Consider the following 461,373-nt stretch of genomic DNA (forward strand, 5'->3'; position numbering starts at 1 on the left):
TGCCGTAGCTCCCTGGTCGTTCGAACGCCGCGATCCCGGTCCGCACGACGTGGAGTTCGATATCCTCTATTGCGGCGTGTGCCATTCCGACCTTCACCAGATCCGCGACGAATGGGGCAATTCCATTTACCCCATGGTGCCCGGGCATGAGATCGTGGGCCGCGTGACCCGTGTGGGCGACAAAGTAACGAAATTCAAACCGGGAGACCTGGCCGCGGTGGGTTGCCTGGTCGACAGCTGCCGCAAATGTTCGAACTGCAACGACGGGAACGAACAATATTGCGAAAATGGCTCTTCCGGTACTTATAATTCCCACGAGCAGGACCATAAAACGCCGACCTACGGCGGATATTCCAGCATGATCGTGACAGACGAGGCTTTTGTGCTGAAAGTGTCCGACAAACTGCCACTGGCCAACGTTGCGCCGCTCCTCTGCGCTGGCATTACCACCTATTCGCCGCTGCGCCACTGGAAAGTGGGGAAAGGGCATAAAGTGGCGGTGATGGGGCTCGGCGGATTGGGCCACATGGCCGTGAAATTCGCCGCGGCATTCGGTGCGGAAGTGACGATGCTCAGCACCAGCCCGAAAAAGGAAGCCGACGCCAAGGCGCTCGGAGCGCATAAATTCGTGCTCACGACCGACAAAGCACAGCTCAAATCCGTCCGGAATTACTTCGATTTCATCCTGGATACCGTTTCCGCACCGCACGATTACAATATGGCGCAAAGCCTTCTGCGCACGAACGGGGTGCAGATCTGCGTGGGCGTACCGCCGACGCCGATGGAGATAGCCGGTTTCAGCCTGATCGGGAACCGCCGCAGCATCGCGGGGTCCATGATCGGGGGGATCGCGGAAACGCAGGAAATGCTGGATTTCTGCGCGGAACATAATATTGTGTCAGACGTGGAAGTCATCAACATGAATTATGTCAACGAAGCGTACGAGCGCATGTTGAAAGGCGATGTGCGGTACCGTTTCGTGATCGATATGGCGACATTGTAAAAATGGTAATAGTCAGCCCGGTGGCGCTTTCAGCGGACCGGGCTGTTTTTTGTCAGGTCTTCCCATGATCCCGGAACGGTATCGGGCGATGGGGATCATTGCGCCGGGGGCCTTCCTCCGGTAATTTTGTTCAAAACCGCAACCCATTCATGGAATTACGATACATAGACGCCGCCACCGCCGTGGCCAATATTCAATCCGGACAACGCGTATTCGTGCATGGCAGCGCCGCCACGCCGGAGCTGCTCGTACAGGCGCTGCAAAACCGCGCAGAAGCACTGAAAGATGTGGAACTGGTGAGCATCACCACGCTCGGCAACGTCAATTTCGACCAGCCGGCATGCAGAAAGGCTTTCTTCTTCAATTCCCTTTTCGTTTCGGCGGCAACGCGCGCCGTGTCTAACAGCGAGTCGGGCGATTACGTGCCGATCTTCCTCAGCGAAATCCCCCAACTTTTCTACCGCAACATTCTCCCGCTGGATGCGGCCTTCATACAGGTTTCTCCGCCGGATGCGCACGGGTACGTGAGCCTCGGCACTTCGGTAGACATCGCCCGCGCGGCGGTGGATACGGCGAAATACGTAGTGGCACAGGTAAACCCGAATATGCCGCGCACGCATGGCGACGGGTTCATCCATATCAGCCGGATCCACGCGCTGGTGTGGCACGAAGCCCCGCTGCCGGTGGTCGACTATTCTTCCGGGGCAACGCCCGCCGTGGAAGCGATCGGAAAACATGTGGCGGCGCTCATAGAAGACGGCGCCACCCTGCAACTGGGCATTGGCACCATTCCAGATATGGTGCTGCGCAACCTGGTGGGCCACAAAGACCTCGGCCTGCACACGGAAATGATGTCTGACGGCGTGATCCCGCTGATCGAAAGCGGTGTCATCAATAACGCGCGGAAAAAGATCAATACCGGGAAAACCGTGACGGCTTTCATGACGGGTACGGAAAGGCTGTACAAATTCGTGCACGACAATCCCTCCATCCGCGTCATGGACATCAGTTATGTGAACGATACCTCCATCATCCGCCGGAACCCCAAGGTGGCGGCGGTGAACAGCGCCATCGAAATCGATATTACGGGGCAGGTGTGCGCGGATTCCATCGGCACTTACCAGTATTCCGGGATTGGCGGGCAGATGGATTTCATCCGCGGCGCATCGCTGTCGGAAGGCGGCAAGCCCATCATCGCGCTGCCGTCTGTCACCAATAAGGGGATTTCCCGCATTACGCCGTTCCTCAAGGAAGGAGCGGGCGTGGTTACGACCCGCGGGCACATCCATTGGGTGGTGACGGAATACGGATCGGTGGACCTTTTCGGGAAGAACCTGAAACAACGCGCCAGGGCGCTCATCGGCCTCGCACACCCGGATCACCGGGAGGCGCTGGACCGTGCGTATTTCGACCGGTTCCTGAAGGGGAAGGGTTGATTATTTGAATTTTCCGATACAAATGATAAAAGGTGAAAACGGGCCACTATATCCGGTTTCACCTTTTTTTATTTACGAGGAATGGAATATTAATCCAGCGGATGTAATTGCACGGCGCTGAGCCAGCCTGCCATGAACTGGAAGATTTCCGGGCGCTGGGGCTCGTTGTGCATTTCGTGGTAGAGGCCGTCCCATTCTTTGTAGGTGATGAGTTTTTTCGGGGCCATTTCCGCGAACCGACGCGAGCCGTCTACGCTCGTGAAGCTATCGGCATTGCCGTGCATGAGCAGTGAAGGAATTTGAAGGCGATCGGCGTGACGGAGGCACCATAATCCATTGCTCACCAATATATGCATGAGGCGCAAACTGGCGAACGGGTGGCGCAGCGGATCGGATTCGAACTTCGCCACTTCGTTCGCATCGTGCGAAATCTTTTGGATATCGAGCGGGGTTTTGACGCGTAAATGGGGCAGGAGGGATGCGCCTGTTTTCAAAATACCCCGCAGGAATGCGTTGGGCTTTTGCGGGAGGAGGAGCGCGGGAGCGGAGATGACGGCGGCTTGCACGTCGGGTTGGCGGTGGAGAAGCAGGCCCGTCAGCAGCCCGCCGCCCATGGAATGCCCGTAAAGCACCATGGGCGCGGGGTGCGCGTCCCACGTAAATTGCAGGAACGCTTCGAGGTAATCGAAAATTTCCTCCAGCTTCAGCGTATCGCCGCGCTTGCCGTCGCTTTTGCCGTGGCCGTAATGATCGATCCCCGTTACCAGGTACCCTTCCTTATTGAAAAATTCCGCCAGCGGCGCGTAGCGCTCCACGTGCTCGCCGATGCCGTGGATCACGACCATCACGCGGTCGTAATGTTCCGGCTGCCACGTAATGCCGTGGAACCGCCGGCCGTTGAATTCCCAGTTGAAATCATGTTGCATACACTCTATTAACGGGCAACAGTCAAATTTGTTGGACGCCCCGATGATACGAATCATTTGTTTTATTCCCACCAACACCGTAGGTTTGCATCGCATTTGGTTGCAGACCCCTCACCAGGGGCGCGCATTAAAAGGGAATCCGGTGCAAAACCGGAGCTATCCCCGTAGCTGTAATCCTGCATTCGTATTTACCGGCATCACTGCATGCCACTTTCCAAAAGAAGGGAAGGCAAGCCGGTAAAGCAGGAGAGCCAGAAGACCTGCCTCATGTATTTACCATTCAACGCTTTCGGGTGAAAAGCCAGGGATGTAAAGCCTTTTACCAGGTATTTATATTCTCATTCGTATAACCCTCCATGCGCGTTGGGATCGTCCCGCGTCATGCACTTGCAAATATGTTTGCGGGTATGATGCGTGCTTCCCGGATGGTTGTTTCAAAACAAATAAACCAACATATGAAACAACATGTACGCATTCTGCTCGGCCTCGCCTTCATGGCTACCGTAGCTGCCTGTAACAAATCGGACGATGTAAGGCCCTCCGGCCCCAAAGTCCACATCGCCAAACCGGAACAAACCATCGCCGTTGGCCAGGAGCTCGAGCTTAAGCCCGAGTTCACGCAGGACGCGGGGATTTCCTTCCGCTGGACACTCAACGGCGAGCCCGTAGGCGATAAGGCCACCTACACCTTCAAACCCCGCGCGCATGGCGACTATAAAATCACCTTCGCCGCTTCCACGCCCAACGGTAAAGACTCCGCGGTCTACAACATCACCGTGCTCGGGCAATACGCCAACGGCGTGCTCGTCCTCAACGAAGGCTGGTTCGGCACCCAATCCGGCAGCGTATGGTTCTACAAATACGGCGCGGATACGCTCGTGCCCTGGGTTTATCATGCCGTGAACCCCGGCAAAAACCTCGGTGGCGTAATGAACACCCTGCAATACGGCGCCATCCATAACGGCAAATTGTACATGGTCGTGAAAGCCGGCGGCCCGCTGGTGGTGACAGACGCTTCCACGCTCGTGGAAACCGGCCGCGTGGAAAACGCCGTTTCCGGCAAAGCGATGTCTTTCGTTGGGCTCGACGCTACGCGTGGCCTCATCGGGGCAGACGACGGTATTTATCCCATCAACCTCACGTCCCTCGCCATCGGCAGCAAAATTGCCGGTGTATCGGGCGCCATCGGCAACATGGTGAAATCCGGGAACTACGTGTTCGCACATAGCAATAACGACGGCATGATCGTGCTCAACGCCACCACGTATGCCGTGGCCGGCAAGCCTTTCAAGGCTACGGTCGGTTTTGTGACGGGCAAGAACGGGCGGATTTACGGCGCGAAGGATTCGCTCCTCATGTCCGTTCACCCCACCACCTTCGTGAAAGATTCCGTGAAAATGCCGTTCGCTTCGGTGAACCCCTTCGGCGCGTGGAGAAGCGTTCAGATGGCGTCTTCCACCGTCAACGACCACATTTTCATCATCCAGCCCGCCGCCAACTGGCAATACGGCACCAAATTATACCGGTATGTGGTGGGCAACGCCGCATCGCTGGCCGCGCCTTTCATCACCCTGCCCGCCGGTCAATACTTTTACGGCTCCGGCGTGAATTACGACCATCATACCGATGAGCTCGTGATCACGACGATCAATGGCCCGTATACCGGAAGCGAGAACCGCGTGCTGTTCTACAACGCACAAACCGGCGCTTTGAAGAAAACGATCCGATACGACGGATGGTACTTCCCTGCCATGACCGTTATTCAACCATAGCCATGAAATCCTACTGGAAAATCCGCTGTTCCGGAGCCTGCCTGCTGCTTGCAGGCAGTGCTTCCGCGCAGCAGGCCATGGATTCCGCGAAGGTCCGTGAGTTAAAGGAAGTCCACATCACCGCACCGCGGCCCGTCCGCGAGATTTCACCGGGGCAGACGCTGCAGGGCGCGGCTTTGCAAAAACTCGGCGCGCAATCGGTCGCCGATGCCATCCGGTTTTTCTCGGGTTTGCAGATCAAAGATTACGGAGGTGTGGGCGGCTTGAAAACGGTGGACGTCCGCGGGATGGGCACCAACCACACCGCAGTGTTTTACGACGGCATCCAGCTGGGGAATGCGCAGAACGGCCAGATCGACCTGGGCAAATTCTCCATGGAGAACATGCAGGCCGTATCGCTCTATAACGGACAAAAAAGCAATACGTTCCAACCCGCGAAAGACTACAGCGCCTCCGCCGCCATATATCTCACCCCGCTCCGTCCGGAATTCAAGCCGGGTGAGCGTTTCCACCTGAAAGGAACGGTGAAGGGGGGATCGTTCAGTCTGTTTAATCCATCCTTGCTGTATCATCGGAAACTGTCGGGCCGCGTAACGCTTTCGCTGAGCTCGGAATGGGTGCATGCCGGCGGTCAATACAAGTTCCGTTACCGGAAAGAGAACGGTTACGATACCACGGCCATGCGCAGGAACGGCGAAGTAGACGCCCTTCGCCTGGAAGCCTCGCTGCACGGCCGGATCCCTTCCGGCGAATGGCACTCGCGGCTCTATTATTACGGCTCCGAACGCGGATTGCCGGGGTTCGTGGTGAACGGGGTGTTCGGGCATATCGACCGGCAGTGGGACCGCAACTTTTTCTGGCAGGGACAATTGCGCAAAGACCTTTCCCGGAAATACAGCCTGCTGCTCAATGCCAAATACGCAAAGGATTTCACGCGGTACCTGGCGCCGGATACGCAACTGTTGCGCATCGACAACCGATACCGCCAACAGGAAGCCTACATTTCCCTCGCGCAACAGTTTACCATCAAAAACTGGTGGACGGCCGGCCTGTCGACCGACTACCAGTTCAATCTCCTGAACGCATCGCTGAAAAACTTCTCCTATCCGCGGCGGCATACGGTGCTGGGGGCGCTCAGCACGTCCGTCACCTTACCGCGGTTCAGCGCGCAGGCGGCGATGCTGGCAACGATCATGAACGAAAGCGTGAAGAAGAATGCCGCATCCGGGCCGAAAAGGGAATTCACGCCCTCGGTCGTGATGGCGTGGCAGCCGTTCGGGAAGGAGGATTTCAGGGTGAGGGGTTCTACAAGCATATTTTCCGCATGCCGACGTTCAATGATCTCTACTATACCGACATCGGCAATTCGCGCCTCGATCCGGAGTACACGCATCAGTACGACGCGGGCTTTACCTGGAACAAGGCGCGCCCCGGTAAAATACTGGAAGCGGTTTTCCTCGAAGCCGATGCCTATTATACCGAAGTAACGGGCAAGATCGTGGCGGTGCCCACGGTGAGCCAGTTCCGCTGGACGATGATGAACCTCGGCTTCGTGAAGATCCATGGCCTCGACCTTCGCGCCGGCGCCACGCTGCTGGCCTGGGAGCGACTCCGGATGGGGGCGCGGGCGACGTACACCTTCCAGCAGGCGCGGGATTTCACCGATCTGGCAGACAGCTTCTACGGCCACCAGATCGTGTACATCCCCCGGCACGCAGGCTCGCTCATCGCCAGCGCGGATTATGGGGATTGGGGCCTCAACTACAGCCTCCTGTATACCGGCGAACGCTATAACGGCAAAGCCAATATCCCCCGCAATTACATGCAGCCCTGGTACACCAGCGATCTTTCGCTGCGCAGGGCATTGCGGATAGAAAAAATGGAAATGGCCCTCACCGCACAGGTCAACAATCTTTTCAACCAGTTCTACGACGTAGTGCTCAATTACCCGATGCCCGGCAGGAATTACAAAGTAACCCTGTCTGTGCAACTGTAATCAAACGATACGACCATGCAAAGCATACAACTCAGCATCCTGGCGGCTTTCGTGCTACTGACCGCCGCCTGCCGGAAGGGCGACCAGATCGTGCCACCGGTAGTGACGCCGGTAGATACGGTGGCGATAAACGGCTACCTCGGTTTCTACCTGCTCAACGAAGGCAACATGGGCAGCAACAAATCGACGCTCGATTATTATGACTACACCACCGGGAAATACAACGAAAACATCTACGCCACCGTAAATCCGAATGTGGTGAAGGAATTGGGGGACGTGGGGAACGATATCCGCATCTACGGCGGAAAACTCTACGCCGTCATCAATGTTTCCAACAAGGTGGAAGTGATGGACGCCCTCACCAGCAAGCGCATCGGCCAGATCAACATTCCCAACTGCAGGTATCTCGCCTTCGCCAACGGAAAAGCTTACGTGAGCTCGTATGCCGGGCCGGTGGAAATAGACCCCAACGCGCCGATCGGTTTCGTGGCGGAAGTTGACACCACCACGCTGCAAATCACCCGGAAAGTGATCGTGGGCTATCAGCCGGAAGAAATGGCCGTTGCGGGAAACAAACTCTACGTCGCCAACAGCGGCGGATACCGCGTTCCGGACTACGACCGCACCGTTTCGGTGATCGACCTGTCCACCTTCAAAGAAATTAAAAAGATAGACGTGGCCATCAACCTGCACCATGTAAAACCCGACCGCCATGGCGACCTCTACGTAACCTCGCGCGGGGATTACTACAGCGTGCAACCTTCGCTGCACATCATCGACACAAAAACCGACCTGGTGAAAAAAAGCTTCCACCTCGCCTCCAGCAACCTCTGGGTCCACAACGACACCGCTTTCATCTACGGCACCGCATTCAGTTACGATACGCACACCTGGAAGATCAGCTACAATATGCTCGATGTGAAAACGGAAACCCTGCTGCCCGGGAGCTTCATTAACGACGGAACGGACAAAAACATCAAAATGCCCTACGGCGTGGCCGTCCACCCCGTTACCGGCGACATCTTCGTGACCGACGCGCGCGATTATGTGTCGCCCGGAACGCTGTATTGCTTCGATAAAAAAGGGAAGAAAAAATGGTCGGTAACCACGGGCGATATTCCCGCCCATTTCGCGTTCCTGCCCGTTCCCTGATCCATCCACTACAAAAACGACCAGTTAATATGAAAAGAAATCTACAATGGCCGGTGATGACGCTCCTGTTGGGAGCCGCCGCCTGTTCCGGGAACAACGACAATGCAGACACCCGGCCGCTGCCCCTCATCGACATGAAAGCCCCGGCCGGCGGCTATTCCGTGCATACCGCGCAATGGGTCCGCATTTCCCCGGAAGTGAAAAACGCCGAAGGCGCATCTTACGTCTGGACGCTCGATAAAGACACCGTTTCCCGCGAGCGCGACCTCGTTCACGTATTCGCCGCGGCGGGCGAAAGCACTTTCAAGCTGAACGTCAAAACCGCAGCGGGAGAAGCCAATCAGCACGTGACCGTGACCGTTAACGCCCAGGTATACACGAATGGCGTGTCCAAAGTTTTCGACTTCCAGCCGGCGCCGGCCCAGTTCACCAACAAACTGCCCCTTTGGGAAGCCGGCGATTCCGAAGCCAGCATGATCGCCAAAGCGGAAACCGCCATCAAAAGCAATGGCCTCGTTTGCCTCGGCGGGTTTGGCGGGTTCATCGTCATGGGCTTCGACCACACCATCGTGAACGTGCCCGGAGAATATAACTTCCAGGTGCTGGGCAATGCCTTCAACAACTGGGCGGAACCCGGCATCATCCAGGTGGCGGCCGACGCGAACGGGAACGGTCTGCCCGACGATACCTGGTACGAAATCGCCGGTTCGGAATATAACTCCCCGAAAACCGTGCATAAATATGAGATCACGTACCATCGTCCGGCGGCAGACCATGTAGCCACGCCGAACCCTCAGTATTCATACATTACGGATATGAATTATATCAAATGGACGGACAACAAAGGCGGTTCCGGTTACATGGAGAAAAATTCCTTCCATTCGCAAAACTATTATCCCAACTGGAAAGGCGACAAGATCACGTTCAGCGGCACCATGCTCGATCCCGACCGGATCAAAGACCAATCGGGCGCCGGTTCCTTCTTCGTTTGCCCGGCGTATGAGTTCGGGTATGCAGACAATTGGGCCAATATGGATGCCAGATCGGGCATCAAGCTCGACTGGGCGGTGGATGCGGACGGCAAGCCCGTGAAGCTGAAAGGCATCGATTTCATACGGGTGCACACGGGTATGCGGGCGCAGGGCGGCTGGCTTGGGGAAGTGTCTACCGAGGTGAGCGGTGTGAAGGATTTAAATCTGAAGTAATATTTAACAAATTGTCCCGGCGCTTCATGCCGGGACAATCCTCCGATTTTGCGTATTTTTGTAGCCATCATGGTAATCGATCAGGCTACATATAACCAGAAGAAGATCCGCCGGCAGGTACTCATTTTTATCGCCAAACTGCTGGTATACGCCGCGGTAGTATGGTTTAACCTCACGCAGCGCGACCTTTTCAAAAAATACGAGGTGATCGGCAGCATTTCGAATGCTATTTCGTTGTTCCTCGGTGCGAACCTGCTTATTTCCATCGGCTGGCTGGTGATGATCAGCTGGTATATCCGGAAAAACCACCTCAAGCGGCTCACGCGCGACAATTTCGTGCTGGGCATCAACCGTATCAGTTCCGTCCTCAATACCATCATGGCGCTCGTGTCCGTGATGCTCCTTTTCGGCGTGAACCCCTTAGACATGTTCGTGAGCGTGAGCATCGCTGCGGCGGCGTTCGCGCTGCTGTCGAAAGATTATGTGACCAACATGATCAACGGCCTCATCATCATGTTTTCCGACCAGCTGTCTTTGGGCGACCAGATCAGGGTAGGAGAGTTTAAGGGGAAGGTGCTCGACATTACGCTGATCAATGTGGTGTTGCAGAACGACGACGACGATCTGGTGCTCATCCCCAATTCCGTGATATTTTCCACGATGGTGCTCAACCAGAGCAAGCAGAACATCAAGAAACTGACCATCGAATTCGAGCTGGACATTAAATATCAATCGTCGCCCGACGAGCTGGAACAAACGCTGAAAGGCGTGCTGCGCCCGTTTGCCAGCAATATTACCGAGAACAGTTTTTCCTTGAAGATCCTCGAGATCAAAAAAGACCTCGTGCATTACAAGGTGCAGTTCCTCATTCCGCGGCCGGATAAGGAAACGGAACGCAGGATGCGGCGGTTGCTCATCAATACCATCCTTTCTTTTTCGGGAAGGGAGGTGAATACGGTGGAGAATGATGCGTGATATCGATAATGGACAGGCTAGAGGATAACCTGGAAATAATTATTAATTATCCCTGTAAAATGGACAAATTAATTCAAAAATTGATTGCCGCTGAAGATAGCGCGGTTCCAACAGAACCGTTCCAATTTAAGTTTGTCAATTTTGCATTGGATGATAAGAATGTAGATGCTTACAAGGAATTTCTGACGAGATTGGGAAACGGCGGTTTTTATTTTAACCGGTCATTGCAGTTGTATGGATTCTCGGGGCAGGAAGCCTTTAAAAATGCGAATGAAATAAATATTCAAATTCAAACGCATTTTGGCAAATTGGCGGAAAAACTGTTTGCGTTCGGTCAGGATATTTTTGGATATCAATTTGCATTTATTGAAGGTAGCAGCGACATAGTTTATTTCAATTCAGAAACAGGTGAAAAAGAAATAATGGCGAATAGTTTCAGCGAATGGTTACAGGTTTTGGAAGATAAATTGGACTATTATACAGGCGAACCATTCATGATTGACTGGATAAAGGAAAAGGGAAAGTTGGATATAGATGCCCGATTAATTCCAATAAAACCATTTGTAATCGGCGGTGATTATGAAGTTGATAATTTACACGTCCTTCATTTCCCCAAATACCTGGAGTATTATGCCGATATGGCTCGTCAAATATCGGTTTTGCCAGATGGAGCAGCTGTCAGGCTGACGATCAGGAATATTTAAGGGTAACAAAAGAGTTAATCCGTAAACACCGGGATTTCAAACCTTTCCTTATCTTGGGCCATTAAAATTCGAACTACATGATGGAAGAACTGACCGCAGGCATCGGCTCCCGTGTACAGCATGCCCGATTCGGCCCCGGTGTGATCATCGGCGTGAAATATGCCCAGTACGTGGTAACATTTATCAATGAAGGCGTGGTGGAAGTAGACAAAACGGACCCCAAGTTCGAAGTGCTCTATTCCGAAAACCGTTCCGCCGAGATAGAGACCGCATCCGAACTGGAAACCTCCCTGCTCAAAATCCTCCGCCTCTGGAACGGTTTCAGCGAAGTAGTGCCCCTCGGCGACCGCTGGACCGGCGGCACGATGACCCTCACGCCCAAAGACACGAACCAGAAAGGGAAAGACGTGCCCATCGAGGTGTTCTTCCACAAGATCGTCATGGTCCGCGACCGGCTCCGCGTGCTGGAACAGCAGATCAACGCACACAAACTTCTTAGTGACGAAGACAAGGTCAACCTCCAGCAATACATCACCCGCATTTACGGGTCGCTGACGACTTTCAACGTGCTTTTCCGGGATAAGGAACATTGGTTCACCGGGGAGAAAGGAGGGAAGGAAGACTAATCGCCACTTTCCAGATAATGAAAAGCCTGCTGTCGGGAAGACTGCAGGCTTTTTTTATATAATGTTTTCAAGGGTCAGGGCCGGCTTCTAATAACAATACCGGCAGCATGGAATGCGTTTTCCAACTACCTGGTCGTATTGCAGGGCCGATACCCGCCATCAAAGCCCGCCTTTCCTATACCGGATGGTTTCCAGCCCCAAAAACCTATTTGTGTATATTCTACTGGAAAGCACAACGAATTTCACCGCTCCGGAAATCAATCCTTTACGCATGCAATCTAACGGTAAAGGATATACTCCATCCAAACAATTGCGTAAATTATACGAAAATATAAATTCACCCACGAAGGGCGAAAAACGTCAGAAAGTATACCCGATCCCGAACACCATACTCACATCGGAAGTACCGTTGGCGGCCACAGACGGTCGGCTGTCGTAGGAATTGAACACGGTAAAATTGATGTTGAAATCGGAGATGATCTCCCAGGCCAGGCGGGTTTCTCCTTCCAGCCGCGTGCGGCCATGCTGGTTGATGCCGAAAAAGAGCGATTGGGTCGTGGAAAGACTGACGTAAGACGGGTTTGTATACCGGAACGCATTGATAGACATGGAAACGGGGATTTCCTTCAGGTTGTAGCTTCGCCGGCCATCGATATACCGTTCCTGGTTGAAGACGATCCCCGTCACCACGCGCGCATGGACCCAGGGGCTGACGAGCAGTTTCGCGCCCATACCCACACTTTGGGAGAACCGGCGGATGAGGCCCAGTTGCAGGTTACGTTCATATGCGATGGAGACGGCCGGGAAAAAGAACGGCGTGAGGTCGTACAGTACCTGGACATTCACGTCTTCCCGCTCCCGGCTCACCGAATCTCCCCGGTTGAAACTGGTGATATTGGACAGGCTGGGCCTGATCTCATAGCGCCTTTGCGACAGCCGCAGCGCCGCATCGGTGTTGAGGCGGCCCGTCCCGGAGTTTTTGGTGAAAGAATACCCCGCCGAAAAACTGCCCTGCACCTGCCGGAAAATGCCGCTGCGGAAGTAATTGAGGGTGTATACATCGATAAGCCGGATATCGCGCCCCATCATCTGGATATGGCCGCTGGTATCGGAGGGGAGCACTTTGCCGAAGTACATGTCGCCGCCGAGGGTTTCCATTTTGAAATCGCGGACCTTGGCGGAAAGGGTTTTCACATTATGCCGCCGGATGTTCAGTACGGCCGACCCGTTTGCCTTAAACTGGACGATCCCCACCGAAATGCTCCGCAGTTCCCCGATAATGCGGGTACCATTGACCATCCAGAGCGTATCGATCCTTTGGGAAAAAGCCGGGAGATGCAGCAGCAGGAGAAGGGTGATAACGATATGTTTGAGGGTATGGATGCGGAACGGTTTTCCATATTACAAGCCGGACATGGAAAATGTTCAGGCACAGGGAGTTGGGGGAAAAGAAAAGCCCCGGCAGCGCCGGGGCCATATTTCAGCAGGTAATTTCTTCGTATTCAGTTATCGGAATTTCAGTAATAGGCGGGCTCTTCACCCCGCAATGTGCATTCGATCTGGTGTTTTACAGGTGCGCTAAAACCTTCCAGTTCAATGTTAGGCCGCTCGTCCAGGCAAATCCGGATTTTCCCGTTTTCATTCACCATCACTTCGTGGATAGGCTCCAGCAAAGCGAAAAGCATACGGCGCCCGCTTTCAGCGATTTGGTCCATGATGGAATCCTCCAGGTTGACGAACTCACGGTTCTTGTAAGAATAAGATACTGTAACCATTTTCTAAGTTTTTCAATAGGATCACTAATGACCCTAAAAATACGACAAATAATAAATTGTCAAAATTTATTATGAATAATTTCTATAAAAGTCAACCGCGTACAAGGCACTTAACTTTCCGGTAACCTTCATAACTGATCACAAAGCAAGCGCCATGCCGGAATTGCCGTTTAACATAAATGCCCGTGGGAGTTCTCCCGGGAACCCTTATTTTTATGCATTATCATTTACCTCAAACCTGCATATGCATCCCATTCGTTACTTTTTATTGATTTTCGCCCTGGCCGTTTCCCTTGGCTCCATGGCGCAGGAAGTTAAATGGAACAAGGCCGGCAACGCCTTCTTCCTGGAAAACGACGGCAATATCGTTTCCATCGAGCTGCCCGGCCGCCAATCCACCACGCTCGTTCCGGCATCTGCCCTTACGCCCGCCGGCGCATCCGCCCCCCTCAGCGTGAAAAGCTTCCGGTTTTCGGACGATGAAAAACAACTCCTGATCTACACCAACGCCAAACGCGTCTGGCGCTACGATACCCGCGGCGACTACTGGCACCTGGACGTGGCCACCCGCAAACTCCGCCAGCTCGGCAAAGGCCTCCCGGCATCGTCCCTCATGTTCGCCAAGTTCTCGCCCGACGGCAAGCGCGTGGCCTACGTGAGCCGGCATAACCTCTACACCGAAGACCTCACCACCGGCAAGATCGACCAGCTCACCAAAGATGGCGACCGCCGCCTCATCAACGGCACCTTCGACTGGGTGTACGAAGAAGAATTCGGTTGCCGCGACGGCTTCCGCTGGGGGCCGGACAGTAAAAGCATCGCTTACTGGCAGATAGACGCCCGCCAGATCCGCGATTTCCTCATGATCAACAACACCGACTCCATTTATTCTTTCACCATCCCTGTAGAATATCCCAAGGTAGGAGAGAGCCCCTCGCCCTGTAAAGTAGGCGTGGTAAGCCTGTCCACCAAAAAGACGGTCTGGATGAATGTTCCCGGCGATCCCCGCCAGCATTACATTCCGCGGATGGAATGGGTACCCGGCAAACAGCAGCTCATCATCCAGCAGCTGAACCGCAAACAGAACCAGTCTAAAGTCATGCTCCTGCAACCCGCCACCGGCGCCGCTTCCACCATTCTCACCGAAACGGACGACGCCTGGATCGATGTTAAATCGTATTGGGACGACGGCAATATCATGGGATGGGACTGGCTGGAACAGAACAAGGCCTTCGTTTGGGTAAGCGAAAAAGACGGATGGCGCCACCTGTACAGGGTTTCGGCAGACGGCTCGAAAGAAACCCTCATCACGCAAGGGAATTACGATGTGATCAACATCTCCCGGATCGATGAAACCAACGGCAAAGTGTACTTCCTCGCTTCCCCCGAAAACGCGACACAGCAATACCTCTATTCCGCCCCCCTCGCCGGCGGAACACCCACGCGCATAACGCCCGCCGGCCAGCCGGGAACGCACGATTACAACATCGCGCCGGCCGGTCAGTTCGCCCTGCACAGCTACAACAGCCACCTGTTGACGCCCGACCAGGAAATCGTTTCCCTGCCCGACCATAAAAGCCTCAATGGCAAAGACTTTACCGCCCGCGCCAAAACCGCCGCCTCCACCGGGAGCCCGCTCCGCTTCTTCCAGGTGACCACAGCCGATGGCGTTACGATGGACGGCTGGATGAGCCTGCCCGCGAAGTTCGACTCCACCAAAAAATATCCCGTGGTATTCTATGTTTACGGCGAGCCCGCGTCCTGCACCGTGAAAGACAGCTACGGCAACGGCCAGAACCCCGTTTACGACGGCAGCATGCCCGACGACGGGTACATCTACATTTCGCTGGACAACCGCGGCACGCCCGCACCCAAAGGCCGCACCTGGCGCAAGAGCATTTACCGCAAAGTGGGCATCCTCAACGCCCGCGACCAGGCCATGGCCGCCACCGAAATCCTGAAATGGCCGTATGTAGACAAAGACCGCATCGCAGTCTGGGGCTGGAGCGGCGGCGGCTCTATGACGCTGAACCTCCTCTGCCAGTATCCCGAAATTTACAAAACCGGGATCGCCGTGGCAGCGGTGGCCAACCAGCTGACCTACGACAATATCTACCAGGAACGCTACATGGGCCTGCCGCAGGAAGACCGCGCGGCCTTCATCGCCGGTTCTCCCATCACCTACGTGAAAAACCTCCGCGGCAAACTGCTGTACATCCACGGAACGGGAGACGACAACGTGCATTACCAGAACGCCGAAATGCTCATCAACGAGCTCATCAAATACAAGAAAACCTTCCGCCTCATGAGCTATCCCAACCGCTCGCACGGCATTTATGAAGGGGAAGGAACGTCTGAGCACCTTTCCGCTACGTATACCGAATTTTTGCGGGAGAATTGTCCTCCGGGGGCACGCTAACCGCATGCTGACGAAAATCACCTTCCGCCAAACGGGAGGTGATTTTTCTTTTTCGGAGATATCCGCTTACTTTGCGGGCTAATTACAAACCGGAACATGAAAAGAAACGCCATCATAGGACTTATTGCTGTCATCGTCGTGATCGTCTGCGCATTTTTACCCTGGATCACCGTACAGGCCGATGAAGGCCTGCGCACTTACACCGGGCTGAGCAGTGAAGGCTCCAGCTTTGGGGAACCGGGCAAACTGAGCATCTTCGTGGCGGTGCTGACGGGCGTGTTCTTCCTCATCCCGAAAGACTGGGCGGCGCGGGCGAACCTTTTCCCCAGCGCGTTCCTCGCGGCGTGGGCATTCCGTAACATGCTGCTGTATTCCCGCTGCGAAATGGGCATCTGCCCCGATCAGCGGTATGGATTGTGGCTGTCGCTGCTGGCAGCGCTGACCAGTTTTGTGTGCGTGCTGATGCACCGCAAGAAATTCGTGCAATAACCGAAAGGCATAACAATACAACAGCCGGCGCGGGATCCCTGCGCCGGCTGTTGCTTTTATAACCGTTTGATTAAATGACGGAACTGATGATGTAGGATGTCAGCACCACAACGCCTCCTGTTAACAGGTACCGGATCGTGAGCGCGAACAGCTTCTGACCCGTGATGCGGGATTTCGTCCAGCCGAAAACCAGCAAACCTATCATACTGAATATCAGGCTTGTACGCCCTGCTACCGAAAAATCTTCCTGCATCAGGAACGGCACGAATGCCACGAAGCCGCCCAGGAGGAAAAACGCTCCGGTCAGCAGCGTGCTGCGAACGGCATGTGCCAGCCCGAACTCGCGCAGCGGAACTTGCTCCGTCTGGAGCGTGGCTTCCCATTGCGCCTGGTCTTTTTCCATTTCCCCCGCGATTTGTGCGATGGTAGGCTGGGAGATGTCCAGGTTGCGGAGCTTGCTTTCTTCCTCCGGCGTCATCACGCCTTCCTCCGCTTCTCCGCGATTGGCGCGGAACACCGCGATCATCATGAGCAGGGTGGCTACGCCGAGGATGATGAGATGCAGGGTATAGAACGCCTGCACCGTGAGGTTCTTGGCATATAGCACCTGCGTGGTGAAAAGTAACAGCAGCACGCCGTCGGGGAACCCGATCATGAGATCGGTCCGCCAGCCGGAACTGCGTATGGCTTTTTGCGGTTTCGTCATGCGAGCGTTTCGAGGCTTTTCGAAATAATGCCGACGCATTCGTTGATTTGATCGGCGTTGATGGTAAGCGGCGGCGCGAAACGGATTTTGTCGCCGTGCGTAGGCTTGGCGAGCAACCCGTTTTCCTTGAGCGCGAGGCAAAGGTCCCAAGCCGCGTCGGGGTTTTGGTGCGCGATTTCAATGGCGTTCAGCAAACCTTTCCCCCGGATCACCCGGATAAAAGGAGAGTGGAGGCTGGCGAGGCCCTGGCGGAGCATTTCGCCCATCTGCGCGGCGTTATCGGCCATCCGCTCGTTGCGAAGCACTTCCAGCGCGGCGATGGCCACTTTACAGGCCAGCGGGTTGCCGCCGTAGGTGGAGCCGTGCTCGCCGGGTTTGATGGTAAGCATAATGGCATCGTCTGCCAGCACGGCCGAAACGGGCAACATCCCTCCGGAAAGGGCTTTACCTAGGATCAGCACATCGGGGCGGACGTTCTCATGGTCGCACGCGAGCATTTTGCCCGTACGCGCCAGCCCGGTCTGGATTTCATCGGCCAGGAACAGGACGTTGGCGTCTGTGCAATATTGACGGACGGAAGACAAATATCCATCATCCGGCACTTTCACGCCGGCTTCACCCTGGATCGGCTCTACGAGGAAGCCGGCCACGTTCGGGTCTTGCAGGGCGCGGGCCAGTGCGGGAAGATCGTTGAACGGGATCACTTCGTAGCCAGGCATATACGGGCCGAAGTCGCGCCGGGCAACGGGGTCCGTGCTGAAGGAAACGACGTTCAGGGTGCGGCCGTGGAAGTTTTCGGAGCAGACGATGATCTTCGCCTTGTTTTCCGGGATCCCTTTCACCACATACCCCCAGCGGCGGCAGAGCTTCAGGGCGGTTTCCACGGCTTCCACGCCGGTGTTGACGGGCAGCACGCGGTCGTACCCGAAATACCGGGTCACATAACTGGCATATTCGCCCAAAAGGTCGGAATAGAAAGCGCGGGAAGTGAGCGTCAGCCGGGAAGCCTGTTCCACGAGGGCGGCCACGATTGTTGGATGGCAATGGCCCTGGTTGACGGCGGAGTACCCGGATAAAAAATCGTAATATCTTTTCCCGTCCACATCCCAGACATGCACGCCTTCACCGCGGGTGAGGACCACCGGGAGCGGGTGGTAGTTATGCGCGCCGTACCGGTCTTCGAGGTCCAGGAAATGCTGTGTCTTCTCACTGATCGTATAATTGGGTACCATACTCAAAATTACTTATTCTTCAGCTGATTCACCAGATCAATATAATCCTGCATGGCGATGTCTTTCGATTTGCCTTTCAGGCTGTTCCACGCGTCATATTTGGCTTTTCCCACGAAGTCGAACATATTGGCGGGGGGCTCCACGTTGATATCGCCCTCGGTGGCCTGCTTGTACAGCGAATACAGCTGCAGCAGCACGTCGTTATCGGGCTTGGCATCGAGCGTTTTACTGGCCGCCACGGCGGCTTCGAAAGATTGTTGCAGTGACATGATGAATATTTTAGCTTTAAAAGTAAAGAAATACGGGCAAAAGGCGGTTTGCCCCTTTAAAGAAGATTAAAATTTAATACCTTTGCGCAAATAATTAATTACGGATTGTCGACCGCGGGAAACGAGTAAGTTACGCGAAGCGTGCGGTAGGATGGTTCGTAATTTTGTCTTTTATATGAAGAATATCCGGAATTTCTGCATTATCGCACACATCGACCATGGCAAGAGTACCCTGGCCGACCGTTTACTGGAATTTACAAAGACCATTTCCGACCGGGACATGCAAGCCCAGGTGTTGGACGATATGGACCTGGAGCGGGAGAAAGGCATCACCATCAAGAGCCACGCCATCCAGATGACCTATAACGCCAAAAACGGCGAAAAATACGTTTTCAACCTGATCGATACGCCCGGCCACGTGGACTTTTCCTACGAAGTGTCCCGCGCGCTGGCCGCCTGCGAAGGCGCCCTGCTGCTCGTAGACGCCGCCCAGGGCATCCAGGCGCAAACGATCTCCAACCTGTACCTGGCGATGGAAAACGATCTCGAGATCATTCCCGTCATCAATAAAATCGACATGGCAGGCGCCATGATCGAAGAAGTGAAAGACCAGATCATCGACCTGATCGGTGTGAAAGATGAAGACATCCTGCTGGCTTCCGGTAAATCGGGCATCGGTATCGAGGAAATCCTCGAAGCCATCGTCACCCGCATCCCGGCGCCGAGCGGCAATATCGAAGAACCGCTCCAGGCGCTCATCTTCGACTCCGTATTCAACTCCTTCCGCGGTATCATCGCTTACTTCCGTATCTACAACGGCTCCCTCAAGAAAGGCGATATCATCCGTTTCGTGAACACCGGGGAAGAATACGAAGCCGCCGAAGTGGGCATCCTCAAACTGGGCCTCGAACCGAAGAACGAGGTGTTTGCCGGGGACGTGGGATATATCATCACCGGTATCAAAAACGCGAAAGAAGTGAAGGTGGGAGACACCATCACCCTCGCCAACCGCCCCTGTTCCGAAGCCATCAAAGGTTTCGAAGAGGTGAAACCCATGGTATTCGCGGGTATTTTCCCCGTGGTAACCGAGGATTTCGAAGAGCTGCGCGATTGTATGGACAAGCTCCAGCTCAACGACGCATCGCTCACCTATGAGCTGGAAACCTCCCAGGCACTGGGCTTCGGCTTCCGTTGCGGCTTCCTCGGGATGCTGCACATGGAAATCATCCAGGAAAGGCTGGAACGCGAGTTCAACCAGACCGTGATCACCACCGTTCCCAACGTAGGCTTCATCGCTTACGACAATAAAGGCGTGAAAGTGATCGTGAACAACCCCTCCGAAATGCTGGAGCCCACGAAAATGGACCGCATCGAAGAGCCCTGGATCCGCGCACAGATCATCACCAAACCCGATTACATCGGCAATATCATGACGCTTTGCCTCGGCAAACGCGGCATCCTGCTCAACCAGAGCTATCTCACCACCACCCGCGTGGAACTCATGTTCGAACTGCCGCTCACCGAGATCGTGTTCGATTTCTACGATAAACTGAAATCCCAGACCCGCGGTTACGCATCGTTCGACTATACCCCGATCGGCTTCCGCGAAAGCGATATCGTGAAGATGGACATCCTGCTCAACGCCGAGAAAGTGGACGCCCTCAGCGCCCTGATCCACCGCAGCCGCGCGCAGGACTTCGGCCGCAAACTCTGCGAAAAACTGAAAGAGCTCCTCCCGCGCCAGCAATTCCTCATCGCCATCCAGGCTGCCATCGGCGCCAAGATCGTAGCGAGGGAGAATATCAGCGCCATGCGGAAAGACGTGACCGCCAAGTGTTATGGCGGCGACATCTCCCGTAAACGTAAACTGCTGGAAAAACAGAAAGAGGGTAAGAAACGGATGCGCCAGATCGGTAACGTGGAAGTACCGCAGGAAGCGTTCCTGGCCGTGCTCAAACTGGATGACTAATCCCCCTGAAAATATCATTTGTTCATGGAGTGGCGGGAAAGACAGCTGTTTTGCGCTGATGACCGCCGTGAAATCGGGCCATAAACCCGTAGCACTCCTGAACGTACTGAACGAGAACGGGCAGATTTCCCGCTCCCACGGCCTGCCGCCGCAGATTTTGCAACAGCAGGCCGCGGCGCTGGGGCTGCCCGTTTTGCTGCAACCTAGCACCTGGCAAGCCTACGAATCGCATTTCGTGGCATCGCTACGCCAGCTCAAATCCGCCCACAACGCCACCGCCGCTGTTTTCGGCGATATCGATCTACAGCCGCACCGCGATTGGGAAGAGAAAGTCTGCGCCGCCGCGGGCCTCAAAACCCTGCTGCCGCTCTGGCAACAGGAACGCAAAATGCTCGTGTACCGGATGCTGGAACAGGGGCTCAAATGCCGGATCGTGTCGTGCAACGATACACTGGGCCCGGATTTCCTGGGCCGCGAAATGGACGATGTCCTCATCGCCGACCTGGAAGCGGCCGGGGTAGACGTTTGCGGCGAGAACGGCGAGTTTCATACACTGGTGACGGATTGCCCGCTGTTTTCGGTGCCCGTGCAACTGCCGCCGTCCGGGAAAGTGCAGCATGAAAACTATCACTTCCTGCAATGGAAACTGTAGCAGGCATCAAGGCATAAAAAAAGCGGTCCCGGTAAAACCAGGACCGCTTTTTTTATTTACAGCGATAACTTTTATGCGATGGCAGCTTCCTTCTTTTCGCCCCGGATGAACACGGGCTTCAGTACGGCATAAGCGCTGAAGAGGATCGCGGTGTAAAACACGTTGCCCATGATGGTGTTCAGGAAAAAGCTGCCGAACACGTCCTGTTTGTAGAACGGAATGGCAGACCAATAGCAGGTGATGAGGCCCGACAGCGTGTGCGGGTACAGGTCCCTGAAAATAAAGGTACCCATGTTGGACATCAGGTAAAATACCAACCCTGAAGCAACTGCACCGAGGAATACACGGCCCGTGGTCACTTTGCGGATACGGGTACCGATGAAGGTAACCAACATATGCCCGGCGTACACGAACAGCATTTCGCCGCCGTAGATGCCCTGGATATCAGTGAAGAAGTAGAAGAACAGGTCTGTAAGCAGTAAAGAGATCAGCGGTACGGCATAGGCATATTTCTTGTCTTTCAGGATCACACCTGCAAACAGTGCACCGGCGCCCATCGCAGTGAAATTGTAAATTTCGAAATAGTTGGTCGCCAGCCGGCAGAGAACGGTAACGAATATCAGCGACGCTACGAGGATCGCGTTGGATAAACTTTCTTTCTTCATAAATAAAGCGCGTTTGCTTGTTACAAATATAACCAATTATGGAATTGCCGCCTTGAAAATCACCAGGTCCGATTCGCAAACCACTTTGTACGCGGTACCATAGGGAGCGAAGAGCGTTTTGCCTTTGGACAGCGCCAGCTGGTTGCCTCCCGGTCCTTCCGCGCTGCCGGTGCCTTCCAGCACGATCCAGGTTTCAGGGGCAACGGAGGTGTGCGCGTACGTTTCCCCGGCTTTCAGCGCGATGCGGCTCAGCACGAAATCCGGCGCGGGAGTGGGGTAGATGCGTTCCTGTCCACCGTGAATGGCTTCCCCTTTCAGGATATTCGGGTGCACAGCTTCGAAGCGGGTGTGTTTCAGGAGCTCGGGCACGTCGATATATTTAGGCGTGAGGCCGCCGCGGAGCACGTTGTCTGAATTGGCCATCAGTTCGGCGTTCTGGCCTTCGAGGTAGGCGTGGGGGATGCCGGCGTCCTGGAACACGGCGTCTCCCGGTGCTGCGTATACGATGTTGAAGAAATAGATGGAGAAGATACCACGGTCGAGGCGCTCCATTCCCTGCGGGTCGTTATCGATGGCGCGGCCTGTCCAGAAAGCGGGGTCTTCCTTTTTCAGCGACCCGGCGCGATAGGCGGGGAGCACTTTTTCCGCGAGGGGGCGCAACATAGCGTTCACCTCTTCCTGCGGCATTTCCATCACTGTTTTATAGAGACCGAAATATCCGTCTTTTTCGAAAACGGGGCCCAGCGCCGAGAATACCGGAACGCTGGCGAGCACTTTACGGAGCTGGTCTTCCGGCAGGAAGCCGTGGAGGAGCCAGAATTCGCTGAGCGCTACCATGATCTCGGGTTTATGGTTGGCGTCTTTATAATTGCGGTTGGGTGCGTTGAGGGCGATGCCGGCTTCATTTTCCCGCGCGAAACCTTTTTCCGCTTCCGATTTGGTGGGGTGCACCTGGATGGAGAGCATATCTTTCACGTCGAGGATTTTGAAGAGATAGGGCAGTTCGCCGAACCTGCCTGCGGCGGCGGAGCCGAGGGCGCCGGCGGGGTCTTCGGCGATCCAGGCGTTGAGGGGTTGCGGTTGTTCGCTTTGCAGCAGGGAAGGGGCGCTTTGGTGCGCGCCCATCCAGTATTCCGCGCTGGGCTGGTCGGTAACCGGCTGGCCGAGGAGCTCGGGAATATACCGGAAGCCGCCCCAGGCGTAATGTTGCACTTTTCCTGTCAGGTAGAATAAATTCGGGTCTCGCATACTTTTCCTTTATTAAACCGTAAAAATAGACAAAAACGCATGGCTTGCGACGCATCACTGGGAAATTTGGGAGAACGGCTGGCCGCGGAGCACCTGTCAGCCGCCGGCTACCACATCCTTCACCGCAACTGGAAAGCAGGGCGGAAGGAGATAGACATCATTGCGGAGAAAAGCGGGACGGTGGTTTTCGTGGAAGTGAAAACCCGCAGTTCGCGTTTTTTCGGGATGCCGGAAGAAGCGGTGGGGTGGAAGAAAGAGGAGCACCTGCGCAAGGTGGCCGAACATTGGCTGGAGCAAAACGGCGGAGGTGTCAAACACATCCGGTTCGACATCCTTTCCATCTTTGCCGTTCCGGGTGAAAAGCCTGAAATCCTGCACCTGCAGGACGTTTTCTGACCCGTTAACTCGGAGTTAACAAAATTGAAATATGAAAGAAATTAAATAGTTGTATATTTGGGCATCCAATCTAACCAGCTCCTGTAAAAGAACCTGATCAGCCTAAACGGTTCTATATGTCTTACTGGAGTTTTTTATTTTTCATCCATACGCACCTGACCGAACCGGTGCTGTTGCCTGTGAACAACAACAGCGTCCGAATACAGGTCCATTCGCTGGAAACACATGCGGGAATGATTCCCTGTACGATCTATAACGGGCAAAATCTGCCTGTGCGGATCATACCGTTGGAAGGAGGCCACCGAAAGGGTGTGTACACCATCCGGCTATCCACGTTGCCCGAAGGCGAATATTCGCTCCAGGTCAGCGGTTACAAAGCAAAATTCCGGCACTGCCGGCCATGATATTATCATTACTATCATCATCCCCCCAAACATAGATCCTCCCGGTAAAACGGGAGGACTTTGTATTTTAAGGGGTTTGTGAAAGAGGACTGGATGATGATAAGATCGGGACGGGCGGCAGGTTTCCGGCGAAACAAGATCATTTGGGAATGAGATGTCGACCAGCCATTGCCGAAATTATCACAACAACGGTATGCATAAAAAAATCCTCCCGCATGGGGAGGATTCCGAATTACTTCCTGATAACAATTACAGTCCGTCGACAAGCACTTCGTAGAGTTTCACTTTCAGTTCTTCCAGCTGCACGTTCTGTACCAGTTGCCCATCCTGCGCATAGGAAATCGTTCCGCGCTCTTCCGACACAATGATCGCCAGGTTATCGCTATGTTCCGTAATGCCTACGGCGCTGCGGTGGCGCATCCCGATCCGCGTGGGCAGGTTCGGGTTTTCCGACATGGGCAGGATCACTTTGGCGGCGAGTATCTTGTTGCCGACAATGATCAGCGCGCCATCGTGCAGCGGACTATTCTTCTCGAAAATGCTTTCGATCAGTTTGGCGCTCACGTTCCCGTCTATCGCGATGCTCGACGCCGTGTCGAACTTCACGCGGTAGGTGGTGGAAATAACGATCAGGGCGCCGGTCTGGCTCGCGGCCATATGCCCCGCGGCCACGATGATCTCGTTGATGATGTTCTCCTCTTCCTTATAACTCTTGAACCGGTCTGGCAGGAACAGCTTGGTGAAGAAGGAATCCTTGCTCAGCGGCGTTTTCTTTCCCAGCACCAGCAAAAACTTCCGGATTTCCGGCTGGAAGATGATGATAATGGCGATCAGCCCGATGTTGATGAAATTCTCTAAAATGTTGGTGAGGATCGGCATCTGCAGCGAGCGCACCAAAAAATAGGCGGCATACACCATCAGCAGGCCGATGAAAATATTGAAAGCGAGACTGCCTTTCAGCAGGCGGTACAGCTGGATAACGAGAAAAATCACAATCAGCAGGTCCACAACATTCAGCCAACGAAACTCAAATCCGTAAAATTCGTATACATCCTTCATAGCTGTAAAAATAGAAATATTTGGCCCACTATGCGCTTTCCATGAAAGAAACGATGCGCACCGCTTCCACGGCGGCTTTCACGTCGTGCACCCGCAAAATATGCGCGCCCCGCTCCAGCGCGGCGGTATGCAAAACGGTGGTGCCGTTGAGGGCTTCGGCAGGGGTGGAGCCTAACAATTTGTAAACCATCGATTTCCGGGAAACGCCCACAAGCAGCGGCGCGTTCGCGAGGTGCAGCATCTCCAGGCCCCGCAATAACTGGTAGTTGTGGGACAGCGTTTTGCCGAACCCGAAACCCGGGTCCAGGATCACATCGTGAATGCCGGCGGCCCTGCAGGCTTCGGTTTTCTGGATGCAATAGTCCAGCACTTCCTGCACTACATCCTGGTAATGAGGGTTTTGCTGCATCGTGGCCGGCGTGCCCTGCATATGCATGGCGATGTAAGGTGCCTGGAGCGCGGCCACGGTCGGGATCATTTCGGGGTCCATATCGCCGGCGCTGATATCGTTCACGATCGCCGCCCCGGCCAGGATGCATTTTTCGGCCACGGAGGCGTGGTAGGTATCCACGGAGATCACGGCTTCGGGAAACTTATATAATATGGCGTGGATGGCAGGCACCAGTCGCGCGGCTTCTTCCGCGGCCCCAACTTCGGGCGCGCCGGGCCGGGTGCTCTGGGCGCCGATGTCGAGCAGGGCGGCGCCATCGGCCAGGAGGGCTTCGGCGCGCACCACGGCGTCGTGCAGCTCACGGCTGCGGCTGTCCGAATAAAAGGAATCGTCGGTCACGTTGATGATCCCCATCACGAGGGGCTCGGCCAGGCTCAGCAACTTTCCGCGGCAGCGGATGGTGAAATCTTTCCGTAATGATGTATTTTTGAAACGCAAGAGGCAGTGATTATGAAAGTGATGGATGGCCAAAATTACCGAAATCCTTCATTCCCCACCGCCTTTCACGGCAATTAAAATCAGCAATTGAATGACATACCAGCAGGTGATCGACAGCAGTAAGGACATTTTCATCAAGAAGACGAAAGATTACGGCACTTCCTGGCGCGTGCTGCGCCCCATTTCCATCGTAGACCAGATCTTCATCAAAGCCCAGCGCATCCGCACCATCCAGGAAACGGGCGTGCAGAAGGTTGCCGATGATATTTCGGGGGAATTCCGCGCCATTATCAATTATGGCGTCATCGCGCTCATTCAGCTACAACTGCCTTCGGACGATATTTATACCGACCTTCCCTCCGAACAGGTGTCGGAATTATATGACGAGCAAGCCGCCTTCATCCGCACCGTCATGGAAGCCAAGAACCACGACTATGGCGAAGCCTGGCGCTCGATGAGCCAGGAATCGTTCGTAGACCTCATTCTCACCAAGCTCCTCCGCATCAAACAGATACTGCGCAACGATGGCAAGACCCTCATTTCCGAAGGGATCGACGCCAATTACGTAGACATCGTCAACTATGCCGTTTTCGCCCTCATCCTGCTTGAAGAAAAGCATTAACATTCCTATCTTTAACCACTATGAAACCAATCATCACCATTTTTCGCATCATCGTAGGGGTGCTGTTCATCTTTTCCGGCCTGATCAAAGCCAACGACCCGCTTGGCCTCAGCTACAAGATGGACGAGTTTTTTGAAGTGCTGCACCTGCACTTCATGATCCCTTTTTCCCTGGCCTTGTCCCTGATCATGAACGCGTTCGAGATCATCGCCGGTTTTGCCGTGCTCATCGGCTACCGCATGCGCTTTTTCTCCTTCCTGTTACTTTTACTCATCATCTTCTTCACTTTCCTCACCGGGTTCGCCCTGTTCAGCGGCCTCATCCGCGAATGCGGCTGCTTCGGCGACTGTATCAAGCTCACGGCCGACCAGTCGTTCTGGAAAGATATCATCCTCCTGGTGATGATCCTCGTGATCTTCATCTTCAACAAGCGCATCCAGCCGCTGTTTTCATCGAAAACCAACAACGCCGTGATGATCTTCGCCGTGCTGTTCCCCGTTGCGGTGCAATGGTACGCGCTGGCGCACCTGCCCATCGTGGATTGCCTGCCGTACAAAGTCGGCAACAACATCCTCGACAAGATGAAACCACCTCCGGGATCCACGCCCGACGTGTATGAAACCGTGATGATCTATGAAAAAGACGGCAAACAGCAGGAATACACGACGGAAAACTACCCCTGGCAAGATACCACCTGGAAGTTCGTGGACCGGAAAGACAAGCTGATCAAGAAAGGCAACGCCGAACCGCCGATCAAGGATTTCATCCTGAACGATTTCAACGGTAATAATATGAACAGGGCCGTGCTCACCGAGCCCCTGCCCGTATACCTCTTCCTCGTGCTCGACGTCAGCAAGGCCGGTAAAGGCTGGGAGGAAAGGATGAAAAAATACCAGCAGATGGCGACGGAAGGAAAAATCGTGCTGATGGGCGTAACCAGCTCCAGCCAGGAAGCCGTGGAACAGTTCAAGGCCAACCGCGGCATCACTTTCGAGTTCCTGCAGATGGACGGTACCGCCATCAAGACGGCCGGCCGTAGCAATCCCTGCCTGCTGGTGCTCGAAAAAGGCACGATCAAGGCCAAATATCACCATAACGATATCCCGTAAGCAATATGCTGCGATTCCTTTTCCGCAAAACCGGCTACGGCCTGCTCGTGCTCTTCGGGGTCGTGAGCATCGTCTTTTTGCTGTTCAACGTGCTCCCGGCCGACCCGGCCCGGATGACGCTCGGTCAGCGGACAGACGTGGCCAGCCTGGAAAACGTGCGGAAGGAATTGCATTTGGACAAGCCGGTGGGCGTACAGTTCCTGTATTATTTACATGACCTGTCGCCCATCGGCGTTTTGCCTGCCGCCGAATTGAAGGAAATGCCCGCTTTGCGGATATTTTCCGTGGGCGATGGTGCTTTCGTCATTAAAACACCCAATCTCCGCCGCAGTTACCAAAGCAAGAAACCCGTCTGGGAGATCCTCACGGAAGCCCTGCCGGGCACGCTGGTGCTGGCGCTGGCCGCCATGCTCTTCGCAACCGTGGTGGGCATCGGGCTGGGGGTGCTGTCTGCCGTAAAGCAAAACACCTGGATGGATACGGGCGCCGTGTTCGCCAGTGTAACGGGCATTTCGGCGCCGTCATTTTTCGCCGGGATCGTGCTGGCTTACCTTTTCGGGTTTGTATTGGCCGACTGGACGGGGCTCCACATGACGGGGAGCCTGTACGACATCGATCCTTTCCGGGGCAGGGTGCTGAACCTCCGGAACCTGGTGCTGCCCGCGCTGACGCTGGGCATCCGGCCGCTGGCCATCATCGTGCAGCTCACCCGCGGCGCCATGCTCGATGTGCTGAACCAGGATTATATCCGGACCGCCTATGCAAAAGGGCTCCGCCGCCGGACGGTCCTTTTCCGGCACGCCCTCCGCAACGCCCTCAACCCCGTGATCACCGCCATCACCGGCTGGTTCGCCGAGCTCCTGGCCGGGGCGTTTTTCGTGGAATACATCTTCGGATGGAAAGGGATCGGCAAAGTAACGGTAGACGCGCTGGAGAAATTCGATTTCCCCGTGGTAATGGGCGCCGTGCTGTTCACCGCCGGCATTTTCGTGATCATCAACCTGCTGGCAGACCTGCTCTACAGCGTCATCGATCCCCGCATTCGTCTAACCACCTGATAATCAGCATCGGAAAAAATTTTCCTCTTATTTTGTAACAAACATAATTGGCAGTCGTCTTCTTTTTGTAACAACGAAGGAACCGCCTCCTTCTGCCATTCTAAAATAAACGCATGACATCCAGCGCATTCCAGTCCCTCATTATACCGTACAGGCAAAAGCTCTATTGCTTTGCGTTCCGCCTGCTCGGCAATGAGGAGGATGCGAAGGATGTGGTACAGGACTGCTTTATCCGGGTGTGGAACAGTCGCGACAAAATGCCCGAGCTCCAAAGCCTCGAAGCCTGGTGCATGCGCATAACGCGCAACCTGGCGCTCGACCGGCTGAAGAGCCGCAAGTATCGCGTCACCGACGACCTGAACAGAGCCGGCGAAGTGCCTTCCGTGCATCAAACGCCGCTTCAGCACGCCGAAAAAAGTGATGTGATGCGGAGGGTGCACGGGGCCATCGCCAGGTTACCGGAGAAATACCGGACCGTTTTGCAGCTCCGGGATATGGACGGGCTGAGTTACCAGGAAATCGCCGACACGCTCGAAATCGGGCTGCCGGAAGTAAAAATCAACCTGCATCGCGCCCGGAAACAGGTGCGGGAGCAGTTACAAAACCTGCAAGTGTATGGAATACAATGACATCAGGGCCCTGCTGAACAAGTATTGGGCCTGCGAGAGCACGGAAGCGGAAGAAGCGGAGCTGCGCGTTTTTTACGCCGGCCATGAAGGGACGTTGCCCGCAGACCTCCAGGAAGCGGCCCCGCTGTTCCGATATTACCACGATTGCAGCGACATACCGGAAATGCCCGAACTGTTCACAGACCGCCCCGCACCGTGGGACGAGCCGCAGCGAACCGGCATCATCCGTTCGATCACGCAGGGATGGATGAAATACGCCGCAGCCGTGCTCGTAGCCGCAGGCATGCTGTATTCGGCAGACAGTTTCCGCGACAAACGGACGTCGGAAGACCTCGCTTTCCGCGATACCTTCTCCGATCCCAAACTGGCTTACCAGCAAACGCAGCGTGCCCTTCAGCTGCTGTCCAAAAACCTGAACAGGGGCAAATCGCAAATGGAAAAGATCGCCCTTTTCAATGAGGCCAAAGACCTCGTGACGGGCAAAAACTAAGGCCATTCAAAAACCAATATAACCTTGATTGATTCTTTAATTCAACGCACATGAAACGTCTCATTCCACTGGTCGCCTTACTATGCCTCTTGTGCAGCAGCCAGCTGGCCGTGGCGCAAACCACCATCGACAAGTTCTTCCAGAAGTATCAGAACGACAATTCCTTCACCGTCATCAACATCACACCGAAAATGTTTTCCATGTTTTCGAAAGTGAGCTCCGATGACCCCGACGCCAAGAAGGTAATGACGCTGGCCAGCAAACTCAAAGGCCTGCGCATCCTGATCAAGGAAGACACCAAAGATGGCCAGCGCCTCTACCGCGAAGCCGCACAGTTCCTTACCAACGGCATGGAAGAATTGATGAGCCTGCGCGACAAGGACACCGACCTCAAATTCATGGTCCGCGAAAACGCCAAAGGCAACGTAGCGGAACTGGTGATGCTGGTCGGCAGTACCAACGAATTCCTTGCGCTGCTGCTCATGGGAGACTTCTCTATCGAAGAGCTCTCCGACATCGCCGGAAGCATGAACATCGACGGTTTCGAGAACCTCGGCAAGCTCGATTCCAAAGGCCCCAAAGGGCCGAAAGGCAAAAAATGACCGAACCGGACAAGCCGCCGTCCTCCATCCGCGGCCGCTTTTCCATCATCCATCCTTTACCTGAAAAAAATTCCTCCATGATCCGCACCCTGATTATCGCCATTACCTGCACCCTGCTCGCCACCACCGCCAGCGCACAGCGTAAAACGCTCCGCCACTTTATGGTAGAGCATTACGATGTGGCTTCCACCCATAAAATTGGATTGGGCTTCCTCACATTCCGCGTGGTGAGCTGGTTCATCCCAGACCGGGCTTTCGACGGCAAGATGAAAGACATCAAATGGGCGTTGAAAAAAGTAAGAAGGGCCAGGTTCTACGCGCTGGAAATGGACTACGGCGTGTTCTCCACCGAAACGGTGATGGGCCTGCGGCATGAGCTGGAACAGCAGAATAAATTCGAATTGCTGGCGGAAGTCCGTCACCAGAACGCCAACATCCATCTGCTCAGCAACGGCAAAAAAGAAGACAGGATCGATAATTTAGTGGTATTGGTGCAGGAAGACGGAGAAATGATGATGCTGCACCTGCGCACCCGGCTAACGATGGACGATATTACCCGCATCGTCAACGCCGTATCCGACGAAGTAAAGCTCGCCGGCCGTTAACGGATGATCACTTCCGTTACTACCTTTTCCCCCAGCATTTCATTCACCAGCCCGGCGATCCGGTCTTTGGAATAATTCAGCTCCTGCTTGAGGGGCGCAACACTCGTCACGATCACCAGCTTGCCATCGTACAGGTGCACGCTTTCGGTATATCTCGCGATCGTTTTACCGACCACCTGCTCCCAGTTTTCCTGGATACGCACTTCCATGAGGCGCGGTTTGAGCTTGCTTTTGTTGAGATACTCCCGCAGGGCGTCGCCCATGCTGACAAGATTGTTTCGCATAGCGCAAATGTAGGGATTAATTTTCAGGGATCAGTCCATGTTCGCGCAGCACTTTCTGTTCATCGCCCGTTACATATGCAAATATTTTGAGCGCTCCGGACGCCGATGTGAGCAGGTACCACACATCGAATTCGATCTCAATCGTTTGGCCATCTTTACCGTAAGCCGAATCCCAATGCACTTTTACCAGGAAATGCTGCGCATTGATGCGGGTCACATCCAGCCCGGCAACGCGCATCCTTTTGGTACCGATCTTCCGGTAGAACGCGTTGCCTTCCGGAACGGCTTTCAGGAAAGATTCATCGTTCTTTCCACCTATCACCCCACGGGCAGACGATTCCACGAAATAATCGGCGAACGCCTCCGCCATGGCTTTGGGGTCTTCGTTACGGCCCTGCACGCCGTCGTTAAAGCGCTGTTCGTATGCCTGGAAGAATTCCTTGATCTGGTCCATATGCAAGCGTTTTCCGAAGGGTCGCAATATTCGGGCCATGGGCCGGTTATCGAGCTGAAAAAACGGTAACGGCGGATAGGAAACCTTGGGGAGTTTGCGTAAATTCCTGTCATGAAGCATCTATTTGTTCCCCTCTTACTGCTGATCGGCCTTTCCGCTGTGGCACAGCAATCACCCGCCAAATTCTCGCTGGACGTGCGCTACCTGCTTTCGCTCCCGGATGGGTACGACGCGGATTCCACCCGTAAATGGCCATTGCTGATCTTTCTGCATGGGTCCGGCGAAAGCGGGATCGATCTCGATAAAGTGAAAGTGCACGGGCCGCCGAAGCTCGTGGAAGCGGGGAAGAAATTCCCGCTCATCATCGTTTCTCCCCAATCCGATTTCGGTGGTTGGGACGCAGGCATCCTTCAACGGCTGATCCTCGACCTCAAAACCCATTACCGGGTAGATGCAGACCGGGTGTACATGACAGGCCTCAGCATGGGCGGTTACGGCACCTGGGAATATGCGTCACGCTTCGCGGGCGACCTGGCGGCCATTGTGCCCATCTGCGGCGGCGGCCGGCCGGAAGACGCCTGGAAGATGCGGTACCTGCCCACCTGGTGCTTCCATGGCGGCAAAGACAATGTGGTGCTCCCCAGCCAAAGCGCTGATATGATCAATGCGTTGAAGCCTTTCCAGCCCGGCGTGAAATTCACGGTGTACCCGGATGCGGGGCACGACAGCTGGACGGAAGCCTACAACAGCGACAGCCTCTGGACGTGGTTGCTGGCACAGCGCCGCCACGAATTCAAACCCGCTACCGTGGCGCCCGCTACGCTGGCGAAATATGCGGGCGTGTATGTCCGCAGCGGGCGCGATACCGTGGTGATCACACCAGCGGAAAACGCCCTGCAATTACAGGCCGGTCGGGGCAAGGAATTATTGAAACCTGCGTCGGAAACGGTTTTCTACTGGATGGACAAAGCGCCGGTGGATATTATTTTCAATAAAGAAGGATTCCTCTTCCGTGGCTGGCAACTGGAACAGTACAAAAAAGTGAAGTAGCGTTATTCCAGTTTACCGATGTAAAGGCGCGTGGTGTACATGAATTTCACCATGCCGCCGTGCGCATATTGTGCAAACAGTTCTTCCAGCTCGCTCATCATGGGTGCGTACAGCGCATGCCCGGGCTGTGGCGCGTAGGAGGCAGACAGCAACCTGCCCTTGAGGCCCTGCAGATCGAGCTGTTGCGCGTTGCGGAAAACGTGGGCGCGGTAAACAGCGGGGGAGAAGAAGGCCGACAGCTGGGCGGGGCCTACGTTCCGGTGGTTGGTTTCACGGTAATCGACGGCGTATTTCTGGAGGAGGGCTTCGTAGGCTTTCCCCAGTTCGTCTTGCAGATCGCGCTCGTTCCACATGAGCACCGTACAGGCGCCGGGCTTGCCGATCCGCAGGAATTCGCTGCGCGCCGCGCTGCCGTGGAACCAGTGAAATGCCTGGGCGGCCACGATCAGGTCGGCGGAGCCGTCGGGCAGGGTGGTTTTCTCCGCCGTTCCCGCCACCGCGCGAAACCCTGGAAATCCCCCGAGCAGCCGCTCCGAAGCATCCCGCATGTCGGTATTGGGCTCTACGGCAAATACCGTATTCCCGTTTTCGAGGAACGGCATGCAGGAAATACCCGTTCCTGAGCCGATATCGGCTACCACGGCGTCTTTCGTAAGACATGCTTCCTGCTCCAGGCAGGTGATGATGGCATGCGGATAATGTGGCCGGTACTTGATGTAATGTTCAGCCCTTCCGCTGAACCGTTCGGTGTTTTTCATATGCAATGGTTGTTCCATGGGTTACATGTCTGATGTCAAAGGTCATTATTATCATGCCAAAATTTCCCCGCATGAATCTACAGTAACAAATAAATGTTCCGGTTGTTTGCTGTAATATTATAATATCATCTGTTTTTTTATACTTCCGCCATGAAAAAAATTTGCACCTGCTTCGGTATCCTGTTGATTTTCACCCGCGTCAGCGCGCAGTCCGACGCCGTGATATCCGACCTCATCCTTAAAAAAGACAGTCTGTTCTGGAAAGCGTATAATAGTTGTGATCTCGCGGCCATGAAAACTTTCTTCAGTTCCGACCTCGAATTTTACCACGACAAAGGCGGCCTCACGTTTGGGGTGGATAAGATGGTGAAGAGCTTTGGGGAAGGGCCCTGCAGTCCCAATGGCGATTACCGCCTCCTGCGCGAAGCCGTGCCGGGGTCCGTAAAAGTGTACGCGTTGCGACAGGCGGATACGGTATATGGCGCCATCATCCACGGCAGCCATTACTTCAGCATCGTGAAAAACGGGCAAACGCGCCGCGACGGACTGGCGCAATTCACGCATGTCTGGATGAAAAAAGGGGGATGGAAAATGACGCGCGTCCTTAGTTTCGACCATGGACCGGCGCCTTTCGACAATGGCAGGAAGGTTGTGGAATTGACGGCCAAACAGTTGGAAAGCTGCACGGGCACATACAAGGGCCCACAAACGACGTTGGTTTTCACAGCGGGGAACAACATGCTGATCATGCAAACACCGAAAAACACCATTAATCTATTCCCGCAATCCGCCGACGTATTTTTCATGAAAGAGGCAGACCTCACATTCACGTTCACCCGCGACGCAGACGGCCGTCCGGTTAAGCTCGAAGTCCATGAACGGGGCGGGCTCGCGGAAACGCTCACACCGCAGCGTTAAGCCAGGCGTTCGCCATCGGCCGCCGCCGTTACCAGCAGTGCGGCGATGAGGATGAAACTGTACTCGCATCCGCCCGAGCCGTGTTCCCCAACGAACCAGCCCAGTTCCGCATGGATGATGACGATCCCGATGAGCAACATCAGCACGAATCCCGCGCTGAGCCAGCGCACGAATTTGCCTGCGGCAAGCAATATCCCGCCGGCGATCTCGAACACCGTGATCATCCATACCAGCGCCTCGCCAGCCGGGAACCCTTTCGATTCGAGGAATCCGCCGAACCGGGGGACCGTCTCGCCCGTCACCCGCACAACGGCATGCGCGATGAAGATAACAGCTATGAATATACGTAGAATAAGCAGCGTGTGCCGCAGCGACAGATAAGGGAAACGCATTGTTCGTTCAGATTTGCTTATAGTAAATGATCGTACCGGTGAGGCCGCCATGCGGTTTCAGCGCGAAGCCGGGAATAACGCCCGTGCGGATATATCCCTGCTTTTCGTAGAACCCGGCCGCACCTTCGTCTTCCGCGGTATCCAGGGTAACGAGGCTGCGCCCGTGAAGGCGCGCGAGGTTTTCCGCTTCGACCAGCAGCGCGCTGGCAACACCTTTCCCGCGATGGGCCACGGCCGTCATCATTTTAGCGATTTCGGCGCGGTGGGGCTGATTGGGCGGCAGATCGAGCAGCAGTGTTACGGTGCCCACCAAAGCCCCATCCGTAAAAGCCCCGAGGATAATTCGCCCGCCTTGTTCCGCCGCCGCCAGTGAGCCTTGCCAGAAAGCGCATGCCTCTTGCCCGGAAAGGGGATGCATGAAGCTTACGGAGCCGCCGTGCGCCACGGTTTCGATCAACAGGCGGGCGAGGGCGGCAAGCGTGGCAGCGTCGTGCGCCAGGGGGCGGATAAGCATAGGACCGTTATTCATATGATACAGGATGTTTTATCCTGAAATTACGGTTTTCCTGGCCCCGCGTCAACGGTAAAATGAACAGCCGGCCAACAGGCGACCGGCTGCAAGGCGGAACGTGCGTTCCGGATTAAAAAACAATCTGCGTACCGGCGGAAAGCGCGGTACCCGTGGATGTTCCCGTTTTAACGAGATTTCCGTTCACGAACATTTCGACTTTGAGGCTGGAATTGGCGTTGGGGCCAACGGCGCCGATTACGCAGGTACCGCCCAATGCGCTGGCGGGAACGTCGAGCACGGGGCTTTCCCAGGTATTCTTGTTGATGCTCGAGGCCGTGGTAATCGACTGATCGTACCCGTAAACGGCGTTCATGATCACAACCCCGGTGCTGCCTGAGGCTTTGTACTGCACTTTCTTCGCAGAACGGCCCGGTCCCGGATCGTCGTCTTTCCCGCCGCAGGCGGCCATACCGATGGAAAGGGCTAACAATGGCAACAGGAACATTTTCAATGATTTCATATAGTGATTGTTTAGATAACAAAATGCTGCACGCCACAAAAGTAAACCCGTCCGTTACCGTGTTCAATACCCTATTCCCGGGGAAATTTCCTACTGGTTTTCCGGTAGATGCGGGTAATTATCATCGCCGGACGCGAATAATCGATATTTTTGGGGACGGGGAGCATCCGCCCCGGTAAACCATGTCCGGAAACACCATTCAAATTGCCATTGTAGACGACCATCCGCTCATCCTGGAAGGATTGCAGAAATTACTGGATAACACCCCCGGCATGGAAATCGCCGGATGTTTCAGCAGCGCCGCCGAATGCCTGGATTTCCTCCGCACGTCTTATGCCGACATCCTTTTGCTCGACATCGGCCTGCCAGACGCCAGCGGGCTCGACCTTTGCCGCGATGTCAAAACCCTTTCGCCATCCACGCGCGTGCTGGCGCTCAGCAACCATTCCGAGCGCAGCATGATCCTGCAGATGCTCCAGCAGGGCGCTTCGGGTTACCTGCTCAAAAACGTGGCGGCCGACGAGCTGGTGCGCTGCATCCACGAAGCCCACGAAGGATTGCTCACGTTCAGTAAAGCGATCCGCGAAATCATGGCGAAGCCCTCCGCATCGGCGCTCCGGGAAACGCCGCAGCTCACCCGCCGCGAAAAAGAAATCCTCCTCCTCATCGCCGACGGCAAAACCACGGCCGACATCGCATCGTTCCTCCACCTCAGTCCGCTCACCATTGAAACGCACCGCAAAAACCTCCTGCAGAAATTCGGTACGCCCAATGTGGCGGCCATGATCAAGCTCGCCGTGCAACTGGGGCTCATGTAAAAACAAAATGGAACGCCCGAAGGCGTTCCATTCTCAGGTTTGCATATATCAATTTACCAATCTATTCGCCTAAAACTTCTTTCAACTTAGCATCGAGCTCGTCTTCGCTTTCCTTACCGCCACCCACTTGCTTGAAGATGATCTTGCCGGTGGGGTCGAGGAGGAACTTGGTGGGGAAGCCGCTGATACCGTACTTCTGCACCAGATCGAGCTGCTCTTTACCGTAGTTGTTCATGACATGCAGCCAGTTGATGCCGTCTTGCTTCACCGCGCCTTTCCAGGATTTCTCAGAAGATGCCAGGTCGCTGGATTTTTCGTCCGCGATCCCTACGATCTCGAAGCCTTTGCTCTTGTAATGGTCGTACACCTTCTTCAGATGCGGGTGCCCTGCGCGGCAGGGGCCGCACCAACTTCCCCAGAAATCCACCAGCACGTATTTCCCTTTTAAAGACGACAACGTGAAGCTGCCACCCTGGATATCCTGCTTGGTAAAATCGGTAGCGATGCTCCCCAGCGCCGTGGCCTGCACGCTTGCGATCTTGTTGGCGACCCATTTACCGTAGAAGGTCTGCTTCCAGGTGGGGGCCAGCTTTGCGAAAGCATGTGCGTAGGTGTCTGGCGTATAGTCGTCGAACATCTGAGTGAGGAAATACACGCTCAGGAATGATCCCGGATTTTTAGCGATGAACGCTTTGCGGAGCTCCTTTTTCTTTTCGTCGAGTGCGCTTCCTTCTTTGCGCGTGGCAGCCGAACGGGTTGTGTCCCCATTCTTGTGTGCAGCGGCGCCTTCTTTGGCCAGCTCCCATTTTTTGGCGATGAGTGGCAATTCCTGGCTATGGATTTTCGCGAACTCTGTGTTCAGCTTTCCGCCCTTCGGCAGCGCCTTGAACGATTCCGCGGATTTGCCCCGCAGCACGATGCGCCCTTCTTCCAGTACCAGCTCCGCCAGCGGGCCTGGCATGAACATTCCGCCTTTAACCACTTCGAACCGGGTAGCGGGGTTATTGTTGAAAAGCACGGCTACAACAGGCTCCGCCACTTCACCGCTGAATCGGTATGCACCGTCGGGCTGCAGCTGCGCCGTGTCCGATTTGCGGGCGCCGTGCTGTACATAGCTCAGCGTCAGCTTATAGCCTTCCTGTCCTTCCATATACACGTCCAGCGTATATTTCTGCTGTGCGGAAGCGGTGAAAGCCGCGGCCAGTGCGATGGCCGATAAGATTGTTTTTTGCATGACCATTGTTTATTACATGGAAGTCATTCCCATTGCTTTTATTACTTTTTTCTCTGCTTCAGGCTTACCGGCCAGACCTTTCTCGATGACGTTTTTGATCTCTTTTTCCGCGTCCGGGCCATAGCCGGTGAACTTGGTCACGATCTTGCCGTCACGGTCGATGAGGTAGAGCGTGGGGATACCGGAGAACTGGTACATTTCCATGGTTTTGTCCTTGTTATCGCTCAGCAGCTGTTCCCAGGGCATCGCTTCGTCTGCCATGGCTTTTCTCCAGGCGTTTTTATCGGTGTCGATGGAAATGCTCACGACTTCGAAGCCGCGGTCTTTGTAAGCCGAATACAGCTCCTTCACTTTCGGGATGGCCTGGCGGCAGGGGCCGCACCAGCTGGCCCAGAAATCTACCAGGAGGTATTTGCCCTTGTATTTCTCGAGGCCTTGCAGCTTGCCGAGATGGTCGGGGTAGGAGATGGAAGGCGCGGGTTGGCCCGGTTGCAGCTTCATCATCTGCGCACGGTTCTTAATGATCGTGGTTTTGAGGTTTTGGGCCTCGGTCAGCCAGGGGTACAGCTTCAGCAGGTGGTCCAGCTGGCGGAGGGTAGATGCGTACTGCGTGGTATCGTGCGGGCTGCCGGCGGAGCGGAGCGCGTAGATCAGCACCGGGCGGTTCTTGTAAACTTTCATGAGCACATCCTCGCGCATTTGGTTGTCTTCGCGGAGCGGATTGTAACGTTTGCGACCGTCCCAGTAATTGGCCCAGGCGGAGTCGCCGGTTTTGTCCTTATGCATTTTCGCATAGTATTCCTGGTTGTATTCGTCTACCGAGCGCAGGTACCCGTTGGTCTGGTTCAGCTCCATCTGGTTGATGAAGTTGTTGTCGGACGAGCCTTCCACGAAGTTGAAATGCGGGATTTTCATCTTGATTTTCGCGGTATCATATCCCCGCGAGGCCACGGTAACGTCTGCATCGCTCCAGAAGGTGATATGGTCCCAATACATGACGTTGAGCTTGTAGATGCCCGGATGGTCTTGTTTGATGCGGAAGGAGTAGGTGAGGTCTTTCCCCATTTCAACGGAGTCTACCACTACCGGTTTGCCCGTGCCGTTATCACGGCTGAGCCATACTTTGCGCGGCTGCCCTTCGGGCACGTCGAACTTCACGGAGCCTTTCACCGTAATTTGCTTTGGCAGGTTGGCCTTTTGGGCCATGAGCGCGGCCGGAGCCATCAACAGCGCTAATAAAGCAGGTTTCACAATTGCTTTCTTCATTCCTGTAGTTTTAATTATGCTTAATAGTCTTTATTCTGTTTGATAGTGGGATTGAGCATCAGCAGGCGCTCGGGTAGCGGGAAAAGCGCGTGGCCGGCGGGCTGCTGCAGGCTGGAAAGCCAGGGGAGCGCTTTCCCGAACCGACGCATATCGCTCCAGCGCAGGCGTTCCCCTGTAAATTCCCTTCTCCGCTCGTTCTCGATCATGTCGAGGAAAGCTTGCGCATTGGCGAAATCGCCGTTGGTACGCAGGCTGGCTTTACGCTTTTCGCGGAGGGTATTGAAATGAGCAACATCCACTGTTCCCTGCCGGGCTTTGCCTTCTGCCGCAATGAGATACGCTTCCGCGATGCGGCACACGGGGTAAGACGGTGTGGCTTCCATAGGGAATTTGTTGAGGTAATTCACCACCAGGTCGAAAGTGAGCCCCTTGCGCTTGAAGTACCATTTCTGGCGAACGTCCGTCGCTTCATATGAATCTACCAGCGATTCGTTGATCCAGGTGTTGCCGCTGCCCGCCAGGGTTTCTCCGCCCCAGGGAGCCGTTCCGCCCGCGCCGAACACCGCCGGCAGGCCGTAGTTCTTCACGTTGTTGGAAGAAGTTTCGCCGATAGCGTACACCATTTCCTTCGAAGAAGTATTATAAAGGAACATGGAAGAATCCACCTTGTCGCCCAGGGAGAATTTCCCGGAGTTGATCACCGCTTCCGCATTATCTACCGCGTCCTTAAATTTCCCGCTGTTGAGGCAATGGCGCGCCAGCAGCAGCTGTGCGGCCTGTTTGCTCGCTTTGGTCACCGGAGCGGTAAAATCCGGCAGCAGGTCAACCGCCTGGCGGAGGTCTGCTTCGATAAACGCTTTCACTTTATCGTCGGATTCGCGGGCCGGGAACGTCAGCGGATCTTCGCCGCCTTTCATCAGCGCCACTTCCCCGAACTGCTCGTTGAGCAGCGAATAAGCGTAAGCCCGCAGCAGGTAAGCTTCACCAGCGATGGGGCGCAGGGCCGTTTCGCCGGAGTGCGACAGCCAATAGTTGATCGCTGCGTTCGCGTTGGCTACGCACTGGTAAGGATAGCGGTAGGCGAACTGCAGGGAGTTTTCGGCCACGGGAATGTTGCAGGCCTCATAGCCGGCATAGCCGAGGGTCTGCACATCGTCGCCCATCACTTCCGTGAGGGGATAATACCCGTAAAATGCGTTGTTGGTCAAACCCAGCTTGGCGCCGTTCACAACCGTACCCAGGTTGGTGCTGTTGATCATGGAAGGCGAAGCCAGGTTGTCTGGCCGTACATCGAGCTTGTTGCTGCAGGCAGACAACCCGATGATGGCCGATATGGAGAGGAAAAGCGATTGTTTCATGCTGGTAATTTTTAGAATGAGAGATCGATGCCCAGTACCATGGCCCTGGCGTTGGGAAGGTTGGAAGACACGATCCCCGAGTTATTGGCCGCTTCCGGATCGAAGCCGATGTATTTGGTGATGGTGAACAGGTTCTGCGCCGAAGTGTACACCTTGGCCCGCGTGATGTTTGCGCGCTGCAGGAGCGTTTTCGGGATTTCGTACCCCACCGTCAGGTTGCGCAGGCGCAGGTACGACGCGTTGTAGATGAACTGGGTAGACGGCATCGAGTTCCAGTTGGTCACATTGCCCTGGCCATGCTGGCCGGCAACGGCGCGCGGCACGTCGGTCACGTCTCCCGGTTTGCGCCAGCGGCGGTTCACGATATCGAATTTGTTGGGCATCACGCCAAACCAGTCGAGGTCGTAGTTGCGGAGGCTTTGCTCGTAAAAGTCATAGATTTTCGTGCCCACCACGTAGTTGAACAACGCTTCCACAGACACGCCTTTATAACCCACAGACAGCGTGGTGCCGCCGGTGAATTTCGGAATGGCGATGGGCACGGTGATGTAATCCTTGTTGTTGATCAGGCCGTCTTTGTTCAGATCGTCGTACATCATGTCTCCCGTTTCAGGATTCACGCCCAGCGAGCGGTACACCTGTACGGAGCCTACGGATTGGCCTACTTTCACGGTGGATTGCGGACCACCGAAAATGAACGTGCCGAAATTCATCACAGAGTCGGCGAGCGAAAGCACTTCGTTCCTGTTCAGGTTCAGGTTGGTTTCCACCCTCCAGCTCAGGGCCGTTCCGGCGGCGCTGTTAACGCCCAGCAGCAGGTCGAAGCCTTTGTTGCGGATGCTGCCTACGTTGTAGGGGATAGACATGGCGCCAAATTCCCAGGGAATGTTGCGGTTGCTCAGGAGCCCGTCGGTAGTTTTGTTGTAGTAATCTACCGTGAGGTTTACGCGGTTATTGAAGAAGGCCGCGTCGATACCGGCGTCGAACTGTTTGGTTTGTTCCCAGCGAACGTGGGGGTTGCCGACGATATCGCGGATCTTGAGGGCCGCGTCGCCCAGGTAGGATGTCCCTGTCATGAGGTCTTCGGCGCCGTTGGGCGTAAGCGGGCGGATGTTCCCGCTGAGGCCATAGCTGGAGCGAAGCTTCAGGTGGTTCACCAGCTTCTGGCGGACCATGAAGTTTTCCTTTGCCACGTCCCATCCTGCAGAAACAGAAGGGAACCAACTGTAGCGGTTGTCTTTGGCGAGCTTGGAAGAGCCGTCTGTCCGGAGGCTCGCACCCAGCAGGTAGCGGTCTTTATAATCCACGCCCATTCTCACGAAATAGGCTTCCGACGTTTCCTTGAAAGTGCCGTTCAGCGCGGAGATCGCACCTACGGAGCCATAGGAAGCGCCAGCGCTGCCGCCGGTGATCCCGCTAACTCGCGGAAAGCCGTTGAGCTCGTAACCGAAGGAGGTGGTTTCCATGCTGTAGAAGGTATAACCTGCCGTGGCGTTGAGGCCCAGGTCGTTCCAGCGGTTATTGTACGTGAAGTAGTTGTCGAGGTTGTAGTTGAAGTTGTCTGAACCCGTTACTTTCAGGTATCCTTTGTTGAAGTAACCCAGGTAGCCGAGGGGCGACTGGAAATCGTTGCTGTTCAGGTTGAATTTATTGGCGGCCAGCTGGGAGCGGAACTGCAGGTTTTTGTGCAGCTTCACTTCAGCGGAAAGGTTGCCGAACCAGGTTTGCTGCTTGCGCTTGTTGTTGTTCTCCATCATTTCGCCGAGCGGGTGGTTCTGCTGGCCGATATAGTAGCCGAGGCTGCCATCGGCCCTGCGAACGGGCTCTTCCGGCGTGTCGGGGCGGGCGTTGAACGCGCTCACGAGGGGGTAGGAGAAGTTTTTGCCGACGCCTTGCGAGAGGTTGATGTTCCCACCGAGCTTCAGCCAGTTGCCAACCATCTGCGTCACGTCGATCTTGCCGGTATATCTTTCAAATTTACCGGTGCCCATGGAAGCGGTCTCGGAATAGCGGGCGAGCGACATATAATAACTGTTCTTCTCTCCGCCGCCGTTCATGCTGGCCTGGATGTTGGAAACCGGTGCGGTTTTGTTTTTGATGCGGTCTATCCAGTCGGTGCTGCGGTCGGCCATGTTCAGGCCGGCCACCTGGCTGCCGAGGCGCGTTTTTTCAGACTGCAGCTGCGAGATCTGGGCAGGCGTAAGGCTGCCGGGATTGGCCAGGATCCTGTCAATATCGCTGATCCGGTTGTTGCGGGAATCGTTGAAGACGGATGTATACTCTTCGGAATTGAGCATCCTGCGGGTGGAAGGCACGTTGTTGAAGCCGGTGTAGGCATTCACGGAAAACGATGGCCTGGCACCGATGCGGCCTTTCTTGGTGGTGATGATGATTACGCCGGTGGAGCCGCGGGCACCGTAAATGGCGGCGGAGGCCGCGTCTTTCAATACATCAATGGTTTCGATGTCTTGCGGATTGAGGCTGTTCAGGGCAAATGTGCCATTGTCTATCACCAGCCCGTCGATCACGATGAGCGGAGATGCGCCTTCGGCCCTGGCGGTTTGTACACCGCGGATCTGGATGTTGGGCGTATTGCCGGGCGAGCCGGAAGTGGAGGCCACGAAAACGCCGGGGATGCGGCCCTGCAGGGCTTTACCCACGTCAGACACGATGTTGTTCTGCGGCTGCAGGTCTTTGGCGCCGATGGAGGAAATGCTCGTGGTCACGTTGCGGCGCTGCTGCGTGCCGTAACCCACTACCACGGTAGATTTAAGCTCCATCGCCGATGTAACCAGCATAATGGGCCGAACGATGGCCGTAGCAGGCATCAAAATCGTTTCGAAGCCGATGGAGGAGATCTGGAGCTTCGCATTGGCGGGCACCCGCAATTCGAATTCCCCTTTTTCATTGGCGGTTACCCCGCCGGAACCGTTCACCACCTTGATCGTAGCACCGGGAATCGGCGCCCTGGTGAGCGAATCGCGCACCGTTCCCCTGATAACCTGCTGGGCGAAAGCCCCTGCGCTCAACATACAGGCAAGAGATAGCAAATAGACATGTTTCATAAACACTACTGTTTGGAAAATGAATGGTTGGAGATTTGGTTGATTCTTTCGTTGGTTGGTCTTTGATCGATTGAAATGAGCCTCATGACCCCACCAAAATAATTCCGGTGTTCCATTCGGAAGGTCAAAACTGTACGTACCGGCTTCCCGCAGGTACAATCCGGCAAATCGCGGGGATGAAAAAAATCGTCTATAAAGCCCTGATATCGCGTATCTTAGCATCTCATGCCTACGCAAAAAACATATAGGTACTGGATTCATCTCGCCGTGTGGATGGCGCTGGTGCTGCTGTATATATTCCCGATGCTCAAAGGTAACATTTCCAGTCCGCTGGGTTTCCGGTACACCATCACCCGATTCATCGTCTACGGCTTCATCAACTTCCACCTGTTTTATCTCCTGGCATTCGTGGTATACCCGCTGCACGCCAGGTTAGGAAACGCACGGGCGTTTCTGCTCGCCTTCGGCACAGTGCTCGCATTCTGCATCCTCAAATACGGCGTGGGCAATATCTGGCCAGACCAGATCCTGCAGCTGGGGATCGCCATGATCGGCTTTAAGAAAACTTACCATACATTCTGGAGCTATTTCCGGGTGACCCTGCAAACGGGGATCATGGTAGGCCTCGCCGCATACGCCTATTACGTGTTCCTCATGTGGCGCACGGGCGACCGCCAGAGCCGACGGCTGGAGCTGGAAGCCGCTGCCGCGGGGAAACAGTTCGCGCAAATGCAGGTTTCGACCGGGCTGCTTCTCCGCAAGCTGAAAGCCATCAAATCGCTGCTGGAAAACGAGGAAAAAAGGGAAGGAGAAGGCGCCGAAGCCATCCTTCAACTGTCGGAACTGCTGCGGTATATGCTGTACGACAAAGGCGTGAAGCTCGACAAAGCCCCCCTCGACCGGGAGCTGTATTATTTCAATATCTACCTCAAACTGCATAACCGGCTCTTCCCCGGCCAGCAGGTAAGCCTGCATATGACCGGCCCCACCACCGGCCGGTACGTAACGCCGCTGCTGCTGCAAACCGCCGCGGAAAAACTGCTCGCCCGTTCCCAAACCGGCCTGCCCGTGGTGTTAAAGCTCGAAATTGGGGCAGACGAGCTGGCGCTCAGCTCCTCCGCCGGAACATCCCTTTTGCAACGATTGGCACAATGGCTGCCGGGCACCGCCGATATGCGCCGTTTTAAAACCCCGCTGTATGCCGGACCGGCCTGATCATTTCCATCGCCTCCGGGAATTCGCCGCCCTGCTCGTGTTGTGGATGCTCGTGATGTACGGGCTCAGCATCCTGGGGATGCCGCGCGCTTTCACCCCACAGTCTTTCCAGTCTTTGCACGTCACCCGCGGCTTGTACGGCCTGCTCAACTTCGCGCTGTTCTACGCCGCCATCCGCCTCGTTTTCCCGCAATTCCTGGAACACCGGAAATGGGGCCGCCTCGCGGCAGGGCTGTTGATGATGGTCGTTGTGGCCACCACCGTGAAATTCGCCATCGCCGACAACTTCTTCCGGGCCGAAATCCTCGAGATCGGCTATCGCAACGGCGTTAAGTTGTACAAGGACTACTGGTATTATTTCCGCACCGAGTTCTGGACGAACGCAGTCGTGCTTTGCACGGCGCTGGCGTATGTCCTGTTTTTCGCCTGGCTGGCGGAAGACAAACGGCGGAAGCAACTGGCGCTGCAAAAACAGGACGCCGAATTCGCCATCCTCAAAATGCAACTGAACGCGCATTTCCTCATGAACAGCCTCAACAGTATTTATAGCCTGGCGCTGGTACGCTCGCCGCAAGTGGTAGACGCGGCGCATACGCTTTCCCAGATACTGGAGTATATGACGGAACAGCCGCCGGTGGCGGGATATCGCACCCGGCTGTCTGACGAACTACGGTACCTGGAAGATTTCATCGCGATGCAGCGTTTGCGCACGGGGTGCCAGGACTGTGTCCGGATGCGGGTTTCCGGCGACCCGTCGGCATTCGGGATCGCGCCGCTGCTGCTGGTCCCGTTCGTGGAGAACGCTTTCAAGCACGGCGTGGCCAACCGGCCGGAGCAGCCGGTGGAGATCAGCGTGGATTGCTCGGGCGAGGGGTTCGGGTTTACCGTCCACAATTTCAAGACCCGCAAGCGCAAAGACCAGGCCGGGGGCATCGGGCTCGTTAACGTCCGGAAGCGCCTGGAACTCGTCTACCCCGGTCAATACGAACTTACCATCCGCGAAACGGAACACGAATATTCCAGTCACCTGCAAATTCATTGGGAAAATGGCCATTCAATGCATAGTGGTGGACGATGAGCCGCTGGCCGTCCAGGTCATCACCGAATTCATCCGTAAAATGCCGGAGCTCTCGCTGGCCGGCACTTTCAACAATCCGCTGGAAGCCCTGGCCTTCCTCCGCAACGAGCCATCCGTCAAACTCGTTTTCCTCGACATCCAGATGCCGGAACTTTCCGGTATCGAATTCATGCAGCTGCGGCAGACGGACGTGGCTGTGATCGTTGTTTCCGCGTACGACGAATATGCGCTCGACGGGTTCCAGTACGATGCGGCCGATTACCTGCTCAAGCCCGTTCCGTTCGACCGGTTCGTGAAAGCCGTCCAGAAAGTCACGGGAAAACAGGCGCAGCAGCCGGTGGTAGCGGCGCAACCGGATTTTATTTTCATCCGGACAGACAAGCGGATCATCCGCCTCAATTTCAGCGAAATCCTTTTCGTGGAAGCCCTCCGCAACTATGTGGCCATCCAAACGGCCACGCAAAAAATCCTCACCCTCCAAAACCTCCGGAGTTTCGAAGAAGCGCTGCCGCCACGGCAGTTCATCCGGGTGCATAAATCGTTCATCGTAGCCATGAACAAGATCGACAGCGTCGAGAAACAGCGGATTTTCATGGGCCAGCACATGGTCCCCGTTGGCGATACTTATGTAAAACAGTTTTACGAAGCCATGGGCATGAGTTGACGGGGAACATTTCCGGGGATTGGCTGTTAATAGAAGACGATGTCGACTTACCCGCTATCCTCACCCACAGGCCGGAACGTAATGGCCGCCACCATCCTGGCGTCTTCCATGGCATTTATCGACGGTACCGCGCTGAACGTGGTGCTGCCATCCCTGCAAAACCAGCTACAGGCCACAGCGGCCGGACTTTTCTGGGTACTGAACGCGTACCTGCTCATGCTCGCGGCGCTCATACTTGTTGGCGGCGCGCTGGGCGACCGGTTGGGGCGCAAGCGCGTGTTCATGACGGGTATCCTCATTTTCATTGCGGGGTCTGCGGCGTGCGGCCTGGCGGGAACGGTGGAGCAGCTGGTGCTTTTCCGGGTGTTGCAGGGCGGGGGCGGGGCGCTCATGATCCCGGGGAGCTTGTCGCTGTTGTCTTCTTCGGTGGATGAAAATGAAAAGGGAAAGGCGATCGGCACCTGGTCTGCGTTCACCACGCTGGTGACTATGGGTGGGCCGGTGCTGGGAGGGGCTTTGGCGGATGCGGGGCTATGGCGGTACATCTTTTTCATCAACGTGCCGCTGGGGCTGGTGTCGCTGCTCATTTTGCGCCGCCACGTTCCCGAACAGCGCGATGCTTCGGCTACCGGCGGTATCGATTACCTGGGTGGGGCGCTTACTGCGCTGGGGCTTGCTTCCCTTACTTTCGGATTTTTACGGATGCCCGAATACGGTTTCAGCCATTGGCAATCCTGGGGCGCTATTGCGGCGGGAGTTTTGCTGCTGGCGGCTTTCATCGTGGTGGAAATAAAATCCCCGTATCCCATGTTACCGTTGCAGCTGTTCAGGAACCGCACTTTTTCCGGCGCCAATCTTCTGACGTTTTTCCTCTATGCAGCCCTGGGAACGGGTATGTTGTTCCTTTCCCTCAACATGGTGCAGGTGCAGGGGTATAGCCAGTTGCAATCGGGGCTTACTTTCCTGCCATTTACCGTGCTTATGATTTTGCTGGCGCGGCCGGCGGGCAGTTGGGCAGACAAAACGGGGCCGCGGCCATTTCTCGTTGGCGGGCCGCTGCTGGCTGGAACGGGTTTGTTCCTCATGTCGCTGGTCGGGAAAACGGCTGGCCCTTCTGCTTACTGGACCACTTTCTTCCCGGGAATCCTCGTGCTGGGGCTGGGCATGTCTTTCACCGTGGCGCCGTTAACGGCCACTGTAATGGGTTCCCTCCAACCACAGTTATCCGGAACGGCGTCGGGCGTCAACAATGCGGTGACGCGCATCGCGAGCGTGTTCGCCACAGCCATTTTTGGCGCGCTGGCCGTGTTGCTGTTCGCGAAGGATGTACGATCAGGGCTGGATGCCATTGTTATGAACGAATCGCTCAAAACGGCGGTGGTGGCGGAAACCACGAATCTAGGAAATGCGCATCCGCCCGGCGGCGTACCCGCGGAATTGACCGCATCCGTGAAGGCGTTGTATAAAGAAGGATTTACCGCCGCATATCAGAAAATACTGCTGATTTCCGCCATCATGGGCTGGCTGTCGGGCATTATTGCCTGGTGGATGATCCCGAAGAAAAAGTCAACTCCGCGCTGACTGACGGGTATCTCTTTTCAGTGCGGGCTCGGTGGGGCCGTCGTACGAAGTGAGGTTCGTGAGATCGCGGACTTTCCGCACCAGCGCCAACATCATCACCGGATTACGCAAGTCAGACTCCAGTTTCTTCTTTCCCAGCAACGCCAGTTCCGCCACGTCCCTCACGCCGGCGGCTTCCTTCCGCAGCTTGCGGATGGCGAGCAAGCCCATGGCGTGGACCGCGTGCACGGTCAGCGCATATTCCTGTTTCCGGGCGGGCGGATAGGGCAGCCGCGCGAGGGCCTGGTTGAAGCGCGCACCTTCCGCCTGGAACCTCCTTTCCAGCCGGCCGTATCGCCGGTAGAGAATGGGAATGGTAAAAATACCGGAGCGGATATCCGTCCAAATATCGGATACATCATGCGTCAGCTGCATCAGGCCCGCCATGGGAAAGGTCATCGCCGTTTCCTCGGGAGTCGGGTACTTGTCGAACACTGTATACAACAACAGCACTGCATGAAAACGTTTGTGATAGGTGACGCGGAAAAGTTCCGTCTCGGAAATGGAGGGGTCTATCTGCCGGCACGACGCTTCCTGCCAATGTACTACTTCGCAGCAATGGGCTGTCACGCGGCGGGGCTCGGCGGCAATGGTCAACAGCCGGAGGTAAGCTTCGCGGAGCAATGATTCCACGGCATCCTGTGGCTCGAATCCGGCAGGGGAGCGTGTCAACTGAAAAATCCTTGAAGGATCGGCGGAAGGGCTGTCCAGCAAATCCTGCAACAACGTACTGATGACTACCAACAACTGCAAACGGATTTGTTCCGTTTCGCTGAGGCGCCGGCCCTGCATGCGCGCCAGGGCACCACACAGGATATGTTCCGCGATTTCCTGGTAAGCTGCCATTCGCTGAAAAGCGGCAGGGGTAAGTAAGGAGGATGCGCCCGGGAAAAGGCTTTCCAGCAGGCGGTTCAAACGATTTTTCATGCTGCTGCGTTGCCGCCGTATTCGGCAGTACAACCGGGAAAGGAACAGGGAAGTTTCCGTCAAATGGACGTAGGGATAGCACATAACGGTCAGGGATATAGGGTTTCCGTCCTCCAATATAACCTTTTCCTTTCATGCAACGGAGAAAATGTCTGCCGGAGGTGCTTCGTCATGCAAGCCCTTTCCATAAAAAAAGCCCCCGGAATACCGGGGGCGCCTTCATGCAGGGGATATGCGGTTAATACTACTTCCAGGATTTGTTGTAGGCCAGCGCCACGATGTCGTACACCTTGCGCCAGTCGGCCCCCAGGGAGTTGATGCCCATGGCCAGTTCCACTTTCGCAGGCAGGCGGATGATGAGCGTCTGGCTGCCCACGTCGCCCCAGTTCAGTCCTTCCTCTTTATTACGGTCTACGTACAAAGCGCCGTCATGGCCGTAAGCGATGCCTCCCGTTACGGGGAAGCGTGCAACCCAACCCAGGCGGTTATCATCCATCAGCTGGCGTTCTTCCGGGGAAAGGATGTTATTGGTATGCGTGAGGTACACGATGATGCGCGACATTTCCATGGTGGTGAGCACCCATCCGCCGCCGCCGCATTTCTCCGTCCAGTTCCCGAAATCGCTGCCGATGAGCCGGTAAGGCGCTTCAGACATCATCTGGGTCATTTTACCTTCCACCGGCGCGCAGCCGCGCGTGGGGATCCCGGCTTTCGAAAGTACATGCACATTCACGAGGCGGATGTATTCCTGGCTCATCCATTGCTGGAAATCACCGGGCGAGAGCGCCAGTTCCTGCTGGCGGAATTTCACGGAATCGTTCAGTTTGGGAAGCATAGCGCGAAACAGCGCGAAATTGATGTTCGAATATTCGAAGGTTTTGGGCGCGGTAACGGGAGAGCCCACCGTTGTCATCAGGGGCGACCAATCGGTCTGGCTGCCGCGGATGCCCGAAGTATGCGTCATCAGTTGCTTGAACGTGAGGTCGCGGATATCGGGATGAATGGGCCAGGACGCAGGCAACCATTTGCCGATCTTCGTTTCGATGGTCACATCTTTTTGCAGCATGTATTGCACTGCCGTGGCCGCGGTCAGCGTTTTGGTGACGCTGGCGATGTTGATGAAGGATTGGAGGCTGGATTTGGTGCCGCCAATGTCCTGAATACCATACACCGCCGTGTCGGCCACCTGCCCGTTTTGGGTGATGACGAACTGGTACCCGCGCGCACTGGCAAGGGCTTCCTGCAGGTTTTTCTTGAAAAGCGATGTGCTGAATTTTTTGTCGTTCGACTGGATGGGCGGTTCCTTTTTACAGGCGTTCAGCCCGGCGAGGGTTACAACTGCAATGGCGCAGCATGCGAAGGGTTTAACTACGTGTTTCATTTTTTGAGGTTTTAACAGTGATGGCACCAAAGGTAATGTGGCCCACCTGCGGCCGCGATGGCCGTTTCATGAATGGTAGCTGCGGGTTAACGGAAACGGGAAGCGGTTTCATGGGGATAGGGTTTCCCATTCTCAAACCGCCTTTTCCTACGGATCGCGGTACCACATCCTGAAAATGGATAAAATGAACAGCCGTACAACCTTCGTAAAGGCTGCACGGCGCTCATGCGGCAGGGTTGTGCATCATCATCTTACAATTGCCTGCCTTCTCTCCGCATGCTCCCAATCATTCTGTCATTCTGTATACGAACAAGGCCGCTTCATGCGCCGTGTCCTGTTCTTCATAGGTATAGAATAATCGCTCCCCATCTATGATTTTTATTTCCCAGCGATAATTTATGGGCTTCAGATCGTCGTTGGCGGCGGCACGTTTGGTAACGCCATTGCCGGTAGAACATTTATCTTTCACGGTTTTGTACTCGCCTTTCACGGGGTAGAATGTGAACAGGTCGCCTTCGAACACCACCGAGCCCTCGAGCCGTGTGAAGTGCTCGGTAACACAGGAACTGGAGGTGCGCAGGCCCAGGTACTGGAAAAATACCATGCGGCCTTTGCCGTCTTTTTCCTGGAACTGGTATTCGCGGCCGGCTTCGTAGTCGTTGCCGAGATGATGGCCGTCGCGGTCGAAATAAGAGATGGCCGACAGGGTGCCGCTGAACCAAAGTACCCCGCTCAGTTGCGTGGGCACCCGGCTGGAGGGGACGCCGGCGTACGGGTCCTGCTCTTTTGCGTCGTCTTTTTTACATTGCTGGAATCCCAGGCAAGTGAGGATTCCCAGGAATAACAGGAAATTTTTCATTGTATCGGGGTTTATTTGTTTTCGATTGGATGGAAGTGGAAACCGGTTACTGGAGGCTTGTGCCGACCAGGGCCGCCAATCCGGCGACGTCCGTTTTCCGGATGAAAAAATCCGCCACTTCCGGCGTAGCCCTGAACTTGATCTCGACATTGTGCAGCGTAAACGCCCCTCCGCCCGTCAATATCCCGTTGGCCGATACGGTGCCCGACTGCCCGTCGAGCATATCCGTCGCGGTTTTGGCAAATTTGCCGATGAGGAGCATGGTCGCCGCATCGCAGGAAGCGCCCGCCGGCACGCGAACAGCGGCCGTGGTAGCGGGGTACGTGGGAAAGGAGGGCTTCCCGGCACAAAATCCCAGCGCACTGTAATTCGAATTCACGATCATCACGATACGGCATTGCGCTTCTGCGGAAATCCGTTCCATTTGCCTGACCAGCTCGTCGGCCCGTTCGGGCGCTGTAACCACGAGCTGCGCTACGGAATCCAGTCGGACTTTTACGATTTCGGGGTTGAGGACGAAAGTGATTTCGTAGACATAGGAATATGGGCCTTTATCCTTCGCCCAGGTTTTATCCGGCTGAAACCCGGAATCGTCGGCCGTTTCCGCGGAAATCTCCCAACCATTGCCCGGTGTATGGGAGATGGCGCTCCTCACCACTGCGTCCGCTTTCTTCCAGAAACGGTCTTCGCCGACGGTCCGCGGGCGCAGCTCCTGCGCAAAACCTGTGAGGGATGCCAGGCTGATGAGGCTGGCGATAATAAAAGTAATTTTTGGCATGGGGTTCTTGGTTTCGTGATGTGCCGCTCCGTTGCTTTGTCGGGAAAACGGCACCATAAATTCGAATGCAAAGGAACCACGAAACCCGCCGCCGGGCTACCGTGCGGCAACGTAAATATTATTCTACGTAAAACACTTACTTTTAATGGGCCGAATCCTGTTATTTTTGCCGCGAAATCAGCCCCGATGCACATCCCTGGTCTCAAAACATCCGCTATCCATAAATAAATTTGCATGTCCAATAGCATTAACATCGCCATTGCAGACGACCATCTCATCGTCGTGAACGGATTACGCGCCATGCTGGCCACGCGCCCCGATTTTCAGATACTGTTCCAGGCGCAGGACGGCGATTCGCTGTGGGAGCAGCTGCAGACCCGACAGCCGGACGTGCTGCTGCTGGACATCCAGATGCCCGGCCTTTCCGGCCCCGAGCTTTGCCGCAAAATCCATAAGCAATTCCCCGACATCCGGATAGTGGTGCTCACCAGCCATGATACGCCCGCTTATGTCAAACAAATGATCCGCAGCGGCGCGGCGGGCTACCTGGTCAAGAATTCGGGGATGGACGCGCTTTTTACCGCGATCGGCAAGGTGATGGAAGGAGAGAAGTACATCGACGATTACATCCGCAACGGCCTTGTCCAGGAAGCCCTGGCCGAGCATCCCGTTAGCCGGTACGAAATCCCCCTCACCCGGCGCGAAAAAGACATCCTCCAGCTCATCGCCGAAGAACTGTCCAATCCCGAGATCGCCGCGCGTCTTTGCATCAGCCTCCGTACCGTGGAAACCCATCGCCAGAACATCATCCACAAACTGCGGGTCAAAAACACCGTCGGCCTCGTGAAAGAAGCCATCCGCCGCGGGCTCATCTGATCCAGCATTCTCATTACACGACATAAAAAATCCGCCCGGCACTCCCGGGCGGATTTTTCCATGCTCCAACCGCATGCCCCGATTATGGCAAGGTAGCCAGGTTGACGGTGGGCGCCACACCGAGCGCTGGCCGCGTAAACGTAGATCCATATGCGGTAGACGTAACGAAATAACCACCGTTCCGCAGGTAGAAACTGCCACTGTCGAGCCCGCCGGCGTAATCGCGGCGCTGATCGTTGGTGCCGGTCGCATCCGTCGTGAACCGGCCCTGCGTCAGCTCAACCCAGGTGCCTGCGGTATTGCGGACCCATTGGTTGTTGTACCGTACTTTCCGGCCGAGGTAGCCACGGGTATCGATGAAATTTTCAAGGAAGGAATGCGCCCCGGTATAATACGTCACGGTATTGGGGCGCTTCCAGGTGGCGATGAAGCGCCACGACGATGTTTCGGGCGTGTAAATCCACGACGAGAACAGCGAAGCGCCCGTTCCGTCGGGCTTGATCTGCGTCAGGAACCGGTAAGTGGTACCTGCAGCCCAGTTGAAGACCAGGTAGCTTTGTCCGCCGGTGCCTTCGCCCCCGAACGTATTATCGACCACGTTGGGGCCTTTGCGGACGAGGGTGGTTTTGCCGGAGCTGGGGTCCCAGACGGAGAAGAGAACGCGGCGCTCGGTGGCGCTGTTGACCTGTATCCCGAAATAGCCTTGCGAGAAACCGTTGCTCATGAAATAGGAGCCTATTGGGTCTTCGCCGGATGGGATGGTCATTTCGTTATAGAACCACTCGGCCGTGTTCCCCGCGGGAATGGTATAGCCCATATGCACGGAGGGGCCGCGACGGCTCCAGTAATAATTGGCGGGATCGTTGGCGTACACGACGTCGCTGGCCGTGGATGCGCCGCTGATGATGATGTCAGACACATCGCCGAAGTAGCTGCCGGTTTTGGAAATCCCTTTCAGATCTACCCGTACATATCCAGCTGCCGCGATGGTCACGGAGCCGATGGAATGCGTGGCGTAGGAGGAACCGGTCAGGGTTTTCGTGAAATTGGTACCGTTGACGGTCACCTGGATGGTACTGGTGCCCGAGGGTACCTTGGCGCGGATAGACACGTTCAGCGTGCCGGTTTGCGCGAGCCGGAACCAGGCGCTGGCGATGCTGCTGGCGCTGGTCCAGTTGCCGAGGCCGTTGCTGGTGATCACTTCCGCGCCGCCGGCAGCGAGGGTGGTGACGTAGCCGTTGCCGGCGAGTGGAACGGAATAGGAAGAAGCGGGCGGGAGGGCGGACAGTGTCTGATCGGGTCTGGGGGCGGCGTCGGACGTTCCGACTTTTTCCTTGCCGCAGGAGCAGAGCATTGCGCTCATCGCAAAGGCGCAACCGCTCAACAGGAGCTTGATTTTCATGATTTTGGCATTTTTTTGGGTTTCGGATAAAGATGCGTGAAAACAAAAGAGTAGCCGGGTTACCGGTTGGAGCATCAACACGGTAACAGGACAACGCCGGTGGCAAAAAGGGGCTATGGGATGGGGAAACCGCAATAAAAAAAGCGGCAACAGGAACTTCCCGTTGCCGCTTCATGCGTCAGGTTAGATGTTTATGCGACCACCGGCACCCTGCGGCTCACCGGCCGGAAGTACCACGAAATCACGGTGAGGATCAATGCGAAGAGGGAAGGCGCTATCTGCGCGAATCCATCCCCGGAAATCACATGCGAAATCACTGCGCCAGACATGGCGAAGAAAAAGCCCGCGTACGCCCATTCCTTCACCACAGGGAAGCCGGGCACGAGCAGCGCCACTACGCCGAGGATTTTCCAGACGCCGAGGAGCGACACGAAGTATGCGGGATATCCCAGGTGCATGATGCCCTGCACGGAGTCCTTATATTGGATCAATTGCATGATGCCACCGGAAAGCATGCCCAAAGCCAGCCAGATGGTGGCGATCCAGTAAATGATTTTGCTGCTTTTTTTCATAATAAGTGTGTGTGTGAGTGTGTGTGTGTGTGTAAGGAAAAGTTGGATCAATCGTCGAGGCCTTTGCCGTCCATGATTTGCGGGATATATTTTTCCACGCGGGCGGCGCGGGTTTTCGCCTGTTTGGCGGACGAGAAGTAGAGGAGGTATGCGCGCTGCCGGCCGGGCGTAAGCGATTCGAAGGCTTTGCGGAGCGCGGCGCTTTTGTCCAGCTTCACCTGGAATTCTTCCGCCACCGCGAACTCCGCGACTTTTTTATACTGCGGCTCCAATCCCTGCGCTTCCACCTGGATGGCGTCGTGGATATAGTTGCGGATGACCGCTTTCAGTTTCTGGATGTCTTTGGCACTGGTGAACCGGAGTTGCCGGCCTACCTGCACGTTTTCCGTCTGCTGCACGAGCAGGCCGTTCGGATCGGGGAGGAGGGAGCCCTTGAAGAACAACAAGGCGCAATAATCCTTGAAACCATGCATCAGCACTACGTTTACGTTCTGATACGTGTAACAGGGATTGCCCCATTTCAATGTTTCGGTCAGCTGGCAATCGAGTAAAATGTCGCGCAGCGATTCGAAGGCTTCCTGCCATTTATCTTCACGGCCGATGAAGGCGTCTACTTTCGGATTGGTGACGATGTGTGCCATGATGGATTATTTAAGTTTGTTAACGACTTCCTGCAGTTTGTTGTGCGCCATATTGATACCCTGGGCGAAGGGGAGTTTCAGCATCTGGTCGCGGTCGGCCACGGATTTATAAACGATTTTCATGACCAGTCTGCTGGTGCTGGGGGAAAGCGATTCGAATTCGAAGAACTCCAGCTGCACGGGGAACGGGGTGTTCTCCATCTCGAACGTACGGGTGATGCGCTGTTCCGGAACAAAGTCATGGATAACGCCATTGGCCCTGAATACCACGTTACCTTTGGGATCGCTGGTTTCATATTGCCAGCCGCCGTGGGCGTGGTTTTCCAGCTTGAGGACCTTTGTGCCCATCCATTGCTCCACGATCTCGGGATCTTCATACGCTTTAAAGAGCAGTTCCAGCGGCAAATCGAATTCCCGGGTGATCACCAGTTCCTGTTTGCCTTCTTCGGCGGTGAGTTTGGTTTTTCGTTCCATAAGATACTATTTTTTAGGTTTATAGTTTTTCATGATCGCTTCAAGCTTGTTGAACCTGTCTTCCCATAACTGCCGGAATGGTTCGATGAAATCCGCGATCTCTTTCATTTTTTTTGGATTGAGGTGATATATGACTTCCCGCCCGCTCTGCTCCGGCTCCAGCAATTCGCATTCGGTGAGGATGGCCAGGTGCTTGGAAACCGTGGGCCGCGCCGTGTCGAAATTGGCGGCGATAGCACCGGCGGTCATTGACTGGGAGGCTACCAGCATCAGAATGGCCCGCCTTGTCGGGTCCGCGATTGCCTGAAAAACATCTCTTCTCAGATTCATAATGTAGCTATTTGACTACAAATATAAGCGTAGCTATATAACTACACAAATTTATTTTGCCATTTGGCTACATATTTTTTTGAAGAGGTGTGAAACGGCTGAAAATGAAGCATGTATATCGACTGATGAAAAAGTTAAAATTGCTATCCATCGCTGTTTTCTTTCACCGATTTCGATTAATGTTATCAGATATATCTTAAATTACGATGATGGCTCACCTCAAACCCGCTGCCAGTCAATCAAATAGAGTGAATCTATTGAATGATCGAATCAATCAATTTTCTTTATATCCATAAACGGCTATTTTTACCGCCGAACATCAACGTACCGGAAATTGTTCCTTTTAATACGCAAAAACCTTTTTACACATGGGGAAAGAATCCAACGACATCAGCAAATGCCCGTTCCACAACGGCAGCATGAAACACAACGTAGGCGGCGGAGGCACCAAGAACCGCGACTGGTGGCCCAACCAGCTGAAGCTGAACATCCTCAGGCAGCATTCTTCGCTGTCTAACCCGATGGACAAAAACTTCAACTATGCCGAAGCTTTCAAATCCCTCGATCTGGAAGCGGTTAAGAAGGATCTCCATGCCCTGATGACCGACTCGCAAGACTGGTGGCCCGCCGACTTCGGGCATTACGGCGGCCTTTTCATCCGCATGGCCTGGCATAGCGCGGGCACCTACCGCGTGGGCGACGGCCGCGGCGGCGCCGGGTCCGGACAACAGCGATTCGCGCCACTCAATTCCTGGCCAGACAATGTAAGCCTCGATAAAGCCCGCAGGCTCCTGTGGCCCATCAAACAGAAATACGGGAACAAGATTTCCTGGGCCGACCTGCTCATCCTCACCGGCAACATCGCCCTCGAATCCATGGGCTTCAAAACCTTCGGCTTCGCCGGCGGCCGCGAAGACCGCTGGGAAGCGGACGAAGACGTGTACTGGGGCTCCGAGACCACCTGGCTCGGCGGCGATATCAGGTATGCGGACGGGTCGCCCGGCGTAGAGGAAAACCATGGCGTATTATCGTCTGACGACGACAAAGGACAAATGCACCATTCCCGCAACCTGGAAAAACCCCTCGCTGCGGTGCAAATGGGCCTTATATACGTAAACCCCGAAGGACCGGACGGCAATCCCGATCCCATTGCCGCGGCAAAAGACATCCGCGACACCTTCGGCAGAATGGCGATGAACGACGAAGAAACCGTAGCCCTCATCGCCGGTGGCCACAGCTTCGGCAAAACCCACGGCGCAGCGCCTGCCACGCACGTTGGCGCGGAACCCGAAGCGGCAGACCTCGCGCTGCAGGGCCTCGGCTGGCACAACTCCTTCGGCTCCGGTAAAGGTGCAGATGCCATCACCAGCGGCCTCGAAGTAACCTGGACCACCACGCCCACGAAATGGAGCAACAACTTCTTCGAAAACCTCTTCGCATTCGAATGGGAACTCACCAAGAGCCCGGCCGGCGCGCACCAGTGGGTCGCTAAAAACGCGGGAGACATTATCCCAGATGCGTTCGACAGCGGTAAGAAACATAAACCCACCATGCTCACGACCGACCTGTCGCTCCGCTTCGATCCCATTTACGAGAAAATCTCCCGTAAATTCCTCGAAAACCCCGACGCGTTCGCCGACGCATTCGCCCGTGCATGGTTCAAGCTCACGCACCGCGACATGGGCCCGCGCTCCCGTTACCTCGGGGCAGACGTTCCGGCGGAAGTGCTCCTCTGGCAGGATCCCATCCCGGCGGTCGACCATCCGCTGATAGACGATAAAGACATCGCCGACCTCAAAGCGCAGGTGCTCGCCAGCGGCCTCAGTGTATCCGAGCTCGTTACTACGGCATGGGCTTCGGCTTCCACTTTCCGCGGCTCGGACAAACGCGGCGGTGCCAACGGCGCCCGCATCCGCCTCGCGCCCATGAAATTCTGGAACGTCAACAATCCGCCGCAACTGCAAAAAGTGCTGGGCAAACTGGAAGCCATCCAGCAAGCTTTCAACGGCGCGCAGAAAAACGGCAAGAAAGTATCCATCGCCGACCTGATCGTGCTCGCCGGTGCTGCTGGTGTGGAGAAAGCCGCCAAAGACGCGGGGAACGCCGTGAAAGTGCCGTTCACGCCCGGCAGGATGGACGCTTCGCAGGAACAGACAGACGTTGAATCCGTAGGTTTCCTGGAGCCCATCGCCGATGGCTTCCGGAACTACCGCAAGCCGCAATTCCCGGTTTCCACGGAAGAGCTGCTGATCGACAAAGCGCAACTCCTCACGCTCACCGCGCCGGAGCTCACCGTGCTCGTTGGCGGGCTGCGCGTGCTCGGTACCAACTTCGACGGATCGAACTACGGCATGTTTACCAGCAAGCCCGGCCAGCTCACGAACGATTTCTTCGTGAACCTGCTCGATATGAACACGGCCTGGAAAGCGACGTCGGACGCCCGGGAGATTTACGAAGGTACAGACCGCGCTACCGGCAAACCGAAATGGAGCGCCACCCGCGCCGATCTCGTTTTCGGCTCCAATGCGGAACTGCGCGCCATCGCAGAACTCTACGGCAGTTCGGACGGACAGCAGAAATTCGTGAACGATTTCGTGGCGGCCTGGAACAAAGTAATGAACCTCGACCGCTTCGATCTCAAATAAGGCAAACAAATCCGATATATGAAAAGCAGTCTCCGAACGGAGGCTGCTTTTTTTATTGCCCCATTGATATATTTTTAACCAAAACCCTCACAATCTTGTCCCATGTTTCCGAATTAGCTGTGGGAAAGCTATTTTATGCGGACATGGAAACCAAAAATCTGCTACAATCGCGGCAGCACTACGATGTGCTGGACGGATTGCGTGGCCTTGCCGCCATTTCGATCGTCATATTTCACCTGTACGAATTCATTACGCCCGACTATACGAAAAGCCCCATCGGGCACGGGTACCTGGCGGTGGATTTCTTCTTTTGCCTGTCGGGTTTCGTGATCGGGTATGCGTACGACGGCCGTGCGCCGCAACTGGGCCTTAAAACCTTCTTCCGCAACCGACTCATCCGCCTGCACCCGATGGTGATCTGGGGCAGTGTGATCGGGCTGATCGGTTACATCTGGGACCCGTTCACCGGTGCCGCCAATATGGCCGAAGCCGGACTGGGCGCGGTGTTGCTGGCGTTTCTCTGTTCGTTGCTGATGCTGCCATACCCCTGGCTGCCCGGCAGGGCGGAGGGACTCTTCCCCTACAACACCCCGGCATGGTCGCTGCTGATGGAATATCTCATCAATATCTTCTACGGACTAGTGTTGCTTCGCCTGCCGAAACGCTGGCTCCTGGTACTGCTCGGTATTTCCGCGGTGTGGATATGTGCCGTGGCGGCCCATCGCGGATGGATCATCACCGGCTGGGACGCGCCTACGTTCCCGGATGGTTTTGCGCGGGTATTTTTCTCCTTCCTGGCGGGATTGACCGTTTACCGTTTCAACTGGACCATCCGCAACAAATGGAACTTCGCGGTGCTGGGGCTTTTGCTGATCGGCGTGTTTATATACCCGCATTTCAACAACGACTGGATCCTGGAAATGGCGCTGGTGATGATCGTTTTCCCTTTGTTGCTGTCGCTCGGAGCCGGAGCAAGCGTGAGTGGCTGGCTGCGTGGATTTTGCCAGTTCACGGGCCGATTGTCTTATCCATTGTACATGACGCATATCTGGATGGTGTGGGGTTTCGGGAACTGGATGGCGAAGGCGAAGCCCGGGCAGCAGGAGATTTATGTAGTGGCGGCTTGTGTGTTTGTGGCCAGTCTGTTGATGGGGTACCTGGCGCTGCGGTTGTATGATGAGCCGTTGCGCAACTGGTTGATGCGGTTGAACAGGAAGCAATTCGAAGAAAACCGGAGTGCTGCTGCGGAAAAGAACGGGGTGGCTGCGGCGCGATAGATAAAATCTGATTATGCCAAATAGTTCATCCTGGAAACCGGGAGTTGTTCCGATGTCTTGTTGAAAGCAGTGCATTTAGGAAGGGAAACGGATGCTACCGGCGCGATTCCCGCTGCGCTTGCGGACATATCATTTGGCGCCGGCAATATGCTGGTACCATGGTTGCAGCAACTGGTGAAACGGAAAGAAATTCATCCTCCAGGATACCGGATTTATTGTTTTCCCGCATGAACAGGCAAAGCCTGCAAACGGGCAACACGCGTCCACCCCGCGTTCATCATCCCCAAACCCGCGCTCATCAATACTGACACGCCCAATAGCGATTCGAATATCCCTGGCAGCGGGAAGTACAGCAATCCGCCGATGCTTTGCGCGGCCAGGAGCAATTCGTTCAGCACCACGCCGGCGGTGAACGCTACCGCGCCCGCCTGCACGTACCTGGAAACCGGCAGCAAGCCCTCCGCCACCACAAGCCCCATCAAAAACAAACTGATCCCTACCAGCAAAACCAGGTGCAGATAAGTGATAACGATCGTCCGGGAGCCGAAAGCGATCGCACTGAGGGAGGGATCGGCGGAAGCGAGCTGCAATATGATTTTGACCGTGAACGCCAATCCCGCTACCGACAACATCATGGCAGAAAGTTTCGATAACTGAGGAAGGAGCTGGCGCATCGACCTGAAAATCCCCCGCAGCAGCAAACTCCATCCCAGCGCCTGCGCCACGGCGCTCATACCGGCAATCGCAATAGCGGCGGCAGGTAGCTTCAGCCAAAGCACCGATAATCCATAAGCTGGCAAACAACTCCACAAAAACAGCCCGAACACCATCTTTTCCCCCGGCAGCGCGATGTTTCGTGCATGGAGATAGCGAATGAACAGGCCCATACAGGCGAAGAAGAACCAGCCGTTGTATTGGAAATGGAGATACCAGTAAATGGAAGCCAGGTAAGCTTCCTGGTTGGCCGTATGCGTGGCCATGAGCAAACTCAGGCAGGAAGTGCCGATGGCCGATAGCATATTCCATACCAGCGCAGCTTTCAGCCAACGGGCGCCCGCAAGCCCTGGAACCGCCTTCAATGCACGGAAATACGATATGGCAAACACGAACGATAATACCACAGCCGCCGTAGAGAACAGTATCGACGCAAAGGCGTATCCCTGCAGCGTAAACGTTACCAGCATCCCGTATGCGCACACCAGCCAGGCGATCAGCAGGCGGTGGAAGTGACGGGCGTATTTCCCCGGGACCGACGCCGGGAGCGCCCGCACCATCAACACCATCAGCAACAGGCTCACCCAGCCGCCGAACGCGAAATGGGAGTGCGCATGCAGGAGGAATTTCTGGTTCAATCCCGGTAACGAAAACACGATCTTGTACCGCATCAGCAATCCGAACAACGAAACCACCAACAGGTTGAAGAGACTGATGCGGACCCAGTTCCCCGCACGCCGCTCACGCATGATACTTTCCATAATTAACCGCCCGGTTTATAAGTCTGAAGGGCCCTCAAATTTACTTATAAAAAGAGTCGATTGTCCTTAATTAACGTAAAATATCCCGGGGCATAACCACCGTCATTCCTCCCGAAAACCACCAGCAGCAAGCCTGATCGGGGAGATGACAAAAATCATGAAAGAAATAAGAGGATATATTTGTCCTTTATTATCCGGCCAATTATTTTTGTGTCATTAATCTGCAAGATGCTATCAAGGGCATGCGAATACGGAACCGAAGAAACCGAAGGATATTGCCCTGCCGCAGCTCGAAACGGGCGCCGCGTTCTGGCACCTTTGCGATCTCATCTGGTTATTGCTGTTCCCTGTTTTATATCTCATCTTTTAAATTTTCCCGCATGATCCGCATTCATATGATCTGGATTGTTTTACTGCTGACGGCAGGACTGATGACTTTCGCCGTCGGCTACGCGAAGGAATGGCCCGGGCTTTCATCGGCCATCATGGGCTTCTCGGTGGCCAAGTTCCTGTTGGTCGCATTTTACTTTATGGACATGAAATCCGCCAACCTCGGCTGGAAAGCGTTGCTGATCGCCTTCGCCGGACTGATGGGCGCCGTGGTGGTGTTGATGCGGTAATGGCGGCGGGCCCATCGGTTCAGGAACTTCATTAAATAACAACTGAAATCCGCCGCAGGCGGCACGCACATGAAAAATGAAACGCTCATCATACGATCTTTCCTCGAACGGCGCCAGGTAGCCACCATCGCTGCCGTGCAGGCAGGACGGCCGTTTTGCTTCAATTGCTTTTACGGCTTCGATCCTGAGAACTGGTTGCTCATGTTTAAGTCATCGCCCGGTAGCCGGCAGGTTAGCCTGTTTGAAAACGGCATCACTGTGGCGGGTACGATTCTAGGAGAAAAAACGTCCCTGCATTTCAATGCGGGGGCTCAATTCGAAGGCGAGGTGGTGGAAGACGAGGCCACGCAGGCGAAAGCTGCGGCGATGTACTACAAACAATTCCCCATTTCCATGCTGATCGACGGAAAGGTGCTGGTGATAAAGCTTTCGATGGTCAGGATGACGCAGACCCAGGCGGGTTTCCGGAATAAACACCATTGGCTGCGCGATGGGGAAGCATTTTAGATGGACGAAAGATTTTCGGGAGGATGGGGCATCATCGTGGAAAGAACGGTGAATTGTCCGCGGATGAGCGCCTCGTCCGCATCGATAGTAGCGGCGATGGGGATACGGAGGGTTTCGCAGGCCAGGGAATACAATGTTTCGTGTGCAGGGCCCGAAACGAGGTAAACGGCCACCCCGGCCGGAAGTGCCACCAGTTCCGCCCCGATCATCAAACCACTGAGATAATACCAGTTCTCCACCGGGTCCATGTGCTGCAACAACTGGTTCGTGCGCACCATGAACAACTCGTGCAGCAGATTCCCCGCAAACCCGGCCCTGACACCGGCTTCGAACCTTGTACGGCATGCTTCGGGCCCTACATCTCCATGCGCATTGACGGAGGCCGAAAGGATGCTTTCCGTACTCAAAAGGCCGAAAATTTCCCCGGTCATAAAAGTCCTGAAACCCGTTACGCGGTGGTTGTTGACCACGATGTGCTTGGGATGCGTCCCGGGCATGAGGAGATATACGTCTTCCGGAATGGCCGGCAGAAATGCCGCGCACCCAATAGCTTTGGTTTCTTCGCCGCGCATCACGTCGTTATTTCCCGATACGCCGGAAATGAGCAGGAAACGCCCTGCACCATAAGTTTCCAATCCGGAGCCATCGAGCGGCATGGGCAGCGCACCGTACGGCAATTCCGTCATCCCGATGCTGGAAGTCGCCATCCCTGCAACCATCACGATCTTTCCCTCCAGGCCGATGCCCGACTTTTCCGCCAGGTTGGTTAAGTGTCCGCGGAGGATCCCGGCATAGAAGCTTTCCCGCTGTCCGCCGACGCTTTGCCATTGCTGGTAAGTTTTGGCGATGCCGGCATCCGAAGTTTCCTCCGCCACCACGCGCAATCCGTCGAAGCTGACCAGCCGCAGCCGCAGGGTGCTCGTCCCCCAATCGCAACTAATGAAATATCTATCGTTCATGTTCCGTTATTATCCGTTCAACATTTCCAACCAAAAACAAATACGAGCCCGCGCCCACCAGTCCCAGCACCGCCACAAAAACCAGCGCAGGCGCAAAATTACCGCCGCTCGCCAGCAGCCCGATCACGATCGGCACCACGATCCCCGCCAATTGCCCGATGAAATTGAAAACGCCGCCCGTTAGGTTGATCAGGTGCTTCGGCGCCAGCGTCGACACGAAAATCCAGGTGATGGACGCAAACCCCACGCCGAAAAACGACAGCGACATGAAAAAGATGATCAGTCCGGGCGTATCAACATAATTGGCGCCCAGGATCGTAGCGGAAACGAGCAACCCGATGATGATGGGCCGTTTGCGCGCCTTGGCCGGAGAAACGCCTTTTTTCACGAGCCAGTCTGACAGGAACCCCGAGCACAGAATCCCCACGAAAGCCGCCAGGTAAGGCACTGCCGCCCAATATCCCGATTTGATGAAATCCATGCCGCGGTAATCCACCAGGTATTTCGGGAACCAGGTCAGGAAAAACCACAACGTCGAATTCACGGCGAACTGGCCGATGTAAATGCCCCAGAGCTTGCGGTACGACAGCACCGCTTTCAAATCCGCCCAACGGAAAGATTTCTTTTCGCCGGCCTGCTGCTGATCGAGCAATCCGCCGCCGCGCTCGATATGCGCGAGCTCCGCTGCGTTCACGCTTTTATGGTCGGCAGGATCGCGGTAGCAAACCCACCAGACCAGCCCCCAAACGATCCCGATCAAGCCCGTCACCACAAACAATCCCCGCCACCCGAATTCCAGCTGGATCGTGGAAAGCACCGGCATGAGGAAAGCCAGCCCTAAAAACTGCCCGGAAGTATACACGGCGATCGCCGAAGCGCGCTCCTGGTCCGGGAACCAGTTGCTCACCACGCGGTTGTTGATGGGAAACGCCGGCGCTTCGAACACGCCCGTGGCCATCCGCAAACCGAACAAAGTCACGAACCCGCGCGCAAAACCCTGCATGACCGTCGCCAAAGACCATGCGATCAAGCTGAAGGCATACAGCGCGCGCGGCGCGAAACGGTTCACGAGAATGCCGCCGGGCACCTGGAAGGCGAGGTACGTCCAGCTGAAGGCCGAGAAGATCAGCCCCAATTGTACCGGCGTAAATTTGAATTCCTTATCGATTTCAGAAGCCGCTACGGCCAGGTTGCTCCGGTCCATGTAGTTGATCACCACATTGACGAACACGAGCAGCAGCACGCGATAGCGGACTTTGGTGGGTGTAACGCCGGAATTGATCGTTTTCATAAAGCGGATGCGCATCGATGTTTACCATTCGGCCACACTGCCATCGGTATGCCGCCATACCGGGTTGCGCCAGTTGTGGCCTTCTTCGGCCATCTTCCTGACGTGAGATTCGTTGATTTCGATGCCCAGACCGGGTTTCGACGGAATATCGACGTACCCGTCGCGGTACTGGAACACGGTTTTATCGGTGAGATAATCGAGCAGATCGCTGCCCTGGTTGTAGTGGATACCAAGACTTTGCTCCTGGATGAACGCGTTGTGGCAGGTAGCGTCTACCTGCAGGCAGGCCGCCAGCGCGATAGGGCCCAGCGGACAATGCGGCGCCGCCGCCACATCGAACGCTTCTGCCATGGAGATGATCTTTTTGCATTCGGTGATGCCGCCGGCATGGGAAACGTCGGGCTGGATGATGTCTGCGTAACCATCCATCAGCAAGGATTTGAACTGCCATTTGGAGAACATCCGCTCGCCGGTGGCGATGGGGATGGCCACGTGCCGGGCTATTTCGCGGAGGTCTTCGTTGTTTTCGGGCAGCACGGGCTCTTCGATGAACATGGGCCGGAAGGGCTCCAGTTCTTTAGCGAGGATTTTTGCCATGGGCTTATGTACCCGCCCATGGAAATCGATCCCGATACCGAGGCCGGGGCCGCCCGCCTCCCGCACTGCGGCGATGCGCCGGATGGCGGCGTCGATCTTGTCGTAGCTGTCGATGTACTGCAGCTCTTCGGTGGCGTTCATTTTCACGGCCAGGAATCCCTGCTCCGCCATTTTGCGGGCGGCTTCGCCGACTTCGTTGGGCCGGTCGCCGCCGATCCAGGAATAGACCTTCATACGGTCGCGCGCTTTGCCGCCGAGGAGCTGGTGAACGGGGGCGTTGTAGTATTTCCCTTTGATGTCCCACAGGGCCTGGTCGATACCGGCGATGGCGCTCATGAGGATAGGCCCGCCGCGATAGAATCCCGCGCGGTACATCACGTTCCAGTGGTCTTCGATGTGCAGGGGATCTTTGCCGGTGAGGTATTCCATCAACTCGTCTACCGCGGTTTTTACGGTAGCGGCTTTCCCTTCGATGACGGGCTCTCCCCATCCCGTGATGCCTTCATCCGTTTCGATTTTAAGGAACAGCCAGCGCGGCGGTACCTGGAAGAGTTCGTAGCTTTTGATTTTCATAACATGCGATATGGTGGATCAGGATTGTAATGCGTGGACGAACTGCCTTGACTTTTCCGTCAGTTGCTGCAGATATTCCGGTGTAATGGCCGCTTTGGCGTTGACGAGCGCGCTGCCGATGCCGAAACCGGCGGCGCCCGCCTTCCGGAATTCCCCGATATTGTCGGGCGTGATGCCGCCCGTTGGCAGGAGGTGCATTTTGGGCAGCGGCGCGGAAATATCCCTGATGTAAGCGGGAGATGTGGCCGGGAATACCTTGATCATATCCGCACCCTGCTTCCAGGCCGCGTAAACCTCCGTAGCCGTGTACGCCCCGGGAATGCTCACGATCCCCAGTTCGCGGGCGGTTTCGATCACCGATGGTTCGAGGATGGGAGAGAGGATGAACTTTGCACCAGCGGCGGCGGCTTCGCGGGCCGTGGGTGCTTCCAGGACGGTGCCGGCGCCGATGATCATTTTATCGCCCATTTTTGCGGACACTTCGCGGATAACGTGTAGCGGATCTTCGGAGTTCATCGTCACTTCCAGCAGGCGGATCCCGCCGGCATACATGGCTTCCGCAAGCGGGAGCACGTTTTCCGGCTTCACGCCGCGCACAATGGCGATGATCCTGTGCTCGAGGATGTGGGATAGTACTGACATGGAATTTTCGGGCTTGTGTTGCAGTAAGTAAGATAAAAACAAATAAGTGTATTTTCAACGTTTTTCATCTCCCTACCCGCAACGGCCCTTTTCCCCAAATAAAAAATCCGCGCCGGCTGCTAAGCTGGCGCGGATTTGAAATCTCCCGGTCATTAATGACCGCCCAATAAAAACACGCTATCCCCGTAGAACCCGGATGTATTGAGAAAGCCCGTCACAGCTTTCATATCGGCATAATTCAGGGAGATGATCTCGCGGAGGGCCTTTTTCTTGTCTTTCGCCTGTTCATAATAGGCCTTGCTGATCGCGTATCCCATGAAATAGCCCAGGTCGCCCACGGCTACCTTATTGCCATTGTACAGCCAGTTCGAATAATCTTCGGAATACATTTCTTTCTGGAACTGCGCTTTCAGTTCGGGCAAATGTTTGTTGCCATACAGGATATAGGAATGGGTGAGGGGCTCACCGATCACCAGTTCCGTCACGAAATCGCAGGCGCCTTCGTAAATGCATTGCCCGAGGAGGGACTTCCCTTCGGTGGATTGCTGCGTATGCACGTATTCATGGACGGAAACGGGGATGATGTTGTTCGTTTCCTTCGACTGGAAGAAATTGGCCAGCCGTTTATCCGGGAACTCCGACACATCGGTGTATTTGTTGCCCATGGTGATTTCCGTGCCGATGAGCGCCGTGGAATCGATGGCCACGCCGGCGGCGCGGATGGCCGTGATGGAGAAATACATGTTGGCCGGCCGCAGTTCCGGGTACAGTTCCCGGAATTTTTCGATGTATTGCTGGATGACGGGCACCTGGGGCTGCACCTGCATCGTGTTCGGACGGATAGACGCCCAGAATTTCGGGTATTTGCGGATGGTTTCCACGAGCTTGCGCGCGTCGAAGTTCCGGAGCTGCATGAAACGCTTCAGCCCGGCGGTCCCCTTGTCGATATACAAAACCTGCATGATCCCGACCTGGCGCTCAGCGTCCTGCGTAGCCTGCACGCTGTCGAAAGCCGTCCAGAAATGTGCGATATCGGAAGTAAATACGTTGTCTGATCGCTGTGCGGAAACTTTACCGGCTCCCGTCCCTAAAATCACGGAAAAGGCCAGCAGGAAAGGGTTACGAAAAATGAATCTACTCAATTGGCATGGATTTATTTGGATCGGATGTTGGGCAGGGGCGCGGCGTCCCGCTTTTCCCGGTGGCTAATTTACCGTATTATTGGCATCTGACAACACCCGATCATGACCACTTCCGATCCCATTCTGTCATTTCTTTCCGCATACAACGGTCCCGTCCGCGAAAACGCGCTGCGGCTGCGGGAAATCATCCTTTCCATGCTGCCCGGCGTCACCGAACAGGCCCCATAAAAAACCGGCCCCGCAAAAATTGCAGAGCCGGCCTGGTCAATAAAACGATGGATATCAGTTTTTCGGTGTAAATATTTTCACGACGCCGTCGTCTTCGCTGCTCACGATGAGGAGGCTCTTTTTCGTAGGACTATCCTTCGCCGGTACAAACAACACACCTTCGGGCGCATCGCCCACTTTCAGGATGTTGAGGAATTGCGGACTGATGGGGTTGGTCACGTCGTACACAGCCACCGCGTCTACACGCTCCATGCCTACGAACGCAACGGTTTTCTTGCCCATCACGCCCAGCGCGATGCCTTCCGGTTCGATGCTTTTATCGTCGCTGCGGCCATCTTCATAAATGCCGGCTTCTTTGGCTTTCACGTCCAGTTCGTTTTTGCTGTCGAACAGTTGTGCGCCGGTGTTGCCGTTCCAAACGGAAAAGGAACGGGCGCCGAAGGAATAAAGCGCCTCGTACAGTCCGTCGCCGTTAGCATCGCCGAGGGTTTTGGTAACGTTGAGGCGGCCCAGCACGGCATCCGCTTTCAGCGCGGCAGCATCGGGGAATACGGCAGGGTCGAGGGAAATGGATTTGATGCGCTTGTTTTCGGCATACGCGTCCCACTCGCGGACGTCTCCTTCGTTGGCGGTGAACAGGTGCGGCACGCCGCCATTCACGAGCACGGCGATGGCATCGGGCTGGTACATGCCTTTCACGGGCCATTTTTTGAAGGTAACGCCACCGTCGCTGTCAGACAGGTCCACGGCATTGGCGTCTGTATTGTAATCCTTGAATCCCAGCGGAAAAATGTCGGTAATGGTTTTCGCCGCGAGATCGATTTTCGCGATGGCGTTGTTTTCCTGCAGCGTTACCCAGGCGGTTTTGGAATCCGGGGCAACGGTGATGTATTCCGGCTCGATGCCTGCGGTGAAAGTACTGCCGGCAGGCCCGAAGTTGCGGAATCCCTTAGCGGCAAGCGTCGCTTCCTGCGCGGCAAAACCGCTGAAATCGAGGTGCGTGGCGGTATAGTTGTTTTCTATGTTGATGATGGTCACGGTACCTGCGGGATCGGCGGAGTAATCGGTAGCGGGCTCGCCTTCGTTGGCAGTCAGGATGAGCTTACCGTCGGGCGAAAACGTCACCATATCGGGCAGTGCACCGGTAGGGATGGTTTTGATGAGGGAAAGGTCGGAAGTGCTGAACACGTCTACCCGGCCGGCCAACGTTTTGTTCGTAGCCTCGATGGCGGCAGCCAATTTACCGTTGCTTACGGCCAGACTGTTCACGTTTCCGCCGTTGGTGAGGATATCCTTTTTCAGGTCGGTGATTTTGGAGGGATCGGTGAGGTCGAGCACCTTGATCATGTTGGTGCCGTCGTTCTTCACCACGAAGAGGCGTTTGGTGGCGGGATCGTAGGCGCTGATTTCGGCGGCGCCGGCTTCGCCGATGTCGATAGACCCGATTTCCGCGAATGAGGATGGATCTTCGGTAATTTCGGTCCCGGGGTCATTCTTCACATCGTCTTTCGAACAGGCGGCCAATGCCGTCATAGCCGCGATGGGCAAAATGTACTTGATTTTCGTGCGCATGTATCAGATAGGTTTTATACCGCGCAAGAGTAGGGAAGATGTATGACCGCGATGTAAACCGCAGGTTATGATATTGTTACCAAAGGCAGTCTGGTTTAGATCTGCTTTTCGGTCCACGCTTTGGTGGCGGCGGTCAGCAGTGAAATGACGTCGGTTTTGCCGGCTTTGAACGAATGGTCTGCCCCTTCGAATTTCTCGAGCGTGGCCGTGGGGAGCGATTTGCAGACGGAAGCGATCATGTCCCAGGTAGCCAGCGTGTCTTTCGAACCTTGCAGGAACAGCATGGGAATGTGGATGTGGTGGAGATGTTCGGCACGGTCGATGGAGGGTTTACCGGCGGGGTGGAGCGGAAATCCGAAGAAAACGATCCCTTTCACCAGTGCATCCGGGTGGGTGGAAATGTATTGGGACGTCATTCTGCCGCCGAAAGATTTGCCGCTGGCGAACAGGGGGATCCCCGGCGCGAGGGTGCCCGCTTTTTCGATGGCCGCCGCAATGGCTGCCTGCGCCACCGCCGGCGAATCGGGCCGTTTCTTCTGCTGCTCCGTAAATGGGAAATTGAACCGCAGCGTAGCGATGCCGGCTTTGGACAACGATTCCGCGAGAGCTTCCATGAACGGATGGTCCATGCCAGCACCCGCGCCATGCGCCAGCGTCATCACGCACACCGGGTTCGCGGGAGAAACATATTTTGCCGAAACCTTGCCGATCTCCGGCGAAACCTTTATCTGTAAGGATTTTGTGCTCATAACCGTAAAATTACATCATCTCATCAAAACGAAATACCCCGTCAAACCTGCAATTCAATGTTGACAGCCGTTCCCGCACCGGGCGACGAGTCAATGTCCAGCCGGCCCTTCATGTACTGTACCCTCGACCGGATGTTCGACAACCCGATCCCTCCGGCAGCGGCATTCATATCGAACCCGCGGCCATTATCTTCCGCCGTGATATAGAACATATGTTCTTCGTGGATGCATTGCAGCAGGATTTTACTCGCTCTTCCATGGCGTATCGCGTTCGACAACACCTCCTGCACGATGCGGTAAATATTGGCCTGCGCGGTGTGCGGCAAATCGCCGCCGGGGCCCGACCATTGGAATTCAATTTCCAGTTCTTCGTTCGCCAGCCCGTCGCACAGGTCGGTGATCGCCGAGCGGAGGCCCACTTTCAGGAGGCTTTCCGGCATCATATTATGCGCGATGCGCCGCAATTCGGACATGGAATCTTCGAGGAGGTACATTACTTCGTCCAGCTGCCCGTTAACCTGCTTCTTCTGTTGCCCTGCCAGCTTGATGCGGATCCCCGCCAGGGAGCCGCCCAGACCGTCGTGCAGATCGCGCGCCAGGCGGCGGCGCTCCTTTTCTTCCCCTTCCAGTAAGGCATTCGCCACTTTCAATTCCTGCCGCTGTTCGATTTCCTTCACCTGCTGGCGCGCCTGCTTCTTGCTGGTCCGGTAAAACACGATCAGCGACAGCGTAGCCACCAGCAACAGCAATCCCGCTACGCCCAGCAGCCCGTTCCAGAGGCGCTGGTTCTTTTGGGTCATAAGCGCGTCCTGTTTTTCGGCCTGCAACTGGATGATGCGTTTCTCCTTTTCGGCGGTATTGTATTTGGTTTCTATCCGGGCGATGTCGGTCTTCATTTTTTCGGGGTAGGTGCTGTCGCGCTCGTCGCTATAGCGTTGCAGCCATTCATGCGCTTTGGGGATATTGCCCATTTTCTCGTACGTTTTCGCCATACTTTGGAAATACAGCATCCGGTTGCCATCGAGGTTCACGGGTATTTCGTCGATCGCTTTTTGCAGGGTTTCCAATGCCTCGCCATAATGCCCCATGTCGTGCTGGATCTTATACTGCATGAACCGCAGTTCGGCAGACTTGTAGGTTTTATCCATTTTTTCGGCCAGCAGGATGCCGCGCCGCGCGTGGAACAGCCCTTGTTCCCAGGCTTTTGCGGCATGGCAATATTTGATAGCGGCGATGTGGTAATCGATATTGAACTCGGATGCAGGATAGGGCCGTAACAGTTCCCCGGCGCGGTCGATCATGATTTTGGCCTGCGCGAGGCTGTCCATATAGCAATAGTTATTGGCGGCGTAGAGCGTTGTCGTGAGCCGGTCGTGCATATTGGGTGAGCTTCTGGCGTAACATTCGAAACTTTTGTCGAAGTAAACAGCCGCCTTCCCATATTCCTGGATATTCATGAAGATCATCCCCACATCCGTATAATAACTCCCGACCCGTGCTGTCTCGCCCGCTTTCTCCGCCAGGGGGATGGATTTGGTGATGATGAGATGCACCATTTCGGATTCATTGTCTTTCCGTTGATAGATGGCCCCCATGTTCCGCCAGGCCCGGGCCTGGTAAACGTAACTTTCTTTCGTGAGGAACTGGCTGAACCGGTTGGCGGATTCCTCATACAACGCCAAAGCCCGGTCGTAGTCCAGGTCGAAGTAAAACCCCGCTTCGAAAAATGTGCCCATGGCCTGGAGGTATCCGTTTTGCCCGGCGAGGCGTTTCCCCAGCTCCAGGTGCTGGCGGGAGCGGGCGGTGTCCGAATACGACCAGAAGTCGGACAACTGGAAGCTGGCACAGGCGCGGATACTGTCGTTCGCACCGTTTTTCTCCAGCTGGAGCAGACTGTCCACATATCGTGTTTCGTTGACCACCGGCTGCGCTGAAGCGACGAAGGCGACAAGGGTTAAAAGAAAAGTGAAAAAGCTTGTTTTCATATAGTCGGGCTGCTGCAAAATGATGGCCCCGGGCATATGGTCCCAGATGCTGCATGGTTTTAATGATCGGAGGTTAAAAATACCGATGTTTGGGTAGAAAACAATCGCCGGGAAATTTGGGTTGGGGCTGGATAAGAAAAGCCGCAGGGCCGGCGGGCCCGTGCGGCTTTCTGGAGTTATTCGTTGCAGGTATCAGTATTGAACGACGATTTTCCCGATGGTGCGCCCGCTTTCGAGCTGCTGGTGCGCTTTTTTGAAGTTGGCGGCGGTGAGGCCCGGGAGGGTTTCGGTGAGCGTAGGCAGGAGGGTGCCTTCGTCCAGCAGCGCCGCCACTTTGGTGAGGATCTCGTGCTGCGCCTGCATATCGGGCGTTTCGAAACTGGCACGGGTGAACATCAATTCCCAATGGAAGCTCACGGATTTGCCTTTCAGCTTGCGGATATCGACCCCTTCGGCCGGGTCGCTGATGGAGCCGATGCGGCCCTGCGGCACGATGAGCTCCGCCATGGGCTCCCAGTAACGGATAAGGTCTACCAGGTCCACGATGAAGTCGATGTTTTGAAAACCCGCTGCCCGCACGGCTTCCACGAGGTTTGCATGGTCAACCACCACATCGGCGCCCATTTTCCGGCACCATTCCGCCGATTCCGGCCGTGAGGCGGTAGCGATCACCGTAAGCCCGGCGATCTTCTTCGCCAGCTGGATGGCGATGGAGCCCACGCCGCCGGCGCCCCCGATAATGAGGATGGTTTTGCCTTTATCCCGCTCACCGATCCCCATGCGGTCGAACAGCAATTCCCAGGCCGTGAGGGCGGTAAGTGGGATGGCGGCGGCCTCGGCTGGACTCAGCCGTTGCGGCGCTTTCCCCACGATCCTTTCGTCTACGAGTTGGTATTCGGCGTTGCTGCCGGGCTTGCGGATGTCTCCGGCGTAATACACGGCGTCTCCCGGCTGGAAGAGCGATGCCGTATCACCCACGGCCTCCACTACACCGTACGCGTCCCAACCGATGATCTTCGGCGCGGGAAGGGGCTGATCTTTGGCGGAATTTCGGCGAACTTTATAATCGACCGGGTTCACCGAGGCCGCGGCAATCTTCACGAGGAGTTGCCGGCCGGAGGGTACCGGTTTATCGGTATCGAATTCGATGAAACTGTCTGTTTCGGTAATGGGCAGCGATTGCCTGAATCCTATGGCTTTCATGTGCTTTTTGTATTTTAAGCAAATTTATACCAGTCAACGGGATGTTTACCAGTATATTTCTACCTAAATATTGTATAATTTCGCGCTATGCGCACGCAACAATTATATGAGCCATACGCATTCCAGGTGGAGACGCTGGATGAAATGCCGGAATTGATGCCCAACAAGCACTTTTTCGAACTGGTATATATCCTGTCTGGAACGGGCCGGCATTGCATCAACCAGCATACGTTCGATTATGGCGCCAATCATATGTTCCTCATCACCCCGCAGGATTGCAGCCGGATAGACATCGCGTCCACCACCACCTTTTTCATCCTCCGGTTCAGCAATATCTATCTCAAAACGAACGCCCTCACCCTGGAAAACATCCGGCGGCTGGAGTTCATCCTGCAGAATGCCAACCACAAACCCGGTTGCATCCTGAAAAACCTGGCCGATAAACAGCTCATCCGCCCTATGATCGAAGGCATCATCCGGGAGTCCGTAAACCAGGACCTGTACGACCGCGAGATCATCCACCAGCTCGTCAACAGCATCATCTTACTGGTGGCCAGGAACATCGCCAAATACCTCCCCGAAAAAGTGGACGCCAATTCGGAAGAAAAAATTCAGGACATCATCGGCTACATCCAGCAACATATCTACGAACCGGAAGCCCTGCGCACCGCGGCTATCGCACAGCATTTCGGGATGTCGGAAAATTACCTGGGGAAGTATTTCAAGAAGCACTGCAACGAAACGCTGCAATCCTACACCGCCAATTACAAACTTACGCTCATCGAGCACCGCCTCCGCCACAGCGACCGGCGGATCAACGAGATCGTGCATGAACTGGGGTTTAACGATGAAAGCCACCTCAATAAATTCTTCAAACAGAAAAAAGGCGTCAGTCCCCGGCAATACCGGCTGGAGCTGCAAAACGCCGCCGGCCATCCTTCTTAACAGGAATAAAACATTCCACGGCTAAACTTTCCCGAAAAAGTTCCGCATCTTGGGAAAAGAAACAATGCTTCGCGCTATCATGAAAACGATCCTCTTTTCCCTGGTGGCCCTTTTCGCCGCCCATACCTCCAACGCACAGACCTCCCGTGCAGACAGTATCCTGGCCGATTTCAGGAAAAATCCGGACCACGTACTGGTAGCCGCCCACCGTGCCGCGCATACGCACTTTCCCGAAAATTCCATCCCGGCGATCCGGGAAGCCATCCGCCTCGGGGTCGATATCGCCGAACTGGATGTGCAACGTACGAAAGACGGCGTTTTCGTGTTGATGCACGACCGCACCATTACGCGCACCACCGGCCAGCCGGGCTCCGTGGCCGACTATACGCTGGCCGAACTGCAAAAATTCCCGCTGCTCCATAACGGTCAACCGACGAAAGAACGCATCCCCACTTTCCGCGACGCGTTGCTGGCCGCGAAAGGCAACATATTGATCGATGTGGATTTTAAGGTAGACGGGATAGAAGCTGCGAAAGACTGCTTCGCCCTCATCCACAAAACCGGCATGGCGCCGCATGTACTTTTCTTCCTCTACGACCATCCCGATGCGGCCATCCTGGGTGCGCACGACGCCTTCATGCCCATCATGCCGCGTACCCGCGATGTGGCCAGCACGCATGAAACACTGGGCTATGGCAAGTTTCCGGCGCTTCATCTCGACGAGACGTTCTATTCCGACCGCCTGGCAGACAGCGTCCGCGCTACCGGCGCGCGGGTATGGATGAACGCGCTCGGCGAGTTCGATAAAAAGGAACAGGCACAGCGGGGCGCGGGGTTCGACAGCTTTTTCCAATCCTTTCCCCGCACCGGCATCGTGCAAACCGATTTGCCCGGCGAGCTGGTCGAGTATCTCCGGAAGAAGGGGAAACACCGTTTATAATATCTCGATAAACCCGTCTGTTCCGTTCACGCGGATCCGCTGCCCGTCCGCAATCAGGCGGGTAGCGTTGTCTACGCCCACCACGGCCGGTAATCCATATTCCCGGGCGATGACGGCGCCATGGGTCATGAGGCCGCCTACTTCGGTGACGAGGCCGCTGATGGCGACGAACAGGGGCGTCCAGCTGGGATCGGTGAACGTGGTAACGAGGATGTCGCCCGGTTCGAGGACGGCGGCTTCCATATCGAGGATCACGCGGGCGCGGCCTTCGATGGTACCGGAAGACACCGGCAATCCGGCGATGGCGCCTGCCGGGAGGTTTTCGCGACGGTAATTTCCCGTGAGCACTTCGCCTTCGGAAGTGATGACGCGCGGCGGCATGAGTTTTTCGTACCCGATGAAATCTTCCTTTCTTTTTTGAAGGAGATTTTTATCGATTTGACGGGTGCCAACCAATTCCCGGATTTCCTCCAGCGAACAATAGAAAATATCTTCCCTGTCCGCTAAAACCTTCGACTGCACCAGCTTTTCAGCTTCTTTCAGCAAAGCTTTCTTATACAGGGCATAATGGCTCACGATCGTGTATTTCGGGTATTCCCGGAAGCCGATGAGGTTACGCATGAGGCGGATCATACGATGCGTTTCGGCGGCTTTCCTGTCGCCGTCGGGCAAAGCGCGCAGTTTTTGGAGGAGGCGTTGCTCCATGTTTTCCGCTTCGCGGCGGCCCTGTTCGAACTTTTGCCGGGCGGCGCCGTGTGAAAAGGCGCGCACGTTGCCGAGCAGGATGGGGACCAGCGCCGCGGGGTGCTCGTGCCATCGGGGCCTGGTGATATCGATTTCGCCGGGGCATCGCATGCCGTAGGTTGCCAGGAAAGCCAGCAGGGCTTCGTGTACATGGTTGCCGCCTTTGAGCTGTAAAAGGGTGTCGGGAAATCCGTCCAGCTGGCCGCTTTCGAGGTAGTTGACGATTGCCGGATATGGGCGGATGGTGTCGGCCACGTCCATCAGCGCAAGGCCCATTTCGGAAGTGATGTTGTTGGGAACGGATTGGGTGAGCGTATCGGCCACGTTCGTTTCCCCGAGCCATTCTTTTATTTGGTCGTTGATCCAGTGCGTGGCGTTCATACCGGTCATCACCACGCCGAAAAAATCAGGGGAGGAGCGGCGCTCTTTCGCCCGGCGACTGTCGTCCACGATAAAATCGATCAGCTCCACGCCGGATTTCGTGGAGATGGTTTCCGCCAGTTCGGCGATGGCCTTGTTCCCGCTTTCCATGAGCGTCTGCACAATGGCGGGATCGTAGGTGTTGAGGGTTTCATAATCGGGCGGCTGGATGCCGGGGCCGGGAGCGGGGAGGGATTCGTTTTCGGGATCGGGGATGAAATTGCCGCGGTCGATGAGGGATTGAAGGGCGTCGCGCATGAGGGGGTCTGATTTCCCGAAAAGGTTGAGCATGAACGCGCGCCGGGGCGAAGTCAGCTCCGGCATCACATCCACGAAAATCCTGCCGCCGGCCGTGGCCATGGGCCTACCGGCGGTTAACATGAAGAACGATATGCCGAGGGGCTTCATCGCATCCGTCATCATTTGCTGGTGGCCGGTGGATAAATACACGCGATGGGAATCGTCGTTTTCTTCGGGGACCGGGTACAGCGTGGTGATGGGCCGGCTTTGTACGATGTAGTATTTCCCGCCAGCATAGCACCATTCGATGTCCTGCGGCGCTTTAAAATGCGCTTCGATCTGTTTACCGGTGCGCGCCAGTGCCAGGATTTGATCGTCCGTCAAAGCCTGTTCCCGCTGGTGTTCCGGGGAAATGGGCCGTTCTGCAGTGCCGCCGTTTTCCGAAGCGAATATGCCCAGTTGCTTGCTTGAAATACGCTTTTCCAATATCTGCCCGTCCCTGACCTTGTAAACGTCCGGGTTCACTTTCCCACCAACGAGTGCTTCGCCCAGGCCGAACCCCGCGTCGATAGACACCACTTTGCGGTTACCGGAAACCGGGTCGGCGGTGAACATGATCCCCGAAACTTCCGGGAAGATCATTTCCTGTACAACCACCGCCAGCAACACTTTCCGGTGATCAAAGCCTTGCTGCATCCGGTAAACGACGGCCCTTTCCGTAAACAACGATGCCCAGCATTTGCGGATGTTCGCCAAAATATCTTCGATGCCGGAGATGTTGAGGAACGAGTCTTGCTGCCCCGCGAAAGACGCCGTGGGAAGGTCTTCCGCCGTTGCGCTCGACCGTATCGCGAAAGCTGTTCCTGCGTTAAAGTCAGCCAGTTTTTTTGTTATTGCAGCGATGAGTTTTTCAGGTAGCGGCGCGTTTTCAATGGACGAACGTATCGCGGCGCTGATGCGGGCGATGGATGGGCGGTCGCCGGGTTGCACGCGTTCGAGTTCCGTAATGTCTTTTTTGATGTGCGCATTTCCGTCGATGAGGGATCGAAAGGCTTCCGTTGTGACACAAAAGCCCCGTGGTACGGTGATCCCTTCCATTTTCCCCAGTTCCCCGAGGTTCGCGCCTTTGCCGCCGGCCAGGGAGATCATCGATGCGTTGGTTTCCTGCAAATCGAGAAGGTTACTTTCCATTTGATCGTTGGGTTTTGGTAGGTGGATGATGGAGCGATTGCGTGGTGGTTTTCCGCAAAACGAGAAAGTTATTTTCCATCTGCTTTTTGTTTTTTGGCAGGTGGATGATGGAGCGATTGCGTAGTGGATTCCATGAGCGCGATCGCTTTTTCGAAGTAGGTGGCGATGACTTGCTGTTCTGCTTCCGAAAACGAAGCCAGCAGCGCGGTGGATTCCTGGCGAAACTCCCGGTACAGGGGTTCCAGGAGCTGCTGTATTTTTTGGGTGACGGGCTCGATGATCACTTTGCGGCGGTCGTTTTCCGCGAAGCGCCGTTTCACCAGTTTTCTTTTCTCGAACCGGTCGATCAGTCCTGTTACAGCGCCCGTGGTGAGCCCGGTCAAGGCAGACAGTTCGCCAGCCGTCATTTGTCCTTTCTGGATGAGGAAGCCCAGGTATTTATGGTCCGTCCCCGACAGACCGGCTTTACGGGCCACGGCTTCGTGCATTTGGATCGACGAAAAAGCAAAATGCTGGCTGAGTTTCCGGAGGATGGTGATATCGCCTGTTTCCATACTTTATCTTATTGAATTAATATCTTAGTTACTAAGATAATATTTTTGGATGTTAAAAGTCGGAGTGGAGGGATAAAATTTTGACCAAACCAACGGTTATCCGCTGCTTTCATTTGACATACAATCGTTTATAGCCCCAATCCTCGTTGTATGCAGACAGTAATCCTTCAGCCAGAAAATCCCAGAAGCCATTGCTGTGTTAAAACCCAAATCCCACAAACAACTTTGACATGCAATCGTTTATAACCCAATCCCCCGTTGCCTGCAACTAGTAATCCTCCAGCCCCAGAAATCCCCCCTGAAGACACTGCTGGGTTAAAACCCAATTCACACTAACAACTTTGAAATGCTAATTTTTTTAGTACTTTTGCTAAAGACTTACGCAAGCGATCATTGGTGCATGGAACCGGCAAAACAAGATATCATCCAGGATTTGCGGAGGGAAATCCTCCGGCTCCAGGGCTTAAAGGCAGCCACCACCGAAATCCCGGAAGATTTCGGCCTCAGCGCCATCAGCCATGTTTTCCCGCAGGGCGTTTTCCCGACCGGTGTGATCCATGAACTGACAACCGCCGAATCGCCCATGTCCGCCACCAGCGGCTTCGCCTGTTATTTACTGAGCCGCCTCATGCGCAGGGGCACCGTTTCCGCCTGGATCTCCACACACCGCACCTTATTCCCGCCCGCACTTGCCGGTTACGGCATCGAGCCAGACCGCATCCTTTTTATCGACGCCGCCAGCGGCCGCGATGCACTCTGGGCCATGGAAGAAGCCCTCCGCTGCGATCAACTGGCCGCCGTGGTCGGTGAAGTCCGCGACCTCGATTTCACCGCCTCCCGCCGCTTACAACTCGCGGTAGAGAAAAGCAAAGTCACCGGCCTGGTATTACGCCCTTCCGGCAGCAGGCTCGTTCAAAACGCCTGTGTTTCGCGCTGGCACATCTCCTCTCTGCCCAGCACACCTTCCTCCGGCCTCCCCGGCGTAGGCCACGCCCGCTGGAAAGTAGAGCTCCTCAAAATGAGAGGCGGCAAAACCGGGATGTGGGAAATGGAATGGACACCCGAAACCCTGCACATCCTTTCTCCGGCCAAAACACCGGTTACCGCAGACGAATGGAGGAAAATCGGGTAGCATGGAACAGCGGTACGTTTCAATATGGTTCCGTCACCTCCTGACGGACTGGATGGCCATCCGCACCCCGGCGCTCACCGGAACGGCCTTCGTATTCACTACCAAAGACAGGGGCAGGAACATGGTTTCCCACGCCAGTGCCACCGCACAATCCGCCGGCATCGCACCCGGCATGCTGCTCACGGATGCGCGGGCACGTGTAAACGCGCTACAGGATTTCGAATTGCCCGAAAACCAGGAAACGCACATCCTCCAAAAAATCGCCAACTGGTGCCTGCGCTTCACGCCCGCCGTGGCCCTGGACGCGCCCGACGGACTGCTATTGAACGTGACCGGCTGCGCGCATCTATGGGGTGGGGAAGCGGCTTACCTGTCTGATTTGATGGAAAAGCTCACCGCATTCGGGTACATCCTGAACGCAGGCATGGCACCTTCGCCTGGCAGCGCCTGGGCCATCGCGCGCTTCGGCTCCGCCAGTCAGATCATTCCCAATGGCGATCAGCTCAAAGCCTTGCTTGGCTTACCTCCCGCGGCATTGCGCCTGGAGCAGCACACCGTAAACCGCCTCTATCAGCTGGGCCTGGAACGGATCGAAGATTTCATCAAAATGCCGCGCCCCATGCTCCGCCGCCGGTTCGGCCCGCTATTGCTCACCCGGATCGACCAGGCGCTGGGCTACGAAGCCGAGCCCCTGACTTACATCCAGCCACCCGTTCCCTACAACGAGCGCCTCCCGTGCCTGGAGCCCATCATGACCGCCACCGGCGTCACCATTGCACTCGAGCGCCTGTTGGAACACCTCTGCGCACGCCTCCAGGCAGAAGGCCAGGGCCTCCGGAAAGCCACGTTGCTGGCCTATCGCATCGACGGTAAAACCATTTCCATCCAAATCACCAGCAACCATGCCTCCAGCCATGCCGCGCATCTGCTGCACCTGTTTTCCATCCGCATCCCGCAGCTGGAGCCAGGCCCCGGCATCGAAACCTTCGTTTTGCAGGCGGAGCGCGTGCAGCCCGTAGCATCCACGCAGGAAGGGATTTGGCGCAGCAACGGCGGCTTGCAGGATGTGGCGATCGCTGAAATGCTGGACAGGGTTACCGCCAAACTCGGCCCGAACGTCATCGGCCGGTACATGCCCCAGGCACAGCACTGGCCGGAACAATCGTACCGGGTTACCGACAGTCTTACCGACAACCCCTCCATCGCCTGGCCGGAAAAACTGCGCCCGGTCTCCCTGCTCGCAAAACCCCAGCCCATTACCGTCACGGCCCCGATCCCGGATTATCCGCCCATGCTCTTCATCATGAACGGAAAAATCCACACCATCAAAAAAGCCGACGGGCCGGAACGCATCGAACGGGCGTGGTGGACAGACGCCGGCGAACACCGCGATTATTACATCGTGGAAGACCACGAAGGCCGCCGCTTCTGGATTTTCCGGCTGGGCCATTACGATCCGGAAAAACCCGCCGGATGGTTCGTCCATGGTTATTTCCCCTGAACAAAAACTTTAACGGTATGGCATATACGGAATTACAGGTCACCAGCAACTTCTCCTTCCTGCAAGGGGCCAGTCACCCCGATGAACTGGTGGAGGAATCGGCGATCCTGAAATATAGCGCGCTCGCCATTACCGACCACAATACCATGGCCGGCATCGTGCGGGCACATACGGCCGCGAAGGCTTTCGGCATCCGGCTCATCGTGGGCTGCAGGCTCAACCTGACCGACGGGCCAGGCTTGCTGGCATTCCCGACAGACGCGGCAGCTTACGGCAATATCTCGACGCTGCTGTCTACCGGGAACATGCGCGCAGAAAAGGGGAGATGCGATATTGCGCGGTCGGACCTGGCGAAATATGCGAAGGGAAGCCGTTTCATCGTTATTCCCCCAGCTACCCTCAACCGCTCCTTCACCTTCGATCCCGTTTTCGAGCGGCAAATGGGCGATTACCACGATCTCCTCGGCGATCAGCTCTACATCGCCGCCAGCCATGGTTATATGGGAGACGACCGCAAGCGGATCTTCCGCATCCAGCAATTGGCGGGACGCTTCAAAGCGCCCATGGTGGCTACGAACGACGTCCATTACCATACTGCCGAAAGGCGCCAGTTGCAGGACGTGCTGACCTGCATCCGTAACAAATGTACCATCGCCACGGCGGGTTACCTGCTGCATCCCAACGCGGAGCGGCATTTGAAGACTTCCCGGGAAATGGAGCGCCTGTTCCGCCAATACCCCGACGCCATCGGGCGGACGCAGGAGATTGCCGAAGCGGCACGTTTTTCCCTCGACCAGCTCACCTACGTCTATCCCCGGGAAATCACGCGGGAAGGGCGTTCCCCGCAAGCGGAACTGGAAGTGCTGGCCTGGGAAGGCGCCCATGAACGGTATGGACGGATCATCCCCCAACAAATCCAGACCGACATCCGGAAGGAGCTGGATTTTATCGAAAGAATGGAATACGCGCCGTTTTTCCTCACCGTGTACGATGTGGTCCGATATTGCAAAGCAAATGGAATTCTTTGCCAGGGGCGCGGATCTGCAGCCAACTCCACCGTTTGTTTCGTAACGGGCATTACGTCTGTAGACCCCACCAAATTCTCCCTGCTGTTCGAACGTTTCGCATCCGCCGCCCGCCGCGAACCGCCCGATATCGATCTCGACATCGAACATGAGCGGCGCGAAGAAGTGATCCAGTACCTCTACAACAAATACGGCCGGCATCGGGCCGCCATCATCGCTACCGTTACCCAGCAACGCACCAAAGGCGCCATTCTCGATGTGGGCAAGGCGATGGGGCTTTCCACGGAAACGACCAGCAAGCTGGGCGGCCTCGTCCATGAAGAAGATGACGAACATGCCGGCGAAGCGGCGATGAAGGAACTGGGCCTCAACGCCAAAGACCCGCATTTGCAGAAAGTGCTCGCTATTACCCGGCAGTACGTGGGATTTCCGCGGCAATTGGGCCAGCATGTCGGCGGGTTCGTGATCACGGACGGCAGGCTGTCTGACCTCTGTCCCGTTTTCCCGGCGCGCATGGAAAACCGCAGCAACATCGAATGGAACAAAGACGATATCGATGAACTGGGCTTCGTGAAAGTGGACGTGCTGGCGCTGGGGATGCTGACCTGCATCCGTAAATCGTTCCAGCTGCTGAAAGCGCATTACGGCCGCGACCTTACGCTGGCCACCGTTCCGCAAGACGATCCGGCGGTGTATAAAATGATCAGTGCGGCGGATACGATCGGGGTTTTCCAGATCGAAAGCCGCGCGCAGATGTCGATGCTTCCGCGGCTGGCGCCAAAAACGTTTTACGATCTCGTGGTGGAAGTGGCGATCGTAAGGCCCGGGCCCATCCAGGGCAACATGGTGCATCCTTACCTGCGGCGGCGCATGGGCCTGGAACCGGTCAGATATCCGTCGCCGGAGCTGGAGCAGATTCTCGGGCGCACCCTCGGCATCCCGCTCTTCCAGGAACAGGCCATGAAAATCGCGATCGTGGCGGCGGGGTTCACGGCCGAGGAAGCAGACCTGTTGCGCCGCAGTATGGCCAGCTTCAAGGTGAACGGGACGTTATTCAAGTTTGAAAAGAAACTGGTGGAAGGGATGACTGCCCGCGGGTACGACCGCGAATTTGCGCAGAATATCTTCGAGCAGCTGAAGGGATTCGGGAGTTATGGTTTCCCGGAAAGCCACGCCGCTTCTTTCGCTTTGCTGGTCTACATTTCGGCCTGGATCAAATGCCATTATCCGGATGTGTTCGCCTGTGCTTTGCTGAACGCCCAGCCCATGGGCTTCTACGCGCCCGCCCAGATCGTTGCCGACGCGAAACGGCATGGGGTGGAGGTGTTGCCTGTAGACGTGAATATCTCCGAATGGGACAATACCCTCGCGCCCTCCAACGGAAAATACCACGCCATGCGCCTGGGCCTCCGGCAGGTGAAAGGCGTACAGCAGGCGGAGATGGATGTTATGATAGCGCACCGCAAAACCGGCTACCAGCGCGTTTCCCAGCTGCGGGACGCAGGCGTAAGCCAGGCCATGATCGAGAAGCTCGCAGAAGCCGACGCGTTCCGGTCTATCGGCATCGACCGGCGGCGCGCGCTGTGGGAGGCCGCGGCGTTGACAGACAGGCCCACAGGCATGTTCTCCGGTCAGGCCGTAGAAACGAAACCGGAATCGCAATTATCGCTGCCATTGATGACCGAAGCCCAGCACGTGGTGCAGGATTACGCTACCACCTCCCTTTCCCTCAAAGCCCATCCCCTGAACTTTTTACGCCCCCGGCTGGAGATGCTGGGGGCCGTCACTTCTGCCGCGCTAGAAGCCCTGGGCCAGGGCGCCTTCGTTAAGCTGGCGGGCCTGGTGCTGGTGCGGCAGCGGCCGCCCACCGCCAAAAACGTCACGTTTATTACGCTGGAAGACGAATCGGGAAGCTGCAACCTCATCGTGTATGAAGCCGTTTTCGAGAAGTTCAAACATGCGATTTTGCAGGCGGATTTGTTACTGATCGAAGGGAAAGTGCAGCGGGAACAAAAAGTGATGCACATCGTGGTGAGCGCGGCGCACGACATCAGTAAAATGCTGGCCGGCCTTTCGAAATCCGGGAAAAGGATGTACGATGGCGGCGGGGAAGAACGGCCGAAAGGGAAGGTGTTCCCCGGGTCGAGGGATTTCAAGTAAAGCTGTCGTTTTTAACCCTGTTAATTGTCGCATCTGCACAGTAACCAACAGGAGATAGTTCACGAGTTTTGTTGCATCATTTAAACGAAACTATATGAACAAGCACATCCTGGCCCGCATCGTCCTCATCCTCACGGTAGCGGCCGCCTCCTGCCAACAGGCCACGAAAGAAAACCCGGCCGGTACATCCAAAGACACTACCACCCAACAACAACCGCTTCAGCCCGCCGACAGCGGATTTGCGGACGTCAACGGCATCAAAATGTATTATGAGGTGTACGGAGAAGGGAAGCCCATCGTGCTGCTGCACGGCTCTTTCATGAATATTCCCCTGAACTGGGCGCATATCATCCCATTGTTGAAAGACCGCAAGGTGATCGTCGCCGAAATGCAGGGCCATGGCCGCACCAAAGATACCGACCGCGCATTCAGCTATGAAAACATGGCAGACGATGTTTCGGGCCTCCTTAAACATTTGAAGATCGATAGTGCCGATGTGCTGGGATACAGCATGGGCGGAGGGGTCGCGTTCCAGATGGCGATCCGCCACCCCGAACAGGTGCGCCGGCTCATCGTGGTTTCCGGATCGTATGCGCACGACGGCTGGTGGCCCGATGTGGAAGCCAGTTTCGGAACGATGACGGCGGATATGTTCAAGGGAAGCCCCATCGAGCAGCAATACCTCGCTTACGGCAATGATTCCACCAAATTCCCGGCTTACATCAAAAAAGTGCTGAGCGCCGACCTGAACAATTACGACTGGTCGAAGGAAGCGAAAAGCATCAAAGCACCGCTGTTCTTCGTGATCGGCGATGCTGACGGGATCCGTTACGAGCATGCGATCGAGCTGTTCAAAGCGAAAGGCGGCGGAAAGATGGGCGACATGCACGGCCTGCCCCAATCGCGCCTCGCCATCCTGCCCGGCACCACGCATATCGGGATGATGCAGCGCACCGGATGGCTGATCCCCATGGTGACGGATTTCCTGGATTCCGACCTGGATCCCACGCCGCCGACGTTCTAAATAATTGTGGAAAAAATATTGACCGTGATGGGCCGGAATCCAGCTGAAAACCCCAGTGTTTTCGGCACTTTTGGCCCATGACGGTCATTCGTTTTTCAGCTACTTTCGGACATGAGATCAAAACCGTGGAACTCAAGGAAGTTTCCGGGACGGGCGGGCTTTGGTTCCTGCTGATCGACAACTTTTACGTCGCTTCCTTCAGGAAAAACGCGGCCACCTGGGAATGCGGTTTCCAGGACCCTCCGGGCTGGGTGACCTCTGCCGACATGCAGGTCTTATGCGACATGATCGCTTCAAACCCTTCCTGCTAGCGCGATTTCGCTTCCATCTTCTCTATTTTCGTCATTAATTCCTTCAGCAGCGCGAGTTGCGCTTCCTGCGATTTGTAGAGTTCCTGCACCTGTTCTTCCAGGAGGATGTCGATTTTCTGGTGAAGGCTGCGGATCTCCAGTTCGGCTTTCAGGTTCACGAGATAATCGTTCTCGTTCCGCATGCGGTCTTTTTCCTCCTGCCGGTTCTGGCTCATCATGATGATGGGCGCCTGCAGCGCCGCGATGCACGACAGCACGAGGTTCATGAGGATGAAAGGGTAGGGATCGAACCGGTCCGACAGCGGGCTTAGCACGTTAAAAAGTACCCAAAGCACCAAAATCACCGCAAAAGAGCAGATGAACGCCCAGCTGCCGCCGAAGCGGGCCACTTTATCGGAGATCCGTTGGCCGCGGGAGAGGATTTCCTTCGGCGGATGCAGCAGGTTATTGACGATCAGTTCTTCTTCCTCCATCGTTTTCTGGACGATATCGTGAAGCTTCTTAACCTGTTCGTTGCTCTGGCCGATCATGCCGGTGATTTCTTTTTCAACCTGTTCCATAGTTCGGGGGTTAGTGAGGTGTTTCTCAAATGTAGGAAATCTGCCGTATCGCCGCAGCCGATTTGGCCGCCTGCCCGAAATTTCGTAATATTTGTGCGTTGCAGCCCCGATAACAAGCCCCATTTTCCAAACAGGCAGGATCAAGCCCCGCATTTCTTTCCATCCATCGTTCCTGACATGAAAAACAACCCCGCCACCGCTACACCGCAGGTACAACCGAAAACGCCCGCACCGTTCTTTCCGGCTGCAGGTGCATCCTTTTTCGCGCCCGCCGCACCCGTTGCGCCGCAAGCCCAGTTGCTGCAGCGCGTTCCTGAAGATACGGGCGCCATGCACGAAGGCATCGCGGAAGAATACCGCCGCTCGCACGGGCTAACGGACGAAGACGGGCTATCCACCGCCGAGATCGTTTATCACCTGAGCGACCCCGTGTACGTGCTGAACCACGACGCCTGGACTTCCCGCAATTATTCCGCTACCGTACAGGCCTGGCAAGACAGCCGGCCGATCTGGCCCGTATTGAACAGCCCCTCCACGAAGATCAATTTCCTCCGGTTCATCCTTCATTTCGACCAAACGAACTGCCGGCCGTACCGCACTGGCAGCGGCAGTTCGGGCGGGAGCTGCGAAGCTACGGCCACCGCGCTGCAGACTTTCGAGAACGTCTGCCAGGGCTTTGCTACGCAGATGTATGCCCGGTACACATCGGCTGCCCGGATGGACGAAGCCACGACGGCGCGGATGTCGTCGCTCGCGCAGATAGACGTGGGCTCCGTGCCACAGAAGTTCCACATCCCCATTTTCATCGCCACCGTTCCGGGACATGCCTTCAACGCCGTACAGATCGCCGATAACCCCGCTGACATTCATTCCTACGTGTTTTTCGAACCGCAGAACGACCAGATCATGACGGCCGACGACCCGCAACTCCGCTCCAGCATCTACGCCACGGCGGGCACGTTTACCCTGAGCCGGCTGACCGGTTTCAACGAACGGGGGCAATACGAGCAGGAATCCACGCACACTTTCATCATGGACGCCACCAATACATTTACGGGGCTCCTGTTGCGGGCAGACCAGCGCATGCATGTGAACCGCTTGCTGCGGGATATTTTCATGGTGGAAGACCACCATGCCTGGACCTTCCTGCAAAACGAACGGCCCGGCACTACGATCGATACCGTGGTGCAGGAAACGATCCGCGGTATGCCGGACGATACGCTGGCGATGATATTCCCCTTCCTCAACGGCCGGCAATTCCGCAGGAGCAGCAGCGGTGCGATGGAAACGATCGACAGAACGGTGTACCTGGGTTTGATGAACAGGCCTGGGCTGGAGGGGTTGATACATTGAATCAGAAGGGAGGATTGTTATCTTAGCGGCATGAAAGCGTACATCCAGACAGCCGCACAACATCAATGCTCCAACGCCAACTCATATGCCGCCTATGATGGTTTTCAGCAGTTGGGATGGGAAACCGTATTTTTCAGGGATGCGGCGACGATTGCCGATAACGAGCCAGAAAATGTAGTGGTAGGCAATATTAGCGATGTGCATGCATCATTGCGGAAGTTCAATATCGAAGTGCCAGCTCCACTTGACTATCCCGATTCCCTGCAAGCGTTCCTCGGACGGAAGATCTGGGTTTCCACCATGCATGCGGTGGCGAAGGAGACATCTTTCAACGTATTCATCAAACCATTGCACCGGTCGAAGTCCTTTACGGGAAAGTTGATTTCCTGCGAAAGGGATTTGATCGGCTGTTACGATTACCAGTCAGACATGGACATTCTCTGCGCCGAGCCCGTTCATTTCCTGGCGGAATGGCGCTGCTTCGTCCGGTATAGTACGATACTCGATGTCCGCCGTTACCGCGGCGACTGGCGCCTACATTTCGATCCGGCCGTCATTGAAAACGCCTTGCATAGTTACCATAACGCACCAAAAGCATTTGCGCTCGATTTCGGCGTAACCGACAAGGGCGAAACGCTGTTGGTGGAAGCCAACGACGGTTATTCGCTGGGCGCATACGGATTGCCGGCGCTGGATTATGCAAAATTGTTGTCGGCCCGGTGGGCGGAGCTAACGGGTACCAGGGATTATGCGGATTTTTAAGCCCCCGCTGTTCCATTCTCACGCCGATTTTCATTCCGGAACCCTTTTTGCTGCAATTCCCTACAAACCAGCCCGTCATGAAGGAAAAGCAGACAGGAAAATTCCATTCCGGCACCAGCGGCCTCGTGCTGCCCGTCCCCAATAAACAGGCATTCCCGCCCGAATTCCGTGATAAAACAAGACTGGCATATTACGGATCCCTCTTCAACAGTATCGAGATCAACCGTTCTTTTTACACCGTTCCCATGGCGGGCACCGTGAAACGTTGGGTGGAAGAAGTTCCCCGGCATTTCACATTTACCTTCAAACTGTGGCGCGGCATCACCCATGTGAAAGACCTGGCCTACCGCGATGAAGACGTGCATCGTTTTATGCAGGCCATAGCGGGAGCGGGGGAGAAGAAGGGCTGTTTGCTGATACAGTTGCCGCCGTCGATCGGGGTGGATCATTTGCAGAAAATTGAACGGTTGATCCATTTGGTGCAGACGGAAGGTTCTGGTTGGAAGATCGCGCTGGAACTGCGGCACGCGTCCTGGTATAACGCAGAAACATTTGCCATGGCGGATAACATGGGATGCAGCATCGTGTTGCACGATATGCCCCGGTCGGCCAACGAGCGACTGAATCCCGCGGCGCCATTCGTTTATCTGCGCTTTCATGGCCCTGCGGGTGATTACAAAGGCGGGTACGGCCCCGCCCACCTGCGGTTCCGTTGCCGTCAGATCCGTGCCTGGCGGCGGGAAGGGAAGGAAGTATTCGTTTATTTCAACAATACCATCGGCGATGCGATCCAGGATTTGCTCGCGCTGAACCGGATGGTGGAACGGTGAATCGTCCGGTGCATTACAACAATTCGGGCAATTTCTTCCTAACGTTCGTTCATCGCACGACAGGCATCCGAACAACGCCTACAAATGCGTGCACATTCCCGGCAGTGCTCGTTGTCATGCTTTTCGCATTCGTCCGCGCAGGTTTCGCACATATCCGCGCAAATGGTACAGATCATGGTGGCCTGGCTGCTGCCGAGGCTCATCAATTGTGCGGCAGCGTAGCAGATGGCCGCGCATTCCATATCGAGCTGGATGCACCGCGCCATGTGCGCAACATCGGGCGACTGCGTAGCTGCGCTTGCGCAATGATTGCAAACGGCCGCGCATTGCAGGCAGAGATCGATGCATTCCTTGTTTTCGTGGTAACCGGACATATGCTTGCGTTTTGGTGGATTGAATAGTCACCGCGAAAACAGTACCAGCAACAGCCACACGTATGCAACTAATTGCAAACCTGCATATTAAGATTATCAATCAAACAGCAGGGAAGGAGCATGTGAGGATTTTTCGCGACACTCCGGGCATGGCCGTATTATTTATGCTTTGCCTTTGCGGCAGTTAGCTTTTTTTAAAAACCTCTCCGGCGGATACGTGCATGGCATTTATCCCAACCAACAACGCTCATCGGTAAAATCTTACCGCCAATCGAAATCAATTGTAATAAAAAACAAGTTTTATTAGCTTTAAACGAAACTTCATCCAATTATTTACCAATTTAATCTAATGAACGCAAGACGACAGATGTACCGTTTTATTTGCTTCGGCGCCCTCACAGCGGTGGCCACAGCAGGTTACAGCCAGCAGCAATGGGATAAGGGACAAACATTCATCGAAGCACCAGACCCCGTCAAGGGCAACGAAGCAGCCTGGCATTCCGTAAAATCCGGTCTGCACAGCTCTTTCGCTTCGCTCGATAAGCGATACCCCAAATCTGAGGTACCCGCGGTCAAAACCTCCAGCGCCATCAAGCTCAAAGGCTGGAAAGGCGAGCGCATTTCTGCACAGATCGTACTGTGGACGGGCGATTCCATCTCCAACGTCAAAGTACAGGTAGGTGATTTCATCGCCAAAAACGGCCAGCAACTCGGCCCCATCGGCTACGCACGGTTCGAAAGGTACGTGATGACCGACGAATACGGTCCCGGTTGCGGCTACCGCAAGAATGGCGACTTCCCCGCATCGCTTTCACCCGATATGCTGGACGATCTGTCGGCCTTCAGCCTCGAGAAAAACAAAACCCGCCCGGTTTGGATCACGATAGACGTACCGGCGAACGCAGTCAAAGGCACCTATTCCGCGAAAGTGTCCATCACTTCCGACAAAGGCAAAAAACAGGAACTGAGCATCGCCCTCGATGTGATCGACCTCGTGCTGCCGCCGTCTTCCGACTGGAAGTTCCATCTCGACCAATGGCAGCACCCCTCCGCCGTGGCCCGCATCAATAATCTGCCCATGTGGAGCGACGCGCACTTCGAAGCCATGAAACCGCAGATGAAAATGCTCGCCGACGCCGGACAGAAAGTGATCACCGCCACGCTGAACAAAGACCCCTGGCACGTACAAACCCTCGATCCATATGCCGACATGATCATCTGGACGAAAGAAGCGAACGGCGCCTGGTCGTACGACTACCGCGTATTCGACCGGTGGATCTCCTTCATGATGGACCTCGGCGTCCGCCAGATGATCGACTGCTACTCCATCGTTCCCTGGAACAACGAAATCCATTATAAAGACGCCAAAACCGGCAAGTTCATCGACGTAGTAGCCAAGCCCGGCACCGAAACTTTCCGGGTGATGTGGGAACCGTTCCTGAAAGATTTCGCCAAACACCTGAAAGAAAAAGGATGGCTGGACATCACGAACATCGCACTGGACGAACGGAACAAAGACGAAATGGGCGCCGCGTTCGACCTCATCGCCAAAGTGGCGCCGGAACTGGGCGTTGCGTATGCCGACAACCAGCAAACCTACAAACGCTACACCAACAGCGATAACGTGAGCACAGCCGTGCAGCACCCCATCGATCCGAAAGACCTCGCGGAGCGCCGCGCCAAAGGCCTGAACACGACATTCTACGTTTACTGCGGCAACCGCTTCCCCAACCAGTTCACCTTTTCCGCGCCCGCGGAATCCGCTTACATGGGCTGGTATGCCGAAGCAGCAGGGTACGACGGCGTATTGCGCTGGGCATTCAATTCCTGGGTAGAAAATCCGCTGGTGGAATCCCGGTTCCGCACCTGGCCCGCAGGCGACACGTACATCGTATATCCCCAGGCCCGCAGCTCCATCCGCTATGAGCGCATGATCGAAGGCATCCAGGATTATGAGAAAATCCAGATCGTGAAGAAAAAGCTCGAAGAAAAGAACGACACCGCACGCCTGAAAGCCCTTCAGACCGCGATCGCCAAACTGAGCGACATTAAAAACACCCGCTGGAACGAAGACCTGAACGCAGCGAAAGCCTTGCTCGACGAAGCATCCGCTTCCCTGACAAAGTAATCCGCAACCAGTTGAAATAACAACAAAGGGAGCCAACGCGGCTCCCTTTGTTGTTTCAGGATCATCATCCTCCGGTCGTAAAACCATACTTCCGGTAAATCCCCCGGGCGGTTTCGCTGGTCAGGAACCGCATGAAATCCCCTGCCGCCTGTTGATGGGGCGCGTTTTTCAACTGGCCGGCCATATAAGTGGCCCTGATATTTTCCTGGTCGGGCACCGTCACCATGTCTACCGGGTGGCCGATCATGCGCTGATAGTGCGCTTCGGAGTACCAGACCGGGCCCGCATCGCTGGTGCCATACAGCATGCGCATGGGCGTCTGGCGGTGGTGGATCTGCGTCAGGTAAGTGGAACTGTCTGTCACTTTATCTTTCATGATCTTGTCCTTCAACGTGGTACCGCCCGCTTTCACGTACGCTTCCTCGATCCGCCGGCCGATCCCTTCCCAGGCAGGGTTGGGCATGCTCACGCGGACGTCTTTCCGGGCGAGGTCTTTCCATCCATGGATGCCCTTGGGGTTGCCTTTGGCCACCATGATGGCGAGTTTGTTGTAAGCGTAGGTAACGGTATCCGAGAATTTATCCGCCATCTGATCGATGCGGGTTTTGCCGGCAGTGTAAACGTCGGGTTGCAGGGTGATGCGCATATTCCCGATCGTGATCGATCCGCCTTCGATCTGTCTGGCGAGGATCCCGGGCGGGAGGGTTTCCGCGAAAATCCGCTGGTATTGCGGATGCGCTTTCTTGAAAGCCGCCAGCAGATCGTCTATCACCATAAACTGGTTCCCCGCGAAGAAGATGACGAGCTGGGGATCGTTGATATCTCCGAACAGATCGGGCACATTATCGACGCCCGGCACGGTGAACATGACTTTACTTTCCGGGGTGTGTTCCAGGGCGGATCGAACCGGTATTCCTGGGCAAAGGCGTGGCCTGCGGCGGCCGTCAGCAGTGCGGCCGCCGTTATTTTCCGTATGTATTTTCGCATGATTTTTTCTTTTATGGTTTGATGACAGACCAGCCTTCCGCCTGGCGGATGATCAGTTCGCCGTTGCCGCTGGGAACGAGGGCGATGAAATCGAATAACAGGTTACGGTCTATTTTACGTTCGCGGAGGGTATTGCTGCACTGGGCAACGATGACGCCTTTCTCCGCCAATGCCTTGATGGGCTCCTGGTATTTGCCCGACAGCAGGTAGGCGTCCGTACCGCCGCTGAAGGCCACCAGCTCCACTTCCAGCTTGCCGGCGAGGCGAGGGTCGGTGAGGGCGTTGTTGATGTTGCGGATCGTTTTCTCGATGATCTTCGGGTCGTTACTGTCGAGCTGATAAATGACACGGTACTTCTTGCCGTTCGCTTTGGCGCCCGTGTACGCCGCGTTCTTCTGCAAAACGGGTGAATTTTCCTGCTGCGCCATCGCTGTTCCCATACACAGGCCGAAACCCAGGAAAAGCATTGCCAATTGTTTCATAATTCTCATTTTGATGTGTGATGATTTGCTTTCCAAACTTCCCGCGCAATCTCGATCGGGCCGAACGGACCGTACTTATGCTGCTCCTCCGTAAAGGAATCTATATACGGGCCAAACGGGTAATCTACGGGCTTTTTTTCAATGTCGTGCCAATCTGCCCGCTGATCTTTGTGCGGACGGGGCTGGCTGTTGATGAACGCGGCCACGTCCCACGCTTCTTCGACGGTCAATAATGGCTGGTGGTAATCCACGCCGTGGGGCATGTTGTTCCGCACGAAACCCGCCATATTGCTCAGCCTGTGAAGACCGGCGCCGTCGTTGAAGCTATGCGGCCCCCAAACGGGCGGATAGGTGTAGCCGGATGCGTCGGCGTTGAATTGGCCTTCTCCATTGGCACCATGGCAGCGTTGACAGTTGGCGCTGTAAACGAGTTGTCCGGCTGTGGGGGAGGCGGGGCGTTTCAGATAGGGGAGTTTCGCCAGGCGGGTGCCGCCGCGCACGGTGCCTTTCGGGAGGTCTTCGCCCAGCCAGCGGATGTAGGCGTTGATGGCCTGCATTTCGCGGGTGGAGCTATCCATCGCGGAACCGTTGAGACTGCGCTCCATGCAATCGTTGATACGGTCGTAGATAGACTGTACGCCGTTGTTGCGCGCCCGGAACTGGGGGTAAGTGGCGGCCACTTTCCCGAAGTTGTTGCCGAAGGGAATGGTGCCGCCTGCGAGGTGGCAATGCTGGCAATTCATGCCGTTGGTGATACGGCGTACCGTGCCGTTGGGACCCAGGTACTTCGATGTGTTTTCGATGAGCTGCGCGCCGTACCAGATCAGTTCTCCGGGCTCCGTGCCCCGGGGGATCTGGTATTTATTCCATCCCCGCCAAACGGTGTCTGCAGGCAGGGAGGCTTTGTAGGCGGCGATTTCACGGTCGATCGCTAATTGTTTACTGTGGCTTTTTGCGTATTCACTGCCGGCAACGATCGTGGCGATCAGCATGATCGAGCCCGGCAGCCAGGAATGCTTCATCATCATGGTTGCGTTTTTGTTGCATACAATTGCAGGTGGGTTACTGAAAGAATGGTCAACAAACGGCGCCGTGTCGAATGGTCAGTTTCCTTTTATCCTGATTTCCGTATTGCAAATATGTATTGCAATTGCATAGAAAGGAAATGACTAATTGCAATCCCCCATAACCAGAAGTTATTGATTCCCAGAAAATACCGCACGGGCAACGGTTACACGAAAATGCCGATCATCAAAATAAATGACGTAAGCACCGGGAAAGGCCGATGCTGCGATCCGATCTATAAAAAAGGTGGCCACAGCGCCACCTTTTTTTATTGTGCAGTTAGTGTTGGATATGTTACGGACGGGCCTTTTCTGTCACCAGGGCTACAAGTTCCTTCTCAAGGTCTTTGCGGTTGGCAAGACTGTTCGTGAGTATGATAAAGCCGGATTTCAGGGTAGGGAAGCAGTCCAGCGAACTGCGGGAGCCGCCTGTTCCCCCGGTATGTTCCAGCATGGGGTGGCCATCCGGCGAAGTGGGCAGGAACCAGTTCAAACCCAGGCTTTCCTTTTCTGAGGTATAGGTGGGTTGATGGGACAGGGCGATGGCGGGAGAAGCTGCCGAATTGTTGGCCCGCAGGTACGCCATCAGATCGCGGGTGGTGGAACGGAGCGACCCCATGGCCGGAAGGTACGCCATATCCCACAGGGGCACCGTTTCCCGGCGATCGTTGTGCGGCCATGCGATGGCGCTGGCGGGAACGCCCGACACATCGATGCGGGTGCTTTTCATGCCCAGCGGCTGCAGGATGTTTTTCGATACCAGCGCAAACCAGGACTGGCCGTAGGCGTCTTCCAGCATCGTTCCCAGTAAAGCTGCGCCCATGTTGGAATAGGAGGATATTTTCCCGGGGAAGGTATCCATCTTCATGGCGTGAAGGCCTTCGTACAGCATGGCGCGGGTATAGTCGTGCAGGGGATTGAGGGAATCGTAAGCGGGCCGGTCCCACAGGTTGCGGAAAATCCGCGTTACGCGGGCGGTATGATTGCTGAGATCCCTCACCCGGATGGGGACGCCCTCGAAGGTCAGGTTAGGCCATTGGCCGGGGAGGTATTTGCGGATATCGTCGTCCAGTGCCAATTTTTTGTCCAGCACGGCTTGCGCCAGTAAAATGCCGGTGAAGGTCTTGGTGATGGAACCGATTTCGTAGATCGTATTGTCTGTAGGGAGCTGGTGGTTACCCACTTTGGTTTCGCCGTAATTGTAGAAATAGGGTTTGTCGTTGATGAGGATGCCCAGGGAAAGCCCTACCACCCGCTCATCCTTCAAATATCGCTGTACGCGCTGGTCTACCGCGGAATCCAACCCCGAGCGCATCGGGTTGTCCGACGCAAAACGGGGCGTTTGGGCAAGGGCGGGTTGCGTCAACAATAATATCATCACCGTCACAAACATGGGCCGTAAACAGGAGAAATACATAGGAAATTTTGGGATTAAGATGCAACGCGGCCCCATTTGCACACGCACTCCCGGCAAATTATGTCCCATCAAGATAAATATCCTGAAAAAAGAAGGTTGGCGGTCTTTCCTTCGTCTCATGTTCGTTTCTCGTTCGTTCCTCCTATAGTCAAAACAGGAAAAATCTCCTTTCCTGCACACTTTTTGTCCTTTCCTGCAAGTCATTTCACAAACAAGCTTGCGAACTTTGGAGGTACAAATGAATCCGTAAAGCTGCCGTACTCCGGCGGCTATTTTTAACCCTAAATCCATATTCTATGGCAAAAACCACAGACAATGTACTCCTCCATGGCGTATCCGGCACCTTCGGCGGACAAATCGTTTTCCGGCAAAGAATGGGACAATCCATCATGTGCAAGCCTCCCAAAAAATCGGACATTCCGCCGACGCCTTTGCAATCGGCTGTGAGGGAACGTTTTCAGATGGGCGTTCAATATGCGCGTTCGGCTAAAAAAGACCCGGAAATATATGCCGCTTACCGGGCAGCGGCGAAGAACGGGCAATCCGCCTACAACGTGGCGCTGGCCGATTGCTTCAATGCGCCCGAGATCCGCGAGATCGATACGAAGGCGTATGCGGGCAAGGCGGGCGATAAAATCCGCATCCGCGCAACCGACGACTTCCTCGTGAAAAGCGTGCAGGTGTATGTGTTGTCGCCCGACGGAACGGTATTGGAGGAAGGCGCGGCCGCTGCGAACGGGAACGGGCTGGATTGGTACTTCTCCGCGAAGAAGGCAAACCCCCAGCTGAACGGTTCCAGTATCCGCGCGGAGGCGGCCGACCTGGCGGGCAATGTGACCCTGCAGGAGATTACTTTGTAAGCGGCGATTTCAGGCATGAAGCCCTTCCGGACCGGGAGGGCTTCATCCATTCCGGTACGAAGCGGGGGAGCGGCCGGTTTGGGCGTGGAAGGCGCGGATGAACGCAGACACGTTCTCATAGCCTACTTCCCCCGCGATTACGCGGACGCTGGCGTTGGTTTCCAGTAGCAGCTGCCGGGCCTTGTTGATGCGGAGTTGCGCGAGATAATCTTTCAACGTGATGCCGAAAGCATGGCGGAAGCCTTCCGAGAGTTTCCTTGGATGAATACAAACGGCGCGGGCGATCTCATCCCGGGTGTAGTGGCGGGCGATATCTCCGGCAATGAGGCGAAGGGCCTCATGCAGGGCTTCGAGATCCGCTTCGGTGAAGTGGTAGCGCGAGCGGAAATCCATATGGTGGCCGCTCCAGACGGCAACGTATTCCAGCAGGAGGTCGTTGAGGCGGGCGCGGAGGAAGGTAGGCTGCTGGTCGGCCGGGAGCGTGCAGTGGCAGATATCGTCGAGGGTGCGGCGGATGGTTGGCGTGATCCGGGCGGAGTATTGCTGAAGGCCTGCATCGCTGCTGTGCCGGGCGTTGTGGTACACTTCGCGGATGGGCTGGTGGCGGGAGCTCAGCTCTTCGAGCATGCCGGGGTGAAGGTTGAATTGCAAGACGTCGGCTTCGCCGGAAGGCAGCTCAACGGGATGGCTGCCTTCGGGCACATAATAGAGATAATGGCAATCTTCATGTAGCCAGGTGTGGCCGAACCCCTTGAGCTGGCTGGGGACATTGCCTTTTAGCATGTAGGTGAGGGTGATGATGGGCTTGTCGGTAGTGGCGTTGATGCGCAGGGGCATGTTGTGGCGGAAGGTGTGGCGAAACGCTGCGAAGTCTTTTCCGCTAACGGACTGGGTACAAATTTCTCCGAAGGCGCCGCTGATTCGGGTGAGTTGGGCGTTGCGGAGGAATGGAGGCAATTGAAAGCTGGGTTGATCGTTACTGATAGCAGGTGCGAATGCGGGAGGAATAATGAAATGCATGGGTTATGCAGGTTTTGGTGAATGAATATGGGGTATCCGGTTGAATGTGCTTTCGGGGTGTATGCCGTTCTGGTTGGGTTATTTAACGCGGCGAATATACGAACAATTATTTTATAATTAGGAACACTAACTAGTTTGCGATTCTCCGAATTTCGGAGATATTCTCGGTAAAATAATTCGCTCTAAAAATGATTTGTATTTTCCTTTTCAATAGTTTCGCTTTATCAAATCATAGCGAATTTATTCATAGCTGATTTTTTAATTTTCTCTAATCGAAACCTAGGAAATTTCAACATGGAGGAAATGAGAAAAAGGCTTGTACCTTTACGGTGCGGGCCCTTCTCGTTCCCATGTGGGCTTCCTAGGGCCTCGGTTAGGCGAGTTGGGTTCCGCACCATTTAATTGGAGCGCCCAACTTCATACAAAACCATATCGTTCACGCCAAAACGTTACAAGTATGAAGCCACAAGCCTCCCGGGAAGTACCCGCCAGTGAATCCGCCATTCAGGATTTCCTGGAAAGTTATCCTTCGCCGCAACAGGCACGCAAAGTTCTTTGGGAATTATTGATCGCCGCCATGGGTAGCCAACATGCCGACATGTGGACGCAGGAAGTCCGGGCCAACATGGTATTTTTCACAGAGCAATGCGGCGAGTTGATCGAAGCCATGCATGCCCGGTTCCGCCCTCAACTGAATTCGTAATTGCAGCGTGTTTGTTACGCCCCCGCCGTGTTGATGCATGGCCGTTCTTCTTCCCCTTATTTATCATCTACAACCAACCATATATGGAAGCACCATTCATACGGCTGCCTTATTTCTACGTGTGCCCTGCATTCGTGCAGGAGCTGAGCCAACATCCTTTAAAGACCCGCCAGGCACTGGCAGCAAATCGGCTCACGGCCGGCCAGTTCCAGGAGTTCATCAAAATGGCGGAGGTCAGCTGGCTGGAGCTTTGCTACGTCCTGAAGCTGGACGTTACCTCCATTCCGGAAACGATGCGCCGCTTCTTCCTCAAAGATGATATGCGCAACACCTTCCTGGAAGTGCTCACCATTTATGGAAAGGGGTACAGGGCTACGGGCAACATTTCCCTGTTCAACCGCTGGATGCGGACGGAACGGGTGTACCTCGGCTTCCTGTCGCCCATTTCCATGCTGGGGAGCCCCGCCGGCCGGGAGCTGGTACATTATTGGATCAAGCGTTCCATCTGGACCGGGAGGCAAAATAAAGATGGAACCACCATCGCGGAGTTCCTGGATGAAGGGAAATCAGCAGCCGCTATTTCGACGGACTTGCCGGCCCGTGTTGGCCCCACTTGTAAGCCAGCAGCCGCAGTGCGTTGAACACCACTACCAGCGTAGACCCTTCGTGCGCGATCACTGCCGGGCCGATAGATGCGATGTCCAGGATCGTGAGCGGGATCAGCACCGCCACCACGCCCAGGCTGATCACCAAATTCTGCCGGATGATCTTGCGGGCCTGGCGGCTCAGGCCGATCGCGAAGGGCAGGAGCGAGAGCTTATCGCCCATAAGCGCGATGTCTGCCGTTTCCAGCGCCACATCGCTGCCCGCGGCGCCCATGGCGATGCCGACGGTGCTTTTCGCCATGGCGGGCGCATCGTTCACGCCATCGCCGACCATGGCTATCTTGCTTTCGTCTTTCGTCAGTTGCTGGATCACTTCCACTTTCTGCTCGGGCAACAGGTTGGCATATACGTCCATCACGCCTACAGCTTCCGCTACCGCTTTGGCGACTTCCCCGTTATCGCCCGTGAGCATGGCCATCCGGCGGATACCTGCGGCCTTGAGCTCCTGCAGCGCCTGCCGGGCTTCCGGGCGCGGGGTGTCCATCACCGCGATCATGCCGATGTATTCCCGGTTGCGACGCACCAGCATCGTTGTATTGCCTTCCTTTTCGGAAGCGGACACTTTCTCCGCGACGGATGCGTCGGGCGGGGCATCATCGAGCGACTGGAACAGCGCCATGTTGCCCATATAGATCGCATCATTGCCCAGGGCGGCTTTGATCCCTTTTCCCAGTACGGCTTCCAGGTCGTGCGCGGGTGGGATCGCTTCGTCCTTCAGCCGTTCCCGTCCATCCCGCGAGATCGCCTTTGCGATAGGGTGATCGCTGAGGGATTCTACGGCCACCACGATCTTCAGCAGTTCCGTTTCGGACATGCCCGTTAGTGGAACGATCTTCGTCAGTTTGGGTTTGCCTTCCGTGAGCGTACCGGTTTTATCGAAAGCCAGCACTTCCAGTGCGCCGAGGTCTTCCAGCGGCCCGCCGCCCTTAATGAGCACGCCGGCTTTCGCCGCGCGCGCCACGCCGCTGAGCACGGCACTGGGTGTGGAAATGGCCAGGGCACAGGGGCTTGCGGCCACGAGCACCGACATGGCGCGATAGAAGCTTTTGCTGAAGGGCTCGTCGACCACCAGGTACGCGAAGCAAAGCGCCGTGACGAGGATGAGGACCGCCGGCACGAAGAATTTCTCGAATTTATCGGTGAACAGCTGCGTGGGGGATTTTTGCGATTGCGTTTCATTGACGAGCCTGATCAGCCGCGATAACGTAGAATCCGCCGCCAGCTTGGTCACCTTCACTTCCAGCAGTTCGTTGCCGTTGATGGTGCCCGCAAATACTTTGTATTCCGCGTCCAGCGAAGTTGCCTTTTCAACGGGCATCTCCGGGTCGGGCGCGGCTTTCTTATCTACCGGCATGCTTTCGCCGGTGATGGGCGCCTGGTTCACGCTGCTGCTGCCTTTTACGATGAACCCGTCTGCGGAGATCTTCGTATTCGGGCGCACCACGATCACGTCTCCCAGGTTCAATGCACTGATCGGCACTTCCTTCGTATCCCCGTTTTGCTTTAGCAGCGCCGTTTTGGGCGCCAGGTCAGACAAAGCGGCGATGGATTTGCGGGCGCGCTCCATGGCGAAATGTTCCAGCGCATGCCCGAGGCTGAACAGAAACAGCAATAATGCGCCTTCGGCCCAGCTGCCCAGGAATCCCGCGCCGGCGGCGGCTACCAGCATGAGGAAATCGATCTCGAACTTCCCTTTGGCGATGGTCTGTACGGCTTCTTTCGCGGTAAAGAAACCGCCGAAGAAATACGCGCCGATATACAATATCAGCGGCACGATCTGCGGCACCGCTGTAAACCTGGACAGTAGGAACCCTATCCCCAGCAACGCCCCGCACAGCAGGGAGAATACCAGTTCGGTGTTCTTCCCGAAAACGCCGCCATGCGAGTGCCCTTCGTGCGATTCTTCGTTAGCCGCTACGGCAGCCGGTTTCGATTCATTCATGGGATATGCGGTTAAAGTCAAGTAATCCGGGAATCCACGCGCTAGTGCGCGTGGGCCTCTCCCTGGTTCGTCATTTTCGCCAGTACGAAAAACGCGCCTTTCACGACGATTTTTGCATTGGCGGGAATTTCCTTCAGCAGGGTTATTTCCGTATAACCGATGTCTGTAGTGCCTTTCACGACGGGTATCTTCTCGAACGTAAGGCCATCGCCGGTGGCGGCGGGCTTTTCTTCTTTATGGTCGTGCGCTTCGCCTTCGTCGTGCGAATGCCCATGGTCTTTTTCGTCGTGATGTTCGTCTTCCGTATGTGCGTCCGTCACGATGAAAACGAAATCCTGGCCCTGATGGTTCACGATCGCGTCTGTAGGCACTGCCGGCACACTGGCTTTTTCGAGGCTGATGATGGCGGTAATGCTCATCCCATCTATCAATCCGGTTTTATCGCCTTTCACTTTCGCGTGAACGGACACCGCTTTCGCTTCGCCTTCGAACGTGGAGCCGAGGGAGAAGATTTCCGCGTCATATTCCTTCCCGGGGTTGTTCGTCAGTGTGAAATGGATCACCTGGCCGTTGCGGAGCTTCGACAGGTCTTTTTCATATACGAACAGATCGAGGTGCAATTGGCTATTGTCAACGATATCGGCGATGGGCGACGTCAGGTCTACATAACTGCCCATCTGCACGCCCACGCTGCTCACCACGCCACTGATGGGGCTGCGCACCGCCAGTTCCGACACCAGTTTCCCGTTGGAGATCGCCGAAGGTTCGATGCCCATCATGCGGAGCTGCTGGCCCAGGTTCGATTGCTGGGTTTGCAGGGTTTTGAGCTCCGCTTCCGCCGCCTGGAGGTTCTTCAGCGCACCGGCGTTGCCGGCCGTCAGTTCACGCTGCCGGTTCAATTCCTGTTCCGCCAGTTTGATCCGTGTTTGCACCGTCAGGTATTCGCTTTGGGATTGGGCGAAGGCAGGGTTGCCGATGGTGGCGATCACCTGTCCTTTTTTCACCGTATTTCCCGGCTGCACGAGCAGCGAACGGATGACGCCGCTGTACAGGGAATTGACGATGGCCTTGTTCTGGTTCGGGACGCGCAGCATGCCGTTCGTTTTCAGGGAAGCCGTGAGCTGTTTGGTTTCCAGCGACCCGGTGGTCAGCCCGATGGATTTGACCTGTTCTGCCGTAAACGAAACGGTATTGGGATTTTCGTGTGCGTGTTCTTCGTGTTCGCCCGACTGCGCTTCCTTTTCCGCTTCCTTTTGACCGGAAGGCGAACAGGCGGCGAGCCACAGGGCGCCGGCGCAAAGCATGGAGATAATGATATTGCTGCTCATTGTTTGCAAGCTTGAATATTTACAAATTATTGAAGTAGTTGTACTGGATAACGGCCTGGTTGTAGCTGTTGAGCACGTCCAGGTAGTTTTGGCGGATGGTGATGGCCTGGGTCATGAACTGCGACAGTTCTGCGAAGCTGATCTCACCCGAACGGTAGGCGAGGGTAGCGGCGCTGATGATCTGATCTGCCTGCTTCAGCCCGGAGGCTTCGTAAAACGCCAGCATGCGCCCGTTTTTCTCGACCTCTTTCATCATTTGCGCCTGCTGTGTCGTAAACACCTGCCGGTCGTATTCCAGCTGTTTCTGCTGAACGTCGGCCTCCGCCCGGGCTGCGCGCACTTTATTGCGATACGCGCCCATGCCGAACAAGGGCACGGAAGCCGTCACGGAAAAACCGCTGAACGGATCGTTCACGCCATACAACCGTTGACTGAAGAACCTCCCTGAAAACTCGGGCCGGTTCTCGTTTTTCGCCACCGCCACACCGGCCGATGCGATGTTCACGTTCTGCTGTTGCAGCGCCAGCGTGGGATGCAGGCTGTCGGAACCCGGCACCGCGAAAGTAAATGCCAGTTTCTCCAGCGGCTGCGCTACAGGAAGGATGGCCTCGCCGGTATTCAGTAGCTGCCGGAGCGATTGCTGCTGTATCGTGATATCGTCTTTCACCTGCGCCAGTTGCGCCTGCAGCTCGCGCAGCTTCGCCTGCGCGGAGATACTATCCAGCCCCGGGTTCTCACCGGCTTTTACGCGGAGCACGGCGGCGTCGGACATGGATTTGTAGATACTGTCGAGCTGGTGGAAGAGGTTTTCCTTGTCGTTGAGGTACCAGAGCTGATAATATACCTGCCGGATGTCGCGCTTCACGGAAATGCCAAGCAATGCGCCGTTGGCCTGGAAGTACCGCGCCTGTTCTGAATACAGTTGCTTCTGGGCCTTGTAAAGCCCCGGCCAGGCGATGGCCTGGGTGATGCCGACTTTCAGGATACCGGTATGGTCTGTGGGCCGGAGGTCTTCATTCTCCGCGAAAACGCCCGTTTTGGGCAGCATCCCGGCGGATTTGATTTGCACGTTGGCCTTGTTGAGCTGTGCGGCGTTGATGCCGAATTGCTGGTTCTGTTGCGCCATTCCCATCACTTCACCGATCCCCATCCGTTTGCCGGGATCCTGTGCAGCCGCGCCCCGCGGGTACATCAATAACCCAAGCACCACAATGGCTGCCACAGCGGGAGGGAACTTCCGCTTCCAGCCGTCGGAGAAGAGGATGTACAGCAAAGGTAACACCACCAGCGTAAGGAAAGTGGCGGTAACGAGGCCGCCGATCACCACCGTCGCCAAAGGCCGCTGCACTTCCGCGCCCGCGCCCCTCGACAATGCCATGGGCAAAAACCCGAACGAGGCTACCATAGCGGTCATGAGCACCGGCCGCAACCGGATCTTCGTGCCCTCGATCACCCGTTTCACCACATCGGTAATACCGTCTTTTTCCAGTTGGTTGAACGTACTGATCAGCACGATCCCGTTCAGCACCGCCACGCCGAACAATGCAATGAACCCTACACCGGCGGATATACTGAACGGCATCCCGCGCAGCAGCAACGCAAACACGCCGCCGATGGCGCTCATGGGGATGGCCGTGAAAATCAGCACCGATTCCTTTACGGACCGGAACGTAAAATATAATAACATAAATATCAATGCCAATGCGATCGGAACGGCGATCATCAACCGGCCGGAAGCTTCCTGCAGGTTTTCGAACGTGCCGCCGTAAGTATAGTAATAGCCCTCGGGCAGGATGTTCGCAGCAGCCAGCTTTTGCTGGATTTCCTTTACAACGCTCTGCACATCGCGGTCGCGCACGTTAAAGCCCACTACGATCCGCCGGCGGCCTTCTTCGCGGCTGATCTGCGCAGGGCCTTCCCGGAACGAGATGTCTGCCAGCTGCGAAAGCGGCACCTGGTTGTTGTTGGGCAGGGCCACGAAAAGATCGCGCACATCATCGATGGAGGAGCGGCTGGCACTGTCGAGCCGCACTACGAGGTCAAACTTCCGTTCGTTCTCGAAAACCACGCCGGCAGATTCACCGGCAAATGCGGTGCGCACGGTCTGGTTGATATCGGCGATGTTCATCCCGTAAGCCGCGATTTTGGCGCGATCATACAGAACGGTAATCTGCGGCAATCCGGTAGTTTTTTCGACCTGGGGCTCTGTGGCACCGCGGACCGACTGCACCACCGCCGCCACTCGGGGAGCCAGGGCTGCGAGGGTATCGATGTTCTCGCCGAAGATTTTTACCGCTACATCTTGCCGGACGCCCGTCATCAGTTCGTTGAACCGCATCTGGATGGGCTGGTTGTATTCGAAGAACACACCCGGGATTACTTCCAGCTTTTCGAGCATCGCTTCCGCGAGGCCTTCGTAGGTTTTGGCGGTCGTCCATTCGGATTTGGGTTTGAGGAGGATCATCACGTCCGTAGCTTCGGGCGGCATGGGATCGGTAGGCACTTCAGCGCTGCCGGTTTTACCCACTACCATTTTCACTTCGGGGAACTGGCGGACGATGCGGCTCGCCTGCATGGAGGTTTCAATGCTTTGCGACAGCGATGTTCCCTGCGGCAGGATGCAATGGAAAGCGAAATCGCCTTCTTCCAGCTGCGGGATGAACTCGCCGCCCATCCGGTTGAAAAGCATGACCGTCAAGATAAATACCGCTACGGTTACTGCTACCACGGCCACTTTGAAGCGGATCGCCCAATCGAGGACGGGCTTGTACAACCGGTGGAAGAAGTCCATCATCCGGTCGGAGAAATTCTTCTTGTGGGATAATTGTTTGGGAAGAATGAGGGCGCTCATCATGGGGATGTAAGTCAGGGAAAGGATGAGCGCGCCGAGGATGGCGAAGGCCACGGTTTGCGCCATGGGCTTGAACATCTTGCCTTCGATGCCCACCAGCGTGAGGATCGGAATGTACACGATCATGATGATAATTTCCCCGAAAGCCGCGCTGTTCCTGATTTTGGAGGCAGACACGAATACTTCCTCGTCCATTTCCGCCTGGGTGAGGCGGTGCGTGGTTTTGCGAAGGCCGAGGTGATGGAGGGTCGCTTCCACGATGATCACCGCTCCGTCTACGATCAACCCGAAATCGATCGCGCCGAGGCTCATGAGGTTGGCGCTCACCCCGAAAAGCCGCATCATGCCCAGGGCAAACAACATCGCCAGCGGAATGGCCGACGCTACGATAAGGCCCGCCCTGAAATTCCCCAGGAACAGCACCAGCACGAATATCACGATCAGCGCCCCTTCGATGAGGTTGGTTTTCACCGTACTGATGGCGCGGTCTACCAGGTCTGTCCGGTCGAGGAAAGCTTCCACCACCACATCGTCAGGCAATGATTTCTGAATAGTGACGAGTTTCTCCTTCACCCGGTTCACCACTTCGGCACTGTTGGCGCCTTTCAGCATCATCACGATGCCGCCGACCACTTCCTTCTCGCCGTTGTACGTAACGGAGCCGTACCGGATGGCGCTGCCAAGCTTCACTTCCGCCACGTCGCGCACCAGCACGGGAATACCGTTGACGGTTTTCACGACGATGTTGCGGATGTCTTCCATATTGCCCACCAGCCCGATGCCGCGGATGAAATAGGCGCTGGGTTTCTTATCGATATAGGCGCCGCCGGTATTTTCGTTGTTTTTGGCCAGTGCATTGAATATCTCGGCGATGGTGACGTTCATGCCCTTCAGCTTCGCCGGGTTCACGGACACTTCGTACTGTTTGAGCATCCCGCCGAAACTGTTCACATCCGCAACGCCCTTGATGCCGTAGAGCTGGCGCGCCACGATCCAGTCTTGCATCGTGCGCAGGTCCATGGCCGAATATTTGTTTTCCGACCCTTTTTTGGGGTGCAGGATATACTGATACACTTCTCCCAGGCCCGTGCTCACCGGCGCCAGTTCCGGGGAACCGATGCCTTTGGGGATATTTTCTTCCGCCTCTTTCAATCTTTCGCCGATCAGCTGCCGCGCAAAATAAACATCGACTTCATCGTCGAAAACGACCGTCACCACGGAAAGCCCGAACCGCGAAATGGAGCGCATCTCCACCAGATCGGGGAGGTTGGCCAGGCTTTGTTCGATGGGGTAGGTCACCAGTTGTTCGGTTTCCTGGGCGGCGAGGGTAGGTGTTTGGGTGATGATCTGCACCTGGTTGTTGGTGATGTCTGGCACGGCATCTACCGGCAGGTGCATCGCGCTCCAGGTGCCCCAGGCCACCAGCGCCAGCGTGAACAGGCCAATGATCAGCTTGTTCTTTATACTGAAATGGATAATTCTGTTGAGCATAGTCAATAAATCGATGAATAAAACGGGGTATGCAGCGGCATCCGATCAAAGATCGAAGCACATCCCTGCGCAAACGGGCACCAGCGTCACGGACAGCTATCGCCAAAACAAAGTTTTCGCTTCGAAAGTTGACGGATACACGATCACACATTGCCGGTGCCGGCAAATACAAACTTGTTGGTTAGGTAAATTAAGCCTGGGGAGGTTGCCATACGGCCGGGGAAACATCGGTAATGATGCCGGCGGGCATTTCGGAGTAGTTAAAAGCAGAATGGCCGGATTGCACGGGGATGAGATACCCGACCGGCAGAATTACGGACGCCGCACAGCAACCGCAGGCGCAGAGCGGCGAGCAGAAGTCCACATGCTCGTGGTGCTCCGTTCCCGCATCCGCCAGCTGGTAACCGCTGGACGCAGTCACCTGGCCAACCAGCTCGTCGCTGCAGGTAGTGGTGCTGAATGCCAGGATCACAATGCTCAATATGAGGGCGATAATTCTCACTGGAACAAAAGTAACGCAATTTGCCAACAGGTATTATTTTATTATAATAACCATGTTGCAATTTTACCGCTCATCGCTGCGGCGTGGACGCCGTTGCTCCGGTTTGCCGTTTGACGAGAACGCGTTTGATGAGCTGCGCCTTATCGTCGGTCAACGGAATGGGCAAATCGGGGATCAGCTGGTTGTTTTCCGTATCTCCACTGGGCCGCAGCCACCTTTTCACACCGAAAAGCAGCCGCACTTTGGTGTTTGGCAATGCTGTATTGTACATTTCCCCGAATTTGTTGGGATGCCCGAGCGTAGGCGTTTCCCCTACGATCGTGGCCAGTTGGTTGTCTTTGATGATCGTCGCGAACATCATGGCGCTGCTGAAAGTACCGTTGCCCACCACGATGAACACCTTGCCGGCAAAGCGTCCCGGCCTTTCATCGGGCCGGACGGTATCTCCGGCGATATGGATCAGGTCGCCTTCGTTGGCGGCTTTATAATAGTCGGGCGCATCCATGCCCCAGGATTTCAGGAGCCTGATATACGATTCGCTCCGCCTGAAATCGACGCTGTACCCGCGGTACGGTTTTCCGTTGAACCCATCGATGAGCATGCTGCCAACGACCGACTGGCCACCGCTGTTTTTGCTCACATCGATGAAAAGGTATTTCGGCGCATCGGCTTTCACCTGTTCATAAATCGTGTCGATCCGGCGCTGGACGGCGTCGAGGTCCTGGTGCGGGACGTTGAAGGAACAGGCATTGATGTACCCGGCGTCGCCGATATTTTCATAATACACATAATCCTGGCACTGCACGTTCCATCCGGATTGCCGGTCGAGCTCGGCTTTCCAGGTATTTGCGGAAACGCCGGCCAGGCGGACCGTTTTCCCGTTGCGGGTCGTTATTTTAAAATGCGAGCGGGCGTCGGGGACGGTCCAGGTATAGAGGTAGCCGAATTGTTTGAGGGCCTTTTCCAACCGCTGTTCGGGATACCCGGACGAATAGCCGGCCGACCGTTTCACCAGTTTATCGATATCTTCGAGATCGATTTGGGTGATGACGTCTCCCGGTTGAAGGGGGCTTCCTTCATTGAGTATCTTATCGATCCGGTAATTTTTCCCGTCGAAGGCCAGGGTGATGGGTAGAAACGCGCCGCCGCTTCTGTAGGGCGTTTCCAGCAGGCTGTCGGGCAAAGATACCTGGGCGTGCTCGTCGCACAGCCGGGCGAAAAGCGGTTTTATCTTCTTCATGAAAGCCGTGGCGGTGAGGGAGTCCTTCAATCCGGAATGTATTTCCGAAAACAGCCGGTCGTATTCCTTTTGGTCGATTTCCGTGTACGGATAAGCGTGCACGTTGTAAATCTGCTGTTTCACAAGTGCCAGGTCTTCTTGCAGCTGCCGGGGCGAAAGTTTTACATCTTGCTGCGCAAATGCGTGAGCCGCTGCGAGCAGTAAAGAGAACAGGGAATATCCTAATTTTTTCATGGTCTGGAACGGCGAATAGCTAAAAATAATTTTTTTGGATAGGGGCCGGATCAAAAATATCCGTTATCATACAAGACAATTTTGAAAATATCCGGCGGTGGCGAAGCTATAAACGCAACAAATGTTGCAATTATTACACGTCGAAATCCGTGATTTGTACAATTTTAACACAATATTATCATGTATATCACACTAAAGTATTACTTATTTCAGTTTAAGGAAGGTAATTTCACAATTTAATCGCAACCTACAACTTGTGCCATTTTGAGTATTGTTCTCTACTACCTTTTACTGCCGGTGGTTTACTTCATCAGTATCCTTCCGTTTCCGCTCCTTTACGGGTTGTCAGACGTATTTTTCTGTCTGCTGTACTACGTAGTGGGATATCGTAAGAAAGTTGTGCTGCAAAACCTGGCGAATTCCTTTCCGGACAAGTCGCCGGAAGAGCGCGCCCGGATCTGTCGTGATTTTTATCGTTATTTCTGCGACCTGTTCCTGGAGACCTTTAAAACCCTGACTATCAGCAAAGCCGCCATGTTGCGGCATTGTTCGCTCACGCCTGAAACGGTAGCGCTGTTCAAGCGGCTGCATGCCGAAGGCAAAAGCGTGGTGCTGGTGATGGGGCATAAGGGCAACTGGGAATGGGCGGGCAATTCGTTCAGCATTTTGTGCCCGCAGCAATTGTACGTAGTGTACCATCCGCTGGCCAGCAAACATTATGATGGCTTGATGTACAGGATGCGCACGCGCTTCGGCACCAAGCTCATCGCCATGCAGGACACGTTCCGCGAAATGGTAAAGCTCCGGGGAGAAATCAACGCCACGGCGCTGATCGCCGACCAAAGCCCCCGGCCAGACACTGCCCAGTGGGTGAATTTCCTGCACCAGGACACGCCGGTGTTCACGGGCACGGAAAGGATCGCGTCGAAAATGAATTACCAGGTGGTATATGTTTCCGTTACCCGCACTAAGCGCGGTTACTATTCCGTATCCGCGGAAGTTTTGGTGGAATCTCCCGCACAGGAGGCTCCCGGGAACATCACCACGCTTCATACCGCACGGTTGGAAGCCGACATCATCGACCAGCCCGCCACCTGGCTCTGGTCGCACCGCCGCTGGAAACACAAGAGAAAACAGGAACCCGCCACAGTTTAAAATATCGTGATGTTAGAAGGAAAACAACTCATTTTGGCCACCAAGCCTTTTGCCCAGGAAAAACGTGCCCTCAGCTGGTGGTACACTTTGTCTACGCTATGCCTGCTCATTGCCTCGCTCACCGCTACCGTGGTGGTGCCGTGGCTGGGGCTGCGGATCGCGTTCAGTGTACTGTCTGGCCTGCTGATCGTCCGCATGTTCGTTATTTATCACGATTACCAGCACCATTCCATCTTAAAGAACAGCCCGGCGGCCAACGCCATCATGACCATTTTCGGTATTTATATTCTTGCCCCATCCAGCATCTGGAAGCGGTCGCACGATTACCATCACCAGCATAATTCAAAACTGTACAGCGCCAGCATCGGTTCTTACCCCATCGCTACGATAGACGGGTTCCTGGCCATGAGCCGTGGCGAGCGCCGGATGTACCTGTTTACGCGCCATCCGCTCACCATCCTGTTCGGCTACCTGTTCATGTTCATCATCGGGATGTGCGTGAATTCGTTCTTCGCCAGCCCCCGCCGCCATTACGATGCCCTCATCGCGCTGGTGGCACATGTGGCGCTGACGGTCGCCGTAATTCTCACGGCTGGCTGGCTGACATGGCTGCTCCTCGTACTGGCACCCGTTTTCATCGCCTGCGCGATCGGGACTTACCTTTTCTATGCGCAACATAATTTCCCCGGCGTGGTCTTCAATACGAAAGAAGAATGGTGCTACGACGATGCGGCGCTGCTGTCGTCCAGCCACATGGTGATGAGCCCTGTCATGGCCTGGTTTACCGGCAATATCGGTCTTCATCACATCCATCACCTCAACGCCCGGATACCTTTTTACCGTTTGCCGGAGGCTTATGCGAAGATCCCCGAGCTGCAGGGAGCTACCACTACCACTTTATGGCCGAAAGATATCCGTGCCTGTTTCCGGCTGAAGGTCTGGGACCCGAAAACCCGGATGATGACGGGCGTGAAGGCGCTTCGCAAAGACGAGGCGTATGCCGCAAAATTCCGTCCTTCCGCTGTGTAGGCTGCATTGCAATTTAAAAAGCCACGCCGGTCTCCAGGGCCCGCGTGGCTTTTTTAGTTAATTGCAGTAATATTGGGAACAGAAGGCCGCACCATGTATATCACCCGATTACCCGATCATTCAGACCCTCAGTTCGACGAAGCCGCGCATTTCGCCCGGTTCCGGAAACAAAACATGGTGTTCAGCGCCGAAAGCCACGATGCGCATTGCGATGAGCACATCGGCTGCCTTTCCGTGAAAACGCTCCTGCGTGGCGCCGAAACGTATGGGATCGATGGGCGGAAGGTGACCGTCCGCCCGGGGCAATTCCTCATCCTGAATAACGATCAACCGTATTCCTGCCGCATCTCCGGGCCGGGAGCCGCGCATGCATTGTCGGTTTTCTTTAAAAGCGATTTCGCGGCGGCGGTGCTGACAGCCGCCATGCACACGGACGCGTACCTGCTCGACGAGCCGTTTTTCCCCGATGGCGCGCTGCCTTCGTTCTTCCAACACCTGCACGATACGACGCCGTTGATGCAACATCGCCTGCAACAGCTTGTCCAGTCGCTGGAAACGCAGGGGTATGTGGCCGCAATGGTCGACGAACAGCTCGTTTTCCTCCTGCACGACCTTGCCGGCGTGCAACAGGCAGACCGCAGGCTGGCGCGCGATGTGCAGGCGCTGAAGCCAGCTACGCGGCATGAGCTGTTCCGGCGGCTGTGCGTGGCCAAAGACGTGCTGCATACTGCGTACCATGAACCGCTCGACCTGGAGCGCCTGTGCAGGGAGGCTTGTCTTTCCGTTCCGCAGCTCGTGCGGCAGTTCAAATCCGTGTTCCGGTGCTCGCCGTACCAGTACCTCGTGCGCGTGCGGTTGGAGCAGGCGGCGCAACTGTTGCGGCAGGGAAGCCAGCCGGCGCAGGACATCGCCTGGCAATGCGGGTTCGAGAACGCGGGCGCGTTTGGCCGGGCGTTCAAATCCATGTACGGCGTACCACCGATGGCTTACCGGCAGCTACATTGAAAAATTGAGCATTTCTGCATATCGCCCTTCGCCGGCTTTGGGTAGATTTGGGTGTTAAACGTGCTTCATGTTATATAAGTTCTTCATCGCCCTTTCCCTTGTTTTTTCGCTGCAACACGCTGCCGCGCAGGATATCCCGCTGTACGAGGGCGCCATTCCCAATTCGAGGCCGGCACCGGAAGGTTATGCTGAAAAGGACAGCCTGGGACGGATTTTCAGGGTCACGAAGCCGGTATTAATTCCTTTCTTTCCGCCGGAAGGGAAGGCCAATGGTACGGCGGTGCTCATTTTCCCGGGGGGCGGGTACTTTTTGCTGTCGATGCCCGCTTGCGAAGAAATAGCGCGGGCGCTGGCGGATTCTGGCATTACGGCGTTCATCGTCAAATACCGGTTGCCGAGTGATGTGATCATGAAGGATAAATCGACAGGGCCTTTGCAGGACGCGCTGTCTGCCATCCGGCTCGTGCGCCGGCGGGCGGCGGAGTGGGGGATTGATACGCACAAGGTAGGATTGATGGGCCTTTCCGCCGGAGGGCACCTGGCATCCATGGTGGCCACCCAGCAGGAGCGGACAGCCATTCCCAATCCCGAAAACACCGATCTCCGCCCGGATTTCCTGGCGCTGCTGTACCCCGTCATCATCTACGATCCTGCTGTTCCCCGTACCCGGGAAAACCTCATCGGTAAAAATCCTTCCACCGAAACCCTCCGCCAATACAGCACCGATCAATCCGTGTCCTCCAAAACGCCACCCGCATTCCTCGTTCATGCGGCAGACGACAGTGTGATCCCGCTCAAGAACACGCTTGCGTTCTTCAACGCTTTGATACAACACAACGTCAAAACGGAACTGCACGTCCTCCAAACCGGCGACCATGGCTTTGCCCTGACCGATCTCCCCAGCGGCGGCCAGTGGTTCCAAATGTTCCAAAGCTGGCTCCGGGAGAATGGCTGGCTGACCACGACCGGGAACAGCCGTCCCTTACCGTAAGTGCACCTTTCGGTCAATGCCGCAGGTTAAAGACGCGGATGCACAGGGGAATGAGCCCGATGGAAACCGCGATGAAAATAGCCACCCGCACGTAGTTGAGCGTTTGCCAGAGAGATACTTTGTCCGCCAGGTCTGCCGCCCCGGCCTTCGTTTCCGCGATCTGCTGAAAATGAATGATGCTTGGCGCAAAGAATACCAGCGTCCAGGCGCGCACTGCGATATGCACCGCAAACGAAACCAGCAGCCAGTTCCGCGCAAAATCGATCTTCCAGCAGAAAATTAAGGCGAGGATGAATGTGATTTCGTGAATGGAATGGAACACGATCCAGAAAAACTTCAAACTGGCGCCGGACCCCAGCAGCAGGTTGAAATGCTGCGGCGGGGCGTCTGCCCACTTCGGAACGAACACCAGCGTTTCGAATACCTGCGCCCCGTTCATAAGAAAGTATACCAATGTTGTGATGAAAAGCCATAGTTCGGCCCGGGAGATGCTATCCATATAATTATGTCGTTTTCGTTATTGATTTAAATTATTTACTTCTATTTCGATGTAAAATTAGAGGTATTCTGGAATATGACAAGCTTTTTCCCTGTTTTTCCCATATTTTTACATCGAAACCGACATAATCGATGAGTGAACTTGTGAAATTAATCAGCGCCTGGGAGGCATATGCCCGGAAAAGCCCCAACGCTTCCGCCACGGAATTCTGCATGCATTTCCTCGCGCAGGAAAGCAACAACCAACTTTTCAGCGGCCTCACGCCGCCCGATCTCGACACCGTTTTCGCGAAACTGATCGGCCGGCTGGCGGGGATGCAAACCGTTTATTCCAAAATGGCCCTGCAGGAAATCCCGGGGTTCGAGCTGGAATGGTTTTACTTCCTCAGTTCTATTTATCATTTGAAAGAAGTCAAAAAGACGCAGATCATCCAATACAACTTCACGGAACAAACCACCGGCATCGACATCCTGAATAAATTGAAAACCCAGGGATTCATCACGGAACGGCCCGATCCCGAAGATAAGCGGGCCAAACTCGTCAGTCTTACGAAAACAGGGGAACAGGTGCTTTTCAGGATTTACCAGCTGCTGCACAAACCCACGCTGCTCATGTACCACGACATCGACCCTACCGACAAACAAGTGGTGATCAACATCCTGAAAAACACGGAACAAAAGCACCAGGAACTATTGTCGGGCGCGCGGAACAAATCGCTGGACGAGCTGCTGACAGCCGAATTGGGCGAAGAGAAGCTTGCGGCGTTGGCGCAGGCGCAGCAGCAAAGGATTTCGCAGTTTTCCGATGCGAAACGCCCTAACAAACATCAATAATCACCTATCTTCAGCAAAATTTTTACCATTCAGATGGCCATCAACATCCTTGCGATATCCGGCAGTACCCGGCTTCAATCCACCAATCATACGCTCATCAACATCATCGCGGCGATGTACGCCGGGAAAGCGGAGATCACGCAATTCGACGGGCTTTCCCAATTGCCGCATTTCAACCCCGACGACGACAACGATACGCCGCCACCCACCGTAACCGCCTTCCGCGACCGCCTGCGCTCGGCCGACGGCATTCTCATCTGCACGCCGGAATACGCCATGGGCGTGCCCGGCAGTCTCAAAAACGCGCTCGACTGGATAGTTTCTTCCATGGAAATGTCCCAAAAACCCGTTGCCCTTATCACGGCATCGTCTATGGGCGAACTGGCACATCAATCGCTCACGGGCACGTTGCGGGTGATCGAAGCCGATTTGCCAGATACCTCGCGCCTGCTGATCCCTTTCGTGAAAGCGATAGTCCGTGATGGCGCTATCGTAGACGCACCTACGCTGGAGAGCGTGATAAGTGTCATGGAGTCCCTGCTGCAGGGGATCGCAGCATCGCGCAGCAAGCCGTAAAAGCATCCATTACCATTTCAGGCCTATTATGCTGATAATTTTACCGGCCGAAAACATCGAATATCCTCAGAAAATACGTCCCGGCATTGGTGACCGCAACGATAGATTGGGCCGCTGAATCCAACGGATGCAGGAAACGCTTTCGGCGTGCCTCCCTCCGGCGTGCATGCAACCTCATAATCCCGCCAGGATGGCATATATCCCGTCCACCGCACTTTCCAGCTCCTCTTCGTTCATCGACGCGAAACCGAAGCGGAACGCGTTCTCCCGGGCATACACCCCCTTGATATGCAGCAGCGGCGAACCTTCCAGGGCAGTTACCGGGAACGCCGGGCGCAGTCGCACCCAGATCGCCATGCCGCCCGACGGCAACGTGTAATCCAGGAACCGACCCAGTTTTTGATCCAGTAATCCATCCAGGAAATCCCTGCGCTGGTGATAGATCTTCCGCGCCCGTTTCAGGTGCCGGCTTAGTTCCCCATCCATCATCAAGCCCGCCAGCGCATTCTGCATGTAACTGTCGTTCCCCACGTCGATGATCATGCGCAGCGCCGCACACTGCTCTACGAGGTTCTTTGGCGCGATCATGAAACCGATCCGGATAGACGGTCCCAGGATTTTGGAAAACGACCCGATGTAGATCACGTTGCCCTGGTGCCCGGCGCTCGCCAGCGGCAGATATGGCGCGGAAGTATAGTGGTACTCGAAATCGTAATCGTCTTCGATGATGGTAAAGTTGTATTGGCGGGACAGCTCCAGCAGCTTCATCCGTCTTTCCACGCTCAGCGTCACCGTTGTCGGGTAATGGTGGTGGGGGATGACGTACACCGCCGCAATTTTTTTCTTTTGACAGATGCGCCCGATCGCTTCCGTGTCGATGCCGTTTTCATCGACGTCCACTTCCAGGATATTGGCGCCGGTGACACCGAAAGCCATATTGGCGACGGGGTATCCCGGCTTTCCGACGATTACGTTGGAACCTGCGCCCAGCAACAATTGCGCGGATAGGTAAATGCTCATCTGCGCGCCGTGCGTGACGAGGATATTGTCTATCGAAATATGCAGCCCGCGGCTTTCCGAAAGATATTTGACCATTTCTTCGCGCAGCAGGTGCGTGCCCTGCGCGGAACTGACGTTCGCGCTTTTGACCGCATACCGCCGCGTGGTATAGGCACGGTAGGTTTTGAGGAGGGGATCGATGGGAGAGAGCCGGATGTCGGGATGCCCGTCGTCTATCACCAGTTCCGGCACCGCGGCCCCCGTTTCCCCGTTCGTGGGCCCGGGTATCGTTCTGAACGGCAATTCGAAAGGGCGCTGGTACCCTTCGCGGGCTTCGTCCGGTTTCCAGTTGGCGGGCTCCAGCTCGGGGATATGCTCCGAAACGGTGATCCGCTTCCGCGGCACCACCGTGATCCATTCCTGGGCAGACAGCTCTTCGTACGCCGCTACCACCGTTTTCCGGTGAACGCCGAGGTCTTTGGCCAGTTCGCGGCTTCCCGGCAAGGGCGCATTGGCTTTCAACGTGCCGTTCCGCACCGCCATGATAATGGACACGGCGATCTGCCGGTAAACCGGCGTATTGCTTTCCTTGTTGATAGATATGAGATGGGCTATCGGGATCATCTGGACTACTTGATACTTTAAATCTGGCCCCCAAATATAGTCCAATAACCCCATAGCTTTGCCTTCGTAATCAAAACTTTATACCCAATGGAATACAGCATCAGGAAAGCCAGCCTGGAAGAACTGGACGACGCCGCGGCATTATTCGACAGCTACCGTGTTTTTTACCGGCAGGCGCCGGACCTCGAAAAAGGGAAGGCATTTCTAAAAGAACGCCTCCTCAACAATGAATCCGATATTTTTCTCGCTTATGCGGATGGGAAGGCCGTGGGGTTCGTACAGCTCTACAAACTCTTCCACTACACCAAACTGCAAAAGCAATGGCTGCTGAGCGACCTGTTCGTTCACCCGGATTACCGCGGCAAAGGCCTTTCCGTTGCCCTGATCGACCGCAGCAAGCAATGGAGCCGGGAAACGGGCGCCTGCGGCCTCATGCTGGAAACGGAAAAAACCAACGATATCGGGAACAACCTGTATCCCCGCTGCGGTTTCGAGTACGACGGCCAGCATAATTATTATCATTGGTGGGGCTGATAACGGATTCCCCAGGCCGGATAGCCGAGTGGCGAGGCGGGGGATGGCACATCCCTTCACAATGGTTCGATTCCATTTCCGGCCTCCAAAAATCATGACGACCATGCCCGTAAAGCGCGACAAAACGATCATCATCCACAGCAAGGTTTCCTATGGGTACGTGGGCAGCAGTACCACCGCCCTGGTATTGCAAACCGGCCGGCAAGACGTGATAACGGTGCCCACGGTATTATATTCCAACCGGCTGGGCCTGGCCTCCGTGGGCGGAGACGTGCTGCCCACGGCGCTGTTCGCTTCCATCCTGGACGGCATTCTGCAACTGGACATCCTGGCCGAAGTGTCGTCCATCATCACCGGCTTCATCGGTTCGGCGGAACAAGTGGTCATTACGGCCGGATTCGTGGAAAAAGTGAAAGCGCGGCACCCGGACATCAGCTATCTCTGCGACCCCGTGATGGGCGATGCCGACGAATTCTACGTGGCGCCCGGCGTGGCCAAGGCCATGATCGACCGGCTCATTCCGCTGGCAGACGTGCTCACACCGAATTCCTTCGAATTGCAACAGATGCTGGGCCGCCGTTTCGCTTCGCTGGAAGAAATGACCACCGCGATCCGGGAAAACGGCCGGTTTTCGGAACAGCAACTGGTGGTGACGAGCTGCCAATTCGCGGATACGCCGCCGGGATGGATCGATATCGTTTCCCTGGACAAAGACCAGCTTCACCTGGAACGGACGCCCCGCGTGGCGGTGGACCCGCCCGGCACCGGCGAGCTCTTCGCGGCGCATATGCACCTGCAAATGCTCAACGGCGCGGCGTTCCCCCTGGCCATCCGGCGGGCGGCGCGGGTGATGCAGGCCGTGCTGGCGGGGATAAAGGCAGATAACCGCCGGGAAATGGCGCTGCAAGACATCCTGCATTCCATGGAGATCGCAGGGAGGGAAGCTGCAGGTCGATAAATTTTACGAATTTTGCGAACTATGAACGTACTGGACCTGATCATCAACGACCCGGAAAAAGTGCTGCTGGACAGTATTTTCCTGGACGACCACAGCAAAAACATGTGCGCACAGCTCATCAAGGAGCGGTTGTATTTCGAAGAACTGCGGCAATACGGTTTGCCAGTCAATAATAAAGTGCTGCTGCACGGAGCGTCCGGCTGCGGGAAAACGATGACGGCGAAGGCGTTAGCCCATGCGCTGAACAAACCCATCCTCATCCTGAACCTCAGCAACATCGTCAGCGCCAAAATCGGCGAAACGCCGCAGCAGCTGAAAATGGTGTTCGACAAAGCCGCGCGGGACGGGGCCGTTTTGTTCCTGGACGAGTTCGACCAGATCGGGAAGTCGCGGACAGACGATAAAGACGTGGGGGAGATGCGGCGGCTGGTGAACACGCTGCTGCAACTGATTGACTATTTTCCCGAAAAAGCCCTGCTCATCTGCGCCACGAACCATCCGGAGGTGATCGATACCGCCTTGCTGCGGAGGTTCCAGCTGCGGATAGATTTCCAGATGCCGGCCGCCGCCGTGCTCGATACCTATTACGATCAGCTGCTGGCGCCATTCCCCGAAGAAATGCGCGGAATCGCCCGCCGGTACGATGTTTCTTTCGCCGAAGCGAGGGATTATTGCTTCACCCTCGTCAAATCCTTACTGATCGCCAAGCTGGAAAGGGAGCGCGAAACGGCTACCATGCCCCCGCTGTGCCCGTCCTGACGCGACATTCGTTTCCCATATCCATGGCCGTTTTCCCACCCAAACTGCTTTACTTCGCCGATTGTCGATTAATAATCGTATCTTTGCAACGATTTACTACAGGCTCCTGCCTCTGCTTCTTCTGAATTAGTCTGGATTATTCTTTTCTTCCTCAGTCTTCGCTTTTCCAGCTGCCACCGACCCTGATAGTATCCAGAGGCCCAGTACTGAAATCAAACGGCACACCTGTACGCACAGCAAGCCGTAACGCTACATATCGCATAACGCAATAATGCACCATAATTAAAACCACACAACATGGGTGAATCTTTTTCAAAAAAGGAAAAGAAAAACAAAAAAGCAAAAGCCAAAATTGAAAAGGCACAAAAAATGCTCGATCGAAAGTCGAACAACGACAAAGGCAAGCCGCTTGAAGAGATGCTCGCTTTCGTCGATGAAAACGGGAACCTGAGTTCCGTTCCTCCAAGACAGGGCAATGAAGACGTGACGATGCAGGAATTGACCGCCGTCGCGAAAAGCAGGCACCGGCCTGTGGTAGAAGCCACCCGGACGGGATTCGTTTCCTACTTCAACCAGGCAAAGGGTTTCGGGTTCATTACCGACGACAATGCCCGGGAAAACGTCTTCTTTCACGCCAACCAGTTAACTGAGCTCCTGAAAGAAAAGGACAGGGTTTCCTTCACGCGGGAGAAAACGCCGAGAGGCTTCAGCGCCGTGGATCTGAAAAGGATCGGATGATTTGCGACGAAAAAAGAATTCAGATATAAGAAGCACCTGCAACCCGCAGGTGTTTTTTTATGCCCGGCGCCGGCTGGAAATCCGGAGAATTCCCTTTATCTTGACATCACCTTCCCGAATTCCATCACCTGTACCGCAAGCATTGACTATGAAAGGATTGCTTTTTTTCACCGGATGTATACTGCTCCTTGGCAATAGCTTCGCGCAGCAACCGGTGCTCCCCGCACAAAAACATGGGTTCATCGTCATCGCCCACCGCGGAAACCATGAAATCGTCCCTGAAAACACAACGGCATCCGTGGAAGCGGCGTACCAGTGCGGCGCCGACTATGCCGAGCTCGACCTTCGCACGACCCAAGACGGGCATCTCGTGCTCATGCACGACGCCACCGTAGACCGCACCACCAACGGAAAGGGCGCCGTAGCAGATTATACGTTTGCCGCGCTCCGCCAACTGAACATCAAAAGTACCGACGGCAAAATTTACCGCGTGCCCACGTTCGCCGAAGCCCTGAAAGCCGCCAGGGGCAAGGTGCATATTTATCTCGACTTCAAGGAAGCCGACGTAGCACAGGCCTGGCAGCAAATACGGGATGCAGGGATGGAAAAACAGGTGATCGTGTACATCAACAAAAAGGAGCAATATCAACCCTGGCGCGACATTGCGCCGCAAATGCCCCTGATGTCCAGCCTGCCGGACGATGCCCAAACACCGGCACAAATGGAACAGTTCCTGGATGCACATTCGTTTGCGGTGCTGGACAATATTACCGACAGCACGCTCATGACCGTAGCGCGCCGCCGCCGGATATCCGTTTGGCTGGACGCGCAATCGCCCAACGAAGGCCCCGATGCCTGGAATGCGGTGTTAAATAGGAAAGTACAAGGCATGCAGAGCGACCATCCGGGCGCGCTTGTCCGCTATCTCCGCGAGCACAGGCTGCGCGATGGCCTAAAAAAATAAGGCACCTCCCGGCGCCTTATTCCCTTTATACGTTGAAGCTTTTATGTTTGTAGAAGTACGTCTTCACCGTTTTGGCGTACAGTTCGTAATCGAGCGCCTCGAGGTAGAGATCCATTTCCGAGCCGATCATTCCCTTCACATCCAGTTCGCTTTCGATCAGTACTACTTTCGGGTGGTATTTTTCCCAGTTGTTGGATTTCAGTACCTGGAAATCGAGCCCTTCGGCGTCGATCGTGAGGAAATCGATGGAGGTGCCTTTGGGAAGGTGCTGGTCGAGGATGCCGGCCAGCGTTCTCGTCTGCACTTTTACGACCCTTTCGATGTTGTAGATTTCCTTCTGGCTACGTTCTTCCGCCATTTCCTTCGAAAAGGTATTGAGCGCATGCTCATTGAAAACGTAAAAATCGAGCGCTTCTTCCTTGTCCGAAACAGGCACTTCCAGGTTAATGTCTTCCGGTCGGATTTCCCGGAAAAGCGCCATGCTGCCGGGCATGGCGTCGATATTGATGCCGCGCCATCCGAGGCGGTAAAAACGGAAAGTGTTCGAGAAACGCTTGGGATGGAGGGCGCCTACGTCCACGAAAAATCCTTTCTTCTGAAATTCGAATATCCTGCCCAGTACGAGATCTTCCCCTTCCTGGGAATAGGATACGTTTTGAAAAATATCGACGGTGGTTTCGGGTTGGACGAGCTTTTGCAACAACCGTTTAAGTCCCATAGCTTGTTAGGTTTTATAAGTTTCCGTTGTTAATTGATTTGACCGGTATGGTTTTCTGCGATATACGTCCGGGGATGGCATTCCCTTCGGATGGCGTATATCGGACTGCAAGGATACAATTTTCCGGTCTACTTATCACTCGAACAGATGCACTGGATAAATTCCCCACTTAGCAAAACCATAACGAACCGGTGCCAACCAATGTTACAGGCAGGAAACAGTTGGCGGTGGGCAGATACTCCGTTTTTATTTTCCGGGCCTATTCATGCGACGCCACGAGCGATCGTTCCAGGTACAGCTCCACCGTATCTATCCCGTTCTGATATTTCCAGATCATCGTGTTATTATTGACATGGTTGACATGGATGAGCAGGTTGCGGGCAGGATCGAACATCCGCACCGTTATGGAACTGTCGCCCGGATTCACCGCATATTCGCCCATTTGCGATCTTTTCACATCGGCGAAATAGGGGTTCGGGGAACAGGTGATCCGCTTGTAGTGTTCGATATAGATATTCTGCCAGGCGGAATTATCGGATTGCCAGTCGTTACCGGATGCCTCCACATTATTCCTGAGGGTTTTCGTCACCCTCCACTTTCCGGCGATGGGCTGTTTGGTGATGACGTACCCGCTGACGTATACGGAAAACCCAAGGCTGCAGCCGATCACCAGTACCCTGACCAGCTGTTTCAGCGGCTGTGCCACCATAATCGGCCGGAGCAGGATTTTCGTGAAAAGGGGTTGGATGATGTCCCAATGCAGGAAAAACAGGTACGCCAACCCCACCGTAAAATAAATCGCGTTGAGGGTAGCCGGGACCGGGATCCCGTAAAACAGGTCGATCAGTACGATATTGATCATCACCGGCAACAGGATGAGCACGCCGGGCAGGGTCGTTCTCCTGAAAAGCAGCATGATGGAACCGGCGATCTGAATCACCGCGATGATGCTGCTGAATACATAGGAATGCCCGAAATAATTCCAGGTGAGGTTGTAACCGGACAATCCGCCCACGATACTATCGCTCCGGAAGAACGATTCCCCGAATTGCAGGCCGAACAATTTCCCGAAGCCATACCCGCTGATCTCCAGCGCCAGCCAATACCTGACAATAGCTACCAGAACGGCCTGCACCTTTTCCGTATCGATCGTCCCCGCTTTCTCCCGGGCCCGCCAGTAGAAAGGGAACCCGCACGCGAATACGATCCCCAGCACGATCAGCGGAGGGTACATGTATTTGTAGATGGTATTGATGATCCCCCAATTGGTGACAGTCGTCAACCGGAAAAAGAATACGGAAGAAAAGCTATTAACACAGGCGAGGGCCACCAAAATCGACAGGATCGACTTGTGCCACCAGGGATTTTTTGCAGTTTGAGGCATAATCGTGAAATTCCCTGTTAATTTAGCAATTTAGCGGGTATGGAAGATAAAGTTGCCCACAAACTTTTACTGAAACAATTCTGCGAACAGGTCATTCTGCAACGCATCGCCATTTCGCGCCAGGCGATGGACGAAGCCCAGGCCGCGGCCAACCAGGAAGGCAAAAGCTCGGCGGGCGATAAATACGAAACCTCCCGGGCCATGGGCCACCTCGAAAAGGATATGTACGCCCGGCAACTGGTGGCGCATCAGCAGGAACTGGCTGCGCTTCGTGCGGTTAACGTGCAATCGATCTGCCTCGTTCCCGCGGCCGGCGCCTTCGTACGGTCGGCCAACGCCGGTTTCTTTATAGGCGCGGGTTTGGGCAAACAAATCGTCGACGGGGAAACGGTAATTTTCCTTTCGCCTGCGTCACCACTGGCACAGCAGCTCATGCGCAGGAAAGTGGGAGACACCTTCGATTTCAAGGGGAAAGAAACAATACTGGAGATTTATTGAAAAGGAAAACCAGGTCATGACGCCTGGTTTTCCCGCATTTTTTATTGCGTAACTACTTCCGTAGCCGTTTTGATGTTCGCGTAGAAAAATTCCAGCGCGCCCAGCAGCGATTGCTGTACCCATGCCGCGGGCACCTTCTTCCCCTGGACTTCCACATCCAGCGTAGCGCAGGCGTCAGACACCACCGTACATTCGAAACCAAAATCCTTCGCGGCTTTCACGGTTGCGTCGATGCAAACGTGGGTCATCATCCCGGCGAAGGTCAAACGGTCAATGCCATTGGCTTTCAGATGCTCCAACAAATCGGTTTCCCGGAAACTGTTGGGAAAATGTTTGGTGATGATCTTTTCTCCGTTTTCGGGCATCACTGCCGCATGGATCGCTATCCCATCCGTACCGGGCAGGAAAAAAGTGGCGCCTTCGTTGGTGGAAATATGCTGTACGTGGACCACTGGCCGGCCGGCTTTCCTGAAATGCGCCAGTACCTGTTTCGCCTTTTCCGCGGCTTCTTCCGCGCCCACTAAAGTGTGCCGCCCGCCGGGGAAATAATCCTGCTGGATATCAATGATGATCAGTGCTTCTTTCATGTGTTCGTTGTTTGCAGGGCGCTGTGCGAAAGCGCCCGAAGTGATGGAAATGAATGCCACCCATAAAGCGGTCAGTTTCATATCGGATAATGTTTTACTGTTTTGGAAATCATGAAGGCCTTCACTGCACACAAAAGTAGCAGCCACGGAATGCCCGGCACTTGACCTAGGTCAAGTGCCCCGGTAAATTTCCCGGGTTACCGCAGTTTGATGTCCAGTTTTTTTAACATGCGGCTGAAGAAAGACGGCGTAACGCCGATGTAGGAAGCGATTTCCTGGTCGGACAGGAGCGGGAGCAGATAAGGGTATTGCTGGCGGAACTTTCCCAGGCGCTCGGGCGCTGAAAGGCTCATGGCGTCTATGTTCCGTTGAAGGCTCGCGGCGAAGGCGCGCTCCGTGAGGATGCGGAAACAGCGTTCGAACCTGGGGATTTTCCGGAGGAGGATTTCCTGGTTGCGGCGCGACAGCGCCAGGGTGTCCGTCCGCTCAACGGCTTCGATGAAAAGATGGGCCGGCGTTCCGGAAATGAAACTCCCGATATCCGCGATCCACCAATCCGGCGAAGCGATCGTGAGGATATGTTCCTTTCCGTCGGTATCGAGCAGGTAGCTTTTCATGCAGCCGGCGGCGATGAAAGTAAAATCGGTGCAAACTTCCCCTTCGCGCAGCAGGTATTCTTTCCGGGCGTAACGGCCGGGTTTCAGCAGGCTGGTGAAATAATCGCCTTCTTCCTGTGTGAGGGGGATGTGCCTGCGGATGTTGTTAAGTATCAGCTCGAGGGGGCCGTTCATCTTCTTGCGCGTTTCTCGCCCTGTGAAGGTAAGGAGAAGGCGGGAAACAAATAATTTGGATTAAATTGCGATTATGTGCGAACACGAACAAAAGCATTGTCCCAGGTGTAACGCCCACTTTGAATGCAAGGTGGGATCGATCCTGCTGTGCCAATGCACGACCGTGACGCTTTCACAGGACGAGCGCGATTTTATTGCCACGCAATACGCCGATTGCCTCTGCGCCGCCTGTCTCAAAGACATGAAATCCAGCTACCATCAGCAACAGATGCAACACAAACTGCATAACATCTCGCCGTTGCTGTTCCCGAAAAAATAAAAAGCGAAGTTAATACAGCAGGTAAGGTTCGATCCTCGCTGTCCAATCCCCCGGACCGGTATATTCTACGATTTCCCCGATACTGCCATCCGCCACGAGCGATTCCGCATTTTTTAAACCTGTCAGCAGATCGAGATGCCGCGCGCCGCCGGGGTTTACGAAAGTAGGGTAGGGCGCCCATGCAAAATCACCGGGATGGATTTGATGAATGAGCCGGATCAGCAGCCAACCCAGCTTCACCGGCCGGAAAACCGCCCGGTCGCTTACGTGCAACATGACACCGCTGCATTTTTGCCCTTGATATTTCCCTGCCACCGGAACGAAATGTACCGGTCTGGCGTACACGCCGTCTGGACGAAGATCATTGACCAGCGCGGCTACGCGCGGCCCGTCCATCCACGGCGCGCCAGCAACGCGGAAAGGCGTGGCCGTGCCTCTTCCTTCGCTGATATTGGTGGCTTCCAGCAAGCCCAGGCCCGGGTACAGCAATGCAGACGCGAAGCAGGGAATGGCCGGCGATGTGGGAACGAATGATGGGCTCCAATCCGGGAAGAACATCGTCCGTTGCCAGTTTTTGCATGGTATTACGTCCAGTTGTAAGGTATTTTTCAGGATGTATGTTGATTGGAAGTAACCGGCCAGTTCGCCGAATGTGCAGCTATGGCGAACGGGAATGTTCCATCGCCCGATGAAGCTGCTGCAGTGGCGCTCGTCCAGCCCCGGGCCCTCGGCAAGGGCCATGACGCCCGACAGCGGATTGGGCCGGTCCGCGATCACCAGGTGCTTGCCCCGGGCCGCGCAGGCTTCCATGACGTGGGTCAGCGTCCAGAGGTAGGTATAGAAGCGGCAACCGATGTCGGGAATATCGAATAAAACCACGTCGATATCGGCGAGGTCGTGGGGATCGGGCGCCAGCTTGCCGCCGTAGAGGCTGGTCACGGGCAGGCCTGTCAGTCGGTCGGTCCCGTCCGGCATTTCCTTGCCATCTTCGCCGGTGGTTTCCAGTCCGTGTTCGGGGGAAAACAGCCGGGTGATGTGAAATCCTTCTGCCAGCAGTGCCTCCCGGGAAGGACGAAAGTCTGCCGTACATGCGGCGTGATTCGTTACCAACCCGATCCTGCGGGATTTCCAGGCAGGCGGATTCGCTAATAAGGCGTCTATTCCGGTCATGAAGCTACAAATTAAGGAATCCTTCGTTGGATTTACGTCGCAACCGGCGGGACAGCCTATTTGGATTATCAACCGGTAAATGATATTTTACCTTTTTCGACTAAACGGACATACCATGTTATCAAAAATCAGGATTTCGCTGATCATCTTACTGAGCATATGCAGCTCAATTCAGGCGCAGGACGCAAAAAAGATCCGGCTCTTTATTATCGGCAACAGTTTTTCACAGAATGCCTCCGCGTTTGTGCCGCAACTGGCGAAGGAAGGCGGGATCGACCTGGAAGTGGGGCGCGCGGAGCTCGGTGGCTGCTCGCTGGAAAAGCACTGGAAACTGTCGGAAGCAGGGGAGAAGGCATATAAGGGAAAATCGCTGCGCGAATTGCTGTCTGACGGCCGCTGGGACATCGTTACCATTCAGCAGTATTCCCTGCTTTCCGGAGACCCCGGCACTTACGAACCCTATGCCGGCAAGCTCGTGGAAATGATCCGAACGTTGCAGCCCGGCGCGAAACTATACATCCACCAGGTGTGGGCATACCGGAACGATGCGAAATCTTTCGGAAGGATTAACGGCGAACAACGCGCTGCGAACACAGAAGAAATGCACCGCCACGTAAGGGCGGCCTACCACAAGGTGGCTGCAGACCTGGGCCTCACGATCATCCCGACGGGCGATGCTTTCCGGAAAATGGAAGTGAGCCGGAAGTGGCACTATACCAAAGATACCACGTTCAATTTCGAGGCGCCGCAAGCGGGACAATTGCCCGATCAGACGAACTCCCTGCATATCGGCTACATCTGGCGCAACGGCAAGCTGGATTTTGATGCCAACCACGCCAATCCCGCGGGCTGTTACCTGGGCTCGCTGGTGTGGTACAAAACATTGTTTGGCGGGAAGGTAAAGAAGGTGAAGTTTAAGCCGGAAAGCGTTTCTGCGCCGATGGCGAAGAAATTCAGGCAGGTGGTGGCGGGCTTGTAGTCGCCTAAAACCACGATCCCTGCCGGCATGCCTGGCAGGGATCGTTGGAAAGATATTGCGATCTGTTATTGTACGTTCTTGAACATTACCGGTGAGTTGCCGTAAAGCGGGGTTCTCCCGTCCCACTTTTCGATGAATTGCTGCTGGATGAGCAAGGGGGTCAGCGACTGCTGGCGCAATTGGTTGGCGCGCGATTCCGCTTCTGCCTGAACGATGAGTTTCCGGGCGTTGGCTTCTGCTACGCGCAATTCGTTTTCTACCTGCATCGCCTGCTGAACGGCGCGGTTCTTGGCGTCGATGGCTTGGGTGATGCTTTCGGGGTATACGATCCCGGAAGTCAGCTGTTCCAGCTGGAAGCCTTCCTTGGTCAATTCGGCGGAAAGCTGGGCCTGCACTGCGCTTTCGAAGCCTTTCCTGTTGGAGATCATGCTGTCGGTCGTGAATTCGTTGAATTGGATGCGGAATGCATCGCGGACGTAGTTGTACAGCGTGGTGGTGGTGATTTCCTTGATGCCCTTGCGGTATTTCTGAAAAATTTCCGGAGAATGGCCGGCAATCACTTTATAGGTAATGGTGGGGTCTACGGTAAAAACGGACCCATCTTTGGCGTTGACGGTAAATGGTTCATAATCCGCGGTTTGCACAAATACCGGAAACTCGTGAACATCTTCCGTAAAAGGGTTATACCAAACGCGCCCCGTTACCAGGGAAACGTCCTGTACACCTTTATCGCTGCCGTAGAGGCGAACTAATACGCCTTCATGGCCCGCATCGATCCGGGTGCAGGAAGAATAGCAGAAAATAATGATGGCGAGGAGCGCGATGGATGTCCAAATAATGGTCTTTTTCATGCCGAATGTTGATTTACTGTTCGATATAGGATTGAAAATCAGGCAAGATAGCGTATTGGCGGGAAGTCAGCGAGAAATTTTCGCGAGCACCTGGTTCCTTCGCTCCGGCAACGTACCGTTTACTTCGATCACTTCAATATTCAAATCCCCGATCCAATCGTACAACAAATCATTCACCCGGCTTCTGAGTTTCGGCTGATCTGTTTCATGAGCGGAAATCAGATCGGGCGTTTCAATGGGAACAAATACGAGCAGGTCAATTTCCGCAAGAATTGCCTGGGCGGTCGCAAAAAGTGATCGAATATTTCTGCCGGGCTCGATAACATGAAGATAGGCCAGGATATCGATGACACACCTGTCGAATATCACATTCCCTTCGCTATTGGAAACCAGGTCGACGGAACAGTTGAACTGTTCTACAAAATCATCGGCTGTGGGGATTTCTGAAAATTCATATCCCGAAGCTTCCAATTGATAGTAGGGCTCCATTTCGAGGGTGTACCCGGGAAGATGTTCCAGGAGCGCTTCTGCTAATGTCGTTTTCCCGACTTTGTGGGCACCGATTATCGCAATTTTCATATCTGGTCCAATGGATGGATGGGATTTGTGATCCTGATTTTTGATTTACATGGGTTAAACATCGGATGTATCTATTTGAATTCATTGATATTTCTTACCCTTACATTTGGCATAGTGTTGAAAATGTCTTGCATATACTTCCTATGATTGGCCCCGGCAAGCACGACCACTCTTTTCGCTCCTGCCTTTCTCGCTCTATTTACAACGTTTTCACACATTCCCTTATTTCTCATTATCCACCAATGTATTTTCGAAAGCATTTCTTCATTAGGGAAGTTCTCCATATCGTACAGTTCAGCCAAATAGAAATCCCCTGAAGCAGAGATGGCGGAAGCGTCGTCCGTATTTAACCATTCCGTTACGTTTTTCGAGGTCTTCTCGATATTCGCATATTTATCATACCCGGCATTGATTTTATCCAAACCAGATTGCAATTCTGCTCGCAAAGCCGTATTGGTATCCTTCTTAAATACATTGAATTTTGTATCGAATGCTACCCAGGATGCTCCCCAATTCAAATCGTAATCCTGGCAATCCATGGAAAGCAATTCCTGCATTCCCATTTCCCGCATCATGGGAAATGCGATAAGTGCATATTCGGAGGTTTTCAGTCTTTTCATACTTCGTCCTGTTGTATCCAATTGAGGGCTAAGCAATTTATTGACATAGTTTTCAAGTTCCGCATCAGGGGTTTGCTGAAGGTAAATGAAAACCTGCCAGAATTGATAGTGACCGTTTGCAACATCCTGGTCAAGATAATAAGCATGGGCTAAATCAGTTTTTAACCGATAGTCCTGGGGTTTTGACAGGGATAGTTTTCTTAAACTGTCAATTGTCCCGGGAAGTAACGCTGCCGCTATGTTTCGATTGTTCCTCAGCATATTCAGCCGATTGATATTGTCCTGTTTACACCAATAATCCATCACAAGCCGTTCATCTTCCTTACTCAGGAATTCACCAAAAAAAGCATCAGGCTGGAATTTTCTGATTTTATTATGAATGCCGGAAAAATCCTGTGCAGGGTACTTGCTATAATTATGGGAAACACCGATCAGCATAACATCCACTTGCTGTGCATAGGTATTGATCGAAATGAAGAAAATAATAAAAATGAAATGCTTCATATTGCTGCCTTTTATTTGATGGCGGAACGACGGTTGTATCAACTTTCATAGCGCCCCAATGTTGATTGATCGCTTTGGCTTCACAGGAATTGCCATTCACGTATAAATATACGTTATGAATTCGCTAACCATATCGCTTACTTTTAATTTAAGTTTCTTCGATACGTTTTGATATGCATAAAAACAGGGGCCTGCGTAAACATCAGGAAACCGTTATTTCCGCTGATTCGATTTGTTCCAGTCTTTCCATTCCTTCCGCGCCTTCTTCAGCGCCTCCACGAATGCCGGGTCCTTGCTCCATGCGCTCAGGAGGTTCCAGCTGATAACGCGCGAAGCCTCATTATCGCTGGGGTAATGGATACCCATTAGCTCCCGCGACCAGCGGACTTCCTCCGCCATCTTCAGAAAATCGGCGCGCCGCTCCGGGATGATCTCCGCAAACAGGAAAGCTTCCGAAAACGCCCAGAGCGAATGCCCGCTGGCGAACGAGGGCGAGGAAATCCGGGCCAGCGGTTGTAGTGCCGGTTCCAGATGATAGGGTCGCGCCCGCTTGAAGTGCCATTTCAGCCGGAATTCCGTTACCCGGATATCCTGGATGCAATTGAGCAGCAGCTCCGTCGTGGCCGGGAAGTTCTTGTCGTTGTACCATTCCCCGACAGGTGAAGCGATGTAAAAGAGCTGTTTCCGGTTCTCCAGGTAATCCGGGTCTTCCGGGTTCAGGATGTTCGGCCAGGAGCCGATGTTGGCGATGTACTGCGCCCGTGCTACTTCCTGCGGCGTCCGGTTCTGCTGCAGGCGGAGCAGGTAGTCCAATTCGGCCCTGGTCTGATCGGAGCTGTTGGCCGGCGGGGTCACGAGGCCCGGTAGCATAGCTTCCAGCTTACCGCTAAGATACACCGTCCGCCACAATGTATTGCCCTGCGCGCCTTTTCCGTATTCGGCCCAGGGATACCGGACCGTATCCATCCAGGCGCGGGAGTTGTCGGGCAACGGGCTCAGTTCCGACAGGGTTTTGTAATGCTGGCTCAGGGGCTCCAGCGGGTGCAGTGCATTACCTGCAAAGCGGAATGCTGCCAGAATTAGGAATGCGATGGTCAGGGGCAGCAGGAGAAGCGTCTTTCTTTTGGATAGTTTGTAATGCATGTTGAATGGTTGTCAGTCAAAAAATGATTTTCCGCTATGACGGGCCATTCAAAAAAAAGACGCAAACTAATTTCAGGCACAATCTTCGCCGCAGCAGGAAACGATGTTCCCATACTTGTCGAACTCAAAATCGCAGCAATTCAGGATGGCGGCGCGCAGCATCTCCTTTGCCCGCTGTACCCGCGACTTCAGCCCGGAATACGACATACCCAGCTCCGCTGCCAGTTGCTTTTGCGACATACCCTCGATTTCTGTTTTCAACAGTGCGTCACGGTAAATCGGCGGAAGGGTCTGGATCATCTGGCCTACAAAGGAATCGGACAACCGCGCCACGAGGTTTTCCGGTTCGTTGGCCGGCGCGGGCAGGTGTTCGGCATCGGTGGCGCCTGTTAAGACTTTCCCGTTCTTCCGGAAATAATCCGCCACGGCGTTGTCCGCCATCTTCATCACATAAGGGATCATATTTTCCGCCTTTTCGACTTGCGGCAGGCGTTGCAGCAACTTCAGGTATACATCCTGGAGAATGTCTTCGCAGCAATCGGCATGGTTGACCCGGGAGCAGATGCGCTGCTCCAGCTTGTCTTCCAGCTGCGCGAGGATGGGCAAAATGGTTTGCATATCGTTGGATTAAAGAAAAGGGGCCTAAAAGCCCCTTCTCAACATATCTGCATATTCGTTCGGAAGAATACTGGTCTCTACGGCCCTGGCTGCCTTTTCCACGTCGTACCCGAAGCGGATAAACTCCACCTGGAGGGAATTGCGGTCGTGGATGGACAGGGTTTCGTCGATGTGCAGCATCACGTAGCCGCCGCGCGGATCACCGTCTTTCGGTTTGCCGACGGAGCCGATGTTGATGGCGTGGCGGCACTTGGGCGCTTCGCCGGGCTCCGTGCAGATGATCCGGTGGTAAGGCTTATGCGTGTGGCCGAAACAAAGGATATCGGCGTTGGCGTCGGTAAGGATGCGCAGCATGCTCTTTTCGTCCCGGTCTTCGAACAGGTATTCGTTGATCTTACGGGGACTGCCGTGCACCAGCATGAGGGTCAGCGTATCGTCGTTCAGCTGGAACTCGACACGGATGTGGGCGGGCAGGGTGCGGAGGTATTTGCGCTCGTCGTCGCCGACAAGGGAGTTGGTGTAGGAAATGGAAATCTGGCCCATGTCCTTATCCTCCGTGGTTTTGTAGGCGCAGCCACATTCGTTGCTCATCCGACCGATGCCCTGGTCATAGTTGCCGGCGATGGTCGGGATGCCGCGCTTGCGTATCGCCTGGATCACCTCGTTGGGCCAGATATTGTAGCCCACCAGGTCGCCGAGGCAGTAAACGGCATCGGGTTTGCGCTTGTCCAGGTCGGCGAAGAAGGCTTCCAGCGCCGGGAGGTTCGCGTGAATGTCTGAAAACAGTGCGATTTTCATCGGTTGCGGTTTAGGCAGTTACGGTTTTGACGTGCGTATTGACGAATTGTTCGAAATAGTTGCGAATGATCTGCCGTACCTCGCGGAACTGCTCCGTAACTTCTTCTTCCGTGCCCGTGGCTTTCGCCGGGTCGGGGAAATTCTCGTGGAATTGCTCCGCGCGCGATGGGAACACGGGACAGCGTTCCTTCGCATGGTCGCAAACGGTGATCACGTAGTCGAAGTCAATGTCGGTGTATTCGGAGATATTGTTGGACGTGTGGCCGGAGATATCGATGCCGTCTTCCGCCATGGTGGCGATGGCGCGGGGATTGACGCCGTGCGTTTCTACGCCCGCGCTATATACTTCCGCCGCGTCGCCTGCGAAGTGGCGGAGATAGCCTTCCGCTATCTGGCTGCGGCAGCTGTTGCCGGTGCAAAGGACCAGGATCTTCTTCATTTGGAATAGTAGGTTTTGAGTTTATACTTGCAATGCTTTTTCTTCCGGATTGCCATACCACCGCTTCCGCAGCCAGAACGCCACGTTCACCAGGGCGATCAGGGCGGGTACTTCCACCAACGGGCCGATCACGCCGGCAAATGCCTGTCCGCTGTTGATGCCGAACACACCGATGGCTACGGCGATCGCCAGCTCGAAGTTGTTACCCGCCGCCGTAAAGGCGATGGAGGCGTTTTTCGAGTAGTCGGCGCCGAGGGATTTACCTATGAACATGCTCACGAGGAACATGATAGCGAAGTAAATGGCGAGCGGGATGGCGATGCGTACCACGTCCATCGGGATTTGTACGATCAGTTCACCTTTCAGGCTGAACATCACCACGATGGTGAACAGCAGCGCGATGAGGGTGATCGGGGAAATCACGGGAACGAATTGCTCCTGGAACCATTTTTCCCCTTTCCAGCGGATCAGCGCGAAGCGGCTAATGATGCCGGCGGCAAAAGGAATACCCAAGTAGATGGCCACGCTTTCCGCGATCTGCCCGATCGTGATATTCACTTCCAGTCCTTTCATCCCGAACACGGGCGGCAGCACGGTGATGAAGAACCATGCGTATACGCTGTACAACAGCACCTGGAATACGCTGTTCAGGGCCACGAGCCCGGCGGCATATTCGCGGTTGCCTTCCGCCAGTTCGTTCCACACGATCACCATGGCGATGCAGCGGGCCAGCCCAATCAGGATCAGCCCGATCATGTATTCCGGATAGCCGTGCAGGAAGAGTACCGCCAGGCCGAACATCAGCACGGGGCCGATCACCCAGTTAAGTAGCAGGGATGCGCCGAGGATCTTCGTATTGCGAAACACTTCGCCCATTTTACCGTAGTTCACCTTTGCCAGCGGCGGGTACATCATGAGGATGAGGCCGATCGCCAGCGGGATGTTGGTGGTACCGGTCGAGAAGGAATTGATGAAGTCGGCGCTGGACGGGATGAAATACCCGATGCCGACGCCTGCCGCCATAGCGAGGAAAATCCAAAGGGTGAGGTAACGGTCGAGAAACCCCAGGCGTTTGCGGCCAGCAGCCGGTGTGCAATCATTTGCAGACATATGGATCTAATACTTGTCGTTGATGAATGGGTGAATTAGCAACATCCGGAACCAGGTGTGCAGCAGCTCTCCACCGGTTTTTCCGCGTAAACGGTAATGCTGAATATGCCTGCCTGTTGTGACTTGAAACCGGCCAGTTCTTCCGGAGTGAGGTATTTTTCGAGAATATCGTCAGGGATGATGATGGCTTTTTCCTTCTGGATGGTGATGTGCTGGAAGCCGTTCTGCGCGATCAGCTCGAGGTATACTTCTTTCGGGCTGGCGCCGGATACGCAGCCTGCGTACATTTCAGCAGCTTCTTTCAGGGAAGCGGGAAGGTTGCCGGTGAGCACCACATCGGAGATGCTGAAGTGGCCGCCGGGCTTCAGGACGCGGAAGATTTCAGAGAAGACGCCGTTTTTGTTGGGCACCAGGTTCAGGACGCAGTTGCTCACGATGACGTCGGCCACGTTATCGCTCACGGGCATCTGTTCGATGTCGCCCTGGCGGAACTCGACGTTGTGGAAGCCGCGGACTTCCGCATTGTGGCGGGCCTTGGCGATCATGGCGTCGGTGAAGTCGATCCCGATCACTTTGCCGGATTCGCCGGTTTCTGCGCGGGCGATGAAAGCGTCGTTCCCGGCGCCGGAGCCCAGGTCGATCACCACGTTGCCGGGTTGGATCTTTGCGAATTGCGTGGGGAGGCCACAACCGAGGCCGAGGTCGGCGTCTGCGTTATAGCCTTCGAGCTGGGTGTAGTCTTCGCTCATGATGTTATATACTTCATCGGAGCAGCAGGAGGCGCCGCAGCAGGAGGAGGCGTTGGTATCTTTATCCTGCAGGGCAATGTTGCCGTATTTCTCGCGGACGAGGTCTTTCAGTTCTTGATCTGTAGGCATTGTAATAAGTTGTTCGTATAATTGCAATATTGCGATGCATTAGGGCAAAAAAATATTAGCAGCAACTGCCCTCGGAAATGCTGCTATCGAAGAATTTGTCGAAAAGGTTACGGTATTGCATCCAGGTTTTCGGGTTGATGCAGTAGCAGATGGAGGTACCTTCCACGGTGCCCTGGATCAGCCCTACGGCTTTCAGCTCTTTGAGGTGCTGGGAGATCGTTGCCTGTGCGAGGCCGAGCTCTTCTACCAGATCGCCGCCGATGCAGGCGTTGATCTTCACGAGATGCTGCAAAATGGCGATGCGGGCGGGGTGCGCCAGTGCTTTTGCCATGTTGGCGATGTCGTTTTGCTGTTTGGTGAATAGATCGGTCTTGGTAGCTCCCATAATATTGCAATATTACGATGGATTGATAATACAACCCAAATTTATTTTCGTGTATCGAATGAATTCCAGCCTAAGCAACGCTCGTTTTTATGAAGACAGCCTCGATGTTTTTTTTACTTTTCTTATTATCGACCCCGATATTTCAAAAGACAAAAATCAATTGCTGCATGAAAAAATGCCGGATAAAATCGAATTAAAACTTTTGCAGCTCGGGATGCAGTATCATACACCTTGCTTTTTTCTGCAACTGAAATTTGCTGTCCGGAATGGTTCAGGAAGAACCGTTTCAGTCCCTACGAGTCGATGCAGACAAACCTTTCGAAGTAAAGGAGCGACACCAGATCTGGATATTCTCGTGTCACCTTTTTTGCGACCATTTAGAGTGGTTTGACAAGGATCAACAACACCCTTAAAAAAGCGAAAAGCCGCGCCGATCATGCGATCTGCGCGGCTTTAGTTTTGTAGACTTTCGTCTCTGTGATCCCTATGGTACAAAACTCGAAACTTTTCATCTATGATTTGCATAAATTATCTGAAAAGTGACAAATATTCACATTTTTAGCATAATCAAGCCTCAGGGGCAGTCCGTAAAATAGGCATCGTCAGCATGGAGCGCATCCCCCTTGATTTCCATCCTCAAAAACCGGACTTTTGAACAAAGTATATTTGGACTTTTGAACAAAGTCGCCCATTCCACGGCAAAGTAATTTTGTTTCATCATCAACGATTAAAAAATCACTATCATGAAACAAAACAATTACCAGGGCGCATTGCACCCCCTTTACATTCAGGTTTCCATGACGCATCCACAACGGCAGATGTTATTGAGGGCATTGACCTTACCGGGAAAATTGCCATCGTAACCGGCGGCAATACTGGCATCGGGCCGGCCGCTGCACCTGCTCATCAACAACGCCGGCATTATGTGATCGGCCACAAATTCAATTGCTAATCTTAAATTCCTGAAAAATGAAATCATTAACATCAAAAATAGCCGTTGTTACCGGCGGCAACAGCGGAATCGGATACGCCACGGCGAAAAAACTTTCCGAAAACGGCGCTAAAGTCATTATTACCGGCCGGAGAAAAGAAGCGGTGGAGAATGCCGCAATGGACCTGGGGGTGGATTGGGCGCTTGCAGATCAGGCCAGCCTTTCAGACATAGACCGCCTCGTGGCTGAGGTTTCAGAGAATTTCGGCAAGGTCGATATCCTGCTCATTAATGCCGGTATCACCAAGTTTTCACTGATAGAACATACGTCGGAAGGGCTTTTCGATGAAATGATGGACGTGAATTTCAAAGGCGCCTATTTCACGTTAAGCAAATTCATTCCCATCCTGAATGATCACGCCTCCGTCGTGTTCTTATCGTCTACTTCAGCCACTATTTCCCCTAAAAGCGCGTCGGTATACGCAGCCAGCAAAGCAGCCATCAATGCCCTAGTGAAAATTGCGGCGCTGGAGTTAGCGCCCCGGAAGATCCGCGTCAACGCCGTGAGCCCGGGGCCTGTGGCCACAGAGATAATGCACAAAATCGGACTGGATTGCCAGCTGGAAGAACAACTGATCGGCTCCATCCCATTATCCCGCCTCGGGAAGCCCGACGAGGTGGCGGATATGGTCTCCTTTCTCTCGGGCAACAACGCAGCCTTTATTACAGGTTCCAATTTCCTGGTAGACGGTGGCCAATCGGTCTGACGAAAAATCAGCCGATTCTTGTTATTTTTAGTGTAGCAGATCTGCAAAACCAATAATGACAAGTTCTTCTAATCTGATATCATGTTCGGGCACCACATGCTGGTTTGGTTCATTTCGGGCGAAACCAAGATCGTTCAGGCAGATGCCACCTACTTTTCCGGAAGGGAGACATTTTCCTCATACCCCGTAATCAACTGACAACGATAATTAATTATCCTAAAGACCTGCAGCCGCATAAAACGGTGGTCATGCATTTAACGGTGGAAAGATTGCGGCGCTTTTATGCATCGCATCCCTACCAACCACAAGACATGCGATCACAGCACTTACCGGAGGATATCGCGTCTTTGAAAATCACAGAAGCTATTAGCATTCTACGGACGATCGATAGTAGCGTAGACAAAGTGCTGGCTAATTTCGAAGAACCTGGAAAGATCGACCTCGCTGATTTCATGGAGAAGAATTTCATGTTCAACATGCCGCTGGAGAAATTCGGTTACCTGAAAAATTCATAGATAAAATATCGAATAGAAAAAGGCTTCAAAACGAAGACGTTCTGAAGCCTTTTTTATTCCTGTGATCCCGCTGGGACTCGAACCCAGGGCCCATACATTAAAAGTGTATTGCTCTACCAACTGAGCTACGGAATCATCCCGTTTCGTTTGGGATTGCAAAGATAGGAATTTATTTATTCGCTCCAAACTTTCACATGAAAAAATTTTCACAACTCGCTCATCCTCACTTGCGGCGCACGTTAAAGCTCGTAATTTCCTGAATTAGCTGAGCCCGCCCTTTCTCCGGACGGTCAAGGAATACATGATGCGTGCCCTCAGGCAACGTCACGAACTGCTTGCGTGGACTGTTCACCAACCGGAGCTGCAACGCCAGCAAGTCCTGCTGCCGGCTCCAGTTGTCATACTTCCCGCGGATGTAGAGCACCGGGATGTGAATGTCTTTCGCATGCCACTGGCCACGGCCCTGCGCGGTATAAAACGCCTCGGCCCGGTATCCCCCCGGAACCGCCAGGATGCTGTCTTCATAAAAACCAACGGCCGTCTTACCGTAAAGCTCCGCCAGCGCAGGATCGCGCCACAGCGCTTTGTTGCTGTCGGGAATGCTGCGGTCCCAGCTGTCGAGCAGTTGAGCACGGGTAGCGCGGCGCAAAACCGGCGTAGACGCATAATTGAATTGCGAAGTATCGAGCGGGGAACGGAAGTAGTCGGTAAAATCCCAGGGCGCCTTTTCGTTGTACAAACTGTTCAGCATGATCAGCGAAGACACGCGGTTGGGATAGATGCAGGAATAATATCCCATCCACTGCCCACCGGTAGCCCAGCCGAAAAGCGTCACCTGCTTCACGCCGAGGCGCTCGCGGATGAAATCCACCACTGCATTGATGTCATGGGAAACTTCGGCAGATGATCCGGTGATCGTCCAGCGGCGAAGCGTATCGTAATCGGGGCGGGTAGAAGACTCCCAGCCACGGGCGTCCATTATGAATACATGCTGTCCTTCCCTGGCAAGGTCTTCCGCGAGGGAACCGCCGGCAATGGGCAAGTCGAACGAAGCCACCGCACCGGAACCTCCGCCGTGCAACATCAGGATCGGCGGCTTGCGGCTGCGCTTCTTCACGGTGATCTCCCTGACGAAGATCTTCACGCCGGGGTCGCTGTCTATCATAAAATCCTCACGATGCACCGTCTGGCCAAAAGCCAGCGAGGGTAACAGCAAGGTTATTACGAGCAAGGTTCTCCACATAAGTTTTTCTGAGGTTCCGCTGCAAAAATACTATAAATTGCGCGTATGACGGACACGTATATCCGCCGCGCCATGGAAGCCGATCTTCCGGCGCTGGCCGCACTCGAGCACCAAACCTTCGCCGACGCGTTCCGCGAACATTATCCACCTGTCGATTTCGAAACATTCCTGCGCGATCATAAAAGCCCTGCCGCAGTGGAGAAAGCGTTCCGGCAGGAGGGGACCGAGTATTACGTCACCACCGACGATCATCAACTCACCGGCTTCATCCAGCTGAACTTCAATAAACAGCCCGACAACGGCACCCTCTTGCCCGAGCCGGCCTGCGAGATCGAGAAAATCTATGTGGCCCGGGCCGGTCAGAACCGCGGCCTCGGTCAACAGCTCCTCCGCTTCGCGGAAAAAACAGCGCGGGAGCGGAACGTGCGCACACTGTGGCTCGGCGTCTGGGAACACAATCCCCGCGCCAGGGCGCTCTACGAACGCGAAGGGTTCTCCGCCTTCGGGGAACACGCCTTCGTGGTAGGCTCCCGCCGCGACCGCGATCTCCTCCTCGGCAAAGTGCTCCCGTCCATCGGTTAAAATTCTACCACCATCCGGTAAAAATATCCAACCCGAATCCCGCAATTTATCCGAACTTGCCATTGTGCAATCGTTTGCATTAAAACTGAATTCCATGAGAAAAACTGTCCTCCTGATGGCCGCACTGCTCGGCGCACAGGGTCTTTCAGCGCAACAAACCGATAAAAACGCCCGGATGCAATGGTGGCGAGAAGCCCGCTTCGGTATGTTCATCCACTGGGGCGTGTACGCCGTGCCCGCCGGCACCTACAACGGATTCCCCATGAACCGCGGCGGCGGAGAATGGATCATGAACCGCAGCAAAATCCCCGTGGCAGAATACCAGGCCTACGCAAAACAATTCAATCCCACGAAATACGACGCCGAACAATGGGTAAAAATGGCGAAAGACGCCGGGATGAAGTATATCGTTATCACCGCCAAGCACCACGACGGGTTCGCGCTCTTCGATTCCAAAGCCAGCGAATGGGACATCGCCGATGCCACGCCTTATAAAAAAGACCTCCTCAAACCCCTCGCCGAAGCCTGCCGCAAACATGGCATCAAGCTGGGGTTCTACTACAGCCAGGCGCAGGACTGGAATAATCCCGGCGGCTCGGTGGCAAGAAAGGAAATGCGGGAAGGATGGCCGAACCCGGACTCCAGCCGCATCGACGCCTATACGAAAGCACACACCGGCCACTGGGACCCCGCACAGGAAACGAAAACCTTCCAGCAATATATCGACGCTGTGGCCGTGCCCCAGGTAAAGGAGCTCCTCGCCAATTACGGCGATGTGGCCGTGCTCTGGTGGGATACGCCTACGAATATGACCGACGAAGCCGCGCAAAAACTCCAGGCCGCCCTTGCCGCCCAGCCCAATATCATCACCAACGACCGCCTCAAACGGCCCAACTTCCCCGGCGATTACAAAACGCCGGAGCAGAAAATCCCCAACCTCAGCGAGCTCGACGGTACCGACTGGGAAACCTGCATGACGATGAATGGCACCTGGGGCTATAAAAGCTACGATCACAAATGGAAATCCGTGGAAACGATGGTCCGCAACCTGGTAGACATCGCCTCAAAAGGCGGGAACTACCTGCTGAACATCGGCCCTATGGCCGACGGCAGCTTCCCCGAGCCCAGCATCGCAAGCCTGAAAGGAATAGGGGAGTGGATGAAAGTCAACGGCGAAGCGATCTACGGCACTCAAGGCAACCCGCTGCCCACCCAGAAATGGGGACGGATCACCCGGAAACGTAACGGTAACGGCACCACGCTCTACCTTTCCGTGTTCGATTGGCCGGCCGATGGGCAACTGCTGGTAGAAGGCCTCACTGCGAAGATCTCCAAAGGCAGCATCCTGGGCGCCAAAGGCAAGGTAACGGCCGCGTCCAATGGTGCCGGCACCACGGTTTCCATACCGGCGAAAGGCACCAACGCCATCGCAACCGTCGTAAAACTGGATGTGGAAGGAATTTTATAGCAGATATTGTTTTATCCGGAAAATTGATTTTACTTTGTATTGCAAAGTGAAAAGAATGGGAGGCAACTCCCTTCTTTTTGATCTAATCACTTTGAATTACAAAGTACTTTTCAAATGGAAAATAGCCTATCCCTTCAACAACGACTTACAGATCACCGTTATCTCGGTTTCTTTTCCCTGCTGGTATTCAGCTTGTTCTCGTTTTTTATCGGGAATACTTTCGACCTGGATGGGGATGAAACCTGGTTTTCCTTATTCCTCATCCACGCCGGCCTTGCCATCCTTTGTTTGATCGGGTATATCACCCTGAAAAAAGACTACCCATTTAAAAAAGATGTAGGCACCATTATCTTACTGCTGGCCCTTATCAGTTGCTACGCCCTCAACCGGGAAATGGACATTTTCATGGAATCCGTACCCTGGATGGCCGTTTTGCTGCTGATTTCCGGTGCCGCGTTGCTACTGTTGCGTTATGCAGACCTGATGCCGCGTTGGGCGCGTGTTTTACTAGGTTTCACAACCGGCATTTCATCCGTTTTATTCGCGTACCTCGCCATTTACCTGATTCCGCTATACGGCATCGCCATAGCAGGGATACTCATGCTGGGCATAGGCCTTCATGCGTTCGTGCCCGCATTCCTCCTGTATCATACCATCTCCGCCATAAGAAGCCTGAAGCTTGGAAAGCCCGCTCTCGCGGGAGCGGTGCTTTCCCTTATTATTATCGTTGTTTTCTGCGTGAAATATGCCGCTGTCGTGAACGACATTAATCGTGTATATAACCGGAAAACGGTGGAAGGGAAAGACGATCTTCCCGCATGGGTGGAAACCTCCCGCCAGGTAGTGCCGGGCTTCGTCGCTGATAGGGTATTGAAAACAGGGCTTATCTACAGCTCCCCGGAACTCAGGAACGATGTTTTCGGTTACGGGATGTTCATGCGTGATAGAATGGGTAGTTGTCACGACCCATTGGTAACTACGGCCCAGTTGTTCGCACAAGAACTCGCGCCCGATAAAACCGACCGGTACAAAATCCTCGAAGCCCTCTACGATGGCCGGCACGATCAGCAAGACCGGCTTTGGTCGGGCGATGACCTGTCTACCCGCTACATCCATACCCAAATCCAGCTCTGGCCCGAACAACACCTGGCCTACACAGAAAAATCATTGACCGTTTTCAATCAAAGCAACTGGCGGACGGAAGAAGGCATCTACTCCTTCGAGCTGCCGGAAGGCGGCGTCGTCACCTCGCTTTCGCTATGGATCAACGGAAAAGAGGAAAAAGCCGTGCTCACCACCAAAGAAAAAGCCGACTCCGCCTACAAAACCATCGTGGGAAGGGAAGCCCGTGACCCGTCGCTCGTCCGCTGGCAAGAGGGGAACATCGTTTCGGTACGTGTTTTTCCCGTTAACCCGCAAGATAAACGCGTCTTCAAAATAGGCGTCACCGCTCCGCTGAAATCGGAGAACGGGAAAATGGTGTACGAAAACATCGCCTTCAAAGGCCCGGATTTCCGCAGCGCCACCGAATTCATTTCCATCGGCAACCTCGGCCAGAAACTCCTTGCCCGCAAGCCCGCCGGATTCGACCGCACGGAAGGCCGACTGGAAAGGGAAGGGGCCTACCGGCCCAACTGGCGGCTCGAAATGGAAGACACGCCCCTGCGGCCCAGCACCTTCACGTTCAACGGTAACGCATACACGATCATGCCGTACGAGACACAGCGTTCCACCGTAGCCACTTCTGCCATTTACCTCGATATCAACCATGCCTGGACTTACGGAGACGTCCGCCGCATCATCGACATGTCTGCCAACCTGCCGGTACGCGTGTTTTCCAACGGCCAATTTACCGACCTTCCGAAAAATAACTTCCAGGCATACATCGCGCCTCTCCAACGCCACCGTTTCAGCCTCTTCCCGTTCCACCGGCTGCCAGACCCGGCCGGCGCACTGGTGGTCATCAAAAGCGCGGAAACCTCGCCCATGCTCTCCGACCTGGAAGGCAGCGCATTCCGGCAGAAACTCTCCGAAAAGCTCGCCGATCCGCAGTTTCCCAAAATCCGGCTATACGACTTCGGCGGCCGCTTTTCCCCGTACCTGGCCAGCCTCCGCGCTTCCCGCGCTTTCCGGTACGAAAAAGGCACGCAGGAACAATTGCGGGAACTGCTGAACAAGGGGATTTTCGCGGACGACCCCGAAACGCCCGACAGGGTGGTGATCCACGAAGCCAAAGCCGCTATCGTGCGGCAGGCCGACAGCGCCGCCGCCGGTACGGGCCCCGATCATCTCATGCGGCTTTTCGCCTACAACCACATCCTCCAGCAAACGGGCAAAGGCCTCATCACGGGCAGCGAAGGGCAGGAAAATCTCATAGCGGAAGCCAAAGAAGCTTACGTGGTATCGCCCATCAGCAGCCTCGTGGTGCTGGAAACGAAGCAGGACTACGAGCGTTTCGATATCAAAGATTCCGGGAACAGCCTGCGCAACGCGGCGCTGAACGATTCCGGCAGCGTGCCCGAACCGCATGAATGGGCGCTCATCATCATCGCAATTTTATCCGTTTACCTATACCTCAACCGCCGCAGATGGACCGTCTTCAACGCTTAATACCCGCTTTGATCTGGACGGCCCTTTACGCCGGCATCGCGCTGTTTGCCCTGGATGATTATATGGAGTGGGGCTCCAACGGGTTTATCCTCGGCGCGGCGACGGTGCCGGTCGTACTGCGGGCGGATGCGGCCGATAAATGCAGCCTGCGCTATTTCTACGCCGCCCTGGCCTGCTGTGTGCTGGCCTGGATGGTGCCTGCCAAAACGCTGTTGTTCGCCACCATCGTACTGGCGATGTGCTTTTTGGCCGACAGCTTTTTCGGCAGGATCAACGCGCTGCCCATGCTCGCGCTCATGCTCATGGCGCCGGTATTCCAGTACCTGACCAACATTTTTACCTTTCCTATCCGCCTCCACCTCACTCGCCTTGCCGGCGGCATTTTGCGGCTGGCAGGGCGGGAAGTGGCTACAGAAGGCAACGTGCTCGTTCTGAGCGGCACGGAATTTTCTGTAGACCCCGCGTGCATGGGCCTCAGGATGATGGTAACGGCGCTCCTCTGCGGGATCGCGGCGGTGGGCATCGCACAGCGGAAACTGGGAAAGAGATTATCGTGGTGGATGTTGGGCGCCTGGCTCGGGTTCATCCTGTTGCTGAACATCGGCAGCAACCTCTTCCGGATCGTACTGCTCGTACAGTTCAGCATCCCGCCGGAAAACTACCTGCACGATGTAGTAGGGCTCCTCTGCCTGGGGATGTACGTCCTCATTCCCGTGTTCTTCCTGGCGCCAAGACTGGTGGCCCGTTTCGGCAAAACGCCCTTGGAACGGATGCCCGAAAAAACGCAGCATCCGCGGTACGTTGTGCTGCAGGCCCACCTTTCCCTCGCCGCATGCATCTTTCTGCTGGCTTATAAAATTTCATTGCCGAAGGAAGCGATAGCCGCGCAAACGCCCGCTGTTGCCGGGTTTACCGTGAGCGCACTGCAAAACGGCGTCACGAAAATGGAGCGCAACGGCGTGCTGGTGTACATCAAGAAAATCAAGGATTGTTATTATACAGACCATCATCCCACCATTTGCTGGCAGGGGAGTGGGTTCGCTTTCCGGAAAGTGAAGGAGGAACAGATCGCCGGGATGACGCTTTTCACCGGCACGCTCGAAAAAGGGAAAGAGCGGCTCTACACCGCCTGGTGGTATGATAACGGTTCGCTGCAAACCGTTTCGCAATTCGAATGGAGATGGAACGCCCTCAGCACCAGGAGCTCCTTTTCACTCGTCAACGTAACGGCATCCAGCCGCGAAACCCTCGCCGCCGAAATCTTACGCATGCGCAAAGATGGCACCGTCCGCCACGCGATGGGAATGCCCTGATGCCTCAGGGTACGCGGGCTGCGGGGTCTTGCTTGAATATCTCGCTGAGCAACCGGTACAGTTCCGGATGATGCGCCTGCATGCTGTCCGGCTTCTCGAAGAAATATTCGGACACCACCGCCAAAAACTCGCTCTGGTTCATGGCCGCGTACGGATTGATGTCGCTATGCCCTGACTCGATCCTGCGGATCTCTTCATGCATCACCTGCAACCACGGAAGGCTCGTCACATTCCGCAACAACGATTCCGGCAGGCCGTCTACATAACCATCGGTCTTGTCGACCAAATGCACGAACTCATGAATAGCGGTATTGCTTTGCCCGCCGTGCTCGGAAAAGCCCGTCCGCAGCGCGCTGCGCGACAGCAGCATTTGTCCGTTCAAATGCCCGCTGCCCACCATGCCGAGGATATTGCGGCGGTCGCCCTCGAACTGGAAATGCTCGTCGAACGTATCGGGATAGAGAATAATATTGGTAAGATTACGGTATTTCCACCCGGGAAAGCTGAAGATGGGAATAACGGCGCTCGCGGCGATGAGGACCTTGTCCAGATCTTCCACCGGCGTACCCACGCCTTCGATCGTTACATGCCCGAGAAAGGATTCCACTTCGGAAACGAACCGCTGCTGTTCGGGTTCAGTGAGCTGGCGATAATAGCGGACATGCTCCTGGAGCATGCCGGCGGTATCTGTGGGAACGGCGCTTTTCGCGGATTTTTTCGGGCGGTAAAACCACCAGAAAAGGAAAAGGATCACCGCCACGGGGATCAAAACGGGTAACATCTTCCCAATTTCGTAATTAAAAGCCATTTGGAACAATTTTCGAAGGTAATTTGTTTTTAATTACGAACAATCAACTGACCCATACATGCCCCGCTGGTTAAGAATCATGCTTATCTCCGCCGGTAGCCTCCTGGTGCTGGTTATCGTGCTCTGGCTCGTGCTTGCGCTCGTCATCCGCAGCAGGAAGGCCAGCATCCTCGCCGATATCAGTCAACAGCTCAGCGAACGCCTCAACGGAGACCTCACCATCAAAGACATGGAGCCCTCGCTCGTGCGCAGCTTCCCGCAGATTTCCGTGACGCTCAAAGACGTGACGCTCAAAGACAGTCTTTTCGACCGCCACGGCCACGCCCTGCTGCAACTGAAGGAAGTGTACGTGAAGGTCAACACTTTCGCGCTCATCCGCAAACGGGTATCCATCCGCGAAGTCAGCCTCGAGAACGGCGACATATACCTGTACACCGACAGTCTCGGCTACTCGAACGGCTACCTGCTGAAGGGCCGGGAAAAGAAAGACACGTCCGCCGCCCGGAAACCCACGCCCGTCATCGCCGAGTTTTCGCTGGAAAATGTCCGCTTCACGCTGGAAAACCAGCAGAAATGGAAATACTTCAAATTTGACGTAAAGCGCCTCGAAGGCCGGATGCACGAAACCGATTCCGGCTGGCAAGCCCGCATCGATCCGCAAATCCTCATCCAGGACATGCAATTCAACACCACCAAAGGCAGCTACGCGAAGAACAAAACGCTGACCGGGCCGCTGGACCTCACTTTCATCTCCTACAATAAAATGCTCCGCATCGCGCAGCAAACGATCCGGTTCGATCAGCAGCCCGTGCTGCTGGAAGGCGCGTTCATCTTTTCGGAAGCGCCGCCCGCTTTCCGGCTCAACATCAAGGCGGCCGGCATTCCGTTCAAATTCGCGTCCACGCTCGTGACGCCGAACATCACCGCCAAACTTTCACCCATCGATTTCGAAAAGCCGCTGGACGTGGAAGCCGAAATCCGCGGCCACATGAAATTCCGCGACACGCCTTATGTGCGCGTGGCCTGGGTGGTGCGCGACAACCGGTTGACCGGCGCCAATCTCGCCCTCGACAAGGTCAATTTCGATGGTGCGTTCCTCAACGAACTGGTGCCCGGCCAGGGCCACAACGACGCCAATTCCCGGTTGAGCGTATACCGTTTTTCGGCGGATTATGAAAGCATTCCCGTAACGGCCGACACGATACGCGTCATCAATCTCCAGAAGCCCTTGCTCACGGGGCGTTTCCGGTCGAATTTCCCGCTCACCCGCCTCACAAACGCGCTCGATCCGCACCTGTTCGAGTTTACCGCCGGGAATGCCGCGCTGGATCTCCAATACGCCGGTTCCTGGGATGCGAAAGATACAGTGGCCGGCGCCCTGGAAGGTACCGTTTCCATCAGCGACGGCGCTTTTACCTATGTTCCGCGGAACCTGACCGTGCGCGATTGCCACGCCACGCTGGCGTTCACGCAGGGGCATCTGTACCTCCGCGGCATCCGGGCGCAGTCGGGCGCCAGCAGGGTAGAGATGGACGGAAGTATCCTCAATATCCTCAACCTGTATTTTTCCGCGCCGGAAAAGATCGTGCTGAACTGGAACGTCCGCAGTCCGCTCATCAACCTCAACGAATTCCAATCCTTTTTCGGCCGACGCGGCAAACATAAATCACACGCGCAGACGCGCCAGCAGAAGCATATGCGGGCACGGTTCGTGCGGCAGCTCGACACGATGCTCGAGGCCTCCAGCGTGCATATGCAGGTGACCGTAGACAAGGTGCGCTACCGGAAATTCAATGCCAGCAACGTGCGGGCGGATGTGCAGATGGGGCAGGACGGCGTGCGTTTCAATAAAGTGGGCCTCAACGCCATGGGCGGGCAAATGCAGCTGAGCGGCGCTATCCTCCAGCAGCCGAAGGGCGACCGCTTCAACCTCGACGCCGATATCCGGCAGGTGCAGGTAGACCAGCTGTTTTATGCGTTCGAGAATTTCGGGCAAGACGGGATCACGGCGCAGAACCTCCGCGGCGTGTTTTCCGCGAAAGCGAAGCTGACGGGCGGGATGAAGGAAGACATCAGCATCCAGCCGCATTCCATGAACGGCTCCGTGTCTTTCAACCTCAACCGCGGTGCCCTGCTGGATTTCAAGCCGCTGGTAAACGTCGGGAAATTCATCTTCCGCAAGCGCGATATGAGCAACATTACGTTCGACAACATCCGCAATACCCTCGACATCCGCGGCAACAAGATCTACATCCATCCCATGCTCATCGCCTCCAGCGTGCTGAACATCGAAGTGGAAGGGACGTACGGCATTCCGAAGGGTACGGACATCAAGCTGAAAGTCCCGCTCCGCAATCCGAAGAAAGACGAACTGGTGACAGACGCCGATGAACTGCGGAAACGCCGCAAAAGCGGCATCGTGGTGAACCTGCATGCGGTAGACGGAGACGATGGAAAGGTAAAGCTGAAACTTGGGAAGGGAGACTGACCCCGGAATGAGGAAATTCGGCCCCGCCGGCTTCCGGCCGCTCAGAGAAAGACATACGGAACTGTTTTTGCAGGATATTGACTTTGTGCAAACTGATAAAAACAAGCATCATGGAAAAGCAATCGCTGCAAAACAAGAAAGTGGCCGTACTCGTGGCTAACGGGTTTGAGGAATCCGAATTCACCGAGCCCGTGAAAGCCTTGAAAAACGCCGGCGCCGCGGTGACGGTAGTGTCGCTGAAACCCGGGAAAGTGAAAGCCTGGGCCGAAAAAGACTGGGGCGGTGAATATGAAGTGAACGATACGGTAGACAAGGTTTCTTCAGAATCATTCGACGCGCTCGTTTTGCCCGGTGGCGTCATGAACCCCGACCTGCTGCGCGTGAACGACGATGCGGTACGTTTCGTGAAAGGGTTCGTGGAAGAAGCCAAGCCCATCGCCGCCATCTGCCACGGGCCATGGACGCTCATCGAGGCGGGAGCGGTGAATGGCCGGAAAATGACTTCCTATCCTTCCATCAAAACCGATCTCATCAATGCAGGAGCGGATTGGCAGGACAAGGAAGTGGTGACCGACAACGGGATCGTGACCAGCCGCAGCCCGAAAGACCTGCCGGCATTCTGCGCCAAAATGGTGGAAGAGATCGCCGAAGGGCAGCACCTCACGCGGAACCGGGGTGTACATCAGCTGGGTTAACATGCCCGGATCACCAGCCGCGCGAACACTGCCGTTATCTCAGGTGTTATAACGACAGTACTTTTCTTCACAAACAAGCTTATGCATCAAAATAACAACCGCCCGCGCGCGGGCATGCTGTACGAAAAATCGACCGTCATCAATGTTTCCAAAACAGGCCGGATCCTTTCATCGGCCGCCGGCGCCTCGTTGATTTACCTGGCGCTTTCCGGCATGAAGCAATCGCCCGTCAAAAACATCGGGAAACTGCTGGTGGGCGGGTACCTCCTGTACCGGGGGCTTTCCGGCAATTGCCCCATCACCGCGGCAATAGACGATGAGCAGCGGCCCAGACACGCCCGCGCCGTCAATATCCGCACGTCTATGATCGTGGAACGCCCGCGGGGCGAAGTGTACGCGTATTGGCGCCAACTCAGCAACCTGCCGCTTTTCATGGCGCATCTCGACGACGTGGAGGTGCTCGATAACAGGCATTCCCACTGGACGATCAAGCTGGCCGGCAACATGAAGCTGGAGTGGGACGCCGAGATCACTGAAGACAAGCCCGGCGAAGAACTGGCCTGGCGCTCGCTGGAAGGCGCGGAAATCGCCAACGCCGGCAAAGTGCGCTTCCGGGATACGGAAAACGGCGGCACGGAAATCCTCGTCACATTCACCTACCGCCCACCCGCCGGATTCGTGGGAGCCGGGCTGGCAAGGCTGATGAACCCTGCATTCGCGCAACTGGTGCGTCATGATATCATCCGTTTCAAACAGCACCTCGAAGGGGTGCCCACGCCCGACAATTCGGGCCGCGGATAGCTCACAAGCAAATCTCCGGATCACTAACCCAAACGAAAATGGCTGTTCCCAACCTGGAAACAGCCATTTTCATGTAATCCCGAACATCCTGTATGCTATGGCCTAAAAGTCCGGAAAGTATCGGGCCGCGGGTTGTTGGACGTATCCTCGCGCTCTTTCCGGTCCTTTCTCTTTTTCTTTTCCTTTTTTGGTGTGGTATCGCCCGGTTCCATGGGAACGGTGTCTGTCCAATGAACATAAGGCGTGGATCCGGTAGCGCTGGAAAGTCGGCCGGAGGCGCTCCATGCTTGGGTCATCGCTACCACCACGAAGGCGATGATGAGGCTCAGGGGAGTGATCGTCGATTTCATGTGCGTGAAGTTTACTGGTTATCAATAATATATGGTTAGTAGATTTTGTATTCGCGGATAAAGCTTTCCCATTCCTCATCTTCCAGCAATTCATCGTCAGCGCGGGGCCGGCTGCGATCGCTATCGTCTTTTTCAATGAAAGCTTCGGCCTGGGGGTCTTCCGGCCATCTTTCCTCTTCGCCGCCGGGGCGGAAGTCTGTATTGAGCGGATTGTTCCTTGCAGGCGCCTGTCCGTCCTGCCATTTATTTTTCTTTTGCATGGTATAACGGTTTTGGTGATGAACGATATCGGGTAAAAACCGTCAAATACCGATCCATGCGCATCGGCCGTCAACAGCAGGAAAAGATAGGGAAGGAGTGGTACAGAGTGGGTAATTGGTGCAACTGGCGGGGAATCAGGGTAATAGTTGTTTTTGCCGAAGGGCGTCCAACAGCTTTGATATCAGCTGGTGGCGGGATTTGTTGAACGAAACATCTGTCTGGTTGCTGATCCACAACGAAACCATGAGTTTAAGGCTGTTCCCTTCGATGTTCTCGAACCAGACTTCCGGCGGTTTGCGGACGCCGCCGGTCTTGAGCTGATTTACCACGCCCATGGCCGTTTTCACGATATCGTCGAGCGCCGGCGCGGGATCTTTGGCGAAGGGGATGAGCAGGTGCAGTTCTATTTTCCGTTCGGTGGTGAGGGAATGGTTGATGATGGGTTTCTGGAAGATGTCTTTGTTGGGGATGATGAGGTGCTGCCCGTCAGACGTGCGCATGGTCGTGGAGCGGAACTGGATGTTTTCCACCGTGCCCGTGAACCCGTTTGTTTCGATGACGTGCCCGGTATCGAAGGGTTTACGGAAGGTGATGTAAATGCCGGAAATAAAGTTGGACGTGAGGTCCTGGAACGCGAACCCCAACGCCAGGCCGATGATGCCCGCTCCCGCCAGCAGGGAGGATACGGCTTTGTCCAGCTTCAGTACTTCCAGCGCCGTGAACAGCCCGATAGCGAAAATGATGAAATAAGTAACCCCGGCGAAAAGGTTGCTGAGCGCCTGTTTGTGAGACAGCCGGCAGGAGAGCTTGTATACCAGGTTCCTGGCCAGTTTCGCCAGCAGGTAGAAAACGAGGAAAATAACGACGGCCAGCGCCAGGTTGGGGAGCATGTTGATGGCGGCCTGGCCCCATCGCTGGAGTTTTTCGAGGATAAGTTGTGTCCATTCCATGTGGATGGAATTACAAATACTGCACCATTGCGAAAAACCCGGCATTTAAAAGGCCCGCCCCCTTGCCGGGAACGGGCCTGCCCTTGATTCCCGGCGTCACCGACCGGGAAAATTCGTCTGGTTATGGAAACTGGATATCAGTCCGTTAGAAACGACCGGCCACACCGAGCTTGATCCAGGTTACGTCGTATCCCAGTTCGGAATACACGCCGAAACTGGGTGTGAAGAAGTAACGGGCGCCGGCGATGAAGCCTACGTGGAAATCGGTGTCTTTGGATTTGAAGTTCGCGTCGCCGTAATCCCCGGTACCGCCGCTCACCTTGCTGGACCAGAAGCGCGCGCCGAGCTGGAGGGCGCCGTACAGGTCGAGCTTTTCGATCTTGATCAGTTCGGAATTGAGGTGGTACGCACCGCGCAGGGCGATCACGGAGTTGGAATATTTCCATTTGCGGGAAGCTTCCACGTCTTCGTAATCAAAAAAATGATCGGTGTACTTCACGCTGCGGTAAGAAGCGGTGATCCCTGCGCCGAAGTAACCCGGGCCTACCTTGTAAGGCAAAATTCTTTCGTAGGTGAAATTCAACGTGGGCATGCCTTTGGCGCCCGAGGCGTAATCGAGGGTGTTACCGAATCCGATGCCGGCCTGGATAATGTTCTTCTTGTCTTGTGCACTGGCACCTCCGATGATGCCGCAGAGCAAAAGGGCGGTAAAAATTCTCTTCATGTTTGAAATAAATGGTTTAATGAATTGACGTTTTTGGGATTACGGCTGCAAAAATATCATAGTGCGGGGCGTGATGTCTCGGTAGACGTACCTATTTTTGAAATTGAGTACTTCCCGCAGTTTTCCCCGGGCCGCTACGCAGATACACTGCGCACGATGCAGTATATTTGCCGTATGTACGCGATCGTAGACATTGAAACCACCGGCGGGCACGCCAGCGCAGGGAAGATCACCGAGGTAGCCATTTTTTTGCATGACGGCATGCAGATCACCGGCCGTTACGAGACCCTGGTGAACCCGGGCATCCCCATCCCCCGGTACATCCAGGCGCTGACCGGTATTACGGACGAGATGGTGGAAAGCGCCCCGCTTTTCGAAGATATCGCCGAGCATATTTTCAACCTCCTCCAGGGCCAGATTTTCATCGCGCACAACGTCAACTTCGACTATTCGTTCCTCCGCCACGAGCTTGGCCATTGCGGCTACAAGCTCCAGGCGAAAAAGCTCTGCACCGTGCGGCTCAGCCGCAAAGTATTCCCCGGTTTTCCGTCGTACAGCCTGGGGAACCTGTGCCGCCAGCTGAATATCGGTATCGTGAACCGCCACCGCGCTTCGGGAGACGCCAGCGCCACCGTCCGACTCTTCGAACTGCTGCTCGCGGCAGACAAGCTGGGGGCCATCGCGCAGGCGCTCAATGCCCGTTCGAAAGACAAATGGCTGCCGCTGCACCTTTCACAGGATTATGTAGACGATCTGCCTGGCACGCCCGGGGTGTATTATTTCCATAATGAAAAGGGAAAGGTAGTCTATGTGGGAAAGGCGAGGAACATCCGCAAAAGGGTCACCAGCCATTTCACGGGGAACAGCGCCGGCCGGCAACGCCAGGAATTCCTTCGCAACATTCACAGCATCACTTTCGAAAAAACCGGAACGGAATTGATGGCCTTCATCCTGGAATCCATCGAGATCCGCCGGTTGTGGCCGCAATACAACAATGCACAGAAGCGCGTCGAATCGAAATTCGGATTTTATACTTTCGAAGACCAGCAAGGCTACCTGCGCCTGGCCATCGAAAAAAGAAGGAAATACACGACGCCCGTTTTTGCCTTCAACCTCCTGGCCGAAGGCCACAGCCTGCTCCGGCAGCTCATCCGGGAATTCAAGCTGTGCCCGAAGCTTTGCTTCCTGCAAACCAGTCCCGATCCCTGTACCGGCATGGCCGACAAAACCTGCAAAGGCGCCTGCGAGAAAAAGGAGAAACCGGACAAATACAATAAACGCGTGCTGGAAGCCATCGGCCACCTGCAATCCCAACAGCCGTCGTTCCTCATTCTCGACGCCGGCCGCCAGGCCACCGAGCAAAGCTGTATCCTCATGGAAAAAGGGAAATTCTACGGGATGGGGTACGTTCCCCGCGACGTAGCCGTTTCCGATACCGCCATGCTGAAAGACTGGCTGACGCAATACCCTGAAAACGAATTCATTCTCAATCTGTTACGAACTTACGCGAATAATAACGCGGGACGGTTGGTGCAGGTACCTGCATAACCTGAAATTATAAACACCAATGGCCACCGGAAATGCATTCAACGCTCCGGTGGCCATCGTTTTTTATTGCAATTCTCTTTTTATCAGTTTGCGGCCAACTCCCGCCATCCCGCAGCTTTCTTCTCCGCGATGGCCTTATCCATTTCCTTCTCCGCGTCCGCTTCGTTGATGCAGGTTTTCACTTCGATCTGCCCCTTCGTCCCGGATTTACCGTGGCGGATAAAGAGCTTCGGGCCGGTAGCCGTAATTTCCCAGAACTTCTCCTGTTTGCCTTCGCCTGTCAGCAGGCGGACCGTCCCCTCGGGCAACGCATCTTCCTTCACCACCGCATTCCCGTTGGCCTGCGCTTGCTTGCCCAGCCGCTTCATAATATCCTCCACCACTTTTTCCGGCTCGGACAGCCAGTCTTTCGCGTACACCGTTATCGTCCGCCAGCCGAAAGTCTCCATCACGGCGGGCCGCTGGTAATATTGTTCGAGCACATTGTCGTGCTGGTACCATGCTTCGTCGTCTACCTGGATCCCCAGCGCATATTGCGCATCGTCGGGTTTGGATTTCACCGCCAGCGAGCACCGGAACCCGCTCTGGCCCACCTGTTCGGCAACGGTCAGGCCTTCTTTTTCCAGGGCTTCGCGGATTTCCTGGAGCACAACGGTATCGCCGCTGCGGAAACGGCCCTGCGGACGGGCGGTCGTGAGCCCGTCGAGCACCAGTCTGGCCTGTTTCATATTGCCCGTGCTCACCTGCTCGGCATATTGGAGGAAGCGCGACAGGAAGTTGGCGCCGGGGTTGTAGAGATTGGTGATCTGGCCATGGCGGATAGAGCTTACGATGGCCATGTGCCGCCTCGCGCGGCTAAAGATCACGTTCAGCCGTTTTTCACCGCCTTTCTTATTGATCGGCCCGAAATGCATCGACATTTTGCCGCGGGGATCGGGGGCGTAGCATACGCTCATGATGATGATGTCTCGCTCATCGCCCTGCACGTTTTCGAGGTTTTTCACGAAAAGCCCCGTGAACTGGCCGTTTTCGGTGCGGGCCATGGCCTCGTCGAGCAGATCATCGAACGCAGGGTCCTGTTCCGCCAAAGCATCGAGCGCGGCGTTGATGGCGCTTTGCTGTTCCTGGCTGAAGGCCACGATCCCGATGCTGTCTTTGGTCCGCTTGCCCAGCAATTCCCGCACCAGGTGGGCGATGTAGCCGGCTTCGGCCATATTGCCGCGTTTGGCGTAGACACCTTGTGGAATATGATGGTAGCTGATGCTGCGGTCGAAAATGGCTTTGATATTGAACATGGCGTCCGACGGCTGTGCCACGCTGATCGGCTGGCGTTGTGCGGCGTGCTCGCTGCGATCGGGGATCGTGAGGAGCGCGGCATCGTAAAACGCGTGGTTGCTGTAGCTGATCAGTGTTTCGAAATGACTACGGTAGTGCCAGCCGAGAAGATAGCTGTTCATTTTGCGGGCGCCCTGGGTGAGGAGGCTGTCTGCATCCGCGCTGAGGATATCGTCGTCTACAGGGTCGGCGCCGAGATCGTCGGGGTCGCCGGTGCGGGCGGAGAAGAAATCGGTCGGCGGCATTTGTTTTTCGTCGCCCACGATGATGGTCTGCGGCGCGCGATAGAGCGCCGGTACGCCTTCTTCCAGTGTGATCTGCGAGGCTTCGTCGAAAATAACGGCGTCGAAGAAAGGCTGATCGAGGGGGAAGGCGTCGCTTACGCTGAGGGGGCTCATGAGCCACACGGGCTTGAGATCGAGCAGCACGCGGCCGCTGGCGCGGGAACAAAGTTCGCGGATGCTTTTGAAGCGCATGCTTTTCGAAAATTCGTTCTCGAGGATGCGGCGCCCATCCATATAGGCTTCATCGGCTTTCTGGCTGCGCTGCACGTTTTCGAGGAACTGCCGGCGGATGTTGGCGCGGATGTACGCCGCGTTGAGTTGCAGCAGTTCGCCGTAGCAATGCTTTACCGTGCCCACGGCCTGTTCCACGTTGTGCGCGCCTGCCTGCGCGAAAGCTTTGTTGGAGCGGTACAGCTGGCGGAGCGATTTCCCGGCCATGCCGGCTTCCAGCTCCCCGGGCGACCAGGGCAGTTTACGCAGGGCCGATTTAAAATCGCCCGGCAATGCGGTATAGTTACCCAGCACGGGAAGCAATTCTTCGAGAGCGGGGGCGTTGAGACGGATGGATTCCAGCAGGTCGGTCAGTTCGCCGAAAGGCTGGGGGGCCGGGTCGGCGAGGGTTTGGGCGAGGAGGGTTTCCAGTTTGAGGAGGGGTTCCTGCAATGCCGCGAGGTTACGCACGGTTTCGGCGGCTTGCGGGTGATGGAGGAGATATTGGAGCGAGGGCTCGTGCAGTTTCCCACGCAGCCTTTCCACCGCCAGCCATGTCATTTCCAGCTGGGAAATGCGGTAATCCGATTCGAGGGATTGCCGGGCGCGGGAGGCCGTTGCCGCCGCTTCGTATTCGTGTTGCAGTTGTTCGAGTATGAAAACGGCGGACGGAGGCACCGCCCGGGCAGCAAAATCATATTGCGCACGCAGCGTCCTGTTCAGCCGGCGCCATCTTCCGGACAAAAACCGCCAGAAAGAATCCTCGTGCCGGCGCGCCACTTCCAGCCCCGCAACCGTATCTTCCACCGACAATTTCTGCCGCCAGCCCGTATTCTGCGCCGCGGCTTCCTCCGCCGATCTTTGCAATCCCTTCACTTCCGCGAACCGCATTTCGAACGCCTGCGCATCGGGGTTCGACGGGTCCACCAACCGCAAAAGCCCTGCACTTGCCAGGGGCAACAGCAACGTGGCCTGGAGCACCAGCGCCTTCAGCTCGCTCAACCGGGAAGCATGCTCCCTGGCCGATTGCAGCGTTTCCAACAGCGCCAGCGCATCTGTCGTCAATTGTTTCAGCAAGCCGATGGGCTGCGGCGACGCAAACACCGATTCGTTCACCCGGCTCAGCGGGTGACTGGCGAACACCGGCTCGGCGCCCGTTTCTTCCAGCGCCTGCCCCAACTGTTCCACCACATTCCCGAACTGCAACCACTGCAGATACCCGGGCACGATTTCTTCTGTTTCCGCGTCGGTGGCGGGGATCAGCGGTTTGAGCGACAACAGCCGCTCGATGAGCGTCCGCACCGGAACGCCCGCGGATTCGGTTTCATCGGCATGCGTATCGTGGAACTCCTGCAACAATTGCAACTGCCGGCGCAGGTTGTGCAGCAGCGCGTCGCGGCGGAGGGTGATCGTGTGAAGGTCTGTGTCCGGTTTGAGGGCGGCTTCGTAACTCTGCTTAAGGTCTTTGATGAAGGCGCGCTTGTCGCCCTGACTGTCATGTATATACGAACACAAATCCGAAAGCCCCTGTTGTTGCAGGCGATGGAAAACCACGTCGAGCGCGGCGCGTTTTTCGCAAACGAACAGCACTTTCTTCCCGCGCGCCACGAAATCTGCGATGAGATTCGTGATCGTCTGGCTCTTGCCCGTTCCCGGAGGGCCTTGAATGATATAGCTTTCGCCTTTCCGCGCCTGCAGGATGGCCCGCGTTTGGGTAGGATCGGCCTGTATGACGTGGAACCATTCTTCGGGCAGGGCAGGCAGTTCCGTTTCTTCCGCCAGCGGCCGCGGATGGTCGCTGAAGAGATGGTCGAACACGCCATGCCGGTGCCGCTGCTCGATGGCGGCGTTGTAATCGCGCACCAGGCTCATTTTCTTGTAGTTGAAATTCCCCAGCACCACCTGGCAGGCGTCGAACTCCCAGCGATAAGGGTTCGCTTCGGCTTCCGCCCATTCGAACAATTCCTTTTCGGTGACTTCGTCCGGTTCTGCCGGCGCGTCTTTCGGCTTCGGCACTTCCGCGCCGCTGGTCTTTTTCCGGTATTGCTCGGCGGTTTCGCGCGCTTCCTTGTAAATGAGGCGGATGCGGGGTTTGCGGAGATATTGCAGCACGATGCCGCGGTTGGCGCCCTCCACCTGCCGGCGGATGTGCTCGCAGAACACTTCGGGCGACATATCCTCCAAATCCACACTGTCCGGCAATTCGATGCCGAACAGCTCCTGCAGACGGTTCGCCAGCACGGGGTTCACTTCGGCGTTGTTATCGGTCACGGTCAGCACGTATTGATCGCCGCCGGTCTGTTTTTTCTTTTTCAGTTCCACGGGCAGCAACAGCAGGGGACTGTGGATGCTTTCCTGCGGGTCTTCGGCCAGGTTGTGCCATTTCAGGAAAGCCACTACCAGCTTGAGTTGCGAGAAACCGAATTCCTGCACGTCGCGCTGCGCCTCCAGCCTGATCTTGTTCAGCACGGCGGGCAGATAGGGATGGTCTTCGAAACGGAGGTATTTATTGAGGGACAGGTCGCCCATGGCCACCACTTTCGATTCGATATCCGCGTTCCAGGTAAACAGCAGTTCCGGCCGGATGCTCTGGTGGTGCAGTACCATGGGCACGCTGCCGAAAGTGAGGTTGGCGAAACGGGAATTGGCCTTGTAGAACAGCAGGCGGTTGCGGCGACTGATATCGAACAGCCGGTTGCGGAGTTTATGGAGGATGAATTGCTGCTTCTCGCTGCGGTCGTGCGTAACCCAGCCGGCTACCTGCGCGAGGTCGGTCTGTTTTTCGGGATCGAAGTCGCGGTAGTTTTCGAGCCGGTGGATGGCTTCGCGCAGATCGGGCGTTCTATTGCCGCGCTCCAGTTCCGTCATTTCGGTGATGAGGGTGCCGAGGGCGGGATGGAGGTTTTTATGGAGGAGGGGGCGCTCGCGCTGCGCCACGAGGGTTTGCAAAGTTTCCGGATCGTGCAGGTCGAGCCCCAGTGCGAGGCTGGCCAGCACGAGGCCGAGCACGAAAATATCGGTCTGTTCGTCGTGATGCCCCAGCAACAATTCGTAGCTGTCGAATCCCGGGATGTAAGCGGCATGGCGGAGCGGTTTATCCGTATCCGTATGTACGCGTAGCGATTGTGCCGCCTGGCCTTCGGGTAGCCGCACTTTATCGATCACTTCGAAGTTGGGGTTATGCCCGTTGAAGAGGGCGTCTACCTTATCGGCGGCATCCTGTGGCGGGAGGGCGCCTTCCGGGTTGAGCCGGAGGGTGCGGGCCGTAGCCTGGATGGCGGATTCGGGGCCGAAGGGAGCCACGAGGCCTTCGTCGTGCAATGCCTGTACGTCGCGGAAAAGCGGGAGTACGGCCGCGATAACGTCGTCTGTGGTGTATGGTCCGTGCTGGAAGGCAGTTTGCAGGAACTGCCGGAATGAGATCATCGTCAAGGTAAAAAATTAAACGCCGGGGCCGGGGGTTCGGTTTCCGGCCGCCCAAAATTACCAATTTCCTCCGCCGCCTCAAACCGAAATCGCCTTCATTTTCCGCTTCGATGTCGAATATTTCGTTCTCGTTGCATCCCGTTGGGCCACGGGCGCCATGCCCGGTAATTTGCATTGAAAAGCAACGGAAATGAAAACCATTCGTCTTTTGGCCCTGGCGGGGCTTTTAGCTCACTATAACGCATCCGCGCAGCAGATTATTGGCCGCGTCACGGATAAAACCGGCCGCGGACTGGAAGGCGCCAGCGTCGTGCTCGCCGGAACGGCGGACGGCGCCACGGCCGACAGCCTCGGCCGGTTCCGGTTCGCCACTTCAGCGCCCGCGCCTTACCGGTTGACGGCCAGCTACATCGGCTACAAACCCGCCACCGTGGAAGCCACCCCGGGAGTAGATATCCGCATCACCCTGGCCATCGACCCCGCGTCCCTGCAACCCGTCGTGATTTCCGCCGGCTCCTTTTCCGCCGGCGATAAAAACAAAGGGGCCGTCATGACCGCCATGGATGTGGTTTCCGTGGCCGGCAACGGCGGCGATGTGGCCAATGCCGCGCGCACCCTGCCCGGCGCGCAGCAGATCGGGGAAAGGGAAGGGCTCTTCGTGCGGGGAGGCGCCGGTAACGAAACGCGCCAGTTCGTAGACGGAACGCTCGTGCCCTCGCCGTATTTCGCGGCGATGCCGGGGCTGCCGCAGTTCAACCGCATTTCGTCGCCTTTCCTGTTCGACGGTATCATTTTCAGCACGGGCGGTTATTCCGCCGCTTATGGCCAGGGGCTCAGCGGCGCGCTCATCCTCGAAACGCAGGATCTGCCGGACAAATCGTCGGCCGTGATCGGGATATCGCCCATGGTGGCGGTGGCCGGGGTGCAAAAACTGGCGAAAAACGGGAAAAGCAGCCTGGGGCTCAGCACCAGGTTCATGTCCTGGCAATACTACGCCAAAGCCGTTCCCCAAAATCCGGAATATGCCAAAGGTCCGGCGTACTCCGTCACGGAAGCGAATTTCCGCGCCAGAACGGGGAAGACGGGCATGCTGAAAATCTACGCCAACTTCGGTTTCCATCAATCGGAACTGTACCGGGATGATGTAGACAGCGCCGCGCTGCTAAACCGTTTCGCGTCCACCGACCGGAACATCTACCTCAACGTGAGCCACCGGAGCCGCCCGGGAGAACACTGGCGCCTGGACCTGGGGGGATCGCTGAATTACAACAGCGCGGATATCAGCCGGGGCGTAACGGGGCAGGATAAAACCCAGGTTCATCCGGAAGGTGCGGCATTCGAAGGCAAAACCGCCGATTACCGCAGCCGGGAACGATCGCTGCAGGGAAAGGCCGTGATCACCCGTTACCTCGGCGGCGGACATTTATTGCTGGCAGGTTCGGAAGTGCAGATCGGGGAGATGGATGAAATATATGCTGCATTCGCGGAAGGAGAGTGGCGGCTGCATCATGCCGTGGCCCTGCGGACCGGTGCGCGATGGGAATACAGCCGGCTTTCCGGCCGGGGAGACCTCGCACCCCGCCTGAGCCTCGCGGTGCGGACGGGCGCCCATTCCCAGCTGAACGCGGCCTGGGGCATGTACTTCCAGCAGGCGGAAAGGCGCTGGCGGATGGAAGCGCCCATCCTCCCGCAAGCCAAAGCCACCCATTACATCCTCAATTACACGCGGAAGGAAAATGGAAGGCTCTTCCGGGCGGAAGCATTCTACAAAAAATACGACCGCCTCCTCAAAACAACGCCTGATATAAATATGAACGGTTCCGGCTACGCGAACGGACTGGAAATGTTCTGGCGGGATAAAAAATCCGTCCGCAATTTCGATTACTGGGTCAGCTACAGCTACCTCCACACCCGCCGCGATCATCTCAATTTCCCCATGCCGCTGCAACCCGATTTCGCTGCGCCGCATACTTTGTCGGTAGTCACCAAACGGACTTTCGAAAAACTCAGCACCAACGTGAACCTGTCGTGGTCCCTGGCGGCGGGGAGGCCTTACTACGACTTCGCGCCGGGAGGCGCCATCCGCCAGCAAGGCACCACCAGGGGATACAACGTCGTCAACTTCGGATTGGCGCATATGCTGTCCCTCTTCCCGAAATGGAAGCAGAAAGACTTCACCGTAATTGCATGTGGCGTTAACAACCTGCTGGGGACCAGGCAGGTATTTGGGTACACGTTCAGTTACGACGGCACCAACAGATCGCCGATAACCTTACCGGCTACACGAAATTACTTCATCGGGATCTTCATGAGCCTGGGCATCGACCGGACGGAAGATTACCTCAACGAAAATTTGTAACAAAATCCATAACATGAAAAAGATCACCACCATCGTCATTGCCCTGTTTGTAGTGTTTGCTGCCAGTGCGCAGAGCCCGCAGCTGGAGGGCGCCGTGTCCAAATTGAATTCCGCCCGCACCGCGGCAGATTTCCAGGACCTGGCCAACACTTTCCAACGGCTGGCTTCGGCCGACGCCAAATCCTGGCTGCCGCCGTATTACGCAGCCGTCGCCAACATGAAACTGGCTTTCCTGCAGAAAGAAAAAGCCATGGCACTGAGCGCCCTTGCGGAAGAGCAGATCGCCAAAGCGGAGGCGCTCGTTCCGGCAGGCAACGCCAAAGAAATGTCCGAAATCTACACCGTGAAAAGCTTCATCGAACGCAGCAAGGTGGAAGCCGATCCCATGACGAACGGCCGCAAATTCGGGCCCATCGCTGGAAAATACCTCGCGCAGGCGCGGAAGCTGGACCCGCAGAACCCGCGGGCCCTGTATCTCGACGGCCACATCAAATTCCACACACCCGCGCTTTGGGGCGGCGACAAGGATAAAGCGAAAGCCCTTTTCACCGAAGCCCTCCGCCATTTCAACGAACCGCCGGCATCGGCCACCGCGCCGCAGTGGGGAAAAACCGAATGCCAGCAAATGTTACAGTAGCCCACCGGGAGGAAGGCCCCGCCTTCCTCCCTTAAAACCGACATCATGAAAGCATCTACCGAACGCAAAATCATCCGATGGGTACATATCCTGTTCAGCATTCCCATCATCGGGTTCATCTACGGCCCGGTCGCGGAACTGCCGTATGCCGCCAACGCGGTCAGGTTCCTTTTCTTCCCCGTGATCGTTCTTTCCGGATTATGGCTATGGAAAGGCCAATGGATTAAAAAACACTTGTTAAATTAGCCGAAAGATGAAAGCATTCCTCCGAAAATACGCCGTCCGAATCGCGGTTACCTTCATGTTCATCGTCATCGCCTGGACGATCCGCCAAGGCATCGTGCCCGACATGACCATCGGCAGGCACCTGCTGACGAGTATCCCGGTGATCATCGTCACACAGTTCATCTGGACGGTACTTTCTGGCGTCCATAAGCTGCTTGATAAGGTTTTTCCTTTCACGAAAAGCGACGCCGGGCGGATTTTCCTTCAAATCGTGCTGGGAACGATATTGATTTACGTGATCCGGAGCATCGTGTTCTCGGTCATCCATTCCTGCTTCAAGATTGAGATAGACCAGCTCACATCCGCCATGATCGCCACCGTCAATAACTTCGTATCCATTACGATCAACCTCGCCCTGATCGGTCAATATTATACGAACCGCTGGCGCGAAGGGATCGTGAAGGAGGAAAGGCTCGTCAGGGAAAAGATGCAATGGCAGTTCCTTCACCTCAAAAACCAGGTAGACCCGCATTTCCTGTTCAACGCATTCACTTCGCTGGATAGCCTCGTCCATTCCAACCCCGACCTGGCGTCGCAGTTCATCCGCCATCTTTCCAAAGTGTACCGCTACGCATTGCAGAACCGCGACAAGGACATGGTAAGCCTGCAGACGGAAATGGAGATGCTCCATCACTACATCGCTTTACAGAAAATTCGATTCGGCACCGCGCTGGTGGTTGATATTGAGCTGGATGCGTCGCTGATGGACAGGCGCATCGCGGCGGTGACGCTGCAGATGCTCATGGACAACGCCATCAAGCACAACGAAATACATGCCGACCACCCACTACGCATACGCATATACGAACATGAAGATTACATCATCGTTTCGAATAACAAACAGGTCCGCAAGCAGTTGGCGGCTTCAGATAAACAAGGCCTTGAACAACTGAAACAGTTATATTCGTTCCTGTCTGCCAGGCCGGTGCGGGTGGAAGATGGGGTTGCGGAATTCACGGTGGCATTGCCGCTATCTTAAAATTGGAACATGCGAATTTTGATACTGGAAGACGAGCCCCTCGTGGCCGCGCATCTCATCAAACAGGTACGGGACCTGGAACCGGAATGGCAGATCATCGGCCCGGTGGCCAGCCTGCGCGAAGCGGAGCTCCTCCTGCAGGCAGGCCCCGATCTCGTATTGGCAGACATCCAGCTGTCTGACGGCATCAGCCTCGACCTGTTCCATCACCTCCAACCGGCCGTTCCCGTCATTTTCACGACGGCTTACGATCAATACGCCATCCGCGCGTTCAAGATCAACAGTATCGATTATCTCCTCAAACCCATTGACCCCGAAGAGCTTGCGGCCGCCTTCCGGAAATATGCTTTATTGCGCGATAAATATGCCAGTCCCCAGTTCATGGGCGAACTGATGCAGTTCGTCCGCCACCAGCAGCAGAAGCAGCTTTTCAAGGAATCGTTCACCGTTCATTCCGGCAAAAGCGTTTATGTGTTCCCGTTAGCCGAGATCGCGGGGTTCTCCAAAAACGAAGTGATCTATCTCCATCATGCCGACGGCCGCAACTGGATCACCGATTACCGCTCGCTCGACGAGATCGAGGAGTTGCTCGATCCGCAGCAGTGCTATCGCGCCAGCCGCCAGTTCATCGTCAACCGCGCATGGCTCGCTGGTTACAAGACCGATGACACGAGCCGGCTCACATTACACTTCAAGGCCGGGAAATGGCCGCCGGTAACGGTGAGCAAAGATAAAGCCGCCGCGTTCCGTACCTGGTTCGGGTGACGGAAACCGGAAAAGCGCGATGCTTCCTTCCAATAAAAATTCAATGGGAAAACTGTAATTCGCTGAGCCCGCGGTAAAGCCCTTCCGACTTCCGCATGAGCTCTTCATGCGTCCCGGATTCCACCACGCCGCCTTTGTCGAGCACGAGGATCATATCGGCGCGGCGGACGGTGCTGAGGCGATGGGCGATCACGATAGAGGTGCGGCCTTCCATGAGTTTGTCCAGCGCTTCCTGCACGAGTTTCTCCGACTCGGAATCGAGGGCGGAGGTGGCTTCGTCGAGGATGAGGATGCGCGGATTGCGGAGTACGGCCCGTGCAATGGCGATGCGTTGCCGCTGCCCGCCCGACAGCTGGATGCCCCGTTCGCCCACGATGGTATCGAGGCCTTCGGGGAACTGGCGGATGAATTCCCAGGCGTTGGCCTGTCGCGCCGCTTCCACGATCGCTTCTTCGGAGGCGGTGGTATCACCGTAAGCGATGTTTTCGCGGATGGTGCCGCCGAACAGGAACACGTCTTGCGGCACCACGGCCATCTGGGAGCGGAGGAGCGAAAGGTCGTATTCGCGGGTGTCCTGGCCGTCGATATAGATGTGCCCGACCGCGGGGTCGTAAAACCGCAGCAGGAGGTTGACGATGGTGGATTTGCCGGCGCCGCTGGGCCCCACGAGGGCCACCTGCCAGCCGGGCTCGGCGTGAAAGCTCACGTCGCGCAGCACGGGAAGGTCTTTGCGGGAAGGATATTGGAAACCTACATGCTGGAACCGGATTTCGCCGTTGAAATGCGGGCGGCGGGCAGCAGGAGGGAGGAGCTGGATTTTCTCTTCGGGCTCGTCGAGGATTTCGAGGAGGTGCTCCGACGCACCGAGGGCACGTTGGATGCGGGTAAAGATCTCGGCCAAACCGGAAATCGATCCACCGATAAAACCGGAATACAGCACGAAGGAGAACAGGTCGCCCACGGCAAAACCATCGCCGATCATCAGCACGCCTTTCCAGATCACGGCTACCATGGCGCCGAAGAGCCCGAAAATGAGGAACGACACGAACATCCCCTGGTACGTGCCGGACTTGATGCCGGTTTTCACCACTTCATCCGTTTTCGCTTTATACCGGCCGGTCTCGAAAAATTCGTTCGCAAAGGCTTTCACGTTAAAAATCCCCTGCAAGGTTTCTTCCACGATGGTATTGGATTCCGCGATCTGGGCCTGCACCTGTTTGCTGAACCGGCGGATGAACTTCCCGAATACCACGGCCAGAATACAAATGGCGGGAACGATGGCCAGCATGAAAAGGGTCAGTTGCCAGCTCGTGTATGCCAGCAGCGCGATGCCGCCGATGATGACGATCACCTGCCGGAGGAATTCCGCCAAGGTGGTGGTAAATAAATCCTGCAACTGCGAAATATCGGAGGAGATACGGCTGTTCAGTTCGCCCACGCGCCTTTCCGAAAAGAATTTCATGGGCAGGCGGATGAGGTGGGAATAGGTGGCCTGGCGGAGCGCCGCCACGGTTTTTTCGGTAACTGAAACGAAGATGCGGATACGGAAAAAGGAAAAGATGGATTGAAGCGCCAGCACGGCCACGAGCATCAGCCCGATGCGGTTGATATGCAAATGGAGCTCCCCGGCCTGGCCCACGTTGATCAGATCGCCCAGGAGCTTCGGGAAAGCCAGGCTGGTAGCGCTGGACAGCATGAGCATGACCAGCCCTCCCGCGAATTGCCAGCGGTAGGGTTTGGCGTATTGATATAGCCGGGATGCCCGGCGAATACCTTCAAATGAAAATTTTGCGCGCTTTTGCTGTTCCTCCATACAATGAAATTAACGATTCCTGATGGAGAAGACGGGCGGGACAGGGAAATATTGTAGGGACGGAAGAATTTATTCCTTTGTGATATTTATTGATTATCAGGCAGTTCTTACTCTCATCGACCGCATTTTTCCTTCCAGCACCGCCGCCGCGATGGCCAATCCGGCCAGCAGGAGGTCTGCCGCCAGGGTGTTCCAGCCGTCGCGCAGGCTGCGGGGGAGGATGAACGTGAAGCACATCATGGCGAAGGAACCATACAGCCCGGCCTGTTTCGTCCGGGCGAGGGCGAGCAGCAGCACGAGCGCAGCCTGGGTGAAGGGGACCGTCAGCACCAGTTCGTCGGCGAACATCCGCCAGGCGTCGTACCGGCTTAGCCGCATATGGAAAAGCCCCGGCGCCAGGAACCCGGTTACAGCCGAATAGGCCAGCCGAACGGCGAGCAGGCCGGTGGCGATGTCTATGTAAAGTTGGCGAAGCACCAGGCTCCGCAATCGGTTGGCAGCCGGGAAATGGATACCGGCTTCGGAATATTTGCGCATACAGTTAGCGAATATCGCTGGGTGGAATTTTATTCATCAAAAGCTGACAAGCATGTCTAATATAATGAAATCTGCCGTCAAGATACGACAGTGTCTGCATTCAACCATCATTACTCGAATTCCCGGAAGCCCTTATGCTGGGCGAGCGCCAGCATTTCGCGGTCGCCGCTGCTGTCGCCATAGGCATAAACGGCCTGGTACGGCGTGAGTTTCACGGCTTCGCGGATGCGGCAAACCTTTTCGTCGCCATTGCAGTTTTTCCCGACGAGCGCGCCCGTCAACCGCCCATTTACAACTTCCAGCCGCGATCCCAGCACGGGCACCCCGGCTTTCTCAGCCCAGGGCTGCACCCAGTTTTCCGCGGAAGCCGTCACGATAAAAACGGTATGGCCTTCTGAAATATGCCAGGCAATGGCGTTCACCGCCCGCGGGCGCAGCAACGCCGGCAACCGCTCCTTGCAAAAAGCGCTGCACTTTTCCTGGAATTCGGCCAGGGGCGTGCCTTTGAAATAAAACTTCAGCACAATTTCCTTCATCCGCTGGTTACCGATCACTTTCAATTTGAAGAGTACCAGCAGGGGCGACAGCAGGGCCATGCCGGCATACAGCGCCAGCGCTCCCTTCTGGAAACGGATAATTTCGAAAAGGGTGTCTTTCCGTGTAATGGTACCATCGAAATCGAAAAATGCGATCGCCTGCTTCACAGTTTCTTCTTTTTGAAAATGGGCTCGGGAACGTTTTTGATGATCATCATGATATATCGCCAGAACCACTTCGTGTACAATACGTTTTTCTTCCTTTCCGCTGCTTTGAAAATATCTTTCGCCACTTCGTCGGGCTGCGCCGTGAGCAAGGCCGGGAGCGCCAGGTGCTCCGTCATCTGCGTAGCCACGAACCCCGGTTCCACGGTCATCACATGCACACCGGAATGCCAGAGGCGGTTGCGCAGGCCGGAAAGATACGTCGTAAAGCCTGCTTTGGCACTGCCGTAGAGATAATTGCTCATCCGCCCGCGGTCTCCCGCAACGGAACTGATCCCTATGATCGTGCCTTTCCCTCTTGCGGCCATGTCTTCGGCCACCACATTGAGGATAGAAACGGCGCCGGTAAAGTTGGTATGGAGGATGCGGGAAGCTTCCTGCCAGTTTTCCTGGCCTTTTTCCTGCGACCCGAGGTAGCCGAACACGCAAAGCACCACATCCGGCGGCGCGGGGAGGGTGCGGTAAAAACCGGCGTGGGAGGCGAAGTCGAGCGCGTCGAAAGCATGCACGGTGGCGGCGATGCGGTGGCGGATGCGCAAATCCTGCTCCAGGGGGCGCAACTGTTCGGGGTTCCGGCCGGCCAACTGGAGGGTAAAACCTGCGGCGGCGTAGCGGCGGGCGAGGGCAACTGCTATATCTGACCCGGCGCCCAGGATTAATACGGTAGGCATATTGTTCGGTCGGGTTTTATCCACCCGTTTGTTTATGCGAATTGAAAATTGAGTCGGTCGGATTGGGCAGACCGGAATTTACCGGCGGGGTTCCAGGTTTTGACGATTTCCCGGAACCGCTCCGCATTGGGGTAGCTGTCCCAGAACACGCGCTCCTGCATCCTGGCGTCTTTCGTCAGGTACAGCCGGCCGCCGTACTGCAGCACCAGCGCATCCAGCTCGTCGAGGAACGGGAAAAGGCCATTGCGCACGGGGAAATCGAGCGCCAGCGTATAGCCTTCCATGGGGAAGGAGATCAGATCGTCCTGCTTCCCGAAAGTTTTCAGTACGGCCAGGAAAGAGCCCCAGCCTTTTTCGCTGATCTTTTGCAGAATGGCCACCAGCCCGTCTTTCTTATCCATCGGCAACACGAACTGGTATTGCACGAACCCGTCTTTCCCGTAACCGCGGTTCCAGTGCAGGATCGCGTCCAGCGGGTAGAAGAAAGGCTCGTACGGCACGGTGTTTTCGATGACGCGTCTGGTATTTTTCGCGTAGTAAAGCGCGTTGAAAAGTTTGACGGTGAAGTTGTTCAGCACGAAGCCCGGCAGGTTGAAAGGCACGGTGAGCTTCATTTTGCGGGGCAGCTCCAAAGGTGCTTTCGCCGCTTTGGCAGCTACCTGGTCTTTGGTGGCATGCTCGCCAACGATGAGGATGCTCCGGCCGAAGGAATCGCCCTTTTGCAGGCAATCGATCCAGGCCATGGAGTAAGTATAATGTTTATGTTCTTCGAAAAGCTGCAACACTTCGTCGAGGTTCTTCGCCTTGATCTGCTTCTGACGGATATACGCCGTTTCGATCTTCTTCAGTGTGAACCTTACTGTTGTTATGATGCCGGTAAGCCCCATCCCGCCGCAGGTGGCCCAGAAAAGATCGGGCTCCGTTTCGGGCGAACATTCCGTCAAACCCTTACCCGTCAACACTTTCATGGAAACGATATGGTTGCTGAAGGAACCTTCGGAATGGTGGTTCTTGCCATGCACGTCAGACGCCACGGCGCCGCCGATGGTAATGAATTTGGTCCCCGGCGTAACGGGCAGGAACCAGCCGCGGGGAACGATGATGTCGAGGATCTGGTCGAGCGTAAGGCCCGACTGGCATTCGAACACGCCGTTTTCTTCGTCGAACGCCAGCACTTTGTCGTACCGCAGGGTGGAAACGCTATGCTCACCGAGCGACGCATCGCCGTAGCAGCGCCCGTTTCCTCTGGCGATCACGCGGTCGTGGGTGTTTACATACTGCAACAGCTGTTCCTCCATGGAGAAGGAGACCTCTTCACAGTTCAATACGGGATAATTGCCCCAATTCGAGATGTTTTTTCGCATTATTCAAAAAAACTTTTATTCGTCGGTAAATAAATGATCACATAAAAGCTTAGAATCCACAGGAGAATGGTTAATTGAATAAAGCGGTCTTTGTATAGGATTTTGGTGGGAGAACCGGTGTCGTTGTCGACGTAGGTTATTTGCAAATATCGTAATAATCCGGCAATAACAAAAATACTGGTATAGTAGAGGCGGTAGGTTTTGAAGTGGGCCATGGTTTCGGGGCTCATCGTATACATGAGATAAGCCACGATGATCACGGCGGAAACGACCGCCAGCGAGGCGTTGAGGAAATCGAGGTTATAGCCTTTGGACGCTTTGCGGAGGTCTTTGCCCGACTGGAGCTTGTGCAGCACATCGTCTCTCCGTTTGGCGAACGCCATGAACACGGCGAGGAGGAACACCATGATATTCAACCATTCCGAAATGGCTACGTCTGCCGCCACACCGCCTGCTTTCACGCGCAGCACGAACCCGGAAGCGAGGATGAGGATGTCGAGGATGGACACGTTTTTCAACCCGAAGGAATACCCCAGGTTGAGCACGAAATAAATCCCCAGTACGAACATGAACTTGTAACTGATAAGCGCCGCCAGCCCGAAGCCCGCGAGCACCACGAACACGAACATCGCCAGCCCGGCCGTGGGGGAGACGGCGCCGGAAGCGAGCGGACGGCTTTTTTCACCGGGTGCGCCCTGTCTGCCTCGATATCCATATAATCGTTGATCACATAAATACTGCTGGCCACGAGCGAAAAACTGGCGAACGCCAAAGCCAGCATCTCCAGTTTATCCATCGAAAATATTTCGCCTGCAAAGAAGGAGGGAATAAAAAGGAAAAGGTTCTTGGCCCAGTGTTTCGGGCGGAGTAGTTTTAAGTATTGCACGGGATTACACAATTAAACAAGCCGCAAAATACAATGTTTATCAGGAATTGTCGCTAGATTTGCTACCTTAAATTTACATTACGTAGTTTTACTTTTACCCAGAAACACTCCCCCAACATGTCGAATCCCTTCCTGACACCGCGCCGGGCCATGATACTGGAATGCCTGTTAATCGTTGGACTGGCCTGCGTTCCGCTTTTCGCGACATTTCCTTACCGGGTCAATATTTTCCTGTCCTGGGAAGGTGCGTACCGCATGTCGGAAGGCCAAATGCCTTACCGTGATTTCGGGATGCCGTTGGGGTATGGGTACTGGATCGTTCCGGCGCTGTTTTTCAAACTGTTCGGGCCGCAGCTGATCTCGCTGGTAAAGGCGCAGGTATTCCTCAATATCGTGGGCGGACTGAGTTTCCGGTACATTTTGCAGCAGATGCGTGTGTCCCCGGGCGTGAGGCTGCTGTCGGTCATCGTGTTCGTCCTGTCTTATTCTTTCGTTAATTTCTGGCCCTGGTACAATAATACCGTGATCATTTACCAGCTCGTGGGACTGGCGTTCTTGTTCCGCGGCCTGGGAAGCGGGCGCTGGAAATGGCCGGCGATCTTCCTGGCGGGGGCTTTCACGTTCCTGAGCTTCTTCACCAAGCAAGACGGTGGCGGGCTGGCACTCTTGCTGGCCCTGGCGCTCCTGGGCTACCATAGCCTCAATGCCCGACGCTGGCAGGAGCTGGCCGCGTTCCTGGGGAGCTACGTCCTGGTAGCCTGCATTTTCATCATTCCCGCCGCGCAATACGGGTTCGGGTACTGGTTCAACCACGGGCAGCCGCCGCATTCGTCGCGGTTGGCGCTGATGGATTTCATTGATGTTTTTCTCATGGAATCGCAATGGATCAAATTCTATTTCGCCCTGATCGTGATCCTCATGTTCCCGGCGATAAAGAACATCCGCTCGCTCTGGCAAAACCGCGAGCTCATGCTGTTCCTCCTGCTGACGGTGGGCATCCTCGTGGAAGCCACACTCTTCCAGGTAACCAGCTATACCCCGCCCGACAATAACATCTTCTTCCACGGATTCGCTATCGCGTTCATCTTCAGCCGCATATACGACATTTCGGCCATCCGCTTCGAAAACCTGAAGCCTTTCCTGCTCACCGCCATGGCCATTCTGCTCTGGTGGTCGGCGTCCTATTATAAATACATCCAGCGCATCCTCAGCCAGTTGAGCCACACCGAAGAAGTGGCCGCCGTTCCCGGCGGAGAGAACGTCGTGAACCGCCATAACTTCATGGTGAACCTCGATACCACGGATGTACCCACCGGCAAATGGACCTTCTCGTCGCTCCCCGAATTCCGGAAAATCTACATGCCGCCGTCTACCGTAGCGGGTATCGACCGCGTGATGGCGCTGCCGGAAGTAAAAAAAGGGAAAGACGCCAAAGTGCTGAACCTCACCGAGCTCACCCCGCTCGACCACGCCATCGGCTATACGCAGGAAACCGGCCCGGAAGTGCCGCTGTGGCACCACCTGGGCGTGGCTATGTTCAACAAACAACTGGCCGCTTATACGGAAAGGGTGCGCAACAAACATTACGACCTCATTTTGTACGAATACGCGCCCACGCTCAACAACTTCTTCCCCTGGGCACTGCGCAACGAGCTGCAGCAGCATTACCGCAAGATCGACTCGTTCCACGCGCCGCGCCGGCCAACGAACGCCTACATCGAAGTATTTGTAAGGTGATGGAGGAAGCGTAGCTTTGCGTGCCGGCGCTTGCCTGCCTGAAAACCATGCAACAACGTTCCAATCGTTCCAAACTCATATTGGCGCTAAGCCTCGTCTATGTTTTATGGGGCTCCACGTACCTCGGCGTGAAAATCGCCACGGAAGTGCTGCCGCCATTCCTGCTGTCCGTTCTCCGGTTCATCCTCGCCGGCGGGCTCATGATGGGGATCGGTTTTACCGTGGAAAAGCAACGGTCCACCCGCCTTCAATGGAAAAACGCGGCGATCATCGGGGTGCTGCTCATCGGGATCGGGAATAGTTCCGTCGCGTTTGCCCTGGCCTATATGCCTTCGAGCCTCGTGGCGCTGTTCATCGCGGCGCTGCCGGCGTGGTTCATCGGGCTCGACTGGTTGTTTTTCAGCAAGAAACGGCCGTCCAACCTCACTTTATGGGGGCTTGTCCTCGGTTTTGCCGGGCTTTTCTTCATTTTCGACCCTTTTTACCTCCTCCATCCCGATAACGTGGTGAGGAATTACCCGCTTTGGCCCATCGCCGTGCTCACGGCGGGCTCCATCGCCTGGGCGTACGGATCGCTGCTAAGCCCCCGGCTGGATACGCCGCCGCAGTTGACATCGTCTGCCATCCAGATGCTGTCTGGCGTGTTAGTGACGGCTCTGATGAGCGTGGTGCTGGAGCAGGGGCAATGGCATTCGGTGGGGGAGATGACTTCGCGGACCTGGTTGGCCATCGGTTACCTGGTGGTTTTTGGCTCGCTGGTGGGCTATACGGCTTTCAGCTGGCTGGTGAACAACGCGCCACCGCAGGTTTCGGCGACCTATGCCTATGTAAACCCTGTGGTAGCGGTGATCCTGGGCTGGGTGTTCCTGAAAGAAACCCTCGCCCCGCATGCCATGTTCGGCTCGGCGGTCGTAATTGCAGGAGTGGTGCTGATGACGTTGCGGAAGAAATAACCTATTTAGCCAGTTCCACTTCGAACCGGATCACCTCCATATTGGCCAGCAGTGCGTCGTTGACGGCTTTGAGGCGGGCCGAGCTGCCCCTCAATTCATATTTACCTTCATATATAATGCGGCCCGAGCCTTGTTCGATAGACTTGGTGGTGGAGATGCTTTGCGCTTTCAGGTGGTGGGCCCGGAAGATGTTTTCGAGGGTTTCGGGGCTGAGGGAGCTTTCGGCATATTGAATGGCGTAGTATTTACGGTCGTGCCGCTGCTGGATGATGCGCTCGAATATGCTGAATACCCACAGCGTGAACAACGTAAAAAACACCGCGAAAGCCGCCAGGTCGTATTTCCCGACCCCGATGGCCATGCCGATGGCGGCGGAAATCCAGATCACCGCGGCGGTGGTGATGCCGTCGATCGTAAATCCACCCCTGAAAATAACGCCCGCCCCGATGAAGCCTACGCCCGTCAGGATGTTACTGGCGATACGGTCGCCCGACTGCAGGCCCCCGAAATGGATGCTCAATATGCTGAAAAGGGCGGAGCTCATGCAGATAAGGGTGATGGTGCGCACCCCGGCGGCCTTGCGCTTCACTTCCCTTTCCAGGCCCAGCAGGAAGCCGGCCAGCATGGCTACGGCCAGTTTGATGATCATGGCGTATTCGATGTGAAATGCTGTCATCGGGTTCAGCAGTTTTTGGGTACGGGGAGATGGTTTACGGCCACGAGACGGTCGAGCCGGAGCTCCCTGCCCGCATCCGTCAGCAAAAACTCTGCCTTGTTGCGGACGTAGAGGTCGCGGATGACGGCAGTTTCCGCCTGTGGGCGGCCGGATTCATCCAGGAATTCCAGCAGCACGGGTTCCCTGAGCGTGGCCCAGGCTTCCAGGCGGTCGTAATAGTTACAATCGATCGGCTGATAGGAGGGGTTTTGGCTATCCATAAAAAAGCTTTGTTTTTTTGATCCCGGCTGGCCTATTTTTGCAGCACAATTACAAACAGGTAATCTATTAAAATAAACCGGAATGTTAGAATCTGCATTTAAATTTCCGAACCAGACGGCCTTTTACAAAGGTAAGGTACGGGACGTGTATACCATCGGCGATAAATGGATGGTAATGTTTGTGAGCGACCGTATCTCGGCATTCGACGTGGTGCTGCCCCGTCCGATCCCCTACAAAGGGCAGGTGCTGAACCAGATCGCGGCTATTATGCTCGACGCAACGAAAGACATCGTTCCCAACTGGGTGAAATCCGTACCCCTGCCCAACGCTACCGTTGGCCTGAAGTGCGAGACCTTCCCCGTGGAAATGGTAGTTCGCGGCAACCTCACCGGCCACGCATGGCGCACCTACAAAAGCGGTAAACGCGAACTTTGCGGCGTAACCTTGCCCGAAGGCCTGAAGGAGAACGATTTCTTCGCTTCCCCCATCATTACGCCCACCACCAAAGCCCACGAAGGCCACGATGAAGACATTTCCCGCGAGGAAATCATCGCCCAGGGCCTGGTGAGCAAGGAAGATTACGAGAAACTGGAGCAATACACCCTTGCCCTGTTCCAACGCGGACGCGAGCTGGCGGCCAAACGCGGCCTCATCCTCGTGGATACCAAGTATGAATTCGGCAAGATCGGCGATACCATCTACCTGATCGACGAAATCCACACTCCCGATTCTTCCCGCTTCTTCTACGCCGAAGGCTACGAAGACAAGCAGGCGAAAGGCGAGCAGCAAAAGCAGCTCAGCAAGGAATTCGTGCGCGAATGGCTCATGGAAAACGGCTTCCAGGGCAAAGAAGGCCAGCAGGTCCCGGAAATGACCGATGCGTTCGTTAACAGCGTAACCGAGCGTTACATCGAGCTGTTCGAGAACATCACCGGCCAGCAATTCAAGAAAGAAGACTTCAGCAAGGAAGACCAGGAAAAGGTCATCCTCGAAACCCTCTCCAAACTGGGTTAATAAAAAAGGGAGCAGCCGAAACGCTGCTCCCTTTTGCTTTTTATGCGATCTGCATCATGGGTACGCCCTTCCGGAAAGGCTGTCGCTTCCAATACGTCAGCGAGCGCCAGGCCCATTCGAACGGCCCGAAGTGGAAATGCCGCAGCCAAATATTGCTGTAGATGAGCTGCACCCCCCAAATGGCGAACACCACGTAATAAATCTCGTGCCGCGCCAGCGCACCGTACCATCCCAGCCCGAAACCGTAGAAAAACAGCCCGCACAGGATACTTTGCATGAGGTAATTGGTGAAAGCCATTTGTCCGACGGCCGCCAGCCACGCCAGCAACCGTTTCGCGATGCCTGCCTTATACACCAGCATGATGAGCCCGATATGCCCCAGGAGCACCAACACCCGCCGGATTTCGTACCAACTGATGAACACCCGGTCTGCCAGCAGGGTTTCGTCCAGTTGAACATCCATCCAGACGCGAATTTCCCAGTAATTCAGGGTAAGCCCCAGGCCGTAGCCCGCCAGCATCAGCCCCGCGTAAAATCGCCGGGAACGCAGGCCCGTGAGTACACCGGCCTTGAAAAGCGCCATGCCCAGGAAGAAACAGACCATAAGGTCCCAGTAAAAGAGGCCGTACGGCGACAAGTTCTGGTTCTTTTCATTGCTGGGTAGAAGGTATCCCATCACCTGGAAGTAGCCGCCGCGCATGGTTTCCACCTGTTCCGCATCCGCTTTCAGCCGGGCGGCCTGCGCCATTTCCTTCAGATGTTCTTCCCAGGCCTCCTTTTGCTTCGTTTGTTCAGCCGTGAGTTTTGCGCCCTGACCGGCCAGCAGCACAGCCTGTTCGCCTTTCACGCGAAGCTCCTTTTTCCCGTGCATGTCAAGCGTGCCCAAAAGGGTGCCCATCACGAGCGCCACGGCGGCAATGATGAGCAACGGGCGGGTCCCCAGGCGCCGGAAAGGGTAGAGGACCATACCGCCAAGGGCATACACGAAAAGTACGTCGCCCGTCCACAGCAGCAGGTTGGCGTCGATCAAACCGAAAGCCAGTAGCCACAGGAGCCGGCGGTAGTAAATGTCGGCCGCAGGCGTGAGGGGATCCGTCCGCTTTTCCAGCCGTTCCAGCAACAGCACACATCCCGCGCCGAAAAGAAGCGAGAATATGCCCCGCATGGTGCCTTCGAAGAACAGGTTGATCGTCCACCAGGTGTAATAATCCGGGCCGGAAAGCTCGTTGTAAAGGAAAATATCGTTCTCCCGGTTGTCGGGCAGGGCGAACATGAGGATGTTCATGAGCAGGATGCCCAGCAGCGCGATGCCGCGCAGGCTGTCGATAATCTGTAATCGTTCGGTAGCGCGTAAGGGAGCCGCGCCGGGGGTAGTCAGCATAAGTCAGGTTTACGCTAAAAATAAGGCGGGACGGCCTTCTGCCGAAATGAAAATGACGAGTGCGACTGGTCAATTTCAACAGGCAGGGAAAATCCGCCGCAATCGCTACATTTGTATAGCTTTATGAAACACCTCGCAGCCTTAAACAAGTTTTTCGTCCGATATAAATGGCGTTTCCTCCTCGGGATGCTTTTCACTTCGGTTTCCATCGTATTCAGCGTTTTCCAACCCATCCTGGTCCGCCAGATCTTCGATCTGCTGGAACAGAACCTGAAAAGTTACCGCATGCTGAGCGATACGAGCCTCAAAGGCGCTTTCCGCGCCGTTTTCAGCCAGACGCTCGCGTTCTATGGCCTGTCGATCCTCGGGCTGGCACTGCTCAGCGGATTTTTCATGTACCTGCAGCGGCAAACGCTCATCGTCATGAGCCGGCATATCGAATATGATCTGAAGAACGATATCTACCAGCAATACCAGCGGATGGACCTGCATTTCTTCAAGCTCAACCGTACGGGCGACCTCATGAGCCGGATCACCGAAGACGTGAGCCGGGTGCGCATGTACGTGGGGCCGGCGTTGATGTATGCCACGCGCACGCTCATCATGATGGTGATGATCATCTGGCTCATGTGGGCCGTGAACCCCATGCTCACGCTCTATACGCTCAGCCCGCTGCCGATCCTGGCGGTGACGATCTACTTCGTGAACCGCATCATCCACAAGAAAAGCGAGCGCATCCAGGCGCAGTTGTCGAACATTACGTCGGTAGCCCAGGAGAACTATTCCGGCATCCGCGTGATCAAGTCGTACGTGCAGGAGGGCCCCTCGGCCAGGCATTTCGAAGAAGCCAGCGAAGCGTACAAGCAAAGCAGTATCAGCCTCGCCAAGACGGACGCGCTGTATCAGCCGGCCATGGCGCTCATGATCGGCCTGAGCGTGATCCTGACCATTTTTATCGGCGGTATGCAGGTGATCAAAGGGAACATCACGGTGGGGAACCTTGCCGAGTTCGTGCTGTACGTGAACATGCTCACTTTCCCGTTTTTCAGCATCGGCTGGGTGGCGTCCATGATCCAGCGGGCGGCGGCATCGCAGCAGCGGATCAACGAATTCCTGTTGCTGGAGCCGCAGATTAAGGATGCACCAGATGCGAAAGAAGCGCCCCTGAGCGGGGAAATCCGGTTTACCGACGTGAATTTCACCTATCCGCATACGGGGATCCAGGCGCTGAAAAATTTCAACCTGCATATCAAGCCCGGAGAAAAGATCGCGGTGATCGGGCGGACGGGCTCCGGCAAAACGACCATGGCGCAACTGCTGTTGAGGATGTACGATCCGCAGCAGGGCGCGATTTCGGTGGATGGGAACAACATCCGATCGCTCAGGCTGCACAACCTCCGCAACCAGGTGGCCTATGTTCCGCAAGACGTGTTCCTGTTTTCCGATACCATCGCCAATAACATCCGATTCGGCGAACCTTCGGCCAACGATGCGGCGGTGCAACAGGCCGCACGCCAGGCCAGCGTGGAAAAGGATATCCTCGGCTTCCCCGACGGGTTCCAGACCGTGGTAGGCGAACGTGGCGTAACGTTGAGCGGCGGGCAGAAACAGCGCGTTTCCATCGCCAGGGCGCTCATCCGCCAGCCGAACATTCTGCTGTTCGACGATTGCCTGTCGGCCGTAGACGCGCGCACGGAGAAGGAGATCATCGGGAACCTGTATGCGTACCTGAAAGACAGAACGGCCATCATCATCACCCACCGGATCTTCTCGCTTTTCACGTTCGATAAGATCATCGTACTGGATGAAGGGAGGATCGCGGAGGCGGGAACGCATGAAGAATTGCTGGCTAAAAACGGGTATTATGCGGAGTTGTACGCACGGCAGCAAACAGGGGAGGAGGAGCGTGTAAACGAGTAGTTTTCACATAGTTGTAAACAGCCGTAATCCCCTCCTGCGCGGAATATAAGATGATTTTTGAAAATCATTTAAAAATATTTTGATATTTGTAAAACAATAGTATATTTGTTGATTATTGATCACTCAAACAGGATTTGATTCGTTAACACTTAAATCTATCAACTGTGGCGTACGAAAACAACAATCAACAGGAAAGAAACAACGACAGCATCTTTTCCAAGCGATTGAAAGCGGGCAAAAGGAGAACTTATTTCTTTGATGTAAAAACGACTCGTGGCAACGATTACTTTCTCACTATCACGGAAAGTAAAAAACGTTTCAACGACAACGGTTACGACAGGCACAAGGTATTCCTGTACAAAGAAGACTTCAACAAGTTCCTCAATGCCCTGACGGAAACCATCAACTACGTAAAAACCGAGTTGATGCCCGATTTCGACTTTGATGCTTATAACCACGACTACTCGGATTCCCGCGAAGACGAGCAGGACAGCGATGCGATCGAAGCAGTTGCTGCCGTTCGTTCCGAAGTAGCTGCTGCTGCTGCTGAAGAAGCTCCCGCTCCGTCCGCCGAAGACGTGGACAAATGGTAGTTTCTGCTTTATTCTCTCCCTGTCAACGATAAGAATTTTAAAGCCTCCGCGATGCGGAGGCTTTTTTTATCGCTTTAACGCATTGTCGTATAGCCATGTACGTTACCTCCATGGCATAAAAAAACCGCCGGACAAATACCCGGCGGTCTATATTCCTTTTGCAACAACTTATTGACGCATGGCCTTGAATGCATTGATGAGCCCGTTCGTGGACGCATCGTGCGAGGCAACGTCCTCATTACCGCCCAATTCCGGCAAAATGCGGTTGGCCAGTTGCTTGCCCAGCTCAACGCCCCACTGGTCAAACGAATAAATGTTCCAGATCACGCCCTGCACGAAGATTTTGTGCTCGTACAGCGCCGTGAGCATCCCCAACGTGCGCGGTGTGATCTTTTTAATGAGGAACGAGTTGGTAGGCCGGTTACCCGTGAATACCTTGAAAGGCACCAGGTGCTCCGGCGTCCCTTCCGCACGCACTTCCTCCTCCGTTTTCCCGTTCATCAACGCTTCTGTTTGCGCAAAGAAGTTGGAGAGGAGTTTATTGTGATGATCGCCCACGGGGTTGTGGCTGATGGCCGGTGCGATGAAATCGCAGGGGATCAGCTTCGTGCCCTGGTGGATGAGCTGGTAGAACGCGTGCTGGCCGTTGGTGCCGGGCTCCCCCAAACGATGGGGCCGGTCTGCCATTCTACCGACTGCCCGTTGCGGGCCACGTATTTGCCGTTGCTTTCCATATTCCCCTGCTGGAAATACGCCGCAAAGCGGTGCATGTACTGATCGTAGGGAAGGATGGCTTCGGATGCGGTATCGAAGAAATTGCCGTACCACAGGCCGATGAGCGCCATGATGAGGGGAATGTTCTCTTCCGCCGGGGCCTGCTGGAAATGGAGGTCTGCCGCATGGGCGCCGCCGAGCAGCTCGCGGAAATTAGCGTAACCCACCGTCAGCGCGATAGACAGGCCGATGGCGGACCACAGGGAATAACGGCCGCCCACCCAATCCCAGAACGCGAACATGTTTTTGGGATCGATGCCGAAAGCGGTCACGGCTTTTTCGTTGGTCGACAGCGCGGCGAAGTGCAGCGCAATGCCTTTCTCGGATCCACCGTTGGCCAGGAACCATTCGCGCGCGGTATGTGCGTTCGTCATGGTTTCCTGCGTGGTGAAGGTTTTGGAAGCGATCAGGAACAACGTTTCGTCTGCCTTCACTTTCTTCAGCGCTTCTACGATATGCGTTCCGTCTACGTTCGACACGAAATACGGCTGGATACCTTCTACCCAATAGGGTTTCAGGGCCTCGGTGACCATAACGGGGCCGAGGTCGGAGCCGCCGATGCCGATGTTGACGATGTACTTGATCTTTTTACCGGAGAAGCCCTTCCATTCACCGGAATGGATGCGGCGGCAGCAGTCTTCCATCTGCGCCAGCACGGCGTTCACTTCGGGCATAACGTCTTTCCCGTCCAGCAGCACGGGCGTGCCGGAAAGGTTGCGCAATGCGGTGTGGAGCACGGCGCGGTTTTCGGTGGCGTTGATCTTTTCGCCGGCGAACATGGCTTTGCGGGCTTCTTCCACTTTGCATTCGGCGGCCAGCTCCTGCAGCAGCTGCATGGTGCCTTCGGTTATGATGTTTTTGGAATAGTCGAACAGGATGTCTTCCAGCTGCAGCGAAAACTTCCGGAAACGGTCGGGGTCTTCGGCGAAGAGATCGCGCATCTGGGAAATGCCCATCATTCCTGCATGGGCGAGTAGATCTTGCCAGGCTTCGGTGGCATCGGGCTGTACGGATGGGAACATGATTCGGTCTTTTAAGTTTTGATCGCGTCAAAAATACACATCGGGATCGATAGTTGGGTGCGTTTTTATCAGATGAGCGGTCGTTTTCGCAACAGTTGCATGAGGACAGACAGCGCGAGAACGGCCATGATGATCGTTCCGGCGGCTACGATGGGAGGGGAGTCCGGGCTGGCGACGGCGTCCCGTTTGAGGATGATGCCGTAAAAAGCCCACACGCCGGTGAGCCCGTACCACACGTTGTTGAACCGGAAGATCATGAAGAGCCCGGCGAGCGTCCCGAGGATCATGCAGCCGATAGACCAGTACACACCGCCCACGCCATAGCCGTTCCACCCCATGCCTACGCCCAGGGCGGTGACATTGGCCAGCAGGGCGATGGTGACCCATCCGAAATACACGCCGAACGGGAAAAAGACGAAGGCTTTCTCGGCCAGGGGCGCGGCGGGGTCGGCGATCCGGAAGCGGGCGTGGATGCGGACGAGCGTGAAGAGGAGGAAGATCATGAGGAGAACGGACAGCCAGATCAGTTCATAATGCCATGCGAACAGCCAGCAGGCGTTGGCGAGGCAGCTGAGGAGGAACCATGGCCCCATGCGCGCCATCATCCGCGCCAGTTCCGCCTCCCGGCCGGGCGCGAAAGCCAGCCAGAGCTGGTAACCCGCAAAGGCGAGGAGGCCGAGGTAAATCACGCTCCATATGCTGAATGTGACGCCGGCCGGCGTAAAAAGATTGGGGTACAATCCGGAAATCTCCCCGGTAGTGCGGCCGTTCAGCGTGGCCGTATTGGCCATGACGTTGACGCCGATCACCACCAGTAAAGCCACCAGGTTGAAAAAAGCCTGCTGCCGGAAATGAGGTATGCTCATACGGGTCTCCATACGGGTTTTCTTTAGATGACATTCTCGCGCAAAAATCTTTCCAATCTGAATTTACATATTAAAAATGAATTGATTAGCAGTCGAATTCCGTTTTCGTATTTCGTTAATAATAATTTATCTTTGCGGACTTATGACAACAGAACAACTTAAGGCTATGAGGGATCGTTTGTACGTCCTGGGAGGTTTTCTTTAACGTCCAGGACCGTATAGACAAAATCGAAAATGATAAGCAAATGACCCTCGCTCCCGGCTTTTGGGACGATAACGAAAGGGCGACCGCCATTCTCAAGGAAATCAAGGTAAACAAATTTTGGGTTGACCTTCACGATAGTGTGCGCACTTCTATCGAAGACAGTGCCGTACTGCTCGACTTCCAGAAGGAAGGAGAGGCTACCGAAGAAGAAGTGAACGCTGCGTATAACAGTGCCCTCCAGGCGCTGGACGAGCTGGAGTTCAAATCGACCCTTAACCAGCCGGAAGACGAGATGCCGGCCGTGCTCACGATCAACTCGGGAGCGGGCGGCACCGAAAGCCAGGACTGGGCCGAGATGCTCCTGCGCATGTACCGCATGTACGGCGAAAAACAGGGGTGGAAGGTCAGCGAGATCGACGTGCAATACGGAGACGGCGCGGGTATCAAATCCGCCACGCTCGAATTCGACGGAGATTTCGCCTACGGCCTGCTGAAGGCCGAAAGCGGCGTGCACCGCCTGGTGCGCATTTCCCCGTTCGATTCCAACGCCCGCCGGCACACTTCCTTCGCTTCGGTGTTCGTATACCCGCTGGTAGACGATACCATTGAAGTGACGGTGAACCCGGCAGACCTGGAATGGGAATTCTACCGTTCCGGGGGTAAGGGCGGCCAGAACGTGAACAAGGTGGAAACCGCGGTACGTTTGAAACACATCCCTTCCGGCATCATCATCGAGTGCCAGCAGGCGCGTACGCAGGGCGAGAACCGTGAAAAGGCGCTCACCATGCTGAAATCCCGGCTGTACGAAGAGGAGATCCGCAAGCGCGAGGAGCTGAAAAACGCCACCAACGCCAATAAACGCAAGATCGAATGGGGATCCCAGATCCGGTCTTATGTTTTCCATCCTTACAAAATGATCAAAGACCACCGCACCGATTTCGAAGTCGGCAACGTGGGCCCGGTGATGGACGGCGAGCTGGACGGTTTCATCAAGGCTTACCTCATGATGCAGAAAGAAGACGAAAAAGGCTGACGCTTAGCCTGAAGTGAACAATATTGATAACCGAAACAACAATCTAAGCCATGCATAATGCTTATTTTGACTTTGCAGCACCAACCAACGAGCCGGTTCTCACTTACGGTCCCGGCACCCCCGAGAAAGCAGCACTGAAAAAACAGCTGGCCGCCTTCAAGGCCGTGGAAATGGACATCCCGATGTACATCGGCGGCAAGGAAGTACGCACCGGCAAAACGGTGGACATCCGCCCTCCGCATGAGATCAAGCATAAGCTGGGCCACTTCCATGCGGGAGACGCCAGCCATGTGAAAGAAGCCATCGCCGCCGCACTGGCAGCACGCCAGCGTTGGGCCGATACGCCCTGGGAGCAGCGCGCCGCCATCTTCCTGAAAGCCGCCGAGCTCCTCGCCACCAAGTACCGCGCGCACACCAACGCCGCTACCATGCTGGGCCAGAGCAAGAACGCCTACCAGGCGGAAATCGATTCGGCCTGCGAACTGATCGACTTCCTCCGCTTCAACGTACACTATCTCACCGAGATCTACCGCCAGCAGCCCGTTAGCTCGCCCGGCGTTCATAACAGAATGGAATACCGTCCGCTCGAAGGTTTCGTGCTGGCCGTTACGCCGTTCAACTTCTCCGCCATCGGCGGCAACCTGCCCACCTCCGCCGCCATGTGTGGCAACGTAGTGGTATGGAAGCCCGCCAATACCGCGGTGTACCACGCCAGCTTCTTCATGAAAGTGCTCATGGAAGCCGGTTTGCCCGACGGCGTGATCAACCTGGTATATGCAGACGGGCCCACCATCGGCGATATCTGCTTCGCGCATCCCGACTTCGCCGGCATCCACTTCACCGGTTCTACCGGCGTGTTCCAGACCATGTGGAAAACCATCGGCAACAACATTTCCAAATACAAGACCTATCCCCGCATCGTGGGCGAAACGGGCGGTAAGGATTTCGTGCTCGTGCACAAATCCGCCGACGTAGACGCCGTTGTGACCGGGCTTGCCCGCGGCGCCTTCGAGTTCCAGGGCCAGAAATGTTCCGCCGCTTCCCGCGCTTATCTCCCCAGCAACCTCGCCGAAGAGATCAAGACGAAACTGGCAGCCGAGCTGAAAACCATGAAAATGGGCACCACGGAAGATTTCACCAATTTCATCAACGCCGTGATCGACGAACGTTCGTTCGACAAGATCGCTACCTATATCGATAACGCGAAGAAAGACCCCAAGGCGAAGATCATCGCCGGCGGTAATTACAGCAAAACGGAAGGCTACTTCATCGAGCCCACCGTCATCGAAGCTTCCGATCCGAAATACGTGACCATGTGCGAAGAGATCTTCGGCCCCGTGCTGTCTATCTATACGTACGATGCGGATAAATTCGAAGAAGCCATCGAACTGGTAGACGGTACCAGCGAATACGCCCTCACCGGCGCTATCTTCGCGCAGGACCGCTACGCGCTCGAGCTCGCTACCAAAAAACTGGTAAACGCAGCAGGCAACTTCTACCTGAACGACAAACCGACTGGCGCAGTGGTAGGCCAGCAGCCCTTCGGCGGCGCCCGTGCATCGGGTACCAACGACAAGGCCGGCTCGCAGCTGAACCTCTACCGTTGGCTCAGCGCGCGTACCGTGAAAGAAACCCTCGTTTCCCCCACGGATTACCGCTACCCGTTCGTGAAAGAAGCGTAATGCCGAAAGCATGCAACTCATAGCGAAGCCGCTCCCGATGGGGGCGGCTTTTTTTATTAAATGGTATTGGATCATCCATTTGGAAACCGTTCCCGATGGGGCCGCCATTATTGAATTTAAACGCGCGACGGATCATCCATTGAAAACGGATTTCCTTCGAAAACGAAAGTTGGCCGCATAAAAAAGCGCCCTGATGCAGGGCGCCTCTTTCCAAATATCGTGCGGTAAGGTTACAGCTTCTTGATGGCCGCCAGGGCCTCGTCCACGTGCTGGGTAGCCTGCGTCATGGAGTTGAACTGGTGCACCACGGTGCCCTTACGGTCAAGCACATACGTAACCCGGCCGGGGAGCATCATGGTTTTGGGGACCCCGAACAGCTTGCGGACCTCGTTCTTCTCGTCGGCCAGCAGGGTGAAGGGGAGGTTATGTTTTTCGGCGAATTTTTTATGGGAAGCCACATCGTCCGAACTGATGCCTACCACCTGCGCGCCGGCGTCGGTGAATGCGGCGAAGCTGTCGCGGAAGGAGCAGGCTTCCTTGGTACAGCCCGGCGTATCGTCTTTCGGGTAGAAATATACGACCACGGGCCCCTTTGCCAGGGCTTCAGAAAGGCGGAAAGTGTGGTTGTCCTGGTCCTGCAGCGAAAAATCGGGAACGGTAGCGCCCGTTTTGAGCTGGGCGGAGGCGTCGGAGAACAGGCCGAACAGCGATAAGGTAATGAGCATGGTTTTCAAGATTTTCATGACCGGTTGCTTTTGTCTGTCCAAAGTTACGGTAACCGGCTCCTTCCGCAATCATTTTTTATTCCGGTCCTTCATCCGTATTTTTGACTTTTAAACTTGACCTGATTTGAAATCAATCCTGACAGACCGGCAACTGGCGATCACGATCGAAAGGCTGAGCCACCAGCTGGTGGAGAACCACCTGGATTTCAGGGATACCGTGCTGATCGGCCTCCAGCCCCGGGGTATTTATTTGTCGGACCGGATCCACCGCCACCTCCAGGCGCTCGTTCCCTCCGCCAATATTCCCTATGGCAAGCTCGACATCACTTTTTACCGCGACGATTTCAAGAGCGGTAAAACCCTGCATGTTCCCAATGAGACCGACATCGAATTTTCCATCGACGATAAAAAGGTGATCCTGGTAGACGACGTGCTGTATACCGGCCGTACCATCCGTTCCGCCATGGACGCGATGCTGGACTTCGGCCGGCCGGCGAAAGTGGAGCTGTGCGTGCTGATCGACCGCCGCTTCAGCCGTGAACTGCCCATCCAGCCCGATTATACGGGCCGTACGATAGATGCGATCATCACGGAACGCGTAAAAGTTTTGTGGAATGAGCGCGACGGGAAAGACGAAGTTGTGCTGACAGCATAAAAACCATATATTTGCACCTTAGAATGTCACTGTCTGTAAAACATCTGCTGGGTATACGTGACCTGACGCGTCAGGATATAGAACTCGTCTTTCAAACGGCTGATCAATTCAAGGAAGTATTGCAGCGCCCGATCAAGAAAGTGCCCACCTTACGGGATACCACCATCGTCAATGTATTTTTCGAGAATTCCACACGCACGCGGCTCTCTTTCGAGCTGGCGGAAAAGCGCCTTGGCGCCGATGTGATGAACTTCTCCGCTTCCGGATCGTCCGTATCCAAAGGCGAAACCCTCATCGATACCGTCAACAACATCCTGTCCATGAAAGTGGATATGGTGGTGATGCGGCACTCGGCCACGGGAGCGCCCCACTTCCTCGCCAAACACATCAACGTACCCATCGTCAACGCCGGAGACGGCATCAACGAGCACCCCACACAGGCCCTGCTCGACGCGTTTTCCATCCGCGAGAAACTGGGCTCGGTGGAAGGGAAGAAGATCGCCATTTGCGGCGATATCATGCATTCCCGCGTAGCCCTGTCCAATATCTACTGCCTGAAGAAACTGGGCGCGGAAGTGACCGTTGTGGGCCCGCCGACGCTCATTCCCAAACATATCGGCAACGCCCTCGGCGTGAACGTGTCTTACGACATCAGGGAAACCCTGCAATGGGCAGACGTGGCCAACGTGCTCCGCATCCAGCTGGAGCGCCAGAACATGCCGCTGTTCTCGACCCTGCGGGAATATTCCCTCGCATACGGCGTGAACCGCAAACTGCTCGACAGCCTCGGCAAAGAGATCGTCATCATGCACCCCGGGCCCATCAACCGCGGCGTGGAGCTCAGTTCCGACGTGGCGGATTCCGGCCAGAGCATCATCCTCGACCAGGTCGAAAACGGCGTGGCCACCCGCATGGCGGTACTGTACCTCCTGGCCAGAAAAGAGAATTGATACCTTTCAAAATATTCCAAGTAACTCCCGGTGCAGCCGGGAGTTTTTTTATGCCCAAAACTGTAAATTAGCACATGCGTACGATCTTCCTGCTCCTCATCTCCAACGTCTTCATGACCTTTGCCTGGTATGGTCACCTCAAGAACACGAACGTGCCGCTGTGGAAAGTGGTACTGGTGAGCTGGGGGATCGCTTTTTTCGAGTACTGCTTCATGGTACCGGCCAACCGGCTCGGGTATCTCGACGGGTTTAACGGGTTCCAGCTGAAGATGGTCCAGGAAGTGATCACGCTGACGGTTTTCTGCGTGTTCGCGGTGATCTGGCTGAAGGAGCCCCTGCGCTGGAATTACCTCATTTCCTTCTCGCTGCTCCTGGGCGCCGTCTACTTCATGTTCAAAAAATAAGTAAATCCCGCTCCAATGATACGTTCCCTACTGGCCATGCTGCTGCTGCCCGCGCTGGCCGGCTTCGGCCAAAAATCCGACAACCCGATGCAATCGGCCCTCGACAAATACGTAGATTCCGTCGTGCGCGCCGCTTATGCCCGCGAAGAATGCGTGGGCCTGGTGATCGGGGTGATCGACGGAAACAAAACATATACCTGGTCCTACGGCGAAACCGCACTGGGAAACGGACAGCTGCCGGATAAAAATACCATCTTCCAGATCGGCTCCCTCACCAAAACGTTCACCGGCATCATGCTGGCGGCGCAAATCGGGCGCGGACAGGTAAAGGCCGACGGACTGATCTCACAATACGTTCCCGATTCGGTAAAACTGAAGTGGTTCGACGATAAGCCCGTGACCATGCTCATGCTCACCAACCATACTTCCGCGATCCCGCGGTGGGAGCCGGTGATGAAATATCCGGGGTTCAACAACGCGCAGCCTTACGCGCATTTCCAAACCGCGCAGTTATATCATTTCCTGAACCATTACGAGCCCACAGAGGCACCCGGCAGGCGGTATGATTATTCCAACATCGCAGTGGGATTATTGGGCGAACTGCTGGCGCGGAACGCCGGTACCACCTACGCCAAATTGCTGGAAAAGGAGATCATCCGTCCGTTGAAAATGCACGACACCCGCATCACTGATTCGCCCGAACTGCCTGCGCGGATGGCGCAGGGGTACAACAGGGGGCGGAAGCCGGAACAGCCCTGGATCTTGTCTGCCCTTTCCGGCGCGGGCGGCATCCAGTCTACCATGACCGATATGCTGAAATACGCCCGGGCCAACATGGAACCAGGGAAAGGGGCTTTCGGCGCCGCGGTCCGGCTGAGCCATCAGCAAACCTTTGCCGACAGTAACGCCATCATGGCGATGGGTTGGCACATCAGTCGCGTGAAGGGGCATACCATCGTCCAGCACGGCGGGCAGACCGGCGGGTACAATTCCTATATCGGCGTGGAACCGGCGGAGAAAAAAGCGGTGATCATCCTGTCGAACGAAGCGGCCGCCAACCAGGTGGGATGGCACTTGCAGATGTACCTCACAAGATAACTTCAACTTGCTGGATTAATCCACCAGCGGCAACGCGTTGCAACATTTAATCCCTATTTTTGACGACTGACAAAACCGGTAACTATTTCATGTTGAACATCCGAACCCTTACGGGCCTGGCTACGGCCTTGCTGCTGGCCGTTTCCGGCACAAAGGCGCAAACCGCCCCGGTGATGCACGCAGCCGATATCCAGCTGCAGTTGCAGAAACTGAATACATTGGGCAGCGTACTGTACGTTGCCGCCCATCCCGACGACGAAAATACCCGCCTGCTGGGCTTCCTGGCCCGCGAAGGCAAATACCGCACCGGCTATCTTTCGCTTACACGCGGCGATGGCGGGCAGAACCTTATCGGCAACGAACAGGCCGAGCTGCTGGGGCTCATCCGCACCCAGGAGCTGCTCGCCGCCCGCAGGATCGACGGGGCCGAGCAGTTTTTCACCCGCGCCAACGACTTCGGTTTTTCCAAGAACCCGGAAGAAACCTTCACGATCTGGGACCGCAAGAAGGTGCTGGGCGACGTGGTTTGGGTGATCCGCAAGTTCCGGCCCGATGTGATCATCTGCCGTTTCCCGGCAGATAGCAGGGCAGGGCACGGCCACCATACCGCCTCCGCCATGCTGGCCGCCGAAGCGTTCAAAGCGGCGGCAGATCCCAACCAATATCCCGAACAACTGAAATCCGTGGAGGTGTGGCAGGCGAAGCGACTGCTGTGGAACACGTTCAATTTCGGCAGCAACAATACGATTTCCGAAGACCAGTTCAAGATGCAGGTAGGCGCCTACAACGCGCTCCTGGGCAAGGGTTACGGTGAAATCGCGGCAGAAAGCCGCAGCCAGCACAAAAGCCAGGGCTTCGGCGTGCCTTCGGGCCGCGGCAACGCTACCGAATACTTTATGACCATCCAGGGAGACGCGCCTTCCAAAGACCTCATGGACGGTATTAATACCTCCTGGGCCCGGGTGCCCGGTGCTGACGCCGTGGCGCAGCAAATACAGGCGGTAACGAAAGATTACCGGGCCGAAACGCCCTCCGCCAGCGTGCCCGCGCTGCTGGCCGTGCGCAAAAGCCTCCTGGCGTTGCCCGACGGTTACTGGAAAACACAGAAACTGAAGGAAACGGAACAGCTCATCATCGCCTGCTCCGGGCTTTGGGCCGAAGCCTTCTCCGCATCCGCGGAAGTGGTGCCCGGCGGCCCCATGAAAAGCCAGTTGCAGATCATCAACCGCAGCAACGTGCCCGTCCGCCTCGAAAAAGTGACTTACAACGGAACGGAAAATACTTCGCTCGCCCGCGACCTCGCGTTCAACGAGCTCAATACCATCCCCGCCGATTTCCCCCTGCCGGCGGAAACACCTTTCTCACAGCCTTACTGGCTGCAAGACCCGCATCCGCTGGGCGCTTACGTCATCCGCGACAATAACATGGTCGGCTACCCGGAAAACAAACCTTCCCTCACCGCCACGTTCTTCCTCCGCTTCGGCGACCAGGCCATCACCCTCCAGCGGCCATTCATTTACAAATTCACCGACCCGGTAAAAGGCGAAGTGTATAACCCGCTGGTGATCGCACCGCCGGTGATATCTTACCTCCAGAACCAGGTCTACATTTATACCCAGGCCGCGCCGCAGGCCGTTCCCGTGAAAATCCGCGCCATCCAGCCGGGCGTTTCCGGGAAAGTGAAGCTGCGCCTGCCCCAGGGCTTCTCCGCCGATCAGGCCGCCATTCCCTTCAGCCTCAAGGAAAAGGGAGATGAGGCGGAGGTGGTTTTCCAGGTGAAACCGCAACAGGTCAACGGCCGTCAGCTCACCGACACCATGAGCGTTTCGGTGGAAGTTAACGGGAAGGAATACACGAACAGCATGACCGTCATTGCCTACGACCACATTCCTGCCATCACGCTGTTCCCGCCCACGGAGGCGCGGCTCGTGACGCTCAACCTGAAATACAACGGGCGCAATATCGGGTACATCCCCGGGGCGGGCGATAAAGTCGCGGAAAGCCTCCGCCAGGTGGGCTATACGGTAACTTTGCTCGGCGAAAAAGAGATCATGCAGGGCGATCTTTCCGGCTACGACGCCATCATCACCGGCGTGCGCGCCTACAACACGCAGGAGCGCCTCCGCTACTGGCAGCCGCGCCTCCTCGAATACGTGAAAAACGGCGGTACGCTGCTCGTCCAGTACAATACCAATGGCGCCCTCGTCACCAACCAGCTCGGGCCTTATCCGTTCACGCTCTCGCGCGACCGGGTGACCGACGAGCACGCGGCCGTGACCTTCCTCGCGCCGCAAGACCGGTCTATGACCTATCCCAATGCCCTCACCACGGCCGATTTCAACGGATGGGTGCAGGAGCGGGGGCTGTATTTCCCGGCAAATGCAGACGCGCAATACGTACAACCCTTCAGCATGAAAGACCCCGGCGAGAAAGACCTCTCCGGATCCACGCTGGTGGCCCGCTACGGGAAAGGGAAGTATGTCTACACCGGGCTGTCGTTCTTCCGCCAGCTGCCCGCCGGCGTGCCGGGGGCTTACAGATTATTCGTGAACCTGATCGCTAAATAAAGATAGATATGAGTAGTAGAAAAGACCGCGTTACGATTTCCGCAGGGCTCTGCATCGCCATCGGGCTGGCCATCGGGTTCCTCATCAAGAAGGTCCACATCGGCCTGCTGATCGGCCTCGCCCTGGGATTGCTCGGCGGCGGATTACTGTCCAAACGCAATTGATTATGGAAGATCATCAATACGAGAAACCGCCGCTGTTCAGCCGCTGGAGCACCTGGTACGCCCTGGTGATCGGATGGCTCGTGGCACTGGTCGTGTTCTTTTATTTCTTTACCAAACACTATTCATGAGTTATGCCGACTGGGCTGTGCTCGGTTTTACCCTGATCGCCATCATTTTATACGGCGTCTGGAAAAGCCGCGGCCAGCAAAACCTCGACAGTTACTTCCTGGGGAACCGTTCCGTGCCCTGGTACATCGTGCTCCTGTCTATCATGGGCACCCAGGCCAGCGCCATCACTTTCCTGAGCGCACCCGGCCAGGCGTACACCGACGGGATGCGGTTCGTGCAATATTACTTCGGGCTGCCGCTCGCCATGGTAGTCATTTCCGCGGTATTCGTCCCGATTTACCACAAACTGAAGGTCTACACCGCTTACGAATACCTCGAAAACCGGTTCGATCTCAAAACGCGCACCCTCACTTCGTTCCTGTTTTTGTTGCAAAGGGCGCTGTCGACCGGGATCAGTATCTATGCCCCCTCCATCATCCTGTCGTCTTTACTGGGATGGAACATTTACTATACGAACCTCTTCATGGGCGGGCTCCTCATCATTTACACGATGTACGGCGGCACAAAAGCCGTGTCTTACACGCAATCGCTGCAGCTGGGGGTTATTTTCGTGGGGATGTTCCTGGCGGGATACATGGTGGTGAAGATGTTGCCGGCCGATATCGGTTTCTCCGACGCCTTGCATGTGTCGGGCAAAATGGGGAAACTGAACGTGATCGTAACGGATTTCAGCCTGAAAGACCGGTACAATATCTGGAGCGGGGTGATCGGTGGATTTTTCCTCGCGCTGTCGTATTTCGGGACAGACCAGAGCCAGGTGGGCCGTTACCTTACCGCCCGCGACCTGACCGAAAGCCGGATGAGCCTGCTGATGAATGGACTGGTAAAAGTGCCGATGCAATTCCTTATCATGCTGATCGGTGCGCTGGTATTCGTGTTTTACCTGTATTTCAAGGCGCCGATCAATTTCAACGAAGGCCTTGTTCAGCAGGTGCACCAGTCGGAATACGCTCCGCAGATGCAGGCGCTGGAACAGCGGTACGATTCGCTGGACGGCGTGCGGCAAACGCAGGTGAAAACCCTCGTTACCGCGCTCGACGCTAAAAACGAAAGCGCCATCCGTACCGCGCAGGCCGATCTGAAAGCCTCCGAGACCGCGTCCAACTCCATCCGCGACGAAGCCAAAACCCTCATCCGCGAAGCCCTTCCGGCCGCGGATACCAGCGATACGAACTACATTTTCCTGCATTTCGTGGTGCACAATCTGCCCAAAGGGCTCGTGGGGCTGCTGATCGCCATCATCTTCCTCGCATCGTGGGGCAGCATCGCGGCGGCGCTCAATTCCCTCGCGTCTACCACCATGGTGGATTTCTACAAACGGATGTACAAACCCGAAGCCAGCGACCACGAATACCTGCGCGCCTCCAAATTCTGGACGCTCATCTGGGGCGTGTTTTCCATCGGCGTGGCGCTGTTCGCCACCAACCTGGGCAGCCTCATCGAAGCCGTAAACATTCTCGGGTCGCTGTTTTACGGGACGATCCTCGGGATTTTCGTGGTGGCCTTCGCCATGAAGCGCATCCGGGGGAATGCTGTTTTCTGGGGCGCGCTGCTGGCAGAAATCGCCGTGATCGCCGTGTACCTCGCCGATATCGTTTCCTTCCTCTGGCTGAACGTGATCGGCTGCGCGCTCGTCATGCTTTTTTCAGCCATCCTCCAACCCATCCTTCCATCCCCCAAAATCAAACAACCGGCGTAACACCGGGTACGGGATAAAAAAAGAGGATGGCCCTGAGCGGACCATCCTCTTTTTTTACAATAACTTTTCCGGTTACAGGGTAGCGATCAGCTTTTCGTTGAGGGCTACGTAATCGGCGTTGTTGGCAGCTTTCGCCAGTTCGGTGGATTTGGCGGCAGTGGCTTTGGCGCCGGATTTGTCGCCGGCTTTTGCCTGCATGCGGGCTTTCTGGTAGAACATCCAGAAGGCTTTGGCGTTGGCGGGCTCAGCCAGTGCCTGGTCCATCCACTTGATAGCCTGGCTCACGTCGCGGCCGGATTCGAAGTAGTACATGGCAGCCTGGAAATAAGGCTTCTTGTCACTTTTCATGCCTTCTTCGATAGACGCCATGATCTTGGAGTCGATGTCGGCCGTAACCTGGATGGGCACCATGGTACGGTCCCACAGGATCATCATGGTCATGGAGCTGGGCGCCACGTCGCCGAAGGTGATCATGAACGATTCGATGGGGAAGGGCATTTCGGTAACGTCTGCCGTGAAGCGCGCTACGTCGTCTGCGGGGTTGTACCCGTCGATCCCCCAGTTTTTGAGGCCTTTGTTGACGATGATTTCCCAACTGTTGCGGTTGGGAATGGCATAGAGCACGTATTCACCTGCGGGCACCGGTTTGCCGTTGAGCTTCACGTCTTCGCCGAATTTAACGCGGGTGGCTGCGTTGGCCCCCATGCGCCAGATCTTGCCGTAGGGCACCAGGTCGCCCATGATGGTACGGCCTTTCATGGCCGGGCGGGAGTAGGAAACTTCCACGGAAGACAGGGCGAAGTCCTGTTTGATGGTCTGGGCAGGGCTCGGAGCGGGCAGTTTCACCTGCGCCTGGGCGGTAACGGTCATCACACCGATCGCGGCGGCGGTGAGGAACGCGGATAGTTGTTTCATATTGATTTTGTTGTTGTTATGGATAATTGCGTATTTCTGCCATTATTCGATCAGCCCGTTCCGGAAGGCGTATAACACGAGGCCGACGGTATTTTTCACCCCGAGTTTTTCGAGGAGCTTCTGCCGGAGGCCTTCGACGGTGCGCGGACTGAGAAAAATCTGTTCGGAAATCTCCTGGGTCGTCTGTTCACTGCATATCAGTTTCAGCACTTCCAGCTCCCGGTCGGTCAGCTGCACTTCGTTCTTGAACGTGGGCTTGAACTGTTGCTTGTTTTTGTGGAGGACCTTCTTCAGGAGGGCCAGGTTCACATTTTCGTTAAAATAAAACCCTTTTTCGTAAGTGGTGCAGATCGCTTCGTAAATTTCTTCCGGTTCACTGTTTTTGAGCAAATAGGCATTGGCGCCATTCTCTACGAGATGGACAATAAAGTTGTCGTCTTCATACATCGTGAGGATGATGATCTTGACCTGCGGATATTTCTCCCTGACCTTGATGGTGGCCTGGATGCCGTCCATTTTGGGCATTTTCAGGTCCATAAGGATCACATCCGGCAGTTGGTCCTGCATGATCTGCAGTAAATGTTCACCGTCTTCCGCTTCAAAAACGACGTTGATGTTTTCGTACGGGGTGAGGGTCTGGATGACTCCGCTCCGGAAAATCTTGTGGTCGTCTGCGATTGCGACCTTAATAGGCAGCAGCATACTGAAAGTTTAAAGATATAGCTATGCTATGGGCTGATAATTCTCCACCCTGATCTCGGCGCTTGTGCCTTTGGGTGAATTTTTTACAAATGTGATGTTTCCTCCGATAATATTCAAACGGCTTTCGATATTTTTTAGTCCGAGGTGCCCGGTTTTCTGGCGCGAGGCGGCCAGATTCTCGATGAGTTGCTCGTTTCCGTCGTCTTCCACGCGGATGGTGAGCGTTTGCGGGGTGCTTTGATAGGTGATGAGGACCTGCTGGGCTTCGGCGTGTTTGAGGATATTGTTCATCAGTTCCTGGACAACGCGGTACACGTTGAGGGCTTTTTCGCGGTCTACGGGGAAAGTGCTCCCGTCTGTCCGGAACTGGATGGCGATCTGCCGGTTTTTGTTCATGAGGCTGGCGAAGGAGTCGAGCGCATGGCTGAGCCCCAGGTTTTCCAGCGTGGTAGGGTGGAGGCTTTGGGAGATGAAGCGGAGTTGCTGGATGATAGTGTCTGTGAATTCCTTCGTTTCCTTGATCCTTTCCTTTTCCCCGTTTCCGGCGAGCTGCTGGAGGGAATTGAGGCTGAGCTTGAGCACGGAGAGCTGGGCGCCCACTTCGTCGTGCAGGTCTTCGGCGATCCTTTTCCGTTCGATCTCCTGGCCCTGGAGCACCGCCACGAGGCGCTCTTTCTGCAGCTGGAGGTCTTTATCCTTGAGGATGAGTTTATATTGTACCACCTGCTTTTGTTGCAACACCACCATGATGACCACGAAAATACCGAGGCTCATCATAACGATCGTACCCGCCAGAATTAATTGCAGCGTGTTCATGATCTCGCTCGTTTGATTTTTAAGAGCCCAATATAAAAAACTATTACCTGAATTATGCCGGCGATCCATCCGAGGCCCTGGGTGATGCGGAAAAGATTGATGATTTCCGGGCCGGGCTCGTCGTTGAGCAGGAAGTTGAAAGACAGGTAAAGGATGAAGTTACAGCACTGGTAAACGAAAATGCCGGAGTTGAACCAGAATTCGGGTATGGAAGTGATGTAAATGGAACGTTCGATGAGGGTGTTGTCGCGGACGAGCTGCATGAAGAACAGGATGCCGTAGACGATGAGCACGAAGGTGCGGACGGACACGAAGATGGAGCTGAAGCCGCTGGGGCCGCTGATCCAGAAGAAATCGACCAGGAAAAGGACGGTGATAACGGGTATGAGGCCGCGAATGATTTTTTTGGTATGGGGCTTTTTGAGGACTTTAATATAGAACCAGGAAAGGATGTAAAATCCGATCAGGAACATGACGGCATGCCATGCCAGGTTATGTCTGAAAATACGGGCCAGCATTTCGGCGCCAACGCTCAGTACGGCAGAATAGATGGCGTACACGTACATAATACGTTGGTCCTTATCGAACAGCCTGTAGTTTAAAGTGAAGGGGATCAGAAGCAGGACTTCGATCCCCATCATGAAATAAAAAATGTAATGATGCAGCGGCACGTAATAGACTTTATCCTTTGGGTTACTCGATGTCAGAATTCAGGGGGTTCGCTACTTTGGGGCAGTCGAAGGGGCAGAATCCGTCGGTGATCAGGGTACCGGTGTTGGCGGAAGCTTTCTTTTCCACGCTCCGGGTCTGGGCCGGCAGGATGTCTTCGCCATCGGCATCCGTGGCTGTGAGCACAAAATGTTTGTCCACCTTACCGTCGCCGTCCACATCAAGCCCGTAATAAATACGAAGGCCGATCGCGCCTTCCTGTGAAAGTAGTTCGTTCAGTTTATCGATCCCGAAGAACTGTGACATCACGGGGTCCTTGTGCTTTTTGCGCTCCAGCTGATCTACGCGGTAGTTTTTCGTGAGTTTGGCGGCGTTCGCCAGGGGGATGAATATCCCCGTGTCTTTCTTAAACTTTGACATGGTGTGTTACATTTAGGAGTTAGTAATAATGAAAAAAAGTCGCCGGTAAAATTATCACAAAATCCCAATCATCAAACTGTTCCTGTAAATGCCCGCTATGGCTGCCGGGAGCGTTGAAAATCAGGCATAATTGCCGCCACTGCGGATTTGGCGGGATGGGGGAGGGTGCGGGCAGGGGGGATTTTACGTAATCCACGCGAAAAAATGCGTAGAAGTACGCATTCGGTATTTCCCGTGGTAGTTCGCTTGATTAAAGCCCGAAAACGCTCAACCTTTGTAAGGTGGAAAATGACCATGTAGACAGCGCAATCAAAGGCCTTTCTACCATAGTTTGTTTCGTTAGTATGCAGAGGGCCCCCGGTGCCCCAAAACCGAATGTAACACAGCGTACCCCAAAATGTAAAGCCCAAAAGTGAATCGCCATGAGTTACCTATTGATCGGCAACATCTCTGCGTTGATCTGTGAGGAGTGCATGGAACCCCTGGCCGACGCGCGCATCAGGATTTACCTGCCCGAAGGCCCGCACGACCCCGAAGTTCTGGCCCGCGGTATCTTCAAAGATCTGCGACAGATCCCCGGCACCCAGGTGAGGGCCAAGGCAGAACGCCTCCTCGCCGAAGCCGACCTCGACAGCAAAGGGAACTTCTGCCTGTCCTGGGACGAGAGCCACCTGTTCACCGAACCGCTGGAGCTCGACATAACCCTCAACAGCGTGCCCGGCGCACGCAACGCACGAGAAGGAAGTGCACAGTACCATCTGAGCACATTCGTACCCCATTGGAAAAGAGACCGCGACAAGTTCCTCGCCGCATTCGCGTACGTGGTACCTGCCGCAAAATGGTCTAACATCCGCCGAGACTTCGGCGCATGGGCCGTAGCCGGGACCGTCCGCCATGCAGACACCGGTGAAGCCCTGCGGACCGTAAGGGTCGAAGCCTATAACGCCCTCAACGATAAACTGCTGGGCCGTGGCTACACCAACGAGCAGGGAAGGTATCAACTCTACTTCTCCCGCGAAATGCTCTCCGGAAGCCGCATGATGCAGATTATCCGCGAAGGCAGATATGGGATCTCCGACTCGCCCGACGTCTACTTCAAAGTCTTCGACCGCGGCCAGACCGTGCTCGAGGAAGACGGTGCAAAAGCCCGGCAACCCGGCCGGCGGCGGATCGCCCACTGCTCACGGCAGAACCTGAACGCCAGGCCTGCAACCCAACCCCGAAAAACCGGCTCCTTCTCCGGATGGATCAATGGATTCATCTCCGGGAAAGTCCGCAGTCAGAATAAGGACAAATATGTCATGTACTAATCTGCCAATGTTGGAAAGCCCCAAATACGACAACAGCTACCTGAATTCAGCCAAGCCTCTAAGGGTAGCTGTTTTTTCCCTTTCTGACATCATAGACAAGTCCCTATAGCTCCAAACCCGGTCTGGTCCCAGGACCGCCGGGCGTTGACCTAACGCCTCGCTTCGATTTTTACCACAAACAAGTTTGAGAAACATTACCGGTTGAATGCCGGATGGAACTGCACGAGCATATCGCGGAGGTATTCGCGGTTGAGATGGGTATAGATTTCGGTAGTGGTAATGCTTTCGTGGCCCAGCATTTCCTGGACAGACACCAGGTCGGCCCCGGCTTCCACGAGGTGCGTGGCGAAAGAATGCCGGAAAGTATGGGGCGAAATATTCTTCTTGATGTTCGCCAAAGCGGCCAGCTCCTTGATGATAAGGAACACCATCACCCGCGTAAGGCCCTTGCCCCGGCGGTTCAGGAACAAGATGTCTTCATGCCCCCGCGCAATGTCGATCCGGCTCCGGAAATCCTTCCTATATATATTAATATGCTCGACCGTGGAATCGCCGATGGGGATCAACCGCTCCTTGTCGCCCTTTCCCGTCACCCGGATAAACCCTTCCTGGAAATACAACTGGGAAAGCCGGAGCCCCACCGCCTCGCTCACCCGCAAGCCACAGGCATACATCGTTTCCAGCAGGGCGATGTTGCGTTGCACGAGATGCTCGTCGTTCGGGATTTTCTGCCCGGTTTCAGGGTCTAATTTGTATTGGCCCGACTTCGGGTCTTTTTTGAACCCCACATGCTCCGGCACCTGGGCGATCATGGCGTCGATCTCCTGCACACTGAGGAAATCGGGCAGCTTGCGGGGCGTTTTGGGCGCCTCCAGCAACTGCGACGGGTCGTGCGGGACCATATCCTCCAGCAACAGGTACCGGAAAAACGTACGGATACCCGAGATCATCCGCGCCTGGCTGGTTGCCGTCATCCCCAGCTCCGCCACCCAGCGGACGCATCCCTCCAGTTCTTCCAGCGAAATGGCCTCCGGCCCCACAGGCTTGCCCGCCTGCAGGAGGTACCGCGTCAGGATTTTCACGTCCCGTTCATATGCCTCGATCGTATGCGCCGATAAAGAACGCTCCATCCGCAGATGAACTTTGAACCCGTTGATCGATGCTTCCCACATAAACGTAAAAATACCGCAATGCCCCGAAACTATTTATTTACATTAATATTTTTAATCATTTAAGCATTAGTATTGGACAAATCGACTTTAAACCCTTACTTGTTTGAAAAAATTCAACAAATTCGTTTGAATGTTTAGAAATAAACAAAGAAAAAATACATTCTTTTACTACTTTTATACCCGCTGAATTTTAGCATTAATGTTAAATTGATTGTCTGAATACCACAGTTATGTCTGATTCATCGCTCAAAAGGATACACAAGCTGTTAGTGGCCAACCGCGGCGAGATCGCCGTTCGGATTTTAAGGGCAGCATCGGAATTACGGATCAGAACCGTAGCGATCTTTACTTATGAAGACCGTTATTCCCTCCACCGTTACAAGGCTGACGAAGCCTACCAGATCGGGAAGGACGATGATCCGCTGAAGCCTTACCTCGACGTGGAAGCGATCATCCACATGGCGAAGAGCCAGGGGGTAGACGCCATCCATCCCGGATACGGCTTCCTGAGTGAAAACGTGACCTTCGCCCGCCGATGCCGCGAGGAAGGGATCATTTTCGTAGGGCCCGATCCGGAAGTCATGGCCCAGTTGGGCGACAAGGTAGCCGCCAAAACTTTGGCGCGCCGTGTGAACGTGCCCCTGATCGAAGACAGCCAGGTGAAGCTGGAAAACGTGGAAACCGTCAGGAAGGAAGCCCTTCGCATAGGCCTCCCCGTTATCCTCAAGGCTGCGGCCGGCGGCGGCGGGCGCGGTATGCGCGTGGTGCGCGACGAAAGCCAGCTGGAACGCTCTTTCCTCGAAGCCCGCAGCGAAGCCGGCAAAGCTTTCGGGGACGACACCATCTTCATCGAAAAGTTCATCGAAGAGCCCAAGCACATCGAAGTACAGCTGATGGGCGACAATTACGGCAACATCGTGCATCTCTATGAACGCGATTGCTCCGTGCAGCGCCGTTTCCAGAAAGTGGTGGAAATCGCTCCCTCGCCGAACCTCCCCGTGGAAACCCGCGAAGAAGTATATAAATATGCCCTCGCGCTCGCCCGCGAAGTGAAATACAATAACGTAGGCACCGTAGAATTCCTCGTAGACCGGCAGAACAAGGTCTACTTCATCGAAGTGAACCCCCGCATCCAGGTGGAGCACACGGTGACGGAAGAAGTGACCGGGATCGACATCGTGCGCTCCCAGATCCTCATCGCCAAAGGCCACCAACTGTCTGACCCCGAGATCTTCCTCAAAAGCCAGGACGACGTGCGCCTCAACGGTTTCGCCATCCAGTGCCGCGTAACCACGGAAGATCCGGAAAACAATTTCACCCCCGATTACGGCACCGTGATCGCCTATCGCAACGCCGGCGGCTTCGGTATCCGGCTCGACGAGGGCAGTGCCTATTCCGGTGTGAAGATTTCTCCCTTCTTCGATTCCATGCTGGTGAAAGTGACGGCATCGGGCCGCACGCTTTCCGGCGCCGCCGGCAGGCTGCACCGCACGCTGAAGGAGTTCCGCATCCGCGGCGTGAAAACCAATATCCGCTTCCTCGAAAACGTAATCACCCACGATATTTTCCGTAAAGGAAACTGTACGGTTGGCTTTATCGACCAGCACCCCGAGCTTTTCAAACTGTCGCCCATCCGCGACCGTGCCACGAAAACGCTCATGTACCTGGCAGACGTGACGGTAAACGGGCATGTAGACGTCAAAGGCAAGCATGATGGCCGCAAGTTCCGGGTACCGCACGTGCCTTCCTTCGACCCGCTGGCGCCGGTGCCCGAAGGCACGCGCAACAAGTTGCTCACCATGGGCCGCGAGGAATTCACCAAATGGCTCCGCAACGAAAAGCCCGTCTATTTCACTGACACCACCTACCGCGATGCGCACCAGAGCCTGCTGGCCACCCGCGTGCGCACCAACGATATCCTCGCCGTGGCGGAAGGGTATGCCCGCAACAACCCGCAGCTCTTCTCCATGGAGGTCTGGGGCGGCGCTACCTTCGATGTGGCCATGCGGTTCCTGCACGAATGCCCCTGGCGGAGGCTGCAGCTCATGCGCCAGGCCATGCCCAACGTGCTGCTCCAGATGCTGTTCCGCGGCTCCAACGCAGTAGGGTACTCCGCTTACCCGGAAAACCTCATCGCCAAATTCATCGAAAAAGCAGCGGAAAACGGGATCGACATCTTCCGCATCTTCGATTCCCTCAACGATATCGAGGCCATGACACCCTCCATCGGGTTCGTGCGCAACAATACGACCTCCCTGGCACAGGCCGCCATCAGCTACACCGGCGATATCCTGCACAAGGACAATAAAAAATATACGCTCGATTATTACGTTTCCCTCGCCAAACGCCTGGAAGACGCCGGCGCGCACATGCTCTGCATCAAGGACATGGCCGGTCTCCTCAAGCCGCAGGCCGCCACCGTGCTCGTTGGCGCCCTGAAAGACGCGGTGAAGCTCCCGATCGTACTCCATACCCACGACACCGCCTCCGTTCAGGCCGCCACCTACCTGAAAGCCATCGAAGCCGGCGTAAATGCCGTGGATTGCGCCATCGCCTCCCTGAGCGGGCTCACTTCACAGCCCAACCTCAACGCCATGGCCGCCATTCTCGAAGGCCACGAGAGAAGCCAGTTCATGAACCTGCCGTCCCTCAACGAATACAGCAACTACTGGGAAGACGTCCGCGAATACTATTATCCCTTCGAATCGGATATGAAAGCCGGTACCGCGCAGGTTTACCAAAACGAAATCCCCGGCGGCCAATACTCCAACCTCCGCCAACAGGCCGAATCCCTCGGGCTGGGCGATAAACTGGAGATCATCAAGCACAATTACGCCGTGGTGAACGACCTGTTCGGCGACATCGTGAAAGTGACCCCCAGCTCCAAAGTAGTGGGCGATATGGCACTGTTCATGACCGCCAACGGACTTACCGCCGCCGATGTGCTCGACGAATCCCGCAACCTGGCGTTCCCCGCCAGCGTACAGGGCTTCTTCAAAGGCGAGATCGGACAGCCTTACCAGGGCTTCCCCGAGAAAATGCAAAAGATCGTGCTGAAAGGGCAGGAGCCCCTGAAAGGCAAACCCAACGCACATCTTGCACCCGTCGATTTCGATAAGGACTTTGCCGCTTTCCAGCTGAAATACCCCCTGGCCGAATTCCTCGACTACCTCAGCTACCACATGTTCCCGAAAGTGTTCGAAGAATACTATCAGCATGCGCAGGTTTATGGTAACGTGGAAGCCATCCCCACACCCGCTTTCTTCTACGGGCTGAAACTGGGTGAGGAAATCCTCATCACGCTGGGCAAGGGCAAGACCATCATCGTAAAACTGCTCTACGTACTGCCGGCCGACGAAAGCGGCATGCGTACCGTAGTGTTCGAACTGAACGGTTACGCCCGCCGCGTGCAGGTGCGCGACCGCTCCGTGAAGAGCGAAGTGCCGGCCAATAAAAAGGTCAGCAATCCCGACCAGGAAGTGGGCGCACCGCTGCAGGGCAAACTGTCGAAAATACTGGTGAAAACCGGAGACACTATCGGCGCCAACACCCCGCTGTTCATCATCGAAGCCATGAAAATGGAAACAACGGTGACGGCCACACGCGAATCGAAAGTGAAATCCATCCTTCTCCGCGAAGGCACCATGGTTCAGCAAGACGACCTGGTGGTGGAACTCGAATAATTTTGATTTTTAAGATTGGTTATAGGCCTCCCGGGAACGGGGGGCCTTTTTTGTCAGTTTCCTTTCACCTGTCCCGATCGACGCTTACCCGCCATCATCCCGCATTTGAAACGGAACGGCATGGCAGCGCCGGGGCTTATGGCTACTTTTGGGGCGATTTTGATAATGCAAGAGAAAACTTCAACCGACCCCCCAATGCATCTCCCCATGAAAAGGACCATCTGCTTCTTATCCGCATGCACCTTATATTTCGCCATCTCGTGCAGCAAACCCGCGAAAACGGATGGCCCCGGCGAGCCCGGCGGCCCGGGAAACCCCGGCAATCCCAATCCCCCCGCCCAGGAACAACCCGCCGGCGAAGGGGTAAAAGCCGACGCAGGCACGCCAGACGGCACCCCGAAAGCGGAAAAAATCATCGGTGCCGCAGGCGGTAACCTGACCAGCAACGACGGGAAAGTGAAAGTCACCATCCCCGCAGGTGCCCTCAGCGCCAACCAAACCATCGGCATCCAGCGCATCAGCAACACCAATCCGTTGGGAACGGAACACGCTTACCGCATTACGCCGCACGGCCAGCGGTTCACCAAACCCGTGGAGCTGGCTTTCCAGTACGATAACGCCCTGCTCGACGGTACCCCGCCGCACGGCATGGGCATCGCTTACCAGGACGATAAAGGCATGTGGGTAGCCTTGCCGGCGGAAGTCAACACCACCGCCAAAACCATTACCGTAGCCACCACGCATTTTTCTGACTGGGACGTGTTCAGGGGCATGTCTATCGCCGCCACCATGAAAAAAGTGCCCGCCTCGCTCACCACCCTGATTATGGTTTTTGATGACAACAACCTGCTGGCGCCGCTCGTGCCGAAAAACGGCAGGTACATTCCCAAAGACAAAAATCTGGCGGATGACGAATACCTCGTCGGCTGGACCAAAAACGGTGCCGGCACACTCAACGGCGCAGGTTCCCAGGCATATTACACCGCACCGAACGAAGCACTGGGGCCTCCCCAGAACCCGGCCACCATTACCGCGGAATACCGCCCGCCATCTGGAGGCGTTTATATGCTGGCCATCGAGATCACGACGGAGAAAGGATTCCTCGACATCCGGATCAACGACGGCGCGTGGATCAAACTGGAACCGGTGAACGCCACGCTGATCGACGGGCTGTGGTCTGTCAGTACCCACCAGGTCCCGAACAGCCAGAAAGGAATCACCTTTTTCTGGCGCGGCGGAAAAGGCTCACACAACTTTGACCTGACTTCCAACATCGTATTGGCCCACGACGGTGTCACCGGTTACGCATCCAGCTACACACCGCCGAACGGCAATGAGGTAATACCCAGTCCGGGTGCTATAACCATTACGGACCTCGGGGAGAAAGACTTCTTCGTAGATGGAACGTTCGTTGCCTACAAGGCGGGCGTGCAGAGCGACAACAGCAAAACCGTAAAGCTGGAAGGCCGGTTTCGGGTGGTCAAAAGATGGTAATAACAGATTGACAACTGTAGATCAGGAAAAAGGCCCTGCCATTCAGGCAAGGCCCTTTCTCATATACGGACTGCTGCTAAAAGGGGAATATAGTGATCCTGTCCAATACGGGTCGGTCAACAGGAAAGGAGAGTAAAAGCCCTGCGAAAATACATCCGCCGGCCATCCCGGCCTACCGTATTAATACGCGATTTCAATAAAAAAGGCGGTACCGTGGTACCGCCTTTCGTTCGTTATTCCGGAGACCGGATTAGAACTTCTCCAGGCCGGAGAAGAAGAAATTGCCTTCGATAGCCGCGTTTTCGTCGGAATCGGAGCCGTGAACGGCGTTACGGCCGATAGACTCAGCGTAGATTTTGCGGATGGTGCCTTCCTCAGCCTGGGCCGGGTTGGTAGCACCGATCAGTTTGCGGAAATCTTCCACTGCGTTCTCTTTTTCGAGGATCGCTGCCACGATGTGGCCGCTGCTCATGAACTCAACCAGCTCGCCGTAGAAGGGGCGCTCTTTGTGCACAGCGTAGAATTCGCCGGCTTTCTCAGCGGAAAGACGGGTCAGTTTCATTGCGGTAATGCGGAAGCCTGCAGCGCAGATCTTGTCCAGAATGCCGCCGATGTGCCCGTTGGCCACAGCGTCGGGCTTGATCATGGTGAAAGTTTTGTTGCTCATATTGGTATTTGGTCGTTATACGTGAGAAAATGCCTTTTTGCGCCGCAAAAGTAATCACATTTTGTTTACCCGTAAAAAATTTTGAAATTCTGGCGCAATTGGTGAACTTCGCACTTCATTTGCTTAAACGAAAACGACCCGCTTTACGGCGGTAGCAACCTTTAAAAATCACACTGTTTACGGAATGAAGCCGATCGAGGATATCAAGCCACTGCTGGAAAGCCCCAAGAAGGTGGTCATCACCATGCATCAAAAACCGGATGCCGACGCTATGGGCTCTTCCCTGGCCATGTATCACTACCTGCGGCGTAAGGGTCACGACGTGACGGTAATTTCTCCCACCAACTTTCCCGACTTCCTGAAATGGATGCCCGGATGCGACCAGGTGCTGGATTTCGAGTCGCAGAACGATAAGGCCCTCAAAGCCATCGACGGCACCGAGATCCTTTTCTGCCTGGATTTCAACGCCATGAGCCGCACCCGCAACATGGAACCGGTTCTGGAAAAGCTGCAAAGCGTGAAAGTCCTCATAGACCATCACCTGGAGCCCCAGCCCGTATTCGACTTCGGTGTGAGCGACACTACCGCCGCCTCCACCGCCCAGCTCGTGTACGAGATCATCTACCGTTTGGGAGATGAACATTATATCGATAACGACATCGCCCAGTGCATCTACGCCGGCACCATGACCGATACGGGATCTTTCCGCTTCGCGTCTACCAGCGCCCGGGTACACCGCATGGTGGCCGATTTGCTGGAACGGGGGCTCGAACATGAGTACATCCACCAGGCCATTTATGATAATTTCCTCGAAAACCGCCTCCGGTTCATCGGCCATAGCCTCCTGAACCGTATGGAAGTCTTCTACGAAACAAATACCGCCATCATGGCGATCCCCTACAGCGACCTGAAACGGTTCGATCTGCAGACGGGAGACACGGAAGGACTGGTAAATTTCCTTTTATCCATCCAAGGCATTAAATTAGCGGCGCTGATCATCGACCGGAATTCCGAAGTGAAGCTGTCTTTCCGTTCCAAAGGCAACTTTGACGTAAACACCTTCGCCCGGAAATACTTCGAAGGCGGCGGCCATTTCAACGCCGCCGGCGGCAGAAGTGCCGATTCGCTCGATCGCACCGTTCAACGCTTCATCCGTGCCATGCACGAAAACGAAGATATTTTGCAATAATATAGTCCGGACGGCACCCGGTAAGGGTTTCGGCCACAACACACGTTTTATAAACTCAATCGTAAAGATGAAAACAAACAATCTGTTACTTGTTGCGCTGGGAGGTCTTGCTCTGGCCAGCTGCGGTAAAAGCGGCCCGAGAAAAACCCCGGGTGGCATCGAGTTCATCGTTCCTAAAGAAGGTAAGGGTGACAAACTGAAAGAAGGCGATACCATCGTAGTTCACTTCTCTTCTTACCTGAACGACTCCCTCATGATGTCGTCCCGCGAGCAGGCACCCACCGGTATGCCGCTGGTACTGCAGAAAACCCAGAACAAGTATGACCTCATGGACGGCTTCGCGATGCTGACCGAAGGCGACAGCGCCGTGTTCCTGCTGCCTGTGGATTCCATGCCGCAAATGCCTCCCATGGCTAAAAAAGGCGACGTAATGAAAGTTGCGTTCGTGGTGGAAACCAAGTACTCTTCTGCCAAACAAAACCAGAAAGACGAAAAGGAAATCGCTGAATACATCAAGAAGAACAACCTGAACACCCGCAAGTCTCCCAAAGGCGTTTACATCGCCGAGACGGTTGTTGGTACTGGCGTACAAGCCAAAGCCGGCGACGAAGTGAGCGTGAACTACACCGGTAAACTGCTTGACGGTACCAAGTTCGATTCCAATACCGACAGCACCCTGCGCCCCGGCATGCCGCTGGAGCCCCTGAAATTCAACGTAGGCGAAGGCCGCGTGATTCCGGGATGGGACGATGCGCTGGCCCAGCTGAAAGTGGGTTCCAAAGCCACCATCGTAATCCCGTCTTCCCTGGCTTACGGCCTGAACGGCTCCGGCCCCTTCATCAAGCCGAACAGCATCCTGGTGTTCGACGTGGAACTGCTCGACGTGAAACCCGCCGCTGCAGCACCCGTTGCTCCCGTAGCTCCGGCTCCCTCCAAATAAGCAACAGCAATAGATTGCAGATATCGAAAGCCCGGCCATCGCGCCGGGCTTTCTTATTATTATCAAACAAAAGGCCTTGTCCATTTGCTGAACAAGGCCTATACATAAGCGTTACTATTCAAAGAAATTTCCCACGAACCCTCACATCCGGGACCATACAAACATCCATCTTCCCGAACCAGCGGTATCGGTTCCGCGCGATCCAGTCGTACACCGCATCCCTCAGGAACCGCGGTACGATGTTGAACGCCCACAGCAGGTTCCAGGGAAACCCCAGCCCGCGGGCCACCCGCAAAGCCGCCGAGCTCTTCACCCAGGATTTCCCGTCGCGTATCAGGACGAAAGAATCCGTTTCCCCGGCGTCGATCCCATGCGTCTGCAAAAGCGACCGACCTGCATCCGACTGCAAAGGCGCAAACCGGAACCGGTCGGCCCGGTCGTGGCGGATCACGAAATTCACGCTGCCATTACAAAAACGGCAGACGCCGTCGAACAATATGACGGCCTTGTCGTGCATTAGTGGATCCCGGTATAGTTATGCGGCGTGATCGCTTTCAGCTCCTTTTTCAGGGCGGCAGTGATCTTCAGTCCGTCGATAAATTTGTGCATCGTTTTCTGCGTGATCTGTTCCCCGCCGCGCGTGAGCTCTTTCAGCGCTTCGTAAGGCTGGGGGTAGTTTTCGCGGCGCAGCACGGTCTGAATGGCTTCGGCCACCACCGCCCAGTTGTGCTCCAGGTCGTCGTGCAGCTTGGCCGCGTTGAGGATGAGCTTGTTCAGCCCTTTGTCGAGGCTCTTCAGCGCCAGGAGGCTATGCGCGAAGGGAACGCCGATGTTGCGGAGAACGGTGGAATCCGTCAGGTCGCGCTGCAGGCGCGAAATGGGCAGCTTGGCCGCCAGGTGCTCGAACAGCGCGTTGGCGATGCCCAGGTTGCCTTCGGCGTTCTCGAAATCGATGGGGTTCACTTTATGCGGCATGGCAGAGGAGCCGACTTCGTTCTTCTTGATCTTCTGCTTGAAGTAATCCATCGAAATGTACGTCCATACATCGCGGGAGAAGTCTACCAGGATGTTGTTCACGCGTTTCAGCGTATCGAACTGGGCCGCGATATTGTCGTAATGCTCGATCTGCGTTGTATACTGCATACGCTGCAGGCCGAGGATGTTGTTCACGAATTTATTCCCGAATTTCTCCCAGTTTACCGCCGGAAACGCTACGTGGTGGGCGTTGAAGTTGCCGGTAGCACCACCGAATTTAGCGGCGAAGGGGATTTCTCCGAGCAGTTTCACCTGGCCTTCCAGGCGCTCCACGAACACCTGGATCTCTTTACCGAGAATGGTGGGGGAAGCGGGCTGGCCGTGGGTGCGGGCGAGCATGGGAACGGCTTTCCAGTCTTTGGCCAGCTTTTTCAGGTGGATGATGAGGTTGGAGATGGAAGGGAGGTATACATGCTCGATGGCCTCTTTCCAGAGCAGGGGCGTGGCCGTGTTGTTCACATCCTGGGAAGTGAGTCCGAAATGCACCCATTCCAGCTTGTCTTCCAACCCGAGGCGCTTCAATTCGTTCTTCAGGAAGTATTCTACCGCCTTTACGTCGTGGTTCGTCACTTTTTCGGTGTCTTTCACCAGCTGGGCCTGTTCCACGGTGAAATCGCGGTAAACGGCGCGCAGGGCGGGAAGCTTGGCTTTGGGAAGGGTGAACAGCTTCTGTTCGGACAGGGCGATGAAGTATTCCACCTCCACCTGTACACGGTACCGGATCAACGCAAATTCGGAAAAATAAGGGGCCAGTTCTTCGAGCTGACCTCTGTAACGCCCGTCTACCGGGGAAATAGCAGTTAAAGCTTGTAATTGCATCATGTTAATATTATCCTGTCAATAAAGCCCCCGGTTATCCCAAAGCAGGTAATTACGGGAATTACTTTAATTTAGCAGGCTCAAAATTACAGAAATTGGAACGGAAAGTAAAAGTAGCAGCAGTGAGTTATCTGAATACGAAGCCTTTATTATACGGATTCAGGGAACACCCGGTACTGCGGAACATGGAACTGACGGTGGATTACCCGGCAAAAATAGCCGGTGAACTGGTGGATGGAACGGTGGACGTAGGGCTCGTTCCGGTAGCGATCATCCCGAAAATGAAGGAATCGCACATTATTTCCGATTTCTGCATCGGCGCGGAAGGCCCGGTAGCGTCTGTCTGCCTCTTCAGCGAAGTGCCCCTGCAGGATATCAAAAGAATTTACCTCGATTACCAGAGCCGCACCTCCGTGGCGCTCCTGAAAGTGCTCGTGCGCGAATACTGGCGCCTGAACGTGGAATTCGTGGAAACCACGGGCGATTACCAGCACCTCATCACCGGAACGGACGCCGCCCTCGTCATCGGCGACCGCGCCCTGTCCCAGCGGCTGATCTCCTCGTTCATCTACGACCTGGCCGAGCACTGGATCCGCTTCACCAGCCTGCCTTTCGTGTTCGCAGCCTGGATCAGCAACAAACCGCTGGATATCAAGTTCATCCAGCAGTTCAACGACGCCAACGCCATCGGCCTCAACAATATCCCCGCCGTGGTGGGTGAAAACACGTATGGCGCTTACGATCTGACCGTCTATTACACCAAAAACATCAGCTACCGACTCACGCCCAGCAAACGCCAGGGTTTATCGCGTTTTTTGAGCTATCTGCAATAATCCCGCAGGATTTGCTTAAATTAGAATAGAAGCAAATCTGTTCGGTATGAAGATCGCCATCCTCGGGTCCGGCGACGTAGGCCTGACGCTGGCCGCCGCTTTCTCAGAGCGCGGCCACGCCGTGATGATCGGGACCCGGCACACGCAAAAGGAAGGTTTGCAGGATTGGCTCAAAGCCCATCCCGCCGCCCAATCAGGCACATACTCGGAAACCGCCGCCTTCGGGGACGTTATCGTGCTTTGCACGGGGTGGACAGGCACCAAATCTGCCATCGAAATGGCCGGTATCTGGAATTTCAAGAAAAAGATCGTGATCGACGTGACCAACCCGCTGGACGGGAAAGGCCCCGACGCGGCCGGGCGCCTGCACCTGGCCACCGGCCACGCTAAATCGGGCGGGGAGCAGGTGCAGTCCTGGCTGCAGGACGCGCACGTCGTCAAAGCCCTCAATACCATCGGCAACACCCGGATGGTGGCGCCCTCGTACGCAGACGGTACCCCGGCCATGTTCATCGCCGGTAACGACGATCTGGCCAAGCTCGCCGTTACCGACATTCTTGGCCAGCTGGGATGGAAAGACGTTGTGGACGTGGGAGAAATCCCCATGAGCCGGCACCTCGAATCCATGTGTGTGGTCTGGTGCGCATACGGCTTCCGGAAAGGTAGCTGGGACCATGCCTTCGCCCTCCTCCGGAAATAACCTTACTTCAGCTCCGCTTTCGTATGCTTCCGGAACGCCCGGATGGCCAGCATGGCGCCCAACAGCGTGAGAATGGCCGCCATGAGGAAGGGGGCAGACGGGAGATGGACCAGCGCGCCTTCCTGCGTGCTGAAGTGGAAAAGGCCCGTCATCAGCAACGGCCCCACGATGTTCGTCAAACTGATCAGACTGGTAAACGTGCCCTGCAGCTCGCCCTGCTCGTTGGCAGGCACCTGGTTGGAGACCACGCCCTGCAGGCTGGGCCCGAAAATCCCGCCCAGGCCGTACAGGCCCAGAATGGGGAACATCATCCACCCCTCCGTTGCCAGCGCGAACAGCAGGAAAGAAACCCCGTAAATCAGGAGCCCGATATACACCGCCCGGTGGTAGCCAAGCTTCGGCAGCACAATGCGGATCAGCCCACCCTGCACGATGATGAGCATCAATCCCGCGAAAGAAAGCGAATACCCCACCATCGTTTCCGTCCATTTAAACACGAACATGGTATAATACGTCCAGTTGCTCTGGATGGCGTGAATAGCCGTGTAAATCAGCGCCACGGAGCCCAGCAGCGGATAAATGTACCGGTACCGCTTCATCTGCCGCAGCCCGCCCCAGGGGTTGGCGCGCGACCAGTCGAACGGCCGCCGGTTCTCCGGTTTCAGCGATTCGGGGAGAATGAAATAGCCGTAGAGCGCATTGAGGAGCGAAAGCCCCGCCGTTAAGAAAAACGGCGCCCGCAGCCCCCAGGCATGGCTCACCAGCCCGCCGATCACCGGCCCGAGCATGAACCCGATACCGACGGCCATGCCCAGCAAACCAAAGTTCTGCGCGCGCTTTTCCGGCGTGCTGACGTCGGCGATGTAGGCGGATGCGGCCGTCATGCTGGCGCCGGTGATCCCGATGAAAATCCGGCCTACGAACAGCCAGAAGATCGTGGGCGCATAGGCGAGGAACAGGTAATCGATGCCCATGCCGGCCATAGACAGCAGCAGTACCGGCCGGCGGCCGTATTTATCGGACAGGCCGCCGAGGATGGGGGCGAAGAAGAATTGCATGAAGGCGTAGGCGAAAGTGAGCCATCCGCCGTACCAGGCAGCATCGCTTTCGTTGCCGCCGATCAGTTGTTCGATCAGTTTGGGTACCACGGGCATGATGATCCCGAAGCCGATAAAGTCGATAAGTAACGTAATGAAAATGAAGGTCAATGGCCCCGAGAATCGCCGCATTTTGTGGTAAAATTTGCGCAAAACTACAGGAATCGGGCTACGAATGCGCTTTTAAATGACATATGGTATTCGTGGAATGATGTTTGCCCGATATCGGGTATAACAACATTGTTCCACTTTAAAATCCAATATTATGATACGCTGGGCAGTTATTTTCCTCATCATCGCCATTGTGGCGGCCATATTCGGGTTCGGCGGCATCGCGGCGGGCGCCGTGGGCATCGCCAAGATCCTTTTCTTTATATTCCTGGTATTGTTCCTGATATCCCTCATCACCGGGCTTATCCGCCGGTAGGGTCAGTTTTCCTGCATGGAGATCAGCTGGATGGCATCGGGACAGGCGGCGAAGGCGTCTCTGAGGCGCTCGCCGTGGGTATCGGTGATGAAAACCTGCCCGTAATCGGGCCGGAGCACCAGTTGAATGAGCCGGGAAACCCGCTCCTGGTCCAGCTTTTCGAACACATCGTCGAGCAGCAGGATGGGAGGGAAGCACTTGTGCGCACGGATCGCCTCGTATTGTGCCAGCTTGAGCGCGAACAGAAAGCTCTTGCGCTGGCCCTGCGAGGCGCTCGTTTTCATGGGATGCTCGTCGAGCAGGAACAGCAGATCGTCGCGATGGATGCCCTGGGTCGTCCGCTGCACCTGCTTGTCCCGCAACCTGGACTGCGCCAGGAGCGTGGCCAGCGGCTGTTCCAGCAACTGGCTCTGGTAGCGGAAGGCCACGGTTTCGTGGCTGCCGGCGAGGTAATCGTACCGTTCCTGGACCTGGTCGATGAACGCGGGAAGGAATGCCTTCCTGGCTTCGAACACGGGCGTGGCGTGCTGTACGAGCTGTTCGTCGAAGATATCGAGCAGGGGATCGGGGCTCTGGACCATGGAGGCCATGGATTTGAGCAGGGAATTCCGTTGCTGGAGGATTTTATGGTAGGCGAGGAGATGATCGAGGTAACCGGGCACGAGCTGGGAAAGCAACCCGTCGAGCCACTTGCGGCGGTCTTCGCTGCCGCCGAGGATGATCTCCGCATCGTCCGGCGCGATCATGACGGCCGGGAAGTGGCCGATATGGCGGGAGAAGCGGTCGTACGGCTCATCGTTGAGCGCGATGTCCTTTTTCCCGTCTTTGACGGTGCAGACGATCTTTTCGGGTTGGTCGTGGCGGATGAGGGACGCTTCCAGCCGGAAACCGTTCATGGTGTACTGGACGTTCTGGCTTTCGATGGAGCTGAAATAGCTTTTGGTGAAGCACAGATAATATATGGCGTCGAGCAGGTTGGTTTTGCCCGAACCGTTCCTGCCGGTGATGCCGACGATGCGGGAACTGAACCGGAAGGTGCGGTGCGAATAATTCTTGAATTGCGTGAGCGCTATGGAGGATATCGTCAACAAGCTATGCGAATGGTTTGAACTGTCGGAATGCCGTCTGCCGCAAGGCGTTAAGACATCCTTCTGCAAAATTGCTTGAATTTGCAGATTTTCCTGTTATATTTGCGAACAAATTTAGAAATAGTGCAAACTTTAACAGACGTGAAAACGAAATTCACCAAAGAGACATATCTGTACTGGTACGAATTGATGCTGTTACTGCGTCGCTTCGAGGAGAAGTCAGGGCAATTATACGGAATGCAGAAGATACGCGGTTTCTGTCACCTGTACATTGGTCAGGAGGCGATTGCGGCAGGCGCTATGACGGCCACGAAACCCGGCGATAAATTCATTACGGCATATCGCGACCACGCTTTGGCGATCGCGAAGGGTATTTCGGCGAAGGCCTGCATGGCCGAGCTGTACGGTAAAGCAACCGGTTGCTCGAAAGGCAAAGGCGGATCGATGCACTTTTTCTCCAAGGAACACGGATTTTTCGGCGGTCACGGTATCGTGGGCGCACAAATCGGCACCGGCGCAGGCCTGGCATTCGCCGAGCAATACCTGGGCACCGATAACGTAGTGCTCGCATTCTTCGGTGACGGCGCCGCCCGCCAGGGTATGCTGCACGAAACCTTTAACATGGCGATGCTGTGGAAACTTCCCGTAATTTTCATTTGCGAGAACAACCACTACGCCATGGGCACTTCCGTTGAACGTACCTCTAACGTACTCGATATCTACAAACTGGCAGACGCTTACGAAATGCCTGCCGATTCCATCGACGGCATGAGCTGCGAAGCCGTTCACGAAGGCATCGCCCGCGCGGTGGCCCGCGGCCGTGAAGGCGGTGGACCGACCCTGCTGGAAATCAAAACCTACCGCTACCGCGGCCACTCCATGTCCGACCCGGCTAAATACCGCACAAAGGAAGAAGTGGAAGAATACAAACAGCGCGACCCCCTCACCATCGTGGAAGAAACGCTGCTGAAAAACAAATGGGCTACCGAAGCCGACATCGAAGCCATCGCAGAAAGAGTTAAACAGGAAGTGGAAGAATCCGTTCAATTCGCGGAAGAAAGCCCCTGGCCGTCTGACGACGAGCTGCTGAAAGATGTTTACATCCAGGAAGACTATCCGTTCATCGTCGACTAAATCCATCCCTGTCTACCTATTATAGTTCATTATGCAAACAACCATGGCAGAAAATAAAAACACCAAACAGCCCGAAAAGGCGGTGAAAAACCAGGACTTCGACCTGCAGGCATCTGCAGACAGGGCTTCTGATTTCTACAGCAAGAACAAGAACGTCATCAACATCGCACTGCTGGCATTCGTGCTGGGCTTCGGCGGATACTTTGCCTACAAGCGTTTCGTGAAAGCCCCGGCAGAAGAGAAAGCACAGGTAGCCATCTTCCAGGCGCAGAACTTCTTCGCGGCCGACTCACTGAGCAAAGCGCTCAACGGTGACGGTAACAACTACGGTTTCCTCCAGGTGATCGATAAATACGGCAGCACCAAAGCCGGCAACCTCGCCCGTTACTATGCAGGCGTTTGCCACGTTCGCCTCGGTGAATTCCAGAAAGGGATCGACCAGCTGAAACAATTCTCCAGCACCGACATCGTGATCTCTTCCATCGCAAACGGCCTCATTGGGGACGCTTACATGGAACTGAACAACGCTGCAGACGCCGTTAGCTTCTACAAAAAAGCAGGCGCATCCGATAACGAGATCACTTCGCCCATGTACCTCATGCGCGCAGGCCTGGCCCTCGAAAAAGCCAACAAGCCCGATGAAGCGATCGCCGTTTACCAACAAATCAAACAAAAATACCCCCGCACCAACGAAGGCCGTGAAATGGAGAAATACCTGGCAAGATTGGGCGTGGTGAAATAATCCGGGAAATGTCCGTACACAATCAGACTTTACTCAACAACACTGGCATTCTTCAACTGGAGGGTGCCAGTGTTGTTATTGTATCTACAGAATGGAACGATTTCGTCACCAACGAACTGGTGGCGGGTGCAGAACGTACGCTCACCGAGCAGAAAGTAAACTTCAGCACCTACATCGTGCCGGGTTCCTTTGAGCTGCCGTTCGCCTGCAAACAAATCTGGGAACAAACCCGCGGCACCGGCGCCCAACCGTCTGCCATCATCGCCTTCGGATGCGTCATCCGCGGAGAAACCCCGCACTTCGATTACGTGTGCAAGGCCGTGACCGACGGAATCCTCGAACTGAACCTCGAGCTTCCCATCCCCGTGATCTTCGGCGTGCTCACCGTTAACACCGTAGAACAAGCCACAGACCGCCTCGGCGGCGCTCACGGCCATAAAGGGGAAGAAGGCGCGCTCACCGCCCTCAAGATGATCGGATTTCAACGTCAACTGGCAAAAAGTGCCCGATAATAGCGAAGTTAACAGCAGCTTGAATTGTTTGCAGCCCTTAACTTTGTCTGCTCATTACCCAAACTGATAACACCAGCATGAACGTACATCTTTTCATACCGTGCTTCGTAGACCAGCTCTTTCCTGAAACCGCCTTCAACATGGTGAAAGTCCTGGAAAAACTCGGCTGCACCGTGCATTACAATACCGATCAAACCTGCTGCGGCCAACCCGCCTTCAACGCAGGGTACCAGGATGAATGCCGGAGCGTGGCCACCAAGTTCCTCAAAGACTTTCACGTGTACGACTATATCGTGGCGCCCAGCGGGTCCTGCACCGGTTTCGTACGGAATTATTACGGCAAACTGTTCGATAATTCCGCCGCACATAACGACGTAAAACTCCTCCGCAAAAACCTCTACGAATTCACCGAATTCCTCGTAGACGTGCTCGGCGTAACCGACATCGGCGCCACCCTCGAAGGCGTCGGCACCTATCACGATGCCTGCGGCGCCCTGCGCGAATGCGGCATCAAGGAAGGCCCGCGCAAACTTCTGGCCAACGTGAAAGGTCTCGAACTGCGCGAGATGAACGAACCGGAAACCTGCTGCGGGTTCGGCGGCACCTTTGCCGTGAAATTCAAACCCATATCCCTGGGAATGGGCGAACAGAAAGTGCATAACTCCACAGACACCGGTGCGGATTACCTCATCTCCACCGACCTTAGCTGCCTCATGCACCTCGACGGATACATCCGTAAACACGGACAAAACATTAAAATCATGCACATCGCGGACGTACTGGCCAGTGGCTGGTAACCCGCGCCCATAAAGCGATTCGGAATGCAATATTGGTTAGTGAAATCGGAACCGTTCAAATATTCCTGGGACCAATTCGTGAAAGACAAGCAGACGTTCTGGGACGGCGTGCGCAACTACGCCGCGCGCAACAACCTCCGCTCCATGAAAAAAGGCGACCAGGTGTTGTGGTACCACAGCAACGAAGGGCTCGAGATCGTCGGCATCGCCAAAGTGGTGAAAGAATCCTACCAGGACCCCACCACGCCCGATCCCGCCTGGCTCGCGGTAGACCTCGCACCGGTGAAGAAGCTCAAAAAGCCCGTCACCCTCGCGCAGATTAAGGCTGAAAAAAGCCTCGCGAACATGGACCTCATACGGCTCGGCCGCCTATCGGTCGGAACGGTGAAACCCGAAGAATTCGAAAAAATCATGGAAATGGCAGGCATGTAAGCCTGTCATTTCTTATTAAACCCAAAAGATATGAAACCCAAACTGGTCGTGCTTTCCGGCGCAGGCATCAGCGCCGAGAGCGGTCTCCGCACCTTCCGCGATTCCGACGGCCTGTGGGAAGGGCACGACGTCTACGAAGTGGCCTCGCCCACCGGCTGGCAGAACAATCCCTCCCTCGTCCAGGAGTTTTACAACCTGCGCCGAAAAGACGTGCTGGCCGCCATGCCCAACGCCGCGCACAGCGGACTGGCACAGCTGGAGCAGTGGTACGATGTAAGGGTGATCACCCAGAACATCGACGACCTGCACGAGCGCGGCGGCTCCACCCGCGTGCTGCACCTGCACGGCGAAATCCTCAAAATGCGCAGCGTGCATGATGAAACCACGCTGTACGAGATCCGGGAAGACATTCAAATGGGGCAGCTGGCGCCCGACGGCGGACAGTTCCGGCCGCACGTAGTGTGGTTCGGGGAAGATGTAAGCATGATACAACCGGCGGTGCTGGAGATCGTGCAGGCAGATGTGTTCGTGCTGATCGGCACCTCGCTGAACGTGTACCCCGCGGCGGGGCTGGTGAATTATCTGCGGGCGGATGTGCCGCGGTACATCATCGACAAAAAAATCCCGCCGGTGAGCGATTCCCATAGCTGGACGCTGATCGAAAAACCGGCGACAGAAGGAGTGGAGGAGCTGCTGGCTTTGCTGCAACCCTAAAAAAATAGCCGTCCCGGTACTACCGGGACGGCCCATACTTTCACTTGTTCAACTTCCTCTTCTAGGAGTAGTCATAGGAAAAATGACTTGGGTCCCGGGATGAAAGCGGCTGAATCTTCGGCCAATGTGCAATGTGTTTTTCCTCAATCGAAAGTTTCTTCGAACCTGATATCGAATTCCTCCAGTTCACGGAGGACGGGATTGTAGATGTCTGGCATAACGGGAATCTGCAGGCCTGTGAGGCTTACCTGGCCGGAGAGGACCAGTTTGGCCAGGATGCCGAGGGGCAGCCCTACCGTTTTTGCCATGGCGGTGCGCAGGTTATCTTCTCCCTGCACGATCATGTAACTTGATAATTTAGTGCTCATGTTGCGCCGCTCGAACTCGATCTCGTGCAACATAACGATCATGTCTTTATCGGATGGCTCCATTCTCAGGCGGGCTTCGAGTACATGCTGCAAAACGCCCGCGTTGGTCTGTTCCCCTAAGTTAATCAAATCTCCGTTCAAAATGCCCAAAAATTTCAGCTGGCGGATCAGTTTGCTTTTGCTGCTGACGCCGAGGAACTGGGCCACGTTCTCTTCCGGGCTGAGCTGATCGTCTGCCGTCACGTTCTGCATGGCCCATGCGGAATAGGCCAGCTTGTCGGTCGGGCGTTTCTTCTTATCGTCGGTAAGTCCCAGCCGGACCACCGCGTTCCAGCCTTCGCAGAAATCGGGGTAGCGGAGGGTGGCGCGCATGAAGGTGGGCACGTTGGAGAGGTTGTAGATATCGGTGTAGTTGAGGGAATCGCGGTTGGGATACCAGGCGAGCTTGCCGAGGCCGGGCACCTGGATGGTCTTGGACTGGTCGAACAGGTGCTCGTATTCCACTTCCTTCACCTTGCCCTTTTCGCGGTAAATAGCGCCGGAAGCGCCCGCCAGCACGATGTTCCGTGCGTTCCACGAGATCTTGTACTGCCAGGGGTTGTCGTTGCTTTCGGGGGAGATGAGCCCGCCGCAGTAGGAGCGGAAGCAGGAGATCTGGCCGCCTTTCTTTTCGATCGACTGGATGAGTTTCATGGCAGACATATGATCGATCCCGGGGTCGAGGCCCATTTCATACATGAATAGCAGGCCGGCCTGTTCGATTTCCTTTTCCAGTTTGCGGATTTCCGGGTCGATGTACGACGCGGTGAGGAGGTTCTTTCCGAATTGCAGGCAGTCGCGCGCCACCGTGATGTGCAGGGCGGGCGGGAGCAGGGAAATGACGAGGTCGGTTTCCCGGACGAGGGGTTGGCGGACCGATGCGTCTTTCACATCGATCGCCGCTGCTGTGGCGTAATACGACTTTCCGATCTTGGATTTGATCAGCATGAGGTCGTTGTCCACAACGGTGATATGCCATTTTTGCCGGGGCGCATTGGCCAGCAGGTAATCGATCAGTACGGTCGCTGACTTGCCGGCGCCAAACAATAGAACATGCTTCATAAGAGACTCAGGTGGTTAAAACTACCAAACGAAAACAATAATTTCCGGCGAATGTTCAGATAACCGCTGTTTTCCAGAACATTCGAACAATTGCTTACGCTCGATTATAAGGGCTGATTTTCATAGGGTTATAAACAAATTGCTTGCCAATTTGTGATCGGCTGGTATATATCAATTTTAAGATATATAGAACATTTACCGGAGATGACGCGAAAGTAGGAATATTCCCCCATTTTTATTCACAAATAGCCCCCAAAGCGCCGGAATCCGGCCTGAAATCATTATATTTGCTCTTTATTTAAGGATACGGAAAAACCTGTAAACCAATAACATAATGATAGATAACACGGACAATCAAAACAATCAAAAGGAAGGTAGAATTGTTCCGATCAACATTGAGGAGCAGATGAAGACGGCGTACATCGATTATTCGATGTCCGTGATCGTAGGCCGCGCGTTGCCGGACGTAAGAGATGGTTTCAAGCCTGTTCACCGCCGCGTACTGTTCGGCATGCACGAGCTGGGGAACACGCACAACAAGCCTTACAAGAAATCTGCCCGTGTTGTTGGGGACGTAATGGGTAAATATCACCCGCATGGTGACGCTTCCGTGTACGATACCATGGTACGTATGGCCCAGCCCTGGTCGCTCCGCTACATGTTGATCGACGGGCAGGGTAACTTCGGATCGATCGACGGCGACATGCCTGCGGCCATGCGTTATACCGAGGTGCGCCTGCAGAAGATCGCTGAAGCGATGCTGGAAGACCTCGAAAAAGACACCGTGGATTTCACGTTCAACTTCGATGACACCCTCGAAGAGCCCCTGGTACTGCCTACCCGCATCCCGAACCTGCTCGCCAACGGCGCCAGCGGTATCGCGGTAGGGATGGCCACCAACATCATGCCCCACAACCTGTCCGAACTCGTGGACGGGCTCACGGCCATGATCGAAAACCGTGACATCACTACGGAAGAACTCATCAAGCATATCAAAGCCCCCGACTTCCCGACAGGCGGCATCATATACGGTTTCGAAGGCGTTAAACAGGGCTTCGAGACCGGCCGCGGAAGGGTAGTAGTGCGCGGTAAGATCATGTCCGAAACGGCTAAAACCGGTAAGGAAAAACTCGTGATCTACGAACTGCCTTACCAGGTGAACAAAGCCGTGCTGCACCAGAAAATCGCACAGCTGGTCAACGATAAAGTGATCGAAGGCATCTCCGATGTGCGCGACGAAAGCGACCGCGAAGGCATGCGCCTGGTGATCGACCTCAAGCGCGAAGCGATCCCCAACGTCATCATCAACCAGCTGTACAAATACTCCGAGCTCCAGACTTCTTACGGTATCAACAACGTGGTACTCGTAAAAGGCCGGCCCCGGATCATGAACCTGCGCGACCTCCTGACGGAATTCATCGAGTTCCGCCACGAAGTAGTGACCCGCCGTACGCAGTTCGAACTGCGCGAAGCGGAAAAGAAAGCCCACATCCTCGCGGGTTATCTCATCGCCCTCGACCATCTCGACGAAGTGATCGCCCTCATCCGCAACTCGGCCACCCCCGACGTAGCGCGTGAAGGCCTCATGTCCAGCTTCGGGCTGAGCGAGATCCAGGCGAAAGCCATCCTGGAATTGCGCCTGCAAAGGTTGACAGGCATGGAACGCGACAAAATCCGTGAAGAATACGAAGAGATCATGCAACTCATCGGCAGACTGAAGGAAATCCTCGGGGACGAAGGCCTCCGGATGCAAATCATCAAGACGGAACTGGAAGAAGTGAAAAAGAAATTCGGCGACGAAAGAAAGACCGAAATCCAGTACCTCGCAGCCGAAATGCGCATCGAAGATATCATTGCCGAAGAAGACGTGGTGATCACCATTTCCCACCTGGGTTATATCAAACGTACCTCCGCGTACGACTACCGCCAGCAGAAACGCGGTGGCCGCGGCGCCATGGGCGGCAAAACGCGCGACGAAGACTATATCGAGCACCTGTTCGTAGCGTCTACCCACCACACCATGCTGTTCTTCACCGAAAAAGGCCGCTGCTACTGGCTCAAGGTGTACGAAATCCCCGAAGGTGAGAAATCCGGCAAGGGCCGCGCCATCCAGAACCTCATCACCCTGCCTTCTGACGATAAGATCCGCGCGATCATCGACATTAAGGATTTGGGCGACAAAGATTTCATCAACAGCCACTATATTGTGCTCTGCACCCGCAACGGTATCATCAAGAAAACCTTGCTGGAAGAGTTCAGCCGCCCGCGCACTAATGGCGTGAACGCGATCACGGTGAACGACGGCGACCAGCTGCTGGAAGCTAAGCTGACCAACGGCAACAGCGAGATCATGATGGCTGTGAAGAGCGGCCGCGCCATCCGCTTCCCTGAAAATACCGTGCGCGACACAGGTCGCGGCGCCATCGGGGTAAGGGGCATCGAGGTCGATAACGAGAAAGACGAAGTGGTTGGTATGATTTGTGTTGATAAGGAAGATAAGACGAAAACCGTGCTCGTGGTATCCGAGAAAGGATTCGGCAAACGGACCGATATCGAAGAGTACCGCATCACCAATCGCGGGGGTAAAGGGGTAAAAACTATCAGCATTACCGAAAAGACCGGCTCTCTCATTTCCATCGTGGACGTTACCGAAACGAACGACCTGATGATCACCTGCAAATCCGGCATCACCATCCGTATGGCGGTGGGAGACGTCCGCGAAGCAGGGCGCGCTACACAGGGCGTAAGGCTCATCCGTATGGACGAATCCGACGAAATCGCGGCCGTAGCACGGCTCGACGAGCAGGAGGAAGACGAGATCGTTGAAATCGCCGAAGGCGTGGAAGGCGGTGAAGAAGGCGCAGAAGGTGCTGCAGAAGGTGCCGGATCAGCCGGTGAGGCTGCTGAAGGCGGCGAAGAGGCCGCTGGTGAAGCTGCTCCCGAATCCACTGAAGAGTAAACCATTAACAATTAACGATAATTATTTAAAAACCTGAGCCACATGAAAAAACTATTTGTAACGCTTCTCTTTTGCGGCGCCGGATTTGCAGCCATGGCGCAGAAAGCAAAAGTGAACAGTGCAGATGAATACCTGAAAAGCGACAAAATCGACCAGGCGAAAGCTGATATCGAAGCGGCGCTCGCTCATGAAAAGACCAAGGACGATGCCCGTACCTGGTACGTAAAAGGCAAAATCTACGAAGCCCTTGCTACCAAGAACAAAAGCGCGGCCGACGCGGAAGTTGCTTTCGAAGCTTTCAAAAAAGCCCTCGAAATCAACCCCAAACTCCCGGAAGCCCTCCTGGAAATGAATAACCGCATGTTCAACGTGTACGCCACCATCGGCAACGCCGGCTATGGCAACCTGAACGATCAGAAGTGGGACTCCTCCTTCATCTACTTCAAAAAAGCGGTAGAAGTACGCGACTACTACAACGGTAAAAACCTCGGCGGCTCCATCCCGACAGATACCGCTATGGTATTCTACGCCGGTTACGCCGCACAGCAGGCCGGTAAAAAGGACGACGCTTTCGAACTGCTGAAAAAAGCAGCCGATCTCCAGTTCAAAACCGAACCCGCCCTCTACGTGGTACTGGCTCAGCAATACGAAGAACGAGGCGATAACGCCAACTGGCTCGGCACCATCGAAAAAGCGAAAGGCCTCTTCCCGGCAGACAAACGCTTTAACGACATGGAAATGCTCTACTATTCCAAAACCGGTAAAACGGACGACCTGTTGAGCATGCTCGAGAAAAAAGTGAACGAGAACCCCAGCGATTTCAGCCTCGTGCTGGACTACGCCATCCGTCTCGATAACGTAGCCAACCCCCGCGACGAGAAAGGCAACGATGTGGCGAAACCCGCCAACTACGACGCCCTCATGAACAAAGCGGAAGAAGCTTACAAAAAAGCACTGACCATCAAGGCAGACGACGCTACCGCCAACTTCCAGCTCGGCGCCCTTTACTTCAACCGCGCAGTAGCCAGCAACAAAGAGCTGAACTCCCTGACCAGCAAGGAGCAAACCGGCCCCAAAGCGAAAGAACTGCAAGGTAAAGTACAAGGCCTCATGGACCAGTCGCTCCCGTACTTCGAGAAAGCCGACGCCGGCTTCACCGCCATGGGCAGCAAAATGGAAGCCAGCGACAAACGCACTTTCGAAAGCGCCCTCTACGCACTCCAGAAAATCTACGCGATCAAAAACATGAACGATAAAGTAGAAACCGTGAAAAAGAAACTGGAAGGCCTGAACTAATCAGGTTCCATTCCATATAAAAAAGGCAAGGGGCAACCCTTGCCTTTTTTGTTGCCCACCGCTGCCGCACGTCCCAAACTGCCGCCATATTTCCACAGTCGTTTCCCTACGCAAACAAGTAAGTGATTTTCATGGGGTTGTAATAGCGTATTGCTAATCAGGCATTATCATTTTAACATCAATAATATGTATGCAGCCGGATGCGTTGGCATGGTAATTCGCGTATGTGATTGGAAGACATGTAATTAATTCCATTAACCATATCAAATCCTTACAATTATGGTCACACGAACAAAACCTACTGACATGCAGGAGCAACATCACGAAAACATGCTGATGAAAGACGCGAACAGGCAGGAGCGTTACGGAGAACAGGAATTCAACGACGATAACAACAACCAGCTGGAAGGATACGACGAAAACGAACTGAATACTACCGACCGCCGTCACCAGCGTGAAGCCGAAATGGCCGACGGAGATGCTGCCGCACATGGCGAAACGCCCAAAAGGACACCCAGCAGAAGGGGATTTGCGGCTATGGACAAAGAAAAACAACGCCAGATCGCCAGCAAGGGTGGCAAGGCCTCGCATGGCGGCGGCCGCAAACCCAGCAAACCCCGCTGAGGTGGATAAGGACATTCAAAAGCGTGTGCCCGTTTCCGGTACACGCTTTTTTTATGCCCGGGCCGGCATTTTACGTAAATTGACATTCAATCATTCTCTTATGAAAGCTGTAGCAGTCAACCAGTTCAAAAGCATTCCCCAGGTGATGGACCTGCCCGAGCCACCCGTGAAAGCCGGCACCATCCGCATCCGGCTCGCCGCGGCGGGGCTCAACCCATTCGACTGGAAGTTGGTAGACGGTATCCTCGAAAACCAGATGCCACATGTATTCCCCATGATCCTCGGTACAGACGGAGCCGGCGTGGTGGAATCGGTGGGCACGGGCGCAGGCCGTTTCAAGGTGGGCGATCGGGTGTATGGCCAGATGATCCATCCGCCAATCGGCGAAGGGTCTTATGCCCAAATGGTGACCGTTCCCGATTCCGCGGCCATCGCTGCCGCGCCACATTCCATTGCGCTTTCCGATGCCGCGGCGCTGCCGACGGCGGGGATGACGGCGCTTCAGATCCTGGACCGCGCCGGGCTCACCGAAGGGCAAAAGCTCCTGCTCGTAGGTGCAACCGGCGGCGTGGGCTCGTTTTTGACGCAAATCGCCAAAGCAAGGGGGATATACGTCATTGCTACCGCATCCGGTGAGGATTCGGCGGCGCGGATCAAAGCGTTGGGCGCTGCGGAAACGATCAATTACAAAACGGCTCCCGTGGAGGAACAGTTTGCCGGCGGGGCCGATGCGCTGATCGACCTGGTGAGCGATAAAGTGAATTTTGAAAAGATGTTGCCGCTGGTGAAGAAAGGCGGACATGTGAACACCACGCAGTTTGTGGCGGATAAAGACCGCATCCATGAGCTCGGGCTGCGGGGCGGGAATTTCGAGACCAAAGGGACACCGGCTTCGCTCGATGCGCTGCGGGAACTGATCGATAACGGAAAGGTTACCGTACCGGTGGACCGCCGGATCCCGCTCGACCAGGCGCCCCAGGCTATCGCGGATAGCCGTGCGGCGAAGAGCAAGGGCAAGACCATCCTCCTCATCGACACGTCTCTGGAATAACCCTCCGATATTGCAACAGGATCGCCGCCGTGGCCGGGTACAACCGGGCTGCGGCGGCGTCGTTTTTAGCCGAGCTGCTCGCGGACCTTTTTGGGCAGTCCCTTTACGACGAGATCGTAGGAGTTGCGGGTCCATTCCAGGAGCAGCCGGTCCGGGATGGAGCCGTCGAGCAAAACGGTGTTCCAATGCTTTTTATTCATATGATAGCCGGGCAGCACGCCTTCATACCTTTCCCGCAGCTCTTCCACCAATTCCGGATCGCATTTCAGGTTGATACTTTCGAACGATTCGATGTCGACCAAAGCGAACAGTTTACCCATGACGGTAAATACCAGCGTGGTTTCCCCGAAAGGGAACCCTTCGGCGGTGCCGGGAAGAGAAAGGCAGTATTTCTGGAGTTTCTCGAGATTCATGCCCACAATTTACTGAAAAACTTCTTTGTGGAGGAAAGACCGGTTTCGGATAGGAATCCTTACTTTTTTGGCCAGCCTTTCCATTTGATTTATAAAGGAATGCCGGCATTCAACGAACATTTTACATCAACTCAACAGACTGAAAATCAACGTTAACTTACAATTAAATGTTAAATAACGGCTGTTTTGATGGGAAATGGTTAGGGTAGGGGTTTAAGTAACCGTGGATAAGATTTTAATGCTCAGGATATTAATTCTTACCAAAAAATGTGGTATTGTTTCAGCATTGGCCCTGCATCACCCCAAAAACAGCTTTTGGAGGAGCCGAAAAACGCCTGTGCGGAAAATCGGGCGCGACCGAAATTTACATTGGTGGTTTTTCGGAATATGTGATGAAAAACGGTAATTTGGCTCGCCATGAAAACCGTAGGCTAATCCCGATTCCTTCCACTTTGCATGCAATAACAACCTATATGAGTACATTCAAATCCATCCTGATCCCAGCTGTTACGCTGGCCGCCGGACTAGCGGCAGGTTATTGGTGGGCCCAATCCAAGAATTCGGGGGGCATCACCGGCATTCCTGTACCAGACTCGTCGCGGTACGTATGCAATTCATCGACGAAAGTTCCTGATGAAGACCTTCTGACGGTAGACACCGCCTTCAACATGATCGCCCGGTACGGCAAAAAGCTCCCGCCGGATTCCACCCACACCCGCAGCATCTGGTTCTCGACGGAACGGATCCATTCGCTGCTTTGCATCCTGCAGCGCGACAAGCTCAGCGGTGTCCGTTTCTATTTCGCGGAATATGCGGAAGACTATCCGGTAGCGCATGAGCCCGGCGCGATCGGCCACAATCCGGTTAAACCGTACTGGGGCCACACCACCATGGTGCTCGTGACCACCCGCGAACAGGGCAGATTGCACCTAGACCACATCAAAGTCAAACTTGGTGGCAACGGCGCCCCCGAAGAAGGCGCGATCTTCACCGGCACACCGCCAGACGATCCGGAAAACAACGGGGAACTCTGTCCGCCGCCCAAAAATTGCTTCTCGAAAGGCGCGTATTTCCTCGCGCCGAACGTCGACAGCACCAAAAAACACATTTATAACTAATGCATTATTTCACCGTCAACACGGTAGCCGAATGGATCTGCTTCCTCACCGCCCTTGTCTGCCTCCGGCGCGACAAGGACCCGGTGTGGAGGCGGTTTCCGTTCTACCTTCTCCTTGTTTGCCTCGTCGAAACCGGCGGAATTTTCATGCGGACCGAACTGAAGATGCCCAATGCACCTATCTACAACGTCTACATGCTCGCCGAATGTTTCGCCATGACTACCTTCCTGTACCATCTTATTAAGCCGTATGGCATGAAAATCTGGGTCCCGCTGGCTTGGGGCGCCATCTTCCTCGCCGCATGGCTCGTGGAATCGCTCGACGGCGACTTCGGGACGTACTCCCGGCAAACGGCCATCCTGCTTTCCATCGCCGTCGTAGTAGCCTGCCTCTATTATTTTTACCTCGTGCTGCGGGACGACCGTTACGTTCGCCTGGCCACCCATCCGCCGTTCTGGTGGGTGAGCGGTACGCTCATGTTTTACTTCGGCGGCATCGCCACGTACATTTTTTTCCAGTATCTCCTGGAGGCTTCTTCGGTCGAGGGTATCCGGTTTTCCCTCAGGTATGTTATTTTTAAGGTCCTGAACGTGCTGTTATACGGCAGCTGGACTTACGCTTTTATATGCAGGTACCGACAAACGAAATATTAACCCTGATCATCTGGGTGAGCGCGGTTTTCCTCATCGCCCCGCTGTTCCTCATTGTATATGTGAGCGTGTATAACGCCCGCAAAAAGAAACATCTGGAAGAAACCGAGCGCATGCGGAACGCATTCAAAACAGAGCTTTTACAGACCCAGATGGAGGTGCAGGAGCAAACGCTCAAAACCATCGGCAACGATCTGCACGACAATATCAACCAGCTCCTCGGGCTGATGACCATCACTTTAAGCGCGGTCGACCTTTCCGACAAGGAAAAAGCGGCAGAGAAGATTTCTGCCGCGGAAGCCCTCGCGCGCCGGTCTATCCGTGAAATCCGCGCACTGTCGCGCCTCATGCATGGCGAAGAGCTCGTAGGCAAAGGGCTCCCGCACGCCATTTCGTTCGAGCTGGACTGGCTGGAGAAATCGGGCCGGTACCAGGTCCACCGGAAAGGCACGCTCAACGGTATGCCGAAACACCCTGAAACTGAATTATTTGTGTTCCGCATTTTCCAGGAAACGCTGCATAACATCATCCGTCATGCCCAGGCCACGTCGGTGACGGTGGAACAAGCCTGGGTGGATAACATCCTGACGCTCACGCTGATCGACGACGGCGCCGGCTTCGATGTAGAAGCGGCACTTTCGAACCCCTCGGGCATGGGCCTCCAGAATATCCGCAAAAGAGCCGCCATGATAGGGGGCTCGGCCGTTATAAAATCCGTTCCCGGAAAAGGATCATCCGTTACCATCACCGTTCCCCGCGCAAATCACAACCATGCAACATAAAACCATCCACATCGCTATCGTAGACGACCACACGCTGTTTCGCCAGGGGCTTACCAGCCTGCTGTCGGAATACCCCGATATCCGCGTCGCCTTCGAAGCCGCCCACGGCAATGAAATGAAAGAGCGCCTCGGATCTGCGCCGCCGCCAGACGTGGTTTTGATGGACATCAACATGCCCGTCATGGACGGTTTCGAGTCTACTCAATGGCTCAAACAGCATCACCCCGACGTGAAAGTACTGGCACTCAGCACTTTCGAAGACGACAAGCCCATTATCAAAATGCTGAAGAACGGCGCCGGTGGCTACCTCGTGAAGGAATCCCGCATCGCCGATGTGGTGCACGCCATCCGCACGATCCACGAGCAGGGGTATTTCCTCAACGAGCTTATTTCCGCGAAAATGCTCCGCAGCATACAGGACAATCCCACACCCGGCGCATTGCAGGTGCAATTGAGCGACAACGAGATCACTTTTCTCCGGCATTGCTGCTCGGAATTGACTTACAAGGAGATCGCTTCGGAAATGAAGCTCAGTCCGCACACGATCGACAATTACCGCCAGGAACTGTTCGACCGCCTGGCGATCAAATCGCGGACCGGGCTCGTGCTTTTCGCCATCAAAAACGAACTTTACGCGCCCTGATCCCTGCGATCAGGCGCGATACGGATATAAAAATCCCCGGTCTTTGAAGCAGGCCGGGGATTTTTGTTTTCGATTCGGATGGAGTGAAGGAAACCGGCGCGGGAGAACCAGCGCCGGTGCTTGTTTCATGTGTTACTTAGTGAAAACTGAAGGTAAATGGAATAGGGATCCTTAGGATGGCAAGACAATTAAGTTAGACGACAGCTGCCAGCATCCTGGGTTCCATGAAACCAGCCGGCGCCCTGGCAACGGTAAGCCAGGCGCCGTCGGTTTCGTACTTGTACGTGCAGAAGCCTGATTTCCAGGCATTATCCAGTTCGAGAAAGATTTCCATGTTGGGCTGCGGGACCACGTTGCTGTAAGGCGGCGCCAGGTACGGCATACCCATGATGATCAAAACGTTGGGGAATTCCACAATGGGTGAGGCCGGCGAGGAGAAGTAGTAACCTTTCAGATAACTGAGGCCAAACGAATGGTGAAATGCACCGGATTTTAGTTGTCCGGTGCCGGTCAACTGCTTTGTGGACTCGTTGACGGTCAACGAGATGTGCAGTGCCGGGGTGCCGGGTTGGGTTCCGCCGATATCGATCTGGACGGAAAACAGCCCGGGGGCAATGGGAGCGTCTGATAAAATGGTCTTAAGCATACAGAGAAAAGCGAACGATCAAATTTCCAAAATGGCGGCCACCCCTGAAAGGTTGTTTTTCCCCTGTGCCGGGGGGATTTTCAGCCTTTTATAGGTAACGTAAGGATGTTTGATTTTCAATGCATTACAGAAGGAAGGGCAGATGAGTGGATATAAACCGGTTTACCGATTACCGGATTTCAGCTTCAGATCGTTGGAATGGATCGCGCGGAAAGACGGGTCAAAAAGGTTTCCAATAGCTATAAACGACTAAATTTCAATCTATTAAGGGCTAAAATGGGAATTCATGCAGAAAATTCACGACCCGAATGCGTCTTTAGCCAATTTGTAGTTGATTTCGGGGGATGAGGAACATTTTTGCATGTGAATCTTCCGAAACAATTCATATTCAATCGATTAAGAGAAAAGCCAATTAGCCAAAAGTCGGATATTATTGATTATCATCACTTAAACGAGCGAACCTGGGAGTGGTAAAATCTATAAAGCATAAAAATTCGTTCCGCCACAAGTACTTGCCAGCGAATTCGAGCCGTTGGGAGTTACAAAATCCAGACAGCCTCACAACGAATTTTGTTCGAAAGCAAAACAAAATCCGGTCATAAATACAGCGGAACCTTCTGGAAACAATCCCAAATATTCCGCAACGAAACATCCAACAATACCAAAATGGAATCCCGGTTTTTCGCAAAACATTCCCAAAAGACTGGTTCAGGGCCATCGAAAAAACCAATCCGTCAATGCCAAAACGGAATCGCGGTTTTCCTAAATAACGTTCCGAAAAGACCGGATCATCGCCACCGGAAATTAGAATATTTCCATTTTAAAATTGGATCAAAGGAGTGATACATCGTACGAACATCTTCAACACAACAAACGAATAATTTCCAACCTAAAGAATCGAGGATGAGTTTAACACACCAGGATTAACGATAAACTTGAAGGGGAGAATTCTCCAGGAAAACGATTTGTTTTATTTAACATAATGTAAATTATAAAGCAAAATAGGCAAACGACTGAATAGAAGTAAATGTTTATCAAATCGTTAGTTTCTGCGGTTTCCTGCAAGAATTCAATGATCCGGGTTTGAACCGTTCCTGGAACCAATACTCGAACCCGATGTCATTTAAATCACGGATCCGCTTAAGATTTGTGACAAATCGTGAGGAGGATCAGAAAGGAATTTTATAAACTAGATATTTCATAATCAATTCGATCTATCCGGTCAATTCATTAAAAACTGGAGAAATTTTTTGGCTCGAAATCATGCCCGAGAATTGTCACAAATCCGGCGAAAGCCCCTCGCCCGCCGAATTTTCATTTTTAGGCCCCCTATCGATCGTTTTGCGAAGATTTTGGGTATAAAAAACGGGCAAATCCAAAAGGATCTGCCCGTTTCCCGTGCTTACAATTTAAAATGATATCAGCCTATTCCATCAAATCCCGCGACTTCAACTCCGCCGCCGCTTCCATCAACATGCACCCAGATAGCTGCGTGCTGAGATCCACCGTAGAGCCCGTCGCGCTCCATTTACTGCCGAACAGCACCTGCGGCCGCACGGTTGCCTGGAGCCAAAGCGTTTCGGCATTCACCTGTAAAAAACGGACAAACTTCCCGGCATCCGAAGTGGAAATGTTGCCATCTGTGATCAGGAGCATCATGTACCGCACCAGGATCCCTTTGAAAAGCCCGCCGTCGCCGGCGCCTTCGTCTTTCATAAGGTTTCCCTGCGTCAAATCGCCGGTCAGGGAGTTGTTGGCGGTTTTCAGCGCGTCGTTCAGGTACACCTGCTCGCCCGTGATCTTGTACAATTCCACGGCTGCGCCGATGAAAACGCCCTGATTATAAGTGAATTTCCAGTTTTTGTTGGTGCCTGTGCCATCGAGGCCATCCCAAACAAGGCCAGTTACCGGGTCTACGAGATTGTTCTTCTGCCAGAGATAGATTTTCCGTGCCCAGTCCAGGTCTTCAGGACGATGGTCCAGCAGGTACAGTCGCGCTGCGATGATACCGGCGGGCGCGTTGGCGGGGGTATTTTTGTTCTTGCGCTCCTTGTTCCAGTAAATCCCGCCGCCCCAGGTATCGTCCCATCCGCCTTTGATATCGTTCCACAACGTTTCGGCCACGGTTTTGTACTTCGCATCGCCCGTCACTTCAAACACCCGGATGCATGCCAACGCCATCCATTCCATATCGTCGTAGAAATGATTGATGTACGTGTTGCCGTTGCGGGTTTTCATCCCGTCCAGCAAATCGTCCATCCGCGCCTTGATCTGCGGATCGTTTTTCCGGATGTACGCATCCAGCAACACGTCCAGCGCATGAGCGTTCCGCCAGTAATGAAAGGTATTGGCGCCGCTGTGGTTTTCGTTGAAGTATTTACCGGATGCGTTATAGAAATTGGCGATCAGCGAGTTATACGAAGAATCCGCGATCGAGGGCCAATTGAAAACGTATGTTTTCTTTCCCGCGCCCGGGCCGGGCCCATCGTCTACCGGCTCTTTCAAACAGCCGGCAAACGATGTCGCTATCAACACCAACGCAGCAATATTTTTAATGATTTTCAGCATGTTGTGTGTTTGTTATTTGATAATTACTTCATGCGTATAAGGCTTGTCGGCCCGGAAATACACGTTTACGTCGCAGGCTTTGGTATCTACTTCGGTCCTGAACTTGTAGCAAAAATTCCAACGATCGCTGTTGGTAATGGTTTTCAGTTCCCAAAACGCGGCGGGCGTCGAGGAAGTGGGCCGGTTATTGTCGGCATTCGAGCTGCCCCACCATTCCTGTCCGTCCACACCACCATTTTTCACGTTAAGGCGGAATTTGTAGCGTTCGTCGCGGCCCCAGGATTCCTGTTTGAAGGTGATGACTTTGTCGGTGAACGACCAGGTACTGTTGCCGGCATAGCTCAGTTCGTGCATGATCTTATCGTCTGGCGCAAACCACAATCCGATGCCGGTGATTTCGGTGACGGTGACGGCTGCGTTATTGAAATCGAGCCGCAGGCGATATACTTTGGTGCCGCCGGCCTGGGTGGTTTCGCCGCCTTCGCGGATCAGGCCGTTATCAATGGAGAAAACGTTGGGCGTTCCGCTGTTGCGGTCGGTGAATTTGTATTTGCCGTCTTTGAGCGAAGTATAGATTTCGAAGACACCGGCGGTCACGGATTTGAGTTTCAGGGCTTTGGACAGGTCGGCCCCGGTTTCCGTGGCATCTCCGGTCAGGAAAACGTCTACCGGGATTTCGGCGAACCCGTTGGGCCGCTCCACTTCGATCACCCGCGCTTCCTTCGCCGGCTGGATGTTAAAACCTTTCGACGCGAGCACCGTCCATTTGATCCGGCCGGTCCCCAGCGCGGGAATCCCCGCTTTGCCGGCCAGGCTGTTCAGGTCTTTATGCGAGAGGTTCAGTTTATTTTGTACCCCGCCGCCGTCTGACGGGATTCTGGCGATGGGATTGCTGAAATCGCCGTTCTCCTTATCGAACGCCACTTCATATAATACCAGCGAACCGTCTTCGGCCCGGGCCTGGTCCCATTCAAAAAGCACTGACGCGCTGGTGGCGGGCTGTAGCTTGGTGAACTTGTTATTCAGGGGCGCGGTCAGCTTATCGACCGGCTGGATATTGGTGTTCAGTTTGTAATCGTCCTTTTTGCAGCCGGCTACCAGGGCGGCCAGGAAGGTTATTATGGAAATATATCTGATCATGACGAATCGGTTGAGTGGATGTTAGAATTGGATTACCATTGGGGATTTTGTCCGAGGTTCTTGTTCTGGTCGCGCTCGGCGGTAGGCACGGGCCAGAGGTAATGTTTCGGATTGTCGAACCGGCGGTTTTCCACGATGATGTAGCCGTTCGGGTCTTTATTGAACGCGCCCGACGTCACTTTGATCCCGCGGACCGGCCTGGCCAGCACGGTTTCTGCGATTTTCCAGCGGCGGATGTCGAATGCCCGGACGCCTTCGAAGGCCAGTTCCGCCCGTCTTTCCCGGCGGATGATGTCCCGGAGCGTAGCCTGGTTGGCCCCTGCGGGAAATTCCGTGGCGCCGGCATCGGTGAATCCTGCGCGAACGCGAAGGGCGCGGATGGTTTTGTTCCAGGTGTCGGCATCGAGCTGGCCTTGTTCATTCTTCGCTTCGGCGAACCCGAGCAGCACTTCGGCGTACCGGATCAGCGGGAGGTTGAGGCCGGAAGCATAGTTGGCGGCGGTGGGATCATAATGTTTGCGGAAATAATATCCCGTGGGAGAAGCGCCCTGGTCGTCGACGCTATTGGTAGCCGGCACGGAGCCCGGCTGCGTGAGGATCGTTTGCGTCCGCCCTTCGAAATCGACGATGGTGCCGCCGTGATGGATGATCGTGGCGTTGAATCGCGGGTCGCGGTTGACGTAGGGATCGTTTTCGTTATACCCCGAACCGGCTTCCCGGATGCCTTTTCCGTTGGCCATGATATAATCGTCGACGAGGTCTTGCGTCGGCACGAGCACGCTCCGGAGGAGCGCCACGGTTTGCGGCAGAAAACTGCGCTGGGTGCTGTAGGTGCGCCCTCCGCCATATTGCAGATCGAGGATCACTTCCTGATTAAATTCATTGGCCGGCCTGAACAGGTTTTCATAACTCCCCAGCAATCCGTACGTTCCGTTTTGTGTACCGTTCATGAGCGAACCGTATTCCTGCGCGGCGGTTGCCCATTCCCCTTTCCAGAGGCGCACCCGGGCGGCGAGGGCGATGGCGGCGCCACGGGTGATGCGGCCACGGTCTTTTTCGGCGTAGCTGGTGTTAACGGGCAGATCGTTCCGGATGGCGTTCAATTCTTCCAGCACGAAACGAACGATTTCGTCGCGGTTTGTACGGCTGATGGTGCGGGCGGCTTCTACGGAAATGAGATCGAGATAGAAAGGTACGCTGCCGAACCAATCGGTCATATTAAAATATGCCCAGGCGCGGATGAACCTTGCTTCCGCCACGATCCGGCGGCGGAGGAATTCGTCCATCTGCTTCACCTTGGCGATATTCAGTACTACCACATTGCATTTGCGGATGGCGGCGTAGTGATAGCTCCATTCCGCGCGCACCCGGGCGTGGGCGGCATCGTAGCTTCCCCCGGCAATGAGCGATACACCGCTGAACCCTCCGCCGGCCACGTAGGCGTTATCGCTGAGGGCTTCGTTGCCGAAGTAGAAACCGTCGCCGTACATGTTTTCGTAGCAGCTGGTGAGTGCGTCGAGCGCATCCTGCGCGTCGCGCCAATAGGCTTCTTCCGTGAACTCGCGGGTGTTGGGCTGCTCCAGTTTGCGGCAGCCGGCGGCGAGTACGGAAAGGCATGCTATGGCGAGGATCAATTGTTTCATAACGGATTGTTTATCAGAATTTGATGTCGAGCCCGAAAGCGTACGTCGCCGCGTTCGGATAGTTGCGCCCTGCGATGGCGTTATAGTTGGCAAAGCCCATCTTGTCGTCAAACTGCGTGAATTCAGGGTCTACCCCGATCTCGCGGAATCGTTCAGGCATGAGCGTGAGCAGGTTCTGGCCCGTCAGGTAGAGCCTTGCGCCCTGGATCCGCAGTCGTTCCGTGAACGATTTGGGGAGCGAATAGCCGAATTGCAGGTTCTTGAGCCGCAGGTATTTGGTGTCGAACATCCAGTAATCGGAATATGCGAAATTGTTGGCGTTGGCGGTGCCGATGGTGAGCCGCGGATAGGAAGCACCGGGATTGTTGGGCGTCCAGCGGTCGAGGTGCTGCACCATGGCGTGGTCTTCATTATTATGGAATGCCTCCACGATATCGCCCCGCAGGAATTGCGAGCGCTTTCCCACGCCCTGCCAGAACATGGTGAAATCGAAGTTCTTCCAGGTCAGGTTATAATTGATCCCGAAAGTGTACCTGGGGAAAGGGTTGCCGAACACGAAACGGTCGTCTGCATCGATCACGCCGTCTTCATTGCGGTCTATATACCGGATATCGCCCGGCATCACCTGCTGGTTGAACGCGAAAGGCACTTTGGGCGCGTTTTTCAGGTCGTCCAGGTTTTGATACAGTCCGTTGGATTTATACCCGAAATACGAAGCGATGGGAAAACCTTCGCGGATGATGTACGCAAAGTCGGAACCGCGGATGGATTCCTGTCCGAACTTCACCACTTTGTTCAGGTTGTCAGACACGTTTGCGCTGAGGTTATGATGGAAAGCCCCGGTTTTGGCGCGCCAGGACACGGTCACTTCCCATCCCTGGTTGCGCACTTCGCCGGCGTTCTGGAGGCTGGAGCCGATGCCCGCCGTTCCCGGCACTTCCTGGAAGAGGTAAATGCCGGTGGTCCGTTTGTCGAAATAGTCGAACGAAACGGCGAGCCGGTTGTCGAGGAATTCCGCGTCTACGCCGTAGTTCGCCATGGCGGAAGTTTCCCATTCGAGCAGCTCGTTGTAGGGCGAAAAGTCTGCGCCGGCGTTGGCGGTATTGTTAAAGGGATATTTATTGGGGTTGATGGACACGCGCGCCAGGTAATTGAATCCGCCGATATTGGAGTTGCCCACTTTGCCCCAGGAATACCGCAGCTTGAAGTTCCCGTATTTGTCGCGGAAATCGTGGAGGAAAGGCTCGTCGGTCACCCGCCATCCCAGCGAAAACGCGGGGAACAATTGCCAGCGATGGCCGGGCGCGAGTTTGGAGGAACCGTCGTACCGCCAGGTGAACTCCGCCAGGTAGCGCTCTTTGAACACATAGTTGAACCGTCCGAACAGCGAGTTGAGCGCGAAGAGGTTCGGGTTGACCAGTTCGTTGTACGTGCCGATCGTGGCGTAATCCAGGGTACCGTCGGGCTTGGGGATGTATCCGCCGCCGATGCTCCAATCCTGATCGAGGTTCGTGGTGCCGTAGCGGGTGGCGCGCAGACCGTAATATTCGTTCACCGCATCGCTCCTGCCGCCCACCTGTGCTTTTACGTAATGGTCTTTGGCAAAGGTGTTCTCATATTCCGCCGTGGCGTACACGTTGGTGGTAAGGTCCCTGTACGAAGCGTTCGACTGCTGATTATATATCGGCGGATTGGCCGTGGTATAATACGGTGCGTACGAATATTTGTTCTGCCGGTAATAATGGTTGTTGATCGTGTAATTGCCGGATGCGTTGAAGTTGAATTTCAAATGGTCGACGGGCGTGATGGTCACATCCACACCGCCGAGGAGGTTATCCCTTTCCGTGCGGTTGTACCCGCCGTACACGAGCTGGGCGATGACGTTGTTCGAATTGAGCGCGGGCACCACGAAATTATCCAGCGAATCCTTGATCGCGTAAATCCTGGGCGTGCGCATGGCATCGCGCATGAGGATGCCGATATCGGCCTGCTGGCGGTTGAACCAGGATTTCGTGTAAGCCATGTTCACATTGACCTGCACGTATTTGCTGACTTCCACGCTCACGTTGGCGCGGGCGTTGTATCTGCGGTAGCCGAGGTCGAGGTCGGAGGGTACGTATTTGTTGCCGAGCATGTTTCCCTGGTTCACATATCCGACGGAAAGCAGGTAGCTGGTGGATTTGCCGCCGCCGGTGAGGCTGAGGCTATGATTTTGCTGCGGCGTGGATTTGCGGATCATTTCGCGGAGATAGGCGGGCTCGGAGCCGCGGGTCTTCCAGTAACTGATCTGTTCCGGCGCGTACTGAGGCGTTTTCCCGGAATTCACGAGCGCTTCGTTTTTGAGGGTCATGTATTCCCAGCCTTCCACCTGCCGCGGAAGCGCCGTGGGCGTTTGCCAGCCGTACATGCCGTTGTACTGGACGGAAGGCCGCTGGTCTTTGGTGCCACGCTTCGTCGTAATATAGATCACGCCGTTTGCCGCCTGCGAACCGTAGATGGCCGAAGAAGCCGCGTCCTTCAGCACCGAAATACTTTCCACATCGTACGGGTTGAGGTTCTGCAAACCATCGCTGGCCTGTACGCCGTCGATAATGATAAGCGGTGCATTGCCCGTCAGCGAGCCTACGCCGCGGATATTGAGCACCATGGAAGCGCCCGGCTCCGCGGTGGCTTGTTGCAGCGTGAGGTTGGGCGCTACGCCCTGCAGCGCCTGGAACATATTGGTGACGGGCCGGCTTTCGATATCCTTCGTGGAAATGGTGCTGATGGCGGCGGTCACCTGTGTTTTCTTTTGCGAGCCGTATGCCGTGATCACCACTTCGCTGAGCGCCTTCGAATCGGATTTGAGCAGCACGGTCAATTGGGTGCGGCCGCCGATGGGCACCTCCGTGGAAAGGTACCCCACAAAGGAGCAGACGAGGATCCCGTTCGCTTCTTCGGCGGGGATTTGCAGCGAGAAATCGCCGGTTTCGCCAGACGCTGTGCCTACAGCAGGTTTGCCTTTGAGGCGGATACTAACTCCGGGAAGACCTTCGCCGTTTTCGCCCACCACCCGGCCTTTAATGGTGACGTTTTCCTGCTGCGCGAATACGGCGGCTGTTACGTTTCCCTGTTTGAGGATGATCTTGTTGTTGATCAGTTCATACCGGATGTCCAGCGGAGAAAGCAGCATATCCAGGATCTCGCTCAACTGGCGGTCTTTGACATGCAGGGTGATTTTCCGCGAGATGGCGATTTCGTCGTTGGAATACACGAAAACATAAGGCGTTTGCTGCTCGATGCGGTCCAGGACAGACGAAAGTTTTTCGTCGCGCACCTGGATGCTGAGGCGGTTTTCCGGTTGTTTGCGGGGATTGTCGCGGGACGGGTCCTTCGATTGCCGGACGGTGCTGGCGGCCCATGCGTCTTGCGCATGCAGATCGAGCATACACAGGAAAGCTGTGCTGAAGACGATGGCGCGGAGCAACGAACGGAAGCGACCCGGCTTGCAGAGCGGTCTTACTTTCATAACGTTAACATGTGTTGATAATAGGAACGGATACTTTATTCACTGATCAGCAGGGTGCTGTCTGTGATGGTATATCGGAAATTTTTGGATCTGGAAAGGTAGAAGAGGATCTCGGGCAGACTGTTGTTCCGGAAAGCGCCGGTCATGCGGTAATAGCGGGGCGCGTCGGAATTGAACTGTACTTTTTTCCCGAAGGTCCTTTCGAGTTCGCGGCAGATGTCTTCGAGGGAAGCGTCGCGGAAAACGAGGCCGCCGTCTGTCCAGGCGCGGTCTTCATCGCCGCTGGTGGCGGATTTTTCCGGTCGTTCGCCTTCGTGATGCCAGGTAACTTTTTCATCGGGTGTGATGTAAAAGGTGTCTGGTGCGCGGGCGTCGTCGTATTTCGGGATGAAGGCGACTTTCCCGGTGCTGACGGATGTTTGCACGGGTTCGTTATCGTAGGCGCGGACGTTGAACGAGGTGCCGAGTACGCGGATGGTGCCTTTGCTGAGGTGGACGATGAACGGTTTTTGCGGTGAGCTGGCTACCTGGAAGAAGGCTTCTCCGGTGAGGAACACTTCGCGGCTGCGGGGCCCGAACTGTTCGGGGTATGATAATTTGGAATCTGCGTTGAGCCAGATTTTGCTACCGTCTGCCAGTTCGAGGACGGCGCGGATGGCTTTCCCGTTTTGCCGGTGGAGCCATTGCAGGGTGTCTGTTGCCGGCTGGAAAACTATGGTGTTGGGAATTGGTGTTTTCGACGGGCCCCAAAGAGCCCAGGCGCATCCGATGAGCAGCGCGGCGGTAGCGGCGACAGACCACCATTTCCAGGCGTTTCCTTTCCGCGATGCGACGGAGATTTCCGGGGATCCGGTATTGGATGGGAGCATGCGTTCGGTAGTATTTTCCGGAGTGTTTGGGCCCGCGGAAGGGATGTTGCCGGTCGCATTTTCAAAGTTGTTGAGGTTGGATGAGGGATCGTTTGGATGGAGGTTGCTGAGGAGGTTTTGGGGGTGTTGGATGAGGGATTTGATTGGCGGTCGCTGGCGAATGGGTTGGATGAGGAATCAGCTACCCGGTTGACGTCGGAGTTTTGGAGGGTGTTGGATGAATTATTCGCTGCGCGGTTGCTGGCGAATGTGTTGGATGAGGAATCAGTTAGACGGTTGGCATTGGCTATGTTGGATGAGGACTCAGATACGCGGTTGCCGTCTGAGTTTTGGGGGGTGTTGGATGAGGGATTTGATTGGCGGTTACCGTCGAATTTGTTGGATGAGGAATCAGTTGGACGGTTGCCGTCGATTGTGTTGAATGAGGGATCAGAAACACGGTTGCCGTCTGAGTTTTGGGGGTGTTGAAATTCGGAGATGAATGCGACTCATTAGAACGGATCCTATCGAGCAGGCGCGTGAGGGCTTGCTCGGTGTCTGCCGAGGCATGAATGGGCGTATCGGAGCAATAGCGCTGGATGAGTTGTGCGCGCGATTGCTGCGAGGGATCCTGGGCGAGGAGGTTCTCCAGTTCGCGCAGGTCTGCATCCGAAGCTTCGCCCGCCAGCCGGGCCGCCAATAACCGTGTGATTCTTTCTTCGTTCGTCATCATTCATACATGGAACCTTTCAGACGTTGGACGGCCAAATGCCAAACCGGTTTCGGATTTCCGCGAACCGTTGCAACGTTGCCCGCTGCCTGATGGTCAAATTCATAAATATTACTTCCTTACTGATTCATCCGATGGATGTGATGTAAAATCTTCACTCCCCTACCTTCCCCTATCCTATCTATAATCAATGGTTGAAATTTTTCAACTTCAGATTTGAATTATTTCATAACACCCTGACATACAGCGAACATTCTGACGCAAGCGATCTATAACCATCATTCCAACTCAAATCCAGTTTATCAAAACAATTCACCGATGTTCGTACTGAAAATTTCCACTTCCAGTTCATTTGTCACATCATCTATCAACCCAACGCGATCCAGGCATTCAAACCAGTTCTAAAACCTCACCTGACAAGCTTTTGAATGTTCTTCCGGCATGACATTTTCAATCAAACCAACAACAAGTCTCTTTCACTTTTAATATTCACTTTTTGTCTGAAACCATTATCTGACATACATTTCGATATTCTACCTTCATCAGCATTCTCCATCAAACCAACAACAATTTCATTCACCCCAATCTTCACTTTCCACCTGAATCCTCTACATGACAAGCTTTTGAATATCCTTCCTGCATAGGTTTCCCCTTCTCAATCCATCAATCCCCATTCACCCTAATATTCAAAATCCCCATCACGTTCCTCCTTTCCGGAACTTCTCCGGCAGCCACTGGCCCACGGCGGCCTGCAGGCGGCGAACGGCACGTACGAGCTGCGTTTCCACGGTGCGGGGCGAAATGTTGAGTATCTGGGCCACCTCTTTATACCGGAAACCTTCTTCCTTGATAAGCCGGAACACTTTACGGCATTGATCGGGCAATTGATTGACTTCCCGGTCCAGCCGCGCCACCATCTCCTTCCATTCCAGGTCGCGGCCGGGATCGTTGCCGTTGGACAATTCCCACTCGCCATTGCCCATGGGCATCACCCGCATCACGGAATACTTCTCCAGGTAATTGTACGCCGCATTCCGGACAGACACGAACAGGTACACCTCCAGGTTCGCTACCTCCATCAACTGCGCACGCCGCTCCCATATCCTGACGAACACGTCGGACACCACTTCTTCCGCAGCTTCCCGCGAATGCACATATTGCTGGCAAAATCGAATTAGCCGATCATAAAAAAGCCTGAACAGCGATGCAAAAGCTTGTTCGCTGTCACAACGTGCAATTTGCGCTTGCAACTCCCGTATGTGTTTGTTGCTTTCCGGCATAAGCCTGAACCCCCTGTTCCTGGTTTTTTAGTTTGGCTACGAATATCAGTTTACCGACCTGGTTGATGCGCGGCGTGGAAACCGCTTTTCGAGATAAGGACAGGCAAATTGGGAAAATTACTGACAAGGCGTAAAAAAAATTTCCAGCGGCCTTTTGGGGCATAAAAAAAGGCGATGGACATTTTCCATCGCCTTTCTTAATATTTTGAATATCAATTTACTAAGCCGCACTGCGCTCTTTCTTCGGCACCGCGATCTTCGCTGTAGCCGTCTGGCGCAATTTGATCATGCCCAGGAAATCCATCACGCGCATCACCGGGTAGGTAGGATCGAACTCGAACCATTTCTTCGCGAAATTGGCGCTGTCCTTATGCTTGTGGTGGTTGTTCTGGAACAGTTCGCCCAGCAGGAAAATACCCCAGGGCTCAGAGTTACGGGAATGATCGCCGTTGTCGAAATTGCTGTAACCGTATTTGTGACCGCACCAGTTCACAATAGCACCCTGGATAGGGCCCATGAGGAAGTGGATCGGCAGCAGGAAATACCACCACCAGGCCGCGCCGGCGAAAATCACATAAAACGCAATATAAATAGCAATCCAGGTTAAACGGGTTGCACGGTGGTCACCGAATTTGTCCATACCATTCCAGATCGGCAGCGGATCTTTGGTAAACTGCTCTGCAGGCAGTTTATCGCCCGATACAAAACCAGCATAAATCTCGCGGGTATGGATCATCATATGCCAAACGTCCTTAAAGAAGTGCGGGCTATGCGGATCGTGCTCCGTATCGCTATATTCATGGTGCATACGGTGCATCACACCGTAAGCGCGGGGGATCAGGTAAGACGAGCCCTGGAAAAACCAGGTGCTGAAATAAAACACACGCTCCCAACCTTTGCTGGTGTCGTACATCTGGTGAGATGCATAACGGTGAAGGAAAAATGTATGGAAGAAGAGTGATAAAAACCAATGTGAGAAGAAAAAGATCAGTATCGCAGTCATGAACGCCTCAATTTTAGTGTTGAAAGTTGAACCGCAAAGGTAACCCATAAATCCGGCCTAACCTAATAATCAAGTCCCCCGCCAAAAATTAACCCCTTCTTAATGAATATATTATTACTTGATATGTGCCGCCCTATTTCTCCCCGATCCGCACCCGCCGCAATTCCAGCGTATTCAGCCCGTCGCTGCTGAGGCCCAGCACATTAGGCTGCCGGAACCGCATCACCATATCATAAAATACCGGCACCACCGGCGCGTCTGCCACGATCATCCGGTCCATCTCCTGGTACAATTTATACCTCACGGAATCGTCATTTTCCTGGAGCGCACGTTCGTACAGCTTGTCGTACGCAGGATTGCTGTACCGCGTATAGTTCGGCGGCGCGGGGTTCTTACTGTAGAACATCGCCAGAAAGCTTTCCGCATCGGGATAATCCGCGATCCAGCTGGCGCGAAAAAACGGTACGGCCGATTTGGCCACCAGGTCTATCAACGGCCCCCGCTGCATGACTTCCACCTGCACTTTCACCCCCAATTCCTGCAACTGCCGCGCGGCATAATCGGCCAGGTCGGCATACAACGGTATCGACACCAGCGTGATCACCGGCATCCCCTTCCCGTTCGGGTACCCTGCTTCCGCCAACAGCTTCCGCGACCGCGCAGGATCGTAATAATATCCCTTTACCGCCGCCGTATCGAAAGAAGGCAACCCCGCCGGCACAAAGCCCGAAGTGGCCGGAATGCCCTTGCTGTTGCGCAAATAAGTCAGCATTTTCACCCGGTCGATCCCGTAATTTACCGCTTGCCGGACGCGGAGATCGCGGAGGGGACTGCCTTTCACTCCCGGCTTTCCGGGATCCATGACGATGCCGAAATATTCCGTGCTCAGGTAGGGCGTTTTCATCATGACGATCTTCCCTTCCCATTCCTTTTTCAGCTCGCCCTGCCGGGTGATCACTTCGTCTTTGAACGTGGCATCAATTTCATTGATGAAATCCAGCTGGCCCTGGCGGAACAGAAGGAATTCCGTGCCTTTGCTGTCTACGAACGATATCTGCACCGCGTCCAGGTACGGCAGGCGCCGCCCGGTTTCGTCAATTTCGTGGTAACGGGGGTTTTTATGCAGCACCAGCGCCTGGCCTTCGTCCCAGAAAAAGAACCGGAACGGCCCGGTGCCCACCGGATTTTTCCGGAAATCCTTCCCGTAATGCGCCACGATTTCCTGTGGCACCACGCTGCAATATTGCATGCTCAGAATGCCCATGATGGGCTGGAATGGCTGGAGCAGCCGCAGGCGGAAGGTACTGTCGTCCAGCGCGGCGAACCCTGTTTCCGGGTCCACTTTCCCGTTGAACACCCAGGCGCCGGACGAAGCCGTGGCGGGGTCCATGATCCTGCGGAAACTGTACACCACGTCCTGCGCCGTCATTTTCCTTCCAACGCCGCCCGGAAAGAGCGGATGGTCGTGGAAATGGACGTCGGTACGGAGGTGAAAAACGTATTCTCTGCGGTCGGCCGAAACGTCCCAGCTTTTGGCGAGCGATGGACGGATGTTGAGCGCACTATCCGTTTCCACAAGCGTGTTGAACACCTGCCGCACGGCCCACATGACAGCCTGGTTTTTGGCGAAGGCGGGATCCAGCGTGGGGATGCCGCCTTCCTGGTTGTAGCGGAACACCATTTTGTCGCCGGAGCGGCGTTGGCCGCAGGCGCAGAGGATGATCAGCAGGAAGAGAACGAAATATCTCATAGTCGAAGGCATCAAGGTAATCAGTTTTCGGGGGAATGACAAGGCCGTGTTGCCGCCTGTCAAAAAAATGCCGGACCGTCTCCCCCAACTGGATTATATTGCCGTTTAAACTTTACCTGTATGATGAGGCTGCTGCCCTTCCTGCTGACGTTGCTCACCGTCTCCAACGCTTTCAGCCAGCATAACCAACGTTTTACGCGGCAAGACACGCTGCGCGGCACCCTCGGGCCGGAGCGCGCCTGGTGGGACGTAACGTTTTACGACCTGCAGGTCCGCGTTTACCCCGACACCAAATCCATCGAAGGCACCAACGTGATGCATTACCGGGTAACGGGCGCGGCCAATCGCATGCAGATCGACCTCCAGCAACCCATGGAGCTGAAAAAGGCGGTGCAGGACGGGAAGGAACTGACGTTCGTGCGGGAAGGCAATGCTTTCTTCATCGACATGCCGGCCAACCAGCCAAAAGGCCAGGTAAAGTCCATCGCGCTCACGTTCGGCGGCAAGCCCCGCGAGGCGAAGAATGCGCCCTGGGACGGGGGCATCGTCTGGAAAACCGACTCCCTGGGCCGCCCCTGGATCGCCAGTGCCTGCCAGGGCCTCGGCGCCAGCGTGTTCTGGCCCAATAAAGACCATCAGTCCGAAGAGCCGGACAGCATGCGTATTGCCGTTACCGTGCCCGCGCAACTTACCAATGTGTCTAACGGCCGCCTGCGCTCCGTGAAAGACGGACCGGAAGGTACCCGCACGTTCACCTGGTTCGTCGCCAACCCGATCAATAACTACGACGTTGCCCTCAACATCGGCCACTACACACATTTCTCCGATACTTTCAAAGGCGAGGCCGGCACGCTGCCCCTCGATTTCTGGGTGCTGGATTATCACCTCGCTGCCGCTAAAAAACATTTCGGCGTCGTGAAGCCCATGATGCAGTGCTTCGAGCACTGGTTCGGCCCCTACCCTTTCTATGCAGACAGCTACAAACTCGTGGAAACGCCGCACCTGGGCATGGAGCACCAGAGCGCCGTGGCGTACGGGAACCAGTATAAGATGGGCTATCGCGGCAAAGACCTTTCCGGGTCGGGCTGGGGACTGAAATGGGACTTCATCATCATCCACGAAACGGGTCACGAATGGTTCGGCAACAACATCACTACCAAAGATATCGCCGACATGTGGGTGCATGAATCCTTCACCAACTATTCCGAAACGCTTTTCACCGAATGCCGCTATGGCAAGGAAGCCGGAAATGCTTACCTGCAGGGCATCCGCAAGAATATCGCCAACGATGTTCCCATCATCGGGCCTTATGGTGTTAATACCGAAGGTTCGGGGGATATGTATTACAAGGGCGCGAACATGCTGCATACCATCCGGCAGATCGTGGGTAACGACGAAAAATTCCGCCAGGTATTGCGCGGACTTAACAAGACCTTCTGGCACCAGACGGTGACCACGGAACAGGTAGAGGATTATATCAACAAAACGACCGGCATCAATTTCGATAAGGTTTTCGATCAGTACTTACGGCATACCCAACCGCCCGTTTTCGAATACGCCGTCGCCGACGGACAGCTGAAATACCGCTGGGTGGCGGATGTAAAAGGGTTCGACATGCCGCTGCGCGTGACCGCCGGCACGGGCAAACCCATCCTGCTGGAGCCTACCGGCGAATGGAAGGCGATGCCGTTGAAAGACGGGGCCAGATTCACGATCGATCCGAATTTCTATATCCTGGTAAAGAAAAACTAACCGATATAAGCGCGGAGAAAGCGCCCCGTTTGTGATCCGGGATGCGTCAGCAGTTGTGCCGGCGTGCCCTGGAACACAATGGTGCCGCCATCTCGCCCGGCGCCGGGCCCCATGTCGATGATATGGTCTGCCTGGCTCACGATGTCGAGATTGTGTTCCACTACGATCAGCGTATTGCCCCTGTCCACGATCCGCCGGAAAATCCCCAGCAACCGTTCCACATCGCTCATGTGCAGGCCCGTCGTAGGCTCATCCATCACAAACACCTGGTTGGCCGCGTCTTCCAGCCGCATGGCGAGTTTGATGCGCTGGCGCTCGCCGCCAGACAGCGTGCTGAGCGGCTGTCCCAGCGTGAGATAGCCCAAACCCACGTCCGCCAACCGTTCCAGCATACCGGAAATAGCGGGCGATGACGCGAAGAACGGGATGGCTTCGCTGACGGTTTGCCGGATAGTTTCGTATATATTCTTCCCGTTATACCGGTATTGCAACGTTTCCGCTTTGTAGCGTTTCCCACCGCATTCTTCGCAGATGGTGGTGATGGGGTCCATGAAGGCCAGGTCGAGCGTGATTTCTCCTACTCCTTTGCACACGGGGCAACCGCCTTCAGAATTGCTGCTGAACAGGGCAGCCTTCACGCGGTTGTGCCGGGCGAACATCTCCCGTATCTCGTCGAAAATACCCGTATAAGTGGCCATGTGCGAGCGTTTGCTGCCGGTGATGGCCGACTGGCTGATACGAACGGCCGTGGGCACCTGTTTGGGCAATACCCCATTCACCAGGCTGCTTTTCCCCGACCCGGCCACGCCCGTCACAACCGTCATTACGCCCGTGGGGATTTCCACGTTTACGTTCCGGAGGTTATGCAGTTTGGCATTCTTGATGGAAATGGAACCGCTTGCGGGCCGCGGCAAATCGTTGATCGTCCGTTTCCGGCTCCAGTAGCGGCCCGTCAGCGTATCGGCTTCCTGCAGCTCTTCCAGCGTTCCTTCGAAAACGATCCTCCCTCCTTCCGTTCCCGCGCGCGGCCCCATGTCTACCACATGATCGGCCACGGCAATTACATCGGGATCATGTTCCACGACCAGTACCGTATTTCCTTTGTCGCGCAGCTGGAACAGCAATTGGTTCAGCTGGTGAACATCGCGCGGGTGGAGGCCGATGCTGGGCTCGTCGAGGATATAGGTCATGTCTGACAGGCTGCTGCCGAGGTGCCGCACCATTTTGATGCGCTGCGATTCCCCGCCGGAAAGACTGCCGGTTTCGCGGTCGAGCGTCAGGTAATGCAGGCCGATGTCGGTCATATGCTGTAAACGTTCCCGGATGGCTTTTACCATCGTTACGGCGCGATGATCGGTAATGGTGGCGATGAAATCCGCCAGTACGGGGATTTCCATGGCTGCGCAATCCGCGATATTGTACTTCCCGATCCTGCAGGAGCGCACTTTTTCGTTGAGGCGCGAACCTTTGCACGACGGGCATTTGCCGCGGGTGAGTATTTTCTCGAAATCGGCTTTGTATTTACCCGTCATCGCTTTTGAATCTTTGGCGAGGTAGCTCCTTTTGAAGCGCGGAACGATCCCTTCATAAAACTTCTGCGACTGCGGCCAGCAAGGCAGCGGATCGGTGAGCCTGATGTTGTCGGCGTAAAGCAGGTTATGCCATTCTTCTTCGGTGTAATCTTCGAGTTTTTTGTCGGGATCGAAGAGGTTGGAACAGGCGTAGCGGGAGAACCGCCAGCCGCCTTTGGCAAACGTGGGGAACAGGATGGCACCGCCGTTGAGGGATTTGGTGGTGTCGAAAAACAGGTCCGTATCGAGTACAGACACCTGTCCCAGCCCGTCACATTCCGGGCACATGCCGTTGGGATGGTTGAAGGAGAAAATGTCGGAATAGCCGATGAAAGGTTCCCCGATCCGGGAAAACAGCAGCCGCAGCAGTGTAAAGATATCGGTAGCGGTGCCCACGGTGGAGCGGGCGTTTCCGCCGATCGGTTTCTGGTCAACGATCACTGCCGGCGAGAGGTTTTGCAGTTCATCCGCTTCCGGTTGGCCGTAGTGCGGCAACCGGTGGCGGATGAACGAAGGAAAAGTCTCATTCAGCTGGCGTTGCGATTCCGCGGCGATAGTATCGAATACGAGCGATGATTTCCCGGAGCCGGAAACGCCGGTAAAAACGGTGATCCTGTTCTTGGGGATACGCAACGAGATGTTCTTCAGGTTATGCTCGCGCGCACCTTTGATGATGATATGGTCTTTCCGCATGGTTCCCGATATTTCGGGAAATCACTTCAATTCCCGTACCGTAATCTGCGCTTTCCCGTCCATCTCCCAGCGGTCCCCGGAAACGGTCAGCGTATCGCCGGGCTTGGCGGACCTGTACTGCGCATGATCTTTCAGATTGGCATGCGAAATGGTTACATGGTACACCGAATCCTGTGCGGATTTGATCACGGCGGTGTAGCCATCTTTCCCCATCATCACTTCCTGTACCACGCCTGTTACGGCTCCCGGCGCTGCGGCTTCGGCAGGCGCCGGTGTTGCGGGTTGTACCGAATCGCCGGTAGTAGCCGCGTTTTCCTGTTGGGCGTTATTACTGTTGCAGGCCATTATTGCACTGGCGGCCATTGCGGCCATCATGATCCCGATTTTCATAAGACTGATTTTTAAGTGGATGAAATTACGGAATCTCCGGGAACGGGCGCCACCATAAAAAAGGCCGCACCATGGAAAGTGCGGCCTTTTTCGGGTATGCATATACCGGGTTATTCCATCGTGGGATTGAACGTTCCGCCCCAATTGTTGTTTTGCTGCAACTTGGCGTTTCGGTCGAGCACATCTTTCAGGATGGGAAAGAAATAGTACGTGTCCGGCACGGAAGTCACTTTCACACCGGTGCGGGGCACCTGGAGGAGACTGTATTTGAAGTTGGCTTCCGTCAGCTGGTTGGCGGTGGCTTTCGCGCGCGCTTCGCTGATGGGCATTTCCGATCCGTCAGGATTGATGGCGATGGCCTCCACGCCCCACTTCGTGAGGTTGTTCAGCCGGTTCAGCATGCGCAGCCTGCGGAGGTCCCAGAAGCGTTGGCCTTCGAAGCATAGCTCGATGTTACGCTCGTCCAGGATGGCTTCCCGCATTTGATCGCGCGTGGTGGCGGTAATGCCGTAGTTGCCATTCGTTCCCGGCTCGATGCCCGCGCGCTGGCGGATCTGCTTCAGGATATCGAGCGCATCCGCCAAGCGACCGGTTTCGTTGGCGGTTTCAGCGTAGTTGAGCATTACTTCCGCGAACCGCATCAGCACAAAATCCACATCGTATTGCTGCACTTCCGCCTGTTTGAGGCGCAGCAGGCTGTTTTTCAGCACAAAAAATCCGGTGTAGCGGTCGAGGTTCGTGGAGTTGATCTGCGCTTTGGGATTGATACCATAGTCGTCGAGCTCATGCGCCACGCCCAACGCCGTGTACTGGCGCTTGTCGGCTTTGCCGGAAACGGCGTAGGGCTTGCCGTTCCATACCACGGATTTGTTGAACCGGGGATCGCGGTCTTTCCAGTAGTTCTGCAGGAAGTCGGCGTCCGATTTATAGTAAGCCCCGGAATTGTCGTTGTATTTCTTACCGTCCTTCATGGGGAACGTTTTCACGAACTCCCAGGTGGGCACGGCAAATGCGGGGCCGCGGCTTTCGGAACCGGGGCGAACGCCATTGTCCCACTCCGTGGTCTTGTTCGGGTATTGGTTCACCACGGCGAAGACGGTCTCGGTATTCTTCTCCTGCAGCGCGATGTTGCTATAATCCTCCACCAGTTTGAAGCCCAGGGCTTTCAGATCGTCGTACGCCTTTTTGTTGGCGGTATACGCTTCTGCCCAATACGCATTGCCCCAGGGGTTGGAGGGGTTGAACTGCGGAGAAGCTTTATACAGCAGCACTTTCGCTTTGAACGCGAGGGCAAAGGCGCCGTCGATCCGGCCATAGTCGGCCGAAGAAGTGGCGATTTTGGGCGGCAGTTTGGCGATGGCGTCGTCCAGGTCTTTGATGATGAGATCGAAGCATTCTTTGGTGGAGTTGCGCGGCGTATTGAGGTCGTCGGTTTCGCGGTCCTGCGGTTTGGTGATATACGGTACGCCGCCATGGTGCATGACCATGTCGAAATACGCGTAGGCGCGCATGAAGAGCGCCTGGCCGAGGATCCTGTCCTTAACGTCTTGTTTCAGGCCGCCGGTCAGTACTTTGGTGGCCGCTTCGTTGATCAGCCGGATACGGCTATAGTTCCAGCTTTTGAATTCGCCGTTCGTGATGGTCACGCGGTCGGGATAGAAGAAGATGCCTGCCATCTGTTCGCTCTTCTGTTCGAGGCCGGGGCTCCAGTTCCCGAACATGGGATAGATATTGGTTATGAAGGCATTGGCCAGGTTCTCGTCGTTCCAGACCTGTTCGGGGCTATAGCCCTCCAGATCGTCTATCTCCAGCACTTTTTTGCAGGAGGCGAACATCCCGCCCAGCAGTAATATGGCTATTAATGTCTTTTTCATGATCATGCGTTTTACTAGAATCTGATGTCAGCTCCTACGGTGAAGGTTTTCATGAGAGGATAAGAATCGTAGTTCTTTTGTTCCGGGTCATGAAACTCGTTCATGGGCGAAATAGCGAAAAGGTTGGTACCGTTGAAGTACAGTTGCGCGCTCGTGAGGCCGATGGTACGCACCCAGTTCTTGGGCAGGCTGTATCCCAGGTTCAGCATCTTCATGCGGAGATAGGCGCCACTGCGCATCCAGAAGTTGGTGGCCACGCTGCCGGACTCCTGCCAGTTGCTGCCGACAGGGCGGGGATACTTCGCATCGGGGTTCTCGGGTGTCCATACATCGTCTGCCCAGATGGGGTAATACGGACGAACGCTGCCACCGTGCTGGCGCATACCTGCACCTTCCTGGTTGCTGATCACGCGGTCGTAAGCGGTAACGCCCTGGAAGAACGTCTGCAACGCCCAGTTTTTGTAAGACAGGTTGAGGCCCAAACCGAAGTTCACGCGGGGGGTGGCGTTGTCGGAGAGCAATTGCATATCGTTGTTGTCGATCTTGCCGTCGGGACCGGGCGCATAGTTTTCGCCGCGGATATCTTCGAACAGGATGGCGCCGAGGTACGGATTACGGCCGTATTGCTTGAAACCCTTGGCCAGCAAACCATCCAACTGCTCCTGCGTGCGGATGAGGCCGAGCGACCGCAGGCCTACGATCCTCGTTTCCGGCCGTCCGATGCGCGATTCGAAATTACGCAGGCCGTTGGGGCCCAGCGCGGCGTCTTCATCATAAATATCCCAGCGGTCTTTCACATAGCCAACATTGGCATTGATGGAGTAATTGATCTTTCCGGAAGCAGCTTTGTCGCGCCATTCCAGCGTCAGCTCACCCCCTCTCCAGGAACGTGCCGCATAGTTTTCAGGCGCCAGCGACTGGCCATAGTTGTCCGGTACGCGCACCTGGCGGTAACCGAGGATATCGGTTTCCTTGCGGACGAACACGTCTACCGTACCGTTAAAGCGGCCACGGAGGATGGTAAAGTCGATACCTGCGTTATAGGAAGCGGATTTTGCCCACGTCAGGTTCGGATTGGGCGTAGCGCCGGGAGCGATACCCTGGTAGAGGCGATCGCCAAACATATAGCTGCTGCCGTTCACGATCCGCTGGCGGAACGAGAAGGGCGATATCCTGTTGCCCGCAGCATCCAGGTCGTTACCCGTGGTACCGTAGGAAGCGCGGATCTTCAGGTCGTCGAACGCACGCGTGGCGTTTTTGAACCAGGTCTCTTCCGACAGGCGCCATGCGGCAGACACAGACGGGAAGAAGCCCCAACGGCTATTGCTGGGGAACAGCGTGTTACCGTCGTACCGGAAAGAGAATTCGGCGATATAGCGGCTGTCGAAGTTATAGTTCACGCGGCCGATCCAGGACTGGCGTGCGCCCACGGAGTCTTTACCGCTGGAGTTGCGGAACTGCCGGTCGGTCGGATATGCGATAAACTGATCATACGGCGTGATGGGATTCTCCGCGCGGGAATAGGCGATGCTGCCACCGGTTTCCGACTGTTCGAATACCATCAACGCGTCGATGCCATGCTTGCCGAAGGTACGGTTGTAATTCAGGAACCAGTTCAACTGATAGCTCCACCAGGTGGAGATATTGTAATCCATGAAAGGCTGATTGGAACTGAATGTGAAAATGTTGGTCTTGTTCGGGTCTGGCGGGGCGGGAATGAAACGGTTGCCGTCCGGGTCTTTAGGGTTGAACACATAGTTCTTCTGGTAGGTGAGGAATCGCTTGCGCATGTAATCTTCCGCCAGGTAGCTGCCCGATACTTTCGTGGTCAGGCCTTTCACGTATTTGCCCAGATCGATGTCGATACCGAGGATGGAGTTCAGCTGGCGGTTGCGCGTTTTGATATAGCGGTTGCCGATCACCTGGTCGATCACGCTCCAGGCCTGCCAGCTGCCCATGGGCGTCTGCACCGGGTAATCCGTTACATAATTGACGGGCGTACCGTCGGCCAGCGTATAGAACGGGAATGTTTTGGGCCAGTTGAACGTTACACGGTAAAGATCGGATACATCGAAATCGTCGTCGCCGGTGAACGGCCAGTAGAAACGGTCGAGATTCTGCTGGTTAGCGGCAATGTTGAGGTTGATCTTGATCGCATCCGAAACTTTGGCGGTGACGTTGCTGCGGAGATTGACCTTGCTGTTGTCGAGGCTTTTGTAGGAACCTTTTTCTCCCCGGTAGCTCAGCAGCGAATAGTAGGTGATCTTTTCGCTGCCGCCGGCAACGCTGAGCGAGTGGCGGTGGCTGGACGGATCGCGCCAGATGAAATCGTGGACGTTGTAATGTTTGTCTTTGAAGTAGTCGAACTCTTCCTGGCCGTTGGGTTTCGGGGTACCGAGGAATTCGGCCACGCGGTTTTGGTAGGTGAGCTCGTCTGCCGCGGTGGTCTTGTCAGACAGCAGCTCGCGGGTGGGCCGTGCGGTGGTGTAGTTCGTCTGGAAGCTAAACACAGGTTTGCCGAGCGAGCCTTTCTTGGTGGTCACCAGCACAACGCCGTTACCTGCGCGGGAACCATACACGGCAGCGGTAGCCGCGTCTTTGAGGAAGCTCATCTGGTCTACTTCCGCAGCCTCGAGCGCGTCGAACGCTTCTTTGTCGCGCACCACCCCGTCTATCACATAAAGCGGTTCAGCAAAAGCGCCGCGGATGCGGATGCCCGCGGTAGAACCGGAAAGGCCGGAAGTATTGGTCACGTTGACCCCGGGTGCGCGGCCGGCGAGGGTATTGGAAAGGTTAGCCGGCGCCATGTTCACCAGTTCCTCCGCGCGCACGGCAGTAACCGGCCCGGTGAGGTTTACTTTCTTCTGCGTGCCGTAACCCACTACCACGAGCTCGTTGAGCCCTTTGGCGGCGGCGGTCATTACCACATCCAGCCGGTCCTGGTTGCCGACGGCGATTTCCTGGGTGTTGTAGCCCACAAACCGGAAGATAAGGACGGCCCCGTTGTCGGGCACGTTGAGGGAATACTCACCGTTGACGTTGGTGACCGTGCCGCTGGTGGCGCCTTTGATGGCGATGGTTACGCCGGGCAATCCGCCGCCGGTGCCGTCCGTAACGCGGCCCGTGATCTTTCGGTCAAAAGCTGCCGCTTCGTACGGCGCGCGGGCGATGCCCATGGAGGCGTAGCCCATCAGGAGGCAGACGGAAAGCGCCGCCGGGACGAGCCCCGCGATCCGCCGGACCGTCCGGTTACAGCCACTGTTGTGCTGCAGGGATTTCGATTGATGGAATAGCATATCGATTTGGTTTATGAAAAAGCAATGATGAACGGCTTTGGCATGTGCGCACGAAGGCGCAATCGGTTGCAGGCATGGCAATCCCGATCGGCGTTCTGCACGTCGTTTTTCGATGTTGAAATGGGATCGGATTTCCCCGGTCCGGGGAATACTAGCTGGCTAACCGCAGCAACGGGCTACGGCATGCATGGCTCACTGTCCAATAAATGCATCATACTTTCGTCAGGTTTATTGCTTAAATAGAAATGGTACGAATATTCCTTTGCCTGCCGGATGGATTCGTAAAAAACAATGTGTAATGATTCCTGTAAAAAACCTTTTCACTGTGACTAATGTCCATGCTTCGATTTGATTTTATTCGCTGTAAATAGAAAGTCGATAACCCAGGTGCAAGCGCACAAAAGCTATTTGAATGGAACTTGAAAAATATGGTCAAACACGACGGGTGCTATATGCTCGATTTACGGTTTCTCAATCCTGCACGCCGTTATGCCGTTTAAAATAGTGTTTTGCAAAAGATGACGATCAGAATTTGGTTTCTTTGCGTTGCTTACAAATATATTCTTAAAACTTTCTTTTCCTAACTTTTTTTAACAGATCGATATTATATTTTCTTCACTTTTATTAAAGTCTTTCAAACTTCTATAAAATTTTTCACCAAGTTTCATTTCCGAAATATAAAAAAGGCCCGTTTCCGGGCCTTCATGAAAAGTTGGCGGTTATGGCAGGATCAGGGGTACAACAGGTATTTCTTTCGCATCTGTTTGTATTGGCTTAAACCGGGCTCCCAGCTCTTGCGGATCTCCGCTTCCGACATTCCGGCTTCTATCTGTTTGCGGAATTCGCGCGTGCCCACCAGTCCGTCGATACTGTTGATCTGCCGGCTGTAACTCCGGTCGAAGAACTTCGATTTGTCGGGATATGCTTTATACAGCTCGATCATCCAGCCGATATTGAGCTGCCCCTTTTTGCGCCAGGGCGAAATATCGAAAGTCCGCAGATCGAGGCCGTAACAGGTTTCGTTCTGGTGGAGGGGCGTCTCGCTTTTGCCAGGCATGCTTACCGGCTTGAAACTGAAATCGTATTTCCCTTTCAGCGCCGGCGCGCCCAGCACGGTAAACGGCATATCCGTGCCGCGGCCCTGGCTGAGGATCGTACCTTCGAACATGCATAAGGATGGGTACAGTATGATCGACTGCTGTGTGTTCAGGTTGGGCGACGGCGCCACGGGCAGCACGTAATCCATATCGTGCCGGTAATTTTTCAGCTGGATGATCTTCAGGTTGCATTTCTTTTTGTTGCGCATCCATCCCTGCCCGTTGATCATCTGTGCAAACTCGCCGATGGTCATACCGTGCGTCATGGGTACAGGATATCGCCCGATCCCCGACTCCAGCGTCATATCCAGCACCGGCCCGTCTACAAACCCGTTGGGATTGGGCCTGTCGAGAATGATCAGCGTCTTCTTCGCATCGGCACAGGCTTCCATGATCTCGCGGAGGGTATTGATGAGCGTATAGAACCGGCAGCCCACGTCCTGCAGATCGAACACCATCACATCGATGGCGGCCATCTGCGCGGGCGACGGCTTCCTGCGGTTGCCGTACAGCGATATTACGGGAATGCCTGTCTGCGGGTCTATCTCGTCTTTCACCACCGCGCCGTTGCTGGCGTTGTTCCGGAAACCATGCTCCGGGCCGAAGATCGTTTTGATCTTCACGCCGCGCTTCAGCAAACTGTCTACAATGGGCTGATCGCCGATGATGGACGTTGGGTTGATCATCATGCCGACTTTTTTCCCTTTCAGCAGCGGCAGGTATACTTCCACCTGGTCTGCCCCCGTCCGGATGGGCTGCTGGGCCTTCGCGGCCGACAATCCCGCCACGGCGATCAATACGAGTAAATACTTCATAAACGTGATTTCGCTTTCCTTTCAGACAAACTTAACACTTACAGCCGTTATATTCCATCAAAAAAGAAAGGGCGCCCTTCGCAGCGGCGCCCCTATCCACACATCCGTTCCTTCGCCTCCCCGTCAAGGGAGCTCCTTCAGCCATTGTTCCGCGTAGGAACGGGCGGCTTTCACCGTTTCCGGCCCGGCGCGGAAGCATAGCTTCCAATCGCGGCTCCTTTTCTCCAGTGCGGGATCTTCAAAAACCATTTTACTGCCTTTCTTCACCAGTTTCGCGTTGAAATCGATATCGGATGTAAGTGCCAGAAAGGCTTTCAGGCGGAGCTTGAGCATCCCTTCCACGGTACCGGGATAGGTTTCCTCGTACTTCGCCAACTGGGCTTTGAACGCGGCCGTCGGGGGACCGGGCAGTTCGCCAACCATGGATTGAACGTATATCTTGTGCATCTTGTGCTTCGGGTCTTTCAACGCCGCAATGAGCTCTTTCATGGATTTCAGCGCTTCGCCGTAGCTTTCCTTGTACTCCGCTTCGGCGGTTTCGTGGATTTTCTCCAGTTCCTTGTAATCTTTTTCGGCTTTGCGGATGGCCGCTTTCAGTTTGGCGTTGCCGTCTTTCGGCGCGTCTTTTTCCCATTCTTCCACATACGCCGTTTTGTATTCCGGTGTGGAAACGTAGGCTTTGATGTAGTCGCCCATTTCCCTGACGGCCTGCGCACGTTCTTCGGGCGGGATCTGTTTGCCTTTATAAGCGCCTATGAGCTCGAGTTTTCCGGAAAGCAGGTTGCGGTCGATGGACTTGTGCGCATCTTCGTCCGTAACACCGAGGCGGGAGATGATGTTGCTGGCGCCGAACGCCAGGATGCCCGTGGCGAGCACGGCAATCGTTAATTTGATCATAGCTGAAAAATGTTAGGGGTAACCAATATGCAAAAGTATCGCTGCCGTTGTATCCGGGAGCGATGCCGCGCTCAGACCGTCGTTTCCATCCACCGAAACGCATTTTCCGCATCCTGAAACGTAAAAGCCCCCCAGCCAGTGAACTGGCCGCGGGGGCATGTATTTGTGTAACACCAGGAAAGCGGTGTGCCGGTCAGTTGCGGACCGGTTTGATAGCGCCAAAACTTCCTTCGCCATGGAACCAGCGCGCCGCCTGGCCCGTGAGCCAGAGGTAATAATCGCTGGCCAGGTCTGCGTCGATGCCGACGAACCGGCGGTCGCCATGTTGCGGCAACTCCCCTTCCCGGGCGCATTTGTATATCGCCGTGCCTTCATCTATCTCGTCGAACATGGCCACGTACAGCGACCGCGCGCCTGAAATCTTCGCGCCGGCCACCTGCTGCCAGAGGAAATCCCCTTTCAGCCGCGGAATGGAATTATACTGCGCCGGATCGTTTTTCAGGTTCCCCCAGCTGAACCCGGGGAACGCCAGCGGCACATAGGTAATGTTGTTGTTTTTGCACCACTGGATGTCGGCCGCCAGCTCCACGCCCGCCACCTGCGTGTAATTACCGCTGCTGTAGCGGCCCACGGCCCAGGGCATCACGATGTCCGTTTTCTTAATAAGCGCATGCAGGGCAGGATTGTTTTCCGTATCGTTGCGCATGCTCCGCCAGTAATACGGCACGCCCAGCATGACGGACACGCGTTTCTCCGGCCCCTTCAGCCTTCCCACCAGCTGGTCCACATCTGCCGTGGTATAGCGGCGATTGTCGTTAAAACCCACGCCCCAGAGCACTACCAGCGGTTTCTTGTTGTGCCGCAGGTAGGTGGGATGGGCTTTGTTGTCGAACAGGTTGAAAGTGGTCTGCAATTCTTTCCAGTCTTTCTCGATATACGCCACGTCTTCGGGCGCGCATCCGCTCAGGTCGTACATCACGCAGATGGCGCGGCCATGCTTTTTCGCAGCTTTCAGGGCGTTTTCGAGGACTTTGTTGAAATGCCTTTTGCCTTTGGGATTGGATTCCTTCACTTCCACCACGAAGCGCTGCATGAATACGCCGTCGATCCCGTAATCCTTCATCCATTTGAAATGCAGGTCTACGGTAGATTCGTCGTACGGACTGTACATATACACGTCTGACCCGTCGGCGTACTTGAAATCGGTCTTGTATTTCTGCGTGTACTCGGTCATATCCGGGTAGAAATCCACCGCGGAGCAACCGGGCTTGAAACCGCCGCAGTGGCCCATGCCGAGATGGTACCAGCCGCGGTCGGAGCCGTCGCCCTGCGCGGCGAACCAGCCCTGGTAGCCGGCCATGACGAGGTTGTCGTAAGCGGTGTACAGGCAACCGGATTCGTCGTACACGATCTCCTTCACAGGAGGCTGCGGTGGCGGAGGGCCTTCGCCGCCACTGTTGGAGCCGCTTTTGGCGCAACTCAGCGCCACGAGCGCGAGCGCGGATAAGAAAATGGTCTTTATCATAGATCGGAAGCATAAATGCCTGCGGAAGCGGATGCCGCCGCAGGCATGGGTTTACAGATCGAAGGGCACGGCCTTCGCGTAGTTCGGTTTGGATTCCACGGCATCGATGAGCGCACCGATGCGGAAGTAATAGGTTTTGCCGGGCTTGAGGATGTCGCGCACGTTCGGGCTTTGCAGGTCGATCGTGAGGGTGTACGTGGTGTTCGGGTCCGTCACGGCGTTGATGTCCTGCTCGGCGGCGGTGAGCCGGAGCGTCTCTCCCACCCTGAAATCGCTGTGGGCATACAGCCCGATCTTGCGGACGTTATTGGTCACCTGCTGTTGCAGCTTGAAGGTGGCCGTTACGATGTTGCCGTTTTTGGTGACGGAAGGGTTCACGATCCGGATGTACGGCGTCACGTTGAAATCCATTTTCGTGCGCCCGGCGATGCGGATGTCTTGCGGCTCCACGGGAATGAAGTTGCCGCGCACGGGCGCCACGGAATAGTCCGCTTCGAACAGCAACGAGTTTTCATAATTGCCGTCTGCCTTGAAGATGAGCCATTGCGGCTGCACGTTGTCCCATCCATGTTCCTTCAGTTCCACTACCGATCCGCGGATAACATCCTGCTCCAGCAGTTGTTTGGTACCGGCGTCATAAATACTGCCGTACAGGCCGGCGGTGGGCGCATCGTAGTTGTCTTTCTCGCACGCGGTGAGCCCGACGAGCAGCAAGCCTAATATAAAAGCGGTTCTTTTCATGTTCGTAGTTTTTTCGGATCAATACTGCGGGTTTTGTACCAGTCCGTTAGACGCGATACCGGGAATAGACCGGTAATACGAGCGTTCGGAGAAGGTTTTGGGCGTATAGTTCGGCACCACCACGCGCACGAAGATGTACTTGGTGGCGGGCAGCGCGCGCAGGTCCTGCAAAGGCAACAGCGAATGCACGACACGGTTGTTGAATTCGGTATGGTATTCGCGGCGGCGGATGAGGTCCCAGAAACGTTTGTTCTCGAACGCCAGCTCCACTCTCCTTTCCCGCTGCACATTCGCGGAAGTGAGCGCGATGGCAGTGGTATGGCCTGCGCGGCGGCGGATATCGTTCAGCGCCTTTGCGGCTTCCGCGGCGTTGCCCGTCCCGCTTTCCACCACGGCTTCGGCGTAGTTGAGCAGCACTTCGGCATACCGGAACTCGATGAAATCGGAGGTGCTCTGGTTCCAGCCTGCTACCACGGGCGCGGTATGGTTCATGAACTTCTTGAAGGAAAAGCCCGTCCGCGTGTTATTCCCGCCATACGAATCGAAACCGGAATACTGCGAGGTATTGGCCGCGCCATATGTGTAATACGTGTGCCCGTTGACGGTGATCTCCGCCTTGGTGCGGATCACGGCCTGCCCGTTGGGCTGCACGTAACCCGCCTGGATAACGATGGGAGTACCTTTCCACGCCGTTCCGGGCAGGATGGCCGTGCCCCAGAGGCGCGCGTCTTTCCCCTTGAAGATATCGTTGGGGGAATCGAACTGGAGATAGTGCAGGCCGGCGTTGAACCCGCCGTAATCGGTGACGTCGCCTTCGGTGGTGGTAACAACCGGGGATGACTGTCCCGGACGGTCATATCGTTCGTACAGGTCGATGAGGTCGAGCGTAGGGTTCATCCGCCCGGGGTGCGGCCAGCCGTTGGCGGATTGTGCGGGCTGGTACCAGATGTCGTAGTTATGACCGGTGAACTGCCCCGGCAATGTGAACCCTTTAATGAGGATCGTTTCCTTATCGCCACCGTTGGGATTGGCAAAGAGCATGCGGTAATTTTCCGCCGCCTCTTCCGGCGAAGCCGGATTCGCCCCGTACAGCGCGAATTGGCCCGACTGGATGATTAGTTCACTAGCCTGGATACAGGCGGTGTAATACGCCGCTGCGTCGCCGGCCGTCATCCCCACCAGTTTATCCGTCACGGCGGCACCCGACATGGGCGCACGGCCCCAGAATTTGGCGACAGACGCGGCATGCAGGGCAGCGCGCGATTTCAGTGCGGCGGCGGTGTACTTCGTAGCACGGCGACTTTTCCCGTCGCCCGGTTCCAGGTTGGCGATGGCCTGGTCGCACAGTTCCATTACATAGTCCCAGGTTGCTTTTTCCGTGCTGCGCGGCACTTTCAGGCTTTCCACATCGCCGGTGTATTGCTGGGTCTGCTTGATGAGGGGAACGCCGCCGTAGCGTTTCGCCAGGGCGAAGTAAGCATATGCCTTGATGAAGGCGCTCTCGCCGATGAGTTTTTTCTTATCGGCTTCGATCACGTCCAGCGTGGGAATGGCGTCTGCCAGGAGGTTCACGTCGCGGATGAGCTTGTAGCCCTGGTCCCACCACTGAAAATCCCCGTCGCCCACGAAATCGCCGAATTCGGAATGCACGGCTTCATCGGTGACCATGGCCGGCGCGAAGCCGCCGTTATTGGGATCGCCGCCGTTCTGATTGAAGCCTCCGCGGAAAAACGCGAAATCTTCGATCGGCAGCTGGTAATATAAGTTGGCCATGTAAAGCTTCACGCCTTCGGGATCGCCGAAGAGGTCTTTGGCCAGGATCTTGTCTGTAGGCTCGAGATCCAGCACAGACTTGCAGCTGAAGAGCGTCACGGCCAGCAGGCATGTCAGTAGTTTACGGTAATTCTGCATATCGTCCCGTTTTAGAAGTTAGCGTTGATACCGAAGTTGTAGGTCCGCATGAGCGGATAGTTGAACCCGGCGTTGAAGAGGCCTTCGAGCCTTTCGGGGTCGAAAGGTTTCACGAACGAATCGGCGAAGGTGAACAGGTTGAAGCCGCTGGCGTACACGCGGATGCGTTCCAGGCCGGCTTTGCGGTAAAGCCTGTTGGGAACGGTGTATCCCAGCTCGAGGCTCTTGAGGCGGAGGTACGATGCGTTGCGGCGCCATACGGAGCTTTCGGCGTACATCATGCCTACGTTGTAATTGAACCGGGTGGCGGGCCATTTACCGGCGATCCACTGGCTGTTGGGATCGTAGGCATCGGCTTTATGCCAGCGGTCGAAGAAATAGGCGGGCGTGTTGCCGCGGAAAGCGAGCACTTCGGCGTACACTTCGCTGAACCGGACGGTGTACATGGCCGCGCCCTGGAAGAGCATGTTAAGGTCGAAGCCTTTGTAGCTGGCGCCGAGCGAGAAACCATAGTTGATCTTGGGGTTCTTGCCGCTGGGGTTCTGGTTGTCGTTGGTACCGTTCTGACCGAGGAACAGCGGCAACAGGTCTGCGTCGTTGATCACCCCGTCGTTGTTCACGTCCTGGTACTTGAAATCTCCCGGCAGTTCGCGCGTGTTGGCCTGGTCGCCGCCCTGGATGGGGTATTTATTGATCTCGTCCTGCGTCTGGAACTGGCCGAGATAGGTGTATCCCCAAACAATGTCGTTATACCGGTTGGTACGCCCGTTGCGCCAGCGTTCGAAGCTGTTGCGCGGAAGGTCGCCTTCCTGGTAGAGATTCATGATGCGGGAATAGTTGAAGTTGGCGGAGATGTTGTACTGGAATTCGCCGATGCGGTTGTTGTGCCCAATGGTGAAATCGAAGCCCTGCACGCGGTCGCTGTTGAGGTTTTCTTCGGGGAGCGATCCGCCGAAGGTATTGGGCAGGGAAATATTCCTCCGCGCCAGCAATCCCGAACGGTTGCGACGGTATACATCGAACTCGAGGGTGAATTTATTCTGGAACAGACCGAGATCGATGCCGATGTTGATGATCTTCGAGGTGAACCAGGTCAGTTTCTCATTGGTGATCCCGGGCGAAGAGGCGCCACTGGTCAATGTTCCGTTTGCGAACTCATAGGTGCCGCCGCCCTCGGTCGAGAAGCCGGCGATGTACTGGAACGGTGCGCCCGCGTCTTCCCCTACCGACCCGTACGAAGCGTCCAGCTTCAGGTTCGATACCACGGGAAGGGCTTTCTGGATGAAGGGTTCTTCAGACAAGCGCCATCCGCCCGTCACCACCGGGAAGAATCCCCATCTGCGGTCTGGATGATAGCGGTAGGAACCGTCTTCGCGGAACGCGAATTCCACGATGTATTTCCGTTTGAAATCATACGAAAAACGGCCGATGTACGAGAGGTTGGCGAACTCGTTCTCCATCCCCGAATTCTCCTGCCGCGCACGGCTCGCCCGGTCTATCTGGTCGTTGGTGAAGAAATCGTAGTACCGGCGCAGATAAGCGTCCCGTCCCCAGTTCTGCTGCTGTTCCACCACCATGGTTGCGGCTACGTTGTGGTTGGCGGCGAAAGTCCGGGCGTAATTGATCTGCCCCTGGAGCGTAACGCGGTTGCCGTTGCCATAGTTATTGGAAATGGAGCCGTTACCGTCGCGCTGGCGCTCTTTCAGGTATTGGCCATTCACATATTTATAGAGGTCGTACGCTTTGCTGAGGTCTTTATTGGAATAGCTCGTAAGGTCGTACCCCGCTACGCCGCGGATGCTGAGCCCTTCCACGAAAGGTACCGTATAAGTAAGCGAGCCGGTGGCCTGTACGTTGCGGGTCACGCTTTCGTTATAGCCGGTGATGCCGCGCTGGCTCAGGATCACGGGGTTTTGGTTGCTGGGCGCCACCACGCTCGGGTATTCCGGGTTATTGTTGGCGTACACGCGGTCTGTGGGCAGGGAAACGCGGGTGCCTTTGAAGATGTTGAAGAAGTTCTCGCCGGGTACCGTCCGGTTATCGTACCGCCCTGCGATGAGGAGCTCGGCCTTCAGGTTGGGATGCAGCATGGTGGTGATGTTGGAGCGCAGGTTGAAACGCTTGTACCACATATCGTTGCTGCGGAGCAGGGAGTTTTCGTCGGCGTAGCCGAAGCTGAAGAAATACTGCGTTTTTTCGTTTCCGCCGGAGGCCGACAGGTTATGCTGTTGCTGCATGGCGGTGTTTTTCATGGCCGCGGCGTACCAGTCGGTGCTTTCGTAGCCGGGTTCCTGGTTCACCCATTTCTGCAGTTCGTCTTTGGTGAGGTACGGTGTTCCCAGGCTGAAGAGGTCTGCTTCGTTGCGCATCGTGAGCCATTCGCCGGCATTCGCCATGCGGGGCACGTCTGTCGGTTTCATGATGCCGACCACACCGGCGTAGTTGAAGTTCGCTTTGCCGGAAGCGCCTTTCTTGGTCGTCACGATCACTACGCCGTTGGCGGCGCGGAGCCCGTAAATGGCGGCAGACGCGTCTTTGAGGAAGCTCACGCTTTCGATGTCGTCCGGGTTGAGGCGCTGGAATTCGTTGGCCCCGTCCCGCGCGATGCCGTCGATCACGAAGAGCGGCGTACCGAAACCGCGGATGTTGATCATGTTATTGAAAGTGCCGGGCTCGCCGCCGAGCTGGCGGATCTGGAGGCCGGCTACCTTGCCCTGGAGTTTCTGGGCAAGACTGATGTTGGTCGTGGTCTGGATTTCCTTGCCGGAGATGTTGCTCACCGCGCCGGTTACGACTTCTTTTCGCTTCGTACCGTATCCTACGACCACCACGCCGGCGAGCTGTTCTTCGGTGGAGGTAAGGGCTACGTCGATCACGGAGCGGTTGCCGATCGTTTCGGAAACGGAAACCATGCCGAGGAACGCGAAATGCAGCTGGGAGGCTCCGTCAGGGAGCTGGATGAGGTATTGGCCCCGCGCGTCTGTAGTGACGCCGGTCCTTTTCCCGGCGGCGTCTGTCGTATATACGCTCACACCGGGCAAGGGGGGACCGTCTTTGCTTTCCTTCACCTTCCCGCTAACCGATCGTTGCTGGGCGATCAGGCTGAGGGGCAGAAGGGATAGCAGCATCAGTAGTACATGGATTTTCTTCATAACGTAAATGTTTTCATGCTGTTCATTTGGAAAGGATGATGAGTTCACTCCTGGAATAGCCGCGTGGCGGCTGGCGCCACTAGGGCGGGAACGTGGTCGCATAGTGCATAAGGGGAACGTTGATCTTGGTTAATAATATGTCGGAAACCTTTTATTCTGCGCCGAGCTTTTTGTTGGGCAGCGGCCCCATCTCCAGTTCCAGGTGCCCGCCGTTCACAAGGTCGGCGTGGGAGAACGAGAGTTTGGACAGCGGCTTGCCGTTGAAGCGTGCGCTTTGGATATATTTATTGACGATGGAACTTTTCGGTGCGGAAACCCTGAACGTTTTTCCGTTTTGCAGCCGGATGGAAACGCTGCTGAAAACGGGGCTCGTGATGGTGTATTCCGGGATGCCCGGTGTGAGCGGGTAAAAGCCCATGCTGGCAAAGACGACGAAGGCAGACATGCCTCCGCCGTCTTCATCGCCCGGGATGCCGAAGATGTTGTCTTTGAACCAGGTGTCCAGCAGAAAGCGGGTGCGCTTTTGCGTTTTCCAGGGCGATGCGGTGAAATTGTAGAGGAATGGAATATGAAAACTCGGCTCGTTGCCCATGGAAAATTGCCCCACGAGCCCCGTTGCATCAGGGAATTTGCTCCAGAATTCGTACTTCGAGCGGTCGAGGCTTTCGCGGAACAGCTGATCGAGCCGCGCTTCGAAAGCCGCTTTGCCGCCGTTGAGGGCGATGAGGTCGGGGATGTTCTGCTGCACCTGCCAGGCGTAGGTCCAGCCGTTGTTTTCGTCGTAATATTCGCGGCCGCCCATGCCGCCGTCGAACTTCGCGTCGATGGAGATCCAGTTGCCCTTATCGTCTTTCGGCAGGAACAATTTCTTTTCCGGGTGCCAGAGGTTGCGGTAATTCCGTCCGCGCGGCGCAAAAATCGCCGTATCGGAATTTTTCCCGAGGTCGGCGGCGAGCTGCGCCAGCGCCCAGTCGTCGTACGCATTCCCCAGCGTCACCGCCACGGCCTGCCGTTTTTCGAAGGAATGCACTTTCTCTACCGGCTCCTTTTCGCCCGGCGCCAATGCGGGGAAATATCCTTTTTCGTGGTAGAAATCGTCGAGCGGGGTTTTGTCTTCGTTCCGCCAGGGCAGCATGGTGGCGCTCACGGCATTTTTGCGCATGCCGGCATAGGCGGTTTCCATATCATAATGGCGGAGGCCTTTGCGCCAGGCGTCGAGGAACACGATGGTGGAATGGAAGCCGTTCATGCAGGCATGGTCGCCGAAAAGCACGGGAAACGTAGGCATCCAGCCACTTTGCTCGTACATTTTCACGTAGGATTGCAGCATGTCTTCTTCGCCTTTGGGGTCGAGGATCATGCGGAGGGGATGATGGGCGAGATAAGTGTCCCACGACCAATCGTCCACATAAAACGGCCGGTCCGTTTTCTCCACGCGTTTACTGTAACCGCTGTAATACTGACCGTTTTCCGTGACGTCGGTCATCCGTTCGTAGCAGCGGTACAGCGCGGTGTAGAAGGAACGTTGTTGCGCCGGGGTGCCGCCCTGCACGGTAATCTGGCCGATGGCGCGGTCCCAGGCTTTTTGTCCGGCGGCGGTAAACTGCGCGAAGCTGGATTTTTCCACTTCCTGTTCGAAGTTCCGTTTCGCCTGTTCGGGGCTTACGTAGCTGATGGCATATTTCAGTTCCAGGGTGCGCGCAGCGGATGAAAAGACCGCCGCGGCGCGGGGGCCTTCCTGCATCGCAGGTGTGGGTGTTTCGCTGAAGGCGCCGTACATATAGACCTTTACGTCGCCCTGCCAGGTTTCCATGCCGCGGATGCGGTTGCCGGGGAGGAACTCCAGCTGCGAGGGGCCCGGGTTATAGGCATCGAACAAAACCGCTTTCGGTTTCCCTTCCGGGAACGTAAACCGGAAAATCCCCGTCTTCTTACCCGCCGTAAATTCTACTTTTATCTCATCGTCGATCAGGTAGGTCGAATAATACCACGGACGGTTCACTTCCAGCTCATGGTCCCAGGTCTGCCGCTGGCGCCAACTTTCCTTGCCAACCGGTTTCACGGAAGGCTTCAGGGCAAAAACCTGTCCGAGGCGGTGGGAAACAACGTTCATGGGGAAGCTGGAGATCTGATCGTCCAGGAAATCTTTCCTTTGCGGCGTAAACCGGACCATCTGGTTGGGCAGTTGCACCGTGGGGCGCGTCGGCTCCAGTAAAGCACCTACCGCCCCGATGGTTGGGTCAATGCTTTTCAGATACCCCGGCTCGTTGGTCACCTGGGCATGGCAAGCGGTAAAAACGAGATGGCCCGCCAGGAGGATTTGCATCATTTTTTTCATATCCGTTCGTGGAATTGTTGATTGTTGATGCAAGTAACCCGCAACCCACTAATAAAGTCATTAACGGATCCACTAACCGGGAAATTAATTTTCAAATATTTTACAACAAATTGATTTTATTACGTTAACGAATATATTAATTTCATCAAACCGACAAGTTTTCCCCGCTTTGCCGGCCAACGCAAACCTGATCCCCCCGAAATCCCGCGTTTCGTTTTGCGTTTATTCCTCATTTTTTTGTTCCTTTAGAACGGAACGGATTTGTGTAGCGAAGAAGTGTAAAAAAGACATCCACGTAAATATTCAACCAAGATTGCGCGCCTCCCATGAGGAAGTATATATATTGTATCGTTGCCTGTTTGTGCCAGGGGTTTGTTGCGATGAGCCAATCGCACGGACTGGAGTTTTCCAGTCACGAAGTGGTGCCCGAGCATCGCACGGCGCTCGACCTTACTCCCGGTACGCCCTACTGCCTGAAAGGCGGGCAGACGGAAATTTCCTTCCAGCTGGCTTTCCGTCCCCATCTCGAAACTTATTTCGGGTATATTCTTCGCATGTTGACGGAAGAGCGGCAAAACATTGACCTGGTGTACAACCAGCGGACGATGACCATTCATTTCGTCATCGGGGAAACGATTACCGGCAGCGCTCCGCTCGACAGTTCCCTGCTTACCGGCCAGTGGCTCCGGCTGCGCGTGGTGCTGGATGCGGGGAAGAATACCGCTTCGTTTTATTGTAACGACAAGCTGGCCGGCAGTGGAAAGCTGCCTTTTGCGAAGGGTTCCTGCTGCCGCATCTTCTTCGGCGCCATCAAACACGAAGGTTTCCAGACGCTCGACGTACCGCCCATGCGCCTGCGCGACGTCCGCCTCCTCGAAAACGGCGCCGTCAAGCGCTTCTATCCCCTGAACGAATCCTCCGGCCAGGAAGCCCGCGACGCGGAAAGCGGCCCTTCCGCCCGCGCCGCCAATCCCGTCTGGATCAAGCCGAGGCACCAGCAATGGGAAAACCGCCTCACCCTCGAAACCACCGGTACACCGAGCGTTGCTTATAACGAGCGCGACGATCAGTTGTACGTTGTGACGGACGATACCCTGTTCACCTACTCTTTCCGGAACGGCGCGCTGCGGGCAGACGCCGCGGCGAGGGGCAACCGCATCCTGCCAGCCGGCAACCAGTCTGTCTACGATCCCCACCGCCACCGCCTCATTAACTTTTATATCGACGAAAAGAAAGTGGCGACGCTGACGCCGGGGGCCGACCGTTGGTCGAACACCTTTTACGCGACCTTGCTTACGGAATGGTGGCAGGCCAACAAGTTCTATTCGCCGGTCGACAGTAATTTATACATCATCGGCGGGTATGGCCAGTTGCATTACAAGAACGGTGTACAACGGTACCGCTTCAACGAAGACCGCTGGGATTCCATTCCTTCGCATGGCGACGCGTTTTCTCCCCGGTACCTCGCGGGGCTGGGGCTCAATGCGGCGGGCGACACGGCTTTCATCATCGGCGGGTACGGCAGCAATACGGGCGACCAGGCCGTGAATCCGCGTTTTACGTACGATATGCTGGCGTATAGCGTGCGGACCGGGGTTTTCACGCAGCTGTATACCCTTCCGCAGCCGGAGCATCATTTTTGTTTTGCGAACAGCCTTGTTATCGATTCGGCGAGCCGGGAATATTATGGGTTGATTTACCCGACAGACCGGTTCCAGTCGAGCCTCCAGCTGGTGCGGGGCTCTTTGTCGAAGCCAGAGTTCCAACTCATGGGGGATTCTTTGCCATACCAGTTTTACGACATCGGATCGTTTGCGGATTTGTATTACAGTCCACGGAGCCGCCAATTGATCGCGGTAACGATCTGGAACGGGAAAGACAGTATGTCGGGCGTGCGCGCCTGGTCGCTGGATTTTCCGCCGAACGCGTTGCAGCCGGTGGTGCCGGTACGGTCGTCGACGGGATGGTATTGGGTGTTGCTCGTGCCGGTGGGTATGGCGGTATGGTTGCTGTTCCGGAAGCGGAAAAGGAAACCTTCGGGCGGGGTGCCGCAGCAAGTTCCCCAGGCTTTGGAAACTTCGGAGCCGGCGCCGGGGATGCCGGAACGATCGGCCATTTTCCTGTTTGGGCAGTTCGAAGCGTTTGACCGGGAAGGGAATGATATTACGAAGCAGTTTACGCCCTTGTTGAAGGAATTGTTCCTGTTGCTGATGGTGCATTCGATGAAAGATGGTAAAGGGATTTCGTCGGATTCGTTGTATGAGGCGTTGTGGAGTGATAAGGCGCCGAAAGACGCGAAGAACAATTTTTCGGTGAATATGGTGAAATTGAAAGGGGTGTTGGAGAAGATCGGCGGGTTCCATATCGGGAAGGAGCCTGGCCGCTGGAAGCTCGATGTGCTGGAGGGTTCCGCCTGGATCGATTATGAAGCTTTCACGAAACTGACGCAGCGCCCTGGCAGTGAGAGGCCTGATAAAGCCACGGTGACCGCGGTGCTGGAGATCGTGCAGCGGGGCGCTTTCCTGCGGACGACGCATTACGAGTGGCTCGACGATGTAAAATTCCAGGTGGCCGACGCGGTGACAGGACTGTTATTGCGATATATGTCCACGGCCGATCGGCAAACCGAGGCGGATTTTATTCTCCGTGCGGCCAATGCCATTTTCCTGTTCGACAATCTGAACGAAGAAGCGTTAACCTACAAATGCCGGATACTCAACCAGCTGGGGCGTCATAGCCTCGCGCGGGATGCGTACGAGAAGTTCGCCAAGGAGTACCGGGAAAGTTACGGGCAAGAATTTGGAACGGCGTTCGTGGATTTGTTGCAGCATTGATGAAGAGGTAACTACGTTCTTATTTATGTTCCCTGTCAGGCAGATGTTCCTTTTCTTCTGATATACTTTTTCAATTGGCGGTATTGCTTTTCAACGAGCTGCCTGTCGCCGGAAAAGGAACAATGAAATACTTCGAAATGATCTTTCTTTTTGAAGGCGAATACCAGGTAAACTTTATCCTTTTCGAAGCGGAATGAGCAATTGGATGGATTGTCGGCGTCGAAACGCATCTCCTGCCCGACCGAAACGTTACCTTTCAAAACTTCCAGGACTGCTACGGTCGCGCGAACCCCGGATGCGGGCTGAAACTCCTCGCGTTCATAATCCATCGTTTTCACCACCAGGATATATTCACTGGTTTTTACATGGCTGGTAACCGGGTGTACCATGAGGCAATCGCAAGCGGACATCGTTGCCGGGATAATCATTAAGATTGACTGAAGGCACAGGAATAAAAGAAGTTTCTGCATTGTATAATTCATTAAAACGATTATTAAAACGCTTCACTCCTCCCAGCGAAGGACAACGAACAGGTGCCTTGTGACTGAGTTTAAAACAAGCACCGTGAACACTGCTTGGATGTGGAGATGGCGGCAGATACTGAATACTTCGAGCGGGCTGCATTAATGAAAATAGCCAAATTTCCATGCAACTTGAATTCAACAAACTCCGCCCATAAACCCCGTAAAGAGATCGTTACAAACCCTGCAAGCGCCGCCCTGATGCGAAGACGGCGGTAGTCCCCGTCTGTTATTCAACTCGAATGCAATCTCGGCAGCAGCCCAATTCCTATACAACCTATACATCAACCGATTTTGTACAAAATCCCCGTAAACGAGATCATAACAAGCACAGTAATCATTGCCCCGAGCGCAAATATGACGAAAGATTCACGCTTGATGTTTGCCAACTTTACTGAATGGACGGTATTTACCGGCCAATTTGTTCTTTTCAGGTAGTGAATGCTCGCGACATGCGCGAAAACGCTCAGGATCGATAGCGTGTAATATGGAATAAAGAACAACTTGGACGGATATTCAACCGCTACATTCGCGGCAAAATAAAAATCGGTTTCGATATGCCATTGATAGCGCGCCAACATGACGGCGGCAACGTGATTGATGAGAAAAAGCGCCAGATAAATACCACTGAGCGCCTGCACCTTAACGGCAACGGACTGCCGCCTGAAACCTTTTCTTGCGATGAGGGTTACGCCACTGACGATCTGCGAAACAACGCAAACCAACAGCAATATTTCCACCGGTGGAAAGCGGTAGAACTTCCGGAAAATTTCCATCACCCGGATATGCGATTGCGGCCCCGCCAGCGCGAAGAGATGATTGGTAAAATGTAGTAACAGGAAGCATGCAATGATAATTCCGGATACCCGGTGAAATTTCTGGAGTGCCGTGGCCATAGGTTTTGCGGTTTCAAGATGTAGGATGAATGAGCCAATCCCTCAGCGAATTCCGGATTGCGCGAAAATTCGCCCTAAACGTAACGAAGGTACGCATCACATACTATGCATCGAAAAGAATGTTCTTTTCATTTCCCAAAATACCGAAAAACCGGTAGGCGCAAAAAATCCGACTCACTGTAGCAACAGCCTCACCACATGCCGGTAATTCTTCCCCAACGGCAATTGCTTCCCCGATTTCAACTGGATCACGTTCCATCCTATCAAGCACAAGAAACTGCAGTTGAGGATGAAGGAATACAGATATACCAGCAGCCGCGAAAAATCGAACTCACTGTAGCAACAGCCTCACCACATGCCGGTAATTCTTCCCCAAAGGCAATTGCTTCCCCGATTTCAGCTGGATCACGTTCCGTCCTATCAAGCACAAGAAACTGCAGTTGAGGATGAAGGAATACAGATATACCAGCAGCCGCGAAAAATCGAACTCACTGTAGCAACAGCCTCACCACATGCCGGTAATTCTTCCCTAACGGCAATTGCTTCCCCGATTTCAACTGGATCACGTTCCATCCTATCAAGCACAAGAAACTGCAGTCGAGGATGAAGGAATACAGATATACCAGCAGCCGCGAAAAATCGAACTCACTGCAGCAACAACCTCACCACATGGCGATAATTCTTCCCCAATGGCAATTGCTTCCCCGATTTCAACTGGATCACGTTCCCTTCTATCGAGCGCACGAACCGGCGATTGAGAATATAAGATTTGTGAATACGAACGAATGTCTCTGAAGGCAACTGCTCCTCAAAACTCGACAACGTCCTCGGCGTGAGAATGAATCGCTCCGCCTCCCAGATCTTCACATAATTGCCGAGGCTTTCCAGGTATTGCACCTGCTCCAGCTCCACCTGGATCCATTTCCGGTCGCTCTTCACGAACAAACGCCCCCGATCCTCCGATATGTACGGGTTCGCTGATGAAACCGGCTCCCCCTCTTGCGGAAACGATCGTACCGGCGGTGTTTCCGACGCTGGGGAATTGCCTGTTGACTGGGCCCACTGCTCCTGCCCTTTCCCTTGCTGGGCCCGTTGCTGGTTTTCCCCTTCCGCCCGCAACCTGAAAATACTTTGCGCCCGGTTCACCGCTTTCAGGAAACGGTCGAACCGGAAAGGCTTCAGCAGGTAGTCGCAGACTTCCAGCTCATATCCTTCCAGCGCATGCTCCTCATACGCCGACGTAATGATCACCAGCGGCCGGTGTTGCAATGTGCGCAAGAAATCCAGCCCGCTGAGCCGCGGCATCCGGATGTCCAGGAAAATAAGGTCTACCGGCCGGCGGTTCAGGAACGCCAGCGCCTCCGTGGCCAGGTAACACTGCCCCACGATCTCCAGGTCCGGGATATCGCGGGCATATTGCAGAATCACGTCGTGCGCCAGGGGCTCGTCGTCTACGATGAGGCATTGCAGGCTCATGAGAAATCAATGATAAGTTCCGCGATAAATGTATGATTTTTTGTGCCGGTTTCGAGCGAATGGCGCCCGGGATATAAAAGTCCCAGCCTTCGCCGCAAATTAGTCAGCCCTATGCCCGGAGGCCCTTCCGACTCGGAAACGAACGAATTCTCGCACCGGAACCGCAACTGCGCTTCGTCGCAATACAACGAAATGTGCAAATGCGCCGCCTCCGCTGAAGGCTCCACCCCATGCTTGAAAGCATTCTCCACCAGCACCGCCAGCAACAACGGCGAAACCTGCCTCCCCTGCACCCGGATATCCCGCTCGAAACGGATATCCGCCCGGCGCTTCAACCGGATCTCCTCCAGCGCAATGTAATTTTCCAGATAACGGACTTCCTCCTCCACCTCCACAGCCGTCTCCTTGCCCCTGTAAATCACATACCGCATCAGCTCCGACAATTGCAGGATGCTTTCCGGCGTTCTGTCTGACTGCGTAAGGCTCAGGGCATACAGGTTATTGAGCGTATTGAAAAAGAAATGCGGGTTCAGCTGCTGCTTCAGCAAATCCAGCTCCGCCTGCGCCTTCTCTTTCTCCAATGCCGCGATCTGGCTGTTTTGCCGTCCCCACTGTATCGACACCACCAGCGGCAGACTGATGAGCATGATCATGATCGCCGCGAACGCATTTTCCATCACGAACGGATTGGATGGAAAAACCCCACCCAGCAAACGGTTCACCGGCAACCATAACAACAGCTGCGCGATCACCGGGTACAACAACGCCGCCGTGGCCAAAACGCCCCCCGCATACAACACGATCCCGTAACGCTTCAACACCTTCGCCACCAGCACCCGGCTGTTGATGTAAAAAAACAGGTACCCGCAGGCGTACATCACGCAGAACTGCAGGGCAAACGACCAAAAACTCCACCAGTGGCGGAAAAGCGCCGGCAAACTGAACTCGAACCCTATCAGCAGAAAACCCTGCCGATTGTACTGCGGATCATCCATACTGGAAACCGCCATGGCCGCCAGTGTAAGCGCGATCAACACGATCGTGAACAACACCGCCCGCTCCAGGCTGATCCGCCGCCACCAGCCACCCGCCCCGCCGCTTTTACGAAAATAACCCTGCAACTGCACCGCTACTTCGATCACCATCGTACCCATAGCCGCCGTGGCAAAGCACCCGCCGGGAATATCCGGCACACGCAGGCTTTCCATCCCAAATACTTGCAACCACAACCAAACGATAAACACAAGCCCCCAGGCACTTACGCGCCACCATAGCGCGGCACTTTCCGTCCAGCGACCGCGCAGCGCCACGTATAGCCATACCGGTAACTGGCAGACCACCACCAGGCCATATATCTTTCCGTACATCGCCCAACCGCTGTCAGCCGCCAGCGTATAGATAGCCGCTATCCAGGCGAACCACCCCGCCAGTAACCATAGCTCCAGCCCGCGCATCCCGGCCAGTACGTTTTCGTGCCTCTTTTTCGTGTTCATACGGATTAAAAGAAATCAATCCGGGGAATCTGGACAAAATTTAATGACGAACGACCTTGTTTTCGTGATGTAAGTTCGCCGGTCCGGAAATCAGGGTTTATACACCTTTCATCATGGTCCCGGAAGTGTACGGCATATCAAATTGCCGGTGAAAAATACCGGCGATAATTTGCCTTCATATCAAAAAAACGAACCCGCATGTCTCGCCTTCACATTCACCGACTCACCAAAAAATATGGCAGCCTGACGGCGCTCAACGGGCTGTCGCTCTCCATCCCCAACGGCATGTTCGGCTTGCTGGGCCCCAACGGCGCCGGCAAATCGACCCTCATGCGCACCCTCGCCACCCTGCAGCCGCCGGATGAAGGACAAATCCTGTTCGATGGTACCGACATCCTCCGCAACCCCGATTTCCTCCGCAGCCGGCTGGGCTACCTTCCACAGGATTTCGGCGTCTATCCCCGCGTTTCCGCCCTTTCCCTCCTCCACCACCTCGCCATATTAAAAGGCATCCTGCACCCCGGGGAGCGCCGCGAACAGGTGGACGCACTTTTGCATCAAACACATTTGTACCACGTCCGGAAACGCGCCGTGAGCAGCTTTTCCGGCGGCATGCGCCAGCGTTTCGGCATCGCACAGGCATTGCTGGGCAACCCACAGCTCCTGATCGCCGACGAGCCCACGGCAGGCCTCGATCCGCTGGAACGGAACCGCTTCCACGACCTGCTCAGCGAAGTCGGCGAACAGATCGTCGTCATTCTCAGTACCCATATCGTCGAAGACGTGCACGACCTCTGCCAGGACATGGCCATTCTCGCCGCCGGCAACATCATCCTTCGCGGCAAACCTTCGCAACTGACCGAATCGATCCGCGGCCGCATCTGGCGGAAATCGGTGGAACATAATGCCGTAGCGGCACACCAGTTGGCCTGGAACGTAGTTTCCGTAAGGCTTTCCGGGGGCAAAAAACAGGTATTCGTACTGTCTGACAGCGATCCCGGACAAGGCTTCGAGCCCATTGAGCCCGGCCTCGAACTGGTTTATTTCACCGCCCTCAACGGTGCCGCGCGCCCGGAAAAGGAGTCGGCCGCATGTTAACAAAACTCCTCGCTTTCGAGACCGGATATCATTTCCGGCAATCCGCCTGGTGGCTGGCGGCCGTGGCTTTTCTGGGACTGGGCCTGGTGACCGTCCGCGGGAACTTTGGCGGCGACGAAGTCCATCGCAACGCGCCCTACGCCATCTCGGTGGTGGTTGCATTACTATCGCTTTGTTCGGTGTTTGCCGCAACGGTTTTCAGTGCCGGGGCGCTGCTCCGCGATAAAACGTTCCGGATGGACGCGCTCGTTTTCTCGACGGCTATCGGGAAGGCCAGGTATTTTGGCGTGAAGTTCGGCGGACTGTTCATTGCCGTTTTCACATTGCTGTGCCTCGCCGCCATAGGGATCTGGCTGGGCAGCCTGACGCTGGAACCTTCCATGCGTGGGCCTTTCGTATTGCATCATTACCTGCAGCCATTGCTGGTGTTCGGTTTGCCGAACATCCTGTTTACCTGCGGCATCCTGTTTGCATTGGCCATGCGCACCTGGGACCCTAAAATGGTGTATGCCGGTGGTGTGCTGCTGTACATCCTGTACCTGACGGCCTCCATCGCCGCAGGATCGCCGCTGCTGGCGGGTTCCAACGGAACCGGGCAAAGTCTGGGCGCGATCCTCTCCGACCCTTACGGCCTGGCGCCCTTTTTCGGTGGAACGCGCTACTGGACATACGCTCAAAGGAATACTGAGCTGTATCCCTTATCGGGCGCGCTGTTGGTGAACCGTGGACTGTGGGCGCTGCTCACCGCGGGCCTGATGTGGATTGTGTACCGGCGATTCCGCTTGTCTGCGTCGAACGCCGCTTCGAAAGCGGAGCCTGCGCAGGAAGCGGAAACGGATATTTCGGCTACTTACGTGACCGCCTATACGCAAACATCCGGCGTAAAGTATTGGATATCCGCATTCCGTGCACGGCTGGGGCTGGAAGTGCGCGCCGTGTGCCTGCACGTACCGTTCCTGCTGATGATGGGATTATGGGCATTCTACATGTTCGTGGAGTTGAACGGATCGCTGCGCGGATTATACGGTATACAAACCATTCCCGGTAGCGGACAGATCGCGCAGCACCTGCTTTCCGTGCGACCGGCGATACTGCTGATCATCTTTTACGTCGCGGAACTGGTGTTTGCCGAGCGCTCCAGCCGCATAGACGGCATCATCGGTAGCACGCCGTTGCCCGCGGGGATATTGTGGGCCGGGAAAGCCGCCTCGCTGGCTGTGATGGCCGTTTCGATCGTAACGGTGAACGTGGTGACGGGGATCGTGGTGCAAATGATACATGGCGTTTTACCACTGCGACTGGATATTTACGCATCGCTGTACTGGTACGCCGCGCTGCCGCTGGCTTTGCATGGTGTGCTTGCCATTTTCGTGTTGACGGTGGTGAGAAGGAAGTTCGTGGGCATGATGGTTTGTCTGATCGTGATATTGCCCGTATTGTTCGGATCCCGCTTCGGGACGGAGCATCCCATGTTGCGATTTGCGCTGCCACAGCATTTCAAATGGTCGGACATGGACGGCTTCGGACGGGTAGCGCTGGCGCATGGCTGGTGGATGCTGTATTGGGGGGCGCTGGCGGTGTTGATGGGCGTATTGTCTGTTCGCGCCTGGCAGCATGGCGTGAAAGGCTGGTTCCGGGGATGGGATACCGCCGGCGCAGGGGCGCTCGTGGCTTCCCTGGTGGTTTTCATGGCCTCAGGGGTTTACATCTATCGACAGATGCACGCGCCTGCGGCCTGGCAAAGCGATGCAGATACTGAAAAATGGCAGGCGGATTATGAGACGGCTGTAGCGCCCCTCGAGCCCGCATTCCTCCCGGATATCATGTCCATCAACACCCAAATCGATCTCTTCCCGGAAACCGGCCGATACATCGTAAAGTGCGAATACATCATCCGGAATAATACGACCGGGTTGATTGATACGCTGTTAACGGGTGTTAGTCCGGAAGTGCGCTCGTGGAATATTTCCATCGACAATGCGCAAAATATTGGCAAAAACGATCTATTGCAAATACAAAGATTCCTGTTGCAAAACCCGCTTCGCCCGGGCGATTCCCTGCGCGTACGTTTCCGGCTGGAGGCCGACCGCTCGGGCTTTGTGCCTTTCAATCCCGAACATTCCGTGGCGCGCAACGGCAGCTACATTGAGCTGGACAAGCACCTTCCCTATTTCGGCTACAACGCCGGTTACGCCCTCTCCGACCGCCCAACCCGTGCAAAGTTCCATCTCACTGAAACCGTCGCAACCGCGCCGCCGGATACGCAATATCACCGCATCCGGTATACGACCCTCATTTCCACAGCAGCCGATCAAACTGCGCTGGCGCCCGGCCAACTGACGCGCCACTGGCAAAAGGATAACCGCGCGTATTTTGATTATGCGACTGATGGCCCGGCACCGGAAGGTCTTGCCATCAGCTCCGCCCGCTATGCCGAAAAAACGCTGCAGCACCGGGGCCGCAACATCACGGTGTATTATCATCCCGGCCATTCCGTCAACGTTCCCGCCATCCTGGAAGGCATGCAGGCCGCGCTGGATTATTGCGACACGAATTACGCTGCTTATCCCGCCAAAAACCTTACCCTCGCGGAAATCCCCGTATATCCCGGTGCCGCTACCGCCTACCCGACGCTCATGTTCGCCAAAGAATCTGTGCTGTTCACCGCAGATTACAGCGATACGGCCCAAATTAACCACGCTTTCGCCACTGCCGCGCACGAAACCGCGCACCAGTGGTGGGCAGGCCTTCTTACGCCACAGGGAGATTCGTCGTACAAGTTCCTCACGGAAACCATGGCCAAACACATAGAAGGCCGCGTGCTGGAACATCGCTTCGGCAGGGATAAACATCTGCAATACCTCGCGGCCGACAGGCAATACTATTTCGGGATGCGCTCCGGCAAAGAGCTCCCGCTCGTGCGCTCGGCAGACCAAAACTGGGTGCACTATCAAAAAGGCGCCCTCGCCATGGACACCCTCACGCAGCTCATGGGCGAAACACGCGTGAACGCGGGCATGCGGGAACTTTTTCAACGGTACACACCGCCGAATGGACGGCCAACCGCGGAAATGTTGATGCAGATTTGGGAAAGAGGAGCCTCCGGAAAGGAAAAGGAGTTATTGGAACGGTGGTTCAGGAAAGTGGAAGAATTATAACATTAAATATTAAAGTGGCCTGCATGTAATGCAGGCCATTTTCAGAATAAGCTTCGGCATATGACGTTTATCCTATTGATAATCTTTACCGGTGTAGACGCTTGTGCGTCTTATTATCTACCCGAAACTCAATATTACTTTGTTTCCAGGCTTCAAAAATAGTTTTTAAAGAAGCCGCCTGCGGTTCTTCCAGTAAGAATAGATATTCCTTCTTCTCACCATAGTAGTTGAACATAATAATATTATCTGATCCTTGTTTTATAGCTATTGAATTCATGGAATAGAACTCGCCTTTAATGCCTAAAATCTGAAATTTCAATGATTGCAATTCTTGTAAATCAAATAATTCCACACAATCAGGTTTCTCCACCACTATTTCATTCGCCGTAATTTTAATATTCCCGATAATGTCATGATCCGTAAACATACCTCCTACCCACAATGACAATAAACCTGCAATTAAGAATATCAGCTTAAACTGATCTACCCCAAAAAATGAACTGAAAAGGGCCACAGACAACAAAATTAGGCCTCCAAATAAAAACAGTTTTATTTTTCCTGATCGTCTTCTGCTAATCAATGGAAGTATAACTTGTACATTCATTTTATTCAAAAAAAAATCTGTGATTCCTATTAAAAGAGTGTCGCCTTCATTGGATCAAAAAAATCAGCGTCATCTAGAAAACAACCTGTATTAAAGCATCATCAGCTATTGGGCGGTGAGAAGCAATCTTCGCATTTCAACTTCTATTCTTCCATCTCTAACAAAAGATCCTGCAAATCGCCATTTAGAGTTTCTCCATCACTTTCTGAAATCAATTGAAAACTTTCCCGCATCTCATTTAGGTAAGATGAACCATCCAATATGCCAAAAATATGGGATAGTGTATCTACCTGAACCAGGCGCACAAATTGCAATAAGGTACTTTGATCAGATGATGATAAAGAACTATATAATTTTCTTGTTGCAATCCATAATGGATCTGTCGCGGCTGTCTCGTTGCCTAACGTATTTTCATACCCTTGCATCCCATTGTCAATTACCTCTCTTTTAATTGCAGTTACAAATTCCAATGCATTCATATTGCAATTTATTTAATAAATAATTGGGGGAATAATGAAAGATAATGTTGAATAAGTTTCCACCCGGCAAATTTAACCGGAAGATGCAGCAGGTACTTGCAATTCATGGTTGAGGGAATGTCATCCCAAGATATAGATATTAAATATATCAATACTGTCAACCGACAAAAACATGACAAAAAATTCAGCAAGATCCCCACCCTATTCCGCCGCCTTCCCGCCATCAATCCTCACCGCAATGTCAAATCCCCGCCACGATTAGACCATCCGCAGAAATAATCGAGAAAATGTAAATATTTTTTAACAATTTTACAGTTACATTACATAAATCGTAAAAAATGAGCCAACAACCCGCTACATTATTTGACAAAGTATGGGATGCGCATGTAGTCCGGAAAATCGAAGACGGGCCGGATGTGTTTTTCATCGACCGGCACTTTATCCACGAAGTTACCAGCCCCGTGGCTTTCCTTGGGCTCGAAAACCGCCAGCTACAGGTGATGTTCCCCAACAAAACCTTCGCCACCGCGGACCACAACACTCCAACCATTAACCAGCACCTCCCCGTGGCCGACCCCCTGTCTGCCAACCAGCTGAAGGCACTGGAAAACAACTCCGCCAAATACGGCATCTCCCACTGGGGCCTCGGTAACCCGAAAAACGGCATCGTGCACGTGGTAGGCCCCGAAAACGGGATCACCCTCCCCGGCATGACCATCGTCTGCGGAGACTCCCACACCTCCACCCACGGAGCCTTCGGCGCCATCGCTTTCGGCATCGGCACCTCCGAAGTGGAAATGGTACTCTCCTCCCAGTGTATCATGCAGCCCAAACCGAAGAAAATGCTCATCAACGTAAACGGCAAACTCGGTAAAGGCGTAACCCCTAAAGACGCTGTCCTCTATATCATCTCCCAACTCACCGCAGCAGGCGCCACCGGCTACTTCATCGAATACGCCGGCGAAGTGTTCCGCGAAATGAGCATGGAAGGAAGAATGACGGTCTGCAACATGTCTATCGAAATGGGCGCCCGCGGCGGCATGATCGCGCCGGACGAAACTACCTTCGCTTATATCAAAGGCCGCGAAAAAGCACCGCAGGGTGAAGCCTGGGACAAAGCCCTCGCTTACTGGAAAACGCTCAAAACCGACGAAGGCGCTACGTTCGACGTGGTGTACGACTACCAGGCCGCCGACATCGAGCCGCAAATCACTTATGGCACCAATCCCGGTATGGGCATGGGCATCTCGCAACGCATCCCCACGGCGGCGAAAGCGGGCGGCAGCAAAGCCAGCTACGAGAAATCGCTCGATTACATGGGCTTCCATGAAAACGACGCCATGCTCGGTAAAAAGATCGACTATGTGTTCATCGGCTCCTGCACCAACGGCCGTATCGAAGATTTCCGCGCCTTCGCGTCCATCGTGAAAGGCCGCAAAAAAGCCGATCACGTCACCGCCTGGATCGTTCCCGGATCCCACATCGTAGAAGCACAGATCCGCGAAGAAGGGATTTACGACATCCTGACCGAAGCCGGCTTCCAGCTGCGCCAACCCGGATGCTCCGCCTGCCTGGCCATGAACGACGACAAGATCCCCGCGGGCAAGTACGCCGTGAGCACCAGCAACCGCAACTTCGAAGGCCGCCAGGGCCCCGGAGCGCGCACCCTGCTCGCTTCCCCCTCGTAGCTGCCGCAGCGGCCGTTACCGGCGTGGTGACCGACCCGAGAGACCTGATCGCTTAACTTCCTTCCAAACCACAGAGACTATCTAAAAATGGCATACGATAAATTCACCGTTCTCACCAGCACCGCAGTACCCCTGCCCATCGAGAACGTAGACACCGACCAGATCATCCCCGCGCGCTTCCTCAAAGCCACCGAGCGCAAAGGTTTCGGCGATAACCTCTTCCGCGACTGGCGGTATAACGGAGACGATTCCCCGAAGCAGGACTTCGTCCTCAACAACCCGATCTACTCCGGCAAAATCCTCGTGGCCGGCAAGAACTTCGGCAGCGGCAGCTCCCGCGAGCACGCAGCCTGGGCTATCTACGACTACGGGTTCCGTTGCGTAGTGTCCAGCTTCTTCGCCGACATCTTCAAAAACAACTCCCTCAACATCGGCATCCTCCCCGTTCAGGTGAGCCCGGAATTCCTCGATAAAATCTTCCTCGCCATCGAGGCAGACGCCAAAGCGGAAATCACCGTAGACCTCGACAAACAGCTGATCACCATCGCCGCCACCGGCGAAAGCGAATCCTTCGCCATCAACAGCTACAAAAAACATAACCTCATGAACGGTTATGACGATATCGATTATTTACAGGCGATGAAGGACGAAATCCGGACGTTCGCCGACAAAAGCATATACTAGCAATGCCCGCCCAGCGATATCTTGAGATCATGGACACCACGCTTCGCGACGGCGAGCAAACGAGCGGCGTCTCTTTTTCCCCTTCGGAAAAACTGACCATCGCCCAACTGCTGCTGACGGAAGTGAAGGCAGACCGCATCGAAGTGGCTTCGGCGCGCGTGTCTGACGGGGAAATGGCCGCCGTGAAAGCCATCACCAAATGGGCGAAGGCCAGCAAGCTGCTCGAGCGCGTGGAAGTGCTCACGTTCGTGGACGGAGACGTGTCTATCCAATGGATGCAGGAAACCGGCGCGAAAGTGATGAACCTCCTCACCAAAGGTTCCCTCAACCACCTCACGCATCAACTCAAAAAGAAACCCGAACAGCATTTCGCCGATATCGCCGAAGTGATCGCCAAAGCGAAAAAGAAAGGCCTCATCGTGAACGTGTACCTCGAAGACTGGAGCAACGGCATGCGCCATTCCCGCGATTACGTGTTCCAGTACCTCGATTTCATCGCCACCCAACCCGTCAAACGCGTCATGCTGCCCGATACGCTGGGCATCCTCACGCCCGACGAGTCGTATCAATACCTCTCCGAAATCGTGGAGCGGTATCCCAAACTGCACTTCGATTTCCATGCGCATAACGATTACGACCTGGGCACCGCCAACGTCCTCGAAGGCGTGAAAGCCGGCGTACACGGCATCCACCTCACCATCAACGGCATGGGGGAAAGAGCGGGCAACGCGCCCCTCGCCAGCGCCATCGCCGTGCTGAACGATTTCATGCCCGGTGTTAAAACCAGCGTGGCCGAAAAATCGCTCTACAGCGTGAGCAAACTCGTGGAAACGTTCTCCGGCATCCGCGTTCCCGCCAACAAACCGGTGGTGGGCGAAAACGTATTCACCCAAACGGCCGGCATCCATGCCGACGGCGACAAGAAAAACAAGCTTTACTTCAGCGACCTCATGCCCGAACGCTTCGGCCGCCAGCGCAAATACGCACTGGGCAAAACGAGCGGGAAAGCCAATATCGAGAACAACCTCCAGCAGCTGGGCATCCGGCTGTCGGAACCCGATCTGAAGAAAGTAACGCAGAAGATCATCGAACTGGGCGACAAGAAAGAAATGGTGACACAGGCAGACCTGCCCTACATCATCTCCGACATTCTCGACAGCAACACCATCGAACAGAAGGTGCATATCGAAGATTACGTGCTCACCCACGCCAAGCACCTCAAACCCTCCGCCACACTGCGCATCAGCGTTCATGGCGAGAGCTATGAAGAACATGCGCAGGGCGACGGGCAGTACGATGCTTTCATGAACGCGCTGAAAAAAGTCTATAAAAAACGGAAAGAAGAACTGCCGCAGCTGACCGATTACACCGTACGCATCCCGCCCGGCGGTAAAACGGACGCACTGTGCGAAACCGTCATCACCTGGCAGGTTGCCGGGCAGCGGGAATTCAAGACCCGCGGGCTCGACAGCGATCAGACCGTTTCCGCCATCAAGGCCACGCAAAAAATGCTGAACTTACTTTAAACCCATCTCAACCGAATGGCAACAAAGCATATATTAATCGTTCCCGGAGACGGGATCGGGCAGGAAGTAACTGCCGAAGGCAAGAAAATACTGGACAGGATCGCCGCGAAGTTCGGCCATACCTTCACTTACGACGACGCGCTGGTGGGCCACGCAGCCATCGAAGCCACCGGCGATCCGCTGCCGGCGGTAACCCTGGAGAAGATGCACAAGGCAGACGCCGTACTCTTCGGCGCCGTGGGCCATCCCAAATACGACAACGACCCCTCCGCCAAAGTGCGCCCGGAACAGGGATTGCTCAAAATGCGCAAGGAACTCGGCCTTTACGCCAACCTGCGCCCCATCAAACTGTTCGACGAGCTGCTGGAAGCCTCCAGCATCAAACCGGAAATCCTCCGCGGAGCGGATATCCTCTTTTTCCGGGAGCTGACCGGCGACATCTATTTCGGTGAAAAAGGCCGTAAAAACAATGGCGACACCGCTTTCGACATCGCCGAATACAGCCGTTTCGAAGTGGAGCGCATCGCCCGGAAAGCCTTCGAAGCCGCCCGCACCCGCCGCAAAAAACTCTGCTCCGTAGATAAAGCGAACGTGATCGAAACCTCCCGCCTCTGGCGCGAAGTGATCCAGAAAATCGCACCGGAATACCCCGACGTGGAAGTGGAACACCAGTTCGTGGACGCCACCGCCATGCTGCTCATCAAAGACCCGAAACGTTTCGACGTGGTAGTGACCGCCAACCTGTTTGGCGACATCCTGACCGACGAAGCTTCGCAGATCGCAGGGTCTATGGGCATGCTCGCCTCTGCCTCCATCGGCGACGGCACGGGCGTATACGAGCCCATCCACGGCTCCGCGCACGACATCACCGGTAAAGGCGTCGCCAACCCGCTCGCTTCCATCCTTTCCGCAGCCCTCCTGCTCGACATTTCGTTCGGCATGAAAGCAGAATCCGACGCGGTGATCGAAGCGGTAGACAAAGTGCTGAAAGCCGGATTCCGCACCGGAGACATCGCCGACGCGAAAACGCCCAAAGACAAAATCCTGGGCACCGCCGCCATGGGCGACCAGGTACTGGCGCAACTGTAATCGGATTATTTGGAAATATCGTCCCGCACGGAGGTTTCGGCTTTTGTGCGGGATTTTTTTGTTGGATGGGTTACACCGCTACCGTAGCTCCGTTCGATAAATTCCGCGGCAGTGCAAAGTAGAACGTGGTGCCGATGCCGGGCTCCCTTTCGGCCCAGATGCGCCCATGCATGCGGGCGAGCATGTCCTGGCTGATGATCATGGCGATGCCGGCGCCTTTGAGCCCGTCTTTCGTAGCCATGGTTTTCTGTTCCGGGTTGAAGATCTTGTCAATTTCGGCGGCGCTGAGCTCTTTGCCGTAATTGGTGACGGCGGTAATGAGCTGGTCGCCGTCCACGAAAGCGCGGACTAAGATGGGCTTGCCTTTGGCGGCGTATTTGGTGGCGTTGTTGAGAATATTGCGGCAGATGAAGCCCAGCATGTTCTTTTCCGCATACACCTCCTGCCCTTGCAGGCTATCGTCCAGCACCAGCCTGACATCTTTATCTTGCTGTGCCATCGTATAGAATTGGTTGGCTTCTTGCATGACGTCTTCGATTTTGAAGGAATCCGTACGGATTTTCCCACCTTTCCGCTTGGCGCTGATCCAGGCCAGGAGGCCTTCCATGAACCGGATACTGTCTTCCGAAGTTTTCTTGAGGCTGGCCATCATCCCTTCGATCTCTTTCGGCGTAAGGTCGTGCTCCATTTCGAACAGCTGGGAAATGGTGATGATGCTGGAGAATGGCGCCCGCAGATCGTGGGCCATCACGGAGATGAGCATGTTATGGAACTGGTCCCAGTCTTCGAGCTCGCGGGTGCGCTCTTCCGATTTTTCGCGCAGCTCCTGCTGGATCCGCGCTACTTTCCGGCTTTGGCTGCGGGAACGGTAGAGGAAGAACAGGAGCCCGCCGGTTACGATGGTCAACAGTACAAGGAGATAGATCGTCCGTTTCTGCGCCGTTTGCCGGGATTGCGCTTCGCGCAGTTTGCGCTCGTTCAATACATAATCGAAATAGGTAAACCCGGATGACTGTAATTCCGTCACCGCTTCGGTATTCTGGGCCAGTTGCTGCTGTGCGAAGTGGAGCGCTTTGGCGGTATCGCCCAGCGCTTCGCATAAATGCATCATTTCGGGCAGTAGCAGGCTGGTCACGTAAAAGAATTTCTGGCGCTGGGAGATCTGCAGCCCTTCCGTAAAATGCTGCATCGCGAGGGCGCTGTCGCCCCCCATTTCCAGGATCATTTTCCCGATATCGTGATGCAGGAACGCCATGAAGCTGAAGTTCCCCTTCTTTTCGGCGTCTGCCAGCAATTCCCTGAAACCGTCCAGCCCTTCCTGCTTGCCGCCTGCGTCGAACAGGCGCTTGGCTTCGATCTGCAGGCAATAATTATACATGATCTCGTCTTTCCATTTCTCCGCGTTCCGTTTGGCGAGGATGAGCATGGAATCGCGCTGGCGCTTGGTGAGCGAAGAATCGATATCGATCAGGTTGAGCAAGGCGATGGTACGGGAGCTGTCGCTCGGCGCTGCGCGCGCCACCCGTTCCGCTTCATACAGCTTGTCGACGCATTTGGCGTAGTTGCCGTCGAAAATGAAATTGATGGCGATATTATTGAGCAGCAACGATACGCGGCTGCTGTCGCCCATTTTGCGGTACATCCGCAGGGCGTCGTTATTGAAACGGGAGGAAAGGTAATTGTTGCGGGTCATGTAATAGACGCCGCGCCCGGTGAGCGCGCCGGCGATGCCGCGTTCGTAGCCGTGGCGCTCGGAAATGCGCATGGCTTTGTCCGTATAATATATGACACTGTCCCATTGCCGGTAATGATAGTAATCGGCCAGTTCAGCCAGCGCGTCTGCGTACGCCAGGCTATCCTGGATGGTTGCAAGTGATTGCTGCAGCTGGCGGATGTGCTTGAGTTGACCGAAGCTCCTGGTGGAGCAAAGTACCATCAAGACAATACACCAACCAATTGCCCGAAAGCGTCGGTAATGCATATGTGTTCGTTTCCATCGGTGAAGGGGCCTGCGTTCATTGGTTATTCGGTTTCGTCTGTCAGTAGGTAATATCCATCGTTCTGGGATATGCGTCGGGGCCCTTTGGTTACTGTTACTGTCACAGCCGGTAAATCAAAAGGGATGCCAGAATTTTAAAACCATCCATGGATAAGGTTTTCATCATCCTACACAGCTCCTTCCCATACAAATGTAAAGATTTCGCGCATAAAAAAACGACATCGCCGCCGGGTAAGGGCGGGATGTCGTTTCCAGGGCCTGATTTCCGTTCAGTCCGGTTATTTCACGATCCACTCGGCCACAACGGCCAGGTGGTCTGAAGGGTAAGGTTCGTTGATCACTTCCGTCCGTACGGGCACCCATCCGCTTTTCTTCGTAGCCAGCACGAAATCGATCACCCTTTTGGGGTTGATGACGGGAATCGTGTAGCCGCAATCGGTACAGGAAGGCCGGTATTTCTCCAGCAATGTGGCAAATGCGGGGGTAGACGGCGTGGTGTTGAAGTCGCCGGAAAGCACCAGCGGCAACGCCAACGTGTCTGCCAGGCGGTTCAGGGCGGCCACCTGCTCGTCCCGGTTGGCAGGAGTACTAACATCGAGGTGGGTACTGCCGATGGTGAGCTTTTTCCCGTTCCGGAAAGTGATGTCGGCCAGGGCTACTACCCGGTCTTCCGCCGCGGGGTTCGACGTTTCGGGCAACCTGACCGTCCGCCCGTTCTGCAACGGGTACTTCGACAGGATGGCTACGCCGTATTCCCCACCGTCGTGGTCGATGGCTTTGCCGAAATACACCTGCATACCCGTTTTTTGGGCCAGTAGGGCCGCCTGGTCGATGTTCCCGGAGCGTTGGGTGCGCACGTCCACTTCCTGCAGGGCCAGCACGTCGGGCTGCTGTGCCCGCACCACGGCGGCAATGGCATCTACGTCGATGAAGCCGGGTTTGGTGGGCGGGTTGCAGTGATGGATGTTATATGTCATGACACGGAGCGTATCGCCCATTGCGGCGGGCTTTGGCCCGGGGACGGCCTGCGGGCCGTTTTGCGCGCAGGCTGCCAGGATGAATGCAGATAGTATGAATTTCATGTTATGCGGTCTTTTTCGTCAGTAAGATCATTCCCAGCCCGGGTTTTGCGGCGCCAGGTTCGGGTTCCGCTGGATCTGTAACAGGGGCACTGGGAAACGGTAATGTTTCGGCGCCACAAACTGGCGGCCGCTCATCACGATGATATACCCTTCGGCGTCGGTCTTGAAATTGGCGACATGGGAAGGCACCAGGGCGAGGGACTTCTTCATCCCTTTCACGTCTGCCGCCAGCTTGTCCCCTTCTTTCCAGCGTACCATATCGTACCAGCGGCCACCTTCGCGCGCCAGCTCGATGCGGCGCTCACGGCGGATCTCCGTGCGCAGGTCCAGCCCATTGGCCGCCAGGAACGACAGCGTCATGGGCATCATGCCCACCCTCTCGCGGAGTTTGTTGATGGAATTATCGATATCGCCCTGGGTGAGCTTGCCCTGCTCGAAGCGCGCTTCCGCCCAGGTGAGCAGCACTTCGGCATACCGCAACACGTGAATGTCGTTGGCATCGCGGGTAACAAGGGCCACTGCGGGGATTTCCACGTATTTGGTGTAATAATACCCGGTGATCGTCACGCAACCCTGCTTGTCGGCCAGGAACTTCGGCGCGGTGAACGTGGTAATATCGGTATTCTGCGGATTGCCGTCGCGCTTGCCGCCCCATTTGGAGCCCGGCGCCAGGATGGTCATCTTCATGCGGGGATCGCGGTTTTCGAAGATGTTGGCGTAGGTATCTTCCTTGTAGGTGGGCGATTGGGTGATGGGAAGCCCGTCAGCACAGAGGTACGCATCCACCAGCGACTTCGTCGGGTTGTAGCGGCTCGACTGGTCGGGCACCTGCGTTTCGCGGCTGATGTTGTGCATGCTCACGTCCAGCAGGTTGATACGGGCGATGATCGTCTCCTTGTTGGTGCCGTTGGCGAGTTTTCCTTTCCAGGTGAAGAAGTTGTAATAATCTTCTGCCGGGCGGCCGGTGGAATAAAGCTGGTACACGTTCATGTCCATCACCCGCTTGGCCGCGTCTTCCGCATCGGCGAACCTGTCGTCGTACAGCGCCATGCGGGCTTTGAGGGCCAGGGCGGCGCCCTTGTTCATGCGGCCGAGTTTCGGGCCGGTCATGATGGCCGATTGCATGAGGCCGGCGGCTTCTTCCAGCTCACTGAGAATGAAATCGACGATCTCTTTTTTGGAATTCCTCGGGCCGTAGAGCTCCGTAATGTTCAGGGGCTCCGTTACCAGTGGCAGATCGCCGAAGTACATCACCAGGTTCATGTACATGTACGCGCGGATGGTTTTGGCCTCTCCCACCAGCTGGTTCAGCGTAGCTTCTGGCACGCCCTTGGCACGGTGATAGTTGGCCAGAAAAGCGTTACAGTCGCGGATTCCGGAGTATTGGGACACCCATTCGGCGTTTACCGAAGACAGATCGGAATCGTAGTTGCCACTGCCGAAAATGCGGTATGCGTCGCTTGTGGAGGAATTGATAGAGTTGTCGCCCATCTGGTCCATGGCGATGGTATTGTTATTCTTGACGTTGGCGTAGAGCGCGTTGATGGCCAGGGTCAGCTGCTCTTCGTTCTGCCAGAACGTTTCGTCGGAGATCGCGTCCTGCGGGTTGCGGTCCAGGAAATCCTTACGGCAACCGGTGGCAGTGATAAGCAGGATGGCGGATATGCTGAGAAAAATCCTTTTCATGATCATTTGAAGTTGACATTTAAACCAAATACGAACGTCTTCACCTGCGGATAGTAACCGCCGAGGGTAAGGGGCGTTTCGGGATCGTAACCGTAGAAGAAATCTGTTTTCGTGAACAGGTTATCGGCGGAGAAATAGAACCGGATCTTTTCCGCGCGGATGCGGCGCGTCAGGTGGCCGGGCAACGTATATCCCACCTGCACGTTCTTCAGGCGGAGGTACGAGGCGTTTTCCAGCCAGAAGGTAGACAGCTGCTGGTTGTAAGTGTAGCCGTAAGCGAGGCGCGGATAGGTGGCGTCGGTGTTCTGCGGCGTCCAGCGGTCGAGGTGGATTTCCTGCGGGTTGGAGCTTTCGTTGATGAAAGCGTGACGGGCCGCGCCGGAAATAAATCCGTCCGCCTTGCCTACGCCCTGCAGGAAGAAGCTCAGGTCGATCCCCTTATACCCCACGTTCCCTTTGAAACCGTACGTGTACCGGGGAATGGAGTTGCCGATCACTTCACGGTCGGCCGCCGGGGTGATTTCACCGTCCCCGTTCAGATCGCGGTAGATGAGGTCGCCGGGCTGCATGGGGAAGCTCTTGTTGTACGGGAACAGCGGCGTGTATTTGCCGGTAGCGTCGTCGTATTTGTAGTCAGACACCTGCGAAATGCGCTCGGCCACATACCCGTAATAGGCATCAATGGGGTAACCCACCATCCGGATGCGCTCGCCGGGCGTGCTGGGCGCATCGCCGAGGCTCACCACCTTGTTGCGGACGTCGGAAATGTTGAAGTTGGCGCCGTACGACCAGTCGTTCACCCGGTCTTGCCACCCGGCCATAAATTCCCATCCCTGGTTGCGCACCTTGCCGGCGTTCTGGGCGGGGTACGAACCGCGGAGACCGAGTACGTCGGGCAGGGGCACTTTCAGGAGGATGTCATTGGTATTGTTGATGAAGTAATCCGCAGTCACGGTAAGCCGGTTGTTCAGCATGGCCAGGTCGATGCCCACGTTCTGCTTCACGACAGATTCCCAGGTGAGCAGTTCGTTGGGAACGCCCGTCTGGCGGTAGCCTACGGTCAGCACGTTGCCGATAGGCATGGTGGCAACGGAGTTGATGATGGACAGGTAAGCGAAATCGTCTCCCACCTTGTCGTTCCCCTGCGTACCGTACGACAGGCGCACTTTACCGAAATTGATAACGTGTTTCATCCTTTCGAAGAAGGGCTCGTTGGAGAACACCCATCCGGCGGAACCGGAGAAGAACCAGTTCCAGCGCACCGGCCCGGCGAAGCGGGTGGAGCCGTCGTACCGGAAGTTCCCTTCCAGCAGGTATTTATCGTTGTACCCATAGTTCAGCCGGCCGAAAAGTGATTGCAGGGCGTTCTGCGCGGCATCCGAATTGTTCAGCTGGTTGAGGGTGCCGAGGTTGATGGAGCCCACTTCCTGTGTGGGCAGGTTGGTGCGGGTGGCGCTGAAGTTGCGGCTCGCGTTCTCTTCCGCGGATGCGGCCACCATGCCTTTCACGGAATGCCCGCCGTGGAAGGTTTTCTCGTATTCGGCCATCCCGATGATCGTCTGGTACAAACCGGTGTAATCGCGGTTGTCGATCTTGTTGGGATAATTGGATTGATAGATGAGTGAATTATCTACCGGGCTGTAATAGTTGATGGTTTTGGAGAAGATCTCGCGGAAAGAGTTATACTTCACAAGGCCGTATTGCGCGCGCAGCCGGAACTCCTTCGTAATGTTCAGCGTGCCCTGCAAATTGGCGGTGATCTCCTGCGACGCGAACTTGTTGGTACCACCGTCTGTCGTAATGGCGATGGGGTTCTGCGATCCGCCATGATATCCCCAGCTGCCGTTGGTGAAACGTACGGGGATGAGCGGGGAAATCTGGTGGGCGGAATACAGCGGGCCCGCGTCGAAGTCTACACCCGCGCTGGAACCGCTGTTCAACCGGTCTACATAACCGATGTTGGCATCCAGCTGGAGGATGTCGAATACGGTCGTGTTCACGCGCAGGCGCACGTTGTGGCGCTTGGCGGAGAAATTATCGCCGGTAACGAGGCCGCCCTGTTTCAGATAGGAATACGACAGATAATAATTGGTATTGTTGGCGCCGCCGGAAAGGTTGAGCATGTGGCTCTGCTGCGGGGCGCTGGATTTGTAGATTTCGTCGATCCAGTTGGTATTGGCGAAATAGTTGGGATCGGAGCCGTTGCGCGCGGTCTCGATCTGCGCGTCGGTGAAGGTGGGGTTCTGGCCCGCGTTCACTTTGGCTTCGTTCTGCAATGTCATGTAATCCACGGAACCGAGGAATTTCGGCAGCGCGGTCGGCGTCTGGAGACCGAAATAATTGGCATACGTGAGCGAAGGCCTGGCGTTGGCTTTTCCTTTTTTGGTAGTCACGAGGATCACGCCGTTGGCGCCGCGCACCCCGTAAATGGAGGAAGAGGCCGCGTCTTTGAGGACGGTTACCGTTTCGATATCGTCCGGGTTGAGGATGTTCAGGTTGCCGCCGGGGATACCGTCTACCACCACGAGCGGATCGGGATCGTTGAGGGTGCCGATGCCGCGGATGCGGATCTTGGTGGTGTTATCGCCACCGCCGGGAATGCCGGATGCGCTCTGGAAGGTTACGCCGGGCATCGATCCCTGCAGCGCCGCCGTGGGCGAAGTAACCGGGCGGCCGGCGAAATCTTCGCTGGTAACGGTGCTCACGGCGCCGGTGAGGTTCGCTTTCTTCTGGGTGCCGTAGCCTACTACCACTACTGCGTCGAGCGCGGTGGTGGAGGGTTTGATGGACAGGCTGAAAGCCGTGCGCCCGTCTGCCGTGAAAGGCACGTCTTCATACCCCATCATTTTCACGACCAGCTTATCCCCTTCCGAAGCCGCGATGCGGAATTCGCCTTTTTCGTTGGTGATGACGGATTGATTGGTGGTCTGGTTCCAGATGCGGGCCCCGGGAACGGGAGCGCCTTTTTCGTCGGTCACCTTTCCACCGATATCGGCCTTCACGACCGATTTGCGCTGCACCACGATGGTGTTCTGGTTAATGGTGTAAGTCAGCGGCTGGCCTTCGAAACACTTGGCCAGTACCGTTTCGATGTCGGCATTGCGGACATGTACCGAAACGGGCAATGCATCTTCGAGCATTTCGGTGTTGAAAAGGAAATTGTAACCTGCCTGCGCCTTGATCTGGCGGAAGATTTCGCGGAGGGTGACCCTGTCTTCCGACAGCGTGATCTTCTGCGCATAGGCGGCCGCAGCGGCCTGAAGGGACAGGAACAGCACCAGGGCCGCCGTGATACGGATCACCCTGCGGGCCTTTCCGGGCAATAGCTGTCGCTTCCCCGGGGTGGAGAGGTGAGATGTCATACGTTTACAGATTGTTCTTAGTAGTTAAAGCTGGTTGACGCGTGTATATTGAATTTTGCTAGTTCATGACTTGAATGGTGTTGCCTTCCACACGGAACTGCACGGTGCCGGTGAGCGACAGCATATGCAGTACGTCCTGCACGTTTTTGAAACGGGAAATGGAGCCGGCGAAGGAAATCGTGGTGCCCGGATCGCGGAAGCGCACGTCCACATCGTACCAGCGGGAAATTTTCCGCATGATGGACGGCAGCGGCTCGTCGTTGAAAACGAACATCCCGTTCTTCCAGGCCATGGCCTGTTCGAGGTCGGCGCTGCGCACCTGGATCCGTTGCCCTTCCGTGAACCGCCCCTGCTGCCCCGGTTTCAGGACAACGGCCGTTCCGCCGCCGCTGAGGCGCACCTTGCCTTCGAGCAGGGTGGTTTGGACGGCAGGCTCGTCGGCATACGCCATTACGTTGAAATGCGTGCCGAGCACGTCTACATCGAGGCCGCGGGCTTTGACGCGGAAAGGCTGGCGCTCGTTGCGGGCCACTTCGAAATAGGCTTCGCCGTCCAGCTCCACAATCCGCTCAGGCCCATCGAAAACGGCCGGAAAGCGCAGCCTGGAAGCGGCGTTCAGCCAAATGCGGGTGCCGTCTGGCAGGGTCAGGTCATATTGCCCGCCGCGCGGAATGGCGATGGTATGGAAAACGGGCTCCGTCGGCACTTCGCCATCGCCGGAATAAACGATTTGTCCATTGGCGGTTTTCCGCACCAGGGCCCCGCCCTGCCGGGCGATCTGGCCTGAGCTGGCGTCTCCCAGGGCAATTTCGCTGCCGTCGCCCAGAATGAGCACGGCTTTATTGGAACCGGGAACGATTTGCTTTTGGACCGTATCCACCGGAACGGATTTATCCGCAAGTGGCGCATTTTGCTGATGAGGCTGAAGGAGGAAGAAAGCGGCCCCTGCGGCAAGGAGCACCGCAGCGGCGGCGGCGAGCTTTTTCCAGGGGAAGAGGCGCCTGACCTTTTCTTCGCGGGAAATGGAATCCTGCAGGCGGGCGTAGACCGACTCCTGCTGGGGCGCATCGTCCCACTGGCCGTCCACCCATTCAAAATCATCCTTATACGACTGCAGGAGCTCCAGCTCCCGGGGGGAACATTCTCCCCGGAGCGACTTTTCATACAGTGCGATGAATTCGTTTTTCGATAACATAGAAGGCCTGCTTTCCTATATAGAGCCGTTTATCCATCCGCACACACATACTTTTTGAAAAAATTGTATTTTGCCGTCATCGGGAATCATTTCCGCGGGAAGTCTCCTCATCCATCACCCTCATTCATAATTATTTAACGCGGGCTTTTTTAATTATTCGACCAACTTTGGGGCATGAACACGATCGATGCGAATGCGGCGGATGCCGTTTTGTGGCTGGAAGTAAGGCAACATGACAGGAGGGCGTACAGGATACTGTTCGACCGCTACGGCGGCGCGCTTTACCGTTCGGCCTTCCGCCTGCTGCAAGACCGGGAAGCGAGCGAAACCGTGGCGCACGACATTTTCCTCAATCTCTGGCTGAAGCGGGAAACCCTCGAGATCCGGGACTTCCGTTCCTACATCATGACCGCCGCCAGGTATCATGTATATAAAGCCCTCCGCGCCAGGGCCGCCTCGCCGGAAACAGCTGTAGAAACGGAGATGATGGAAGGGATTTCCGGTTCGATCGGGAACGGCGCCGAAGAAAAAATGGCGGAATTGCGGGTGCGGGAACTCATCGGGCGGCATATGAACGATCTGCCCAAACGCTGCCGCGAGATATTTTTACTGAGTCGGGAACAACATCTTACCAACCAGGAAATCGCGGAAAGACTGAACATTTCCCGCCGCAGCGTGGAAAACCAGATCACCTTCGCCCTGCGCCATCTGCGCATGCATATGAAGGAATACAGCCTCCTCGTGGCCGTACTCCTCGATGTCTGATCTTCATTCTTCCCTATCTACGTAAAAGGTACAAACCGACATGCTGCACGTCTTTGGGACGTGTGCGCGCATTCACCTGTTTAATACTGAGCTTGCTCACATGGATATGCTCGAAAACCTGCACGGGACTGAGGCCCGTGCCTGCCATGGCGTTTACATCGGCGAACAGCAGTAAGGGGCGGCCCGTCAATTGCGACGTATCGCCCAACTGATGGAGGGTTTGCAGCGGCGAATGGAGATAAAAATCCAGCGCGTAGTTGTATTCTCCGGTTTGCAGCTGTACGACCTTCGCGCCGGGGAATTGCCGGTTGGCCACGAAAGCCGCTTCGCTGCCGGATTGGTATTTCAACAAAGCAGGATAAAAAACGAGGTTGAGGTAAAAATTCACCAGCACGGCCGCCACCATCGTCCGCACGAGCAAATACTGAACGGATACGTTTTTCTTCAGCATCGGCCGCAGGCGCGCCAGGGCCACGAGCCCTCCTATCACCAGCACCAGCAACGGCAGTGTTTGTCCGGGCCGGAACAGCAGGTGGATGGCCATAGCCGCCGCGGGCAGGAGCATCGTGAAAACGGTCTGCGCGATGCGGATGAGCTTCCTCCCTCCTTCCGTGCGGACGTTCAGCACATACTGCGCCGTCAAAATGGCGAAAAACGGGAAAAGGATATTCAGATAATGCGGCAGTTGGAACCTGGACAGGGAAAACACGACGAAGCAGGGCAACGCAGCGGCCAGGGTCAGCCATTCCGTTTGTGCGCCCCGCGTCCAACCTTTCCTGATTTTATTCACCACCGCCGCATACAGCAAAACCGACCAGGGCAAAAACGCCCATAAGACCGTATGCAAATAAAACGCAGGATCGCCCTTTCCTTTGATGGGCCCGGTGTTGAGGAAGCGCCCGAACTGGCTGTCCCAAAAGAAAAACCGGATGCCCGAAACGCCCGTTCTGCCGAAAACCGTTTTTTCCGGGTGCGCGTCGAACTGGACGTACAGGCAGTATAATTCGGGGAGGATGAAGAGGAACGTGAGCGCAGTGGAGATCATCCAGCGGAAATGAAAAACTTCCCGCCAGTTCCGTTTGATGATCATCTCCCCGCCGATCGCGCCTGCGATGGGAATGAGCGCGAACGGGCCTTTGGTCATGACCGCAATGGCGGCGAAAAGTGCGCCCAGCGCCAGTTGTCCGTATCCCTTCCCCGACCGTGCCCTGTAAAAATGGTACACACTGGCGACAATGGCGCCCGTGAGGTAAGGTTCCGCGCGCACATCGGTGTTGGAAATGATGATGTGCTCGGCCGTCAGTAAAATCGCCGTGGCCCACCAGGCTACCTGTTCATTGTACAGCAATTTCGCCAGGCGGTACGTGTATACCGCGCCCATCATGAGAAACAGGACAGCCGGCAATTTATAGGCCCAGCCCGAATACCCGAAAAGCTGAAAGGAAAGCGCGGCCATCCAGAACGGGAAGTGCGGCTTGTCGAGCCAATCCCTTCCTTCCGCGAACAAATGGATATAATCGTTGTGTTGCGCCATGGTTTTGGCGATAGACGCGTACAGCGCCCCGTCCGGGCCCATGATCGTCACGAACAGTCCGCTGAAATTGACGAGCACGGCCAGCGCCATGAGCAGTTTGAAATCCGTTCCGTTCGCCGATGAAATTCCCTTAATATCCCTGCGCTTCCCGCGGACGGGAAACGTGCTGTAAGTGATACTATAATCCATATTCCGGTTGCATATGATAATGGACGCGGCGCGGTTCGCGCACGAACCAGCGGTCGAAGAAATAAGCGCATGCCGCGCCCACGGCAGCTCCGTAAACGGCGCCGGCTACGATATCGAACGGGAAATGTTTGCCCACGTACACTTGCGCGTAACAAACTGCGAAGGCCCATAGCCACAGGAGGTTCCAGCGTTTTCCTTCCAAACGGAACACTGCCATAAACCAGAAAGTGGCCAGGCCGAAGTGGTTGGATGCGTGAGATGATGGAAGCGAGAATTGTCCGCCGCAATCGATCAATCCCCGGACTTTTCCCTGCAAATCCGGGTCAAAACACGGTCTGATCCGCGCGAACAGGGGTTTCAGGATGCTGGCGCTGCCGTAGTCGGTGATCGCGAAGCAAACGATGGTCATGAGAATGAATTGCGCGGCGTATTTCCGCTGGTGGCGCAGGACCCAGTAAAGCACGAATGCGTACAGCGGGATCCAGGTGAGGGCATTGCGGAGCAGCTTCATACCTCCGTCCAGCATGGACGACGATGCATCTGCATGGATGAACGTGAAGAGCGTTTTATCCAACGCGTCCATCATTTCCAGGATATTCATATTCGGCAGGATTGGGTGACAGTTCCTGTGTAAGGTAGGCCGCCCATATTACCGGAAAATCAAGGGAATATTATGATAGCATTATGAGTGGCTGATTTCCGCCAACGTAGCATATTCAATGGTTACAGGTTTGATTTGAGTTGGATGGGATTCCCGATGGTGTCGTATCCCTGGAAGATGAGGTTGTTACCGGAATCGATGCCGATGGAAACTCTGGGGCGGCCGCGGTCGTCGCGGATGAAGAGCCCTACTGCACGGTTATCGGTTTTACCGATGAAGAGCCGTTCCTGCCCGGTGAGGCCCTGTGCGCGGAGGTTTCGGAGGGTGGCGGCGAGGGCGGCCGTGTCGTTGAGGGCTTTGAGGGAATCGTGCAGGCGGACCAGTTTGCCGGTGGGCATTTCATCGCTCCGGTCCCACATTTTCAGGCCGTAGTGGCGGCGTTGGCCGTTGTCTTCGTATTGGAGCTGAACGATTTGGTCGTTGGCATATTGATCGAGTGAAAATCCCATATCGGATGTTTTCTTTTCACCGGAATAGGTGAATCCGCCGCATTCGTCGCCTTCGTCGTTGAAGAAGATCAGACCGGCGCCGCGGTCGCGCTGTGGCAGGGTTTTGCCGTCTACGATGCCGGGGTGCTGGCGTTCGCGGTTGGCGATGACGAGGCGGAGGGTGCCGTCTTTTTCGACGATGTTGACGCGTTCTACGGTGATTTCTCGGAACCGGCCGCCGTTGTGGTTATGGAAGAAGGTTTGCCAGGCCAGGAGGGCAACTACGGCGCTGAGGGCAACGCTATAAACCTGGAGGAAACGAAGTTGCCGGAAGGCGTGGGAATTGTTGGATTGCATATCGTGTGGATTTGGCTATTGACGATTTGGAATATTGCTGGTGGCGGTTATACGAGGGAAGAACGGCAGCGCTGCGGGCGTTGCTGAAGGATATGGTTACCGGCCTGAATTTGGCGGCGGTGAGGCGGCAAAACGGTGAAAAGGGCATGGCCGGACGGGGGAATTTCCGTTGAAATTATCAAAAAATCAGCATCTCCATCCGTTTTTCGGAGATATTCTCGGTTTCAGAAGAGATATTCTCGCCCTTTTTTTCATCATCGGGTTTCCATCCGCAGTAAGTTTGCAGTATTGTTTTTAATCCCCCAATCTAGCTACATTATGCTACGACTATTAAAGTACCGGGGCGAAATGCGGAAACGATCGTTGCGATGTCCTGGAAGGGTATTTCCACCTTGCAGTCAGTTGGCGTACCGTTTCGTGTTTTCGACTGTCCGGCATGATTACAATTTTCTGCCGAATGTTTTGTTTGACCGGTTGCGGGCTAGCTCGGTCGACTATGACAACATGGATGACCATCAATATTGCGCCCGTTGCGGGATATCATTGTTTGATACGCTTGCGGGTGCGCGGAGGGCTTATGAGGATTTAAGTCCCTACACAAAAACCAAACTGGGTTATTCGCATGTAGCCCAGGGGATATTGAATGAGCCTGACGGATGGATGAAGCCGGTTGGCAAAAACGGGCATTTCAGTTTTTTTGAAAGTATGGATGCCGATCTGACGAACAATTTCATCATTATTGAACAGTTATAAATAGTAAAATCATGAACAACCAATTCGATCATCTGCCGTTTGGCAAACTGAAAAAGCTGAGTGAGTTATTGAGTTTTGAGGACTGGTCCGTTTTGGATCATTACCGAAGCCTGGATGACAAGGATTTTTTGTCGTACTGGATTCCTGATAAGGATACTTTTTACCGGCGATTATTATGGCAGGTTAGCAGGGAAACACTGTTTGCATACCTGAGGGGCTCGGTGACGCTCAGGAATTTGGTGCTGGGGGATGATGAGAATGCATCCAGGTATGTGGTCAATGTAACGCCTAAAGGTGAATTTAGAGATGGTGTTATTGTAACGGCCGGCAAACTGTCTCCGTGTGACATACCGGAATCAGACAGCGTATATGATTATGCCATTCCCAAAGTCTACCAGGCTGAAGTTGGCTGACGGGCTGGTGCATCTTGTCGCAATTCGCCCAAAGATTGTCGCGTTTGCACAGGGTTTGCTGTCGGGAATCTGTTTAGGTTTGTAGTGTTGTTATTCCTCAACGCTTAAAACCTGAAAATATGCAAAAGATCACTCCCTGTTTGTGGTTCAACTTCAATGCCGACGAGGCGCTGGCTTTTTATGAAACCGTTTTCCCGGATTTCAAGCTGCTGAGCAAGAGTCATTATGGTGAATGGGGAGGCCCCAATGCCGGGAAGCTCCTGACGGCGGAATTCGAGCTGTTCGGGTCCCGGTTCCAGGCGCTGAATGCCGGGCCTCAATTTCCATTCACGGAAGCGATTTCCCTGAGCATCCGATGCAAGGGGCAGGAAGAGGTGGATCATTATTGGGATAAATTAACGGCCGATGGCGGACAGGAAAGTATGTGTGGCTGGTTGAAGGATAAGTTCGGGCTTTCGTGGCAGGTGGTGCCGGAAGAACTGACGAAACTGATGTCGGACCCCAACAAGGAACGCGCTACCCGTGCAGCCCAGGCGATGATGAAGCAGAAGAAGATCGTGATCAGGGAGATCCAGGACGCGGTGGATACTGTGCCGGCTTGATGTAAGCCAGGTTCCAGGCTTCGCCGGCGGTTTTCAAGAAAGGGCGGACGTGGTTTCTGCCTGAAATAAGCTGGGATTCTGGTACTAAGGCGTTTATCGGGACTCGAATGAACGCTGCCTCTTCTTGATGTATACGGGGATTCTGGTACCGTGGGCGCTTTATCTGATGCGGATGAATATACCACTGCCTGATGTATGCCGGGTTTCTGGTACTGTGGGTGATTTATCAGAATGCGGATGAATACTGCCACTGCCTGAGTATGCCGGGTTTTTAGTACCGTGGGCAGTTTATCGGAATGCAGATGAACGCTTACTCTACCATAGATAAATGGGATTCTGGTAAGGGCGGTTTAACCCTCGCGGGACAGGCCATCCCGGATGCGTTGATACATACTCCTATCATCCAACGCGCTTTCCAATTCTCCCAGGATGCGGAGCAGGTCGCCGGAAGATTGCTGTAGCCATTTGCGATTTTCTTCGCGGATGACTTGCAGCATGGGCCCGATGCGCTTGTACATGTTTCTGCCGCTGGCGCTGAGAGACAGCAGGCGCCGGCGGGCATCCCGCGGGTCGGGAGAGGCTTTCATCAGGCCGTGTTCCAGCATTTGGTCTGCCAGTTGCACAACAGCGGGATGGCTGATTTGCAGGGCATCCGAAATCTCGGTGATCCCCATGGTTTTCTTTCGGCTGAGTAGTTCCAGGATCAGGAACCACCGCGCTTCAAAATCCAGGGAAGATTCCTTGTAAATCCGGCTGACATCCTGGGACAGGCGCTCTCCCAGCCTTTTCAAACGGGTCGCCAATGCGAGTTCTTCCAGTTCGTGAACGATATTCATGCCTTAAAAATATCCCTTTTTAGGCGTTACGACATTATTTTCCGAAAATTCCTGCGCGAACTTTCCTGCAAAATGTCAATCCAGATGTTCGGAGCCGACAGCGCCGGCTCCGGAATGTCGTTTCATGATAAACAAATGGTTGTGCCGTACCAATTACCGGATCGACCAATGGCAGAGGTTGGTACATCGACGACAACACTCGCTTTTCATGCTCAACTCGTTCGACGTTTCTCTTCTTCCGCCCCACCAATCCGCTGAAGATGGCCACCATGCTGTTGGCCTCCAAAGCGGTAGTTTTATTATGCCGTCAGCACCCGCGTGTCACGCTCAACTCGCTCGACGTTTCTCTTCTTCCGCCCCACCAGTCGGGTAGCGAGTCCATGCTACTCCTGGTCGCCGAAGCGGTAGTTTCATATCAACGTCAGCACCTGCGTGTCACGCTCAACTCGCACGACGCTTCTCTTCTTCCGCCCCACCAGTCCGCCGGCGAGGAGCGCCTTGCTGCTGGCTAGTTACATCTAAATGTCAGCGCCCTCGTGTCTCGCTCAACTCGCTCGACGTTTCTCTTCTTCCGCCCCACCAGTCCGCCGACGAGGGCCGCCTTGTTGTTGGCCACCAAAGCAGTTGTTACATCTCAAAGTCAGCACCTGCGCGGCTCGCTCGACGTTTCTCTTCTTCCGCCCCACCAATCCGCCGACAATGGCCACCAAAGCAGTAGTTTCATATCAAAGTCAGCACCCGCGTGTCACGTAAAGATCGCACGATGCTCCTCTTCTTCCGCCCCACCAGTCCGCCGCTAAGGGTCATGCTACTGCTGGTCGCCGAAGCGGTAGTTAAATGTCAACGTCAGCACCCGCGCGCCTCGCTCAACCCGCACGACGCTTCTCTTCTTCAGCCCCACCAGTCCGCCGGCGAGGGCCGCCTTGCTGCTGGCCGCCGAAACGGTAGTTAAATGTCAACGTCAGCACCCGCGTGTCTCGGAACTGGCGAAATGCTTCCGAATAACCGGTCAGTTTTGTGAACGCTTTCACCCGGCCGGTCAGGAAAACATCGCTCAGGTTCAGTTTCAGGGACCCTTTCCGTTCCCAGAACTGCCGCTGGGCGCCAATTCCGAGCTGCCAGTTACTGGCGATATCCAGGAACCCGTACCAGCTGCGGCTTTGGAAATTACCGTTCACCTCCATCGTGGTTTTAGGATCGAGGGTGATCGTATTACTCGTATTGAAATTGAACACCACGCGGCCTTCGTTGAGATCGGTATCCACAAGATTGCCGCGATAAAGCCCGTAATACGCAACCACCGTATTGCTGCTGTTCAGCCATTTGATGGAAGTCACCGGCACCCCCACCGTCAAATGGTAATAATCATACCGCGCAAGATTGCGGTTCGTCTGCAATACGCTGTTCGGTTCCACGTCGGGCGCCAGCACGGAAAGCACATTGTCCTTCGTTCTGCTGTAACCGGCCTTGGCAGTATAGATCTCGCGGAAAGCGTACACCAGCTCGTAAGACGCCGTGATCTCCGGCCGAAGCGCGGGGTTCCCGGTCGAAGAAGTCAGCGGGTCGAGGAAAACGCGGAAAGGATTGAGCTCGCGGTACGAAGGCCGGTCGATGCGCCGGCTCAATGTAACACCCAGATCGTGCCGGTCATTGAACTTGTACCCCAGGTAGCCACTGGGAAAAAGTTGCACATAATCGCGGTCGAAGGTTTCTTCGTGTATCACCTGGCGGCCATTGGCAAGGGTTTGCTCCAGCCGCAAACCGAACTGGTAGCTCAGCTTCTTCCAGTTTCCGGAACCGTTAAGATAGGCCGCGTTGATGTTCTCTTTGTAAATGAAACGATTGCTCTTTCCTTCGTCCAGATCATACCCGCCATGGCTGCGGTCAAAAAAGCTGACATCGTTATCAGTACGCACCCAGCTGCTTTTGATACCGCCTTCCAGCTTCATCCCCCATCTTTTTATGGGATGAACGTAGTCCACTTTTACGGAGTAGATATCGAGCTGGCCGCTCAGATCGCCGAACAGCAGGAAATCCTGCCGCGCAGGAGCATTGCTGGCATCCAGGTAAGCAGTTCTATAGTTCTGATACTCCCAACTGCCATACCGCGCATAGTCGAGATCCGACGTTAATTCACGGCCGGCGGTATCGAGCAAACGGCGGAAGTTGACATTGAAGCTGTAGTTTCGGCGGTGCAGATCGTTGTTCCCCAGGGTATTGAACCGCCCCGTGGGCGCTTGCGCGGCGTCGAACGACTGTGCCTTGCTGTCTGAACGGACGATCCCGTCATTGATAACCGCGTTGGCCGCGAAGCCGACAGTGGTACGGGAATTCGGCTGATAATCCATCCCGCCGCGGACATTATGCGTATTGAACCGGAACCCGAAAAAGTTATCGTAATCGTTGCCACCGGTTTCCACTCCTTCTTTGGTGAAGAATTTCCGGTGGATGTCGAGATCGTTGTAATCGCGGCGATGGCCCAAATTATAGGATGCGAAGTAATTGAAGGGGCCTTTGCGATGGTTGATGCTCAGGGAAGGATTGACCTTGGCATAAACGCCCTGACCGAGACTGAGCCCCACCGTTCCGTTCGTCCCGTTGTTCCGCCCTTTTTTAAGCCGGATATCGATGATTCCCGCGTTGCCGGCGGCATCGTATTTCGCGGAGGGATTGGTGATGAGATCGATCCGGTCTATCTGCGCGGCGTTGAGGCTTCGCAGGTAAGTGGCGAGGTCTTGCCCGGACATGGGCACCTGTTTCCCATCGATCATCACCAGCACACCCTGACGGCCCCTCATGGCGATGTTGTCATTCTGATCGACCGTGATGCCCGGGGCTTTTTCGAGCACTTCCAGCGCATTGCTCCCCGCCGCCGAGATGGAGCCGGCAACATTCAGCACGGTTTTATCGTACTGTTGCTGTACCAAAGGCTTCTGGGCCACCACGTTCGCTTCGCGGAGCTGCCGGGCGGCAGCCTCCAGCCTGATTTCCCCGAGATCGGTAGCGGTGGAATGCACGATCTCGGCAGACAGGTACCGGTTGTAAGCCAGATGCTGTATCGCCACCTGGTACTTGCCGGCCCGGACGCCCGAAATGCGGAAATTCCCCTGCGCATCGGCATATTCCATCTTCACCAGTTTCTTATCGGCAGCATTCAGCAACTGCACGATCACCTCCTCCGGCCGGAAACCCTCGCCCCCGGAAACCTTCCCGCGGATGTCTCCACCCACCTGCGCCAGCGATCCTGCCGGCCAGGCCATCATTAAACATATAATTGCACGAACAAATAGTAAAGAAAAACGCTTCATCGGGGAACAGATTTTGGGTATTATTTCCACGAAATTCCGCCGATTCCATCATGCTTCCAACCAAATTTACGTAAGTGCTTACCATTATTTAATACCTGTCCGATTCCGGACATCCGTTTCGCCGGTCTTCACATATTTTCAGCCATCCATTTTCACGATATTCAACTATCCCAATCGCCCGTTCGCGCTGCCGAACCTTCCATTCATCGCTCCCAGTCGCCATTTCAGCTTCCCCGCCCCAAGTCCCCCACAACCATCACCCTCACCATTCTTCCCGGAAAACACTTCTTCCCCATCAGGAACTGAAATTTTCGATTTTATAGATGAACGGTATTTAAAGCTGCCCGAATCCCCAAGGGAACCGTCCGAAAGTAATCTAGTCCCACCCCAAAAACAGGAAGGCGGTGTTACCGGCCTTTCCCGGTAACGACCGCCTTCCCATGCGAAGCGATGCTCATATATCATGCCCGTAAAACCTTGATCATCGCCGACAATTCCTCGTCTGCCAGCCCCATGTCCGCCGCGCGACGGAACATCCCCGCCAGGTAATCCGGGAAAGCACTGTTGATCCCCGCATCTTTTGCCTGTTCCAATATCCTCGCCGACGCATCCACTGAAATGCTCAGCGGGCTTTCCGTTTTGGCAAAGCGATTTTCATGCACCAGTTGCCCTTCGTACTTGATAAATTCCCCGAAAGTGCTGAGGATGCCCGTCAGCAGTCCCGCGTATTTATCAACCGGGAAACCGGCATGCTCCATGATCCGCGCGCCGTGGAAAAAGCCCATCAGCGTCCCGTAAATCCCTGAAAGCGTGGCCAAATCCACCGACGAGGCCAGCCCCGCTCCTTCTCCCAGCCATTCCGGCGCGCCGGCGAAGGTTTTCAGTACCGGGAGCGCCGGTTCCCAGGCCGATTTTTTCCCCGAAATATATAAAGGAGTGTCTTCCCGTCCCATTTGTTGCGGCGCGGCCTGGATGGCGCCATCGAGGTATCCGGCGCCAAGGGCTTCCGCCCAGGCTTCGAGGCGCTCCGCTTCTGCAGGGCTCCCGCTCGTCAGTTGCACGAGCACTTTCCCTTTCCAGTCTGCAGCTTCCGTAGGTGCGAGAATGGCGTTTGCCGCGGCGTAATCATGTACGCACATCACGATCACATTTCCCGCGTTCACCGCTTCTACTGGCGTTGCTGCCACTTTCGCGCCGGCTTCGGCGAGGGGAACGGATTTATCGGTGCTGCGGTTCCATACCGTTACGCCGTAACCTTGTGCCAGGAGCAATTTCGCCAGCGTGGCGCCCATCTTGCCGAGGCCCAGAACGGCCGCGGATTTTTCATTGTGTTGTTTCATCGTTCGTTTGTTTTGCTGGAACAAAGGTGCGACGCAACGGAAAGGCGGACAATATGGGAAAAAAGATTCGGTATGGAGAAAAAGTTCCCTATGGCGGCAAAAGTTCATTCCCGAAAAAGGCCTACCTTTCCCGAAAGGAATGGATTATGTACGAAAGAAAAATTGCTGAAAACCTGGATTGCGGCGTCAACGTGGCCAACAAGATCGTGGGCGGCAAATGGCGCGCCTGCATCATCGATTCGATTTCCCGGGGCATCAGCAGGCCCAGCGGGATACAGCGCGAAATCCCGGAAGCGCCGGCGCGGGTGATCCAGATGCACCTCCGCGAACTGGAAACCCTCCAGGTGATCCGGAAAGAGACTTCGGGCGGGTTCCCCCTGAAAGCGGAATACTTCCTCACAGATTTCGGCCGCTCGGTACTGCCGCTCATCGCCGCGATGGACGCCTGGGGCAATGCGAACAAGGCATTCGTGCAGGAAATGTCGGCCGCTATGGCGGAAGAAGCACTCAACACAACATCTTGAAAGTCGTCATCGCACCATATGACCCGCTCTGGCCCGACGCGTACGCAGCGCAGCAGCGCCTCATCTCGGAGGCGCTCGGGCATCTGTTCCCGGTGATCGAACATATCGGCAGCACATCCGTGCCCGGGCTCGCCGCCAAACCGGTGATCGATATCCTCGTCGGCGTTGCGTCCGACGAATTACTCGATGCCACGATCGAACCGATGAACCGCCGCGGATATACGTACTTCCGGAAATACGAACCTTCTATGCCCTACCGCCGCTTCTTCGCATTACTGAGCATGCCGCCCGGCGAACCGGCGCCCTGGCTGGTGGATATCGGCGATCCCTTCGTGACCGGCGGCCCCATCCCCTCGCTCGTCAACATCCACATCATGGTCAAAAACACCTGGCATTGGAAAAGGCACCTGGCGATGCGTGACTTCCTGCGGTCGCACCCCGATGTGGCCGATGCCTATGCCGCGCTCAAGATCGGGCTTTCGGCCCGGGAGTTCGGCGACACCAACGAATACAACGCCGCGAAAGATGCCTTCGTGAAATCCGTAGAGCAGCGCGCCCTCGCCTGGTGGAAAGGTTGATTCCCCGCAATTGTTGTTCCCTTCCCGGCAAATGTGTAAATTAGATGTCAAACCATGCCATATGCCGCAACCCAATCTTCCCTTGTCAGACGCCGACATCCGGCATTTTATCACGGAAGGCTACGTTCGCCTCAACCAGGCATTCCCGCGTGAGCTCGCGCTGGAAGTGCAGGATATTTTATGGAAGGAAATGAACCTCCGCCCGGATGCGCCTGCGCAATGGAAAGCGCCTGTGGTCTGGCTGGGCGAGTTTTCGCAGGAACCTTTCGTCCAGGCAGCCAACACGCCCGTGCTGCACGCCGCGTTCGACCAGCTCGTAGGCCCCGGCCGCTGGGCGCCCCGCCAGAGCGTGGGCACCTTTCCCGTCCGCTTTCCGAGCAACGAAGACACGGGCGACGATGGCTGGCATGTGGACGTGAGCTTCCCCGGCCGCGAAGCCGCCAGCGATCCGGGAAATTTCTTCAAGTGGAAATCCAACCTCCACTCCAAAAACCGCGCCTTGCTGATGCTGTTCCTCTTCTCCGACATCGGTGAAAACGACGCTCCCACCCGCATCCGCGCCGGTTCCCATCTCGATGTGGCCAAACTCCTTCGTCCACATGGCGATAAAGGCCTCACCGCCCTGCAGATCGCCGATAAACTGGGCAGCACCGGCCACCGGAAAGAAACCCTCGCAACCGGCGAAGCCGGCACCGTATATCTTTGCCACCCTTTTCTCGTACATGCAGCGCAAAAGCACCGCGGCACACAGCCCAGGTTCCTCGCGCAACCGGGTTTATTTCCCAAACAACCTTTTTCACTGTTCAATAAGGCAGGAAATTACAATGCCGTAGAATCCGCTATCAGACTGGGTATCGGGCTGGATAAAGAATAGCTGCCCGCTTTTTTTTATGGAACGGACGTGTGATTGCATCATCCTGAAAATTCGGATATGCGATACGTTAGCCTGTTACTATGCATGATTGGCCTGATTTCCTGCCATCAACCCGGATATCAAATCCGCACCTATCACGAAAACGGATACACGCTTGCCGATACGTTGCTGCATGGAAATGTACGGTCTATCCCCTTCGATGCATATGCCCGGTATGCCATTTGTTATATCGGCCCGGATTCCGGCAGAATAGCCACCGGAAAGCCATTGCCGCGATCCGGCAGAACACCTGACCCTGGCGGATACCTGGCCAGGAAATTCGACAGCAACTACATGACCATCCATGTAGACACGTCACATACACAACTTCAATTCGAACATTCCCATTTTGACACCACAACCAACCGCCGCATTATCGATTCCATTTCCTTGTTCAACGGGATGCGCGTGACATTGAAAAATGTGTCGGATTCACTGCTATACCTTGGCAATTTCAATACGCTGGGATTCGCTTACCTCGAAATGCAGAATGGGAAGAAAGACTGGATAAGGATGGAGAACCCGTCGTCGTGGTACAGCTACTGCAGCACCGGCGCAAGGGCCAACTACCTGCGGCCCGGAGAAATCCTCATTGCGAAGTTTCCGCGTTACGAAGGCGAATTCACCGCTAATTTCAGGGTGGTCTGGGAAAAATACAACCGTCAGAAAATCTGTTCCAACGAGTTCGTGGCACCCGTCAGCGATCTCATGCTCAATATCGTTGACCTGAAAACGGAAAGGTATTCCGAATAACCTGTCAATCCTCCGGGATCCAGCTCGTGCAGAAACTGCCGTCCCCATTCATTTTCAGGAATTCTTTCGGCGGGGCGCCGGTATAATGCCTGAAATCCTTGATGAGGTGGCTTTGGTCGTGGTAACCGAAATGCTCGATAAGGAAAAACCAGTCCGGCTTCTGCGAAGGGTGCTCCAGTAGCCAGTTCACCACGGCTTTGAAGCGCAGGAACCGGATCAGTTCCTTGGGTGAATACCCGCCGTATTTCCGGAATCGCTGCTGCACGGTGCGCTCCGTAATATCCCATTGCTCCGCGATCACTTTTACCGGGTTGAGGGCCGGGTCGCGGATGGCGTCGAGGTTTTCGAGGAGGGGAACAGACGCCGGTTCCGAAGGCGCTACGGCTTGCAGGATCATCTTTTCCGCGGCGGCGGCGCGCTCCATCGGATCGGAAAATTTGGCGAGGGATGCATGCATCGCCTCCAGCCGGACGGCCGTTTGCGCGAAGCGGGGATCGTCTGCCACCGACAGATCGATATCGTCGGGAGAAATGCCCAGCAGGCGATAAAAGCCGTCGAGCACAAAAGGCAATACCAAAATATCGGTTCCGCCGGGGCGTTCGTAGGTGAGCATCCGGCGGAGGGGGCCCAGTACCATGATGTTGTCCATCGTTTGCTGGAGAGCTTCCGACCGGTCGAACGTATAGCGCAACGGTTCGCCGAAACTGAAGATCAGCAGCATTTCCAGGTTGGGCGACAAATGAAACACCTCAGTAGCGGCGCTTTCCGGCGCCTGGATAGCGTACAGCGGCTGTAGCACGTCTTTCAACCTTTCATCCCTGTCATATTTCTTACCGTATATATCCATGGCGTTCGTTTTCTTACAATTTCCGGCGGGGCGCCGGTGGTAAGTTTGCATCATCAAACCGAAAACAAAAGTAAAACATTCTACTATGGCATTGCACACACTCCTCGGCGCCAACGGCACCATCGCCTCCGCCCTCCTCCCCGTTCTCCAGGCCGAAGGCCAGCAGGTCCGCCTCGTTTCGCGGAACCCCAAACCCGTTCCCGGCACGGAATCCATTGCCGCCGATGTGCTCGACTACGAACAGGTGCTCCATGCGGTGAAGGGCTCCGATATCGTGTATATGCTCGTCGGCATTCAGTACAATGCGTCGGTCTGGGAGCGCGACTGGCCCGTGATCATGCGCAACGTCATCAATGCCTGCAAAGCCGCCAATGCCAGGCTCATCTTCTTCGACAACGCCTACATGTACGGAAAAGTAGATGGCGACATCACCGAAACCACGCCCTACCGCCCCGTTAGCCGCAAAGGAAAGGTGCGCGCCGGTGTAGCCCAAATGCTCGAAGCCGAAATGCGGTCCGGTGCATTAAAAGGCATCATCGCCAGGGCCGTCGATTTTTACGGGCCCGGCGTTACCGACAAAAGCGCCGCCGGCGTGCTCGTGTTCGCCAACATGAAAAAAGGGAAAAAGGCGCAATGGTTCCTCAACGCCGACGTTCCCCGCTCCTACAACTATACGCCCGACGCCGCAAGGGCTTTGTATATGCTTTCCCAAAGCGAAGACGCCTTCGGGCAGATATGGCACCTGCCTTGTGTCAGCCCCGCGCTAACCGGCCGCCAGTTCATACAGCTCGCCGCCAAAGAAATGGGCGCAACAAACAGCGTGACCGTTTTGCCGAAATGGCTCCTCAAAGTCATCGGCTGGTTCAACCCCTTCATGCGCGAAATGCAGGAAATGCAGTACCAGGACGCGTTCCCGTTCCGCTTCAGCTCCTCCAAATTCGAAAAACACTTCCATTTCACACCCACTTCCTACGAAGCCGGCGTGAAGGCCACCGCCCAATGGTACCTCGCACAGCCCTGACCCGATGGCATGAAAATCCGGCGGCAATGCCTATCTTGGACGTTCAAACAACAAGTAAAAACGGAATGGCGAACGCTTATCCGATAGCTGATCGTCGACCGGCCATGAAAATAAACTCCAGACCATGAGAATGTACCAGGAAATGTTGCGGTTGCCGGGAAAACGCAGGGGCTTTCACCTTGTTACGGAGGAAGTGCTCCGCGCGATACCGGCCATCCGGGAGATGAGAACAGGCATGCTGCAAGTGTTCATCCAGCATACGTCTGCCTCGCTGACGGTGAACGAGAACGCCGACCCCACGGTGCGCCGCGATTTCGAGACGTTCTTCAACAAAGCCGTTCCGGAAAACGATCCCGATTACGAGCACGACTACGAAGGCGCCGACGACATGCCGGCGCATCTCAAATCCTCACTGCTCGGCTGCTCCGTGCTGTTGCCCGTGCGCAACGGCCGGCCGGCCCTCGGCACCTGGCAGGGCATTTATCTCTGTGAGCACCGCGACGAAGGCGGCCCACGCAACCTGGTCATTACCCTCTGGGGCGAATAACCTATATTTGAAGATATGCTCCTTCAACCCACCATCAGCCTCCTCCGCGAACAGACGCTGCCCGATTTCCCTTCCGGCTCCGCACTCGCTTTTAAAGACGGACGACTGTACCTCGTGGGAGACGATGCCCGGGAGCTCCGCATCCTCGATACGCAATACAAGACCGCGGGTTCCATACAGCTGTTCTCCCATCCGCAGTACCGCATTCCAAAACCGGAGAAGGCCGACCTGGAATCGGCCGTGGTACTGAAACACAAGCAGGCACAATACCTGGCGGCCTTCGGATCGGCCAGCCTCGAAACCCGCCGGCAAATATTGCTCCTGCCCCTGCCCTTCCGCACCAGCGACCATCCCGTCATCTATACCCATTATGCCGCCGATTTCCTCGACGCCATCGGCCGGCAGTTGCACGACATCAATATCGAAGGCGCCACCATCGCCGCCAACAAGCTTGTGCTGGCGAACCGGGGGCACGAAGACAATCCGCATAATACCCTCATCATTGCCCGGCCGGATTGCTGGAACCCCATGCACAACGACCATCCTTTCCTCCAGCAGATCAAACTGCCGGAATCGAGCCGGGGATTCCGTGGCGTGTCTGACCTATGCTACATTCCCGGCCGCGACCTGCTCCTCCTGACCCTGACCACCGAAGCCACCGCCAGCACGTACGACGACGGTATCATCGGCGACAGCTACCTGGCCGTGATCCGCGATTACAGCAAAAAAATGCGGAACGGAACGGTGATGCCCGACGAAATGGTGAACCTGACGAGCGTATCGGCCGTATTCGCCGGACAAAAGATCGAGGGCATCTGCCTGGAAAAAAACCGGGCGGAAGGCCTGCTGCTCCACCTGGTGGCCGATAACGACGCGGGCGACAGCCGTCTTTTCACCATCAACGCCATGCTGTAAAACACGCTTGGCGGATACATCCCGGCAACTTACCTTTATAGTCTCAAACACGGTTTCTTATGCGCGACGTCAATCTGTCGAACCTTCCCATCGCCGCTGCTCCCTGGAAAGAAAACGCTTCCGAGGTGCTGTACCTTTTGCAACAGGTGTACCCGGACATGGACATCCTCCTGTCTGCCGAACTGGAACAGCTGGCCGAGATGCGCGGCGACGATGACCAGGAAGACGCCATGGATTACCTGGGACAGGCGCTTAGCGTGTATGGATACGCGTTATACAAGATCGATTCGCTGCAGGAAGAGAACTGGTACGCGATCCTGTCTACCGACGAAGAACCGCCCGAAGAAGCCGTGTACCAGGTGAGTGAAGAAGAGATGGACCAGGAAGGCATCGCCGAGGAAAGCCGGAAAACGTACGGCCGCCGCGAAGCCACGCTCTGCAAGCTCTTCGACCATGAATGGGGCGATCAGTTTTAATAAAACCTGCAACCATGAACATTCTCCGGCTCGATCATTTGGTGCTAACCGTGGCGGACATAGACGCTACCTGCGCGTTTTACACGGTGGTACTGGGCATGGAAACGACGACTTTCGGCGAGGGCCGGAAGGCCCTTCGTTTCGGGGACCAGAAAATCAACCTGCACCAGCGCGGGCAGGAATTTGAGCCCAAAGCCGAACATCCCCTCCCCGGCTCGGCCGACCTCTGTTTCATTACCGACACGCCGCTGGAAGCCGTAGTGCGAACGCTGGAACATCACAACATTCCCATCATCGAAAAAGGCGTGATCCGCACCGGCGCTACCGGCCCCATCCGTTCCGTTTACTTCCGCGATCCTGACGGGAACCTGGTAGAAGTGAGCAATTATCTGAAATATGCGACGGCATTGTAACGCACACTCATTTCCTTTTTATTGAAAACCCGCGCCAAAATGCCTATCCTCACTACGTTCCCCGAAATTTTCTATTAGTCTACTAATTTTGTAGGTTATTTAAAAAAGAGTATTATCTTTGATGCGAACTACCGGTAAGCCATTATCAGATTCGAGGGATAGTTAGACCAGCGAGACCAACCAGACTATCAGTGGCATGAGGCGATCACCGGGCCTGATCTTTTCTAAAAACCAACACGCATGTCATCCTTCCTTATTATTCCTCCGCGATGTCGGGCCATGCTGCCCTGTATGCGGTAGCAGCATTCCGCTGCCTGCCGTTTGACCGTTTGCTGTACTGAAGCGCCGCCGCAGGTGGGGTTTCGGAAGCACGCGCGTATCCTTTTCCGCCGTATTCCTGCAATTGCGGGCCGGCTGTTTATTGTCGTATCTCAAATCAACCATAGCATGTTCAATTTTCTACCGACCATGCCGCGGCACCGCCATGTCTGGCCGGCGCTCATCTTCGCGGCATTGCTGCTGACCGTCTTTAACGGTTACGCACAAACGCAGCCTCTCATTAATTCCAGGCTTTCGGGCCGCATCGTGGACGGAAAGTCGCGCGAGCCCATTCCCGGCGCCACCGTTCAGATCAAGGGCACCACGCACGGCGTGGCCACAGACGGCGAAGGCAGGTTCGCTTTCGTGACGGGGCAGCCATTTCCCTACACCTTAATTATTACATCCGTTGGGTATAAACGGGTAGAAGTGATCGTAGAGCATACGCAGATCGAAATTCCGCTGGAGCCTTCGCAAAGCCAGTTGAACGATGTAGTCGTGATAGGGTACGGCACGCAGAAGAAAAGCGATTTGACGGGCGCCATCGCATCCGTGGCTGGCCCGCTGCTGCGGCAACCCGTCAGCTCGTTCGACCAGGCGCTGAAAGGCGCGGCGCCCGGCGTGCAGGTAACGCAGACATCGGGGCAGCCCGGCGGCGGCGTGAGCATCCGCATCCGCGGGGGCGCTTCCATACAGGGCGGAAATGAGCCGCTGTATGTGATCGACGGATTTCCCGTGTACAACAACGCCGTAACGGCAGGCACCATCAGCGGCACACCCGTCAATCCGTTAAACGGCATCAACCCCTCCGACATCGAAACCATCGACATCCTCAAAGACGCCTCCGCTACGGCGATTTACGGATCGCGCGGCGCTAACGGCGTGGTGATCATTACCACCAAAAAAGGCAAGGCGGACAGAAGCGTATTGTCTTACGAAGGATCGTACGGCGTACAGTCGCTCCGTAAGAAAGTAGACGTCCTTAACGGACGGGAGTTCGCCGCGCTGCGCAACGACGTTCTATATGATGTAAACCCGTCCAAAGGGAAATTCCAATATCTCAGCCAGGCCCAGATCGACAGCGTCGGCAAAGGGACCGACTGGCAGGATGCGGCTTTCCGATCGGCACCGCAGCAAAACCACCAACTGACGCTCAGCGGCGGCAGCGCGAAGACGCGGTATTATTTGTCCGGCAACTACTTCAAGCAGGACGGCATCATCCGTCATACCGATTTCACCCGCCTCGGCATCCGCGCCAACATCGACGCGCAACCGTACGACAGGCTGAAGACCGGTGCCAGCATCACCGCATCGCGCTCAGACGGCAATGTGGCACCCTCCGGCATCATCAATTCCCTGCTCATTATGCCGCCCACGGCCACCATTTACGACCCCAATGGCGGATATACTTTGCGAAATCCTTTCGAGAACATCTTCGCCAACCCCTACGCCACCATCGTAGAAACCCTGAACAAGGCCACCACCAATCGTTTCTTCGGGACGGCCTTCGCGGAATACAAGATCCTGGAAGGCTTGCAGGCGAAAGTGCTGTTTGGCGCAGACGTGAACAACACGCACGAAAAAAGCTACATCCCGTCCACCATTTACGAAGGCCAGCAAACGAAAGGCGCCGCGGGCCGCGGCGAATACACGAGCTATTCCTGGCTGAACGAAAACACCCTTTCCTACGCCCGCCAGGCCGGCCGTCACAGCTTCGACATCCTGGCCGGGTTCACGCAGCAGGAATTCAGCAGCGACGTGGTGCGCAGCGGCGCGGAACAGTTCGTGTCCGACGCACTTACCTACAACAACCTCCAGAGCGGCGCCGTGCTGGTGCGCCCCTGGTCGGACGCCACCAAATGGGTGCTCCATTCCTGGCTGGGCCGCGTGAATTACAACTACGCGAGCCGGTATTACTTCACGGCCAGCATCCGGGCGGATGGCTCGTCGAGGTTCGGGAAAGGCAACAAATGGGGACGTTTCCCTTCCGCCGCGGCATCGTGGCGGGTGAGCAACGAACCGTTCTTCAAGGATTTCAGCCGCGCCATCAGCGACCTGAAATTACGCGCCAGCTTCGGCACCACCGGCAACCTGGAAATCGGCGAGTACCAGTCGCTCGCAACGTTGTACAGTTTGACGTATTTGCTCGGAAACACCGTAGCTACGGGGTTTGCGCCCAACCGGCTGCCGAACGACAAGCTGGGATGGGAAACCACCGTCCAGTACAACGCCGGCATCGACATCGGCTTTTTCGACAACCGGCTGACGCTTTCCGTCGACGCTTACCGGAAAAAAACGCGCAACCTGCTGCTGAACGTGGAAATCCCCTGGACGAGCGGGCAAACCAGTTCGCTGCAGAACTTCGGTTCCGTATCCAACAAAGGCCTGGAACTGACTGCCAGCAGCAAGAATCTGTTAGGCGAATTCACCTGGACCACCGACGCCAACGCGTCGATCAACAGAAACGAAGTATTGTCGCTGGGGAACGGGGCGCGGTCTTACATCAGCGGTAACTACATCATCCAGGTGGGGCAACCGCTGGGGAGCTTTTACGGAACGGTTACCGACGGCATCCTGCAAACCGGCGAAGAACATACCAAAGGGAAATTTACCGGCAACGCCACGCCCAAACCCGGTGACCGGCTGTACAAAGACATCAATGGCGACGGCACTTTCACCACGGCGGCAGACCGTACCATCATCGGTAACGCCCAGCCCGATGTGATCCTGGGGCTTAACAATAATTTCAACTGGAAGGGTTTCGCGTTGAGCGTATTCCTCCAGGGCACCTTCGGCAACCAGGTCCTCAACGCCAACCGGCAAGCCCTCGAACTGTTTACCGGCCAGCAAAACGCAGCCGGTTCCGCCCGCGACCGCTGGACGCCGGAGCACCCCAGTCAAACCATCCCCCGCGCCAAACTCGATCCCGCACCCGTTTTCAGCGACCGGTTCATCGAAGACGGCTCGTTCCTCCGCCTGAAAAACGTTTCCCTTTCCTATACGCTACCGAAACAATTCACCGGAAAAATCTCCACCGTGCAGGTCTACGTATCCGCGCAAAACCTCGCCACCTGGACCAAATACACCGGCTTCGACCCGGAAGTTACGTCCGGCAGCAACGTTTCGCCCGGAACGGACCAGGGCATTTACCCGCTGTCGCGCACCATCCTGGGCGGCCTGAAAGTATCACTGTAAACCATCAATCTTTCCTTATGCAATTTAACAAACGATATATCCTTCCTGCGCTGCTGATCGGCCTTTCCGCCTGCAGCAGCCTCGACGAACGGCCGCAGTCGCAGCTCGTGACGCAGGAGTTCTATAAAGACGGCGCGCAGGCAGATGCCGCCGTGGTGGCCACTTACCGCAAGCTGTACGAAACGGGGCAATCGCTGTACAACAGTCTTTTCCAGATCGGCGTCGAAATGGCGACAGACGATTACGAAGCAGGGCCGCGGGCCAGGAACGCCCATGTCCGCGCGATTTCCGGCCTTACGCACGACGCCTCCAACGACCGTATGGAGCAGCTCTGGCGCCAGAGTTACGACGCCATCAACGCCGCCAACATCGCCATCGACCGCATTGCGCTGGTGCCGGAAGGCAAGATCACGGCGGTTTTGCGGGAACGACTGATCAATGAGGCAAAGTTCCTGCGCGCGCTGCATTACTTCAATCTCGTGCGCTGGTTCGGCGATGTGCCGATCGTGCTGCATGAACCGAAAGACCTTTCACCCGAAGCGTTATACGTGGCTAAAAGCCCGCAGGCCGAAGTTTACAACCAGATCATCGCCGACCTTTCATCCGCAGAAAACCTGCCCGCGCCCGGCCAGTACGGTAAAAACGACGTTGGCCGGGCCACTTCGGGCGCGGCAAAATCACTGTTGTCGAAAGTATACCTCACACAGCAGGACTGGGCCAAAGCCGCGGCCAAAAGCAAGGAAGTGATCGACGCCAATTGGTATGGACTGTTCGATGACTTCGCGGATGTGTTCAATACGCCGTCCAAAAACGGGAAGGAACATATTTTCTCCGCACAATTCCTCGGCAACGCGGGGTACCAGGGAAACAGTCTTGCCAGCAGAAGCGCGCCCAACGAAGTCCCCGGCATCAACGGCGACTATGCCGATGCGCTGCACAAACAGGGCAAACTGTACGAAAGCTTCAGCGACGGCGATACCCGCAAAGCCGTGACGTTCATCACGACGATGGTGAGCCCCACCGACGGAAAAACCTACAATTTCGACCCGCATTTCCATAAATATTACGACCCGGCGGTGATCGGCAACCAGGGCCAGTCTTCGAAGAACCTGCCCATTATCCGGTATGCGGAAGTGCTCCTGATCCATGCGGAAGCGGTGAACGAGCTGAACGGCCCTACTGCGGCGGCTTACGAAGCCATCGACAAAGTGCGTTTACGCGCGCATGTACCGAAGCTCGCCGACGTGGCGCCTTCGCTCAGCGCCGCGGATTTCCGCGACAGCGTGTTCCAGGAGCGGCGGAAAGAACTGGTGTATGAATACCAGCGATGGTTCGACCTGGTGCGCCGCGGGCCCGACTATTACGTCAAAACCCTGCGCGCAGCCGGCAAAACGCTCGCCGCGCCCCGGCACATCCGCTTCCCGACGCCGCAGCGGGAGCTGAACCTCAATCCGAAACTGCGGCAAGACCCATTATGGATTAATAACTGACGAAAACAATGAAGACGATTTTCCTGTTCGCATGCGCGCTGTTGGCGCTCCTGCCCGCGGCGCACCCGCAAAGCGCCCGCCGGCCCAACATCATCCTCATCATGGTGGATGACATGGGTTATTCCGACATCGGGCCCTACGGCTCCGAGATCCACACGCCCAACCTCGACCGCCTGGCACGGGAGGGCCTGAAATTGCGGGAGTTCTATAACAATTCCATCTGCGCCCCTACCCGCGCCTCGCTCATGACCGGGCAATACAACCACCGCGCCGGGATCGGATTTTTCGACGTGAACCTGGGATTGCCGGCGTACCAGGGGTATTTAAACCGCTCGTCGCTCACCGTGGCCGAAGTGCTGCAACAATCCGGCTACACGACGCTCATGGCCGGCAAGTGGCACGTGGGGAACGATAGTCTTTCCTGGCCCAACCAGCGCGGGTTCGACCGATTCTTCGGGTTCATCGGCGGCGCCAGCAATTATTACGACATCGGCTCCTACGCAGATAAAGTGCGGCCCGTTACGCTGGTCGAAAACAACAAAACCATCCGCCTGCAACCGGGTCAATATTTGACGGACGAGATCGCCGGGCATGCGGTGCAGTACCTCGACGAAACCCGCGATTCAAAAAAGCCCTTCTTCCTCTACGTTGCCTACAACGCGCCGCACTGGCCCTTGCAGGCGCAGCCGGAAGATATCGAAAAGTATAAGGGAAGGTATTCCATCGGATGGGATTCCCTGCGCACACAGCGCATCGCGCGGATGAAGGAACTGGGCATCATCGCGCCCGGCGCCACGATTGCCACCGATCCGGAAGTGCCGCGATGGGAAAGCCTGACATTCGACGAAAAGAAATTATGGGAAAAGAAGATGGAAGTTTATGCCGCGATGATCGACCGGCTGGACCAGGGGATCGGTAAAATCCTGAACAAGTTGAAAGAACTGAAGCAAGACGAAAATACGCTCGTCGTTTTCATTTCCGACAACGGCGCGCAGGGCGGGTTCATTCCATTTGGAAGGAAGCGCCAGCGGAACAGCGGGCCCATCGGCACTGCGGGCTCTTACGATTACCAGGAACAAAGCTGGGCGCACGTTTCGAACACGCCTTTCCGTGCATATAAGGCCACGGCGTATGAAGGCGGCATCAGTTCTCCCCTCATCGCCTGGTTTCCCGGGAAGATCGCCGCGGGCTCCACGGCGCGGGGGACGGCCCACCTGATCGACCTGGCGCCTACTTTTTACGAAATCGCCGGGGCGAAATACCCTTCCGTGTACAAGCAGACGCCTTCGTATCCGCTGGCAGGCACCAGTCTGGCCCATCTGTTCTTCGCCCGGCAGGAAATCGACCGGAAGGCGCCCCTGTTCTGGGAACGCGCCGGCAACCGCGCCGTCCGCAGCGGCAGATGGAAACTCGTATCCGCCTATCCCGCCAATGTTTGGGAATTGTACGACATCGAGACGGACCGTGCCGAGACGCGGGACCTCGCCGCACAAAACCCGCAATTGGTGACCGAGCTCTCCGCCGCATACGACAAATGGGCCAAAGCCAACGACGTAGTGGAATACGACAAGATCCGGCCAAGCGGTAATTCCGGGTTCGCCGGCCCTTTCCAGAACCCGCCCGCAACCGGCGGCAGGCGCTAATCTTCCCTTAAACATCCAACATGAAAAAATATCTGATTTCTCTGGCGGTAGTCTTGCAAGCGGCGCCGCTCTTCGCCCAAAGTCAGCCTAAAAAACCGAATATCATCCTCATCATGGTCGATGACATGGGCTATTCCGACCTGGGCAGTTATGGTTCCGAGATCCGTACGCCTAACCTGGACCGGCTGGCCAAAGAAGGGCTGCGGCTGCGGGAATTCTACAATAATTCCATCTGTGCCCCTACCCGCGCCTCGCTCCTCACGGGGCAATACCAGCACAAGGCCGGCGTCGGATATTTCGACGTCAACCTCGGGCTGCCGGCGTACCAGGGTTTCCTGAACCGGCAAAGCCTCACCATCGGCGAAGTGCTCCGTCAAAACGGGTACAGCACTTTGCTTTCCGGGAAATGGCATGTGGGGAACGACAGTACTTCCTGGCCCGTGCAGCGCGGCTTCGACCGGTTCTTCGGCGTGATCGGCGGCGGCGCCAACTATTTCGATCCCGAACCGATGCCGCTGGGCGGCCGCGCCTACCCGGTGGTGCTGCTGGAAAACAACCGGCGCATCAAACCCGCCGCCGGCAGTTATTATTTTACGGATGAGATCACCCGCCACGCAGTGGATTTCCTCGATGAACAGCACAAATCCGGCAAACCGTTCTTCCTCTACCTTGCCTACACCGCGCCACACTGGCCGCTGCAGGCACTTCCGGAAGATATCGCCAAATACAAAGGCCGGTACGACATCGGCTGGGATTCCCTCCGCAGTGAGCGCCTCGCCCGCCAGCGCCAGCTGGGGCTTTTGCCGGCCGGTCAAACCATCGCCCCGCGCGATTCCTCCGTTCCCGATTGGGACAACCTGACCTTCGACCAGCAACAGTTATGGAAAGCGAAGATGGAAGTTTTCGCGGCGATGGTTGACCGGATGGACCAGGGCGTGGGACAGGTGCTCACCAAACTGAAAGCCCTCGGCGCAGACGACAACACGCTGATCGTCTTCATCTCCGACAACGGAGCGCCTGCGGAAGACGTGGCCCATTTCGGGCAGAAAGCCGGGCGGAATTCCGGGCCGGTAGGCACCGCGGGATCGTTCGAATCGCAGGGCAAGAATTGGTCGTTCGTGTCGAACTCCCCGTTCCGGGCGTTCAAGAACAATATGTACGAAGGCGGCATTAGCAGTCCTTTCATCGCCTGGTTCCCCGGCAAGGTGCCGCAGGGCGCCATTGCAAAGGGGACGGGCCATCTGATCGACCTTGCGCCCACGTTTTACGAGATCGCCGGGGCAAAGTACCCGTCTACTTTCAACGGCACTACCCCCAATAAGCTGGCGGGCGTGAGCCTGGCGGGTTTGTTATTCAACAACCGCGAGATCGACCCGGAGCGGCCCATCTTCTGGGAGCGCGCGGGCAACAGGGCCGTCCGCAAAGGGAAATGGAAACTCGTTTCCGGCTATCCGCAATACCGCTGGGAACTGTACGACCTAGAAAAAGACCGTGGGGAAACCATCGACGTGGCGCAGCAAAACCGCCAGGTGGTCAACGAACTGTCTGCCGCCTATTTCCAATGGGCGGAACAGACGGGCGTGGTGCCTTACGACCAGATAAAACCGGCTTCCGTTTTCGGGAACCCGCCCGCCCGGCAAAGCAGGTAACGATTGCGACCGGGCACATCCTGCGGCCTGCTTCCCCCGGCAACGGGCGGAGGCAGGCCGTTTTTATGCCCATCCTCCAATGAAAAGAAATGCCTATTTTTACGGGAGTTACTACGAACAGTTAATACGCCCGATACCATGTCCCATATCCCTGCCGCCTGCATTTTTCCATGCAGTGCACACCCTGTGAAAGCGCATACGATTTCGCAGCATGATTCAACCCCACGGCGGCCTTCCCGGCTTCGCCGGAAACAGATAAACAGTCATAACAGATAAGTCCACCCCAAAAAAGATCCCGTTTACCGGAAACGCACGAACATGTCTATCAACGAATTGCATCTATACGGCACCCGCCGCCCCGCTTCCGCCGATGTACCGGGGCTTTCTCACCTGGCCAGTTTCCAGCTAAGTGGCGCAGAGCGCGGCACGCAGGAAGAACACACGGTCCCCGTAACGGAGGAGCACATCCTCGCCATTACGCTCGACGACGACACCATCTGGTATTGCGACCCCGCGCAACTGGAGTCGCTGTTTCCCGGAACGGCCGTCCAGCAGCGCGGCGGGACAGCAGTGTACCGCTTCCCCGGCACGCTGACCACCGATCTTCCCGAACGCGGCGCCATGCCCATGCTGGCGGTCAAATTGCTGGAGGTTTTCGTCAAGAAAGCCGCTGCGCCGGTTATCCGCGACCTCGCCGGCGAACTGGAAGACCGGCAGACCAATGGCCAATATGGGTTGCTGCCGGCCGGCGACGATCTGCTTTTGACAGCCGCATCGTTGCCGGAAGGAGAAACCGCGCCTTACCTGCTTTTCATCCACGGCACGGCCTCCAGTTTCGCCGGAGCATTCGGCGATCTCCGGGACACCGACACCTGGAAGAGCCTCCGCAAGATGTACGGGCCGCGGATATTGGCCTATCAGCACCGGACGCTCACGCTGTCGCCCCTCCAGAATGTGACGGAGCTGGCCCAACAATTGCCTGATGGCGCAGACCTGCATATCGTGACCCATTCGCGGGGCGGGCTCCTCGGCGATATCCTCGCCCGCTATTCCGCAGAAGGGAAAAAAGTAGGTTTTCATGCCGTCGAAAAGGAGTACCTCCGCAAACACGACCGCACGGCCGACCTTGCCGCCATCGCTTCCCTCGATGAAATTTTCCGGCACAAAAATCTTCGTATATCCAAAATAGTTAGAGTAGCATGCCCTGCCAGCGGCACTTTGCTGGCATCGCGGCGGCTGGACCATTATTTCAACGTGATCCTGAACCTGTTGGGGCTCGCAACCGGCTTCCATCCGGTATTCCAGGCGTTCAAAGCTTTGCTGGGCGCGCTGGTGGCGGCTAAAGGCGATCCGGAATCGTTGCCGGGCCTGGAAGCACAACAGCCCGCATCGCCTTTCATCCGCGCGCTGAACAATCCCGGGCCGGAAACGCTGATCGATTCGCCGTTGTTCGTTATTTCGGGGATCAGCCGGATCAGTGCGGGCTGGCGCGGACTGGCGGCTATTCTGGGGAAACTGTATTTCCGTTCCGGGAACGACCTGGTGGTGGATACCGCTTCCATGTACAACGGCGCGCGCCGGGTGCCGCAGCGGGTACAGTATTTCCTGGACCAGGGCGCGAACGCCAGTCATTTCAACTATTTCTTCAACAACGGTTCCGCCTCCGCGCTATTGCTGGCCCTCCAATCGGACGGTGAAGGAACGGTTGCCGGGTTCAATACGGGCGCGCAGATGGCAGGAGATGCGCTGCGTACCGGCGTGGCGGCGGGCGGAAAGCTCGTCCGCGACCAGGTTTCCGGCAGCAGGCCGGTGGTCCTCCTCGTGCCGGGGCTGCTGGGCAGTTGGCTGGGCAACGGCCAAAAAACGCTCTGGCCCGATTACAGGGAATTGCTGGAAGGCGGGCTCACGGAGCTTTCCATGGATAATAAAACCATCGTGGCAGAGGCCCTCCCCGCTTCTGCCTACACCGAACTGGCCGATGCGCTCCTCACTTCGCACGACGTGCTGACTTTCCCTTACGACTGGCGCCGCTCGCCGGTGGAAACAGGCGCGTTGCTCGCCGAAAAAGTGAACGTGCTCCTGCAGGCCGGGCTGCGCGTGCAGCTCCTCGCGCATGGCACGGGCGGCCTGCTCGTCCGTGAACTGACCTACCGCCATCCGGACACCTGGAAGGCTTTGCGCGCGCAGGGAGGATGCAGTGCGTTGCTGCTGGGAAGTCCGCTGGGCGGCACTTACCGCATTCCGCAGATGCTCTTCGGGGAAGATGCGGTGATCCGCCAGCTCGCGGGTCTCGATCTCCATCATTCCACCGCCGAGCTCACCGCAGTGTTTGCGGGCCTCCCCGGCCTGATGTGCCTTCTTCCCTTTTCCACGGCCATTGCCGATTATGCCGATCCCGCGGCGTGGGAAGCATTGCGCATCGCACTGAAACATCCCGACTGGCCGGTGCCGTCGGGCGAAAACTTGCAGCTTTTCGCGCAGTACCGGGAGGATGTAGGTTCCGGCATGGAACATGCCGATGCGAGCGGTATCGCGTTCATCGCCGGACAATCGCCCGCCGGGCGCCTCACGCCGGACGGGCACCGCATCGAGCCGGACGGACGGCTCACCTTTACCGGGACCCCGGCCGGCGACGGCAGCGCGCCCTGGGCCGACAGCATCCCGGCTTACCTGCAAAAAAACGGGCAGGTATATTTCACCGATGTTCCCTACGGCGCCCTTCCCTGCGACAAACGGCTCTTTACGGCCATCCGGGAAATCCTGGGCACGGGCGCTACCACGCTGTTGCGCACCGAACCGCCCGTTAGCAGGGGCATCGGGAAAAGTCAACCCCAGAAAGCCGCACTGTCTTTCGGATTATCGCCCGAAAACCTGGAACGCTCCATGCTGGGGCTTCCGCAGGATACCGTTTACCGCGAAGGCGCGGTGCCCGTTACCATCACGCTCAGTAACGGCGACTGTAAATTTGCGGCGCACCCGGTGTTGGTGGGGCATTTCCTGAACGATGGCCTCTTTTCCGCCGAAAAATCCATCAACAGGTACCTGCAGGGCGAACTGGCGCGGAGGCACGGCCTGGGCCTATACCCCGGCGAAACGGGCACGAGCGAAACCTTCATCGTGGAAAAACCAGCACCGTTCAAAGGCGCCATCATTACGGGTTTGGGAAAACAGGGGGAATTGACGCCATGGCTCCTGGCGCAAACCGTGGAAAAATCCATCCTGAAATATTTGTCGATTTTCAATAGTCCGATAGCCGTTCCGGAATCCGTAGCTACGAACAAACGTACCGTGGGCATCAGCGCCCTGGCGATCGGCTGCGGATATGGCGGATTAAGCATCGAAAGTTCCGTGCGCGCGGTCATCGCAGGGGTGCAGGCCGCGAACGATAAAATCCGGGATAATTACGACAATGCCATTACCGTCGGCGAAATAGAATTCATCGAGATGTACCGCGACCGGGCGATGAGCTGCTTCATGGCCATCAACCACATCGCGGAAGAGGAAAAGCAGCAATTGCATATCCTGTGGAAGAACAGGACGATCGTGAAGCGCCCCGGCAGCAGGGAACGCATGCTGATCGACAATAACAGCGACTGGTGGACGCGCATCCAGGTGCGGCAGATGGAAGACGGCGACACGGGCGACGGGTCGGGCGCGTTGCGCTTCACCATGTCTACCGACGCAGCGCGGGAAGAAGAGCGCATCCTGCATATTTCACGAAGCGGGCTGCAATCGTTGCTCAATACCATGAGCGGGCAAAACCGCTGGAACCCGCAGCTCGCCAAGTCCATGTTCGAAATGCTGATCCCCAACGATTTTAAGGAGCAGGTGAAACGGCAGAGCAACATCAACTGGATCGTAGACACCGAAACCGCCGCATATCCCTGGGAACTGTTGCAGGACGCGCTTTCCGACGCATTGCCACTCAGTGTGAACGCCGGCATGGTGCGCCAGCTCGCCACGCGCGACTACCGCATCCGCATCAATCCCGTCGTGGCGCGGACGGCGCTCATCGTGGCCGATCCCGATCTCAAGGAAGCATTCAGCCAACTGCCGGGCGCGCGGCACGAGGGGGCCAAGGTGCAACAGCTCCTCGAAGCGCAGGACTACAACACCTGGCCCTTGCTCAACGCATCCGACGCAGACATCCTTTCCACCCTCTTCGCCCGCGACTACAAGATCATCCATCTCGCCGGCCATGGCGTCTTCGACCCGGAAAATTATCTCAAAAGCGGCATGCTCATCGGTCCGGACGCCTGTCTCAACACCACCCATCTCCACCAAATCCCCACCGTTCCCGAGTTCGTGTTCGTGAACTGCTGTTTCCTCGGTGAAATGGACAGCGGAGCCGAAGCCCGCTACCAGCAAAGATATCAGCTCGCCGCCAACTTCGGGACGCAACTGATCAACAACGGCGTACGCGCCGTGATCGTAGCGGGATGGGCGGTAGACGACGCGGCCGCGCTCGATTTTACGGAGAAACTATATGGAGAATTGTTCGAAGGAAATAATTTCGGGGATGCGGTGAAAGCCGCACGCCGCCACATTTTCGATTTGCATGGCCACCGCACCAACACCTGGGGTGCCTACCAGTGCTACGGCGATCCTTTCTATGTGATGGAGCCCCGTGGCAGCGCACGGCAAACATACGGACAGTTCCTCCTGGCAGACGATGCGGAGATCATGCTGTCGAACATCCTCAGCGCGCTTGACCTTGGCGACGGCGATCCGCAATACACGCTCCGGCAGGTGGAAGATATTTGCAGGCGGGTGGATGAAAACAATATCCGCACATCCGCCATTACCGAGCTGGAAGCCTTGCTTTACGCGAGCCTCCGGCAATACGGCCCCGCCATCCAGCTATTCACCCAACTACTGCAGGCCGAAGCGGCCAACTTTTCCGGCGCTACGGTGGAGCGCTACTGCGCCGTGCGGCTCGCCCATCTTATGCAGCAATACCAATCGGACGCTGCGCTCAAAACCGACCCCGCACAACGCGAAACCTTCATTGCGCAAACGGACCGCATCATCAGCGACATCGTTTTCCTGCGGAACATGGGCGCCACTTCGGAAAGGCTGCACCTGCTCGGCGGCGCATACAAACGGAAGGCCTACCTCAGCGAAGGCAAAGCGAAGAAAGCCGCCTACCGCGCATCCGCCGATTGCTACCGCGACGCCGCCAATATGAACACCAACGGCACCAAAACGTATAGCCTTTCCTGTTATTACCTGCTGCAAAACGCACTTTCACTTGCCGGCGCGCAGGGCCCGGCGAAAGAACTTGCCGAATCGGAGCTGAAACAGGCGCTGGACGCACATCGCCAGCATCCCGTCGATCTGCTCGACGGACAGGCTTACCGGCATCTCGTTACGGAAGGGCACCTGCTGTTGGGGCTGCATCTTTTGCACCCCACCAGCCAATCGTTCCGGGAAGCGGAAACCGTTTACCAGTCGGCCGCCAGGCAGCCGGCGCACCCGGTGATGAAACAGGCGGATGCGGGCGTGTTCGAGTTTATAGACGATGTATTGTCGCTCGCGGGCAAAAACCGGCTCGCCCGCGCGGAAAAAGCGCGGGAAGCGTTGCGGTCGCTGCGGGAGCTGATGCCGTAGGATCAGGCTTTTTTGGAGCGCATGGCTTTGGTGTGCTCGAGTGCCGGGTCATTGCGGAAGCAGTCGTATTCCGGGGTGCCTTTGGCGTAGATGGCGATGCGGCCCTGTTCGTCGTAATGGATGCCCCAACCATAGCGTTTTCCCAACGGGGAAGCGCGGAGACAGGCGCGGCCCTTCTGGAAATATTCGGTACGGGCATCTTTGCGGGCCTGGCCGGCGAGACCTTCCTTATCGGCGTACTGGTTGAAAATGATATCGTCGGAAGTGTATTTGTAGGGATGGGCGATGATCATATCGAACTGATAGGACGCTACGGTGATTTTGTCGCCCTTGGCCTGGGGGATTTCCCCTTCCGCTACCGGACAATCTTCCGCTACTTCGATAAACGTATTGATGTAGTTGGTTGTTTTCATGGATGCATCGTTTGAAACGGGTATAAGTCGGACTGAAATCTTTCTGGACATCAAAAATAAATTTACGTCGCCGTTTGCTGAAATGGATTACTTCCACCGCCCGAACTTCGGGTGATGGATGCGTTGCGAGGAATATATACCGGCGTGGCCGCTGCAAAAATAAGCCATGAGGCAAGCCACGCCAAAGTACACCACATTGTCTGCGCCGAATAGTTCGATGCCCATGAGCGTGCAGGCGATGGGCGTATTCGTTGCGCCGGCGAACACGGCGATGAAGCCCAGTGCGGCGAGCAGGTCTACCGGCGCCCCGGTATACAGCGCAATGGTGTTGCCGAGCGTGGCCCCGATGAAAAAGAGCGGTGTCACTTCTCCCCCTTTGAACCCCATCCCCAGCGTCACCACGGTAAAAACGAGTTTCCACAGCCAGCTGAATTGGTCGACGCCGCCTTCCTTAAATGCGTTCACGATGGAAATGCCTGCCGGATGTTGTGCGATAACGCCCAACCCGATATAATCCTCCGTTCCCGCGATAAAAACAAGTGCGATCACGATACAGCCGCCCACGAACGGCGTCAGCCAGGGCGTTTTCACGAATATTTTGCCGGACATGTTTTTCAATGCGTGCATGGCCCAGGAAAACAGCCGGCCGGCAAACCCGAAAGCCGCGCCTGCAACGATGGTGATGCCGAGCAACTGCCAATTGAACGCTTCACTGAAATGGATGGCGTAATGCGTATGGGTGGCGCCCCAGAGCCGGCAAACCTGGTCAGACAAGTACGCCGCGAGGAGGCAGGGCAAAAGGGCTTTGAAATCGCGCAATTTGTTATTCCCGATCGCCAGCACTTCCAGGGCAAATACCGCACCTGCGATGGGCGTTCCGAATACCGCGCCGAACCCGCCGGCGATCCCCATCATGAGGACGACCCGCGTATCTTCTTCGTCCAGCTTCATCCACCGGCCGATCCTCGACGCCAGGCTGCCGCCCATTTGAACGGCCGTTCCCTCGCGCCCGGCGGAGCCGCCGAACAGGTGGGTCACGAGCGTGGTGAGCAGCACGAGCGGCGTCATCCGCAGCGGCACACCGCCGCCGGGCTCATGGATTTCGTCGATAATGAGGTTGTTGCCGCCGGCGGAATTTTTCCCGAACTGGTGATACAGCCACCATATGCCGATCCCTGCCAGTGGCAGCAGGTACAGCAGCCAGGGATTTTCCCAGCGGGTTTCCGTTACAGCATCCAATGAAATGAGGAACAAGGCCACGGCCGATCCGGTGAAAAGCGACACGGGCAGGGCGATGAGCGCAAAATAGGCGAAGTAAAACCTGGAGTGGAAAACGTCGATGGGAGAATTTGAATCGTTCATACCTACAAATAGTTTAACATCCGGCCGAAGCCGTCAATATTTGCAGGCGCCATCAGCTGCGAAGCAGCGGTTTGGGTCAGGAAGACACCATTTCCTGTTTTGATGGCTGCAAGGTAAGCAATAATTCATTGCCTGTCAAGCGCAGCGCCGCCGCCCGCGAATCGGCGGACGGCGGCGCCTTATTCCCGTTGATATTTTCAGGATTTCGTTTTGCCGAGGGCTTCGCGCACGGCGGGCGCCACGCGCGTTCCGAACAGCTCGATGCAGCGCAGTACTTTTTCCGGCTCGATGTAGCCTTTTACGAGCTGGCCGAGGAAACGGGTATGGCCGAAGAGCTTGTGCTGGTGGAGGATCTTGTCCACCACTTCCTGCACGCTGCCCACGAAGAGCGGGCCATCGGGTAAACGGAGGTATTCGAATTGTTCGCGGGTGATGGGCTGCCAGCCGCGGTCGAGGCCCACGCGGTTCATAAGCGCCTCGTACGAAGGCCAGAATTCATCGGCCGCCTGGTCGGAATCTTCCGAGATATACATTTGGCTGTTGATACCGAATTGCAGTTTGGACAGGTCGTGCCCGGCTTCTTCCGCCGCTTTTTTATAGAGGTTCATGAAAGGGACGAACTGTGCGGGGCGCCCGCCCAGAATGGCCACGATGAGCGGCAGCCCCAGCTTTCCGGCCCTGACGGCGGATGCGGGCGTGCCACCCGCGGCGATCCATACGGGCAGTGAAGATTGATATGGCCGGGGATATACGCCCCGGTTGGTGACCGGCGCGCGGTATTTCCCTTTCCAGGTGAGGGTTTCGTTTTCGTTGATCTCCAGCAGCATCTGGAGTTTTTCGATGAACAGCTGATCATAATCGCTCAGACTGAACCCGAACAGCGGGAACGATTCCGTGAACGAGCCACGGCCCGCCATGATCTCCGCACGGCCGCCGGAAATGAGGTCGAGCGTGGCGAAGTTCTGGAACGTGCGCACGGGATCGGCGGAACTAAGCACGGTTACCGAGCTGGTGAGCCGGATATGCTCCGTTACGGAAGCAATGCCGGCAAGGGCTACTTCGGGCGCGGAAATGATAAAGTCCGGGCGATGGTGCTCGCCCAGGGCGAACACGTCGAGTCCTGTCTGGTCGGCCATGCGCGCTTCCGCGATGAGTTCCTGCATGGCGAGGAAAGATGCGCGGGCGCCGCCGCTCACACCTTCCGGTCTGATTTCTCCGAATGAGCTGATTCCTAATTCCATAGTTCCGGTTTGAAATGCAAAAATAGGTGAAACCCGCCAGCCCCCGCCCCCCGGTGACCTGCAGGTAAGTACGTCCAGCTACGGAAAACATTCATCCAATCACATCAAAACACTGAAAATCAATCCAATACATTTCAATGCGTGTATAACGCCTTCCAAGCCAACAGCTTTACCCACCAAAAAAAGCCCCCGGTTCCCGGGAGGCTTCGAAATGTCTTGTTGCGTTTCGTAAAGCGGAATTATTGCGGTTTGTGCTCCATGCCCACCATCCACTGAATGCCGAATTTATCCGTGCACATCCCGAAAAGCGGGCTCCAGAAAGTGGGCCCCAGCGGCATGGACACTTTCCCGCCTGCGGAGAGCCCGTCGAAAATGCGCTTGCTTTCGGCTTCATCGGCTGTAGACAGTGACACGAAGCTGGCGTTGCCCTGGTTCACCGGGCCGTAAGCCGGCGGGCAATCGCTTCCCATCAAAACGTTGTTGCCAACGGGCAAAGCCACGTGCATCACCAGGTCAGCGTCTTTCGGGTCCATCGGCATATCGGGCGAAGGAGGCGCGTCTTTCATCCGCATCATGCCCGGACCGGTGAATTCACCGCCCAGTACGGATTTATAATATTCGAAAGCTTCCGCGCAATTGCCGTTGAAGTTCAGATAAGGATTCATTGTTGCCATGTTGCAGGTATTTTTATGATGTGATAGATTGAGCGATAACGTCTTCCAATACCTCCGCATGATATCCGGACTTTTCCAGCAAGCCGATCACCGCCTGCGGATCCACTTCGGCGCCATCGCGGCACACGCGGAGGATGCGGTCGCAGTCTTCCAGGTCGAAGTTGGCGCGGCACCCTTCCAGCACTTCCGCAATGGCGGCTACCAGCTGCCGGGCGACGGCTTCCGAAACTACGTCTGTTTTGAATACTTCGATCATGCGGGGGAATTGATAACGCAAAAATAGCGGGCGATGTTCACAAAAGGGGGTGTAAAAAAGGCAAAATACGGGGTGGATTGCGCCAATTATTCTGCTTATTTTTGGCATATGAAGCACATCTCCATTCTCATTCCCAAAGGCGCCGTGGCGCTGGGCTGTATCGAAGGATCGTTCCGGGTGTTCACGCAGGCCAACGAGTTTCTCCGCGCCGCTGGGGAAGAACCCATGTTCAACGTGCAGTTTGTGGGAATGACGGACCAGGCGCAGGTGTACGACCGCCTTTTCACCGTTCAGCCGGACACCCGGATCGCCGACCTCCGCAAAACCGACCTCATCATCATCCCCGCCGTGAACGGCGATATGGACGAAGTGATCGCGGACAACGAAGCATTCCTCCCCTGGATCCGCCAGCAGCACGCACGCGGCGCGGAAGTGGCGAGCCTTTGCGTGGGGGCTTTCCTGCTCGCGGCCAGCGGATTGGTAGATGGCAAGAAATGTTCGACCCACTGGTTGTCGGAGCCCCTTTTCCGCGACATGTTCCCCAATGTAGAGCTCGTTCCCGACCGGATCATCACCGACGAAAAGGGCACCTATTCCAGCGGCGGCGCCAACTCGTTCTACAACCTGCTGCTGCACCTGGTGGAAAAATTCACGTACCGCGACGTGGCCATCCTTTGCTCCAAATATTTCGCCATCGAGATCGACCGCGACAGCCAGAGCGCATTCATTATGTTCAAAGGCCAGAAAGACCATCCGGACGATTCCGTACGTGAAATCCAGTCTTACATCGAGTCCAACTTCGCCGAGCGCATTACCGTAGACCAGCTCACGTCGCACTTCGCGATCAGCCGGCGCAGCCTGGAGCGGCGTTTCAAGAAAGCCACGCGCAACACCGTTACCGAATACATCCAGCGGGTAAAGATCGAAGCGGCGAAAAAAGGGTTCGAAACGAGCCGGAAAAATATCACGGAAGTGATGTTCGAAGTGGGATACACCGACAACAAGGCATTCCGGACGCTGTTCAAACGCACGACCGGCCTTTCGCCCGTGGAATACCGTAAAAAGTACAACCGCGAAGTGCCGCTGCCTGCGCGCAACTGACGCATTCCCGGAATTTCGCTATATTGTAACCCGAAACTTTAGACAAACATGCAATTTCAGTATCCTTCCACTCCTCCTCCTGCCGTGCAGCTGTAATCACAGATGATTCACGGACGTACGTAAAATGCCGCACCATTCGTTGCGGCCGGCTTTGCCATTCCTCCCAAGGGTTGTCTGATACAGCTTTTCCCGCTACTTAACGGGCGTGATCGTTATTGCACGCCCATTTCCGCTTCCGGCATTCCGCCGGACGATTTCCTGTATCCGGGAACGCACGGCCGTTCCCCCAACCCGATCATCGATGACCAGATATATGTTCATGGTATTTGCCGGCGCATGCAGCTACGGCATGTTGTCTACTTTCGTCAAACTCGCGTTCCGGCAGGGTTTCGGCCCAGTTCACATTGCTTTTCTGCAGGCGCTCACGGGCATGTGCGTGCTGTGGGGCATTACGCTTTTGAAGGAAAAATCGCGCTTCCGCATCAACGCCCCGCTGCTGGCGACGGGCGCCGCCATCGGCCTCACGTCTTTCGTGTATTACGTTTCCGTGCAGTTCATTCCTGCTTCGCTCGCCATCGTTTTGCTTATGCAATTCGTGTGGATGGGGATTTTGTTCGACTGGCTGCTTTTCGGCCAACGGCCCGGCAGCCGGCATTGGCTGTGCGTGGGGCTTATTCTTGCGGGCACGTTTTTATCGTCGGGCATTTCGGCCGGTGGTCAATTTCCGGCTGGCTACTGGAAAGGCGTTGGCCTGGCGCTGCTGTCCGCTTTTTTCTACGCGGTTTTTATCGTCGCCAATAGCAAGGCCGGGCAGGACGTGCCCCCTGTGCGCAAAAGTGCCGTGATGATGACGGGCGCTTCCCTGGCGATTTTCCTCGTCAATTGCAGGACGCTCGTGCTCACGCCGCTCCCCGGCGCAGGGATCCTGCCGTGGACGGCCTTCCTGGCCTTCTTCGGCACCATTCTGCCGCCATTGCTTTTTGCGAAAGGGATCCCGAAGATCGGCGCCTCCCTGAGCGCGCTCGTCATGTCTGCCGAATTGCCCGTAGCCGTGCTTTGCTCCAGCCTGTTGCTGCGCGAAGCCGTAAATCCGCTCCAATGGGGCGGTGTGGGATTGATGCTCGCGGCCATGGCGCTGTTGCCGAAAAGCGCCGGTAAAGCGGTTATAAAACAAACAGGGCAAACGGTGTAATCCGGCTGCGCGCAATGCAGTTAAACGCTTTGTGGCCCGGGGGAACGTCTGATCAGATCGTTCTGCCGGGCCACAAGGTCGTTATGAAAATAGGAGTTATTGTGCGGACAAAGAATCCTTCTGCGCACGTTCCGCTTCTTTCTCCAGGCGCTTCTGTTCCTTGGCTTCCGCCTTGTCGCGCCGGCGGAAGAACCCGCGGAGCAGGAAGTTGTGCTGCAACGCTTCCATGTTTTCGTCGAGCTTGTAGGTGCTTGATTGCAGGTTCTTGATCGTGGTTTTGAGGGATTGCGCCGTGGCTTCGTCGTTCAGCAGCATACCAGCCGGCGTTTTACTGCTTTTCAGGTTATCGTTCACGCTGGCGCTCGCGGACTGGAGGTTGTTCATCACACTATCGATCCCCTTCGACGCCGATTCGATCCGGCTCATCGACGAGCGCAGGTTCGAAAACACGACGGTATCCGTCACGAGATCGTTGGCCAGGGAGCCCTTGCTCTGTAATTTCCCCGTATAGTCGGTCAGGTTAGCCGTGATGCGGCGGGTGTTTTCCGTGGTGCGCTGCAATCCGGCGATTGCGCCCTTCAGATCGTTATACACCGTATCGCTGGCAATCAACCGTCCCAAAGAACCTTCTCCCTCCGCGATCTTTTTGGTGATCGTTTTCAGGTTGCCGGTAATTTCCACGAGGCTTTTATTGTTGACCTGCAGCGTTTCGAGCAGCTCGTCGCTGCTGATGGCGGTCACCACCGCAATGGTATCTCCGTCTTCCACCGCCGGCACGCCGGCCGTTCCGCCAGACAGCGCGATGATCTTGTTGCCCACCAGCCCGTCGGAGCTCACTTTGGCCACCACGTCCTTATGAATGAAATCGCGGCTGCGCTTGTCGATCTCCATCCGGACCTGGATGCGGTCGTGCCCCAGGAAGCTGATGGCTTTGATGGTGCCGACCTTCACTCCGGAATACCAGACGTTGTCGCCCTTCGCGAGGCCGCCGATGTCGTGGAACACGGCCACTACGCCGAGGCTGGACATGAATGTTTTTTTCTGTCCACCCAGGATGAGGATCCCTGCAACGAAAATGAGCAATCCGATAAATACGAATATGCCTACGATGACGCCTCTTTTTGTGCTTTTATCGTTCATGGCTTACTGAATAAAATTGTAATCATAAAATTCCCGGATCAGCTCATCGCCTTCACCTTCGGAAAATACCGTATCAAAATCTCCCTGCCGGATAAATTTCCCTTCTTTCATCACAGCGATCTTATCGCCCGTGGCGCGGGCGCAGGTAAGGTCGTGCGTGATGATGATAGAGCTGGTCTTGAACCTTTTTTGTACTTCGTTGATGAGCGTGTTGATCTCCGTGCAGGTGATGGGGTCCAGACCGGCCGTGGGCTCGTCGTACAGCATGATTTCAGGCCGCAGGATGAGCGTCCGCGCGATGCCGATGCGTTTGCGTTGGCCGCCCGACAGTTCGGCCGGCATCTGGTTGATCGTTTGCGACAAACCGACCGCCTCGAGCACGATGTCGACCAATCTGCGGCGCTGATCGGCCGTCATTTTCGGATCGTTCCGTTTGAGGGGGAATTCGAGGTTTTCGCCGACGGTCATGCTGTCGTACAGCGCGCCGTTCTGGAAGCAGAACCCGATTTTAAGGCGGAGCTCGCGCAGTTCAACGGTTCCCAGATCGGGAACTTCCTGCCCCAAAACGTTGACCGTTCCTGCATCCGGTTTAAGCAGTCCGGCGATGATCTTTATCAGGACGGATTTCCCGGTTCCCGAGCGCCCCAGCACTACGATGTTCTCGCCTTTGAACAGGTCGAGGTCTACGCCGCGCAGTACGTGGTTGGCCCCGAAAGATTTGTACAATCCCCGGATGCTGATGACGGTGTCGTTCCAATCAATTTCTGGCGTAAATGGTTTCATATGCTGTGTTTACCGGATCGAGTTAACGATTTGCACGATCACGATCTCTTCGATAAAGATCAGGAACATGGATATTACCACCGCCACATTCGCTGCCTTTCCCACACCGGTGGTGCCCTGCGAGGCGTTGAAGCCCTGGTAGCAGGATACGACGCCGATGGTAAACCCGAAACAGATGGATTTGAACAAAGACGAGGCCAGGTCGAGAAAGGAAATATTGGCGAAAGCCTTGTTGAAGAAGGCGGTGAGACTGGTTTGTTCGTTGAGGTGGATGTCGAGGAAAGAGCCCATCATGCCCACGAGCGCCGTGTACGACATGAGGAGCGGCAGGCAGACGGTGCAGGCCAGGATGCGCGTTACCACGAGGTATTTGAACGGATTGATGGCCGACACCTCCATGGCGTCTATCTGTTCCGTCACTTTCATGGACGCCAGTTCTGCCCCGATGCTGGAGCCGACCTTGCCGGCGCAGATGAGCGCCGTCACCAGGGGCGCCAGGGCACGGATCACGGCGATGGAAATGAGAGAAGGCAACCACGACGTGGCGCCGAATTCCGCCAGCGAAGGGCGGCTTTGCTTCGTGAACACCAGGCCGGTGATGAAACCGGTGAGGCTGATCAGCGCCAGCGATTTGTAGCCGACCATGAAGCACTGGCGGATGAATTCCTGTACTTCCAGCGGCGGGCGCAGCACTTCGCGGAAAAAGCGGCTGATAAATCGGAAAATATCATAGACGCTTAAAAAGAAAGCATCTACCTTACTGGAAATGACTGGCTTCTCCGGCTGATCGTTGGGTTCCATGTGCTGCATTTAGTTCAATACTATTACAAATTCCGGTAAGGAATTGTTAACATTTGAATTTGGCAGGCAAATGTCATGCCCAAACTCATAACGGGACTGATTTACCGGTTTTGGCGGAGATTTTCGCCGCTTCCAGGATGCGGACCACCATCACGTTGTTTTCCAGGGAATAGAGGCTCCACGGCGCCACGGTTTCCTTCCCTTTCACTACCGCCGCCAGGTACACGAACGGATCGGTGTAGACTTTCAATTCTTCCGGCGTCACTTTGGTTTCCTGCGGCCGGCCGCTGGTGCCGCGGCGGATGAGCGTGGCCGCGTCCGGGGCAGACAGGGCGGCTTGGGTGCCGTATAGTTCCATGTCTTTGCGGTTGAACGTCCAGTTCCACGATGCCTGTATTACCGCCTGCGCACCGGGATAATCCACAACGATGGTGGCGTCGTCGTCCACTTTCGGGTACACTTTGGGTTTGAACCGGCGGGTGACGGCGGTTACGGACACGGGCGCCTCGTTGCGCATGAGGGCGGTCATGATATTGGCGCCATAGCACCCGAAATCGGTGAGCGCGCCGGCGCCGTTGAGCACCGGATCGGTGAGCCAGGCCAGGAATTCGGGGCTGCACCCGATTTCTTTGGGGCCCTGGTGGCCGTGGTTGAAGCGCGCCATGCGGAGGGTGCCGGTATAGTTGCTGTCGAGCGCGAGCTGGAGGGATTTATGCACCGAGGGGTACCAGCTGGTTTCGTAATTAGTGAGCAGGTGGATGCGGTGCTTCCGCGCCAGGGCTTCCATTTTCCGGGCATGGGCCAGGTTGGCGGCGAGCGGTTTTTCCACCATGACATGGATGCCCCGGGGCGCGCAGGCTTCCGTGACTTCCAGGTGTGCGTAGACCGACCCGAATGCGAGCACGGCTTCCGGCTTCAGGGCGTCGAGCATAGCGGCGAGGTTGGTGTAAAACCGGTTGCGGGGGATGTTGTATTGGCGCGCGGCCTTTGCGGCCAGGGCGGTATCCGGTTCCCAGATGCCGGCCACTTCGATGTCTGGCTTGCCCGTTCTGCCGAGGATCCAACCGGAATGGCCGTGCGATATGCCGGCCACCGCCACGCGGAGCGGGGGCGCCTGGGCATGGGTATCCGAAATCAGCAGGAAAAAGAGGACGGTCAGGAGGAATATCGATCGGTGCTGCATGGTAGAACGGGTTTTTCCACCGACAATATCTAAAAAAAATGTAACATTCTTCCCTCCCGCCCCGTTCAACATTCCGAGCGTCATTCATTATTTCGTCATCCCTGCAACTGATTCTCATGTATCGCCGTCGTTTCCCGTATGTAGTTTTCACCATTCCCGTTATTTGCTTCGTTTTCCAGCTACTGGCCGGATGCAGGAAAAGTGCGGCCGTGCAAACCACCGTGGTGACCGGCGAGTTGAGGGACGCATCCACCGGAACGCTCATCCCCAACGCCAGCATCCAGCTCGTCCAATACGTAAAGAACCCGTACCTGGATACGGGCGCCGTGCAGCTCGTGACCAAAACCGACGCCAACGGCCACTTCCGATTTGCATTCGAAGGCAGCGGCCTCACCGGCTGGTACGTGCGGGCAGAGCCGAACGACAGCATCCGGTACGAAATCCCGCGCCGGGTAAGCATCGGGGCCAGCGAGCACGTCACCCTCACGGCCTTGCAGGGCATCCCCGCGCGGCTGCACCTCATCGTCCGCCAGAACCGGAGCGACATGCTGCTGCTCAATTTCAAACCCGCGCCCGGCGGCCCGATCGATACCACGATCCGGATCTGGGGCTTCCGGGAACCGGCTTTGCTGTATCGCGTGGCGGTGAACGACGAAGCGAAGCGCATCCTGCGCGGACGGGCCATCCCACTAAAATTCGTTCCCGGGAACGATCAGCCCATCGTGGTGGATATCCCGGATATGATGCAATTACCCGAGCTCTATTAAATGTTCGAAACCATAAAAATAAACTTTACGCAAAGCAGCATGCGATGATTCACGCACATCGAAAAAGAAGATGTTTCGCAATGGCCACCATGTAAAAAAATCCGAACCTATAAAACATACCTCCGCAACCATGCTTACATTTTACCCAACAACCAAAGCCCGATCCATGACCTGGGCACTGATGGCAGCCGCGATGACTTTCGCCGCCTGCAAGAAATCGGACAGAGACCGGCCCGGCGTTGTGGAAGGCGAAGTTGTGGACGTGGACACCGGGCTACCGGTAGCCGGCGTCACCGTCCGCCTCAATGCCTGCCAACTGGTGGGCGGCGATGCTTACCATTGCGAAACTGCCAATGAAATGAAAACAGGCGCCGATGGAAAATACAGCCTTACTTTCCGGGGCGGGCGCTCGAAGAATTTCCGGCTGGAACTAGCATCGAACGACAGCATCCTTCCCTACACTTCCTACAACATCCAGCCCGGCCAGAAAACGCGGATACGGATGGAAGCCATGCGCGCATTTTCCGCGAAGGTCAGGCTCGTGATCCGGAAAAACGAAGGCCCGCAGCTGTATTTCAAAAACAGCATCTTGCTCCCCGGGCCGCTGGATACGACCTTCAGCGTGTGGGGCCCTAAAAACTCGGATTACATCCTTAATCTGGGGGTGCAGGATAGAACGGCGGGATATGTCCGCGGCGTAAGGAAAATCCTTCCCATCATCCCCGGCAATTCGGAAACTACGCTTATCGTCATCGAAGACATGCTCCAATTGCCCAAACTCCAGTAACATTTCAAAAACCGACTAGCATGAAAATCATTATACCGATCCTGGCTTCATTCGTTTTTTTGGGAGGAGCAGGATGTAAAAAGGCCGCAGACCTGAAAGCGACCGGCCATGTGGAAGGTCAGGTGATCGACCAGAACACGGGCAACCCCATCCCTGGCGCCAAATTGTATGTTTCAGGATGCAAATCCGGGTTCCTCGGCGGCAGCGGAAGCTGCAACCAGCTGGCAACCGCCATTACGGACGCCGAAGGCAAGTACCGCATCACCTGGAACGGCGATGGATATTCCAATACTTTTTACCTGAGGGCTGCCTATACAGACAGCGCCCAGATCGCGGAAACCGGATATGGCACCCTCCTTAACTTGGAAACGAACAATATCGTTAACAAATTCGGTTACAAAGGCCGCAAAGTGAATGTGCGTGTGACGGTGAACAAAAACGAAGGCCGCCTGCTGCGGCTCCGCTATGGTTCCACTTTCCCCACGCGCGCCTTGCTCAGGCCGGGAGCGGCAGATACGACGTTCACCGTTTGGACGGTACCCGGCCAAAGCACGCCGCTCTGGATCGCTGCGCTGGACCAGCAGCAGGAAAACTATCACGGGGTATCCGTTTTGATCCGCGTGGCGCCGTGGACGGAAGCGGTACGGGATACGGCGTTCGTGATAGACGATATCCTGGCCCAACCAAAACTGCCCCAGTTTCAGCCCTGATAGCCGATGGAAATAACGAAAGAAGCCCCCGCGCGGGGGCTTCTCCTGTTTCAGCAAGAAGTTCAGTTACATGGTGCAAGTCATTACATCATGGCACGCTCCCAGAACGGAGGAGGCTCGATGCCCAGGGACCTCAGGTATACATACCCTTGTCCACGGTGATGGTTCTCATTATCGAGGAAATAAAACCAGGAGCCCACCATCGGCTGCTCACCGTATCCGAACGCGTTCACCGTTTCCAGCCAGCGTTCCGGCGCGATCTGGGGCCATACGCGGTCGATCTCCGCGGTGATATCGTCCCAGAGCTGGAGCAGCTCCGCTTTGGTGGCCGGGGGCGTATAATCTTTCACACGGGCGGAAACGCTTTCGGAAGTAGCCTCGTTCCAGTCGTTCGTCAAAAAGCCGTTGGTGCCTTTTGCGGCGATCAGCGCCAGTTCCATGGCCATCGCGGCGAAAGGGCGCATGCCGCCGATGCTGTATTCATACAGTTCCTTTTCGGGGAACGCGTCGATCACGCGGCGGGTCAGGGCGCGGTGGCCCTGCCAATGTTTGCGGATCTGTTCGGGCGTCATCGTGTTGGCCGTAGCCTGGATAGTGGTGCTCATATAAAGGTGATTTTTTGTTTGTGATACAAAGGAAATCAGGGGCTGTGACAACCCTATGTCAGCAGAAAAAAATCTTTTTTTCTTAAATCCTGCTGACACACTGTTGTCAAAACCGGGTCGGACATTTGTATCAACAAACACAAAAAACCAAATATCATGCAAACCTCCTTCGCTACCGCCGCTCTTTCCGTATCCACCCTGTTGCAGGATTTCGCCCAATATAACCTCTGGGCCAATACCACGCTTACCAACTGGCTCCGCACCAAGCCGGACGATAATATGGCCATAACCGTCCCTTCCAGCTTCAGCAGCATCCGCGCCACGTTGCTGCACATCTGGGCTACGGAGAATTACTGGCTGTCGATGATCTGCCAGCGGGAATATACACCCATCGATGCGGAGCATTACGACGGTGATTTCGATTCGATCATCGAAGGGCTGCTGGAAACTTCGGAAAGGCTGGTCGCGTTTACGGATACGCTGGAAGATGAAGCGGCAACGGGCGAGCTGTATTATGATTCGCCCTGGGTAAAGGGATTCCGGCCCCTCGTGCAATACGGGCTGCATGTTTTCAACCACAGCACTTACCACCGGGGGCAGATCGTGACCATCGGCCGTGGGCTTGGATATAAAGACGCGCCCATGACGGATTACAATTTCTATAATTTTTTCGCTAAATAAGGGTGCTTTTGCGCCAACGGTACGGGGCGTTCCTGCGGAAGGAGCGCCCCGTCGCTTTATCTCCAACGGGGCGCAAACGTGCCGCTGTGACAAGTTGCAGGGGCATTTGTGACACCGTTTTGTTTCATACAATTATCTATCAATATCTTATTGAAAAACAACCGTTCGCAACACACAAACATATTGGTGTCCGGGGGCCTTTCTACGCCAAAAAGAGGGGTGTTTTGTGACAGGGTAATCCTTTACCTTTACCGTCGTTAATGCACGAAACACCATGAAAACTGTATCACTGGTCATTTACGAAGAAGCCATCCTCTCGGCCATCGCTGGCGTGCTGGATGTGTTTGAAGGCGCGAATGCGCTATCGGTTCAGGCTGGCAAGGAGCCTCCCTTCAAAGTGGAGTTGGTGAGTGAGAAAGTGAAGCATATCCAGCTGAACGTACCTGCATTGTTTTTCTGTTACAAATCCATGGCCGACGTGAAGGAGACGGACCTGGTGATCGTTCCGGCGTTCCACGGCCGGCCAGACCAGGTGCTGCAAAAGAACGCAGGCATCGCGCCATGGCTGTCGGAAATGCGGGACCTCGGGGCCGAAGTGGCCAGTCTTTGCCTGGGCAGTTATTTCCTCGCGGAAGCGGGACTGCTGAACGGCCGCACCTGTACCAGCCACTGGCAGGCGATCCCCGACATGCAGCAGCGGTACCCCGGCGCCAAGGTGCTGTCTGACAAGGTCATCACCGACGAAGACGGGGTGTATACGAGCGGAGGGGCGTTTTCCAGCCTCAACCTCGTGTTGTACATGGTAGAGAAATTCTGTAACAAAGACATCGGGGTGATGCTCAGCAAGATGTTTTCCATCGACATCGACCGTGTCAACCAGGCGCATTTCATGGTGTTCCAGGGCCAGCGCCGGCATGAAGACGACCAGATCCTCCGGGCCCAGGTCTTCATCGAAGAAAACTACCATCTCCCCATTTCGGTGGAGCAGATCGCGGAGCAAACCAGCATGAGCAAACGGAATTTCATTCGCCGGTTCAAAAATGCCACCAATAATACCCCCCTCGAATACCTCCAGCGCGTGAAAATCGAATCCGCCAAAAAAGCCCTCGAAAGCAACGCGCAGAATATCAGCACGCTCATGTACGACGTGGGTTACAACGATCTGAAAACCTTCCGGTCCGTATTCAAGAAAGTAACGGGCCTCACGCCCCAGGAATACCGTAAAAAATATTGCCGCACGGCGGTAGCGTAGTTAATCCTGCTGGCCGTTCCATTCGCGGTAGAACTGTTCGAGGTAACGTTCCATGAAAACATGGCGTTCTTCGGCAAGGGCTTTGCCTGTGGCGGTATTCATCCGGTCTTTCAGCAACAGCAGCTTTTCGTAGAAATGATTGATGGTGGGGGAAGCGGACGTTTTGTACGCTTCCTTCGTCATATGCATATCCGGCGCAATGGCCGGATCGTACAGCGCGCGATTGCGGAAACCGCCGTAATTGAATGCCCGCGCGATGCCGACTGCCCCCAGGGCATCGAGCCGGTCGGCATCCTGGACTACAGCCAGTTCGGCCGACCAGTACGTCCGCGCTTCGTTGCCGCCTTTGAAAGAAATGTGGCGGATGATCTGGGTGACGGGAAGGATAATTGCCTCATCTACCTGCAAGCTCCGCAAAAATGCCGCCGCCTTCGCCGGTCCGATCTCTTCGTCGCCATCATGGAACTTCGAATCCGCGATGTCGTGCAGCAACGCCCCCAGCTCCACGATAAGCGGGTCCACGTCTTCATGCCGGGCGATCTGGCGCGCGGATTGCCACACGCGGTGGATGTGCCACCAGTCGTGCCCGCCTTCGGCTTCGGCCAGTTCCTGTTTAACGTAGTTCTCTGTTGCGTCGATGATCGATTGGTGGGTGGTACTAAGCATATTTTCATTTAGAGGAAACCGAATGGATTATTCGCCAGAGCGGCTTTCATCCTCCCTTATCCTTTTAATTTTTTCTAATTCCTGTACATCATTCTGATCTTTGGGGCGACCAATTATCTGCTTATTCCAAATAAGGTGATTTATATGAAGGAATGGCACTTTTACGGTATCAAAATCAGCAATGGAGGCCATTTGCAAACAATCCTCAAAAGTAAGTTGTTCCAAGCCTTTCATGGAAGTCATTATATCGAGTTCGATCCCGGTTCCGACATAAAAACTTGTCCAACCAGGAACAAACTGCATGGTTTCGAGATAGCTAAATTCACTCCCGTATCCAAGTCCAATAAATGCCTTTACAAGATTCTTCCGATTCTCCGGCGTATCTTCCAGCCACATAGCCAAATCATCCGTACTTCTGTCTACTCCATGGAAACGAGTTGCAAATCCCCCGACCATAATATAACGCACATTGTTGTCTGCGAGGGCCTTCCAGAAACTTATTAACTCTTCGTCAAGAATATCCATGTAAATAAATTAACGTGCATTAAGATTTATGGGTAATTCTTGCTTTCTTAAAAAGGTTGTTCCTTCGCAGCATTTGCGTAAAAAGACGCAGTTTTTCCATATCAGAACGATACATATTTCTCTTCAACCGTTCCCTTTCATCGCCTGAAATATCCACTAACTTAGTGTCGGGCTTTTGATTATTTGATTGCTTTTCCGACATATTACTTATTATTTCTTCAAATATAACATTTTTGAAAGACATCCTGAATTACCGACTACCAGGGAATCCGGTACCAGGCATTAAGTAAAACAGCCCGCAGTTCTCCCGAAATATAAAACTTTGCAAAATTATGTAACGATTGTCCCGGAAAGGCCGCCTATTTTTGTAATGCATGAAGCAATTCCTCACACTCATATTGGCCCTGCTCTACGTGAGCACTTCCACCGGCGCCACTTTCCATATGCACTACTGTGCGGAAAAGCTGGTGGACGTAAGCCTGTGGCATGATGAGGACACGCATGAATGCGGGGTTTCCTGCACCAAAAAGTGCTGTAAAGATGTTCACCTCACGGTAAAGCTGGAAAAAGACCAGCAAATGTCGTCGAAAGTAGCGCCCGATATGCTGCCCCTGTCGCAGGCGGCCCTGTTCCCGGTAACGACGTTGCCGGTTTATGAAATCCCCGCGGCGGCACCTGCTGCGCATCCCGCACCGCCACCCCTGCCGCATGTTCCGGCACATATTCTCCACTGTCATTTCAGGATCTGATACCGGTATCCCCAACCGTTTCGTATCAAGACCAACCTACTATTCCAACAACTTTTCAAAACTGTTCAACATGAAAAAGTTCCTCTCTTTCATAGTCCTTCCCATGTCCCTGTTCGCCGCGCAAAACGCCGTGGGCCAAGCCCTCAAGACCGACTCGTTCACCGTTTCCGGGAATTGTAACATGTGTAAGAAACGTATCGAGAAAGCCGCGCAACTGCCCGGTGTGAACAGCGCCGTGTGGGACGTACAGTCCAAAACGATGACCGTAAAGTTCGACTCCGCCAGCGTGAAACCGGAAGATATCCGCAAAAAGATCGCGCAGTCCGGGCACGACTCCGGTCCCTTCAAAGCCACCGATTCCATTTACCAGGCACTGCCCGGCTGCTGCCGGTACGAGCGTCACTAACCCATAACGCTTACTTATGATACACAGGATCATCGAATGGTCCGTCCGTAACCGTATCACCGTGTTGATACTGGCGGCCGTACTGTTCGGGTGGGGCTGGTACGCCGTGAAAACGAACCCGGTAGACGCCATCCCCGACCTTTCGGAAAACCAGGTGATCGTTTTCACCGAATGGATGGGCCGCGGCCCCCAGCTCGTGGAAGACCAGGTCACCTACCCGCTCGTCACCAACCTCCAGGGCCTGCCCAGGATCAAATACGTGCGCGGCTCCTCCATGTTCGGCATGAGCTTCATCTACGTCATTTTTGAAGACGACACCGATATCTACTGGGCCCGCGAGCGCGTGCTCGAGCGCCTCGGCACCGCCACCCGCACCCTTCCCGAAGGCGTAAGCCCCCAACTGGGGCCAGACGGCACCGGCGTAGGGCACATCCTCTGGTATACGCTCGAAGCGCCGGGGATGGACCTTGGCGAGCAACGGGCACTGCAGGACTGGTACATCAAATTTGCCTTGCAAAACGTGAAGGGCGTGAGCGAGATCGCCTCGTTCGGCGGGTTCCAGCCGCAATACCAGGTTACGGCCGACCCCAATAAACTGCTCTATTACGGCCTTACTCCGGCAGACGTTATCACCGCCGTGCGCGCCAACAACAACGAATCCGGCGGACGGAAGTTCGAGATGAGCGATATCGGGTACATCATCAAAACCACCGGCTACCTTTCCTCCATCGCCGAAATCGAACAGATCGCGGTAAAAACCGTGAACGGCGTACCGGTAAGAGTGGCAGACGTGGCCACCGTACAGATGACCGGCGAGCCGAGGCTCGGCATCTTCGACCAGGACGGCGAAGGTGAGCGTGTAGGCGGCATCGTGGTGATGCGATACGGCGAAAACGCCGCCGAGGTTATTGACCGGGTGAAGGAACAGATGAAGGAAGTATCCCGCGGTTTGCCCGCCAACGTGAAGTTCGATATCGTGTACGACCGCGGCGAGCTCATCCGGGAATCCATCAGCTCCATCAAGCACACGCTGATCGAAGAAATGATCGTAGTGTCGCTCGTAGTGCTCATCTTCCTGTTCCACTGGCGCAGCGCGCTCAGCATTCTCATCCAGATCCCCATCACGCTCGCGGCCAGCTTCATTCTGCTCAACGCGTTCGGGATTTCGTCGAACATCATGTCTTTGACGGGCATCGCCCTGGCCATCGGGGTGATCGTCGACAACGGGATCATCATGAGCGAGAACGCCTATAAACATTTATCCGAACGGTATGCGCAATGGCAGGCCGAACAAAAAACTGAGTCAACATGAACTTCATAAAACGCTTATTCCGCCGCCAGCCTTCCTGGATCAGCGAGGAAGAGCGGCTGGATATCATCGCCAAGTCGGGCAAGCAGGTGTCTCGCGGGGTGTTTTTCGCCACCGTGATCATCATCACCTCTTTCCTGCCCGTGTTTTTGCTCACGGGGCAGGAAGGCAAGCTGTTCCACCCGCTGGCGTTCACCAAAACCTTCATCATGATCGTGGACGCGCTGCTGGTGATCACCCTGGCACCAGCACTCATTTCCATCTTCATGAAAGGTAAATTCCGGCCCGACAGCAAACATCCCGTCACCCGTACGCTCGAGCGGATATACGAGCCCATCATCCGCGTGGTGCTCAGATGGCGGAAAACGACGCTCGCCATCAACATCGCCGCGCTCGTGATCGCCATCCCGCTCCTCAAAAGCCTCGGCACGGAATTCATGCCGCCGCTCGACGAGCAGAGCATCCTTTTCATGCCCGTTACATTACCGGATATTTCCAATACCGAAGCCAAACGCATCCTCCAGGTGCAGGACCGGCTCATCAAATCGGTTCCGGAGGTAGACAAGGTGCTGGGCAAGGCGGGACGGGCGTCTACCGCTACCGACAACTCCCCTATCAGCATGATCGAAACCATCATCATGCTCAAACCGAGAACGGAATGGCGGGAAGGGAAAAAGAAAGAGGACATCATCCGCGAACTGGACAGTCTTTTACAAATCCCCGGTGTTGTCAACGGCTGGACGCAACCCATCATCAACCGCATCAACATGCTTTCCACCGGTATCCGGACAGACGTGGGCATCAAGGTGTACGGCCAGCAGCTGGACACGATCGCCAGTGTATCCGAAAGGGTGCGCAAGGCGCTGGAAGGCACGCCGGGCGTGTCTGACCTGTACGTGGAGCCGGTGACCGGGGGCAAATACCTCGGTGTGAACATCCGCCGGGCCGATCTGGCGCGCTACGGCCTCAGTGCCGATGCGGTGAACCAGACCGTGGAAACGGCGCTGGGCGGCGCTCCTATTGGCACTACCATCGAAGGCCGGCGGCGGTTCTCCATCAGTTTACGGTTGGCGCAGGATTACCGCAACAGCCTCGAACAGATCCGCCGCATCCCGCTGAGCTCCCCTGCTTTCGGGGAAGTGCCGCTGAGCGCGGTGGCGGATGTGGTGCTGGAAGACGGGCCGCCCATGATCACATCAGACAACGCCATGCTGCGCGGCGCCGTGCTGTTCAACGTGCGGGGCCGTGACCTGGGAAGTACCGTGGAAGACGCCATGAAGCAGCTCCGTTCGCAGGACGGCTTGCTGCCGCAGGGGTATTACCTGGAATGGAGCGGGCAATACGAAAACCTCGTGCGCGGACAGCGCACCCTGCTCTGGATCGCCCCAATTGTGCTGGTGATCATCTTCGCTTCGCTGTATTTCGCTTTCAAATCGGTCCGCGAAGCATTCCTCAGCCTCATCACCGTGCCTTTCGCCCTCATCGGCGGCGCGTACATGATCTGGATCTGGGGCGCCAACCTCTCCGTAGCGGTGGCGGTTGGGTTTATCGCCCTGTTCGGGATCGCCGTGGAAACGGGGATCGTCATGGTCATCTACCTGAACGACGCCATGCAGCAACTCGTAGCCCTCAAAGGCAACAGTTCCGCCACCATCACGAAGCAGGACCTCCGCGAATACGTGATCCACGGCGCCGCCAAGCGTTTACGGCCCAAGCTCATGACCGTGTGCGTATCGCTCTTCGGCCTCGTGCCCGTGCTCTGGGCCGGCGGCGTAGGCACCGATGTGATGAAGCCAATTGTATTACCGATGATCGGCGGCGTGCTGACCAGTTCTACGCACATTCTGCTGGTAACGCCGCTCATCTTCCTAATGACGAAAGAATATGAACTACGTAAATACGGCAAGCTGGAAATCCATCCTACTGGCCATTAACATACTCCTGCTGCCCTTTGCGGCAGCGGCGCAAACGCTCCCGCTGGACAGTGTCCTGGCGCGCATCGACGGCAATAACCTGCTGCTGAAAAGCTACGCACAAAAGGCCGAAGGCTTCCGCCACAGCGCAGATGCCGCCATGGCCTGGATGGCGCCCATGGCCGGGGCCGGCACTTTCATGACCCCGTATCCCGGGCAAATGGTGATGGACGGCCGCGACAAAGGCAGCCTCATGATCCAGCTGGAGCAAGACATTCCCAACCCCGCCAAGCGACAGGCGAAAAAGCGGTTCATCGCCTCGCAGGGCAACGCCGAAACAGCCGCCCGCGGCGTTACGCTCAACGAGCTCCGCGCTACGGCCCGGAAGCTGTATTACGGCTGGGTGATCTCCGAAAGGAAGCAGCAATTGCTGAAACGGAATGAAAAGATCATGCAGATGATGCTGGAGATCGAAAAACTGAGATATCCGTATAACCAGTCGCAGCTCGGCAACAGCTACCGTGCGGAAGCGAAGCTCGAAGAAAACGCCAACATGCTCCGCATGGAAGAAGGTACCGTGATGAAATCCATGACCTGGCTGAACAGTTTGATGAACCGGCCCGGCATGACCGAATTCAGCGTGGATACCACCTGGGAACCGGGGTTCGCCCCCGCGATGCACGACACCGCCTCCATCGCCGCCGCGCGGCAGGACATCCGGAAAATGGAAGAAGGCATCCGCACCATGCAACTCGGCATCCGCTCGATGCAGGCGGAAAAGAAGCCCGATTTCAGGATCCGGTTCGATCATATGCTGCCGCTGGCGAGCGGAATGCCGAAAGCCTACAGCGTGATGGGGATGCTGAGCATTCCGATAGCGCCCTGGTCGCGGGGGATGTACCGCTCCGAGATCAAATCCATGGAGCAGAACATCGCAGCGATGGAAAACGAGCGCAGCGCGATGCTGCAGGAAACGCAGGGCATGCTGTACGGCATGCTGGCCGAAATCCGGCAGATGGACCGCCGCATCGAATCCATGGAGCGCGTGATCGTTCCCTCGCTCCGCAAAGCCCTCGACGCCAACTTCGCCGCCTACCAGGAAAACCGCCTGCAGCTGCCCACCGTGATAGACGCCTGGGAAGCACTGACGATGACCGAGACCGGCGTGCTCGACGAAAAATTGAAACGTTACGAAATGATCGTGGAATATGAAAAAGCGCTTTACCGTTAATATACTCACTGTGCTGACCGCCGTGCTCTTCGCAGCCTGCGGCGCCGCACCGGTGGAAAAGAAAGGGCCCTCCGCGAAAACGCGCGACTCCCTCCCGCTGCTGTTCCCGCAACAGCGAACGAGGATCGTGGTGATGGAGGCTCCCGGCACCGTGCGCTACGACAGCCGCAACCGCGCCATCCTGCCCTCGCGCGTGGCCGGCCGCATCGAAAAACTGCACGTCCGTTATAATTACCAGCCCGTCCGCAAAGGACAGCTCATCCTTGAAATATACGCGCCCGAGCTCGTAGCCGCGCAACGGGAATTACTGTCTGTCAGCAACGATCCGGCGATGAAGGAACTGGCATTGCGCAAACTCGCGCTCATGGGCATGCCCGAAACGCTGGCCGCCGAAGTGCTCCGCACCCGCCAGGTGCGCGTCACCATCCCGTTGTACAGTAACGCAGACGGCTATATCCTGGAAGAATCGCTGGCCGCAGCGGCTGCCGCACCTTCCACCGCCGCTCCCGCCCCATCGCAAGGTGGGGATGCCATGGGCAACATGGGCGCCGCCGCACCGATGGCCGCATCCGCAGCGCCCGCACCTACGCAATCGCCGGTGATGCTGCGCGAGGGGCAATACGTTTCCGCCGGACAGAACCTGTTTTCCATCTACAAAACCGGCCGCATGATCGCGGAATTCGCGCTGCCGGCCGAAGTAGCCTCGGCCGTGGGGCCCGGCAGCCGGGTACTGGTTTCGGGGAACGGGATGCAGGGGGAACTGAAAAGCGCCGCCATCAATCTGCTGGAACCGCTGTACGCCAATGGCGAGAAGTTCAGTCGCGCCAGGGTGTACCTGAACGGCAACTATCCCGCCGGGCAACTGCTCACCGCTTACATCCCCGTGCTGTTCCGCGAAGGATCGTGGGTGCCGGTTTCGGCGATCGTGAAGCTGGGGAAGGATAACGTGGTATTCCGGAAAGAAGGGGCCGATTACCGCGCCGTTCCCGTTCGCATCGGCGCCAGGGCCGGCGGGCTGGTGCAATTGTTCGACGAGGTGCAGGCCATCGCCGCAAACGCAGCCTACATCGCCGACAGCGAAGGTTTCATCAAGCCAGACGCCCATCCATCATCACATCCATAACCGAAAATATATGGAAAGAAGACATTTTCTCAGATCGCTCGCCGTAGCCGCCACCGCGCCTGCCGTATTGCTCGCTGCATGCGGCACCGCGGAAGAAAAAGCGCTGCCGCGCAGCAGACGTACACCTGCCCCATGCACCCGCAAGTTGTGCAGAACGCACCGGGCACCTGCCCCATTTGCGCGATGGACCTTGTACCGTTCGATAAAAACAGTACCAGCACGTCGCTCCAGCTGATGGACAGTCAGGTCAAACTCGCCAATATCACCACTGCGGCCGCCGGCGCCGGTATGCTCACGCAAACACGTAGCCTGAACGCACGGCTCATGCCCGATCCGCAACGGACCGGCATCATTTCTGCGCGCATCGCCGGGCGGATAGACAAGCTGCACGTCCGCGAAACGGGCGTGCGCATCAAAAAGGGACAGGCGTTGTACGCCGTGTATTCCGAAGAACTGGCGACGCTGCAATCGGAATATCTGCTGGCGGCGGCGCAAACCCGCAAATTCCCTGAAGACGCGCGTTTCAAGCAGATCGCCGAAGGTGCGGAACTGAAGCTCGAACGGTATGGGCAAAGCAAAAACGCCATCGGCAAACTGTTGCAGGAAGGCAAGCCCCAACCGCTGGTCACTTTTTATGCCGAACAGGACGGGCTCGTTACCGAACTTTCCGTTACGGAAGGACAGTACATCGCCGAAGGCGGCACGGTTTTGCAGGTAGAAGATTACAGTCGTTTGTGGGTGGAAGCGGATATTTATCCGTCGGAAGCCGAACTGCTGAAAACCGGGCAAACGTTGCAGGTGATCGTTCCAGGGTGGGAAAACGAGCCCCGGAACATGCAGGCCGAGTTCGTTTATCCCGCGCTGCAAACCGGCCGGCAAACCCTCCAGCTCCGCGGCTCCATATCGAACCCGGACGCGCGCTGGCAACCGGGAATGGCTGCCACGGTACTGCTGCCGGTAGCGTCGCGCAGCGAAACGATGCAACTGCCCATCGACGCCGTGATCCGCGACGGCGCGACGGCGCACATATGGATCGAAAAGCCGAAGAACACCTTCACGCCGCGCAAAGTGAAGACCGGCCTGGAAACCAACCGTTCCATCGAGATCACGGAAGGCCTCCGGGATGGCGAAAAAGTGGTAATAACGGGCGCGTATCTGCTGTATAGCGAATTCGTGCTCAAAAGAGGCAAACAGCCCGTTTAGAAAAAATTCATCATATTCATCACATAAAAACACCTGAACAACATGAAACAATGGCTCATTCCCGCCGCAGTGACTTTCCTCGCGGCCTGCGGCGGCAACAACAATCCCCAGCAGGAAAAGGAAAACACCGCTGAAAAAGCCGCGCAAACCGCCGCGCCGGCCGCTACTACCGTGGCGCTGAAGAACGACGCGCTGAATGCCGTGTTCGAACATTACGAAAAACTCACTGACGCCCTCGTGAAAGGCGATGCCGCCGCCGCGAAAGTATCCGCAGCCGCCATCGAAACCGGCGCCCCCGCGGCAGACCCTTCCGGCAAGCTCGCGGAAGCCGCGCAGAAAATCGGCGCAGCCACCGATATCGAAGCCCAGCGCGGTGCCTATTCAGTGTTAAACAATACTTTTATCGGACTGGTAAAATCTACCGGTATGAGCAGCGGAGAACTGCACGTGGAATTCTGCCCCATGGCGCTCGACAACGCCGGCGCCCGCTGGCTCAGCCGCTCGAAGGAAATCCGCAACCCGTATTTCGGCGATGCCATGCTGACTTGCGGAAGTGTGGAAGAAACCCTGCAATAAGATACCATGTTGATAGCCGGTTAAGTGTCCGGCGCAAATGAGAAAGCCGGCCCCTGGGCCGGCTATTCTTTTTTGGATGATGCGTTTTACGCTGCCTGCAGGAGGAATTCCGGCAATGCGCGATCGAGGAAATCGCCCCAGCCGCCCATGAAGCTGCTGCGCACGAACGACGGATGGTCCTGCGGGAAGCTTTCCAGCCCCGTATGCGTCAGTTTCAGCCGCGTTCCGCCGTTTTCGGGGAACAGCTCCCAGGTCACTTCCGAACTGCCCGGAAAGCCGTCGTAGCGCCAGGTGTAGGCGATCTTTCGCTGCGGTACCACTTCGGTGACCACGCAAAGGTGCCGGAACAGGGTTTCGTCGCAGAAGCAATCGAAGGAAAACTCCGTGCCTTTTTCCACCTTGAAGCCCTTTGTGTCGAAATACCAAACCCGCATCTTATCCGGGTCTGTGATCGCATCCCAGACTTTTTGCGGTGTTGCCGGATACGTGCGCTCCACGATCAGTGGCTCCGTTTTAATGAGAGATTCCGTTTTCATACGCTTATGTTTTTAGGTCTTAGATAGGTGCTGTTTATCAACCCGGCTCGCCCGCCAGGAAATCGCCCAGGGCGTCCAGTTTTTCGTTCCAGAAAACCTCGTAGCGGGCGGTCCAGTCGCGCACTTCGCGCAATGGCCGCAGGTCTGCGTGGCAATACCGTTCCCTGCCCTGCTGCTTTATAACGATGAGCCCGCATTCGGTGAGGATGCGGATGTGTTTGGACACCGCCGGCCGGCTGATGGGGAAATGTTCCGCCACCGCGTTCAAATGCCGCGGCGCGCCCGCCAGCAACTGGATGATCTCCCTGCGCGTAGGGTCGGATATCGCCTGGAATACGTCTCTTCTCATAATTTTCGGATCGTTATGTAACCAATCGGTTACAAATATAAGTAACCATTCGGTTACGCAAAAATTTATTTTCGAACTGGGCAAAAAAAAGCGCATACATGTGAGTGTATGCGCTGTTCCGGACGTCAGCAAACAACGAAATATCGTTAACTGCCGGTGGTCCTGCCGGTCATTTCTATCGCTGTACCGATTTCCTTCGTTTCCTGCGTTTCATTGTCTGCACCTTCTTCAAACCAGTGCGTAGCACCTTCATTGTCTTCTTTCCTCACAAGGTAGAGACTTTTCCACGGCAACGAAACGAGGAAGAGGTTTTCTTCTTCCAGCGAGACCGGGATGTCGTGGCTCCTGTAGCGGATGTGAAATGTGTTCATAACCGGATATCCACAATCCCTGTGCCTAGATGCGGTATGCCACGCCAAGCGTAACATAAATATTATACATCGGGAAATCCATCCCCCTGAAATCCGACGGAAAAACCGGTCTCAATCCCCAATTCAGGTTCCCCATCACGCGGAGTTTTTTTCCGACGCGGCGCTCGGCCCCGCCCTGCAACCCAACGTCAAAACGGCGCATGTCAGTTCCGAAATCGAATTCCGCCTGGGAAACTGACACTTTTTCACCCAGCGATCCGCCATTCCGGATGTACCCGTCGCTCACATTCCCATAGAAGTTTGCGCTGAACAGCCAGGCCATATAGCCGCCCAGTTGAAAGCGCCAGTTATCGTTTGGCGTATAGGTGGCGCTGATCGGGAAAGACACGTACGCATTGCGCACCGTGGTCTTGTTTTTCCCGGTGAACGCACCTTCGAATTCGCTTTTGCCCGACCCATCGTCCATCGTGATCATGGTATGGAAATACATCACCTCGTCTTTCGTGGTCATGCCTTTATAATCGAGCTTCACGCCCACCGCTGCGCCCCATTTATGGGTAGCGGAAGGGCGCCAGGATAGTTCGTACCCCAGCGATGGACAAAACTCCGGCCTGTACGAATTGATTTTGCGGATCGTGTTCGGAAGCCCCACCGGCGCCGTGGCGCCGATATTGAAACCCGCCTGTATGCGGTGTTCCAGGTGGATCTGTGCCTGCGCCCGGGCGCCGAAGGCCAGTATCGTAATGAAAAATATGTTGCGGATGTTCATGTTGCTGTTTTACTGGATGATAGCTAAACTGTCGATTACAAGCCGGCTGCCGATGGCGCCGCGGTACTGGTCGCCGTCTTTGCTGGACGAGGCCACGATGGCCATCATCATTTCCCTTTCCACGCTGCGGCCGGGCATGTAGGTGAACGGTATGTCGAAATGCGTCCAGTTGCCGCGGCCGGAACCGTCGGGCAGTTTGGCCGTGGCCACGATGCGGTCAGACGTGTGGATGTTGGTGGCATCCAGCCGTGTGCGGCCCGTATACAGCACCGCGTATATCGCGCAGGAATCCGTGACGCCGGGAACGGGGTTGCCGGCTTTATCCTGGTACGTGGCCCCGGGCGCATATTTGTAGTAACCGGTGAAGCGTGTAGCCTTGCCCGTGAATGGCTGCCCGAATTGCGTGGCTTTCAGCGGCTCGAGGAAGGCGTTGCTGACATCGAAATTCCCCAGGAACAGCGACCCCGCAAACAACTTGATGCCCACCATACCGGAAAGCACGGTGCCTTTCAGCGTCACCAACTCCGCGGCATGCGCCCCGTCTTTGGAATCGTCGGTTGCCCGTAACGGATACCCGTCCGGCCGTTTGGGAACGCCGCTCAGGGCCACGCCCGGGTTGCCGGAAGACCAAACCTGTTTGTCGTCCGCTTCCACCGGGTAATTATACTTATCCTTATCATGTACGAGCCATTTCTCGAACGACCAGTTCCATTCCCCGATAGACACGACCTCGACCGTGTATTGCTTGCGGCTTTGGCCGCTGGCGGAGGTTACGGTGTAGACGATTTCTTTGGTGAAGTGGATGGAATCGCCGGAGGCCGGGGAAATGCTGGCGCCGGCAGACAGGGTGATCTTGGGCGCAACGCCGCTTTCGAAGGCGGAGGGCTCCAGGTAGAGGAGGATTTTACGGTTCGACTGGTCTACGAACACGTCGCCCGTCAGCAGGGAATCCGGAAGGGTGAAGGTTTCGATGTCTGCCTCCGGGTTGGGCGGCTCGGCCTTGATGCACGCCTGCAGGAGCGCGAAGGCGGAGATGGCCGCGAGGCTTCTCAGGAGCGATGTTGATGTGATGTGGGTCATAATAAGTTAACAGTGAATCAGGTAAGGATGTTTAAAACGGAAAACCCGCCAGGTAAGTGACGGGCTGAATCCGGTGTATGCCAGAAGCATGGATTCCGTTGCGGACAAACAACGTTCAGTATACGATTTCCACGACCCGGCCTACCTGTCCGTCTTCCAGCCGCACCTTGATGCCCCTGGAGTGGTACGCAGCGGAGGTGAGCAGGTCTTGAACGATACCGTATGTCACTTTTCCGCTGCGCTGGTCTTTCTTCAGGACGATGCCGACCTCGAGGCCGGGTGTGATATTTTTTCTGTATTGCGCGTCTTCCCTCATACTGGTTTGAAGATTTTCGCGCGAAGGTACGAAAATCAGCCCCAGTTGCCGCTATAACCGAACAGGTAACTGAACATGTGGGGATCGACGGATGTTTCGCGGCGCGCCGCTTTGCGGGACAGCAGGAACCGGACGTTGCCCGGCGCTTCGAGGGAACCGGGGTTGGTTTTCCCCTTTTCCACATGCAGCACGAAATGGGCATTGTCTTCCACCACGCAAGATGCGGGCTGAATGTATGCAGGGCAGCCTTCTACCAGGCCCAGCGGGAAATGCGCTTCCCTTGGCCCCCTTCCATCGCCTTGCACGCAACGGGGAACGAAACCTTCTACACAACTGCCGCTGATCCGGAATTCGAGTGGACCGTGTTGCGATACGAGTTGCCGGATTAATTGCATAGCCGGCTTGGCGGCTACGATCCTGGAGTCAATCATAATGGGCATGTTTTTCAAAAAATCCGTGCTGATGTCCCTCATAGGGTCTGCTGTATGCTATCGAACATCATACTGCTAAATTGATTTAAAAAAATATAATCCGGGAAACGTTCGTACTGAATTATAGCACGATCGTACCTGACTTCATGCCACATTCGGGATTTATTCCTTATTTTGAAGAAGTTATGTATCGCTATGGCCCGCAAACACCTGTTAGAGCATATTGAGTTAATGCCCACCAGAATGTTGAAAACGCTGGTAGAGAACCGGCGTGTTTTCAATCTGAACAACTGTGAGCTGAACGTATTCGAATGTTTCGAGACCGCTTATGCGGTGCCCATGCAGTTCAACGAATTCATCATCACCAGTATGGTCCGCGGCAAGAAGGTCATGCACCTTCCCAACCAGCCCAGTTTCGATTATCTCCCCGGCGAAACCGTCATTTATCCCGCGAACGAAAAAATGGCGATCGATTTCCCCGAAGCGTCGTTCGACAATCCCACGCAATGCATCGCACTGGCCATAGATGCGCTGTACGTCCGCGGCACGATCGATTACCTCAACAGCTACTACCAATCGCCCGACGAGCGGCGTTCCTGGCGTTTGCAGTTCAACCAGTACCATTTCGAGAACGACGATGAGATCAGCGCGCTCATCAACAAGCTGATCCGCATTTGCTGCAGTGCAGACAACAGTAAAAACATCTATGCCGATCTCAACCTGAAAGAGCTGCTGATCCGCCTCATGCAAAGCCAGCACCTCACGCAGGTGATGACGGAATCTGCCGTGAGCAACAACCAAAGCCGCCAGCACTTCGTCCTCAATTACATCCGCGAGCACCTTACAGAACGCATTTCGGTAGACACGCTCAGCAAAAAAGCCTACCTGAGCCGCAATCTTTTCTTCCGCTGGTTCCGCGAACAGTTCGGCATCACGCCGCTGGAATACGTCAACCGCGAGCGCATCACCCTCGCCAAGCGGCTCCTCTCCCAGCCCGACACGAGCGTGAGCGAAGTGAGCGAGCGCTGCGGTTTTGCGGACGTCAACTACTTTATCCGCATGTTTAAAAAAGTAGAAGGCATCACGCCCAAAACCTACCAGACCATCAGTTCCGACCACTTCCGCCTCATGGCCGGGAAACAGCTGTAACGGGGTGGCATATCGTTTGCCCGGCTATGGGAAACTTCCTCATATGAAAACATTGGGTATCATTCTCATCATTGCGGGTATTGCCATGGTCCTCATCCGCGGGTTCAACGTTCAAACCGACAAAACGATCATCGACGCAGGCCCGATCGAAGTGTCGAAAAAAGAGAACCGCTGGATCGGCTGGCCTACTTACCTGGGTGGCATCGTAGCCATTGCGGGGATCGTACTGGTCGTAAGCGGGAAGCGGAAAGGCGCATAAAAAAACCAGGCCCCTGTGAACAGGGGCCGGCGGATTGCTTCCATATTAATCATTACACATTCTGCATGTTGAAATAGGCCGGGGTCCGGCGCTTCCCGGGCGCGGCACCGTATTTTCCCCGGCCGTTGTCTTTTATTTTTCCTGCAAATAGTCTTTCAACCATTTGCCCGCCTGTATGCGGTCGTCTTCCCCCGCCGCGCCGAAGATCAGCGTGAGGCCCCAGGCGCGCCCGCCGAGCTGGAACAGGGGATTTTTTTCATCGACCCGCCACACCGCATACCGGCCGGTACGGAACAGCAGGCGGCAGTCCCACGTGAAATAGTACGGCTGATCGGCCGGCGGCGTGATGGTGACCTCGTATTTTTTGTAATGGGATACGGCATGGTCTTTCACCAGCTTACGGTCGTAAGTATCGCCCGGCACCACGTGGCGCTTTCCCGTGCCCGCTTTGGGCGGCTGGTACAGGTGTTCCTGGAACAGATCGAACCAGAGGCGTTGCACCTGGTGGATGTGATGCAGGAACCCGGCTTTGGGCACGCCTTCGAACTGGACGAGCCAGCGGTGGAGGGTGGCGGGCTTGAGGTACACGCGCACGCCCTGCCAGTCTTTGTAACTGACGCCGGTGTTTACGTACCGGGAGAACCCCAGCTTCCAGAGGCGCTGCGGATCGATGGGGATGGGCGAGAGTTCTGGCAACAGCTGTGGCATGGCGGCGAAATGTTCGCCGCGGATCTGCATGACCTTGCCGTTACGGTAAAACAGGCCCCCCAATGCTATTTCTTCCAGCTCTATCATGGCATTATCTTTTACGCAGCCGCATTTCTTTCCGGTCGATCACTACCTGCGCCACCACACCCCAAACCTGGAAGGCGTCGGTGTCCCGGACCACGATGGGGTCGTACATGGCGTTTTCGGGATAGAGCATCCAGCCGGTGGAGGATTTGACGAGGGTCTTGACGGTGAATTCGCCGTTGAGGACGGCCACTACAATGTCGTTAGGCATAGGTTTGAGGGAGCGGTCTACCACCAGATAGCTCCTGTCGGGCACGTGCGCGTCGGTCATGGAATGGCCGTCGACCCGCACGATGAAAACGGACGGCTTGTTCATACCCAGCAGGTTGACGAGGTCTATTTCCTCTTCCATGTAGTCTTGCGCGGGCGAAGGGAATCCTGCTTTCAGCGGGGTCCAGATATAGGGCACGCTTATCTCTCCGGTGGCTCGGACGGCGTAAAAGGAAAGGCCGTTCCGCTGGTTAACTGCATACATGTATTGCTAATATTTTTAGCAATATTAACTAAAGAACTTAGCATAAATGATGGGTATCTGCCCAACAGATAAAGATATGTTAAAGAACAACCGTATATCCCACAAAAGTGCTACCTTGAATGTCCGCCATCGCACAGACAACCCGTTAAACCATCAGAGAAAAAACCGAACATCATGCATTCACGCATTCTGTACATCGCACCAAGCGGACCGCTCTGTTTCATTGACTACCTCACGGTTGCCGAAGGAAGGGCTGTGCTGGAAAAGCTGCGAAATACGATGGATTTTTCCAGGTTTACGCAAATGGTGTATGAATTCAGGCTGGTGAGGATGATGAAAGACAAGATCGTCGGCATCGACCGGCTGATGTTGCCGCGGTTCGACCGCAAGCTGATCGAAATTTTCCTGGACAGTTGCTGTCGCACTCCCACTTTATAACAATATCCCCGCCAACAGGAATCCCATGGCAACGGAAACGATGACCGCCACGAAGCCCGGCCTGATAAAGCTGTGGTTGATGAGGTATTTGCCTACGCGCGTGGTGCCCGTTTTGTCGAACTCCATGGCTGCCAATCAACACGCAGGAACGGCCGATGGTTGGCCGGGGTGGAAATTTGCTATTCCGACCGGAGGCTTTTCACCGGGTTGGCCGTTGCGGCGCGGAAGCTCTGGATCCCCACGGTCAGGAAAGCCACGACCAGCACGATGAGCAGCGGCAGCACGAACGGCATCCAGCCCATGCCCGTCCGGAACGCATACCCGTCCAGCCAGCGCGAAGAAAACCACCATGCCAGCGGCGCCCCCATCCCGAAAGCCCACAGGATCAGTGTGGCGTATTCGCGGTACAGCAACCCGAGGATCTGCGGAACGGAGGCGCCCAGCACCTTCCGCACCCCGATCTCCTTGGTCCGCTGCATCACCGTGAAAGATGCCAGCCCGAAGAGGCCCAGGCACGCCACGAAAATGGCCAGGCCCGTAAACACGCCGAACACCTGACCGAAACGCTGGTCGGCCTTGTATTGATTGTCGAAATATTGGTCGAGGAAGAAATAATCGAACGGATTGTCGGGGAAAAGGGCCGCATATTGCTGCTGCACTTTCGTAATGGCCTGCTGCGCGTTATCTGCCGTGATCCGCATCGAGATCGCCCCCTTCACGCCCGGCTCGTACCGGAAGATCAGCGGTTCGATGGACTCGCGGAGCGATTCCTGGTGGAAATCGTCCACCACGCCCACGATCGTATAGAACTTCTCCCAGAAATTGATCTGCTTGCCGATCGCATCCTCCGGTTTGGCGAATCCCAGTTTGCGGAGGCCCGTCCGGTTGAACATCACCGATTCCCCTTCCCCGCCGAACTGGTCGGAAAAGCCGCGCCCGGCGAGCATTTTCAAGCCGAAAGCCTGCACGAAAAACCCGTCGGTCGTCACCACCCGGTATTCTTTCCCCATCTTGAAATCCTCTCCCCGCAAGCGGATCCCCGCCGCGTTGAAATCGACTGGCTGGCCGGGAATGTAGGAAGAAGCGGTGAGCTCGCGGATGAGGCTCTCGTTGCGCAGACTGTTCCGCAGCGCAGCCAGTTTCTGCCCGTAGATCGCATCATCCACTGCCATGGGCGCTTTCACGACGAGGGTCTGCTCCATCTGGAAGCCCAGCTCCTGCGACCGCATGAACCGGATCTGTTTAAAAACGATGAGCGTACCCACCAGCAGGAACAGCGACGCGGCAAACTGGAATACTACCAGCGCCTTGCGCAAACCCGCGCCCTGCCGCGAGGAGATCACTTTCCCCTTCAACACTGCCTCCGGTTTGAAGCGGGACAGTACGAATGCCGGGTACATCCCCGAAAGCAGCGATCCCGCCAGGTAAAGCCCCGTCAGCGCCGTCCAGAAAACACGACTGCCGAACAGCGACATGGTGAGCGATTGCCCGGAGATGTTATTGAAAAGCGGCATCACCGCGCTCATGAGCAACACGGCCAGGCCCACGGCCAGCGCGTTAAGCAGCGCGGATTCCAGCAGGAACTGCCAGACCAGCTGGCTGCGCTGTGAGCCCACGGCCTTCCGCACGCCTACTTCCACGGCACGGTTGAGCGCGCGGGCGGTAGCGAGGTTGATATAATTGATCCAGGCGATGACAATGATGAACAGCGCGATGCCCAGCAATAAATACACCGTGTTCCCGTCTCCGTTAGGCTCCGCTTCCATCCTTCCGTGGGAATACAGGTGGATGTCTGACAGCGGCATCAGCGAATAGGCCACATGCACGGGCGTACCGTCTTTCATTTTGGCCAGGCGCTTCACCATTCCGGGGAACCGGGCTTCCATCGCTGCCGGGTCGGAGCCCGGGCGCAGCAGCACGTAGGTCAGGCAGCCGTCCCAGGTCCAGGTGGTTTCCAGCCCGGGGCTTTCGGCGTCTTTGACGAATGTGGACCAGGATGTAAGCGTTTGGGGGTGGATGTGGCTGTTTTCAGGAAGATCGGCATACACGCCCACCACGCGGAAAACCTTTCCCTGGTTGCGCAGGACGTTTTTGCCCACGGGGTCTTCCTCCCCGAACAATTTTTTCGCCACGGTTTCGGAAAGCAGCAGGGTGTTGGGCTCCGAAAGCACGGTGGCCGCGTCGCCTTTCAGCAGCGGCACGGAAAAAACCTTCAAAAACGAAGGCGTGGCCCAGAAAGCCTGTTCGATCCGCAATCCTTCCCCGCTTTTCCCCGCCACGTTCATCAGCAGCGGCTGCGCCTTGATCAGCTTTACCACTTCCTCCACTTCCGTGAATTCGTTTTTCAGGTGCGTGCCGACGCCGAACGTGCCGGCGGCCCAGTTGGTGGAGAGGTTGTTCCCTTCGTCCATCCGTTGCTGCTGCACGCGGTAGATGCGGTCCTTCTTCTCATGGAAACCATCGTAGCTCAGCTCGTTGGAAACGTATTGCAGGATCAGCAGCGATGCGGCGATGCCGATAGCGAGGCCGAGGATGTTGATGATGGAGAACATCCGGTTGCGGCTGAGGTTGCGCCATGCTATTTTGATATAATTCATCCACATACGGGAAAGGATTTGCGGGAGGGCTGCAAACAGGTTGCCATAAATCGGTATGCAGCACTGGCGCGGGTTTCGGATAACGGTGACCGGCAGGAATGTCCGCTTTCGGACAGGGCCCGTCCGGCCGCGGGCGTTTCCGGACAGGCAGGCGGCTTGCAGAAACGGGCGCGTTTGAATATTTTTATACCCGAATGAAAAATACGAACAAACCGATACTTGTCATAAAATTCGGTACTGCGTCCATTACGCACGGCAACGGGGAACTGAACGAGTCCGTCATCTCCGAGATCGCCAAACAGGTGGCGGCGGTACACGACCGCTACAATGTGGTGCTCGTTTCTTCCGGCGCCGTGGCGGCGGGAAAGCGTTTCCTGAAAGAATATGCCGGCTCCATCAGCGAGCGCAAAGCGGCGGCAGCCATTGGTAACCCCTTGCTGCTCAACCGGTATACGCATTATTTTTCCCAATACGGCATCCCCGTGGCGCAAAGCCTCTGCGAGCGCAGCCACTTTTCGAACCGCAACCAGTTCCTCCAATTGCATAAAACGTACGAGGAACTGTGGGCCAGCGGCATCATCCCCATCGCCAATGAAAACGACGTGGTGAGCGACCTGGAGCTGAAGTTTTCCGACAACGACGAGCTGGCGACGCTCATCGCGGTGGGTTTCGGCGCCTCCATGCTGCTGTTCTCCACCAGCGTGGGCGGTGTGCTCGACCGCGAAGGGAAGATCGTTCCCCTCATCCCCGAAATTGACGAAGCCGCCTTTTCGCTGGCAGATACCAGCAAATCGAGCATGGGCCTCGGCGGCATGGTATCTAAGCTTACGTTCGCACGCCTGGCCACCCGGATGGGCATCCAGGTGGTGATTTTCGGGATCGGCACGCCGGAAGGGGTTTCCCTGGCCACGGCGGGCAAAACGGGGACGCTTTGCCCGCCGCAGCCCTGCAGCATGCCCGCCCGCCGCAAATGGCTGGCCAGCGGCAGCCTGGTGACCGGCAGGATACAGGTAGACGCCGGCGCGCAGAAAGCCCTGGAAAAACGGCACTCCCTCCTCGCCGTGGGCGTCAGGGAAGTGCTGGAGAAGTTCGAATGCGGCGAAGTGATCGAAATTGCGGGAGAATCCGGCGAAGTGTTTGCCGTGGCCCGCGCCAAAGTGAGCTCCGACGACCTTGCCGGCGACAGCCGCGCCAAAAACCTCGAAGTGGCCCATGCCGACGAAATCGTCATCCTTTAAACCGAACGTTATGACCACCATCATACCCCTGCTCGAAAAAGCACAAAATGCCTCCCGGTCCGTCAAATCCGCGGGAGACGCGGCCAAACAGGCTATCCTCCGCCGCATCGGCGCGCTGCTGCTGGCCAATGCCGCCGCCATCATGGACGAGAACAAAAAAGACCTCGACCAGATGCCCGACGGCGATCCGCGGAAAGACCGGCTGCTGCTCAATGAAGCGCGCATCCGCGACCTCGCCGCCAGCCTGGACGACATCGCCCTGCTCCCCGACCCTTCCGGTCAGCTGTTGTCCGAAAAAAGCTGGATAACGGGCTGCTCGTGCGCAAGGTGACGGCGCCCCTGGGCGTGGTGGGCGTCATTTACGAATCGCGGCCCAATGTAACGGTAGACGTGGCCGCCCTTTGCATCCGCTCCGGCAACGCCGCCGTGCTCCGTGGCGGAACGGACGCGTTCCATACCAATACCGTGCTCGTTTCCCTCATCCGCCAGGCGCTGGAAGAAAACAGCGTGGACCCTGATGCCGTGGTGCTCCTGCCGACCGACCGCGCCCTGGTGAACGAACTGCTCACCGCTACCCAGTTCGTGGATATCATCATCCCCCGCGGCTCCCAATCCCTCATCGATTTCGTGCGGCAGCATTCCCGCGTGCCCGTGATCGAAACGGGCGCCGGCGTTTGCCATACTTACGTGGAAGCCTCGGCCGACCTGGATAAAGCCGCCAACATCGTCACCAATGCGAAGGTGAGCCGTCCGTCGGTGTGCAACGCGCTGGACACGGTGATCGTCGACGGTTCCATCGCCGCCGATTTCCTCCCCATCCTCGCGCCCCGGCTGGCGGCGTACCAGGTGGAGATTTTCGCGGACGAAACGGCCTTCCCTATCCTGCAGCAAGCGGGTTACCCTCACCTGCAACACGCCGGGGAAGCGGATTTCGGGCGGGAGTTCCTCGATTTCAAATGCTCCGTCAAGATCGTGGCCAACGCCGGGGAAGCACTGGCGCACATCCGCAGGTACTCCAGCCGCCATTCCGAAGCCATTGTAACACAAAATGCCGCGCTGGGCGAGCGTTTCCAGCAGGAAGTGGATGCAGCGGCGGTGTACGTTAACGCGTCCACCCGGTTTACCGACGGCGGCGTTTTCGGACTGGGTGCGGAAATCGGTATCTCGACACAGAAACTCCACGCCCGTGGCCCCTTTGCGCTGGAAAAACTGGTGACGGAAAAATGGATCGTGACCGGCGACGGGCAAACCCGCTGACCCTTCCCCCGACGAACAAAAGACGCGCATAGGTTGTTCTCCTTTCAGAACAACCTGGTTTCCTTATGTTAAAAGATCAAATGCACCAGCTGGCCCAAAGCCAGGAAGGCTCTTGCGTCACCATTGCGCTGGCGACCCACCGCACTCATCCGGATAACCAGCAGGACGCCATCCTGCTCAAAAATCTCGTCAATGAAGCGGAAAACCGGCTCCTGAAGGATTATGACCGCCGCAGCGTAGACGCCCTCCTGAAAAATCTCCATTCCCTCGAAACCCGGATCGATAACCGCCTCAACGATTTCGGGCTGTATGTTTTCGCATCCGCCGGCACCGCCGAATACGTGCGCACCATGTGGCCGCCGGCGGAAAATAAAGTGTACGTCGACAAGGAATTTGCCCTGCGGGATATCATCAAGGCCTACAACCGTTCCGAAGATTATTACATACTCCACCTCAGTCAATCCGGCGTGCAGCTGTACGAAGCGCTGAACGACCGTATTTATGGCGAAGTTTCCGAACACGGTTTCCCTTACCGCGACAACCCGCATTACATTACCGACCGCCAGGCAAGAAGCGATCCCAAAAAGGTCGATAATCAGATAAAGGAATTTTTGAATAAAGTCGACAAATCGATGGTCGCCGTTCATGCCGTGCATCCGCTGGAAATCATCGTGGCGGCTACACGCGAGAATTTCGACTACCTGCTGGAAGTGGCCGACCAGCCGAAGATCTACTCCGGTCATTTCACGATAGACGCGGGCCGGGCGGATATTCATTATTTGTCGGACAAGGCCTGGCCGGTGGTGAAAGACCTGCAGAAAGCGCGGCGTGCCGCGGCGATCGACGAGCTGATGGCCGGTGTTTCGAGCGGAAAGGTGTTGACGGACATGCAGGAAATCTACCTGGCAGCCCGGGAAGGCCGCGGGGAGCTGCTCCTCGTAAAAAGCAATTTCAGCCAGCCGATCGATATTACGCCGCAGGGGTTCGATTACGCGAAAGACGCCACGGTGCCCGGTATCAACGACGATATCGTGAACGACATCGCCTGGGAGGTGGTCGACAAGAAAGGCCGTGTGTTCTTTACCGATCAGCCGGCGCTCCGCCAGTTGGGCGACATCGCATTGCTCACGCGCTATTAATTCAAATTCGGCGGAATTGCGCTGAATTCGTTTTCTTTGCAAAGCATGTCGCTTTATTTCACATCGCTCAATTCGGGCAGCAACGGGAACTGTTATTACATCGGGAACGACCGCGAGGCCGTGCTGGTGGATGCGGGCATTTCGTGCCGGGAAACCGAGCGCCGGATGGCGCGTTTGGGGCTCGATATGGGAAAGGTGAAAGCGATCGTCGTATCTCACGAACATGTGGACCACATCCGCGGGATACCCGTGTTGAGCAAAAAATACGATCTCCCCGTGTTCATCACTGAAGCCACGCTCCGGCATAGCGGCATGCAGCTGGAAGGGCGGGCTTTCAGCGCGGGCGAGGCCATCGAAATCGGCGACCTGCACATCCAGCCGTTCGTCAAATACCACGACGCGGCCGATCCCCACAGTTTCCTCATCAGCTGCGGCCAGGCGCGGGTGGGCGTTTTCACGGACATCGGGCGGCCCTGCGGCGAGCTGGCGCGCCATTTTTCCATGTGCCACGCCGCGTTCCTCGAAACCAATTACGACACCGAAATGCTCGACAAGGGGCGCTACCCGATTTTCCTGAAAAACCGGATCAGAGGGGGCCACGGCCACCTGTCGAACAACGAAGCCCTGGAAGTTTTCCTGCGCCACCGCACGAAGCACCTGAGCCACGTGCTGCTGTCTCACCTGTCGCAAGACAATAACGACCCCGACCTGGTGCATTCCCTCTTCAGCCGGCACGCCAACGGAACGGAGATCGTTGTGGCGGGACGATACGCCGAAACGCCGGTGTTCCATATCAACCCATCGGAAGCGCCGCTGCCGCCGGTCCATCTTTCCATCTCCCAGCAACCGGCCATCCTCCCCCAGCCTGCCAACGGCAAAAAGAAGACAAACGAAAACCGGCCTGTCCAAACATCTTTGTTCTGAACAGACCGGAATCATGTTGCATGGTAACCCGCTAACCCATTAGAAATATCTTGGACTGACTTCCCGGACGCCTTTTTTCGGCATGAAAAGGCTGATGGAAATCTCGTGCGAGCCGGATTGGTAGTTCCGCAGCCCGCTGGTGGTAAAATCGTATGCGTACCCGACCCGCAGCCATTTTGCGGCCATGAATTCCACCATGGCGGACGCTGCGTCGCGGTTCGTAAGGTCCATGTTTTTGCCCGATGCGTCCCAGATGCGGATGCCGGTGCGGTACGATCCGCCGATCCACACCAGTTCGTGGATATTCAGGAAGCAGGAAAGGTCTACGTTACTGGGGCCCTTGAAATCGTCTTTCCAGAGGAAGGACGGCTTCAGCTTGAAGTTTTCCGCAAGGCTGATCACCGTTCCCGCGCCCAGGTAGAGGTGCGGATTGCGCTCCAGCGTGCGGAAGTATTCGTCGTTCCAGTTAAAACCCTTCACCCCCGTGGTTTGCAGCAGGTTGCGGATGGAGGCCGTGGCGTACCATTTGGGCGTATAGTAATAGACCCCGAAGTTGGCGTCCGGCTCGATGTGTGAGGCGTTCGTCACGGGGATGCTGTTATCGTGCTCGTCTACGTAGGTCAGCAGCGTGCCATCGAGCCGGTACTGCGTGAACCCGCCGCCGATGCCGAAGCAGAGGCGCCTGGCGCCGGAAGCGTCGAGCGGGATGCGGTAGGTGTAACCTGCGCCCACGCTGAGGGTCTTTTGCGGCCCGAGCTCTTCATGCAGGAAATTGGCGCTGAGGGCCATGCGGTCTTCCGCCGCCGGCGTGAGCCAGTCGATAGATGCGCCCGCAGATTTGGGCGATCCGGGAATGCCTTCCCATTGCCGCCGGTAAATGGCGTTGAAACTGGTGCCCCCGCGATACCCGGCGTAAGCCGTGTTTACGTTCAGCATATTGAAGACATACTGGCTGAACTGCACGTCTTGCTGCGCCCGGGCGCTTTCACATAGGAGCATGGCTAAAAGTAACAAACAAACAGGGTAGTGTTTTGCCATAAAGAGCGGTTTAAGCCGGCCCCTGGCCGACATACTACTCTATAACACGCGGATTCGCAGATGGTTGTAAAAATTTTCAGGAAGTCTGGACCACTACGTTGAAATGTTCGTCGAGCGCCAGGCGACCTTCTTTTTCGCCTTCCGGCGTGGCGAGGCCTTTGATTTTCCCCGTTTTTCCTTTGGTGAGGATGTCTTCCAGTTGTTTGTCCGTCAGTTTTTTGCCGAACAGTTCGAACGGGATTTTGAACCCGCAGGCGGCAAAGTTGGCGCAACCGTAAGCGGTATTCCCTTTTTTGACGGGGTGGGCCTTGCATTTCGGGCAGGTGGCGGCGGTGGGATCGGCGGGTTTCTTCGGCGCTTTGGGCTTGGCTTCCTTTTCCTTTTTCTCGGGCTCGGGCGGCCGTTCCGGCGCGATGGTGATGGATTTGCCGGTGTTGTTCTTCACGTCGCGGATGAGGGCGATCACCATGTCGGTCAGCTCCTGCCGGAAGGTGTCCATGGCATATTCCCCTTTTTCCATGAGGCGCAGCTTGCGTTCCCAGGCGCCGGTGAGCTCAGGGCTTTTGAGCAGTTCGTTTTCGATGGTATCGATGAGGTCGATGCCGGTTTGCGTGGCGAAGATGTTCTTTTTCTTCTTCTCGATGTATTTGCGGCGGAAGAGGGTTTCGATGATGTTGGCGCGGGTAGAAGGGCGGCCGATGCCGTTGTCTTTCAATACTTCGCGCATTTCCTCGTCTTCCACCTGCTTGCCGGCCGTTTCCATGGCGCGGAGCAGGGTGGCTTCCGTGTATGGTTTAGGCGGTGTGGTTTTGCCTTTGTGGATGCGGGGCTCGTGCGGACCGCTTTCCCCAACTTCGAATACGGGCAGGATCTTTTCGCCTTCTTCGGCGGGCTCGTCGCCTTCTTTGGGCGTGGGCGCGTCGTTGGCGTATACTTCCTTCCAGCCGGGCTCGAGGATCTGTTTGCCGGTGGCTTTGAATTCGACCTGGCCTACTTTGCCGAGCACGGTGGTGTTGGATATTTTACATTCCGGGTAGAACGCGGCGATGAAGCGGCGGGCTACGAGGTCGTAAATGCGTTTTTCGTCGAGATGCAGGTTTTCGGGGTACATGCCGGTGGGAATGATGGCATGGTGGTCGGTCACCTTTTTATCGTCGAACACGGATTTGAGTTTCGGGATGGGCTTTTCCAGCAGCGGTGCGATGAGGGCTGCGTAGGGCGTCAGGTCTTTGAGGATGCCGGCGATCTTGGGATGGAGGTCTTCTGAAAGGTAGGTGGTGTCTACACGCGGATAGGTGACGAGCTTCTTTTCGTAGAGGCTCTGGATGTACCGCAGGGTATCGTCTGCCGAGTAGCCGTATTTCTTATTGGCTTCCACCTGGAGTGCGGTGAGGTCGAACAGGCGGGGATTGCCTTCCTTTCCTTCTTTTTTCTCGAAGGAAGTGATCTCGAAGGGGTGTTCCTTGAGATAGGCGAGCCCTTTTTCGGCGCGCTCCACGACTACGATCCGGTCAATGGCGGCTGTGAATTCTACTTTTTTATAGATGGTTTTCAGTTCCCAGTATTCGGCTGAAACGAAGGCGTTGATCTCTTTCTGGCGGGCCACGATCATGGCGAGCGTGGGTGTCTGGACGCGGCCGATGGAAAGAACGGCCTTGCCCTGGGCGAATTTCTTGGTGAAAAGGCGGGTGGCGTTCATGCCGAGGAGCCAGTCGCCGATGGCGCGGGCGCTGCCGGCGGCGTAGAGGTTATCGTATTGGGCGGCGTCTTTGAGGGACTGGAACCCGTTTCTGATGGCTTCTTCGGTAAGCGAGGATATCCAGAGGCGTTTTACGGGCGCGGCGCAGCGGGCTTTGAGGAGTACCCATCGCTGGATGAGCTCCCCTTCCTGGCCGGCGTCACCGCAGTTGATGACCTCTTCGCATTGCTGGATGAGGGTTTCGATGACGCGGAACTGTTTTTCCACCCCGTTGTTTTCGATCAGTTTGATGCCGAACTGGGCGGGGATGATGGGCAGGTCGGACAGCGACCAGTATTTCCAGTGGGGGGAATAGTCGTGCGGTTCCTTGAGGGTACAGAAGTGCCCGAAGGTCCAGGTGACCTGGAACCCGTTCCCTTCATAATATCCATCTTTCCGGGTTTTGGCGCCCAACACTTCGGCAATGTCGCGCGCAACGCTCGGTTTTTCCGCTATACAGACTTTCATATCAGCCGCGAATTTCGGGGAAAAGGGGGAATATTTCAAGAAGATCGCTGTTCATGGCTGGCCATTTTGTACCGCCGATGGTTTATATATCAATTTGAAAAATGGCAAGCCAAAATTCCGGAGGAAATAATTTTTGTATGGTCGCAACACTTATATTCACTGAAAATCAAACTTCAAAAACGATCATGGGAGTTGATCTTTCCTGCAGGCGGGCTTGCATGAACGATCTGCCGCGAAAATCGAATTTTCTGCAAGCGGATATGTTTGGGGAGGAAGTTATGTGGCTGTTGAAAATGGTGCTGAACGAAACGATCGGCGGCAAGGCCAACGTTGCCCTCGATTTGGAACCGGAGCGGGCAAGGTCTGTTCATTGTTATTGGCTGGAGCTGCCGTGGGCTCCCAAACCAGCAACCAAAGCAGGAAACGGTGTAAGATCAAACCAGCTGGCGGATAATTCATGTATCTATACACGTGAAATTTCGTGTGGGGTTGATTACATTTGATACAGTTTTACATACCATTATCTACTGTTAAAATCCTGATGATATGCCCACCACACCCAACAGCAAAAAGAAGTTAACCGCAGACCAGCGGGATGCGCTGCTCAAAACCCTGAAGGCCCGCTTCGAGAAAAACATGCGGCGTCACAAGGGGATCGACTGGAGTAAAGTCCAGGAAAGGGTCGAAGCGCACCCGGCGAAGTTATGGTCGCTGAACGAGATGGAGGAAACCGGCGGCGAGCCGGATGTGATCGGATTCGATAAAAAATCCGGCGAAATCACATTCTGCGACTGTGCCCCCGAAAGTCCCAAAGGCCGGCGGAGCACTTGTTACGACTATGAAGCCCTCCAGTCCAGGAAAGAGCACAAGCCCAAAACGAGCGCTATCGACATGGCGAACGAAATAGGCATCACCATACTCACCGAAGCACAATATCGTGCATTGCAGGAGCTTGGGGAATTCGACCTGAAAACCTCGAGCTGGGTCAAAACCCCGGACGATATCCGTGAGTTGGGCGGCGCCATCTTCTGCGACCGCCGGTATAACAAGGTGTTCATGTATCACAACGGCGCGGAATCGTATTACGGGGCGCGCGGTTTCCGGGGGATTTTGGTGGTTTGATCTTCTGGCGGGGATTGTTGGTTGCCCAGGCTGGTATCCTAAGGTGATTTTCTATGTAGCAGGCGCGTCGCGCGAATTACTTCAGGAATTGCTGTTCCAGCGGCTAAGCAATAGGTTCCCGGAACTATTGACTGTCCGATGCCGGTATTGGGCTTGGTTTACTGATGTTCGCTCAGCAGTATTGCGTCTGGTTCCGGAAAGTTTTTGATTCCAATGCATCAACATAACGGAAGTGTTTCACCAGGTTCCGGAAAGATTTTTAATCGCTGTGCTACAATGAAACGGCCACATTTCGCCCAGGTTCCGGAAAGGCTTTTAATACTTCCCTTTGTATCAAAAATTAAAAACATGTTTCTTGTAGTACATTAAAGTGCGCAAAACAGCCGTGAAAGAAAGTGATATTGAAACTTTGGTAGCGTAGTACTATCGGCAGGTGGTGATGTTCGACGAAATTAAAGATTGTACCAGGCTCCGGAAAGGTTTATGCAGTATTCCACTGCATCAAAACCGACATCCATGGATATTGTACAATCTGTCAAAGCGCGCGAAACGGCCGTGATATATAAACTGCGGTAGCAATATACTATCCGCACAAGTAGTGATATTCGACGAAATTAAAGATTGCACCAGGCTCCGGAAAGGTTTTTGCAGTATACCACTGCATCAAAACCGACATCCATGGATATTGTACAATCTGTCAAAGCGCGCGAAACGGCCGTGAAAGAAAGTGATATTGAAACTGCGGTAGCGTTTTACCATCCGCAGGTGGTGATGTTCGACGTAGTGAAGGATTTCCAGTACCAGGGAACCGACGCACTACGAAACAGGCTCAGCGAATGGCTGGGGTCCCTGGCCCGGGTGATCGATTTCGAGATACAGGTGATCCATGTCGAAGAGGAAAGCAACCTGGCCTGGTGTGCTACAAAGAACCATATTGTAGCGGAAACGGTACAAGGCGATAAGCTGGATATGTGGTGGCGGGAAACGGCATGTTACGTAAAGGATCCCGAAAAATGGCTGATCCGGCACGTGCATAGCTCCGTACCCTTCGATCCGGCAACCGGAAAGGCTTCCATTGCTCTGAAGCCGTCATGATCCACTTATATATTATGTGTACGTGGGTTTTCCTGGAAAGCTCCCCTTGATGTAATCGTGAGCGATTACCGCAACAACCGCATCCGGTAAGCATTGATCGCCGTTTCGCCCAGTTTCGTCACCAGCCGGTAATTCACGACAACACCCACCGCCGCACCGATCACAGGCATCAGCTGCGCCATCTTGGCGATGTCGAGATAATCGCGGTATTCTTGCTGAAAGGCCCTCCAGTCAAAGGACTCCTCCTTTTCCGGCAGCGTTTCCGCCCTGCGGGCCCAGTCTTCCATCTGCGAAAACACTTTCCGCCGATGGTCCTGGCTGCTGAAAGCCAGCTGGAAAATCAACAGGATGTACAATCGCTCCCGGTAATCTTTCACATCAAAACCGTACATAGTAGCGATGTCGAACAGCAATTTTAATTTCATGGACAACAGGATCGGGAAATCCGCCAATCCCAGCAGGATCCCCCCGGCGCCGGTGACCCCGCCTTCCGCCGCGGCCGTATGCTTGTAGTAACCAATCCGCTTTCTCACAGCGGCTTCCATTTCCGCAAAAGACGCATATTCCTGTTTACCCGGCACCGTATACTTCGACCCGAACAGCACCCCGCGCACCATCTCCCGGATCGTGGCCGTGATGGCACGATGCACCTTTTCAGGGATGATCCGGTTCACCCGCGCCTGTAGGGTGCGCGACAGCCGCTGCACCATGCTAGGCGCCTTCCGCATGCGGAGCTTCCAGGTTTCCATCTCGGCGCGCGCCTGTAATTCGTATAACATGTTGGATCTTTAATGCGTGATGACGGGTTTTCTGAATATACGATCGCTGCGGCAGCCGCCAAAATTATTCCCACTGTAAATCTGCGGGTGATGCCGCAGCCATTGACTGCATGCAACGACATCCTATAGAAAAATCGGCACAGCCAACAATACTGCTTCGTCCGGAAAACTAAACCTGCTTTAACAGGCAACACCACCTGCAGGGCCATCCATGGGTGATGCCGCGGCCATTGGCTGCATTCAACGGCATCCTATAGAAAAATCAATCGGAATATCCGCTGGCGCTGCTTCGTCCAGAAAACAAACCAACTCAAACATGCACCACCAGTTTGCAGGGCAATTGGATACTCCGGGCCGATTGCTCCTCGCCTTCCCCTTCACGTATCCGGGAAAACAACTGCATCGCGGCCTCCAGCCCCATTTCGTGGGAACTTTCTTCGATAGACGCCGCCGGCTTATGGTCAAGGTAATCGAGGATCGGCAGGTTACCGAACCCCGTAAACGGCATCACATCCACCAGCTGCGGATGGTATTTCTTTAAAAAAGCGATCCCGTCCAGCGCCATGTAATTCTTGAATGCGAACACGGCCGTGGGCGGTACTTCCAACGCCAACATCCGCGCCAGCGCCGCTTCCGTATGCTCCCGCGAAAAATCCACCACTTCCACCAATTCTTCCCGCAACGGAATGCCATGCTGCTCCAACGCCAGCTTATACCCCTCGTACCGCGCATTCCCCGTCCGCATCCCCTCCGGCCCCCGCAAATGCGCAATATGCCGGTGGCCCTGGCGAATGAGGAAATCCGTAGCCAGGCGGCCACCCTCCATATTGTTGCTCGACACGAAGTCGAACTCCGGCGTGGCCGGCTCCCGGCCAATGCACACCACCGGGATCCCGATCGACAATAACTTCTGATAAGGCACCATATCCGTCCGCGTCTTCGAAATCGCCGCCACCACACCGTCTACCCGGTTGCGGATCATCAGGTCGATGATCCTTTCTTCCTTCTGCTCGTCTTCCCGCGACTGCGCCAGCATCACATGATACCCCCTTTCCTCCGCCGCCGCTTCCACGCCGTTGGCCGCGAAAGCATAATATTGGTCGAGAATGTCGGGAACGATGAGGCCCAGCGTAGACGTGCGGTTCAGCTTGAAATGCCGCGCCGCCTCATTGGGAATGTAGTTCAACTCCCGCGCCAGCGCCTTCACCCGCTCGCTCGTCAGCGAACTGATCGTAGCGTCGTTATTCAATGCTTTGGATACCGTTGACACAGACATATTCAATTTCCGCGCAATATCTTTGATCGTTACTCCCCTTTTCATATTTCAATAAACGATTTCAAACGTTGTAGTAGACTTTTTTCACCCCTTGTGTAAAGTTAAATCGATTGCAAATACTAATTTGGCAAAAGAACATTGAAAAATCACGATTGCAGTAATATAATTTTTTCACGTTAAACAATCATTTCCGTTACCCGCTATTCGAACCATATTGTAAAACACGACACACAGACGATTGCTATTTGATCACGTATTGAAAACTGGTATTGGTCCGTTCGGATCAAATTACATCACGTTTGCGGTAATTTATTTTTTCACGTTTAAAACTGACATTGGCCAAACAAGCCTGTTTGACCATTTCACACAGCACATTTAACACTAACACGTCGATATTACCATTTCTAAATCCTTAATCTGATTCACCATGACAATGCGTATCGGAAGGAGGCCTTATTGGACCTCCCCGGCCTGCTGCGCCCTGCTACTCGCGCTATCAGCCGGAATCCCCGCCGCCAGCGGCATGTATGCAAACGTTTCCAAAACTTCCCTCCGGGTCGTCAAAGACATCAGCGGCGTAATCCGCGACAAATCCGGCGCCGCACTCCCCGGCGTTACCGTCGCCATCGAAGGCACCACCAAAGGCACCACCACAGACGCGCAGGGCAAATTCTCCCTCACCGCCGTGCCCGACAACGCCGTGCTCATTTTCACCTTCATCGGCTACCAACCGCTCAAAGTGCCGGTCGCCTCCACCAACTCGTGGAACATTATCCTGCAAGACAATGCCACGCAGCTCGACCAGCTCGTAGTAGTGGGATATGGCACCCGTAAAAAATCGGACCTCACCGGCGCCGTGGCGCAGGTACAGGTGAGCAAACTTGAGAACGAAAATCCAGCCACCGTCCAGGACGCGCTCCGGGCAAATGTTCCCGGTCTTTCCGTGACGTCCTCCAACTCCGCCAAAGGCGGCGGCGACCTGCAGATCCGCGGCCGCTCCTCCCTCAACGCCAACAGCGCACCGCTCCTCGTGCTCGACGGTGTCATCTACCCCGGCGCATTGTCAGACATTAACCCGAATGATATTCAAACGATAGACGTCCTCAAAGACGCGAGCGCCGCGGCCGTTTTCGGTGCCAAGTCCGCCGCAGGCGTGGTCTTGATCACCACCAAGAAAGGCTCCTCCGGCAAGCCCCAGGTAACGCTCAACAGCAACATCGGCCTCGCCACCCTCGCCATGGACCAGCCGCTGTACGACGGGCCGGGTTTCGTGCACTGGCGCACAGACGTGCTCAAAAGCATGAACGCCAACGCAAAGCCTTATCAGTTCGACGATCCCCGTCAGCTCCCCTCAGATATCACCATCGACCAATGGAAAGCCTATGACAACTCGCAGGGCGACCCCGTCGACATCTGGCTGAACCGCCTGAAGATCCTATCGCTGGAAGTTAAAAACTACAAAGCCGGCAAGCAAACCAACTGGTACGACCAGATGTTCCAGAAAGGCCTCCGCAACGATCATACGATCAGCGTAGGCGGCAGAACGGACAATACGTCGTATTACATTTCCGCGGGATATACGAACAACGAAGGCGTGATCCTCGGCGATAAATTCAAGACTTTCCGCACCCGCATCAATATCGAGACCAAAGCCGCCAAATGGGCCACCATCGGCATTAACATGCAATTCGCCGACAGGGATGAAAGCCAGGTGACGGTGGATTGGGGACAGATGATCAACGCCAGTCCGTGGGGAGAAAAATACAAAGACGACGGGGTGACGCTGCGCGATAGTCCGAACGACGACATCGGCAACAACACCAATCCCTTCCTCAATTATGAATATACCGACCGGCTGCAGAAGTTCCACACGCTGTTCGGCAGCCTGTACGCCAAGGGCGATCTTGGCTACGGGTTCTCCTACCAGGTGAATTTTACGCCGAACTTCGAATGGGGAAAATACTTCAACGCCAACCTGGCCAAGGATTTCCGGTATGCGGCGCGGCGCGGGTACGCCGTTCGCCGGCAGCAGGATTTCTTCAACTGGCAGATCGACAACATCCTCCGCTGGAACAAGACTTACGGCGATCATGACTTCGACGTCACGTTCCTGTACAACGCTGAAAAATACCAGAGCTGGCGAAACCAGATGGAAAACGAAGGCTTCGACCCGAACGATAACCTTTCCTGGCACAACATCGGCGCGGGCATCAAACCCGTGATCAGCAGCTTCGACTCCCTGGCCACGGGAGACGCGCTCATGGGGCGCCTAAATTATGCCTGGAAACAGAAATACATGCTGACGGCGTCTATCCGCCGCGACGGATATTCCGCCTTCGGACAGGCGAACCCGCGGGCCAATTTCCCCTCCATCGGCCTGGGATGGGTGTTCAGCAAGGAGAATTTCGTAAACCTGCCCTGGCTCGACTTCGGCAAACTGCGCGCCTCCTGGGGCGTGAACGGCAACCGCGACATCGGGCGGTACGTGGCGCTGGGAGACCTTTCCACCGGAAAATACCAGTACATCATGCCCAACGGCAACATCGTGCTCGTATCGCAACTCTACGGCAACCGCATGCCCAACCCGCTCCTCAAATGGGAAAAAAGCAAATCGTACAACCTCGGGCTCGATTTCGGCGTGCTGAACAACCGGCTCACGGGTACCATCGAAGTATACAAGAAAATCACGACCGACCTTATCGTTAACCGCACTATTTCTGACGTAACGGGCTATTTCAACGTGATCTCCAACCTCGGTGAAGTCCAGAACCAGGGGATCGAGCTGAACCTCAGCAGCGTGAACGTGAAAACGCCCGATTTCGAATGGGGAACGAACCTCAACTTCTTCACCAACCGCAACCGCATCGTGAGCCTCTATGGCCCCGCGCCGGTGAAAGGGCCAGACGGGAAGATCGTCATGAAAGAAGCCGACGACCGGGCCAACAAATGGTTCATCGGCCGGGATATCGAAGAAATTTGGGACATGAAAGTGCTCGGCGTCTGGAAAACTTCCGAAGCCGACGAAGCGAAGAAATTCGGCGTGAAACCCGGCGATTTCAAGCTGGAAGACACCAACGGCGACGGCAAATATTCTGACGACGACCGCCAGTTCCTCGGCTACCGCTCCCCCCGCTACCAATGGACGCTCCGCAACGATTTTTCCTATAAAGGCATCTCGCTTTCCTTCATGCTGTACAGCCATTGGGGCCATTACAAGGAATACAACCAGGCCAAGAACAACACCGGCTTCATCGACCGGCAGAATTCCTACGTGCTCCCCTACTGGACGCCCGAAAACCAGATCGACGATCATGCCCGCCTGTTCTCCAACAACGGCAGCCTCAGTTTCACCAACTGGCGGAAAGCTTCGTTCATCCGCCTGAGCACCGTGGCGCTGGCCTATTCCGTTCCGAAGGAAATCAGCAAAATGATCGGCATCGGTTCCCTGAAAGTTTACGGGAACGTCAGCAACGCCGCCATTTACCAGCCCGACTGGATGTTCTGGGACGCCGAATACGGCAACACGCCGCCGGCCAGGAACTGGTCGCTGGGTATCAATGCTACTTTTTAACGAGTTGAAAAAAAGAAACATCATGCGTAAGAACTTCAAATATACCGGCGCTGCCGTCCTGATAGCGGGGGCGCTTACCATAGCAACCGGCTGCGGGAAAGACTGGCTCGTGCCCAAACCGCTTTCCTTCTACGAACCCGACGAAACTTTCGTTGACGCCGCCGCCATGCGCGCCGGCCTCGTAGCCTGCGCCAGGAACGCCAGGATCGAGTATTACGGCGACAATCCGCCCATCCTCACCGAAATGCTGTTTTCCGAAGTGACGGTGGAAGGCGTAACGGACAAATCCGGTCCGCCGCAAGACCTCAACCTGCTCATCACGCCCGACGGCGCCAACGAAAACAGTGCAGACCGCGCCCGCATCTACCATTACTGGAGCGAAGGCTACAAAGGCATCAAATACGCCAATACCATCATTTCCAGGATCGACAACGCGAAGTACGCCAGCGCGGCAGAACGCAATGCCATCCTCGGTTCCGCCTACTTCCACCGTGCATTGCGCTATTACCGGCTCTGCATGCAGTTCGGCGATGTGCCCGCGCCCATGAAGGAAATCGTTTCTCCGCGGACGGATTTCAACTCCACGAAGCGCGACGTCATCCTCGAATACATCAAAAAAGACCTGGATTCCGCCAAAGACTGGGTTACCGACAACGTGGCCCGCGGGGAAGTGACCAAAGGCGCCGTTCTCCACCTGCTCACCAAAGTGAACCTGGCCCTGGGCAAGTTCGACGACGCCATCGCTTCGGCCAGCGCCGTGATCGACGGTGGCGCGTATTCCCTCATGCGCCAGCCTTTCGGCGCCACGAAGAAAAACGTGATCTGGGACCTGCACCGACCCGAGAATAAATCGATCGGCGAAAACCGGGAAGGGCTCTTCCTCGTGATCGATAGGTTCGGCGACGGCGGGTTCGACGGCGGGATGCGCATCATGCGGCAGGCCGTACCCTTCTGGGGCTCCAACATCTCCACGCCGTCGGGTAAAAAAGGTACGAACGACAACGTGAACCCCGAATTCGTGCAAAGCAGTTTGTACGGCCGCGGGATCGGACGTTGCCGCCCCACGCCTTACAGCCTTTATGAAATCTGGAACGATCCCAACGATCTCCGCCACGCCAAAGGCAACTGGATGAACATGGAAGATCTCGTGTACAACGATATGGGCCTCAAGAACAGCAACGACGCCAATTACCTGAAGCCCCTCCAGCTCCGCAACGCCGCCGGCGGCATTCTGTGTACGGACACTATCCGCTGCTGGTTCGGCTGGCCGCATTACAAGATTTTTGTGCCGGATACGGAAAACTCCCCCATGCAGGGCGGCCATTCCGACTGGTACATCTTCCGGCTCGCCGAAACGTACCTGCTGCGCGCGGAAGCTTATTACTGGAAAGGCCAGACCGGCCCCGCGATCGCCGATCTCGACCAGGTGCGCACCCGCGCCGGTTGCGCGCCTTTCACGGGAACGCTGGACATCGGCACCATCCTCGACGAACGGGCCCGCGAACTGTTTTTCGAAGAACCGCGGAAAACGGAGCTGACCCGCATGTCGATCATCTTCGCCAGAACGGGCAAAGCCGCGCCTAACGGTAAAACCTACACGATGGACCGCCTGTCCGACGATAACTTCTTTTACGACCGCGTGATCGCCAAAAACGACTTCTACCGCCTGGGGATCGTGACCAATCACGGTGATAAATTCACGATCAGCCCCTACCACATTTTCTGGCCCGTGCCTGCCAAGTCTATCCAGGCGAACGTGCACGGCGTGATCAACCAGAACAAGGGATATGTGGGAACGGAAAGGAACGAGCCGGCGAAAGACGCGGTGGATACGAAAGCGGATTGATGATTTGCATATACATCCCCTTTTAGCACAATGAACAGCGGTCGCCGGTTCCGGCGACCGCTTATTTTTTCCCCCTTGCATGCCTCCCGCCAATTCTTTATTTTTAAGGACATCAATCCAAATTCCACGTCATGACCCAATTCCATATCAACCGCCGTCATTTTCTGAAAGGGGCTACCGCGGCGCTGGCGCTTTCCACCTTCGGCGCATACGGCCTCGATGTCATCAACCCTTCCAAACCTTACCGCGTTGGGCTCATCGGTACCGGCTGGTACGGCAAAAGCGATCTTTTCCGGCTGATACAGGTGGCGCCGGTAGAAGTGATCGCCCTGTGCGATGCGGATGAAAACCAGTTGAAGGAAGCCGCCGTGCTGGTATCGCAACGCCAGAAATCCGGCAAAACGCCTAAGCTTTACCGCGACTTCGGGAAATTGCTGTCTGAAAACCAGCTCGATATCGTGCTCGTAGGCACGCCCGACCATTGGCATGCGCTGCAAACCATCGCCGCCCTCAAATCGGGCGCCAATGTATATGTCCAGAAACCGATCAGTGTGGATGTACTGGAAGGCGAAGCCATGGTGGCGGCCGCGCGGAAATACGGCAAAGTGGTGCAGGTGGGCACCCAGCGCAAGAGCACCCCGCATCTCATCGACGCGAAAAAGAATATCGTGGACGCAGGGCTTTTAGGCAAGGTGCATCACGTCGAAATGTGCTGCTACTATCATATGCGCGCCAACGGCAATCCGCCCGTACAGGCCGTTCCCGATCATTTCGATTATGACATGTGGACCGGCCCTGCGCCCCTCCGGCCGTTCGACGGCCTGCCGCACATCCGCTGGTGGCGCACCTTCATGGAATACGGCAACGGCATCATGGGCGATATGTGCATCCATATGTTCGACACCGTCCGCTGGATGTTGCAGCTCGGATGGCCCAATCGCATCAGTTCCACCGGCGGCATTTACGTGCAGAAAGAGGGCAAATCGAATATCGCCGACACGCAATCCGCCATTTTCGAGTACGACGGCCTCAACTGCACCTGGCAACACCGTTCCTGGGGCACGCCGGCCGATCCCAAGTACCCCTGGGCATTTACGCTTTACGGGGAAAAAGGCACCCTGCGAGCCAGTACCATGTCTTACGACTTCACGCCGCAGGGCCAGGGCGAGCCCGTCCATAAAGATGTGGTGTACGAAAAGGAAAAATACCCGGAAGACGTCAACGAAAAAGGCATCGAGCTGAACGCCGCACCGGCCACCCGGCTCCACATGCTCAACTTCCTCGAAGCCATTACCAGCAAAGGCAGACCCGTGGCCGATATCGAAGAAGGGCACATCAGCACGGCCAGCTGCATCCTCGCCAATATTTCCATGCAAACCGGCCGGCCGGTGATCTACGATCCCAAAAGCCGCATCATCAAAAACGACCGCGAAGCCACGGCACTCCTCCAGCGCCCGTATCGCGGCAACTGGCAGCATCCGGCGGCGTTGCTGTTCTGATCAGGACGCGTACAACTCGAGCGGAAGGCCGTCGGGATCCGTGAAGAAAGTGAATTTTTTCCCGGTGAATTCATCGATGCGCACCGGCTCGCAGGCGACGCCCTGCGCGGCGAGGCTTTTCACCGCCGCATCGATATCCTGGACGGAAAACGCGAGATGTCGCAATCCCCGCGCTTCGGGCGATGAAACCCGTTGCGGTGGTTCCGGGAAAGAGAAAAGTTCGATGGTATATATTCCGTTGAGGGCGAGATCGAGCTTCCAGGAGTCCCGCGCGGCGCGGTAATGTTCGGCGATGACGGAAAACCCCAGCACTTCCGTGTAAAACCGTTTCGAACGGTGATAGTCGGAGCAGATGATAGCGATATGGTGAATGGTTTGCAGTTGCAGCATAGGCAAATGTAAGGAATCAGCGGATGAGGGTCACCGTTCCCCGGCGACTGAATTTCCTTCCCGTATAATCCGTTCCTTCCACGATCCAGACGTAAGTACCGGCAGACGCCGGGCTGCCGTTCACTTCGCCGTTCCAGTGATCGGACAGCGATTTCGATTCCCAGACGATCTTGCCCCAACGGTCCCACACCCTGAAAAAAGACAGTTGCGTAACGCCCGGCGCGATCACGCGGAAGCGGTCGTTCACCCCATCGTTATTCGGCGTAAAACCGGTAGGGACGTAGAATTCCGGGCCAGTATACACCTTCACCATCAATTCGTCTTCCTGCACACAACCTTCCGGTGAACGGACGGTCAGCCGGTACAATTGGTCCCTGTCCGGAACGGCGATGGTTTCCGGCGACGAAGGATCGCTGAGCCCTGTGGAGGGCCACCAGCGGTATTGCAGGTTGGTGCCTGTGGCCACGGCGTGCAGTTGGAGGGGCTGTCCGCGGGAAACCACCGTATCGCGCCCTGCCTCCAGCCCGATGTCCGTCACTTTCGCTTCCAGGGCGATGGGTTTCGCGGCGCATCCGTCATCGGAAATAGCCTGCGCGGTGACGGCGTAGGTGCCCCGCTCCGGAAAGCGGAAGGCTGTGTTTTGCCGGTGAATGGTTTCTTTCCCGTCGATTTCCCAGTACCAATCGGCAATCGTAATGGCCGGCGTGCGATTGGCGGCCCGCAGTATGGTCGGTTCCCCGATGCAGGCGTGCGCTGCCGTGGCGGAGATTTCGGGGGTGGGGTAAACGGTAATATCTTTCGTGACGGCATCGCCGCAACCTTCTTCGGACGTGGTTTCCAGGGTTACGGAATACGTTCCGGGCGTGGTATACGGCGCCACCGGATGCTGCGCCGTGCTGGTTTTGCCGCCGCCGAAATCCCAGCGCCATTTGCCGAGGGTGCCCACTTCCACCGTGGAGGCGTCGTTGAGCTGCAGCGGGGCGCCGGTGCAGAGGGTGTCGTGCCCGAAATCCGCTTCGGGATAGGAACCGATCGTCACGGTGTTTTTCAGCGTATCGGAAATGCATCCGCTATTGTCTTCAATCACCATCTTCACTTCATATTTCCCCGCTTCGGGATAGAGATGCGGCGGCGGAAGCGGATCACGGAGTTGGGTACCATCGCCCAAATCCCAGTACCAGCGCGTGATGCGGCCGAACGAACTGGAATTGTCGAGAAAGGTAACAGGCGTTCCGTCGCAGAAAATCTGGCCACCGTTGAACTGGAATTTCGGGCGAAGCGCCGCGCAGAATTGCTGCAGGTTGGAAGCGCCCGCGGTGGCGGCGGCAAAGCCCCAGAACACCATCGGGTCGTTACCGAAAACTTCGCCCACCAGGTCCTTCACGACCGACTGGCGGAGCTGTCCGTCTACCCAAACGTCCAGTTGATGCGCCGTTGCGTTCCACCGGATGCGGAAAAGATGCCATTGGCAGTCTTCGATATTATCTTTCCCGGCCAGCAATTGCGTGGGCCCGGCGATGTTTTCCGGCGCCGCGTGGTTGGATACGCCATTGATCTGGATGGATAGATGATCGAACGCGGGATCGTTTTCGTCTGCATTGTGCCAGGTATCGACGAGGATGCCCACTGAAGGGGAAATCCCCTTGAAGCCCAGTCCCTGCCCGTTGCCGCCGAGGTTCGTGCCTTTGGTCTGCAGCACGAAGCCCATCCCGTCGGCCCCGGCCTGGTCTTTACAGCCGAGATAAATTTCGAACGTATAATCGAAAGACTGCAGGAGGCTGATTTTGTTTTTATTCCACACCGAGCCGCTGGATTGCAGCTGGTCGGGCGTGAGCACATAGCAGTTGCAGCTCTGCTGCGTAGCGGAGCCGTTGAGAATGTAGGGCTGCTGTGCAGACTGTGCCGATGCTGTGATCCACGAAAATAGCAGACAGGAAATAAGGCTGTTGGCGCGCTTCATGACGATTGCTGGGCGATATCCGGACAAGATAGGTAAAAAACGGGCGGGATGGGGCGATGTGCGGGATAATCCGGGATAATTTACTGGTTTAGGTAATGTGACATGCCTGATTGCCCCGAAAAAGTCTAAATTAGCACCTCCAAGAAACGTGCATATGGAATGGAAGAACGGCACCACCTACCAGGCGGCCGCTAAAGTAGCCGGGACGATCGAGCAGCATTTTTTGCGGCACCTGGACGAAGCCCGGGCGCAGCAGGACGAGGAAGGACTGGCGAGCGTGCCCACGGCCCGGCAAATCGAACAGATCATCGACGTGGCCTTCTGGGCCAGTTTACGGAAAGAGGAAGGCCTCCCTACCCGCATCTCGATCGCATTTCTGCAACCCACGGAAGCGGGCAAGCCCCTGCTTTTCGAGCACCGGTTGCCCTATTCGCCCAAAGTGCTGGCCAAGCTGGCGCCGGGCGTGGAGCGGGCCGGCGTGCATGTGGGCGTATGGGAAGAGAACGGGGAAATGGTGATTTGGGGCACTACCCTCACCCTGCCGAAATACTGCTTCGTGCTGGACGTTTCCGAACCGGGGCTCCTGGTGGTGAAGCACCGCCGCGCCGCCGGGCTCGGCAAGTTCATCAACGTGGCCGTGCTGCAGGGCGATTCCGTGAAAGTGGTCAACGAACAATGCGGCATCCGGACCGATTGCCCGAACATGCTCACTTCGCTCCTGGGGATCCACGCCTCGCCGCTGTGGAACCACCCCGTGAACGTGCTGATACAGATCGCCGTGTCTATGCGGGCGCACCGCCGAGGAGGGACGCTCCTCGTGACGCCGCACCAGCACGATAAATGGAAAGAATCCATCGTGCAGCCGCTCACCTATCCCGTATCCCCCGCTTTCAGCGGCGTGGCCGACCTCATCCGGCAAGACGGCGAGCCTACCAGCGAAATCTACTGGCAAAACGCGCTCCGCCGCGAAGTGGCGTATGTCACGGGGCTTACGGCGGTAGACGGCGCCACCGTCATCAACGATCTTCACGAACTGCTGGCCTTCGGCACCAAGATCACCCGGGCCGCCAACTCCCAACCTGTCGAAGAAGTACTGCTCACCGAGCCCGTTACCGACCGCCAACCGCTCCTCATGCACCCTTCCCGCCTCGGCGGCACCGGGCACCTTTCCGCCGCGCAGTTCGTGTACGACCAGCGCGACGCACAGGCGCTGGTAGCTTCGCAGGACGGATATTTCACCGTTTTTTCCTGGTCGCCCGACTCGCAGATCGTCATGGCACACCGGATAGACGTATTACTGATCTGACCATCTATCATTTCCCGATTTCACCATTATGTCACAACAAACGATCGACAGCCTCCGCGAGGCGTTGAAATTTTCGCCAGACAATGTGCCGCTCCGGCTCCATCTCGCCGAAACCCTCCTGCAAATGGACCGGTTCGACGAAGCCGAGCAGGAATTCCGCGAAGCCCTCGCCAAAGCTCCCGGCGACAAGGCGCTGATCGGCCTGGCCAGGGTTTACTATCGCAAGGGCGCTTATGCCACCTGCAATGTGATCCTGGAAGACCTCATGCGCACCCAACCCGATAACCTGGACGTGCTCCTCCTCTATACCCGCTCCCTGCTGAAGGAAAACGATATGGATGCCGCCATCCGCACCTATCAGCAGCTGCTGGACATCCATCCCGAATTCTCGGACCCTGAACTGGACAGTAAGTTGCGCGTCCGCAGTTTCACGAACGATATGGGTGGCGACGATGATGAGTACGACGAAGATAACCTCACGATGTTCATGCAAAAACCCGACATCACGTTTGCGGACGTGAGCGGGATGGAACATGTGAAAAAGGAGATCGACGTCAAGATCATCCGGCCCATGCAGCACCCGGAACTGTACAAGGCCTACGGGAAAAAGACGGGCGGCAGCATTTTGCTGTACGGCCCGCCGGGATGCGGCAAAACCATGATCGCCAAGGCTACTGCCGGACAGGTAAACGCGCGGTTCATTAATGTGGGGCTCAACGAGATCCTCGATATGTACCTCGGCAACAGCGAAAAAAACCTTCACCGTATTTTCGAATACGCGCGCGACAATACGCCCTGCGTGCTTTTCTTCGACGAGATAGACGCCATCGGCGCCAACCGGAACGATATGAAGCAATCTGCCGGCCGCCAGCTCATCAACCAGTTTTTACAGGAGCTGGATGGTGTGGAATACGACAATTCCGGCATCCTTATCCTGGGCGCCACCAATACGCCCTGGCATATGGACCCCGCGTTTCGCAGGCCGGGCCGGTTCGACAGGATGATTTTCGTTCCCCCGCCAGACCAGCCCGCGCGCACGGCCATGCTGCAAAAGAAATTGCAGAACAAACCGGTGGAACAGGTGGATTATGAAGCCATCAGCAAACAAATCCCCGAGTTCTCCGGCGCCGACATCGAAGCGGTGATCGATATGGCGGTGGAAGCGAAACTGGAAGAATCCTTCAAAGACGGCATTCCCCAGCCCATCCGCACCAAAGACCTGCTGGCAGCGGCCAAGCGCCACCGGGCCAGTACACGGGAATGGTTTTCCGTGGCCAAGAACTTTGCCCTGTACGCCAACGAAGCAGGGCTGTACGACGATATCCTCCTGTACCTGAAAAACATGAAATGACATGGATCACAACATGATCGAACGCGCTGTATACCTTATGCAGCATCGAAAATACCGCGAAGCGGAAACCGCCATCCAGCAAACGCTGGCCCGCTATCCCATGGACACCAACGCCCTGGGACTGCTGGCCGAAGTGAAGATCCAGCTGGACCAGCACGACGAAGCCCTCCAGATCGTAAACGATACCATCGGCCTCGACCCGGCAGACGACAGGCTGTATTACCAGCGCGCGCGCATCCACCTCAATAACGAAGATTACAACGCCGCCGAAGCCGACCTGCGCGAAGCCATCCGCCTCGATCCGCAGGAAGCGGGATATTACGCCACGTACGCCCTGCTGCTCAACCAGCGCAAGAAATTCTCCGAAGCGCTGGCCATGGCCGAACAGGGCCTGCAGATAGACCCCGAGAATATTTACGCCATCAACGCCCGCAGCACGGCGCTCCTGAAACTGAACCGCAAGGAAGAATCGTTCGAGGGCATGGAAAACGCTTTCCGCCACGATCCCGAGAACGCCTATACGCACGCCAACTATGGCTGGGGCCTCCTCGAAAAAGGCGATTCCAAAAAAGCACTGGAGCATTTCCGGGAAGCGCTGCGCATCGATCCGTCTATGCAAATGGCGCAGGCCGGCATGGTGGAAGCATTGAAAGGCCGATACCTCGTGTACCGCCTCTTCCTGAAGTACGCGTTCTTCATGGCCAAGCTCAGCGAAAAATTCCAATGGGCCTTCATCATCGGGCTGTACCTCGCCACCAGGTTCCTCAGCGGCATGGCTACGGCCAGGCCCGAGCTCGCACCTTACCTCATGCCCGTGGTATACCTCCTCATCGCGTTCGCATTTACGACCTGGGTGATGGAACCGGTGAGCAACCTGTTCCTCCGCTTCAACAAATACGGCAAATATATGCTCGACGACAAGGAGATCAGCGCTTCCAACTGGGTGGCGGTGAGCCTTGGCGTGGCCGTTGCCGGCATCATCGGCATGCTGGCGACAGGCGGCGGCGCGGGATGGCTCGTGATGATTTACGCGGGCATTTCGTACATGATCCCCCTTAGCGTTCGTAACCGTGCGTTCAAGCAGCAATTATTGATGCAGGTGTATATTTACGGGCTGGGCGCGCTGGCGATCGCCGCGATCGCAACGGGCTTCATGACCGGTAAACCATTCTCCACCTGGTCGATGATTTACCTTTTCGGGTTCATCGCTTTCCAGTGGGTGGTGAATTTCATGATGATCCGGAGAAACAACAGATAAGTTCCCTGGTGAAAAGGGTACGTTATATGGCCCGCGGCGCTTTGTGCCGCGGGCTTTTTACTTCCCGCGACAATCTTCCTCCATTCCGCCGTTATCCCGCCAACCATTTTATTTCCCGCTGCGGCGTGGTATCTTGGGGATCATGAAAACATGCTTAGCCTGGCTGCTGGGAGCCCTCCTGCTCTCCGGCACCGCCACCGCGCAGGACACCCTTTTCCGATTCGCGCTCGTCACCGATACGCACGTAGGCACGGAAACGGGGCTGAACGACCTGGAGCGCACCATCCACGACCTCAACCAACTTCCCGGGATCGATTTCGTCATATTTTCGGGAGACGTCACCGAGTTCGGGTCGGACGCGGAACTGAAAATGGCCAAACAGGCCATGGACAAGCTCGGAAAACCCTGGCACGTCGTCCCCGGAAACCACGACACCAAGTGGTCGGAAAGCGGCTGCAATTCCTTCCGCACCGTGTTCGGCAGCGAAACCTTCCTGTTCGACCACAAAGGCTACCGCTTCATCGGCACCAACAGCGGCCCCAACATGCGCATGGGCCCGGGCCAGGTGCCGCGGGAAAACATGGTCTGGCTCCGCAAAACCCTCGACCGCACGCCCGCTTCCATGCCCATCGTCTACATCAACCATTACCCGCTCGACGAAGGCCTCAACAACTGGCTGGATGTTTACGGCATGCTCCGCGAAAAGAACGTACAGCTCATGCTTTGCGGCCATGGCCATGCCAACCGCATCTACACCCGCACGGCCATCCCCAACGTGATGTGCCGCTCCAACCTCCGCGCCAAAGACAGCGTGGGCGGTTACAACCTCGTGACCGTTCGCCGGGATTCCGTGCTGTTCGCCGAAAGGCGCCCCGCCGTGCAAACGCTCCCCGATTGGCATCGCATGCCCCTGGTAACAGGCGGCGCGGACAAGTATCCGCCAATCGCCGACGATGCGGCCAAACGTGTCAACGACTCGTTCCCGAATGTGAAAACCTTATGGCAGATCCAGGAAGATGGAGACATGGGCAGCGCAGTGGCTATCGCCGACGGGAAAGTCATTTACACCACTACCAACGGCGATATCAAAGCCGCCGATCTGCAAACCGGTAAACTCCGCTGGCGCTACAAAGCCGGCGGTAAGATATATGCCACCCCGCTCGTCCATGCCGGGAAGGTGATCGTCCCCTGTTCCGACGGGAAAGTGTATTGCCTCCAGCTATCGAACGGCAAGCGCGCATGGATACGGGAAACCGGCATGGCGATCGTTTCATCGCCCGCGCTGTCGGGCAACCTCGCCATCATCGCAGGATCGGACGGGTATTGCCGCGCGTGGGACATCGGCACGGGCAAAATAGCCTGGGAGCGCCCCGGCATCAAGGGCTTCGCGGAAATGCGGCCGCTCGTGTACGGCAACAAAGTGCTGTTCGGGACCTGGGGCAACCGGTTCTACGCACTCAACGCGCAAACGGGAGATTCCCTCTGGCAGTGGACCAACGGCGCGGCCAACCGGATGTTCTCCCCGGCCGCGGTTTGGCCCGTAGCCACCCGCAACCGCGCATGGATCGTGTCGCCGGACAGATACATGACCGTCATCGATACGGAAAACGGCCAGAACATCTGGCGCTTCCGCGACGATGCGCAATGGGTCCGCGAATCGATCGGGATGTCGGAAGACAGTTCACGCGTCTACGCCAAAACCATGCAGGGGAACATCCTCGCATTCGATGCAGGCGCAACCGAAAGGAAAATAGTCTGGCAATCGCCCGTGCAACTGGGATATGAGATTTGTCCCACCCCCATCGCCGAAAAAGACGGCGTGGTCTTCATCGCCGGGCAATCGGGCCTGGTTTGCGCTATCTCCGCTACAGACGGCGCTTTACGCTGGAAACACCGGTTCTCCGATTGCCTCGTCAATACCGTACAGCCCCTCACCGGCAATCGCGTGCTCGCGTCTTCCATGGACGGGAAGCTCGTTTGCCTCGAAGTGGCGCCATAAATCTTTTTGAACGGGAATCATCCAGAACATCGAAAGCCGGCGGGGTCAACCTGACCGGCTTTCCCTTTTGGGATCAGCTCACGGCCTCGAACGGCTCGGGGTACAATACTTGCCCGGCTTTACCGGCCAGCGCGCCCGGCGTCAGTTCCTGGGCCATGAAAACATCGTCCGGCACTTCGTACGCCGTGCGGATACCGAATTTCGATGCCGGCACGAAACCGAAGCGCGGATAATATTCCGCATGGCCGAGCACGATCACCGAGCCAAAACCCAGCGCCCGCGCCTCCTGCAAAGCATGACGGACCATCTGGCCGCCGATACCCAGCCCGTGCAACGCCGTCGTAACCGCCATGGGCGCCAGCGCCAGCGATTCGTACGTTTTGCCGTCGTCTCCCAGCAAGGGCAACCGCGTCAGTAAAATATGCCCTACGAGATGCTCGCCGGCAAACGCCACGATGGATAATTCCGGAATGAACCATTCCGTTCCGCGCAGCTCATCGATCAACCGGCTTTCCCCTTCCTGGCCGAATACCAGCGCGTTCAATTCGAAGATGGCCTTTTGGTCGGCCGGAGTTTCTGGTCTGATAGTAAGTTTCATGTGTTGTGCAGGGTTAACGTTCTACGTTTTGATAACTACCCAAATGTAACGGGATTATCGCTTACAACCATAAAAAAACGTAGAGGGAAAAGTGTGATTTTTTCGAAAAAAGACGAGGCAAAAGCAAAAAAGCGCCATTATTTTACATCCAGTTTATCGATAAACAACCCTTGCAACCGCGCTATTTCTTCAGTATACATTGTTTTCTTACGCGTACCAAAATATAGAATGTTTTCCAATGGCTTTTTTCCCTCCCAAACCAATTTGATTTTTCCTTCAGCAATGGACTCTTTACAGAGGAAATCGGGTACGATAGAGAAACCTGTACTATCGCTTAAACAGCGAATAATAGAACTGATATTGGGAACAATGTAGTTGGGACTAAAGTCTGGATGTTCGCCAAAATGTTCCAACCAGAATTTTCTTAAATTCTCAGTATCGGCGGTTGTACTGTACCAGAGCTGTTGTTTTAAAATTTCCTTGGCGTCTTTTACATTCCCTTTCTTCAATAATTTTTCCAACTGGGTGGTATCCGTTTTACCTCCCGCAATCAGAATAATCCGCTCTTTGGAAAAAGGCTGGTATTGCAGGTTTTGTTGACTTCCTTTTTGTGGTGTTACAATTAAATCCAACAAACCATTATCCAGATCTTGCTGCATCTGCGGATACTCCCCGAACTTTATGATAAGATTAAACGGAAGCTGATTGATATGCTCTTCCAGTGTATATTGAAAAGTCTCAAAGCACAAACCTAAACTAATGGTAGTTCGATCATGTTCCGATCGTTTATGAAAAAGCTCTTCGCCTTGCTCCAATTTTTTAAGCGGATCAATTAAAAAGTTATAAAACATTTTCCCCTTTTCAGTTGGCACCATTTTCCTGGCAGCCCTGTCAAATAACTTGTACCCTGTATAAGCTTCCAAAGAATTCAAATGCAGGCTAACACCGGGCTGTGAAATATACAATTCCTGCGCCGCTGCCGATAAAGTTCCGGTTTCGTAGATCGCCTTAAAAGTACGTAACCATTCCAGATTCCATCTCATTTCTATCACTTTAATAATACAAAGATACTATTTAAACTATTTCAATGATCCAATTTTATGATAGAATTTTGCAGTATCAATTACAATACTAATAATAATGGAATTCAGAGCACTAGGAACGTCAGATTTAAAATTATCAGCCATTACTTACGGAGCCTTTGCTATCGGCGGAAATATGTGGGGTGGCAACGAACAAAAAGACTCTATCGAATCGGTAAGAGCCTCCATTGATAACGGTGTAACCACGCTGGACACCGCACCTTTCTATGGTTTCGGCCTGAGCGAAGCAATGATCGGTAAAGCTATCAAGGGATATGACCGAAGCAAGCTGCAATTACTTTCCAAATTTGGCCTGGTATGGGATGGCAGCAACCAGGGAAAAGGTGAGTTCTTCTTTGATGCCGAAGAAAACGGAAAAACGATCCCCATTTATAAATATGCTTCAAAAGCTAATGTGATAAAGGAAGTGGAAGAAAGCCTGAAACGCCTGGACACGGATTATCTTGATCTTCTGCAGATCCACTGGCCGGATAGCTCCACTCCCATTGCCGAAACCATGGAAGCTTTGGAAACCCTTTTACAACAAGGTAAAATACGCGCTGCAGGTGTCAGCAACTACAACCTGGAGCAGGTAAAAGAAGCCCGTAAAAGCCTGCATATCGTTAGCGATCAAGTGGGATATAGCATATTGAACAGAAGTATTGAAAACGACCTGGTCCCCTATGCGCTGGAAAACAACCTCGGAATCATCGCCTACAGCCCGATGGAAAGAGGCTTGCTCACGGGAAAATACTTCCAGGAAGGAAAACTGAAAGAAAATGATCACAGGAACGGATATTTTCAACAGTTTGACCTTGAAAAAGTAAAAGCATTTCTACAAACGATCGAGCCGCTCGCAGCAGGTAAAAACGCAAGTTTATCGCAACTGGTATTACGTTGGACGACCCTCCAACCGGCCATTACCGTAGTATTAGCGGGCGCAAGAAATGCAGCGCAGGCAATTGCGAATGCAAAAGCAATGGATATTCAGCTAACACCTGATGAAATTGGCTTTATCAATACAGAACTTTCCAAAATCTGAAAAATCATGAAAAATATATTCATTATTAACGGCGGACAAAAATTCGCACATTCAGGCGGAGCATTCAACAACACCCTTAACAGATGGACAATAGAAACGCTGCAGAAAAACGGGTATCAAGTCAGGGGTTTCAATGTCAACGACGAATTCAATCCCAAAACGGAAGTGGAAAATTTCAAGTGGGCGGACATGATCATTTACCACATGCCCATCTGGTGGTTCCAGGTGCCGAACCGATTGAAGTTTTACATTGATGAAGTTTTTACCGCAGGTCATGAAAACGGCATCTATAAGAACGACGGGCGCTCCCGGCAAAATCCCGATGTCAACTACGGAACAGGCGGCTTGATGCATGGGAAAAAATACATGGTCAACACCACCTGGAATGCCCCGGAAACCGCATTTACATTGCCGGGAGAATTTTTCGACCAGGTTGCTGTCGATGACGGGATACTGTTCGGTTTCCATAAAATGAACCAGTTTACCGGAATGGAAAGGCTTGGCGGATTCCATTTCCACGATTTGGAAAAGAATGCCACAAGCGAACGAATAGAAAATTATCGCAAAGCATATAACGAGCATTTAAACAAGGTCCTTCAACTAGAAAATCAATTCGCATGAAGATTTATTTAACCGCTGTTTTAAAGGTAAAACCCGAGTATCTGCAGGAAGTTGAAAAAGCTTTACGCAATATGGTTACCGAAACGAGGAAAGAAGCAGCCTGCATTCAATACGATCTGCATCAGGGACAGGACGATAAACATGTTTTTGTCTTCTATGAAATCTGGAAAGATCAGCAAGGTCTGGATGCACATAACAAACAACCATACATTCTGGAATTTGGAAAAATAGCGCAGACCCAATTATTGGAACCACCACAGATTTATATCACGAATATTATTGATCCTTGATTCAAAAAAATGCGCGGACTTTCGCCCGCGCATCCGTCATGATAGACGCTATCCTATAAACCCTGGTATTGCATGCCTTTCGGATGTTTGACGGTATAGGTGAGCCGGAGCGTTTTCGATTCGCCGGGCTTCAGGTCCAGCTCCCACGTCAGCTCCCCGGTTTCGGCGTTCTTTTCCGCACCGGATGCTTCCGTCAGCTCCACTTCCACGTTTTTGTCGGTAGACACGGGATACTGGTCTTTCAACTGCAGCCTGATCGCTTCCTGCTTCCCGTTCCGCACCCTGATTTCGTAGGTATACGTTTTGCGGACGGAGCTGCCGATCATTTTCGTGCCGCTCGTCTGCGCCATGAGCTCCCTGCGCACCACTACCTGCCGGTCGCGGCCGAGGCTCACTTTCAGCGTATCTTCCGTAGCCTGCGGATCGATCATCGTTTTGCCGGCGTACAGATTGCCGATCATGATATTCGCTTCGCCGGGAAGTAAATTATAGGCCGCGAAATCTTTTACATTGGCCACCAGGAATGCGTCCTGGTCGAGTTTCGGAACGGAATAGTAGGTGTACCCGGACGGCATGTCCATTTCCTTCAGTACCACCGAATGGTTTTCGCCATTGCCGGCGATGTCGTAGGGAATATCAATGTCGAAGCTCGCGCTGGTCTGGTGTTGAACGATGGAAGCCGGAACGGCGGAAACGGGCGAAGGAGGCGGGGCGGGCAATTTCATTTTCCTGCTGAACTGCATATCCGCCTCCTCATTTTTTGCATTACCGTACCCGACCACTACCACTTCGCTCAAACCAGCTACCTTTCCCCCCAGCACGTGCTGCATGTCGGGATAGAGGAACCAGGTGCGCAGCTCCGGCGCTGTGCCGGCGCTGGAAGGATTGCCCGTATTCAGTGTGAGCTTTACGTTTTTCCAGTCGAGGCCCGTGTTCTGATGCACATTCGCTTTGTAAATGAGTTTCAGGGGTTTGGCGATGGATTCGAGCTTCAGGTCGTAATGCGTTTCCCAGCCTGCATTGGGGGTTACGTAGCGGATTTCCATCATACCGTTCACTTCCGCGGGCGTGGTGAGCTGCAGCGCGATCTGGCCGCCGGCGGCTTCGGGATTTTCGTTCATTTCCCGGAGCTGCTGTTCGATCCGCGCCAGGAGCTGCATGTGCTTCGTTTCCTTTTCCACCAGTCCATATATACTGTTCCGCAGCTCGATCTGTTTGGCGGTATAATATTCCGCCAGTTTGGTCAGTTCGGCCACCGTAGCATCTTTGCCGCCCAGCGATTGGTTCTTGTCCAGCAGCGCGAGGGTGCCTTCCTGCGCCGTGCGCACGTTCCGGATTTTGGACAGGGACAATTTCACGGATTCGAGGCTGTCTTTCAACATCCGGAATCCCGGTTTTTCTTCGATCACCGGCAGAAAATCCCGGCCGAAAGTGGCGCTCATGATGGTGACGCCGCCCGGGGCGCTTACCTGGATGCTGCTTTCGTCGATATTGCCCGCCACTTTCGTGATGATCACCTTGCTGACGCCTTTAGACACCGACACGCGCGCCGTATGTACCATTTCCGCGCCATCGCCGTAAACCGTCACCGACTTGAGTGCGGCGGGGGAAAACTGTTGCGCGCCGGCGTTCAGCGCCATCAACGTTACCAGCCCGAAAATTGTGATTCCTTTTATCATAGCCGTGCTTTTTTACCTTCCGGATGCGGTATTTTCTCCTTTTCCATAAATGAAATGTTAAAAAATCCAAAAAGGCGTTGCAACATGATTTTTGTCATGATCGGGGGAATCGTTCCGCGGTACATTTGCCCTACACCAAAACGAACAGCATGAAGCGCATATTTCCGACTTTATCTGCCGCCTTGTTAGGTGTTGTGCTCAGCCTTCCGGCGATGGCGCAAACCGGTAAAACCGGTCTCTATCTTTCGGCAGACGATTTTGCGGCCGGAAAGGTGAGCTACGGGGCCGCCCATCACAAGATCAGGCCCAACGTACCCTTTCAGCACGGTAAAGTAAAAGTGGTGCATGGCGACCAGGCCATGATGCTCGAAAAAGGCCAGTTGTACGGCTACCGCGATAAAAAACAGCAGGATTTCAGGTTTGTAGGGAACGACGCCTACAAAATCATCGACGCGAAAGGATTTCCGATATATAGCAGGGATGTGGAAGTGACGAAAGGCAAAGGCCGTGTGAAAGAAACGAAATTCTATTTCAGCGCCGCGCCCGGCAGCGAAGTGAAGGAACTGACCGTCGGCAACCTTAAACAGGCATTCCCCGAGAACGGGAAATTCCACCAGCTGCTCGATATGCAGTTCCGCAGCAACGACGAACTGGCGCGGTACGACGAGTTTTCAAAAATGTTCAAACTAAAGACGATATATAACGAAACGATTTAATCAAAGAATCAACAGCAAGTAAGTGTGAGCGAAAGGAATCGTGTGAGTGTTTTCAGTAGAGGATTAAAAGGCCGGCTTTATGCCGGTCTTTTGCTTTTTACATGAACGGAGATACAACCCGGCCCTGTTTTGCGTATTTTGGCTCCCCTAACCCGGAAACACATCACACATTGCGACGAATTATTCCATGTTTATTGGGCTGCATATTCACGCTCCATGCGGCGGCACAGAAAAAAACGAAAATTACCGGCTGAAGATGCGCAAAGCTACTTCCGCTATCAAAATCGACGGCATCGTCGATGAGCCCGCCTGGCAAAATGCGGACTCGGCGTCTGACTTTTTCATGATCCTGCCGATGGACACGAGCTTCGCCAAAGTGCGGACAGACGTGAAGATGACGTACGACAACAACCAGATTTACCTCCTGGTCATCAACTACAACGGCGCCCCGGGGCCTTATATGGTGGAAAGCCTCCGCCGCGACTGGTCTTTCCTCAAAAACGATAACTTCCTCATGTTCCTCGACCCCTTCGACGATCAGACCAACGGCTTCGCATTCGGCTCCAACGCCGCCGGCGCGCAGTGGGACGGGCTGATGTACGACGGCGGGAAGGTAGACCTCAGCTGGGAGAACAAATGGACGTCTGTCGTAAAGAATTACCCGGACAAATGGGTGTTTGAAGCCTCCATCCCTTTCAAAACCATCCGGTACAAGAAGGGCATCCGGCAATGGGGGATCAATTTCGGGAGGAACGATCTGAAAACCACCGAAAAAAGCAGCTGGGCCCCCGTGCCCAGGCAATTCCCGTCCGCCTCGCTCGCTTATACCGGCGTGCTGGACTGGGATACCGTTCCCCCGAAAGCAGGGCCCAATATCTCCCTCATCCCCTACGTACTGGGCGGCCTCAACAAAGACTATATTTCCGACAATCCCACCAAATGGCGCAGAGACGCCGGTCTGGACGCCAAGATCGCCGTCACCTCATCCCTCAACCTCGACCTGACCGTGAACCCAGATTTCTCGCAGGTAGACGTAGACAAGCAGGTGACGAACCTCGACCGCTTCGAGCTGTTCTTTCCCGAGCGGCGCCAATTCTTCCTCGAAAACGGCGACCAGTTCACCAATTTCGGGTACAGCACGCTCCGCCCGTTCTTTTCGCGGCGCATCGGGCTGGGCGCGCCCATCCACTTCGGCGCGCGCCTCAGCGGCAAGCTGAACCGCAACTGGCGCCTGGGCGTGATGAACATGCAAACGGGCAAACAGTCGGCCACGGCACAGCCTGCCCAGAATTTCACCGTTGCCGCGTTGCAGCGCAGGGTGTTTTCACGGTCTAACGTTGGCGTGTTGCTCATCAACAAGGAATCGATCAATTACAATCCTTCCGACGTAAAGCCCGGAGACCCCGTTTATTCCCGCTACAACCGCAACTTCGGGATGGAGTACAACCTCGCTTCCGCCAATAACTTCTGGACGGGCAAGGCGCTCGTGCTCAAATCCTTCTCGCCCGGGCTCAGCAGCCGCGACTGGGCGCATGCCGGCAACCTGCAATACACGAGCAAAAACTGGAGCATTGGCTGGCAGCACGAATACGTGGGCAAAAATTACAAAGCGGAAGTGGGATACGTGCCGCGGACGGGCTACATCAAGATAGCACCTACCGCCACCCGCCTGTTTTTCCCGAAATCGGGCGCATTGCTCAGCCACGGGCCGCAGCTCACGTCCACCAACTTCTTCACCGAAAAAATGGAGCGCACCGATAATGAAGTGATGCTGAATTACGGGATGGTCTGGCGCGCGAGAAACACCCTGAACATCTGGGCCAGCACCACTTACATCCAGCTGCTGCAACCATTCGACCCGCTGAACCTCGGGAAAGACAGTCTGCAGGCCTTCAGCAAACACAGCTGGAATACCGTGGGCGCGGATTATGTGTCCAAACCGCAAAGCCTCCTCACCTACGCCCTCAGCGCCCGGTACGGCGGTTATTACGCCGGCGGGAAGCGGTTCACGGCCACGGGGGAACTGGGCTACCGTTTCCAACCGTACGTGAGCATCGCCATGAGCGCGAACTACAACCGCCTGAGCCTGCCGCAACCCTGGGGCGATAACGGTTTCTGGCTCGTAGGCCCCCGGCTCGACGTCACCATGACCAACACGCTATTCTTTACGGGATTCGTACAGTACAACGAGCAAATGAAGAACATGAACCTGAACACCCGGCTGCAATGGCGTTACCGCCCGGCGTCCGACCTGTTCATCGTCTATACCGACAATTACCTGCCCGAGCCTTTCTACGTGAAAAACCGGGCGCTGGTGCTTAAACTCGTGTACTGGCTGAACCTCTAGCCAAAAAGAAACCGGGTGCGCCATCGCGCCCCGGCTTTCGTTACCATTTATCGAACCTACTAAACACGCTTGGTTGCAGGCGTTACCACACGTATGTGCCTACCGCTCCTGGCGCCAGTTCCGTGGTCACCTGTTTGCCCTTGTACTGGATGTTGAACGACTGCGCATTGCCGCCGCCGTTGAGCACGATGAGCACTTTTTTGCCTTCCGGCGTGCGGAAAGCCACGTTTTGCAACGTTCCCGATTGTGCGGAAGCGATGCGCACCGATCCGGGGCGTACGAATTTCGATGCGTGGGCGATGATGTAGTACGCCACATTTTTCGTGTAATCGTTTCCGATAGTTACGGCACCGAGGCAGGTAGTGCAGCCGCCAGGGGTATGGGGCTTGTAATCGGCCGTGGCGGCGAGGTTCCATTCCAGCACGTTGCGGCTCCAGTTGCGGGGCGCGCCGATGATGAGGTTGGCCACGTGCCATTTCAGGTCTTCCCCGAAATTACCCGGCCCTCCTACCCATTGCTCCGTAAAATAAATATGCTTGTCAGGGAAAGCGTTGTGCACCTCCGTGAGCGCGGAAATGGGGCCGCCGTAAAGGTGGAACGCGGAACCGTCGGTAAATTGCGCCGCCTTCGCGTCTTGCAGCACCGTTGCCGGATAATCGGGCCGGTCGGCGTTGTGGTCGTAACAGATGATCTTCGTGGAAATGCCCGCCGCGCGGAACGCAGGGCCGAGATGGCTCCCGATAAAATCCGCCTGTTCGGGCGCCAGCATCTCCAGGCTGGGATTGTTGCCCGGATGCAGCGGTTCATTTTGCGGCGTGATGGCATCGATGGGAATGCCTTCGGCCTGCATCGCCTTCACATATTTCACGAAATACTGCGCATAGGCCGCGTAATATTCCACTTTCAGCTTTCCTCCCTTGAAATTGCCGTTCGTTTTCATCCACACCGGCGGCGACCAGGGAGAACCGAGGATTTTAATGGCGGGATTGATGGCCAATATCCGCTTCAACACCGGGATCAGATCGGTTTTCTCCATTTGGATGGAAAAGTTCGCCAGCGTGGGATCGGTTTGCCCGTCGGGCATATCGTCGTAACTGAAAGTTGCCGCGCTCAGGTCAGACGCGCCGATGCTGATCCGGAGGTAGCTCACGCCGATGTGCGTACTGTCCCAACGGAACAATTCGTCCAGCAGCGCGGCTTTCCGGGATTCAGGCAATTGGTTGATGAGTGTGGCGCTGCCGCCGGTGAGCGTATATCCGAACCCGTCTATCCCCTGGAAAGTCTGCGATTCGTCTACCGCTATATTAGGCCATGGGTTCAGTTGGTCGCTGAAGTTGAGGATAACGTCCTGCTTTTTGAACAGGACGGATTTGTCGCCCTTCGTGAGCCAGAAAGCCACGTCAGACGGCCCTTTCGGCCCTGGCGGATCTACCGGCCCGGGCCCGCCGCTTCCCTTGCAGCTGAAAACGCAGCAAACGAAGCCCAGTACGAGTGTCTTTATCGGAAAATTCATTTGTCGATCATTTTATAGGCGCGTACATAATCGATTTCCATGACGGCGGGGAAAACGGAATCGTCTATCCCCTGCTGCCCGCCCCAATTGCCGCCTACGGCGATGTTGAGGAGGAAATGGAATTTCTTGTCGAACGGCCAGGTTTTGTAGCCTTTGCTTTCGTTGGTAAAAGTGAACAGCAGTGACCCGTCGATGTACCCGCGGATGGCGTATGGCGTCCAGTCTACCCGGTACACATGAAATTCCCCGATCGCTTTATCGACCGTGGTGGTAGCGGTTTTCTGGGTGCCGATGGAGTGATTGTAAGCTTCGGTATGCACGCTCATATGCACACGGTTGGGATCGTAGCCCACGTGCTCCATGATGTCGATTTCCCCGATTTCGGCCAATCTCCATACGCCCAGTCGGTCGGCAACATCCAGATGGCGGGCCAGGTCCCTTTGCCCGCGGGCAGTTTCGCCTTGATCTCGAACCTGCCGTACAGGAAATCGCCGCGACCTTTGGAAACGAGGCGCGCGGAAGTGTAATCCCGGTTGTCCATCTTTTCCTTCCGGGCTATGACCGACAGCATCCCGTTGGCGACCTGTGCGTTGGCGGCTTTGTCGGTATAATATTGCAGTTCGTTGTTGCCCCAGCCGCCGCCGCCGAGGTCGTAAGTCCATTTCGCGGGGTCGGGAAGGCCGTTGTAATCGAACTCGTCGGCCCAAACGGGCGTGGCTTCGAATTGCCAGTTTTTGTCGACGGGCGTCGGCGGAATGTAAGGCGGCGGTGCGGGATCGTTGTTTTTGCCGCCGCAGGCGAGCATTTGCAGGCCGATTAGCAGCGCCGGCAGAAAGTGGATCGTTTTCATAACGTTTCGGTAAAAACCGGGACCGGTATGCCCGGCCCCGGATGGGTTTTATTATTGTTCTTCGAGGAATTGCACATCGTCCATCTGGATGCCGCCGGTGCCGAGGGTACCCCCGCTGCTGCCGGCTTTGATCACAAGATACACCGTTCCGTCTTTATCGAATTTGATGGTGCCGGTATTGGCCCCGTCGCTGGAGCAGCTGAGCGCCGTGAGATTGCCGTCGAACACCACTTTCCCGCAACCGGCCCAGGTGTTGAGCGATACGAGCTTGAAGGCCGCGTAATCTTTGCCCTGTTCGGGTTGTGCGGTGCCGATGATCACTTCGAACCAGGTGTTCGTGGCACCATTTCCCTTCACTTTCCCGGCGAAGGTATATTCCACGTCTTTTTTCACCGTAACGGCCTGGTAAATGGCGCCGTTGGAGTTCCCCGTGTTCGAGAACACCAGTTTTCCGCCGGTGAACTGGATGGCCGTCTGGTCGCCGCCGGTATTGAGGATGGTCCAGTGCGCGTTGGCACCGGTTTCCATGTCGCTGCCCTTGAGGATATTGATCCGGCGGATCCCTTCCATCGTCATTTTTTTGGATGCCGTGGCGGAGCCTCCTTTCCCGAAAGCCCTGAGCGAGATCACGTATTCTCCCGCTTCGGGGAACGTGAGCGTGTCCCGGGACCGGGTGCCGATGGGGTTGGCGGCCACGCCGTTGTACCACAGCCATCGGAACGCACCGGGCGTGGTGCTTTCCACGATGATTTTGTGTGGTTTGTTGGGCATGGGCGTGGCGGTGAAGGAAACCTCGGGCAAAGGCCCCAGTTCCGCATCGCCGGCGTCTGGCGAGCAGGCGGTCATCAACATGGCGGCCGCCGCGATATAGGGTATGAATTTCATGTGGTCATTTTTTGTGGTGAAGGATTATTTCGAGCCGCCCCATTCCTTGTTCTGCTCCATTTTCGTGCTTTGCAGGTCGTTGAACGGGATCGGGAACACGTAGTTCTTCTTTTCGTCGAACCCGCGTGCTTTCAGCACTACTTCGGCCTGTTTGGTCCGCAGCAGGTCGAAGAAGCGATGCCCTTCACCGGCCAGTTCCTTCCTTCTTTCCAGGAAAATATTGTCGATGGTAGCCTCCACGGGCAGCAGTCCTACCCGGCCGCGCACGGCGTTGAGGAGCGCATACGCGCGCGATCCCGCGCCGCCGCCCTGGCCCTGGCGCACGAGGGCTTCGGCTTCCAGGAGATAGGTGTCCGCCAGTCGCATATCGTAAATATTCTGCGGGAAGTTCAGTTCCGGGATACCGCTGGGAACGCGGTTAGACGCGCGCCCGGCAAATTTTTCGAGGAAGTACCCGGTATCGTCGTGCCCCGGGGAATACGATGCCTTCCCCGCTGCCACGAGCGCCTTCAGATCGGCGATGGTATAGGGGAACCGGGGATCGTCTTTCATCACGGCGTACAATTCCTTCGTCACCGTCAAAAAGCTCCAGCCCGACACATAATCCGGCGCATCCGCGGTTTTGGCCGTATAGCTCCTGGGGCCGGTCATGATGTTGAGGACGTTGCCTTCCGTACAAGCCACGCAATCCCAGGTGCCCTGCGAGGTGTTGGTGTACGAAATCTCGAAAATCGATTCTTCGTTGAACTTGAACTGCGGCGTGGATTTGAAGAGGTCGCCGAAGTTGGTGAGGAGCTTGTAACCGTACGTCGGGTTGGCCATGCCGGGAATAGCGTTCACCAGCGCCAGTTCCGTTGCCGCCGCGGCCCATTTCTCCTGGTAGATGTAGACTTTGCCGAGCAGGGCGTGCGCTGCGCCTTTGGTGACGCGCGCTTTTTCATCTCCCGGCGGAATGCGGTCGGGCAGTTGGGCTTCGCCAATGGCTTCTTTCAGGTCTTTTTCGATCTGCGCCCACACTTCCGCCGGCGCGGCCTGTGTGGCTTCGAACATCTGGTTGATTTCGACGGGTTTCACGAACAGGGGAATGTTTTTGAACATCCGCACCAGGTCGAAGTAAAAGTAGGCCCGGAGGAATTTGCACTCCGCCGCGAAACGCGCTTTCTTCGCTTCGTCCATGGGAATGGCGGGCAGTTTTTCGAGGAGTTTGTTGGCGCGGAAAATCCCGGAGAAGCCTTTGCGCCAGAGGTCGTTGTGCGGCCCGATCTCGGGCGTCAGTTCCCAGCGGGTCATCACCTGCAGATCGTTCACATCGCTTGCGCCGCCACCACCGGCAAAATGATCGTCGGAGGCCGCGTTGGCCATGCCCGTACGGGTCACGTATCCCCCGCCCTGCCATCCTACCACGTCGTACACCGCTACCAGGCCTTTGAAGGCTTCCGTTTCGTTTTTATAGAAATTCTGTTCGAGGTCGGTGCCGCGCAATTCGGGCTCCAGCCAGGAATCCGCGCAGGAGCTAACCGTCAAACCGGCCGCCAGCGCGCATATGATGGGAAAATATCTCGATTTCATGTGTGGATCTTCTTTTGCGATTAATAGGTAAAGTTCAGTCCTACCATAAACGTCCGCGCCTGCGGATAAATGCCCCGGTCGATGCTCAGGATGCCGCCGCCGATCTCGGGATCATAGCCGGTATATTTCGTGAAAGTGAGCAGGTTCTCGCTCATCACATGCACCCGCACCCTTTCGAAGCCCGCTTTTTTCACGAGTTGGGAAGGCAGGGTATAACCGAGCTGGAGGATTTTGATGCGGAAGTAATCACCGTCTTCGAGGTAGAATTGCGAACCGCGGGAATAGTTGTCGTTATCGTCGGTGAACGTCATCCGGGGATGGGTGTTCGACGTGCCTTCGCCGTGCCAGCGGTTGAGGGATTTTTGCTGCCAGTTGGCCGTCAGGATATCGAGCCGGCGCAGGCCCTGGAAGATCTGGTTGCCGGCGGCGCCCTGTCCGAAGATTACGAGATCGAAACCCTTGTAAGCGGCGTTGATCGTCATCCCGTACGTCCAGTTGGGCGTGGGGTTGCCGATGTAATCGCGGTCGTCGTCGTTGATCTGTCCGTCTCCGTTGATATCTTTCCATTTGAAATCGCCCGGCTTCGCTTTCGGCTGGATCTTCTGTCCATCTTTATTGACATACGCGTCTATCTCGCTCTGGTTCTGGAAAATGCCCAGGTGCTCGAACATGTAGAACGCGTTGAACGGACGGCCGATTTCGGCGCGGGTGATGTTGCCCATATTCTGGAACGATGCCGAACCGAGGTAAAGGAACTGCCGGTTTTCACCGAGGTAGGTCACCTTGTTCTTCATGTAGCTCACGTTGCCGCTGAGGTTCAGGTTGAGGTCGCCCAGCTCCTGGTTGTACGAAAGTTCCAGTTCCACACCGGCGTTTTCCATGGAGCCGATGTTGGCGTTGGGATCGCTGACCGAGCCCACGTACCAGGGGAGCCTGCGCTGCATGAGGATGTCTTTGGTGTTTTTCTTGAACCAGTCGAACTGTACGTTCAGTTTCTTGAAAAGGTACGCTTCGAACCCGATATTGGTCTGATGGGTTTCTTCCCATTTCAGATCGGGGTTCGCGGGCGCGTTGGGGCTGGAACCTTCCGCGCTGGTTGGCAGGGAACCGATGGTGTAGTTCCGGCCGCTGCCCACGGTGGGGAGATAGGAGAAATCGCCGATGGCGTCGCTGCCCACCACACCGTATCCGCCGCGGAACTTGAGCAGGTCTACCACGTCGTTCTGCGGCCAGAAGGCTTCGCGGCTGGGCACCCATCCGAGCGAGAACGAAGGGAAAATACCGTATTTGTTGTTGGCGCCGAAGCGGGAGGAGCCATCGCGGCGGATGATCCCTTCCAGCATATACCTTTCATCGTAATTGTAATTCAACCGCGCGAAGATGGACGACACAAGGTGATCGATCCCTTCACTACCGTCTGCCCGGCGTTTTTCCTTGGCCACTTTGTAATTGAAGGAAGCCTCATCGAACGTAGTGGCAGGCACATCATCGAAGAAAATCTCCGAGCTCCTTGCGCCGCCTTCCTTGTAAGCGCCCTGGCCAACGAGCACCGTTCCCGTGTGCAGCCCTATTTCGCGGGTATAGGAAAGGGTGTTCTCGATATTCCAGAAAAAGATGTTGTTGATGCCGCGGTTGAAGATCGCGATGGTTTGATTGGTGGACGAATTCAGCAGGAATTTGGGCGTGAACGCTTCATGGCCGTAGAACGCCAGTTTGGAACCTACGGAAGAGCGCGCCTTCAATCCTTTCACCGGTTCCGCTTCGAGGTAGACATTGCCCACGATGTTATGGCTCCAGTTGTAATTGCCGAGGCGGGTGGAAATGTAGGCGAGCGGATTGGTCATTTCCTGGGTAACATCCCTCGAAATGCCGTAGGGCTGGCCCAGGGCGTTCCTGCGGACGAACGGGTGATTATACGGTTCCGCGTTCATCTTCGCCGGGTCGGTTTCCACGACGGGCGTGATGGGATCGAGGTTGATGGCGGAACTGAGGGGGCCACCGAATTCGGAGTTGGTGTTCCCCAACCCCACCGATTTATCGTAGGAATACCCGACGTTCTCCCCGAAAGTAAGCCATGGCGTTACTTTGTAGGTGGAGTTGAGCCGTGCGTTGAAGCGTTTGTAATTGGAGATATCGCTGGCCACGATACCTTCCTGCGAGAGGTAACCGAAAGAAGTGTAGAACGTCGATTTCTCGCTGCCGCCGCTGATGCTGAGCTCATGGTTCTGGCGGACGGCGCTGTTGTTGAAGATGGTCGACTGCCAGTCCGATCCCTTCCCCAGCGCCGCGGGGTCGGCGTATTTCGGCGCGGCGCCGTCGTTCACGTTGGCTTCGTTCACCATCGTGGCGTATTCGCGCGCGTCCATGAGATCGAGTTTGCGGGCGGGCCTCGAAACGCCGTAATAGCCGTTGTAATTGATGAGCAGCTTGCCGGCCTTCCCTTTTTTGGTGGTGATGAGGATGACACCGGCCGCCGCGCGGGCGCCATAGATGGCCTGCGACGCGGCGTCTTTCAGCACCTGGATGGATTCGATGTCGTTTTGATTGAGGAACCCGATCCCGCCGTTATCCACCACCACACCGTCTACCACCCAGAGCGGGTTATTGTTGTTGAACGTCGTAAGGCCGCGGATGCGCACCGTGGCCGCGGAGCCCGGCTGGCCGGAGTTGGAGGCGATGATCACGCCGGAAGTGCGGCCCTGCAGCGCCTGCTCCACGCGGTTGATGGGCATGTTTTCCAGGTCTTTGGCGCGGACAGACGAGATCGCCCCCGTCACCACCGCTTTTTTCTGCGTACCGTATCCCACCACTACCGTTTCCGTCAGGGAAGTTTCGGAAAGGGCCAGCTGCACGTCGAGCGTTCCGCCGCTGGTACCGAGCGTGCGGGGCGTGTACCCTAAAATACTGAAAACCAGTTGCCCGCTTTTGCCCGGCACGCGCAGGCTGTAGCGGCCGCCCGCGTCAGAAGTGGTGCCTACGCTGGTATTGAGGACGCGCACGGTTACCCCGGGCAATGGCGCGCCTTTTTCATCGGTGACGGTCCCGGTCACGGGGAACGTCGTGTCTGCCGCCATAACGGGAACGGTCATGGGACGGATAACGATTTTCTGTCCCTCCACGATGTACCCCACCGGCTGGTTCAGCAACAGCAGGTTCATGGCCTGTTTTACGGGAACGTCCTTAATGTCGATGGTGACTTTGCTGGTGCCGGCGAGCAAACTTTCGTCGTACACGATCGACAGGCCCGACTGGCGCGATATTTCTTTCAACACCTTCTTTAAGGGCGCATTCCGCTCCTTGAGGGTGATCTGCTGAGACAAACCCTTGGCACTGATCTGTAGACAGGCTACCAGCAGGATAAAGGTGGTGAGTTTCATAACAATGCAGAATTTACCGAAGCGTTCCTTCCATGGTCTGTATCCCGGGATAACGTGGAATGCGGGATAAACAGCGCGAACGAGCCGGACAAAGGAAGCTCCGCCGCTAAAGTTAAATTTCATACTTTTGCAGTGTTTGGGAATTACGAGATAAAAGTGCTGTCAGAGGTCTTTTTTTCGGAGCCCGAATATGCCGGAAGTGTTGCGAGCGCTTCCGGCTTTTTTATTGCAAGGCGTCCGTTCGTTTCATGCGGTGGAATGTTTGTTCATAACGTTGCGTTTAGTTTTGGTTTATGTAATTGAATGGTAAATCGTTAGATCACAATACGATGAGGTTCCGGCCTTCCAGGCTGAACTTCGCGCCGTTGGCTTCCAGCATTTTAAGCAGTTCGGACAGGGGCAGGTTGCGGCTGATGCGCCCCCCGATCCGCAGGTCCCCCGGTTTGCCGCGGTACGTTACGTCCACATCGTACCAGCGCGCGGCCTGGCGGAGGATGTCTTCGATATCGGCATTGTCGAACTCGAAGAAGCCCGTTTTCCAGGCAATGACCTGCGGCACGTCTGCCGGCGCCACCGTGATGGTACCCGTTGCGTGCTCCACGCGGGCTTGCTGGCCGGGTTTCAGCTTCACGTCCTTCACCTTCACGGCTCCTTCCACCAACGTAGTGTTCATGGTTTTTTCGTCCGGGTATGCCATCACATCGAACCCCGTTCCCAGCACTTCCACATTGGCGGCGCGGGTGTGCACGATAAACGGCCGCTGCGCGTCGGGGCTCACGTCGAAATACCCCTGCCCCTCCAGCTCCACGATACGCCGGCCGTCATGAAAAGCCGTGGGAAAGCGGAGCCTGGAAGTGGAGTTCAGCCATACGCGGCTGCCATCGGGCAACACGATCTGGAATTGCCCGCCACGGGGCACGGTGAGGGTGTTGTAACCTACGGCCGGTTGGGTACCGTTGCTGTACAGCAATTGGCCGTTCTGCTGGCGAACGAGCGTTTCGCCCTGGCGGATCACCTGGTTGCCGGCACTGTCGAGCGTAACCACGGACCCGTCTGCCAGCGTAAGTTCCGCCTTGTCGGAGCCCGGCGCGATGTCTGCCGGGGAAACAGGGTTTACCTGTACAATGGTTTGCTTTGGAATAGATGGACGGGTAAGGAAGTAGAGCCCCCCGGCGCCGAGGAGCACCAGGATGGCCGCGGCGGCGGCCCAGCGGCTTACGGGCAATCGGCGAACGCGCGTGGCGCGGATACTCTCCAGCAGGCGGGTTTCCATACGCTGGCTGACTGCCGGGTCGATCTCGGGGCGCTCGGCCACCAGTTCCCGGAATTCTCCCTGCATCCGTTGCAGCACCTGGCGGTGCGCGCCCGTTTGCAGGAGCCATTCCATCAGTTCGGTGGCCTCTTCAGGGGTAATATGCCCGTCGAGATATCGTTGCAGCAGTTTTTCGTGGTCCGTGGATGTTGACATATCAGCCGGCACCTTTACGCGGTACCTGCATATAATATCCCGGAAATCACAAAGAGGGTACCCCGTCCGGAAAATAATTTTTCAGATGGAAGGCGATCGCGAGGGAAATGCCGCCGTAACGGAAGATGTAATTGTGGATGAAACGCATGCCCAGCACCATGTGTTTCTTCACCGCGTTGCGGGAAATACCGAGGATTTCGGCGGCTTCGTCGTACGTCCGCCCTTCCTGCCGGCAAAGGCGGAAAACATTGAGCCGCTGGGGCGGCATCTGGTTGAGGGCTTCGTGGAAAAGGCGGTCGTATTCCTTGGATTTGATGAGCTGCTCGGGGTTGCCGGCTTCCGGGGCAATGTTCAGTTGCGCCAGGATCTGTTCCCGCAGGCTGCGGTCTGTAGCCGCCCGCTGGAGGGTCTTGAACGCATGGTTCCGGGCGATGCGGTATAGATACCCTGCGAATGGCAGCTCCGGCTGGATGCGGTCACGGATTTCCCAGACTTTCAGGAATACGTCGTGCACAAGGTCTTCCGCCAGCGAAGGCACCTTGCAATATCGCAGCATAAAAACGTAAAGGGATGGGTGGTACTGATGGTATACGGCTGCAAACGCTTGCTCATCGCCGTTCTTCATCCGTATCAGCAAATCCGTCCCGGATAGGGTGCTATCCATGCCGACTGTAAATTTTGGTTGTCTGGTAGGTTGTAAAGCTAATTAAATTCGGTAAATCGCCAAATCGGTCATAATGCCTACATTTATAGTCCGGATATACCGGATGGATCTAACCGACAGAAGATGAAGCAGATAAAATTGAGTGTACTGGACCAGTCCGTGATCCGGACCGGCAGTAACGTACGGGAAACCTTGCTGGAAACCATGGCTTTGGCGCAGCTGGCCGACAAACTGGGCTATTCGCGCTTCTGGGTGTCTGAACACCACAACATTTCTACCATCGCCGGCTCCACGCCGGAAGTATTGCTGGCCTTTCTTTCCGCGCACACCGAGCACATCCGCTTGGGCTCCGCCGGGGTGATGTTGCCCAACCACAGTTCGCTGAAAGTAGCCGAGAACTTCCGCATGCTCGAAGCCCTCGCGCCAGGGCGCATCGATCTCGGCGTGGGGCGCGCGCCCGGGGGCGACCGCCTTACCGCGCGCATCCTCAATCCGCAGAATACGTTCAGCGATAAGGATTTCGTGCAGCAGATCATGGACTTGCAGCATTTTCTTACAGACAATGCGCCCGAGGGCACGCTGTACGAAAAAGTGAAAGCCATGCCCCAGGCGGAAACGGCGCCGCCCATCTGGCTTCTCACTTCCAGCGGCGGCAGCGGCAGCGTGGCGGCACATTTCGGCACGGCGCTTTCCTTCGCCCATTTCATCAATCCCAGCGGCGGCCCGGAAGTGGTGCATCAGTACCGCGAAGCTTTCCGTCCTTCGGAAACACTTTCCGCCCCCCTCGCCAACTTCGGCATTTTCGCGTTCGCTTCCGAAAACCCCGAAACGGTAGACCGCTGGCAAACGATCATGGATTACCGCATGCTGCAGATTGAGCGGGGCCGCGACGCGCCCTTGCCGCAGTACGAAGAAATCCGCGATCAGGAATACATGCCCGACGAGCAACTGCGCGTGAATTACAACCGCCGCCGCATGGTGTGCGGATCTGCGGAGGAAGTGAAAGCGAAGCTCACCGCGCTTTGCGAACAATACGAAGTGGATGAGGTGGTGATCAGCACCATCGCCGAAAGCCACGAAGAACGATTGGAATCTTTCCGCCTGCTCGCAAAAGCATTCGGGCTGTCGCCCCGCAACTGATTTTAACATTTCGCTAAGGTTACATTTTGCAGGCGTTGCGTATAAAGGGAAAATCCTCCACCTTATGCAACGTCATTCCATGTTGTGGGCAGCCGCGCTGTTGCCCGTACTGACCCTCTATGCCTGCGGGCATAACCTCGAATCGGCCCGCCAGATCGATGGCGAAACGGTATCCGACACCACGTATCCCTCCCCTACCGACGTATCGCTCAACGCCGCCACCATCCCCGAAAAGCGCGTAAAGACGGGAGAAATGCGGCTGCAGGTAGACAACGTCGTGCAAGCCACCGTGCGCATGGAGCAGCTCGTAACCCGCGCCGGCGGCATCGTTGAGCAAAGCGAGATCAGGCAAACCAGCGGCCGGCAAGACGATACCCGGTACAGCAGCGATTCCCTGCGCCGCGTTACCTGGTATGCGCCCGAAGCTACTTTGCGTTTGCGCGTTCCCGTTATGATGATGGATTCCGTCGTGCATGCCATCACCGGCATGGCCGCGTTCGTGGAATTCCGCTCGCTGGCCGATGCCGATCTTTCGCTCCAGCATCTGCAAAACAACCTCCTCAACAACCTCACTCAGCAACCCGGAAGGGCCGTGGAGCACACCAAACCGAACCAGGAGCTCGACGTGCGCCAGTACGAAGACGAAGCCAGGCGCGGCGCCATCGGCCGCACGATCGAAAACCTCGGGATCGACCAGCTGGCGGCATTTTCAACGCTTACCGTCAATCTCCGGCAGCCGGATCTGGCGGTGGTTTCCATCATCCCCGATCCTGAAAAATTCGCGCGCAGCTATTTCATGGCAGATGCTTCGCAGGCGCTGGGCAACGGGCTTTCCGGTTTCCGCGCCGCGCTCATTTTCCTCCTCAACATCTGGCCGCTCCTGCTGGTGGCCGGTATCACGTGGTTCCTTTACCGCAAATGGTTCCCGCGGTTGAAGGTGGCTGCCGCCGAAAAACCACAATCCTGATGCAACGCAAAAAGAAAAAGGCGGTCCCATATTCGGGACCGCCTTTCCATTTGTATACCAGATCAGGATCTATTCTTCAAGTATCCGCACTTCGGTGCGCCGGTTCGCCTGGTGCTCTTCTTCGGTACACTTCACACCGTTCGAGCAACGGTTGACCAGCCGCGATTCGCCGTAACCTTTCCATTCCAGCCGGTTTTGCGCAATCCCTTTCTGCACGAGATATTGCACGGCCGATTCAGCGCGGCGGTCAGACAGGCGCATGTTGTACGCATCGTTGCCGCGACTGTCCGTATGCGATTCCAGCGAAATGCGCATGGTAGGATGTTCCTGCAAAATGATGGCCAGCGAATCCAGCACATGCGTGGCATCCGGGTAGCGGATGGCGTATTTGTCGAAGTCGTAATACAAATCCTTCAGCACGAACACATCGCCTTTTTCGGCGGCGGCGGTGGCGGAGGTGGTGGTGGCGGAGGCGGCGGTGGTGGCGGGATGACGGCGAACGCATAGATATCGTCGCTGCCCTTTCCGCCGGGCCTGTCCGACGCAAAATACCCGTTCAGCGGTTCCGTTTCCACGAAATAAAAATCGTCTCTGCCGGAATTGAACGGCGGATGGAGGTTGCGTGGCGCAGACCAGTTGGTGCCGCTGCCGGTGGTGTTGAAAATATCGAGCCCGCCCATTCCGGCATGCCCTTCGCTGGCGAAAGACAGCGACCCGTCTGGCTGGAAAACGGGGAACATTTCATCGTCGGGCGTATTGATGCCGGGGCCACAGTTCACCGGCGTGCCCCAGCTGCCGTCTGTACCCCGCGGGGAGTACCAGATATCGGTGCCGCCTTGGCCGCCGGGCCGGTCGGATACAAAGTATAAAGTTCGTCCGTCGGGGCTGAGCGCGGCGTGGCCAACGGAAAAATTTTTGGGATCGTTGTAAGGGAACGGCGTGACGGTTTCCCCGGAAACGAGGAACAGTTCCAGCCGCCGGGTTTTCACGCGGAGGGCGCGCCTCCACCCCAGCCTTTCCGTTTCCGGGCGGCCGGGCCGGCTGATGGTCAGGTAAGCCGTATCGCCCCCGTAACACACCGGGCCGGCGTGAAAATTACTGAGGTCGAGCATATGCGCCAGGTTGTCGACGTTCATCTGGCTGGCTTTTTCATCGTTCCAGCGGAAAACGGCGAAATAGGGCAAATGTGTTTGTTTGGATATTTTTTGGTCGAGGCTGTTCAGCCGGTTGAAGTTCGAGGTGTACCAAAGTTGCTGCTGCCGGCGGAAAGCGCCCCAGTCGGAGTAGGTGCTGTTGACCTGGTCTTCATTCCTGACGCGAACGGTTTCCGGGTTGGCGCGCCATAACAGCGCGGAATCGCAGCCGTCCATGCGCACCCGGGCGCGGGCGGCTTCCGGGCCGCTGGCGGGGTAACGGGCGTAAGCCTGGCGGGCGGAGTCGTATCGCTCTTCCGATTTGAAAAGGTCGCCGATGCGGATCCAGAGGCTGTCGGCCGCGGGGTCCCGGGAAATGCAGTTCCGGTACGCGGAGATGGCGGTGGGGGCATCGCCGTTCATTTCGGCGCTGTATCCCAGCCGGTAAAAAACATAAGGTTTGGCCCGCTTGTGGCCCGCGAGTTTCTGGTATACCGGTGCGGCTTTGTCGAACTGCCAGGTCACGAAATAGCGGTCTCCCAACTGTTCGTAAGTGGGTTGTTGCTGTGCCGAGGCAGGAAGGGTTAAAACGGCCCCCAGGCAACCGAGGGCAAAGAAATGCGGCTTTTTACACATCGGATAGTTTTTCATGTAACCTATCATTATAACCCCCATGCCGCAGAATTGTTTGTAAGAAAAGGAGTTACGGGCATAAAAAAAGGGGTTGCCCGGCCGGACAAGCCCCTCGTATAGTGCCCGACTGGCAGGCACCATATTGGTTTTATCATAGGAATATGGTATGACTTTATTGCGCTTTGATGAGGTGCACCGGCCCCACCCGGAAGTATTTCCGGAAGGCGATGCGGAAAGCCGCCAGGGAATCGTAGCCGGTGTCGGCGGCGATCATGGTAAGACTGGCTTTCGTTTTCATCAAAGAATGATAGGCTACGTTCATCCGCAGATCGGTGATGAATTCCCCGACGCTGCGGCCATACCGGGCCAGGAAGCATTCCTCCAGCAGTTTGGCGTCCAGCGAAAAGCGTTCGGCCAGGTTTTCGGGCGTATGCGCCCCGGTGAAGTTCCGGCGGAGGAAGTGATAGCAGGCGGCGGTTTTGAGGCGGTTCTTGGTAGACATTTTGTACGCCCCGGCGCTGAGGTGCATTGTCCGCAGGAAAACGGTCAGGATATTAACGGCCTGCCGGCGGACGAAATACCCGCCCTGGTCGCCAATTTGTTTGCAACAGAGGATTTCCTTCAGCGCACGCTGGCAAACTTCATTGAAAAAGACCGACCGCGTGTTCAGATGCCCTTCTCCCTGCATGATGGCCGGCGTCAGCAGTCCGTTCAGTTCCGGGTATTCATCTATCAATTCCTTCGCCATTTCAGGCCGGAAATTGAGGTGGAAGCTGTCGAACCATTGCCCGGGCTCGAGCGGCACGGTGTTCAGGTAATCGCGGAGGTTGAAGAGGTCCATGCGCTGGTTCCGCAAATCCGCCATCCGGCCATTCCCCATGAGCACGCGCACGTGGCTGCCGAGCATGACATGGAGGATGACGTTCTGGAAAGGCGTTTGGGGGAACAGGATCATGGAGGTTTTGGGCATTACGTGGTGGAACCAGACGGAAAGGGGCCCCAGCGGTATTTCCTGGGTCACGATCTTGCAGTCCGCATCATCCTCGAAATACACACGGGCACTCCATAAAAGGCCCTTCAGCTGATCTTTGGGCAAGCTGGCTACCGGGATAGACTCGGCATGTTCCGGCCTGTCTATCCACAGAATTCTGGTTGGCAATAATGGCATATCCATACCGCATTCATTTTGACGGTTATTCAATACGACGGCTGAATTTGCCCAAAGCCAATTGGAGAAAAATTAAAACGGGGTATTCAATAGCGATAGTTTGTCGCCCGTGAATCGCGATTTCACGGATAAGTCAAGTTGGAGAAACAAGCGTCTGAAGTTTCGCTTTTTGATTCATTATTATAGCATCTAATTATCCTATTAATAATGCAAAAACATACCCCCAGGGGTGTATCGGTCCGAAAATATTTTCTCAAGGTGCTACAAAAAGAAGCGGCGGAAAACCGTGAGGTCTTCCGCCGCTGGTGATATTTCCGGTATGCCGGATTAGTTCAGCGAGTTGATCCAGCTGGCGATGCGGAGGGCATCGGCCTTCGGAACCTGGGGCATCGGCGGCATTTCTGTTGCGTAGCCGGGCCAGTTTTCCGGATTGGGATTGTAGATCAGCTTCACGATCATATCGTTGGTGTATTTTTTACGCGCAATGTCCTTGAAAGCGGGGCCTACCTGTTTTTTGTCTGCGTTGTGGCAGGCGGCGCAGGTGTATTTTGCCAGCAGGGGTTTCACTTCTTCGTAAGTGGCCGCTTTGGCGGCGGGTTTTACGGCAGCGGCTTCACCGGCTTTGGCGGCGCCTTTGGCGGGAGCGGTTTTCGCTTTGGCAGCTTCCGCGGCTTTCGTTTTGGCGGCGGCCGCTTCGGCTTCCTTCACGGAATTGCGGGTGCTCACTCCTGTCATGGCCAGTTTAGCGCCTTCAGGGATGTTATTGAGCGTATAATAGGCGTTGGGATGCACGGTGGAATAGAAATAATCCTTCTCGCGCACGCCTTCCACGGAAATATTATGGATGTAATATTGACGCAGGTTGTCGACGATCAGGCGAACTTTCGTTCCGTCTTCAGACACTTTCACGCCTTTCACTTCGCATTTCTCGTTGTTGACGGTGGGGCTGCCGTATACCGGGTGGTACTTGTAAATAAAGCTTTCCACGGAATAGGCTGCCAGATCGGAAGCTGATTTCGGGTCTACCGGCAGGGTGAACTCGATCTCGAAGCCGTCGGGCATCGCTTTCACGGTCTTCATTTCGAAAGGGATGCGGTTGTTCCACACCAGGCGCTGCAAACCTTCGTTGGCATCGCCGGCGGAGCCCCAGCCGCGGTTGGTTTCGCCTACGAACAGCGAACCGTCGTTCCCCCAGGCCATGCGCAGTACGCCCGACTGGAAGCCTTGTCTGAAATCGAACGCCACGCCCTGGAATTCACCTTTCACTTTCTCCAGTACCACGCGCATGATCTTGCTCTGGCCCTGGTCGCCCACGAGGAGCTGGCCGGCAAACGGGCCGAAGGTATTTTCGGGGATGGGGAGGATTTCGGAGTTGGAGATGCCCAGTACGCCGTGCGGCAGCCAAACGGCCGGCAGTTTGATCTGCGGGATGGCTTTCTTCACTTCGAACAGTGTTTTGAATTTTTCATCCACCACGTTTTCCGGCTTCACCATTCTGCCCTGCTCATTGCGGATCCGGCGTTGGTCTACCTGTTTGTAGAGGTCTTCGTCTTTCAGTTTGATGGGAGAATTCGGCATATCCGACCAGCGGAGGCCTGCGGGGTGCCCCACGAAGTCGCCTTTCCTTACCTGCCAAACGCCACCGGAACCCATCCAATCGCCCTGGTTTTCGGAGTAGAACAATTCGCCGTCGATCATGCCGAGGCCGCAGGGGGAGCGCATACCTGTAGCCCAGGGCTCCATTTGGCTGCCGTCTGCAGAAATATGCATTACCCAACCGCGCCAGGGAACGCGGCTTTCACCGCGCCACCATTCCTCGTTGCCGAACGCTACGTTGCCGGAAACGAAGAAAGAACCGTCAGGCGCGAGTTTCGGCCCGAAGCTGTATTCGTGGTAGTGACCGGAGAGCGGCCAGGCGTATACGGTTTCGTACACGTCTGCCTTACCGTCGTTATTGGTGTCGGAAAGGCGGGTCAGTTCACCGCGCTGTGCGCAGTACAGGTCGCCGTTTTTGTAAGCGAGGCCCAGCACTTCGTGGAGGCCGCTGGCGAATTTCCGGAAATGCGGACGGCGGCTCGTGGGGTTTTCCACGATGTAGATATCGCCGCGGCGGGTGGCCACGCCCAGGTCGCCGTTGGGCAGCACGGTGAGGCCGCCTACTTCGAGCAGGGTCCCTTCCGGTGCGCTCACCTTCAGGATGCGGAAATAGTCTTCTTCTTTCGGCGTTTCCTGTGCAGAGGAAGACAGTTGCGTCATCAGCGGCAGCAGGCACATCGCCGCTTTTTTAAATATATGCTTCATTGCGATGATTCAGTCATTGGTTTAGAAAAGGATGGAATAGCTCAGCTTGCCGCGAACGGGAACGATGAGTTCCTGTTTGTTGCCGGATGTGCGCACAACGGGTTTGGCGCCGCCGGCATCCGTGATGCGGAGGTAGAACGATTTGCCGTCTACCACGTACAGGTCTTTTTCCACTTGTTCGATTTGTGCGCCTTCGGCCAGTTTGGCGAAAAGGTCGGCCGCGGGGGCGGTCACTTCCAGGTCGCGGGTGAAACCGGAACCGTCGGGCAGGATGCGGATGGCGTCAGACACGTTGCTGCCGAAAGCCTGGTAGCGGAAAGTGGGCCGGTCTTTCTCATCGAGCACATAACCTTTAGGGCGGAAGCTGGTTCCGGCGGAGTCTGCGCTCCAGGCTGCGCCGGCGTCTGCCAGGCGGTTGAGGGTGAAAGCCGTTTGTCCGAAGCGTTGCAGCGTACCAATGGGCCGTGCGGTGCCGTTGCCGCGCTCGTGCCACATGGGAGTGGTTTCGAGGAAGCCGCCGCGCCAGGCCTGAACGAGCATGCCATTGTCGAGATCGTACGTGTAATGTACTTTTTCGGGGCTGCCAACGGATACGGCGTGGGTGATCTTTTCGCGGCCGGGTGCGTCCATGAAGCTGCGCAGGATGGTGGTCTGATCGGCTTCGAGGAGGATGGGATCGGTATTGTCGGGGGTGATGGCGTCACCGAACTGGATTTCGCGGAGACCGTTGCCGGCGATGTAGAGCCCGAGTGTGGGGGCGCCCCAGTCGCCTTCGCGGCCGTAGATGATTTCCACGTCGGAGGAACCTGCGGGAAGGGTAGCCTTACCGCGGCCGTTACCGCCATAACCGGCGATCTGTTTGCCGTTGATGGTGAGGCTGGCGCCACCTCCCTGGGCATATACGCCTACGTTGTAATCACCGGCTTTTTCTACGTTGAGCTTGCCGGTGTAGCGGAGCTGGTAGCCATGAGTGAAGGGGCCGGCGTTCGCGGTGAGCGTAGGCGCGGTGCCCTTTGCTTCGGCTTTGGCCGTAGCTGGATCGAGCTCACGGGCGTTGGCCGCTTTATATACGGTGTAGTTGAGGCCTGTCAGGGTAGGACGGGCGCCGGGGTATTCGGTGATATTGATATTGCGGAAGGCAACGGCGCCATGATCTCCCTGGATGCGCAGGGGGCCTGTGGGGGCTTCGTTGCCGTTGGCGCCGCGGGTGGAGCCCTGGAGCTCTACGTTTTCGTGGATCACGACGCCGTTCAGTTCGGCGCGGATGATGCGGGCGTTTTCGACCTTTTTACCGGACGCGTCGAACCGGGGGGCCTGGAAGGAAACCTTCAGGTGTTGCCAGAGGCCGGGGGCTTTGCTGGCGTTCTGCCGGGGGGCGTAGCCCTGGTAGCCTTGCTGGCCTTCGGGGCGGGAATCGTCCCAGCGTTCGTAGATGCCGCCGTTGTCGGCCGCACGGGGAGCGGGATTGCCCCAGCTGTCGAACAGTTGAAGCTCATACCGTCCCTGGAAATAGATGCCGGAGTTGGAACCTGCGGCCATCATGTAATCGAGCTCGAGGTCGATGTCCCCATGCTCTACATTGGAGTAAAGATCTTGTCCATGCTGCTTTTTGCCGGGTTGGTTAACCAGGACGCCGGTGCCTTTGGCGGTTTCGAGGGTGTTGGGTTTCCCGAGCCGGGCGGCTACGTCGCCGGCGATCTGCCAGGTCCCGCCGGGTTGCCGGAAGGCGGAAAGGTCCGTAAGCGGCCATTTCCCGGATTGCGCTGCAGCAGGCTGGGCCAGCATCAGGCCGGCACCGCATGCATACAAAAAGCCGATCATGGACCGGCTTACAAAAGTGCGATTCGATTTTTGTACCATAGTTGCTCAAAATAATTATTGTTGTTGGGTTTGAAGGCAAAATATTACGGATGGTAAAGCGTGTTCCCTACCCTTCTGCCGCCGCTTGGCTATATCGTTTTAGCATGAAAACGTTTGACTCGCCTGAAAAATGGGCAATTGGCGTGGCAAAACGCTTTAGCTAAACGGGCCGCAACCCGCCTGTCCCACTTAGCGTACAACCTACATGAACGGCCGGAAAGCGGTGCCGGCGGTAAAACAGGGGGCCCGGGCCGGTAGTGCTTTTTCGCCCGAAAATCGTCCTGCACCCGCTCCCACCGGCCAGTCCGTACCGGTTACTTCCGGAAAAAGCCGCGGGCAGATGCCCGCGGCATTCAAATGGTTAATGGAGATGCAAAGTGGAAAGCGTTTGGCAGGTCAGTTGACCGGTATCGTCTTATCCCTGAACACCCATCCCACATGGTTCTGATCGTAAGACGAAAACGAAACCGGCGTCAGGTATTGCAGGTTATCGAACCGCTCATTGTAATTGTAAGGGTCCACCCCGCTGTAGCTGGAACCCGCGAGTTTCTTCACATACACGGCCTCTGCCACGATATCCGCCGGGATGTTCACTTCCATGAAAGATTGCATGTTCGTTTGCCGGGAACCGGTAACCGCCCCTACAAAGAGCCCTGGCTATCGTAAAACCGCATCCCGACATATACCGTTTCGTTCGTATACAGGTAATTAACGGGGCTGTACACCCAACTGAACCGGAAGTAATGCCGCTCGATGTTCGACCATTGCTCCAGCATCTGCGAGCCCTTCATTTCCGACAGGGCACCCTTGATCGGCGTTCCCGACCCGCCCGGCGGCGGATTCACGCTGAGGCTCGTTGTGGCGGCATTGCCAAGGTTGTCGTCCACCTTCACCGAAACGGAATAGCGGCTGGTCGGCACGTTGCCGGCCGATAACTGGAAATAAGCCGTGCTCGTTGATCCGGAGGCCCACATCCACCCGTGATCGATATGGCCATTGTAGGTGGTGGTCGTTTCGAGCCGAGTGGCGGACCCGGATATAGCTTACTTCATCGTCATCGTTTCGTCGAACAGCGTACGATGCGTGGCACCGGGCTGGTTCATCCAGTATTTCACCTGCAGCACCTTGGCGACAGGATCGTATTTGTTGACGCCGGAAGGATCGAGCTGGGCGGAGCGGTCGTTACCCGAAGGCTGCCCATATTTGTTCACCACCGCCGTCACCTTGTTCGCATCGTCTATCGTAAATACCACCCCGAAAGAACCGTAGTATGAGGGCGATCCGCCGTTCAGTATCTTATGGAACACATCATGCGTCTGGTCATCATCCACCAATTCCAGTGTGTGGGCATTCACCTGCCGCAGCGTTATGTTCCAGGGATAAGGCCCCGTAAGCGTGGCATTCGTGTAATCGGTCATGTTCCCCGAACAAACAAAGCTGCCGGAAGCGGGATGCACCGGCACCGTGGCCTCGGCAAAAAAGGTATCGATACAGTTCTCCGGGACATATGCCGTCCGCAGCACCAGCGACCTCGCCTCCGGAAGGATGTCTGCCAGCGTATCCGAAAAGGCAGCCATATCCGTAAATCGTTTCTGTGCCGCTGCGCCTCCGGTGTTCCGGTATTTCACGTCGGTAAACCTGCAGGTCGCATCCACAGGAAAAAATTGCAGCGCAAAGCCTTTCCGGCAATTGGCCGCCTGGATTTTCCGGATAAACAGCTCCGATTCGAACCGGCTGCCGAGCGCCCGCCCGCTGACGATCGCAGATTTAGGGGTAGACCCGGTGCCGTCTTTATAGGCGGCCACGATCTCGAAAGTATAATCGCCTTCCGTCAACTGCGGGACGATCACTTTCATCACGGCCTGTTGCCGGTCTGGCGCCACTTCCATCTTCCGCTGCCGGTTATTCCAGTACAGGATGTATTTTGAAATGTTCGGGTCCCTGGATTGGGTGAACTGTACTTCGATCCGCTCCCTTCCGGCATGCGTTTCCAATTGGTACGGCACGCCAGGGTACATCAGTTCGCCATTCTCCATGTAAGGCGCATAGGCGTTGTCCATTTTTGTGCAGCCGGCCATCAGGGCTACCGCGAGCGTCATCAGCAAATATTTTTGAATCATGCGATTGTTTTTTTGATGTGTGGAATCGGGGTCACTGGTAATCGCCCATGAACTTGAGGGAAGAGATCTCCATCCCCAGGCCACCGCTGAAAGTTTCGAGCAATACCAGCCTGAAATAACGCATGGGCACGGCCGGCAACGGCATGGTAAATTCCGAGCCGCTGTCTATCACTTCATAATCGGCCGCGTTCTGTTGGCCGTAAGGCAACCCGGAGGGTTTCACCAGTTCGTACACGCCGCCGATCTGCGTCCAGCTGCCGTCGAGCGCGCCATCGGGATTGGGGTTCATGCTGCCGTATATTTTAAAGAATTTCAGCGTGCCGTTCCTGAATTCGGCCCCGCCGTTTTTACGCATGTAATACCGGAAGCGGCTCAATACGATGGGCTTGCCCATGTCTATCGTGATCCGCGGCGGCATGGAATCGTTGGCGTTCTTCACGCCGTAAAAAGAATAGTCAGCGGCGCGGTATGGATTGCGGAGGGGCACGTTGAGGTCGGAGCCGCAGCATGCGGTCTGATCACCGGGCAGCACGAGCGCCTTCATGATGGTACGGTCGAGCTCCACTTCGTTCATCGTCCGCACGGTTGCCCAAACGGTATCAGACGTGTTACCCCAGCGGTCGCGCACGCAGGCGCCATACCGGCGGTCGCCCGGCGAGAAGCCGCGCATGGAAAAATTGCCTGCCGTATTCTTCGTGTAATGGGTGTAGACGTATTCGCCTTTCCCGATGGTATCCACGAGCGAAACGATCGCGATTTCACCGCCGGTCGGGTTTTCGAACGCGATATTCGCTCCGCCGAAATCCCCGAAAACCTTCAACGAGGCCTTTACACTCTGATACGGCGGGATACCGGGATGGACGGTCACTTCCACCGGGTCAGACTTCACTTCGCTGCGGCTCACGGTGGAAAGCGTCACCTTGTAGTCTCCCTCCCGTTCGAACCCTTTCACGACGATGGTATCTGTATAAAACGACGATTTCACCTGTTGCGACGCGCTGGCATTGATTTTGAAATCGGCCTGCACATACAACACTTCCGGCTCGGCCGGGATGTCGTACACAATCGTTGCGCCGCCCGGAAAGTTGGTGACGCGCACGTTCTTCACGGGCGAAGGCTTTTTGCCGCTATTGTAAATGGGGTCCCTGTCTGTACCGGTCTGTTTCTGGCAGGCAGAAACGATCATGCCGGCCAAAAGCAGCAGGCTATATGTGATATAATGGGATGTCTTCTTCATGTTTCTTGATTTGATGTTGGAAAAGCGGGATTACCAAAGCGGGTTCTGCACGAGGTTGGGATTCACGTTCAGGTCGCGCTCCGCGATCGGCGCGAGGAATTCCCTGTACGTGTTGTTGGGCGTGTAGAGGGTGCGCATCCGGTAGAACATGGCGGGTGTGTTCTGTTGGATATCCCAGCCGGTGACCGGGCGGTTCATATAATCCAGCCGTTTCCAGCGGCGCATGTTCCAATAGTTTTCCCCTTCGAAGATGAATTCCGCCATCGTTTCGTGCTGGATGATGCCGCGGAGGCCTTCTTTGATGCGGGCCTGGAGGGATTGCGGGAGTAATTGGCCCAGGATTCCACAACGCCTTTGAGGCCTGCCCGTGCGCGAACGCTGTCGAGATACTGGTAAGCCCTTGCACCGGGGCCTTCCGTCTCGTTCAGCGCTTCCGCATACATGAGGTAGAGCGCGGTAAGGCGGATCGCCGGCCAGGCATAGGAATCCGGCGCGTAGGAACCTCCGTCGCCGGAAGTTTTCCAACTCACCATCTTCTTCGGCCAATAACCGGTAAATGAAGTCCGGGACAACCCGTTCGACGAAGAAGAGCCCCACATCGTATTGATGTACAGCAGATTATCTTCATTCGACCGCTGTTTCATGAAATACGAGGAACCGTCGAACGCCAGGTCGGCGTAAAACCGGTATTCCCGGTCGATGTTGAAAGCGGAAGTCGTGTAGTTGGGTTTCAGGATGGCGCGATGCGTGGCGGGAACGGTTTTGAGCGTGGTGTAGCGGTTGGCGTAATCCCAGGAAGGATCTTCGTCGATGGGCACACCGTTTTTCGTATAAAATATCTCGCAGGCTTTCATATTGGCGGCCCACAGGGAGATGGTGTAGGAATATACATCGTTCCTGGGCGCGCATTGCCGCTGCAGGGCACCGGTGCTGCTGTGGGTGAGCGTCCAGATCACTTCGGAATTCCATTCTTCGGTAACGGCACCGCGGATGTCCATACAGATGCGGGTAGAATCGCCGATATCCTTCATATCGAAAGGCTTAACGAACCGGTGGAGCTTGTATCCTGCATCGTGCGCGGCGGCGATGGCTTCTTCGCACGCTTTGGCGGCCAGCGTCCATTTTGCGGCGCTGAATTCGGGACTGAACAGGGGTTGTGAGGTTGTGTGGCCGAAACCCGCGTAGTCCTTGTTCCCGTTGAAAAGCGGGCTCGCGTTCAACATCAGCGTATAGGCGCGGATGGCCAGCGCGATGGGCTGCGTCATTCTCCCCAATTCTTCGCGCTGGTTGGTGATGATGAGCGGAAGGTCGGCCCGGGCTTCGTCCAGCAGTTGCACGATATAGGTCGCCACTTCGTCTACCGGTTGGCGTTTCACGCGCACGGCCTCTACATCCGCCGAAATGGGAAGGCTTTCCTTCACGATGGGGATAGGCCCGTACATCCGCAGCAGCCAGAAATGGTAGAACGCCTTCAGCGTTTTCACTTCGGCGATCCAGCGTTTCCGCTCGGGCTCTTGTATGTCGGGGACTTTATGAATGTTGGCCAGGAAGGTGTTGCAGGTACGGATGGCGATGAACATGGGCGTTCCGCCATAATCGCCGCCGCCGCTCCAGTAATTGGCGATCGGGTTTACGATATTTTGGTAATCGTACGCCAGCTCTATGATGGAATTGCGGACACCCGACTGAGAGCCGGGATACGGCGTCGAAATCTCGCGGGAGCCCAGGATGGCGTAGTTGGCAGACACATCGCCGAGTTGCGGGATATAGGAATAACAGGTGAACAGGTATTTTTTGGCGGTGGCGCGTAGCTGGAAAGCCTGGTCGAGCGTAGGAACGTTATCCGGGATGATGTCCAGATACTTGTTGCAGGACGCCATCGTGGCCAGGCACGCCACCAGCAGAATGCGTATGATCTTCATGGTAATTTTCATTTTCGTGTCAGGATGTTGAAGGATTGCGGGGATTATTTGAGAGACAGCATCACGCCGGCGTTGAATACCCGCTGGATGGGATAACCAAGTCCATTGCCGCCCATTTCCACATCCCAGAGATTAAATTTGCTGAAGGTGAAAAGATTGTTCCCGTTGAGGTAGAACCGTGCATTGGTAAGCCGCAGCCTTTTCATGAGGTAGGCGGGCAAAGTGAACCCGACTTCTGCAGATTTGATCCGTAACAGGGCGCCGTTGCGCATGAACCAGGTGCTCGTCTGGATGTTGTTGTCGTTTTTACCGATGCTCAGCCGCGGCCAGAGCGCATAAATATTCTGGTTGTCTTCGCTCCAATGGTTATCTGCCCACACTTTCAGCAATTGCCGCTGTTCGTCGATGAAGGGCGAAGTTTTGTCGGCATCGATCCAGAACGATTCGCGGGCGAGCCCCTGGAAAAATACCGAGACGTCGAACCGGCCGAAGCCGGACGAAACCCCGAAGCCATACACGATCTCCGGCGTTGTAGGGAAACCGATGGGCGCCTGGTCGAGCTCGGTGATCTGCCCGTCGCCGTTCAGGTCGCGGTACTTGATGTCTCCACCGCCGTAGGGGCCGAAGTTCTGGCGGGGCGAGTTCCTGGCATCGAGATCGTCTACGAACAGCCGCTCGGCGATATACCCCCATTGCTGCCCGAGCGAGCGGCCCACGTGAAGTTTGTTGGATTCCTTATACTGGGGCTCCTCATACACGTCGAAGGCGCTGGTGGCGTACGTGAAGTTGGCCATGCCCTTCGCCCACCATTTGCGGGTGATCTGGTGGTTGAAATCCATCGCAAAATCGATCCCCTGCGAATGCGCTTTCCCCACATTGGCGCGCGACATAGCCGAAAGCCCCATCGTAGTGGGGATCGAGGCGCGGTCCATCAGGATATTGGACCGGTGCTCCCGGTAAACATCCATTTCGATGTTCAACTTGCCCATTACCGACATTTCCATCCGCAGATTCGTTTTCGCGGCTTTCTCCCATGTGATGTCGTTATTGGCATACCGGGAAACGCCAATCCCCGACAGCGAGTAATTCTTCAACGTGCCGAACGTCATGCCCAATCCACCGGCTTTCATGTCTACGTTCGACAGATAGAAGAAACGATCTGTAGGGTCGCCGATCGCATCGTTCCCCACAAGCCCGTACGTGGCCATGAATTTCAACCTGGAAATCCAGCTTTTGTATGGCTCCCAGAATTTCTCCTCCGATACCGTGTAACCGACGCCTGCAGACGGGAAGAACCCGAACCGGTGGGATTTATGGAAACGTTCGGACCCGTTGTACCCGAAGTTGAACTCCAGCGCATACCGGCCGTCATACACATAAGTGGCGCGGCCCGACACACCTACGTTCCGGAAAGGCAGCGAGCCCTGCAGCGTTCCCGCGTTACCGGTAAGACTGCTTTTGGCAATGCCTACCAATGTGCCGCCCAGGCTATGCACCTTGTCGAACATACGGCTGTAATCGACCGCCAGCTCGCTGTAAAAATCGGCCGACAGCGATTTGGCACCTTCCTTATAATCGAGGTATTCCGTACCGGCCGGCGCGTCGGACTGCCCGTCTTCCAGGTTGATGGGCCGGATGGAATAGCCTTTCGTGGCGTAATCGTAATTGTAAGCGATATAGTAGAACGGATTGTACGCGCGCGAGACGCCAAACGCGCCGTTCCGCTGCACGTTTATCATTCCCCGGGCAGACAGGCCCTGGGTGATGAAATGCAGTTTCTGGTTCAACCCGATCTGTGCATTGATATTGTAGCGGCTGGACTCCTGGTAGCCTTTCATGAGGTCCGCATATGGATTGTTATACTTTCCTTCCGCCGCGTTGCCGAACATGATGTGCTTCACGTACCGGGTTTCGTCTGTAGGATGGTAGTAAGCCGGGAACAACACAGAATTCGACTGCATGATCTGCGCATAAATATCCGCGCCGCCTTTCAACGGGCCGTTATAATCATCGAAGCTGCCAGACAGCCGCGCGATCATTTCCGTGGTGGGCGTGAGGTTGATGTTGATATTGCTGCGGATGGAGTAGGATTTGAGTTTGGAGTTGCTGTTGAAATTGTTCTTTTTATCCACCTTCATGATACCGTTATCGATGTTCATGGAACCTGAAACGTAATAACGCGCCACTTTTCCGCCGCCGCTGAGGCTGAGATTGAAGCGCTGGTTGTTCGTGGAATTCTTCAGCAGCATTTTCTGCCAGTCCGTCGAAGGGAAAACCACCGGATCTGTGCCTTTCCGGGTATTTTCGATCTTGTCTTTGGAATACAGCAGCCCGCCCAGCGGGTTCCTGGTGAGGATGGCTTCGTTGGCGAGCTCCATGTAGGTGATGGGGTCTGCCATTTCCACGTTGCGGGTAGATTGGGAAAGGGAATTTTCTGCGCGGAACGAAAGCGTGACGCTTCCCTCCTGCCCCTGTTTGGTGGTGATGAGGATAACGCCGTTGGCGCCTTTGGAGCCGTAGAGCGCCGTAGCCGTTGCGTCTTTCATGATGGAAAAACTCGCGATGTCGTCTACCTGCAGCCGCGCCAGGTCGGTGGAGGAGGATTCGATATTATCGATGAGGATAAGGGGGATTTGCGGTATCCGAATGTGGTTACGCCCCGCACGAAGAAATCGGCGTTATCGAAGCCCGGTTCGCCGCTGCGCTGGAAGGCGATCACACCCGCCAGGCGCCCTGCCAGTGCGTTCGTTAGGTTACTGACGGGGATTTTCAGCTCGGAGGGTTTGATGGTGGTTACCGCCCCTACAACTTCCGACTTCTTCTGCCGCCCGTGCGCTACGATCACCACTTCTTCCACTTTCCCTTCTACCGGCTTCAACGCAACCAAAACGGGCCCGCTGCCGGTTACTGCAACATCCTGCGGCTCATATCCGATGTAAGATACCACGAGCACAGCGCCTTTTTCGGGCACTTCGAGGGTAAACCGGCCGAGCGCGTCGGTGGCTACGCCTTTCGCCGTGCCTTTCAGTTTAACGGTCGCCCCCGGCAAGGGCATGCCATGCTCGTCTGTGACGGTGCCTTTCAGCGTGATGACGGTCATTTCCGGGACGGGGCCGGGCGCCGCGGCGCGGGGAACGGCTTTGGTGATGACGATGGTGCGGTCTACGATCGCGTAATCAAGCTGCAATCCCTCCAGGCAGCTTTTCAATGCGACATCGAGCGGCTTGTCGCGGATGTCCACATCGATCCGGCCCGCATCTTTCAACAATTCATCTTCAACGAAGAACTGCATGCTGGTTTGCCGGTTGATTTCCCGGAAGATCTGTTTCAACCGCATATTCCTGCCCGACAGGGTGATCTGCTGACTGTAGCTGCTGGCGCTAACCTGCATACAGACCCCGGTTAATAAAAATGCCGCTGTTAGTTTCATGGCCAATTTTGAATAGAAGCGATTACCGGGCCGCCATGGCCGGTTCGACTTTGGTTGTAAATGCATACATTTGTTTTAGGCCGTTTTGCTTTGGCATCACGGTAGTTGGTTGATAAATAAACTTTCCGACAATCGTTTATGACCGGCTTCATCTGCCGGCGTCACCCAATGGCATAGCCGTTCCGTCTTCCTCACGGAACGGTTTTTTATTTTGGGCGCAGCCAGAATTTTGAAATTCGGGTTATTGTTTTACCAGGATTATCCTGCCATTCAACTCACATTTTACGCCGGCCAACTGCATGTATTTCAGTACGTCCCCGAGGCTTCCGCTCCGGCGCATGATCCCTGAAAACCTCCGTCCGGCGGCACTTCCGGCGTACTGGACCTCCACATCGTACCATCGGCCGACTTCGCGCATAATATCTCCCAGCAGCTGGTTATCGAAATGGAACATCCCGTTCCTCCAGGCCGTGGCGGCTTCTACATCGGCCGGCGCCACGGTTAACACGCCCTGCCGGGATACGCCCTGCTCGCCGGGCCGCAGCATCGCACTGTCGGCCCCTGCGGCAAACCGCACCGACCCTTCCACCAGCGTCACTTTCGTGTCTATCTCGTCTGCATATGCTTTCACGTTAAACTTCGTTCCCAGCACGGAAACTTTCATCCCGCTTGCCCGCACTTCGAAAATCGATCCCTGCCGTTTCGCCACTTCGAAATAGGCCTCACCGCTGACTTCCACCGTTCTCACTTCGCCGAACACGGTCGGGAAGCGGATGGAGGAAGCTGCATTTAGCCAGGCCCTGCTCCCGTCGGGAAGCACGATGGCATAGGTGCCGCCCTTCGGTGTGACGATCGTATGGAAAACTGGTTCCGCATCCACCGCCTGCTTTTTATACGACAACATTCCGCTATCGACTTTAGACACGGCCGCTCCGCCCTGCTGCGCCAACATGCCGTTCCCCGCGCTATCCAGCTGTATGACTTCGCCGTTCCCCAGAACGAGCACGGCCTTGTTACCTGCCGGAACAGGCGGCGCGGTCCATTTCACCTGTACCAGGCCCGTTTCGGAACGCCCTGCGTTCAGTGCCCACAAGCCCCCGACCATCAGCAAAACCGCCGCAGCCGCGGCAGGCAGCCAGCGATACACGCGCGCCCGGCGGTGCATCGGCAGGTGGGCGAACAAGCGGCTGCGCAACTCCGCGTCCGTAAAACCGTCGAACCGGCCGGAAGCCAGGTCTTCGGCCAGGCGATCATCCAGCTCATCGATATGGTCTGGCAACAAGCGGAACAGTGCGTCTGACTCTGCATCGGTCAGGTTACCGCTGAGGTATTTTCGCAACAGGATGCTGAACTCCGGGCTTGCGCCGTTTTCATGCTTCATGGAACATCAGGTATGTGATCAGGTATAAAGACACCGGTTAAGACAAAGTGTACCAGTGCCAGTGATAAATTTCTGCGGCGAGGAGGAAAATGAGTTGGACGGCATGTCCCTGTTTTTTTACATAAGCGCGGATAAAGGCCATCGCTCTGGCGAGGTGGTTCCGTACCGTGTTCCGCGAAAGCCCCAGTTCGGCGGCGGCATCGTTGAGGCTGATACCCTGCTCCTGGGTAAGGCGAAATACGGCCCGTTGCTGGGCCGGCAACTGCAGCAGGGCCTCTTCCAGTATCTCGAGGGATTGTTTGCGGATGATGGCGGATACCGGTGCCGGCGGACCAGCTTCGTCCCCGGCCAGTAACTGTTCCCGGATGAATGCGCGTTCCCTGGCGATATTGCGCAAAACATTGAGCATATGATTGCGCGTGAGGATAAAGATGTAAGATTCCAGCTGGTTGACGGCAGGAAGGGAAGCGCGTTTGGTCCAGAGTTTCAGGAAAACGTCCTGCACGGCTTCTTCTGCCAGCGTATGCGACTTTGTGTAAGCTACGGCCACTCCATAGATCCTGTCGGAATATCGTTCGAAGAGCCGGCGGAAAGCAGGCTGGTCGCCATTGGCCAGCAGTTCCAGGTAATTATGGGTTTCAGCGATCACGTGGAGTACATTGAAAAATTAGACGATACCTATTTCAGTCCTTGTTTCATGGCAACACGTGAATGGCGGCAGGGGCTTCAGCCTTCGTGGACCAGGCACCCGGCCCGGCAGCATATAGCATCGGTGCGTTCATATCGTCTGCGGTTAGTGGTGTTTGCACGGGATAACGATGCCCGTATTCCGAAGATACCCCGTAAACACAGGCCGGATCTGGCCGATTTTGATGATTTTTGATGCTTTTTTTGCGGATACCGGAGGGGGAAGAGCACGCAAAGACGTTACTGAACGGGAAGCACTTTCAACAAAAGCGTTCCCTCTTCGGTGAAGTTATGTGTCAGCGTACCGGTGGCTGAAAGTTGTTGCAGGAATGCGCTCAGGGGCAACTGCCGGTCGAGGCGACAGGAGAACCGGGCCACCCCTTCTACCTGCACTTTCAGGCCGTACCATTGCCCGATTGCGTCGGCGATGGCGGACAGCGATGCGTCTTCAAAATAATAGGCACCTTCCTTCCAGCCAACGACTTCCCGCGTTGTAAATCCTTGTTCGGTCATACCCCCGCTTTCCGTCCAAGAAGCTTCCCGGCCGGGGGACAATTGCAATTCCAATCCATTCCGCCGGACTTTCACGGCGCCGCTGAGCAGGGAAACACTTGCTTCACCGGGTTTATAGGCTTTCACATTGAAAGTAGTGCCGAGAACGGTCACTTCTCCCCCGCCCGACCGTACCACGAACGGCCTTTCGGGATCGGGCGCCACATCGAAAAAGGCTTCGCCGGTCAGTTCCACCGTTCTGCCGCCAGCTCCAAAATCTGCCGGAAAACGCAGTGTGGAGGCGGCGTTCACCCAAATGGTGGATCCATCGGGCAGTTTCACGCGGTAGTCTCTGCCGGGGGGAACGTATAGTGTGTTCATTTTGCCCGTAGGCGCATCTTCCGCCGGGGCGATCTCCATGCCGGAGGGCTCCATATTCAGGCCCTTGACAGCAGCCGGCGCGCCGGCCAGAATCTCCCGGCCGCCGGCCAGAACGAGCCGTACTTCCGCGGAAGCGATAGTTGCGGCGGCGGGTGCGGCAGGGCGGAACAGGAAATAACAGATGCCCATCCCTATGGCAGCAGCGGCAGCAACGGAGTAATACAGCTTCCGGCGGCGTGCAACGGGCTTCACCGGAAGGGATGGCCAGTCGATCGCTGAAGCGCGGGCAAACCCGTTGGCCAGGTCGCCATCGCTGAAGCGGGCGCGGTATGCGTCCCAGGTTTGCCGGACGGAGGGGTCCGTGGCGATCCGGTCTTCGAGCAGACGGTCGTCTTCCGGAGCAATTACCCCTCCCAGCTTTTCGCTCATCAACTGCATTAAATATTCTTCTTCCATGCTATTTCGGTAACAAAACACGAAACCGGCCTCCGCGGGTGAATGCGGAGCCGGCTATTTCAACATGCCGCGCAGATCGCGCAGCGCCAGCGTCATATGTTTCTTGACGGATTCCTCGCTGATGCGGAGCGCCCGGGCGATCTCGCGGCGGGAACGCTGTAAAATATATCCCATGAGAAAAACCTTCCCCCGCATTTCCGGCAATTTGCCGATGGCTGTTTTCAGGCGTTCCTGCAATTCTTTTTCGGCGATACGGTCGTTGGCCTCCACCATACCGGGCATGGGCAATTGCGCCTGCCGTTTCCTCATCACCTTATTCCGTTCCAGCCGGTTGAAACAACGGTTGCGGATGCTGACGTAGAGGAAACCCTTGAGATGCCGCAGATCGGTGAATTCGCGCTGCATTTCCTTCTGCCAGTAATCGAGAAAAAACTCCTGCACGATCTCTTCAGCTTCCGCTTCATTTTCGAGAATGCCCAAAGCAGCCACCCACAACCATTTCCGGAATGCGGTATAGATGTATTCGAATGCTGCGGCATCTCCCTTCCGGAGCAGTTGCAACAAATCGTTCGGCTGATCTGCGAATGTCATAGCATATTGTATCTACCGGCGTGTGAAAATACAGTGCCTCACACTGTTTGCGCAACAGACCGGAAAATGATAAAAAAAACTTAATGCTGGAGAAAAAAGGTGTCCGCTAAACGGAAAAGAAAGTATGTTGCTAAGATACTACATCCGGCTTAACAATTAGTTCAAATTGCCGCGTTAACCCATCGGATTTTTTTCCTGTCTTATAAAAAAACCGCGCTTTCAGAAAAACCGCGAATGTTCGAGCTTCAAAAAAAACGATCACAACCTTAACTAACGTTTAACAACCGAACCTCATGAAATTAGCTCCTGCCAAGGCATTGCGCTTATGCGCGATGTTATGTACCATGCTGTGCCTGTACGTTTCGGCACAGGCCATTCCGCCGGAATACAAGGTTACGCTGAAAGCGAACCAGCAGGAAATGAAGACCGTTCTTCGTGCCATCGAAGACCAGACCGGACTTTATTTCATGTTCAACACCAACATGATCCAAATGCAGGAAAAAGTGAGCATCCATGTGCAATCGGTGAAGCTGGAAGATGTGCTGCAACAGTTGTTCGCTTCGCGCGGCATCAGCTGGTCGATCATCCAGAAAGCCATCGTGCTGAAAAATGCGGCGGCCACGCCTGCTCCTAAAAAAGAACCGGTGATGCGGGCGGTCAGCGGCACCGTTTCCGACGAAAACGGCTCCCCATTGCCCGGCGCCACGCTGCTGATCAAGGGCACCAACATCGGTACCCTTTCCAACGCCAACGGCGGGTTCGTCCTCCCCGGCGTGCCAGCCAGTGCAACGGTGCTGCTGGCGCGCTTTACCGGGTTCAAACCCCTGGAAATGCCCATCGGTGACGATCCTATCAAGGTGACATTGCAGCGCAGCGTGAGCAACCTCGACGAAACGGTCGTAGTCGCCTACGGCACCACCACCGAACGCTCCACTACCGGCGCCATCAGCGTCGTGAAAGGAGAACAGATCCAGACACTGCCCAACCGCTCGTTCGACAAGAGCCTCCAGGGCCTGGTGCCGGGGCTTCGCATTTCCGGGGGCACCGGGCAGCCCGGCGGCGGCCTCAGCAACATGGTGCTCCGCGGGATATCCACGGGCACCGAAGCACTTGGCGGGTCTACCGTCCGCAATCCGCTCATCGTGATAGATGGTGTCCCGGTTTTGCAAGACCCGTTTTCCCTCATGGAAACCGTCGACACCTATACGCCGGTCAGCAACCCGCTTGCACAGATCAACCCGGCCGACATCGCCGAAATCAGCGTGCTCAAAGATGCCGCGGCCATCGCGCTGTACGGTTCCAAGGCCAGCAACGGCGTGATCGTAGTAACCACGAAAAAAGGGACCGTTGGAAAAGCCACTTTCACCTTCAATCAGCAAACGGATTTCAGCTCCCGCCCTCCCGCGAAAATCCGGTTCATGGACCAACAGGAATACCTGAAATTATTGTATGAGACCTACCGGCAAACCGATCCCGTCCGCAACACCGACAGCTACATCCGTGCCGACCTTTTCAAAAAATTCCCCTACCGCGTCAATGGGCCGGATACTTCTTTTTACGATGCGACCGACTGGAAAAAACTCCTGTACCGGGATGCCGCCGTTACCCTGGCCAACAATCTTTCCATTTCCGGAGGTTCCAACACCCAGCGGTATTACATCAACCTGGAGCATACCCACCAGGACGGGATCGCCCGAAGCACGGGCTTCAACCGCTCATCCCTCCGTGTGAACCTCGATAACAAACCGGCGAACTGGATCAAACTGGGGGTCAATTCCACGCTGTCCTACACCACACAGTCCATCGCCGACAACACCGAATTTTCCAGCTCCGGCATCGGGCTTACCGACGCACTGTCTCCCCTGATCCCCAACCGGCTGGACAACGGCAACTATAACCTGCTGCTTTCCTGGGGCGCCAATGCTGCGGGCTCGCTCACTACGCAGAACCCCGCTGCCGCCAATGAGTTCAATTTTCACCGCACCAAAGCCCACCGCGCCCTGGCCAGTCTGACCAGCGAAATTTCCTTTCTCCGGTATTTCAGTTTCAATACTTTGCTCGGTGTCGATTTCATGCAAACGGAAACGCGCAAGAAAAACAGCCCCATGTTCCGCGGGCCGGCCGGCTTCGGCTCCCTTTCCAATTACGATGTGCGCAGAAGCGGCATCGTTTCCACCAACACCCTTAATTTCAACAAGCTGATCGGCCGATTTCACCACATCAGCGCGCTACTTTCCCAGGAAGCGCGCATCCAGGAAGAAAACAACAGCCAGATTTCGGCAAAGGCGACGGACGCATACACCAATCCCGACCTGAACGATATTTCCAGCCAGGGATACAACCGCGCATCGGCCATCCAGCGGTCCAGCAGCACGAAACTGCTATCCCAATTCGGCCAGCTGGAATACAATTTCCGTGAAAAATATTACCTGTCCGGCAGCTGGCGCCGCGACGGCGTTTCGGTTTTCGGCAGCAACAATCCCTGGGCCAACTACGGATCGATCGGCGGCGCCTGGATCGCCTCATCGGAAAGGTTCCTGCAAAACATCACGCCCGTGGTCAACTTCCTGAAATTCCGCGGAAGCATCGGCCTGTCGGGCAATACCGCCGCGCTGAATTCCTATATGGCATATCAGCAACTCTATAACTTCACCTACCTGGGAAAAACGGCGCTGGTGACCGACGGCTCTACGCCCGGCAACCCGTCTATCGAATGGGAAAAAACCAGTCAATGGGACGCCGGCATGCAGATGGGGCTCTTCAACAACCGGATTTACCTGGAAGCCGACTATTACTATAAATTCACGAAGAACCTCATTTTCAGTGCGCCACTGCAAAGCTTTACGGGCTTCCTGAGCGTGAACGATAATATCGGCGACATGCGCAACAGCGGAATAGAACTGTCGCTTAAGGCGGATGTGCTACGGAATACCCGGTTGAAGTGGAACCTTTCCGCCAACTGGTCGCGCAATTCGAACAAACTGATAAAGGCCAACGGGCAACACTTCCTTACGCTCATCAATCCGTTGATGGCAATAGAAGTGGGAAGGGAATTTTCGTCGTTTTACCTCCCTGTTTGGGCCGGGGCAAACCCGGACGACGGCAAACCGCAATGGCTGAATGCGGAAGGCAAACCCACCGGTGTATATACCGAAGCCGCCAAACAATTCCAGGGGCAATCCCAACCGAAAGGCTTCGGCGCAGTCACCAATACGCTTTCCTGGAAGGGATTGAGTTGCCTCTTCCAGTTCCAGTACCAATATGGCGGACAGGTCTATAACGAACAATACCGCAATTATTATTCAGACGGGCAACGCGCCTACATGAACGCGCCGGCCGATGTGGCCAACCGCTGGCAAAAACCAGGCGACGTTTCCGACAATCCTGTCAGGCTCATCGGCAACACCCAGGGAGGCTTTCGGCATTCCACCCGTTACCTGTACAAATCCGACTATATCCGGCTGCAACTGGTTTCACTTTCCTGGAATTTCCCCAAACACCTGACCGACCGCCTGCTGCTCCGTTCGCTGCGCGTTTTCGGACAGGGCAGCAATCTTGCCCTGTGGAAACCAGCTTCAGGTATCGATCCCGACCAGATCAATCCCGGTGGCGCCGTCGCATTTTCCTATCCGAATGCCCGCACATGGACCATTGGGCTCAACACTTCATTTTAAATCTTATCCAACATGAAAGCTGCCAACGCGATCCTATATTTTTTCCTCGTGGCCGTGATGGCCATTTCGTGCGGAAAATCGTTCCTCGACAATCCGCCGCGCGATGTAATTCTCAGAGAAGCATATGCCAAAGACCTGCATTCCTGCCAGGAACTTTTAAATGGTTCCCACGTAGAGCTCGTTTCGGCACTTGGGCTGCTGGGCCTGATGTATGGCGACCTTATGGCAGACAACATCAAGCCGTTCGAAAGCCAGACGTATTTTTCCGAATTCTACAAATGGAACCTGCATGCAACCCGGGAAAGCGATCAATCGAGCGGATCGGAACTCAATGCCAACTACCTCGTGTACCAGCTATACTCCGTTGCCCGGTCTACGAGTTTCATCATTGAAAGAGCGACAGGCTTCCGGAAGGAAGACCCTCAATGGTCAGACCAGATCGTGGGATCGGCGATGACCATCCGCGTGCTGGTCCATTCCGCATTGCTCAATATACTCGCCCAGCCGGCCAATTTCACTTCGCAGGGAGCACATGCAGGTATCGTTTATGTGACATCCTCCGACTGGACACGCCCTCCCGCTCTTGGAAGGGAATCTGTTGGGGCCGTTTATGGCCATCTGCAGGAGGAATTGAAGAAGGCTGCCGCGCTCATGGGCCCTATCAAAGACGAAAATACGGCCTTCAGCCGCGACATGGCATATGCGTTACTGTCCCGCATCAGCCTCTATGCCGGGAACTATACCGGTGCCCTGGAAGCGGCTAAAAAAGCGCTGGAAGGGCATCCGCTGCTGACGATCGAAAAAGGTTACCCAGACGGCATGTACCGTAGCCTGAAGATGTCCGAAAGCGAGTCTTATTACCAGTTACTCCCGGCCATCAGCAACGAGCTGGGCAACAATGGGTACTCCACCGGCTTCCCTAGCTACCTGTACCGGTACAAAATTTACGGCGCAGGAGCGGACATTGCCGCGAGCCTGCAAACCGATCCTGCAGATGTCAGAAGCGGATGGGTAACGAAGGAAGGAGACAACTGGAGCATCACCAAGTTCCCCATGGGCGTGGTACCGGACGTGGATATTCCCGAAACGTCTTATTTCCTGCCCATCGTCCGTGTATCGGAAGTGGTACTGAATGCCGCGGAAGCCGCATATTACCTGCAGCAGCCGGCGCAGGCGCAAATGTACCTGAACCAGATACGGCTCCGCGCACGGCCGGGGGCGCTGCCGATCATGCCGACCGGAACGGCGCTTCAGGACGCCATCCGGACAGAACGGAACAAGGAGCTCGCTTTCGAGGGCAGCCGCCTTTTCGATCTCCTCCGCTGGAAAATGGCGGTAAAACGTTCGGACCCGGCCGATCCTGAAGCCGCGTTGCTACCCTACCCCAGCAACCGCGCCGTGGCGCCCATTCCCCAAATGGATATCTCCGCAAACATTCCCCAAAACCCGGGTTACTAATTACCAAATCATCTTTACATGCGAATTATAACGAACGTATTCATGTATGCCTTGCCACTGCTGATATGCAGCAGTGCCTTGCATTCATCCGCGCGGGAGAGCCAGCGTAAAAGCACCATCAAGTTGAAACTCGTTTCGGCGAAAATGGAATCGGCCGCGAAAATCAGGATCACCTATTCCCAGGCTTTCAATTTCAGCAGGTACTACGGAAAACACACGTTGCTCGTCCCGAATAAAGGATATGGCGAAAAATGGAAGCTGGATACGGACGAACCGCTCCATATCGTCGTCGAAGCACCTCAACAACGCCAGCACTGGATCAGTTATCCCGGAGACAGTCTCATCATCGAATACAACGATGATAAGATCAGTGTCTCAGGACAGGGCAGCGAAAGAGTGAAAGCCCAGGCACGCTATCGATTGGAAATTGCGCAAAAAAGTAAATTGCTGTACGAAAAGTTCCATCTTTCCCCTACTCATATTAGCAAAAGGTTGAAAGACCTCCCAGATTTCCGGAATAAGATGGACCTCTGCGACAGTTTATCTTCCGCTACCCACCGGCTGCTGGACACATACGAAAAACAGTATCCGGACTCCGGCTGGGCGCAAACCAGGGCCTCAGCAATAGCTTTGATCGAATCTACGAGAAGCCTCTGCTACATCAACCTGAATGCAGCCAGAAAGCGCCTCGGCGTTCCTTTCCGCGACATCCGGGGCATGTACGAAACGGAGATGGAAAATGAAAATTTCCGGTGGTTGATGAACAGCGACATGCCCGCCCTGGAAATGGAGCCATATTATGAAATGATGAAAGCACGGTGCCTGGTGTACCAATTCGATCCGGAATCGCCGGAAGCCACATCATTACGATCGGAGAAGGCATTCACCGATTTCAAGATCTGGAAAATACTGCACGAAAGCGACAGGCTCATGCACGGCAGGCTGAAAGATCAGTTCATGGCCTTCCTGCTATCCGATAAAATATTGCGCGTCGCGGACATAACCCTGGCCGATACCGTCATCAAATACCTGGATACGCGTTTACAGGACAAAACCTGCCTTTCGCAACTGAAAGAGGAAAACGACGCCGTACGGTCAAGTTACTTCCGGAAGCCGGACATTATCCAATTCCTCGGCTTGCAGGACAACCTCGGCCAGCCGTTTACACTGAGCAACCTGGGAAATACGATCACCGTGCTCGGCGTGGCAGACGAAACGGACAAGGTGCGCGACCCACTTTTTCATGCGATCGTCCGGGAATTCACGGGAAATCCGCATCTGCGCATCGGCATCATCCGCCGCCATCGAGCCATCGATACCCGGAAGCAAAAAACAGGCAACATGCCGGGTGTGACCCCGCTTTCCGCGCCGGCTACGAACGACCTGTACGACTACATGCAAACGTACAATGCCGCGGCGCCAGGGCGCACGCTAGTGGTTCTCCCGTACAATTACAAGGAGTTGCGATACCGGGATGCACGTTATTACCTTCCCGACCCCACCACGGACACGGCCGCAGCGTTACTTTCCATTTTGCGCGAAAAGCTGCTCCAGCTGAAAGACGGGCCCTACGTACAATATTCCGGCGACACAACGGTCGTTTATCACCTCGACGGACCGGAAGTTACGACCGACACGCGCATCGGGAAAAAGCCGGCCTACGTTCATGCTGCCACCCATGAAGCGGGCAAAAGTTTCCGGATTCCGCTCAAAACCACCATCACGCCGCCCGCATCACAGTACAAACAACCCGAAAAAATAATCGTGCTATCAGACATGGAAGGCAATCTGCCGGCCATGGCGAAATTCCTCATCCGGCACGGTGTTATCGACGACGCGTACAACTGGATTTTCGGAAGCAACCACCTCGTCCTGAACGGCGATTTCATGGACCGCGGGTTCCAGGTAACGGAATGCCTCTGGCTGTTGTATAAACTGGAAGACGAAGCCGCCAAAGCGGGTGGGCAACTGCATTTCATCCTGGGCAACCACGAGATCATGAACCTGGGCGGGGATGTCAGGTACGTACGGGAGAAATACCTGGAAAACGCGCGGCTGATGCATCGCGGATACGATGAATTATTAGGACAGAACAGCGAGCTGGGGCGCTGGCTCCGCAGCCGTAATATGCTTGTCAAGATCGGCGATAACCTGTTCGTTCATGGCGGCATCAGCCCCGCCTTCAACACCACAAATTTACAGTTGGAAGAAATCAATCAACTCAGCCGGGAATTCCTTCAAAAAGGCATTACCGATTCAACAGCGGCATCGCTTCACCGAATGCTTCATATGGATAAAGACGCGCCGCTATGGTACCGGGGCTATTATGCCGGCAAACATGAAAAACCGGGCCGGACGCCGGAAGCGGACATCGAAAAAACGCTGTCCCGCTTCCAGGTTTCACGCATTATTACCGGTCACACGATCGTGGCGGACGTGTCATCATTTTACGGCGGCAAAGTGATCGATGTGGATACGCATCATGCCAGCGGAGATGTGGAAGGATTGCTGATCGAACATGACCGGCTACGCCGGATCACCGCAGATGGGTCACAGCATCCGGTAATGCCGAAAGAATGAACCGATTTCATGGGAAATATGCATAACAAAAGTGCCCCGCCGCAGCGGGGCACTTTTTTCCACCGTCCACCATCACTGAACGAAATGTACAGTAGGCTTGGATAATTTCGTATGAATTCAACAATGGCCATTGTTCCAGTCATATTTCAAAACCCACAAAATTTTTCACCATGAAAAGATTCTCATTAATCGGTCTTGCATTGATCGGCGCATCCGCAGTTACTGCCGCTTTCATTCCCGCCAAGAAAAATGTGAAAGACCCCGCCAGAGCCTGGAACGGTCGTGAAATCCTCGGTTCCACCGCAAACGGAGCGGAAAGCCTGAACGATGTTACCTGCCGTCAGGCCAGCCAGCAGGAAATCGATAACCTGCTTGCCGACTGTGATTATACTGTAACGAAAACTGTCAACACCCCTGGTTCCGGTACCTCTCAGGGCTTTATCACCCGTACGAGCCCGCTGGGTGCGAACTACACTGTTACCGGCACAACCAACAACGTGCCTTGATATTATACGGCCATCCGTAACATACAGCGATAACGCCTCCCGAAAGAGAGGCGTTATCGCTCCCCGCAACATCGCCCCCAACCTGCCGCCTTCCCTTCCCGACTGAACGAAATGTGCAGTAGCGGACCCTAACTTTGGGAGGAACGACAACCCGCTTTTCTTGACGCAAGCCCTTCTGCATCATGCAACGAACGCTATTACGAATTCTTCCGCTACTGTTGCTGCTTTCCTGCGCTGGCAACCATCGCCCACCGCCTGTTGCCCATTATCAAAAACCGGACTACGAGAAGGTTTCGATCGTTCCAACCGCTGATACGCTTCGATTTCCGCTCGACGAAGATTCCTTCGGCGACCTCGAATCCTGGAGCATCCGGCAACGCAACGGCGAAACCGTTATCGCGTTCTTCGATCAACGGTCGGAAAGTATCCTGGAATACCAATACCCTTCCTGTCGCCTGATCAACAAAATCCTCCTCCGAAAAATATTCAAGCCCTACACCTTGCATGACGCATATCTGCAATCCTATGACAGCATTTATGTGCTATCCAAAACGAAATTCAGTCTTGTAGACAGTGCCATGCATGTGCTCGGGGAAATACCCAATGTGGTGGACGGCGTCATCCTCGAACCCGACATCTCCCCCATCCATCCACCGGTTGCGAAAAACGGCAAAATCTACCTGAGCCGCTATTCCACCGTAAATGCCGCATCACTGGAAGATGTGCGGAAATGGGAGAACCTCTGGGCCGGTAAACCCCGTGAAGGTACAGTGACCACGGCATACGGCATGCCCGGCATGTACCTGCGGAACTATTACAACTACCCGCTTCACCGGTCGAGCTACTGCATCAACGACGACGGGAATTTCGTGTTCAGTTTTGCGGCGGATACGATGTTGTACGAAACAGACCTGGACCATTTGCACAACGCCTGGTTCGCGAAAAGTAAATTCCAGACGACGCCCATTCCCGTAGCGCCGAAAGACAGTATGCGCAAAGCCCGCATGTCGGCCCGCCTCTACAACCAATCCGATTCCTACGGCGGTATTTATTTCGACCCTTATCACAAACGCTATCTCCGCATCGCCCGGTCTGGCACTACCCGGGAGGAATTCGAAAAAACCAAAAGTTTCAAGCCTATGCGCTTCCTCATACTCGACAAGCAGTTCAGGATCATCGGCGAATCTGAAATCCCGTCAGACATCAACGTGAAACAAGTCTTTTTCGTGCCGGATGGCCGGATGTATGCCCGGATACTTCCCAAAAGCGAAACGGAATTGCTTTTTATACGGCTCGAATACCAAACCCGGCATGCCGCAAACCGATCGCATGAAAAATAACCGCTTACTATTACCGATATGCTGGCTGGCGATTGCCTGCAGCTCAGGAGCCGGGTCCAGCCGGCCGGCGCGCACCGCGCGCGACACCCTGTTGTCTGACACCGACCGACGGATACTGATCACCGAATCGCTTTCGGGCATCATTCCCGATTCTGTGCGGCAAATGGAATTCGCGGTCGTGATGGTTTTGCCGCTGGAAGCCAGCTGCCCGTCTTGCCGGGTCAAGACCATCGACAGCATCGTGGCTTTCCGCCATCACTTTCCGGCCCATCATTTCATTGTATTATCGGCCGATGCGGGCATGAAAACCATGAGCAGTTATTTTAAAGGCGCTGGTCATCCCGGAATCCCGGACATTCCCGGTGTATTGCTGTTCGACAGTACCGGTATGGCGCGTAAAAAACATCTCTTTAATGACAACCCTGCCATTTACTTCCTGGCCGGCGGGAAAGTGTACCGGAAGATCGATGCGCTTCCGCATACGATCAAGGAAGATCTGCGCGAATTTTTCAGAGGATATCGATTCAAATGACAAGCAATGCCTACACGCGCTAAAATATCCATCCATACCGGCGATGCTCCTCCTTCTCCGGCAACGCTTTCCATCCGGCTGAAATATGCATCGGAAGAAAGCACAGCCTGGTTCCTGCCGGAAAAAACCGCCTTCGTAACGGGTATCCCGGGGGATCTGGACGGCACGGCCGGAATGCTCCGGCAACTCGGTGTCATTTCACCATCCTATCGTTGGATTTTCGGGGATGGGCACCTGGTGGTTTTGGGCAATTGCCTCGACGGCAGTGAACAAAGTATCCGGCTGCTGTGGTTTTTTTATGGGCTGGAATCTTCTGCGATAAAGCATAAGGGCCATGTGCACTTTCTCCCGGGAACAATGGAAGAAAAACATCTCGACGGGTCTTGGAAATGTTTGCAGCCACCATATGCACCCAAGGCCATAAACGCCGTCAGCCAATACGTATTTTTGTACGATGGCAACCAGGAATTGTTCAGATGGCTCATGAGCAAACACCTTCATCTTAAAATCGGGGATATGGCGGTGGTGCAATGCCGCAGAAAGGCCAGCTGCCCGTGGATCAGGAAAACGCCCGCAGACCGGATCAAATGGCCGGTACTGGAACGGAAGCCCGGTGAGCTGGCTTTATCGGAGTTGAGCGCATTGAGGAAAAAGCTCCAGGTAAAATTGTTGTTGCTGGCTGACACGGATTCCGGAGAAGTACGGCTGTACCAGGGATCCAGGTCCGAAAACCGGCCGGTAGCCTTACCCTTAATCAGGGATAAAGAACATTGGGCGCAATATGTACTTGACTCCGGTCATAACAATCCCGGAAACCCGAATTTCCCGGGATAGAGCGACCGTAACAGGAAATGCAGCAACCCTGTGTTCCCGATCATCAATCCGGTCACCGGCTGCTTGTCATTATCTACCAGCCAATACGGCCCATGTTTACCCGGCCGCATGGCATGCAGCAGCACCTCGCTCACCTGGCGCGCCATGGCCAGGTATCGTTCGTCTCCCAACACCACCGCTGCTTCGAGGTACGTTTCACCGACGCCCACTATTCCCGACTTGAGGCTTAGGTTTCTCCAATGCTGACTAATATCGTGCTGTTCGAGCAGTTGTTCCGCCACTGCGCGATACATGGGCGTACCGGTCAATTCCCAGGCCTTCAGCCAGGCAAGTGCCATACCCGGGTTGCCATCGCACCAGCTATGGTCGGAAAGATGTTCTCCCTTCGGCTTCCAGGTGACGGGGACGCCGATACCTTTCTTCCTTGCGGCAGCCATAAACCCCAATCCCCTTTCCGCTCCAATCATTGCCTCGCGGCTACCGGAAGCCTGCGCATGGCACAATAAAAAGTAGATGATCCCCGCCATTCCCTCCAGGAAATAAAACCGGGGCCTTTTGCGCTTATATAACCAGCTGCCGTCTTCCAGCTGCAAGTCCAGCAGCAGGTCCGCCAATTCCTGCGGCGGCACATTATCTGTAAAACCCTGGCAGGCATACCTGGCGATGCCCTGGCCGGCCCATCCATCCGCAAGATTGATAGCGTCATCTTTACGGGCCAGCATGTTTCCCCAATGCGCCTGCATGGCAGAACTTCCGTTGAGCCATCCCCGGCGAACGGTCTCCGCCAGTGCATAAGCAACACCATCTGAGCCGAATTGGAAGCCCGTATTGCTTCTTTCCAGGTTCTCCACATACTTGACCCGTATCAATTGCAAGGCCAGCTCCACCGGCCTGGCGATCGGGGTTAGGTCCAGCCCCGCGGCATAGGCCCTTCCCGCGAAATACAGTACCCCCGAAACGCCCCGGTTAAAACTGGCGTACCAGCCTTTGCGGATCAGGTTCGAATGGTCTGGCGGGTCCACCATATGTTCGGCAAACCAGCCCTTATCAGGATCGGCGAACATCGGGCTTCCCATCGCCTGCAAACCGGATTGTAGGGCATCATGAACGGCTTCCGGCGACCAGTTCGCTTGCCGGGAAATGACCACCCGGTTGCGGCGCGACCGGATATGTGCGTCCAACGAAGCATGCAGCTGCAGCGCATCGGGCCGTAACGCCGGGTCGGGGTGCATGCATTGCAGGATCAGCCGGGCGATGTCTGCGACCGGCACAAAATACCGTACGGCATCTTCCAGCCACTTGTAGGGGGCGTTCACGAATTTCAACGGGGAAATGCCGCTCCACGCATATAATATCATGGCCCCGGCGGCGAAGATGTCTTCCTTTACCGTCGGCAATGCCATCGCCTCCTGCTCCGGCGACATATACCCATGTGTTCCCAAAGCAAAGGGCGGGCTCGGGAAATGATCGTTCAGGGAATAGCTCAGTTCCATATCAATGACCGCTACCTTTCCCCCCGCCGTCACCATGAAATTATTCAATGTTGCGTCGCGGTGAACGATACCGAGGCTGTGGAGCTGCCCCAGGATGCCGACGGAATCGCGCAGGTAACACATCACTTTCTTTCCTTCTTCCGTTCCATCCAGCAGGCTTTGCCGCAGTTTCCTGTTTCCTTTGACCAACTCATGCAATGGTTTTCCCTTCAAATGTTCGATCACCAGGTAATAATTCCCATTCTCCTCGAATTCCCCCAACAGCTTCGGCAGGCGTAACGATTTGCCCAGCCGCCCGTGCAGGTCCCGCTGCCATTTCAGCCGGTCCTGGATATCGCGGCCGTCATTATCTTTCGAATCTCCTGCCGATCCTTCCTTGATGACGCAATACCCGAATTTCGTGAGGCCCTTGATATAAAGGCACTTTACCACATCGTTCTTCCTGCTTTCCTTGAGGCTTTTGAGGATGATATAATAAAATCCGATCCGCTTCCCGCCCACCTTTTCGGCTTTTTGGGGAACTAGGGTGCCATCCACGGGGATGCTGACAGTGATGGTAGGCATGCGTCAACAATTGATGATGAGGAATAAAAGGAGCACGGGACTGGAGGATTTGCGGAAAAAGAAATTGACGACGAAGGTCCCGTCTTCATCGTAGCAATAGCTCTGGCGCGCGTTCGAGAATTTGATCGGCGCGCCGAAGTCTTTCATCAGGTTCAGATACTTGTACAGGCATCGTTCCGAAACACCTATCCGCCGGGCCAGCTGCGTGGGCGTGCCGGTAGCTTTGGTACGGATGAGATGGTCCAGACGCTGTAGTCGATCCAGCGTGTCTGTTGTCATGGAAAAAAAGGGTTGTAAAGGGTTTTGTCTAAAGTTCTAGTTCGTCTTCGATACGGCACTCCGGGTTAAGCTTACCTGTGTCTTTTATAAATTTCCATGATTTAACAAAAAGATAAAATAGCGGGAACGACAATTTTATTGTCTTTTCAGGTAACTCGGCGGATGGCCGAAATGTGCGTGGAACCTGCGGGAGAAGTTGCTGTAGTCTGCATATCCGACCATCGCTGCCACCTGGTGCAATGAATACGCACTGTGGCGCACCAGTTCCGCAGCGGTTTCCATCCTGACGCGGCGCACCCAGGCCTGTGGGGATTCGCCGAAACGCTGCCTGAAACCGGTTTTCAGCTTGGATTCGCTGATGCAATATGCCGCCGCGATCTCACTGTTCTGCAATACATCTGCGAGGTGATGCAGCATATAGGCGCGGATGGTATCGAAGAGGATCTCGTCGCCCCGGTGCTGGTTGTTTTCCTGGCCGGAGGCCGTTGCGGAAAGGGTTTCGGCGATGAGCAGATCGATGCGGGCTGCGGTGGCCAGTTTGAACATATTGCCGGTTGGCGGCAGCTGTCGGATAGCATCGATGAGGGCATAGACATTTCCGGGCATGATGCCGGAACCCGCGTCCACGAAAGCATTGCGGGCATCGCCGGCTTCCAGCTGGCGGAAAGCGGCGTGGAATGCAGCGAGCTCGCCGAGCCGCGACGGTGAAATATCGATCTGGAATAATTCGTACGTCCTGCCTTTTTCCAGCCAGGCTTCGTTTTCATTCCCTTCCAGCCGGAAACATCCGAACTGTCCGGCCCGCAGCCACACCGATCGCCCTCCCAGGTTGCACCGGATGCTCCCCTTCAGCATGAAATGCAGCAGGTGCAGCGGCTCCCCGGCAACAGGGGACAGCATCACATCCTCATGCGCCATGATCATATGGTTACTGATCGTATAACCATTTACGTTTGATACCTGGTGCAATATGTCTGCAGCGGGATGCCGCTCCAACCATGCATCCGCGAAAGGATACAGCAACGATTTGAATTCCGCCGGTACCTGGCGGCTGAGGTTTCCGGCGTCTGGCGGCGCGCCCTTTACGGGAAATCGCAGACTCGCCTGGGGGAATAATGGGCTAATTGGCATAACGATGGATCTCTCGATCTTGGTCGGAATGCAAGTAAACCCTTTCTTTCCGTCGCCCTGTTCACGAAAAGCAGAATTGATAATTTGTTAATATTGACGATGCACCCGTCATCCCCAGAAAAACTGTAACCAGCCGCAGCAAAGCATTCCAGGCTGCAAAAATTATCCGTTCATAATTCCTTAACATTAGCAGCTACCTTCCAAAAACAAAAAAACCGGCAGGCCATTGGCCCACCGGATTGGATCTCTCCGCACACACGCCTGTGCAGACCGTTTACGCCCGGGCAATACGGGCGGCCTTCAGTTGGAAGATCAATAATATCGCGCCCACCGCGCAGAGGAAAGATTCTGTGATGAGCCACTGCATGCCGAAAGCGCCCAAAGGCCCTTCCATGCCCAACGTCATCAACCGCGAAATGGCGTAGAAACCCCAGAGCATCGTGAGGAAAAGGGTCCCCTGCCGCTCGTCGCGCAACGCCCAGCGCACCAGCATCACCACGATCGTGAGGCCGACGCCGCCGTATACGCCGCGGATGGAGCTGAAGGAATCGGGGTTCGGCAGTTTTACCTGCACGAGGTCCATCACCGCCTGCGGGCTCGCGAACGCCATCAGGCTCACGTACAGCAGGCTGGCAGCGGAAAAGAAGATATAGATGCGGGAAAGGATGCGAAGTGTTTTGCTTGACTTCATAATTGAAAGCTGTTTTGATTACGCCACAAAAATGCCGCGCCTGCACAAAAAAATCTTGGCGCTTGCCAAGATTTTCAAGACCGGTGGAACAGCGGATCATTTTCCATACACCTTCGCCAGCAATTCATGCGGCTGCATGGGCGCACGGCCCAATATCCGCTCCAGGTCCTGCCCCGGCGTATCGAACTCGCCGGCCTTGATCGCCAGGGCCCATGCCAGCGCCCCGTCTGCCGCTTCCGCTGAAACACCCTGCTGCTGCAACGTTGCCAGGAACTCCTGCGGCGTGGGCGATACATATTCTATCTTCTTCCCCACAATCCCGCCGATGATCTCCGCAATGTCTCCATAACTCCAGGCCGCCATGTTGGAAAAATTATATGACTTCCCTTCATGCCCGACCGACAATAAAATATTCGCCGCCGCTTCCGCAAGATCGTCGCGCGAGGCGAACGCCGTTTTCCCGTTGCCCGCCGGTTGATAGATGACGCCAGTATCTGGCACGTCTTTCCCGATGAAAAACGGAATGAAATCGAGGTAAAGATTATGCAGCAGGAACGTGAAAGGGACGCCAGATGCGCGAATGGCGGCTTCCGTCTTGAGATGCCCGCCGGCCACGTCGGCGATGGGCGAACGGCCGGATTCGTCTTTCCGCTGGAAGCTCGTGTAAATGATATGCCCAACCCCTGCTTCCTTCGCCGCGCTCACAACGTTCTCATGTTGCTCCAGCCGCCGCTGCACGTCGTTCCCCGACACGAAATACAGGGTATCGATGCCGCGGAACGCATGTTCCAGCGATGCGGGATCGTTGTAATCCGCCTGCCTGACGGCCACATGTAAACCTTCCACCTTCGCCGGGTTGCGGGCCAGCGCGGCCACGTTGCCCGCATCCGTGCGCTGCAGCAGGTTCCGGAGGACCGCTTTGCCGAGATGCCCTGTAACGCCTGTTACCAAAATCATAATCGATACATTTTAAATATGACAAATATCATGACAACTATTCGGCCGAAAGCCTGTTATAACTCTGAAAAACAACACACAAATGGCCCAAACTGTTGCAGAACAGATCGTTCAAATGCTGCGCGCCGCGGGCGTGGAAAGGATTTACGCCGTTACGGGAGACAGCCTCAATCATCTCAACGACGCCGTTCGCCGCGACGGTAACATCCAGTGGATCCACGTGCGGCACGAAGAAACCGCGGCTTATGCCGCCGGCGCCGAAGCGCAATTGACGGGCAAGATTGCCTGTTGCGCGGGGAGTTGCGGGCCCGGGCATGTGCACCTCATCAACGGACTGTACGACGCGCACCGGTCTGGCGCGCCCGTGCTGGCGATCGCTTCGGCGATCCCGTCCCGCGAGTTCGGTTCCGGCTACTTCCAGGAAACCAATATCCATAAGCTGTTCGACGATTGCAGTTACTATTGCGAAATGGCCACCACCGCGGCCCAGGCGCCGCGTATGCTGCAAATGGCCATGCAAACCGCCGTTAGCCGGAAAGGCGTGGCCGTGTTCGGATTGCCCGGCGATGTATCCGAACTGGACGCGGAAAAAGGAGAATCCTCGCACACCGTATTCCCCACGCAAAGCGGCATCATTCCATCCCCCGGCGAACTGTCTGCCTTAGCCGATACCCTCAACGACAGCGGAAAAGTCACCATTTTCTGCGGCATCGGCGCCACGGGCGCGCACGGCGAAATACTCGCCCTCGCAAAGGCGCTCCAGGCACCGGTGGGATATTCTTTCCGGGGGAAGATGGCCGTCCAGCACCATAACCCGTTCGAAGTGGGCATGACCGGCCTCCTGGGATTGCCTTCCGCCTACCATGCCATGCATCATGCCGATACGCTGCTGTTGCTGGGGACGGATTTCCCGTACACGCCGTTCCTTCCGGATAATGTCCGCATCATCCAGGTCGAAGCGCAGGCGGAACGCCTGGGAAGAAGGGCGCACCTGCACCAGGGGCTCCACGGCACCGTGCGCGAAACCATCACCGCACTCCTGCCCCTCATCCAACCCAAAACCAACCACGATTTCCTGGACGACGAACTGAAACTCTACGCCAAAGTGAAAGACCGCCTGCAATCTTATGTGAATGACGCCGGCGACGAAAATAAAATCCATCCCGAATACGTAGCCGCAACCATCAACGAAAAAGCCCCGCCAGACACGATTTTCACCGTTGATACAGGCATGACCTGCGTATGGGCCGCCCGTTACCTCGATGCCACCGGCAACCGGGAACTGCTCGGCTCCTTCAACCACGGCTCCATGGCCAACGCGCTCCCGCAGGCCATCGGCTCAGCGCTCTGTGCTCCGGAACGTGCCGTGGTGGCGCTTTGTGGCGACGGCGGACTGTCCATGACCACCGGCGACCTGGCTACCATCTCACAATACAAACTCCCCGTGAAGATCATCGTGTTCAATAACCGCTCGCTGGGCATGGTGAAACTCGAAATGGAAGTGGCCGGCCTGCCCGACTGGCAGACAGACATGCACAATCCGGATTTCGCGATGCTGGCGCAGGCATACGGCCTCCCAGGCATCACCGTTTCACAGCCCGACCAGGTGACAGCCGCCATCAGCAACGCTTTCGCGCAACCGGGGCCAGTGCTGCTGAACATCATGACAGACCCCAACGCGCTGGCCATGCCGCCGAAAATCGAATTCAAACAAGTCCGCGGAATGGCGGCTTCCATGACGAAACTGATGCTGAACGGCGAATTCGAAGAAGTTTGGGAAACCATCAAAAGCAACATCCGCCACGCGAAGGAATTACTTTGAAAACCCCTCCCATCCGCAGGTTTACCCCTGGCGAAAAAAGAAAGCCTGTCTGCCGGAACCGCGGCGACAGGCTTTTTAGCATGAAAAATCAACGTATCGGTCAGTCCTTTATTTCGTAAGTATGCTTGCCCGCGCCGGCCGTTACCAGCGGCCTGCCCGGCAATTGCAGCGTAGCCGTGCTGTTCGGCGGGATGGTCATTGTGTAAGTCACGGTTTTGCCCTTGCGTACCCAGGACGAAATTATGCGACCATTAGGGCCATCGTGATGGCACTCGAACTGATCGAGGCCTTTCACGAAATGCGGGACCATGCGCACATGCCGGAACCCGGGGCTGCGCTCGTCCGGAAAAATGCCGCCGATACCTTTGTACAGCCACGCGCCGATTTCGCCGAACATGATGTGGTTGAGGGAAATATCGCTTTTGGCGTTAATGGGCCAGTTTTCGTAGAGCGTAGTCGCGCCGTTTTTGATCCACCATCCCCAGCTCGGATAATCTTCCTGGCTCGCGATGCGGTACGCCGCATCCGCATAACCGTTTTCGCTGAGGGCGTTCAGGATGGATTTACTGCCGATCAGGCCCACATCCAGGTGGAAGTTATCGGCTTCCACACGTTTGTAGAGATTGGCGGCAACTTTGGCGCGGAGCGAATCGGGCACCAATCCCATATACAATGCCACGCTCATTTCTGTTTGAACGCCTTGTCCGTATATGCCGGTCGCGGCGTTGAGGTATTTTTCGTTGAACGCATTCCGGATGCGGTCAGCGAGGGCGGAATATTGCGTATGGTCGTCCGTTTTTCCGAGCAGTTTCGCGGTTTTCGCCAGGATCGTGACGTCGGTGAAATAGAATGCGGTGGAAGTAAAAGGGACGGGGGTTTTGGATTTGACGGGAATCCAGTCGCCGAGGCCCCAGGTGGTAATGCCGGACGGTGAAATTTCCGTGATATGGTCTATATACCGCCGCATGGCGTCGTACGAACGGGCGAGCAGCGTGGTATCGCCATAGAAAAGATAGATATTCCAGGGGATGATGGCGATGGTGCTCGTCCAATCCGGGCCATTCCCCCATTCGTAGCCCCAGCCACCGGTCGGGATGATGGAAGGAAATACGCCGTTGGGCTGTTGCTCGTCGAAATGATCATTGAGCCACTTCTCGTAAACCGTGATGCCGTCGAAGTTGTAGAGCGCCGTTTCTATAGCCTGGTGCGCATCGCCCGTCCAGCCGTTCTTTTCGCGCTGCGGACAATCCGTCGGGTAGCCGAACAGGTTGGAGAGGTACGAATTATTGGTGGCTTCCCAAATCCTGTTCATAACGGGGTTGGATGTACGAACGAATCCTTTCGGCGCCACCTGGCTGTGCAGGAAATATCCCGTCAGGCTTTCCTTTTTCAGTTCCACCGGCTGGCTCGATTCCACTTCCACGAACTGGAAACCTTTATAGTTGAAGCGCGGCATGAACGTTTCTTCCCCTTTGCCGGACAGGATGAAGATGTCTGTCTGGAAAGGGTCCTGATCGTCTGTGGGCCGGTAATGCACGTCGATGTTGGATTGATCGGCATGCCCGGCGGAATCCAGCCTTTCGGCGTGGCGGAGCCGCAATACCGTGCCTGCCGGCCCTTTCACCGTGATTTTCGAAACACCGGAAATGTTCCGGCCGAGATCGTACAGGTAACGCTGGCTGCTGAATTTGCGGAAATCCTTCGCCGGCAATGTATCGTTCGCCACCACCGGCACCATGGCCTGGGCGGTCACGTTCATGGAAGGCGCCGCACGCAGTAACACATGCTTCCATCCCTGATCGTCGAACCCATGATTGGCCCAACCTTCCTTTTCGAGGCGGGCATCGTAATGTTCCGCGGTGTAAATGCTGTTGAAAATGACGGGGCCCGTAGCGGTTTTCCAGTCTTTCCCGGTGGAAATGGTCTCCACCCGGCCATCGTCGTAAGTGATCCGCACGTCCATACAGAAAGCCGGACGCGCGCGCCAGGGGGCTTTATGGAAATCCCATACGGCGGTGGACTGGTGATTGTACCATCCGTTCCCCAGCATGACGCCCAATACATTTTCGCCGGACTGCATTTCCCGCGTCACGTCCCAGGTAACGTACAGGTTCCGCCGGTCGAACCGCGTGTACATGGGATCGAGGCGATGCTCCCCGATGCGGTGGCCGTTCACGTACAGTTCATACAGCCCGGCGGCGGCGATGTACGCCCTCGCGCTGCGGACTTTCCCGCCGGCCCGGAAGGATTTCCTGAAAAGGGCTGCGGGCTTGAGGTCCACATCGTTCACATCACTGATCCAGGCGCCTTTCCATGCGCGCTGCCCCAACATGCCCGTTTCGAAACGGGCGGTAGCGGAGGCAGATTGGCCGCCATCCCACACCGTCACCTTCCATTCGTATCCGGTAAACGGCGCCAGCGCAGGGCCGTTGTACCGCATAAAACCTGCTCCGTTGCTAACTTTGGGCGATTCCCAAACAGTATTGCCGCCCCTGCTGACGGTTACCTGGCTGCTGGATTCCGTTCCCGATAAGATGCGCCATGTAAACCGCGGTTGCGCGGCGTCGATGCCCAATGGATTTACCAGGTGCTCACAGCGCAGGCCGGCGGGTTGCTGGCCGAAGGTTTGGAGGGTGGCCAGCAGGCCGGCCAGGAAATAAAAACGCTTCATGGCGCGTAATATAAAAAAACACCGGGATCAACTGTCCCGGTGCGTCCTGCTTCAAGCGTTATTTCGTGTCTTTCGGCCATTTCACGTCGAGGAATTCCCATTCGCGGATGTGCGCGGGGCGGTGTTCCTTTTTCACGATGGCGTCGAAACGGGGGATCAGGTCGGGATGTGCGGCGGCCACGTTGTGTTGCTCCGCGGGGTCGGCATCGAGGTCGTACAGCTCCCAGGGACGCGTGACATCCTGTTTCAGGCCGGTTTTCACGGCTTTCCATTTGCCCATGCGGATGGCCAGCTGACCGCCTTTTTCGGGATATTCGAAATAGAGGTATTCCCGGCGGGCGGTTTGACGGGAATTCCCTTTCATTTCCGGCAATAGCGAAATACCGTCGTTTTCCGGTGCGGCGATGCCGGCCATTTCAGCAAAAGTGGCCAGGAGGTCGTATTGCACGGAGATCAGGCCCGACGTGGAACCGGCCGGGATTTTCCCGGGCCAGCGAACGATGAGGGGCTCGCGGATACCGCCTTCGTAAAGATCCATTTTCAATCCCCTCAGTCCGGCCGCGCTGTTGAAAAACGCCGCCTGTACGCCGCCGTTGAAGGTTGCGCCATTATCGCTGGAGAAAAGGACCACCGTTTCCTCGTCGAGCCCTGCCTTGCGGATAGCGTCCATGACGATGCCGACCTGCGAGTCGAGGTAGGTGATCATGGCGGCGTATGTGCTGAGCGGGTATTTGGCGGCGGCGTATCCGTTGTTGCCGTAGTAAGGTTGCTCGTTGAATTTGCCGACATACGCCTGCACGGCACTGTCTGGCGCCTGGAGGGAAACATGGGGCAGCGTGTAGGGCAGGTAGAGGAAAAATGGCTGGTCGCCGCTTTTATTGATGAATTCCAGCGCCTTGCCGGTCATTTTATCGATGGCGTACTCTTTCCCCGTGAACTGCCCGAAATCCTTGTCCGTGGCCGATGCGGGCTGCAAGGGCGTGTGCACGTACATCGGGGGGTTGCGGAGCGTATCGTACCGGCCGTTTTCCCAAAGGTGGCTGGGGTAAAAATTATGCGATTGTTTCTGGTCGTAGTATCCGTAGAAGTAATCGAATCCCTGATCGTTGGGGTTGCCGGTATTGTAATGCATGCCGAGGCCCCACTTACCGATGGCGCCCGTTTTATAGCCGGCGCTTTTCAGCATCCGGGCGATGGTGAGGGTGTTTTCGGGCAGGGGCATCTGTCCGCCTTCCAGCGAATCGGCGAAGCCGCCCATTTCGTAATTGCCGCGGATGTAGCTATGCCCGCCATGCCGGCCCGTCATGAGCATGCACCGCGCGGGGGCGCAAACAGGGGTGCTCGTGTAAAAATTCGAGAATTTCATGCCCTGGGCGGCGAGTTTGTCGAGATGCGGCGTGGCGATCTTTTGCTGGCCGTAGGCGCCTACTTCGCCGACACCGAGATCGTCGGCGTAGATCAGGATGATGTTAGGCTTCCTGCCGGAGGGCTTTTTGCGCTGTGCGGCCGCTTCCTGCACGAAGAGCCCGAGCAGGAGGAGACCAATGCTTATCATACGTTTCATTGCCTGAAGATAATACAAGGCGGCAGTACCTGTCATGATATTTCGTGGCGGCACCGGCATTTCGCGGAAAAACCCACCGGCCCGGGCGCTCCCACCCATCCCCCAAACCCTCTACCACAGGCATTTCCGGCTCATCGCCGACCTGCTGGCACAACAATCGTTCGTATAAGTCCCAAAATCCAATATCATGCAATTACAAGATTCACCAACATTCCGCCTCCAGCCACTCCCTGCCCGTACGGGCGGCGCCAGCAACGAAATCCAGCTGGTACACCTCACCCAGGGCGCCTGCCTGTTCGACCAGCAGCCCCCGGCCGCGGAAGGGCTCTATTTCATCCGCAGCGCCGCATCCGGCGAAGGCGCATTTTCCCGCGACGCGAAAGGCCATGCCTTCACTTTCACCCACGATTTCATCCACTACATACCGCTCGTGTATGAGCTCTGCCTCCTCGGCGCCGCCGGCAAGCCCGTGCTCCGTGTGGATAACCTGCAACGGGGCGATGTTCTCCAGCTGCTCCACCTCATCCGCCTGGAATGGGAATCCGACCGGCCTTACCGGCTCGATATGATCCGCGATTACCTCAAAATCCTCCTCCGCCAGATCGCAAGATGTTTGCCCGCGCCCCGCAACGGGTACTCGGCCGACCGGAAAACGGGGCTTGTGCGGCAGTTCATTTCGCTGCTCGATCAACAGTTCATCCTCCTCAAAAAAGTGACAGACTACGCATCCAATCTCCACGTTACGGCCAACCACCTCAACACAACGTTGAAGGAGCTGACGGGCGTTACGGCGAGTGAGCACATCCGCCGTCGGATTTTGTCGGAAGCCAGGATGCTGGCCACCCACAAAGAGAATTATTCGATGAAGGAAATCGCGTACCATCTTGGGTTCGAAGACAAATCTCACTTCTCGAAGTACTTTAAGAACGCTTCGGGAATGAATTTCACCAATTACAAGAAAGAGCTGTCGATGGAAGCCTGAATTGGTTTAAATTGCCGCATGCTCACCTTACAATTATCGCCCATACCCGAGATCGGAACAGACCGGTTATTGCTCCGCCAGATACGCCCGTCAGACGTTGACGAAGTGCTGTACCTGCGCTCCCATCCGCAGTTGATGCATTTCATTCCCCGGCCGAAAGCGGCGGGAAAGGAAGATGCGCTGGAGCTCATCAACCGGTTTACCGACATGGCGGAACGCAACGAGGGGATCAACTGGGGGATTACGCTGAAAGGCGAAGATAAAGTGATCGGGGTGATCGGGTACGTGCGGATGCAGGCGGCCCATCACCGCGCCGAGGTGGGATATATGCTGCACGACGCTTATCATGGCAAGGGGATCCTGCGCGAAGCCCTCGCCGCCGTGCTGCAACACGGTTTCGATACGTACCGGCTGCATTCGGTGGAAGCGATCATCGACCCGGCCAATTCCGCGAGCGAAAAAGTGCTGACCCATGCGGGATTCGTCAAGGAAGGTTTTTTCCGCGAAGCATCGTACTGGAACGGGAAATTCTCCGATATCTTCGTCTTTTCCCTGCTTTCGCCCCATCGCTGACAAACAGGTTAGCGCCAAAAAATGTACATTCGCCATCACATGAGCAGAACTTTTGCGATCGGCGATATCCACGGGGCGTACCGGGCGTTGCAGCAGATAATCGAAAGAATCCGGCCCAAAACCGGCGACCGGCTGGTTTTCCTGGGCGATTACGTAGACGGCTGGTCCGAATCCGCCGAAACCATTGCATACATGATGGAGCTGGAGCAGCGGTACGATTGTATCTTCCTGCGCGGCAACCACGACGCCTGGTGCGAATCCTGGCTGGCCGGCGAGCCCGCGCTGGACCTCTGGTTACAGCACGGCGGCATGGCCACGGTGGCGAGTTACGAGAAACTTTCCCAGGAAAAAAGGCTGCAGCATCTTGCGTTTTTCCGCCGTATGCGGCAGTTTTATACCGACGAGCACAACCGGCTTTACATTCACGCGGGGTTCGCGTCCATGCACGGCCCCGAGTTCGAACGGTATCAATATAATTACATGTGGGACCGTACGCTTTGGGAAATGGCGCTTTCGCTCAATCCCAAGTTAAAAACCACGGACGTACAATATCCCAAACGGCTGCGGCTTTTCCACGAAATCATCATCGGGCACACGCCCACCACCAATTACGGCGAGTTCAGGCCCATGCAGGCCGGCAACGTCTGGAACGTGGATACCGGCGCCGGGTTTGCCGGGAAATTATCGGCCCTGGAGCTCCGGTCGAGGGATTGTACCCAGAGCGACACCGTCATGTACCTCTACCCCGGCGAAAAAGGCCGGAATCCCTGATTTTTCGTAATTTTGCGGCCGCGATGGTCAAAATCGAACATATAACACTGCCGGAATTCCCCCTGTTGCTGGCGCCCATGGAAGACGTGAGCGATCCGCCTTTCCGGGTGGTTTGCAAAGCCAACGGGGCCGATCTGCTGTATACCGAGTTCATTTCCAGTGAAGGTTTGGTGGGCGATTCGGCGAAATGCCGCCGCAAGCTGGATATTTTCGACGAAGAGCGCCCCGCCGGCGTTCAGATTTTCGGCGGAGATGAAGGCCGCATGGCCCAGGCCTCCGCGATCGTGGACCTCACGAAGCCGGATTTCCTCGACATCAACTTCGGATGCCCCGTAAAAGGGATCGTATCGCAAGGCGCAGGTTCCGGCGTACTGAAAAATCTCGACCTCATGACCCGGCTCACCGCCGCCTGCGTGAAAGCCACCTCCCTGCCCGTTACCGTGAAAACCCGGCTGGGGTGGGACGAAGATTCCAAAAACATCGAAGAAGTGGCCGAAAGGCTGCAGGACGTGGGCATCAAGGCGCTCACCATCCACGGCAGAACGCGTTGCCAGATGTATAAAGGCGAGGCCGACTGGTCGCTCATCGCCAAAGTGAAAAACAATCCCCGCATCCACATCCCCATTTTCGGCAACGGAGATATCGACAGCCCGCAAAAAGCGAAGGAATATAAAGAAAGGTTCGGTGTAGACGGTATCATGATCGGCCGCGCCGCCATCGGCTACCCCTGGATTTTCCGGGAAGTGCGCCATTTCCTCAATACCGGCCAGGAGCTCCCCGCGCCCACGGTGGCCGAACGCGTGGCCGTGTGCAAGCAGCACCTCGATAAATCGCTGCAATGGCGGGGCGGACAGGCAGGTATTTACTCCATGCGCCGCCATTATCTCACCTATCTGAAAGGCCTCCCCGGCATCAAGGAATTCCGCAATCGCCTCGTTACCCTCAGCGATCCGGAAGCGATCAAATCCGTACTGGACGAAGTGCTCCGGAAATACGAAGGCTTCGAGATGGAAAAAGAACCCATCCAGCTCATCGATTACCACGAAAATTGCCCGATTTAACGACTTACTTGCAGTCGGTTTTGGTGTAAGGGGAAGGATCGAATTTGAGTTGGGCATCGTCTTTCGCGAAAACAACCACCCCGTTGGAATCTATGTCGTTGTAAAGGGCCTCGTACAGTTGATCTTCCATCATTTTGAAGACCACCGGGCGGTCGCTCGTTACGCCCTCGCTCGTGAAATGATACGTGCCCCTGAAGATATTATGGTTCAACGTACCGCTTACGGTACCCTTATTCTTGTCTTTCTCGAAGAAATTGTATTCCAGCACGCCTTTCACGTCGGTATCATCTACCACCAACTGCAACTCGAACGTGTCTTTCCCGGTAACCTTCCGGTAACAATGGGCACTGGCTTCGCCTTCGGCGGATTGGTTGGCTGACGGGGAAGACTGGCAGGCGAAAAGGATAATGGGTATGGACAGTAAAACAGCAGTTCGCATCGGAGATTATTTTTCTAAATCTACACAAAAAAAATGAAAGCTGCTGACATAGGGTTGTCAAGCCCCGGTTTCATCTTTGTACCATCAAACCAAAAAAACTGAGATCATGGCAACTATTCCCGCTTTATTGCAAGAAATGGCCCGCGAAGCCGAAACGACCCGCAAGATGCTGAGCCGCATTCCGGCCGACAAGCTCGACTGGCGCCCGCATCCCAAAAGCATGGACATGCGCACCCTGGCCGTTCATATCGCTGAGCTGCCTTCCTGGACGAAAATGGCCATCGAGACCAATGAGCTGGATTTCGCCGGAATGGATTGGACGCCTACACCAGTGTCTAACGCCGAAGAACTGCTGGCCATCCACGAAAAGGCCCTACAGGAAGGGATCAGCAGCCTCGAACAGGCGGACGAGTCTACTTTCGGCCAACCCTGGACCCTCCGCACGGGCGATCAGATACATGCCGTGAACCCCAAATCGGAGGTGATCCGCATGTCTTACAACCAGATCGTCCACCACAGGGCGCAACTGGGCGTCTACCTCCGCCTGCTCGACATCCCGATCCCCGGCAGCTACGGGCCGAGCGCCGACGAGCCTTCTATGTAACGCTTCGCGCAAAACTGCATACAAACGAAAAGGGAAGCGAAAACGCCTCCCTTTTTTTGCTTGCCTAAATTATCGTAAAGAAAGATTGAGAATACTATTGTTTGTGGATCCACTTTTCGTTGATGAAGAACGTCCCGAAAGGCACGACCGACGCGCCGAGGGCGATGGCCGTTTTCTTCATGGACCATTGCAGGATGGTTTTCAGCTCGATGGCCAGCACCACGTACAGTACGAACAGGAGCCCGTGGGCCATGCCCAGCTGCTTATTGAGCCAGGGCTCTTCGAAAAAGTATTTTAACGGCATGGAAATGAAGAGGATCGCCAGGAAGGAAATCCCTTCCAGCCATGCGATGATCCTGAAACGTTTGATGGACCGGGCGCTTTTCTGCGCTTCCTGTTGTTTTTCCATGGCGCAAACCTACGCCGGAATCCCGTTCCGAAATATGATTATGATCAGTTTACCGGTAACCGGCCGCCTGCAGGGTAAACAATTCTTCGTACCGCCCTTTTTTGGCGATCAGCTCCTCGTGCGTACCGATTTCCAGCAGCTCCCCGCCTTCCAGCACCAGGATGCGATCTGCCATGCGCACCGTGGAAAAACGATGGGAAATGAGGACGGCCGTTTTGCCCCGGGTGAGGTCGGCAAACCGCTGGAAAACTTCGTATTCCGCACGGGCGTCGAGGGCGGCGGTAGGCTCGTCGAGGATGAGAAGCTGGGCATTTTTCATGTAGGCCCGCGCCAGCGCGATTTTCTGCCATTCCCCGCCCGACAGTTCCACCCCGTTGCTGAAGCGCCGCCCCAGCATCTGGTTGTACCCCGCGGGAAGGCGGCCATAGAGCAGATCGGCCATGCTTTTCTCCGCCGCCTGCTCGATCCGCGCCTGGTTGTCGACTTCGGCGATATTGCCCACGGCGATGTTCTGTGAAAAGGTCATCTGGTACCGCTGGAAGTCCTGGAAAATCACGCCTACCTGCATCCGCAGCTCGTTCAGATCGTATTCCCGCAGATCGTGCCCATCGAGCAAGATGCGGCCTTCAGACGGGTCGTACAAACGGGCCAGCAGCTTCACAAGCGTTGTTTTACCGGCGCCGTTCTCCCCTACCAGCGCGAGTTTCTCGCCGGCGTGGAGCGTGAAATTGAGGTGGCGGTTGGCCCAGCGCGTGGCATTCAGGTATTTGAAGCCCACATTCTCGAACACGAACCCTTCGCGGATGGGGTTCGGGAAAGGCCGCGCTTTCACAGGCTGCGTGATCCGGGGCGAAATCTCGAAAAACTCGAACAGGTCGCGCAGGTAAATGGCGCCCTGCGTTACGCTGGTAAACCGCATCAGCACGCTTTCCAACAACCCGCGCAACTGCCGGAACGATCCGCCGAGGAACGCCAGGTCGCCGATGGTGAGCTGCCCGCGCACGGTTTGCAGGATGATAATGACATACGCGGCATAATATCCCGCGCTGCCCACGAGTGAAAACACCACCGCCCAGATGTTGTAGCGGATGGACAGGGATTTTTTATCGCGGTAAAATTTATCCGCCAGTCCCCGGAAACGGTCTACCAGGTAACGGCTGAGGTTGAAGATCTTTACTTCCTTGACGGATTCGTCGCTCGCGCCGAGGAACCGGATGTAATCAAGTTCCCGCCTGGCGGAGGTTTCGCCCCATGCCAGGGCGTAAAACTTGTCGTTGAAGTGGGTTTCGGAGAAGAACGACGGCAGCACGGCCACCAGCAGCAGCAGGATGAGCCATGGACTGAAGGTGACCAGGCCGGCGGCGAGGAAGATCATGGTGATAACGTCTTGCACCTGCGTGAGCACCTGGCTGAGGAGTTGCGTGCGGCCGGCGGTTTGCTGGCGCGCGCGTTCCAGTTTATCGTAAAAGGTGGAATCTTCGAACTGGTCGAGGTCGAGCGTGGCGGCGTGCTGCATGATGCGCACAGAGGTGTGATTGGCGACGCGCTCGCCCAGGAGCCCGTCTACCAGCGCAATGGCGCGCCCGAGCGCCCCGGAAACGACGACCAGCGCAAATTCCGCGGCCACCAGTTGCCAGAGATACGTGTAGCCGATATCTCCGGCGGATTGGGTGAGGCGTACCACCTCGTCGATGATCAGCTTGCTGATATACAGCAAACCGAGCGGCGTGGCCGATTGTGCGGCTCTCAGAAGGATGTTCCAGGTGGTCATCCAGGGGCTGGTTTGCCAGACCAGTTTAAAGAAAGCGGGTAGATTCTTCAGCGCCGCCATCCGCTGCCTGAAGCTCACATCGGGCTCTCCGGGTTTTCTGCTGGGTCTTCTCATGCGGCACTGAAGTTACGGATTTCGCGGGAATCGATCACCCGGCCGGCGCTTCGTCTGAAGTGGCATGCATCCGGGCGGTGAGGCTGCTGGCAGGAAAATCGAAGTGGATGGAAGTGCCCTGTGCGGAAGAGTCTACGTCCATCGTGCCGCGAAACGCCGCCGCGCGGGATTTCAGGCTGAACATCCCGATACCCGCGTCGCCTTTCGACGCATCGATCCCCTTTCCATCGTCTTCCACCGTCATCCCCAATCCATCTTCATTGAATTCCAGTTGTACCAGCACCTGCGTGGCTTCGGCGTGCTTGATAGCATTCCCCAGCAGCTCCTGCAACATCCTGTACACCATGAGCTCGAACCGGGGATGAAACCGGCGGGGCTCGCCCGTTGCCTGGTATTCGAACGCCAGCGCATTGCTGCGGCCCAGTTTTTCGCAGTAAGCGCCCGCGGCCGCATCCAGCCCTTCTTCGAAAAGCAGGCGCGGCATGAGGTTGTGCGAGGTATCGCGGATCTCGGTCACCGCTTCGTTGAGCAGGCCCAGCGTGTTGCGGTAAGATGCCGATTTCGTGAGCTCGCCGTATTGGTTTTCCAGGGAATTGAGGTACAGTTTCACGCCGGACAGAATGGAGCCCGCGCCATCGTGGAGGTTCCTGGCGATGCGGGCACGCTCTTTCTCCTCCCCTTCCATCGACGCCTGCGCCATGGCCAGTTCCGACTCCTTCTGCATCAGTTGCCATTGCTGCTGCTGCAATTGCTGCTTCTGGCGGAAATGGAAATACGCTCCGCCGGCGAGCGCCAGCACCAGCAACAATCCTCCGCCGAGCAAAACGAGCTGCTGGCTTTTCTTGCGTAGCTCCAGGTCTTTTCGGGTGATCGATAATTGTTGGTCGGCCAGTGATTTATCCTTTTCCAGCGTACGGTATTTCGTTTCCAGCTCGTTCACTTTCGTGGTGACATCCGTTTTCTGCAGGCTGTCGCGGAAGCGGACGTAAGACGCCAGCGTGTTGATGGACGCATCCTTCAACCCCAGATTCACATTCACTTTCGTCAGCAACAGATAGTGCTGCATGAGCGTCGGCACATGGCCGACATCCAGCAGCCCGGCTTCTGCACGGAGCAGGTAATCGCGCGCCATGGTGAATTTCCCGGATTCGTAGAACGCAAGCCCGAAGGTTTCCTGCATGGAACTGATGAACAGCGGCGGCAGGTTGAACCCTTTGGAGATCGCCTCCGCTTCGCGCAGGTACAGCAACGCCGAATCGGGATAAGGCTTTTTAGTGGCGTACAAATCCCCCATCGCCACGCGACTGTAAAACCGCCCGAACTGGTACTTGCCCAGATCACTCACGCGCACCGCTTCGCGGAACACGGCCAGCGCATCGTCTGCCTGGTTGATGCGGGTATATTTATCGCCCATGTTGATGAGCATTTTGACGTGATTGCTCGTGTCGCGGGCATGAACGTAGAGCGCGTCGGCCTTTTTCAGATATTCAAGGCTTTTTTCGAGTTGCTCCATCTGGCTGAACGTGATGGCCAGGCCATTATAGGCATGCGCCATGCGGATGGAATCGCCCGCCTGCCGGTAGGCTTCCAGCCCGTGGAAGTAAGCCTGCGCAGCGGTATCGAGCATGCCTTTCTGCATGAACGCGTTGCCGATGCCCGTCCAGGCCGTTCCCACGCGGTAGAAATTCTTTTCCGGCACGTGGTATTCCAGCGCCTTGCCGTAGACGGAAATGCTGGAATCGAGGAGCCCTTTGGCGAGGAGGATGCTGGCACGGCCCTCGTACATGAGGCCGGTGCGCTTGCGGTCGCCCAACCGCTGGCTGATGGCCAGCGCCCGGTCGATAAGGATGAGCGCGGTATCATTGTCGAGCTCGTTGAGATCGGCGGCGTAATCGTACAGGCGATCGGCCAGCAAAGTATCTTCTTTCAGGTTTTGCAGCTTTGCCTTATGCGTGCGGTGCACTTCCTCGAGCGTTTGCGCGTGGGCGTGGAAAACCGTTATACTGAAGATCAGCGTACAGATGCCGATGATGGTCCGGGTTCGGGAATTTCGTGGTTGCATGTTCCGGGGAATGTCAGGTTAATGGAATGGACGTTATGATATTTTTTCGATGGCAGCTGTTGCGGGAACGGGAAACTGAAGGTTGATGGATGTACCGGATTCGGAGGAACCCACATCCATCGTTCCGCGGAAAGCCTCTACCCGCGCGTGGATGGCGAACATCCCGATACCGTCTCCCTGTTTATCGTTCATCCCTTTCCCGTCGTCTTCCACCGTCAATGAAAATACTTCCGGCGAAAACGACAGCTGAACGATCACCTGCGTAGCCTGTGCGTGTTTGAAAACATTGTTCAGCAGTTCCTGGAAGGTGCGGAAGATCATCAGTTCGAAATCGATATCGAACCGCGCGGGCTCGCCGTACGAAAGGAATTCCACGCCCAGTTGCTCGCTCCGGCCTACTTTTTCGCAATAGTCGCGGATGGCGGAATGGATGCCTTCGAGGTGGAGGGTTTTGGGCATGAGGTTGTGGGATGTTTCGCGGATTTCGGAAACGGCGTCGTTGAGCAGGCCGATCGTGTCTTTGTATGCGGGCGAGCCGGTCAGGTCGCGGTACTGGTTTTCGAGGGAAGCGAGGTACAGTTTTACGCCAGAAAGGATGGAGCCCGCCCCGTCGTGGAGGTTCCTGGCGATGCGGGCGCGCTCTTTCTCTTCGGCTTCCATCGCGGCCTGCACTTTTTCCAGTTCAGCTTCGCGTTCCATCGTCAGCAATTTCTGCGCGGCGAGCAGCTGTTTCTGGCGGATGTGGAGCATATATGCGCCGCCGCCCACGATGAGCAGCAGCACGATGCCCGAAAGCGCGTAGATGCCCGCGTTCCGGTTGCGGATCTCGAGCTGTTTGCGGGCGAGGTTGCGCTCCTGCTGCGCCAGCTGGAGATCTTTTTCCGCCGTGCGGTATTGGGTTTCCATTTCATTGATCGATTGCTCGACCTGGAGGTTTTGCATGCTATCGCGATAGGTATTGAATTTATCGAACGCATCCACCGACTCCTCCCGCAAACCCAGCATGATATTCACTTTGGTGAGCACGCGGTATTGCTTTTCGAGCAAATCCAGCTTCCCCAGTTCCAGGGCGATCTTCGTCGACTTCCCAAAATACGCGCGCGATGTGGCGTACTGTTGCTGCAGGTAATACATCCTGGCCATCACGGCGTACATGACGCTCATGTATTGTTTGCTGACGGGTTGCAGCGCGGTAATGGCTTCCGCCTGCCGGAGGAAATGGGAAGCGGAATCATAGTTCGCTTTCGAGACGTACATTTCCCCGATGCCGAGGCGCGCATAAAATTTCCCCAGGGGGAAGTTGGATCTGTCGCTCAGCGATATCGCCTCGAGGAAGTACGGGATGGGCTCCGGGTATTCCAGCCGGGAACCCATGTTGATGAGGCTGCGCACGAGGTTCGGGGTATCGCTGGCCGTGCGGTAGCCGGCGATCGCTTTCCTCCGGTATTCCTTCGATTTTTCGTCTTGCTCCAGTTGCGTGAACGCGATGGCGAGATTGTTATAGGTGCTGGATTTGGCGGTTGGATTATCCGTTTTTGAATAGAGATCGAGGGCGTACATATAGGCTTTCACGGCGGAATCGGGCGGGCCGGTCTGCAGGAAAGTGCTGCCGGCGCTCGTGGCAGCTCTGCCGGCCAGTTCGAAACTGTCGACCGCGAGGGCGAGCCGGAGCGACCCGCGGTAATATTCGCGGGCGAGCAAAAAATCGGTATCGGATACTGCATTCCCTTTTCCCAAAAGGCTCATGCTGATTGCCCAGGTGTCTTTGGCCGCGAGGCTCATCCGCCAGGCGGAATCATACATTTTCGATGCGGAATCGGGAATCGATTCGGCGATGGCTTTTGCGGAGCGAAGTAATGTGCGGATAGCCGCGGTATCGGCGGAAGGGACGGCCGTTATCGTTTCCGGCGCAGGGCGAACAGGTTGCCGGCAGGCATGCGCGCACATAACGAGCAATATGACGGCCGGCAGCGACCGAAAGCTGAATGAAGAGAGGATGCGGAACATACGGGTGTTCTATAAAAGGTTGATACGAATGATACAATTGGTCGCACACCCGTTCCCTTTCCCGGACATATGCTGCTCACGCACAGCGGATCTGCCCCGGATGGTTTCCGGAATGCGCCCGACTGCTCTGTAAAAAAACCAGGAATATGCTGCTAATATGCGCCGATGGCCGGTTTGAACGGCATACGAAGTTTCGCTGAGTAAACTGCGCACTTTTCGAATTGCGTAAATGTACTCAACTTTTTAATTAACCGGCAAAAAAAATCAGGGGGCGAGGATGACTTTCACGCCGCGGTCCTGCAACATCTGCACGGTGGCGCTGTCTACCTGGTTATCGGTAATGATGAAATCCACCTGTTCGAGGCTGCAGATGCGGCCTATGCCCCGGCGGTCGAATTTAGAGCTGTCTGCCATTACGACCACGGTTTGGGCAAGACCGATCATTTTCATGTTGAGGCTGGCTTCGGCGAGGTTGGTGATGGAAAGGCCGAATTCGGGATCGATGCCGTCTACGCCGACGAAGAGGACGCCGCAGGAGATATCGTCGAGCAGCCGTTCGGCGAAGGAGCCGGCGGCGGCAGACGAGCTTTGGTGGATGAGGCCGCCGATCTGGAGCACGTCTACGTTCGGGCGGTTGCAGAGCTCGAGGGCTACTTTGAGTGCGGGGGTGATGACGGTGATGTGTTTGGACGGGTGGAGGATGCGGGCCAGTTCGAAGACGGTGGTGCCGGAGCCGATGATGATGGAATCGTTATGGCCGATGAGCTCCATGGCGGCGCGGGCGATCTTCTTCTTTTCCTCCATGCGGATGAATTCCTTCTCGTTGATGGGGCGCTCGATGGCGTAGGGGTTTTGGGTGGAGCCGCCGCCTTTGGTGCGGAAGAGGAGTTTCTTTTCTTCCAGCAGCTTGAGGTCTTTGCGGATGGTAACGCCAGATACCTGCAGCCTTTCGCTCAGTTCCTGGATATCTACTTTCCCTTTCTCCTGCAGCTCCTGGAGTATCAATTGGTGCCTTTCCGTGATGTTCATATGCGTGGGGCTTTCTGAATGTTAAATTATCTTTCATCAAATGTACATTCTTTAGGACGATTTCCCTAATAGCCGTTATTATTTTCATGTTAACCATTGATTTGCAAGGAGAAATGGATTTTTCATCACTACTTAATTTTAATTTAATTTTGTTTAATTAAGTTTAATTTTTACTTTTAGGAACTTTCAATCCGGTTCCATTTTATTCCACGAAACAACTGATACCATGCGTATTATAGAAAAAGCAGGCATTCCCTCCCAACTCATCTGGGGTTATCTCGGCGTGATGATCTTCATGATGGGCGATGGCATCGAACAGGGATGGCTGAGCCCTTACCTTGTAGACCACGGCATGACCGTTCAGCAATCCGCCACCCTATTCACCGTATACGGCATCACCATCGCCATTTCCGCCTGGTTTTCCGGCGTACTGGCCGAGGGTTACGGCGTCCGCCGCACCATGGCGCTCGGCCTGCTCCTTTATTGCCTCGGCACCGTGGGCTTCGTCGGCTTCGGCATGCCGAAGCTCAATGTACCGGTCATGCTCCTCACCTACGCCCTTCGCGGGTTCGGGTACCCGCTGTTCGCGTACTCCTTCCTCGTGTGGATCGCGTACAGTAGTCCACAGCAACAGCTCGGCCGCGCCGTGGGCTGGTTCTGGTTCGTATTCACCGGCGGGCTCAACGTGCTCGGGGCTTACTATTCCAGCTGGGCCATCACCCGGTTCGGGCATCTCAATACTTTATGGACTTCCCTGTTCTGGGCGCTCCTCGGCGCCGTGCTCGCCCTGCTGCTGAACCGCAGCAAACCGGCAAGGCAACCGGCCGGCGGCTCCAAAATGGAGGAACTGGTGAAAGGATTGACGATCGTCCGCGAAGAACCGAAAGTCCTGCTGGGCGGCATCGTCCGCATCATCAACACCACCGCGCAATTCGCCTTCCCCGTGTTCCTGCCCATGTACATGGCGCGGCACGGCTTCGATACAACGGAGTGGCTGACGATCTGGGGCACCATCTTCACGGCCAACATCATCTTCAACCTCATTTTCGGTTTCGTCGGCGATCATTTCGGCTGGAGAAATACCATCATGTGGTTCGGCGGCGTCGGCTGCGCCCTTAGCACACTCCTTTTTTATTACGCACCGCAGATCTGGGAAGGCAGCTACTGGGCCGTGATGACGGCCGGCATCATCTGGGGCGCGCTGCTGGCGGGGTACGTACCGCTCACCGCGCTCGTCCCTTCGCTGGTGAAGAAAGACAAAGGCGCCGCCATGGCGATCCTCAACCTGGGCGCAGGGCTCCCGGTGTTTGTGGGGCCGGCCATCGTAGGGCTGTTCATCGGCACCGTCGGCGAAGAGGGCGTCATCTGGATACTGGCGGTACTATATGTGATCAGCGCCATCATCGCGCGGTTCATCACCCTTCCCAACAACGCCAAAACCCTCCATCAAACGCAACCCGAAGCAACCATACAACCGATATAAAATGCGCATTTTAATTACAGCTCCTTACCATCAGCAAGGCATCCAGGCGATAGCACAACTTTTCGGCGAAACCGTGTACCGGTCGTGGAAACCCAACGGCCGCGCCTGGAACGAAGCGGAACTGATCTCGATGCTGGCGGAAACCAAAGCAGACGCGCTCATCACGGAACACGACGGCGTCACCGCCAAAGTGATCGAATCTTTCCCGCACCTGCAATTCATCGGCGTTTGCCGCGGCACGCCAAGCAATGTGGCCGTAGCCACCGCAACGGCGCACGGCATCCCCGTGTTCTTCACGCCCGCGCGCAACGCGCAGGCCGTGGCCGAAATGTTCATATCCAACGTCATCATGCTGCTGCGCAATACCATCCCGGGCATCGACTGGCTGAAAGGCCGCAACTGGCAAGCCGGGGCGCATGATTCCTATCTCCATTTCAAAGGCAACGAGCTCGCCGGGAGGACCGTGGGGATGGTAGGATTCGGCGCCATCGGGCAACTGATCGCCGGCATGATCCGAAACTACCCCTGCAACATCCGGTTTTACGATCCGTACGTCACGGAGCACGACCCGGCTTACGTGAAATGCACGATCGAAGAA

Annotated in this window: 408 protein-coding genes, 2 tRNA genes, 4 pseudogenes and 2 riboswitches (2 of these 416 cut by a window edge); of the genes and pseudogenes, 201 read left to right on the plus strand and 213 right to left on the minus strand. The window is 55.6% G+C overall.

Annotated features, from left to right (window positions below):
- Both WJU22_RS18355 and WJU22_RS18360 read left to right on the plus strand, forming a co-directional pair.
- Nucleotides 1-1,003 carry the 3' portion of an NAD(P)-dependent alcohol dehydrogenase gene (locus tag WJU22_RS18355; RefSeq protein ID WP_341839623.1) on the plus strand. Its footprint begins 41 nt before the window's first position, so the window shows 1,003 of its 1,044 coding nt (coding positions 42-1,044); its start codon lies off the left edge, out of view; the stop codon is at nt 1,001-1,003.
- 149 nt (nt 1,004-1,152) lie between these two features.
- The gene (locus WJU22_RS18360; protein ID WP_341839624.1) at nt 1,153-2,439 is read left to right on the plus strand and encodes an acetyl-CoA hydrolase/transferase family protein; all 1,287 of its coding nucleotides are present in this window, start codon (nt 1,153-1,155) and stop codon (nt 2,437-2,439) included.
- Nucleotides 2,440-2,528: 89 nt separating this feature from the next.
- Here WJU22_RS18360 and WJU22_RS18365 read toward each other — a convergent pair whose 3' ends face one another.
- Entirely contained in the window at nt 2,529-3,365 is an 837-nt protein-coding gene (locus tag WJU22_RS18365; RefSeq protein ID WP_341839625.1) for a lysophospholipase, read from the minus strand.
- Between the two features lie 80 nt (nt 3,366-3,445).
- A riboswitch (cobalamin riboswitch) is annotated at nt 3,446-3,647 on the plus strand.
- Nucleotides 3,648-3,820: 173 nt separating this feature from the next.
- On the opposite strand from WJU22_RS18365, the gene WJU22_RS18370 reads away from it, so the two are divergent.
- From WJU22_RS18370 to WJU22_RS18405, 8 genes and pseudogenes are all read left to right on the plus strand, one after another.
- On the plus strand, nt 3,821-5,137 hold the full coding sequence (locus WJU22_RS18370) for a DUF5074 domain-containing protein (RefSeq protein WP_341839626.1): 1,317 nt from the start codon (nt 3,821-3,823) through the stop codon (nt 5,135-5,137).
- Nucleotides 5,138-5,214: 77 nt separating this feature from the next.
- Nucleotides 5,215-5,499: pseudogene (locus WJU22_RS18375) on the plus strand (TonB-dependent receptor); the annotation flags it as partial.
- Between the two features lie 962 nt (nt 5,500-6,461).
- Nucleotides 6,462-7,133 (plus strand): TonB-dependent receptor, encoded by a 672-nt coding sequence (locus WJU22_RS18380; RefSeq protein WP_341839627.1) that lies wholly within the window; start codon nt 6,462-6,464, stop codon nt 7,131-7,133.
- Between the two features lie 15 nt (nt 7,134-7,148).
- A complete protein-coding gene (locus tag WJU22_RS18385; RefSeq protein ID WP_341839628.1) occupies nt 7,149-8,285 on the plus strand; it encodes a YncE family protein in 1,137 nt (378 codons plus the stop codon).
- A gap of 29 nt (nt 8,286-8,314) precedes the next feature.
- Complete coding sequence (locus WJU22_RS18390; protein WP_341839629.1) at nt 8,315-9,490, plus strand: PKD-like domain-containing protein; 1,176 nt, start codon at nt 8,315-8,317, stop codon at nt 9,488-9,490.
- A gap of 48 nt (nt 9,491-9,538) precedes the next feature.
- Nucleotides 9,539-10,465, plus strand: coding sequence for a mechanosensitive ion channel family protein (locus WJU22_RS18395; RefSeq protein WP_341839630.1), 927 nt, complete (start codon nt 9,539-9,541; stop codon nt 10,463-10,465).
- Nucleotides 10,466-10,524: 59 nt separating this feature from the next.
- Nucleotides 10,525-11,169 (plus strand): SMI1/KNR4 family protein, encoded by a 645-nt coding sequence (locus tag WJU22_RS18400; RefSeq protein ID WP_341839631.1) that lies wholly within the window; start codon nt 10,525-10,527, stop codon nt 11,167-11,169.
- Between the two features lie 77 nt (nt 11,170-11,246).
- Nucleotides 11,247-11,795, plus strand: coding sequence for a hypothetical protein (locus WJU22_RS18405; RefSeq protein WP_341839632.1), 549 nt, complete (start codon nt 11,247-11,249; stop codon nt 11,793-11,795).
- A gap of 360 nt (nt 11,796-12,155) precedes the next feature.
- Here WJU22_RS18405 and WJU22_RS18410 read toward each other — a convergent pair whose 3' ends face one another.
- Both WJU22_RS18410 and WJU22_RS18415 read right to left on the minus strand, forming a co-directional pair.
- The gene (locus WJU22_RS18410; protein ID WP_341839633.1) at nt 12,156-13,094 is read right to left on the minus strand and encodes a DUF481 domain-containing protein; all 939 of its coding nucleotides are present in this window, start codon (nt 13,092-13,094) and stop codon (nt 12,156-12,158) included.
- A gap of 218 nt (nt 13,095-13,312) precedes the next feature.
- Nucleotides 13,313-13,570: a hypothetical protein gene (locus WJU22_RS18415; protein WP_341839634.1), complete on the minus strand. Its 258-nt coding sequence runs from the start codon at nt 13,568-13,570 to the stop codon at nt 13,313-13,315.
- Nucleotides 13,571-13,814: 244 nt separating this feature from the next.
- Here WJU22_RS18415 and WJU22_RS18420 point away from each other — a divergent pair, with 244 nt between their 5' ends.
- Entirely contained in the window at nt 13,815-15,989 is a 2,175-nt protein-coding gene (locus WJU22_RS18420) for a S9 family peptidase (protein WP_341839635.1), read from the plus strand.
- Between the two features lie 96 nt (nt 15,990-16,085).
- Entirely contained in the window at nt 16,086-16,478 is a 393-nt protein-coding gene (locus tag WJU22_RS18425; protein ID WP_341839636.1) for a hypothetical protein, read from the plus strand.
- A gap of 70 nt (nt 16,479-16,548) precedes the next feature.
- Here WJU22_RS18425 and WJU22_RS18430 read toward each other — a convergent pair whose 3' ends face one another.
- From WJU22_RS18430 to WJU22_RS18440, 3 genes are read right to left on the minus strand one after another with little or no spacing between them, the layout of a single operon-like run.
- Complete coding sequence (locus WJU22_RS18430) at nt 16,549-17,184, minus strand: VIT1/CCC1 transporter family protein (RefSeq protein ID WP_341839637.1); 636 nt, start codon at nt 17,182-17,184, stop codon at nt 16,549-16,551.
- Nucleotides 17,181-18,416 carry an ornithine--oxo-acid transaminase gene (gene rocD, locus WJU22_RS18435; RefSeq protein ID WP_341839638.1) on the minus strand — a complete coding sequence of 412 codons (1,236 nt, stop codon included), beginning with the start codon at nt 18,414-18,416 and terminating at the stop codon, nt 17,181-17,183. The genes WJU22_RS18430 and rocD overlap by 4 nt, the downstream gene beginning before the upstream one ends.
- Nucleotides 18,417-18,424: 8 nt before the next feature.
- A complete protein-coding gene (locus WJU22_RS18440; protein WP_341839639.1) occupies nt 18,425-18,685 on the minus strand; it encodes an acyl-CoA-binding protein in 261 nt (86 codons plus the stop codon).
- 175 nt (nt 18,686-18,860) lie between these two features.
- Between WJU22_RS18440 and lepA the strand changes: the two genes are divergently transcribed.
- Nucleotides 18,861-20,654 (plus strand): translation elongation factor 4, encoded by a 1,794-nt coding sequence (lepA, locus tag WJU22_RS18445; protein WP_341839640.1) that lies wholly within the window; start codon nt 18,861-18,863, stop codon nt 20,652-20,654.
- On the plus strand, nt 20,647-21,306 hold the full coding sequence (locus tag WJU22_RS18450; RefSeq protein WP_341839641.1) for a diphthine--ammonia ligase: 660 nt from the start codon (nt 20,647-20,649) through the stop codon (nt 21,304-21,306). The genes lepA and WJU22_RS18450 overlap by 8 nt, the downstream gene beginning before the upstream one ends.
- A 71-nt stretch (nt 21,307-21,377) precedes the next feature.
- Here WJU22_RS18450 and WJU22_RS18455 read toward each other — a convergent pair whose 3' ends face one another.
- The gene (locus WJU22_RS18455) at nt 21,378-21,971 is read right to left on the minus strand and encodes a DUF6580 family putative transport protein (RefSeq protein WP_341839642.1); all 594 of its coding nucleotides are present in this window, start codon (nt 21,969-21,971) and stop codon (nt 21,378-21,380) included.
- Nucleotides 21,972-22,007: 36 nt separating this feature from the next.
- On the minus strand, nt 22,008-23,219 hold the full coding sequence (gene manA / locus WJU22_RS18460) for a mannose-6-phosphate isomerase, class I (RefSeq protein WP_341839643.1): 1,212 nt from the start codon (nt 23,217-23,219) through the stop codon (nt 22,008-22,010).
- Between the two features lie 39 nt (nt 23,220-23,258).
- Between manA and WJU22_RS18465 the strand changes: the two genes are divergently transcribed.
- Together WJU22_RS18465 and WJU22_RS18470 are read left to right on the plus strand one after the other, a co-directional pair.
- On the plus strand, nt 23,259-23,615 hold the full coding sequence (locus WJU22_RS18465; protein WP_341839644.1) for a YraN family protein: 357 nt from the start codon (nt 23,259-23,261) through the stop codon (nt 23,613-23,615).
- Nucleotides 23,616-23,731: 116 nt separating this feature from the next.
- A complete protein-coding gene (locus WJU22_RS18470; RefSeq protein ID WP_341839645.1) occupies nt 23,732-24,019 on the plus strand; it encodes a hypothetical protein in 288 nt (95 codons plus the stop codon).
- A gap of 249 nt (nt 24,020-24,268) precedes the next feature.
- Here WJU22_RS18470 and WJU22_RS18475 read toward each other — a convergent pair whose 3' ends face one another.
- Both WJU22_RS18475 and folP read right to left on the minus strand, forming a co-directional pair.
- Nucleotides 24,269-25,078 carry a diadenylate cyclase gene (locus WJU22_RS18475; protein ID WP_126243672.1) on the minus strand — a complete coding sequence of 270 codons (810 nt, stop codon included), beginning with the start codon at nt 25,076-25,078 and terminating at the stop codon, nt 24,269-24,271.
- 28 nt (nt 25,079-25,106) lie between these two features.
- A complete protein-coding gene (gene folP, locus WJU22_RS18480; RefSeq protein ID WP_341839646.1) occupies nt 25,107-25,967 on the minus strand; it encodes a dihydropteroate synthase in 861 nt (286 codons plus the stop codon).
- A 91-nt stretch (nt 25,968-26,058) separates the two neighbouring features.
- On the opposite strand from folP, the gene WJU22_RS18485 reads away from it, so the two are divergent.
- The 7 genes from WJU22_RS18485 (at nt 26,059) to WJU22_RS18515 (ending at nt 31,082) form a co-directional block, all read left to right on the plus strand.
- Nucleotides 26,059-26,589, plus strand: coding sequence for a DUF1599 domain-containing protein (locus WJU22_RS18485; protein WP_341839647.1), 531 nt, complete (start codon nt 26,059-26,061; stop codon nt 26,587-26,589).
- Nucleotides 26,590-26,609: 20 nt separating this feature from the next.
- Nucleotides 26,610-27,698, plus strand: coding sequence for a BT_3928 family protein (locus WJU22_RS18490; protein WP_341839648.1), 1,089 nt, complete (start codon nt 26,610-26,612; stop codon nt 27,696-27,698).
- Between the two features lie 5 nt (nt 27,699-27,703).
- Entirely contained in the window at nt 27,704-28,756 is a 1,053-nt protein-coding gene (locus WJU22_RS18495) for an ABC transporter permease (RefSeq protein WP_341839649.1), read from the plus strand.
- Nucleotides 28,757-28,869: 113 nt separating this feature from the next.
- Entirely contained in the window at nt 28,870-29,385 is a 516-nt protein-coding gene (locus WJU22_RS18500) for an RNA polymerase sigma factor (RefSeq protein WP_341839650.1), read from the plus strand.
- Nucleotides 29,372-29,875 carry a hypothetical protein gene (locus WJU22_RS18505; protein WP_341839651.1) on the plus strand — a complete coding sequence of 168 codons (504 nt, stop codon included), beginning with the start codon at nt 29,372-29,374 and terminating at the stop codon, nt 29,873-29,875. The genes WJU22_RS18500 and WJU22_RS18505 overlap by 14 nt, the downstream gene beginning before the upstream one ends.
- 50 nt (nt 29,876-29,925) lie before the next feature.
- Entirely contained in the window at nt 29,926-30,477 is a 552-nt protein-coding gene (locus WJU22_RS18510; protein WP_341839652.1) for a DUF4252 domain-containing protein, read from the plus strand.
- A gap of 77 nt (nt 30,478-30,554) precedes the next feature.
- Nucleotides 30,555-31,082 carry a DUF4252 domain-containing protein gene (locus tag WJU22_RS18515; RefSeq protein ID WP_341839653.1) on the plus strand — a complete coding sequence of 176 codons (528 nt, stop codon included), beginning with the start codon at nt 30,555-30,557 and terminating at the stop codon, nt 31,080-31,082.
- On the opposite strand, the gene WJU22_RS18520 is transcribed toward WJU22_RS18515, so the two are convergent.
- Both WJU22_RS18520 and WJU22_RS18525 read right to left on the minus strand, forming a co-directional pair.
- Nucleotides 31,079-31,366, minus strand: coding sequence for a DUF721 domain-containing protein (locus WJU22_RS18520; protein WP_126243680.1), 288 nt, complete (start codon nt 31,364-31,366; stop codon nt 31,079-31,081). The genes WJU22_RS18515 and WJU22_RS18520 overlap by 4 nt on opposite strands.
- Nucleotides 31,367-31,382: 16 nt before the next feature.
- A complete protein-coding gene (locus WJU22_RS18525; RefSeq protein WP_341839654.1) occupies nt 31,383-31,820 on the minus strand; it encodes a hypothetical protein in 438 nt (145 codons plus the stop codon).
- A gap of 111 nt (nt 31,821-31,931) precedes the next feature.
- Here WJU22_RS18525 and WJU22_RS18530 point away from each other — a divergent pair, with 111 nt between their 5' ends.
- A complete protein-coding gene (locus WJU22_RS18530) occupies nt 31,932-32,870 on the plus strand; it encodes a dienelactone hydrolase family protein (protein ID WP_341839655.1) in 939 nt (312 codons plus the stop codon).
- 2 nt (nt 32,871-32,872) lie between these two features.
- Here WJU22_RS18530 and WJU22_RS18535 read toward each other — a convergent pair whose 3' ends face one another.
- Nucleotides 32,873-33,628, minus strand: coding sequence for a class I SAM-dependent methyltransferase (locus tag WJU22_RS18535; protein ID WP_341839656.1), 756 nt, complete (start codon nt 33,626-33,628; stop codon nt 32,873-32,875).
- A gap of 150 nt (nt 33,629-33,778) precedes the next feature.
- On the opposite strand from WJU22_RS18535, the gene WJU22_RS18540 reads away from it, so the two are divergent.
- Nucleotides 33,779-34,546 carry a DUF4440 domain-containing protein gene (locus WJU22_RS18540; RefSeq protein WP_341839657.1) on the plus strand — a complete coding sequence of 256 codons (768 nt, stop codon included), beginning with the start codon at nt 33,779-33,781 and terminating at the stop codon, nt 34,544-34,546.
- Here WJU22_RS18540 and WJU22_RS18545 read toward each other — a convergent pair.
- The 3 genes from WJU22_RS18545 to WJU22_RS18555 all read right to left on the minus strand — a co-directional run bounded on the left by WJU22_RS18545 (nt 34,543) and on the right by WJU22_RS18555 (nt 35,969).
- Nucleotides 34,543-34,938: a DoxX family protein gene (locus tag WJU22_RS18545; protein WP_341839658.1), complete on the minus strand. Its 396-nt coding sequence runs from the start codon at nt 34,936-34,938 to the stop codon at nt 34,543-34,545. The two genes, WJU22_RS18540 and WJU22_RS18545, sit on opposite strands and share 4 nt — an antisense overlap.
- A gap of 7 nt (nt 34,939-34,945) precedes the next feature.
- A complete protein-coding gene (locus WJU22_RS18550; RefSeq protein ID WP_341839659.1) occupies nt 34,946-35,452 on the minus strand; it encodes a GNAT family N-acetyltransferase in 507 nt (168 codons plus the stop codon).
- A 127-nt stretch (nt 35,453-35,579) separates the two neighbouring features.
- The gene (locus WJU22_RS18555; RefSeq protein ID WP_341839660.1) at nt 35,580-35,969 is read right to left on the minus strand and encodes a hypothetical protein; all 390 of its coding nucleotides are present in this window, start codon (nt 35,967-35,969) and stop codon (nt 35,580-35,582) included.
- A gap of 182 nt (nt 35,970-36,151) precedes the next feature.
- On the opposite strand from WJU22_RS18555, the gene WJU22_RS18560 reads away from it, so the two are divergent.
- The gene (locus WJU22_RS18560) at nt 36,152-36,787 is read left to right on the plus strand and encodes a response regulator transcription factor (protein ID WP_341839661.1); all 636 of its coding nucleotides are present in this window, start codon (nt 36,152-36,154) and stop codon (nt 36,785-36,787) included.
- A 61-nt stretch (nt 36,788-36,848) separates the two neighbouring features.
- Here WJU22_RS18560 and WJU22_RS18565 read toward each other — a convergent pair whose 3' ends face one another.
- Genes WJU22_RS18565 through WJU22_RS18580 form a run of 4 tightly spaced genes read right to left on the minus strand, consistent with a single transcriptional unit; the run spans nt 36,849 to nt 43,710 of the window.
- Nucleotides 36,849-38,021 (minus strand): TlpA disulfide reductase family protein, encoded by a 1,173-nt coding sequence (locus tag WJU22_RS18565; protein ID WP_341839662.1) that lies wholly within the window; start codon nt 38,019-38,021, stop codon nt 36,849-36,851.
- A gap of 12 nt (nt 38,022-38,033) precedes the next feature.
- Complete coding sequence (locus tag WJU22_RS18570) at nt 38,034-39,287, minus strand: TlpA disulfide reductase family protein (RefSeq protein ID WP_341839663.1); 1,254 nt, start codon at nt 39,285-39,287, stop codon at nt 38,034-38,036.
- Between the two features lie 20 nt (nt 39,288-39,307).
- Nucleotides 39,308-40,645, minus strand: a complete 1,338-nt coding sequence (locus tag WJU22_RS18575; RefSeq protein WP_341839664.1) for a RagB/SusD family nutrient uptake outer membrane protein — start codon at nt 40,643-40,645, stop codon at nt 39,308-39,310.
- Between the two features lie 11 nt (nt 40,646-40,656).
- Nucleotides 40,657-43,710: a SusC/RagA family TonB-linked outer membrane protein gene (locus WJU22_RS18580; RefSeq protein ID WP_341839665.1), complete on the minus strand. Its 3,054-nt coding sequence runs from the start codon at nt 43,708-43,710 to the stop codon at nt 40,657-40,659.
- Between the two features lie 225 nt (nt 43,711-43,935).
- Here WJU22_RS18580 and WJU22_RS18585 point away from each other — a divergent pair, with 225 nt between their 5' ends.
- Genes WJU22_RS18585 through WJU22_RS18600 form a run of 4 tightly spaced genes read left to right on the plus strand, consistent with a single transcriptional unit; the run spans nt 43,936 to nt 48,248 of the window.
- Nucleotides 43,936-44,925: a histidine kinase gene (locus WJU22_RS18585; protein ID WP_341839666.1), complete on the plus strand. Its 990-nt coding sequence runs from the start codon at nt 43,936-43,938 to the stop codon at nt 44,923-44,925.
- Nucleotides 44,909-46,003 (plus strand): sensor histidine kinase, encoded by a 1,095-nt coding sequence (locus WJU22_RS18590; protein WP_341839667.1) that lies wholly within the window; start codon nt 44,909-44,911, stop codon nt 46,001-46,003. The genes WJU22_RS18585 and WJU22_RS18590 overlap by 17 nt, the downstream gene beginning before the upstream one ends.
- On the plus strand, nt 45,972-46,667 hold the full coding sequence (locus WJU22_RS18595) for a LytR/AlgR family response regulator transcription factor (protein ID WP_126243695.1): 696 nt from the start codon (nt 45,972-45,974) through the stop codon (nt 46,665-46,667). The genes WJU22_RS18590 and WJU22_RS18595 overlap by 32 nt, the downstream gene beginning before the upstream one ends.
- A gap of 39 nt (nt 46,668-46,706) precedes the next feature.
- Entirely contained in the window at nt 46,707-48,248 is a 1,542-nt protein-coding gene (locus WJU22_RS18600; protein WP_341839668.1) for an MFS transporter, read from the plus strand.
- Here the strand turns inward: WJU22_RS18600 and WJU22_RS18605 are convergent.
- From WJU22_RS18605 to WJU22_RS18620, 4 genes are all read right to left on the minus strand, one after another.
- Nucleotides 48,234-49,214, minus strand: coding sequence for a hypothetical protein (locus WJU22_RS18605; RefSeq protein WP_341839669.1), 981 nt, complete (start codon nt 49,212-49,214; stop codon nt 48,234-48,236). The two genes, WJU22_RS18600 and WJU22_RS18605, sit on opposite strands and share 15 nt — an antisense overlap.
- Before the next feature lie 244 nt (nt 49,215-49,458).
- Nucleotides 49,459-50,595, minus strand: a complete 1,137-nt coding sequence (locus WJU22_RS18610) for a serine hydrolase domain-containing protein (protein ID WP_341839670.1) — start codon at nt 50,593-50,595, stop codon at nt 49,459-49,461.
- Between the two features lie 286 nt (nt 50,596-50,881).
- Nucleotides 50,882-51,454, minus strand: a complete 573-nt coding sequence (locus WJU22_RS18615; protein WP_341839671.1) for a hypothetical protein — start codon at nt 51,452-51,454, stop codon at nt 50,882-50,884.
- A 46-nt stretch (nt 51,455-51,500) separates the two neighbouring features.
- Nucleotides 51,501-52,232 (minus strand): hypothetical protein, encoded by a 732-nt coding sequence (locus WJU22_RS18620; protein WP_341839672.1) that lies wholly within the window; start codon nt 52,230-52,232, stop codon nt 51,501-51,503.
- 234 nt (nt 52,233-52,466) lie between these two features.
- Here WJU22_RS18620 and WJU22_RS18625 point away from each other — a divergent pair, with 234 nt between their 5' ends.
- Entirely contained in the window at nt 52,467-53,108 is a 642-nt protein-coding gene (locus tag WJU22_RS18625) for a response regulator transcription factor (protein WP_341839673.1), read from the plus strand.
- A gap of 82 nt (nt 53,109-53,190) precedes the next feature.
- On the opposite strand, the gene WJU22_RS18630 is transcribed toward WJU22_RS18625, so the two are convergent.
- The 5 genes from WJU22_RS18630 to WJU22_RS18650 form a co-directional block, all read right to left on the minus strand.
- Nucleotides 53,191-54,510, minus strand: coding sequence for a DUF3472 domain-containing protein (locus tag WJU22_RS18630; RefSeq protein ID WP_341839674.1), 1,320 nt, complete (start codon nt 54,508-54,510; stop codon nt 53,191-53,193).
- A gap of 191 nt (nt 54,511-54,701) precedes the next feature.
- Nucleotides 54,702-55,082, minus strand: a complete 381-nt coding sequence (locus tag WJU22_RS18635; protein WP_341839675.1) for a DoxX family protein — start codon at nt 55,080-55,082, stop codon at nt 54,702-54,704.
- A gap of 47 nt (nt 55,083-55,129) precedes the next feature.
- Nucleotides 55,130-55,723: a YdeI/OmpD-associated family protein gene (locus WJU22_RS18640; RefSeq protein WP_341839676.1), complete on the minus strand. Its 594-nt coding sequence runs from the start codon at nt 55,721-55,723 to the stop codon at nt 55,130-55,132.
- A 6-nt stretch (nt 55,724-55,729) separates the two neighbouring features.
- Nucleotides 55,730-56,197, minus strand: coding sequence for an SRPBCC family protein (locus tag WJU22_RS18645; RefSeq protein ID WP_341839677.1), 468 nt, complete (start codon nt 56,195-56,197; stop codon nt 55,730-55,732).
- Nucleotides 56,198-56,203: 6 nt separating this feature from the next.
- Complete coding sequence (locus WJU22_RS18650; RefSeq protein WP_341839678.1) at nt 56,204-56,527, minus strand: metalloregulator ArsR/SmtB family transcription factor; 324 nt, start codon at nt 56,525-56,527, stop codon at nt 56,204-56,206.
- Between the two features lie 368 nt (nt 56,528-56,895).
- Between WJU22_RS18650 and katG the strand changes: the two genes are divergently transcribed.
- Both katG and WJU22_RS18660 read left to right on the plus strand, forming a co-directional pair.
- Nucleotides 56,896-59,172 carry a catalase/peroxidase HPI gene (gene katG / locus WJU22_RS18655; RefSeq protein WP_341839679.1) on the plus strand — a complete coding sequence of 759 codons (2,277 nt, stop codon included), beginning with the start codon at nt 56,896-56,898 and terminating at the stop codon, nt 59,170-59,172.
- Nucleotides 59,173-59,315: 143 nt separating this feature from the next.
- A complete protein-coding gene (locus WJU22_RS18660; RefSeq protein ID WP_341839680.1) occupies nt 59,316-60,449 on the plus strand; it encodes an acyltransferase in 1,134 nt (377 codons plus the stop codon).
- Nucleotides 60,450-60,661: 212 nt separating this feature from the next.
- On the opposite strand, the gene WJU22_RS18665 is transcribed toward WJU22_RS18660, so the two are convergent.
- Entirely contained in the window at nt 60,662-61,924 is a 1,263-nt protein-coding gene (locus tag WJU22_RS18665) for a hypothetical protein (RefSeq protein WP_341839681.1), read from the minus strand.
- A gap of 380 nt (nt 61,925-62,304) precedes the next feature.
- Here WJU22_RS18665 and WJU22_RS18670 point away from each other — a divergent pair, with 380 nt between their 5' ends.
- Nucleotides 62,305-62,544 carry a cytochrome C oxidase subunit IV family protein gene (locus WJU22_RS18670; protein ID WP_341839682.1) on the plus strand — a complete coding sequence of 80 codons (240 nt, stop codon included), beginning with the start codon at nt 62,305-62,307 and terminating at the stop codon, nt 62,542-62,544.
- 69 nt (nt 62,545-62,613) lie between these two features.
- Nucleotides 62,614-63,051, plus strand: a complete 438-nt coding sequence (locus WJU22_RS18675; RefSeq protein ID WP_341839683.1) for a hypothetical protein — start codon at nt 62,614-62,616, stop codon at nt 63,049-63,051.
- Here WJU22_RS18675 and WJU22_RS18680 read toward each other — a convergent pair.
- The 5 genes from WJU22_RS18680 to WJU22_RS18700 form a co-directional block, all read right to left on the minus strand.
- A complete protein-coding gene (locus tag WJU22_RS18680) occupies nt 63,048-64,010 on the minus strand; it encodes a 2-dehydro-3-deoxygalactonokinase (protein WP_341839684.1) in 963 nt (320 codons plus the stop codon). The two genes, WJU22_RS18675 and WJU22_RS18680, sit on opposite strands and share 4 nt — an antisense overlap.
- Nucleotides 64,000-65,301, minus strand: coding sequence for an MFS transporter (locus tag WJU22_RS18685; protein WP_341839685.1), 1,302 nt, complete (start codon nt 65,299-65,301; stop codon nt 64,000-64,002). Before WJU22_RS18685 ends, WJU22_RS18680 begins: the two co-directional genes overlap by 11 nt.
- 21 nt (nt 65,302-65,322) lie before the next feature.
- Entirely contained in the window at nt 65,323-66,471 is a 1,149-nt protein-coding gene (gene dgoD / locus WJU22_RS18690; protein ID WP_341839686.1) for a galactonate dehydratase, read from the minus strand.
- A gap of 18 nt (nt 66,472-66,489) precedes the next feature.
- The gene (locus tag WJU22_RS18695; RefSeq protein WP_341839687.1) at nt 66,490-67,113 is read right to left on the minus strand and encodes a bifunctional 4-hydroxy-2-oxoglutarate aldolase/2-dehydro-3-deoxy-phosphogluconate aldolase; all 624 of its coding nucleotides are present in this window, start codon (nt 67,111-67,113) and stop codon (nt 66,490-66,492) included.
- A gap of 152 nt (nt 67,114-67,265) precedes the next feature.
- Nucleotides 67,266-68,255 (minus strand): DUF2268 domain-containing putative Zn-dependent protease, encoded by a 990-nt coding sequence (locus tag WJU22_RS18700; protein WP_341839688.1) that lies wholly within the window; start codon nt 68,253-68,255, stop codon nt 67,266-67,268.
- Nucleotides 68,256-68,357: 102 nt separating this feature from the next.
- Between WJU22_RS18700 and WJU22_RS18705 the strand changes: the two genes are divergently transcribed.
- Nucleotides 68,358-68,483: a hypothetical protein gene (locus WJU22_RS18705; RefSeq protein WP_341839689.1), complete on the plus strand. Its 126-nt coding sequence runs from the start codon at nt 68,358-68,360 to the stop codon at nt 68,481-68,483.
- Between the two features lie 54 nt (nt 68,484-68,537).
- Here WJU22_RS18705 and WJU22_RS18710 read toward each other — a convergent pair whose 3' ends face one another.
- The 4 genes from WJU22_RS18710 to WJU22_RS18725 all read right to left on the minus strand — a co-directional run bounded on the left by WJU22_RS18710 (nt 68,538) and on the right by WJU22_RS18725 (nt 73,992).
- Entirely contained in the window at nt 68,538-70,055 is a 1,518-nt protein-coding gene (locus tag WJU22_RS18710) for a choice-of-anchor I family protein (RefSeq protein WP_341839690.1), read from the minus strand.
- Nucleotides 70,056-70,150: 95 nt separating this feature from the next.
- Nucleotides 70,151-70,804 carry an alpha/beta family hydrolase gene (locus tag WJU22_RS18715; protein ID WP_341839691.1) on the minus strand — a complete coding sequence of 218 codons (654 nt, stop codon included), beginning with the start codon at nt 70,802-70,804 and terminating at the stop codon, nt 70,151-70,153.
- A 41-nt stretch (nt 70,805-70,845) separates the two neighbouring features.
- Nucleotides 70,846-72,789 carry a sensor histidine kinase gene (locus tag WJU22_RS18720; protein WP_341839692.1) on the minus strand — a complete coding sequence of 648 codons (1,944 nt, stop codon included), beginning with the start codon at nt 72,787-72,789 and terminating at the stop codon, nt 70,846-70,848.
- Between the two features lie 192 nt (nt 72,790-72,981).
- Nucleotides 72,982-73,992 carry a zinc-binding alcohol dehydrogenase family protein gene (locus WJU22_RS18725; protein ID WP_341839693.1) on the minus strand — a complete coding sequence of 337 codons (1,011 nt, stop codon included), beginning with the start codon at nt 73,990-73,992 and terminating at the stop codon, nt 72,982-72,984.
- 87 nt (nt 73,993-74,079) lie between these two features.
- Here WJU22_RS18725 and WJU22_RS18730 point away from each other — a divergent pair, with 87 nt between their 5' ends.
- Nucleotides 74,080-74,937, plus strand: coding sequence for an AraC family transcriptional regulator (locus WJU22_RS18730; RefSeq protein WP_341839694.1), 858 nt, complete (start codon nt 74,080-74,082; stop codon nt 74,935-74,937).
- A 79-nt stretch (nt 74,938-75,016) separates the two neighbouring features.
- Nucleotides 75,017-75,877 carry a glycerophosphodiester phosphodiesterase family protein gene (locus tag WJU22_RS18735; protein ID WP_341839695.1) on the plus strand — a complete coding sequence of 287 codons (861 nt, stop codon included), beginning with the start codon at nt 75,017-75,019 and terminating at the stop codon, nt 75,875-75,877.
- Here WJU22_RS18735 and rph read toward each other — a convergent pair.
- The gene (rph, locus tag WJU22_RS18740) at nt 75,872-78,472 is read right to left on the minus strand and encodes a rifamycin-inactivating phosphotransferase (RefSeq protein WP_341839696.1); all 2,601 of its coding nucleotides are present in this window, start codon (nt 78,470-78,472) and stop codon (nt 75,872-75,874) included. The genes WJU22_RS18735 and rph overlap by 6 nt on opposite strands.
- 68 nt (nt 78,473-78,540) lie before the next feature.
- Nucleotides 78,541-79,026 (minus strand): MarR family winged helix-turn-helix transcriptional regulator, encoded by a 486-nt coding sequence (locus WJU22_RS18745; RefSeq protein WP_341839697.1) that lies wholly within the window; start codon nt 79,024-79,026, stop codon nt 78,541-78,543.
- 400 nt (nt 79,027-79,426) lie between these two features.
- Between WJU22_RS18745 and WJU22_RS18750 the strand changes: the two genes are divergently transcribed.
- The 5 genes from WJU22_RS18750 (at nt 79,427) to WJU22_RS18770 (ending at nt 86,179) form a co-directional block, all read left to right on the plus strand.
- A complete protein-coding gene (locus tag WJU22_RS18750) occupies nt 79,427-80,158 on the plus strand; it encodes an Error-prone repair protein ImuA (RefSeq protein ID WP_341839698.1) in 732 nt (243 codons plus the stop codon).
- Between the two features lies 1 nt (nt 80,159).
- Nucleotides 80,160-81,659 (plus strand): DNA polymerase Y family protein, encoded by a 1,500-nt coding sequence (locus WJU22_RS18755; RefSeq protein ID WP_341839699.1) that lies wholly within the window; start codon nt 80,160-80,162, stop codon nt 81,657-81,659.
- 17 nt (nt 81,660-81,676) lie between these two features.
- A complete protein-coding gene (locus WJU22_RS18760; RefSeq protein ID WP_341839700.1) occupies nt 81,677-84,844 on the plus strand; it encodes an error-prone DNA polymerase in 3,168 nt (1,055 codons plus the stop codon).
- A gap of 94 nt (nt 84,845-84,938) precedes the next feature.
- Nucleotides 84,939-85,868, plus strand: a complete 930-nt coding sequence (locus tag WJU22_RS18765) for an alpha/beta hydrolase (protein WP_341839701.1) — start codon at nt 84,939-84,941, stop codon at nt 85,866-85,868.
- A 77-nt stretch (nt 85,869-85,945) separates the two neighbouring features.
- Nucleotides 85,946-86,179 carry a hypothetical protein gene (locus WJU22_RS18770; RefSeq protein WP_341839702.1) on the plus strand — a complete coding sequence of 78 codons (234 nt, stop codon included), beginning with the start codon at nt 85,946-85,948 and terminating at the stop codon, nt 86,177-86,179.
- Here the strand turns inward: WJU22_RS18770 and WJU22_RS18775 are convergent.
- Nucleotides 86,176-86,739 (minus strand): DUF1003 domain-containing protein, encoded by a 564-nt coding sequence (locus WJU22_RS18775; protein WP_341839703.1) that lies wholly within the window; start codon nt 86,737-86,739, stop codon nt 86,176-86,178. The two genes, WJU22_RS18770 and WJU22_RS18775, sit on opposite strands and share 4 nt — an antisense overlap.
- A gap of 177 nt (nt 86,740-86,916) precedes the next feature.
- Here WJU22_RS18775 and WJU22_RS18780 point away from each other — a divergent pair, with 177 nt between their 5' ends.
- The 3 genes from WJU22_RS18780 to WJU22_RS18790 all read left to right on the plus strand — a co-directional run bounded on the left by WJU22_RS18780 (nt 86,917) and on the right by WJU22_RS18790 (nt 89,684).
- Complete coding sequence (locus WJU22_RS18780; protein WP_341839704.1) at nt 86,917-88,092, plus strand: hypothetical protein; 1,176 nt, start codon at nt 86,917-86,919, stop codon at nt 88,090-88,092.
- A gap of 30 nt (nt 88,093-88,122) precedes the next feature.
- Nucleotides 88,123-88,854 carry an ATP-grasp domain-containing protein gene (locus WJU22_RS18785; RefSeq protein WP_341839705.1) on the plus strand — a complete coding sequence of 244 codons (732 nt, stop codon included), beginning with the start codon at nt 88,123-88,125 and terminating at the stop codon, nt 88,852-88,854.
- 77 nt (nt 88,855-88,931) lie between these two features.
- Nucleotides 88,932-89,684, plus strand: coding sequence for a DUF72 domain-containing protein (locus tag WJU22_RS18790; RefSeq protein WP_341839706.1), 753 nt, complete (start codon nt 88,932-88,934; stop codon nt 89,682-89,684).
- 38 nt (nt 89,685-89,722) lie between these two features.
- Here the strand turns inward: WJU22_RS18790 and WJU22_RS27295 are convergent, their stop codons facing one another.
- On the minus strand, nt 89,723-89,860 hold the full coding sequence (locus WJU22_RS27295; protein WP_425165458.1) for a four-helix bundle copper-binding protein: 138 nt from the start codon (nt 89,858-89,860) through the stop codon (nt 89,723-89,725).
- Here WJU22_RS27295 and WJU22_RS18795 point away from each other — a divergent pair.
- Both WJU22_RS18795 and WJU22_RS18800 read left to right on the plus strand, forming a co-directional pair.
- Nucleotides 89,801-90,085 carry a hypothetical protein gene (locus WJU22_RS18795; RefSeq protein WP_341839707.1) on the plus strand — a complete coding sequence of 95 codons (285 nt, stop codon included), beginning with the start codon at nt 89,801-89,803 and terminating at the stop codon, nt 90,083-90,085. The two genes, WJU22_RS27295 and WJU22_RS18795, sit on opposite strands and share 60 nt — an antisense overlap.
- Nucleotides 90,086-90,407: 322 nt before the next feature.
- Nucleotides 90,408-92,186 carry a DUF4091 domain-containing protein gene (locus WJU22_RS18800; RefSeq protein ID WP_341839708.1) on the plus strand — a complete coding sequence of 593 codons (1,779 nt, stop codon included), beginning with the start codon at nt 90,408-90,410 and terminating at the stop codon, nt 92,184-92,186.
- A gap of 64 nt (nt 92,187-92,250) precedes the next feature.
- On the opposite strand, the gene WJU22_RS18805 is transcribed toward WJU22_RS18800, so the two are convergent.
- The 4 genes from WJU22_RS18805 to WJU22_RS18820 form a co-directional block, all read right to left on the minus strand.
- The gene (locus tag WJU22_RS18805; protein WP_341839709.1) at nt 92,251-93,054 is read right to left on the minus strand and encodes a substrate-binding domain-containing protein; all 804 of its coding nucleotides are present in this window, start codon (nt 93,052-93,054) and stop codon (nt 92,251-92,253) included.
- Nucleotides 93,055-93,184: 130 nt separating this feature from the next.
- Nucleotides 93,185-93,655 (minus strand): DsrE family protein, encoded by a 471-nt coding sequence (locus WJU22_RS18810; protein WP_341839710.1) that lies wholly within the window; start codon nt 93,653-93,655, stop codon nt 93,185-93,187.
- Nucleotides 93,656-93,660: 5 nt separating this feature from the next.
- Nucleotides 93,661-94,683: a c-type cytochrome gene (locus WJU22_RS18815; RefSeq protein ID WP_341839711.1), complete on the minus strand. Its 1,023-nt coding sequence runs from the start codon at nt 94,681-94,683 to the stop codon at nt 93,661-93,663.
- 331 nt (nt 94,684-95,014) lie between these two features.
- Nucleotides 95,015-96,136 (minus strand): serine hydrolase domain-containing protein, encoded by a 1,122-nt coding sequence (locus tag WJU22_RS18820; RefSeq protein ID WP_341839712.1) that lies wholly within the window; start codon nt 96,134-96,136, stop codon nt 95,015-95,017.
- A gap of 296 nt (nt 96,137-96,432) precedes the next feature.
- Between WJU22_RS18820 and WJU22_RS18825 the strand changes: the two genes are divergently transcribed.
- Nucleotides 96,433-96,996 carry a hypothetical protein gene (locus tag WJU22_RS18825; protein WP_341839713.1) on the plus strand — a complete coding sequence of 188 codons (564 nt, stop codon included), beginning with the start codon at nt 96,433-96,435 and terminating at the stop codon, nt 96,994-96,996.
- Nucleotides 96,997-97,038: 42 nt separating this feature from the next.
- Here the strand turns inward: WJU22_RS18825 and WJU22_RS18830 are convergent, their stop codons facing one another.
- Complete coding sequence (locus WJU22_RS18830; RefSeq protein WP_341839714.1) at nt 97,039-98,016, minus strand: AraC family transcriptional regulator; 978 nt, start codon at nt 98,014-98,016, stop codon at nt 97,039-97,041.
- A 457-nt stretch (nt 98,017-98,473) separates the two neighbouring features.
- Here WJU22_RS18830 and WJU22_RS18835 point away from each other — a divergent pair, with 457 nt between their 5' ends.
- On the plus strand, nt 98,474-98,719 hold the full coding sequence (locus tag WJU22_RS18835; protein ID WP_341839715.1) for a hypothetical protein: 246 nt from the start codon (nt 98,474-98,476) through the stop codon (nt 98,717-98,719).
- Between the two features lie 83 nt (nt 98,720-98,802).
- A complete protein-coding gene (locus WJU22_RS18840) occupies nt 98,803-99,360 on the plus strand; it encodes a hypothetical protein (protein ID WP_341839716.1) in 558 nt (185 codons plus the stop codon).
- Here the strand turns inward: WJU22_RS18840 and WJU22_RS18845 are convergent.
- From WJU22_RS18845 to WJU22_RS18865, 5 genes are all read right to left on the minus strand, one after another.
- Nucleotides 99,296-101,326 carry a heavy metal translocating P-type ATPase gene (locus WJU22_RS18845; RefSeq protein ID WP_341839717.1) on the minus strand — a complete coding sequence of 677 codons (2,031 nt, stop codon included), beginning with the start codon at nt 101,324-101,326 and terminating at the stop codon, nt 99,296-99,298. The genes WJU22_RS18840 and WJU22_RS18845 overlap by 65 nt on opposite strands.
- A 41-nt stretch (nt 101,327-101,367) precedes the next feature.
- A complete protein-coding gene (locus WJU22_RS18850; RefSeq protein ID WP_341839718.1) occupies nt 101,368-102,654 on the minus strand; it encodes an efflux RND transporter periplasmic adaptor subunit in 1,287 nt (428 codons plus the stop codon).
- A gap of 19 nt (nt 102,655-102,673) precedes the next feature.
- Complete coding sequence (locus tag WJU22_RS18855; protein ID WP_341839719.1) at nt 102,674-106,996, minus strand: CusA/CzcA family heavy metal efflux RND transporter; 4,323 nt, start codon at nt 106,994-106,996, stop codon at nt 102,674-102,676.
- Between the two features lie 190 nt (nt 106,997-107,186).
- Nucleotides 107,187-107,498, minus strand: coding sequence for a DUF6660 family protein (locus WJU22_RS18860; protein ID WP_341839720.1), 312 nt, complete (start codon nt 107,496-107,498; stop codon nt 107,187-107,189).
- 70 nt (nt 107,499-107,568) lie between these two features.
- The gene (locus WJU22_RS18865; RefSeq protein WP_341839721.1) at nt 107,569-108,972 is read right to left on the minus strand and encodes a S41 family peptidase; all 1,404 of its coding nucleotides are present in this window, start codon (nt 108,970-108,972) and stop codon (nt 107,569-107,571) included.
- A 264-nt stretch (nt 108,973-109,236) separates the two neighbouring features.
- On the opposite strand from WJU22_RS18865, the gene WJU22_RS18870 reads away from it, so the two are divergent.
- From WJU22_RS18870 to WJU22_RS18885, 4 genes are all read left to right on the plus strand, one after another.
- Nucleotides 109,237-110,127: a lysophospholipid acyltransferase family protein gene (locus tag WJU22_RS18870; RefSeq protein WP_341839722.1), complete on the plus strand. Its 891-nt coding sequence runs from the start codon at nt 109,237-109,239 to the stop codon at nt 110,125-110,127.
- 9 nt (nt 110,128-110,136) lie between these two features.
- Complete coding sequence (locus WJU22_RS18875) at nt 110,137-111,156, plus strand: fatty acid desaturase family protein (RefSeq protein WP_341839723.1); 1,020 nt, start codon at nt 110,137-110,139, stop codon at nt 111,154-111,156.
- A gap of 93 nt (nt 111,157-111,249) precedes the next feature.
- A complete protein-coding gene (locus tag WJU22_RS18880) occupies nt 111,250-112,161 on the plus strand; it encodes an AraC family transcriptional regulator (RefSeq protein WP_341839724.1) in 912 nt (303 codons plus the stop codon).
- A 67-nt stretch (nt 112,162-112,228) separates the two neighbouring features.
- On the plus strand, nt 112,229-113,152 hold the full coding sequence (locus WJU22_RS18885; protein WP_341839725.1) for an alpha/beta hydrolase: 924 nt from the start codon (nt 112,229-112,231) through the stop codon (nt 113,150-113,152).
- Between the two features lie 13 nt (nt 113,153-113,165).
- Here WJU22_RS18885 and WJU22_RS18890 read toward each other — a convergent pair whose 3' ends face one another.
- Nucleotides 113,166-113,651 (minus strand): transposase, encoded by a 486-nt coding sequence (locus tag WJU22_RS18890; protein WP_341839726.1) that lies wholly within the window; start codon nt 113,649-113,651, stop codon nt 113,166-113,168.
- 143 nt (nt 113,652-113,794) lie between these two features.
- On the opposite strand from WJU22_RS18890, the gene WJU22_RS18895 reads away from it, so the two are divergent.
- Together WJU22_RS18895 and WJU22_RS18900 are read left to right on the plus strand one after the other, a co-directional pair.
- A complete protein-coding gene (locus tag WJU22_RS18895; protein WP_341839727.1) occupies nt 113,795-114,484 on the plus strand; it encodes a MarR family winged helix-turn-helix transcriptional regulator in 690 nt (229 codons plus the stop codon).
- A gap of 33 nt (nt 114,485-114,517) precedes the next feature.
- The gene (locus tag WJU22_RS18900; protein WP_341839728.1) at nt 114,518-115,060 is read left to right on the plus strand and encodes an NADPH-dependent FMN reductase; all 543 of its coding nucleotides are present in this window, start codon (nt 114,518-114,520) and stop codon (nt 115,058-115,060) included.
- 174 nt (nt 115,061-115,234) lie between these two features.
- Here WJU22_RS18900 and WJU22_RS18905 read toward each other — a convergent pair whose 3' ends face one another.
- A complete protein-coding gene (locus WJU22_RS18905; protein WP_341839729.1) occupies nt 115,235-116,683 on the minus strand; it encodes a PLP-dependent aminotransferase family protein in 1,449 nt (482 codons plus the stop codon).
- A gap of 87 nt (nt 116,684-116,770) precedes the next feature.
- Here WJU22_RS18905 and WJU22_RS18910 point away from each other — a divergent pair, with 87 nt between their 5' ends.
- The 6 genes from WJU22_RS18910 to WJU22_RS18935 all read left to right on the plus strand — a co-directional run bounded on the left by WJU22_RS18910 (nt 116,771) and on the right by WJU22_RS18935 (nt 120,636).
- Nucleotides 116,771-117,217, plus strand: a complete 447-nt coding sequence (locus WJU22_RS18910; RefSeq protein ID WP_341839730.1) for a GNAT family N-acetyltransferase — start codon at nt 116,771-116,773, stop codon at nt 117,215-117,217.
- A 14-nt stretch (nt 117,218-117,231) separates the two neighbouring features.
- Nucleotides 117,232-117,305 (plus strand) — tRNA-Cys (locus WJU22_RS18915).
- Between the two features lie 6 nt (nt 117,306-117,311).
- Entirely contained in the window at nt 117,312-118,175 is an 864-nt protein-coding gene (gene pdxY, locus WJU22_RS18920; RefSeq protein ID WP_341839731.1) for a pyridoxal kinase, read from the plus strand.
- 21 nt (nt 118,176-118,196) lie between these two features.
- Nucleotides 118,197-118,934, plus strand: coding sequence for an ATP-binding protein (locus WJU22_RS18925; RefSeq protein ID WP_341839732.1), 738 nt, complete (start codon nt 118,197-118,199; stop codon nt 118,932-118,934).
- Between the two features lie 369 nt (nt 118,935-119,303).
- Nucleotides 119,304-119,672: a cold shock domain-containing protein gene (locus WJU22_RS18930; protein WP_341839733.1), complete on the plus strand. Its 369-nt coding sequence runs from the start codon at nt 119,304-119,306 to the stop codon at nt 119,670-119,672.
- Between the two features lie 148 nt (nt 119,673-119,820).
- Entirely contained in the window at nt 119,821-120,636 is an 816-nt protein-coding gene (locus WJU22_RS18935; RefSeq protein ID WP_341839734.1) for a glycerophosphodiester phosphodiesterase family protein, read from the plus strand.
- Between the two features lie 25 nt (nt 120,637-120,661).
- On the opposite strand, the gene WJU22_RS18940 is transcribed toward WJU22_RS18935, so the two are convergent.
- Nucleotides 120,662-121,354, minus strand: coding sequence for an FkbM family methyltransferase (locus WJU22_RS18940; RefSeq protein WP_341839735.1), 693 nt, complete (start codon nt 121,352-121,354; stop codon nt 120,662-120,664).
- Nucleotides 121,355-121,613: 259 nt separating this feature from the next.
- Nucleotides 121,614-122,738, minus strand: a complete 1,125-nt coding sequence (locus tag WJU22_RS18945; RefSeq protein WP_341839736.1) for a hypothetical protein — start codon at nt 122,736-122,738, stop codon at nt 121,614-121,616.
- A gap of 39 nt (nt 122,739-122,777) precedes the next feature.
- Here WJU22_RS18945 and WJU22_RS18950 point away from each other — a divergent pair, with 39 nt between their 5' ends.
- Nucleotides 122,778-123,236, plus strand: a complete 459-nt coding sequence (locus WJU22_RS18950; RefSeq protein WP_341839737.1) for a hypothetical protein — start codon at nt 122,778-122,780, stop codon at nt 123,234-123,236.
- A gap of 41 nt (nt 123,237-123,277) precedes the next feature.
- Here WJU22_RS18950 and WJU22_RS18955 read toward each other — a convergent pair whose 3' ends face one another.
- A complete protein-coding gene (locus tag WJU22_RS18955; RefSeq protein ID WP_341839738.1) occupies nt 123,278-123,904 on the minus strand; it encodes a cysteine hydrolase family protein in 627 nt (208 codons plus the stop codon).
- A gap of 116 nt (nt 123,905-124,020) precedes the next feature.
- Entirely contained in the window at nt 124,021-124,614 is a 594-nt protein-coding gene (locus WJU22_RS18960) for a Crp/Fnr family transcriptional regulator (RefSeq protein WP_341839739.1), read from the minus strand.
- A 73-nt stretch (nt 124,615-124,687) separates the two neighbouring features.
- On the opposite strand from WJU22_RS18960, the gene WJU22_RS18965 reads away from it, so the two are divergent.
- Nucleotides 124,688-124,933 (plus strand): cysteine-rich CWC family protein, encoded by a 246-nt coding sequence (locus WJU22_RS18965; protein WP_341839740.1) that lies wholly within the window; start codon nt 124,688-124,690, stop codon nt 124,931-124,933.
- A 9-nt stretch (nt 124,934-124,942) separates the two neighbouring features.
- On the opposite strand, the gene WJU22_RS18970 is transcribed toward WJU22_RS18965, so the two are convergent.
- Nucleotides 124,943-126,103, minus strand: coding sequence for a DUF1343 domain-containing protein (locus tag WJU22_RS18970; protein WP_341839741.1), 1,161 nt, complete (start codon nt 126,101-126,103; stop codon nt 124,943-124,945).
- Nucleotides 126,104-126,218: 115 nt separating this feature from the next.
- On the opposite strand from WJU22_RS18970, the gene WJU22_RS18975 reads away from it, so the two are divergent.
- Nucleotides 126,219-127,082: a DUF4886 domain-containing protein gene (locus tag WJU22_RS18975; protein ID WP_341839742.1), complete on the plus strand. Its 864-nt coding sequence runs from the start codon at nt 126,219-126,221 to the stop codon at nt 127,080-127,082.
- A 65-nt stretch (nt 127,083-127,147) separates the two neighbouring features.
- On the opposite strand, the gene WJU22_RS18980 is transcribed toward WJU22_RS18975, so the two are convergent.
- The 10 genes from WJU22_RS18980 to WJU22_RS19025 all read right to left on the minus strand — a co-directional run bounded on the left by WJU22_RS18980 (nt 127,148) and on the right by WJU22_RS19025 (nt 135,007).
- Nucleotides 127,148-127,933, minus strand: coding sequence for an SPFH domain-containing protein (locus tag WJU22_RS18980; protein ID WP_341839743.1), 786 nt, complete (start codon nt 127,931-127,933; stop codon nt 127,148-127,150).
- 66 nt (nt 127,934-127,999) lie between these two features.
- The gene (locus tag WJU22_RS18985) at nt 128,000-128,512 is read right to left on the minus strand and encodes an ATP-binding protein (RefSeq protein ID WP_341839744.1); all 513 of its coding nucleotides are present in this window, start codon (nt 128,510-128,512) and stop codon (nt 128,000-128,002) included.
- A 71-nt stretch (nt 128,513-128,583) separates the two neighbouring features.
- Nucleotides 128,584-129,636: a DUF5694 domain-containing protein gene (locus tag WJU22_RS18990; RefSeq protein WP_341839745.1), complete on the minus strand. Its 1,053-nt coding sequence runs from the start codon at nt 129,634-129,636 to the stop codon at nt 128,584-128,586.
- Between the two features lie 213 nt (nt 129,637-129,849).
- Nucleotides 129,850-130,779 carry a phosphatase PAP2 family protein gene (locus WJU22_RS18995; RefSeq protein WP_341839746.1) on the minus strand — a complete coding sequence of 310 codons (930 nt, stop codon included), beginning with the start codon at nt 130,777-130,779 and terminating at the stop codon, nt 129,850-129,852.
- Nucleotides 130,780-130,851: 72 nt separating this feature from the next.
- Nucleotides 130,852-131,397 carry a sigma-70 family RNA polymerase sigma factor gene (locus tag WJU22_RS19000; RefSeq protein ID WP_341839747.1) on the minus strand — a complete coding sequence of 182 codons (546 nt, stop codon included), beginning with the start codon at nt 131,395-131,397 and terminating at the stop codon, nt 130,852-130,854.
- 24 nt (nt 131,398-131,421) lie between these two features.
- Nucleotides 131,422-132,195, minus strand: a complete 774-nt coding sequence (locus WJU22_RS19005) for a metallophosphoesterase family protein (RefSeq protein ID WP_341839748.1) — start codon at nt 132,193-132,195, stop codon at nt 131,422-131,424.
- Between the two features lie 10 nt (nt 132,196-132,205).
- Nucleotides 132,206-132,634, minus strand: coding sequence for an arsenate reductase ArsC (locus WJU22_RS19010; protein ID WP_341839749.1), 429 nt, complete (start codon nt 132,632-132,634; stop codon nt 132,206-132,208).
- A gap of 21 nt (nt 132,635-132,655) precedes the next feature.
- A complete protein-coding gene (arsB, locus tag WJU22_RS19015) occupies nt 132,656-133,744 on the minus strand; it encodes an ACR3 family arsenite efflux transporter (protein WP_341839750.1) in 1,089 nt (362 codons plus the stop codon).
- A gap of 35 nt (nt 133,745-133,779) precedes the next feature.
- Entirely contained in the window at nt 133,780-134,622 is an 843-nt protein-coding gene (locus WJU22_RS19020; protein ID WP_341839751.1) for an arsenite methyltransferase, read from the minus strand.
- 55 nt (nt 134,623-134,677) lie between these two features.
- Nucleotides 134,678-135,007 (minus strand): metalloregulator ArsR/SmtB family transcription factor, encoded by a 330-nt coding sequence (locus tag WJU22_RS19025; protein WP_341839752.1) that lies wholly within the window; start codon nt 135,005-135,007, stop codon nt 134,678-134,680.
- Nucleotides 135,008-135,065: 58 nt separating this feature from the next.
- On the opposite strand from WJU22_RS19025, the gene WJU22_RS19030 reads away from it, so the two are divergent.
- The 3 genes from WJU22_RS19030 to WJU22_RS19040 all read left to right on the plus strand — a co-directional run bounded on the left by WJU22_RS19030 (nt 135,066) and on the right by WJU22_RS19040 (nt 137,220).
- Nucleotides 135,066-135,398 carry a hypothetical protein gene (locus WJU22_RS19030; protein ID WP_341839753.1) on the plus strand — a complete coding sequence of 111 codons (333 nt, stop codon included), beginning with the start codon at nt 135,066-135,068 and terminating at the stop codon, nt 135,396-135,398.
- 578 nt (nt 135,399-135,976) lie between these two features.
- On the plus strand, nt 135,977-136,705 hold the full coding sequence (locus tag WJU22_RS19035) for an SDR family NAD(P)-dependent oxidoreductase (RefSeq protein ID WP_341839754.1): 729 nt from the start codon (nt 135,977-135,979) through the stop codon (nt 136,703-136,705).
- A 311-nt stretch (nt 136,706-137,016) separates the two neighbouring features.
- The gene (locus WJU22_RS19040) at nt 137,017-137,220 is read left to right on the plus strand and encodes a hypothetical protein (RefSeq protein ID WP_341839755.1); all 204 of its coding nucleotides are present in this window, start codon (nt 137,017-137,019) and stop codon (nt 137,218-137,220) included.
- A gap of 62 nt (nt 137,221-137,282) precedes the next feature.
- On the opposite strand, the gene WJU22_RS19045 is transcribed toward WJU22_RS19040, so the two are convergent.
- A tRNA-Lys gene (locus tag WJU22_RS19045) sits at nt 137,283-137,355 on the minus strand.
- Between the two features lie 88 nt (nt 137,356-137,443).
- Nucleotides 137,444-138,463 (minus strand): alpha/beta hydrolase, encoded by a 1,020-nt coding sequence (locus WJU22_RS19050; protein WP_341839756.1) that lies wholly within the window; start codon nt 138,461-138,463, stop codon nt 137,444-137,446.
- Between the two features lie 45 nt (nt 138,464-138,508).
- On the opposite strand from WJU22_RS19050, the gene WJU22_RS19055 reads away from it, so the two are divergent.
- The 4 genes from WJU22_RS19055 (at nt 138,509) to xrtN (ending at nt 144,436) form a co-directional block, all read left to right on the plus strand.
- Nucleotides 138,509-139,045 (plus strand): GNAT family N-acetyltransferase, encoded by a 537-nt coding sequence (locus tag WJU22_RS19055; protein WP_341839757.1) that lies wholly within the window; start codon nt 138,509-138,511, stop codon nt 139,043-139,045.
- Nucleotides 139,046-139,139: 94 nt separating this feature from the next.
- Complete coding sequence (locus WJU22_RS19060; protein WP_341839758.1) at nt 139,140-140,513, plus strand: alpha-L-fucosidase; 1,374 nt, start codon at nt 139,140-139,142, stop codon at nt 140,511-140,513.
- Nucleotides 140,514-140,627: 114 nt separating this feature from the next.
- Nucleotides 140,628-143,123 carry an XrtN system VIT domain-containing protein gene (locus tag WJU22_RS19065; protein ID WP_341839759.1) on the plus strand — a complete coding sequence of 832 codons (2,496 nt, stop codon included), beginning with the start codon at nt 140,628-140,630 and terminating at the stop codon, nt 143,121-143,123.
- Nucleotides 143,102-144,436 carry an exosortase N gene (gene xrtN / locus WJU22_RS19070; RefSeq protein ID WP_341839760.1) on the plus strand — a complete coding sequence of 445 codons (1,335 nt, stop codon included), beginning with the start codon at nt 143,102-143,104 and terminating at the stop codon, nt 144,434-144,436. Before WJU22_RS19065 ends, xrtN begins: the two co-directional genes overlap by 22 nt.
- Before the next feature lie 4 nt (nt 144,437-144,440).
- Here xrtN and WJU22_RS19075 read toward each other — a convergent pair whose 3' ends face one another.
- Nucleotides 144,441-145,217: a M90 family metallopeptidase gene (locus tag WJU22_RS19075; protein ID WP_341839761.1), complete on the minus strand. Its 777-nt coding sequence runs from the start codon at nt 145,215-145,217 to the stop codon at nt 144,441-144,443.
- A gap of 106 nt (nt 145,218-145,323) precedes the next feature.
- Between WJU22_RS19075 and WJU22_RS19080 the strand changes: the two genes are divergently transcribed.
- From WJU22_RS19080 to WJU22_RS19090, 3 genes are all read left to right on the plus strand, one after another.
- On the plus strand, nt 145,324-147,732 hold the full coding sequence (locus WJU22_RS19080; RefSeq protein WP_341839762.1) for an AsmA family protein: 2,409 nt from the start codon (nt 145,324-145,326) through the stop codon (nt 147,730-147,732).
- 110 nt (nt 147,733-147,842) lie between these two features.
- Complete coding sequence (locus WJU22_RS19085) at nt 147,843-148,427, plus strand: type 1 glutamine amidotransferase domain-containing protein (protein ID WP_341839763.1); 585 nt, start codon at nt 147,843-147,845, stop codon at nt 148,425-148,427.
- Between the two features lie 81 nt (nt 148,428-148,508).
- A complete protein-coding gene (locus WJU22_RS19090; protein WP_341839764.1) occupies nt 148,509-149,228 on the plus strand; it encodes an SRPBCC family protein in 720 nt (239 codons plus the stop codon).
- A gap of 95 nt (nt 149,229-149,323) precedes the next feature.
- Here the strand turns inward: WJU22_RS19090 and WJU22_RS19095 are convergent, their stop codons facing one another.
- The 4 genes from WJU22_RS19095 to WJU22_RS19110 form a co-directional block, all read right to left on the minus strand.
- Nucleotides 149,324-149,578, minus strand: a complete 255-nt coding sequence (locus WJU22_RS19095; protein WP_341839765.1) for a hypothetical protein — start codon at nt 149,576-149,578, stop codon at nt 149,324-149,326.
- A 35-nt stretch (nt 149,579-149,613) separates the two neighbouring features.
- On the minus strand, nt 149,614-149,838 hold the full coding sequence (locus WJU22_RS19100; protein WP_341839766.1) for a hypothetical protein: 225 nt from the start codon (nt 149,836-149,838) through the stop codon (nt 149,614-149,616).
- A gap of 135 nt (nt 149,839-149,973) precedes the next feature.
- Complete coding sequence (locus tag WJU22_RS19105; protein ID WP_341839767.1) at nt 149,974-150,789, minus strand: mechanosensitive ion channel; 816 nt, start codon at nt 150,787-150,789, stop codon at nt 149,974-149,976.
- Between the two features lie 145 nt (nt 150,790-150,934).
- Nucleotides 150,935-151,513, minus strand: coding sequence for an outer membrane beta-barrel protein (locus WJU22_RS19110; protein WP_341839768.1), 579 nt, complete (start codon nt 151,511-151,513; stop codon nt 150,935-150,937).
- Nucleotides 151,514-151,687: 174 nt separating this feature from the next.
- On the opposite strand from WJU22_RS19110, the gene WJU22_RS19115 reads away from it, so the two are divergent.
- Nucleotides 151,688-153,061, plus strand: a complete 1,374-nt coding sequence (locus WJU22_RS19115; RefSeq protein WP_341839769.1) for an exonuclease domain-containing protein — start codon at nt 151,688-151,690, stop codon at nt 153,059-153,061.
- Nucleotides 153,062-153,144: 83 nt separating this feature from the next.
- Here WJU22_RS19115 and WJU22_RS19120 read toward each other — a convergent pair whose 3' ends face one another.
- Nucleotides 153,145-158,316, minus strand: a complete 5,172-nt coding sequence (locus tag WJU22_RS19120; RefSeq protein ID WP_341843785.1) for an AAA domain-containing protein — start codon at nt 158,314-158,316, stop codon at nt 153,145-153,147.
- A gap of 190 nt (nt 158,317-158,506) precedes the next feature.
- Between WJU22_RS19120 and WJU22_RS19125 the strand changes: the two genes are divergently transcribed.
- The 5 genes from WJU22_RS19125 to WJU22_RS19145 are packed head-to-tail and all read left to right on the plus strand — an operon-like array spanning nt 158,507 to nt 163,341.
- Entirely contained in the window at nt 158,507-160,675 is a 2,169-nt protein-coding gene (locus WJU22_RS19125; RefSeq protein ID WP_341839770.1) for a TonB-dependent receptor, read from the plus strand.
- A gap of 13 nt (nt 160,676-160,688) precedes the next feature.
- A complete protein-coding gene (locus WJU22_RS19130) occupies nt 160,689-161,312 on the plus strand; it encodes a hypothetical protein (RefSeq protein ID WP_341839771.1) in 624 nt (207 codons plus the stop codon).
- Between the two features lie 45 nt (nt 161,313-161,357).
- Nucleotides 161,358-161,558 (plus strand): hypothetical protein, encoded by a 201-nt coding sequence (locus tag WJU22_RS19135; RefSeq protein WP_341839772.1) that lies wholly within the window; start codon nt 161,358-161,360, stop codon nt 161,556-161,558.
- 7 nt (nt 161,559-161,565) lie between these two features.
- Nucleotides 161,566-162,576: a sensor histidine kinase gene (locus WJU22_RS19140; RefSeq protein WP_341839773.1), complete on the plus strand. Its 1,011-nt coding sequence runs from the start codon at nt 161,566-161,568 to the stop codon at nt 162,574-162,576.
- A gap of 9 nt (nt 162,577-162,585) precedes the next feature.
- Nucleotides 162,586-163,341 carry a LytTR family DNA-binding domain-containing protein gene (locus WJU22_RS19145; protein WP_341839774.1) on the plus strand — a complete coding sequence of 252 codons (756 nt, stop codon included), beginning with the start codon at nt 162,586-162,588 and terminating at the stop codon, nt 163,339-163,341.
- Nucleotides 163,342-163,381: 40 nt separating this feature from the next.
- Here the strand turns inward: WJU22_RS19145 and WJU22_RS19150 are convergent, their stop codons facing one another.
- The 6 genes from WJU22_RS19150 to WJU22_RS19175 all read right to left on the minus strand — a co-directional run bounded on the left by WJU22_RS19150 (nt 163,382) and on the right by WJU22_RS19175 (nt 169,116).
- Nucleotides 163,382-165,154, minus strand: a complete 1,773-nt coding sequence (locus WJU22_RS19150; protein WP_341839775.1) for an ABC transporter ATP-binding protein — start codon at nt 165,152-165,154, stop codon at nt 163,382-163,384.
- A gap of 96 nt (nt 165,155-165,250) precedes the next feature.
- A complete protein-coding gene (locus WJU22_RS19155; RefSeq protein ID WP_341839776.1) occupies nt 165,251-165,691 on the minus strand; it encodes a MauE/DoxX family redox-associated membrane protein in 441 nt (146 codons plus the stop codon).
- A 110-nt stretch (nt 165,692-165,801) separates the two neighbouring features.
- Nucleotides 165,802-166,395: an HAD family hydrolase gene (locus WJU22_RS19160; RefSeq protein WP_341839777.1), complete on the minus strand. Its 594-nt coding sequence runs from the start codon at nt 166,393-166,395 to the stop codon at nt 165,802-165,804.
- Nucleotides 166,392-167,123, minus strand: coding sequence for an SDR family oxidoreductase (locus WJU22_RS19165; RefSeq protein WP_341839778.1), 732 nt, complete (start codon nt 167,121-167,123; stop codon nt 166,392-166,394). Before WJU22_RS19165 ends, WJU22_RS19160 begins: the two co-directional genes overlap by 4 nt.
- 32 nt (nt 167,124-167,155) lie before the next feature.
- On the minus strand, nt 167,156-168,487 hold the full coding sequence (locus WJU22_RS19170) for an FAD-binding oxidoreductase (protein ID WP_341839779.1): 1,332 nt from the start codon (nt 168,485-168,487) through the stop codon (nt 167,156-167,158).
- Nucleotides 168,487-169,116, minus strand: coding sequence for a UbiA prenyltransferase family protein (locus tag WJU22_RS19175; protein ID WP_341839780.1), 630 nt, complete (start codon nt 169,114-169,116; stop codon nt 168,487-168,489). The genes WJU22_RS19170 and WJU22_RS19175 overlap by 1 nt, the downstream gene beginning before the upstream one ends.
- Before the next feature lie 374 nt (nt 169,117-169,490).
- Here WJU22_RS19175 and WJU22_RS19180 point away from each other — a divergent pair, with 374 nt between their 5' ends.
- The gene (locus WJU22_RS19180) at nt 169,491-171,110 is read left to right on the plus strand and encodes a hypothetical protein (RefSeq protein WP_341839781.1); all 1,620 of its coding nucleotides are present in this window, start codon (nt 169,491-169,493) and stop codon (nt 171,108-171,110) included.
- 47 nt (nt 171,111-171,157) lie between these two features.
- Nucleotides 171,158-172,063 carry an EamA family transporter gene (locus WJU22_RS19185; protein ID WP_341839782.1) on the plus strand — a complete coding sequence of 302 codons (906 nt, stop codon included), beginning with the start codon at nt 171,158-171,160 and terminating at the stop codon, nt 172,061-172,063.
- Nucleotide 172,064: 1 nt separating this feature from the next.
- Here WJU22_RS19185 and WJU22_RS19190 read toward each other — a convergent pair whose 3' ends face one another.
- Both WJU22_RS19190 and WJU22_RS19195 read right to left on the minus strand, forming a co-directional pair.
- Entirely contained in the window at nt 172,065-172,739 is a 675-nt protein-coding gene (locus WJU22_RS19190) for an MgtC/SapB family protein (protein WP_341839783.1), read from the minus strand.
- Nucleotides 172,740-172,744: 5 nt separating this feature from the next.
- Nucleotides 172,745-172,999 carry a hypothetical protein gene (locus WJU22_RS19195; RefSeq protein WP_341839784.1) on the minus strand — a complete coding sequence of 85 codons (255 nt, stop codon included), beginning with the start codon at nt 172,997-172,999 and terminating at the stop codon, nt 172,745-172,747.
- Between the two features lie 82 nt (nt 173,000-173,081).
- Between WJU22_RS19195 and WJU22_RS19200 the strand changes: the two genes are divergently transcribed.
- Nucleotides 173,082-174,014, plus strand: a complete 933-nt coding sequence (locus WJU22_RS19200) for a phosphoribosylaminoimidazolesuccinocarboxamide synthase (RefSeq protein WP_341839785.1) — start codon at nt 173,082-173,084, stop codon at nt 174,012-174,014.
- Nucleotides 174,015-174,054: 40 nt separating this feature from the next.
- Here the strand turns inward: WJU22_RS19200 and WJU22_RS19205 are convergent, their stop codons facing one another.
- Nucleotides 174,055-175,395: a DUF418 domain-containing protein gene (locus WJU22_RS19205; protein ID WP_341839786.1), complete on the minus strand. Its 1,341-nt coding sequence runs from the start codon at nt 175,393-175,395 to the stop codon at nt 174,055-174,057.
- 123 nt (nt 175,396-175,518) lie between these two features.
- Here WJU22_RS19205 and WJU22_RS19210 point away from each other — a divergent pair, with 123 nt between their 5' ends.
- Nucleotides 175,519-177,315: an ABC transporter ATP-binding protein gene (locus WJU22_RS19210; RefSeq protein WP_341839787.1), complete on the plus strand. Its 1,797-nt coding sequence runs from the start codon at nt 175,519-175,521 to the stop codon at nt 177,313-177,315.
- 164 nt (nt 177,316-177,479) lie between these two features.
- Nucleotides 177,480-177,908 carry a DUF3276 family protein gene (locus WJU22_RS19215; RefSeq protein ID WP_341839788.1) on the plus strand — a complete coding sequence of 143 codons (429 nt, stop codon included), beginning with the start codon at nt 177,480-177,482 and terminating at the stop codon, nt 177,906-177,908.
- Nucleotides 177,909-178,076: 168 nt separating this feature from the next.
- Here the strand turns inward: WJU22_RS19215 and pgi are convergent.
- Both pgi and WJU22_RS19230 read right to left on the minus strand, forming a co-directional pair.
- Nucleotides 178,077-179,704, minus strand: a pseudogene (pgi, locus tag WJU22_RS19225) (glucose-6-phosphate isomerase).
- A gap of 68 nt (nt 179,705-179,772) precedes the next feature.
- Entirely contained in the window at nt 179,773-180,570 is a 798-nt protein-coding gene (locus WJU22_RS19230) for a hypothetical protein (RefSeq protein WP_341839791.1), read from the minus strand.
- A gap of 142 nt (nt 180,571-180,712) precedes the next feature.
- Here WJU22_RS19230 and prfB point away from each other — a divergent pair.
- Nucleotides 180,713-181,808, plus strand: a protein-coding gene (gene prfB, locus WJU22_RS19235; RefSeq protein ID WP_341839792.1) for a peptide chain release factor 2 whose coding sequence is annotated in 2 segments (ribosomal slippage) — nt 180,713-180,772 and nt 180,774-181,808 — 1,095 coding nt in all. Because the reading frame shifts where the segments join, the coding sequence is not laid out codon by codon here.
- Between the two features lie 50 nt (nt 181,809-181,858).
- Complete coding sequence (gene pruA / locus WJU22_RS19240; RefSeq protein ID WP_341839793.1) at nt 181,859-183,490, plus strand: L-glutamate gamma-semialdehyde dehydrogenase; 1,632 nt, start codon at nt 181,859-181,861, stop codon at nt 183,488-183,490.
- A 230-nt stretch (nt 183,491-183,720) separates the two neighbouring features.
- On the opposite strand, the gene WJU22_RS19245 is transcribed toward pruA, so the two are convergent.
- Nucleotides 183,721-184,233 carry a peroxiredoxin gene (locus WJU22_RS19245; protein WP_341839794.1) on the minus strand — a complete coding sequence of 171 codons (513 nt, stop codon included), beginning with the start codon at nt 184,231-184,233 and terminating at the stop codon, nt 183,721-183,723.
- A 106-nt stretch (nt 184,234-184,339) separates the two neighbouring features.
- Here WJU22_RS19245 and pyrR point away from each other — a divergent pair, with 106 nt between their 5' ends.
- The 8 genes from pyrR (at nt 184,340) to WJU22_RS19285 (ending at nt 191,881) form a co-directional block, all read left to right on the plus strand.
- Nucleotides 184,340-184,870 (plus strand): bifunctional pyr operon transcriptional regulator/uracil phosphoribosyltransferase PyrR, encoded by a 531-nt coding sequence (pyrR, locus tag WJU22_RS19250; protein ID WP_341839795.1) that lies wholly within the window; start codon nt 184,340-184,342, stop codon nt 184,868-184,870.
- Nucleotides 184,871-184,881: 11 nt separating this feature from the next.
- The gene (locus WJU22_RS19255; protein WP_341839796.1) at nt 184,882-185,820 is read left to right on the plus strand and encodes an aspartate carbamoyltransferase catalytic subunit; all 939 of its coding nucleotides are present in this window, start codon (nt 184,882-184,884) and stop codon (nt 185,818-185,820) included.
- Between the two features lie 74 nt (nt 185,821-185,894).
- A complete protein-coding gene (locus WJU22_RS19260; RefSeq protein WP_341839797.1) occupies nt 185,895-186,224 on the plus strand; it encodes a DMT family protein in 330 nt (109 codons plus the stop codon).
- A 15-nt stretch (nt 186,225-186,239) separates the two neighbouring features.
- Nucleotides 186,240-187,322, plus strand: coding sequence for a serine hydrolase domain-containing protein (locus WJU22_RS19265; RefSeq protein WP_341839798.1), 1,083 nt, complete (start codon nt 186,240-186,242; stop codon nt 187,320-187,322).
- Nucleotides 187,323-187,411: 89 nt separating this feature from the next.
- Nucleotides 187,412-189,889 (plus strand): PIG-L family deacetylase, encoded by a 2,478-nt coding sequence (locus tag WJU22_RS19270; RefSeq protein ID WP_341839799.1) that lies wholly within the window; start codon nt 187,412-187,414, stop codon nt 189,887-189,889.
- An 8-nt stretch (nt 189,890-189,897) separates the two neighbouring features.
- Nucleotides 189,898-190,053, plus strand: coding sequence for a hypothetical protein (locus WJU22_RS19275; RefSeq protein WP_341839800.1), 156 nt, complete (start codon nt 189,898-189,900; stop codon nt 190,051-190,053).
- Between the two features lie 2 nt (nt 190,054-190,055).
- On the plus strand, nt 190,056-190,181 hold the full coding sequence (locus WJU22_RS19280) for a hypothetical protein (RefSeq protein WP_262707048.1): 126 nt from the start codon (nt 190,056-190,058) through the stop codon (nt 190,179-190,181).
- Nucleotides 190,178-191,881 (plus strand): sodium:solute symporter, encoded by a 1,704-nt coding sequence (locus WJU22_RS19285; protein WP_341839801.1) that lies wholly within the window; start codon nt 190,178-190,180, stop codon nt 191,879-191,881. Before WJU22_RS19280 ends, WJU22_RS19285 begins: the two co-directional genes overlap by 4 nt.
- A 72-nt stretch (nt 191,882-191,953) precedes the next feature.
- Here WJU22_RS19285 and WJU22_RS19290 read toward each other — a convergent pair whose 3' ends face one another.
- The 5 genes from WJU22_RS19290 to WJU22_RS19310 are packed head-to-tail and all read right to left on the minus strand — an operon-like array spanning nt 191,954 to nt 195,403.
- Nucleotides 191,954-192,796 (minus strand): DUF2911 domain-containing protein, encoded by an 843-nt coding sequence (locus WJU22_RS19290; protein ID WP_341839802.1) that lies wholly within the window; start codon nt 192,794-192,796, stop codon nt 191,954-191,956.
- A gap of 42 nt (nt 192,797-192,838) precedes the next feature.
- The gene (locus WJU22_RS19295) at nt 192,839-193,498 is read right to left on the minus strand and encodes a response regulator transcription factor (protein ID WP_341839803.1); all 660 of its coding nucleotides are present in this window, start codon (nt 193,496-193,498) and stop codon (nt 192,839-192,841) included.
- Between the two features lie 21 nt (nt 193,499-193,519).
- Nucleotides 193,520-194,314 (minus strand): sensor histidine kinase, encoded by a 795-nt coding sequence (locus WJU22_RS19300; protein ID WP_341839804.1) that lies wholly within the window; start codon nt 194,312-194,314, stop codon nt 193,520-193,522.
- Complete coding sequence (locus WJU22_RS19305; RefSeq protein ID WP_341839805.1) at nt 194,311-194,955, minus strand: hypothetical protein; 645 nt, start codon at nt 194,953-194,955, stop codon at nt 194,311-194,313. The genes WJU22_RS19300 and WJU22_RS19305 overlap by 4 nt, the downstream gene beginning before the upstream one ends.
- Before the next feature lie 52 nt (nt 194,956-195,007).
- Nucleotides 195,008-195,403 carry a hypothetical protein gene (locus WJU22_RS19310; RefSeq protein WP_341839806.1) on the minus strand — a complete coding sequence of 132 codons (396 nt, stop codon included), beginning with the start codon at nt 195,401-195,403 and terminating at the stop codon, nt 195,008-195,010.
- 422 nt (nt 195,404-195,825) lie between these two features.
- On the opposite strand from WJU22_RS19310, the gene WJU22_RS19315 reads away from it, so the two are divergent.
- Complete coding sequence (locus WJU22_RS19315) at nt 195,826-196,713, plus strand: hypothetical protein (RefSeq protein WP_341839807.1); 888 nt, start codon at nt 195,826-195,828, stop codon at nt 196,711-196,713.
- 194 nt (nt 196,714-196,907) lie between these two features.
- On the opposite strand, the gene WJU22_RS19320 is transcribed toward WJU22_RS19315, so the two are convergent.
- On the minus strand, nt 196,908-197,885 hold the full coding sequence (locus WJU22_RS19320) for a site-specific tyrosine recombinase (RefSeq protein ID WP_341839808.1): 978 nt from the start codon (nt 197,883-197,885) through the stop codon (nt 196,908-196,910).
- A gap of 230 nt (nt 197,886-198,115) precedes the next feature.
- On the opposite strand from WJU22_RS19320, the gene WJU22_RS19325 reads away from it, so the two are divergent.
- Nucleotides 198,116-201,568 (plus strand): pyruvate carboxylase, encoded by a 3,453-nt coding sequence (locus tag WJU22_RS19325; protein ID WP_341839809.1) that lies wholly within the window; start codon nt 198,116-198,118, stop codon nt 201,566-201,568.
- A 207-nt stretch (nt 201,569-201,775) separates the two neighbouring features.
- Nucleotides 201,776-203,062 carry a hypothetical protein gene (locus tag WJU22_RS19330; RefSeq protein WP_341839810.1) on the plus strand — a complete coding sequence of 429 codons (1,287 nt, stop codon included), beginning with the start codon at nt 201,776-201,778 and terminating at the stop codon, nt 203,060-203,062.
- 250 nt (nt 203,063-203,312) lie between these two features.
- Here the strand turns inward: WJU22_RS19330 and WJU22_RS19335 are convergent, their stop codons facing one another.
- Nucleotides 203,313-203,729, minus strand: coding sequence for a nucleoside-diphosphate kinase (locus tag WJU22_RS19335; protein WP_126243805.1), 417 nt, complete (start codon nt 203,727-203,729; stop codon nt 203,313-203,315).
- A 184-nt stretch (nt 203,730-203,913) separates the two neighbouring features.
- On the opposite strand from WJU22_RS19335, the gene WJU22_RS19340 reads away from it, so the two are divergent.
- Nucleotides 203,914-204,918, plus strand: coding sequence for a DHH family phosphoesterase (locus WJU22_RS19340; RefSeq protein ID WP_341839811.1), 1,005 nt, complete (start codon nt 203,914-203,916; stop codon nt 204,916-204,918).
- 67 nt (nt 204,919-204,985) lie between these two features.
- The gene (locus WJU22_RS19345; RefSeq protein ID WP_341839812.1) at nt 204,986-205,858 is read left to right on the plus strand and encodes an FKBP-type peptidyl-prolyl cis-trans isomerase; all 873 of its coding nucleotides are present in this window, start codon (nt 204,986-204,988) and stop codon (nt 205,856-205,858) included.
- A gap of 118 nt (nt 205,859-205,976) precedes the next feature.
- On the opposite strand, the gene WJU22_RS19350 is transcribed toward WJU22_RS19345, so the two are convergent.
- Both WJU22_RS19350 and purB read right to left on the minus strand, forming a co-directional pair.
- Nucleotides 205,977-206,375, minus strand: a complete 399-nt coding sequence (locus WJU22_RS19350; protein ID WP_341839813.1) for a thiol-disulfide oxidoreductase DCC family protein — start codon at nt 206,373-206,375, stop codon at nt 205,977-205,979.
- Entirely contained in the window at nt 206,375-207,712 is a 1,338-nt protein-coding gene (gene purB, locus WJU22_RS19355) for an adenylosuccinate lyase (protein WP_423738246.1), read from the minus strand. Before purB ends, WJU22_RS19350 begins: the two co-directional genes overlap by 1 nt.
- A 95-nt stretch (nt 207,713-207,807) precedes the next feature.
- Between purB and WJU22_RS19360 the strand changes: the two genes are divergently transcribed.
- A complete protein-coding gene (locus tag WJU22_RS19360; RefSeq protein WP_341839815.1) occupies nt 207,808-208,545 on the plus strand; it encodes a menaquinone biosynthesis protein in 738 nt (245 codons plus the stop codon).
- Nucleotides 208,546-208,591: 46 nt separating this feature from the next.
- Entirely contained in the window at nt 208,592-209,245 is a 654-nt protein-coding gene (locus WJU22_RS19365) for an NADPH-dependent F420 reductase (protein ID WP_341839816.1), read from the plus strand.
- A gap of 2 nt (nt 209,246-209,247) precedes the next feature.
- Here the strand turns inward: WJU22_RS19365 and WJU22_RS19370 are convergent, their stop codons facing one another.
- A complete protein-coding gene (locus tag WJU22_RS19370) occupies nt 209,248-210,474 on the minus strand; it encodes a TCR/Tet family MFS transporter (protein ID WP_341839817.1) in 1,227 nt (408 codons plus the stop codon).
- A gap of 133 nt (nt 210,475-210,607) precedes the next feature.
- Between WJU22_RS19370 and WJU22_RS19375 the strand changes: the two genes are divergently transcribed.
- Entirely contained in the window at nt 210,608-210,769 is a 162-nt protein-coding gene (locus WJU22_RS19375; RefSeq protein WP_341839818.1) for a DUF1328 domain-containing protein, read from the plus strand.
- Between the two features lie 2 nt (nt 210,770-210,771).
- Here WJU22_RS19375 and recF read toward each other — a convergent pair whose 3' ends face one another.
- Entirely contained in the window at nt 210,772-211,860 is a 1,089-nt protein-coding gene (gene recF / locus WJU22_RS19380; RefSeq protein WP_341839819.1) for a DNA replication/repair protein RecF, read from the minus strand.
- A 138-nt stretch (nt 211,861-211,998) separates the two neighbouring features.
- Between recF and pdhA the strand changes: the two genes are divergently transcribed.
- The 6 genes from pdhA (at nt 211,999) to WJU22_RS19410 (ending at nt 216,188) form a co-directional block, all read left to right on the plus strand.
- Nucleotides 211,999-212,991, plus strand: coding sequence for a pyruvate dehydrogenase (acetyl-transferring) E1 component subunit alpha (gene pdhA, locus WJU22_RS19385; protein WP_423738245.1), 993 nt, complete (start codon nt 211,999-212,001; stop codon nt 212,989-212,991).
- 31 nt (nt 212,992-213,022) lie between these two features.
- Nucleotides 213,023-213,733, plus strand: coding sequence for a tetratricopeptide repeat protein (locus WJU22_RS19390; protein WP_341839821.1), 711 nt, complete (start codon nt 213,023-213,025; stop codon nt 213,731-213,733).
- Nucleotides 213,734-213,741: 8 nt separating this feature from the next.
- Entirely contained in the window at nt 213,742-214,245 is a 504-nt protein-coding gene (ribH, locus tag WJU22_RS19395) for a 6,7-dimethyl-8-ribityllumazine synthase (RefSeq protein ID WP_126243815.1), read from the plus strand.
- Between the two features lie 77 nt (nt 214,246-214,322).
- Nucleotides 214,323-215,042 carry a (Fe-S)-binding protein gene (locus tag WJU22_RS19400; protein WP_341839822.1) on the plus strand — a complete coding sequence of 240 codons (720 nt, stop codon included), beginning with the start codon at nt 214,323-214,325 and terminating at the stop codon, nt 215,040-215,042.
- Nucleotides 215,043-215,066: 24 nt separating this feature from the next.
- The gene (locus tag WJU22_RS19405; protein ID WP_126243817.1) at nt 215,067-215,474 is read left to right on the plus strand and encodes an EVE domain-containing protein; all 408 of its coding nucleotides are present in this window, start codon (nt 215,067-215,069) and stop codon (nt 215,472-215,474) included.
- A gap of 30 nt (nt 215,475-215,504) precedes the next feature.
- Nucleotides 215,505-216,188, plus strand: a complete 684-nt coding sequence (locus tag WJU22_RS19410) for an SIR2 family NAD-dependent protein deacylase (RefSeq protein ID WP_341839823.1) — start codon at nt 215,505-215,507, stop codon at nt 216,186-216,188.
- Between the two features lie 143 nt (nt 216,189-216,331).
- Here the strand turns inward: WJU22_RS19410 and WJU22_RS19415 are convergent, their stop codons facing one another.
- Nucleotides 216,332-217,657, minus strand: a complete 1,326-nt coding sequence (locus WJU22_RS19415) for a saccharopine dehydrogenase C-terminal domain-containing protein (RefSeq protein WP_341839824.1) — start codon at nt 217,655-217,657, stop codon at nt 216,332-216,334.
- 334 nt (nt 217,658-217,991) lie between these two features.
- Between WJU22_RS19415 and gyrA the strand changes: the two genes are divergently transcribed.
- The 4 genes from gyrA to WJU22_RS19435 all read left to right on the plus strand — a co-directional run bounded on the left by gyrA (nt 217,992) and on the right by WJU22_RS19435 (nt 223,587).
- Entirely contained in the window at nt 217,992-220,616 is a 2,625-nt protein-coding gene (gene gyrA, locus WJU22_RS19420; RefSeq protein WP_341839825.1) for a DNA gyrase subunit A, read from the plus strand.
- A 42-nt stretch (nt 220,617-220,658) separates the two neighbouring features.
- Nucleotides 220,659-221,912: a hypothetical protein gene (locus WJU22_RS19425; RefSeq protein ID WP_341839826.1), complete on the plus strand. Its 1,254-nt coding sequence runs from the start codon at nt 220,659-220,661 to the stop codon at nt 221,910-221,912.
- Between the two features lie 306 nt (nt 221,913-222,218).
- Nucleotides 222,219-222,536, plus strand: a complete 318-nt coding sequence (locus WJU22_RS19430; RefSeq protein ID WP_341839827.1) for a KGG domain-containing protein — start codon at nt 222,219-222,221, stop codon at nt 222,534-222,536.
- 100 nt (nt 222,537-222,636) lie between these two features.
- Complete coding sequence (locus WJU22_RS19435) at nt 222,637-223,587, plus strand: NADP-dependent oxidoreductase (protein WP_341839828.1); 951 nt, start codon at nt 222,637-222,639, stop codon at nt 223,585-223,587.
- A gap of 65 nt (nt 223,588-223,652) precedes the next feature.
- On the opposite strand, the gene WJU22_RS19440 is transcribed toward WJU22_RS19435, so the two are convergent.
- Entirely contained in the window at nt 223,653-224,000 is a 348-nt protein-coding gene (locus WJU22_RS19440; protein ID WP_341839829.1) for an MmcQ/YjbR family DNA-binding protein, read from the minus strand.
- A gap of 473 nt (nt 224,001-224,473) precedes the next feature.
- On the opposite strand from WJU22_RS19440, the gene WJU22_RS19445 reads away from it, so the two are divergent.
- The 4 genes from WJU22_RS19445 to WJU22_RS19460 are packed head-to-tail and all read left to right on the plus strand — an operon-like array spanning nt 224,474 to nt 227,193.
- Complete coding sequence (locus tag WJU22_RS19445; RefSeq protein ID WP_341839830.1) at nt 224,474-225,118, plus strand: hypothetical protein; 645 nt, start codon at nt 224,474-224,476, stop codon at nt 225,116-225,118.
- Complete coding sequence (locus WJU22_RS19450) at nt 225,118-225,771, plus strand: hypothetical protein (protein WP_341839831.1); 654 nt, start codon at nt 225,118-225,120, stop codon at nt 225,769-225,771. The genes WJU22_RS19445 and WJU22_RS19450 overlap by 1 nt, the downstream gene beginning before the upstream one ends.
- Nucleotides 225,744-226,550, plus strand: coding sequence for a sensor histidine kinase (locus tag WJU22_RS19455; RefSeq protein WP_341839832.1), 807 nt, complete (start codon nt 225,744-225,746; stop codon nt 226,548-226,550). The genes WJU22_RS19450 and WJU22_RS19455 overlap by 28 nt, the downstream gene beginning before the upstream one ends.
- On the plus strand, nt 226,540-227,193 hold the full coding sequence (locus WJU22_RS19460) for a response regulator transcription factor (protein WP_341839833.1): 654 nt from the start codon (nt 226,540-226,542) through the stop codon (nt 227,191-227,193). Before WJU22_RS19455 ends, WJU22_RS19460 begins: the two co-directional genes overlap by 11 nt.
- Before the next feature lie 193 nt (nt 227,194-227,386).
- Here WJU22_RS19460 and WJU22_RS19465 read toward each other — a convergent pair whose 3' ends face one another.
- From WJU22_RS19465 to WJU22_RS19510, 10 genes are all read right to left on the minus strand, one after another.
- Nucleotides 227,387-227,839, minus strand: coding sequence for a DUF1842 domain-containing protein (locus WJU22_RS19465; protein ID WP_341839834.1), 453 nt, complete (start codon nt 227,837-227,839; stop codon nt 227,387-227,389).
- Between the two features lie 1,425 nt (nt 227,840-229,264).
- A complete protein-coding gene (locus tag WJU22_RS19470; RefSeq protein ID WP_341839835.1) occupies nt 229,265-230,407 on the minus strand; it encodes a glycoside hydrolase family 76 protein in 1,143 nt (380 codons plus the stop codon).
- Nucleotides 230,408-230,419: 12 nt separating this feature from the next.
- Nucleotides 230,420-231,547 (minus strand): SusE domain-containing protein, encoded by a 1,128-nt coding sequence (locus WJU22_RS19475; RefSeq protein ID WP_341839836.1) that lies wholly within the window; start codon nt 231,545-231,547, stop codon nt 230,420-230,422.
- A gap of 32 nt (nt 231,548-231,579) precedes the next feature.
- Nucleotides 231,580-233,190: a RagB/SusD family nutrient uptake outer membrane protein gene (locus WJU22_RS19480; RefSeq protein WP_341839837.1), complete on the minus strand. Its 1,611-nt coding sequence runs from the start codon at nt 233,188-233,190 to the stop codon at nt 231,580-231,582.
- A 13-nt stretch (nt 233,191-233,203) separates the two neighbouring features.
- On the minus strand, nt 233,204-236,698 hold the full coding sequence (locus tag WJU22_RS19485; protein ID WP_341839838.1) for a TonB-dependent receptor: 3,495 nt from the start codon (nt 236,696-236,698) through the stop codon (nt 233,204-233,206).
- A 35-nt stretch (nt 236,699-236,733) separates the two neighbouring features.
- Nucleotides 236,734-237,567 carry a FecR family protein gene (locus WJU22_RS19490; protein WP_341839839.1) on the minus strand — a complete coding sequence of 278 codons (834 nt, stop codon included), beginning with the start codon at nt 237,565-237,567 and terminating at the stop codon, nt 236,734-236,736.
- 286 nt (nt 237,568-237,853) lie between these two features.
- Nucleotides 237,854-238,279 carry a hypothetical protein gene (locus tag WJU22_RS19495; protein ID WP_341839840.1) on the minus strand — a complete coding sequence of 142 codons (426 nt, stop codon included), beginning with the start codon at nt 238,277-238,279 and terminating at the stop codon, nt 237,854-237,856.
- A gap of 695 nt (nt 238,280-238,974) precedes the next feature.
- Nucleotides 238,975-239,556 carry an RNA polymerase sigma-70 factor gene (locus tag WJU22_RS19500; protein ID WP_341839841.1) on the minus strand — a complete coding sequence of 194 codons (582 nt, stop codon included), beginning with the start codon at nt 239,554-239,556 and terminating at the stop codon, nt 238,975-238,977.
- A 220-nt stretch (nt 239,557-239,776) separates the two neighbouring features.
- On the minus strand, nt 239,777-240,559 hold the full coding sequence (locus tag WJU22_RS19505) for an acyl-CoA desaturase (RefSeq protein ID WP_341839842.1): 783 nt from the start codon (nt 240,557-240,559) through the stop codon (nt 239,777-239,779).
- 133 nt (nt 240,560-240,692) lie between these two features.
- Complete coding sequence (locus WJU22_RS19510) at nt 240,693-242,309, minus strand: ABC transporter substrate-binding protein (RefSeq protein WP_341839843.1); 1,617 nt, start codon at nt 242,307-242,309, stop codon at nt 240,693-240,695.
- A gap of 120 nt (nt 242,310-242,429) precedes the next feature.
- Between WJU22_RS19510 and WJU22_RS19515 the strand changes: the two genes are divergently transcribed.
- Nucleotides 242,430-244,061 carry a M1 family metallopeptidase gene (locus WJU22_RS19515; protein WP_341839844.1) on the plus strand — a complete coding sequence of 544 codons (1,632 nt, stop codon included), beginning with the start codon at nt 242,430-242,432 and terminating at the stop codon, nt 244,059-244,061.
- On the opposite strand, the gene WJU22_RS19520 is transcribed toward WJU22_RS19515, so the two are convergent.
- The 11 genes from WJU22_RS19520 to WJU22_RS19570 form a co-directional block, all read right to left on the minus strand.
- Nucleotides 244,058-246,325 carry an excinuclease ABC subunit UvrA gene (locus tag WJU22_RS19520; RefSeq protein WP_341839845.1) on the minus strand — a complete coding sequence of 756 codons (2,268 nt, stop codon included), beginning with the start codon at nt 246,323-246,325 and terminating at the stop codon, nt 244,058-244,060. The two genes, WJU22_RS19515 and WJU22_RS19520, sit on opposite strands and share 4 nt — an antisense overlap.
- A 21-nt stretch (nt 246,326-246,346) precedes the next feature.
- Nucleotides 246,347-246,715, minus strand: coding sequence for a hypothetical protein (locus WJU22_RS19525; RefSeq protein ID WP_341839846.1), 369 nt, complete (start codon nt 246,713-246,715; stop codon nt 246,347-246,349).
- Between the two features lie 110 nt (nt 246,716-246,825).
- Nucleotides 246,826-248,589, minus strand: a complete 1,764-nt coding sequence (locus WJU22_RS19530; RefSeq protein WP_341839847.1) for a RagB/SusD family nutrient uptake outer membrane protein — start codon at nt 248,587-248,589, stop codon at nt 246,826-246,828.
- A gap of 14 nt (nt 248,590-248,603) precedes the next feature.
- Nucleotides 248,604-251,885 carry a TonB-dependent receptor gene (locus WJU22_RS19535; protein ID WP_341839848.1) on the minus strand — a complete coding sequence of 1,094 codons (3,282 nt, stop codon included), beginning with the start codon at nt 251,883-251,885 and terminating at the stop codon, nt 248,604-248,606.
- Between the two features lie 730 nt (nt 251,886-252,615).
- A complete protein-coding gene (locus tag WJU22_RS19540) occupies nt 252,616-253,797 on the minus strand; it encodes a DUF1343 domain-containing protein (protein WP_341839849.1) in 1,182 nt (393 codons plus the stop codon).
- Nucleotides 253,798-253,920: 123 nt separating this feature from the next.
- Nucleotides 253,921-254,694, minus strand: a complete 774-nt coding sequence (locus WJU22_RS19545; protein ID WP_341839850.1) for a hypothetical protein — start codon at nt 254,692-254,694, stop codon at nt 253,921-253,923.
- 193 nt (nt 254,695-254,887) lie between these two features.
- Nucleotides 254,888-256,219 carry a glycoside hydrolase family 71/99-like protein gene (locus tag WJU22_RS19550; RefSeq protein WP_341839851.1) on the minus strand — a complete coding sequence of 444 codons (1,332 nt, stop codon included), beginning with the start codon at nt 256,217-256,219 and terminating at the stop codon, nt 254,888-254,890.
- Nucleotides 256,220-256,270: 51 nt separating this feature from the next.
- On the minus strand, nt 256,271-256,960 hold the full coding sequence (locus WJU22_RS19555) for a DUF3823 domain-containing protein (RefSeq protein WP_341839852.1): 690 nt from the start codon (nt 256,958-256,960) through the stop codon (nt 256,271-256,273).
- 18 nt (nt 256,961-256,978) lie between these two features.
- Nucleotides 256,979-258,871, minus strand: a complete 1,893-nt coding sequence (locus tag WJU22_RS19560; protein WP_341839853.1) for a RagB/SusD family nutrient uptake outer membrane protein — start codon at nt 258,869-258,871, stop codon at nt 256,979-256,981.
- Between the two features lie 11 nt (nt 258,872-258,882).
- Nucleotides 258,883-262,023: a TonB-dependent receptor gene (locus WJU22_RS19565; protein WP_341839854.1), complete on the minus strand. Its 3,141-nt coding sequence runs from the start codon at nt 262,021-262,023 to the stop codon at nt 258,883-258,885.
- Nucleotides 262,024-262,174: 151 nt separating this feature from the next.
- Nucleotides 262,175-264,361 carry a GH92 family glycosyl hydrolase gene (locus WJU22_RS19570; RefSeq protein WP_341839855.1) on the minus strand — a complete coding sequence of 729 codons (2,187 nt, stop codon included), beginning with the start codon at nt 264,359-264,361 and terminating at the stop codon, nt 262,175-262,177.
- A gap of 380 nt (nt 264,362-264,741) precedes the next feature.
- On the opposite strand from WJU22_RS19570, the gene WJU22_RS19575 reads away from it, so the two are divergent.
- A complete protein-coding gene (locus tag WJU22_RS19575) occupies nt 264,742-267,195 on the plus strand; it encodes a hypothetical protein (protein WP_341839856.1) in 2,454 nt (817 codons plus the stop codon).
- Between the two features lie 35 nt (nt 267,196-267,230).
- Here the strand turns inward: WJU22_RS19575 and WJU22_RS19580 are convergent, their stop codons facing one another.
- The 4 genes from WJU22_RS19580 to WJU22_RS19595 form a co-directional block, all read right to left on the minus strand.
- Nucleotides 267,231-267,665 (minus strand): hypothetical protein, encoded by a 435-nt coding sequence (locus WJU22_RS19580; protein ID WP_341839857.1) that lies wholly within the window; start codon nt 267,663-267,665, stop codon nt 267,231-267,233.
- A gap of 335 nt (nt 267,666-268,000) precedes the next feature.
- Nucleotides 268,001-268,612, minus strand: a complete 612-nt coding sequence (locus tag WJU22_RS19585; RefSeq protein ID WP_341839858.1) for a hypothetical protein — start codon at nt 268,610-268,612, stop codon at nt 268,001-268,003.
- A 645-nt stretch (nt 268,613-269,257) separates the two neighbouring features.
- Nucleotides 269,258-270,088, minus strand: a complete 831-nt coding sequence (locus WJU22_RS19590) for a response regulator transcription factor (RefSeq protein ID WP_341839859.1) — start codon at nt 270,086-270,088, stop codon at nt 269,258-269,260.
- Entirely contained in the window at nt 270,085-271,581 is a 1,497-nt protein-coding gene (locus tag WJU22_RS19595) for a sensor histidine kinase (protein WP_341839860.1), read from the minus strand. Before WJU22_RS19595 ends, WJU22_RS19590 begins: the two co-directional genes overlap by 4 nt.
- A gap of 198 nt (nt 271,582-271,779) precedes the next feature.
- Here WJU22_RS19595 and WJU22_RS19600 point away from each other — a divergent pair, with 198 nt between their 5' ends.
- Both WJU22_RS19600 and WJU22_RS19605 read left to right on the plus strand, forming a co-directional pair.
- Nucleotides 271,780-272,679 carry an ABC transporter ATP-binding protein gene (locus tag WJU22_RS19600; RefSeq protein ID WP_341839861.1) on the plus strand — a complete coding sequence of 300 codons (900 nt, stop codon included), beginning with the start codon at nt 271,780-271,782 and terminating at the stop codon, nt 272,677-272,679.
- The gene (locus tag WJU22_RS19605) at nt 272,673-275,837 is read left to right on the plus strand and encodes a M1 family aminopeptidase (protein WP_341839862.1); all 3,165 of its coding nucleotides are present in this window, start codon (nt 272,673-272,675) and stop codon (nt 275,835-275,837) included. Before WJU22_RS19600 ends, WJU22_RS19605 begins: the two co-directional genes overlap by 7 nt.
- A gap of 85 nt (nt 275,838-275,922) precedes the next feature.
- Here the strand turns inward: WJU22_RS19605 and WJU22_RS19610 are convergent, their stop codons facing one another.
- Together WJU22_RS19610 and WJU22_RS19615 are read right to left on the minus strand one after the other, a co-directional pair.
- Nucleotides 275,923-276,351, minus strand: coding sequence for a hypothetical protein (locus WJU22_RS19610; RefSeq protein ID WP_341839863.1), 429 nt, complete (start codon nt 276,349-276,351; stop codon nt 275,923-275,925).
- A 233-nt stretch (nt 276,352-276,584) separates the two neighbouring features.
- Nucleotides 276,585-276,920 (minus strand): hypothetical protein, encoded by a 336-nt coding sequence (locus WJU22_RS19615; protein ID WP_341839864.1) that lies wholly within the window; start codon nt 276,918-276,920, stop codon nt 276,585-276,587.
- A gap of 338 nt (nt 276,921-277,258) precedes the next feature.
- Here WJU22_RS19615 and leuC point away from each other — a divergent pair.
- The 4 genes and pseudogenes from leuC (at nt 277,259) to leuB (ending at nt 281,907) form a co-directional block, all read left to right on the plus strand.
- A pseudogene (gene leuC / locus WJU22_RS19620) lies at nt 277,259-278,664 on the plus strand (3-isopropylmalate dehydratase large subunit).
- Nucleotides 278,665-278,695: 31 nt separating this feature from the next.
- A complete protein-coding gene (gene leuD / locus WJU22_RS19625) occupies nt 278,696-279,292 on the plus strand; it encodes a 3-isopropylmalate dehydratase small subunit (RefSeq protein ID WP_126243842.1) in 597 nt (198 codons plus the stop codon).
- Nucleotides 279,293-279,321: 29 nt separating this feature from the next.
- The gene (locus WJU22_RS19630) at nt 279,322-280,818 is read left to right on the plus strand and encodes an alpha-isopropylmalate synthase regulatory domain-containing protein (protein WP_341839866.1); all 1,497 of its coding nucleotides are present in this window, start codon (nt 279,322-279,324) and stop codon (nt 280,816-280,818) included.
- 15 nt (nt 280,819-280,833) lie between these two features.
- Complete coding sequence (gene leuB / locus WJU22_RS19635; protein ID WP_341839867.1) at nt 280,834-281,907, plus strand: 3-isopropylmalate dehydrogenase; 1,074 nt, start codon at nt 280,834-280,836, stop codon at nt 281,905-281,907.
- 70 nt (nt 281,908-281,977) lie between these two features.
- Here the strand turns inward: leuB and WJU22_RS19640 are convergent, their stop codons facing one another.
- From WJU22_RS19640 to WJU22_RS19660, 5 genes are all read right to left on the minus strand, one after another.
- The gene (locus tag WJU22_RS19640; RefSeq protein WP_341843786.1) at nt 281,978-283,843 is read right to left on the minus strand and encodes a HAMP domain-containing sensor histidine kinase; all 1,866 of its coding nucleotides are present in this window, start codon (nt 283,841-283,843) and stop codon (nt 281,978-281,980) included.
- A 341-nt stretch (nt 283,844-284,184) separates the two neighbouring features.
- Nucleotides 284,185-284,988, minus strand: coding sequence for an endonuclease/exonuclease/phosphatase family protein (locus tag WJU22_RS19645; RefSeq protein WP_341839868.1), 804 nt, complete (start codon nt 284,986-284,988; stop codon nt 284,185-284,187).
- A gap of 27 nt (nt 284,989-285,015) precedes the next feature.
- Nucleotides 285,016-286,674 (minus strand): RagB/SusD family nutrient uptake outer membrane protein, encoded by a 1,659-nt coding sequence (locus WJU22_RS19650; RefSeq protein ID WP_341839869.1) that lies wholly within the window; start codon nt 286,672-286,674, stop codon nt 285,016-285,018.
- Nucleotides 286,675-286,676: 2 nt separating this feature from the next.
- The gene (locus WJU22_RS19655; RefSeq protein WP_341839870.1) at nt 286,677-290,036 is read right to left on the minus strand and encodes a TonB-dependent receptor; all 3,360 of its coding nucleotides are present in this window, start codon (nt 290,034-290,036) and stop codon (nt 286,677-286,679) included.
- Nucleotides 290,037-290,094: 58 nt separating this feature from the next.
- Entirely contained in the window at nt 290,095-291,231 is a 1,137-nt protein-coding gene (locus WJU22_RS19660; protein WP_341839871.1) for a FecR family protein, read from the minus strand.
- Nucleotides 291,232-291,405: 174 nt separating this feature from the next.
- Between WJU22_RS19660 and WJU22_RS19665 the strand changes: the two genes are divergently transcribed.
- On the plus strand, nt 291,406-291,996 hold the full coding sequence (locus tag WJU22_RS19665) for a sigma-70 family RNA polymerase sigma factor (RefSeq protein ID WP_341839872.1): 591 nt from the start codon (nt 291,406-291,408) through the stop codon (nt 291,994-291,996).
- Nucleotides 291,997-292,009: 13 nt separating this feature from the next.
- On the opposite strand, the gene WJU22_RS19670 is transcribed toward WJU22_RS19665, so the two are convergent.
- The 3 genes from WJU22_RS19670 to WJU22_RS19680 all read right to left on the minus strand — a co-directional run bounded on the left by WJU22_RS19670 (nt 292,010) and on the right by WJU22_RS19680 (nt 295,165).
- The gene (locus tag WJU22_RS19670) at nt 292,010-293,719 is read right to left on the minus strand and encodes an ArnT family glycosyltransferase (protein WP_341839873.1); all 1,710 of its coding nucleotides are present in this window, start codon (nt 293,717-293,719) and stop codon (nt 292,010-292,012) included.
- A complete protein-coding gene (locus WJU22_RS19675) occupies nt 293,709-294,320 on the minus strand; it encodes a phosphatase PAP2 family protein (RefSeq protein WP_341839874.1) in 612 nt (203 codons plus the stop codon). Before WJU22_RS19675 ends, WJU22_RS19670 begins: the two co-directional genes overlap by 11 nt.
- 122 nt (nt 294,321-294,442) lie before the next feature.
- The gene (locus WJU22_RS19680) at nt 294,443-295,165 is read right to left on the minus strand and encodes a hypothetical protein (RefSeq protein ID WP_341839875.1); all 723 of its coding nucleotides are present in this window, start codon (nt 295,163-295,165) and stop codon (nt 294,443-294,445) included.
- Between the two features lie 504 nt (nt 295,166-295,669).
- On the opposite strand from WJU22_RS19680, the gene WJU22_RS19685 reads away from it, so the two are divergent.
- The 3 genes from WJU22_RS19685 (at nt 295,670) to WJU22_RS19695 (ending at nt 296,933) form a co-directional block, all read left to right on the plus strand.
- Complete coding sequence (locus WJU22_RS19685; RefSeq protein WP_341839876.1) at nt 295,670-295,918, plus strand: hypothetical protein; 249 nt, start codon at nt 295,670-295,672, stop codon at nt 295,916-295,918.
- 11 nt (nt 295,919-295,929) lie between these two features.
- Nucleotides 295,930-296,331, plus strand: a complete 402-nt coding sequence (locus WJU22_RS19690; protein ID WP_341839877.1) for a hypothetical protein — start codon at nt 295,930-295,932, stop codon at nt 296,329-296,331.
- Nucleotides 296,332-296,450: 119 nt separating this feature from the next.
- Nucleotides 296,451-296,933: a VOC family protein gene (locus WJU22_RS19695; RefSeq protein ID WP_341839878.1), complete on the plus strand. Its 483-nt coding sequence runs from the start codon at nt 296,451-296,453 to the stop codon at nt 296,931-296,933.
- A 350-nt stretch (nt 296,934-297,283) separates the two neighbouring features.
- Here WJU22_RS19695 and WJU22_RS19700 read toward each other — a convergent pair whose 3' ends face one another.
- The 3 genes from WJU22_RS19700 to WJU22_RS19710 all read right to left on the minus strand — a co-directional run bounded on the left by WJU22_RS19700 (nt 297,284) and on the right by WJU22_RS19710 (nt 302,417).
- Entirely contained in the window at nt 297,284-297,769 is a 486-nt protein-coding gene (locus tag WJU22_RS19700) for a MarR family winged helix-turn-helix transcriptional regulator (protein WP_341839879.1), read from the minus strand.
- 866 nt (nt 297,770-298,635) lie between these two features.
- Entirely contained in the window at nt 298,636-301,032 is a 2,397-nt protein-coding gene (locus tag WJU22_RS19705) for an outer membrane beta-barrel protein (RefSeq protein ID WP_341839880.1), read from the minus strand.
- Nucleotides 301,033-301,538: 506 nt separating this feature from the next.
- Complete coding sequence (locus WJU22_RS19710) at nt 301,539-302,417, minus strand: NAD(P)-dependent oxidoreductase (RefSeq protein ID WP_341839881.1); 879 nt, start codon at nt 302,415-302,417, stop codon at nt 301,539-301,541.
- 146 nt (nt 302,418-302,563) lie between these two features.
- Between WJU22_RS19710 and WJU22_RS19715 the strand changes: the two genes are divergently transcribed.
- From WJU22_RS19715 to WJU22_RS19730, 4 genes are all read left to right on the plus strand, one after another.
- Nucleotides 302,564-302,941 (plus strand): helix-turn-helix domain-containing protein, encoded by a 378-nt coding sequence (locus tag WJU22_RS19715; RefSeq protein WP_341839882.1) that lies wholly within the window; start codon nt 302,564-302,566, stop codon nt 302,939-302,941.
- On the plus strand, nt 302,938-303,519 hold the full coding sequence (locus WJU22_RS19720) for a GrpB family protein (RefSeq protein ID WP_341839884.1): 582 nt from the start codon (nt 302,938-302,940) through the stop codon (nt 303,517-303,519). Before WJU22_RS19715 ends, WJU22_RS19720 begins: the two co-directional genes overlap by 4 nt.
- 61 nt (nt 303,520-303,580) lie before the next feature.
- Nucleotides 303,581-304,393 carry a hypothetical protein gene (locus WJU22_RS19725; RefSeq protein ID WP_341839885.1) on the plus strand — a complete coding sequence of 271 codons (813 nt, stop codon included), beginning with the start codon at nt 303,581-303,583 and terminating at the stop codon, nt 304,391-304,393.
- A 57-nt stretch (nt 304,394-304,450) separates the two neighbouring features.
- The gene (locus WJU22_RS19730; protein ID WP_341839886.1) at nt 304,451-305,185 is read left to right on the plus strand and encodes a hypothetical protein; all 735 of its coding nucleotides are present in this window, start codon (nt 304,451-304,453) and stop codon (nt 305,183-305,185) included.
- A gap of 4 nt (nt 305,186-305,189) precedes the next feature.
- On the opposite strand, the gene WJU22_RS19735 is transcribed toward WJU22_RS19730, so the two are convergent.
- Nucleotides 305,190-306,032, minus strand: a complete 843-nt coding sequence (locus WJU22_RS19735; RefSeq protein ID WP_341839887.1) for a helix-turn-helix domain-containing protein — start codon at nt 306,030-306,032, stop codon at nt 305,190-305,192.
- Between the two features lie 85 nt (nt 306,033-306,117).
- Here WJU22_RS19735 and WJU22_RS19740 point away from each other — a divergent pair, with 85 nt between their 5' ends.
- From WJU22_RS19740 to WJU22_RS19785, 10 genes are all read left to right on the plus strand, one after another.
- Nucleotides 306,118-307,053 (plus strand): NAD-dependent epimerase/dehydratase family protein, encoded by a 936-nt coding sequence (locus WJU22_RS19740; protein ID WP_341839888.1) that lies wholly within the window; start codon nt 306,118-306,120, stop codon nt 307,051-307,053.
- A gap of 124 nt (nt 307,054-307,177) precedes the next feature.
- Entirely contained in the window at nt 307,178-307,600 is a 423-nt protein-coding gene (locus WJU22_RS19745; RefSeq protein ID WP_341839889.1) for a secondary thiamine-phosphate synthase enzyme YjbQ, read from the plus strand.
- A gap of 15 nt (nt 307,601-307,615) precedes the next feature.
- Nucleotides 307,616-308,515, plus strand: coding sequence for a DUF6929 family protein (locus tag WJU22_RS19750; protein WP_341839890.1), 900 nt, complete (start codon nt 307,616-307,618; stop codon nt 308,513-308,515).
- A 59-nt stretch (nt 308,516-308,574) separates the two neighbouring features.
- The gene (locus WJU22_RS19755) at nt 308,575-308,991 is read left to right on the plus strand and encodes a hypothetical protein (RefSeq protein ID WP_341839891.1); all 417 of its coding nucleotides are present in this window, start codon (nt 308,575-308,577) and stop codon (nt 308,989-308,991) included.
- 14 nt (nt 308,992-309,005) lie between these two features.
- Nucleotides 309,006-309,404, plus strand: a complete 399-nt coding sequence (locus WJU22_RS19760; protein ID WP_341839892.1) for a VOC family protein — start codon at nt 309,006-309,008, stop codon at nt 309,402-309,404.
- Nucleotides 309,405-309,851: 447 nt separating this feature from the next.
- Entirely contained in the window at nt 309,852-312,917 is a 3,066-nt protein-coding gene (locus WJU22_RS19765) for a TonB-dependent receptor (RefSeq protein WP_341839893.1), read from the plus strand.
- Between the two features lie 17 nt (nt 312,918-312,934).
- A complete protein-coding gene (locus WJU22_RS19770; protein ID WP_341839894.1) occupies nt 312,935-314,407 on the plus strand; it encodes a RagB/SusD family nutrient uptake outer membrane protein in 1,473 nt (490 codons plus the stop codon).
- 8 nt (nt 314,408-314,415) lie between these two features.
- A complete protein-coding gene (locus WJU22_RS19775) occupies nt 314,416-316,050 on the plus strand; it encodes an arylsulfatase (RefSeq protein WP_341839895.1) in 1,635 nt (544 codons plus the stop codon).
- A gap of 20 nt (nt 316,051-316,070) precedes the next feature.
- Nucleotides 316,071-317,699 (plus strand): arylsulfatase, encoded by a 1,629-nt coding sequence (locus tag WJU22_RS19780; RefSeq protein WP_341839896.1) that lies wholly within the window; start codon nt 316,071-316,073, stop codon nt 317,697-317,699.
- A 318-nt stretch (nt 317,700-318,017) separates the two neighbouring features.
- On the plus strand, nt 318,018-323,309 hold the full coding sequence (locus WJU22_RS19785) for a DUF7379 domain-containing protein (RefSeq protein WP_341839897.1): 5,292 nt from the start codon (nt 318,018-318,020) through the stop codon (nt 323,307-323,309).
- A gap of 2 nt (nt 323,310-323,311) precedes the next feature.
- Here WJU22_RS19785 and WJU22_RS19790 read toward each other — a convergent pair whose 3' ends face one another.
- The 5 genes from WJU22_RS19790 to WJU22_RS19810 form a co-directional block, all read right to left on the minus strand.
- Nucleotides 323,312-323,722 (minus strand): DUF6157 family protein, encoded by a 411-nt coding sequence (locus tag WJU22_RS19790; RefSeq protein ID WP_341839898.1) that lies wholly within the window; start codon nt 323,720-323,722, stop codon nt 323,312-323,314.
- A gap of 87 nt (nt 323,723-323,809) precedes the next feature.
- Entirely contained in the window at nt 323,810-325,084 is a 1,275-nt protein-coding gene (locus WJU22_RS19795) for a voltage-gated chloride channel family protein (protein WP_341839899.1), read from the minus strand.
- Nucleotides 325,085-325,120: 36 nt separating this feature from the next.
- Nucleotides 325,121-325,188, minus strand: a riboswitch (Fluoride riboswitch).
- Nucleotides 325,189-325,281: 93 nt separating this feature from the next.
- On the minus strand, nt 325,282-326,325 hold the full coding sequence (locus WJU22_RS19800; protein ID WP_341839900.1) for an LLM class flavin-dependent oxidoreductase: 1,044 nt from the start codon (nt 326,323-326,325) through the stop codon (nt 325,282-325,284).
- 239 nt (nt 326,326-326,564) lie between these two features.
- Complete coding sequence (locus WJU22_RS19805; RefSeq protein WP_341839901.1) at nt 326,565-326,999, minus strand: VOC family protein; 435 nt, start codon at nt 326,997-326,999, stop codon at nt 326,565-326,567.
- Between the two features lie 13 nt (nt 327,000-327,012).
- The gene (locus WJU22_RS19810; protein WP_341839902.1) at nt 327,013-327,255 is read right to left on the minus strand and encodes a hypothetical protein; all 243 of its coding nucleotides are present in this window, start codon (nt 327,253-327,255) and stop codon (nt 327,013-327,015) included.
- A 108-nt stretch (nt 327,256-327,363) separates the two neighbouring features.
- Between WJU22_RS19810 and WJU22_RS19815 the strand changes: the two genes are divergently transcribed.
- Both WJU22_RS19815 and WJU22_RS19820 read left to right on the plus strand, forming a co-directional pair.
- Nucleotides 327,364-328,356 (plus strand): GlxA family transcriptional regulator, encoded by a 993-nt coding sequence (locus WJU22_RS19815; protein WP_341839903.1) that lies wholly within the window; start codon nt 327,364-327,366, stop codon nt 328,354-328,356.
- Between the two features lie 301 nt (nt 328,357-328,657).
- Nucleotides 328,658-329,548, plus strand: coding sequence for a DMT family transporter (locus WJU22_RS19820; RefSeq protein ID WP_341839904.1), 891 nt, complete (start codon nt 328,658-328,660; stop codon nt 329,546-329,548).
- 96 nt (nt 329,549-329,644) lie between these two features.
- Here the strand turns inward: WJU22_RS19820 and WJU22_RS19825 are convergent, their stop codons facing one another.
- The 4 genes from WJU22_RS19825 to WJU22_RS19840 form a co-directional block, all read right to left on the minus strand.
- Complete coding sequence (locus tag WJU22_RS19825) at nt 329,645-330,688, minus strand: MlaD family protein (RefSeq protein WP_341839905.1); 1,044 nt, start codon at nt 330,686-330,688, stop codon at nt 329,645-329,647.
- A 3-nt stretch (nt 330,689-330,691) separates the two neighbouring features.
- Complete coding sequence (locus tag WJU22_RS19830) at nt 330,692-331,471, minus strand: ABC transporter ATP-binding protein (RefSeq protein WP_341839906.1); 780 nt, start codon at nt 331,469-331,471, stop codon at nt 330,692-330,694.
- A gap of 9 nt (nt 331,472-331,480) precedes the next feature.
- Nucleotides 331,481-332,272: an ABC transporter permease gene (locus WJU22_RS19835; protein WP_341839907.1), complete on the minus strand. Its 792-nt coding sequence runs from the start codon at nt 332,270-332,272 to the stop codon at nt 331,481-331,483.
- 85 nt (nt 332,273-332,357) lie between these two features.
- Complete coding sequence (locus tag WJU22_RS19840) at nt 332,358-333,455, minus strand: Gfo/Idh/MocA family oxidoreductase (protein WP_341839908.1); 1,098 nt, start codon at nt 333,453-333,455, stop codon at nt 332,358-332,360.
- A 116-nt stretch (nt 333,456-333,571) separates the two neighbouring features.
- Here WJU22_RS19840 and WJU22_RS19845 point away from each other — a divergent pair, with 116 nt between their 5' ends.
- The 3 genes from WJU22_RS19845 to WJU22_RS19855 all read left to right on the plus strand — a co-directional run bounded on the left by WJU22_RS19845 (nt 333,572) and on the right by WJU22_RS19855 (nt 335,719).
- On the plus strand, nt 333,572-334,222 hold the full coding sequence (locus tag WJU22_RS19845) for a carboxypeptidase-like regulatory domain-containing protein (RefSeq protein ID WP_341839909.1): 651 nt from the start codon (nt 333,572-333,574) through the stop codon (nt 334,220-334,222).
- A gap of 166 nt (nt 334,223-334,388) precedes the next feature.
- The gene (locus WJU22_RS19850; protein ID WP_341839910.1) at nt 334,389-335,009 is read left to right on the plus strand and encodes a hypothetical protein; all 621 of its coding nucleotides are present in this window, start codon (nt 334,389-334,391) and stop codon (nt 335,007-335,009) included.
- A gap of 20 nt (nt 335,010-335,029) precedes the next feature.
- Nucleotides 335,030-335,719, plus strand: coding sequence for a hypothetical protein (locus WJU22_RS19855; RefSeq protein WP_341839911.1), 690 nt, complete (start codon nt 335,030-335,032; stop codon nt 335,717-335,719).
- Nucleotides 335,720-335,802: 83 nt separating this feature from the next.
- Here WJU22_RS19855 and WJU22_RS19860 read toward each other — a convergent pair whose 3' ends face one another.
- A complete protein-coding gene (locus tag WJU22_RS19860) occupies nt 335,803-336,324 on the minus strand; it encodes a DinB family protein (RefSeq protein WP_341839912.1) in 522 nt (173 codons plus the stop codon).
- A gap of 156 nt (nt 336,325-336,480) precedes the next feature.
- On the opposite strand from WJU22_RS19860, the gene WJU22_RS19865 reads away from it, so the two are divergent.
- The gene (locus WJU22_RS19865; RefSeq protein ID WP_341839913.1) at nt 336,481-337,005 is read left to right on the plus strand and encodes a DinB family protein; all 525 of its coding nucleotides are present in this window, start codon (nt 336,481-336,483) and stop codon (nt 337,003-337,005) included.
- A 274-nt stretch (nt 337,006-337,279) separates the two neighbouring features.
- On the plus strand, nt 337,280-338,257 hold the full coding sequence (locus WJU22_RS19870) for a GlxA family transcriptional regulator (RefSeq protein WP_341839914.1): 978 nt from the start codon (nt 337,280-337,282) through the stop codon (nt 338,255-338,257).
- On the opposite strand, the gene WJU22_RS19875 is transcribed toward WJU22_RS19870, so the two are convergent.
- On the minus strand, nt 338,258-338,923 hold the full coding sequence (locus tag WJU22_RS19875; RefSeq protein ID WP_341839915.1) for an HD domain-containing protein: 666 nt from the start codon (nt 338,921-338,923) through the stop codon (nt 338,258-338,260). It lies immediately after the preceding gene.
- A 27-nt stretch (nt 338,924-338,950) separates the two neighbouring features.
- Nucleotides 338,951-339,448, minus strand: a complete 498-nt coding sequence (locus WJU22_RS19880; RefSeq protein ID WP_341839916.1) for a hypothetical protein — start codon at nt 339,446-339,448, stop codon at nt 338,951-338,953.
- A 374-nt stretch (nt 339,449-339,822) separates the two neighbouring features.
- On the opposite strand from WJU22_RS19880, the gene WJU22_RS19885 reads away from it, so the two are divergent.
- The 8 genes from WJU22_RS19885 to WJU22_RS19920 all read left to right on the plus strand — a co-directional run bounded on the left by WJU22_RS19885 (nt 339,823) and on the right by WJU22_RS19920 (nt 347,958).
- Nucleotides 339,823-340,197 carry an HYC_CC_PP family protein gene (locus WJU22_RS19885; protein ID WP_341839917.1) on the plus strand — a complete coding sequence of 125 codons (375 nt, stop codon included), beginning with the start codon at nt 339,823-339,825 and terminating at the stop codon, nt 340,195-340,197.
- Nucleotides 340,198-340,267: 70 nt separating this feature from the next.
- Nucleotides 340,268-340,603 (plus strand): heavy-metal-associated domain-containing protein, encoded by a 336-nt coding sequence (locus WJU22_RS19890; protein WP_341839918.1) that lies wholly within the window; start codon nt 340,268-340,270, stop codon nt 340,601-340,603.
- A gap of 16 nt (nt 340,604-340,619) precedes the next feature.
- On the plus strand, nt 340,620-341,915 hold the full coding sequence (locus WJU22_RS19895; RefSeq protein WP_341839919.1) for an efflux RND transporter permease subunit: 1,296 nt from the start codon (nt 340,620-340,622) through the stop codon (nt 341,913-341,915).
- Complete coding sequence (locus tag WJU22_RS19900) at nt 341,912-343,846, plus strand: efflux RND transporter permease subunit (protein ID WP_341839920.1); 1,935 nt, start codon at nt 341,912-341,914, stop codon at nt 343,844-343,846. The genes WJU22_RS19895 and WJU22_RS19900 overlap by 4 nt, the downstream gene beginning before the upstream one ends.
- Entirely contained in the window at nt 343,797-345,056 is a 1,260-nt protein-coding gene (locus WJU22_RS19905; protein WP_341839921.1) for a TolC family protein, read from the plus strand. Before WJU22_RS19900 ends, WJU22_RS19905 begins: the two co-directional genes overlap by 50 nt.
- Complete coding sequence (locus tag WJU22_RS19910) at nt 345,034-346,179, plus strand: efflux RND transporter periplasmic adaptor subunit (RefSeq protein ID WP_341839922.1); 1,146 nt, start codon at nt 345,034-345,036, stop codon at nt 346,177-346,179. The genes WJU22_RS19905 and WJU22_RS19910 overlap by 23 nt, the downstream gene beginning before the upstream one ends.
- A gap of 132 nt (nt 346,180-346,311) precedes the next feature.
- Entirely contained in the window at nt 346,312-347,382 is a 1,071-nt protein-coding gene (locus WJU22_RS19915) for an efflux RND transporter periplasmic adaptor subunit (protein WP_341839923.1), read from the plus strand.
- Nucleotides 347,383-347,424: 42 nt separating this feature from the next.
- Complete coding sequence (locus WJU22_RS19920; protein WP_341839924.1) at nt 347,425-347,958, plus strand: DUF3347 domain-containing protein; 534 nt, start codon at nt 347,425-347,427, stop codon at nt 347,956-347,958.
- Nucleotides 347,959-348,044: 86 nt separating this feature from the next.
- On the opposite strand, the gene WJU22_RS19925 is transcribed toward WJU22_RS19920, so the two are convergent.
- The 7 genes from WJU22_RS19925 to WJU22_RS19955 all read right to left on the minus strand — a co-directional run bounded on the left by WJU22_RS19925 (nt 348,045) and on the right by WJU22_RS19955 (nt 351,810).
- A complete protein-coding gene (locus WJU22_RS19925) occupies nt 348,045-348,494 on the minus strand; it encodes an SRPBCC domain-containing protein (protein ID WP_341839925.1) in 450 nt (149 codons plus the stop codon).
- Nucleotides 348,495-348,531: 37 nt separating this feature from the next.
- On the minus strand, nt 348,532-348,843 hold the full coding sequence (locus WJU22_RS19930) for a metalloregulator ArsR/SmtB family transcription factor (RefSeq protein ID WP_341839926.1): 312 nt from the start codon (nt 348,841-348,843) through the stop codon (nt 348,532-348,534).
- A 146-nt stretch (nt 348,844-348,989) separates the two neighbouring features.
- Complete coding sequence (locus tag WJU22_RS19935) at nt 348,990-349,214, minus strand: hypothetical protein (protein WP_341839927.1); 225 nt, start codon at nt 349,212-349,214, stop codon at nt 348,990-348,992.
- Nucleotides 349,215-349,239: 25 nt separating this feature from the next.
- The gene (locus WJU22_RS19940; protein WP_341839928.1) at nt 349,240-349,983 is read right to left on the minus strand and encodes a porin family protein; all 744 of its coding nucleotides are present in this window, start codon (nt 349,981-349,983) and stop codon (nt 349,240-349,242) included.
- A gap of 9 nt (nt 349,984-349,992) precedes the next feature.
- On the minus strand, nt 349,993-351,063 hold the full coding sequence (locus WJU22_RS19945; RefSeq protein WP_341839929.1) for a PCMD domain-containing protein: 1,071 nt from the start codon (nt 351,061-351,063) through the stop codon (nt 349,993-349,995).
- Nucleotides 351,064-351,178: 115 nt separating this feature from the next.
- Nucleotides 351,179-351,379 carry a YwbE family protein gene (locus tag WJU22_RS19950; protein ID WP_126243897.1) on the minus strand — a complete coding sequence of 67 codons (201 nt, stop codon included), beginning with the start codon at nt 351,377-351,379 and terminating at the stop codon, nt 351,179-351,181.
- Between the two features lie 35 nt (nt 351,380-351,414).
- Nucleotides 351,415-351,810: a DUF779 domain-containing protein gene (locus WJU22_RS19955; RefSeq protein ID WP_341839930.1), complete on the minus strand. Its 396-nt coding sequence runs from the start codon at nt 351,808-351,810 to the stop codon at nt 351,415-351,417.
- 231 nt (nt 351,811-352,041) lie between these two features.
- Between WJU22_RS19955 and WJU22_RS19960 the strand changes: the two genes are divergently transcribed.
- Both WJU22_RS19960 and WJU22_RS19965 read left to right on the plus strand, forming a co-directional pair.
- Nucleotides 352,042-352,959: an AraC family transcriptional regulator gene (locus WJU22_RS19960; RefSeq protein WP_341839931.1), complete on the plus strand. Its 918-nt coding sequence runs from the start codon at nt 352,042-352,044 to the stop codon at nt 352,957-352,959.
- A 43-nt stretch (nt 352,960-353,002) separates the two neighbouring features.
- Complete coding sequence (locus WJU22_RS19965) at nt 353,003-353,218, plus strand: hypothetical protein (protein WP_341839932.1); 216 nt, start codon at nt 353,003-353,005, stop codon at nt 353,216-353,218.
- A gap of 132 nt (nt 353,219-353,350) precedes the next feature.
- On the opposite strand, the gene WJU22_RS19970 is transcribed toward WJU22_RS19965, so the two are convergent.
- On the minus strand, nt 353,351-354,013 hold the full coding sequence (locus WJU22_RS19970; protein ID WP_341839933.1) for a hypothetical protein: 663 nt from the start codon (nt 354,011-354,013) through the stop codon (nt 353,351-353,353).
- 4 nt (nt 354,014-354,017) lie between these two features.
- On the minus strand, nt 354,018-354,485 hold the full coding sequence (locus WJU22_RS19975) for a translesion error-prone DNA polymerase V autoproteolytic subunit (protein WP_341839934.1): 468 nt from the start codon (nt 354,483-354,485) through the stop codon (nt 354,018-354,020).
- 174 nt (nt 354,486-354,659) lie between these two features.
- Between WJU22_RS19975 and WJU22_RS19980 the strand changes: the two genes are divergently transcribed.
- A complete protein-coding gene (locus WJU22_RS19980) occupies nt 354,660-354,923 on the plus strand; it encodes a hypothetical protein (RefSeq protein ID WP_341839935.1) in 264 nt (87 codons plus the stop codon).
- Here the strand turns inward: WJU22_RS19980 and WJU22_RS19985 are convergent.
- Together WJU22_RS19985 and WJU22_RS19990 are read right to left on the minus strand one after the other, a co-directional pair.
- A complete protein-coding gene (locus WJU22_RS19985; RefSeq protein WP_341839936.1) occupies nt 354,918-355,049 on the minus strand; it encodes a hypothetical protein in 132 nt (43 codons plus the stop codon). The genes WJU22_RS19980 and WJU22_RS19985 overlap by 6 nt on opposite strands.
- Before the next feature lie 53 nt (nt 355,050-355,102).
- Nucleotides 355,103-357,526 carry an ABC transporter permease gene (locus tag WJU22_RS19990; RefSeq protein ID WP_341839937.1) on the minus strand — a complete coding sequence of 808 codons (2,424 nt, stop codon included), beginning with the start codon at nt 357,524-357,526 and terminating at the stop codon, nt 355,103-355,105.
- 188 nt (nt 357,527-357,714) lie between these two features.
- Between WJU22_RS19990 and proB the strand changes: the two genes are divergently transcribed.
- The 5 genes from proB to WJU22_RS20015 all read left to right on the plus strand — a co-directional run bounded on the left by proB (nt 357,715) and on the right by WJU22_RS20015 (nt 362,078).
- On the plus strand, nt 357,715-358,758 hold the full coding sequence (gene proB / locus WJU22_RS19995; protein WP_341839938.1) for a glutamate 5-kinase: 1,044 nt from the start codon (nt 357,715-357,717) through the stop codon (nt 358,756-358,758).
- A gap of 10 nt (nt 358,759-358,768) precedes the next feature.
- Nucleotides 358,769-359,089: a hypothetical protein gene (locus WJU22_RS20000; protein WP_341839939.1), complete on the plus strand. Its 321-nt coding sequence runs from the start codon at nt 358,769-358,771 to the stop codon at nt 359,087-359,089.
- Nucleotides 359,077-360,015: a glutamate-5-semialdehyde dehydrogenase gene (locus WJU22_RS20005; protein ID WP_341839940.1), complete on the plus strand. Its 939-nt coding sequence runs from the start codon at nt 359,077-359,079 to the stop codon at nt 360,013-360,015. The genes WJU22_RS20000 and WJU22_RS20005 overlap by 13 nt, the downstream gene beginning before the upstream one ends.
- A 65-nt stretch (nt 360,016-360,080) precedes the next feature.
- Nucleotides 360,081-361,154, plus strand: coding sequence for a hypothetical protein (locus WJU22_RS20010; RefSeq protein ID WP_341839941.1), 1,074 nt, complete (start codon nt 360,081-360,083; stop codon nt 361,152-361,154).
- Between the two features lie 45 nt (nt 361,155-361,199).
- Nucleotides 361,200-362,078, plus strand: a complete 879-nt coding sequence (locus WJU22_RS20015) for an MBL fold metallo-hydrolase (RefSeq protein WP_341839942.1) — start codon at nt 361,200-361,202, stop codon at nt 362,076-362,078.
- A 39-nt stretch (nt 362,079-362,117) separates the two neighbouring features.
- Here the strand turns inward: WJU22_RS20015 and WJU22_RS20020 are convergent, their stop codons facing one another.
- Nucleotides 362,118-363,116: a type IX secretion system membrane protein PorP/SprF gene (locus WJU22_RS20020; protein WP_341839943.1), complete on the minus strand. Its 999-nt coding sequence runs from the start codon at nt 363,114-363,116 to the stop codon at nt 362,118-362,120.
- Nucleotides 363,117-363,192: 76 nt separating this feature from the next.
- The gene (locus WJU22_RS20025) at nt 363,193-365,322 is read right to left on the minus strand and encodes a DNA topoisomerase 3 (protein ID WP_341839944.1); all 2,130 of its coding nucleotides are present in this window, start codon (nt 365,320-365,322) and stop codon (nt 363,193-363,195) included.
- 137 nt (nt 365,323-365,459) lie between these two features.
- Here WJU22_RS20025 and WJU22_RS20030 point away from each other — a divergent pair, with 137 nt between their 5' ends.
- The 3 genes from WJU22_RS20030 to WJU22_RS20040 all read left to right on the plus strand — a co-directional run bounded on the left by WJU22_RS20030 (nt 365,460) and on the right by WJU22_RS20040 (nt 367,539).
- Nucleotides 365,460-365,825 carry a hypothetical protein gene (locus tag WJU22_RS20030; protein WP_341839945.1) on the plus strand — a complete coding sequence of 122 codons (366 nt, stop codon included), beginning with the start codon at nt 365,460-365,462 and terminating at the stop codon, nt 365,823-365,825.
- Nucleotides 365,826-365,868: 43 nt separating this feature from the next.
- Complete coding sequence (locus WJU22_RS20035; RefSeq protein WP_341839946.1) at nt 365,869-366,444, plus strand: DUF4256 domain-containing protein; 576 nt, start codon at nt 365,869-365,871, stop codon at nt 366,442-366,444.
- A gap of 678 nt (nt 366,445-367,122) precedes the next feature.
- The gene (locus WJU22_RS20040) at nt 367,123-367,539 is read left to right on the plus strand and encodes a YybH family protein (protein WP_341839947.1); all 417 of its coding nucleotides are present in this window, start codon (nt 367,123-367,125) and stop codon (nt 367,537-367,539) included.
- Nucleotides 367,540-367,604: 65 nt separating this feature from the next.
- Here WJU22_RS20040 and WJU22_RS20045 read toward each other — a convergent pair whose 3' ends face one another.
- The 3 genes and pseudogenes from WJU22_RS20045 to WJU22_RS27300 all read right to left on the minus strand — a co-directional run.
- Nucleotides 367,605-368,318, minus strand: coding sequence for an EcsC family protein (locus WJU22_RS20045; RefSeq protein ID WP_341839948.1), 714 nt, complete (start codon nt 368,316-368,318; stop codon nt 367,605-367,607).
- 310 nt (nt 368,319-368,628) lie between these two features.
- Nucleotides 368,629-369,525 carry a LacI family DNA-binding transcriptional regulator gene (locus WJU22_RS20050; RefSeq protein ID WP_425165459.1) on the minus strand — a complete coding sequence of 299 codons (897 nt, stop codon included), beginning with the start codon at nt 369,523-369,525 and terminating at the stop codon, nt 368,629-368,631.
- Between the two features lie 21 nt (nt 369,526-369,546).
- Nucleotides 369,547-369,639, minus strand: a pseudogene (locus WJU22_RS27300) (LacI family DNA-binding transcriptional regulator); the annotation flags it as partial.
- Nucleotides 369,640-370,021: 382 nt separating this feature from the next.
- Between WJU22_RS27300 and WJU22_RS20055 the strand changes: the two are divergent.
- The 3 genes from WJU22_RS20055 (at nt 370,022) to WJU22_RS20065 (ending at nt 376,510) form a co-directional block, all read left to right on the plus strand.
- Nucleotides 370,022-373,165: a TonB-dependent receptor gene (locus tag WJU22_RS20055; RefSeq protein WP_341839950.1), complete on the plus strand. Its 3,144-nt coding sequence runs from the start codon at nt 370,022-370,024 to the stop codon at nt 373,163-373,165.
- A gap of 22 nt (nt 373,166-373,187) precedes the next feature.
- Nucleotides 373,188-375,011, plus strand: coding sequence for a RagB/SusD family nutrient uptake outer membrane protein (locus WJU22_RS20060; RefSeq protein ID WP_341839951.1), 1,824 nt, complete (start codon nt 373,188-373,190; stop codon nt 375,009-375,011).
- Between the two features lie 131 nt (nt 375,012-375,142).
- Nucleotides 375,143-376,510 (plus strand): Gfo/Idh/MocA family oxidoreductase, encoded by a 1,368-nt coding sequence (locus WJU22_RS20065; RefSeq protein WP_341839952.1) that lies wholly within the window; start codon nt 375,143-375,145, stop codon nt 376,508-376,510.
- Here WJU22_RS20065 and WJU22_RS20070 read toward each other — a convergent pair whose 3' ends face one another.
- Nucleotides 376,511-376,897, minus strand: coding sequence for a VOC family protein (locus WJU22_RS20070; protein WP_425165460.1), 387 nt, complete (start codon nt 376,895-376,897; stop codon nt 376,511-376,513).
- Between the two features lie 19 nt (nt 376,898-376,916).
- The gene (locus WJU22_RS20075) at nt 376,917-378,860 is read right to left on the minus strand and encodes a lectin-like domain-containing protein (RefSeq protein ID WP_341839954.1); all 1,944 of its coding nucleotides are present in this window, start codon (nt 378,858-378,860) and stop codon (nt 376,917-376,919) included.
- Between the two features lie 154 nt (nt 378,861-379,014).
- Here WJU22_RS20075 and WJU22_RS20080 point away from each other — a divergent pair, with 154 nt between their 5' ends.
- The 4 genes from WJU22_RS20080 (at nt 379,015) to WJU22_RS20095 (ending at nt 384,774) form a co-directional block, all read left to right on the plus strand.
- Complete coding sequence (locus WJU22_RS20080) at nt 379,015-380,166, plus strand: putative sensor domain DACNV-containing protein (RefSeq protein ID WP_341839955.1); 1,152 nt, start codon at nt 379,015-379,017, stop codon at nt 380,164-380,166.
- A 28-nt stretch (nt 380,167-380,194) separates the two neighbouring features.
- Nucleotides 380,195-381,517, plus strand: a complete 1,323-nt coding sequence (locus WJU22_RS20085) for an AAA family ATPase (RefSeq protein ID WP_341839956.1) — start codon at nt 380,195-380,197, stop codon at nt 381,515-381,517.
- 1 nt (nt 381,518) lies between these two features.
- Nucleotides 381,519-382,775: a tetratricopeptide repeat protein gene (locus WJU22_RS20090; RefSeq protein WP_341839957.1), complete on the plus strand. Its 1,257-nt coding sequence runs from the start codon at nt 381,519-381,521 to the stop codon at nt 382,773-382,775.
- 142 nt (nt 382,776-382,917) lie between these two features.
- Nucleotides 382,918-384,774 (plus strand): PQQ-binding-like beta-propeller repeat protein, encoded by a 1,857-nt coding sequence (locus WJU22_RS20095; RefSeq protein WP_341839958.1) that lies wholly within the window; start codon nt 382,918-382,920, stop codon nt 384,772-384,774.
- A 73-nt stretch (nt 384,775-384,847) separates the two neighbouring features.
- Here the strand turns inward: WJU22_RS20095 and WJU22_RS20100 are convergent, their stop codons facing one another.
- Both WJU22_RS20100 and WJU22_RS20105 read right to left on the minus strand, forming a co-directional pair.
- A complete protein-coding gene (locus WJU22_RS20100) occupies nt 384,848-385,372 on the minus strand; it encodes an N-acetyltransferase (protein WP_341839959.1) in 525 nt (174 codons plus the stop codon).
- Nucleotides 385,373-385,509: 137 nt separating this feature from the next.
- Nucleotides 385,510-386,415 (minus strand): LysR family transcriptional regulator, encoded by a 906-nt coding sequence (locus WJU22_RS20105; RefSeq protein ID WP_341839960.1) that lies wholly within the window; start codon nt 386,413-386,415, stop codon nt 385,510-385,512.
- 97 nt (nt 386,416-386,512) lie between these two features.
- On the opposite strand from WJU22_RS20105, the gene WJU22_RS20110 reads away from it, so the two are divergent.
- From WJU22_RS20110 to WJU22_RS20120, 3 genes are read left to right on the plus strand one after another with little or no spacing between them, the layout of a single operon-like run.
- Nucleotides 386,513-387,496 carry an aldo/keto reductase gene (locus tag WJU22_RS20110; RefSeq protein ID WP_341839961.1) on the plus strand — a complete coding sequence of 328 codons (984 nt, stop codon included), beginning with the start codon at nt 386,513-386,515 and terminating at the stop codon, nt 387,494-387,496.
- Nucleotides 387,497-387,502: 6 nt separating this feature from the next.
- Nucleotides 387,503-388,117 carry an NAD(P)H-dependent oxidoreductase gene (locus WJU22_RS20115; protein ID WP_341839962.1) on the plus strand — a complete coding sequence of 205 codons (615 nt, stop codon included), beginning with the start codon at nt 387,503-387,505 and terminating at the stop codon, nt 388,115-388,117.
- Nucleotides 388,114-388,407, plus strand: coding sequence for a putative quinol monooxygenase (locus WJU22_RS20120; protein ID WP_341839963.1), 294 nt, complete (start codon nt 388,114-388,116; stop codon nt 388,405-388,407). The genes WJU22_RS20115 and WJU22_RS20120 overlap by 4 nt, the downstream gene beginning before the upstream one ends.
- A 53-nt stretch (nt 388,408-388,460) precedes the next feature.
- On the opposite strand, the gene WJU22_RS20125 is transcribed toward WJU22_RS20120, so the two are convergent.
- Nucleotides 388,461-390,086 (minus strand): DUF4139 domain-containing protein, encoded by a 1,626-nt coding sequence (locus WJU22_RS20125; protein WP_341839964.1) that lies wholly within the window; start codon nt 390,084-390,086, stop codon nt 388,461-388,463.
- A 149-nt stretch (nt 390,087-390,235) separates the two neighbouring features.
- Here WJU22_RS20125 and WJU22_RS20130 point away from each other — a divergent pair, with 149 nt between their 5' ends.
- Nucleotides 390,236-390,802, plus strand: a complete 567-nt coding sequence (locus WJU22_RS20130; RefSeq protein WP_341839965.1) for a hypothetical protein — start codon at nt 390,236-390,238, stop codon at nt 390,800-390,802.
- Nucleotides 390,803-391,058: 256 nt separating this feature from the next.
- Nucleotides 391,059-393,149, plus strand: coding sequence for a DUF5916 domain-containing protein (locus WJU22_RS20135; protein WP_341839966.1), 2,091 nt, complete (start codon nt 391,059-391,061; stop codon nt 393,147-393,149).
- An 82-nt stretch (nt 393,150-393,231) separates the two neighbouring features.
- On the opposite strand, the gene WJU22_RS20140 is transcribed toward WJU22_RS20135, so the two are convergent.
- The 8 genes from WJU22_RS20140 to WJU22_RS20175 form a co-directional block, all read right to left on the minus strand.
- Nucleotides 393,232-394,662, minus strand: coding sequence for a glycoside hydrolase family 30 protein (locus tag WJU22_RS20140; RefSeq protein WP_341839967.1), 1,431 nt, complete (start codon nt 394,660-394,662; stop codon nt 393,232-393,234).
- Nucleotides 394,659-395,024: a glycoside hydrolase family 16 protein gene (locus WJU22_RS20145; protein WP_341839968.1), complete on the minus strand. Its 366-nt coding sequence runs from the start codon at nt 395,022-395,024 to the stop codon at nt 394,659-394,661. The genes WJU22_RS20140 and WJU22_RS20145 overlap by 4 nt, the downstream gene beginning before the upstream one ends.
- Nucleotides 394,985-395,512 carry a glycoside hydrolase family 16 protein gene (locus WJU22_RS20150; RefSeq protein ID WP_341839969.1) on the minus strand — a complete coding sequence of 176 codons (528 nt, stop codon included), beginning with the start codon at nt 395,510-395,512 and terminating at the stop codon, nt 394,985-394,987. Before WJU22_RS20150 ends, WJU22_RS20145 begins: the two co-directional genes overlap by 40 nt.
- A 51-nt stretch (nt 395,513-395,563) precedes the next feature.
- A complete protein-coding gene (locus WJU22_RS20155) occupies nt 395,564-396,397 on the minus strand; it encodes a hypothetical protein (protein WP_341839970.1) in 834 nt (277 codons plus the stop codon).
- Between the two features lie 24 nt (nt 396,398-396,421).
- Entirely contained in the window at nt 396,422-397,966 is a 1,545-nt protein-coding gene (locus WJU22_RS20160) for a RagB/SusD family nutrient uptake outer membrane protein (RefSeq protein WP_341839971.1), read from the minus strand.
- 20 nt (nt 397,967-397,986) lie between these two features.
- Nucleotides 397,987-401,343: a TonB-dependent receptor gene (locus tag WJU22_RS20165; protein ID WP_341839972.1), complete on the minus strand. Its 3,357-nt coding sequence runs from the start codon at nt 401,341-401,343 to the stop codon at nt 397,987-397,989.
- A gap of 319 nt (nt 401,344-401,662) precedes the next feature.
- Nucleotides 401,663-402,811 (minus strand): FecR domain-containing protein, encoded by a 1,149-nt coding sequence (locus WJU22_RS20170; RefSeq protein ID WP_341839973.1) that lies wholly within the window; start codon nt 402,809-402,811, stop codon nt 401,663-401,665.
- Between the two features lie 46 nt (nt 402,812-402,857).
- Nucleotides 402,858-403,475 (minus strand): RNA polymerase sigma-70 factor, encoded by a 618-nt coding sequence (locus WJU22_RS20175; protein ID WP_341839974.1) that lies wholly within the window; start codon nt 403,473-403,475, stop codon nt 402,858-402,860.
- Nucleotides 403,476-403,598: 123 nt separating this feature from the next.
- Between WJU22_RS20175 and WJU22_RS20180 the strand changes: the two genes are divergently transcribed.
- Nucleotides 403,599-404,615, plus strand: a complete 1,017-nt coding sequence (locus WJU22_RS20180; protein ID WP_341839975.1) for an LLM class flavin-dependent oxidoreductase — start codon at nt 403,599-403,601, stop codon at nt 404,613-404,615.
- Nucleotides 404,616-404,679: 64 nt separating this feature from the next.
- Nucleotides 404,680-405,582 carry a DUF4349 domain-containing protein gene (locus tag WJU22_RS20185; protein WP_341839976.1) on the plus strand — a complete coding sequence of 301 codons (903 nt, stop codon included), beginning with the start codon at nt 404,680-404,682 and terminating at the stop codon, nt 405,580-405,582.
- Nucleotides 405,583-405,651: 69 nt separating this feature from the next.
- Here the strand turns inward: WJU22_RS20185 and WJU22_RS20190 are convergent, their stop codons facing one another.
- The 17 genes from WJU22_RS20190 to WJU22_RS20270 all read right to left on the minus strand — a co-directional run bounded on the left by WJU22_RS20190 (nt 405,652) and on the right by WJU22_RS20270 (nt 425,374).
- Nucleotides 405,652-406,008, minus strand: coding sequence for an OmpA family protein (locus WJU22_RS20190; protein ID WP_341839977.1), 357 nt, complete (start codon nt 406,006-406,008; stop codon nt 405,652-405,654).
- Nucleotides 405,996-407,366 (minus strand): hypothetical protein, encoded by a 1,371-nt coding sequence (locus WJU22_RS20195; protein ID WP_341839978.1) that lies wholly within the window; start codon nt 407,364-407,366, stop codon nt 405,996-405,998. The genes WJU22_RS20190 and WJU22_RS20195 overlap by 13 nt, the downstream gene beginning before the upstream one ends.
- A 154-nt stretch (nt 407,367-407,520) precedes the next feature.
- On the minus strand, nt 407,521-408,522 hold the full coding sequence (locus WJU22_RS20200) for an AraC family transcriptional regulator (protein ID WP_341839979.1): 1,002 nt from the start codon (nt 408,520-408,522) through the stop codon (nt 407,521-407,523).
- Nucleotides 408,523-408,843: 321 nt separating this feature from the next.
- Nucleotides 408,844-410,817 (minus strand): c-type cytochrome, encoded by a 1,974-nt coding sequence (locus WJU22_RS20205; protein ID WP_341839980.1) that lies wholly within the window; start codon nt 410,815-410,817, stop codon nt 408,844-408,846.
- Between the two features lie 21 nt (nt 410,818-410,838).
- Complete coding sequence (locus WJU22_RS20210) at nt 410,839-412,638, minus strand: DUF1080 domain-containing protein (protein ID WP_341839981.1); 1,800 nt, start codon at nt 412,636-412,638, stop codon at nt 410,839-410,841.
- Nucleotides 412,639-413,073: 435 nt separating this feature from the next.
- Complete coding sequence (locus WJU22_RS20215; protein WP_341839982.1) at nt 413,074-413,289, minus strand: hypothetical protein; 216 nt, start codon at nt 413,287-413,289, stop codon at nt 413,074-413,076.
- A 29-nt stretch (nt 413,290-413,318) separates the two neighbouring features.
- Nucleotides 413,319-413,651: a hypothetical protein gene (locus tag WJU22_RS20220; protein ID WP_341839983.1), complete on the minus strand. Its 333-nt coding sequence runs from the start codon at nt 413,649-413,651 to the stop codon at nt 413,319-413,321.
- A 69-nt stretch (nt 413,652-413,720) separates the two neighbouring features.
- Nucleotides 413,721-414,797, minus strand: coding sequence for a DUF4998 domain-containing protein (locus tag WJU22_RS20225; RefSeq protein WP_341839984.1), 1,077 nt, complete (start codon nt 414,795-414,797; stop codon nt 413,721-413,723).
- Between the two features lie 31 nt (nt 414,798-414,828).
- Nucleotides 414,829-416,034, minus strand: coding sequence for a DUF4959 domain-containing protein (locus tag WJU22_RS20230; RefSeq protein ID WP_341839985.1), 1,206 nt, complete (start codon nt 416,032-416,034; stop codon nt 414,829-414,831).
- 30 nt (nt 416,035-416,064) lie between these two features.
- Complete coding sequence (locus WJU22_RS20235) at nt 416,065-416,298, minus strand: RagB/SusD family nutrient uptake outer membrane protein (RefSeq protein ID WP_341839986.1); 234 nt, start codon at nt 416,296-416,298, stop codon at nt 416,065-416,067.
- A complete protein-coding gene (locus WJU22_RS20240) occupies nt 416,229-417,956 on the minus strand; it encodes a RagB/SusD family nutrient uptake outer membrane protein (protein WP_341839987.1) in 1,728 nt (575 codons plus the stop codon). The genes WJU22_RS20235 and WJU22_RS20240 overlap by 70 nt, the downstream gene beginning before the upstream one ends.
- Before the next feature lie 44 nt (nt 417,957-418,000).
- Complete coding sequence (locus WJU22_RS20245) at nt 418,001-420,604, minus strand: TonB-dependent receptor (RefSeq protein ID WP_341843787.1); 2,604 nt, start codon at nt 420,602-420,604, stop codon at nt 418,001-418,003.
- Nucleotides 420,526-421,347, minus strand: a complete 822-nt coding sequence (locus WJU22_RS20250) for an STN domain-containing protein (RefSeq protein ID WP_341839988.1) — start codon at nt 421,345-421,347, stop codon at nt 420,526-420,528. The genes WJU22_RS20245 and WJU22_RS20250 overlap by 79 nt, the downstream gene beginning before the upstream one ends.
- Nucleotides 421,348-421,627: 280 nt before the next feature.
- Nucleotides 421,628-422,767, minus strand: coding sequence for a FecR family protein (locus WJU22_RS20255; protein WP_341839989.1), 1,140 nt, complete (start codon nt 422,765-422,767; stop codon nt 421,628-421,630).
- Nucleotides 422,768-422,804: 37 nt separating this feature from the next.
- On the minus strand, nt 422,805-423,416 hold the full coding sequence (locus tag WJU22_RS20260; protein WP_341839990.1) for an RNA polymerase sigma factor: 612 nt from the start codon (nt 423,414-423,416) through the stop codon (nt 422,805-422,807).
- A 278-nt stretch (nt 423,417-423,694) separates the two neighbouring features.
- Complete coding sequence (locus WJU22_RS20265) at nt 423,695-424,783, minus strand: FecR family protein (protein WP_341839991.1); 1,089 nt, start codon at nt 424,781-424,783, stop codon at nt 423,695-423,697.
- 54 nt (nt 424,784-424,837) lie between these two features.
- Nucleotides 424,838-425,374, minus strand: a complete 537-nt coding sequence (locus WJU22_RS20270) for a sigma-70 family RNA polymerase sigma factor (protein ID WP_341839992.1) — start codon at nt 425,372-425,374, stop codon at nt 424,838-424,840.
- A gap of 293 nt (nt 425,375-425,667) precedes the next feature.
- Between WJU22_RS20270 and WJU22_RS20275 the strand changes: the two genes are divergently transcribed.
- From WJU22_RS20275 to WJU22_RS20305, 7 genes are all read left to right on the plus strand, one after another.
- Nucleotides 425,668-429,048 carry a SusC/RagA family TonB-linked outer membrane protein gene (locus WJU22_RS20275; RefSeq protein ID WP_341839993.1) on the plus strand — a complete coding sequence of 1,127 codons (3,381 nt, stop codon included), beginning with the start codon at nt 425,668-425,670 and terminating at the stop codon, nt 429,046-429,048.
- Between the two features lie 12 nt (nt 429,049-429,060).
- On the plus strand, nt 429,061-430,506 hold the full coding sequence (locus WJU22_RS20280) for a RagB/SusD family nutrient uptake outer membrane protein (protein ID WP_341839994.1): 1,446 nt from the start codon (nt 429,061-429,063) through the stop codon (nt 430,504-430,506).
- A gap of 18 nt (nt 430,507-430,524) precedes the next feature.
- Nucleotides 430,525-433,086 carry a metallophosphoesterase gene (locus WJU22_RS20285; protein WP_341839995.1) on the plus strand — a complete coding sequence of 854 codons (2,562 nt, stop codon included), beginning with the start codon at nt 430,525-430,527 and terminating at the stop codon, nt 433,084-433,086.
- Between the two features lie 170 nt (nt 433,087-433,256).
- Nucleotides 433,257-433,592: a hypothetical protein gene (locus WJU22_RS20290; RefSeq protein WP_341839996.1), complete on the plus strand. Its 336-nt coding sequence runs from the start codon at nt 433,257-433,259 to the stop codon at nt 433,590-433,592.
- A 182-nt stretch (nt 433,593-433,774) separates the two neighbouring features.
- Complete coding sequence (locus tag WJU22_RS20295; protein ID WP_341839997.1) at nt 433,775-434,932, plus strand: DUF4221 family protein; 1,158 nt, start codon at nt 433,775-433,777, stop codon at nt 434,930-434,932.
- Nucleotides 434,922-435,464, plus strand: a complete 543-nt coding sequence (locus WJU22_RS20300) for a hypothetical protein (protein WP_341839998.1) — start codon at nt 434,922-434,924, stop codon at nt 435,462-435,464. The genes WJU22_RS20295 and WJU22_RS20300 overlap by 11 nt, the downstream gene beginning before the upstream one ends.
- A 6-nt stretch (nt 435,465-435,470) precedes the next feature.
- Complete coding sequence (locus WJU22_RS20305) at nt 435,471-436,298, plus strand: hypothetical protein (RefSeq protein WP_341839999.1); 828 nt, start codon at nt 435,471-435,473, stop codon at nt 436,296-436,298.
- Here the strand turns inward: WJU22_RS20305 and WJU22_RS20310 are convergent.
- The 5 genes from WJU22_RS20310 to WJU22_RS20330 form a co-directional block, all read right to left on the minus strand.
- Nucleotides 436,262-438,355 carry a lanthionine synthetase LanC family protein gene (locus tag WJU22_RS20310; protein WP_341840000.1) on the minus strand — a complete coding sequence of 698 codons (2,094 nt, stop codon included), beginning with the start codon at nt 438,353-438,355 and terminating at the stop codon, nt 436,262-436,264. The genes WJU22_RS20305 and WJU22_RS20310 overlap by 37 nt on opposite strands.
- 3 nt (nt 438,356-438,358) lie before the next feature.
- On the minus strand, nt 438,359-438,634 hold the full coding sequence (locus WJU22_RS20315; protein WP_341840001.1) for an HTH domain-containing protein: 276 nt from the start codon (nt 438,632-438,634) through the stop codon (nt 438,359-438,361).
- Nucleotides 438,635-438,769: 135 nt separating this feature from the next.
- Nucleotides 438,770-439,765 (minus strand): helix-turn-helix transcriptional regulator, encoded by a 996-nt coding sequence (locus WJU22_RS20320; protein ID WP_341840002.1) that lies wholly within the window; start codon nt 439,763-439,765, stop codon nt 438,770-438,772.
- 274 nt (nt 439,766-440,039) lie between these two features.
- Complete coding sequence (locus tag WJU22_RS20325; protein WP_341840003.1) at nt 440,040-440,456, minus strand: DUF4345 domain-containing protein; 417 nt, start codon at nt 440,454-440,456, stop codon at nt 440,040-440,042.
- 96 nt (nt 440,457-440,552) lie between these two features.
- On the minus strand, nt 440,553-441,413 hold the full coding sequence (locus WJU22_RS20330) for an SDR family oxidoreductase (RefSeq protein ID WP_341840004.1): 861 nt from the start codon (nt 441,411-441,413) through the stop codon (nt 440,553-440,555).
- A gap of 82 nt (nt 441,414-441,495) precedes the next feature.
- Between WJU22_RS20330 and WJU22_RS20335 the strand changes: the two genes are divergently transcribed.
- On the plus strand, nt 441,496-443,235 hold the full coding sequence (locus WJU22_RS20335; RefSeq protein ID WP_341840005.1) for a thiamine pyrophosphate-dependent enzyme: 1,740 nt from the start codon (nt 441,496-441,498) through the stop codon (nt 443,233-443,235).
- A gap of 100 nt (nt 443,236-443,335) precedes the next feature.
- On the opposite strand, the gene WJU22_RS20340 is transcribed toward WJU22_RS20335, so the two are convergent.
- Both WJU22_RS20340 and WJU22_RS20345 read right to left on the minus strand, forming a co-directional pair.
- Entirely contained in the window at nt 443,336-445,906 is a 2,571-nt protein-coding gene (locus WJU22_RS20340) for an alpha-L-rhamnosidase (protein ID WP_341840006.1), read from the minus strand.
- 58 nt (nt 445,907-445,964) lie between these two features.
- Nucleotides 445,965-447,470, minus strand: coding sequence for an arylsulfatase (locus tag WJU22_RS20345; protein ID WP_341840007.1), 1,506 nt, complete (start codon nt 447,468-447,470; stop codon nt 445,965-445,967).
- 34 nt (nt 447,471-447,504) lie between these two features.
- Between WJU22_RS20345 and WJU22_RS20350 the strand changes: the two genes are divergently transcribed.
- The 5 genes from WJU22_RS20350 to dusB are packed head-to-tail and all read left to right on the plus strand — an operon-like array spanning nt 447,505 to nt 450,857.
- The gene (locus WJU22_RS20350; protein WP_341840008.1) at nt 447,505-447,639 is read left to right on the plus strand and encodes a hypothetical protein; all 135 of its coding nucleotides are present in this window, start codon (nt 447,505-447,507) and stop codon (nt 447,637-447,639) included.
- An 18-nt stretch (nt 447,640-447,657) separates the two neighbouring features.
- Nucleotides 447,658-448,452: a helix-turn-helix domain-containing protein gene (locus tag WJU22_RS20355; RefSeq protein WP_341840009.1), complete on the plus strand. Its 795-nt coding sequence runs from the start codon at nt 447,658-447,660 to the stop codon at nt 448,450-448,452.
- Nucleotides 448,453-448,470: 18 nt separating this feature from the next.
- Nucleotides 448,471-449,025: a GNAT family N-acetyltransferase gene (locus tag WJU22_RS20360; protein ID WP_341840010.1), complete on the plus strand. Its 555-nt coding sequence runs from the start codon at nt 448,471-448,473 to the stop codon at nt 449,023-449,025.
- Between the two features lie 39 nt (nt 449,026-449,064).
- A complete protein-coding gene (locus tag WJU22_RS20365; RefSeq protein WP_341840011.1) occupies nt 449,065-449,796 on the plus strand; it encodes a metallophosphoesterase family protein in 732 nt (243 codons plus the stop codon).
- 23 nt (nt 449,797-449,819) lie between these two features.
- A complete protein-coding gene (gene dusB / locus WJU22_RS20370; protein ID WP_341840012.1) occupies nt 449,820-450,857 on the plus strand; it encodes a tRNA dihydrouridine synthase DusB in 1,038 nt (345 codons plus the stop codon).
- A 4-nt stretch (nt 450,858-450,861) separates the two neighbouring features.
- On the opposite strand, the gene WJU22_RS20375 is transcribed toward dusB, so the two are convergent.
- On the minus strand, nt 450,862-451,296 hold the full coding sequence (locus WJU22_RS20375) for a hypothetical protein (protein WP_341840013.1): 435 nt from the start codon (nt 451,294-451,296) through the stop codon (nt 450,862-450,864).
- Between the two features lie 106 nt (nt 451,297-451,402).
- Here WJU22_RS20375 and WJU22_RS20380 point away from each other — a divergent pair, with 106 nt between their 5' ends.
- Complete coding sequence (locus WJU22_RS20380) at nt 451,403-451,900, plus strand: DinB family protein (protein ID WP_341840014.1); 498 nt, start codon at nt 451,403-451,405, stop codon at nt 451,898-451,900.
- Between the two features lie 94 nt (nt 451,901-451,994).
- On the opposite strand, the gene WJU22_RS20385 is transcribed toward WJU22_RS20380, so the two are convergent.
- The 5 genes from WJU22_RS20385 to WJU22_RS20405 all read right to left on the minus strand — a co-directional run bounded on the left by WJU22_RS20385 (nt 451,995) and on the right by WJU22_RS20405 (nt 459,292).
- Nucleotides 451,995-452,309 carry a DUF3817 domain-containing protein gene (locus WJU22_RS20385; RefSeq protein ID WP_341840015.1) on the minus strand — a complete coding sequence of 105 codons (315 nt, stop codon included), beginning with the start codon at nt 452,307-452,309 and terminating at the stop codon, nt 451,995-451,997.
- 49 nt (nt 452,310-452,358) lie between these two features.
- Nucleotides 452,359-454,194, minus strand: coding sequence for an ABC transporter ATP-binding protein (locus WJU22_RS20390; protein WP_341840016.1), 1,836 nt, complete (start codon nt 454,192-454,194; stop codon nt 452,359-452,361).
- 34 nt (nt 454,195-454,228) lie between these two features.
- Nucleotides 454,229-456,256 (minus strand): tetratricopeptide repeat-containing sensor histidine kinase, encoded by a 2,028-nt coding sequence (locus tag WJU22_RS20395; RefSeq protein WP_341840017.1) that lies wholly within the window; start codon nt 456,254-456,256, stop codon nt 454,229-454,231.
- A gap of 33 nt (nt 456,257-456,289) precedes the next feature.
- Nucleotides 456,290-458,263, minus strand: a complete 1,974-nt coding sequence (locus WJU22_RS20400; protein WP_341840018.1) for a tetratricopeptide repeat-containing sensor histidine kinase — start codon at nt 458,261-458,263, stop codon at nt 456,290-456,292.
- 264 nt (nt 458,264-458,527) lie between these two features.
- A complete protein-coding gene (locus tag WJU22_RS20405) occupies nt 458,528-459,292 on the minus strand; it encodes a DeoR/GlpR family DNA-binding transcription regulator (protein ID WP_341840019.1) in 765 nt (254 codons plus the stop codon).
- Nucleotides 459,293-459,518: 226 nt separating this feature from the next.
- On the opposite strand from WJU22_RS20405, the gene WJU22_RS20410 reads away from it, so the two are divergent.
- On the plus strand, nt 459,519-460,775 hold the full coding sequence (locus WJU22_RS20410) for an MFS transporter (RefSeq protein WP_341840020.1): 1,257 nt from the start codon (nt 459,519-459,521) through the stop codon (nt 460,773-460,775).
- 1 nt (nt 460,776) lies between these two features.
- Nucleotides 460,777-461,373, plus strand: partial view of an NAD(P)-dependent oxidoreductase gene (locus WJU22_RS20415; protein WP_341840021.1) — the 5' portion only. 411 nt of this gene lie beyond the right edge of the window; the window shows 597 of its 1,008 coding nt (coding positions 1-597); the start codon lies at nt 460,777-460,779; its stop codon lies beyond the right edge, outside the window.

It is taken from the genome of Chitinophaga caseinilytica, from assembly GCF_038396765.1.
Lineage (GTDB): Bacteria > Bacteroidota > Bacteroidia > Chitinophagales > Chitinophagaceae > Chitinophaga > Chitinophaga caseinilytica.

Excerpts from the sequence above, each read along its gene's own strand:
- WJU22_RS18360 (WP_341839624.1), top strand. The coding sequence starts at position 1,153 with ATGGAATTACGATACATAGACGCCGCCACCGCCGTGGCCAATATTCAA.
- WJU22_RS18365 (WP_341839625.1), bottom strand. The coding sequence starts at position 3,365 with ATGCAACATGATTTCAACTGGGAATTCAACGGCCGGCGGTTCCACGGC.
- WJU22_RS18370 (WP_341839626.1), top strand. The coding sequence starts at position 3,821 with ATGAAACAACATGTACGCATTCTGCTCGGCCTCGCCTTCATGGCTACC.
- WJU22_RS18380 (WP_341839627.1), top strand. The coding sequence starts at position 6,462 with ATGCCGACGTTCAATGATCTCTACTATACCGACATCGGCAATTCGCGC.
- WJU22_RS18385 (WP_341839628.1), top strand. The coding sequence starts at position 7,149 with ATGCAAAGCATACAACTCAGCATCCTGGCGGCTTTCGTGCTACTGACC.
- WJU22_RS18390 (WP_341839629.1), top strand. The coding sequence starts at position 8,315 with ATGAAAAGAAATCTACAATGGCCGGTGATGACGCTCCTGTTGGGAGCC.
- WJU22_RS18400 (WP_341839631.1), top strand. The coding sequence starts at position 10,525 with ATGGACAAATTAATTCAAAAATTGATTGCCGCTGAAGATAGCGCGGTT.
- WJU22_RS18405 (WP_341839632.1), top strand. The coding sequence starts at position 11,247 with ATGATGGAAGAACTGACCGCAGGCATCGGCTCCCGTGTACAGCATGCC.
- WJU22_RS18410 (WP_341839633.1), bottom strand. The coding sequence starts at position 13,094 with ATGGTCAATGGTACCCGCATTATCGGGGAACTGCGGAGCATTTCGGTG.
- WJU22_RS18415 (WP_341839634.1), bottom strand. The coding sequence starts at position 13,570 with ATGGTTACAGTATCTTATTCTTACAAGAACCGTGAGTTCGTCAACCTG.
- WJU22_RS18420 (WP_341839635.1), top strand. The coding sequence starts at position 13,815 with ATGCATCCCATTCGTTACTTTTTATTGATTTTCGCCCTGGCCGTTTCC.
- WJU22_RS18425 (WP_341839636.1), top strand. The coding sequence starts at position 16,086 with ATGAAAAGAAACGCCATCATAGGACTTATTGCTGTCATCGTCGTGATC.
- WJU22_RS18430 (WP_341839637.1), bottom strand. The coding sequence starts at position 17,184 with ATGACGAAACCGCAAAAAGCCATACGCAGTTCCGGCTGGCGGACCGAT.
- rocD (WP_341839638.1), bottom strand. The coding sequence starts at position 18,416 with ATGGTACCCAATTATACGATCAGTGAGAAGACACAGCATTTCCTGGAC.
- WJU22_RS18440 (WP_341839639.1), bottom strand. The coding sequence starts at position 18,685 with ATGTCACTGCAACAATCTTTCGAAGCCGCCGTGGCGGCCAGTAAAACG.
- lepA (WP_341839640.1), top strand. The coding sequence starts at position 18,861 with ATGAAGAATATCCGGAATTTCTGCATTATCGCACACATCGACCATGGC.
- WJU22_RS18450 (WP_341839641.1), top strand. The coding sequence starts at position 20,647 with ATGACTAATCCCCCTGAAAATATCATTTGTTCATGGAGTGGCGGGAAA.
- WJU22_RS18455 (WP_341839642.1), bottom strand. The coding sequence starts at position 21,971 with ATGAAGAAAGAAAGTTTATCCAACGCGATCCTCGTAGCGTCGCTGATA.
- manA (WP_341839643.1), bottom strand. The coding sequence starts at position 23,219 with ATGCGAGACCCGAATTTATTCTACCTGACAGGAAAAGTGCAACATTAC.
- WJU22_RS18465 (WP_341839644.1), top strand. The coding sequence starts at position 23,259 with ATGGCTTGCGACGCATCACTGGGAAATTTGGGAGAACGGCTGGCCGCG.
- WJU22_RS18470 (WP_341839645.1), top strand. The coding sequence starts at position 23,732 with ATGTCTTACTGGAGTTTTTTATTTTTCATCCATACGCACCTGACCGAA.
- WJU22_RS18475 (WP_126243672.1), bottom strand. The coding sequence starts at position 25,078 with ATGAAGGATGTATACGAATTTTACGGATTTGAGTTTCGTTGGCTGAAT.
- WJU22_RS18485 (WP_341839647.1), top strand. The coding sequence starts at position 26,059 with ATGACATACCAGCAGGTGATCGACAGCAGTAAGGACATTTTCATCAAG.
- WJU22_RS18490 (WP_341839648.1), top strand. The coding sequence starts at position 26,610 with ATGAAACCAATCATCACCATTTTTCGCATCATCGTAGGGGTGCTGTTC.
- WJU22_RS18495 (WP_341839649.1), top strand. The coding sequence starts at position 27,704 with ATGCTGCGATTCCTTTTCCGCAAAACCGGCTACGGCCTGCTCGTGCTC.
- WJU22_RS18500 (WP_341839650.1), top strand. The coding sequence starts at position 28,870 with ATGACATCCAGCGCATTCCAGTCCCTCATTATACCGTACAGGCAAAAG.
- WJU22_RS18505 (WP_341839651.1), top strand. The coding sequence starts at position 29,372 with ATGGAATACAATGACATCAGGGCCCTGCTGAACAAGTATTGGGCCTGC.
- WJU22_RS18510 (WP_341839652.1), top strand. The coding sequence starts at position 29,926 with ATGAAACGTCTCATTCCACTGGTCGCCTTACTATGCCTCTTGTGCAGC.
- WJU22_RS18515 (WP_341839653.1), top strand. The coding sequence starts at position 30,555 with ATGATCCGCACCCTGATTATCGCCATTACCTGCACCCTGCTCGCCACC.
- WJU22_RS18520 (WP_126243680.1), bottom strand. The coding sequence starts at position 31,366 with ATGCGAAACAATCTTGTCAGCATGGGCGACGCCCTGCGGGAGTATCTC.
- WJU22_RS18525 (WP_341839654.1), bottom strand. The coding sequence starts at position 31,820 with ATGGACCAGATCAAGGAATTCTTCCAGGCATACGAACAGCGCTTTAAC.
- WJU22_RS18530 (WP_341839655.1), top strand. The coding sequence starts at position 31,932 with ATGAAGCATCTATTTGTTCCCCTCTTACTGCTGATCGGCCTTTCCGCT.
- WJU22_RS18535 (WP_341839656.1), bottom strand. The coding sequence starts at position 33,628 with ATGAAAAACACCGAACGGTTCAGCGGAAGGGCTGAACATTACATCAAG.
- WJU22_RS18540 (WP_341839657.1), top strand. The coding sequence starts at position 33,779 with ATGAAAAAAATTTGCACCTGCTTCGGTATCCTGTTGATTTTCACCCGC.
- WJU22_RS18545 (WP_341839658.1), bottom strand. The coding sequence starts at position 34,938 with ATGCGTTTCCCTTATCTGTCGCTGCGGCACACGCTGCTTATTCTACGT.
- WJU22_RS18550 (WP_341839659.1), bottom strand. The coding sequence starts at position 35,452 with ATGCTTATCCGCCCCCTGGCGCACGACGCTGCCACGCTTGCCGCCCTC.
- WJU22_RS18555 (WP_341839660.1), bottom strand. The coding sequence starts at position 35,969 with ATGAAATCATTGAAAATGTTCCTGTTGCCATTGTTAGCCCTTTCCATC.
- WJU22_RS18560 (WP_341839661.1), top strand. The coding sequence starts at position 36,152 with ATGTCCGGAAACACCATTCAAATTGCCATTGTAGACGACCATCCGCTC.
- WJU22_RS18565 (WP_341839662.1), bottom strand. The coding sequence starts at position 38,021 with ATGCAAAAAACAATCTTATCGGCCATCGCACTGGCCGCGGCTTTCACC.
- WJU22_RS18570 (WP_341839663.1), bottom strand. The coding sequence starts at position 39,287 with ATGAAGAAAGCAATTGTGAAACCTGCTTTATTAGCGCTGTTGATGGCT.
- WJU22_RS18575 (WP_341839664.1), bottom strand. The coding sequence starts at position 40,645 with ATGAAACAATCGCTTTTCCTCTCCATATCGGCCATCATCGGGTTGTCT.
- WJU22_RS18580 (WP_341839665.1), bottom strand. The coding sequence starts at position 43,710 with ATGAAACATGTCTATTTGCTATCTCTTGCCTGTATGTTGAGCGCAGGG.
- WJU22_RS18585 (WP_341839666.1), top strand. The coding sequence starts at position 43,936 with ATGCCTACGCAAAAAACATATAGGTACTGGATTCATCTCGCCGTGTGG.
- WJU22_RS18590 (WP_341839667.1), top strand. The coding sequence starts at position 44,909 with ATGCCGGACCGGCCTGATCATTTCCATCGCCTCCGGGAATTCGCCGCC.
- WJU22_RS18595 (WP_126243695.1), top strand. The coding sequence starts at position 45,972 with ATGGCCATTCAATGCATAGTGGTGGACGATGAGCCGCTGGCCGTCCAG.
- WJU22_RS18600 (WP_341839668.1), top strand. The coding sequence starts at position 46,707 with ATGTCGACTTACCCGCTATCCTCACCCACAGGCCGGAACGTAATGGCC.
- WJU22_RS18605 (WP_341839669.1), bottom strand. The coding sequence starts at position 49,214 with ATGAAAAATCGTTTGAACCGCCTGCTGGAAAGCCTTTTCCCGGGCGCA.
- WJU22_RS18610 (WP_341839670.1), bottom strand. The coding sequence starts at position 50,595 with ATGAAACACGTAGTTAAACCCTTCGCATGCTGCGCCATTGCAGTTGTA.
- WJU22_RS18615 (WP_341839671.1), bottom strand. The coding sequence starts at position 51,454 with ATGAAAAATTTCCTGTTATTCCTGGGAATCCTCACTTGCCTGGGATTC.
- WJU22_RS18620 (WP_341839672.1), bottom strand. The coding sequence starts at position 52,232 with ATGCCAAAAATTACTTTTATTATCGCCAGCCTCATCAGCCTGGCATCC.
- WJU22_RS18625 (WP_341839673.1), top strand. The coding sequence starts at position 52,467 with ATGTCCAATAGCATTAACATCGCCATTGCAGACGACCATCTCATCGTC.
- WJU22_RS18630 (WP_341839674.1), bottom strand. The coding sequence starts at position 54,510 with ATGAAAATCAAGCTCCTGTTGAGCGGTTGCGCCTTTGCGATGAGCGCA.
- WJU22_RS18635 (WP_341839675.1), bottom strand. The coding sequence starts at position 55,082 with ATGAAAAAAAGCAGCAAAATCATTTACTGGATCGCCACCATCTGGCTG.
- WJU22_RS18640 (WP_341839676.1), bottom strand. The coding sequence starts at position 55,723 with ATGGCACACATCGTCACCAATCCGAAAGTAGACGCCTTCATCGGCCGT.
- WJU22_RS18645 (WP_341839677.1), bottom strand. The coding sequence starts at position 56,197 with ATGGAACGAAAAACCAAACTCACCGCCGAAGAAGGCAAACAGGAACTG.
- WJU22_RS18650 (WP_341839678.1), bottom strand. The coding sequence starts at position 56,527 with ATGAATCTGAGAAGAGATGTTTTTCAGGCAATCGCGGACCCGACAAGG.
- katG (WP_341839679.1), top strand. The coding sequence starts at position 56,896 with ATGGGGAAAGAATCCAACGACATCAGCAAATGCCCGTTCCACAACGGC.
- WJU22_RS18660 (WP_341839680.1), top strand. The coding sequence starts at position 59,316 with ATGGAAACCAAAAATCTGCTACAATCGCGGCAGCACTACGATGTGCTG.
- WJU22_RS18665 (WP_341839681.1), bottom strand. The coding sequence starts at position 61,924 with ATGGAAAGTATCATGCGTGAGCGGCGTGCGGGGAACTGGGTCCGCATC.
- WJU22_RS18670 (WP_341839682.1), top strand. The coding sequence starts at position 62,305 with ATGATCCGCATTCATATGATCTGGATTGTTTTACTGCTGACGGCAGGA.
- WJU22_RS18675 (WP_341839683.1), top strand. The coding sequence starts at position 62,614 with ATGAAAAATGAAACGCTCATCATACGATCTTTCCTCGAACGGCGCCAG.
- WJU22_RS18680 (WP_341839684.1), bottom strand. The coding sequence starts at position 64,010 with ATGAACGATAGATATTTCATTAGTTGCGATTGGGGGACGAGCACCCTG.
- WJU22_RS18685 (WP_341839685.1), bottom strand. The coding sequence starts at position 65,301 with ATGAAAACGATCAATTCCGGCGTTACACCCACCAAAGTCCGCTATCGC.
- dgoD (WP_341839686.1), bottom strand. The coding sequence starts at position 66,471 with ATGAAAATCAAAAGCTACGAACTCTTCCAGGTACCGCCGCGCTGGCTG.
- WJU22_RS18695 (WP_341839687.1), bottom strand. The coding sequence starts at position 67,113 with ATGTCAGTACTATCCCACATCCTCGAGCACAGGATCATCGCCATTGTG.
- WJU22_RS18705 (WP_341839689.1), top strand. The coding sequence starts at position 68,358 with ATGACCACTTCCGATCCCATTCTGTCATTTCTTTCCGCATACAACGGT.
- WJU22_RS18710 (WP_341839690.1), bottom strand. The coding sequence starts at position 70,055 with ATGCGCACGAAAATCAAGTACATTTTGCCCATCGCGGCTATGACGGCA.
- WJU22_RS18715 (WP_341839691.1), bottom strand. The coding sequence starts at position 70,804 with ATGAGCACAAAATCCTTACAGATAAAGGTTTCGCCGGAGATCGGCAAG.
- WJU22_RS18720 (WP_341839692.1), bottom strand. The coding sequence starts at position 72,789 with ATGAAAACAAGCTTTTTCACTTTTCTTTTAACCCTTGTCGCCTTCGTC.
- WJU22_RS18725 (WP_341839693.1), bottom strand. The coding sequence starts at position 73,992 with ATGAAAGCCATAGGATTCAGGCAATCGCTGCCCATTACCGAAACAGAC.
- WJU22_RS18730 (WP_341839694.1), top strand. The coding sequence starts at position 74,080 with ATGCGCACGCAACAATTATATGAGCCATACGCATTCCAGGTGGAGACG.
- WJU22_RS18735 (WP_341839695.1), top strand. The coding sequence starts at position 75,017 with ATGAAAACGATCCTCTTTTCCCTGGTGGCCCTTTTCGCCGCCCATACC.
- rph (WP_341839696.1), bottom strand. The coding sequence starts at position 78,472 with ATGGAAAGTAACCTTCTCGATTTGCAGGAAACCAACGCATCGATGATC.
- WJU22_RS18745 (WP_341839697.1), bottom strand. The coding sequence starts at position 79,026 with ATGGAAACAGGCGATATCACCATCCTCCGGAAACTCAGCCAGCATTTT.
- WJU22_RS18750 (WP_341839698.1), top strand. The coding sequence starts at position 79,427 with ATGGAACCGGCAAAACAAGATATCATCCAGGATTTGCGGAGGGAAATC.
- WJU22_RS18755 (WP_341839699.1), top strand. The coding sequence starts at position 80,160 with ATGGAACAGCGGTACGTTTCAATATGGTTCCGTCACCTCCTGACGGAC.
- WJU22_RS18760 (WP_341839700.1), top strand. The coding sequence starts at position 81,677 with ATGGCATATACGGAATTACAGGTCACCAGCAACTTCTCCTTCCTGCAA.
- WJU22_RS18765 (WP_341839701.1), top strand. The coding sequence starts at position 84,939 with ATGAACAAGCACATCCTGGCCCGCATCGTCCTCATCCTCACGGTAGCG.
- WJU22_RS18770 (WP_341839702.1), top strand. The coding sequence starts at position 85,946 with ATGACGGTCATTCGTTTTTCAGCTACTTTCGGACATGAGATCAAAACC.
- WJU22_RS18775 (WP_341839703.1), bottom strand. The coding sequence starts at position 86,739 with ATGGAACAGGTTGAAAAAGAAATCACCGGCATGATCGGCCAGAGCAAC.
- WJU22_RS18780 (WP_341839704.1), top strand. The coding sequence starts at position 86,917 with ATGAAAAACAACCCCGCCACCGCTACACCGCAGGTACAACCGAAAACG.
- WJU22_RS18785 (WP_341839705.1), top strand. The coding sequence starts at position 88,123 with ATGAAAGCGTACATCCAGACAGCCGCACAACATCAATGCTCCAACGCC.
- WJU22_RS18790 (WP_341839706.1), top strand. The coding sequence starts at position 88,932 with ATGAAGGAAAAGCAGACAGGAAAATTCCATTCCGGCACCAGCGGCCTC.
- WJU22_RS18795 (WP_341839707.1), top strand. The coding sequence starts at position 89,801 with ATGCTTTTCGCATTCGTCCGCGCAGGTTTCGCACATATCCGCGCAAAT.
- WJU22_RS27295 (WP_425165458.1), bottom strand. The coding sequence starts at position 89,860 with ATGATCTGTACCATTTGCGCGGATATGTGCGAAACCTGCGCGGACGAA.
- WJU22_RS18800 (WP_341839708.1), top strand. The coding sequence starts at position 90,408 with ATGAACGCAAGACGACAGATGTACCGTTTTATTTGCTTCGGCGCCCTC.
- WJU22_RS18805 (WP_341839709.1), bottom strand. The coding sequence starts at position 93,054 with ATGTTCACCGTGCCGGGCGTCGATAATGTGCCCGATCTGTTCGGAGAT.
- WJU22_RS18810 (WP_341839710.1), bottom strand. The coding sequence starts at position 93,655 with ATGAAACAATTGGCAATGCTTTTCCTGGGTTTCGGCCTGTGTATGGGA.
- WJU22_RS18815 (WP_341839711.1), bottom strand. The coding sequence starts at position 94,683 with ATGATGATGAAGCATTCCTGGCTGCCGGGCTCGATCATGCTGATCGCC.
- WJU22_RS18820 (WP_341839712.1), bottom strand. The coding sequence starts at position 96,136 with ATGTATTTCTCCTGTTTACGGCCCATGTTTGTGACGGTGATGATATTA.
- WJU22_RS18825 (WP_341839713.1), top strand. The coding sequence starts at position 96,433 with ATGGCAAAAACCACAGACAATGTACTCCTCCATGGCGTATCCGGCACC.
- WJU22_RS18830 (WP_341839714.1), bottom strand. The coding sequence starts at position 98,016 with ATGCATTTCATTATTCCTCCCGCATTCGCACCTGCTATCAGTAACGAT.
- WJU22_RS18835 (WP_341839715.1), top strand. The coding sequence starts at position 98,474 with ATGAAGCCACAAGCCTCCCGGGAAGTACCCGCCAGTGAATCCGCCATT.
- WJU22_RS18840 (WP_341839716.1), top strand. The coding sequence starts at position 98,803 with ATGGAAGCACCATTCATACGGCTGCCTTATTTCTACGTGTGCCCTGCA.
- WJU22_RS18845 (WP_341839717.1), bottom strand. The coding sequence starts at position 101,326 with ATGAATGAATCGAAACCGGCTGCCGTAGCGGCTAACGAAGAATCGCAC.
- WJU22_RS18850 (WP_341839718.1), bottom strand. The coding sequence starts at position 102,654 with ATGAGCAGCAATATCATTATCTCCATGCTTTGCGCCGGCGCCCTGTGG.
- WJU22_RS18855 (WP_341839719.1), bottom strand. The coding sequence starts at position 106,996 with ATGCTCAACAGAATTATCCATTTCAGTATAAAGAACAAGCTGATCATT.
- WJU22_RS18865 (WP_341839721.1), bottom strand. The coding sequence starts at position 108,972 with ATGAAAAAATTAGGATATTCCCTGTTCTCTTTACTGCTCGCAGCGGCT.
- WJU22_RS18875 (WP_341839723.1), top strand. The coding sequence starts at position 110,137 with ATGTTAGAAGGAAAACAACTCATTTTGGCCACCAAGCCTTTTGCCCAG.
- WJU22_RS18880 (WP_341839724.1), top strand. The coding sequence starts at position 111,250 with ATGTATATCACCCGATTACCCGATCATTCAGACCCTCAGTTCGACGAA.
- WJU22_RS18885 (WP_341839725.1), top strand. The coding sequence starts at position 112,229 with ATGTTATATAAGTTCTTCATCGCCCTTTCCCTTGTTTTTTCGCTGCAA.
- WJU22_RS18890 (WP_341839726.1), bottom strand. The coding sequence starts at position 113,651 with ATGGATAGCATCTCCCGGGCCGAACTATGGCTTTTCATCACAACATTG.
- WJU22_RS18900 (WP_341839728.1), top strand. The coding sequence starts at position 114,518 with ATGGCCATCAACATCCTTGCGATATCCGGCAGTACCCGGCTTCAATCC.
- WJU22_RS18905 (WP_341839729.1), bottom strand. The coding sequence starts at position 116,683 with ATGATCCCGATAGCCCATCTCATATCTATCAACAAGGAAAGCAATACG.
- WJU22_RS18910 (WP_341839730.1), top strand. The coding sequence starts at position 116,771 with ATGGAATACAGCATCAGGAAAGCCAGCCTGGAAGAACTGGACGACGCC.
- pdxY (WP_341839731.1), top strand. The coding sequence starts at position 117,312 with ATGACGACCATGCCCGTAAAGCGCGACAAAACGATCATCATCCACAGC.
- WJU22_RS18925 (WP_341839732.1), top strand. The coding sequence starts at position 118,197 with ATGAACGTACTGGACCTGATCATCAACGACCCGGAAAAAGTGCTGCTG.
- WJU22_RS18930 (WP_341839733.1), top strand. The coding sequence starts at position 119,304 with ATGCTCGATCGAAAGTCGAACAACGACAAAGGCAAGCCGCTTGAAGAG.
- WJU22_RS18935 (WP_341839734.1), top strand. The coding sequence starts at position 119,821 with ATGAAAGGATTGCTTTTTTTCACCGGATGTATACTGCTCCTTGGCAAT.
- WJU22_RS18940 (WP_341839735.1), bottom strand. The coding sequence starts at position 121,354 with ATGGGACTTAAACGGTTGTTGCAAAAGCTCGTCCAACCCGAAACCACC.
- WJU22_RS18945 (WP_341839736.1), bottom strand. The coding sequence starts at position 122,738 with ATGCCTCAAACTGCAAAAAATCCCTGGTGGCACAAGTCGATCCTGTCG.
- WJU22_RS18950 (WP_341839737.1), top strand. The coding sequence starts at position 122,778 with ATGGAAGATAAAGTTGCCCACAAACTTTTACTGAAACAATTCTGCGAA.
- WJU22_RS18955 (WP_341839738.1), bottom strand. The coding sequence starts at position 123,904 with ATGAAACTGACCGCTTTATGGGTGGCATTCATTTCCATCACTTCGGGC.
- WJU22_RS18960 (WP_341839739.1), bottom strand. The coding sequence starts at position 124,614 with ATGAACGGCCCCCTCGAGCTGATACTTAACAACATCCGCAGGCACATC.
- WJU22_RS18965 (WP_341839740.1), top strand. The coding sequence starts at position 124,688 with ATGTGCGAACACGAACAAAAGCATTGTCCCAGGTGTAACGCCCACTTT.
- WJU22_RS18970 (WP_341839741.1), bottom strand. The coding sequence starts at position 126,103 with ATGACCGGAATAGACGCCTTATTAGCGAATCCGCCTGCCTGGAAATCC.
- WJU22_RS18975 (WP_341839742.1), top strand. The coding sequence starts at position 126,219 with ATGTTATCAAAAATCAGGATTTCGCTGATCATCTTACTGAGCATATGC.
- WJU22_RS18980 (WP_341839743.1), bottom strand. The coding sequence starts at position 127,933 with ATGAAAAAGACCATTATTTGGACATCCATCGCGCTCCTCGCCATCATT.
- WJU22_RS18985 (WP_341839744.1), bottom strand. The coding sequence starts at position 128,512 with ATGAAAATTGCGATAATCGGTGCCCACAAAGTCGGGAAAACGACATTA.
- WJU22_RS18990 (WP_341839745.1), bottom strand. The coding sequence starts at position 129,636 with ATGAAGCATTTCATTTTTATTATTTTCTTCATTTCGATCAATACCTAT.
- WJU22_RS18995 (WP_341839746.1), bottom strand. The coding sequence starts at position 130,779 with ATGCATTACAAACTATCCAAAAGAAAGACGCTTCTCCTGCTGCCCCTG.
- WJU22_RS19000 (WP_341839747.1), bottom strand. The coding sequence starts at position 131,397 with ATGCAAACCATTTTGCCCATCCTCGCGCAGCTGGAAGACAAGCTGGAG.
- WJU22_RS19005 (WP_341839748.1), bottom strand. The coding sequence starts at position 132,195 with ATGAAAATCGCACTGTTTTCAGACATTCACGCGAACCTCCCGGCGCTG.
- WJU22_RS19010 (WP_341839749.1), bottom strand. The coding sequence starts at position 132,634 with ATGAAGAAGATCCTGGTCCTTTGCACCGGCAACAGCTGCCGCAGCCAG.
- arsB (WP_341839750.1), bottom strand. The coding sequence starts at position 133,744 with ATGTCTGCAAATGATTGCACACCGGCTGCTGGCCGCAAACGCCTGGGG.
- WJU22_RS19020 (WP_341839751.1), bottom strand. The coding sequence starts at position 134,622 with ATGCCTACAGATCAAGAACTGAAAGACCTCGTCCGCGAGAAATACGGC.
- WJU22_RS19025 (WP_341839752.1), bottom strand. The coding sequence starts at position 135,007 with ATGGGAGCTACCAAGACCGATCTATTCACCAAACAGCAAAACGACATC.
- WJU22_RS19030 (WP_341839753.1), top strand. The coding sequence starts at position 135,066 with ATGAATTCCAGCCTAAGCAACGCTCGTTTTTATGAAGACAGCCTCGAT.
- WJU22_RS19035 (WP_341839754.1), top strand. The coding sequence starts at position 135,977 with ATGAAATCATTAACATCAAAAATAGCCGTTGTTACCGGCGGCAACAGC.
- WJU22_RS19040 (WP_341839755.1), top strand. The coding sequence starts at position 137,017 with ATGCGATCACAGCACTTACCGGAGGATATCGCGTCTTTGAAAATCACA.
- WJU22_RS19050 (WP_341839756.1), bottom strand. The coding sequence starts at position 138,463 with ATGTGGAGAACCTTGCTCGTAATAACCTTGCTGTTACCCTCGCTGGCT.
- WJU22_RS19055 (WP_341839757.1), top strand. The coding sequence starts at position 138,509 with ATGACGGACACGTATATCCGCCGCGCCATGGAAGCCGATCTTCCGGCG.
- WJU22_RS19060 (WP_341839758.1), top strand. The coding sequence starts at position 139,140 with ATGAGAAAAACTGTCCTCCTGATGGCCGCACTGCTCGGCGCACAGGGT.
- WJU22_RS19065 (WP_341839759.1), top strand. The coding sequence starts at position 140,628 with ATGGAAAATAGCCTATCCCTTCAACAACGACTTACAGATCACCGTTAT.
- xrtN (WP_341839760.1), top strand. The coding sequence starts at position 143,102 with ATGGACCGTCTTCAACGCTTAATACCCGCTTTGATCTGGACGGCCCTT.
- WJU22_RS19075 (WP_341839761.1), bottom strand. The coding sequence starts at position 145,217 with ATGTTACCCGTTTTGATCCCCGTGGCGGTGATCCTTTTCCTTTTCTGG.
- WJU22_RS19080 (WP_341839762.1), top strand. The coding sequence starts at position 145,324 with ATGCTTATCTCCGCCGGTAGCCTCCTGGTGCTGGTTATCGTGCTCTGG.
- WJU22_RS19085 (WP_341839763.1), top strand. The coding sequence starts at position 147,843 with ATGGAAAAGCAATCGCTGCAAAACAAGAAAGTGGCCGTACTCGTGGCT.
- WJU22_RS19090 (WP_341839764.1), top strand. The coding sequence starts at position 148,509 with ATGCATCAAAATAACAACCGCCCGCGCGCGGGCATGCTGTACGAAAAA.
- WJU22_RS19095 (WP_341839765.1), bottom strand. The coding sequence starts at position 149,578 with ATGAAATCGACGATCACTCCCCTGAGCCTCATCATCGCCTTCGTGGTG.
- WJU22_RS19100 (WP_341839766.1), bottom strand. The coding sequence starts at position 149,838 with ATGCAAAAGAAAAATAAATGGCAGGACGGACAGGCGCCTGCAAGGAAC.
- WJU22_RS19105 (WP_341839767.1), bottom strand. The coding sequence starts at position 150,789 with ATGGAATGGACACAACTTATCCTCGAAAAACTCCAGCGATGGGGCCAG.
- WJU22_RS19110 (WP_341839768.1), bottom strand. The coding sequence starts at position 151,513 with ATGAAGAGAATTTTTACCGCCCTTTTGCTCTGCGGCATCATCGGAGGT.
- WJU22_RS19115 (WP_341839769.1), top strand. The coding sequence starts at position 151,688 with ATGTACGCGATCGTAGACATTGAAACCACCGGCGGGCACGCCAGCGCA.
- WJU22_RS19120 (WP_341843785.1), bottom strand. The coding sequence starts at position 158,316 with ATGATCTCATTCCGGCAGTTCCTGCAAACTGCCTTCCAGCACGGACCA.
- WJU22_RS19125 (WP_341839770.1), top strand. The coding sequence starts at position 158,507 with ATGAAAACCATTCGTCTTTTGGCCCTGGCGGGGCTTTTAGCTCACTAT.
- WJU22_RS19130 (WP_341839771.1), top strand. The coding sequence starts at position 160,689 with ATGAAAAAGATCACCACCATCGTCATTGCCCTGTTTGTAGTGTTTGCT.
- WJU22_RS19135 (WP_341839772.1), top strand. The coding sequence starts at position 161,358 with ATGAAAGCATCTACCGAACGCAAAATCATCCGATGGGTACATATCCTG.
- WJU22_RS19140 (WP_341839773.1), top strand. The coding sequence starts at position 161,566 with ATGAAAGCATTCCTCCGAAAATACGCCGTCCGAATCGCGGTTACCTTC.
- WJU22_RS19145 (WP_341839774.1), top strand. The coding sequence starts at position 162,586 with ATGCGAATTTTGATACTGGAAGACGAGCCCCTCGTGGCCGCGCATCTC.
- WJU22_RS19150 (WP_341839775.1), bottom strand. The coding sequence starts at position 165,154 with ATGGAGGAACAGCAAAAGCGCGCAAAATTTTCATTTGAAGGTATTCGC.
- WJU22_RS19155 (WP_341839776.1), bottom strand. The coding sequence starts at position 165,691 with ATGCGCAAATATTCCGAAGCCGGTATCCATTTCCCGGCTGCCAACCGA.
- WJU22_RS19165 (WP_341839778.1), bottom strand. The coding sequence starts at position 167,123 with ATGCCTACCGTATTAATCCTGGGCGCCGGGTCAGATATAGCAGTTGCC.
- WJU22_RS19170 (WP_341839779.1), bottom strand. The coding sequence starts at position 168,487 with ATGCGAAAAAACATCTCGAATTGGGGCAATTATCCCGTATTGAACTGT.
- WJU22_RS19175 (WP_341839780.1), bottom strand. The coding sequence starts at position 169,116 with ATGTTCGTGTTCGTGGTGCTCGCGGGCTTCGGGCTGGCGGCGCTTATC.
- WJU22_RS19180 (WP_341839781.1), top strand. The coding sequence starts at position 169,491 with ATGTCGAATCCCTTCCTGACACCGCGCCGGGCCATGATACTGGAATGC.
- WJU22_RS19185 (WP_341839782.1), top strand. The coding sequence starts at position 171,158 with ATGCAACAACGTTCCAATCGTTCCAAACTCATATTGGCGCTAAGCCTC.
- WJU22_RS19190 (WP_341839783.1), bottom strand. The coding sequence starts at position 172,739 with ATGACAGCATTTCACATCGAATACGCCATGATCATCAAACTGGCCGTA.
- WJU22_RS19195 (WP_341839784.1), bottom strand. The coding sequence starts at position 172,999 with ATGGATAGCCAAAACCCCTCCTATCAGCCGATCGATTGTAACTATTAC.
- WJU22_RS19200 (WP_341839785.1), top strand. The coding sequence starts at position 173,082 with ATGTTAGAATCTGCATTTAAATTTCCGAACCAGACGGCCTTTTACAAA.
- WJU22_RS19205 (WP_341839786.1), bottom strand. The coding sequence starts at position 175,395 with ATGCTGACTACCCCCGGCGCGGCTCCCTTACGCGCTACCGAACGATTA.
- WJU22_RS19210 (WP_341839787.1), top strand. The coding sequence starts at position 175,519 with ATGAAACACCTCGCAGCCTTAAACAAGTTTTTCGTCCGATATAAATGG.
- WJU22_RS19230 (WP_341839791.1), bottom strand. The coding sequence starts at position 180,570 with ATGAGCATACCTCATTTCCGGCAGCAGGCTTTTTTCAACCTGGTGGCT.
- pruA (WP_341839793.1), top strand. The coding sequence starts at position 181,859 with ATGCATAATGCTTATTTTGACTTTGCAGCACCAACCAACGAGCCGGTT.
- WJU22_RS19245 (WP_341839794.1), bottom strand. The coding sequence starts at position 184,233 with ATGAAAATCTTGAAAACCATGCTCATTACCTTATCGCTGTTCGGCCTG.
- WJU22_RS19260 (WP_341839797.1), top strand. The coding sequence starts at position 185,895 with ATGCGTACGATCTTCCTGCTCCTCATCTCCAACGTCTTCATGACCTTT.
- WJU22_RS19265 (WP_341839798.1), top strand. The coding sequence starts at position 186,240 with ATGATACGTTCCCTACTGGCCATGCTGCTGCTGCCCGCGCTGGCCGGC.
- WJU22_RS19270 (WP_341839799.1), top strand. The coding sequence starts at position 187,412 with ATGTTGAACATCCGAACCCTTACGGGCCTGGCTACGGCCTTGCTGCTG.
- WJU22_RS19275 (WP_341839800.1), top strand. The coding sequence starts at position 189,898 with ATGAGTAGTAGAAAAGACCGCGTTACGATTTCCGCAGGGCTCTGCATC.
- WJU22_RS19280 (WP_262707048.1), top strand. The coding sequence starts at position 190,056 with ATGGAAGATCATCAATACGAGAAACCGCCGCTGTTCAGCCGCTGGAGC.
- WJU22_RS19285 (WP_341839801.1), top strand. The coding sequence starts at position 190,178 with ATGAGTTATGCCGACTGGGCTGTGCTCGGTTTTACCCTGATCGCCATC.
- WJU22_RS19290 (WP_341839802.1), bottom strand. The coding sequence starts at position 192,796 with ATGAAACAACTATCCGCGTTCCTCACCGCCGCCGCGATCGGTGTGATG.
- WJU22_RS19295 (WP_341839803.1), bottom strand. The coding sequence starts at position 193,498 with ATGCTGCTGCCTATTAAGGTCGCAATCGCAGACGACCACAAGATTTTC.
- WJU22_RS19300 (WP_341839804.1), bottom strand. The coding sequence starts at position 194,314 with ATGAACACGCTGCAATTAATTCTGGCGGGTACGATCGTTATGATGAGC.
- WJU22_RS19305 (WP_341839805.1), bottom strand. The coding sequence starts at position 194,955 with ATGATGGGGATCGAAGTCCTGCTTCTGATCCCCTTCACTTTAAACTAC.
- WJU22_RS19310 (WP_341839806.1), bottom strand. The coding sequence starts at position 195,403 with ATGTCAAAGTTTAAGAAAGACACGGGGATATTCATCCCCCTGGCGAAC.
- WJU22_RS19315 (WP_341839807.1), top strand. The coding sequence starts at position 195,826 with ATGAGTTACCTATTGATCGGCAACATCTCTGCGTTGATCTGTGAGGAG.
- WJU22_RS19320 (WP_341839808.1), bottom strand. The coding sequence starts at position 197,885 with ATGTGGGAAGCATCGATCAACGGGTTCAAAGTTCATCTGCGGATGGAG.
- WJU22_RS19325 (WP_341839809.1), top strand. The coding sequence starts at position 198,116 with ATGTCTGATTCATCGCTCAAAAGGATACACAAGCTGTTAGTGGCCAAC.
- WJU22_RS19330 (WP_341839810.1), top strand. The coding sequence starts at position 201,776 with ATGAAAAGGACCATCTGCTTCTTATCCGCATGCACCTTATATTTCGCC.
- WJU22_RS19335 (WP_126243805.1), bottom strand. The coding sequence starts at position 203,729 with ATGAGCAACAAAACTTTCACCATGATCAAGCCCGACGCTGTGGCCAAC.
- WJU22_RS19340 (WP_341839811.1), top strand. The coding sequence starts at position 203,914 with ATGAAGCCGATCGAGGATATCAAGCCACTGCTGGAAAGCCCCAAGAAG.
- WJU22_RS19345 (WP_341839812.1), top strand. The coding sequence starts at position 204,986 with ATGAAAACAAACAATCTGTTACTTGTTGCGCTGGGAGGTCTTGCTCTG.
- WJU22_RS19350 (WP_341839813.1), bottom strand. The coding sequence starts at position 206,375 with ATGCACGACAAGGCCGTCATATTGTTCGACGGCGTCTGCCGTTTTTGT.
- purB (WP_423738246.1), bottom strand. The coding sequence starts at position 207,712 with ATGCAATTACAAGCTTTAACTGCTATTTCCCCGGTAGACGGGCGTTAC.
- WJU22_RS19365 (WP_341839816.1), top strand. The coding sequence starts at position 208,592 with ATGAAGATCGCCATCCTCGGGTCCGGCGACGTAGGCCTGACGCTGGCC.
- WJU22_RS19370 (WP_341839817.1), bottom strand. The coding sequence starts at position 210,474 with ATGCGGCGATTCTCGGGGCCATTGACCTTCATTTTCATTACGTTACTT.
- WJU22_RS19375 (WP_341839818.1), top strand. The coding sequence starts at position 210,608 with ATGATACGCTGGGCAGTTATTTTCCTCATCATCGCCATTGTGGCGGCC.
- WJU22_RS19390 (WP_341839821.1), top strand. The coding sequence starts at position 213,023 with ATGCAAACAACCATGGCAGAAAATAAAAACACCAAACAGCCCGAAAAG.
- ribH (WP_126243815.1), top strand. The coding sequence starts at position 213,742 with ATGTCCGTACACAATCAGACTTTACTCAACAACACTGGCATTCTTCAA.
- WJU22_RS19400 (WP_341839822.1), top strand. The coding sequence starts at position 214,323 with ATGAACGTACATCTTTTCATACCGTGCTTCGTAGACCAGCTCTTTCCT.
- WJU22_RS19405 (WP_126243817.1), top strand. The coding sequence starts at position 215,067 with ATGCAATATTGGTTAGTGAAATCGGAACCGTTCAAATATTCCTGGGAC.
- WJU22_RS19410 (WP_341839823.1), top strand. The coding sequence starts at position 215,505 with ATGAAACCCAAACTGGTCGTGCTTTCCGGCGCAGGCATCAGCGCCGAG.
- WJU22_RS19415 (WP_341839824.1), bottom strand. The coding sequence starts at position 217,657 with ATGAAGCATGTTCTATTGTTTGGCGCCGGCAAGTCAGCGACCGTACTG.
- gyrA (WP_341839825.1), top strand. The coding sequence starts at position 217,992 with ATGATAGATAACACGGACAATCAAAACAATCAAAAGGAAGGTAGAATT.
- WJU22_RS19425 (WP_341839826.1), top strand. The coding sequence starts at position 220,659 with ATGAAAAAACTATTTGTAACGCTTCTCTTTTGCGGCGCCGGATTTGCA.
- WJU22_RS19430 (WP_341839827.1), top strand. The coding sequence starts at position 222,219 with ATGCAGGAGCAACATCACGAAAACATGCTGATGAAAGACGCGAACAGG.
- WJU22_RS19435 (WP_341839828.1), top strand. The coding sequence starts at position 222,637 with ATGAAAGCTGTAGCAGTCAACCAGTTCAAAAGCATTCCCCAGGTGATG.
- WJU22_RS19440 (WP_341839829.1), bottom strand. The coding sequence starts at position 224,000 with ATGAATCTCGAGAAACTCCAGAAATACTGCCTTTCTCTTCCCGGCACC.
- WJU22_RS19445 (WP_341839830.1), top strand. The coding sequence starts at position 224,474 with ATGAGTACATTCAAATCCATCCTGATCCCAGCTGTTACGCTGGCCGCC.
- WJU22_RS19450 (WP_341839831.1), top strand. The coding sequence starts at position 225,118 with ATGCATTATTTCACCGTCAACACGGTAGCCGAATGGATCTGCTTCCTC.
- WJU22_RS19455 (WP_341839832.1), top strand. The coding sequence starts at position 225,744 with ATGCAGGTACCGACAAACGAAATATTAACCCTGATCATCTGGGTGAGC.
- WJU22_RS19460 (WP_341839833.1), top strand. The coding sequence starts at position 226,540 with ATGCAACATAAAACCATCCACATCGCTATCGTAGACGACCACACGCTG.
- WJU22_RS19465 (WP_341839834.1), bottom strand. The coding sequence starts at position 227,839 with ATGCTTAAGACCATTTTATCAGACGCTCCCATTGCCCCCGGGCTGTTT.
- WJU22_RS19470 (WP_341839835.1), bottom strand. The coding sequence starts at position 230,407 with ATGCTGAAAATCATTAAAAATATTGCTGCGTTGGTGTTGATAGCGACA.
- WJU22_RS19475 (WP_341839836.1), bottom strand. The coding sequence starts at position 231,547 with ATGATCAGATATATTTCCATAATAACCTTCCTGGCCGCCCTGGTAGCC.
- WJU22_RS19480 (WP_341839837.1), bottom strand. The coding sequence starts at position 233,190 with ATGAAACAATTGATCCTCGCCATAGCATGCCTTTCCGTACTCGCCGCC.
- WJU22_RS19485 (WP_341839838.1), bottom strand. The coding sequence starts at position 236,698 with ATGAAAGTAAGACCGCTCTGCAAGCCGGGTCGCTTCCGTTCGTTGCTC.
- WJU22_RS19490 (WP_341839839.1), bottom strand. The coding sequence starts at position 237,567 with ATGCTCCCATCCAATACCGGATCCCCGGAAATCTCCGTCGCATCGCGG.
- WJU22_RS19495 (WP_341839840.1), bottom strand. The coding sequence starts at position 238,279 with ATGATGACGAACGAAGAAAGAATCACACGGTTATTGGCGGCCCGGCTG.
- WJU22_RS19500 (WP_341839841.1), bottom strand. The coding sequence starts at position 239,556 with ATGCCGGAAAGCAACAAACACATACGGGAGTTGCAAGCGCAAATTGCA.
- WJU22_RS19505 (WP_341839842.1), bottom strand. The coding sequence starts at position 240,559 with ATGACTGCGATACTGATCTTTTTCTTCTCACATTGGTTTTTATCACTC.
- WJU22_RS19510 (WP_341839843.1), bottom strand. The coding sequence starts at position 242,309 with ATGAGATATTTCGTTCTCTTCCTGCTGATCATCCTCTGCGCCTGCGGC.
- WJU22_RS19515 (WP_341839844.1), top strand. The coding sequence starts at position 242,430 with ATGATGAGGCTGCTGCCCTTCCTGCTGACGTTGCTCACCGTCTCCAAC.
- WJU22_RS19520 (WP_341839845.1), bottom strand. The coding sequence starts at position 246,325 with ATGCGGAAAGACCATATCATCATCAAAGGTGCGCGCGAGCATAACCTG.
- WJU22_RS19525 (WP_341839846.1), bottom strand. The coding sequence starts at position 246,715 with ATGAAAATCGGGATCATGATGGCCGCAATGGCCGCCAGTGCAATAATG.
- WJU22_RS19530 (WP_341839847.1), bottom strand. The coding sequence starts at position 248,589 with ATGAAAAAGACATTAATAGCCATATTACTGCTGGGCGGGATGTTCGCC.
- WJU22_RS19535 (WP_341839848.1), bottom strand. The coding sequence starts at position 251,885 with ATGCTATTCCATCAATCGAAATCCCTGCAGCACAACAGTGGCTGTAAC.
- WJU22_RS19540 (WP_341839849.1), bottom strand. The coding sequence starts at position 253,797 with ATGAAGTATTTACTCGTATTGATCGCCGTGGCGGGATTGTCGGCCGCG.
- WJU22_RS19545 (WP_341839850.1), bottom strand. The coding sequence starts at position 254,694 with ATGATCAAATTAACGATTGCCGTGCTCGCCACGGGCATCCTGGCGTTC.
- WJU22_RS19550 (WP_341839851.1), bottom strand. The coding sequence starts at position 256,219 with ATGATAAAGACCATTTTCTTATCCGCGCTCGCGCTCGTGGCGCTGAGT.
- WJU22_RS19555 (WP_341839852.1), bottom strand. The coding sequence starts at position 256,960 with ATGAAAAGAACCGCTTTTATATTAGGCTTGCTGCTCGTCGGGCTCACC.
- WJU22_RS19560 (WP_341839853.1), bottom strand. The coding sequence starts at position 258,871 with ATGCAGAATTACCGTAAACTACTGACATGCCTGCTGGCCGTGACGCTC.
- WJU22_RS19565 (WP_341839854.1), bottom strand. The coding sequence starts at position 262,023 with ATGAAGAAAATCCATGTACTACTGATGCTGCTATCCCTTCTGCCCCTC.
- WJU22_RS19570 (WP_341839855.1), bottom strand. The coding sequence starts at position 264,361 with ATGAAAAAAATGATGCAAATCCTCCTGGCGGGCCATCTCGTTTTTACC.
- WJU22_RS19575 (WP_341839856.1), top strand. The coding sequence starts at position 264,742 with ATGAGCCAATCGCACGGACTGGAGTTTTCCAGTCACGAAGTGGTGCCC.
- WJU22_RS19580 (WP_341839857.1), bottom strand. The coding sequence starts at position 267,665 with ATGCAGAAACTTCTTTTATTCCTGTGCCTTCAGTCAATCTTAATGATT.
- WJU22_RS19585 (WP_341839858.1), bottom strand. The coding sequence starts at position 268,612 with ATGGCCACGGCACTCCAGAAATTTCACCGGGTATCCGGAATTATCATT.
- WJU22_RS19590 (WP_341839859.1), bottom strand. The coding sequence starts at position 270,088 with ATGAGCCTGCAATGCCTCATCGTAGACGACGAGCCCCTGGCGCACGAC.
- WJU22_RS19595 (WP_341839860.1), bottom strand. The coding sequence starts at position 271,581 with ATGAACACGAAAAAGAGGCACGAAAACGTACTGGCCGGGATGCGCGGG.
- WJU22_RS19600 (WP_341839861.1), top strand. The coding sequence starts at position 271,780 with ATGTCTCGCCTTCACATTCACCGACTCACCAAAAAATATGGCAGCCTG.
- WJU22_RS19605 (WP_341839862.1), top strand. The coding sequence starts at position 272,673 with ATGTTAACAAAACTCCTCGCTTTCGAGACCGGATATCATTTCCGGCAA.
- WJU22_RS19615 (WP_341839864.1), bottom strand. The coding sequence starts at position 276,920 with ATGAATGCATTGGAATTTGTAACTGCAATTAAAAGAGAGGTAATTGAC.
- leuD (WP_126243842.1), top strand. The coding sequence starts at position 278,696 with ATGGCATACGATAAATTCACCGTTCTCACCAGCACCGCAGTACCCCTG.
- WJU22_RS19630 (WP_341839866.1), top strand. The coding sequence starts at position 279,322 with ATGGACACCACGCTTCGCGACGGCGAGCAAACGAGCGGCGTCTCTTTT.
- leuB (WP_341839867.1), top strand. The coding sequence starts at position 280,834 with ATGGCAACAAAGCATATATTAATCGTTCCCGGAGACGGGATCGGGCAG.
- WJU22_RS19640 (WP_341843786.1), bottom strand. The coding sequence starts at position 283,843 with ATGGTACTTTGCTCCACCAGGAGCTTCGGTCAACTCAAGCACATCCGC.
- WJU22_RS19645 (WP_341839868.1), bottom strand. The coding sequence starts at position 284,988 with ATGAAATTCATACTATCTGCATTCATCCTGGCAGCCTGCGCGCAAAAC.
- WJU22_RS19650 (WP_341839869.1), bottom strand. The coding sequence starts at position 286,674 with ATGAAAAGGATTTTTCTCAGCATATCCGCCATCCTGCTTATCACTGCC.
- WJU22_RS19655 (WP_341839870.1), bottom strand. The coding sequence starts at position 290,036 with ATGACATCTCACCTCTCCACCCCGGGGAAGCGACAGCTATTGCCCGGA.
- WJU22_RS19660 (WP_341839871.1), bottom strand. The coding sequence starts at position 291,231 with ATGTTATCGAAAAACGAATTCATCGCACTGTATGAAAAGTCGCTCCGG.
- WJU22_RS19665 (WP_341839872.1), top strand. The coding sequence starts at position 291,406 with ATGAACACGATCGATGCGAATGCGGCGGATGCCGTTTTGTGGCTGGAA.
- WJU22_RS19670 (WP_341839873.1), bottom strand. The coding sequence starts at position 293,719 with ATGGATTATAGTATCACTTACAGCACGTTTCCCGTCCGCGGGAAGCGC.
- WJU22_RS19675 (WP_341839874.1), bottom strand. The coding sequence starts at position 294,320 with ATGAATATCCTGGAAATGATGGACGCGTTGGATAAAACGCTCTTCACG.
- WJU22_RS19680 (WP_341839875.1), bottom strand. The coding sequence starts at position 295,165 with ATGCAATCCAACAATTCCCACGCCTTCCGGCAACTTCGTTTCCTCCAG.
- WJU22_RS19685 (WP_341839876.1), top strand. The coding sequence starts at position 295,670 with ATGGATGACCATCAATATTGCGCCCGTTGCGGGATATCATTGTTTGAT.
- WJU22_RS19690 (WP_341839877.1), top strand. The coding sequence starts at position 295,930 with ATGAACAACCAATTCGATCATCTGCCGTTTGGCAAACTGAAAAAGCTG.
- WJU22_RS19695 (WP_341839878.1), top strand. The coding sequence starts at position 296,451 with ATGCAAAAGATCACTCCCTGTTTGTGGTTCAACTTCAATGCCGACGAG.
- WJU22_RS19700 (WP_341839879.1), bottom strand. The coding sequence starts at position 297,769 with ATGAATATCGTTCACGAACTGGAAGAACTCGCATTGGCGACCCGTTTG.
- WJU22_RS19705 (WP_341839880.1), bottom strand. The coding sequence starts at position 301,032 with ATGATGGCCTGGCCGGCAGGATCGCTGGCGCAGGTGGGTGGAGACATC.
- WJU22_RS19710 (WP_341839881.1), bottom strand. The coding sequence starts at position 302,417 with ATGAAACAACACAATGAAAAATCCGCGGCCGTTCTGGGCCTCGGCAAG.
- WJU22_RS19715 (WP_341839882.1), top strand. The coding sequence starts at position 302,564 with ATGTACGAAAGAAAAATTGCTGAAAACCTGGATTGCGGCGTCAACGTG.
- WJU22_RS19725 (WP_341839885.1), top strand. The coding sequence starts at position 303,581 with ATGCCGCAACCCAATCTTCCCTTGTCAGACGCCGACATCCGGCATTTT.
- WJU22_RS19730 (WP_341839886.1), top strand. The coding sequence starts at position 304,451 with ATGCGATACGTTAGCCTGTTACTATGCATGATTGGCCTGATTTCCTGC.
- WJU22_RS19735 (WP_341839887.1), bottom strand. The coding sequence starts at position 306,032 with ATGGATATATACGGTAAGAAATATGACAGGGATGAAAGGTTGAAAGAC.
- WJU22_RS19740 (WP_341839888.1), top strand. The coding sequence starts at position 306,118 with ATGGCATTGCACACACTCCTCGGCGCCAACGGCACCATCGCCTCCGCC.
- WJU22_RS19745 (WP_341839889.1), top strand. The coding sequence starts at position 307,178 with ATGAGAATGTACCAGGAAATGTTGCGGTTGCCGGGAAAACGCAGGGGC.
- WJU22_RS19750 (WP_341839890.1), top strand. The coding sequence starts at position 307,616 with ATGCTCCTTCAACCCACCATCAGCCTCCTCCGCGAACAGACGCTGCCC.
- WJU22_RS19755 (WP_341839891.1), top strand. The coding sequence starts at position 308,575 with ATGCGCGACGTCAATCTGTCGAACCTTCCCATCGCCGCTGCTCCCTGG.
- WJU22_RS19760 (WP_341839892.1), top strand. The coding sequence starts at position 309,006 with ATGAACATTCTCCGGCTCGATCATTTGGTGCTAACCGTGGCGGACATA.
- WJU22_RS19765 (WP_341839893.1), top strand. The coding sequence starts at position 309,852 with ATGTTCAATTTTCTACCGACCATGCCGCGGCACCGCCATGTCTGGCCG.
- WJU22_RS19770 (WP_341839894.1), top strand. The coding sequence starts at position 312,935 with ATGCAATTTAACAAACGATATATCCTTCCTGCGCTGCTGATCGGCCTT.
- WJU22_RS19775 (WP_341839895.1), top strand. The coding sequence starts at position 314,416 with ATGAAGACGATTTTCCTGTTCGCATGCGCGCTGTTGGCGCTCCTGCCC.
- WJU22_RS19780 (WP_341839896.1), top strand. The coding sequence starts at position 316,071 with ATGAAAAAATATCTGATTTCTCTGGCGGTAGTCTTGCAAGCGGCGCCG.
- WJU22_RS19785 (WP_341839897.1), top strand. The coding sequence starts at position 318,018 with ATGTCTATCAACGAATTGCATCTATACGGCACCCGCCGCCCCGCTTCC.
- WJU22_RS19790 (WP_341839898.1), bottom strand. The coding sequence starts at position 323,722 with ATGAAAACAACCAACTACATCAATACGTTTATCGAAGTAGCGGAAGAT.
- WJU22_RS19795 (WP_341839899.1), bottom strand. The coding sequence starts at position 325,084 with ATGAACGATTCAAATTCTCCCATCGACGTTTTCCACTCCAGGTTTTAC.
- WJU22_RS19800 (WP_341839900.1), bottom strand. The coding sequence starts at position 326,325 with ATGGAATTAGGAATCAGCTCATTCGGAGAAATCAGACCGGAAGGTGTG.
- WJU22_RS19805 (WP_341839901.1), bottom strand. The coding sequence starts at position 326,999 with ATGGCAACAATGAATCCTTATCTGAACTTCAACGGCAATTGCGCGGAA.
- WJU22_RS19810 (WP_341839902.1), bottom strand. The coding sequence starts at position 327,255 with ATGATCGAAGTATTCAAAACAGACGTAGTTTCGGAAGCCGTCGCCCGG.
- WJU22_RS19815 (WP_341839903.1), top strand. The coding sequence starts at position 327,364 with ATGAAGCACATCTCCATTCTCATTCCCAAAGGCGCCGTGGCGCTGGGC.
- WJU22_RS19820 (WP_341839904.1), top strand. The coding sequence starts at position 328,658 with ATGACCAGATATATGTTCATGGTATTTGCCGGCGCATGCAGCTACGGC.
- WJU22_RS19825 (WP_341839905.1), bottom strand. The coding sequence starts at position 330,688 with ATGAACGATAAAAGCACAAAAAGAGGCGTCATCGTAGGCATATTCGTA.
- WJU22_RS19830 (WP_341839906.1), bottom strand. The coding sequence starts at position 331,471 with ATGAAACCATTTACGCCAGAAATTGATTGGAACGACACCGTCATCAGC.
- WJU22_RS19835 (WP_341839907.1), bottom strand. The coding sequence starts at position 332,272 with ATGGAACCCAACGATCAGCCGGAGAAGCCAGTCATTTCCAGTAAGGTA.
- WJU22_RS19840 (WP_341839908.1), bottom strand. The coding sequence starts at position 333,455 with ATGCAGCACCGATCGATATTCCTCCTGACCGTCCTCTTTTTCCTGCTG.
- WJU22_RS19845 (WP_341839909.1), top strand. The coding sequence starts at position 333,572 with ATGTATCGCCGTCGTTTCCCGTATGTAGTTTTCACCATTCCCGTTATT.
- WJU22_RS19850 (WP_341839910.1), top strand. The coding sequence starts at position 334,389 with ATGACCTGGGCACTGATGGCAGCCGCGATGACTTTCGCCGCCTGCAAG.
- WJU22_RS19855 (WP_341839911.1), top strand. The coding sequence starts at position 335,030 with ATGAAAATCATTATACCGATCCTGGCTTCATTCGTTTTTTTGGGAGGA.
- WJU22_RS19860 (WP_341839912.1), bottom strand. The coding sequence starts at position 336,324 with ATGAGCACCACTATCCAGGCTACGGCCAACACGATGACGCCCGAACAG.
- WJU22_RS19865 (WP_341839913.1), top strand. The coding sequence starts at position 336,481 with ATGCAAACCTCCTTCGCTACCGCCGCTCTTTCCGTATCCACCCTGTTG.
- WJU22_RS19870 (WP_341839914.1), top strand. The coding sequence starts at position 337,280 with ATGAAAACTGTATCACTGGTCATTTACGAAGAAGCCATCCTCTCGGCC.
- WJU22_RS19875 (WP_341839915.1), bottom strand. The coding sequence starts at position 338,923 with ATGCTTAGTACCACCCACCAATCGATCATCGACGCAACAGAGAACTAC.
- WJU22_RS19880 (WP_341839916.1), bottom strand. The coding sequence starts at position 339,448 with ATGGATATTCTTGACGAAGAGTTAATAAGTTTCTGGAAGGCCCTCGCA.
- WJU22_RS19885 (WP_341839917.1), top strand. The coding sequence starts at position 339,823 with ATGAAGCAATTCCTCACACTCATATTGGCCCTGCTCTACGTGAGCACT.
- WJU22_RS19890 (WP_341839918.1), top strand. The coding sequence starts at position 340,268 with ATGAAAAAGTTCCTCTCTTTCATAGTCCTTCCCATGTCCCTGTTCGCC.
- WJU22_RS19895 (WP_341839919.1), top strand. The coding sequence starts at position 340,620 with ATGATACACAGGATCATCGAATGGTCCGTCCGTAACCGTATCACCGTG.
- WJU22_RS19900 (WP_341839920.1), top strand. The coding sequence starts at position 341,912 with ATGAACTTCATAAAACGCTTATTCCGCCGCCAGCCTTCCTGGATCAGC.
- WJU22_RS19905 (WP_341839921.1), top strand. The coding sequence starts at position 343,797 with ATGAACTACGTAAATACGGCAAGCTGGAAATCCATCCTACTGGCCATT.
- WJU22_RS19910 (WP_341839922.1), top strand. The coding sequence starts at position 345,034 with ATGAAAAAGCGCTTTACCGTTAATATACTCACTGTGCTGACCGCCGTG.
- WJU22_RS19915 (WP_341839923.1), top strand. The coding sequence starts at position 346,312 with ATGCACCCGCAAGTTGTGCAGAACGCACCGGGCACCTGCCCCATTTGC.
- WJU22_RS19920 (WP_341839924.1), top strand. The coding sequence starts at position 347,425 with ATGAAACAATGGCTCATTCCCGCCGCAGTGACTTTCCTCGCGGCCTGC.
- WJU22_RS19925 (WP_341839925.1), bottom strand. The coding sequence starts at position 348,494 with ATGAAAACGGAATCTCTCATTAAAACGGAGCCACTGATCGTGGAGCGC.
- WJU22_RS19930 (WP_341839926.1), bottom strand. The coding sequence starts at position 348,843 with ATGAGAAGAGACGTATTCCAGGCGATATCCGACCCTACGCGCAGGGAG.
- WJU22_RS19935 (WP_341839927.1), bottom strand. The coding sequence starts at position 349,214 with ATGAACACATTTCACATCCGCTACAGGAGCCACGACATCCCGGTCTCG.
- WJU22_RS19940 (WP_341839928.1), bottom strand. The coding sequence starts at position 349,983 with ATGAACATCCGCAACATATTTTTCATTACGATACTGGCCTTCGGCGCC.
- WJU22_RS19945 (WP_341839929.1), bottom strand. The coding sequence starts at position 351,063 with ATGACCCACATCACATCAACATCGCTCCTGAGAAGCCTCGCGGCCATC.
- WJU22_RS19950 (WP_126243897.1), bottom strand. The coding sequence starts at position 351,379 with ATGAGGGAAGACGCGCAATACAGAAAAAATATCACACCCGGCCTCGAG.
- WJU22_RS19955 (WP_341839930.1), bottom strand. The coding sequence starts at position 351,810 with ATGATTGACTCCAGGATCGTAGCCGCCAAGCCGGCTATGCAATTAATC.
- WJU22_RS19960 (WP_341839931.1), top strand. The coding sequence starts at position 352,042 with ATGCCCACCAGAATGTTGAAAACGCTGGTAGAGAACCGGCGTGTTTTC.
- WJU22_RS19965 (WP_341839932.1), top strand. The coding sequence starts at position 353,003 with ATGAAAACATTGGGTATCATTCTCATCATTGCGGGTATTGCCATGGTC.
- WJU22_RS19970 (WP_341839933.1), bottom strand. The coding sequence starts at position 354,013 with ATGATAGAGCTGGAAGAAATAGCATTGGGGGGCCTGTTTTACCGTAAC.
- WJU22_RS19975 (WP_341839934.1), bottom strand. The coding sequence starts at position 354,485 with ATGTATGCAGTTAACCAGCGGAACGGCCTTTCCTTTTACGCCGTCCGA.
- WJU22_RS19980 (WP_341839935.1), top strand. The coding sequence starts at position 354,660 with ATGCATTCACGCATTCTGTACATCGCACCAAGCGGACCGCTCTGTTTC.
- WJU22_RS19985 (WP_341839936.1), bottom strand. The coding sequence starts at position 355,049 with ATGGAGTTCGACAAAACGGGCACCACGCGCGTAGGCAAATACCTCATC.
- WJU22_RS19990 (WP_341839937.1), bottom strand. The coding sequence starts at position 357,526 with ATGTGGATGAATTATATCAAAATAGCATGGCGCAACCTCAGCCGCAAC.
- proB (WP_341839938.1), top strand. The coding sequence starts at position 357,715 with ATGAAAAATACGAACAAACCGATACTTGTCATAAAATTCGGTACTGCG.
- WJU22_RS20000 (WP_341839939.1), top strand. The coding sequence starts at position 358,769 with ATGACCACCATCATACCCCTGCTCGAAAAAGCACAAAATGCCTCCCGG.
- WJU22_RS20010 (WP_341839941.1), top strand. The coding sequence starts at position 360,081 with ATGTTAAAAGATCAAATGCACCAGCTGGCCCAAAGCCAGGAAGGCTCT.
- WJU22_RS20015 (WP_341839942.1), top strand. The coding sequence starts at position 361,200 with ATGTCGCTTTATTTCACATCGCTCAATTCGGGCAGCAACGGGAACTGT.
- WJU22_RS20020 (WP_341839943.1), bottom strand. The coding sequence starts at position 363,116 with ATGGCAAAACACTACCCTGTTTGTTTGTTACTTTTAGCCATGCTCCTA.
- WJU22_RS20025 (WP_341839944.1), bottom strand. The coding sequence starts at position 365,322 with ATGAAAGTCTGTATAGCGGAAAAACCGAGCGTTGCGCGCGACATTGCC.
- WJU22_RS20030 (WP_341839945.1), top strand. The coding sequence starts at position 365,460 with ATGGTCGCAACACTTATATTCACTGAAAATCAAACTTCAAAAACGATC.
- WJU22_RS20035 (WP_341839946.1), top strand. The coding sequence starts at position 365,869 with ATGCCCACCACACCCAACAGCAAAAAGAAGTTAACCGCAGACCAGCGG.
- WJU22_RS20040 (WP_341839947.1), top strand. The coding sequence starts at position 367,123 with ATGGATATTGTACAATCTGTCAAAGCGCGCGAAACGGCCGTGAAAGAA.
- WJU22_RS20045 (WP_341839948.1), bottom strand. The coding sequence starts at position 368,318 with ATGTTATACGAATTACAGGCGCGCGCCGAGATGGAAACCTGGAAGCTC.
- WJU22_RS20055 (WP_341839950.1), top strand. The coding sequence starts at position 370,022 with ATGACAATGCGTATCGGAAGGAGGCCTTATTGGACCTCCCCGGCCTGC.
- WJU22_RS20060 (WP_341839951.1), top strand. The coding sequence starts at position 373,188 with ATGCGTAAGAACTTCAAATATACCGGCGCTGCCGTCCTGATAGCGGGG.
- WJU22_RS20065 (WP_341839952.1), top strand. The coding sequence starts at position 375,143 with ATGACCCAATTCCATATCAACCGCCGTCATTTTCTGAAAGGGGCTACC.
- WJU22_RS20075 (WP_341839954.1), bottom strand. The coding sequence starts at position 378,860 with ATGAAGCGCGCCAACAGCCTTATTTCCTGTCTGCTATTTTCGTGGATC.
- WJU22_RS20080 (WP_341839955.1), top strand. The coding sequence starts at position 379,015 with ATGGAATGGAAGAACGGCACCACCTACCAGGCGGCCGCTAAAGTAGCC.
- WJU22_RS20085 (WP_341839956.1), top strand. The coding sequence starts at position 380,195 with ATGTCACAACAAACGATCGACAGCCTCCGCGAGGCGTTGAAATTTTCG.
- WJU22_RS20090 (WP_341839957.1), top strand. The coding sequence starts at position 381,519 with ATGGATCACAACATGATCGAACGCGCTGTATACCTTATGCAGCATCGA.
- WJU22_RS20095 (WP_341839958.1), top strand. The coding sequence starts at position 382,918 with ATGAAAACATGCTTAGCCTGGCTGCTGGGAGCCCTCCTGCTCTCCGGC.
- WJU22_RS20100 (WP_341839959.1), bottom strand. The coding sequence starts at position 385,372 with ATGAAACTTACTATCAGACCAGAAACTCCGGCCGACCAAAAGGCCATC.
- WJU22_RS20105 (WP_341839960.1), bottom strand. The coding sequence starts at position 386,415 with ATGAGATGGAATCTGGAATGGTTACGTACTTTTAAGGCGATCTACGAA.
- WJU22_RS20110 (WP_341839961.1), top strand. The coding sequence starts at position 386,513 with ATGGAATTCAGAGCACTAGGAACGTCAGATTTAAAATTATCAGCCATT.
- WJU22_RS20115 (WP_341839962.1), top strand. The coding sequence starts at position 387,503 with ATGAAAAATATATTCATTATTAACGGCGGACAAAAATTCGCACATTCA.
- WJU22_RS20120 (WP_341839963.1), top strand. The coding sequence starts at position 388,114 with ATGAAGATTTATTTAACCGCTGTTTTAAAGGTAAAACCCGAGTATCTG.
- WJU22_RS20125 (WP_341839964.1), bottom strand. The coding sequence starts at position 390,086 with ATGATAAAAGGAATCACAATTTTCGGGCTGGTAACGTTGATGGCGCTG.
- WJU22_RS20130 (WP_341839965.1), top strand. The coding sequence starts at position 390,236 with ATGAAGCGCATATTTCCGACTTTATCTGCCGCCTTGTTAGGTGTTGTG.
- WJU22_RS20135 (WP_341839966.1), top strand. The coding sequence starts at position 391,059 with ATGCGCAAAGCTACTTCCGCTATCAAAATCGACGGCATCGTCGATGAG.
- WJU22_RS20140 (WP_341839967.1), bottom strand. The coding sequence starts at position 394,662 with ATGAATTTTCCGATAAAGACACTCGTACTGGGCTTCGTTTGCTGCGTT.
- WJU22_RS20145 (WP_341839968.1), bottom strand. The coding sequence starts at position 395,024 with ATGGAGCACGTGGGCTACGATCCCAACCGTGTGCATATGAGCGTGCAT.
- WJU22_RS20150 (WP_341839969.1), bottom strand. The coding sequence starts at position 395,512 with ATGAAAACGATCCACTTTCTGCCGGCGCTGCTAATCGGCCTGCAAATG.
- WJU22_RS20155 (WP_341839970.1), bottom strand. The coding sequence starts at position 396,397 with ATGAAATTCATACCCTATATCGCGGCGGCCGCCATGTTGATGACCGCC.
- WJU22_RS20160 (WP_341839971.1), bottom strand. The coding sequence starts at position 397,966 with ATGAAATCGAGATATTTTCCCATCATATGCGCGCTGGCGGCCGGTTTG.
- WJU22_RS20165 (WP_341839972.1), bottom strand. The coding sequence starts at position 401,343 with ATGAAACTCACCACCTTTATCCTGCTGGTAGCCTGTCTACAGATCAGT.
- WJU22_RS20170 (WP_341839973.1), bottom strand. The coding sequence starts at position 402,811 with ATGTCAACATCCACGGACCACGAAAAACTGCTGCAACGATATCTCGAC.
- WJU22_RS20175 (WP_341839974.1), bottom strand. The coding sequence starts at position 403,475 with ATGGATAGCACCCTATCCGGGACGGATTTGCTGATACGGATGAAGAAC.
- WJU22_RS20180 (WP_341839975.1), top strand. The coding sequence starts at position 403,599 with ATGAAGCAGATAAAATTGAGTGTACTGGACCAGTCCGTGATCCGGACC.
- WJU22_RS20185 (WP_341839976.1), top strand. The coding sequence starts at position 404,680 with ATGCAACGTCATTCCATGTTGTGGGCAGCCGCGCTGTTGCCCGTACTG.
- WJU22_RS20195 (WP_341839978.1), bottom strand. The coding sequence starts at position 407,366 with ATGAAAAACTATCCGATGTGTAAAAAGCCGCATTTCTTTGCCCTCGGT.
- WJU22_RS20200 (WP_341839979.1), bottom strand. The coding sequence starts at position 408,522 with ATGGATATGCCATTATTGCCAACCAGAATTCTGTGGATAGACAGGCCG.
- WJU22_RS20205 (WP_341839980.1), bottom strand. The coding sequence starts at position 410,817 with ATGAAGCATATATTTAAAAAAGCGGCGATGTGCCTGCTGCCGCTGATG.
- WJU22_RS20210 (WP_341839981.1), bottom strand. The coding sequence starts at position 412,638 with ATGATCGGCTTTTTGTATGCATGCGGTGCCGGCCTGATGCTGGCCCAG.
- WJU22_RS20215 (WP_341839982.1), bottom strand. The coding sequence starts at position 413,289 with ATGCAATCTTTCATGGAAGTGAACATCCCGGCGGATATCGTGGCAGAG.
- WJU22_RS20220 (WP_341839983.1), bottom strand. The coding sequence starts at position 413,651 with ATGTGGGCCTCCGGATCAACGAGCACGGCTTATTTCCAGTTATCGGCC.
- WJU22_RS20225 (WP_341839984.1), bottom strand. The coding sequence starts at position 414,797 with ATGATTCAAAAATATTTGCTGATGACGCTCGCGGTAGCCCTGATGGCC.
- WJU22_RS20230 (WP_341839985.1), bottom strand. The coding sequence starts at position 416,034 with ATGAAGAAGACATCCCATTATATCACATATAGCCTGCTGCTTTTGGCC.
- WJU22_RS20235 (WP_341839986.1), bottom strand. The coding sequence starts at position 416,298 with ATGGCGGAATTCATCTTCGAAGGGGAAAACTATTGGAACATGCGCCGC.
- WJU22_RS20240 (WP_341839987.1), bottom strand. The coding sequence starts at position 417,956 with ATGAAGATCATACGCATTCTGCTGGTGGCGTGCCTGGCCACGATGGCG.
- WJU22_RS20250 (WP_341839988.1), bottom strand. The coding sequence starts at position 421,347 with ATGCAGGTTAGCGCCAGCAGCTACAGTCAGCAGATCACCCTGTCGGGC.
- WJU22_RS20255 (WP_341839989.1), bottom strand. The coding sequence starts at position 422,767 with ATGAAGCATGAAAACGGCGCAAGCCCGGAGTTCAGCATCCTGTTGCGA.
- WJU22_RS20265 (WP_341839991.1), bottom strand. The coding sequence starts at position 424,783 with ATGGAAGAAGAATATTTAATGCAGTTGATGAGCGAAAAGCTGGGAGGG.
- WJU22_RS20270 (WP_341839992.1), bottom strand. The coding sequence starts at position 425,374 with ATGACATTCGCAGATCAGCCGAACGATTTGTTGCAACTGCTCCGGAAG.
- WJU22_RS20275 (WP_341839993.1), top strand. The coding sequence starts at position 425,668 with ATGAAATTAGCTCCTGCCAAGGCATTGCGCTTATGCGCGATGTTATGT.
- WJU22_RS20280 (WP_341839994.1), top strand. The coding sequence starts at position 429,061 with ATGAAAGCTGCCAACGCGATCCTATATTTTTTCCTCGTGGCCGTGATG.
- WJU22_RS20285 (WP_341839995.1), top strand. The coding sequence starts at position 430,525 with ATGCGAATTATAACGAACGTATTCATGTATGCCTTGCCACTGCTGATA.
- WJU22_RS20290 (WP_341839996.1), top strand. The coding sequence starts at position 433,257 with ATGAAAAGATTCTCATTAATCGGTCTTGCATTGATCGGCGCATCCGCA.
- WJU22_RS20295 (WP_341839997.1), top strand. The coding sequence starts at position 433,775 with ATGCAACGAACGCTATTACGAATTCTTCCGCTACTGTTGCTGCTTTCC.
- WJU22_RS20300 (WP_341839998.1), top strand. The coding sequence starts at position 434,922 with ATGAAAAATAACCGCTTACTATTACCGATATGCTGGCTGGCGATTGCC.
- WJU22_RS20305 (WP_341839999.1), top strand. The coding sequence starts at position 435,471 with ATGCCTACACGCGCTAAAATATCCATCCATACCGGCGATGCTCCTCCT.
- WJU22_RS20310 (WP_341840000.1), bottom strand. The coding sequence starts at position 438,355 with ATGCCTACCATCACTGTCAGCATCCCCGTGGATGGCACCCTAGTTCCC.
- WJU22_RS20315 (WP_341840001.1), bottom strand. The coding sequence starts at position 438,634 with ATGACAACAGACACGCTGGATCGACTACAGCGTCTGGACCATCTCATC.
- WJU22_RS20320 (WP_341840002.1), bottom strand. The coding sequence starts at position 439,765 with ATGCCAATTAGCCCATTATTCCCCCAGGCGAGTCTGCGATTTCCCGTA.
- WJU22_RS20325 (WP_341840003.1), bottom strand. The coding sequence starts at position 440,456 with ATGAAGTCAAGCAAAACACTTCGCATCCTTTCCCGCATCTATATCTTC.
- WJU22_RS20330 (WP_341840004.1), bottom strand. The coding sequence starts at position 441,413 with ATGATTTTGGTAACAGGCGTTACAGGGCATCTCGGCAAAGCGGTCCTC.
- WJU22_RS20335 (WP_341840005.1), top strand. The coding sequence starts at position 441,496 with ATGGCCCAAACTGTTGCAGAACAGATCGTTCAAATGCTGCGCGCCGCG.
- WJU22_RS20340 (WP_341840006.1), bottom strand. The coding sequence starts at position 445,906 with ATGAAGCGTTTTTATTTCCTGGCCGGCCTGCTGGCCACCCTCCAAACC.
- WJU22_RS20345 (WP_341840007.1), bottom strand. The coding sequence starts at position 447,470 with ATGAAACGTATGATAAGCATTGGTCTCCTCCTGCTCGGGCTCTTCGTG.
- WJU22_RS20350 (WP_341840008.1), top strand. The coding sequence starts at position 447,505 with ATGATATTTCGTGGCGGCACCGGCATTTCGCGGAAAAACCCACCGGCC.
- WJU22_RS20355 (WP_341840009.1), top strand. The coding sequence starts at position 447,658 with ATGCAATTACAAGATTCACCAACATTCCGCCTCCAGCCACTCCCTGCC.
- WJU22_RS20360 (WP_341840010.1), top strand. The coding sequence starts at position 448,471 with ATGCTCACCTTACAATTATCGCCCATACCCGAGATCGGAACAGACCGG.
- WJU22_RS20365 (WP_341840011.1), top strand. The coding sequence starts at position 449,065 with ATGAGCAGAACTTTTGCGATCGGCGATATCCACGGGGCGTACCGGGCG.
- dusB (WP_341840012.1), top strand. The coding sequence starts at position 449,820 with ATGGTCAAAATCGAACATATAACACTGCCGGAATTCCCCCTGTTGCTG.
- WJU22_RS20375 (WP_341840013.1), bottom strand. The coding sequence starts at position 451,296 with ATGCGAACTGCTGTTTTACTGTCCATACCCATTATCCTTTTCGCCTGC.
- WJU22_RS20380 (WP_341840014.1), top strand. The coding sequence starts at position 451,403 with ATGGCAACTATTCCCGCTTTATTGCAAGAAATGGCCCGCGAAGCCGAA.
- WJU22_RS20385 (WP_341840015.1), bottom strand. The coding sequence starts at position 452,309 with ATGGAAAAACAACAGGAAGCGCAGAAAAGCGCCCGGTCCATCAAACGT.
- WJU22_RS20390 (WP_341840016.1), bottom strand. The coding sequence starts at position 454,194 with ATGAGAAGACCCAGCAGAAAACCCGGAGAGCCCGATGTGAGCTTCAGG.
- WJU22_RS20395 (WP_341840017.1), bottom strand. The coding sequence starts at position 456,256 with ATGCAACCACGAAATTCCCGAACCCGGACCATCATCGGCATCTGTACG.
- WJU22_RS20400 (WP_341840018.1), bottom strand. The coding sequence starts at position 458,263 with ATGTTCCGCATCCTCTCTTCATTCAGCTTTCGGTCGCTGCCGGCCGTC.
- WJU22_RS20405 (WP_341840019.1), bottom strand. The coding sequence starts at position 459,292 with ATGAACATCACGGAAAGGCACCAATTGATACTCCAGGAGCTGCAGGAG.
- WJU22_RS20410 (WP_341840020.1), top strand. The coding sequence starts at position 459,519 with ATGCGTATTATAGAAAAAGCAGGCATTCCCTCCCAACTCATCTGGGGT.